The sequence below is a fragment of the Capnocytophaga endodontalis genome (genome assembly GCF_002209445.1).
Taxonomy (GTDB): domain Bacteria; phylum Bacteroidota; class Bacteroidia; order Flavobacteriales; family Flavobacteriaceae; genus Capnocytophaga; species Capnocytophaga periodontitidis.
The window spans coordinates 2,517,571-2,978,943 of sequence record NZ_CP022022.1; the positions used below are offsets into that span (position 1 = coordinate 2,517,571).

Consider the following 461,373-nt stretch of genomic DNA (forward strand, 5'->3'; position numbering starts at 1 on the left):
ATCTTTCAATTAACAATTTGGGTTAAACATTTTCAGCAAGAGAAAGACAAGAGTTATGCCAAATAGATTTAACTGACAAAATGGCAGTTTTTACAACTTTTTGACAGAGTTATTTCTTAATATTTTAAAGGTATTTTCATATTAAAGAAATCATTATCAGTTTTTTAAATCTAATTTTAATCACTGACAATATGTCAGTGATTAAAATTATAGAAAAGTATTACTTCAGTCCGCTATTGCTTTCCATCGTTGTATTACCCTTGTGTAGCAGCCTATAAACACCAAAGTTAAACAGAAGGATACACAAAAATTTTTGTTAGAAAGCTCATCATGAGACCTATCTAATAACATATTCTCCATAATACTGTCTACTATATAGTACATTACCATAAGCGAAAAAAGAAGCACTGTATTTACCACAATGCCCATAAACTTCTTTGGTATGTGAATTTCCTTACTCGCAGAAATATATACAAGTGCAGCATAAACCAATAAAAACAACAATTTATTGCCTATAAAAGATAATATAATTAAAAGAATCCCTATAAAAACAATAGTAAGTAGCAGAATTTGCACATTGGTAATACGTACACAGTACACGAGTGTCGCTATAACAAAAGCAATACTCAAAAGGAAATTTAATAGGTATATCACATCAGAAGTATTGCTAAAAGGATACTTCCCTAAGCCTTTAACAATTGCATAAGGCAGTACAAAGGACACTGAGGCAAAGACGATAAGAAAATAAAGTATCCATTGCAAGAAGAGTTTTTCTTCAGGGAAAGGATAGAAATGCTTGAAAGCGTTGTTTCTACTGAGATACAGCAACCAAACTACTAACAACAATATAGAGATAACAAGATGTAACAATAATGGAAACCCTATAAAATCTGCCATTATAGCATTAAAAGCATAGTAATTGAAGTCTTCATTTTTTGCTGCCCAACCTAATAAGATAAAGAAGATATGTCCACAGCTCGCAAGAGCTAACATTGGGAGCAAGCGAGTATTCCACACAAGCGGGTAACGTTCTAAAAGATATTTATCCATAAGTAGATTTGTCAATTTGGCAATTTGTCAATTTGCTGATTTTACGCGACAAAGATATAAAATAATTTGTCAATCCAGAATTATTTTGTAGTTTTGTACTCACAATATCATTTCTATGAGTACCATATACAAACTATTTATTACTATCTCGCTATATTTTAGCTTTTTACCTGCTTTTTCTCAAGAGGAAAGCATTCGTCACGACGATCTTATAGGCTCGTGGACGATTGAATCTCAAAGCTTAGACAACTTAGAGATTACCCTCAACGATTGTGAAAAGCAGAGTACTTTTATATTTACTAAAAACGAAATTATTGAGAATTATTACAAAAAATACAATGGTAATTGTGTAATTCTCAACAGTAATAAAGATTTCTATACTGTAGAGGGCAATCACATTATTCGCAAGGAAGAAAGTGATTTAAACAACACTTTCGTAATAAAAGGTGAAATTCTCACTCTTTCGTTTGCGGGAAAAGATGAAGACAACGAGGAACACATTGCTGTAATTGTATGTAAAAGGGCTAAACCTATCGAATATATTAAATGATGAAAAAAACACTCTTCTTACTTTGCTTGCTACCTTTTTCAGCAGTAGCTCAGAAACTTTGGACGCTCAACGATTGCATAGCGTATGCCAAAGAGCACAACCTTTCTATTAAACAATCGGAAATAGACTTGAAATCCACTGATATAGAAGTATGGCAAACAAAAGCTAACTTTCTGCCTTCTATCAACAGTGAAGCTGCTTATAATTGGAATACAGGAAAGAATATCAATCCTGTGAGCAATCAGTTTGAAAACACTACTTTTGAATCGGCTTCAGGAGGTATCAGTATGTCAATGCCTTTGTTCTCCGGCTTGCAGAATTGGCGTAAATTGCAACAAGCAAAATGTAAACAATTGGCAACTCAATACCAATTGGATATGAAGAAAGATGAGATTATCTTAATGATTATCAATGCTTACACTGAAGTATTGAGCAACAAAGAAAAGATCAAGATTCAAAAAGCACAATTAGAAATATCAAAAGAAAGCGTTGCACGTACGCGTGAGCTCATCAATGCGGGGTCGTTGCCCAAAGGTGATATTTATGAAAGTGAAGCTCAACTATTTTCGCTTGAGCAGAAAATTATAGAAACAGAAAGCGCACTTTTCATCGGAAAAATGGGATTAGCTCAATTGCTTTTACTGAAGAATTACAAAGATTTTGAGGTAGCCGATAACACATTTGAAGTTCCCGTAGCCGATATACTAAACAAAACTCCTGAAGAGATTTACCAAAGTGCTAAAGAGATAATGGGTGAAGTGAAATTAGCAACTGCCAATGTACAATTAGCTGAAAGTAGTTTGCGCTTAAGTCAGTCGGCTTTTTGGCCTCGTCTTTCTGCGCAATGGGGGTATAGTTCGCGATGGAGTAAGAACCAAGTAATGGATTTCTGGAAACAGTTAGACACTAACAAAGGTATGTACGCTGGTTTATCGCTCAATATTCCTATTTTTAATCATTTTTCCGTACTCAGTAATGTTAAAACTCAAAAGTTAGCCTTACAGAAAATGCAATTAGCAAAGGAACAAACTGAATTGAGTACTGAAAAAAATATTTATCAAGCCTACAACGATGCTGCTAATGCCAAAAAACTATACGAAGCAAGTGAAAAAACAGCTCAAGCTAAAGAACAATCTTTTAGTTATGCACAAGAACGACACAATGTAGGCTTAATGAATACTTTTGACTTCAATCAATCTAAATACGAATATGAAAATGCTCAAAATGATGTGATAAAAGCTAAATATCAGTACATTTTTAAACTAAAAGTACTCGAATATTACTTTAGTCACTAATTAGGCATCAGTCTAACGTAACGTATATAGCCTTTGCCCTCAACTTTAGTGTTAAGGTTTTCTTTTTTGAGTTCTATTTCAGCGTCTTTAGCATAGTAATAGTCATCTTCTACTGCTGTTTCAAAGCGTATTTTATACCCTTTATCAAACTTGCTCTCATCAAGGGTGAGCACTTTTACGGCGCGCTCTCCCCCACTGATGGTCGCTCCTGTAATCCCATCAATTGTTTGGCGTTTGCCATAGAACTTCCACCATTCAGTAAGATCGTCATACCATTCGGGGTCGTCGCCCAATACTTGCAATGTTTGTTCATATTTTCCTTGCGGATTGATGAGTGAAGCTACTATATAAGCCCCCTCCCCTTTGTAGTTAGTAAGCTGGATAAGGCATTTGTATTTCTTAGCAGTAGCTTGTTGAGCGACAAATGAAACTGTAAGCAAGGCAACTACCACAGCTACAGTAAGTAAGAGTTTCTTTTTCATCTTCTTTCTTTTATTTTAAAAATTCTATATTCATTCCTTTTAAGGCTTCATTTTCTTGAGCCAATTCGTAAACTGTTTCACCCAAATCAGTAGTGAGATTTTTATCAGCCCCTTTGTTGAGCAAGAAGCGTACCACATCTATGTTTTTAGCGGTCATCACAGCCATTTGTAGAGGGGTAAGACCGTTGCTATTTTTTTGATTGATATTGATAGGATAGAGTGAAAGTTTTTCTAAAATTTTTATATCACCGCGCTTTATAGCGTAGTGATAAAGTGTATTTCCTGTCCTATCCACTACTTGAACATCAGCATTTTTTAAGAGTAAAAAATCTATTACTTCAAGAGTATTGTTCTCTACTGCCAAGGTCAAAGCCGATAATCCTTGTTTATTTTGTGTGTTGATATCTTTGGTCTTGGCGAGTAAAGCTGTTATTACAGATATATTATTGCTAATTGCTGATTTCATCAATGGGTTATTTCCTTCTTTATCAAGCTGATTTGCATCATTTCCTTTTTCTAAGAAATAGCTAATCACTTTTTCATCTTTGTTTTTTTCAGCCAACACAAAAAGAGGTGAAAGTCCATCTTTATTCTTTTGATTAATTGAAAGCCCTAATTGTTCTAAATACTGAAAAGTATCAAGCTTGTTATAATTTTTTCTAAAACCACGAGCGGCACCAAAAATAGCACTCTCTCCCTTGTTATTCAGTTTTTTAACATTAATTTTCTTCTTCATCAAAGCCTCAATTATAGCACGATTACCTGTTGTTGCTGCATAGTAAATAGCATTGTTACCTTTGTTATCGATAGCTGTAAGTTTAAGTCCTTTTTTTAGAAAATAATCAGCTTCTTTAAGGTCTTTGAGGTGAGGGAGTAACAGCAAAAGGGCATTTGCACCATCGGCATTAGTATCTTTTAAGTTAGCGCCGTGTTTCAGTAACAATTCATAAATTGCGTTATTGCTTCTTCCCCCTACAGCAGCGAATAACAAGGGGGTAAGTTGATGTGATTCAGTAATATTCACCTTAGCTCCTTTCTTGAGAAGGTATTCCATCACGGGCACATTGTCCTGATAGGCAGCCCAAAAGAGGTAAGTGCGTTTGTCGTGAGTCAGTTTATCTACTCCATTGCCTTCTAAATCAATAAGATAAGTAATAGTTTCATAGGGAGCTCCGTTTAAGATAGCTAAAGTTGTTGCATCGAAAGCACGGCTATTCAAAGCTGTAGCACTATTACCTTGATTGATAGCCTGTTCTACTTGAGCCACAGAGGGCTTTTGTTTCCAATACTCATTAGTGAGGAAAACATTTTCTTGTGCGTGAACTTTCCCTATTAGAAGTGCTGTAATAAAAAACAAAAGTTTTTTCATAAAAGGTGCTTATTTAGAATGATTCGGGGCAAAGATACTAAATAATTATAAACTACAAATAATTTGTAGTAAAGTTGTTATGAAATAATTTTCTATAACAATTGATTATCAATTATTTACAAAGAAAGTGTTATGTTTCAAACAAAAAAGTTTGATAAGTATTTGTTTTTATAATAGTTTTTCCTTAATTTTGTGGCGTTGAATATAATTTATAATGTTATGTCAGAAGAAATCATAAACAGACCTACTCCTATCAACAGAGAAGTTGTGTGGGATAAAACAAAAACCATTATCAGTACTACTGATAAGTATGGTACTATTACTGACGTAAACCAAACGTTTATAGACGTTTGTGGCTATTCAGCAAGTGAGTTGCTCGGCAAACCTCACAATATTATCCGCCACCCCGATATGCCTAAAATCATATTCAAAATTACGTGGGATAATATTTTAGTGGGTAGAAACTTTCACGCTATTATCAAAAACTTAGCTAAATCAGGGGAATATTATTGGGTTATCACCGATTTTGAGGTAGGAAGAAATATTATGGGTGAAGTGGTAACCATTATGGCACGCCGTCGTGCTTTACCTCAATATGTAATTACCGACCATATTGAACCTTTGTACCAAACACTCCTAAAACTCGAAAAGATTGGTGGAATGGAGCTCAGCAACCGCTATTTTAAAAGTTTCTTGGAAAAACAAGGTAAATCGTATGTTGAGTATATAATGGACATCTTAGATGAAAATAAACGCACAGCTGCGGCTACTCATCAGGATATCGTATTTGAGCCTGTATCGAATACTCATCACACTGAAGGTACTAACTTTGGCGACTATGAAATTTCAGATGAAATCTTCAGTGAAGAGCACCCTGAAGAAGAAAGTATGATGCAACGCAAAAGTTTCTTTGCGAGATTATTCTCTACAAATTAATTGTAATACTTATAGTATAAAAAAAGAGTGTATCTATTTTGAGATACACTCTTTTTTTGTGAGTATTTTTTAGCATTATGCTTCTTTTTTCTCTACTTCTTTCTTGTCGTCTCTCAATCTAATGGATAGTTCCATAGAGATAGCCGAACGTTCAAATTTTATTTTACCTGCAAGGGTTTCAATCACACAAGTATCATCGGTAAGTTCTACAATGCGACCGTGCATACCACCTTTGGTAATTACTTTATCACCTTTCTTCATTGATTGTATGAAGTTTTTTTCTTGTTTTTGTCGCTTCGCTTGTGGACGAATCATTAAAAAATACATTACCACAATCATCAATGCGATAATCAAAAAATTGTTACTCATCAAATTTTGCATATATACTTAATTTTAGTTTTTAATTTTGTTACTTACAAAAGTCCTCTTCCAATCTTTTTAATAAGTTCTTTTTCACTGAGTTCCTTGTGTACTACATTCAGTACCCCATTGATGAACAAACTACTTTTAGCAGTAGAATACTCTTTAGCAAGCTCTAAGTACTCGTTGATAGTTACTTTCACAGGAATACTTGGGAAGTGCAAAAACTCACAAATAGCCATTTTCAAAAGAATAAGATCTAACACTGCCACGCGTTCCTTGTCCCAATTGGTGAGTTTATCTTCTACAAAACTCTTAAGTTTAGCATCGTTAAGGGCAGTTTTCTTTAGCAAATCTACTAAAAACTCTTTTTCTTCACTGTTGTTGTAGAGAGGAGGAGTAAAATACTTTTCAGGAGGATTCGGGCGTAAATTTTTAAACTCTCTTACTATAAAGGTGTTTACAATAGGAAAATCATCCATCCACGTAAGGTTATAGTCCTCTATATATTCATAAAGCCCTTCATCAGGAGCAATGAATTCTTCAAAAATTTCAATTAAGAATTTTTTATCGGCTTCAAAACTTGCTTTTTGTTTACTATAAGCTTGGTAAGTATCGCTTTCCACAATACGTTTATAGAGCGTTCTCACATATTCTTCTTGGATATTCCAAAAATTGATATGAGCATCAGCAATAGCCTTTTGTAACATTTCATTAGTAGCAATAAGTGAAAGTAGCTCGTTGTCTTTCATTTTTTGGTGTAGAAGCTTATCAGTAGGAGTTGCCAAGTATTTTTTTTGTGCTACTTCGTACTGATTTACCGCCAAAGAATGAAGCTCTGTAAGGAGTGCCATTAGCAAGAGATATAGATTTTCCATCTCATTGGCACTATTTTGCAAGAATTTCAATTCTTTGTCTAAATCCTGACTTTGGCTTTGCTGCATTGCATAGACTGATTGCATCACTTTAGCCCTAATATGTCGTCGTGTAAGCATAATTTATAAGAACCTTATTTACTTTATTTTTGAGGGTGCAAAAGTAGGAAAAAAGCTTTAACGAGCAAAGAAAAAGGGGTAAAAAAGTGTTTAAAATGTTAATTTTTTACTAAAATCGCATTTTTTTTTGTTTTATCTTTGCTATAAACAAATATATTACTACCTTTGTACCAAGTTAACTATATTATACAATTTATAATATGAACAAAACAGAATTAATCGATGCAATTGCTGCAGAAGCTGGCTTGACAAAAGCTGATGCTAAAAAAGCAGTAGAAGCGTTCTTTTCAAGTGTTGAAAAGAGCCTTAAACAAGGTAAAAAGGTAGCTATCGTAGGCTTCGGATCTTGGTCAGTAGCTAAGAAAGAGGCAAGAGATGCAAGAAATCCTCGTACTGGTGCTGTTATCAAAGTTCCTGCTAAGAAAGTAGTAAAATTCAAAGCTGGGACTGAACTTTCTGAATCAGTAAACAAAAAGTAATTGCACTAAAAAGTCCCTTTCTCATTAAGAAAGGGACTTTTTTTATTTACTAATTTTCTAATCTGTTAATTATTATGACAAATCTAATGAACGAACAAGAGTTTACTCAGCTATATATTGATGCTTTGAGAGAGGCTTTCCCCGATATTACTATAAATAGCACAGCGGTATTGGAGGTAAGCACAATAACCCCTGATGACCAGCGAGAAGTAAAGCATTTTTTGGATAATTGTTTTAATGAATATCTAACCAATCCGAATGATTTAAATGATATTTTAGACAAATATCTCGCTCCATTGGTTAGAATATACAAGCCTGAGGAAGCAACAGCAATCACTGATTGTATCTTTCCTACAATCAAAGATACAACCTATATAAAGAAATTGAAGAGTATAGTGCCGGATGCTGAAGAGTTGCCAATGGTATATGAGAAGTATAACGATGAGTTGTATGTGTTTTACGGGGTAGATGACGGCGATAGTATAGGCTCTTTGTCTACTTCGGACTTTGAGGAGTTAGGAATGAGTATTGAAGCACTACGAGAGTTGGCTCTCAACAATTTAGCTAACAGCTTAGAAATAGAAGCTCAAGCTGATGAACATCTCATTTTTCTAATAGCAGATGGCAATTATGAAGCAAGCCTTATTCTTCTGACGGATATATGGACAAAAGAGAATTTTCCAGTAGAAGGAGAGATTATAATAGGAGTTCCTGCACGCGATGTATTGGTAGTTTGTGGCAGTGAAGATGCAGAAGGTTTGGCAAAACTAGAATCGGTTATCAGTGATATATATAGTGGAGGGGATCATATTATCAGCGATAAGAAATTCGTTTTTAGGAACGGGAAGTTTGAGGTATTTTAAAACATCTACAGCGTAACTTTTAGGAAAAGTATGGACGGTAAAGACGATTTTATTAATGAGTATATAAAAGAAACTCAAAAAGACTATACGAATCTATATATCAAGGAATTAAAGAGAAGATTTCCTCATATAGAAATAGCATCTGCCGTGCCTTTAGAGATTGTTACTTCCTTGCCCGATGAAGAGGAAGAAGTAAAACTTTATCTGCACAATAGTTACAAGGAATATGTAGGAGCTCCTGAGCGTCTCAATGAGATTATGGAGCGCTATATGAAGCCTTTAGATGATATTTATACCCAGAACAATGACTTTGTAGTAACTGTTGATAACATATTTCCTATTATAAGAAATAAAAAATATCTCAGCCAGCTTGAAGCGCTGTCTAAAAAAGCAGTTTATGAGTCATATAATTCTGAACTTTTTATTTTTTATGTTATTGACAAAGGACATAGTACACAATCACTTAGTTTATCGGATTTTGAAAGTTTAGAAATTTCTATTGATAAACTTCGAGAGATTGCTGTAGCAAATTTGCTTCATAACATCAAAATAGAAGCTGTATCCAATGGTAATTTAACTTATCTTTCAGTCGATGATTACTATGAATCGAGTTTAATTTTGGTAGAAGATATATGGACAAAAGAGAATTTTTCGGTACAAGGAGATATAGTAATCGCTATTCCGTCATACGGTACTTTATTTGTTACAGGTAGTGAATACACTAAAGGATTAGAAATTTTAGACAAAAACATTCAAGAGGTATTCAAACAAAATATGCATCTCATATCTGATAAGAAATTCGTTTTTAGAAACGGGAAGTTTGAAGTATTTTTATAATTTATAACTCACATTACCAATGAAAAAGAAGAAAATAGTAGTCCTTACAGGAGCTGGTATCAGTGCTGAAAGCGGCGTGAAAACCTTTCGCGATGCCGATGGTTTATGGGAAGGGCACGACATAGAACAAGTGGCAACCCCTTACGGATTTAACAAAAATCCTGAACTAGTGTTGAACTTCTACAACGGCTTGCGCAAACAGCTAAAAGATGTGCAACCTAATCCTGCTCACCTATTGCTCGCCGAGCTTGAAAAAGACTATAATGTGGTAGTTATCACGCAAAATGTAGACGATTTGCACGAACGTGCAGGTAGCACCAATATTATCCACCTGCACGGTGAACTCTTAAAAATGCGTGGCGTAGACGACCCTTACACTTTTTACGACTGCAACGAAGATATCAAAGTAGGAGATCTAAGCCCCAGTGGCGCACAATTGAGACCTCACATTGTGTGGTTTGGCGAGGATGTACCAATGATTGTAAAAGCTGCCGAAGAAGTTGAAACTGCTGATATAGTACTCATTGTAGGGACTTCACTACAAGTGTATCCTGCTGCCGGACTGATGAATTGTGCTGAAGAAGGCACTCCTATATATTATGTAGACCCGCGTCCAAGTATCAGCAGTAAAAATAATATTACTGTAATTAAAGACGTTGCCTCTACGGGGGTAGCTAAAGCTATTGAACTAATAAAAGAATTAAAATGAGTAACTTCCCAAAATTTATTTTAGGTGATAACACCGATATGCCTAACGCTATGTTCGTAGTGCATTTAGAGTATCCACGCTTCGTATTGAATTTAGATAACGACGAAGTTGAATGGCTTGAAGAGTTTGATGAAGAGGACACTAAAGAATTAGAAGCTGAAAGTGAGAACCTTATAGCAGAAGCTATCGCTTTCTACGAACGTGAAATTACCCGTATAGAAGAAAATGACTATTAAGCAACTCATAAAGCAAATCAAATCAAAGCAATCGCTATTATGCGTGGGGTTAGACACTGATATAACTAAAATTCCTCCTCACTTACTTGAGGAGGAAGACCCTATTTTTGCTTTCAACAAGGCAATTATAGAAGCTACCCACCGCTTTACAGTAGCCTATAAACCCAACACCGCTTTTTACGAAGCTCACGGTGAAATAGGGTGGCGTGCCTTAAAAAAAACGATTGACTACCTCAACCGCCACCACCCCGATATTTTTACCATTGCCGATGCTAAACGCGGAGATATAGGCAACACCTCAAGTATGTATGCCAGAGCTTTTTTTGAGGATATGCAATTTGATAGTGTGACTGTTGCCCCCTATATGGGTAGGGATTCAGTAGAACCTTTTTTAGCTTTTGAAAACAAACACACCATCCTATTAGCGCTAACATCTAATGAAGGGGCTTTTGATTTTCAAACACAGAAACTCAGTGATGAGGAATTGTACAAAAAAGTATTACGCACCTCACTCACTTGGCAAAACAGCCAAAACCTAATGTATGTAGTAGGAGCAACCAAAGCTGAATTCTTAAAAGAAATACGCCAAATTATCCCTGAACACTTTCTATTAGTCCCTGGAGTTGGTGCACAAGGAGGTAGCTTAGAAGAAGTTTGTCACTATGGACTTAACGAACATTACGGACTGCTCATCAACTCATCACGTGGTATTATCTATGCCTCTAAAGGTGAAAATTTCGCTAAAATAGCAGGTGAAAAAGCTGAGGAATTACAACAGAAGATGAAATTAATGCTTAATGATAAGTGGTAGATGAATAGTAATGAAAAGGAGCAAGAGAAATAACAAGTGTGAGAAGTAATAGGTATATCAACTTTGTACAAGTTTAAAACTTTGGCAGAATATGGTGATTAAAAACTAGTAAACTAATGACTAACAACTAAATAATATGATTACATTTTTAAACAAAAGCAACATTACCCCAACCATTGAAAAAGATGCCGCTCGCTTGTTCTCATTGTTGAGCAGGCGTTACCAGCAACCTTTATCAAACCTTTTTAATGATGAAGCTCAAGCTCCTTATGTAGTAGGTTATATAGAAGACGGTCGCCTACACGGAATGGCTTCTATGGCTATCTACAGAGTGATTTCAGGCTACAAAGGTTGGATAGAAGATGTAGTGGTAGATGAATTTGCACGTGGCAAAAAAATAGGCACACAACTCATTCAGCAGCTGATAACTAAAGGGAAAGAATTAGGCTTAGGCGAAATATTGCTCTTTACCTCGCCTACTAACGAAGCAGCTATTAAGCTCTATGAAAATGAAGGCTTTAAACGTAAAGGTGCAGAGGTATATGTGAACGCTCTCAAACAAATGTATCCCCCTGAATCTTGATATATTACTATTTCTTTGTATTTTTGCCCTTTAAAAGAAAACTCAAAATACTATGGAATTAGTTCACAAGAATCTTGTATTGCCTAACAATGGCAAAAAATTATTGTTACACACTTGTTGTGCACCTTGTTCAGGTTCAATTATACTATCTATTCAGGGGTCGGGGATCGACTTTACTATATTTTTTTACAACCCTAATATCCACCCTAAAAAAGAATACGAAATCCGTAAAGACGAAAATATTCGTTTTGCCGAAAAATATGGTGTACCTATTGTAGATGCTGAATACGACACCGATAACTGGTACGCACGTGCCAAAGGTATGGAATTTGAACCCGAACGCGGTAGCCGTTGTGCTATGTGTTTTGATATGCGTATGGAACGCACCGCCTTGTATGCTCACGAAAATGGCTTTGATACCATTGCTACTTCTTTAGGTATTTCACGCTGGAAAGACCTCAACCAAGTGAATGAAGCAGGCAAAAACGCTGCTAACAAGTATGAAGGTCTTACTTATTGGGACTACAATTGGCGCAAAAACGGAGGCTCTGCCTGCAATATGGAAATCTGTAAGAATGAAAAGTTTTACCAACAAGAGTATTGTGGTTGTGCTTTCTCATTGCGCGATGCTAACAAATGGCGCGTTGCCAATGGTAGAGAGAAAATACGCATAGGAGAAAAATACTACGGAAATTAACTAATTTGCTAATTTCTAAATTTGCTAATGAATATGATAACTCCAGAAGAATTTTCAGAAGGTCGTATCTTGCTTATTGATAAACCCTTACAATGGTCGTCGTTTCAAGCGGTGAACAAAATCAAATGGGCAATACTCAAACACTATAAGCTCAAGAAAATAAAGATAGGGCACGCAGGAACATTAGACCCGCTTGCCTCTGGTTTATTGGTGATTTGTACCGGTAAATTTACCAAAAAAATCACTGAAATACAAGATGCTGTAAAAACCTATACGGGTACTATCACCTTGGGAGCTACTACCCCTTCCTACGATATGGAAACCGAAATAGATACTCGCTACCCTACTGACCATATCACTCCTGAACTGATAGAACAAGTGCGAAAACAGTTTATGGGTGAGCTTGTGCAAACCCCACCTGTATTTTCGGCTATAAAAAAAGAAGGCAAACGCCTCTACGAATTTGCTCGCGATGGCAAAGAAATAGAAGTACCTCAGCGCACTATTTACATTCACAATTTCACTATTGATGCAAGTCAGTTTCCTGAGTTGCACTTTGAGGTGGTATGTAGTAAAGGCACTTATATACGTTCTTTAGCAAAAGATTTTGGTAAAGCCTTAGGATCAGGAGGCTATCTATCGGCTTTGCGACGCACCAAAATAGGTGATTTTTCAGTAAGTGATGCCATAAGTCCTGAGGAGTTTGTCAGTACTCATATTCCTGACCTCAGGAAACACCCCCTTCCTCCTATTATTCTTACTACTGTGGTAGGTGAACCACAAGAAAATAAAGTTCTCAACGACCGTTTTGCCAATCGCAATAAAACCATCAACAGTCAGTTTGAACGTGAAGAAACACCTCCCTCCCACCCTACTGGCGAGTTGAATATGGAGGCTATATTTCCAAGACGAAAAGCTCAAAAAACTTCTGGGTTACAGTATGAATTACGCGCTTTTATGCGAATGTTCACTAATACTGATAAGGCAATTACTATCACTTTGCTCATACTCTTCTGTACTGTACTCACCCTTATGGTAATACAATTGAACGACAAGAAGAAAGAAATAATGATAGAAATGGCACTTACCCCTGATGATTTACCTCAAGAGCCCCCACAACCTGAAGAAACCTCTCCTAATGCCGATATTCCTACTAACAATACCAAACTCACTACCAATGCTTACAACCAAGCAGATGCTTCCTTACAACACACTGATGATTTCAAAACTTTAGACGAAATTATGGCTGAACGTGCTGCTCAGGAAATGGCAGCTGCCAAAGAAGAATTAGTAGCCAACCAAAAAATGGCAGGCGACCTCATTATCACCGATCACAGTTTGCAAAACACAACTAATACTCCTAAAATAAGTGACAAAGTCAATAAAAATACTTTAGTAAAATACGCCTTAGCTGGTAGAGTAGGAAATATTCCGAATCCTGTGTTTACTTGTGAACGTGATGGAAAAGTGGTGGTAAGTATCATTGTGGACGAAGCAGGGCGTGTGACTAAAACAGCTATTGATAGAGCTAATTCCACAACTACCGATGATTGTTTATTAGAAAACTCATTACTCTACGCTCAAAAAGCTAAATTCAATGCGGTGAGTGGCAAAAAAGAACAAACAGGCACTATTACTTATATTTTTCAGAGCAAAAGATAACAAATTATGACTATATTTCCACGATTTTTATACCTCATCCTGCTTGCAATAGCAGTGGTAGCTTGCAAAAATACGCCTAATGACGGCAAAGATTTTAACATAGAAATCTTTCCTAAAAAGAAAGAATACCACTTAGGTGATACTCTTGTGGTGAAAATCACACACCCAAAATTCAGTGAGGCAATTACCAAAACTTCTTTTCAATTTCATCAACAGCATTTAGAAGCTCAAGGCGATACTATCGTACTGCACGCTCTTCTGTCGTTAGGCAAACAGCAACTAAAAGTTACTGCTCATACTACCAACGGACAGCAGTACACCGTACAAAAACAACTATTGTTATTAGCCAAAGATGCTCCTAAAATCTATACATACAAAATCATCAATGAGTATGCACACGACAAGAAGGCTTATACACAAGGATTAGAATTCATAGGTGATACGCTTGTAGAAAGTACAGGGCAATACGGCGAATCATCTATACGCAAATGGAATCCGTTTACAGGGGAAGTCTATAAAAATATACCTTTACAACCTTCATACTTTGGCGAAGGTGCTACTGTTTTTAAAGGTAAAATACTGCAACTCACTTGGAGAGAACAAATAGGAATGGTATACGACAAAGATTTGAATTTTCAGAAGACCTTCACTTATGGTAAAAGTAAAGAAGGTTGGGGGCTCTGCCATAACGGAGAAGACAAACTCTACAAAAGTGATGGTAGTGAAAAAATTTGGTTACTCCATCCCGAAACTTATACTGAGATTGATAGCTTACAACTCTGCACTAATAAATCGCTCTACACTTATGCTAATGAATTAGAATTTGCTAACGGAAAGATTTATGCCAATACTTTCTTAAAGGACGGCATAATGATTATCAATCCCGAAAATGGTGCTATTGAAGGTGTGATAGATGTACGCGGACTCAAAAATAAAGTAGAGCAAACTCCTGATGTGGATGTACTCAATGGCATTGCCTATCACCCTAAACGTCAAACTTTTTTCATTACGGGTAAGAATTGGAGTAAAATTTTTGAAGTAGTTTTCTTACCTTCTAACAACTAAACAGTAACAACTATACTGCTCTTTCCATTGCCTTTCTTTTGTACTACTACTTTCACAGCAATGCGCTCTACCATTTCTTGTACATGAGAGATAACCCCTACTTTTTTCCCTTGATTTTGTAGGCTTTCCAATGCATCTATGGCTACAGAAAGCGTTTCGGAGTCTAAGGAGCCAAAACCTTCGTCTATAAAGAGGGTTTCTACATTCATTTTAGTAGATGAGAGTGAGGAAAGTGCCAAAGCCAAAGCCAGAGATACTAAAAATGATTCTCCTCCTGAAAGTGAATAAACCGAACGCACCTCAGCACCCATATCGTTATCTACCACCTGCAAACTTAAAGAATTAGGAATGCGTTGCAAAGTATAACGCCTATTGAGATAGCGCATTTGCACATTGGCGTATTGCAAGAGCATATCAAGAGTATATTCCTGAGCATACTTACGGAATGTGTTACCTGTACTACTTCCTATAAGGTCGTTGAGCAAACTCCAGCGATGGGTGAGTTTTTCCTTTTCTTCTTTAGCTATATGCAATGTTGCAGCGGTAGCACGCTGCTGACTATCAGTTAAAAGCCTACTTTTTTGAGTAACTACAGCCTCACGTAATGTATCTTCTTCAGCTGTTTGAGCTACCAATTGCTGTATGGTAGCTTCTTCTGTAAGGTCAAGTGGTCGTTTTTCTTTTAATTGTTCAAGAGCATGTTGTTTTTCTGTAGCAATAGTATTGTATTGGGCTATGCGCTCGTTTAACGATTGAAGGGCTTGCCTTTCTGATTGTAGCCATTCGTGAGAGTGATTTGCCCACTCTAGCATCTTTCTTCTTATAAACTCTATTTGCTCAGAAGGGTAAGCAGTAAGCCATTCTTCTATTGTAAGAGTCGCCTCAGTTATATGAGTTTGCGATTGCTGTTGTTGCGTTATTAAGGTTTCTAAAGTCTTTTCATTAGCTGTCAGTTTTAGCAAAATAGCATTGTATTGCTGTTGGTTTTGCTCTAATCGAGATGTTAATTCATTTATTTGTTTCTCAAAAGTAGCCTCTACCTCTTGAGCCGATTTTCCTTCTAACAAATTGTTACGTTCTTCTTTCATTTTTTGCAACTGAATTTGCTCTTTTGTAATACGCTCCGTCAGTTCAGTGAGTTCTTGCTGGAGCACTTGAGCCGAAGAAGAAAGCTCTGTACGCTCTTGCGTGAGTTCTGCAAGGCGTTTTTTGTATTTTTCGAGACAAGCCGAATGTGTTTCCCAATCGGTTTTAGCTGTAACAACCTGTTTTTGAAATTGTGCAATATCTGTTTGCCAAAGATTGAGCCAAGCAACCGAAAGTTGCAAATTTTGCAACTGTTGAAAATATTTCTGGCTTTGTTGTTCACAATTCTGAGTGTCTTTTGCAAGAGTATTCAGCTCATCGGTGAGTGATTTGAGTTGGTTAAGCACTTCAAAAAGCGTTTCAGTTTCTGCTAAAAGATGCTCTATTTCAGAAATTTTACATGTGATATAAGGATCTATTTCAGCAGTGGGATAAGCCATATAATAATACACCGATTGTGTTAAGTGCTCGTACTCTTGGTTGTATAATGTCGCGTATTCAGCATTTTGTGTGGTTTGCTGTGCTATGCGTTTTTGCAGTTCTTTAAGCTCTGTTTCTTTGGTAATTAAGTCTTTCGTAAGCGACTCTAAATGCTTTTTGGCAGTGAGAAATTCTTGATGTACCGTATTGATAAGATGTTCGGCGACAGCCTTGTGAGCATTGGGGTGGTGTAGCGCCCCACATACAGGACAAGCCTCTCCCTCCACCAAATGTTCACGCAAAAACGCTACATCTTTGGTATTTTCTATTTGTGTTTTTTGGTAGATACGCTCAGCAGTGTCACAAGTAATTTTGGCTTCTGCCTGAGCTGTTTGCAATTGTGTTATAGCCTCTTCCGTTTGATCTTGTGTATGTTGCAACTCTTGTAAGAGTGATTCTCCTTGTATTTTCTGTGCTTCATATTGCATCATTCGTTTTGCCACTTCTCTATCCGATTGATACATTTGCAAAGCGGTGAGATAATCCTTTTGTTGTTTAGCAAGAGCCTCTACATCTATTGAGGGGAGATTTTCAATAGCGTGTTGAGCTTTCAGGTTAGAGAGTTGTTGTGTAAGGCGTTCTTCCGTTTGCTTGTAGGCAGTTAGTTTTTCGTTGAGCAGTTGCTGGTCGGTTGCGAGTTGCTCTAACCACAGCGCATTGCGGTACAATTGAGCCTCATCGGGGTGAGTATTGAACCATTGTTCTTCTGTTTGAATGTAACTCTCCCCTTTTTGGATATGTTCCACTACTTTTTCAAGTTCCGTTTCTTTAGTTTGTAAAACAGATTTTTTAGTGTTGTACTGTTGCTGATGTTGCAATAGCGCATTTTGTTGTTCTGTGAGACGAATATCCAGTTCCTTTGCTTTAGCGATAGCAGGTTTGGCTTTTTCAAAAGTTTTTTTGGCTGTTGTCAAATCCTTTTCAATAGTCTCTTTATCACTGGAAATAAGAGCCTTATCGGTAGTAAGTTGTTCTTTTTCTAAAGTAGCTTGCTCTAATTGTTGTATGGTGAGTGCTAATTTTTCGCTTTCCTTTTGCTGGGTGAGGATATCCCCTTTTACAGCTTGCAACTGCTCCACCATAGCAAGCTGAGCAAAACGTTCTGACTGAGAGATTTTTTCCTGCTCGGCTATTTGTTTATTTTCAAGAGCCTCTTGCCATTGTTGTGTGTACAATTTCTGATTGTCAAACCACTGTTGTTGAGCTCTTAAGGCAGTAAGCGACGACTGCAAATTGTTTAATTGAGCTTCATCAGCAGCGAGTTGAGTAGATAGCGTTGTGCGTTCATCTTCCGTTAAGAAAACGATATTTTCAAGCTGTTTTTCTAAGAGTTGAAGTTCGTTTTTGTGTTGTTTATAACATTCGTGTATCTGTTTAGAAACGCGTGTATAAATCTCAGTACCTGTGAGTTTCTCTAAAATATCCGAACGTTTATCGTCGTTTGCTTTTAAGAAAGAAGTAAAATCGCCTTGTGCTAAAATCACCGATTTAGTAAACTCATCAAAAGTTAACCCTACGCATTCGCGAATCTTTTCGAGTACGAGTGTTTTGCGATTTTCGGCAATTAAGTGGTTATCAGTTAAGCAAGTGAGTTGCATTTTCTCGTTTTGGATAGCCCCCGAGGGTTTGTTGTAAGCGCGACTCACCTGCCATTCGGCTTCGTAAATCTTGCCATCAACCGCCTGAAATACCACTTTGGCATAGCCCGAAACAGCCCCTTTGCGCAAGAGGTGTTTCACGTTGTTAGCCTTTACCTCTACCCCACTATCGGTAATAGCAACGGAACTCTGGGTAGCAGCCAATCGAGGAGTATCGTTGTAAAGGGCGAGGCAAATAGCATCTAAAATAGTAGATTTTCCTGCACCTGTAGCCCCCGTAATAGCGAATAACCCCACCGATTTGAGAGGTTTAGCTTCCAAATTGAGAGTAAAAGGGCCTTCGATAGAGGCAATATTATGGAGAGAGACGGAGAGTATTTTCATAAGAAAAAAACCTCCTTAAGGGGAGGTTTTTAGAAGTTGCTATGTTATTTTTGGAACTTAGCGTATTTGTTTTTAAACTTATCAATACGTCCGGCTGTGTCAATAAGTTTAGATTTACCTGTGTAGTAAGGGTGAGAAGTGCGAGAAATTTCCAATTTTACTAATGGATACTCAACCCCATCTACTTCAATAGTCTCTTTAGTTTCTACGGTAGACTTTGTGATGAAGATATCGTCGTTAGACATATCTTTGAAAGCCACCAAACGATAAGATTCTGGGTGAATTTCTTTTTTCATTGCAATGTTAAATTTTTATTACGTAATTTTTTCAGGGCGCAAAGGTACGATTATTTTTCGAAATGGCAAATTTTAATGAATAGTTTTTAGAAGTTGGGAGTTGAGGGTTAAGAGACTGAAGAAGATAGATTTTTAAAAATCAATTAGTTACAACATATTGATTTACAAAGAACATTAAAGTGTATTGATAAGTATTAAACGAGAAAGAGCTGATAACTAAGCTTTAAAAACTTGTTACTTGATAAATTATTTGTATATTTGCACTCTATAATAATTAGAAAACTACATCCCAATGAAAACAGAACAAGAATTAGCAGAATTTTACGAGCGATTGAAAAACGAACTTTTAGAAACAAGTTTGTGGCCTACTCGCTACCTCTATAAATTTATCATCCCTAAAGACGAGGCTAAATTAGCGCAATTAGAGGATGTTTTTAAAAATACTGATGCCGAAATTACCACACGCCCCTCAGCAGGCAATAAATACACAGGAGTTTCGGTAAGCCTCACCGTAAAAAATCCCGATGAAGTAATTGCTTTTTACAAAGAAGCTGGCAAAGTAGAAGGAATTTTATCACTATGACAACCTTAGAATACAATACCGAACGCCCGCACTTGCACATCCCTGAATACGGGCGATACATTCAAAAAATGATTGAAAAAGCGGTACTTTTAGAAGACCGCGATGAACGCAACCGCACAGCTCGCAGCATCGTTGCCGTAATGGGTAACCTATTCCCCCACTTGCGCGATGTACCCGACTTTCAACACAAATTGTGGGATCAATTGTTTATAATGTCGGGCTTTCAGTTAGATGTAGATTCTCCTTACGAGAAACCTACTCCCTCTACTCTACACAAGCACCCCGACCGCTTAGAATATCCACAACACCGACTCAAATATCGATTTTATGGCAATATCATCCTTAGGCTCATCAACACTTGTGTGAAATGGGAAAAAGGCGATTTACGAGAGGCTTTGGAGTATTCCATCGCTAACCATATGAAAAAATGTTTCCTCACTTGGAACAAAGAAGCGGTAGACGATAGTGTAGTGTTTGAACACCTTTACGAATTGAGTAAGGGACGGATAGATTTGCGCAAAAGGAAAGAAGACCTTTGGGACAGTCAAGCATTGATACGTACCAAAATGAACCTCACTCGCCGCTCTATACCGCAGCAGAACCAAAATCAACCCCATCAGCAACATCAACAAAACAAAAAAGTTTTTACTAATAAATTTAATAAAAAGAATAACAATGGGCGTATTTAAGATAGAAGGAGGACATATTCTTAAAGGAGAAATTACTCCTCAAGGTGCTAAAAACGAGGCATTACAAGTGCTTTGTGCTGTTCTACTCACCGACCAAAAAGTTACTATTCACAACATCCCCGACATTCAGGATGTGAATAAACTCATTTCTTTACTCGAAAATTTAGGTGTAAAAATTCAAAAAGTAGGAAAAGGTTCTTATAGCTTTCAGGCAGATGAGGTGAATATTGATTACTTAAAATCGGAGTCTTTTCATACCGAAGGGCAAGCCTTGCGCGGTTCTATTATGGTAGTAGGACCACTACTCACGCGTTTTGGCGTAGGTTATATTCCTAAACCTGGGGGAGACAAAATAGGTCGCCGCCGCCTCGACACCCACTTCGATGGCTTTATCAAATTAGGCTCCCATTTTGAATATGACGAGAACAACTATACTTATAGTGTAGTAGCCGAAAAACTACACGGTACTTATATGCTTTTGGAAGAAGCCTCTATTACAGGTACTGCCAACATTATTATGGCAGCAGTATTAGCTGAAGGTACTACCACCATCTACAACGCTGCTTGTGAGCCTTATGTACAACAGCTTTGCCGTATGCTCAATGCTATGGGGGCTGATATACAAGGTATTGGCTCTAACCTTATCACTATCAATGGAGTGGAACGCCTAAATGGTTGTACTCATACCATTTTGCCCGATATGATTGAAATAGGTAGCTGGATAGGGTTAGCGGCTATGACCCGCAGCGAGATTACTATCAAAAATGTGGGGTGGGAACATTTGGGTATTATGCCTACTATTTTCCAAAAGTTAGGTATTTCCTTCGAAAAGAAAAATGACGATATTCATATCCCCGCTCACACTAATGGCTATGAGATTCAGAACTATATCGATGGCTCTATCCTTACTGTAGCCGATGCCCCTTGGCCTGGTTTTACTCCTGACTTATTAAGTATTGTGCTGGTAGTCGCTACTCAAGCACGTGGGGAGGTGCTCATTCACCAAAAAATGTTTGAAAGCCGACTCTTCTTTATCGATAAGCTGATAGATATGGGAGCTAAAATTATATTGTGCGACCCACACCGCGCAACAGTTATTGGCAACGACTTCAAATCGCCTTTGCGCGCTACCCTAATGACTTCCCCCGATATACGTGCTGGTATCGCCCTACTCATCGCAGCCTTATCAGCCAAAGGTACTTCTACCATCTATAATATAGAACAGATAGATAGAGGTTATGAAAATATTGATGGGCGACTCAAAGCATTAGGTGCTAATATTGTGAGAGTCAATTAAAAAACAATAATATGGAAACATTAGCAAAAACCATAAACCCTATTATTTGGGAAAAAGCGCAATCTTATGCTCAAGAGAATGGTATAGATCTTTTAAACTATATAGAAAAGCAACTGAAGAGTTTGTACATTCAAGAAGAGATTTTTCCTAAAAAAAGAAAAGATAGAGATATCAATGTTCTTTTGGATAGTATTACAGGTGTTCTACCCGAAATGACTGATGAAGAAGTAAAAGAAGAATGCGCCAACTATATTGAAGAAAAATACTTTGCTTTAGGATGAAAAGAATTTTTTTAGACACCAATATTTTATTAGATTTGGTGATGAAAAGACATAGTTTTTATCAAGAAGCTAAAAGATTATTTGATTATTGTGAGCAAAGAAACATAAAAACTTATATCTCAGCAATTTCTATTGCAACAATAAATTACTTATTATCAAAAACCTATAGAAAAGATGAAGTAAAAAGAATATTGGAAATTATTTATGATATTACTGAAATACTTCCTTTTTATAAAGAAATTATTTTTACAGCTCATTATTCTAATTTTAAAGATTTAGAAGATGGTTTTCAATATTTTACAGCTAAAGAAAACAATATAAATATCATCATAACACGTAATCAAAAAGATTTTAGGGTAGATGATATTTCAATACTAACACCTAAACAATTTTTGAGAACTTTTTAACTAACAACTAAAGACTAATGAATTACAATTTTGACGAAGTAGTTTGTAGAAAACATACAGATGCCTTAAAATTAGAGGCATTAGCTCCTCGCTGGGGGCGCACCGATTTGCTACCAATGTGGGTAGCCGATATGGATTTTAAAACACCTCCTTTTATTGTAGAGGTGATGAAAAAACGTATGGAATGCGAAATCTTTGGCTATACTGCTAAGCCTGAGAGTTGGTATGAAGCAATTATCAGTTGGCAAGCTCGTCGCCACCAATGGACGATTGCTAAAGAAATGATTTCATTCGTTCCTGGGGTAGTTCCTGCCTTGGCTATGGCTGTGCAAGCCTTTACTGAACGCGGTGAAAAAGTAATGATTCAACAACCGGTATACAATCCTTTTGCCCAGGTGATTCGCAACAACCACCGCGAATTAGTGAACTGTCCACTTGAATTGAAAGACGGACAATATCACATCAATTTTGAAGTATTTGAAGAAAAGATAAAAGGTTGCAAACTCTTCCTTTTCTGTCATCCTCACAACCCTGGTGGACGCGTATGGACACGTGAAGAATTGCAGAAAGTAGCTACTATTTGTGCTCAAAACAATGTAATAGTAGTTGCCGATGAAATCCACGCCGACCTTACCTTACCACCATATCAGCACATCCCATTTGCTACTGTAAGTGAAGAAGCTGCACAAAACTCGGTAGTATTTGCCTCTCCGAGCAAAGCTTTTAATATGGCAGGTTTAGCTACCTCGTATGCCGTGATTGCCAACCCTACCCTACGCCGACGTTTTGAAAGTTATGTAGAGGGGAATGAATTAGCCTCAGGAAATGTTTTTGCATTCAACACTGTGGTAGCAGCCTATAACAAAGGTGAAGAATGGCTACAACAAATGCTCAACTATGTACAAGGGAATGTTGATGAAGTAATACATTACATCGAAAAATACATACCACAATTAAAAATAATTGTACCCCAAGCTTCTTACTTAGTATTTATAGATTTCAGTACATTACAACTCAGTCAGAAAGAAATTGTAGCCCTATGCACTGATAAAGCACATTTAGCCCTAAATGATGGAGCTATCTATGGGGAAGAAGGCAAAGGTTATATGCGTATAAATTTAGCTTGTCCGCGAAGTGTGGTAAAACAAGCCTTGATACAACTAAAAGAAGCCGTTCGGTCTATAAACTGATAATAAAAAACGAGGTTTTTACACCTCGTTTTTTATTATTATAAGTATTGATTTTTCTTAGGTTTCAAAATATCTATCATTACAGCAATGATAATGAGTAGCACTCCTATGATAAGATTTGTTGTAAGACTTTCTTGCTGGAATATCCAAATACTGATAGCCACTGCTACAATGGGTTCCATTACCCCGATGATAGCTGTAGGAGTAGAACCTATTATTCTGATAGCATAAATAAGGGTGATGATAGAAAACAGGGTAGTTACTATACCGAAACTTGTGAGTAGTAAACTCATTTTTACTTCTGGAATGGGGAGAGGGGTACCTATAACCCATAGTTTTACAAGAAAATAAACTGAAGAAAATAAGGTAGAATAAAACGATACTTTTATTCCTGAAGCCGATATTTTAGATTTATTGACAATGAGCATATAGAGTGCATACGAAATTGCACCAAGTAGTGATACGCCTGCCCCTACATAGTTGATTGAAAAGTTTGTTACATCTTTTACACTGAGTAAGAAAACACCTATTAATACAACAATGAGGGCTATCATTGTGCGAAAGGTAATATGTTCTTTAAAAAAAACACCCAAAGCAAGTGCTACTATTAGCGGATACATAAAAAATATAGTAGAAGCAATACCTGGGGAGAGCAAATCGTAGGCAAGAAAGAGAAATTCAGCTGAAAGGGCGTACAACAATCCTAAAATAAGGAAGATAAACACTTCACGCGGGGTAATATGCAGTGTTTCCTTTCGGTAGAAAAGATAGCCCATAATAAAGAGACTTGTTGTAATGAAACGATAGAAAAGAGCCGCATCTACCGAAAAACCTTGCTGCTTGATAGGAATCATAAACAGCGGAATCATACCATAAGTAACCGCTGAAATAAAAGCTGCTAAATACCCTTTTACTATATCTTTCATAGTAAAAATTAAAAGAGTCCCATTACATAGGGATAATAGATGATACAGAGCACAATGCTTACAGGTATCACAGCAAAGCCTACACTTCCGGCAGCAACATCTTTGATAATCCCAATAGTTTTATGATGATCGGGGTGGATGAAGTCACAGAGTTTCTCAACGGCTGTATTGAGACCTTCAACTGATAATACTATAGCAATACACAACAGTTGTACAATCCACTCATTGGTAGTAATGCCGAAACAAAAGCCTAAAATCACCCATACTAAAGAGATGACGATGTGTACCATCACTGGGGGTTCATTCTTTATTAAATAAAACAAACCTTGAAATACATATTGTAAGCTTTTGAGTCTTTTTCTTATAAATTCCATAATTCTTTATGCTGATTTATTTTTTAAATCGCATTCCGATAACGCCAAAGATAGCTTCACGGATAATGCTTTTATTCATTTTTGATTTTCCTTTAGTTCTATCGGTAAAGATGATAGGTACTTCAGTGATTTTAAACTTCTTGAGGTAGGCACGATACTTCATCTCTATTTGAAAAGCATAGCCTACAAATCGGATAGTATTCAGGTCGATGCTCTCTAATACCCTTCGGTGGTAACACACAAAGCCAGCAGTAGGGTCTTTGATTTTCATTCCTGTAATCACCCTCACATAGATAGAAGCCCCATAGGACAACAAGATACGTTGCAAAGGCCAATTCACTACATTCACCCCTTTTACATAACGCGACCCAATCGCAACATCGGCACCTTGCTGACAAGCCTCATAAAGTCGTAAGAGGTCAGTGGGGTTATGAGAAAAATCGGCATCCATCTCAAAAATATATTCATAATCACGTGCTAATGCCCACTGAAAGCCGTGAATATAAGCTGTTCCTAAGCCTTTTTTCTCTGTGCGTACCTCTAAAAAAAGTCGGTTAGGATAAATATTTTGTAATTCACGTACCTTATCGGCAGTACCATCAGGAGAATTGTCGTCTACAATAAGAATATGAAACTCATCACTTTGGGCAAATACTGCCTTTATGATAGCTTCTATATTTTCAATTTCGTTATATGTAGGGATGACTATTATCAAATTACAATAATAATAAACAAGCTGGGCATACACAAAAACTTTGCCAAAGTTGGTCGTAGCACAGTAAGCTATCTCACTTTGGCAAAGTATTTTTTTTCAATTAATAATTAATTACATATCTCCCATTTCTTTAGTAAGTTCAGCATTCATAGCGCGGTATACGCCTGTTTCGAGTTTCTCACGAATCGCTGAGAATGCTTCCAAAGTGCGGTCGATATCTTCTTTACTATGTGAAGCGGTAGGAATAATGCGCAAGAGTATCATTCCTTTTGGAATCACAGGATAAACTACTATTGACAAGAAGATACCATAGTGCTCGCGTAGGTCGTTTACCATGGCCATTGCTTCAGGAATACTACCGTGCAAGAATACAGGCGTTACGCAAGTATTGGTATTACCGATATTGAATCCACGCTCTTTAAGTCCGTTTTGCAAACGATTTACATTATCCCATAACTTTTGTTGTAGTTCTGGCATTGTTTCCATCATTTCCAAACGTTTCAAAGCACCTTTTACATAAATCATCGGAAGTGATTTAGCAAACATTTGAGAGCGAAGATTGTATTTAAGATAATCTACTACTTTGGCATTTCCAGCTACGAAAGCCCCAATACCTGCCATTGATTTGGCAAAAGTAGAGAAATAAACATCAATTTCATCTTGTACGCCTTGATGAACACCAGTTCCTTCTCCACGAGGGCCTAAGGTACCAAAACCGTGCGCATCGTCTACCAAAAGGCGGAAAGGATATTTCTTTTTAAGGGCTACTATTTCTTTAAGTTTGCCTTGTTCGCCACGCATCCCGAAAACACCTTCTGAAATCACCAAGATACCGCCTCCTGTAGTTTCAGCTAATTTGGCAGCACGCTCTAAGTTTTTCTCAAAGCTCTCCATATCGTTGTGTTGATAGGTATAGCGTTTACCAAAGTGCAAGCGTACCCCATCGATGATACAAGCGTGTGCATCAACATCGTATACAATCACATCGTTTTTGGTAACCAAAGCATCGATAATAGACACCATTCCTTGGTAACCGAAGTTGAGCAAATAAGATGCTTCTTTGTGTACAAATTTGGCTAAACGTTTTTCGAGTTCTTCGTGCATAGTAGTATGCCCGCTCATCATACGAGCCCCCATAGGGTAAGCTGCACCATACTCGGCAGCTGCTTCGGCATCTACTTTGCGGACTTCAGGGTGGTTTGCAAGTCCTAAATAGTCGTTGATACTCCAGTTGAGGATTTCTTTTCCTTGAAATTTCATATGAGGGCCTAATTCGCCTTCCAATTTAGGGAATACATAATACCCCTCGGCGTGGTCAGACCAGCGCCCTATACTTCCTTTATTTGCATAAATATGCTCAAATAAATCTTTCATTCTTCTTTTCTATTAATTTTGTTAATTGATAATTGTCAATTATTAATCGATAAATCCTTGCTTTTTCATCCAATCATCGCTGTAGATTTTGTTCATATAGCGCGAACCGTGGTCGGCGAAGAGGACTACTACAATACTATTTTCGTCGAATTTACCTGCCTCAGCATATTGTTTTACCGCTTGTATTGCAGCCCCACTAGTGTAGCCCATAAAAAGTCCTTCAGTACGTGCCAATTCACGAGCGGTGAGTGCCGCATCTTTATCGGTTACTTTGATGAACTCATCAATAACATCAAAATCAGTAGCAGTAGGAATCAAGTTTTTACCTATTCCTTCTATTTTGTATGGATATACTTCAGCAGGGTCAAACTCTCGGGTTTCGTGATATTTTTTGATAGCCGAACCATAGGCATCTACCCCCAGTACTTGCACTCTTGGGTTTTGCTCTTTTAGGTAGTGAGCAATACCTGAAATGGTACCGCCTGTTCCACTACATACCACCACGTGAGTAATCTCGCCTTGTGTTTGTTCCCATATCTCACGTCCTGTCTGGTAATGAGATTCTGGGTTTAGTGGATTGAAATACTGATTGATGTAAATTGAATCGGGGATTTCGTTGTGGATACGTTTTGCCACTTCGTAGTAAGAACGAGGGTCATCAGGAGCGACATTTGCAGGGCATAAATGCACCTCTGCTCCTAAGGCTTGGAGCATTTCTACCTTGTCGTGAGACGATTTATCACTAATAGCGATGATACAGCGGTAGCCTCTTAGGGCACTTATCATCGCTAAACTGTAGCCTGTATTACCCGAACTGGTTTCTACAATGGTATATCCTGGTTTAAGAAGTCCTTTGCGTTCGGCATCTTCAACGATATACTTGGCTACTCTGTCTTTAGCGGAATGACCTGCATTAAAAGCCTCAAGTTTAGCAAAATAACGCCCTTTGAGACCTTTGGTAATTTTGTGCAATTCCAATAGAGGTGTATTGCCAATGAGTTGTAGTAAGCTGCTATGTACGTTCAATGATTCATTTATTTTCATTGGTTATTTTCTTTATTTTTGAGTGGCAAAAGTACGAATAATTTGTCAATTAGCAAATTTGTCAATTAGCAAATTTCGATAAGCCCTTGAAAGTTGAGTTTATAAGGTTCATCTTTATATAGAGGGAGGGTTTCATCTGTTACATTGCTAAGCCCTACACCTGCATAGAAAGTGCGAGCGTTATGTTTTTCGGCGTGTTCGCGCACCACTTTCATAAATACGATATCATACTTGGTAGGGTCGTCGCCATAGGGTACTGCCCGCACAATGATAAAGTATTTTTGGTTGTTTTTATCTACACATACAAATTGAGGGTCGCGCTTGAGTTCACTATTCACTAATAGAAATTCCCATTGTAGTTCCTTTTGTAAGGCTTCACCTACAATGTTCATCGCTAAATTGTGGAGTTCTTGACCTGTAAGGGGCGCCATATTCACTTTTTCTTTATATAAGGTTGATCAAGTTTTATTTTAGGATAATTTAAACGGGTAGCCTTATACCCTTCTGTTGTTTTCTCTAATAGTACCTCATAGTTAGTATACCCTTCTTGAAATTCTCTATAAATTTTAAGAACTATGCCTTTTGAAGTCCTCACTGCATTCATCACCTCATCTAAAAAACCATCATTGTCACATAGTTGAAAAAATTGAAACATTTTTCTATTAATACCAAGTGAATTATTTTCCCCTATTGGTACTAATCCCTTAAAACCTGTATTTGTAATTAATATGGCAGGTTGATAAGGTTCACCGCAAAAAGTTAATCCATCATCATCTGATACAGGTGTACCATAATAGGCAGTTCTAAAAAATTGTATGCGTTCACCGTTGTCAAAGGTTTTATCAATCAGTTTATCAGTTGTTCTAAATACATTTCTTCCATCTACAATGAGAGAATCAGTATTATTCAACACTATTTTTATATAATGAAAGGCTGTACAATGATCTTTTGTGAAATTGTATAGGGTATCCGAAACTCCCACTATTGCTACCCACTTTGTATCAAGATCAGTACGTTTTTCTTTTAGAAAACCTTTATGGTTATAAATAGGAATTGAATCTCCTAACAAAAAAGCTTCTTTTTTATCTGGCAAAAAGATTAAATTCTTATTTTCATCAGGGAGATGCCAATCATAACGACTTACAAATTCGCTATCTTCAGAAGCATCATTTCTCACTGATAAATCTTCCTCAGTACATACAACTACTGTATCTTTTTCTACTGAAGTATCATCTCTATCAATGGAAGTAGTATTATGACAATTGAATAGCCATAACATAGCTAAAAAATAAAGTGCTTTCATAAGTTTACAACTAATAAATTATTGATTATCAATTTAATCAATTTTGTTAAAGTGTAGTAATAACTATTTTGCCAATTGTTCTAAACCATATACGATGAGGTCTTCTACTACTTTTTTAGTATCCTTAGTGAAAGTACCTGTAGGGCGATTGGCAATGATAGCATTGAGCGAAACAGCTTGGTGTCCTAAAAGTTTAGAAAGCCCATAGATGGCAGAGGTTTCCATTTCGAGGTTCGTCATACGATGACCATTGTGATTGAAGCTATGGAGCTTGTCGTTGAGGTCAGGGTCTTGCACTGGCAGGCGCAATACGCGTCCTTGAGGACCGTAGAAGCCTGGAGCAGTACCTGTAATACCTTCAAATACTCTATCTGTGAGGAGGCGTTTTTTGAGTTCTTGTCCGCAAGCGATGATATAAGGGCGACCTTTGAGAGGATTCCAACCTGTATGAGCGATAAAAGCCTCTTCCATAGCGAGTTCACGTACCTTAGGACTATCTTTATATGAATGGAACATATTGTCCATACCCAATCCGTGAGAAGAGAGTACAAAACTATCTACGGGTATATCGGCTTGTAGAGAGCCCGAGGTACCGAAACGCACTATATTGAGCGAGGTGAGCTGTTCTTTGGGCTGGCGCGTATGCAAATCGATGTTGGCAAGGGCATCGAGCTCGTTGATCACAATGTCGATATTATCAGGACCTATACCAGTGGAAATTACAGTAAGGCGTTTACCTTTATAAGTACCTGTATGGGTACAGAATTCACGTTTTTGGGTGCTAAATTCTATATTGTCAAAATAAGCGCTCACACGAGGTACACGATTAGGGTCGCCTACCAAAATAACAGTATCGGCGACTTGTTCAGGTCGCAAATTGATATGGTAAATACTACCATCGGGGTTTAAAATAAGTTCAGATTCTTGAATCATAATTTATAGTTCTATTAATTTTTTAAGATATTGTTCTATCGCTGGGCGACATTCGTTTTCAAATAGTTGTTCTAAAGTATGGATTTGTCCGTGCAATTCAGTAGGCACTTCTTCCAGCACTTTGTTGAGAATGATTAGTATTTCGGACTCGCGTTTGGCGTTGATTTGTGCAAACATTGTAGTCATTTTATGAGCGATTGCCTTAATACCTTTATAGTCTTCGCGATCGGCAAGGAGTTTAAGTGTTTGTATATTTTCGCTGCTTTCTTTTAAGAAATGTTCGTAAATACCTATGATGCCTTCGCGGTCGTCCCCCATAAAGCTTTCTAATATTTCAGGGGTATAGCCTCCTACTATGTTGTTACTCACCATAATAGGTTTATGTTCTACTTCGGTATCGAGTTTAGGGAAGAAGATTTTCAGTTTTTGGTAGAACTGTTCGGGGGTGAATGGTTTTGGCAAAATGCCAGAGAAGCCACTCTTCATATAGAAACTTTCAGGCACATCACGTCGTCCTGTAATTGCTAATACAGGCAACGGATTGTTTTTGTATTGTTCGTTGAAGAGGGTTACAAAATGGAAACCATTCATTTCAGGAAGCTGAATATCAGTTATTACCAAATCGAAATTAAAATCTTCCATTTGTTCAAACGCTTCTTTACCATTGTTGAAAGTAATGGTATTGATGTGTTTTTGTTTTAGCAATTCTTCTATGAGTGAAAGGATAGAGAGGTCGTCATCTATTACTATAATGGTAATTAAATCAGGGGTTTTATCATTGGTAATGATTTGAGGTGCTTTGGTACGTTCTACTACTTTCTCAGCCAAGAAGCGCAAAGTGAAAGTACTACCTTTATTCTCATAGCTTTCCAAATAAATTTTACCGCGCAATAGATGTGCTAATTTTTGAGAGATGTGCAAACCGAGACCTGAACCGCCATAACGTTTAGAAATTTCGTCGTTTGCTTGGGTAAACTCATCAAAAATGTGTTGTTGTTGTTCTTTTTTTATACCGATACCTGTATCGGTAACGGCAATACCTATTTCATATTCATCACCATTGAGCTGACGTGCATCGGCCTGTATGTGCACCGTTCCGCGTTCTGTAAATTTAAAGGCGTTAGAAATAAGGTTGTACAATATCTGTTTGATACGATAAGCATCACTTGAAAAATTGAGATTGTTCACCGTTTCGGAGAAACTGAGAGAGAGGTTGATTTCTTTTGTTTTGTAAGCCGATTTGACATTATTGGCAACCTCATCGATAATTTCGGTAGTATTAAAAGGTACTTTTTCGATTGTAATTTTACCAGCCTCAATACGGGTGTAATCTAAAAGTTCGTCTACTAATTTAGAAATATACTCAGAAGAATACTTGATATGAGAAAGGTAATTTTTACCTTTTTCTGATATATCTTGTTTGCTAAGCAGTTCGGAATAGCCTACAATGGAGCTCAATGGCGTACGCAAGTCGTGGCTCACCATAGAGATAAGCTGTTCACGGTTCTTGAGTAGATTGTTAGATTTCCTATTGGCAGCTTCCAAACGACGACGATAGCGCTGTGAGGTGACAAAATCGTTGATAATCACAATAGATGAAATCACAATAATACCTAAAGCTACTAAGAAGGCAATCATCAGTAGATTTTTGCTATTTTCAAAAATTTGTTTGCGTTCCAAGCTTAATCTTTGAGAATTAGCTAATACTTCTTCTTCAAAATTATGTAGTAAGTCATCTAATTTTCGCGAAATCTGGACATCATTTTGCCAGAGTTTTTGCATTTTTTCATTTATCTGACTTTTAGATTCTTCAGTATCCTCATTTATCTTGTTTAGGAGAGAAAGTGTTTCTAATACGACCTTATCAAACTTAGTATTTTTAAAGGTAGTAGGAATTTTTATATTTTTATACTTTTTTAGGATAGAAGCGATATCGGGAGGAGCTTTTTCAGGAGTTGTTCTTCTTCTATAAGTTTCTTTACTATAAAGTTCATAGCCTAAGTATGGTTCTAAGCTTGAGAGTTTTCGTATAGCGCTACGTATGATAATAGAAGTACTATCGGTTTCTTGAAAGGCTTTTAACTCTTGTATATTTTCACTTTTTAGGTTGAGCAAAGAGCGAATTGTATCAAGTGTGAAGACTTGTTTTTCGGAGCTAATATCACGGCGAAACTTAAGTATTTCGGTTTGCAAATAGACGTTTTTTTCTAAAAAGAGTTGCAAGGCTTCTCTATCGTCAGTACGCATAGCGATACGTCCTGCACTTTCGGTATCGTTTACTAAAGAGAGGATTTTGCTGATTTGTATAATTTTATTTCTATCTTCTTGATTTATCTTTTCTTGATGGGATAGCTTTTGTATTTCTTTGAAGATTACATAGCCCGCTACTACCGATACCAAGAAAAGTAGTACATAACTCGCTATAACTTTGATAGTTATTTTATTTGTTTTCATCTTGAGTATTTAGTGTTGTGAACAGATATAAACTAACGCACAAAAGTACGTTTTTATTTTGGAATAAACAAATTTTAATGTTATTCCTTATAAAAAACTGTTCTAAAAGGTCATCTTTAACCTTTTAGAACAGTTTTTATCATAAGATCTTAGAAGAAGTTTTTTACTTCAATTGAAAAGTAGCTTTTCGTGCTAATTGACGAGCTCTAGGAGAGTTTTTATCAACGCTGTTATCCACTCCTTTACCTTGGGCTGTGATGCGATTAGCATCGATACCTGCTTTTACAAGCAAGTTTTTCACAGCATCGGCGCGTTTTTGAGAAAGGGTAGCGTTGTAGTTAGTACCACCTAATTCATCGGCGTAACCATTTACGGTGATGTGAGCATTAGGATTTTCTTTCATATACTTACCTACGAAATCAATAGACCAAGAAGAAGATACTTGAGGTTCTGATGAATTGAAATCGAAGTAAGCGCTGATATATCCTTTTCTGATAAGATCGGCGGCTACATCACCAGAGGCAACATCGTTATCGCCAGTTGCTGCATTAGCAGCCTTAGCTTGATAGTTGTCGTTTAGGTAACTTTCAATCTCATCGGGAATACGGTTGCCATTAGCATCATTCATTTTGTTTTGTTTGTTAGCTACTTCGCCTTTCAAATCGGCAACGTTGCTTTCTAAAGCAGCGATACGTTGGGTAACATCCTCTTCTTGTTCACGTACATCAGCCCCTGCCCAATCGGCGTGTTTACCTTGTTTACCTATAGCGATATTCAAACCAGCAGTGAGAGTAAAGTGATTTCCTTGGAATCCTTTTTGACCATTAGCTGATTTGGTATCATAAGTAAGTTGCTGTTTAGTATTAATGTACATAGAACCATCTAACAAGAAAGCGATGCGGTTAGAGATTCTCAATTGAGGAGTAAGCCCTACTGTAAGGAAGGCGATTTTATCGGGTTTAGAGATTGCATCACTTTTTAGTTGAGAATATCCTAAACCAGCGTGCAATAGCAATCCTAAATCGCTTGTCCATTCTTCAAAACTCAACACGCGAGCTAAGTTAGCTACTCCTTGTAAGTTTACATTCCAAATATTAGATTCGAAAGCAGGGCTATCATCATCGTTTTTGAATACGTCGTAACCACCAGCCAAGCGAATACCAAATTTGTTGTTTGCCATATAGCGAACCCCTACATTAGCGCTCCAAAAGTTTGGAGTACTTGTGCCATAACCAGCAGTAAAAGGTGTAGTAGCTTTGTTCACACCTCCGTTTACATCTACAGACCATCGGTTATAGTCTACTTGTTGAGCTTGAACACCTAAAAAGGCTAATGAAGCTAAAGCGAGAATATTTTTTTTCATTCTTTTAATAAGTAAATAAAATTATACAATAAAAACTGGGGCAAAGGTATGATTTAAATTTTACTTACTCTTTAAAAAAGAAGAATATTAACAAAACATTAACACTTTAATTAATGTTTATCTTTGTGTTTTAAAAGCATTCTTTCCAATGGAGTGATAGCGCTATCGATTCCTTCTTCGAAAGTTTTAAATTGTTTTTTTACGACGAGGCTTTCACCAGGTATATGCACTTTTACTTCCACTATTTTATTTTCTTTAGTGGTGGTATTATCTAACTTCAAATGTACGTCCGCTTCAATGATACGGTCGTAGAAATTGTCTAACTTATCCAATTTTTTTTGGATGAACTCTACTAATTTGTGGTCGACAGTAAAGTCTACTGGGTGTACGTGTACTTTCATAATGTTTAGAAATTTTAAGGTTTAACAATTCTATTTATTATCATCCTCTTCTCTGCGTTCGGCTCTTGGATGGGCTTTTTTGTACTGTTTTTTAAGTTCTGCTAAACTTGTATTGGTGTATACTTGTGTAGAAGCCAAACTGGAATGCCCCAGTAATTCCTTAACAGTGTTCAAATCGGCACCATTATCCAACAAATGACTTGCGAAAGAGTGGCGCAATACGTGAGGACTTACGTCTTTCTTAGGTGTAACAGCGCTAAAGTATGAATTTATAATTCGATACACAAGGGTAGAATACAGTTTTTTACCATTTTTAACTAAAAATAAATAGTTTTGACTTTTTTCATTTGCTATTTCCTCTCTTAATTTTAAGTATTCTTTAAGCGTTTCTTCTAATTCTGGTATGATGGGAATATATCGTTCTTTATCGCCCTTACCTGATACTTTGAGTTGTTTTTGAGCTAAATCGACATCGGATAAGCGGAGATTTGCCAACTCGGAGCGTCGTACACCTGTGGCGTACAACATTTCGATTACGGCTCTATCTCTGACTTCATCGAAAGAGCTTTTGCTTGAGAAATAAGATAGTACTTTTTCTATTTCGGCTTCAGAAAAGGGTAATTTTTGTCTCTTTTCTGTTTTTAACAAGAAAATTCCCTTTTCAAACGGGCTCACTTCTATTTGTTTTGTTTTTTTTAGAAAGGTGTAATAGGTTTTCAAGGCGGACAATTTCCGGTTGATACTTCTAAAGGACATTTCCTGTTGGGATAATTGGATAATCCATTTTTTGATATCCTCTTGATCTGCTCTTTCTAAAGGGCATTCCTCTTCCTTATCTTCATATTCACTTTTGATGAATTTCTCAAAAGCTCTTAAATCGTGCTTATAAGCTTCCACCGTATGAATAGAATATTTCATTTCTATTGAAAGATAAATGATAAAGGCATTGATTGACATAGCTTCATTTTTTGTTGATTAAATAAAAAGATATAATCTAAAAACAGAGTGATACTCTTTTTATCATATAGCAAAATAACTAATTATTCTTGAAACTAAATGTTAAATAAGTGTTAAATTTTCAGATTTAAAGTTAAATATTTTATTTAACCTTATAAATGAGATAGTTATATTGCTTTTTTCCATCCTCAATCTCGCAGAATCCTCCTCCTTTCTCTATTTACTTAATTTCAGTGAAGATGTTCGTTTTCGTGAGCAAATGTACAAATAATATTTTGAATCACAAAATAAATTTAACTAAAATATCAATTAATTTTTTCTAACGAGTATTTTCTTATTTATTTAAAAGTTTTTCTTTTTCCTTACGGATTTGTATTAAGCGATAGTTTTCAGTAGCTACTGGATAGGCTGATAATTTGTGCTTTTCTAAGAAACTTTTGAGCTCATTTACTATGCTCTGTGCTGAATAAGCATCGCGTATTTTATGTATCACCCACCAAGTTTCATCAGCTTTGTAGACATCGGTGGAGAGAGTGAGCACTTCGGATATAGATTTGAGTTTTTCGATAAGAGTTTCTCTTAATTTTTCGCGCATTTCGGGGGTTGTACCTGTAATCACTACCTTCCATAACGTAGCTTTATCATCGGGGACATATTCCTCATTAGCGACATCTTTCAGTTCTTCTAACAAGTTTTTTGCTTCTTCACTTTCGGCAGTAGCTGGATAGTTAGTTGCTATTTGTTGCAACTGAGCCTGATAAGGAGCTAATCCTTCTAAGCGAGCTGTAGTTTTAGCCTGCAAAAGAGCTATTGCAGGAGCTGCTGCCGTTTCACGATACTGCAATCCTTCTTCTTGCAATCGGCGAGCGGTTTCTACAAATTCACCTCTATTATACTGAGCTGTGAGACTATCAACAAATACTTGAGCAATTTTATTGCGTTCGTGCTGGGTAGTTTCTCCTCCTTGCAAAAGTTTTGCATAATCGGTATTAGGATAATTCGCTAACAGACGACTTTTTGTAGCTTCAGCTTTAGAATTGTGAGTATCAGTATAGTTCTTTTGCAATTCGTAGAGGGCAGCAGCTTCAATTTCGGGGGTAGGGTTACTAGCAAGCACACGCTCCAAACGCTGAATAGCCAATTCATTTTCGTTGAATTTAGCACGATAGAGGACACCTAATTGGTAGAGTGCCTCGTTGCGATTGGTCGTCAATTGGTTGATTTCAGTTTCTGTTTTAGGGAGTTTAGCCAGATAGCTATCAGGGGTTTCGACTTGCTTTTCTACAGTTTTTGTTGCAGTTGTTGTGGCTGTAACATTGGCTACTACCCCACTCCCCACTGATGACCAGCGCCAATTGTCTTCTAACTTTCTATCGCCCCAATACTGTTCAAATTGCTGTTTGCCATACGCCACACTCATAGGGTTATAAAAATAGAATTTACCTCCTTTTTCTGGAGCAACATCAGGAGTAGAAAATCCCATACCCGTATTTTTCACTTTGCTTGTTTGCTCTTTTTGAGTGCGCAATGCTGCTATTTGTTGCATAGAGTCGATATGCTTTTGGTAATAAGCACGACGTTCGGTTTCGGGCATACGGACTACTTTTAGCACACTGTCGTTCTTTCTTACAATGTACTCTAATTCGGCTATTTTAGCTAAATTATCTCTTTTTCGGCGTACATATAAGTGTTCAAAAGTGTTTTCGGGGGTATAAGTAAGGGTGCTATCCAAATGTTGATAAGCACCTATATAGTCTTTTTGGTCAAAAAACAGTTCGGAAAGACGTGTATGAGCTTTTGCTTTTAGCAGATTATTGTCTTTATTATTATGCAAAGACTGACGGTAGTAATCGGTAGCGACTTTTTTCTGGTCGTTTTTTAACAATTCGGCGTGGGTATAGTAAAGTACATCGAGGTAGTTTTTGTGTTCATAACGATTTTCGAGTTTACGCAAATAGGCTAAAAACTCTGTTTTTTCTTCGGGAGTGAAAGTTTTGTTACGCGCTTTACCCGCTTGAGCTTCTACCCATAATTTACGCGGAATTTTCCAATTCTGTTTTACAACTTTCTCAAAAGCTACCTCAGCTGAATCTTTTTGATGCTGTTTTTCATAGAGTTGTGCAGCGATGAAATAGTAGCGACCGCGCAATGCTTTATTTCGTGTGTATTTACCTGCATTATAGAGAGCATCGGCAGCTTGGGGGTATTGTTCTTGATTGATATAAGCTTGTCCTAAAGTAGCATAAGCCTCTGCCCTATCATTGCGACGCAATTTAGGATTTTCTTTTAGAAACTCGGTAAGTTTTTCAATCGCTATTTTGTCTTTACCGAGACGAAGATTGGTTTTTTGTGCCCATACAGCAGCTTCGGGGATACGTTCACTCATACCATAATTGGTAAGCAGGTGATTGAAAGCCTCTAAAGCAGGGAAGAAACGCTCGTCGTAATAACGCGCTTTTCCCAAAAGCATATAAGCATCGTCTATCTTATAGTTGCGTTGCACTCCTTTGAAGACCATAGAGTGACGCTGGATAGTTTTGATTGCTTTATCTTCAGCACGCTCGAAATTAGGATTTCCCATACCATCTAACTGTACCTTACCACTGAGCCCAATGGGTTCTACTGGCAAGACTTCACTAAAGTTATCTTGGTATTTTTCGCGTAGTTCGTTAAGCCCTTTAGCATACGCCTCTTCACCATTGAAAAGCACATTGTACTTAGTAACAATAGGTTGCATTTGGCGGTTGTAGTAGGTGTTAGCATTAGGGGTACAAGCTATTACAAGCCCTATAAAAACCCCTACAAAGGTGCTATATAATAAGATTTTTTTCATTATATTTAGTGCTGTAAGAATGGGCGAAGATACTACTTTTTTTGTAAAGTATGAAATCTTTAACACTAATTTATATTTTTGTAGTAGGCACTTCGCCTATTACAAAAGTATGCTTCCCTTTGTCGGCTATCTTAGTGATAGTCTCTAAATATTGGAAAAACTTAATATTCTCATCGCCTTTCATTAGTTCTGAAGCGTTCTTAAGGGCTCTGGCAGTAGCTACTGCTGTGCGTGCATTTTCGAGTTCGGAGGTAGCACGTATTTTGCTTTCTAATACTCGCGAGAAGAGGTCTTGTACACTTTTAGGGAAAGTAATATCTATCAGCTGTGCTTTTATTATTTTAAGCCCAAAAGTAGCTACTTCGTTACAGAATTCTTCCTCTTTAAAGTCAGTGATGTCATTGCGGCATTCATTTAGTTTTTCACTATCAAAAGCTGCAATTTTCTGACGTAGTAACACCTGTGCAGCCGCTACTATTTGCTGTTCAGCAACCGCAAAATTATCGGTCTCTATCCCAAAATTATCTACAAATAGCTTAGTATTATCGAGTTTGTAAGCTAAATAAAAAGAAAAACGCAATGCGATATTATCAGCGGTCAGTACCTCCTGATTTACCACCCTTACACTTCTTAATTTTTGCGATAGTGATATGATATGCACTTTCTCCCACGGACTAAATTTATAAATACCCGCAGATAGTTCTTGCTGAAAAACATTCTTTTTGAATAGGAGTCCCACAGAGTTAGGAGCTACCTCTAATTCTTTGTAAAACATATAAATACGATTAACAAGTTAATAAAATAAGAAAGAGAAGACCTCTAAACAGAGGGAAAACCAATTAAGTCTCTTAGAAAGCAACAGACGGTATCCTCGGTTTTGCAAACTTTGTTTAGAGTGAGCCGCAGCTCTGTCTTGTCTTTCTTCCCAATAATAATGAATTAAATGGAGTCATTCCCCTTTAGTTGTTCCGCAATACCTTATTTTATGAGGGGAAGACGGTTTATATAAATAAGTGGCGGTTTGTTGTTTCTAAATTTCCTCCCATAGGATAAAGAAATTCATATACAGTTCTTTAGCAGAAAGGTTAGGATACAGATAACTAATGAGTTTTTTAGTAAGTTTCCCTTTACTCGTTCCTGCAAAAATAAGTTCTTCCTCTTTGTAGATTGTCAGCTGCTTGGTTGCTGTTGAAAAATGCAAGGTAAGCACTTCATTGCCATTTGCATAGAAAAGGAAACTACTTACGACATCAATCACCCAAGGATATTCTTCTTTATAAACTGTTTTATCTTGCAATATTTTAAGCAATCGCTTTCCTTTGGATAGAGGAAGCCTCTTTCTTTTCTCAGTAATACGTTCTTCTTCAGGAGCACCAGGCCACGAAGTTTCTTTTGTCCAGCCCGTACGATGTATAACTGCGACACTATCTATTTTACCCTGATAGAGTTTGCTAAAATCCATTGCTTTAGGATATTGTGCGAATGCGAGACAAGGGAGGAGTAGACAAAATAAACTAAAAGTAGCTTTTTTACGACTATGAAACATAACTATTAATATAATATTTCATCAGCAAAAAAAGAAAATTCTTCTGAGCCAAATTCTGTTAAGACTTGAAAGTTAATTAATAAATGTTGATCAAAAAAACTCTTTTTTACTTTTAATATTCCTATATCTCTCTTTACAGAAGGTAATATAGGATTATAACTTATTACTATTCCATTAATAATATTACTATTTTCAAAATATACTTGAATAATATTATTATTAATTTTTTGAATTTGAGTGGAATAGTGTATACATTGTCTTAGCTTATTATCCATACTTACAAAACACTGTAATTTCTCAATACTTCCTCTTTCTCTTATATTAGATATATTTATATGAATATCATAAAAACGCCCAGAGAGTATGCTATTTAATGAAATATCTTCTTTTAAAACACTAAGCTCAATTTCAATATTTCTCTCCTTATTTTTATTTTCCACATATTCTGGTTTTTTACCAAGGAGAGGTTTTTTACTTTTAGGCTCTTTATAAATACCTCTTAATAATTCTTCTAACCTATCTTCAAAACTATTATTATCCCTCATATCAATATAGGTTCTACCAATCAAAAAATATGGTATAGCATTATTATCATTCCCTTCTCTTAATAAAGGTATAAACTTAGTTGTAATAATATTTTTAATTGTTTCTGCAGCCATTATAGAAGATTCATATGCTACGCCCCCCTTAGGATCTTCCGCATTAGATTTAGTTTTATAATTTGGGGTCATTATACAAATAACTCTATCAGAAATTTCTATTGATTTTCCCATAAAATTAGGAATAGGTTTCCCTAATTCTAATTCCCATTGATCTAAGATTGCATCAATCCCATTCTCTCGTAATTTTGTAGCTAAATTCAAAACCCAATTTTTATGAGCTTCACTATCCCAAGAATATGAAATGAAAACTTTAGGTGCATCTTCGTTGTTAGAAGATGACTTTTCATTACTTATCTCTTTAAAAGCCTTTTCTTCTGTTTTTTTAGGAGGAGTATTCCCAACTAAATCATCTAAAAAAGGAGAGGTATTCGATGAAATATTAATATTTGTATCTTGGTCATTTTTATCTAGTATCCTATCTTCTATAAAAATCTGAATGTTTATATACAATTGATAACGAGTATCGTCATCCAAGAGATTTATCAAATCTTTATAATAATCAACCCTACTTGTGGAGAAAGGAGCTTTTTCTTTCCTATCTTCCATATATTGATTATATGAAGGAGGTATATTATCATATAAATCTAATATAAAACTATAGAATTTAGGACCTGAAATATAAAATATAGCTTTTCCTTCTTCCCCTATTGCTTTCCACAATTTATGGTAAGCTCTATCCCAATTAGTTTCCTCTTTTTCAGGAATAATCCAAGGTATATTTTGCATTAATGATATTTTTTCATCATCATAAATGTATTGATATCCTTTTTCTGTTAATCGTAATATCCCCCCTAAATCTTTCTCATAATCATAATATCTTGTATATTGTAATCCATTAAGAACCTTATAGAATAAATCTTTTTCTATAGGATTGAGATTCATTATAAACTTATCATATTCTATACTTTTCAGAGGGATAATCTGACCTGTTTCACATTTTTGCTCTCTAAACTTGTCAAATATAAGTTCTGCTAATTCTCTTTCTGTTTTCATATCTGTCTATTTTTTTCTGCAAATATACAACTAAAAACCAAAAAGGCAAGCTCTTGCCTGCCCTTTTAGTTCTTTATTTTGAAAGATACATCTTCCTCCTCGTATAAATCTCGTAGAAAGCATCATCTTTAAGGCTATCTATAAACAAAATGCTTTCGCCGGTAGATTTCATTTCAGGTCCTAGCTTCTTATCTACGTTCGGAAATTTGTTGAACGAGAATACGGGTTGCTTGATAGCAAAGCCCTCTAAGTGCGGATTGAAATGGAAGTCAGTGAGTTTCTTCTCACCAAGCATTACCTTGGTAGCATAGTTCACATACGGCTCTTGGTAGGCTTTAGAGATAAACGGCACTGTACGCGAAGCACGTGGGTTCGCCTCAATGATATACACTACATCGTCTTTTACGGCAAACTGTACATTGATAAGCCCTACCGTATTGAGTGCCAAGGCTATTTTATGAGTGTGGTCTTTTATTTGTTGCAACACAAACTCACCCAAGTTGAACGGTGGCAAGGTAGCATTACTATCGCCTGAGTGGATACCACAAGGCTCTATATGCTCCATAATACCAATGATATACACATTCTCGCCATCGCATATCGCATCGGCTTCTGCTTCTATGGCGCCATCGAGATAGTGGTCGAGTAGAAGTTTGTTATTAGGTATCTTGCGCAAGAGGTCTACCACGTGGGCTTCCAACTCTTCTTTGTTGATCACAATCTTCATTCCTTGCCCTCCTAATACATACGAAGGACGTACCAATAGTGGAAAATCCAATTCATCAGAGAGTTTGAGCGCCTCATCTGCGGTTTCGGCTACTCCAAAGCGTGGATAAGGAATATTATTCTCTTTCAGTAGAGTTGAAAAACTACCTCTATCTTCTGCCAAGTCGAGCGACTGGAAGCTAGTACCTATAATTTTGATACCATATTTATCTAATTTCTCTGCCAACTTCAAAGCTGTTTGTCCGCCAAGCTGTACAATTACACCTTCTGGCTTTTCGTGTTGAATGATATCATAGATATATTCCCAGAACACGGGCTCAAAATAGAGTTTGTTAGCCGTATCAAAGTCGGTGGAAACGGTCTCAGGGTTGCAGTTAATCATTATGGTTTCATAACCACACTCTTCAGCAGCTAATACCCCGTGCACACAGCAGTAGTCGAACTCAATACCTTGCCCTATGCGATTAGGTCCTGAACCGAGAACTACCACCTTTTTGCGGTCAGTTACTATACTGTCGTTAGCTACGTATTCCTTGCCGTCAGCCGTGCGGATAGGTGCCTCGAAAGTAGAGTAGTAGTAAGGGGTTTGCGCCTTAAACTCGGCAGCACAAGTATCTACTAATTTAAACACACGACGTATGTTGAGCTCTTCGCGTTTCTTGTGTACTTCGCTCTCCCAACAGCCCACCATATAAGCAATTTGTCGGTCAGCAAAACCTTTTTGTTTAGCTTCAAAAAGGAGTTCTTTAGGTATAGTGTCTATTTTGTAGTGCGATATTTCTTTTTCGAGCGCACATAACTCTTCGTATTGTTTGAGGAACCACATATCTATCTTGGTGATTTCGTGGATACGGCTCAGTGGAATACCCATCTGTACCGCATCGTAGAGCACGAATACTCTATCCCAGCTAGGGTAAGTAAGTTTCTCGATAATCTGTTCGTAATTTTTATAGCCTTTGCCATCAGCTCCTAAACCATTGCGCTTGATTTCGAGCGATTGGGTTGCTTTCTGCAATGCCTCTTGAAAAGAACGCCCTATACCCATTACCTCACCTACCGACTTCATTTGCAAGCCAATAGTGCGGTCAGAGCCTTCAAACTTGTCAAAGTTCCAACGCGGTATTTTCACAATCACATAATCTAACGTAGGCTCAAAGAAAGCAGAGGTAGATTTGGTGATTTGGTTTTGCAGTTCGTCTAAATGGTAGCCAATAGCGAGTTTAGTGGCAATCTTAGCAATAGGATAGCCCGTAGCCTTAGAAGCTAAAGCTGAAGAACGCGATACACGTGGGTTAATTTCAATAGCGATAATATCTTCTTTTTCATCAGGCGATACCGCAAACTGCACATTGCAACCGCCGGCAAAATCGCCTATACTGCGCATCATCTTAATAGCCATATCGCGCATACGTTGGAAAGTGCGGTCAGATAGAGTCATCGCAGGGGCTACCGTAATAGAATCCCCTGTGTGGATACCCATAGGATCCATATTTTCGATGGTACAGATAATGGCCACATTGTCGTTTTTGTCGCGCAAAAGCTCAAGTTCGTATTCCTTCCAGCCTAAAAGCGCCTTATCAATAAGCACCTCGTGGATAGGCGAGGCTTCCAAACCGCGATTAAGGAGCATATCAAAATCTTCTTTTTTATAGACGATAGATGCCCCTGTACCGCCCAAAGTAAAGGACGGACGTATTACAAGTGGAAAACCAAAGCGTTGCGCGATTTCTTTTCCTTTAAGGAAAGAAGTAGCCGTTTCAGACGGTGCCATAGGGATACCAATTTCATCGAGCAACACGCGGAACTTTTCGCGGTCTTCAGTGATTTGTATGGCATCAATATCTACCCCTATGATTTCTACCCCAAAGTCTTTCCAGATGCCTTTTTCGTCAGCCTCAATACAGAGGTTAAGCGCTGTTTGTCCGCCCATAGTAGGGAGTACAGCATCTATTTCGGGGTGTGCTTTTAGAATTTCCACTAATGATTTAGTGGTGAGAGGTTTCAGATAGACCACATCCGCCATAGAGGGGTCTGTCATAATAGTAGCAGGGTTAGAGTTAATAAGTATGGTTTTGATACCATCTTCGCGCAAAGAGCGCAATGATTGCGAGCCTGAGTAGTCGAACTCGCAGGCTTGTCCGATGATAATAGGTCCTGATCCTATGAGCAGAACACAATGTAGGTCGTTTCTTCTTGGCATTTTATATAGATATTGCTGTGTTTTTATATTTTCCAAATTTGCTTAGCTTTTTCATATAAGAATAAAGCTCTTTCTTCTATTGTTTTTTCATCCCATTCAGGATATTTTAAGAATTGACTAATAGTCTTAAGTCCTCCTGAATATTCTATCAATCCTCCCTTTTTATTTTTCCCTTTTAGTTTATCTTCCCATTTACTATCTCTTATAGATGAATTTAAAGATTGAGTTATAATCGTTAGGTTACCTAATGTTAATAATTTACGATCTCTATTTATCTCACTTTCTTTAGAAGATAGTTTATCCCAATTATTTCTCCATTTCTTAGGCATTAAATGTTCTAAGCTATACTTGTTTATACCTAAAAGAGCTGTAGAATCTTTTTCATTTCTAATTTTAGATTCTATAAGATAGAGTATACCTGCTGATTGTTTGTTAATCAATATAGATGTGTTAAAGCCTTTTTCAAGTTCATCATCAGTAGGAAGAAAGTTTACTTTATCATCTCTTTTTTCTATATAATCTAAAAACTCTTGTTTAGATAAAACTCTATTATTTATCAACTTATCAGTAAATAACTGATTGTAGTTTTTAGTGTTAGAATGAGTAATCATTCTTCTCATTATGTAGGTCTCAATAATACCAAATAACTCATTCTTAGTTGTCTCATCCGAAATGTTTCTAAGAATATAAAGAGTATAAGGTATTAATGTAGTGGTGTCTAATCCAAAAATAATAGTATTGATGCGGTCTATTCCAAAATCTTGAGTAAGCTCTTCTTCTAATATTTCGTAGTTGAAGTTTTTCTTAAATAGCAAAGCATATTCTTTTATCTCTGATAAAATAGCCTCTTTGTCGTCATTAAGATAGCTCCTTATAAAGTTTTTATAAGATTCAAAAAGATGCTCTACTTTTGCATATGCATCCTTATCTTCTGCTTTTACTTTAAAATCAGTCTCTTGAATTTTTATTTGTAGATAGGCAAAGAAAAATAGGTCAATAAATGTTCTTCTCAAACGACCTGCTATTATTTCTCTATCCCAATAATTTTTAGTTTCCTCGTCTTTCTCAAAAACTTCTTTCCAATATTCATTATATTTTTCAATATCATCTCTATTGAAAAAATAATTTTTAAGAAGTTCAGCAGTAGTAAGTTTAACTCCTAACGAATTAATTGTGTCAAAGATTTGTTGTTCATCTTCTTCTTGGCTTAGGTCTATCCCTACAAACAATACATTTGAAAGAATACTATCCAAGTTAAGTTCATCTGGAACTAAGTTATCTTTAAAGTAATTATAAGCTTGAGTAATGTTACTTTCACCTTTTAAATCTTTTAACTCTGTTAGTGCTAATATTTCATTGAAAGCCTGAATGTCATTATGGTTATGTAACAAGGCATTGCTATTATCTCTCAATTTAAAACTTCTATCGAATGTAAAGTTTTCATTCGTTTTTAAACACAATACTTTAAAAAAAATATTGAGAGTAGTAAGTCTTTGTTGCCCATCAATCACTGTTCTTTTATCTCCGATTCTTGATCCAGTAGTAGTTTCTTGCTGTTTCAATATTACAGAACCTAGAAAATAAGGTTTGTTAGAGGAAGATATAGCTTTCATATCTTCTAATAATCGCTCCCACTGAGGTATTCCCCATACATAGGATCTTTGAAAAAAAGGGATTTCTAAAACACGATTTCCATTAAAAATGTCATTAATAGTTCTTTTTCCAGCATCCATAGTAATTAAATATTTTATTTTTGAATTAGTTTTTGGAATTGCATTGCCTCTTTCACAGGTAGGCTCATTTTAAAGAAATAAATAAAATAGAAAACATATAAACTAAATTCTACTATTATTCTTATGTCTAAAAAATTTAAGCAAAATAATAAGATAAGAGGAATCATACAAAAGACAATACCTACAAGACTTAAATAATATAAGAATATTCCTAAGTATTTTTGTATAGGAGGAATTCTTATTTCTGCTTTTTTACCTGAACAATCGATAAATTCATAGAAAGATTTCATTTTTCTCCAAGTTATTTTACTTACCTTAGATAAGTCTCTATATAAGGAATTAAGTTTTTTTATCACTTGCTGATTAGCAATTATTCCAGTATCTCTTTTAAATTCCATCTCTACTATATTTTCTCTATAGTGATTAAGTAAAGTTTGAGGTAAGGTGTTTTCTCTCAAATCTTTTTTTCTTTGGACAATTTTATCATTTTCTATTCTACAATAATTCATAAAGAGATTAGCAAGGGTCTTAATTATGTTCATTTTTCCCATTTTATTAATTATATAAGTTAATGATTTTTTCAAAAGTAGATTTAATTTTTATAGATATCAATTAATAGTTAAAAAATAATAATCTCTAAACAACAGAGAGTTATTACTTTTGTATCACATCTCCTTCTTTTAAGGAAGTCCACGAGAGTGGAGAATGTGAGAAAGAGGATTTTTATAATCAATAAGTTAATTCAATCCTTAATTGTCATTCTAATATTGTTTAGCATTATTTTGGTCTTACGGATAATACTCTATTTCTCGTTTTTCTTCTATTTGGATATCATTTCCTTTAAAATTCTTAACTTTCCCAGATGATTCTTCTGCTATCAAGGCTTTTAGGATTAGATTTCCCATCTTATCATAAGTAAGCTGATAAACTTTTGTAAAAGAAGGTTTTATACCAGTTTTATCCTCGTAATACTCTTCTCTTATTTGATGTGTAGTATTGTTATAAATGTATTTCGTCCTCCCCCTAAAATTTCCTAATATATACTCTTGTTTAGATACAAGTACGCCACCCTTATAGTCTTCTATCAGTTCTATTTTCCCATCAGTATCATATTGAGTATGTTTTTTCAGTTGCCCGTTAGTATCATATTGATATACCTCCATATTGTCTTTCTCGCAATAACTCCCTCCAAAAGAGTCTTTTCTGTTTTTCATATAGGCGAGGTCGTATTGCTTTACCAAAAGTCTGCCCGCACTGTCGTATTCATAAAGCTCTTTGTAGTTGATACCATCATAACCTCCCTTCGCTTTCCTCTCCTTAGAAAGCAAATTTCCTTTGCTATCATACGTATAAAGGTAAGTCTCACCCGCCTTGATACCATTTATATTTACAGTTAATGTCTCTTGCACCACATTATCAGGCAACTGAGTAAATACCGACAGAGACTCATCGCTTTTCATCGTTTTTAGTTTGCCATCATCGGTATACTCAAACATAATTTCCTTTACCTTATTCCCGTCACTGCTATACGTTTGATAACTCACAAGCTGCCCTTTTTTATTGAAATAATACCTTATTGAAGAGCCATATTCGTTATATTCTATAAGCGTTTTAACCTTCCCTTTAAGTTCGTATTGATTGAGGAAAGGCTTATATCCGCCCGATGTATGTTGCCCGCGTACAATGGTAAGAAATAAAAACATAAGTAATAAGAGTGTTTGCTTCATAGTGATAAAAAAATAGCTACATTTTTCAAAAGAAAAATATAGCTATTGTACTATTAGAAAAGAATATACCACTGTATCTCTTGAGAGTACTGCTTAAAGGGGTACAAGGGAGGGCTTGTGGCGTGATATTCATTTAACAATTAATAATTAAAAAGAGCGAAAAACGGGTCTCGAACCCGCGACCTCAACCTTGGGAAGGTTGCGCTCTACCAACTGAGCTATTTTCGCGTATTATTTATGGCGCAAAGATACAACAAAATTTAATTCCTACAAACTTTTATTCGCTTTATTTTGCGAAAGAGAATCAAACCTTACAGCATCAATATCTATATTCATTTACTTGGAAACAATTTCATCAAGTTGTTTGAAAATAGGATTCATATCAATGTGTTTTGTCTTCTCATTCCACTCTTTTTTATAAAATTCTCCTAACTCACGTTCATTCAAAATATTATTTTCTGAGTAACGCTTGGCTTTTTCTAAAACTATTGGATTTATTTTTTAAGCGCTCATAACAATTGATTTTATGAGACAAAGACACTAATTATTTTAAAAATAACAGAAAAATAGTAGTTAGTTTTTAGTGGTTAGTCGTTAGCAACTAATAACTAATGTCTAAATTAAGAAATAATTATTATTTTTGCAACGTTTGGCGCAATATTTGATTATCACAATCTGCTTATTACAAATCAACTAATTGCTAAATTTACTCATTTTACTAATTAACTTATGGTTCATATCGACGAAAAAATATATCTTTGGCTCATAGCGATACTCATTCCGCTATTTATCATTTTTGCCTTTTCAATGCTTCGCAAACGCCGATTGCAAAAGCAATTTGCTTCCTCATCAACTCTTAGACGTTTAGCCCCCGACCGATCCCGCTTCAAACTGTGGGTGAAGTGGAGTGTTTTGGCTGTAGTGTTCTTACTGCTGAGCATTGCTTTGGCTAATCCTAAAATAGGCACTAAAATTGAGACTGTAAAACGTGAAGGGGTGGATATCGTTTTTGCTATCGATGTCTCTAAAAGTATGCTTGCTGAAGATGTAGCTCCTAACCGTTTAGAAAAAGCGAAACGCATTGCTTTTGAGACTATTAGTCAGCTAAAAGGCGACCGCGTGGGCATCGTGGCTTATGCAGCGAGTGCTTACCCTCAATTAGCGCTCACAACCGACCATTCGGCGGCAAAAATGTTCCTCCAAGGTATGAATACCGATATGCTTTCCTCACAAGGTACTGCTATTCAAGAGGCAATACGTATGGCAAGTAATTATTTTGACGACAAGAGCCCTACAGCCCGCTTGCTCTTCATCCTCAGCGATGGCGAAGACCACGAAATGGGTGCTACTGAAATTGCTTCGGAAGCACAAGAAAAAGGGGTACACATTTATACCATAGGTATTGGTACTGAAAAAGGAGCTCCTATCCCTATAAAAGAAGGAGGCGGACAAACTTATAAACGCGACAACAATGGCGAAGTAGTAATTACCAAGCTCAACCCCGAACTCTTGCAACAGATAGCGAGCAATGCAGGAGGTGAATACCTCAACGGTGATAACACTCAAAAAGCAGTAAACCAAATTAACAAGATATTAGACGGTACTGAAAAAAGTCAGTTCGATACCCAAAAGTTTGTAGATTTCAAAGACCAATTTCAGTGGTTTTTAGGAGGTGCTTTACTATTACTTCTATTAGATCTTACTATTTTTGAACGCAAAACACAATGGGTGAAGAAATTGAATCTTTTTAATGAAAAAAAAAAGTAAAATGAAAAACATTCTATACATATCATTATCCTTACTCTCTCTCTCTGCTTTTGCTCAAAACAAAGCAGAAAAAGAAGCTCTAAAAGCAATGGCTAACTCTAAAAAATACACTTATGAAGGCAATACTGCTCTCAAAAGTGATAAACCTATACAAGCCGAAGTGGAATATCGCAAAGCAATAGCCGAAGATAAAAACAATGCTACTGCCCAATATAACCTCGGCACTATGTATTACCAACAAAAAAGTTATGACGAGGCTTTCTCCCGACTCAAAAACGCTTCTGCTTCCGATAAGATTAGTGAAGATGAAAAACACAGGGCGTTCCACAATTTGGGCAATGCCTTTATGAAGAAAAAAGAATACGAAAAGGCTGTTCTTACTTATAAAGAAGCTCTTCGCCATAACCCTAAAGACGAAGAAACTCGTTATAATTTAGCTGTAGCCAAAGAAATGCTCAAACAAAATCCTCCACCTCCACAAGACAACAAGAACAATAAAGATAAAAATAACCAACAAAATCAGAACAATCAGCAAAATCAACAAAACCAAAACAACCAGCAAAATCAACAAAACCAGAATAACCAAAACCAGAATAACCAAAACCAAAACAATAAAAATAACCAGAACAACCAAGATAATAAGGACAACAAAGATCAAGGCGATAACAAGCAAGATAAAAATAAGGATAAGGGTAACGATCAAAAAGACCCTAATCAAAACAATCAACAAGATAAAGACCAAAACGGACAAGGGCAAGGTAGACAACAGCGTCCTTCATCTCTTTCTCCACAACAAATGGAGCGCATTTTAGAAGCTATGAACAACGAAGAGCGCAAAACTCAAGAGAAAATCAATGCTCAAAAAGTAAAAGGACAACGTGCTAAATCTGAAAAAGATTGGTAATAGAAGTGAATAGCAATTCACCTTTTTAACAAATAATAATAAAAAATGAAATACAAGATTATATTTTTTATAACTTTCTTAATCCAAAGTCTCTATGCACAACAAGTAGAGTTTAAAGCCGAAGTGAGTAAAAATCAATTAGGAGCTAACGAACGCTTGCGTATAGAGTTCTCTATGAATAAAGACGGAGATAACTTCACCCCACCTAATTTTCACGGATTTACAGTGGTAATGGGTCCCTCTCAATCAATTTCTAAATCGTGGATTAATGGAGTAAGCAGTTTCTCCAAAACCTATGTCTATATCTTAGAACCTAAAACCAAAGGTAACTTTACTATCGGGCAAGCAAGTATAGAGATTGACGGTAGGACTTACCGCACTAATCCTATTACTATTACTGTTACCGATGCTGTAAAAACTCCTACAATGGAGAAGAATAGCAATGATTATGCTCGTGAAGGCTTATTCCTCTTAACCGAAATATCCAACCCTAATCCTTACCTAAATGAGGCAGTAATTGTTACTTATCGCTTGTACGTAGGTAGAGGTATTGCGGTGAATAACTTCCAAGAATTGAACACTCCTAAATACCCTGAATTCTGGAGTCAAGAGATTAGAGCGAACGACTACCAAGTAGAAGAACGCACCTATAAAGGTCAAGTGTATCGTACTGTTGTGATGAGACGCAAAATGATACTCTACCCTCAAAAAACAGGTAGCATCACCTTAGAACCCTTGAATTTGAACGTATTACTCACTGCACCTACAGGGCAACGCGATTTCTTTGGCGGTCTTGTATACGAAAGTATGGAACGAAAAGTTTCTTCAGGTAGTGCAGTAATCAATGTAAAACCATTGCCTGAGCAAGGTAAACCAGATAACTTCTCTGGGGCTGTAGGTGATTTTTCATTTGCAGTAAACCTTACCCAACCTACCCTCAAGGCTAATGAAAGTACCCAGTTGAAAATAGAAATATCAGGTAACGGAAACTTCAAATTATTTGATTTACCTAAGCCTAATTTCCCATCATCATTAGAAGTGTACGCACCTGAACAAAAAGACGATGTACTCCCTTCACTTAATAGTGGGATGAAAGGTCGATTAGAACAAACCTACACTATTGTACCTGAGTACAAAGGTAAATATCCTATCTCTGGACTCTCTTTTTCGTACTTTAACCCTAAAACACAAAAGTATGAAACTGTAAAAACAAACGATTTATGGATAGACGTAACTGAAGGTCCTACCCCAAATAGTGACACTACAGCCAACGAACTAACTACCGCTCCTAAAACTTTAGGCGGCTTGCAAATGAATGCCGACCTCCAAGATATACATACATCTGTATTCTTCGGTTCTACCAGCTACTATTTGTGGTTACTCTTGCCATTATTGCTCATCCCGATAGCTCTTATTTGGTGGCATATCAAAATGCAAAGAGCAAGTGATATAGAAGGAAATAAAGTGAGGGCAGCTAACAGATTAGCAAAGAAATATTTAGGAGAAGCCAAACGCAAATTAGGTGATAAAGGTACGTTCTACGAAGCCTTAGAGCGCGCTTTACACAACTATTTAAAAGCTAAATTGAAGATTGAAACTACCGAGATGAGCAAGGATAAAATTACTGAATTATTGCTCAACCAAAAGGCTAGTGAAGCTACTGTAACACAATTTATGGCATTACTCGCTAATTGTGAAATGGCACGATACTCACAACACCACACCGATGCCTCTATGGAAAAAGATTTTGGAGATGCTGTAGAAGTGATTTCAGCACTCGACAAACAAGTGAAAAATAAGTAATCGCTAAACAAAATGAAAAACAATATTTTTATCTATATCCTTCTATTAGTTTCTGCGCAACTTTTTTCTCAAGATAACAATATCAATCTGTTTGAAAAAGCTGCTCAGCTCTATCAACAAGGTCAATACACTGAAGCTATTGAGCAATATAAAACTATATTGGCTCACGGGAAAGAATCGTCTGCCTTGTACTACAATTTAGCAAGTGCTCACTACAAACTAAATCACGTACCTGAGAGCATTTATTATTACGAGAAAGCCCTCCAGCTCAACCCCGATAATCAGCAGGCTAAGGACGGACTTCTATTGGCAAACCAAATGAAAGTAGACGCTATTGTTCCGCTTCCCAAAACGTGGTTGCGCCAATTCTCTGATGCCGTTACAGGTTTGTTTAGCTTGCAAACGTGGGCTGTACTCTCTATTATAGGTGTCATCGCATTTGTGTTGAGTTTTTTCTGTTACTATTTTTTAGAACAGACTTCTCTCAAACGACTTTTTTTCACCCTGATGTTTGTATCAGTAGCGATAGCTGTGGGCACTTATTTTATTGCTAACTTTCACAAAAAACAAGTAGATGGTGAAAAGTATGCTATATTGTTTAATAAAACCGTAAGGGTATTTTCAGAAGCTAATGCCTATAGCAGTGAAGTATTACAACTACACGAAGGCACCAAAGTTGAAATTACTGAAAAAACAAACGATTGGGTAAAAATACGTTTAGCCAATGGAAAAACTGGCTGGACTAAAGTGAGTAGTTTGAAAGTATTGTAAGTATTTGCTGCAAACTTTCCTCTTTAGTTAGTCCGTCCATCGCGAGGCTATGTGTAGCTTGTGTATAGAAAGTATTGCGCTCAAAGAGATGTTTGCGGATAAAATCTTCTAAATCCTCCTTTTTTAGTTCCTTTAGTAAAGGACGGGAAGTGGATTCAGCTAAGCGTTTAGCCAAGCTTTTAGGAAGATATTTCAGGTAAATAGAAATATTTCCTTCAGCTTTTATCAATTCCATATTATTGCCAAAACAGGGGGTACCTCCCCCTAATGAAAGTATACAATCACCTTCTCTTTGCAGGATTTCTTGCAAATAGAAGGTTTCTTTTTTGCGGAAATATATCTCTCCTTTGGTAGCAAAAATATCTTGTACACTCATTTTTTCGGCGGTAGCTACATAAACATCAAGGTCTACAAAAGGTACATTTTTAGCAGCAGCTAAGGCTTTCCCAAGGGTAGATTTACCACTTCCCATATAACCGAGTAAAATTATTTTCATTTGTAATCTATTGGATAGTAAGGGGTTGAAAAATACTTTTAAAATAAAATGCAAAAATAATACTTTTTTTCTTGCTACGTAATAAAAATGTTATATCTTTGCACCCGCAAACAAGAAAATACTGATTGTCATAATGACTCGGTAGCTCAGCTGGTAGAGCACGACACTCTTAATGTTGGGGTCCAGGGTTCGATCCCCTGCCGGGTCACAGGGTTATACAATTATTGTTATTTTTTATAGGACTTGGTAGCTCAGTTGGTAGAGCACAACACTTTTAATGTTGGGGTCCTGGGTTCGAGCCCCAGCCAGGTCACAAGGGTTATACAATTTGTTTTTTTATTTTTTTAAGGGACTTGGTAGCTCAGTTGGTAGAGCACAACACTTTTAATGTTGGGGTCCTGGGTTCGAGCCCCAGCCAGGTCACAAACACGTTAGCCTACGTGGAGAAATTGGTAGACTCGCCATCTTGAGGGGGTGGTGCTCGTTAGGGCGTGCTGGTTCGAATCCAGTCGTAGGCACTTTGGGGATAAGGATTTATATATAAAAAGAGACTATTCAACATTTTGAATAGTCTCTTTTTTATTGCTTCTCTTTTCTTTATTAAAGTTTAAATATATGTATTTATTTCCTATTTTATGAAACTGCTACACAAACTTTCTCTTCAAAAAATCTCACCTCTCCCCTCCCCTTCTCAAAAAACTTTTTATACACCTTCTCAAATTTAACTACAAAACCTCATTCATAAAAATATTTTATTAACATAGCCAATGATTGCATAAATATTTTATTTTATATCGCCAAAGATTACAAAAAAATTATCTTTCTAAATAATTATGTTTTTATGCTGATTTTCAGCTACATATTGTCAAACAAAAGATAAAATATCTAATTCGTAATAAAAAAATAAGTTAAAACCCTTGTCAATTGTTAAAATATTCTTAACTTTGCCTCGTAATAATAATTTTAATTATATTATATATGAAGGTAAAAATATTAATGTTATTTATCTTTGTGTGTTGTGGCAGCTTGCTATGGGCACAGGAGAAAACTGTAACGGGTGTCGTTACTGATGAAAGTAAAACTCCTTTACCAGGGGTGAACGTAGTTATTAAAGGTACTACGCGTGGTGTTTCAACAGATTTTGACGGGAAGTATACGCTTCGCGCCAAAGCTAATGAAACAATTGAATTTAGTTCTATAGGTTATGTTACCCAAACTAAAAAAGTAGTAGGCAACGGTAACAACCTTGTTATCAATGTACTGTTAAAAGATGAAACGCAACAGCTCACCGAAGTTGTAGTAACGGCTTTGGGTATCAAGCGCGAACAAAAAGCCTTGAGCTACAACGTGCAACAAGTGAAAGCTGAAGAGCTTACCAAAGTGAAGGACGCGAACTTCGTGAATAACCTCAATGGTAAAGTTGCTGGGGTGAACATTCAACGCAGTGCCTCTGGGGTCGGAGGGGCTACCAAGGTGATTATGCGTGGTGCTAAATCTATCACGGGTAATAACAATGCCCTTTATGTGGTAGATGGTATTCCGCTCAACAATGCTTCTTCTGCTTCCGATGGCGGCGATTTCGGTACTCCTGGGGGTGGTGAAAGTATCTCAGACTTCAACCCCGAAGATATCGAGAGTATCAATATCTTAACAGGCCCTTCAGCAGCTGCCTTATATGGTGCAGCAGCTGCCAATGGAGTGGTGATTATCAACACTAAAAAAGGTAAAGAAGGTAAAGTTTCCGTAAACTTCAACTCTAAAGTGGAAGTGCTTACTCCTTTTATTACCCCCGAATTTCAAAACACTTATGGCAGTAGTGGTGAGACCAGCTGGGGCGCTAAACTCACAACTCCTTCTACTTACGACCCTCTCAAATTCTTCCATACAGGGGTAGTACACAACAACGCGGTAGACTTTTCTATAGGTTCTGCCCAAAACCAAACCTATGTATCTTTTGCTTCTACCGATTCTAAAGGGATTATCCCTACCAATGGTTACTACCGCCACAACTTTATGGGGCGTAATACTACTCATTTTTTAAACAACAAACTACATTTAGATTTTTCAGCGAGTTATATCTTGCAAGGTAACCAAAATATGTACTCTCAAGGAGGGGTATTCAACCCGCTCACTTCTTTGTACCTCTTCCCTCGCGGTGATAATTTTGAAGAGCTCAAAGCGTGGGAACGCTGGAATCCTTCACGCAAAATCAACGAACAATACTATCCTTATGTAGGTAATGTTGCCAATGGGGTCATAAAAGAAAATCCTTATTGGAATATCTACCGTCAGCAGTTCTTAGAAAAGAGAAAACGCAATATGTACTCTGCTTCTCTTACCTATGATGCTCTTAGCTGGCTCAATATCAGTGGTCGTGTGCGTATTGATAACACTCAAGGAGAGGGCGAAATGCGTGCGTATGCTACATCCGACCAAAGTACAGGGGTAGGTTACTATGGCGAATGGCGTTATACGCTCAAAACAATCAATCAAACCTATGCCGATATAATGGCTAATATCAACAAAGATCTTGGTAAATATCAAGATGCCGATGGTAATGAACGCAAAATGTTTAATATCTCTGCCAACCTCGGAGCTTCTTACGACGACAACTTGCATAAAGAAGCTGGTTTTAGAGGTAATTTGCACAATATCTCCAATTTCTTTGCTGTGAGCAACCTCGACCCTCGTGGAGGCAAAGTGCAAACACATAGCCATACCCGCAATATAGCTGTATTTGGTAGTGCCGAATTAGGCTGGAAAAGCCGATTGTTCCTTACCCTTACAGGGCGTACCGACTGGGCGTCTCAACTTGTAAATACGAACGATGAAGCGATTTTCTATCCATCGGTAGGGCTTTCAGGGGTTGTTTCCGAATTTGTGAAAATGCCCGAATGGTTACCTTACCTCAAAGTGCGTGCTTCATATACCGAGGTGGGATCACCTATCTCTCGTGAAGGCTTTACCCCTGGTACACGTACCTTCGGTTTTAGTGGTACTGGTATCAGTTCTGACCCCGATTATCCTTTCCCCGATTTTACCGCTGAACGCACTAAATCTTACGAAGCGGGCTTGAATGCTAAATTGTTTAAAAACGCTTTAAACCTTGATGTTACAGTTTATAAATCGAATACTTACAACCAATTGCTTTCTTATGATTTACCTGAATCCAGTGGTTACAAACGTTTGTGGTTACAAGCAGGTAATATAGAAAACAAAGGTATTGAAGCGGGATTAGGTTTCAACAAAACTTTTGGCAACTTTGCTTGGAGCAGCAATGTAACCTATACACGCAACATCAACCTCGTAAAGGAATTAGCTCATCATTACCGCAACCCTATCAATGGTACTTATTTTGATATTACCAAAGTGGGCAGCATTCGCGAAGGTGGTTCTATGACCGATGTGATTACCGATAAACTCCTTAAACGTGGTGCCGATGGCAAGTTAGTAGATTCTGGCAAAGGTACTTACGAAATTGATAACACTCGCGAATACCTTATCGGTAATACCGCCCCCGATTTCACTATGGGATGGCGCAACAGCTTCACTTTCTATAAAAATCTATCGCTCGATGTAATGATATATGGTCGTTTTGGTGGTATTGTGCAATCACGTACCCAAGCGTGGCTCGACCAATACGGTGTTTCTAAAGCTACCGCCGATGCGCGTGACCGTGGAGGTGTAATGATTGACGGTGTGTTGTACGACGCTCGCAAATACTACGAGACCATTGCTAATGGTGGGGTAAGTTTGCCTGCTTACTATAGCTATGACGCTACTAATGTGCGCATACAAGAGTTATCACTTACTTATCGTTTGCCTTTAGCCGAAATGAATCGTATGAAATGGCTCAAATCACTCAGTATGTCGGTTACTGGTTATAACTTAGCTATGTTGTACCTCAAAGCGCCTTTCGACCCCGAATCAACTGCCAATACTAAAAGCTATGGCACTGGTGCCGACTTTTTTAGAATGCCTTCTCTCCGCAGTTTAGGTATCGCTATCAAAGCCTCTTTATAATAAAAACGTTTATTTTAAAAATGTAAACCAATGAAAAAATTACTATATATCAGTATGTTGTCCTTCCTTACCTTCGCTTGTACTAAGGATTTTCAGGACATCAATACCAATCCTACCAATCCTACTAAAAAAATAGCAGAACGCGATGGGATTAACATAGCAGGGTATTTGGGAACGATTCAAAACCAAATCATCCCTACCCGTGCGGTGAATGGTACCAACCTCTACCAAACCTCTATCAATATGATGGGCGATAGTTATGTAGGCTATATGAACCCTCCTATTAATAAGTGGAATAACCAAAAAACAATGATTACAGGCTATATGGCTGAATGGTGGATGAACAACAACTATTCAGGTATGTTCAGCACTATTATTTCCTCTTGGCGTGACGTGAGAACCAATACCATCCTTGCCGACCCTAACGATATTACTTACAAAGCAATCTACCAAATGGTAATGATTTGCAAAGCTTTAGGGGTATTGCGCGCTACCGATATGTTTGGACCTCTACCATATTCTAACCAAGGTAAAGGGCTTACCAAAGTACCTTACGATTCTGTAGAAGAGATTTATACCCAGCTCTTTAAAGAATTGGATGAAGCAGTAACTTATCTCAACGAGTACAAAAGCAATTACAGCCTTCCTGAAAGCATCCGTAAAAACGACTTTTTCTATGCAGGTGATTTGAACAAATGGATTAAATTTGCAAACTCTATTCGCTTGCGTATGGCAGTGCGCATCCGCTATGTGGCATTTGCCAAAGCTAAAGAAGAAGCTCAAAAAGCTCTCAATGGCGGTGTGATGGAAGATATGAGCGATATGGCTAAACTCCAAACTAACGAGCGCCTCATCATCCTCAACAGCTTAGAAATGATTGCTAATAACTACCAAGATACCCGTATGGGAGCAACTATCTGGTCATACCTCAAAGGCTATCAAGACCCTCGTATGAACGCTTACTTCAAGCTCAACCCTACCGAACGCCCCGATGGTTATACCAATCAAACAGAATTACAAGGTATACGCTCAGGTTTTGCAGGTGATAAAAACTATTTAGGCTTTGGCTACCCTAATATCAAAGAGGATTCACCTACTTATGTGATGAAAACTTCTGAAGTCTATTTCTTAAGAGCTGAAGCTAAACTCTTTGGTCTTACTACCGATGCTAAAACCGACCAAACTCTTTATGAGGAAGGTATTGCAATGAGTTTTAGAGAAAATGGTGTAAGTGCTAATTCTTATGCAAGCAACAACACCAATAAACCTGCTCCTTATGTTGATCCTCTCAATGCAGCCAACAATCAAGGTGCACCTTCTGAAATAACCGTATCTTATGCCGCTACAGCTACGAACGAGGATAAATTAGAGAAAATCATTACTCAAAAGTATTTAGCTATTTTCCCCGATGGTCACGAGGCTTGGACTGAATGGCGTCGTACAGGTTACCCTCGCCAAATCAACCCTGTAGCCTATAATGCCGATGCTATCCACGGTAACACTATCAAATCTACCGATGGTCGTACCAAAGGTGTCCGCCGTGCTATCTATCCTCAATCGGAATACACAGGTGAAAACCGTGAAAATGTACTCCGTGGTGTACAACTTTTAGGCCCTGGTGCTGTAGACGATTGTAATACTCACCTCTGGTGGGATGTAAACCCTAATACACGATAAAAATTAAAAACTATGAAAAACAGAACAGTTAAATATCTTAGTCTGTGCGCTCTAAGTCTGTTAATGGCAAACTGCGTGAAAACAGAACCTTTAGACGTAGAAAAAGACTATAAACAGCAGCTCACCGAGCGTGCTAAACAAGAACAACAACGCGAGGCTGAAGCTAAAGCTAAAGCCGAAGCTGAAGCCCAAAAAAAATGGGATGCTTATTACCAAATGCTCACCGAGTACAAACAAAAAGCGTGGGCTAACCAAGGTGAAAAACCGTTTATCTATATGTGGTGGACAGGCTGGCGCGCCGTCGATGGGCTCGACCGCTCTTGGTTGCAATCCATCCCCGATACTACCACCGCTATCTCTCTTTGGGGGGGCTATGGCAAACAACCTGCCGATATGACCGAAAACGAAAAATACGACTTAGATATTTTCCACAAAAAAGGAAGTAAAGTGTTCCTCTGCTGGCAAGTGTCAAACGTAGGGCTCGGTTTGCCAAGTGAAGGTAAAGAAAATGGTTTTGCTCGTTTTCGCCAAAAATACGGCGAAGAAAAAACTCCCGATAACGAAACATTCCGCTGCCAAATCTACGCTCGCGACTTAGCGCGCTACATCATCGCTTGCGGTTTTGATGGTTTTGATATCGACTGGGAACCTAACATCGGTAACCACGGTCACGGCTACAACGAGTTTGCTTCTGGTTCTTCTGTGAATGGCTATAACCAAAATATGAATACCTTTATCGCCGAAATTGGTAAATACTTTGGCGATAAATATTCAGGCGACCAACGCAAACAGTACCTCCGCGACCTTTTTGATGAAAACCATTCAGGCTACCACGAAAAAGAAAAAGAGTACATCCGCGCCTATAAACCTTTCTTTGAGAAAGGCAATTATGTAGAGAAAAAGTATTACCTCTTGTATGATGGTGAAGGAGTGCTTGATTTTGGCTTAAACGACGGGTATATCAGCAAATACATTATGCAAGACTATGGATATAATCGTGTAGGTAACCCTTTTACCTCTAACAAGCATAAAAGCGTTTCTACCTCAGAGTTTGAAAAAGGTCAGTTCAAATCTATTATAGGAAAAGCCGAAGCTGCTAAACAAAAAAGAGTAGGCGGAGTAGGCTCTTATCACGGCGAAATAGACTTCTCTACTTCTGCTGAAGATGTTGCCTTTAAAAGCTATTTACAAGAGAAAAAAATAGAAGGTAGAAAGTACAAACACTACGCTTGGATGCGTGAGGCAACTCGTATTATCGACCCTCGTAGTACCGATGAATACAAGAATTTTAAAGAAGAATTGACAATTCGTAAACCTAAATAATTGACCTATGAAAAAGATTTGTATACTCTCACTCGCTGCCCTTGTTTGGAGTGCCTGTGAAAAACTGCCTAATACCGATGGTATCACCCCTCAAAAGGTAGTACTTTTTGATAACGCTGCCGTGACTACTATCAAAGTGAAAGACGATAGTGGCTCCAGTGCCCCTACCGAAGTGAAAGTGCGATTGGCTAACCCCATCGCTGAAGATACTTACTATCAAGTGAGCTTAGATAAGAGTGCTATAACAGCTTATAATCAAGCAAATAAAGTGGATTACGACTTGGTGCCTGCTAACACCTTAGCAATGAGCTATACCGACCAAGGGGTTACCAAAACCGCCACCACACTCGTAGTACGTGTACCTAAAGGACAACAAGTATCTGCTGGAAAACTCCAATTCAACATCGGTGCTTTAGTAGATGCCAATGGCCAAAAACTCTCTGGAGCGAATAACTACGCCGTTGCCTTGAAACTCACCCCGATGAATGGTACTGTAATCGTGCAAAACAACCGCAAAAATGCCTTGTTTTTGCTCTCCCGTTCCTTTAAAACTAAAGTAGCTCACCTCAGAAATAAAGCTTTTCACGCTATCTATGGACAAAATACAGGAAAACAAGAGAGTGGTAAAACTTATGCTAACGATGTGAAACTCACTGCTTGGACAATGCAGTATTCCATAGCACCTATCAACGCCTCTCGCAACGCTGGTTTGATGTACCCTAATGGGCGTGCCTCTTCCGATTCTGCTCTTTACAACGTACTCTATGGGGGTTCATTCTTGTTTATGAATGGCGGTCTCAAATTAGGCTTCAATACCGATAAAGGTAAAAACTTCAAATTCCAAGAAGTAACGGGGCATCCTTCTGCCGATAAATGGTATCACGTGGCAGTAACTTATGAAGAATTAGAAGGTCGCGCCTATTTGAAAATGTACGTAAACGGCGAATTGATGTTCGATTCGGCTGCCCCTGCTAAAATCAACGATTTCCCAATACTATGCTTTGGCAATGGTAACCTCGATGCTTATGTACGCGAAATGCGCCTTTGGAGTAAAGCGCTTACTCAAGGACAAGTAGCTGCTACCCAAAATTTTGTAAAACCCGATTCCGATGGCTTGGAATTGTACATACCGTATAACGAAGACCCTTATGTTGAGGAAAACGGACAAAAAGTAGTGAAAAATGCTTCTACCAATCCTAATAAAAAATTACCTGAAAAATGGTATATCCACACTATCAATGGAGAAGTAAAACTCCCTACTGTAGATTATAACACCGAAGTTGAATTCTAAAAAAGTAAAAACAATGAAAAAAATATATCTATTAGGAGTACTTACTGCTGTTGCTTTATCTGTAGCTTGTACTCGCGACTCTAAGGAGTTAGACATCCTTAAAGAACCTACGCCTACACCTCCCGTAGTTTCTAACCCTCCGGTAGACCTCTCTAAAACTATCGTATCTTTCTCACCCAGTGAAATAAGCGAAAAAGTGTTTAGAGACCCCAATACCAAACTCATTGAGGACACCTCTTTCAGCTTTGCGCCTAAGTACTTACAACGAGTATTGGCTACAGGCGAATCGGTAACCCTAAAAATTGAAAAAGAACAAGTAGGCTACGAAAGAAGCCTGCCCGATGGAGCTTACACTGTTGAAAAAGCTGAAATCTCATCAGCTAACGCCAATGAACAATTTAAGGTAACCCTCAAACCTGAGGCACTTAAAGAAATCGATATCACCAAAGAGTATACCCTCCGCTTTCGTATGAAAATAGCGAGTAAAACACCTCAAGACCTTGCTGTTGAAACCGCTACCGACGATGGTGCTTATCGCATCAAAATTTCTTTTGTAGAAGATAGCTTCCCTAAAGATGGCAACAATTTAGAAGAAGCTGACAGTGCTTCGTCCTCAATTATTGATGATGAAGAATATGAATTTGAGTCTAATTATGCTCCTAGTCACTTGAGCAAACTCAAAAATAGTTATGAAAACTGGTGGGTAGACGGTGAAAAAAATGGTATCTATCTTATCACTAATTTTGGTGATGAAACTGAAGTAAATGGTATAGTGATTACTCAGCCGAGAAGTGATATTAAAACCCTCGAAGGGGTAGATATTTCAGCCTCTCCCGATGGTACTACTTATTACCCTCAAGGCTCTTACACACGTAGTAGCTACAAGCAAAAAATATACTTGAAGTTCAAAAAACCTATCAAGGTAAGGAGCATTAAATTTACCAATTTCAAAAAACATAACGATAGATATATCGATATCTATAGAGTTCAGTTCTTTTAAACAAAAATAGGTTTGGTTCTTAAAACTTTGTCAAATACCTCAATGCCTCGCGCTATGGTTTTTGGCAAAGTTTTTTTGTACTATATTTTTTACTACTTTTGCGCCTTGATAATTGAAATCAAAAAGTAAAAAACTAATGAACACTACCCACTGGAAAAATCATCTCAACAGCTGCGGATTGCACCGCACCCCTTGTCTATTTATCATCGACTATAAAGGCGAAAACGGAAGGGTATTCCCTCTCTCCCAGCTTCCTAATGATATTGCTTTCTCTTTTGCTGAAGAGAAAAAAACTAATGCAACGCCTATCCCTATAGAAAAATACCCTATCCCCTATCCCGATTTTCAAAAAGCCTTTGATAAGGTATATTCTCACCTTAAAAACGGCGATACCGAGCTTGTAAACCTCACTTTTGCTACTGAAATCTCAGCCGTTTCTCTCAAAGAGGTATATCACAACGCCTCTGCTAAGTACAAATTGCTGTACAAAGATGAGTGGGTGTGCTTTTCTCCCGAAATATTCGTAAAAATAGAAAATAACCTGATAAAAACCTACCCTATGAAAGGGACTATCAGCGCAACAATCTCCGATGCCGAGGCGACACTGCTCAACAACGAAAAGGAAATCGATGAACATCACAAGGTAGTACGCCTGTTGTCCGACGATTTGCAAAAAGTAGCTACCAATGTACACACCACCCGCTTCAGATATGTAGATGTGATTAAAAAATCTACGGGCGATCTTTTGCAAACAAGTTCTGAAATTGTCGGTGAGCTGACCAACGGTTGGCAAGCACACTTAGGTGATTTGTTGGCGACATTGCTCCCTGCGGGGTCTATTGCGGGCGCGCCTAAAGAAAAATCGGTTGAGGTCATCGCCGAAGCCGAAAATTATGAGCGCGGTTATTACACAGGCATTGCAGGCGTTTTCGATGGTAATACAGTTGATAGTTGTGTGCTCATTCGCTTTATCGAACATATTGGCGATAAGTATTACTACAAAAGTGGTGCTGGCATTACCGCACAAAGCCAACCGCAAAACGAATACAACGAAATTATTGAAAAAATATATATCCCTATTTAATGGAAAACCAACAATTTATAGAATCAATAAAGCTCCTCGATGATGATATCTATCATTTAGCATATCACCAAGAGCGCGTTTGCCGTACCTTTTCACATTTCTTCCCAAGTGAAAAGGTACTTTCACTGCAGGAGATCATCAGCAAAATTGCCTTACCAGCAATCGGAAAGTACAAAATTCGTATTGTGTATAGCAAGGAGAACCCTATTGTAGAAATACACCCTTATCACATCAAACCTATCAACACTATCAAATGTGTAAACGCTGATGAATACGATTATTCTTATAAATTTTTAAACCGAGAATTTCTCAACACTTTAAAACAAGCTTCAGGTGCCGATGAGGTGATTTTTCTCAAAAACGGCAAAGTTACCGATAGCAGCTATGCTAACATTATCTTTTTCGACGGCAAACAATGGCTTACACCCTCCACTTTTCTTCTCAATGGTACCTGCCGTCAGCGACTTCTCAACGAAGGTAAAATTACCGAAGCCTCTATACACTACACCGATATTCAAAACTTTGAACAAATAGGTTTTATCAATGCGATGCTTGATATGGGAGAGTTTAATTTGCCAATGAGTAAATTAGTAAATTAGTAAATTAGCAAATGAGGTTAAGCCCATATTTCTCATTAGAACAATCTTTCTCATAAATACTCACTTTTCCGGCTTGTCCCCCTTCGGGAAAGCCAGCGAGTGCTCACAGCTGGGTATGTGCACGGCAATTGCCGAGTAAGTGAGTCGGGGGCTATTCCCTAACCCCTGAGACCTGATCCCCTGATACCTAATTAAAAATATTTAATAAATAATTTGTATTTTTAAAATAGTTACCGTACTTTTGCAAGATATTTTTAGAAACGAATTTAAAATTGAATATAAAAATATCAATATTTAAAAGAATAAATCAAAATTAAACCAATGGATTTTAAACAATTAGAAAAACAATACCGCGATGAACTTTTGCAAAACGTCATTCCGTTTTGGTTAGAAAAATCGCAAGATAAACAGTACGGAGGCTACTTCACCTGCCTCGACCGCCAAGGAAATGTATTCGATACTGATAAATTTATTTGGCTACAAGCCCGTGAGGTATGGCTCTTCAGTACGCTCTACAATCGCGTTGAAAAACGCCAAGAATGGTTAGACACCGCGATACAAGGGGCTGAGTTCCTTAAAAAATATGGTCACGACGGGCACCTCAATTGGTATTTCTCTTTAGACCAACAAGGGAATCCTTTAGTAGAACCTTATAACATCTTCTCCTATACCTTTGCCACAATGGCTTTTGGTCAGCTGAGCATTGCTACAGGCAATCAGGAATACGCCGATATTGCAAAGAAAACCTTTGACATTATCCTCTCCAAAAAAGACAATCCTAAAGGCAAATGGAGCAAAGCACACCCCGGTACGCGCTCTCTTAAAAACTTTGCCCTCCCGATGATTTTGTGTAATTTAGCCCTCGAAATAGAATCGCTCTTAGAGCCTTCTTTTATTGAGGAGGCAATGGAGGCTTGTATCCACGAAGTGATGGAAGTGTTTTTACGACCTGAATTGGGCGGGATTGTAGTAGAGAACGTAAATGCTGATGGTTCACTATCTGATACTTTTGAAGGTCGTCAGCTTACCCCTGGTCACGCTATTGAGGCAATGTGGTTTATAATGGACTTAGGCAAACGCCTCAACCGCCCCGAACTGATAGAAAAAGCGGTGCAAACTACCCTAACAATGCTCAACTATGGTTGGGATAAACAGTATGGTGGTATTTACTACTTTATGGACAGAAAAGGTTGCCCACCTCAACAATTAGAATGGGATCAAAAATTGTGGTGGGTACATATCGAAACGCTCATCTCTCTCATAAAAGGCTACCAACTTACAGGTAATAAAGAGTGTTTAGCGTGGTTTGAAAAAGTGCACAATTACACTTGGGAGCATTTCAAAGACCCTAAATATCCTGAATGGTGGGGCTACCTCAACCGCCAAGGCGAGGTACTTCTCGACCTAAAAGGCGGTAAATGGAAAGGCTGTTTCCACGTACCCCGTGGCTTATATCAAGTATGGAAAACAATTGAAATGATCAATGGTTAATGATAAATGATAAAGAACAAATAATATACAAAACTTTGTCAAAGTCTTTAATACTTGCCGTGCTACGGTCTTTGACAAAGTCTGTACTATTCGTTTTATCTCTAATAATATTGACGGCTTGTACAGAAACCCAAAAAGAACAATCTATGAAAATGAATATTACAGCACTTACCACTCAAGGCTTAGAAGGCAACCTTCAAAAAGGCGTCTCTGCCGCTTATGCTGCTCTTATAGATGATAATCTATTAGTAGCTGGAGGGTGCAACTTCCCCGATAAACTCGGATTTGAAGGCGGAAAAAAAGTGTTTTATGACGAAATTCTTCTTTTCAATAAAACACAGAACCAATGGCAAACTATAGGCAAACTTCCCGAAGCTGCTGCTTATGGGGTTTCAGTAGACATCCCCAATGGCTATCTGTGGATAGGAGGACAAACAGCTACAAACTCCTTAGCTAATTGCTATAAAGTGCAATATACTAAAGAAAAAGGACTTACCCTTACTGATTTCCCTGCCTTGCCCGAACCACTTGATAACTTCGCTGGTACGAGTGTAGGTAGCAAAGTATTTGTGGCAGGGGGTAACGCTTCAGGCAAAGCCTCTAACAAAGTATTTTATATAGATGTCGCTACCGACAAAGAATGGAAACACTTACCCGATTTCCCTGGCGATGCAAGAGTACAACCAGTATTAGCTGCCATCGAAAAAGATAACGATACCCTTTTGTATGTCTTAGGTGGATTTTTCGGAGGCGATACTACTAAAGCGCCTACTATGGGCGAAAAGGTATTAGCTTTTAGCTTCAAACAACAACAGTGGCACGAAGTAGCTCTACAAGAAAACTCTAATAAAGAAATCTTTTCACTTACTGGGGCTACGGCTTTGGTTATTGACAATCGTTATATTGCTTGTTTTGGAGGTGTAAATGCTTCTCTATTTATAAATACTATCACCGACCTCTATCATATAGGTCGTGATACTACCCTCACCGATGAGGCGCGCAAACAGAAAAACTACGACTATATGGCGCATTATATGACCCAACCTATAGCGTACTATAAGTTTAACCAAGAATGCTATTTGTTCGACACCCACACAAAACAATGGTCAGTACTCGATACACAACCTGATTTTGCTCGTGCGGGTGCTACTTTAGTAGGTACTCTCGATGAGTTTTATCTTATCCAAGGCGAACTCAAACCTGGTGTACGCAGCCCTAAAACCTATAAACTTAAAATTTTGTCTAACTAAAAAGCCCTGCTAAACTCCCTTCTTAAGAGGGGATAAGGGAGAATATTATGAAAAACAACAAAATATACCCTTGGATAGTGGTTGCCCTACTATGGGTAGTAGCACTACTGAATTATTTAGACCGACAAATGCTCTCTACGATGCAGGAGTCGATGAAAATGGATATTAAAGAGCTTACTGTAGGCGATAACTTTGGTCGCCTAATGGGTATCTTCTTACTTATTTATGGGCTGATGAGCCCTGTAGCAGGTATCCTTGCCGACCGTCTCAACCGCAAGTGGATGATAGTAGGTAGCCTCTTTGTATGGTCGGCTGTAACCTATGGAATGGGCTACGCAACCACTTTTGACCAAGTGTACTGGCTACGTGCCCTGATGGGTGTGAGCGAAGCCTTATACTTAGCGACAGCCCTCTCAATGATCGCCGATTACCACAGTTCAAAAACACGTTCGTTAGCGGTAGGTATCCACATGTCGGGGCTCTATGCCGGTCAAGCCTTGGGAGGTTTCGGGGCTACCATTGCCTCTAACTATACGTGGCATACCGTTTTCCACTGGTTTGGTATTGCAGGTATTGTATATGCCGTATTCTTAGCGTTCTCTTTGTTTGACATCGAAAGAAAACCCGCTGTTCCTCAGCAAGCGACTACAGTATCTAAAGGAAGTATGGGTCAATCACTTTCCCTTGTGTTGGGCACAGCTTCTTTTTGGATATTGCTCTTCTACTTTATGGCATCGAGCTTTCCAGGCTGGGGTACTAAAAACTGGTTGCCTACCCTCTTTTCAAACAACTTAAACGTACCAATGGCAACCGCAGGCCCCATGGCAACCATTTCTATTGCAATTTCGTCTTTCTTAGGGGTTCTCATCGGGGGAACCCTCTCCGATCGCTGGGTACAGACAAACATCAAAGCGCGTATCTACACTAGTACTATTGGTTTAGGTCTCACCATTCCTGCTTTGGTACTGATGGGATTTGGTAGCTCCTACGTTGCAATGATAGGCGCAACCTTGCTCTTTGGTATTGGTTATGGAATGTTCGATACAAATAATATGCCTATCTTATGCCAAATTATTCCACAACAACAGCGTGCTACGGCTTATGGCATTATGAATATGGGAGGTGTACTGGCGGGTTATGCCGTTACCCGAATGCTCGGCTCTTCAAGTGATACTGGTAATTTAGGAGCTGATTTTAGCAAACTATCAGTAATCATCCTAATAGCCATCGTACTGATGCTCATATTCCTAAAACCAAAAAGAGAATTGTGCGGTAAATAATGAACAAATTAGCAAATCGACAAATTAACAAATTTATAATATATGACATTTGAAAAAATCAATGGGCTCATTGTAGCCCCCTTTACCCCTTTCGACAAAAAAGGCGAGGTAAATTTAGAACCAATCGATCAGTATGCTAAACTCTTACAAAAAAATGGATTGATAGGAGTGTTTATCAATGGCTCATCAGGCGAAGGCTATATGATGACGGTTGAAGAACGTATGAAAATAGCCGAAAAATGGGTATCAGTAGCTCCCAAAGACTTCAAAATAATTGTACACTGTGGGGCAACTTGTATCAAAGATAGCCATAAAATGGCACAACACGCCCAAGAAATTGGAGCTTTTGGTATTGGCGCAATGGCTTCACCTTTCCCCAAAGCGGGTAGAGTTGAAGAGCTTGTAAAATACTGCGAAGAGATAGCTTGCGGAGCCCCTAACTTGCCTTTCTACTTTTATCATATTCCGGTACTCAATGGAGTATATTTGCCAATGTTGCCTTTCCTCAAAGCAGCCGATGGTCGTATCCCTAACTTGGCAGGTATCAAATATACTTATGAACCGCTTTATGAGTACAACCAATGTATGCTGTACAACAATGGCAAATACGATATGCTCTACGGCTTAGACGAGACGATTCTCAATGCGCTTGTAATGGGCGGAGCTCGTGGCGGTATCAGCGGTACTGGTAGTTATATAGGCAAAGTGTTGGTAGGCATCATCGATGAATACCACAAAGGCAACATCACTAAAGCTGCCGAGTTGCAAAACTATGCCCAAGATGTGATAAATGTAATCGCCAAATACCGTGGTAACATCGTATGTGGCAAACGTATAATGAAGTTGCTTGGTTTAGACTTGGGTATCAACCGTACGCCTTTCCAAAACATCACCGATGAAGAAGAAGCTATCATTAAAAAAGAATTGGAAAACATCGACTTTTTTAATAGATGTAATCAACTATAAGTCTTTTCTTTTCACTAAAAGAGAAAGAGCCGGCAGCAATAAACTGTCGGCTCTTTCATTATAAAAAATACTAACTATGAACTACTTTAATTGCAATTCATTTACAATCTTTTGGATTTTATCGTCCAAAATCTTTTGAGTTGCTTCAAAAGCATCTACACTGCTCAAAGGCGTATTTACACTGAAATAGAACTTAATTTTAGGTTCTGTACCACTGGGGCGTGCCGCTACGCGAGTACCCTTATCGGTGTGGTAGATAAGCACATTCGATTTAGGAACGTCTATATCTTCTACTTTGCCAGTAAGTGGGTGGAATGCCTTAGATGATTGGTAATCACAAATGAGACTTACTTTTTCTCCATTAATTTCTTTCAACGGATTTTCGCGTAAGTCTTTCATCATTTGGGCAATTTCTTCTGAGCCTGAAATACCTTTTTTTACCAAGGAAATAAGATATTCTTTGTAGAAACCGTATTTGGTATAAGCGTGTAGCAATTCTTTGTAGAACGAACTGCCTTTAGCTTTAGCGAATGCTGCAATCTCGCAAGCTAATAGAGTAGCAGTTACCGCATCTTTATCGCGTACAAAATCGCTTACCATATAGCCAAAACTTTCTTCACCACCACCTATAAAAGTGAGCTCTGGAAAATCTTTAATCATTTTGGCAATCCATTTGAAACCTGTAAGTCCTTCTTTGTATTGCACTTTGTAAGCATTAGCAATCGCGTGAACCATAGGGGTCGAAACAATGGTAGAAGCGACAAACTCATTACCTTTAAATCCTTTTTTGCTTTGTTGTTCCAATAGAAAGTCGGTCATCATTACCATTGTTTGGTTACCGTTAAGCAGTACCATTTTGCCGTGAAGGTCGCGAACAGCTATACCTATACGGTCACAATCGGGGTCGGTCCCTATTACGATATCCGCTCCTATTGCGTCTGCTTTTTTGAGTGCCAACGTAAGTGCTTCGGGCTCTTCGGGGTTAGGTGATTTTACGGTAGGGAAATTACCATCGGGTACGGCTTGTTCTTCTACGATATGTACATTGGTAAATCCTGCGCGTTTGAGCACATCGGGTACCATTGTAATAGAGGTACCGTGCAAAGAAGTAAAAACAATTTTGAGTTTGTCTTTCTCAGGTGCATTGAAGTCACCGTGTTTGATAGATGCTTCGGCAAAAGCATTGTCAAGTTCTTTGTCGATGTAGTGAATAAGACTCTCATCGGCGTCGAATTTGATATCTTTGAAGTCGAGTGCTTCAATAGCTTTCATAATATCACCGTCTTCGGGCGGTACGGTTTGTCCGCCGTCTTGCCAATACACTTTATAACCGTTGTATTCTGGTGGGTTGTGAGAAGCGGTAAGCACGATACCTGCTTGGCATCCTAAGTAGCGTACGGTAAAGGATAGTTCAGGAGTAGGACGAAGGTCGGAGAAGAGAAATACTTTTATGCCATTAGCTGCAAACACATCGGCTACTACTTTGGCAAATTTTTTAGAGTTGTTGCGGCAGTCGTGAGCGATAGCTACTTTTATTTCTTGGTTAGGGAAACTTTTTTTGAGGTAGTTGCTCAATCCTTGGGTATTTTTGCCTAACGTGTATTTGTTGATACGGTTGGTACCGATACCCATAATTCCACGCATACCTCCTGTGCCAAACTCTAAGTTCTTGTGGAAAGCTTCGTTGAGTTCATCGGGATTTCCATCGATGAGGGCTTGAACTTTACTGCGGGTTTCTGCATCAAAAGTGTCAGAAAGCCACGCTTTTGCTGTGTCAATACTTTTCATAAAATCAATAATAAAGGCTGACTCCTAATTATATATTTTATCAGCGTTGTTTTTCGTTAGCAAAGGTACGAATATTTTTTTAATTAGCAAATCTGTTAATTAGCAAATTTACTAATTTTGAGAATTTTTCAATTCATTCCACCATTCGTATAGCATAAATTCTAATTCCTTTTTTTCTTTCCGTTCTACAAGGCGATGAGCTTCGGGTTTCTCCATTACATAATAAGCCAAAGTGCCTATTTCTTCTTCAGTTAGATGATGTTCGTTCTTGAGGTAGTTATTCATCTCATTTACAATATAGTGTGCTATCATCAAGTTCTTTTCGTTGATAACTTGTTGTTTGATAATTTTTGCTTTACCATTCAGCTGGTTGATAATAGCTATAAAATTTATCCCTACATTTCCTACTAATAATTTATAGAGGGTGAGTTTATCTACTTGAAGAATATCTGCATTGGCATATTCTCGTTTTTCTTCCCAAGTGCGCTCTTTTGGGGTATGTTGTAGGATTCCTAAACTTTGGGCAGTTATCTTAGGTCTTTCACTCACACTTACTTCGTCTAAAATAATCGTAACATCGGTCATTTTTAGAGTGACCAATCGATAAAAATCCATTTGAGTAAGACTGCGATAGAGAGTTTTTTTACCCACAAAAGTAGCTTTTAAGGTATGCCCTTTTTGAGCTTCTATTGAAAACGAACCTTCTGTATCGGTGGTTGTGTAATGCTGATTATCAATGTTTTGAATGTGTACCCCTTCTATAGGTGCATTATTGTAGAACACCTTTCCTCTAACACGCGTCGCTTCTTGCCCCCTTGTTACAAAGGAGATGAACAAAAGTAATATGAGGAAAAAATCTCTCATTTGTTGAGTAATCAATTGTTTGCTTGTGCGGCTCGTAATTCATTCCACGCTTCTAAAAGCATAAATTCCATTGGTTTGTTGTCTTTTTTGCGTACAAGCTCGTGAAAATCGGGGCGTTCCATTACAAAATAAGCTAAAATATCTATTTCTTCTTCGTTTAGCTTGAGCTCTTTTTGTAGAAAAGGAGCCATATTTTCACGAATATAATGTGCTACAGCCAAGTTCTTTTCGTTGGCTACTATTTTTTTGATAATCTTTTTTTGTCCTGACAAAGTATTTAGAATCGAGACAATACCCAATCCCTTGCTAGCATATAGTCGTTTTTCAGCAAAAGTCCGCTCTTGTGGAGTGTGTTGTAAGATACCTAAATCTTGAGCTGATAGTTTGCGATATTGTGAGACTTGTACTTCATCCAATTGGTTTACAGCTATGTTCATTGTGATATTAAGCCCTCCAAAGCCAAAATCGGTTTTGGTAAGTACACGGTATACAGTTTCCATTCCCACAAAAGTAAATTGTAAAGTATGGCGTTCACGCGCTTTAAGGGTAAAATAACCGTTGGCATCGGTAGTGGTGATGGCGTGAGTATAGAGGTTTAGCACGTGTACCCCCGATAGCGGAATTGTGTCGTGCATTACCCTGCCCCGCACCTCTGTCTGTGCCCATACATTGGTACCGTACCAACACAATACAAATATGAATATAAATAATCGCTTCATCGCTTGTTATTTGTTATTTGTTACCTGTTACCTGAATCTGTCCCACCTATTCTTATCGAAACTGTGCTTTTTCCAATACAACATAATGAGGAAACCGATGAGAGCGCCTCCCACGTGAGCAAAGTGAGCGATATTGCCTCCAAAGATGGAGAAACCTGTAAAACCTGAGATGAGGTCTAAGCCTACAAGTATAGGAATAAAATAGCGTGCAGCAATAGGGTAAGGCACGAAGAATAACATCAGTTTAGCATCGGGGAAGAACATAGCAAAAGCCACCAATATACCATAAATAGCCCCTGAAGCGCCTACTGTAGGGGTAGCTATAGCTGCTGCCATATTGTCAAAAGTACTCTTATTGATAATCGTTTCCCACATAGGCAAATATTTTCTGTCGGAAAGAGCACTGATTACTTCTTCGGTTGATACACCTACATTTTGAAGAGCTTCCAATCCTTGATGTACATAGTAATAATTAATTATAGTATGCAGTAAAGCCGCGCCTATACCACAAGAGAAATAGAAGAAGAGAAACTTACCACGCCCCCATATATTTTCAAGAGGAGTACCAAAAGCCCACAGTGCATACATATTGAACAATAGGTGGGTAAAACCTCCGTGCATAAACATATAGCTCACATATTGCCACCACTCAAAATGAGTATTCTCAAAATAATGAAGTGCCAACAGTTGTGTGAGGTCTATATTTGGAATAAGATGCAGTTCTGTAATGAGTAACAACACTGCATTGATGATAATTAGGTGTAATACTGTTTTTGATATTCTTTCCATATTTAAATTAGCAAATTAGTTAATTAAGTTATCAATTTCATTTGTTGATAAACTGTAGTAAATTCGCTTTCCAAAAGGCGAAATTAACACTTCTTGACAACTAAACAAATTATTTATCAAAGTTTCTTGTTCTTCTTCACTGAGCACCTGCCCTGTTTTTACCGCTAAACTTTTGCATAAGGCTTTAGCAAATGCTTCTTTTTGAGTGTTTTCGGTAGTAGGGAGCGCCTCTATATGCTGCTGCAATAGTTCGTTAAAAATATTAGGTATCTCACTATCAGTAAGATGTAAAGGAATGCCACTTACTACTACCTTGTCGCTCTCTATAGCAAACATAAATCCACTGCTTTCAAAGAGATCGCGCAACTGGGTGATTACTTCTAATTCGTGAGGAGCAAAAGACAGTTCGTAAGGAAACATCAGCTGCTGTACTGCTGTGTGAGAGGATTGTAGGTTCTTCATAAAATCTTCAAACAAAATGCGTTGGTGTGCCCTATTGCAGTTGATGATAATGAGTTCTCCTCCCAAAGTAGTAACTAAGTATTTTTTGGCTAATGCGATGATTTTCTTACCCTGATTTTTAGTAGGTTCGGCTTCAAAGAGTGAGCTCACTATAGTTTCAGAAGCCGACGTATCTACCGCCGATTCAATACCTGCATACAAACTCTCCCACGAGGCTGTCTTTTTAGGATAATTACCAAAATTAGAGTTAGTTCTGCCTCCACTTCGGCTTTCGTACTCTTCTTTAAACGGATTGAAATTGGGGTCTACTTGTATTCTGGGAAATTCAGGGGTTTTATCTTTGTAGTTATACGGAATATCAAAAGTAGGGTCTTTGCTAAAATCGAGCGTAGGAGCAATATTAAACTGACCTAAACTGTGTTTCACTGCCGATTTTAGCAAAGCGTAAATGCTGTGCTCTTCCTCAAATTTGATTTCAGTTTTTGTAGGGTGGATATTGATGTCTATCGTGGTAGGGTCTACCTCTAAAGAGATGAAATACTCTGGTTTTTGGTCGGCGTGGATAAGCCCCTCATAAGCGGCTGTAATAGCGTGGTTGAGGTATTGATTTTTCACAAATCGGTGGTTCACCATCAAGAATTGCAAGTTTTTAGTCTTTGCTAAATATTCAGGTTTTACAATAAACCCACTGATTTTCACTAAAGGAGTATCTTCAGCTATGATGGGTACTAATTTTTCATTGGTTTTTCCTCCAAACAGATGTACAATGCGTTGGCGGAAATTGGTAGCTGGTAGGTTGAAGAGTTCGTTGCCATTGTTGTACAGATAGAAGTGAATGGCGGGGTGAGCTAAGGCAACGCGGTGAAACTCATCGAGTATATGGCGAAATTCCACTGTATCCGATTTTAGAAAGTTGCGACGTGCTGGAATATTGAAAAAGAGGTTTTTCATCGCAATACTCGTACCCGTAGGGCACACACAAGGCTCTTGGCGTGTGATTTTACTCCCCTCAATGTGTATCTCGGTGCCCAACTCGTCCTCAGGGCGTTTGGTTTGCATCTCCACGTGGGCAATGGCAACGATAGAAGCGAGCGCTTCTCCGCGAAATCCTTTAGTTTGCAAGTGAAAAAGGTCTTCAGCCTTTTGTATTTTAGAAGTTGCGTGACGCTCAAAAGCCATACGTGCATCGGTAGTACTCATTCCTATACCGTTGTCTATCACCTGCACAAGTGTTTTACCTGCATCTTTAATGAGCAGTTTTATTTCGGTAGCGCGGGCATCGATAGCATTCTCCAGCAGTTCTTTCACCGCCGAGGCTGGCCGTTGAATCACTTCTCCTGCTGCTATTTGGTTGGCTACGTGGTCGGGTAATAAACGGATTATATCACTCATTCAATTTACAATTATCAATTAACAATTAACATAGTAAAAATAACTAAAAAGCTGTTGCTTACTATGGTTCTCTCTCCTCTTTATAAGGTATTCATATAAAAAATAACAGCCTATATATGTTGAGAATAAACTCCATAATAGTAGAAAATATTGGATGCTTTCTCATCAAAAAAAGTAGCTTTTGTGAATTGCCCCCTTCCCTTCGGGAGGGGGAACGGAGGTAGGCTTTTAAAAACGAATACCCTGTCTTATTTATTAAAAATTTTTGCAAATATAAAAAAAGTATTACTTTTGTAGAAAATTATTTTAAAAATGAAACGTCTTTTTTTATATACCATCATCACAATCAGTTTATTATCCTGTGTAAAAGACCCAGTAGAGAATGCTAATCCCTCTATTTTAGGCGCTTCCGACTATATAGGGAATGATGTAGATTTACGCGTACGTGATTTTATTTGGAAAGGGTTGAACGCTTACTATTTGTGGCAAGCCGATGTACAGAATTTGCAAGACAAGCGTTTTGGTTCTCTACCTGATACCAAAGCCGATAAAAACAAAAGTTACACCCAGTTTTTGAAGAGCTTTAGTGATCCTAAGGATTTGTTCTATAATGGCTTACTCAATAATTATAAACGAATAGACCGCTTTAGCTATATCACCGATAATTACACCGATCTCGAAAACCACTTCAAGGGGATTACTGCCAACTTGGGGATGAATTATACGATTGGATTGGTTCAAAAATTAGGGATTTATTTGGCGTATGTGCGCTATGTAGTACCTAATTCCGATGCCGAAAGATTAGGTTTACAACGTGGAGATGTGATATTGAGTGTCAACGGGCAACAACTTACGCGCACTAATGCCCAACAACTGTTGCAAAAAACGCCTATCATCTCTTTTGCTACTTACAGATTTGTGAATGATAAATTCGAACCTACCGGAAAAACCTACACTCTACGCCAAGAACAAACCCCCGAAAACCCTGTGCTCATTCATAAAGTATTCAATAAAGGGGGTAAAAAAATAGCTTACTTAATGTATAATGCCTTTGTAGCCGATTTTGATGAGGCTCTCAACAACGCTTTTGCCGACTTCAAAGCACAAGGTGTTACCGACCTAATTCTCGATTTGCGCTACAACGGTGGTGGAAGTGTGAGTACAGCTACCTATTTAGCCTCAATGATTACCGGTCAGTTTGCAGGGCAGGTATTTGCCGTTGAACGCTGGAATAGCAAAGTGCAGCCCTATCGAGGAAATTCTCGTGAATATTTCACCGATAACATAGTGAAAGATAGTAGAAAAATAGCAATTAACAGCTTGCGAATGAGCAAGGTGTATATCATAACTTCCGAAAATACAGCTTCAGCTAGTGAGTTGGTAATCAATGGGCTAAAACCTTATATCCAAGTAGTGCAGGTAGGAGCTACTACTATAGGTAAAAATCAGGGCTCAGTTACGATTTACGACTATATTGATGCACAAGGAAAAGTGAAAAACCCCAAACACAAATGGGCAATGCAACCTTTGGTGATGAAAATAGAAAATGCTAAAGGAGTAGGTGATTATGTAAATGGTTTGTCTCCTGATATTTTTATAGAAGAAATAGGTAGTAATTTAGGAGTGTTAGGTGATGAAAGTGAGCCGCTTTTAGCTCGTACCCTACAAGAAATCACAGGGGTTAATACTTCAGGTAGAGCGCCTCTATCAACCGCTAAAACATCTTTTTCCTTTGAAGCGCTCTGCACCTCAACTTCAGGCTACTTCGGCTTAAACGAAATGTACAAATGAATAAATTCCACGAACTAACAATATCCAAAATCACACACCTCACTACTTCATCGGTAATGATTACCTTTGAGGTACCCGAGCTATTAAAAAAAGTATTTAGCTTTGAGGCTGGTGAATACCTTACTCTACAACAAACCATCAACGGACAAAAAGTACGTCGTGCTTATTCCATTTGTTCAGGAGTGAATGAGGATGAATTGAGCGTTGCTGTGAAACGCGTACCCAACGGATTATTTTCTACTTATGCCACTACCCAGCTCAAAGCAGGCGATGTATTAGAAGTGATGCCGCCTATGGGCTCGTTTGTTTTTTTCTATGATATTTTTGGAAATCGCGATATTATGCTTTTTTCGGCAGGAAGTGGTGTCACTCCTATGATGAGTATTGCCAAAACTGCTTTAGCAAAAACCAATATTAAAGTGGTGTTTGTCTACGGTAATAAATCTAAAGAAGAAACCTTGTTTTTTGACGAAATTGAGGCTTTAAAAGCGCAATACCCCGACCGTTTTTTGGTGCACTATGCCTTTAGTCAAGAACCTTGGGGCGACCACTATACAGGGCGTATCAACGATAGAATAGTGAATGAGCTTTTTACTAAGTACAAAGATTTCAATTGGGGGCGTTACTACGCTTGTGGCCCTACCGAACTCGTGAAAAACCTCCGTGAAATACTCCTGTTGAGAGGTATTGATAAAGACCGTATTTTCACCGAACTCTTTGAAGCTTCACCCGCCGATGTTGATTACAGCACCCTGCAAGGCAATGTAGCCATTACACTACAACTCAATGGCAAAACTCATACTTTTGAGAGTGCACGCAACCAAACGCTCCTAAACTCTGCTCTTTTTCGCGGTTATGATGCACCTTACTCCTGCCTCAATGGGGTGTGTAGTAGCTGCATCGGTAAGGTAGAAGAAGGAGAAGCTAAAATGGCAAAAAATGAAGTGCTCAACGACGAACAAGTATCGCAAGGCTATATCCTCACTTGTCAAGCTTATGCGATGACTGATAAAATAAAAGTGAGAATTCCAGGATAAAATCTCTATATATGAAAATTCAGAAAACAGTACAAATACTCAATAAACGCGCTAAGTTTGAATACGAAATTCTCGACAAATATACGGCGGGAATCGTGCTCGTGGGTACCGAAATAAAATCAATAAGATTAGGAAAAGCCTCTATAACTGAGAGTTTTTGTGAGTTTAATGACAAAGGTGAACTATTTGTAATCAACTCTACTATCGAGGCCTATGACTTTGGTACACACTACAACCACCGCCCTAAAACAGAACGCAAATTGCTCTTACAGAAAAAAGAATTGCGAAAACTCAATAAAGAAGTGAAAAATAGCGGACTCACCATTGTGCCGCTCAAACTTTTTATCAACGACAAAGGTTTAGCAAAAATGGACATTGCTTTAGTGCGAGGTAAAAAACTATACGATAAACGCGAAACCATCAAAGACCGCGACAACAAGCGCAATTTAGACCGATTAATGAAACACTAACCTAATACCACAAACCTAAAAAAAATGTATAAAGAATTTAAACAACTCCCCGATGATGCCCGTGTGTGGATATACCAATGTAACCGCAGTTTTACGGAAGATGAACAAGCGCAATTGCGCACTCAGTTAGAAGATTTTATAAGCCATTGGATGGTACACGGCAAGGAATTGCTTTCCTCTTTTGAATTGCGTTACAACCGCTTTATTGTGATAGGAGCCTCTCCCGATGCTCACGGTGTAGGCGGCTGCTCTCTTGATGTTTTAGCGCGTTTCATTCAGGATTTAGAAGCCCAATACAATGTCACTTTGCTCGACCGTATGAATGTGAGTTACCGTCAAGGGGAACATATTGCATATAAAAACCTCGCCGATTTCAAGAAGATGGTAAAAGATAAAGCTGTATCAGCTCAAACTATAGTATTTAACAATTTGGTAAATACCAAAATAGAATACGAAGAAAATTGGGAAGTGCCTTTAGAAGATAGCTGGCACAATCGCTTTTTGTAATTAACAAATTAGCAAATGTGAAAATTTGCTAATTTGCTAATTTTTTAAATCAATATATTTGGTTTCGTACTAAATCTTCAAAAGTCTCTGCTTTTCTGATGAGTCTCGCCTCACCATTTTGCCACAATATTTCAGCAGGACGCAAACGTGAATTGTAATTGCTTGCCATTGTATAGCAATATGCCCCTGCATTATGGAAACAAAGAATGTCTCCTTCAGTAATTTCAGCTATTTGTCGGTTAGAAGCAAAAGTATCTGTCTCACAAATATAGCCCACTACCGAATAGAAGCGTTTTTTACCCTCGGGATTAGAGAGGTTTTCAATATAGTGAGTTGCCCCGTAGAACATAGGGCGGATGAGGTGATTAAAGCCCGAATCAATACCCGCAAACACAGTGGAAGTAGTTTGTTTCACCACATTCACTTTCACTAAAAAGCGCCCTGCCTCACTTACTAAAAATTTACCAGGTTCAAAAGCTAAAGTAAGGTCGCGCCCGTACTCTTGACAGAACTCCGCAAAGCGTGTACTTAGGCGTTCGCCTAACTCCTCTATATTTGTTTGTATATCCCCCTCTTTATAAGGTACTTTAAAACCACTTCCAAAATCTATAAATTGCAAGTCCTTAAAGTTCTTTGCTGTTTCAAAGAGTATTTCGGCAGCATAAAGGAATACATCTATGTCTAAAATATCGCTACCCGTGTGCATATGGATACCGTTGATGTGCATTTTTGTATTCTCTACAATGCGCAAGATATGAGGTATTTGGTGAATACTAATCCCAAATTTACTATCGATATGTCCCACCGAAATATTGCTGTTACCCCCTGCCATTACGTGTGGGTTGATGCGAATGCACACTGGTACTTCAGGGTGTTGCGTGCCAAACTGTTCCAAGAACGAAAGGTTATCTATATTCAGCTGAACGCCCAAACGCATTGCCTCTTCAATCTCACTCATTGATACCCCATTAGGAGTAAAGATAATTTGTTCAGGAGCAAAACCTGCTAATAAACCTAATTGTACCTCTTGGATAGAAACGGTATCAAGTCCAGCACCTAAACTCTTCATCAGTTTCAAGACAGCAATATTAGAAAGCGCCTTCATTGCATAGTTGATACGCAATTTAGGTACTGAGGCAAAAGCATTGGTAAGACGTTGATATTGACTGCTAATTTTTTCAGCATCATATACATACACAGGATTTCCGTAGGTATGTGCTATATTTAGTAAGTCTTCTGTTTTCATTTTTTATTTTTCTAATTAAGACCGCAAAGGTAGTAATAATTTGGTAATTAGCCAATTTGTCGATTAGTAAATCACTCATAATTAGCTATTAGTTGTTACTTATTTTTTTGGGTTACTAAATCAAAAATAAAATTATAAGAGTCGTTTTTTCAATTTTTTGCTTTATATTTGCACAATGAAAAATAAATCTCAATGTCTCGTAGTTATAAAAAAGCCATTTTTAAAGATAGTGGAATAGGTAGAAAAGCCTATCATCGCATTGTAAGGCGACACAATGGTACAATTCTAAAAACAAAGATAAAGCACAATATTCTTTTAGATAACACTGAAATAGAGATTGAGCTAAAAGATGCTAAAACTATTGTAAATAGCTATAACTATTGCGATTGGAAAACTAATTGGGAACAAACTAAATTGAAAAAACTTCTTTCTCAAGAACAATTAAACAAGTGGAGAAGAAAATAAATCTCACAACAAAAAAATGAAAACCATCTCTGAAATACGCGCAGATTTTCCTATACTCAACCGCACAATCCACAATCGCCCGCTCATCTATTTTGATAACGGTGCGACCTCTCAAACACCTACTTCTGTGATTGAGACGATAGTACATTACTATACATATCAAAACGCGAATATCCATCGTGGAGTACACACCCTTAGTCAAGAGGCTACTGATGCTTATGAGCAGGCACGACAAAAACTACAACGCCATTTTAATGCTCGTAAATCTTCCGAAATTATTTTCACAGCAGGTACAACTCACGGCATCAACTTGGTTGCCAATGGCTATGCTGCTCTTATGAAAGAGGGTGATGAGGTGATTATTTCGGCTTCAGAACACCATAGCAATATAGTGCCTTGGCAGTTGGCTTGTGAGCGAAGTGGGGCTATTCTAAAAGTAATCCCAATGAATGAGCAGGGTATTTGGGATATGCAAGTCTATAGAGAATTGCTCAAAGAACGCACGCGAGTGGTATGTGTACAACACGTATCAAATGCGTTGGGCAATATACATCCTATTGCCGAAATTATAGCTCAAGCACACCGTGTAGGGGCTGTTGTATTGGTAGATGGAGCGCAAGCAGCCCCACATCTTCAACCCGATGTACAAGCTCTTGATGTAGATTTCTATGCTGTATCGGCTCATAAAATGTATGGACCTACGGGCGTAGGTATACTCTATGGCAAAGAAGAATTATTGTTGCAATTGCCTCCTTATCAAGGAGGGGGAGATATGATTAAACAAGTACAATTTGAAAAGAGTACTTATGCCGATTTGCCTTATAAATTTGAAGCAGGCACGCCTAATATTTGTGGCGGTATTGCCTTTGGTGCTGCTATTGATTACATACATTCCTTAGGTATAGAAGCTATAGCGGCTCACGAACATCAATTGTTAGCTTATGCCATTGAAAAACTGCAAACAATAGAAGGTATTATCCTCTATGGAAACCCCAATTTAACACAACGCACTGCTGTTATATCTTTCAACTTGCAGGGCGTACACCCTTACGATGTAGGGGTGATTCTCGACCAATTAGGGATAGCAGTGCGCACCGGTCACCATTGCGCGCAACCTATTATGGATTTTTATCAAATCCCAGGTACAGTGCGAGCGAGTTTTGCTGTATACAACACTTTTGAAGAGATAGATACTTTCGTGGAGGCTGTAAAAAAAGCTCAGAGTATGCTCAGCTAATTTATGAATCGACTAATTGACTAATTGACAAATTATTACTACCTTTGCCCCCTCAAACACCTAAAATCATTATGGAAGAAGTAAGATATGACGAGGATAGCATTCGCTCTCTCGACCCCTTAGAACACGTACGTTTACGCCCTGGTATGTACATCGGAAAGCTGGGAGATGGCTCTTCAGCTGATGATGGTATCTATGTGCTCCTCAAAGAAGTAATAGATAATAGCATCGACGAGTTTATAATGGGTGCGGGTAAAACCATCGACGTGAAAATCAACGATAATAAAGTAGAAGTACGTGATTATGGTCGTGGTATTCCCTTAGGAAAAGTAGTAGATGTAGTTTCTAAAATGAATACGGGGGGTAAATACGACTCTCGTGCGTTTAAGAAATCTATCGGACTCAATGGAGTGGGTACTAAGGCAGTGAACGCTCTTTCGGCTTACTTCAAGGTAGAATCGATACGCGATAATCAATCAAAATCAGCATCTTTTGAAAGAGGTATTTTAAAAGAAGAATCTCCTATAGAAGAAAGTACTAAAAGACGTGGTACAGGAATCGTTTTCATTCCTGATGATACCATCTTCAAAAACTTTAAATTTCGCAATGAGTATGTGGTGCGTATGCTTAAAAACTACGTATACCTCAACCCAGGGCTCACAATCAACTACAACGGCGAAAAGTTCTATTCTGAAAACGGACTTCGCGACCTTTTAGCTGAAAATAACAACGAAGAAGATTTCCTATACCCTATCATCCACCTCAAAGGCGAGGATATAGAGGTCGCTATTTCACATAGCAAAACCCAATACAGTGAAGAGTACTACTCATTTGTAAACGGACAAAACACCACGCAAGGAGGTACGCACCTCAACGCTTTCAAAGAGGCCTATGTAAAAACCATTCGCGATTTCTACAAAAAGAATTTCGACCCTTCGGATGTGCGTAAATCTATCATTGCGGGGCTTTCTATCAAAGTGATGGAGCCTGTGTTCGAGAGCCAAACAAAAACCAAATTAGGTTCTACCGAAATGGGCGAAGGAATGCCTACAGTGCGCACTTATATCAACGATTTCATAAGCCGAAATTTAGATGATTTCTTGCATAAAAATAATGAAATTGCCGATGCTATCTTGCGAAAAATTATGCAAGCACAACGAGAACGCGAAGAATTGGCAGGTATTCGCAAATTAGCCAAAGATAGAGCTAAAAAGGCAAACTTACACAATCGCAAACTCCGCGATTGCCGTGTGCATCTCACTGATACCAAAGATGAACGCGCTCTTCAAAGTACCTTGTTCATCACCGAGGGGGATTCAGCATCGGGGTCTATCACCAAGTCGCGTGATGTAACTACCCAAGCAGTCTTTTCACTGCGCGGTAAGCCGCTTAATACTTACGGGATGACCAAGAAAATAGTGTATGAAAATGAAGAGTTCAACCTTTTGCAAGCAGCTTTAAACATCGAAGATTCTATGGACGACCTCCGTTATAACAATATCGTAGTCGCCACCGATGCCGATGTAGATGGTATGCACATTCGCTTGCTACTTATCACTTTCTTTTTACAATTCTTCCCAGAAATCATCAAAGAGGGACACCTATATATATTGCAGACACCTTTATTTCGTGTGCGCAATAAGCAACAGAAGATATACTGCTATAGCGAAGAAGAAAAACAAGCCGCTATAGAAAAACTGAAAGGGAAACCTGAAATTACCCGATTTAAAGGATTAGGTGAAATCTCTCCTGATGAGTTTAAAGATTTCATAGGTGAAGATATCCGTTTAGACCCTGTGATGATGGATAAATCTATCCATACTGAGCAGCTTTTAGAGTTTTATATGGGTAAAAATACTCCTGATCGCCAAGAGTTTATTATCAACAATCTAAAAGTAGAAATCGATAATTTCGAGTAAAATAGGTTGTAGTACGACGGTTAAACGATTTTTTTCATCTGATAGTAATAAAGTTTACAACGAATATACCATAACATATAATTGAAAATCAGATTTTTGTGATATTAAAATTTTGTTTGTTTGATAATTATTCGTATCTTTGTAGCAACTTTATTCTTATAAAAGACTATTTAAATGAGAATTTTTAAGTACTACCTATTATTAATGGGATTGTATAGCACCTCATTACAAGCTCAAATCATTTTTACTGAAAGCCTTACCCCTGCAATTGACACAACAAAGGTGTGGCAGGGGAGCATTGCACCTGAAATAAATTTTAAAACAGAGAAAGACAATTTTTTTCAAGTGAAAAACAATACCAATGTGAGTATTCTGCTAAGTAATAAAAAGGCTTTTACACTTCTCAATCAGATAGAGATTACTAGTATTGGCAATACTGTGAATGTGAGTAATGGTTTTATACATATTGAATACCGTTATTTAGCCAAACCAAGATGGGAAATATATCCTTTTACTGAAGCTGTATGGGTACCCAGTAGAGGATTGCTATTGCGTATTGCTTCAGGAGGGCAATCGCGTTATCACTTTGTGCAATCAGAGCATTTCGTTTGGACAGGAGGTATTGGTTTTTTTTATGAATATGAGAAGTGGAATATGGATGGCGTACCTAACCTTACAGTACCCAATGAAACACGTGAGCAGCAAACCATCAAAGCGCGTTTTGCAATGGGGTTAAAAGTAATCTTTACCGAAAAATGGAACTTCACTACCAGCGGCTACTTACATTCACGTTTAGACAGCAATGTAAAAAATCCGCGTTTTGCCTATAGTTTTGACCTCAAACATCACTTTACCGAACATTTTGGAGCATGGCTCTCTTATCAAGCAATCCAACACACTAAACCTATCTTCCCTATCAAAAAACTCTACGCTGTAGTAACAGGAGGTATTTTCTTTACGTGGTAAATTATTAATCTTTTGTTTTATTCTTCTTCGTTTGCCACACGATGCCCCCTACAAGCCATAACATTAATAATATAGCACCTACTAAACTGAGGTTGCTACCTGTTTTTACTATTTGAGGTTCAAATACAAAGCGTATTTCGTGTTTGCCTGCAGGTACAGAAAGTGCTCTCAAAGTATAATCTACACGATAAATAGGCGCTTCTTTGCCATCGATAGTAGCTTTCCAGCCGTGAGGGTAATACATTTCGGAGAAAACTGCCAAACCATTGTGAGGATTGTTACTTTCGTATATCAGTTCATCAGGACGTACATTCTTTAGTGTAATCACTGCAGTTGTATCGACGGTGTATTGTGTGGGAAGAGTTGTTTTCAAATCATTGGCTGTTGCCAAAGCTTCTTGAGCAGGTTTAAATTTCTCTAAAGCCTGCATTACCTCATCATCATTATTTTTTAAACTGAGTTGTTTTACAAACCACGCACTGCCTAAAGCATCATCATTATGTATGGGTTGCATTTGTCCTTCTTGGTTACGCAAAATTATATATTTCACGTTCAGCATATTGAGGACTTCCATATTACCTTTAGCGATTTGGTAATCAAAAAGTTCCTGCAAGCGTTTGGGTTTGGCAGCGTGATAGCCTCCAATAGAATGGTGGAAATACGAAGTGCGTGCCCCATTGATCCCCACTTGAGGTTCATAAACACGATAATAACTCTTATCTTGCAGAATTGCTCTATCAGCAGCGGTTTCCTCAAAAGGATTTTCTATTTGGTATTTATCTACAAAACTATCTTTATTTACATAGCGTTTGGCTACCCCTCCCAAATCAAAGAAAAGCAAGACTAAAAGTGCAATTTGCATTCCCCTAAGTGGGATTTTTTTGTATTGATAGAGAAACAAAGTTAAAGCGGTGAGGAGGAAAAGCACTGTATTTCTCAACACATCGGCGGTATAGATGCTCTTGCGGTCTTCCACTATAGCTTGAAGTATTTGTTGGTTTGCATAGTAACTATCGTTAGCGCCTTGAAAGTCTAAGAATCCTTTGGCTAACAAAAGTACTCCCATTAATCCTAAGCAAATATAAAGGGTGTGAAGTAGGTATTTTTTGCGTTGTTCTTCTTCTGTTTTAAGGAATTGTTGCAGTCCGACGATTGCCAATATAGGCACACAGAGTTCCAAGAGCACTTGTATAGACGATACTGCTCTGAACTTGTTGTAGAGCGGAAAATAATCAATCATAAAATTGGTAAGGATACCGAAATTTTTACCCCACGAGAGCACGAGAGCCATTAGCGAGCCTGCCAAGAGCCACCATTTGAGTCGGTTTTTCACCACAAAGAGAGCTAACACAAAGAGGAAGAACACTACTGCGCCTATATAGGCAGGAGCGGCTACCAAAGGTTGGTCACCCCAATAGGTAGGTAAATGTTTTGTTTCGTTGAGAGCTTGTTCAGGAGGCGCTCCTAATTGCAATAAAACTTCATAAGTGTGAGAATCTTTACCTAAATCTTCACCGTTAGAGCCCCCTAAGAGACGTGGAACAATAAGGTTCAATGATTCGGTGATACCATAACTATATTCGGTGATATAGTCGTGAGAGAGTCCGCTACTTTGTTTTTTAGGAGTTCCTTCTGGGGTAAAAGTGAGTGTAGATTTACTGCGCGTACTCCAATCGGCATATTCGCTGGTAGTGAGTAGCAGGGTAGCATTGGCGAGCACGCTCACCACCACAGCCCCCACAAGTACAGCAGTTGCTTTTGCAAAATCATTGAGTTGTTTATCTTTAACAGCTTTATAGAGCCATCCAGCGCCTAAGAGCAGTACTAAAAGAAGTAGGTAGTACGTCATCTGGAAGTGGTTGGCAGAGAGTTCTAAAGCCAAAGCCACTGCTGTGAGCAAGCCTCCCCAAAGGTATTTCCGCTGAAAAACCATCAAGATACCCGCCAATACGGGTGCAAAATAAGCAATAGCGTGTGCTTTAGAGTTATGTCCTGCCTCTAAGATGATAATCAGGTAAGTAGAAAGCCCAAAAGCAATAGCCCCCAAGAAAGCATTTTTGTAATCTACTTTGAGCACCAAGAGCAAAATATAAAACCCTACGAAGTATAAAAAGAGGTAATCGGCAGGACGTGGCAAGAAGCGTAGTGTCCTATCCAATTGTTTTACAAGGTCGTTAGGGTACTGCGCCCCCAATTGATAGGTAGGCATACCACCAAAGGCACTATTCGTCCAATAGGTTTCTTTGTTTTCTGTTTGGCGGTAGTCGTTGCGTTCTTTTGCCATACCCGTGTACTGAGCAATATCACTTTGGAATATGCCTTTCCCCTGCAATACGGGATAGAAAAAAGCGAGCGCAATGACTGCGAATAGCGCAATTATAACAATGTGGGGGGTAATTTTCTTTGCCATTGTGAATTAAATTTCTTCGTAATCAATATATTCGCCTACTTGCTTGGTAGCTTGAGGGTTTTTAGAATGAGGATTATTATTGATAATTGTTTGTTCTCCAGCTTGTCGTTGAGAGCGATTTTGTTCGTAAGTATTTTGTTGGTATTGATTTTGAGCGCGTTCAAATTCCTTTTGCATTCTCTGGCTCATTCGGGTGAGGAAAAAGCGCATTATAGAAGGAGCAAAAGCGCGCATAAGGATTCTTATCCCCAAGAATATCAATATAATAATCAGGATTGTTCGTATAAATCCTGTGAAAGAAGCTTCTGCCATCATTTCTATTTTTTTAGTTTCATTGGGGCAAAGGTAGAAAGAAATTAGCAAATTAGCAAATTTATAAATCTCAGTATATTTTTGTTCGTTATTCATTGTTAATTATCAATTATTTTCTACCTTTGCCACATCAAAATATAAAACGAAGAAATACAATGAATATCCAACAACTTACCGACCTTACTACGCAGGTGCGTAGAGATATCCTCAGAATGGTTCACAAAGTAAATTCAGGACACCCAGGAGGCTCTTTGGGCTGTGCCGAATTTCTCGTTTGCCTCTACAACGAGGTAATGGACATAAAACTTCCTTTTACAATGGACGGCAAAGACGAGGATTTATTTTTCCTCTCTAACGGACATATATCTCCCGTATTTTACAGCGTTTTAGCCCGCCGTGGCTTCTTCCCTATAAGCGAACTGAATACTTTCCGCTTGCTCAACTCACGCTTGCAAGGACACCCTACCCCTCACGAAGGTTTGGAAGGCGTACGCGTGGCTTCAGGCTCCTTAGGACAAGGACTTTCAGTAGCCATTGGGGCAGCACTTGCTAAAAAGCTCAACGGCGACAAGCACCTTGTATATACCCTCCACGGCGATGGCGAACTACAAGAAGGACAAATATGGGAAGCGGCAATGTACGCAGGCGGTAAAGGGGTAGACAACCTCATAGCTACTGTGGATTACAACCACAAACAGATTGACGGTCCTACTGATGCTGTAATGCCTTTAGGTAACCTTCGCGCTAAATGGGAAGCCTTTGATTGGCAGGTAATCGATATTGAAAAAGGCAACGATATTGCTTCTATCTTAAAAGGATTGGCAGATGCCAAAGCCTTAACTGGCAAAGGTAAACCGGTGTGTATCTTACTCCACAGCGAAATGGGGAATGGCGTAGACTTTATGATGGGTACTCACGCTTGGCACGGCAAAGCTCCTAATGATGAGCAATTGGCTAAAGGTTTAGCACAGAACCCTGAAACGTTGGGCGATTATTAATTAGCAGATTAGCAAATTAGAAAATTAAAAATTGATATTTATGGCTGAAATTACTGAAAGATTAGCTGATAGTGAAGAAAAAGAAGAGCTTTTAGCTTTGAAAGAAAAAGCTATTGACTTGCTAAAAGAGAACAATTTCGCTTGTGATGAAAGCAATCCTAAAGAAGTAGCTACTTCTTTAAGACATTTTATTGATGTTTATAAAGAGCAAAAAGTTACTACCGATACCTTAGCATACGACAAGGTAGATTTAGCTTATGGTTTAGGAGAATTATTTGCTAATGCAGTAATGAATTTCTATCAATGGGAGTATTTCTATCTTGATAAAGGCAACGATGTCGCTGGTTTTGCAGTAGTAAATCCTAATAAAAAATGGTATATCTTTGTTCATCATTATCTCTACGATTTACTTTTTGATGAAGAAAAGGAAAACAACCTATTACTAAATTTCAATATGCTTGAAGCAAGTGTATTAACACCTTATGAAAAACCTAATCAAAAGTATATAGGGTTAAGTTAAGAATTATACGTAATATAAACTACTTTGTCAAAGTCCTTAAAGCCTACCGTGCTACGGTCTTTGGCAAAGTTTTTTTATTATTAAAGAAACTATGTACAAAATTGCTACTTGGAATGTTGAGCGTCCTAAAAAAGGAACTCAAAAAACAGCTCTTGCCATAGCAAAAATTGAAGAACTCAACGCCGATGTTTTAGTACTTACTGAAAATGCTACTAGTATATCATTAACGGAATTATATCCGTTTTCTGTACATTCTTTAGCTTATGAAAGAACTCCTGAAGAACATTGGGTTTCTATCTTCTCTAAATGGCAAATCACTGAACAAATACAAACTTTCGACAACTACCGAACAGCTTGTGCTGTAATAAAAGCACCTTTTGGGGATATTACTGTTTTTGGGACAATTATTCCTTACCATCAAGCAGGAGTATCAGGAGTTAGGTATGGAAATTTAGGGTATAAACAATGGGAATATCACGAAAAAGACTTGCACCAGCAGGCTAAGGATTGGCAACGTATTACAGAAGAAACTCAAAACCCTTTATGGGTAGTGGGTGATTTTAACCAAAGCCGATATAACCATCAAGGATATGGCACTGAAAAAGTAAGACAACTACTTTCTGATTATCTCAAGAAACTAAATTTAACTTGCGTAACAGAAGGAGACCTCTCCCCTTTTCTACACCCTGATCCTATTAAAAACAAGATAAGAAATAACATAGACCATATTTGTATTTCCAATTCCTTTATCAAAGAAATGAAAGAATATCAAGTAGGAGCTTGGGATCATTTCAATGAAGAGGGAAAATATATGTCCGACCACAATGGAGTTTTTATTAGTTTTGAGATTTAAAATTTGTCAGTAAAGATATTTTAATTATTTTTGCATAAGAAAAGAGCAAATCAGCTTATCGCTACGAAAGTAGAGGAAAGTCTGGACACCACAGAGCATCATAGCGGGTAACACCCGTCCGCCGTGAGGCGAGGACAAGTGCAACAGAAAGAATGTATGGGTAATGCCATAGTGAAATCAGGTAAACTCTATGAGGTGCAACGCCGCGTAAACCAGCTTTTGAGGGTTGCTCGCCCGATGTTGGAGGGTAGGCGGTTAGAGCTAATGAGCAATCATTAACCGAGATAAATGATAAGCACTTATCAGCAATGATAAGTACAGAATCCGGCTTATGATTTGCTCTTTTTTTATGGTCTAAAACAAAAGGGAAGGCTGTCCGAAAAGTTTAGTTTAAACTTTTAAGGACAGCCTCTTTTTTATCAAATTATCTAATTTAAATCTATTTACAATTGATAAGTTGTTTGAGTGCGCTCATTTCCTTATACTTTTCACGGGCCTCCCCAGCAGGATAACCAAAGTAAGTTTGTCCGCCCTCTAACGATTTAGAAATACCACTTTGGGCTAAAATCACTGCTTTTTCACCTATGGTGATTCCGCTGGTCATTCCCACTTGCCCCCAAATAGTTACTTCGTTTTCTATCACCACACAACCAGCAATGCCTGTTTGTGAGGCGATGAGGCACTTCTCGCCTACTACTGTATCGTGACCTATGTGTACTTGGTTATCTATCTTAGTTCCTTTCTTGATAGTGGTATCACCTGTTACTCCTCTATCAATGGTACAAAGGGCACCTAAATCAACATTATCTTCAATTACTACACGACCGCCAGACTTGAGTTTATCAAAACCTTCAGGGCGTTTTTTGTAGTAGAAAGCATCGGCTCCGAGCACTGTACCGGCGTGAATAGTTACATTATCACCTATTACACAATCATCGTAAATACTCACATTGGAATGGATACGACAGTTGTTACCTATTACTACATTGTTCCCCACAAAAGTACCTGGTTGCACTACTGTATTTTCACCTATACGAGCTGAAGGCGCTATGAGTGCTGTTGCTTTTTGGAAAGGTTTAAAAAAGTCGGTGAGTTTATTGAAATCACGAAAAGGGTCATCGGAGATTAAAAGAGCTTTCCCTTCCGGACATTCCACTTCTTTATTAATTAGTACAATGGTAGCCTTAGAGTGCAAAGCTTTTTCGTAATACTTAGGATGATCTACAAAAACTATATCACCAGCTTGTACGACGTGAATTTCGTTCATTCCAAGTACTGGAAAATCTTTTGCTCCGACGTATTTTGCATTGATAATAGTCGCTATTTGTTCAAGAGTATAAGGTTGTGAGAAGCGCATAATTAGTCTTTCATTCTTTCGACGTAAGTACCTTTTTCAGTTTCTATTTTAATACGGTCGCCTTCGTTGATGAAAAGAGGTACATTGACAGTAGCTCCTGTTTCGACAGTAGCAGGTTTGGTGGCATTGGTAGCGGTATTACCTTTAACACCAGGTTCTACGTGTGTAACAGTGAGGATAACATTAGCAGGCATTTCTACTGAAAGAGGAGTTTCGTCTTCGGCATTGAAGATTACCATCACAGTTTCACCTTCTTTAAGCAAATCGGGGTAATCGAGCATATCTTTACGGATGTGCACTTGGTTGAAGTCGTCGTTATTCATAAATACGAATTCATCACCTTCGGCATATAGATATTGGAAAGAGCGAGTTTCGACACGTACATCTTCAATTTTGTGACCGGCAGAGAAAGTGTTGTCGAGGATTTTACCTGTGGTAACACTTTTGAGTTTGGTACGCACAAAAGCAGGACCTTTACCTGGTTTTACGTGTAGGAATTCAATGATTTTGTAGATATCGTGATTGAAGCGAATGCACAATCCTTTTTTAATGTCTGCGGTTGTTGCCATTTATTTTATTTTAAGTTATTTGTTTTTAGTTTTAAGTTCTTAGTCTTTTATTAATTCACCGTGATAGCCTTTCATAATACCGTGTTGAGAGCGACGGACAAATTGCAAAATTTCATCGCGTTCGACGGTAGCTTCCATTTCGGCTTCTATATAGTCCAAGGCGTGAGAGGTACTAAGTTTTTTTTGGAATAGTACGCGGTAGATATCTTGTATTTCGCGTATTTTCTCGGTAGTAAAGCCACGGCGATGTAACCCTATAGAGTTGACTCCAACATAAGAGAGAGGGTTTCGAGCAGCCTTCACATAAGGAGGAACATCTTTGCCTACAAGTGAACCGCCAGTTACAAAGGCATAACTCCCAATAGAGCAAAACTGATAGACAGCCGTCATACCAGCCATCACAGCACAATTACCAACAGTTACATGCCCTGCAAGAGTAGTACCGTTAGAGAAAATACAATTATCACCAACAATGCAATCGTGAGCGATATGAGAGTAAGCCATTATTAGACAATTATTACCGACTACGGTTTTCATACGATCGACGGTACCTTTGTTGATAGTTACGCACTCTCTAATAGTAGTATTATCACCTATGTGAGTAGTGGTTTCTTCACCTTTATACTTGAGGTCTTGTGGAATGGCTGAGATAACAGCTCCCGGGAAAATTTTGCAGTTTTTCCCGATACGTGCGCCCTCCATAATGGTTACGTTAGGTCCTATCCAAGTGCCTTCACCTATTTCTACATTTTTACTAATTGTAGTAAAAGGTTCAATCACTACATTTTTAGCGATTTTAGCATCGGGGTGGACATAAGCTAAAGGTTGAATCATATACTTTTATTTTACTTTAACAATTTGAGCCATCAGCTCAGCTTCGGTAGCTAACTTGCCATTCACATAAGCGTAGGCTTGCATGTGACAAATACCACGGCGAATAGGGGTTAGCAATTCTAATTTAAATATAAGGGTATCCCCTGGTACCACTTGTACTTTGAACTTCGCATTATCGATTTTCATAAAGTAAGTGAGGTAGTTTTCGGGGTCGGGGACGGTACTGAGTATCAAGACACCTCCGGTTTGAGCCATTGCTTCAATTTGGAGTACTCCAGGCATTACAGGAGCTCCGGGGAAGTGCCCAATGAAGAAAGGTTCGTCCATTGTTACGTTCTTTAAGCCCACGACATGTTTATCGGAAAGTTCAAAGATTTTGTCGACCAACAAGAATGGTGGACGGTGAGGTAACAATTTCATTATATCAACAGTGTTGAGCAAGGGAGGTTGATTGATATCTATAGAAGGAACGTTGTTACGACGTTCATTTTTTATAATCTTAGAAAGTTTCTTAGCAAATTGGGTATTAGTAAAGTGCCCAGGTTTAGTAGCAATCACTTTTCCGCGAATGCGTGTACCTACCAAAGCCAAATCGCCTATTACATCTAATAGTTTATGACGAGCAGCTTCGTTAGGGTAATGCAAAGTAAGGTTATCAAGCACTCCGTTAGGTTTTACAGAAATATTATCTTTGTTGAAAACCTTTTTGAGTTTTTGCATTGTACTATCAGAAATTTCTTTATCTACGTAAACAATAGCGTTGTTCAAATCTCCACCTTTAATCAAACCGTGGTCGAGCAAGGCTTCAAGCTCGTGCAAAAAACTAAAAGTACGAGCATCGGCTATTTCGGTTTTAAATTCGGAAAGTTTATTGAGGTAAGCATTTTGAGTACCCAATATTTTAGTACCGAAATCTACCATTGTAGTCACTTGGTATTCCTCGGCAGGGATGAGTGTAATCTCACTACCTGTTTCTTCGTTTACATAAGTAATTACTTGTTTTACTATATACTCATCTCGTTCGGCATCTTGAGGAGTGATACCTGCTTTTTCAATAGCTTCTACAAAGTATTTAGAGGAACCATCCATAATAGGAGGTTCAGAGGAGTTGAGCTCAATAATCACATTATCCAAATCCATACCGACGAGCGCTGCTAAGATGTGCTCACAAGTTTGGATTTTCACCCCTTTTTTTTCTAAGACTGTGCCACGTTCAGTACTTGCTACATAGGTAGCATCCGCTTCGACAACAGGGTTTCCTTCTAAATCGGTACGTACAAAGGTAAAACCATTGCCTACTGAAGCTGGTTTAAGCACCATTTTTACTTGTTTACCAGTATGTAACCCGATGCCTTCTAAGGTAATTTCTTTGGATAAAGTATTTTGCTTTATCATAGTGTATTTATTTTAATTTTTTTTCTAATTCTTCTAAGCGTTTAAGCAAGTTAGGTAATTTCCTAAAAATCACATAAGCTTTGTTGTATTCGGCGTGCCCTAAGGCGGGAGAACCTTGTATTGCTTCATCATCTTTAAGGTTGCGACCTACCCCTGTTTGGGCTTGTATTTTCACGCGATTGCCTATTACTAAGTGACCTACGATTCCCACTTGACCACCTATCATACAATTTTCGCCTACTTTAGTTGAGCCAGCGATACCTGTTTGGGCGGCAATCACTGTATTTTTACCTATTTCTACATTATGAGCAATGTGTATTTGGTTGTCTAATTTTACTCCCTTACGAATGATAGTAGAGCCTAAAGTTGCACGATCTATAGCTGTTTCTGCTCCTATATCGACAAAGTCTTCAATCACGACATTGCCTATTTGTGGGACTCTACTGAATTCTCCTTTCTCATTAGGTTGGAATCCGAATCCATCGGCACCTAACACTACTCCACTGTGGAGCATACAATCTTTACCTATGACAGTTTCGGAATATATTTTACAGCCTGCAAAAATAATAGTCCCCTCACCTACTGATGAGTTATCACCTATATAAGTATTGGGATAGATTTTTACATTATCGTTTATCACTACATTTTCGCCAATATATACAAAAGCTCCTATATATACGTTTTGTCCTATTTTAGCAGATGGAGCGATAAACGAAGGTTGCTCTATACCTACTTTATTCATTTTCACTTGATTGTAGAACTCTAAGAGTTTAGTAAAAGCGGCATAAGCATCGTCTACTCTCACTAAGGTTGCTGATATTTTATCTTCAGCCTCAAAGTCCTTATTTACAATCACTATGGATGCCTGAGTGGTATAGATAAAATGTTTATATTTAGGGTTTGCCAAAAAAGATATACTCCCTTCACTTCCCTCTTCAATTTTTGAAAGTTTATAGACTTCAATTTGGGGATTTCCTTCCACTTCGCCGCCGAGTACATTGGCTATTTGTAATGCTGTAAATTTCATTTAATTAGTTTATAATCAAAACGATATAGGGCTATATTTATATGTTTTCACCTTGTAAAAAGGTTATTTTTCGCAACAAAAGTATAAAAATTATTTTATATAGCACTCATTTTACTATTTTTTTTCTCTATTGAGTAATTTTACCTTCTCTTTTTTCGCCTTATTTTGGATAGCAAATGTAGTATCGTTCGGTTACTTGAGAGAGGGGTTCTAAGTTGATGGCTTCAGAGGTTTTACTGAGATCTACTACTCTACCGTTTTTAGTGAGTATTTTTATAATTTCATTTTCGGGGTTATAAGCTCTGTTAGTCATCACTCCTGTAAAGACAAAGTACTTCATATCTTTTTCATCTACTCCTTTGGCAAGTGATAGTTTTTGGAGTCTTTTTATCTTTTGCTCTTCAAAATCGTTTAAGCGGACTTTTATTTTCAGTAAATCGCGGTTAAGCAACATTTTGCTGAGTTTAGAGAGCACTACATCAGGGTAAAACTGCCATTCTTTCATTGCTGAGATGATATCGGTATCGTCTAAACGAGCAAACATCTCAAGTACTTCTTGTGAAAAATCATCTTTGGATATTTTGTTTTTCACGAAGAAAGCTAAAGCGGTGGACATAGTGAGTTTTTGACCTTGTTGTACTAATTCCTTAGCACGATTGAGCAATCTAATTAATATTTGTTCGGCGGCTACGCTGGTTTTGTGCAAATACACTTGCCAATACATCAATCGCCGGGCTATCAGGAATTTTTCGACAGAGTACAAGCCTTTTTCTTCGACTACTAATTCGTCGTTGCGCACGTTAAGCATTGAGATAAGGCGTTCAGAATTGATATTTCCTTCGGCGACTCCGGTGTAGAAGCTATCGCGCTTGAGGTAATCGGCTCTATCCATATCCAACTGACTTGAGATGAGTTGGTGCATAAACTTACGAGGGTAAGTACCTTGAAAGATTGCGATAGCAGTCTCCAACTTACCATTGAATACCTTGTTAAGCTCTTGCATAAAGAGAAGTGAGATTTCTTCGTGCGAAATACCTTCGACAATGCTGTGTTCCATAGCGTGTGAGAAAGGTCCGTGCCCTATGTCGTGCAACAATATGGCAATATAGAGACCTTCAGCTTCTTTATCGGAAATTTGAACACCTTTGAAGCGGAGCATCTCTACTGTTTTCTGCATCAAGAACACACATCCCAATACGTGCTCAAAGCGGGTGTGTTTAGCACCAGGAAACACCAAATAGGACAGCGCCATTTGATTGATACGCCTGAGTCGCTGAAAATAAGGGTGCTCAATGATATCGAACACCAGAGTGCTGGGGATATGGATAAACCCATAAATAGGGTCATTGATAATTTTTAGCTTATTTCTTGACCGCATTGAATTGTTTGTTTTTTAACCACTCGGCAGTAGCTTGATAAGTACCAATACAAGCATCTGCTTGTTCTTTATTCACATTATTTTCTTTTATTTGCTCATAAAACAAGGGATACTCTTGCGAAGGTTGTTCGGCTTCTTTGCGCAAACTGTATTGAGTGGTTTTTCTCAAAGGTGATATAATAGTGAGCTTGTCAGGGGTTAAGTAACCTAAATCCTGATAAGTAGCAATATAAGCACGCGGTTGATAGCCTTCTTTTAGCACATCCTGTCCTATGAACTTAGAGGTATAATTGAAATTTAGCAAACCAAAAACGGTAGGCATCACATCTATTTGTGATATCATTGTATCTACTTTTTTAGGAGTGATAAAGTCGGCTACAATAAAACAAGGGATACGATAGCCATCTAAAGGCAGTTCGGTGCTACCCGCACTCGATGCACAATGGTCGGCTACAATCACAAAAATAGTGTTTTTGTACCATTTTTGTTGTTTTGCCATCTCAAAGAATCGCTTGAGCGCATAATCGGTATATTTTACTCCACCTGCACGTCGTTTTTCAGTAGGAGGGATATCAATTTTACCTTCAGGATAAGTAAAAGGGCGGTGATTGCTCACGGTCATCCAGTGATTGAAGAACGGTTTTCCAGATTTAGCTTGTTCATTCATCACCTTTATAGCTTTGTTTGCCATATCTTCATCGCAAACGCCCCAAATATTAGAGAAAGTAACTTCTTCGGGTGCAAAGTTCTTACTATCTACAATATCGTAGCCATTACCAGTGAAGAAATCCTTCATATTATCAAAATAACTATCGCCTCCATATAGGTATTTCACATCATAACCTTTACTTTTGAACACGCTACCCGTGGTAAACTTATCTTTATTGTCTTTGCGCTTCACCACGCTTTCCCCTGGAGTAGGTGGTATACAAAGAGTTAGGGCTTCCAATCCTCTCACAGTACGGTTACCTGTAGCATACAAATTAGTAAAAAACAAGCTGTTATTAGCTAAGCTATCCAAGAAAGGCGTACGATTATCAGTATTACCATACATTGTAAGGTATTCTGCTGAAAGACTCTCTACTGAAATAAGGAGCACATTGTGGTGTACTTCGGTAGTATCGCCTACAATTTTTCGTTCGAGGGCAGGCGCATTGAGTTGTTTAAGCACAATACTTTCAGCTTCTTTTTCTGGCAAGGTAGGATAAAACTGAAAGAAGTCTAACTCACTATGAGTAAAAGCGTAATAAAACTTGTAAACACCATTGCTTTGTATTTCTTGAGCAAAAGTATTTTCGGCACTAATGGTATCAAGTCGTGGCAAACTCCACATTCCTACAAGAGCAAGCAATAAATAGACTATGAACAATGCAGTTTTTTCCAACAGTGTAGGGATAGTTTTTAAAACGCTCTTAGTTTTTATAAATAAATAAATGGTAATAGCCAAAACTACGACAAACACTCCTGAAAACAAAGGTACTATAGGGTAGCTCTCCATTATATTACCTATCACTTCATTGGTATAAATAAGGTAATCTACTGCAATAAAGTTATAACGAATCCCGAACTCATTCCAAAAGAAATATTCGCTTACTGCATTCATCACTATGGCAAATACATAGATAGCCAACGTAATAAAATACAGTGCATTGCGCAGTTGGGCTCTGTACTTAGGTAAAAAGAGCAAAAGAGCAAAACACAACGTTTTAAAGCCGAAGAAAGCTAATGCGATTTCGGGAATCACACCTCCGTATTGAGCAAATATATTGTTAGGATAAAACTGTATATAGAGTAGTATGAGGATAAATGCTCCTAAAATAATGCCACCATAAGGTTTTTTGTACTTTACATTGGCAATAAATAGGAAATAAAGCATTAAAATACTGCTTGCCAATACTATCACAAAAGCGTCGGATAGTAAGCCTATGAAAAGCATCTTAAACACACTCCACACCGAAAATGTAGTAGCAGTAATAGGGTGTAGCATAAAGACAATGCGCATCACAAACGATACGATAAGGTATAAGGCAGCTATATATGTAAAAGGCTTTATTCTTTCTAAAACGGATTTCATAGATGTTTATTTTTAAATGACAGACATTGTGATTTTTCTCTTAAAAAAAGAAACGCCTTAAAAAGACTCATAAGGCGTTTCATCTTTAAAATGAAAAAAAAATTTTAATTTACTGGTTATTATTGAGCATAATTGGCATTGCCAACATCAGCACTTTTTCTCCTTCATCAAGACCATCGATAGGTGTGATAAGTCCGGCACGATTTGGCAAGGACATTTCTATCAAGATTTCGTCGGAGTCTAAGTTGTTGATCATTTCTTTTAGGAACTTAGAGTTGAATCCTATTTCTAAATCGTCACCTTGATAATTACAAGTGAAGCGTTCTTCACCTTTATTGCTATAATCTACATCTTCAGCTGAGATTACCAAGTTAGAACCTGCTACTTTTAATCGTACCTGATGTGTAGTTTTATTAGAGAACAACGACAGACGATTGATAGAGCTATAGAATTGTGAACGATTTAGGATGAGTTTGTTAGGATTTTCTTTAGGAATTACCGCATCGTAGTTAGGATATTTACCATCAATAAGGCGGCAGATGAATTCCATATCGTCAAAAGAGAATTTAGCATTGCTCTCGTTGTACTCTATTGTTACTTCGGTTTCACTACCTGCTAAAATACCTTTGAGGATGTTCAAAGGTTTTTTAGGCATAATGAAATCGGCGGCATCGTTAGCTTTGATATCTAATCGTTCGTATTTCACTAATTTATGAGCATCAGTACCGACGAAAGTGAGTCCGTTTTCGCTAAATTGGAAGAGAATACCACTCATTGTTGGGCGGAGGTCGTCGTTCCCAGCGGCGAAGATTGTTTTTTGTACAGCAGTAGCTAACACATCGCCTAACAAAGTTACTTTACTTGCTTCGGGCAAAGCTACAGGACGAGGAAACTCCTCACCATCTAAATAAGCTAAAGTATAATTACCTGTAGTAGAACTAATTTCTATTACATTATTTTCTTTTACCAAGAAAGTAAGCGGTTGTTCTGAAAAGGTTTTAAGAATATCTATCAACAATTTAGCTGATACGGCAATACTACCTTGAGAATCTGATTCGACTTCCAAAGTACCTCTTACAGTGGTTTCTAAATCGGAAGCCGAGATAGTTAAAGAATTGGTAGATAGTTCAAACAAAAAGTTATCGAGTATAGGCATAGTGTTGTTGTTATTAATCACACCGCCAAACACTTGTAACTTCTTCAATAGGTAAGAACTCGATACTATAAACTTCATATTTTTATGTATTTTTAAATAACAAATCTCACTCCATTATGGAGTAATAATGGCAAAAGTAGTAATAATATTTATCACTGCCAAATATTTTGGAATATTTTTTATCTGGCGAATTATCAATGATTTTTTGAGTTCTCGGAGAATCTTGGAGAAACGCAAGGAAAATTGATTATTAGATTTTGAATAAACAAGACTTTTTTGTGTGAATGTTTACAAATATTCCTACATAATACACTTTAAAAATAATTAATTATCAACGTATTCAATTTAAAACTTTGGTAAGAGAAGCAACAGAAAATTTGTAATTCAATTCTAATAAATTACTTTTTTACAAATAACAGCTAATAATTACCATACACTAAGTCAAACTCATCAATAATGGTAACAAAAGCAGAAGGTAAATATTCTCTACGTATTTTATCTACTATAACTTGTGACATCTCCTTATAAAAAGCTATTGCTATACCTCCTGTTATGCAAGCAATGGTATCGCTATCACCACCTAATGAAATTGCTAATCGTATAGCACTATCATAGTCTGTGCTCTCCAAAAAGGCAACAATTGACTGGGGTACTGTACCTTGACAACTTTCGTCAAATGGAAATGTAGGGCGTATTTCATCAAGAGTAAAATCTAAATCATATTCAAACATTTCTGTCATATAAGCCTTTATTGCTGCTTTACTCTTGCCTATTCGCGCCAGATAAATAGCTACTGCTATAGCTTGCGCTCCTTTAATTCCTTCGGGATGATTATGTGTTACTTCTGCTGTTTGCGCTGCCTTATCTAACACTATCCCCAAATCATTATAAGCAAAACCCACCGCACTTACACGCATTGCCGAACCATTCCCCCAACTATTGTAGGGTGGTGCGGGGGTATCGTGTGCTAACCACTTAAAAAAACTTGTTCCATAACCTCTATTTGGATAACGCTTACCATAGTCTAATATTGTTTGAGCAAAATCCTTATTGTGAAGGATCGCATCGGCTATGGCAATAGTCATTACTGTATCATCCGTAAAGGTTGTTTCTCTTTTAAATAGTGGAAAATCAGTAGTTCGTGTGTTGTTAAATTCGTATACTGAACCGATCACATCTCCTGCTATTGCTCCTAAGATCGTCTGTTTCATAACTAATAATCAATTAGTTGATTATGTATTACTCAATGGTTTGCATTTCTACTAATCGTTTGTACATACCATTTTTTTGTATTAGTTCGCTGTGGGTACCTTGTTCTACGATACGTCCTTTTTGCATCACGACAATCAAGTCGGCATTTTGTATAGTGGAAAGGCGGTGAGCTATAACTATAGAGGTACGGTGTTTCATCATATTCTCTAAAGCGTTTTGCACCAATCGTTCGCTTTCGGTATCGAGTGCTGAAGTAGCTTCGTCGAGTACCATTATAGGGGGATTTTTCAGTACTGCACGGGCAATACTCAAGCGCTGTTTTTGTCCACCGCTCAGTTTGCTACCTGCATCACCTATATTAGTTTCAAAACCTTCAGGCAAGTCGTTTATAAACTCATAGGCGTTAGCGATTTTGGCTGCTGTTATAAGTTCCTCATCGGTAGCATCGGGTTTACCTATCAGTAGGTTGTTCTTTATGGTATCATTAAAGAGTATAGAGTCCTGCGACACTACCCCTATAAGTTTGCGCAAGGAAGTGGTTTGCATATCTTTTACATCCACTCCATCGATGAGGATTGCACCTTCGTTTACATCGTAAAAACGAGTGATTAGGTTAGCAATAGTACTTTTTCCACTCCCTGATTGCCCTACTAAAGCTACTGTTTTTCCTTTAGGCACTTCTAACGAAAAATGGGAGAGCACGGGTTGTTCAGCATAAGCAAAAGTAACCTCTTTTAAGGTGATAGCTGTAGTAAAATTTTTTATCACCACAGCGTTTTCACGTTCTTTGATGGGGTTTTCGTAATCGAGTATTTCCAAGATACGCTCGGCAGCAGCATTTCCGCGGCGCATATCGTAAGAAGCTTTGCTGATAGCTTTAGCAGGTGTGAGGATATTGTAAGCCAAGCCCATAAAAGCGATGAACTGAGTTCCCTCTAAAGTTTTGTCGACCAACACCAGAGAACCACCGAACCACAACAATATAGCAATCATCAAGATACCGAGAAACTCACTCATAGGGGATCCTAAGTTTTGTCTATTCATTACCTTGTTGCTTAATCGGTTAAAGGTTTGGCTAGAGTCGGCAAATCGCTTGGAGAATATACTTTCGGCATTGAATGCTTTGATGACACGCAATCCGCCTATAGTTTCTTCTATCAGAGAAAGAAATCGCCCTTGTTCTTGTTGTACTGCTATAGAGTTCTTTTTAAGAGATTTACCTATTTTAGAAATGATAGCTGCTGCAATAGGAATAAATATAAAAGTAAACAGAGTGAGTTTTACGCTGATGCCTAACATTACTAAAATAGAAAATATGATGGTAAGAGGCTCACGTATAAACGATTCTAATGCTGAAAGCATAGAGTTTTGTACTTCGTTTACATCACCTATCATACGGGACATTATATCACCCTTGCGTTGATCGGAAAAGAAAGCTATTGGCTGATTGACTACTTTTTTATACAGATTATTGCGCAAATCTTTAAGTACCCCATTACGAAGATAGGTAATAAAAAAAGAAGCTAAATAACTGAATAAATTTTTTAGTAAGAAAAGAGAAAGCACCAAAGCAATCACAATTGCTAATGCCCAAATGGTATTCTCGCCTGCTAGCGCACCTACTTTATAGTTCAAATAGGCTTTGCCATAACTACCCAGATCTAATAAATTTCCTGAATAGACAGGTTCTTGGAACATAGGTTGCGTTTTGCCAAAAAGGACATCGAGCATAGGAATCAGTGCGACAAACGATAAGGCGCTGAAAAGTGAGTAGAGTATATTAAAAAATATATTCAGAAACGCCTGTTGTTTATAGGGCAATAGGTAAGGGATAAATCTCTTGAGTTTCATTCTTATTTTTTGTATTTTTTAACGGTTTCGTCCCTTCTTAACTTTTGATTATCAGTATATACAAATTCAGGAACGAAATAGATTTGGCGAGGTACTTCGTACTTTAGCATATCTTTATCCATATAGATATCGTGAGCTAAAGTAGGGTAATCTTTTTCATCGCCTTGTACATATAACACAGCGCGCTGTCCTAATTCATCATCAGGTTCTTTGGTAATAAAGTAATCTCCTTTGATATACTTTTTGATTTTGCGTTCTACACTTTCAGGGAAGACCTTAAAACCGCCAGAGTTGATGATATTGTCGAAACGTCCTAACCACTCAAACTCATTGTGAGAGATAAGGTTTACCATATCGTTTGTAACTACAGGGTGATCGGCTATTAAAGGAGCATTGATTACTAAGCAATGGCGGTCGTCTTGGGTGAAAATCACATTAGGCATTGCCTTGTAAGTAGTTTCGTGTTCCTCGGTGTGATTTACCTTACGCATCGCAATATGCGAAATGGTTTCGGTCATTCCGTAAGAAGAGTATACTTCGGTAGAAATATTCTGTAATTTAGCTTCTAACTCACCATCAATAGAAGCTCCGCCTAAAATTAGTTTTTTTACACGAGGTAAATCGGTAAGAGATTTTGCTGCTTGTAAAGGAATCATTGCACAGAAATCGTAATTTTTATTGGTGAGCGATAGCGGCATAGATGAAGGTCTGATAATATCGAGGTGCAAGCCCAGAACAATTGCACGAATGAGCATCATTTTTCCTGCGATAAAATCGGCTGGCAGACACAACAGAGCACGGTCTTTGGGTGAAAGGTTTAGATATTCACCTGTAGCCAAAGCAGAGTTTACCATTCCTTGTTTTTTAAGTTGAATTTGTTTAGGGATACCTGTTGATCCTGAGGTTGTAGCTTCGATATAATCTTTATTATCAAGCCAATCCAAAAGAAATCTTCCTACCGCTTTACGGTAAGGCAAGCCATCCTTTACATAGGCTACTGCTAAAATGATTAAGCGTTCTCTATCAATAGGGAAACCGTTGATTCTAAAATCTTTATGTACAAATTTGTAATCTATTTCTTCCATATAAAATAATATTATTGTTTAGATAGCAATTGCAAAACTACAATTTTTAAACGAAATAGACAAAATTAAATACAAATATTAGATTTTTTCTACTTGAAGCTACAATGAAAAAAGTTACCCTTGATATCAAACCTCTCAATTCTGGAAAATTATATTCATTTAGAAAAAATCACTAATTCATAGATAGCAAATAGAAAAATCACCTTAGTATTTCTTTTTATTTTTTAGCTGTATTTGAGCATTTTACAAAAAAACAGCAAAAATATTTTCTCTAATGTTCAGTTTTATATCAAAAAAATTCTTAATTTTACCGCATCAAATTCAAATATTATGTATCAATTAGACCGCATAGATTTAAAAATCTTAGATGAACTACAAAAAGATAGCAAACAATCGGTTAAAAGTCTATCTGAAAAAGTAGGTTTATCAATTACTCCTGTTCACGAACGTATTAAACGGATGGAAAATACAGGTGTTATTCAAAAATATGTTGCTGTTGCTGACCCTAAAGCCCTTGGGAAAAGGCTGATAGCTTACTGCCAAGTAAAACTTTTGAGACACAGTGGACAACTATTTGAAGAATTTGAGAAATACATTAGTAATCTTGACGAAGTGCTTGAAGCCTCGTATATGGCAGGTAGTTACGATTTCCTCCTGAAAGTTATACTCAACGATATGGAAGATTATCAGAAATTTGTTGTACAGAAACTTTCTAAAATGGAAATTATTTCTAATATTCAAAGTTCTTTTATAATTCAACAAATCAAAAATACCTCTTGGATTAAAAGTATAAACGAAGAAGAAACTGAATAAAATCAATCTAAAAAATGCACATAGCCATTGCAGGAAATATAGGTGCAGGCAAAACGACACTTACCTCCCTATTAGCTAAACACTACCAATGGGAAGCCCACTTTGAAGATGTGGTAGACAACCCTTATTTAGACGACTTTTATCACCAAATGGAGCGATGGAGTTTTAATTTACAAATATACTTTCTAAACAGTCGCTTCCGACAGATTTTGGATTTTAGAGAAAAGGGCAACGATATTATTCAGGATCGTACTATCTATGAAGATGCTCATATTTTTGCTCCTAACTTACACGAAATGGGGCTGATGAGTTCTCGTGATTTTGACAATTATAAATCGCTGTTCGCTCTGATGGAACGCTTAGTTCTCCCTCCAGATCTACTGATTTACCTCAGAAGTTCAGTACCGAACTTGGTAAACCAAATACAAAAACGCGGTCGGGATTACGAAAATACAATCTCAATAGACTATCTAAACCGCCTCAACCAACGATATGAACAGTGGATAAAGGGCTATGATAAAGGAAAACTACTGATTATAGAAGTAGACAATATTGATTTTGTAAACAACCCTGAAGATTTAGGTGATATTATCAATAAAATAGATGGACTTCTTTATGGATTGTTTTAAAATTAAAAAGAGACACCCACTATAGATATAGTGAGTGTCTTTTTTTCTTTTATATTTTATTATTTGTTATTAAAAGAATTTGTTTACGTGGAAAGCTACCAACCCATCGATTGGTTTTCTAAGTACAGTTCCTAATTTAAGATTGTTTTCAGCTAATACTTCTTCCAAGATATCTTGAAGGAAGAAAGCGATACTACCCACAAAGTTGATAGGCACTTCGTAGCGATCTTCATATTGAGAAATCCAGTGGTCTACAAATAGTTGCATACCTTTTCTTACCATATCGCGGCAATATTCGTGATTTTTGTTTTCAACCACAAATTTTGCAAAAGTAGCCAAGTAACTATTAGGGTTAGGCATTTTGTACAAGTGGTTTTTAATCACATCAGAGCCCAATTCATATTGGTTTTCAAATTTTTGCACGAGGTCAGCAGGCATTTTCTTGAAGTAATAGTCGATAATCAAGCGTTTGCCATAGAAGTTTCCACTTGATTCGTCCATCAAAATATAGCCTAATGAATCTACTGCTTGGTATAATTCTTTACCATTCCAATAAGAGCAGTTAGCACCTGTACCTAAGATACATACAATAGCTTTATCGGAGGGGGCTGTAGTAGCAAACACAGCAGCATAAGTATCTTCTTTTACTTCTATTTTAGCGTTTTTGAAGATAGTTGCTAAGCTACGTTCTACAAAGTAACGGATGCGTTCAGTACCACAACCAGCACCATAGAAATAAATTTCGGATACTGAATTTCTGTTTTCAAACAATTGGTAATTGGTGGTAATACGCTCTACGAGAATTTCTTCTGTAAGTACTTCGGGGTTCAATCCTAAAGTTTGCGTAAAAAATATTTTTTCACCTTTGCTGTTTAAGGCAGTCCAATCGGCCTTAGTAGCACCACTGTCTACAATTAAAATCATATCGTTTCGGTTTTTAAATTATTATTATTTTATTAAAAAAAGGTGAGTTTACCCCTAAGTTGGGCAACTCACCTTTTTTAAGAATTACAATTTAGCAACGTGTTGAGCTAAATCTACTAATTTGTTTGAATAACCAGTTTCGTTATCGTACCAAGAAACTACTTTGAAGAAGTTAGCACTCAAGCCGATACCAGCTTTAGCATCGAAAATAGATGTATTTTTGCAACCTACGAAGTCTTGAGAAACAACCAAATCTTCAGTGTATCCAAGGATACCTTTCAATTCACCTTCAGATGCTTTTTTCATAGCAGCGTTGATTTCTTCAAGTGTAGTTGGTTTTTTAGTACGGAAAGTCAAATCAACAACTGAAACATCGGCAGTAGGTACGCGGAAAGCCATACCGGTAAGTTTACCGTTGAGTTCAGGAATTACTTTACCTACAGCTTTAGCAGCACCTGTGGTTGAAGGAATGATGTTGCAAAGAGCTGAACGTCCACCTCTCCAATCTTTTTTAGAAGGACCGTCTACTGTTAACTGAGTAGCAGTTGTAGCGTGAACTGTAGTCATTAGGGCTTCTTCGATACCGAAGTTATCGTTCAATACTTTAGCGATAGGCGCCAAACAGTTAGTTGTACAAGAAGCGTTAGACACGATAGTATCAGTAGGTTTTACTGTTTTGTGGTTCACACCCATTACAAACATAGGAGCATCGGCTGATGGAGCAGAAATCACTACTTTTTTAGCACCTGCATTGATGTGAGCTTGTGCTTTTTCCAAAGTGGTGAAGATACCAGTACATTCAGCAACTACATCGGCGTGTACTTCGTTCCATTTAAGGTTGTTAGGGTCTTTTTCAGCAGTGATACGCACTTTTTTGCCATCTACTACTAAGTGACCATTTTCTACTTTCACATCACCTTTAAAAGTTCCGTGAACTGAATCGTATTTCAAAAGGTAAGCGATGTAATCTACATCCAAAAGGTCGTTAATACCAACGATTTCTACGTCGGCTCTTTCATAAGCAGCACGGAATACGAGACGACCAATACGTCCGAAACCGTTAATTCCAATTTTTACTGACATAATTCTGTTAAATTTAATTTATTCGTTATTTAATTTTAGTTTGTTACGTTACTAAGTTGCCATTATTTCGGCTACGCGGAGGAGTTCTGTATCTATTTTAGAACTACCTTTGATAGCTTTTTCAAGCGGGGTGAGTTCCATTTTATTGTTACGGATACCCACCATATAGTTAGATTTACCTTCAAGGAGAGATTCTACAGCTTTTACTCCCATACGGCTTGCTAAAACGCGGTCGAAGCAAGAAGGAGCCCCTCCCCGTTGCATGTGGCCTAATACAGATACACGCACATCGTAATCGGGGTGGTGTTGTTCTACGTATTCTTTAAGTTCGAATACGTTTTTACCTATTTTATCGCCTTCGGCAACCACTACCAAGCTAGAAGTTTTACCAGTCATACGACTTTTTTCCAAAGATTCAAGTAGTTTTTTAAGCCCTATATTCTCTTCTGGGATCAAGATCTCTTCAGCGCCTGCTCCTACTCCAGAGTTGAGAGCGATATGCCCTGCATCACGCCCCATTACTTCGATGAAGAACAAGCGGTTGTGAGAGCTTGCTGTATCTCTAATTTTGTCGATAGCCTCAATTACAGTGTTGAGAGCTGTATCATAGCCTAAAGTAAAATCAGTACCATAAATGTCGTTATCGATAGTACCAGGGATTCCCATTACGGGGAAGCCAAATTCTTTGTTGAACAAGAGCGCTCCAGTAAAAGAGCCGTCACCTCCTATTACTACTAAAGAATCTACTCCTGCTGCTTTTAGTTTTTCATAGGCTACTTTGCGCCCTTCAGGAGTTCTAAAGTCTTTAGAGCGGGCAGATTTCAAGATAGTACCCCCTCTGTTGATAATATCGCGAACGCTACGAGCGTTCATTGGTTCGAAATCGCCTTCTATCATTCCCTGATAGCCGCGATATACACCTACCACTTCGATATTGTGGTATGCACAAGTACGTACCACTGAGCGAATGGCGGCGTTCATACCAGGAGCGTCTCCTCCTGATGTTAATACTGCTATTTTCTTTACTGACATTGTCTGTTTTTAATTTTCCGCCTCAAAAGTACGAAATATTTTTGATATGGCAATAATTTTATGTTTTTTTTTTAACTTAAAAAATATAACTATTTAGTTGAGTAGGAATTAGGAATTATTATATTCTTTTAGTGCTTCGGCTAATATGTGAATTGCTTTTACGATTTTTTCTTTTTCGAGTACATAAGCAATGCGCACTTGGTTACACCCTAAGCCTTTGGTGGCATAAAAACCTTCGGCAGGAGCTAACATTACTGTTTCGTTATTCACTGAGAAATGGTCTAAAAGCCATATACTAAAATCTTCAGCGTTTTCTACAGGTAGTTCTGCGATACAATAGAAAGCGCCTTTAGGCATTGATACGCGTACCCCTTTTACTTTTTGGAGTTCCTCAATAAGCACATTTCTACGTTGGGTGTATTCTTTTAATACTTCTTCAAAGTAAGTGTCAGGTACATCAAAAGCGCGCTCTGCACCTATTTGAGAATAAGTAGGGGGAGACAAGCGTGCTTGAGCGAACTTCAAAACAGACATCATCACGTCTTTATTCTTAGAGACTACCCACCCGATGCGTGCTCCACACATACTAAAACGTTTAGACACCGAATCTATCATTATAGCATTTTGTTCGATGCCTTCTACTTGCATAATGGAATAATGGGTAGCACCATCGTACACGAACTCGCGGTATACCTCATCGAAAATAAGGAAAATATCGTGTTTTTTGGCTATTGCTGCCAATTGCAAAATTTCCTCTTTAGAATACAAATACCCTGTAGGATTTCCAGGGTTACAAATGAGAAAAGCTTTGGTTTTAGGAGTTATCTTTTTCTCAAATTCTTCTATAGGAGGCAAGGCAAAGTTATCATCAAAGGAAGACGTAATAGGTACACATATAGCATCAAAGGCTTCTGAAAAGCTGATGTAGTTCGCATAATAAGGTTCAGGAATGATAATTTCATCATCGGCATTGGCAACAGTAGCAATTACATAGGTAAGCGCTTCGGAGCCACCATTGGTAATGATGATATCATTGCTATTGACCTTAATATCGTGTTTTTTGTAGTATTCGACCACCTTTTCTCTGAGAGAGTTGATGCCCTCACTTTTGGTATATTCCAATACCTTAGGGGTAAAATCTTTGACTGCCTGAATAGCTATTTCAGGGGTTTTAATATCGGGTTGACCAATATTGAGGTGGTAAATAGTTTTCCCTTCCTTAGCTGCTTTTTCGGCGTAAGGAGTGAGTTTCCTGATAGGAGACTGAGGCAATATTTGCGCTCTATGTGATATTGTAGGCATAAGTTAATTTATCAATTAGTTAATTAGCAAGTTAGCCAATTTGTCAATTAACACATTGGCTAATTGACAGATTGGCTAATTATCTTATTTTTTTGCTACTAATTCAGCAATGCGAATAATCACTTCGGTAGCTTTTTCGAGGTTTTCTACGGGTACAAATTCGTATTTACCGTGGAAATTATGTCCGCCTGCAAAGATATTAGGGCAAGGCAATCCCATAAAGCTAAGTTGAGAACCATCGGTACCACCGCGGATAGGTTTGGTTATAGGGGTAATACCCAATTCTTTCATCGCGCGTTCGGCTACTTCTACAATATGCATTACGGGTTTGATTTTTTCACCCATATTGTAATATTGGTCTTTTATTTCGGCTACTGCCACATTAGGGATTTGTTTGTTCAAATCGTCTACAATTTGCTGTACTACGGCTTTGCGTTTATTGAAAAGGTCGCGGTCGTGGTCGCGGATGATAAGCTGTACTACTGTATTTTCTACATCTCCAGAGATATCGGTAATGTGATAGAATCCTTCGCGACCTTCGGTGCGAGCTGGAATCTCGTCGGCTGGTAGCGCATTGATAAACTGAGTAGCTACAAGCATTGAGTTTATCATTTTGTTTTTGGCAGTACCAGGATGCACGTTTTTCCCTTTGAAGTGTATTTTAGCTCCTGCTGCGTTAAAACTTTCGTATTCAAGTTCGCCAATTTGTCCGCCATCCATTGTATAAGCCCAATCAGCAGCGAATTTTTTGACATCGAATTTATGAGCTCCACGACCTATTTCCTCATCAGGGGTAAAGCCTACGCGTATTTTTCCGTGTTTGATTTCGGGGTGTTGCACGAGGTATTCCATAGCGGTTACGATTTCGGCGATACCTGCTTTATCGTCAGCTCCCAAAAGGGTAGTTCCATCAGTTGTGATAATGGTATTGCCTTTGTAGAGCAACAAATCCTCAAAATAAGAAGGTGATAACACTATGTTTTGTTCTTTGTTGAGGACGATATCACCCCCATCATAATTTTCTACAAATTGTGGATTTACGTTTTCACCAGAGAAGTCAGGAGAGGTATCGAAGTGAGAGATAAAGCCAATGGTAGGTACTGGGTAATCTACATTTGATGGCAAGGTAGCCATTACATAGGCGTTTTCATCTACTGTTACATCTTGCAAACCAATGGCTTTCAATTCTTCTACCAATAAGTTTGCCATATTCCATTGTTTTTTGGTACTAGGGGTTGTTTCACTCTCAGGATTAGATTGAGAGTCTATTTTTATGTACTTAATAAAACGGTCTACTAAATTTTTCATTATATATAGTTTTTAGTTTTTCTTGTTTGTTAGGAGTTTAGCCCCCGTTCCCCCGAAGAGGGACAATTCTCAAAAGTGAGTGTTATATAGGGTTAATTGTTCTAATATTATAGTCAAACAAAAATAGATTGCGAATAAATAAACTTACTTTTTAAAGGCGTTTGCAAAAAGTTTTATTTATACAGGCGTTTGCAAAAAGTTTATTTATACGGGCGTTTGCAGCACATACCCAGCTATCGCTGGCTTTCCTACACAACACACTCTAAGAGTAGTTGATTTTCAAGGTAATCAACTTTGCCAAAGTCTGAAACGATATTTTTCAGTCTTTTAATGGTAAAGGGTCAAAAGTTCTCAACAAAGGATCATCTTCAAATTTCAAAATACTTTTTACTTTTGCTTTATCTGTAAGGTTGAGAATAAACTCTTTAAAAGTATTCCCTGCTAAATATATTCCTGTAGAAAAATCTACCAAATAAATAGGGCATTCCCCCTTATCATCCCGATTTCTACTATCCCAAAACACAACCTCTCCATTTTCACTAAACAAAAAAGGTTCTGCATTAGCTAAGCGCTCTTTATTATCTGCTTCTTTTTTGAGAAATAACCTATCTGGATATTCCTTTAGATACATTTGAAAGATTTCTTTCCAATGTGCATTTCTGTGTTCCAAAGCATCACAATAAGGTGTGTTTTCTCCCATTGGAATATAGGTGAGAAATAAGCCTAACAATCTACCAAAGCCTATTTCTTGAGCAAACTGCAAATAAGAAGGAGGAATTTCAAAACTCCCTATTTGAGTAATATTGCGGGTTGTTGTTAGGTTAGCTTTTGATATGTTTAAAAGTTCTTTATACATTTCTACCCTTCATAGACATCTCTTTGCCATTGCCCTCCTATAAACTCCCTATTAGCACTTTCGCCATAATCGAGGTTAAAAACATCATTGAGAGTGGGGTCGGCTTTTACTAATTCTTCCAAGGGCACCATTTTCCAATCGGGTTCTCCTAAGGGGAGGAAAAACCAATAGCCTTCATTATCGTGTATTACATCTACAATTGGCTCTTGACTTTCTAACCAAGCGGATGTTGTAAATACGGGACGGAGTTTGTCTTCTCTAAATTTGAAATCGGCATTTCTATCTAATAACGGTTGCAAGTAGATTAAATCTTCTCTAAAATTTGTTTCATAAGGGAATACACCTTTGTCATCAGGCCATATCAATTGTAATGCAGGGAAATCGGCTGTTTGGTAATAGTTGATTACTTGTCCAAAATAATCAGGGATATTACGCTTGTCTACCGTTAAGAATTGTACGGGATGTTTTTCTAATACGCCACGATAATTCTTACCTATTTTTATAGATTTTCCTTTTTTTACGCCTTCAAACGCTACCGTATTGAGTATGGTATGGAGTATATCTATTGGCATTCCTAAAGTAATAAGCTCAGGGTGTTTGTAGCTTTTCCACAAACCTACTGTATAAGCAAAAGATGGCAAGTAATCAGTTTGGGGTACCATTATCACCCCAAAGCCGTATTTTTCGATATCACTTGTCAATTTATTGATATATTGATTTGCCAATTCGTTAGTTTATTGATTTAATGCCTATCAAGGATTGAATTAACTTGTTGATTATAAACTTCCTCCTAATTCACTTACTCGGCAATTGCCGATAATCTTTCAAAGGGGAGATGCGACACAAAAGTGACAATACGCTGTTAATCAGGGATTATCATTTTCCAATTCTTGATTCATATTACTATCATCATCTTCTGGTTTTTTCTTACGTCTTAACTCAAAATTTTTTCCGAGGTATACTTTACGTACCGTCTTATCGGCAGCCAAATCTTCAGGCACTCCTGATTTGAGGATTCCTCCTTCAAACATCAAGTAAGTACGATCGGTAATAGCAAGAGTTTCCTGCACATTATGGTCGGTGATGAGGATACCAATATTTTTATCTTTAAGTTGAGCCACAATGCGTTGGATATCTTCCACTGCAATAGGGTCTACCCCAGCAAAAGGTTCGTCGAGCAAGATAAAATTTGGACTGGTAGCCAAAGCCCGGGCAATTTCGGTACGGCGGCGTTCTCCTCCTGAGAGTAGGTCGCCACGGTTTTTACGGATATGCCCCAAGCTAAATTCATCAATCAACTCATCGGTTTTGCGTTGTTGTTCGGCTTTAGAGAGTTTGGTGAGTTGCAATACACTTTTGATATTGTCCTCAATGCTCAACTTTCTAAACACCGAAGCTTCTTGTGCCAAGTAGCCAATACCGCTTTGGGCGCGTTTGTACATAGGATAATTGGTAATATCGGTATTATCCAAGAAGATCGTACCTCCATTGGGCTTGATGAGCCCCACAATCATATAAAAAGAAGTAGTTTTACCGGCGCCATTAGGGCCTAAGAGTCCAACGATTTCGCCTTGGTTTACTTCCAGTGAAACGCCTTTTACAACCTTTCTTCCTTTGTATATTTTGATGATGTTGTTTACTACTAATTTCATATAGTTAAAACGAAAAGCGATAAGGCATTTCGTTGAGTTCAGTTTCTAAATCTACCCAGTCGTGCACTTCGGTTACGATGCTATATACCATTTCCTCGGTAAGCACTTTTCCTTCGTAAATGTCGGTAATAGTTTGTTCGCTCATCACTTCTTGCAAGAAGCCTTCGTCGCCCATATAATCTACTGCCCATTCTTTGTATTTTGCGGGGTTAGTAGTTATGTGTTCAAATTTATCGATGTGTTCTTCCACAGGAAAATTTTCTACGCATTGCCACGTTTCACCATCCAAAGAGTATATCACAAAAGGGATATCACTTTGCGAGAAGTTTTTACGATAGTAGGGCAAAAACACTTTGGGGATGCGTTTCTCGAAATCGTGGTTATCGCCTCCTTTGCTGTCTTCGGCGCTGGATGAGGGTACTATTAAGCAGGCTTTATCGATAAAATAGAATGACAACGATGTGCCATCTTCATCTTCAAAGCCGTGCCCCCACTGGGCTTCATAGCCGTCGTATTCTTCTTCATTGGCTTTGTAGTAGGTGTGATAAACTTCGAACTCGTGACCACAAATAATCCAGTCTAATACGGCTCTGCCTTTGCAAAGCTGTTTCAACGTTTTCACGTTGGGTAAGTGCTGTAAGTAGGTATTACAATCCATTAAAAATATTAAATTACCTTGTTTTGTTCTTTTTTTAAAACATAAGCCGAAATAAAAATACTTATTTCGTACAGGAGCATAATCGGTATTGAGACGATTATCTGGCTGGCTACATCGGGGGGGGTGATAATAGCAGCAACTATGAGCACTACTATCAAAGCGTGACGCCTATACTTACGCATAAAAACAGGGGTTACAACGCCCAGCTTAGTAAGAAAATAAATGACAATAGGCAGTTCAAAAACAATGCCACACGAAATGACCGATGAGCGTACTACTGAAATATATGAATCTATATCTATTTGGTTTTTCACCTCAGGGCTTACCGAATAAGACCCTAAAAAGTTCACTGAAAGCGGTGTTATAAGGTAATAACCAAACAATACACCTATAAAAAACAGCAAAGAAGCAATGAAGATAAAACCTCGTGCTAACTTGCGTTCGTGTTCATACAATGCTGGGCTGATGAATTTCCAGACTTCATAAAGCACATAAGGGAATGCGATAATCACTCCTGCCCAGATAGACGTCCAGATATGAGCTGAGAACTGCCCTGCCATTGTACGGCTTTGGATGGTAAAAGGGAGTTTTTCGGCACAGAAAGCGCTTTCAAAACCAAAAAAGTGCCCTATTTTGCAGAACATTTTATAAGTGAAAAAATCACCATTTTTAGGAGCAAAGATAATTTGAAAGATAAAATCCTTACATACAAAAGCTACTACTCCCACAATTAAGACGGCTATAGTAGCGCGTATTAAATGCCAGCGCAAGGCTTCCAAATGGTCTAAAAAGGACATTTCATCTTGTGATGCTCCCATTGTAAGTTTATTAATTTCTTTTAATAACAAATTTAATGGCGCAAAGATAAAAAATAATTCATAATTAGCAATTATAGGTAATAAAAAAACTGCTTGGTCTCCCAAACAGTTTTTTTGTTATTCAAACATTGTTATTCCATACTCACTACTATAAATTCGCTACGGCGGTTAGCTTGATGTTCTTCTTCGGTACAAGGGACACCATTAGAGCAACCATTTACCAAACGAGTTTCGCCATAACCTTTAGCTGTTAGGCGTTTACGTTCAATACCTTGTTTTACTATCCATTCGAGGGTAGATTTTGCGCGTTTATCTGACAAGGCTAAGTTGTAGGCATCGGAAGCGCGGCTATCGGTGTGAGAACGGATATCAACTTTCATCTTAGGATACTGTTTCATCACTTCTACTATCTTAGCGAGTTCTACGGCCGCATCAGGACGTATATCAGACTTATTCAAATCAAAATAAATTTCTTTGATATTGAATACTTTGGCTAAATCAGTATTTTTAGAAATTGCGACTTCTCTTGGTTTGAGAAGCATTTCGTAATATGTTTCGCCTTCTTTATCGGTGTTTACTTTCACTTCAGCAGTTTCATATTTTTCTTTTTCGCCACGCAAGTAGTAATACAATTCTTTACAATCTACCTCATTGAAAGCAAAAGTACCATCTTCTTTAGTTTTTTGTTTAGCGACTTCTTTCATTGTTCTATCAGAAAGTATAATGAGTCCATCAACAATTACATTATTCGTTTTAGCATCTTTTAAGACTCCTTTGAGCATTTTCTCACAATCAAAAACTAAAGGTTTTTCTTCAAAGAAGCTATAAATATCATCTCTACCTTTTCCTCCTGGGCGGTTAGATGAGAGGAAGCCTATTTTAGAATCGCTATCCATTATAAAGCAGAAGTCATCATCGGCACTATTACCTGGGCGACCAATATTGATAGGTTTAGAAGTCGTACCATTTTCATAGAATTTTACAGCGAAGATATCCAAACCACCTAAACCAGGGAATCCATCAGATGAATAGTACATTACGTTGTTTTTAGAGATGAAAGGGAAAGATTCGCGTCCTGGGGTATTGATTAGATTTCCTAAATTTTCAGGTTTTCCGTATTTGTTATCTCCTAAAATTTCTACTCGGAAAATATCAGATCCGCCTAAGGTACCTCCCATATCGGATGCAAAGTACAAATATTTTTCATCAGGGCTTAAGGCAGGGTGTGCCACATTGTATTGATCGCTATTGAAAGGCACTTCTACCACATTACCCCACTCGCCATCACTACCTTTGGTAGCGCGAAGTATTTTTAGAAGAATGGTATCATCCTTATCTGTTCCTAATTTTTTATTTACATAGTTATTACGAGTAAAATAAACTGTTTTACCATCTTTAGTAAAAACAGCAGTAGACTCGTTGAATTTTGTGTTGATAGCAGCAGAGAAGGGTTTCTTATTAGACAATTTTTGTTTGTTGCGATCGGCTACGTAAAGGTCGTAGAACCCTTCGCCTGTCCATTGAGAGACACCGCCTTTAGAAGCTCTTCCGCTAGTAGCTGCTGCAAATACGATTTTATCACCGTAGAAAGATGGTCCATACTCAGAGTACTCTGTATTTAAAGCTATAGGATTCAGTTTAAATCTTCCTGAATTCTCTTGTATAGCTTGTTGATAATCTTTATTTTTTTCAAAAAATACTGCTCGGGTATCTTTATCATCGGTCAATTCGGCGAACTTAGCCATCATTTTATCGGCATCATTATACTTACCTACTGATTTTAGGACTTGTGCATAACGATAGTAATACTCAGGTTTTACTTTGTAATTTGGATTTTCAAAGAGTTGTTTGTACCAAGGGAGTGCTTTTTTGTACTCAGCGTTGTAGTAATAGGAATTACCTAAGCTCTCTAGCATTTCTTGGTTTACAAATCCTTTTTTAGCAATACTTTCGTATATTCTAATAGCATCGACATAAGCAAAGTTTTTGTACATTTCATTTGCTTTTTCTAATTCCTTTTCAGGTTGTGCTAATAGCACTTGTGCACTACATAATAATGCGAAAGTTAAACTTAGTAATCTCATTTTTTATAATTAATAATTAAAAAATAGGGTTAAAATTTTAAAAAGTGGTTAGCTCACACTAAAAGAATCGAGGAGATACAATTTTTTTGTAGGTTTTTACCAATTCATAACGCAAGAAGATTTCGTGTGAACCTGAGTTGTATTTGCGCAATTCGGTAGTTTCAAAATCATATCCATACCCTGCAAACCAACGGTCGTTGATTTGAAAACCTGCCATTACACTCACCGCTGCCGACCAGCGATAAGCCCCTCCTATCACAAATTTTTCGTTGAACATAAAGTTTGCTGAGAAGTCTAACTGCAAAGGAGCTCCAAAGGATACTTTCGATAGTACAGCGGGTTTGAATTTTGTATTCTCAGTAAGATCAAATACATAACCTCCTATCAAATATAGGTGTTGTGAATTTTTCAACACTGATACTGAACTGTTATTATAATGAGTTGTTTCGAGCATATTAGGCACTGAAAAACCTATGTAGTATTTATCGGTATACCAATAAACTCCAGCCCCTATGTTAGGTGAAAATACGCTCTCTGTGCCCTCAAGACTGGGATCAGAATTATCTTGTTTGCGCAGTTCGTTATAATCTATTTGAAATATACTTGCTGATCCATTGATACCAAAAGCTAACTTAGAATTTTCAAAGTTTAGGGTATACGATACATCTATCGTCAAATCGGTTTGGGTTTGAGGTCCTATACTTTCACGGAAGATACTCCCGCCCAAGCCTATATTGCGCAAGCGTTCCATTGGTTGGTGATAACTGATGCTCCCATTGGTAGGTGCTCCACTGATACCTACCCATTGAGTACGAAACATTCCAAAGAGACTCCCCACTTCACGCGACCCTGTATAAGCAGGGTTAAAGAGCATCGTATTATACATATACTGAGTATATTGAGATTCTTGTTGGGCAAAAATCTCGGTACAGAATAACATTGTTAGTGCTGAAAACAACGCTTTTTTAATCATAATAAAACTGTATTTTATATATTTGCTATTGATTTTTATACTGATAGTACTTTGGGTAAGTACCTACAACTCGGCAAAAGTACATCTTTTTGTTCAAAAAGACACTCTTTTGTATAATTTTTTTTTATATAGTTGAAATTTTTCTCTATTACCTAAAACATAGAATTAATATAACTATTTGTTTATAAATGAGTTACGATTAAAAAAAAGCAAAAGAGGCGCCTTTTATTTTAGAGTGCCTCTTTTGGGATTTTTTTACATTATAGTTCTATTTTAGTAAGCAAACAGAGGTCTATCTTCCATAAATTTGTTTACTTCAGCAGCTATTTCTTCAAGTATTTCTTCATTTTCACGGTTAGTGATAGCACGATCTATAAAGTCGGCAATGTGTTCCATATCCGCTTCTTTGAGTCCACGAGTAGTAATGGCAGATACACCTACTCTAATACCACTGGTTACAAAAGGAGAACGGGTATCAAAAGGCACCATATTTTTGTTTACTGTAATATCGGCTTTTCCAAGAGCTTCTTCGGCTTCTTTACCGCTTACGTTTTTATTACGCAAATCAATAAGCATTAGGTGATTGTCAGTCCCTTTAGAGATGATATCATATCCTTTATCTAAAAGAATAGTTGCTAACTTACGAGCATTTTTCTGTACTTGAATGGCATAATAGAGGAAATCATCGGAGAGGGCTTCGCCGAAAGCTACAGCTTTAGCAGCAATGATGTGTTCTAAAGGTCCGCCTTGGTTTCCTGGGAATACTGCGCTATCAAGTAAAGAGCTCATCATTCGTACTTCGCCTTTAGGAGTTTTGATACCGAAAGGGTTTTCAAAATCTTTACCCATTAAGATGAGCCCGCCGCGAGGACCACGTAGGGTTTTGTGGGTAGTAGTGGTTACGATATGGCAATGAGGGATTGGGTCGTTCAACAAACCTTTAGCGATAAGCCCTGCGGGGTGAGCAATATCGGCAAAGAGGATAGCTCCTACTTCATCGGCTATTTCTCTAAAACGTTTAAAGTCGATATCACGAGAGTAGGCTGAGGCGCCTGCCACTATCATTTTTGGACGTTCACGTTTAGCTATTTCCAATATATTGTCGTAATTGAGTCGGCCTGTTTCTTTTTCTACGCCATAGAATACAGGTTCGTACAATCTACCTGAGAAATTTACAGGAGATCCGTGAGTAAGGTGACCACCGTGAGAGAGGTCGAAGCCGAGAATTTTATCACCTGGTTTGAGACAAGTGGCATATACAGCGGCATTGGCTTGTGAACCGCTATGAGGCTGTACATTAGCATATTCAGCGCCAAAAAGGGCTTTAGCGCGATCAATAGCTATTTGTTCGATTTCGTCAATCACTTCACAACCACCGTAGTAACGCTTGCCGGGATAACCTTCGGCGTATTTGTTAGTAAGTACAGAACCTGCTGCTTCCATTACTTGGTCGCTTACAAAGTTTTCGGAGGCGATGAGTTCTATTCCCAACTCTTGGCGCTCTCTCTCGTCCTCAATTAGTTCAAAAATATCAATGTCTCTTTGCATATTAAAATTATTTTGTTGTTTAATACTCTTCTCATTACTTCTATTTCTGGGCAAATATATGCTTTTTTTCAGTATCACACAAGCATCTGTAAAGAAATATTTGTTAGCCCAATACCACGTCCATTGCCATCATCACTACAAAACCTACTAGAAATCCTATGGTAGAAACATCGGTGTTCTCATTTTGCTGGGCTTCTGGTATTACCTCTTCTATGACCACATAAATCATAGCTCCTGCCGCAAAAGCAAGGGCATAAGGGAGTATTGGGGTAAAAAAGAGTACTGCAAAAGCTCCTAATACCCCTGCTATGGGCTCTACAATAGCTGAAAGTTGCCCATAAAAAAAGCTCTTACATCTGCTCACCCCCATACGTCTGAGTGGCATCGCTACAGCTATTCCTTCAGGAAAGTTCTGTAGCCCAATACCGATGGCAAGAGTTACCGCTCCCGCAATAGAGGCTTCGGGAATACCAGCGGCTACCCCTCCAAAGAGTACCCCTACCGCCAATCCTTCGGGAATGTTGTGCAAGGTGATAGCTAAAATAAGCAAAGTAGTTTTTTGCCAATCGGTTTTAATACCTTCTGTTTGTTTGAAGTTGGCGTGAAAGTGTGGTAATAACTTATCTAATACATAAAGAAAAAGTGCTCCCATAAATATCCCCACCGTAGCAGGTAGCACCTTTATAAAGCCTTCACCTTCTGTCATATTAATAGAGGGTATTATCAAACTCCACACACTAGCTGCCAGCATCACCCCTCCTGTAAAGCCTAACATACCATCTAACACGGTTTTGTTTTCTTTCTTAAAAAAGAATACCACTGCAGCCCCCAAAGCTGTTACACCCCACGTGAAAATGGTAGCGTATAAGGCAGCAAGTATGGGGTTAATAGTCTCTAAATAAGTGATAACGTTCTGTAACATTTTACAACCTATTTAAAAATATTTTGGTATAATAACATATCTTTATAAACTCCTTGACTGTAAAGCCAGTCTTTTTGTACACCACTGTAACTAAATCCTACTCTCTCAAAAAGGCGTATACTCACCTCATTATCAGCAGGGATATAAGCAATCAGTTGGTGTAAGTCTAAGTATTGTTGTGTATGAGCTATCAACTGTTGCAAGGCTTCTTTGGCATAACCTTTTCCTCGATAGACGGGCAAAAGAGCTATCCCCACAGCTGCTCTACGGTGCTTCGGACTAAAATCGTATAAATCTACACAGCCCATAGGCGTTCCCTCTTCAAACGATATAACATAGCGATACTGCTTAGCTTCGTAAATATCTTGATGAGCGTGCTGTATATAGTCTTGCAACAAATGTTTTGCAAAAGGTAATTGGGTTTCACTTACCTCCCACAAACTCTCTTCATTTTCTAACAGATACAAAAAATCTATATCTTCAGGTTCTAAGGCTCTTAATTTTATCATTTTATTGTTCCCTCAAATACAAATTGAGCACTACCACTCAAATAGATATTCTCATACCCCTCACCTACTCTATCGAAACTTACTTGCAAATCACCTCCGCGGGTATGGAGAGTGATAGATTGATTTTCTGTTTGTTTAGTATGGTATAAAGCAATTGCGACGGCTGTAACGCCCGTACCACAAGAGTAGGTTTCATCTTCCACTCCACGTTCATAGGTGCGCACTTTAAAGCCATTTTCTCCTTTGCTCACAAAATTCACATTACTACCGCCCTGAGTAGCATAAAGTTTTCCATAGCGTATAGTGGCACCCTCATCTTTCACATCTACGGTATCTACCTCTTTCACCCATTGTACGTGGTGAGGCGATCCTGTATTTAAGAATACATAACCTTTGTGCTCTTCTACCTCAGTTACATTTTTCATTTGCAAGCGTACATAATTATCACCTTCAATTGTTGCACGATGTTCTCCGTCTACAGCTATAAATAATGTTTTGTGTTCTATAATACCCAATTGTTTAGCAAAAGCCACCACACAGCGTCCACCATTGCCACACATTGTACTTTCGCGCCCGTCGGAATTGTAATATACCATACGGAAATCATACTGCGGGTCGTTCTCAATCAAAATAAGGCCATCGGCTCCAATGCCAAAACGCCTATGACACAACTGTGCTATTAGTGTTTTGTTATTTTTAGGAAAATTTTCTTCGCGATTATCAATCATCACAAAATCATTTCCTGTCCCTTGATATTTATAGAAATTCATCATTAAAAAAGGTCAAAAATTAGTAGTGTTAAGTAGGCAAAAGGTGAGGCAAAAATAAGGCTATCTAAACGGTCAAGCAAACCACCATGTCCTGGCAGTATCGTCCCGCTGTCCTTTACTTTAGCAGTTCGTTTAAAGCTAGACTCTACCAAGTCGCCCACCGCACCGGTAACCACCAAAATCACTGCCAACATAAGCCATTGCCATAGTGGTCTGCCACTGTAATACGAAATAGCCGTAGCAATAAGCATCGCCCCTATGAGTCCACCCACAAAACCCTCAATAGTTTTCTTAGGCGAAATGCGCTCAAAGAGCTTGTGTTTGCCAAAGGCTTTACCTGTAAGGTAGGCAAAACTATCACTCGCCCATATAATACACAACATTCCTATCATCGTAATTTGCGACTCGTTGTTGAATATGTTCTGATAAAAATAATTAGGGTTCGGGTTATTCTCATATTTGTAAATCAGAGGCATAAATATACAACCTCCTCCTATATACAGTAGGCTAATAAGTAGTTTAGTATTGTTACTTTGCTTGCGGATAGGCGTTTTTTCATTGAAAAGCATCATCGTGAGGTATATATTAGTAAGCAAAGTAGCCAAAAGCAGTATATAAACCGAGAAAGGATAAGTTTTTAAGTGAATAAACAGCCACCAAACCAACAAAAAAAGCAAAAATATATGTAATTCCTTGAGCCTGATGAGCATTTTAAACTCAAATAAGCAAATAATACCAAAGGACAAAAATAAGAAGTCGAAAGCGTCGGGGTTGAGCATAATTGCTGATAGCAATAGGAAGACATAAATAAATCCTGTAATTGTTCTTTTAAATAGTTCGTTCATAAATTATTGTTTATCAATAGGTAAATCTTCTAACAGTATCAGGTACGTCCTCTTAGAACTTGTACCATAATTAGAAATTGTTTGTATATCAGGATTATCGGTAAAAGTTTGCAAAGTAATAAGCCCTGTAGGGATATGGCCTATATATTTTTTCTTAATACCTTTCATTCCTTCTGGAATATCTTTTACCATCTGACTTGTTTTGGCGAAAATGATAAACACCTCTGGCAATTCATCCATTTTCCGATGTTTCAGCTGATGAGAAGAGAGCATTATACCTCCGAGAGAAGTTATAAGATACTCACAATCTATTAAATAGACATTAGAAGTATCAATATCGGATGTAAACATTGGGCTGTGTTCCTCAAACATTTCATTGATCACAGGTGATGCATTACTACTCATTTTCACATAAACGCCTAACTCTTTCAGTATATTGCGAAAGACTTCTTGCACCTCAAGATCTGAGGTACAATAGATAAATTTACCACCATTTTTGGTAAAATTCATTGCAAATTGCTCATCTTCTGTAAGTTGCTGGGGTGGTTCTATGTTATTACGTTTAAATATCTTGGCGAAAAAATTCATTCCTACACTGTAAAATGATGTGTTATCTACATATTTTTTTGCAAATATATACAAAATAAATGAATCTGTGCATTTTCAGTGAAAAAAATTAAAAATTTATGCCTATCTTTGCCGCATCAAAAACGACCTATATGGCAATACATATCAATATTATAGGAGCAGGCAATATGGCTTACCAACTCACGCGTGCATTCTATAATCACCCAGAGGTACAACTTCAGCAACTCTACAGCCGGAGCGAATTAAGCTCTGAGTTCAATATTTTTGAAATAGAGAAAACACATCATCTCAACTTTTTGCGCCCTGCTGATGTGTGTATTATCGCTGTGAAAGATGAAGCTATTGCCGAAATATCCAAAAAATTACCTTTTGAAAACCAATTGGTAGTGCATACTTCAGGTAACACCTCTATTGAGGCTATTGACTCTAAAAATAGGCGTGGCGTGTTCTATCCTTTGCAAACGATGAACAAACAAACGCTTGTAGATTTCAATAGTGTACCTTTTTGCTTGGAAGCTGAAAACACTAATGATTTCTACCTACTACAATGTTTGGCTTTATTGCTTTCCACAAAAACATACGCATTGAACAGTTACCAACGCAGGATACTACACCTCGCCGCTGTGTTTATGAATAATTTCAGTAACCATTTGGTATATATAAGTGAGCAGATATGTAAGAAAAATGAGGTTCCTTTTGAAATTCTACAACCATTACTCATTGAGACTTTTGCAAAACTACAAAACACCTCGGCTTACGATGCTCAAACAGGTCCTGCACGACGCAACGATTCTCTAACTATAGCTAACCACTTGGCAATGTTAGATAACAATAACTATAAAGAAATATATGAGATTATTACAAATTCAATAATAAACACTTATGGAAGAAAAGAATTATAAAGAAAAATTGAAAGACATCACCACATTCATTTTTGATGTAGATGGGGTTTTTACTAATACCCAAGTATTTGTAAACAATGATGGTGACCTTTTACGCAGTATGAATATGAAAGACGGTTTTGCCCTCAAAACAGCTGTTGCTAAAGGATATACCATCTGCATTATTACAGGTGGTGGCAATGTAGGGGTACAAAAGCGTTTTGAAAACCTTGGGGTGACCGATATTTTTATGCTCCGTCACGAGAAACTCGAAACTTTTTTAGAGTACCAAAAGAGCAAAGGGCTTAAAACGGAACAAATTCTCTATATGGGAGATGATATCCCTGATATTCCTCCTATGAAACACTCAGGTTTAGCTACTTGTCCTCAAGATGCTGTGCCCGAGGTAAAAGCAGTTGCTCACTACATATCTCACCGCGATGGCGGACAAGGGGCTGTACGTGATGTGATTGAACAAGTACTAAAAGTACGTGGCGATTGGTTTGATTTCAACTAACAATTAATAATTAACAAAAGCTGCTCAAGAAAAGTTTATTTTTTGAGCAGCTTTTTGTATTGATTTATTTATTAGCTAATTATTAGAACGCTTTGATGCGATACATCAAACCGAGGCTCACGCGATTGGTATTATCAGTAACATTATTTTTTTCGCGACTTCTTCCTATATAAGCCAAAAAGAAACGCAAGTCTTGTTTTTCAAAAGGCAAATATTCAACTCCTGCAAAATATCCTATGCTTTTGAGTTCATTGTTGGGTAAATCACTTTTAGCAGTTTCGTACATACCTTGGGCAAAGATATTCCAATGAGGTGCAGGTTGATACTCAGCTTTTAGTACAAAGCTATTGTACTTGGCATCTTTTACAAGTGTAGTGCCACTCATTGGAGTATATTTCAACCTATCTAATTGTTCATTAGCCATCATATAATCAAAGAAGACTTGGAACTTAGGTAAATTGAGTTTAGTTCCCAACATCAAGAGCCAGTTGTTATAGCCATCGGCTTCACTTTGCAAACCACCTCCCCAACGAGTTTGGACAAGATTATCAAACAGATTACCATTCCAATTAAAGATGTAGGTAAGAGGAGCTTTACTTTCGCTGATAGTAGGTGAAGTTGTACCATAAATATCTGCAAATTTATCATTGCGTACATCAGTAATTTGGAAGTTAAACTCGTGATTCTCGTTAGGTGCATAAGTAATCATTGCTCCTAACATAAAGTTATCCATATTCTCAAGGAAATCAGAATATTCATAAATATTCATTGGGTTTAAGTCGAACTCGAAACCACCCCAAGCTTGACACATTTTTCCTGCAGTAAGTGTCCATTTATCATCTAAACGGAACCCTGCATAAAGCATATCAGTAGCTTTGGCAAGGTTATCCAAAGAAGCTCTTGCATTTGATTTATTCAAACGATGACGAAAGCGGTAGAAAATACGGTCGGTAATATCACCTCGTACTTCCCATCGCAATTGACGTGCATAGAACTTAGCTGTCATATCTTGGTCTTTTGCTTTTTCTACATCAAAACTTCCTTGAAAGTTGAAGTACATATTAAACTTCTTATGAAAGGGCTGTTCTCCTTGATTTTCAGGCATAGATAGAGGCGCAGGAGCGGTAGCTTTAAGCTGATCGATTTCTGCCCTCAATTGGTTAATTTGATTTTGCAAATCTTGTTGCGCTGAGGCGATACCTCCTATGAGGAGGCTCACTGCTAATAATATCTTTTTCATACGTATTCTTTTTTAGGAAATAGAAGTTAGGAATTAGGAAATAGCTAATTCCTATTACCTAATTCCTGTTTTCTAATATTCATTGAAATATTTTTGGATTTGTTTCCAGTCTTTGGTTTTAGTGAGAGCTAACATCAATAGAACACGAGCTTTTTGTGGGTTGAGTGTTTGTGAAGCTACAAATTGATATTTAGCATCATCTACTTCGGCATCGAGGGTAGTTGCTCCTGTAGGTACGCGTGAAGAACGCACAAACTGAATGCCTTGTTCTCTTGCTTTTACTGCCAAATCAAAGATAGTGTGATAAAGATTTCCATTACCTACTCCAGCGTGTACAATACCATCGAATTTAGCGTCAATAAAGGCTTTCATTGGCAATTCAGATACATTAGAATAGCTGTATACAATACCTACTTTAGGTAATTCTTTAAGGTTATCTACATTGAAAACAGATTGATAAGTATGTTTGTTTTCAGGAGTGCGGTTAAAGAATACTTTGCCATTGTGAATGTATGCCAATTTGCCATAGTTAGCACCTTGGAAAGTTTCGACAGCAGTGGTATTGGTTTTAATAACATCTTTAGCATCGAGTACGATGTCGTTCATACACACCATTACCCCACGCCCCATAGCATTTTTATCGGCAGCAGTTACTACTGCGTTATAGAGGTTTAGAGGGCCATCGGCACTCATACCTGTAGCAGGACGCATTGCTCCTACCATTACCACAGGTTTTTTGCTGTGTACGGTAAGGTTGAGGAAGTAAGCGGTTTCTTCCATTGTATCGGTACCGTGAGTGATTACCACACCATCATACCCTTCTTTGTTTAAGAGCTGGTTGATGCGTTTGGCAAGTGTGAGCCATACCTCATCGTTCATATCTTGTGAACCGATTTTCACAATTTGTTCACCACTTATATTGGCTACATTCTTCACTTCAGGGACTGCATCTAAGAGTTGGTAAATACCGAGTTCACCAGCTTTATAGTTAGTTTCAGTATTTGATTTACTTACTCCTGCGATAGTACCACCGGTAGCTAAAATACGAATCTTTGGCTTTTGTTGCGCAAAGACTGCCACAGTCATCATTAAGAGCAATGAGAGGGCAATTTTTTTCATCAATGTTATCATATATAATTTTAGTATTAGTTTTGAATGGAAAGTTAAGAATTAGAAATTAGATTTTTTACATAAACATAATTATTAGGTAACCTACTGCAATGGCTACAATAGTAGCTACAAAACCAGGAATTTGGAACGAGTGGTTCAGCACGTACTTGCCTATGCGAGTGGTACCTGTTCTATCGAAATTGATAGCAGCTACTACGGTAGGATAATTAGGGATAAAGAAATAGCCATTCACCGCAGGGAACATTGCTATCATTGCCATTGGGTGAATGCCTAAGGCAATCCCTAACGGATAAAGAGTTCGTACCGTAGCGGCTTGACTAAATAAAAGAACAGACATTACAAAAAGGGCTACTGCAAAGAGGAAAGGATATTGAGTAACTATTTGTTCGATGTGCATTTTGAAGAACTCAATATTGCCATTGAAAAAGGTATCTCCCATCCAAGCAATCCCAAAAATAGCTATCACGGCTTGCATACCTGCAATAAATACCGAACCTTTTACTGCTTTGTTGATGTCTACTCGAGCAAAGATAATCATCAAGCCAGCGATAGACATCATTATAATTTCGATGAGTTGGGTCATTCCCATTTGTACTTTCTCACCTCCTACTTCAAAAGATGGACGAAGGCTATCAATAGAACCAAAAAGTACGATAGAGAGGACTCCTATAAGGAATATAATCACTGACGTTTTGGCTCTTTGCAGGTCTTTACCGGTCATTTGCGAAGCGGTATGACTTTCTTTTTCTAAAAGCCCTTCACGTAAACGGCGTTGGTATTCAGGGTCTTTTTCGAGAGGAACGCCCATAAAACTCACGGCTATGGCGCCTACAATCACCCCGATAATCGTAGCAGGGATACATACCATCAGGATATTGCCCAGCGTAATACCTTTACTACCTAAGAGCTCAGCTGAAAGTAAAGCGGCTGTAGCTGCCGAAATAGGGCTGGCTGTAATAGCCTGTTGCGAAGCTATTACCGATATAGAAAGGGGACGCTCAGGGCGTACCTTGCTATCGGTAGCAATTTCGGAGATGATAGGCAAAAGCGAATAGGCAATGTGACCTGTACCTGAAAACAAAGTAAAAAAGTAACAGACTACAGGCGCCAAGAAGGTAATCATAGCGGGATTTTTGCGCAGAATTTTCTCGGCTACCTTCACCAAATAATCTAAACCTCCCGCTGCTTGCAAGGTAGCAGCCGCTGTAATAACTGCTACAATGATAAGCATTACATCAATAGGCGGATTACCAGGTTTGAGTCCGAAACAAAAGACCAGAATTCCTAAACCTATCATACCAAAGATTCCGAGCCCGATACCTCCTACTCTGGCTCCTACAAAGATAGCGAGGAGCACTATTAGCAATTCAATATAAATCATATTCAATTAAGAAATCATAATTATGGTTCAAAGGTACGAAAGTTTTAGGAAAGAAAAAAGAAAAATACGATATTTTTTTTAACAAATATCGTATTTTTCTTAACAGATAAAACCGTATTTTAAAATAACTATCAGAAAATGAGGTTATCTAAATAGAGTGAAGTTACCGTAGAACTCACGTTTGTCGTACAATTGATCGTTGATTTCGATGATATACCAATAGTCACCTGATGGCATCGCTTGTTTTTCATACGTACCATCCCAGCCTTCTCCTGGTTCTAACTTCACTAAACGACGACCATAACGATCGAAAATGTAGATACGGGCATTTACATTGTTGTCTAAATACTTCGCTTTCCATACATCATTCTCTCCATCTCCATTGGGCGTGAAGAAGTTCGGCACTTCTATATCAAAGTATTCTAAATCGTAAGTCGCTGTTACTGTACAACCTTCAGCATCTTCCACGCGTACATTCACTACTTTATAACGACGTCCGTTTACTAACTTATCAGGATCGTCGTGGTTGATTTTGTACACCGGATTATCTCCTTTACTCACCTCATTAAAGTAGTATGTATAACCTCTAAAGTTATTCGTCCTACCTCCTCGTGCTAATACCTCTAAGGTGTTGAGCGTGGTATTAGTCGTTACTCTCGTAACTGTAAGTGGTGTGTAAGGATCTATCGTGATGGTCTCGGAGGCACTACAACTTCCCGTCATTCCTGGAATAGAGGATACTATAGTATAGGTTACTTCAACCGTTTGGGTAACTGAACTTCTATTGAAATTATCAATATAAGCTACATTGCCTGTGGTTCGTGTGAAAGTAGCTGCTGGAGCTCCATTCAAACTATAGGTTATCTTACTATAGTCGGGCGATGGATTGTTGAAGTGTACCTCTAAATAATCTACGTAACTATTAGAACTTGCTTGACAAGTACCATAGTATTTGAGTTCCTTGATTGTAACATCTGGTAATTCTTCTACCGTGAATGACAAGGTCTTAGTCATCGTACAATCGTTACTATCCTTTATTACTACCTCATAGTAAGTGCCTTCTAAAACTCCTAATTCATCAAACAGATCGGTTGAACTTGTTACATCTCGGTGTGTTTTTACGTTTTGTTTAGTATCGGCTCTGGCTATACTAATTGTATATGTTCCTGTCCCGCCTGTGATATTCACTATCTCTACCTTGCCGTCTCTTGTGCCTTTACAAGTTACAAATTTAGAGTTCAGAGCGTTGATATCGGCTGTTATAGCTGTTGGATTTACAAATGAATAGCTTCCTGCAAGGGTTACTGAACAGTTTTGAGCATCTAAAATATCTATGTGATAAGTACCTGGTTCTATGTTACTAAAAGTAACTTCATCTCCATTAACTCCTGATATTTCATCTGATTTTGTTGAGCCTTTGAACAATATAAAATGGTAAGGACGTACTCCTCCTGTTACTCCTGATACTTTGAGTGTTCCATCTTTAGCATCTATACAAGTAATTGAAGTTGTGGATACTGTAATACTTGCGGTATTGATAGCACTATAAGGTGCTAATGTTACACTTAGGGTGCCTGTTGCTGTTGTACAGCCTAAGGCATCTTCTACTGTAATATTATAAGTACCCGCGTCTAAACCTGCTATTTCAATACCTGGATAACCTTCTGGTACATTAGGTTGTACTTTGGGCGTTCCTCCTCCTAATGGAGCAAGGGTTACTGTATAGGTTTGTTCTCCTCCTATAACTGTAAGTGCTACTACACCATTATGATTACCACAATCTACCGATACTTTTTGAGATACATTTGTTACTTTTATCTCGGCTGGATTTGATGGTATTACAAAACGATGTTTCGCTACTTTACAACCTGTAGCATTAGAAATCGCTTCGATATCATAAGATCCTCCTACTAAAGTAAGTGTTCTAGTATTACCTCCAACTGGTATGCTTCCTGAAATGGTCGCTCCTCCACTTACTGCTGTAACTGTATAGGTAAAGCCTGTTGTAGATTGGTCACCGTTAGAGAGATCTTTATCTACAAAGGTAAGCATTATACTACCATTTCCATTATGACAAATGGCTCTCACTGGGTTACTTGAGGTTATCTCGAAGGTATTAGCATCTTTCACTGTATGTACTCCTGTGATGCTACAACCTGTTTTTTCGTTGAATACCTCTACCTTATAATTTGAACCTGATAAGTTTTGTGAACCTGTAAGGGTCAAACTCAAGTTGGTTGCTGTAGTGGTGGTGATAGTGGTAAAGGCATTGTCACTTCCTTTTATCTCATAACGCAATGGTGTACCTGCTATATAAGTAGGCGTAGCGGTTACACTGATGTTGATCACCTCGTCTACAGCGCAAGTAGCTGATGCTGTTGTGGTGATACTGAGTGTTTGCAACTCGAAGGCTGGTTCTACTGTTACGCTTGTGGTGCTCGTAGCACAAGTACCTGAAGCGTCTTTTATCATAGCGTAGAAAGTACCTCCATTCAAGTTCGAAAGTGTGTACTCTGTACCATTTCCTAAACTATTTCCTCCATTATCAAAGAACTCAATGGTATAAGGTGGTATTCCTCCACGTATCTTGCTCGTATCAACACTTACTCTTGGAGTTGATAAGCCTTTATTGCCCTCACAAACATATTGTGTGGCACTAATCACTCCCGTTTGTAACTCTAATGGTTCTGGAGAGGTGATAGTAGCATCAACATAGGCCACACAACCTGTACTATTAGTAATAGCTATTTGATATTTCACTCCTTGTGTTGTACCGTGTAACTGAGTGAAAGTAGCTGTATGAGTACCTGCGATAGCAGGAGTTGTAGTTACTGTTACATTATTTCCTGTAGTGATATCAATAGCGTTTGTAATCCTAAAGGTATAACTATCGCTATCGGTAGGCATTGCTATATCAATGCTACCTGTACCCGTAGCAGTGAGTCCTAAATTACATTTTTCGTGGTAAGGTTGCACCACTGTGTTATCTGTATTTATAGGGTCAGGGTCACGTACTACTACTTCTTTCACTATAGGACAATTTTCTGTTTCGGCATCGTAAATAGTGATGCGGTAAGTAGCTGCCTCGGTTGTAGGCGTTGCGATAGTAATCACTCCACCTGTAGGTGTTGGAAAGGCTACATTTTGTGCAAGTACAGCACCTGCTACTACGCCATTATCTAAGCGTTCTAAGGTATAGCTGTAAGTACCTGTACCTCCAGTCACAGTTACTGTGATATCGGCTGTAGGGGTTGCACAAGTTTTATTTCTACTAACAGTAGCTGTAGCTGTAATAAGTGCCGTAGTACTGAAAGTAGCTGTAGTCACACAGCCATTTACATCTTTCACAACTACAGTGTGTGCCGCCAATGGACTTACTTCTAATTCGAATGCTTGATTAGCTATTGTCCACACTATAGGTCTATCAGCAGCACCATCTAAACTATAGTAGTGGTTACCTTGACCTATTTTATTAAGGTCTACCCTTACTGGTATCTTACCATTAGAGTTATTGTAAGCTTGGCAAGCCAAAGTAGTTACAGTTACAATGTTAGGTGTATCAAAAATATCAATAGTAACTGTAGTAGATTGCAAGCAACCATAAGCATCAAGTACATATACATCCCAATTACCTGCAGGCAATTTGATATAATCTGAGGCTTGAAGCGTACGAGTCATTACAGATGATGTGTAGGCTGTTCCTGAAGCTACATATCCATAAGTATAAGTAGCTGTACCTCCTGTGATATTCAACCAAGCTTCACCCTGAGTATTACAAGAAGCTTTTTGGGTAGCAACTGCTGTAATTTGTAACTGAGTGAGCGAACGTTTGATTTCAAAGCTCTTAGAAGTTACACAACTAGCTACCCCACCAATAGTTTCAGTAAATTTCACATAATATTTACCTGCTGGTAGGTTACCATTTGCGACTTGAGGTGCGGTGAATGGAGATGGCACTGTACCTCCTGCACCTACCATTAGTTGATGATTATCTTCACGATAAACTTGATAATCTATATGGGTAGTGCTTCCGTGAGGATTTGTTAAAGTAAAGGTAAAGGTACCATCATTGCCAGTTGCACAACTTACATTTTTCACATCTATTGCTACTGACATCTGTGAGTATGTAGGTACAGGCACGGTCATCTGTTGGGTATAACGACACTTAGTAAGCATATTATAAGCTACAAAAGTGTATTGTACACCTGGTGTGAGCCCTCCTATGGTTACTGCCACTCCCGTACCTGAGGCAACTCCTTTGTGCCATACATCGTTAGTTCCATCGGCATTAAGTGTAGTAACTGTATTGAGAACTGATCCCGGAGGTGGGTTTTGAATACCTGGTCGATATATAGCAAAGTACGCATTAGTAGATGCTGTAAAGGTAGGTGAGCTGGTTGCTGTAATGCGTACCTCACCTGTAGTAGCACAAGCAGTAGGTATTACAGGAGTGATAGACATTACATTAGAATTAGGTAAGATTACAGTTGTGAAATGTGTTACACAGCTATTGCCATCAGTAATAGTGATGTTATAGTTACCATAATCTAATCCAGAGAATACTCTTGAGATATTATTAGAGGTTGTAAGTGTTTGTGTATTCTCTTTACCAGAAGTAGTATTTCTAACATTGATAACAAAAGGTTGCATACCTCCACCATTGAGAGTTACTGTAATGGCAGCTAAGTCAGCAGCGGATGAGGTACATCCCATTTGCTTACTTACTGTAGCTGTAGCCGTAAGTTGAGGCACTGCTGTAATAGTAAAGGCTTGAGTAGCCACACAACCACGGTCATCGGTGAGGTGTGCTATATAGTTACCTGGCGCTAAAGCTGTAGGAGTCTGTGTTACTCCTAAACCATTCACCACTTTAAGAGTGTGTGAAGCTGTACCTACATAGTAATTACTTGGCGTAATTGTTACCGAACCGTTGTTATTACCACAAGTAGCTTGAGTAGTGGTAAAGGTATTGGTTAAGAAACGTGGCGGATCGTAAGCTAAAGTTATATAAGCTTGTCGTTTACATTCACTTCCATCAGGTTTGTAAGTTACTTGGAAACGGAACTCGGTAGTGGTAGCTATCGCTACTGGATAAGTAAAGGTTACTTGAGTAGTATTAGATGCTATAAAGTGATAAGTAGCTCCACCATCAACACTATAGCTAAACTCTTTGAGTGCTGTAGGGATACCTCCAGAAGCGGTGAGTGTATAGGTTACACTGCTACCTTTACAATCAGCATATTGTGTTTGAGTAGGTGATACAGTGAGTGATAATGGTGCATAAATTTGAGTAGTTACTGTTGCTTGACAACCAAAACCATCGGTTATTACAAATGTATGAGAGCCAACATCAAGTGCATCAGGATACTCAAAAATTGATGTATTGAAGGCATAATTATTACCTCCTACACGTTGTACTTTATAGTTTCCATTACCGCTAATTATTGTAATTTTTACTTTCTTCTCTTGTGTATCACCATAGCAATAAGAGGTAGGTTCAGCAGTAACTGAAAGTGTAGCTTTATCAGCGATTTCAAAGGTAGTTTCGGTAGTACAACCTTTGCTATCTTGTACTACTAAGCTATAAGTACCAGGTGCAAGGTTCGGTATTTCATAAGGGTTTACTCGTGGAGCTGCTGGTTGCAATGCTCCTAAGGTTCCACTTACTAATCCTACTCTGTACTGATAACCTCCTGCATTACCTCCTGTAGCCGATACTTTTATCTTAGCTACTCCACCGTTATAGCAAGTTACTTTATCCATTACTACTACTGTAGGTACAATAGGAGTAGGCTGGCCTATTTTGTAACTTACGGTTACTGCACAATTAGCATTAGCAGCATCTCTTATGCTCACTACTCCACTTTGGGTAGCTTCTAATCCTGTAACGGTAAATACTCCTTGAGCATCAAGAGTTGTAGGTGTCCAAGTGGTTGTAGTTGTGTATGTCCATTCTACTGAATAAAGAATATTTGTAGATGTTGGATTAATAACCTTGATACGTACCTCACCATCTTGAGCTCCAATACAGCTAACGTTTTTCTCGATACCGAATTTTTCGGCACGCATTTGTTTATTCTTTTCTATATTAATAAGTTGAGTAACCTTCAAATCACAATAAGCAATAGCCTGTGATACTTTAAGGTTATCCATTACAAAATCATTACCTAAGCCTCCATAAGTGGCAGCAGCTGTATTCACTACTTTCACTAATAGTTCTCCGTTAGCAAAGCCTGTCATCTCAGCTTCGGTAAAGGTGACTTTATAATTTGTCCAACTATTGTTGTTAATAGTTGCTAAACTCTTGCTACGCAAAGTAGTACCATCGGGTTTTGCTATTTCTATATTGAGGCGAGCTGGTACGGCAGTTACTCCTGTTCTAAAGAGGTTGAGTGCATCTAAACTTACAGTAAATTCAGTATTAGGAGCTACTCCTTTTAGAAGTTTTTGATATACTATTTCATTGTTACCATTTCCTGCTACTGCTAAGTAACGACCTCCAGAAGGATCAACAGGAGCTGTGGTAAGCCAATTAGGATTTGAACTTACTTGTAGTTGTTTAGTAAGCACTTGGTTACCATCTGAAAGACTTCCTGAAGAGTTACATACCAAAGAAGTATTGGCTGCTGGTAAACAATCGTTATCATCTTTGCCAAAATCTTCTGCAAAGAGTACATTAGGTGTTGTAGCAGTGTCTATTGGACGATAGTATACTGTAAGAGTGTGTACTCCTGGTGATAATAATCGATTAAAGTTGTTACCTGCAAGAGTTTGTTTGGCACTACCATCAATGCTATATTGGTAAGTTTGGCTTACAGTAGATGAAACTGTAATAGTTACTGAACCATAACCATTATCACAACGATAAGCTATAGGGCTCAACGCTATGGTAGGCACTGAAGTTGCTTGTGTAACTATAGGTATTTCAATACGGCAATCTTTGTTATCTTTCACATAGATGGTTGTAGAACCTCCAATAAATCCTATAGGATTAGTTACATAAGTATTTTCACCATCAAAGCTATAACGATAAGGAGGAGTACCACCTGTAACGTTGTTCACTGATACTTTGTATTGGTTATGTGCTGTATCGCAGGATCTATCAGCTACTACACCAGCATAAGCGCGCAAAGGTGCTTGAGGAGGAAGTATCACCACAGGTTTCTTGATATAGGTACAAGTTGTTCCTGCCACTTGTGATAGCATTTCTATTTCGTAAGTACCTGCAGGAATACCTGTAAATAAACCTCCTGTGCTAGTTTTGAAAGCAGCTCCTACACGAGCTCCTGTTTTATCTAATTTATATAGATTAATCTTACGATTTTGGTTTTGAGAGCCAGGAGCAAAAGTAAGATTAATCACCCCTGTATTAGGATTGCTTTCACACTGAATTTCTTGTGTTGCACTAAAGGTAAATGTATGTGGATTTGGTGGAGTTACGGTCACCTTGTTGGACAAGGCAAAAGCTCCATTACGCGTATCACCCACTAAGAATACATATTCACCTACACGAGTGATATTTGCTACTTCAACCTCTACACTTGGCTGATGTGCCAATTGAATAGCGATATGAGGAGCATTCAAAGCGGTAGATATATCTGTATATTGTTGCTGACCATCTATTGTCCAAATATAAAAACGATAGGTAGGAGCACCTCCTTCAGCTTTAAGTTCAAACTTAGCCTTGTTACAAGAGGTAAATCCTTTGAAAGTAGCAGTTACCTTCATTTGGCTCGTTTTGTTGATAGTCACTTGTCCGTTGTATTGACAACCAGGTATTTGTGGTGAGGTTACCTTCACATCATAAGTACCTTGTGGCAAATTATTGATACGATAATCGTTTGTGTTGATTACCTCAGTACGGAAAGGTGTCCCTCCTTTGAAAATTTCTACTTTATAAGTTACTCCACTAGTACTAAGTAGCAATCTTACAGAACCTTGAGAAAAATCAGTTTCGTGAATTTCATCAGTAAGTGAACCTGTAAGTCCTGCTGTAAATACTTCAAAATAGAAACTTTCATTACAATTAAGCAATTTCAATCGGTATTTACCTGCTGTATTAGCTACAAAAGTGCGATTGTTGTGGAAAGTTGTCCAACATTGATCTTCAGTATTTCTACAATCAGAAGATGATTCATTACAAGAGCCACTCCATTGTTGCCACTCAAAAGCAGTATTTTGGTAGCTTACTGTAATATTTTTGGAGCTTCCTTGACAAAGGTAGAAATGACTTGTCCATCTACCGTTATCAGGGCAAGTTACTCCTATGTTTTGTGCTTGAGCACGGATAGGATCGGTAGTTGCTGTAATAGCTTGGTATTGTATTGTTTCAGTAGTTCCTATCTGATTTCCTTCGCAAGAAAGAGTTTTTACTACTTTGTAAACTCCTGGATCATTAGCTTGATATGTGCGATTAGTTTCGCCAGGAAGCATATTTCCATTTTTATACCATTGATAAGTATTAAAAGTTCCTGTAGCTTCGAGTGTCATTATTCCAGAACCACAAACTACTTCTTGGCGTGTACAATTGGAAGTATCTACTGTAATAGAACTTGAGCCAGCCTCTGATTGTTGAGCTGTAGGACAAGCGTTAGGTCCTCCTTCATACGTGATAGAGAAAGCTGTTTTCAGATAGTTAGCACAAGGTAGTAAGAGTTTATCGCAATCGGCTACTACTTTCATTGGGATACGAATGCTCCGCCTTGGGTCGCCTAACTTGAGGGTAGATTGAGGGTAACCTGATGTACTACCTATTAAAAACTGATAGGTTTTCGTAGCAGGATTATACAATTTCTGAGGTTGTGGATTAGCTACTGTACCATCACCTGCATTATTGAGATCGGGCTCACCATTAGTAACTACCGCAGAATTGGGAGGTAGATTTACTGTAATAGTAGCACGTTTAATATTTTCAGCCCCTACATTCTCATAGCTTAATTCATAGAAGAAAGCTTGATTAGGAGTAAGATGAGTAATAGGATTACCCGATGTATCCACATAGCGTTGTGAAGTTTTTAGTTTCAAAGCATTCGACTTCACTGTCACGATAAATGTACAAGTGCTAATAGTAGCTAATAGATTATCCTTAAAGGTATAAGTAACTGTATGGACACCTATAGGGAATACACTTCCTGGAGCGTGGCTACGTGTAGTAGTTACTCCTCCTGAACAAGTAGGATATGCCTCGGGTTCACGCCATTGTACCAACTTGCCACACTGCCCTGCCTCTACAGTAACTTCTATATTATTCGGACAGTTTTTAACAAGAGGCGGTTCATCTATAGGTGGTAATACCACAGTAACTGTTTTAGTATAGATAGCGCTATTAGAACATCCTACTCCTGGTTTAAGTTTGTACTCAGCCATATAGGTAGTAGTGGTATAAATAGCCTCCCAGAAACTTTCTCCAGTACGTAATGGATAAGTAGTAGTTTTATTTCCATTAGAATCAAGTTTAAACCAATTGATATCAAAAAGATGTTCTGAAAGGCCTAATTTCACACGTGCTTGATTTCCGGTACAGAAAGGTACAGGACGGTCGATCACCAAGAACGGATTGAACGCATTGGTAAGGTCTATATCTACATCCTTAGGTACTGTTTGGCAACGGTGCTCAGTTTCTATGAGGTAGTGACCTGTAGTAAGATTTTCAAATATATTAAAGTATTTATTATCACTTGCCTCAAGCTTCACTGTTTCTTTAAGCGTAGCGGTAGTAGCCGTAGCCGATGTTTTTTGATAGAGGCGGAAAGTAAGAGGGAAATACACTTCTTGACCTGTTACATCAACAGCTATCATACCTGTAGCACTTCCTTGGTGGCAAATCACTGGGTTTACGACAGGGTTGAGCTTAACAAGATCGGCAATAGAAATTTCCTTATAGAAATAACTTTGCCAACTCTTGCTAGGCACTCCTGGATCGGATGCATCAGTTTGATACATAGATCCCGATTTAGGTTGGAGATAAGCATTATAATAAAAACCACTGGTTTTTATCCTATATTTACCAGCAAGTAAGTTTACAAATTCCCCTGAATGTCCTCTTACATAATCATTACCAGAAGGTTGTATCACTGCTTTCCAAGATTTGTTACCATAAGCATCCTCTTCTTCTCGTTCTAAATAAACATAAACACCATCTTGAAAAATTTGATTACCTATATTGTATTTGAGTTTCCCTATTTCGCAATCTTTTTCAACTTTTAATTCAGGTTTATAAGCAGGCATACCTGGTATATAAATTGTTTTTTGGGTAGTATTGCTACAAGCATCGGTAATCGTAATATTATAATTTCCTTCAGGTAAATTAGTATAATGGTATCGATAGCTTCCTGCAGGTTGTGTAGTTTCTAATGGGAAAGTTACAGTACGTGTACCGTGATCACCCATACTCACTTTTGCAAAATAAGAAACTACTTTTTTACCATCAGCTCGTTCTAATTTAAATTTCAATGGATGAGAGTATATATTAACAGGGTAGTCTATTCTAAAGGCTCCTGTACCTTCATACACTCCATAACCTATATCTAATTTATCAAATATTTTGTTGATATCTGCAGCCGCTGTAGTAGGATAATAAACATTTACTAATGAAGTACAAGTACTATGACAGTTATTAGGGTTTTCATAAGTAAGTCTATAGAGACCTTCTCCTACTTTGTCCACATAGATTAATCCATTAGTCCACTGAGCCTGTCCTAAAGCAGGCGAGTTAGAAGCTACCAAAGGTACATTTACCCAAGGGCCTCCTACACCACCAAGAGATTTTTCCAATTTAAAATACTGCATCTCAATAGGGTGAACCCATCCTAACAAATATGAGTAAGTGCCACCATTTATATTAGGCATATTTCTATAGTCACGATTCCTCATATTATAATTGAAATACAATCGTTTATCTAATCCACAATTTCGGCTATAAGATTGGTTTTCAGCGGATAGCATTTGAAAGTTAGCGCAAGTCAATGGGTCTATTTGTTCATTGAAACGAACTCTCTCTTTAATGGTATTTTTAGGGCCTTTGATAGTAACCTCTATCTCATCACCTTTTTTAAAAACGTAGTTATTTACATAAAAACCATAACCATCAAAAGTAGAAGAAATATCAATATCAGGTTTTGAAGAATTTAAAAAGCGAACCACTGCCCTACCTGTTTGTTTAAAATAGTTCTTAATGGCATTTGCATCCGACATACCCGTAATTACCCAATTGTTATCTTGACGTACAATTCTAAATTGTCCTTTATATTTACCACAATCAGTTTTGTGCATTTCCATATACCTATCATACATTCTAATTTCCATACATTCTAAGGAGAATTGTTCTTTTGGTATTTGGATAGAAGGATAACGACGAGTTTCACCACATTTTTCACCTACAGCTGTAACATCCTTAATTTGGAGCGTTACTACTGTATTTTGTTTGATAGGATTTGCATTAGTACCACGCACCTCTATATAATTAGACCCTGAAGGTCTTGAAAATCTTTGAGTAGGTAGTAATACATTTTTACCTGTAGGATCAAGAATCGTAACATCAAAAGGACCGTGCCCTCCATTAGGTATCTGAAAGCGTACTCCTCCTGTATTAGGTTGTCCACAAATAGGAGGTAATATCTGCAAAGCTTGTACATTCATTACCTTGTAGTTAGACTCGGCTTCTACTTCACGTTCTTCAAAAGCACCAGTATTTTCATCGCGTACGATGATTTTATACTTTCCTGCTTTAAGATTGTAGAAAGTATGTTCGGCAGGAGCCGAAGGTGAAGGGCGCTGCATACGAAACATATCGCCACCTTGGCCTTCACCTTGTATTTCTACAATAAATTTACCACTTGAAGGTAAACATATAGCAGGATATGGAGAAGCATCTTGTGCAGTTACTTTTATCTGGTTATCATTATAACAATTTCCCTTGATAGAAGTGGTTTGCACATTGATACATTGAGCAAATCCTGTTGCTGTGAAGATTAAAAATACAATTGCTGTAAGAAACTTTTTCATTTTTTTTACTTTTAAGCTATAAGTAATAATATCTCGCGTGTAATTTATATATAATTAAGGGTACAAAAATAATATTTCTTTCTTATTTACACAACACTGTCTCCTTGTTTTTACACTAACAAAACATTCTTTTTATTATAATACACTGATTTTTAAATAAATAATTAGATGTTAAAATATTGTTAAATTTTTATTCAGGTAAAAAAATAAAAGATATGAAGTAAGAAAAATACAGATTCTTAAAAGCTAATTTTCATTAATTTCTTGCTATTTTGTTTTTTTTTTGTATTTTTGCCGATGTAATTTAATTAATCATAAAAAATACACACTATAATGACTACATTAGTGATTCTTGCCGCTGGCTTAGGAAGCCGTTTTGGCTCTGATAAACAATTAGAAAATATACACAACGGCAACGCCTTATTCGATTACGGTATCTACGACGCTCTACAAGCTGGTTTTGACAATATCGTGCTCATCATCCGCCACGAAATTGACAACCTCACCCGCCAACACCTCGAAAACCGCTTCAACAATGTTCCTATCTCCTACGTATATCAAGACGACTATAACCCAAAAGGCATCGAACGTAAAAAACCTTGGGGTACAGGGCACGCTATGCTTTGTGTAAAAGAGTTTGTAAAAAACCCATTCCTCATCATCAATGCCGATGATTACTATGGCAAAGAAGGCTTTCGTTTAATGTACGAAGCGCTCAATGCTGGTAAAGAAAAAACTTTCTTCTCAGGAGGATATCTACTGAAAAACACCCTTAGTGAAAACGGAACTGTTTCACGCGGTATCTGCGAAGTAGACGCCAATCATCACCTACTCTCTATCAACGAAGCTACTAAATTACGCAAAAACAGCAATACTACTGCTATTGATGAGGCTACGGGCGCCGAGTATCCCCTAAGCACCTACGTATCTATGAACTTCTGGGGATTTACTCACGAAGTTTTGGATATAGCCGACCGTTATTTCAAAGAATTTGTAGCCGAACATAAAGATGACCCTAAATCCGAATTTTATATCCCTATGGTAGTACAACACGCCATTAAGGATTACGGATATAAATTAGAAGTATTACCCAATCACGATAACTGGTTCGGTATGACCTATCACGAAGACCTCGCAATGGTACAAAACGAAATACAAAAACTCGTAGATAAAGGCGAATACCCTGATAAATTCTAATAAAATGTTTAACCCGTAAGAGATAATAAGTTTTTTACTTCTTATCTCTTACCTCTTACCTAAATAAAATGAAAGAAATAGCCAATCAATTTAACTTGAAAGGAAACCTCCTTTCTGTGGAACCTTATGGCAACGGACACATCAACCGTACGTATTTGGTAAAAACCACCGATACAAATTATATCCTTCAAGGGATTAACAGCAATGTGTTCAAAACCCCCGACAGCATCATCAAAAACATCGAACTGCTTTGGGAAACTGAACCCAACAATCACATCATTCTCCCAATGATGAAAGCTAAACAAGGAGGATACTCCGTAAATGCCGAGGGCATTGTATGGCGTGTATTCCCTTTTGCAGAAGGCTATACTTCTTATGAATTCATCGAAGCTCCTTGGCAAGCCGAAAAAGCTGCCACCGCCTTTGCAACTTTTATGAAAACCTTTGCCAATATCGATACCTCTCGATTGCAGGCTACCATTCCTAATTTCCATAACGGAGATTTACGCTTCCAACAACTCGAAGATGCTTATGCTCAGGCAACACCTGCACGCAAAGACAAAGCTGAAAAGCTATACGAATTTGCGCAAAAACACAAGGTAATTTTCGACCTTATCCAAAAAGAAGTAGACGAAAAACGCATTCCTATACGCGTAACCCACAACGACACCAAAATCAATAACGTACTTATCAATAAATTCAATCCCGATGATTTTAGAGTAATCGACCTCGATACAGTAATGCAAGGTATCTTGTTGTACGATTTCGGCGATATGGTACGCACTTCGGTAAGCCCTACCGAAGAAAACGAAGCCGATGAAAGCAAAATCGTTTTCAATACCGAGTTCTTCGAAGCGCTTTGTAAAGGTTTTTCAGTAATGAACCCTGTGATGACTCCCTCAGAGAAAAAACATATCGTCGACGGAGCCAAATATATGATATTCATTATTGGTATCCGTTTCCTCGCCGATTATTTTAATAACGATGTGTATTTCAAAACCTCATATCCTGAGGAGAATTACATTCGTGCCCGCAACCAGTTCGTGCTCTTTCAGCGTTTGGAAGACAAAGAAAAAGAACTCAGAGCAATTGCTAAAAAGTACTTTAAATAGGTAATACAAACTTTTTGTTTGAAACTTTGCCAAAGTTGAAACCAAGCTAATTTTTAATTTAAAATCTATTTTTTTTACTATGAGAAATGTTTTTATAACCTCCCTTTTACTTATTTTGCCACTATCTACGTTTGGACAATCTCCATTCTCAGTGAAAAAAGTAGGAGAAAAAGGAAGTCCTATTTTGTTTATTCCAGGACTTGGCTGCTCCAGCGATGTCTGGCAAGAGACTGTATCTGCTCTTATCACTAACCACACTTGCTATCTGCTTACCTTAGCGGGGTTTGGAGGAATTACCCCTGTAAAGAATCCAAGTTTGGACTATTGGACAGATGCCATTATCTCCTATATCAAAAAGGAGAACATCCAAAAACCTACGATTGTAGGGCATAGCTTAGGGGGCATCCTTGCTATGAAAATAGCTGCTAAAGCCTCTGACCTACTTGATAGAATAGTGATTGTAGATACTTTGCCTTGTTTGCCTTTGCTTTCTGATCCTAATTTTAAGATAACACCTAACAAGGATTGTACTCCTATGATCAAGGAACTTACAGCAATGCCCAAAGAAGACTTTGAGCGTTCGCAAATGGCTTCAATGATGTACTATACAACAAAGGAAGCCAAGAAGCCTACCATCGTTCAGTGGAGTGTAGCCTCAGATAGGGAGACCCTCGCCAAACTTGTGTGTGAAATCTCTAATACAGACCTCAGAGAGGAAATAAAACAGATAAAAGTGCCTGCCTTAGTGCTCTTAGAGTCCGTATTTACTTCTTCAAAAGACAACATAAGAGATCAATATCAAAATTTATCTTTGAGAGACCTTAGATATGCCAATAAAGGGCTCCACTTTATTATGTATGATGACTTTGATTGGTATTTGACTCAGCTAAAATCCTTTATAAGATAAGAAATATATTGTCTCTACAAGAATCATATCTATTAGGAATTGTCTTTGACAGCACTCCCTTTTTCCATTATATTATTTAATTAAGTAATTTCTAAACAAAACTAATAACTAAAATTAAAACTATATGAAACACTTAGAACAAAAGTTTCAAGAAGTTTTCGGTGCTCCTGCCGAAAAACAATTCTTCGCACCAGGACGTGTGAATCTCATCGGTGAACATACCGACTACAATGGCGGTAATGTGTTCCCTTGCGCTATCGACAAAGGCACTTACGGTCTCGTAAAAAAACGCAACGACCGCAAATTCCGTATGTATTCTGAAAACTTTGCCGACCTTGGCGTAATGGAGTTCACTCTCGACGAACTTACCAACGACAAAAAACACGATTGGGCTAACTACCCAAAGGGTGTGATTAAAATGTTCCTCGAAGCAGGACAAAAAATCGACTCTGGTTTCGATATTCTCTTCTCTGGGAATATTCCTAATGGTGCAGGGCTTTCTTCTTCTGCTTCTATTGAGATGCTTACCGCTATTGTGCTAAAAGACCTTTTCCACCTTTCTATTGACCCCGTGGAAATGGCGCAATTAGGCAAGAAAACTGAAAACCTATTCATTGGGGTAAACTCTGGTATTATGGACCAATTTGCGGTAGCTATGGGTAAGAAAGACCACGCTATTCTCCTCGATTGTAACACTCTCAAATATGCCTATGTCCCTGTGGTACTTAAAGATGAGGTAATTGTGATTGCCAACACTAACAAACGTCGTGGTCTCGCTGATTCTAAATACAACGAACGCCGTGCCGAATGTGATGAAGCCTTAGCCGAATTGCAAACTAAATTACCTATCAAAGCCTTAGGAGAACTCTCTATTGAACAATTTGAAGCCAACAAAGACCTCATCAAGAGTCCCGTTCGCCAAAAAAGAGCAAAACACGCAGTGTATGAAAACCAACGCACTCTTAAAGCTCAAAAAGAGCTTTCAGCAGGTAATTTAGCTGAGTTTGGTAAATTAATGAACCAATCGCACATTTCTTTACGCGACGATTATGAGGTAACAGGCGTAGAACTCGATACTTTGGCTGCTCTTGCTTGGGAACAACCTGGCGTAGTAGGTTCACGTATGACGGGAGCAGGCTTCGGTGGTTGCACTGTAAGCATCGTAAAAAAAGACAAGGTAGACGATTTCATTAAAAACGTAGGCGAGGCTTACAAAAACAAAATAGGTTATGCCGCCGATTTCTATATCGCTTCTGTAAGCGACGGCGCTAAAAAACTATAAACAAGACAAAGTATGATAACCATCAACAAAAGCCTGTTCGGTACTCACAACGGACAGGCTGTCTATCAATATACCTTACAGAATGCGAACGGCTTTCGCGTGTCTGTTTTGAACTTAGGCGGTACCATTACCGAAATAGCTGTAAAAGATAAACACAACGTACTGAAAAACGTAGTGTTAGGTTATGCGCATTTAGAAGATTACATAGGTAATGGAGCTTATAATGGAGCTACTATAGGGCGCACTTCAGGGCGTATTCACAACGCTGCTTTCACTATCGACGGAAAAACCTATCAGCTATTTAAAAACAATGGAAAAAACTCATTGCACGGTGGTAAAGAAGGCTTTAGCAGTAAACTCTTTGAAGTAAAAGAGCTCGCTAATGGCTTGGAAATGCACTACACAAGTCCTGATGGAGAAGAAGGCTACCCTGCAAAGGTAGATTTCAAAGTGATTTACACTATCACTGATGACAACAGCCTGCATATTGCTTACGAAGCCGTTGCCGATGCCAAAACCTATCTCAATATCACCAACCATAGTTATTTCAACCTTTCAGGTGATATGGAATTGAATGGCGATACCCAAGTATTACAAATCGCTGCTGATAATATTTGTGAATTGGCAGAAGGATTGATACCTACGGGTGATTACATAGCTGTAAAAGGTACTACTTTCGACCTCCGCAAAGGTAAAGTCATCGCTGAGGGTATTGCCGAGGGGCATCCTCAATTCGAAATTACTCGTGCCTACGACCACCCCTTTGTGCTCAACCACAGCGGACTTAATGGCGCTCCTCAATTAGTATTGCACTCTCCTGAGAGTGGTATTACTATGGAAGCCTATACTACCCAGCGTGTGGCTGTGATTTACACAGGTAACTTTTTAGACGACGTACCCGTATTCGATAAGGTATGTACTGCCAAAGAAAAACCATCAAAAAACCCACGATTTGTAGGAGTAGCTATTGAGATGCAAGATTTCCCCGATGGCATCAATCAGCCGAAGTTTGGGGTAAAACCATTAGAAAAAGGGGAAGTGTACAAGCAAGAAACCGTCTATAAGTTTCTTATTAAATAACAAATAGTCTTGTTAATTATTAATTGATAATTATTAATCGTGAAAGTTTATATTGAAGTAGAAAAGCTCATCAGTTATGCGGTACTTCATAACTTGGTGAAGGAAGACGACCGTATTCTTGTTACCAATGCTGTTTTGGAAAGTATTGGTTGCGATAGTTATACCGAGTTTACAAAAGAAGAGCAAGCTCAAATCGATAAAGAGGTAGCCCAGATAACTTATCCTACGGAAGTACTCGACCGCTTAGTGCAGTGGGCAGCTGAGAACGGCACCCTCATTACCGATACGCTTACTTTCCGCGACCTACTGAACTCTAAGATTATGGGGCAGGTATTACCTCGTACATCGGTAATTCGCAAAGACTTTTGGCATACTTACCAAAGGAGCAAAGAGGACGCTACCCAACAGTTTTATGAGCTCAACAAGCAAAGCAACTACATACGCACCGATAGGATTGCTAAGAACATTCTGTGGGAACACGAGAGCCCTTATGGCAATTTAGAAATTACTATCAACCTTTCTAAGCCGGAGAAAGACCCTCGTGATATTGCTGCCCAAAAAGATGTGGTAGCCACTAACTATCCAAAATGTTTGCTCTGTAAAGAGAACGAAGGCTATATGGGGCGCGTAAATCACGCTGGTAGGCAAAACTTGCGCACGATTAAGCTGGATTTAGCCAATGAGGAATGGTTTTTCCAATACTCCCCCTACATCTATTACAACGAGCATTGTATCGTCTTTTCGAGTGAACATCGCCCTATGAAGATTGACAAGGCTTGCTTTGAGCACGTATTGGGCTTTGTAGAGCAGTTCCCTCATTACTTCCTCAGTTCTAATGCCGATTTACCTATTGTGGGAGGCTCTATACTATCTCACGACCACTTTCAAGGCGGACGACACGTTTTCCCTATGGAAAAAGCTACCATAAAAGAACGCGTGAGCTTCAAAGGCTTTGAAGATGTGGAAGCAGGCATCGTAAATTGGCCTATGAGTGTATTGCGATTGCGCGGTGAGAAAGACCGCCTCATTGCTTTAGCCGATGTCATCTTACAATCGTGGATAAACTACAGCGATGAATCATTAGGCATATACTCGCATACTGAGGGTGTGCGTCATAATACAGTAAACCCTGTGGCACGTTTTAAAAACGGCAAATATGAACTCGATTTGGCTTTGCGCAACAACCGCACCGATCCCCAACACCCTATGGGTATCTTTCACCCTTACGAACATCTGCACAATATCAAAAAAGAGAATATTGGGATTATTGAGGTGATGGGCTTAGCGATTTTACCTGGTAGGTTAAAGACTGAAATGGCGAGTATTAAAACCTTGCTTAGTGAAGCCATTACAGCTGGTAACGCTTTCAGCACTGTATATACCCAAATGAATGCTGACTCTGCTTTGCAAAAACACAGTCAGTGGTTAGAACGTTACGTGAATATCTCTCCTACCCCACTCTCAATCGACAATTTAGACGAGTTTATCAATAGGTGTATAGGTGATACTTTCTGTGAAGTATTGGAAAATTGCGGCGTGTTCAAACATACTCCTGAAGGCGAGGAAGGATTTAGAAAGTTCGTGAACCAAATTTGCTAATTTGCTAATTATTTGTATTTTTGCGTTTTAATATTAACTTTTATACGATGAAAAAACACTTCTTACTGCTCTTTTTGTGTGTTTTTGCACCCTTTGGTTCTTACCTATGGGCTCAAACGCACGTATCGGGTAAAGTAATTGACGAAAATGGCCAACCTATAGCTTTTGCTAATGTGTTATTCCCTAAAACTACTATCGGCGCTTATACCGATGATGAAGGGCGTTTTTCTCTATACTCCGAAAAAAAACAAAGAGAATTAGAGGTATCATTCATAGGGTACACCACCAAAAAAATTCATTTGGAAAAAGATAACACCAAAGGATTGGTAGTAGTACTCGTAGAAGGTGAACAGTTAGACGCAGTAACTATTGTGGCTAAACCTAAAAAGGCACTTTCTAAAAAAGAGAATCCTGCCTATACCGTTTTGCAAGGCATTTGGAAAAACAAAAAGAAACGCGGATTGCAAAATGCAACAGCTTATCAGTATAAAAAACATACTACTACCGAGTTAGGGGTGAACAACCTCGATACTGTCTTCCTCAAAAAAGCCTTAGGCAAAGAATACGATACTATTAGAAAAATCCTATCAGAGAAAAAATACAAAGAAACTTTCTCACTCCCTATGTACCTCACCGAAAAAATAGAAACGGTGTACGGTGACAATCAGTTGGGTAAAAAGCGTGTAGACATAGAAGCCGAACGTTCCCAAGGCATTGTGCAACAAGGTTTTGGTTTGGAACGTGTGAGCCAATCGTTTGACGAGTTTGAAATTTATGACAATACTTATATGATACTCAACAAACCGTTCGTGAGTCCACTTTCCGAATTTGGCTATGGTGTGTATCTATATGTACTCAGCGATACGATTCAAAAAGATGAACGCCAATTCTATCGCATCAACTTCTTCCCACGTGATGATCAAGATTTAGCTTTGCAAGGGCAATTTGATGTAGATACCAAAACCTTTATAGTGAGTGCTATACAAATGCACACCACCCCTAAAACCAATATCAACTTAGTACGCCGACTCTCATTTGAAAAATACTTCACCATCGCCAACGATAGTATCTACTTACCCGAACGCGAAATTCAAGAAGGTGATTTTACACTACTTACCAAAAAAGATGAAGAAAAAGGACTTTATGTAAAGAACTTTATCGATTATTCCGATATATTATTGAACAAATCTAAAACTGCTGAATTTTACGACCAACAAGTAGTGAAAACAGCTAAAGATCAGTTTCATAAGGATGATACTTATTGGGATAACAATACCTTGGGAGGGGCTGACCTCACCAAAACTAAACTCCTAATTCGTGAGGTGGGAAGCAATAGGCGTATCAAAATGATAGGCGATGTAACCGATGTGGTAACTTCAGGTTACATTCCCATTGGTAATTACCTACAATTTGGTAGATTCTGGCAAACTTTCTCAAGTAACAATGTTGAGGGCTTGCGTTTGCGTGCAGGATTCCGTTCCTTCATCTCTACCGACGATCGCTTTCGTACCTATGTATATGGTGCTTATGGATTGAGAGACAAACAGTTTAAGTACGGATTCAGTGGTAAATACCTCCTTTCTCACAGTCCACGCATCACCCTCGGAGCTGGTTATCAGAACGATAATTTGCAATTGGGTACCTTTGTAATGCACGACGATACTGAACTGAATTTCGAAAATACTACCAACTTCATCATTGCACGTGGTGAAAATTACTACCTCACCCGCAACAAAAAAATACAAGGAGTAATTAATTACGATATCATTCCTAACTTACAATTTTCAATATTTGGCACTTACCAAAAACTCTCTTCCGCAAGTGAAGATAACTTCCTCATTGCCTACCAAAATCCTAAAACAGGTGATGTAATTCACGAGTACGACAACTTCTATACAGGGCTACAACTCTCTTTCACCCCTTACCGAAAAGTATTTGGTTATGGTGTAGAACAACGTTATGGCAAAAAACTCTTCCCTATGTACACCCTCAAATATTCTAAAGGAGTAGAGGGGGTAATAAACAGCAAGTTTGATTACGACAAAGTGCAAATGATGCTTTACAAACCCATTCCTCTCTTTGGTTATGGCATTTTCCACGCTAATATTGAAGCTGGAAAAGTATTTGGTACAGCACCACTTATTGCTTTAGCTCCCACCCCCGCTAACCAATCGTATTCATCAGCTCCTAACACCTTTGCACTTTTGGATTACTACGATTTTATCACTGATACCTATATCAATGGATATTTTGAACATCATTTCGATGGTTTCTTGTTCAATCGTATTCCTTTCTTACAAAAAACACGATTCAAAAGCTTGATATTCGGTCGATTTGCTTATGGAACGCTCTCCAACAGGAACAAAAACGCTAATATCACCAATATTGTATTTAATTCACCCGAAAAACTCTATTGGGAATACGGCTTTGGTATTGAGAACATAGGGTTAGGTAACTTTCGCTTTATACGAGTAGATTTCGTATGGCGCAACGATTTCAATGATGTGAATGGGGTGCGGAATCCTAAGTTTGGTGTACGGATTGGAATAGTACCATCGTTTTAGGTAAAAGGTAAAAAGTAAAAGGTAAAGCTAGCGAGGGCTCACAGCTGGGTATGTGAGTAAAAGGTAAAAGATAAAAAGTAAAATAGATACTTTGTAATGAAGCAACAAAATATAAACAACTTAGTTCGGTTAGGGGAACTGCTTTCTAAAACCGAACAATTCAACGATATATTTGAGAAAGCAGAACAGCAGAACAGTTGGTTTACGCGTGCTAATGTAATATTTGCCTTTAAATCGTGGAGTGATGCCCTCAGCGAAAACAATGTAAAAAAATGGCTGTCGCAATATCAATTACCACAAACTACTTTGCCTAAAAAAATATTGATTATAATGGCTGGCAATCTACCTTTGGTAGGATTACACGATTTGTTGTGCGCATTGGTAACAGGGCATAAGGCAATCGTGAAGCTCTCCAGCAACGACTGCGTACTACTTCCCTACCTTATAACACAGATGAAGACTTTTGCACCTGAATGGACAGAAGCAGTAACTTTCACAGATGATAAAGTAACTGAATACGATGCGGTAATAGCTACAGGTAGCGATAATACTGCACGCTATTTTGAATATTACTTTGGTAAGAAACCCCATATTATAAGAAAAAACCGCCATTCAGTAGCCGTACTCACCGGAAAAGAAACCCCTGAAGAACTTTTCGCTTTAGGTAAAGACATTTTTCTGTACTACGGCTTAGGTTGCCGAAGTATTTCTAAACTATTCGTACCTAAAGGATATGACTTCAACCTGTTATTCCAAGCAATTTACCCCTATAAAGATATCATTCAAGAACAAAAATACGCCAATAACTACGACTACAACAAAGCCGTTTACCTAATGAGTTTATTTCAGCTTCTCGAAAACGGATTTTTACTCCTAAAAGAAGATGAGCATTATGGTTCTCCCATTGCTACTCTCTTCTATGAATACTACACTGATGTAGATAGCTTAAAAGAAAAACTCACTACTGATGCTGAAAAAATACAATGTGTAGTTGCACACAATTTTACAACTGAAGAAGTAGACTTCGGAGAAACCCAAATCCCCCAACTATGGGACTACGCCGATGGAGTAGACACTCTCAATTTCCTACTCAAATTAGCCTAAAATAATCAAAAAATACCAACTGATAACAAAAATCTTAAACCTTATAAGATATTAATTATAAGATACTTATAAAATAATTACAACTTTTCTCAAAAAAAAGTACTAAAAAAAATTGCAGATATAAAAAAAAGTAGTACTTTTGCCACCGCATTGAGAGAGAAACAATGCCTAAATAAAGCAAATTGGTCCGTTCGTCTAGGGGTTAGGACGCAAGGTTTTCATCCTTGTAACAGGGGTTCGATTCCCCTACGGACTACAAGCCATAATTTAAATTTTTTAAACGGTTAAACAAAAACTTAAGGTCCGTTCGTCTAGGGGTTAGGACGCAAGGTTTTCATCCTTGTAACAGGGGTTCGATTCCCCTACGGACTACTACACTAAATGCACTATTCGTATCTAAATGATACAACTTAAAATTAAATCAGTAAAGGAAAATGGCAAACCATAAATCAGCATTAAAAAGAATTAGAAGAAACGAAGCAGCTCGCTTGCGCAATCGCTATCAACACAAAACGGCTCGTAATGCCGTTAGAAAACTACGTGCTTTAGAAAATGTAGAAGAAGCTAAAACACTTTTCCCTAAAGTAGTTTCAATGATCGACAAGCTCGCTAAGAGAAATATCATTCATGCTAATAAAGCAGCGAATTTAAAAAGCAGTTTAGCTAAACATATCAATAAATTAGCTAAATAGTCATTTAGGTTTTAGATTTATCACTGATAGCCAGATTTATGCAAGTAAATCTGGCTTTGGTGTTTTAATATTAAATTTATAAAATTATGAAATATACATCTTATGCCCTACTCTTTTTGCTATCAGTACTTGTTTCTTGTAACAGCACAAATCAAGATAATAACGAAAAACAAACACATAAAACAAAGTCTATAGAGTTCGAAGAGTTCAAACTCATCGACCTAACACCTAAGGCACAGGAAGATATGAGACACTGGAAAAGTTTTCAATCACTGATGCAAGTAATCGTTTCTATGGCGCCTGCCAAGATTAAAAACACCGATGATTTAATGCTCTCCAATCCTGATAGCTTGTTAATATACAGCCGTTTATATCCAGTTAATTCCAAAACTGAAGTTATCAATAGCGTTGTAGAACACGATTGGAGAACTCCAGCTGATGCTACTAAAGATACCGTTTTCAGATTTGAAAAAAAGAAAAATAACGCAGAAAGTTTTCTACAATGGCATCGCTTTTTGGTAGCCAATATCCCTTATACTTTTTCAGTAGTTTTGAAAAAAGTGAATTACCCCAATGTAAAACTGAACTTTTTGGAAGGAGAAAACAATGAGTTATCCGCTACTTTAGCCCTTGATACCCTGAGCACTTCTACTAACAACGTAAAAAGAACTACCCTCTCCGACGATTGGTACAGTTACCAAATTAATTTTTTACCAAAAAAATCAGCGTCATACGCCATTAGGCTTTCCTTAGACGAAAATGCTAAAGAGAACGACAATGTAATACTATACCGCTCTATTTTAGAACTTCCTGCAAAACACTTTCACCAAGTAGGTAAATTTTCTGATAAGATTGTAGGAGAACACTCCGATGTTGAAAGCTCTTATTACTCTGTATTTTTTTGGTTAGTACAAATAGAAGATGCTCTCAAAGAGCTACTCAACAGCGATACTTTTCCCGAACGTATTGATGTTCCTACTGTAAAAGCTCGTTTCAGGCTTTTTCAAACACAAATTAAATCATTAGCCGATAATGTTAAAAACAATCCTGATTTCAACGAAAATGAGCTTAAAAACAACATTTTTTTATTAGGAGAAACTTTCAATAGTATTATAGCTCGTATCAACAATATATACAGCAACGACTTAGACGATCGTATGAAATATATCGATACTCAACAAGATTCTATTCCTTCAACTAATAATTGAATCTAAACACATTCATTAATTTAAAAGCCAATAATACCTTTATAAGATGTTATTGGCTTTTTCAAAATTTAAATTAGTCCCATATTCTTCTTGTTTAAAAGTAATTCGTAATTCATTTCTATACAAAAAAGAGCCTGTCAGAAAAGTATTAACAGGCTGATTATCAGCAATGAATAAAAAAAAGAGGATGTCCGAAAAGTTTAGTTTAAACTTTTAAGGACAGCCTCTTCTATCTCATTTGCTAATTTTCAAATTTGGTAATTATTTTCCTTTACCACCGATAGCAGGGTCTTTCATTCCCTCTTCAATCATAGTGTAGAATTGGTCGAGTTTAGGCAATACTACAATACGAGTACGGCGGTTTAGAGCGCGTCCGTTAGCATCACCATTGCTTGCTAATGGCACGTAGTAGCTACGTCCGGCAGCGGTCATACGCTCAGGAGCAACACCGAAATCTTTTTGCAATACACGTACAATCTCCGTAGCGCGCATTACGCTCAAATCCCAGTTGTCGCGGATACAACCTGTTTTGATGTTTACATTATCGGTGTGACCTTCTACCATAAACTCAAAGTCGGGTTTGTTTTTCACTACTTTAGCTACTTTTTCGAGTACGCTCTTAGCGTTTTTAGAGATAGTGTAGCTACCACTGCTAAAGAGCATTTTATCGGAAATATTGATAAATACCACTCCTTTTTCAACTTTCACATCTACATCTTGGTCGTCTAAGTTCCCCAACACACCTTTGAGGCTTTGTACCAAGGCGAGGTTTACAGAGTCACGACGGGTAACCGCATCGCGCAAATTTTTGATAGTTAAATCTTTTTCGCGCAAGCTTTCTAATGATTTTTCGAGGTTTTCAGCACCTTTTTGGGTAAGCGTAGTGAGGTTACCCATATTGTTGATGAGCTGCTGGTTGTTCTCTTTGAGCAAATCATTTTGGTTTTTCAAACTCTCAATTTTATATGCCAAATTGTTCTTTTCGTCTAAACACATATTGAGTTTTACGGTAGCAGTGTTTAGCAAATCTTCAGTTTGTTTGTTTCTTGCTTCTAACTCAGCATACTTCTTTTTAGATACACACGATGTTGTAACTAATGCCAGCATCGATAGTGCGATAATAAATTTTTTCATATAGTTTATGTTTTATAATTAATGAATATGTTACAATAAGAGTGCCAAGATTATCTCTTACTTGTTTTTTGCTTGGCTTTGTTTTTTTTCTTTAGCGGTTTTGAGTTCTTTTTTCAGAGATGGATTGGCTAATATCATTTCGTCTTCATCTATCTCTTCAGGGGTTTTCATTCCCTTTATTTCTTTAGGTTTTATCTTTTTCTCGGCATCGCTGTAAATCTCTTCTTTGCGATGAATACGCTCGTTGCCACGCCAGACAAATTCTTTAAACTTGCGATCGTTCACGTGTAACTTTTCTTCTGGGTATAAATTCCCCGAAGGTTGTGTAATAAACACAGTTTGTTGGAGTTGTTGTTTTTTATCCAAATAAAGTTTGATGTGGCTACAGGAGAGTTTGTTGATACCTACCAATTCTTTAGCATCGTTGTACACATAGTAAATAGACTCGGTATTTTGCAGAAAGTCTATTTGTCGTAAGGCGTTTTGTTTAAACTTTCCGTACAAGAATTTTCCTTTCACTTGGTTATACCCATCGCCTAAAGTATCTTTTTCTACCACGAGAGCGTTGTTGAACACTTTGAGGGAGTCTAACTGTTGAGTTTTTGTATTGGCAATCAGGTGGATATTATCGCCCGTCATCTGGCTTACGCCTGTCCACGCTACAGGTTTGCCCACCAATTGGGTGAGCCCGTTAGCTTCATCGGAGTGGATAGAGTCGCATTTGGCTTGCATATCGCTTTTGAAGATACGGGCATCGGGGTAGGCGCGAATCACGCGGTGTTGGGGTTTGCCCGTTACCAAAATGCGTTTGCCGTGCATATACATTGAATCTTTTTCTACCAGCGTAATTACCACTGCTTTTTTAGTGATAAACATTGAATCTTTAGCTTTGTGAATTTCGCCGTAATGTCCACGTACAAAGGTTTTGTTTATGGTATCGGAAATGAAGATATTGTTAGAACCTGAGGAAAACTGTCGGCGTTTATCGAAGTACAAGCTGTCGCCTACTAAGGTTTTGAGGTCGTATTCTATTTTGGCGTGTTTCATAAAATAGCCCAGTTCGCGACGTGTATCGTAAAAACCGCGTTCGCAATACACCTTGTAATCAGCGCCCACAATAGTAGTTTTACCATAAAAATAGGCATTGCCCGAATTGTGGTAATAGTCTAACACTTGTGAATTGACTGTAAAATCGCGATTGACAATCTTTACTGAATTGGTAAACTGATTTTTTTTAGTAGTTACATAATATTTGCCTGTTTGGCTGGTGAGTTCATTTTCAGCATTGGTAATTTTACCGAAATTATTGTAGTAAGCTTCTTGTTTATTGCGGTCAAAGAAGAGTTCTTGGGTTTCGAGGGTCATATTGCCGTTGCGCAATACTACATTTTCTTTAGCTATAGCGGTTTTAGTATTTCCTTTGTAGGATACGTATTGGCTGTTCATCTGCAGGGTATCGCCTTGTTGCAACACCACATTTCCATGAGCGATTACCTCGTTTTTTTCCTCATAGAGCACTGCTAAATCGCACCACACATCCAATCCTTGGTGGCGGAATTGTACCCGCTGTCCATCGGATTTAAAAATAGTTGCACCAGGGTATTTCACATTGTCGATGGTAAACTCTCCTCCGTAAACAATTTCGATACGTTTAGTTTTAGGTTCGCTTGTTTGTGCCACAAGGCTTTGCAAGCTAAGAGTAAACATTGAAAATAATATGTAAAAAAATGTTTTTTTCATTCAGAAATGTTTTCATTGAGAATGCAAAGATAGTAAATAATTGATAATTAACAATTGATAATTGACAATTAATTGGCAAATTGTTCTTCCTATTGGAATTTACAAAAACTTCATTTTTAGAAAAAATCGTTTTTTATTATTTGTAATTTGCAATTAATTCATATTTTTGCACCAAATAAAAACAATTGAGATATAAAAGAATAGAAAAATACACATAAGATTTAAAGAGAAAGTTGTTAATATTCCTTTTTAAAAGAATCTGGTAAATTCAATAAAAAAGCAGAGGTGAATTAACAAAATGTTTCTCGCCCCATAAGGGCGTGAACTGTTTTTGTTACATACCTGTTTTTGGGCATACCAGAGCCTTTTTAAAAGTGTGAACAAAACATTCACGCTTTTTTTATGCTCAAAGGTTGCCCTTACTCATATCGTAACATCAAAATTAAATCAATAACAAATGAAAAAAATCGTTTTATTCAGTGCTTTAGCACTACTGTTAGCAAGTTGTGGTGTAACAAGAGAGTTATCACACAATGTAAACAACCATACTACTCAAGTGGTATTGGCTAAAAATAACTTTAAAGTAGTAGAACACGTGAAAGGAGAAGCCTCTAATCAATATTTACTTATTATAGGAGGTGGAAAACGTGCTTTGGTGGAAAAAGCAAGAGCTAAAATGCTTCAAAATGCCAATTTGGTAGGCTCTTCAAGAGCGGTTATCAATGAAACTGTAGAAATACATTCTTTCTTTTTCTGGTTTGGTATGCAATACACAGTAACTGTTTCAGCTGACGTAATCGAATTTACTGAATAGTAAAACACAAAAAAGAAGCTGTTCAAAAAGTTTTATTTTTATAGGGGCGTTTACAAGCGCCCCTATAAATGTGATGTAAATAAGATTGACTATCAATGATTCCAACTTTGAAAAAGTCATAGCACAACAGGGCGTGAGCTATACGGGGAACGGAAACTTTAGCAAGGTATAACGGCAATAAGATGAACGAAGAGTGGCTCTACAGTGGCTCTACAGTGGGTCTACAGTGGGTCTACAACGAACAAAAGACGAACCTAAATAGGAAGTAAGTTAAAGCTAAGATAGAACTAAAAAGAAGGTAGTTAAGGGATTTCTATTTTGGTAAGGGGCGTAGCGCAAAGAGCGATTAGAAACTTTGGCAAGGTATATAGTACAAAAGCAAATAAAAAAGAGAATTTTGTTATATCGAGCTCACTTCAAACAAAAAAAGAGTCAATTTGTAAGTATACAAATTGACTCTTTTTCTAATTGACAAATTGGCAAATTACCAAATTATTCTACGGTTACTGATTTGGCTAAATTACGAGGTTGATCGACGTTGCAACCGCGCTTGATAGCGATATAATAGGACAGCAATTGCAAAGGTACTGAGGCTAAAATAGGGGTAAGCGCCTCACTGATTTCGGGTATTTCAATCACGTGGTTTGCTAAGCCCGCCATTTGGGTATCGCCTTCGGTTACTACGGCTATGATTTTACCTTTGCGCGCCTTTATCTCTTGTGCATTGGAAACTACCTTATCATAATGACCTTTAGATGGTGCGATGAATATCACTGGCATATTCTCATCGATAAGGGCGATAGGTCCGTGTTTCATCTCGGCAGCTGGATAGCCTTCGGCGTGAATATAAGATATTTCTTTGAGTTTTAAAGCCCCTTCCAAAGCTGTAGGGAAGTTAAACCCACGACCTAAATACAAGCAATTGGTAGCTGTTTTGTAGCTTTCGGCTATCTCAGCGACCTTGTGATCTACTGTTTTGATAGTGGTTTCGAGCAACTGAGGTATACGTTCTAATTCCTTACAAAGATGGTGATAGGTTTCCGTACTGAGGGTACCTTTCTTATGTCCTAAATGCAAAGCGATAAGGGTAAGCACTGTAAGCTGGGTGGTAAAGGCTTTGGTAGAAGCTACCCCTATTTCAGGACCTGCGTGAGTGTAAGTACCTGAATGGGTGATACGCGCAATTGATGAGCCTACTACATTGCAAATACCATAGATAAAAGCGCCTTTTTCTTTTGCTAATTTGAGGGCTGCCAAAGTATCGGCGGTCTCACCTGATTGTGAAATAGCAATAACGATATCCCCTTTATTGATAATAGGGTTGCGATAACGGAACTCTGAGGCGTACTCTACCTCCACAGGAATACGAGCGTATTCTTCTAACAGATATTCACCTACCAAGCCTGCGTGCCACGAAGTCCCACACGCTACAATAACGATGCGTTTGGCATTGAGGAAGGTTTCTAAATGATTATCAACTCCTGATAGTTTGGTAGTATGATCGGGCAAGAGGCGACCGCGCATCGTGTCTTGGATAGACTTAGGCTGCTCGTAGATTTCTTTGAGCATAAAATGGTCGTATCCTCCTTTTTCAATTGCTTCAAGGTTGAGTTTGAGTTGTTGTACAAACGGACTCACCTGCTCATTACTGCCTATTTTAATCACTTTCAACGGTTTGTTTAGGTGAATGGTAGCCATTTCGCCATCTTCTAAATACACAGCATTTTGGGTATACTCTATAAAAGGAGAGGCATCGGAGGCGATGAAAAACTCGCCGTCACCTACCCCGATTACCAATGGACTACCCAAGCGGGCTACTACTATTTCCTCAGGTTTACTTTCCTCCATTACAGCAATGGCAAAAGCACCCACCACCTCGTTGAGTGCATAGCGCACGGCAGTCTCTAAATTGACGTTTTCTTTTTCTTTGAAGTATTCGATGAAGTTTACTAATACCTCGGTATCAGTATCAGAATGAAATACAAAACCCTCTTTGATGAGGTTTTGCTTGATACTTTCGTAATTCTCAATAATACCGTTGTGTACAATGGCTATTTTGCCAGAATTAGAGCGGTGAGGATGCGAATTAATATCGTTAGGCACTCCGTGGGTAGCCCAACGGGTATGCCCCATACCGCAGCCATAAGTAGGAACATTTTCTCCTGCTTTGGCTACCAAATCGGATACTTTGCCTTTGGTTTTTTCTCCGTAAAAACTCTCAGCGTTTAAGATAAAACCTGCGCTGTCATATCCGCGATACTCTAAGCGTTTTAACCCATCAATCACGATGGGAAAAGCGGCGCGTTTGCCTAAATAACCTACAATTCCACACATATTTTTAAGTTCTTTTTATTATTTATTAATTTACACTCTTACACTTTCGGGCACTAATACGGTATAATCACCGTGATTGCGAATAACATCGCGCACAATAGACGATGATATAAACGAAGTACGTGCTGCCGTGAGTAAAAAGACAGTTTCTATTTGAGATAATTTGCGGTTAGTATGTGCAATAGCTTTTTCAAACTCAAAGTCGGCTGGGTTGCGCAAACCTCTGAGGATAAATTGTGCATCAATTTCTTTGCAGAAGTCTACCGTAAGCCCTTGGTAAGTAGTAACTTTTACTTTGGGTTCATCGGCAAAGGCTTTTTCGATAAACTCTTTACGTTGTTCTACCGTAAACATATAGTTCTTGTCACCATTAACACCTATGGCAACCACAATTTCATCGAATAGGTCTAAAGCGCGTTTGATAATATCGTAATGACCTAAGGTAATGGGGTCAAATGATCCTGGAAATAAAGCTCTTTTCAATGATTAACGATTAAGTATTAATGTTTCAGTACTCGTTCTATTTCGCTTTCGAATAGTTCTTCAAGGCTGATGCCTGCTACTTTGGCTTGTTGAGGCAATAAACTCGCTTCTGAAAGCCCTGGAGTGGTATTCATTTCGAGCAAATAAGGTGTATCACCTACGATGATGAACTCACTTCGGCTGAAGCCTTCCATTTTCAACAATCGGTATACACGTTCTGCCAAAGCATTGATTTTAGCCGTCATTTCGGCAGAAAGACGCGCAGGAGTAATTTCTTGCGACTTGCCGTTATATTTGGCATCATAATCGAAGAAATCATTTTCGGATACTATTTCGGTCATCGGGAGAACTTTTATTTCACCGCGATAGTTGATTACCCCGATAGAGATTTCAGTACCTTTCAAGAAACTTTCGATGAGGATTTCGTCGTCTACTTCAAATGCTTTGTCTATATACATAGGCAGTTGAGCCTCTTCATATACTTTATACACTCCAAAACTACTCCCTGATTTATTAGCCTTCACAAAGCAAGGCAAACCTACTTTAGCTACAATATCAGCAGTATTGTAGTCTTCACCTTTGTTGAGATAGTAAGAAGGGGCTGAAAGAATACCAAAAGGTTTGAGTACTGATAGCATATCGCGTTTGTTGAACGTAAGAGCCGAAGCATACATACTGCATCCTGTGAGCGGTAAGCCAATCAAATTGAAATAGGCTTGCAAACAACCGTCTTCACCAGGGGTGCCGTGAATGGCATTGAAAACAGCATCAAAAGTAATTTTACGTCCGTTTACTATTACCGAGAAGTCATTTTTATCAATAGGGTGTTCGTTGTTTTGAGCATCTACATACACCCATTTATCGCGGTCGATACGCACGAGATAAGGTACATATTTATCTTGGTTGAGATGTTTGGCTACTACTGCAGCACTCTTTAAAGAAACGGGAGCTTCATTAGAGTATCCTCCCATTATGATTGCTATATTTTTTTTCACTTTTACAAGTATTTTTTTATATATTTTCTATTTTTTCAATGAGATAGTGATGTGTCCATTCAGGGATAACATCTTGCAAAATCTTCATTTCAGTTCCTTTTTTCTCTATTAAGAGAGAACGTTTATCTGAAAAAGTTGTATCGAAAATAAAAGCTCTATCGGCTATCATAAAAGCTTCGAACAATAAGTCCATTGATCTATAATAACGCTCTATTACTTTCTTTTCTAACACATTATGGCCTCCTTTAGTCACTCTTAGTCCAATGCGTTCTATATTAATTTTAGGATCTTGTGTAGTAACGAAATACAGATATGTTTTAAAAGCTTGCTTTTTTACATTCTTCAAAAAATCAACTTTTGAGGAATGTGACATTACCGTTTCAAACGAAAAAGTACTTTCTGTACACAGTAATATCTGTCTAAAAAAGTTGGCTATACTTGCTGCTATATAGCTATCTATTGGAGTATTTAACACCAGAATATTATCAGTGATAACAATACTTTGGAGTTTTTGCTTATCAATTTGCTTATTTTCAGCATTTAGTTGAAAACTTTCCCAATCATATTGTGTGATAGGGGTAGGTAGATACTCCTCACAGTTGATAAACCCCTGTGTGTTTAGTTGCTTTTCAATAATATCAGCATTTACAAAATAACCCACGTTATAATGTTTTTTTATATCTTCTATAAGAGTAGACTTTCCCGAACCATTAGGTCCTGCAAACATACGAAAGCGTTTCATATCGCTTTTTTTAGTTTATAAATACCTTTTTTTACAGGTATCATTTTTCCAAATAGAGCTTTCTTTCCTAAAAGAATAATAGTTCCATCGGGTTTTTCTTCCACTAATTCACCATCTATTACGGTAATATTGCTAAGCCCTAAAGCGCGATTTTCACGGCGCGCTCTTTGCATTGCGTTATAAAATATTTCATTTAAGGCTTCTGTAGGTATTTCTTGTTTCATATTAGGTCTTTACTTTGTGGTTGGGGCACAAAATATTTATCTTTATTTTGTTATGTTCTAAAAAATGATTTCATTATTTCTGTCTGAAATACACATCAATAGGCACACCGTTAAAATCGAAGTTTTCACGGAGTTTGTTTTCTATAAAACGTCGGTAGGGGTCTTTTACGTATTGTGGCAAATTAGCAAAGAAGGCAAATTGCGGCATAGGTGTGGGCAATTGAGTACAGAACTTTATCTTGACATATTTTCCTTTGATCGCAGGGGGTGGATAGTTCTCAATAATAGGCAACATTACCTCATTGAGTTTGCGAGTAGGGATGCGCTTAGTGCGGTTGTTATACACTGCTACCGCAGTTTCTATAGCTTTATAGATACGTTGCTTATTCAATGCCGATACAAACAAGATAGGTACATCGGTGAAAGGTTCTATTTCTTTGCGGATAGCCGCTTCGTACTGTTTAGCCGTATTGTTTTCCTTCTCTACCAAATCCCATTTGTTTACTAATATCACGATGCCTTTGCGATTGCGTTGTGCCAACCAGAAGATATTAGCATCTTGGCTTTCAAAACCACGTGTAGCATCGAGCATCAAAATACACACATCGGAGTGTTCAATAGCACGAATAGAACGCATCACTGAGTAGAACTCTAAATCTTCTTTTACTTTAGATTTACGGCGGATTCCCGCTGTATCAACTAAATTAAATTCAAATCCAAAGCGGTTGTACTTAGTATCAATAGCATCGCGTGTAGTGCCTGCAATATCGGTAACAATATAGCGGTCTTCGCCTATAAGGGCGTTGATAAAGGACGATTTACCCGCATTAGGTCTCCCTACTACAGCAAAGCGAGGCAAGGGGTTTTCTTCTTGTTTTTCTTTTTCGGGCAAGAGAGCGACCAAATCGTCGAGTAGCTCTCCTGTACCACTACCATTTACACTTGATAGGGCGTAGAGATGTTCAAAGCCTAAGGCATAAAATTCGTGCATATCGTTGCGACGATTGTTGCTATCCACTTTGTTTACTGCTACTAATATTGGTTTATGGCATTTGCGCAACAACTCGGCTACAGCTTCGTCCATACCAGTAAGTCCTTCTTCGACGTTTACCATAAAGATAATCGCATCGGCTTCGTCTATGGCTAAGGCGACTTGTTTGTTGATTTCTTTCTCGAAAGAATCGTCACTACCTGCTAAGTAACCACCTGTGTCGATCACAGAAAAAGAGACCCCATTCCAGTCGGTTTTACCATAATGGCGGTCACGTGTAACGCCACTCACGGCGTCCACGATAGCCTCACGGCGTTTTATCAAACGGTTGAAAAAAGTGGATTTACCTACATTGGGGCGTCCCACTACAGCTACTATAGCACTCATAATATACCTACTTATTTTTTGCAAAGATAGAAAATAATTAACAAATGGCAATTATCTTCTTATAAACGCTGTTCTTTTTTATAGGGATTAGGACGATATCCTTCCATTAAAGCATCGTTTTCCATTATAAACGGAATGGCATTGGGTTGCTCCCACTCTACATCATATCGGTTCATTAAATAATCGCTGAGCTGAGTGCGATTGGCAAATTTTATCGCCTGATAAGGTTCTTGGAAAGCGAGTTTTTCGATAAAGAGTAGCTTGCCTTCAAAAGGTACTAATACCCCTACGTGTCCCACAAAGAGGGTGTTCTCTTCTGGGGTGATTTGGGAATGGAAGACTGCCGAGATAAGCGATGCCTTAGTAGGGTCGTTTTTATAACGAAAATTGATACCGCGTTCTTTCCACGCCTGTTGCATCGCCTGCAAATGAGTGTTTATATCTTTGGTATTAGTAGTAGGCACCTCGGTAAAGAGGGTGAAAAAGTTGTTTTCTTCCTCTGGGGTAAAGAACTTTTTAGGGGTATTGTGCAAGGATTCTCGGTCTATAAAAAGTACTTCGTCTTCCTCTTTGGTAGCAAACTTTTTATCTGCAGGAAAAGCAATCAAATCACGCAAGAGGGTAAAAGAGGTAAGACGACAGTTATAACCTTGAAACATAGGGTATTTAGACGTCCAAATGCTTTGTATAGCAGCCTCATCATACTTAGGTAGCAGGCTATCAATAGTTACAAATCCTTTGGGTACTAAGCCTGCTTTATCGCCTACTGTTTGGTTGAAAAGGGCTACACTCTCCAAAAAAGAGGCTACATTTTGCTCAGCTATTCCCGCTGCTGTAAGGGCTTTTTGCACTTCGTCTTGAGTAGCGGTATCTACTAAATTAGAATAAGTGAGAGTAACAGCTGTCTTTTCAGTTGTTGCTTTCTTCTGCTCACAAGATATTGCTCCTAATGAGAGAATTGTTATTAGTAAAAGTTTTTTCATTTGATGTTATTTTAGACTTTTCTTTTTAGTTTTAAAATGTTTTTCCTTAGTATAAGTAGTATATATTAATCCTGCGCCACAAATGTTCATAACAGAACTATAGTAATCCTTTTTCCAAATGCCATTCTCTTTTTTGTAAACAGCATCTATCTTTTTGTCGGATTTACGAAAGCTAAAATAAGCTTTATTTCCTCCATCAAAGAATATGGGTTCTGAAAAAGTGAAACATTGTAGTTTTTCTGGTCTGTAAATAAGTTCTTTCAATTTTTTGTATACTTTCCAAGCTTCTTTTTCTCTTCTTTTTTTACTCCAATACCATTTTACAGTTACAAAAAAGGTATGCGGACAAACAAAACGTTCTTTGTCTTTTATGTTTCTCTTTGTAAAAACAAAATCTTGAGTATCAAATGATGGTAATAAACTATCTTGAAAACATTCTCTTGCCTTTTTGAATACTTGAAAGTCCCAATACGATGATTCTGGATTTTTTTTTCGCTCCTCAATAGCTTTTATAACACCTTCTGCATCGTTAGATAATGCTGAGCTGCGACCGTAAAAAGGCTTTTCTTTTGCATACTCAAATTCATTAGCTGAAGGTATATAGGGCGGTTCTAAGTAAAAATATTCATAATCTTCAGGAATAAAATCCTTATATACTTGATTGAAAAATTCTTCTTTGCTTTCCTCTTGCGAAAAGAGCAATTTAGAACAGAACAACAATAAGAAGGTTATTTGTTTTTTCATATTTGTTTGATATAATTAAAGTTATATGTTGCTCTCATAATAATAAGACTGTTCTATACCTTTAAAAATTACTTCACGGTCATTTACTTTATCAGTAAGGGCAGGTTGCAACAAAAAGCGCAATTCCAAATCGTTGATAGGGCTACGCTCCATTGCTTGGAGATAAGGAGCTTTATCTATCTGTTGCCAATTCACTACTTTACCTAAGCGTTTTTTGAGTATCAAGTCGATCCATATACGAGTAGCTCGTCCATTGCCTTCCATAAAAGGGTGGGCTATATTCATCTCTACATATTTGGCTACAATTTCTTCAAAAGTATTTTCAGGCATTTGGTCTATTACAGGCAGGATAACATGCAAAAACATTGCATTGGCAAAACGAAAATCTCCTTTACTGATATTCAACTGACGTATTTTACCCGCAAAATCGTAAAGCCCCTCAAAAAGATAGCGATGTATCTCGCATAATCCTTTAGTGGTACCTACTTCTATCTGCTCTATAATCCCACTCTCAAAAAGATGATAGGCATTTTGCAAACTTTGTGCGTCGATTTCTTGAGTATTCATCTTCAATTTTCTCTGTTTAATGTATATACTAAGCTTGTATGTCTCTCTCCTATAAGTGGAAATAAGAAATCTTCAATGGTATGATGGTAACGGAACCCACATTTTTCAAGTACTCGCTGTGAGGCAATATTTTCCTCGTATGCACCTGCCCATAGCTGGGTAAGGTGCAACTCTTCAAAAGCATATTGTATTACCCTTAGAGTAGCTTCAGTAACATAGCCCTTACCCCAAAAGTCTTCTCCAAGCCAATAGCCTATTTCGGCTTCATTTTCTCCTATAGGGAGATTGCTCTCTCCTTGCAAAAGCAAGCCTATACTGCCAATAGGTGTGTTATTGGGCAGACAAATAGCAAAACTATGAGCCTTGCTAAGGACAACCTCAATAATCTCTCGGCTCTCCTCCACACTTTTGTGAGGAGACCAACCGCACCGCTTGCCTATAATAGGGTTGTGCGCTTGTGTGTATAAGGCTTCGGCATCGGTAATTTTCCAAGGGCGAAGCAAAAGGCGTGTTGTGTGAAGTGTTTCCATAAACTTAGTTATAATTGTTTTAAGCGTTTTTCTACTTTGATATAAGTAATCTATTAATTAACGTGAGTTCAGCGTAAGTAATTATTTAAAAATCAGAAAAAATATTATAAATCTCCCACAAAGTCAGCGAGGGCTCTCAGCTGGGTATGTGAACACACGAATTTTCACCTGATGGTGAATTATTTTGTGAATATATTATGATATAAAGCTGTAAATCAATATTCTTTTATATCGAACTGACATTAAATAACAATTATAAATTTAACAAAGCTAAATATGATGGAATAAAAAAATGACAATTAGAGCAAAAGTTGTTTTTTGTTTTTGTGAATGTAGAAATAGAACTATATTGTCCCGAATTGCCAAAGTGCAAAGATAGTGAATAACGAGATAAAAGCAAATAGAAAACAAAATTATTTTCGTCAAGAGGAATTTACCCTAACTACAAACAAATCTACAAAGAAATGGATAGTTATTTAGGAGAAAAAGGGTATAACCGACAATTGTTTGAGCGCGACAAAGAGACAATACGCGATGAATGGCACTATGATTTGAGATTTGAGGACGAAACTTATGCGCTATACGAAGATGAAAATCAGCTGATAGTAGACGATCTATTGGCAGCTTACATCTTGTTTATCGTGCAAAACCAAGACGGCAAACTACCTGAATGCGTGATTACAGAAACTCGTCAGCATACGGGTACAAACTATATAGCCGACTGTATAGAGGCTATAGAAGCACGTAAAGAACTACACATCACTTACTACGACTACCGCGATGAGCAAACCAAAGCCTATACGCTACAACCTTACAAACTAAAGCATAAAGACTATAAATGGTATGTATTGGCAGTAGATAAACAAGATAGCAGTGTGCCTTTTAAAGCTTTTGCCTTAGAGCGCGTGCGTTCGTTAGAAATAGGTGTTACCTTCCGACCTAATAAGCAATTAGACTTCTACAGCACGTATTACAATGCTTTTGGGATGTTTACCGATGCCAAAGCCGAAAAGGTAGTGTTACAGTTTGATCACCGCGATGGTAACTATCTCAAAGCCTCGCCTATTCACCACTCACAGCGGGTTATAGCTGAAACCGCAACGCATATCACCTTTGAACTCTATGTAAAACCCACTCTCGACTTTATTATGGAACTGATGAAACGCAGTTGGTCGCTTACTATATTAGAACCTACTCACTTGCGAGATACTTTTGTAAAATATTGGCAAGAAGCAGTGAAGAGAAATTTGGAAGTGGATTAATGAGGTGATTTATAAATCAAAAAAAAGCTGTCCGAAAGTTTTATTTGTGGGGGCGTTTGCAAAACGCCCTTACATAACATACTACAAAAGCTGTTGATTATCAGAGTAATAACAAAGATAATATAGGAAGTGTGTCATTTTGTGATACTATAGTAAAAAAAGAGTGCCAGAAATTGTTTTGGCACTCTTTTTTAGTTAAATAAGTTATATTACTTATTTTGCTCCTTTCTTGCTGTTATAACTACTATGCATTAGTTGCAAATTCATTTTTGCATTAATTTTCTGAAATTCTTCTTCCAGCTCATCAAAATGAATTCTATTTCTAAAAGACTCATCATTTGCAATTATAGTAGATAATAGACGTACTGAATCTCTATCTAAATTTCCTCCTTTCAATCGTTTTCTAAATTCATCTGTGATAAGTGATAGTTGAGGAAAATCGTTTTTATCTAAAGACTCTAATAAGAGACTAATAGGCTCAATGTGATCGATAACAATTTCTCTAAGTTTACCTGATTTTACAACTAGAGTTACTAAATTATCAACTTCTGTTTTAGCAGAAACCTTTTCCTTATTTATAAAGACCTGTCCATTACTATACTCAATTTCTAAGTCTTTTAAATCTTTGACTTTTTTAGCAGTAGTCCCTACAAAATAGATAATGTTATCTATTTGATGATTAAGTATTTTGTCAAAAGTTTTCTCGTGTCCTGTTTTATAAAAGTATTGTTTTATAAAACGAATAGGGAAAATAAGATGACCATTGTTATTATAGCGGTCTTGTGAAATTAGCCTACGAAATAGAGTGTCTCTAACAAAAGTAGAAGAGTAGTGTATGTAAGCACTATTGGTATTATATATTTTTTTCTCTTCTTCTACATCTTTTTTAATGTCATTTAAAGAAATAGTTGCAACTGAAACTTCATCAGAAAGGCAGATTTTCTCTTCAATAAAATCAAGGTACTTCATAAACCCTGCACGGTAATGATTCTTAGAAGTAACTTCTATAATCTCAAAAAGTTCTTCTCCTATTTCTCTTAACTCATCAAGAGCATCTAGACTTTTTGCTTTATAGATATTCTCTACTAGCTCAAAAAGTTTATGCCTAAATTGTTTATCCGCATTATTTACATAATTAATGTAACTATCAATGCTATTTACTCCATTTTTTGGCAAGAATTCTCTAAATTCTTTCTGTTTAAAAAAGGTATTATTCATACATTTGTGATGTTTTAGTTTAACGCCCCAAAAGTACTAACTATTTTTCTTGCTACCAAATATAAAATGTTAAAATTTGGGACGTTAGGATAATTTTTTTACTGTTCATTCACTAAATGAAAATAAATAGTCTTTCTATTTCTACAAAGAGTATATTGCAAACTTTCTCAAAGTGCGGAACTTCGTAAAGCCGAATACTCTTTCCACTCTTAAAAGAAGCTGTCTAAAAAGTTCTATTTGTGTGGGCGTTTGCAGCACATACCCAGCTATCGCTGGCTTTCTTACATAACATACTACAAAAGCTGTTGATAATTAGAGTAATCAATTTTGCCAAAGGTCGTAGCACGACGAGCAATTAAAACTTTGGCAAAGTGTAGCGACGCAAAAGTGATTTTGAGATTTTTTGGACAGCACCTTTTTTAGTGTTGTTTGAGAAAATAATTCTACTTTTTAGTTACTTTTTGAAACCACTCTTCAAGATATGTACGGTTTCTATCATACAATTGACTACATAAGAAATACTCATTCCCTCCTAATTTAAACGTTTGGGTATAGTATCTTCTATAGTTATTAACAAAAGCCTCACTTCCGTCTTTATACTTTACTAATAAAGGAAAGTTAATTTTAAAAATCGAGTTTGAGTAATCTTTAGAACAAAGATTACTAATTTCTTCAGCTGAAAGACGTTGCTCAGCTTCTAACTTTTCGAAAATCTCGATAATGCGTGCGCCTACTCCAATTTCAGTAATTTTAGAATATTCCATAGGTATATTTACTTTTACAGATTTTTCAATGACTTTTTCAACAAAAATATTAGCAAGTTTTAAACTCCTTATAAAGAATTCTGATTCATCACTAATGTTTTCAATCTTATTGATTACTTTTTGAAATATCTTATCATTGAAATCTTCATCTGTAAATAGTTTGAAGTTATATTCAAAGCCTAATAATGAAAATTCTACAAAAATCTGTTCTATTACCTCTCGTAATTTAACTGTATGTGTATTCATAGTTTTTGGAGTTGCAAAAATAATCTCAACTTTATTTTTAATTCCAAAATATCTATAAACACTTAAAGCATTTCTGATAAGTTTTTGTTTTAATTTGAGAATATTAGCTTCTAAGCCTCCTGAATAGTTTAAACCATTTTCATGAAAAGCAATTTCTACAGCGAAGATTTTATTAAAAGAAAGATTTAAATCTTCATTTAATTTTAGAGAAACTCCTAAACAATCAACTTCTCCTTGAGAGAAAAATTGTTCATAAGTTTTTCCGCTCAATACTTTAAACTTCTTGTCTAAATATTTTAACAGTCTTTCTATTTCTTTATCAGAGATAGTTTCCCAAGACTTTGAGGGTTTCCAGTTTTTCTGAACTACTTGGCAATTGTTGATGTGTTTTAGCCAAGATTCAATCAAAGATTCGTCAGCATTTAACATATTTAATTTTGTTTTTTTTATTAACGCCCTAAAAGTACTAATTATTTTCCTTGTTGCCAAATATAAAATGTTAGAATTTAGGGGGTTAGGGTGATTTTTTTATTGTTTATTCAACAACTTTTCTATTTCTAAAAAAGAGTGTATTGCAAAGTTTTCCTAATTTTATTATTAAGAGTTTAAGAACGCTTTCTAACTACCTACTGCTGACTGTTGGCGGCTTCTAAGAAACTTCTTGTTAATCAGCTCAAAATTAACTTGCGACAATAGGATTTCTATTTCCGAAAGCAGTGCTATAGGTGTAAGCTGCCAAGCAAAAATTACTTCATTAAATAGCTTCTGTACTAATAGTTCTTTTTCTTCTAAGTTAGAAGATGTTTGCTCTATTTTCCGCAATTCCTTTACAATAAGGCTCAACTGCGGATAGGTAGCATTAGGCAAAGTGTCTAACAGCGGGCACACCGTTTTCTCTGGAGTGACGGCTATTGGGTTGAGTATATCATAGCTATCTTCTACAATAAAAGGTACTAAACTATCTCCTATAGTGTGAGTGTATAAGGGTTCACCATCAATAAGTATCTGTTTGCTTTCTTTAAGTATTTCAAAATGTGTTATACTACCTAATTTCTTAGGTGTTTCTCCTGCAAAATAGGTGATATTGTTCATAACTCTGCCGAGCATTTCATTAAATAGTTTCGTTTGTGATAGCCGAGAAAAATACCCTCTAATTATATTTAGTGGAAGGATTATTGCTCCATCTGTACTACATAGCTGGCTTCTCATTACCAAGGGGGTATGCAAGGTCTTTTTAAGATCTTTTAAAGTCTTTCGTTCTAAAAGAGTATTACTCCTATTTTCTAATATCTGTGCTATTTGTTTTTGTAAGGTTTCAGCTTTCTCTGAAAGCAATTCCTCTGGTGGTATTTTTATTTTTCCTTCTCTAAATTGTATGATATTGTCAAAAACCTCTTCTTCAAAGAAGGGCAACAGAAGTGAAGTGCGTTCATAGCCTACCTCTCGATTATCGTGAACCCAAAGCAAATTGCTAAATAGCAAACGATAATCAAGCAGCTGTTTTACAGTTATGCTTTTCCTCTCAAATACTTCTGAGATACCCACAAGGTAAATACCCTGTGCTTGGCTATCTTTCAAAGCATTTAAAAGTAGAAAATGTTTCTCGAAAAGCGTATCAGCTTCATTGATAAAGACTACTATATAAGGTGAAGAAAGAGCATTTTCTGTGCGTTTTTGGTTTTCATCTACTAAGGATTGCAAAATTTCTTCAGTATCAGTAGCGGTGCTGAACGCATAAGGTGCCATTACTTGCAACATCGCAGGTGGGCAATCGTCTTCTTTTCCTATCCACACTATTTTGAGCGTTTCTGGACTGTGTTTGTAAAGCAAGGATAGCAATACAAGCTGTTGTAATTTGCGCTGATAGGTAGGGTCATCGGCTTGAATAGCCAAATGCACTTCAGTCGTTAAATCAATCAAATGAAGATCTTTTTCGTTCATTCCTAAAGCAATAGGTAAAGGCATTGCTGACTGTTTGAACTGCTTAGAACTGAATATTTCACTCAGATATACGAAATGAGTAGTTTTATTAGGGATAGCTATCTGTACGAAACGTGAAGTTACCTCTTCGCCTACAAAATTGTAATGAGGCAATACATAACCTTTCGGGAAGGCTTTTTGTACTTTTTCAAAATCATCTTCACTGAAATAGGGCTTCATCTTTATTGAAAAGACAGTTTTTCTTCTGTCTATTTTTGGGTGTAAAGAGCTTTTAAAAGGTATCTCAATAGCTTTGAGAGTCTCTTTGATATAACTCTCTTGTTGCGCTACTTCGCGCTCTAAAAGTGCACGCATCGTTACTTTAGACTTACTGAGCAGCGCTACAGGTAACTGCAAGGATAGTGTATCTTTTTTCATTTGTTAGAAACTTTTAGTTTGATGCGGCAAAGGTAAAGGGGGAGGTGTATCATTTCGTGATACAGTATAAAAAACTTTGCTAAGAGTCCTAAAACTCTTAGCAAAGTCTAATTTCTATTTTCTAATTCCTAACTCCTACTTCTTGTACAATTCTAAAAACTCGCGGACAGTTTCAAAGTCGTCAAAATGGTGTTTTACGCCTTTAATTTCTTGGTAAGTTTCGTGTCCCTTACCGGCGATGAGGATGATATCGCCTTTTTGGGCGTTCTTACAAACGGATTGTATTGCCTGACGGCGGTCGGTGATGGTTTGTACTTTGTGGAAGTGTTGTGGCTGTACCCCTTGTTCCATTTCGGCAAGAATCGTCTCAGGTTCTTCGTTGCGAGGATTGTCGGAAGTGAGGATGACATTATCGCTGAGGGTTGTAGCGATATCAGCCATTATAGGGCGTTTGCCTTTGTCGCGATTGCCCCCACAACCCACTACAGTAGTGAGTGTCTCGTTGTGAGTGCGTATATCGTTGATGGTTTTTAGAACGTTTTCAAGGGCATCGGGGGTATGAGCGTAATCTACGATGGTAATCACTCCCGTAGCCGATACAGCGTACTGGAAACGCCCAGCCACGGGTTCTATAGCACTGATGAGTGTAAGCGCCTCAAGTTCGTCAATACCTAAAAGTGTAGCTGCTGCATATACCGCCAAAAGGTTGTAGGCATTGAACTCCCCTATGAGTTTTGTCCATACCTCGTGCTGATTGATGCGCAACAGCAAGCCGTCAAATCTGCTCTCAATGATATATGCTTTATAATCTGAATAGGTTTTGAGAGCGTAAGTTTTCTTTTGGGCTTTGGTGTTTTGTAGCATAAAAGCCCCATTTTTATCATCGTTGTTTACTAAGGCAAAAGCGGTAGCAGGCAACGCATCAAAGAAACGCTTTTTCACATCGCGATAGGCAGCGAAGGTTTTGTGATAGTCGAGGTGATCACGGGTGAGGTTAGTGAAAATACCACCTGCAAACTGTAGCCCTTCGGTGCGATGCTGGTCGATACCGTGCGAACTGACTTCCATAAAGCAGTATTTCACCCCTTGTTCTACCATTAAATGCAGATAATGATTTAGTTGAAGAGGGTCGGGGGTGGTGTGGGTAGCTTCAAAACGCTGGTCGTCTACGTATACTGCTACGGTAGAGAGCAAACCTGCTTTTTGTCCTGCTTTTCTAAACAATTGGTAGAGAAGCGTTGCAATAGTAGTCTTTCCGTTAGTGCCTGTAACACCTACTAAGGTAAGTTTTTCGGAAGGATTGCCATAGAAGTTAGCCGCGATAAGAGCTAAGGCACTATGGGTATTAGGTACAATGATATAGCTCACATCAGGGAAGAGCAATTGGGGTAATTGCTCACAGACGATAGCGGTTGCCCCATTGCGAGTGGCTTGGTCTATATATTCGTGTCCGTTAGATTGAGTGCCAGAAATAGCAACAAACATACTTCCTTTTTCCACCTTGCGAGAATCAAAGCAAACAGAAGTAATAGGTTTGTCTTCTTCATAAAGAGAAGCCTTTATAGAGATGTTTTTAAGTAATGTGTTTAAATTAGTCATTAGTTATTAGTCAATTTGTTAATTATAAGGAGCATAGCCAGGGTATTGGGCTTTCATTTCGTTGATAAATTCGTCCCAGCCGTATTTTAAGTATTTCTTATTGGGAATAAACTCTCCTGCCCCTATATCTAAATCACCTGAACAAGGTACGCGATAATATGCCCAACTTACTTGCTGTGTTTTCTGTGTTTGTTTGCTTGTCCACGTTCCAATAAAAGCATTGTTGAAATAAGGGTCAGCTCCTTCATAGAAATCGTTATACTCTAAATTTCCTTTGTTAGAAATAGCCCAACAAAGTAATACTTTCCCCTTAAAAATACCAGTTGCAGGAAGGTTTTCATATTCATCAAAAAGAAAGTTACCTTCAGCAATTCCTTCTTCCTTAAAGTTGGTTTCTTCAGAATTTACGAGTGTTTTTAGTGTGTTTATAATAATAGTTCCTCTAAACTTACGGGTGTTTTTAGCTACACGTGTCCAGCCTTCTACTTGGTATAATGATGGTTGTGTATTATCTTTTTTAATACTTGTAAACTGAACTACCAATCGCTTTTTGTGAGTGCCAATCGCACCTAAAAAATCAGTTTCTTTATATAAAAGAACAGGAGTAAAATCCATTTTAGCAATAGAGAGATTGCAAGGTTTTACTTTAGTATAAAGACTTGTTATTGTTTGCTCTAAATCTTTGTAAGAGCAAGGTTGCGCTACAGCTAATGAGGTGATGAAAACGAATGTTGTGATAAAGAATATTTTCATTTTATCATTTTAAGAGTTCAAGAGGCTGTTCAAAAAGTTTTTCTTTGGGGGCGTTTGCAAAACGCCCTTACACAACGTACTCTAAAAGTGATTGATTATCAGAGTAATCAACTTTGCCAAAGTCTGAAACTTTGGCAAAGTGTAGAGACGCAATCATTTGCTAATTGACAAATTGACTAATTAGTTAATTCTCCACACTGTAAAACTACTATGGTATTGCGCGCTACTTTGGCACCTTTGGCAACCGATTGGCTACTTACTTTGCCTTCGCCCGAGAATTTCACTCGTAAGCCCATATTTTCGAGTAAAGCAATAGCATCCATTACATTCATACCTGTAAGATCGGGCATTACTGTTTTGTATTTTGCAGCCTTAGCATAGTAATCTTCATAGTTTTTAGTAGTTTTTCCCGATACATTTTCCACATCTTCTACGGTGTCCATCAACAGTGAATTAGTATAGATTTTATGAGCTATACTTTTGAATACAGGTCCCGATACATCGGCACCGTAAATCCCCACACTGCGGTCGGGTTCGTGAATGACTACTATACACGAGTATTTTGGGTTATCTACTGGGAAAAATCCTGCAAACGAGGATATATAACTCAGTTTGCTTGCATCCGCATTGGCGTAGTTTTTACGAGCAGTTCCTGTTTTGCCTGCCATCGAAAAATCGGGGGAATAAAGTCGGTGTCCTGATCCATACGAACGTCTCACTACATCGGCGAGCATTCCCTTAGCTTTATCGGCAGTTTGTTTAGAGCAAATTTTTCCGTTGATAATCTCTACATTAAACTTTTCTATTGCTTTGTTCCATTCTTTTACTTCCTTGATCATTCGGGGTTTTACCATCACTCCCCCATTGGCAATAGCGTTGTAGAAAGCCAAGCTCTGCAAAGGGGTAATTTTTACGGCATAACCTATGGCCATAGATTCGAGGGTCACCCCACTCCATAGCTTGTCGCGTGGTGTAGGAATAAAAGGAGCTCCTTCACCTAAGATGGGTAAGCCTAACTGCTGATTGAGATTCATTTTTAGCAATTGAGTGGTAAAATCTGAAGGGGTTTTCGCAAATAGTGAGTGTACTAACTCAGTCATCCCCACGTTTGAGGATACCGAAAAGGCTTTGTTTAAGCTAATGCGCCCCGTGAAATGGTGTTGTGAATCTTGAAAAGTCTTATCGTAGTACTGTTGTTTTCCGTCTTTTATATCCACTACATAAGTGGTATCGATATTGCGGGTTTCCATAGCAGCGACAACTGTCATCAATTTGAATACCGACCCAGGTTCGTGAGCTTCGCCTATAGCAAAGTTATAACGCTCGGCATAGGTGTCGTTTTTTTTGTTTAACTCAAGATTGGAAATAGCTTTTATCTCGCCTGTACTCACTTCCATTACAATCACGCAACCGTGCTGAGCTTTGTATTTCTTAAGCTGGGTAAGTAAGGCGTGGTGTGCAATATCTTGTATGTTGATATTGATAGTAGAGACTACATCATAACCATCTTTAGGTTCTATAATATCAAACCCACTGGCGAGTTTCCACTGTCCTTTGGCGATTTTCTGTTCTAAGCGTCGTCCTTTAGTACCCAAAAGGTAATTGGCATAAGCACCTTCAAGCCCTACACGGGTAGTGTAACCAGTTTCATCGGTACGCGCATAACCAATACTGCGGTGAGCAATCCCCCCTAACGGATATTCGCGTTTGATGTTTTTCTCTATAATGATTCCCCCTTTGTAGGGGCCTTTGTCAAACAGTGGAAATTTTTTGATACGTGCGTATTCACTATAGCCTAAATTACTTGCGATAAGTAAGTATCTGTTCTTTAAATTGCGTTCTTTTTTAAGTAGATTCAAATAGTAGTTACTTGGACGACCAAACATCTTTGAAAGGGAATCACTTAGCGATTTTACATATTTGTTAAAATTAGCTTTAGAAGGGGCTATCCCGTCCCAACGAATATCATAACGAGTTACCGAGGTAGCCAATAGACTCCCATCATCGGAATACAAATTGCCTTGACTGGGGATAATATCAGCCTCACGCAAAGTAGTTTCGTCTACTTTGGCGCGATATTCATCACCTTCTATTTGTATTTTGATGAGTTTTACGGCTATTATTATAATCATCAGCAGGATTACCAATGCTACAAAGTAAGTGCGTGCAGTTATTTTTTTGTCGCTTTTTTCCAATGCTTTACCTCCTTATTGTTTTGTTATTCTTCTACAATTACTTTAATTTTTTGTGGTGGTTTCTCAGGCTGCTTGAGTCCTTTAGATTCTAATTGTTCTAACAGCGACGACTCTAATCGCACCTTCTGTAAGCGCGAACGCACATCTACAAACTGACTTTTGAGTTCATTCACCTCTTCATTCAGTTTAGCAATTTGGTGTACTTTGGCATCTACCCGCTGTGAACTGGTAATCATTATGATAATCAGCACAAACAGAAAGCCAACAAACATCCAGCTTTTAAAAGCGTCTTTGCCTACAAAAAACTTTCCGCGTAGTATATTTTTAATTTCGTCGGTAGCTCTTCCCATTTTTTTTAGTTAAAAGTTAAGAATTAAGAGTTTATGCGTTCAGCAATGCGAAGTTTAGCACTGCGAGCTCGGTTATTCATTGCAATCTCACTATCGGTAGTAGTGATAAGTCCGCCTACTTTTTTAAACGGAACTGACACATTGCCAAACCAATCTTTTTCGGGAGTGCCTTCTAATTGTCCGTCGCGTATAAAGCGTTTCACGGCACGGTCTTCAAGCGAGTGATAGCTGATGAGACTGATGCGCCCCCCAGGTTTCACCACATCGGGTAGTTGTAACAAAAACGATTCTAAAGCCTCCATTTCACCATTCACCTCTATGCGTATTGCCTGATAGATTTGCGCCAACACTTTGTTTTCCTTGAACTTGGGTAAAAAACTCTTTACAGCCTCTTGTAACTCACTGCCTAATTGAATAGGCTTCTGTGCTCTATAATTGATAATCGCCCGAGCGATAGCTTTGGCGTTTTTCAGCTCACCATAACTGAAAAACAATCGACTTAAATCTTCTTCATCATATTCATTTACAATTTCTTTAGCCGAAACCGTTGCATTTTGGTTCATACGCATATCTAAAGTACCTTCAAAACGAGTAGAAAAACCGCGTTCGGCAACATCAAATTGATGAGAAGAAACCCCAAAATCACCTAAAACCCCGTCTACTTGTGTGACACCGTAGAAACGCAAGTATTGTCGCAAATATTTGAAATTCTGCTGAATGAGTGTAAAACGATCATCGGCTATAGCATTGGCAGCTGCATCAACATCTTGGTCGAAAGCAAAAAGTCGCCCCTCATTGCCTAAATGTTTAAGGATTTCACGCGAATGACCACCACCGCCAAAAGTGACATCTACATAAGTGCCATTGGGCTTAATTGCCAAACCTTCAACACTTTGTTGCAACAAAACGGGAATGTGATAAGAGGAATTATCGTTCATATTACAAAATGTTCTAAAACAGAGGGCAAAGGTACAAATAATTAGCGAATTAGCAATATTTTGTTCGTTTCAGTTTCTTTTTGTAATTTTGTCATTACAAAATAAAAATCAATAAGAAATGTCAGGAAATTTAGCTGACTACTAAACACTAATTCTATGTTAAAAGATATTTTAAACTTTCGTAGGGCGGTACGCTATTATGCGCCTACGCCCATCAGTGAGGAAAAGGTGCGTGAATGCCTTCAGCTCGCTACATTAGCACCTACTAGTTCGAATATGCAACTGTATGAGCTGTACCATATTACCAATAAAGAGTTACTTAAAAAGCTCGCTCACGCCTGTCTCGACCAGCGTACGGCTGTCACCGCACAACAGATGGTGGTTTTTGTTACCCGTCAAGACAAGCACCGCGCGCACGCTAAGATGATTTTGGATTTTGAACGCGGTAATGTACAGCGCAACAGTCCGCTCGAAAGGCAAACCAAACGCATTAAAGACAAAGAGGCATATTACGGCAAACTGATGCCCTTTGTGTACAGTCGTTTTTTTGGCTTGTTAGGCGGTTTCCGTAAATTGTTTGGGGTGGTTACCAGTTGGTTTCGCCCTATGATGCAACAACTTTCCGAAGGCGATATTCGCGTGAGTGTACACAAAAGCTGTGGACTTGTAGCGCAAACTTTTATGCTGGCAATGGCAGAGGAAGGGTACGATACTTGTCCGTTAGAGGGTTACGACAGCCGTCGTATTAAGAGACTGTTACATTTATCTTGCGGGGCTGAGGTGAGTATGGTCATTACTTGTGGAATTCGTGAAGAGCGCGGTATCTGGGGCGAAAGGTTTAGATTGCCGTTTGAGGAAGTTTATAGAAATAATTAGCAAATGGGAAAATTAGTAAATATGAAAATTAGCACTTTAATTCTTAGTTTTTTACTTACCTTTCATTGGGCAAATGCTAAAACAGAACCTGTAACTATTCAAGGTTCTGTAGGAACACTTCACGGAGTGGTTACGACCCCTGATACTGTGAAAAAATCTCAGAAAATCCCTACTGTGATTATCTTTCACGCACTGACCAGCAATAAAGACAAAAAGTTATATGCTACTTTGGCGGATAGCTTAGCCGCACACGGTATTGCCTCAGTACGCTTTGACTTTAACGCACACGGGGAAAGTGAAGGAGATTTTAAGAAAATGTCGTTAGATAATGAGTTAGAAGATGCACGGCGTATAATGGCATTTACTAAAAGACTCTCTTTCGTAGGTAAGATAGGCTTGATAGGACACTCGCAAGGAGGGGCTATAGCGATGCTTTTGAGTGCAGAATTAGGAAAGAAAAACGTTAAAGCATTGGGCTTGTTAGCACCTGCTTCTACAATTCACGACATACTATCACAAGGGGTACTGTTCGATGCCACTTTCGACCCATTGAATGTACCTGAGGAGCTTTCTTTTTTTGGAGGAAAAGTAACTGTGGGGAAAGACTATATTCTCTCAGCACAACGCTGTAAACTTATTCAGAAAGCGAGTACCTACAAAGGTCAGGTGCTGGTCATTCACGGCACAGGGGATCGGATGATATCTTATACCTATAGCGAGAATTTGCCTTTTTTCTACAAGCATTGTAAGGTAAGTCTTATAGAAAGAGGGGACCATTTGTTTACTGCCAAAGAAGCGCAAACAGCAAAGATAATGACACAATTTATGCTGAAAAACTTGAGATAATGAGTTGATTTTGCTAATTGGCAAATTATTCGTATCTTTGCACTTTAACTAACAACCTTAATAAAAATGTATCCAATAAAATTTAAACCAATCCTTAAAGAACGTCTTTGGGGAGGCACTAAACTAAAAACATTATTCAACAAACCTATTGAAAGTGATATTACAGGCGAAAGCTGGGAAGTATCAGGAGTACCAGGCGATATCTCTGTAGTAGCCAATGGAGCTCTTGAAGGTAAAAGTCTCCAAGAACTCATTGATTTATACCCTAATGAACTATTAGGCAAACACGTACACCAGCGTTTTGGTCGTGATTTTCCTATCCTTATTAAGTTTATAGATGCACGTGAAGACCTCTCTATACAAGTGCACCCTAATGATCAATTGGCAAAAGAACGCCACAACTCTTTTGGTAAAACCGAAATGTGGTATGTGCTTCACGCCGATGCAGGAGCTGAACTTATCGTAGGCTTCAACAAAACAGTAACCAAAGAGGAGTATCAACAGCATCTTGATAATGGTACACTCACCGATATTCTCAACTACGAAAAAGTGAAAGATGGCGATACTTTTTTTATCAACACGGGCAAAGTGCACGCCATAGGTAAGGGAATTATCATTGCCGAAATACAACAAACCAGTGATATCACCTACCGCGTGTACGACTTCAACCGTCGCGATAAAAATGGCAACTTGCGCGAACTCCACACTGAACTCGCTCTCGATGCAATCGACTATGAGAAGAAAGACGACTTTAAAGTGCAGTACTCTCAAAATGCTAATGAGGTGAACAAAGTGGTGAATTGCCCTTATTTTATTACTAATTTATTGCCACTTACAGCTGGTTTTGAGAAGTTGCTTGCTCAAGATGATTCTTTCCATATCTATATGTGCGTAAAAGGTGAAGGTGTCATCGGTGATGGCACTACCGAATTGCCTATCAAACAAGGTGAAACCATGCTTTTCCCTGCTTCTTGCCACAAATTAGAGGTAAAGACCAAAGGGATGGATTTATTAGAAGTGTTTATCTAAAACTAAAAATATGTTATATCGTTCAAGAATTAAGGGATTAGGATTTTACGTCCCTGACAATGTAGTTACTAACGACGACTTATCCAAACTAATGGATACCAGTGATGAATGGATTCAAGAGCGCACTGGTATCAAAGAGCGTCGTCACGCCCTAAAAGGCAGTGATACCACTACCTCAATGGGGGTAAAAGCGAGCTTAAAAGCTATTGAAGTTGCTAAAATCAATAAAGAAGAAATAGACTTTATTGTGTTTGCAACCCTCAGTCCCGACTTTTATTTCCCAGGTTGCGGGGTATTAGTACAAAAAGAATTGGGCTTGCCTAACGTAGGGGCTCTCGATATTCGCAACCAATGTTCGGGCTTTCTTTACGCGCTCTCTGTAGCCGACCAGTATATCAAAACGGGGATGTACAAAAATATTCTTGTGATAGGTGCTGAAACCCAATCACCTGCACTGGATATGACCACTCGCGGTCGCAATATGGCAGTGCTCTTTGGTGATGGTGCTGGGGCTGCTATCGTTTCTCGCTCCGATGACCCCGAACGCGGTATTCTCTCTACTCACTTGCACAGTCAAGGTGAGCACGCCGAGCAATTGGCAATGATAGCACCTGGGGTAGGTACCAAATGGGTGCCTCAAATATTGGCTGAAAACGACCCTGATGATGTGAGTTATTACCCTAATATGAACGGTCAGTTTGTATTTAAAAATGCTGTAGTGCGCTTTGCCGAAGTGATTGAAGAAGGTCTAAAAGCTAACGGACTTTCTCGCGAAGATATCAATATGCTGATTCCTCACCAAGCTAATTTGCGTATCTCACAATTTGTACAACATCAATTCAAACTCACTGATGAGCAGGTGTTTAACAATATAATGAAATATGGTAACACTACCGCCGCTTCTGTGCCTATTGCTCTTACCGAAGCAGTTCAACAAGGCAAAATCAAGGACGGCGACCTCGTAGTACTTGCTGCTTTTGGTAGTGGTTTCACTTGGGCAAGTGCCATTATAAGATGGTAGCCACAGCGTGGCAGACAATAAAAAAGCTGTTGAACATTACAATTTGTTCAACAGCTTTTTTTATCTCCTAACTTCTAATTTCTAACTCCTAATCTCTAATACAATAGGGCAATGGTCGCTGTGTTTTGCCTCAGGAAGAATAAGCGCACGTTCCATTCGGTTTTCTAAAGGTGCTGATACTAAGTGATAGTCAATCCGCCAACCTTTGTTGTTGTTGCGAGCATTGGCGCGATAGCTCCACCACGAGTACTGATGTGGCTCTTTGTGGAAATAACGGAAACTGTCAATAAAACCACTCTTCATAAACTTGTCTAACCACTCGCGCTCTACGGGCAAAAAGCCTGATACAGTAGCGTTGCGCACGGGGTCGTGTATATCGATTGCCTCGTGACAGATGTTGTAATCACCACAGATAACGAGGTTAGGCACTGTTTCTTTGAGTTTATCAATATACTTTTGAAAGTCAGCCATAAAAGTGAGTTTGAAATCCAAACGATCGGGGTTCGTACCTGAGGGCAAATAGAGACTCATTACTGAGAGTGTCTCAAAATCAGCACGAAGTACCCGTCCTTCCTTGTCCATATAATCAATTCCTGTGCCTACTTCCACGTGCTTAGGTTCGATTTTAGAGAGGATAGCCACACCGCTATAACCTTTCTTTTCGGCACTGTGGTAATATTGATAAGTATACCCTAATTCAGTAAATACTTCTGTAGGTATCTGGTCTTCAAAGGCTTTTATCTCTTGCAGACATAATACATCGGGGTTAGCATTTTTCAGCCAATCGGCAAAGCCTTTAGTAAGGGCTGCCCTTATACCGTTTACATTGTAACTGATAATCTTCATTAGTAGCCACTTCCTTTCTCTCCTTTTAAGATAGCAATTCCGTTAGAAGTACCTATACGCTCTACACCAAGGTTTACGTATTGCATAGCTGTTTCATAGTCGCGTATACCTCCAGAGGCTTTCACTTTAGCCTTATGTTGCACACATTCTTTCATCAGTTTTACATCGGCGAGTGTTGCGCCCCCCGTACCAAAGCCTGTAGAAGTTTTTACAAAATCGGCTTTAGCATCAAGGGCTAAACGGCAAGCCAAGCGTTTTTCTTCATCAGTAAGGTAACAAGTTTCGAGGATGACTTTCAGCACGCGGTTTTCACCTACACAGCGTTTAAGAGCGATAATTTCGTCCAATACTTGATTGGTTTTCCCTGATTTAAGCCAACCTACATTCAGCACCATATCAATTTCATCAGCACCATCAGCAAGGGCTTCACCTGTTTCAAAATATTTGGCTTTAGCCGACATTGCTCCTAAGGGGAAGCCTACTACACTACATACCTTGATGTCAGTACCTGTTAAGAATTTTTTAGCGGTTGCTACATAGCCACTATTCACACATACCGAATAAAAATCGTACTCCACAGCCTCTTTACAAAGAGTTTCAATCTCGCTAATGGTAGCTGTAGCTTTTAGAAGCGTGTGGTCAATGAGTTTGTTTAATTCCATAGTTTTTTTAGTTAAGAGGTAAGAAGTAAGAGGTAAGAGATAAGTACGATACTAATTTCTAACTTCTAACTCCTAATTCCTATTTTAATATATTCTCGTTGATTGTAATTTTCTTTAAATATTATAGATATATACAGATAGTTGTTTTTGCTAAAGAATATTGCTTCTTTTTCACTGTAATCAATTGTCCAATATTGAGGGCTAACAGTAATAAGTTCTTTTAAAGTGAATGATTTCGCTTGTTTTACTTTATAAAACATTAAAAATGTTCCCAAAACATCTCTATATGTCCCTATTACATAGTTTCTATCAGGTGATAAGAGCGGTTCGCCTTCCATTTTAGTCTGATTACCTGTTTGTTTATCAATAAAAAGAATTTCTTGAGCTCTATAAACTGTATATCTCACTAGATATTGATTTAAATCAGGTATTTCACCTAAATAATCATATCTTTCAGCATCTCCAAACTCCTCTGATGCTTCTGTATCTTCAAATGTAACAGTTTTATTTTTACAAGGAAGCTCAATCACACCATCTTGTTTTTCAATTCTTAAATTGTCGTTAGTGAGAAAATAATAGCGATGTTTCAATGCTTGTAGGTATTCCTGCTTCGAAACCTTTTCTATAGTAAAATATTTCCCCAAAGCCTTAGTATCAGAAGTGTCTCCCATTGTTTCTAAAAGCTCCTTTTCTGTAGGTTTATCCTCTTTAGCAGAATTTTCTGTTTGTATTTGAGGTTCTTCAGTAGGAGCAACACTTTCCCCTGCCTGCTGTTGCCCTTGAAAGAGGTTACAACCAGCTAATAATAGTGTTAAAATAAAAGAGATAAAGTATTTCATAGATTAGTTATAATGCTATTTACTAATTTCTAATTTCTAATTCCTATCTTGATATACATTCGCTGTTTGTTAGGATTATTATGCTCATCAAAAAAGTTTGGGATAACATTCATCGGGGCGTATAAGAAACCATTTTTACTAAAAAAGATGGGTTCTTTATCAAAATCATAGGTTGCCCACCATTTTATGTCTTCATTTACTAAAGTTTCAATCACAAATGGTTTTATGCTTTTTATGCGATACAAAGAAATCGTTCCCACTAAATCTTCATAAGCTCTCCCTATTGTAATGATATACTTCTTATCGGGAGAGAGAAAGGGAAAACGCTCAAAATCAGTTTGCTTACCAGTGGTTTTATCTATAAAAATATAAGCATAAAAATCTTCAGAATCTTCAAAAACTAAATATTGATTGAGAACATGAACATTCCCTACATAAGCATAGGTTGTAGAAAAAGGATCTTCAACGCTATCAGACTGGTCTTTTAGATAAACTGTTTTATGCTCACAAGGGAAGGTAAGTTTGCCATTCTTTTTTACAATTGCAAGGGTGTCTTCTATGAGGAAATCTATCTTATTTTTAAGAGCTTCTTGATATTCTTCATAAGAAATTTGATCTATACTCAGGTATTTAGTGATACGATCGTTAGAATTTCCGTTAATATCTACGTTTTTTGTAAGATCATCCCTTGTGATTTTAGTTTTCAGAGTATTCCAATCACCTACATCTTTCTTTTTTATATAATCTCCTCTGTCAGTTTTGTAAAACTCATTTCCTTCTGCACTTATTTTTATTTTCTCGCCGAAAAGATAATAATCTTCCCGTTCTTCCTTATCAATGACATACAACTCCTTCTGCACTGGCACAAACACTTCTTCTTGTTGTTGTTTTTCCTCTACTGCAACACTTTCCTCTGCCAGCTGTTGCCTTTGAAAAAGGTTACAGCCAGCTAATAATAGTATTAAAATAAAAAAGATAAAGTATTTCATAGATTAGTTATAATGCTATTTACTGATTTCTAATTCCTATCTTGATATACTTTCGTTGGTCATTAAGTTTAACATCTTTCTTTCCTTTCCAAAAAAGCCCTTCAACATTAAAAGAAGCGTAAATATTTCCATTACTGCTAAAAAACAAAGGTGTTTCTTTTGTGTGATAAGGCATCCAATAATTAATTTCTGTTTGAGCTACCATTTCAATAAGGGGAATACTATCTTTTTGGACATTGTACAAAGATATTTTTGTGTAATTCATATATGTGGGGTTCGTTGTACAAAATAAATACTTGAAATCAGGAGAAAGAAAAGGCTCTTGCCCTAATTTCATTGTTTCTTTAGTATCTTTCTCTATCAAAATAAAAAATCCATATGCTACATCTCCTTGGTATGTTATGTAGGCAAGATAACGTTGTAAAGGTGCTATCCACCATACTTTTTCACAATTACTCCATTCTATATTTTCTTTCTCTACTTCATAAGCTTGATGATTGATGTAAAGTACTCCCTCTTTGTAAGTGAAATTTTTTATTGGAGTTCTGAAATCTACTCTATTTTTCAATTCTTTTTGGTACTCTTGCTTTGATATGAGTGAAATAGTAAAATAATCAGATAGATTTTTTCCTTCTTTAGATATATCAAATTCATTTTCATCTTCTTCTAACTCCTGAACTGCTTCTAAAATCTCTTTTGTAAGTGGGATTTCGTTATATGTACCCATATTTTCTTTCAGTAAATAACAATCCGTAGGTGATTTTATCTTATAGAAATGCTTCGACTCAGCTTCTAATTCTACAAGCTCTCCTAACTCACACTTTAAGTTAAGTTTAGCCGTTGTATCAGGGGCAGAATATATTTCAGTTGTAGGATTTATCACATACAACTCCTTCTGCTCTGGCACAAACGTTTCTTCCTGCTTTTCCTCTACCGCAACACTTTCCCCTGCTGGTTGTTTTCCTTGAAAGAGATTACAGCCAGCTAATAATAGTGTTAAAATAAAAGAGATAAAGTATTTCATAGATTAGTTATAATACTATTTACTAATTTCTAATTCCTATCTTGATATACTTTCGCGAAGGATTGTACTTCGTATAATTTATATAAAAGCACGTTTCTTTATTGATAGAAACATAAAGATTTCCTTCCTTATCCCAAAATATATCTTTTCCTTTATCATCATAAGGTGTCCAGTATGAGAGTACAATATCCAATTTCTTCTCTACTTTAAAAGGTGAAAGGCTTTTTATTTCATAAAGAATTATAAAACCTGACATATCCATTCCCTCTATTAAGCAAATGATATGTTTTTTATCAGGTGAAGCATAAGGAAAACCATCTATTTCTATTTGTTTCCCCGTTATTTTATCTATTAAGATATATCTTATCCACCCCAAAGTTGATAGTGAAACCACATATTGCCCTAATGATTCTATATACCCTTCATATTCATATATTTTAGAATCATCTTGCTCTTCCTCCAATTCATCTTTGAATTTTACAATCTTATTTTTACAATTAAAAACAAGCGTTTGATTGATTTTAGAGTGCAAAAGGGTATCTTTTTTCAATAAATCAATTCCATTTTCTTGTTCTTTCAAATATTCTTCCTTACCAATAGGTGTTACTGATAAGAATTGTGAGAAATCTGTATGATCTTTTTCTCCCTCTCCATTGATAAAAATGTTATCACATCGTTCCAAAGATTCCTTTGTAAACTCTATTTCTTCACATTTCCCTATATCTTTCTTGAGAAAAAAGAACGTTTTTTCCTCATCTTCTATTCTATAAAAATGCTCTGACTCTCCCGTTATTCTCTGCCAATTCCCAAAATATCCTTCTGCTTCTTCTGTAGGAGAATTTATATCAGGAATTCTATACAAAGGTGCCTTATAATTGATTACATAGCCTTCTTTTTTTATAGGCACAAAAGTTTCTCCCTCTTGTTGTATCTGTAAAGCCTCTTCCTGCTTTTCCTCTACCGCAATACTTTCCCCTGCTGGTTGTTTTCCTTGAAAGAGGTTACAACCAGTAGATAATAATACCAAAAAGAATATGATAAAGTGTTTCATTAGTTGTTATTTGTAACTCGTCATTCGTAACTCGTCATTCGTAACTCGTCATTCGTAACTCGTCATTCGTAACTCGTCATTCGTAACTCGTAACTCGTCATTATTTCACCAGTTTCATTTCGTTTAACAGATAGCCTGCTCCAGCGTATTTATCTATAATGAAAAGCACATAGCGTATATCTACCATTATGTTGCGACATATTTTAGGATCGTAGTGTATATCACTCATTGTGCCTTCCCATACGCGGTCGAAATTGAGCCCAATGAGGTTGCCCTGCGCATCAATAGCAGGACTTCCTGAGTTTCCTCCTGTGGTGTGATTGGTCGCTATAAAGCACACGGGCATTTTGCCATTAACGCCATAAATACCGTAGTCCTTTTTCTCATAGAGTTCACGCAATTTAGCAGGTACATCAAACTCGTAATCGTTCGGTACATATTTTTCCATTACCCCGTCTAAATAGGTCATATAATCATAAGTTACAGCATCTAAAGGTGAATAGCCTGCTACCTTGCCATAAGTAACGCGCAAGGTGCTATTAGCATCGGGGAAGATGCGGTCTTGAGGTTTAGAAAACTCTAAAATAGCTTTCATATAGGTGCGTTGTAGTGCTGTAATTTCATCATCTAAGTTTTGATAAGTAGGCATTACAGTTTCGTAGAAATGAGAGATGATTTGCTCTACAAATTGCACTCCCACATCGTTTTTGAGACGTTTTTCAAAAGCGTCATCGGGGAGGTTGAGTACTTTATCCATTTCGGCTTTAGAGGCTAAAAACGATTCTTTATAGAGTTTATCAGCCAAAGCGTGTGCGTCAAATTGCTGAAGATTAGGAGATAGCAAGGCTTTAGGCATTGTTTTAGCATAATAGCTAATCGCTTGTTCAAACACAGCTTTATCTACATTGAGGTCGTAGTTTTTAAATACAGTTTCAAAGTTGTTTAAAAGGTTTTTCTTTCGGTCAGCAAACGATTGAGAGCCTTTTTCACGCAGCGCATTGCGGAGTTGGAGTATTTTATAACCATTAGCAATCAGGTCGATATTGCGCATAGCGAGTTCCGAGTAGAGACCAGCTGCTAAAGCGTAATCTTGAATTTGAGTGTATTTTTCGGCAAATTGAGGTAGAATATGTCCATATTCAGCATTTTTACCGCGTTTTTCAACTTCTTTTATGAATTTTTGTTCTTGAGCACGCTTGATAGCCACAGCGTTCGATTTTTTCAAACCTTGAGTTTCGCCTATCCATTTTTTCCAATAGTTGGCAACACTGGCATATTTAGAGGCATATTTTATTTTAATTTCGGGATTGGAGCGCATAAATGCGTCTTGTGTTTTAAGTACCACATCGCGAATGGCTATTTTAGCAGGGTTGAGTACATTTACAATTTGCTCTACAGCAACTGCTGGGAGGTATTCTTCAGTGCGACCAGGATAACCAAAAACCATTGTAAAATCACCCGCTTTCACTCCTTTGAGCGAGATAGGAAAGAAGTATTTAGGGCGATAGGGTACATTGTCTTTGGAGTACTCGGCAGGACGATTGTTCTTATCAGCGTAGACACGGAAGAGAGAAAAATCACCCGTATGGCGAGGCCACACCCAATTATCGGTATCTGAACCGAATTTGCCAATAGCTGAAGGGGGAGCGCCTACCAAACGTACATCTTTAAAGGTTTCAACTACAAAAAGGATATATTGGTTACCCTCATAGAATGCACGAATGCGGTTTTCTTGCCAACTTTCTTTAGGTGAGTTTTGTACCAAAGAGGCTATATTGCGTTCAATTTGGGCATTGCGAAGAGTTTCATCTTTGAGGTTTTGTGTATCAGCGAGTACTTTTTTAGTTACATCTTCAATACGAACGATAAAAGTAACTTCTAAATTCTTGTTAGGCAACTCATCTGATAGATTTTTAGCCCAAAAACCATTAGTGAGATAGTCATTTTGTACTGAAGAATGCGCTTGTATTTGTCCGTAACCACAATGGTGATTGGTGAGCAAGAGCCCTTGATTAGAAATCATTTCAGCAGTACACCCTCCATTGAAGTGGGGCACAGCATCTTTCAAACTCGATTTGTTGATGTTATAAATATCGCTTACCGACATTTTCATTCCTAAGGATTTCATTTCCTTGGCATTCATACCTTCAAGAAGAGAAGGAATCCACATACCACCTTGCTGAGCTGTTAAGGTAAGAGGTAAGAGATAAGAGATAAGAAGTAGTAGAATGAGGTTAATTTTTCTCATAGTGTTGATTTAATTAAAGTGCAAATGTAGGGAATATTTTTCTAATAAATAACTAATTGACAAATTATTTGTACTTTTGCCGATTGAACACTACACGTATTATTTTTTAATTGTCAATCGTTAATCAAAAAAATATGATTTGGGAAAAATTACTTCCGTTGAATAAATATGGCGATACAACACCACGACCTCGCCTCAAAGAGGACGAAACGCGCCTTAGCTTTGATATGGACTACGATCGTGTGGTCTTCTCAAGTGCTTTTCGCAGTTTGCAGGACAAAACACAAGTAATTCCGCTTTCTAAAACAGGTTTTGTGCATACTCGCCTCACTCACAGTATAGAGGTGTCGGTGGTAGGACGTAGTTTAGGGCGTGCCGTAGGGAAACATTTGCTCACCAAATACCCTCATTTGCGCGAATTAGGCTATCAAACTAATGATTTTGGGGCTATTATTGCAGCGGCAGCCGTAGCTCACGATATTGGCAACCCACCTTTTGGGCATAGTGGCGAAAAGGCAATAGGCGAGTTCTTTCAGTTTAAAAAAGGAACAGCCATCAAGCACTTGCTTACCGATGCCGAGTATGCCGATTTGTGTAATTTCGAGGGGAATGCCAATGGTTTTAGGATTCTCAACGAAACGCGCTTAGGAGTAGAGGGTGGTTTGCGCCTTACGTATGCTACCTTGGGAGCTTTTACTAAATATCCTAAAGAATCATTGCCTATACGCCCTACTAATAGAATAGCTGATAAAAAGTATGGATTCTTTCAAGGCGATAAAGTTTTCTTCAAAGAAGTAGCAGATATTTTAGGACTCAAATCAAATAGTGAAGCTGGTGAATTGCGTTATGCGCGCCATCCGTTGGCTTTCTTGGTAGAGGCTGCCGATGATATTTGCTATACTATTATCGATTTTGAAGATGGTATCAACTTGGGGCTCATCAGCGAAGAAGTAGCTTTAGAATACTTGGGAGCAATTATTGATAATCGTATCAACACTCAAAAATACAGCAAGTTGCAAACAAAAGAAGAGCGCATTGCCTATTTACGTGCGGTCTCCATCGGGGCATTAGTGCAAGATGCTACCGATATTTTCTTACAAAACGAAGAGACTATCCTCGCTGGCAATTTTCATCAATCCTTATTATACAATAGTAAATACCGTCACCAAATCACCGATGTAATCGATTGCAGTGTAGAACACATCTATCAATCGGATGAAGTAGTAGAGAAAGAAGTATCGGGTTATGTGATTTTACAGCATCTATTAGACATCTTTTTTACAGCAATTATCAATCGTGAGAATGGACGAGAAACCTCATTTGATAAACTTTTGCTCAAAAAACTACCTGAAAAATACCGCAAAGAGGGGTCGATATACGACAAAGTGATGGGTATTACCTGCTATGTAGCAAGCCTTACCGATAGCAATGCACTCGAATTGCACTTAAAAACTGCCAGTCGCACCTCAAATATGTGATAATACAAAACGTTCATTATCAGTAATATTTGAAAAAAGTTTTAAAAAAAATAAAAAAAAGTCTTCAAAAAATTTGCAGGTATTGAAAATAGTTGTACTTTTGCAACCGCAATGAAGAAATGAATTGCACAATTTATTGATAAATGGTCTGGTAGTTCAGCTGGTTAGAATACATGCCTGTCACGCATGGGGTCGCGGGTTCGAGTCCCGTCCAGACCGCTTCATAAGATTTAGTTGTGTTGTTTTGTGTAAATATTTTTACACGGGTTTATAGTAAACCAATGAAAGCTTTCCTTTCTCCAAGGAGAGCTTTTCTTATTTTAACATCAATACATCAAAAATTAGAAAATTAGAAAATTGAAAAACAGCAGTGCGGATCGCACCAAATTATAATATGATCAAGCTCATTGTTTCCGACATAGATGGTACTTTGGTGAATAACCAAAAGGAAATCCCTAATAGTTTTTGGGAAGTGTTCAAAACTATTGAACAGAAAGGTATTCTTTTTTGTGCAGCAAGTGGCAGACAGTTGCAGAGTTTGCACGAACTCTTTGCACCTATCAAAGAGCGCATTGCTTATGCTCCCGATAATGGCGCATCGCTCATCTATCAGGGAAAAACGCTTTTTGAGCGACCTATCGCTTTTACTTCTTTCTTTCCTATCTTGCGCACTTGTAACGAAATTCAGCAAATAGGCGTAGCCCTTTGCGGCAAGAAGAGTGCTTATATAAAAACCGATGATGAGTGGATTTTTGATGAGATTGCTCGTCATTATCCTGCTCATACTCGTGTAACCGATTTTGTAGCTATCGATGACGAAATTTTTAAAATAACCGTCTGTGACAGAGGTATTTCTCGCCTCAATTCCTTTCAGTATCTTAAAAAATATGCTAATGAGTTTAATGTAGTGGTATCGGGTGAGATATGGCTGGATATCACGGGTAAAGATGTGAATAAAGGGGATGCTATTGCGCACTTGCAATCACAACTGAACATCACTCCTGATGAAACTGTAGTATTTGGCGACCATTTAAACGATGTAGAGCTCATTCAGCGCGCTACTTATAGTTATGCAATGCTCAATGCGCAAGAGGAACTCAAAGCGCTTGCTAACTATGTAACTGAATATGACAACAATCACGCAGGTGTAGTGCGTACCCTCGAAAAATTATTGCAATCATAAACCTAAAAATATATTACAATGGACCACAATAAAACAATTTTCACCGAAACCTATAAAGTGCGTAGCACTCAAGTGAATTTAAACAATCAGTTAGGACTATATGGACTATTAGGAATGCTCCAAGATATAGCTGCCGAGCACGCTGCTTATTTAGGATTCGGTTACAAACAATTAGTGCAAAAAGGCTTCTTCTGGGCACTAATTCAGCAAAAACTCAAAATGAACTACTGGCCTCAGTGGAATGAGCGTATCACTGTGAAAACTTGGTCGTTACCGGTGCAAGGAGTCTATGCTTTCCGCGAGTTTGAACTCTATTACAACGACCAAAAAATAGGCGAATGTGCTAGCACTTGGATTACAATGGACATAGCCACCCGCCGCCCTATAGAACTTACTGAACAACAAGAAATTTTCCACTCGCGTACCGATGGAGGTCTTAATTTTCGCACTGAACGCATTGCGTTACCTGATGATATGCAACAAGTTAATCAATTCAAGGTACGTGTGAGTGACCTCGATATGAATGCTCACGTGAACAATGTGAAATACACTCAGTGGGCATTGGATATGATGACTGAACGCAACCACCGTGAGTTTACAATCAAAGAGTACGATATCAACTTCCTTTCCGAAACTTTTATGGGCGATGAGATGCAAGGCTTTAAGAGCAAAGGTAGGTATTTAGATGATGCTCATAATTTAGTAGAACTTTATCACTATGCTCAAAAAGTAGGAGCTTCTAAACCTGCTTTTATCTCACATTGGATAGCTGAAAGAATTTAACAAAAAACACCAAATATGAAACCAGCTATTATCATCACCCTCACTGCTCTACTTTTGGGTGCTTGTCAAAGCACTCAGTACCTCCCTACAACTACTCAATACACAATCAATCAAACTGTTAATAAGGAATTGTACATCTCCAATCATGACCAAACCAACCCTAAAAAAGTAGCGTTCTACTATGAAAATCTACACAATGTAGTCATTGATGGCAAGGGGCAAAAATTAGTGTTTCACGGTACGATTTTGCCTTTTGTAGTGAAAAATTGTAGCAATCTCACCCTTCGCAACTTCTCAATAGATTTTGCAACGCCTTACCTCAGACAGTTACAAATTACCGAAGTAGATAGCTTGCACAATAGTGTAAAGGCGCAACTCTACCCTCAAGGAAACTACAAAATTGAGAATGAAAAACTCTACTTCACAGGTGAAGATTATCAGGAAATACCTTTTGGTGGAATGGTCTTCTCTCCTAATAAACACTTAGCCTACCGTCGTGCCGATGTTCCTTTTTCACCTACCAAAATCGTTGAACTCGCTCCTAACAAATTTTATATAGAGGGAATGGGCAAATCGCCTTTTCTACAAGTAGGCGAGCGCTTTGTGTTGCGCACTTATTCCCGACCCACACCTGCTATTTTTGTAACCGAAAGCAAAAATATAACTCTTGAGAATATCACAGTACACAACGTACAAGGTATGGGGCTGTTGGCACAACTTACTGAAAATGTAACTCTTGATAAGTTTCGAGTAGCAATAGAGGAGGGAAGTGAACGTTTTTTCACCACCCAAGCCGATGCTACCCATTTTTCAGCTTGTAAAGGAAAAATACGCTCGGTAAATGGTTTGTATGAAGGTATGGCTGATGATGCTATCAATGTGCACGGCACTTACTTGAAAGTTATTACTCGTGAGAATGATTATACTATCAAAGCGCAATATATGCACCCTCAGTCGTGGGGATTTCTTTGGGGAGAAGTGGGTGACCAAGTGCAATTTGTCGCTGCTAAAACAATGGAAACTATAGGTGATAAAACTTATAAAATTCACCAGATAAAAGCTGTTGATAAACCTACTGAAGTAGGCGCAAAAATATTTGAAATCACTTTTGATAAACCTTTACCTGCTGAGGTAAACCCCGATACGCCTTGTGGGGTAGAAAATCTCACTTGGACGCCTAAAGTGCTTTTTAAAAACAACATAGTGCGCAACAATCGGGCACGAGGAGCACTTTTTAGTACCCCTAAAAAAGTGGTGTGCTGTAACAATCTATTCGACCATACCCACGGGGCTGCTATCTTGCTCTGTGGCGATTGCAATGGTTGGTACGAAACGGGCGCTTGCCGCAATGTGAGCATCAAAAACAATCGTTTTATAAATGCACTTACTGCCAACTATCAGTTTACGAATGCTATTATCTCTATCTACCCCGAAATCCCTAACTTAGAGGCTCAACAAAAATATTTTCACTCTAATATACGCATTGAGGATAATGTTTTTGAAACTTTTGACGAGCCTATTCTCTATGCTAAATCAGTAGAAAATCTTATCTATCGCAATAATAAAATTATCAAAAATCAGGACTTCAAACCGTTTCATTGGAATAAAGAACGCTTTAAATTGGAACGTGTTAAAAATGTAAAGATACAGGATTAGAGAATTAGAAAATTACCAAATTAACAAATCTATCATTATGAAACTATATTATATACTACTGCTTTTAGCTTTTCCTCTTTCAGCACAAATAAATGTAGTGCCACAGCCTAATGAAGTGCATTACTATAAAGGCAGTTGTAAGGTGAATACCCCCATTACTTATATAACAGAACCTACTATTGCCAATCCCGAAGGTTATCAGTTAGTTATTCAACCTCGAAAAATTATCATTAAGTACAGCACTGAAGCTGGAAAGTACTATGCAACACAAACACTTAGGCAATTGATATTTCAGGCAAAAAAAGAACACAAAGAATCCTTGCCTTGTCTCACCATTACCGATGCCCCTCGTTTTGCTTATCGCGCCCTAATGGTAGACCCCGCGCGTCACTATTGGAAAATAGAGGATTTGAAAAAGTATATCGATGTGATGTCGCAATACAAATTCAACTACTTACATTTGCATCTCAACGACGACCAAGGCTGGCGCATAGAGATTAAAAAATATCCCAAGCTGACAGAAATAGGGGCTAAACGAACAGATTTTGAAGGGAGCAAGCGCAATAATGAAGGCTTTTATACCCAAGAAGAAATGAAAGACTTGGTGCGGTATGCTTTAGAACGCAATGTGCAACTTATCCCTGAGTTTGATGTGCCAGGGCATAATGATGCCGCAGTGGCAGCTTATCCATTTCTCAGTTGCAACGATACAATTATAGGAGTGCGCACTACTGCTGGGGTTTCTAAGAATTTGTTATGTGTATCCAAAGAAGAAGTTTTTACTTTTATAGATGATGTTATCAGCGAGTTATCAGAGGTATTCCCTTGTAAATATTTTCATATAGGAGGCGATGAAGCTCCTTTGGATAAATGGCTTGAAAATCCGCAAGTGCAACAGCTTAAAAAAGAACTACAAATTACGAACGACCACCAACTGATGAGTGAGTTTTTCAAAAGGGTGAATGAGTCCTTAGTGAAAAATGGCAAACAACCTCTCATTTGGATGGAACTCGAAGTGCCTACTTATCCGGCTAATAGTGTAATGTATTTGTGGCGGATGCACACGACCCCTCAGGTGTTAGAACGCGCTAAAAAAGATAATTTCAAAGTAATATGTTCACCGGGGGAGTATGCTTATTTTGATTATCCACAAGCTAAAGACGATTTACCTAATGTAGGCTGGATGCCTACCCTCACGCTACAACAAGTATATAAATTTAACCCCGCTTTTTCTCTCACTCCTCAAGAAGAAAAACAGCATATTTTAGGAGTAGAAGCTACCCTATGGGGCGAAAGTGTAAAAGACCTTTTTAGAGCTTTTTATATGACCTATCCGCGTGCCCTCGCCCTCTCCGAAGTAGGTTGGACAAAAATGCAACAGCATTCTTGGAAGTCGTTTACCAATAGGTTAGAAGGTCAATTGAGTTATTTATTGCAACAAGGAGTCAATTACAGACCTCCTGTGGAGTTATCTCCTTTTTTTCGTCATTCGTATTTCGTATTTCGTAATTATTTATTACTTTTGCCCTCTGTAACAAAAATTTAAACCAATGAATACCGTAAATCGTTTATTCGATATACCTTATTATCAACAATCTAAACACCCTTTAGAGGTCGCTTTTGCTACCAAATACAACGGTGAGTGGGCAAAAACCTCTACCGCTGAATATATCCAAAAAGTAAATACCGTAAGCCGAGGCTTATTGCGCTTAGGCATTGAAAAAAATGATAAAATAGCGGTCATTTCAAGTACTAATCGCACCGAATGGCACGTGCTCGACATCGGAATTTTACAAGTAGGCGCACAGAATGTACCTATCTATCCCACTATCAACTTAGAGGATTTTGAGTATATCCTCAACCATTCGGAATGTAAATACTGTGTCGTTTCCGATAAAGAACTATGGGAAAAAATCTCTTCTATCCAAGATAAATTACCTCATCTAAAAACTATCTTTACCTTCAACGATGTACCTTATGCTCATCATTGGCAAGAAATCCTCGATTTAGGCGCCGATGAGAGCAATCAATCTGAAGTGGAAGCGCGCAAAGATAGTATTCAAAAAGACGATTTAGCGACTATCATCTACACTTCGGGCACTACCAGCCGCCCAAAAGGGGTAATGCTCTCTCATTGGAATATCATCTCCAACATACTGAACTGCCAAGACCGTTTACCTATTAGTGAAGGCTCTACAGCGCTCAGCTTTTTGCCTGTGTGCCACGTGTTTGAACGTATGCTCACCTACTTGTATCAGTACGATTGCTTAAATGTTTATTTTGCCGAATCTCTCGATAAAATCAGTGATAACTTACGCGAAGTAAAACCGCATATCATTACAGTAGTACCCCGACTCATAGAGAAGATTTACGACAAAATCTTCGCAAAAGGGGCCGAACTTAAAGGCATTAAACGCAAACTCTTCTTTTGGGCACTCAATTTGGGCTTTCAATACGAACCTTATGGCGCTAATGGTGCTTGGTATGAGTTCAAACTGAAAATCGCACGCAAACTCATCTTTAGCAAATGGCGCGAAGCCTTAGGTGGACGCATACAAATGATTGTCTCTGGTAGCGCTGCCCTCTCACCGCGTTTGGCTAAGGTGTTCTCTGCCGCAGGACTCAAAATTATGGAAGGTTATGGTCTTACCGAAACCGCTCCCGTTATTGCAGTAAACCGCGAATCGGGAAGATTCTGGAAAATAGGCACCGTAGGGAAACCTATTGTGAATATAGATGTAAAAATTGCCGAAGACGGTGAAATACTTGTGAAAGGAGAAAACGTAATGTTAGGCTACTATAAAGACCCTGAGCAAACAGCTGAAAACATCACCGATGGATTCTTCCACACGGGCGATATAGGCGAGCTTGACGCTGATGGCTTCCTTAAAATCACCGACCGCAAGAAGGAAATCTTTAAAACTTCAGGCGGTAAGTACGTATCACCTCAGCTAATAGAAAACCAATTGAAACTCTCTCGTTTCATCGAGAATGCAATGGTAGTAGGCGAAGGTGAAAAGATGCCTGCTGCTATTATTCAGCTCAACTTCCCATTTGTAAAAGAATGGGCACGCCGCCACAAAGTACAATTAGGTAAAACCAACGAAGAGATTATACAAAATCAAGCCGTTCACAATCGTATTGCCCAAGAAGTCGAAAAAGTAAACAGCCATCTCGGCAAGTGGGAACAAGTAAAACTTTTTGATTTCACCCCCGATGAATGGACAATAGATGGTGGTCACCTCACCCCTACCCTCAAACTTAAACGACGCGTGATTAAAGAAAAATATATAGACATTTACAACAAGTTCTACAACAAGTGAGAGAAATAACCGATATTACTACTTTTACTACCCAGCAGCCTACGGTGCTCACCATAGGTACATTTGATGGTGTGCATTTAGGACATCAAAAAATTGTTAAAAGAGTTGTAACAACCGCACACCAAGAAGGGCTTTTGGCTACTGTATTCACTTTTTTCCCGCATCCGCGAATGGTAGTGCAACACGACAAAGGCTTAAAACTCATTCACACTTTGGAAGAGAAAAAGCAACTACTCCAGCAATTAGGCGTCGATTTGCTCGTGGTGCAACCTTTTAATGAGGCTTTTGCCCAACTTACTGCCGAAGAGTTCGTAAGTACTATCTTAGTACAACACCTCAACGTGAAAAAGGTGATTATCGGTTACGACCACCGTTTTGGGCGCAATCGTACCGCTAATATAGACGATATGCGTTTATTTGGCGAAAAGTATGGCTTTGCTGTAGAAGAAATATCGGTGCAAGAAGTAGATGAAGTATCGGTGAGTTCCACCAAAATCCGAGAGGCTTTGAATAAAGGTGATGTTACCACTGCCGAGCATTACCTCGGGACTCCTTACAGCCTCACAGGTACGGTAGTACACGGACTTAAATTGGGGCGCACCTTAGGCTACCCTACTGCTAATATACAAGTAACCGAAGACTACAAACTCATTCCCAAAGATGGCGTATATGCTGTGTATAGCTACATTGGCGGTCGTAAAGTTTATGGAATGATGAGCATTGGCAAGAACCCTACTATCGAAGGAAAAGGAGCGTCTATCGAGGTGTATTTCTTTGACTTCAACGGCGACCTTTACGACCAAAAACTCACCATTGAGTTTGTACAATACCTACGTGAAGAACAGAAATTCGATACTATCGACCTCCTTAAAAAACAATTACAAGATGACGAAACAGCAGCGCGCAAAGCAATTGCGGTATGACAAAGCCTATATGCGTATGGCAATGGAGTGGGCTAAACTCTCCTATTCACAACGCAAGCAAGTAGGTGCTATAATGGTAAAAGACCGTATGATTATTTCTGACGGTTATAATGGTACACCCACCGGTTTTGATAACTGTTGTGAAGATGAAGAAGGCAATACCCATTGGTATGTGCTTCACGCCGAAGCTAATGCGATAATGAAAGTCGCTTCGTCAACCCAATCGTCGGAAGGAGCGACACTCTATATCACAATGTCACCTTGCAAAGAGTGCAGTAAGCTTATCTACCAATCGGGTATCAAGCGCGTGGTGTATAAGGAAGGCTATCGCGATAACGAAGGGTTAGCTTTTCTCGAAAAAGCAGGTGTAGAACTCGTCCACTTAGAAGATGTAAGTGAGTAAAAAAATAAAAATAAGTGCTATTTCTTTGGTAGTTAGAAAATATTTACTACCTTTGCGCCCGAAAAAATTCGTACATAATAATCATTAAATTAATATTGGAATGTATTTAACTAAAGAAGTAAAAGCGGAAATTTTTAAAAAGTACGCAGGTTCAGAAACCAACACTGGTTCAGCAGAAGGGCAAATCGCTCTTTTTACCCTTAGAATCAATCACCTTACAGAACACTTAAAGGTAAATCGCAAAGATTTCAATACCGAGCGTTCATTGGTGAAATTGGTAGGTAAACGCAGAAGTTTGCTCGATTATTTGAAAAATAACGATATCGAGAGATACCGTGCGATTATCAAAGAACTAAACATCAGAAAATAAGCAATACTAAGGAGGCTTTGTGCCTCCTTTTGTTTATTACAGCAGTTTTTCATTGGTTAAACCCTAAAGCCCTCAACACAACAATTATTAATTTATTAATTCACAAAAAGAATGATTCCAGAAGTTAAAAAAGAAATCATCGATTTAGGTGATGGTCGTACCATCTCTATCGAAACTGGCAAGTTGGCTAAACAAGCCGACGGCGCTGTTGTGGTGCAAATGGGCAATGCGATGCTATTGGCAACCGTAGTATCGGCTAAAGAAATCAATCCTGAAACTGACTTTTTACCTCTTACAGTAGACTATCGTGAGAAGTTTGCAGCGGCAGGTCGTTTCCCTGGGGGCTTCTTCAAACGCGAAGCACGCCCTAGTGATCAAGAAATCTTGACAATGCGCTTGGTTGACCGCGTATTGCGCCCGCTATTCCCCAAAGATTATCACGCTGAAACACAAGTGATGATCCAGCTTATCTCTCACGATGAGAATGTAATGCCCGATGCTTTAGCAGGTCTTGCTGCTTCTGCTTGTTTGGCTGTGTCTGACATTCCGTTCGATGGTCCTATTTCCGAAGTACGCGTAGGTCGTGTGAACGGTCAATTTATCGTAAACCCAAGTCGTGAACAATTAGAAGCTTCTGACATCGATATTATGGTAGGTGCTTCTAAAGATTTTGTGGCAATGGTAGAAGGTGAAATGGACGAGGTGAGCGAAAAAGATATGGCTGAAGCTATCAAATTTGCACACGAAGCTATCAAACCTCATATCGAAGCGCAATTGCGTTTGGCTGAAAAAGTAGGTAAAACTGAAAAACGCACCTACGATCCTGAAGTAGAAAACGAAGAAGTAAAAGCAAAAGTATACGATTTTGCCTATAATAAATGTTATGCTATAGCCAAAGAAAACACTACTAAACAAGAACGCGGTGAAAAGTTCTCCGCAGTAAAAGAAGAGTGTTTGGCGCTCTTTACCGAAGAGGAATTAGAAGAGCTTACTCCTATCATCACTCGTTATTTCGGAGATGCTGAAAAAGAAGCTGTTCGTAATCTTATCTTAAACGAAAATATCCGTTTAGACGGTCGTAACACTACCCAAATACGCCCTATTTGGTGTGAAGTAGGCTATTTGCCATCAGCTCACGGTTCATCTATCTTTACACGTGGTGAAACCCAGTCACTTACTACCGTTACCTTAGGAACTTCACGCGAAGCAAACGTAATCGATTTACCTTCAGAACAAGGTGAAGAACGTTTCTACTTGCATTACAACTTCCCTCCTTTCTCAACAGGTGAAGCACGCCCATTGCGCGGAACATCACGCCGTGAGATAGGTCACGGTAACTTAGCACAACGCGCCCTCAAACGTATGATCCCTGAAGATTGCCCTTATACCGTTCGTGTAGTTTCTGAAATCTTGGAATCTAACGGTTCATCTTCAATGGCAACTGTGTGTGCAGGTACTTTAGCCTTGATGGATTCAGGGGTACAAATGGTAAAACCTGTATCGGGTATTGCTATGGGACTCATCACCGATGGCGAGCGTTATGCAGTACTTTCCGATATCTTAGGTGATGAAGACCACTTAGGTGATATGGACTTTAAGGTAACCGGTACAGCCGATGGTATTACCGCTTGCCAAATGGACATCAAAATCAAAGGTCTTTCTTACGAAATACTCGAAAAAGCTTTGAACCAAGCCCGCGAAGGACGTATGCACATCTTAGGCAAAATCACCGATACGATTGCAAAACCTAACCCTACTGTGAAACCTCACGCACCTAAAATTGTTAAGATGGATATGCCTAAGGAATACATCGGAGCATTTATCGGTACGGGTGGTAAGAACATTCAAGATTTGCAAGCGCGCACAAATACTACTATTGTGGTAGAAGAAGTGGGCGAATTGGGCATCATAGAAATCTTAGGTACCGACGAAGCTGGTATTCAAGAAGCTATTGAGGCAGTAAACGCAGTGAAATTTGAACCTGTAGAAGGAGAAACTTACACTGTAAAAGTAGTGCGCTTGGTAGAATTTGGGGCTTTTGTAGAGTTTGTTCCTGGTAAAGACTCTTTGCTCCACATCTCTGAAGTATCTTGGGATAGAATCGACAAAATAGAAGATGCTCTTAAAGAAGGTGATATCATAGAAGTGAAATACCTTGGCATCGACCCTAAAACCAAGAAAACAAGAGTATCACGCAAAGCCTTGTTGCCACGTCCACCACGCGAAGAGCGCCCTGACCGCCCAGCGAGAGAAGACCGCCCAAAATCAGATAAACCTTACAACGGTAAACCTCGCAACGACCGCCCTAAAGGACACAATAATAACCAAAAACCACGTCAAGAATAGCAAAAAACTTTGTCAAAGTCTCAAAATTTAACAAAGCCTATCATAGAATTTTTGTATTCATAATATTTTTTAAACCGAAGATTTGGTACTTTTATAGTATAAAGTTTTCGGTTTTTCTTTTTTTTAGTATCTTTGCCTTCAGATAAAAGATTTCAAAAATGAAACCCTTTCTAATTTCAATAATAACTGATGTGATTGATACGCCTGTAACATTGGTATATAATATTGTTACTGATAACAAGAACTTTCAGTGGCGAAAGGAAGTGGAGAATATTGAGTTATTGGAAGACGGATTTATTGAATATTACAAAGGCGGAGGACACACACTTTTTAACAATATTCAAAAGAAAGAAAATGAGTATTATGCCTTTACAATGCAACACAAACTTTTCTATGGAGAATGGGAAGGAAAGTTTGAATCGTATAACGGAGGTACTAAAGTTTGCTTTCAAGAGAAAATACATATCAAAAACTTCTTTTTAAGACTCATAGCGCCTCTCTTTTGGAATTTAAAACGGATACAACAAAACTATATTACCGCATTAAAAGCAGAAGTATATGGAAACAAATAAATATATACATTTGTGGTTACCTATAATGGGACTACACGCTTTACATCAAGTAGAAGAGAGTATTTCATTCTGGCAATGGTATATTGACTTTGTGGATAAGATACCCCAATGGTTGCAACTCCCCAGAATTGCTGAGAATGCTCATTTAGCTAATGAACACCCTGAATATTTTATAGGAGCTTCTATTGGGCAACTTACTTTGGTAGCAGTCTTTGCTTTTTTATGTCGAAAGAGCGAAAAAGCCACGAGAATTGCGCTTGTTTTATACCTTGCAGGATTGAGTTTCTTCTTGGTATGGCATATCCTAATAAGCTATTTCACCCATTCCTATTCTCCCGTAATGGTAACCTGCCTCATAGGCGTTTATCTCATCCCAAAATGGGGGTATATGTTGTTTAAAAGATAGAAACCAATGACTATTTTAGAAATTATACAAACTTACAGAGCACTTGGTTTAGAATCCTCCTTGAATTATAATGAGTTCAACAAAATTCTCATTACCAGTCACTCTACCCGTATAGAAGGCTCTACTTTAACTTTAAACGAAACTCGCGTACTGATTGAAGACGGCAACACTCCTAATGGTAAGCCTCTATTGTTTGCCAATCAAACCAAAGATCATTACGAGGCTTTGAACTTTGTACTAAAAGAAGCTACACAACACCGACTTCTATCAGTAGCTTTTATTCAGGAAATAGCTGCCAAAGTTATGAAAACTACAGGAGAAGTGCTTACTAATGCCTTAGGTTCTGTAGATGCTAGCAAAGGCGAATTGCGCAAAGTGAGGGTAACTACAGGAGGAGTATCGTTTATGAGTTTTGAAAAAGTACCAGCAGCGTTAGAGCAGTTAATAAAAAAACTAAATGACCTACTCCCTGAGCAAACTACCGAAGAAGCTCAATTAGCACTCTCATTTTATGCTCATTATGAGTTAGTGAACATTCACCCTTTTCTCGATGGCAATGGCAGGACCTCACGCCTACTGATGAACTTTATTCAGCAGTGGTATGGTTTGCCTTTGGGTATTGTATTTGCAGAAGATAAAGCTGCTTATTACGAAGCTTTGAACTCTGTGCGAACAAACGAAAACTTTGAGACATATAACGCTTTTATGTTTAGTCAGTATACTAAACATTTACAAAATGAGATTGCTAAAGAAAAGGAATTTCGAGAAAAAGAAGACAAAACCATAGAATGGAAATTTTAAAATAGAAATACAGAAAATGAAAAGATGTATATTGTTATTGTTTTTTGTGGGAGTAGCAACCTATGCACAAACCAATAAAGAAGAAGCTGCAAAGTTAAAGAAAATACTTAAAGCTAATCATCCTAAAGATATGTATAAATACGCCGAATATCTGTTAATAAACAAACCTAATGGTTTTGAAAAAGATTTAGAAACAGCTATTGATTTATATAAAAAAGCTGCTGAGCAGGATTATATACCTGCCCTGATGGCTTTAGCCGATTTTTGTGTTACCTCTGATAATTTAGACCAAGTGTACTTAGGTTTTAAATATTTAATGGAGGCTTGTGATAATCTATACCCTACTGCTTGTGAGATATTAGGCAGGATAGATTATAAGGAACTTAAAGAAAAAGGCATTACTACTGAGTTTAGAAACTGGCTTTGGAACGAATTTGAAAATGCTAAAGACCCTTATTTAAGACCTAATAGGTATAAAGCCTTACGAGATTCATATAGAAAAACTCCTACAGAGTAAACTATGAGTTATTCAATTAGCAAGATATGAAAAAAATCAATAAACTATATGAGCAATGGCAAGCTCTGCAACCTTTGAGTGAGAACAAACAACACTTGCTCTGCTAATATATGGTGCTATGGTGGATAACTCATCACTTTTTGAAGTCTCTCCTCAACAAAATAGAAAATATATGAACAATACAGATAAAGAACAATGGTTTTGGAATATTATAGCTAATGCTAAAGAAGATAGAGAGCTATTGCGAACTATTCTTATGGAATTTAGCAAGGATAATATCGTTGCATTTCAAGAAATTTTTGTAGATTTAGCAGCTGAATTGCAATGTGAACCCTTTACCGATTATATCGAAGAATCTGAAGATGGTGTGGAAGATGTGTCACATTGGGTAGTGAGCAAAGGTAGAACATATTATGAGAAAATACTCAAACATCCTGAGCTAATACCCTATAGTATAAAAGGAAATGATAGTGATACTATTCTTTATGGAATTGCCGATGAAGTATGTTTAGACAAATATAATGATGTAACAGGTATTTATTGATAATAGGTTCAATTCTTGATTTGTGATTTTAGATAATAGGTAAAAAAGATAACAACAAATAGAAAAACAACTATGAAAAAATGGATTATAGGAGCGGTTATAGCCGCTGTAGCCGTAGTAGGCTTCTTTATTTATCGCGCTGTATTGGTAGGCAATACAGCTTTTCAAACCCAAGAAGAAATAGTATATATCCCTACAGGAGCTGATTTTAGCGAGGTATTACACCTGATAAGTCCACTACTAAAAGACCCTACCTCTTTTACTCAAGTAGCCAAACGTATGGGGTATTCCGATAAAGTTAAAGCAGGTAAATACATCATCAAAAAAGGGGCTACCAATATAGATATCGTACGCACACTTCGCAATCGCAATACTCCTGTAAAACTCAAATTTAACAATCAGGAGCGATTAGAAGATTTTGCTGGGCGCATTGCTGCTCAAATAGAACCCGATAGCGCTACTCTAATGCGCGCTTTCTTAAACCCTAACTTCCTCAAAGAAAACGGTTTCACCGATGCTACTGCATTGGCGATGTACATTCCTAATACCTATGAGTTTTATTGGAATACCTCGGCAGAAGAATTTCGCGACCGTATGCTCAAAGAGTATGAGCGTTTTTGGACACCTGAACGCAAAGCTCAAGCCCAAAAGCAAGACCTTACACCTATAGGGGTCAGTATATTGGCTTCTATCGTACAAAAAGAAACTGCTAAAGTTGATGAGCGCCCACGCATTGCCGGAGTTTACCTCAACCGCTTGCATAGCAATATGATGTTGCAAGCCGACCCTACTGCTATTTTTGGTTACAAAAACCATCTGGGAGACTACACACTCGTTATCAAACGCGTTACAGGACTGCATACAAGTTTGGAAAATCCTTATAATACCTATCAAAATTACGGTTTGCCTATAGGTCTCATCACAATGCCCGATATTTCGTCTATCGAGGCGGTACTCAACCCCGAACAACACGATTATTTCTTCTTTGCTGCCGATACCGAAAATTTTGGTTATCACAAGTTCTCACGCACCTTTTTGCAACACTCTCAAGAAGCTAAAAAATATCACAAATGGGCTGATGAAAAAGGCGTTAAATAAAAATAATTATGAAACAGAAATTACGCAAATTAGTTCATAAAGGTCAAGAGTATTTATATCGTGTAAATACTGCTTACAACACTAAAGAAAATAATACCTCATTACTTTCTGTGCGTATTTTCTTAAGTGGAGAGAAAAATACGCCCTTGTGTATTGATTTTATTACCATTGAAGATGAGTTTATGGGACAACCCCTCAATGGCAATATCAATTTGTTGAATAAAAATACACAAACCGAGGATAATATCAACCTTAATGAACCTAAATATATCCCCAAACTTATTGATTGGGCAGAAACACAAGGCTGGACAAGCAGCAACAAAACATCTTCTTTAAACGGTTTACTTTTTTTGCAATCATTGGGTTATGATACCTCTCCTTTACAAAAATAAGACAAATAATGATACAAAAAGCCTTCCCCTCTTATTTACACAAAGATGCTACTAAAATTGCAGATTTTCTACAGCAAAATGACCCTAAGAATTTTAAAACCATAGGAACGGAAGTTGTTTGCCTCAATGGGGAAGTTTTAGAGTTACCTCAAAGAGTCTATTTTGGGGAGTTCAACACTCAAAACCTGACTTTGGTTCAAGAGCAAATGCTTAATTGCTTGTATTTATGTCATAGTAATGGTCATTTAAGAGAGTATTATCTAAGAGAATTATTAGCAGTAAAAGAAGATTTTGTCTTGCCCTTTATAGCCAAACTTTTTGGTGATTATGTTATAGAAATAGTAGAAGTGCTTCAACGCGAACTTCCTAATAACACTCGTGATAGATTGAAGGTCTTCTTTCGTAAAAATCCTCTCTACCAAAAGCGTATAGAGAGCCGTATTGCCAGTTATTGGGATTGTTTCTATAAAAATACACACCCCAATTTCAAAAAATACGTGGGATATAAATTATTCCAATCAATCATTAACAACTAACAAATTTGCTAATTTGCTAATTAACCATTACCTTTGCCTCATAATAAAAAAATATACTATGGATTTTTTAACAGGAAAACCGCTATCGGATACTATTTACGACACTCTTTTTAAGGCAGAAAAGGAGCTTATCATCATTTCACCTTATATTCAGTTAGGTGATTACCTCAAAGATAATATCTTTAAACAGCTTTTAAACAACTCCAAACTGCATATACTTATTGGGTTTGGAAAAACTTCTTCCAACGGAGATGATAACTTTAAGCGTGAAGATATTGAGTACTTCTTGAACTTCCCGAATATCACAATGGTGTATATTCCACAGTTACACGGACAATATTATGCTAACGAGAAACAATCGGTGATTACCTCTATGAACTTGTTGGATTACTCGCTGGAAAACAAGGTAGAGTTTGGCGTACTTGCCGAAAAAGCCCTCACCGACCTTGTAAACAAAAACAACTTCTTCGAGACTTCCAAAAATACTATTATGAGTGTACTCGATAGCGGTTACACTGTCTTTGCTAAACGCCCTAACTACAACAAGAAGTTTTTAGGTTTGGCAAAAGATTACGTGGGCTCTACCGTACATTTGGATTTAGTAAATGATGTATTGTCTAACAGAGCCGTAAAACCTATCCGCTACTCTTCTTTTGTACCCGAAAACTATACAAATACCGATAACAGACTGCCTGTAGAACCTGAACCTACTCCTGAAAAAGCAGTACAAGAGGAAGCACCACAAGCTACTCCACAAGAAACAGTACAACCCATTGCTCAAGCTGCTTCACAAGAAAAAAAAGGACATTGTATTCATTGCCATACCGAGATTCCCTTTAACCCATTGATGCCTTTATGTGAGAGCTGTTATCAAGAGTGGGCGAAGTACGGCAACCGTTTTTATGAGGAAAAATACTGCCATTGTTGTGGTGAAGAGAAAAAAGTAACTGTAGCAACGCCTTTGTGTTATAGTTGTTATGCCAAACAATCGTAAAATAAAAGAAATGACCTCACTCATTACTCAAAAAGACCAAATCATTGCGCAAATGCGTGCAGAACTCTCAACAACTATTGAGGAAGACCGTTACTATACTGAAGAAAATATAACCGATTGTAACGCACATTTGGAGGCTTTCTTGGCGCAATTGAAAAAATCTAATCAAGCCACTGATAAACAGTCCTACCTCGCAGAAGCTATACAAACCCTCTGCGAGCAACTCTCTACTTTTAATAACCCAGAGGAAGAAGAAATGCCTGAATTCCTTTGGGGATTTTTGTATCTTGGTTATACCAAAGAGCTTACTGATTTTATTCGTGAAGCTGCCTTAGCGTATGGCTTTAAGCCTATCCCTACAGTAATAGATTTGTATTATTGCAGGGTAGAAATAGGTAGTTTTGATTGGTTTTCAGTAGTATTAGGAGGTATAGAAGAGGAAAACTTTGCGTGTTTGGATTATAATCCTAATACACATCAATTTTATTATGATGAAAACCCTTATGGCGACCCTTTTCCTCTACCTCTTTACAATGTACAAGTAAAACCTGACTACAGCGAATTATCTTTTGAAGTGCTTTCAAGAGATAAACTTCAGCACTTCTGCTTCTTGGCGCAATATCCATCGGATAAGGTGTGGATTAAAACTATTTACGATTTGCATACTGGGCAAGTACTCTTAACCAAACGTAAAAAACACTGGAGTAGTATCACATTGGTTACTGAAAATGGCAAAGTGAGTGAACTGGGGGCTACTCAGTATAATAATGAGGGGAATATTATACCTCGTGCTGAAGAGGGCGGTGGCTTTAGTGTATTTACTATGGGAATTAATGAAGAGAACAAACTACAAAGTCGCAATGAAATTGCCGACACAAAGATTCTGTTTGAAAAAACATTCTTTACCAATCCCCGTGAAGAAGAATGGCGACTTTATGAACTTCAGCATATTGCCATACAAAAAGGAGTAGTAACCATTACTTCTACTGATGTAGTTAGAACACGTGACGAAAATTGGCAACTAATAACCGGAACTATTACCCCTATAAGTCTCAGTTACGAACTGAAGAACAGCGATTTTGTATTACACTTCGTTGAAGAAGTTATAAACACAATAAACCATTAAACTATGGAGACTCAACAAAACTACCAATAATACTCCTCCTTAGTAAAAAATAAAAAATAAATATGTCTTTATTAGCTAAGTTTTATAACCAAATTAAAATATCTCACGAAGATATTGTTTCGGAAAGCCTTACTTACATTTTAGAAAAATCAGCAGTAGCAAAAGAAGTTATAGCTACTCAAATCCAAAGCAAGACAGGCTGTACTATCCCTACACTCCATTATCACACTCAAATTGTTAAAGAGAATTTGGGACGTACTGATATTTCAGGCATTGATAGTCAAGGAAAAGAAAAAGTTATATTAGAAGCTAAATTCTGGGCTTCTCTCACTGAAAACCAACCTATTTCTTATTTAAAACGCTTAGATAATAATGGAACATTAGTTTTCATCTGCCCATCGTTGAGAAAAGTTTCTTTGTATAAAGAGCTTTTTAGAAGAATACAGAGTGAAAAGTTACCTTTTGAAGAATTTTCAAATTCATTCAAATTAAATAACCAATATATTCTTATATGGTCTTGGACAGAGATTTTAGAGCTTATAAAAGCTGAACTTAAAATCCACCAAGAAACAGAGTTATTATCAGACATCGAACAACTTATTGGGCTTTGTGAGGTAGTAGATAAAAATTCATTTCTCCCATTAACAGAAAAAGACTTATCTCCAAATATAGGGAAAAAAGTAAATTCTTTCTATGAAATTGTAGATGGAGTAATTGCTGAATTAAACAAAAGTGAACACTTTAATAATAAGGGTCTTGGGAATGGAAGTAGTAGAAATAAGTATTATGTATATAGAAACTATTACAATTATACCATTTCCTTTGGACTTAACTTTGAGTATTGGGCTAAAGAAGCAGACACTCCTTTTTTCTTGAAAATAGAAGAAAGAGATGACAAAATTACCAATATAGACAAAGGAAAATATAGCCAACCTGAAGAATTAAAGTCTAAAATAAAAAAAATAACACTAATAATAGGAAAAACTATCCTTGAAGATAAAAAAGAAGGTAACTTTATTCCTATTTATCCTAAGACGGAAGAGGACAGAGATAACGTTATTAAAGATATGGTAGCTCAAATAAATGAAATTTTTACCTTACTTTTGCATCAATGAAAATGTTAAAACTATATATCACTATTTGTTTCTTTTCTCTCATTACTTTTAGCTTTACTCAAGTAACTAGTATTCTATACAACTTTCAAATAATCAATAATTTCTGTTTCTTTGGGATATAAAATCACTAAAACTAAAAACCAATGAAAAAACTAAAATTCCCTACTCCCTATACGGTACTAATGTTGGTAATTATTTTAGCTGCCAGCCTTACTTTTTTATTACCTTCGGGGGCTTATAACACCTTACAGTATAACAAAGCAAACAATACTTTTGTAATTCACACTTCCGATAGTACTTATGCTCTACCTGCTACACAAGAACAACTCAAGGATTTAGGTATCAATATTCAGTTGAGTAAATTCAAAGAGGAGAAAATACGCAAACCCATCTCAATCCCCAATACGTATGTACAGAGCCAACCGCATTATCAAGGTGTTAAATCTGTGCTCTTTGCCCCTATCAAAGGGATTTACGATACTATTGACATTATATTGTTTGTATTAGTATTAGGGGGTTTCATAGGGGTATTCAATAGTTCGGGAGCTCTAAATATGGGGGTTGGCTATTTGGCTCACAAACTCAAAGGGCGTGAGGGTATCCTTATCATTCTACTCACTACTCTTTTGGCATTAGGAGGTACATCTTTTGGCTTAGCCGAAGAAACTTTTGTGTTCTACCCTATGATAGTTCCTATTTTCTTGGCAGCAGGCTACGACCTAATGGTACCGTTGGCTGTAATCTACATAGGTGCTAACATAGGTACATTGGCATCAACGACCAATCCATTTGCCGTGATTATCGCTTCCGATGCCGCTGGGGTAGATTGGACATCGGGATTGAGTATTCGCATCATCGCTTTGGTTTTGTGTGTTGTGATAAGCATTATTTATATTATCCGCTATGCCGAAAAAGTGCGCAAACACCCCGAAAAATCAATTGTATATGGAGTAGCCATCCCCGAAATATACGTTTCTAACAACTCCGAACCTACCGCTTCACTCAAACTTTCTACCAAAATAGAGCTCTTAGTATTTGCGTTCTCATTTGTGATTATGATCATAGGCGTATCACAATGGGAATGGGATTTTATGGATATGACTGCACTGTTTTTGGTAGCTGCTATTGCTATTGCATTCTTGCAACGTTGTGGCGAACAGCAATTCATCAGTGAATTTATGGCAGGAGCTCGCGATTTATTAGGCGTTGCTTTTATCATTGGGATAGCCAGAGGGGTATCGTTTATATTAAACGACGGACAAATATCGGGTACTATTTTGCATTACGCTACCGAACTTGTACAAGGAATGTCGCCAATGGTCTTTCTGCCAATGCTAATGCTTATTTTTGGACTACTCAGTTTGTTTATAGCCTCCTCCTCTGGAATGGCTGTGCTCACGATGCCTATTATAGGGTCATTGGCTTCGGTTGTAGGAGTAGAAGGACATAGTGTGGTGAGTGCCTACCTTTTTGGAATGGGGATAATGGCTTTTATCACCCCTACCGGACTGATATTGCCTTCATTGGCAATGGTAAATATCAACTATAAACAATGGCTGCGTTTCATCTCGCCATTAGCACTCATTTTTATAGTAGTACTCACTATTTTATTATGGATTTAAAAATACAAAACTTATGAATATCACTTTTATCATTATTCTTGTTGCTACAATTGCAATAAGTTATCACGGTTTCAACAACCCTACTTTCTTCAACCGCTACAAATTTAATGTAGGAGCGGTGCAAAAAGGCGATTATGTGCGCCTGTTATCTTCTGGTTTCCTCCACGCCGATTGGCAACATCTCATTTTTAATATGGTTTCACTCTATTTCTTTCAAGATGTGATTATCGGTTCTATGGGTAACCTACTATTCTTGCTCATCTATTTTGGATCAATGCTACTGGGGAGTATCTTTAGTTTGCGTATCTATAAACATCAACCCTATTACTCTGCCATAGGAGCTTCGGGAGCTGTATCGGGGATTATCTTTGCCGCTATTGCTCTATATCCTACAGCGTTAAGTGTAAACTTCTTACCAGGTTGGCTCTTTGGAGCATTGTACTTTGGCTATTCGGTATTTATGATGTTCAACCCACAACAAGGTGACAACTTAGGGCACGCAGCTCACTTAGGGGGTGCACTCTTTGGCTTGATAGTAGTTGTAGTTTATGCCCCTGAAGTAGTGATACACCACGCTTTCTATTTAGGAGTTATGGCATTGCCTTTAGGCTATATGGGAGTGCGGTTGTTGAAAAAATGAGGAAATTAGCAAATGTGAAAATTAGAAAATTATGGGCTCTTCTATTATCTACATACTTCTTTTAATAGCAATTATTCTCACTTATTACTTTGTAAAGCGATTTCGCCCTCAATCAGGTATTTTTACTTATCTTATCACTTTTGCAATAATATCCCCCATTACTTTGGCTGGAATATTGCTCCCAATAACTGTTTTTGAATATGTTAAAGACCTATACCAAAGTGAAACTTACAACGCTAAAATAGTAGATTTCACTTATGAAACGAGAGAGAGGAATGACGACGATGGTAACCATTACGAAATAACCGTAAAACTCCCTATTGTTCAGTTGGTCACAACTCAAGGAGATACGATTACAAAGGAAGTTGTGCATTACAATAGTTTATATTCCTACAAGGGGAAAGCAATGTATTGCAAAGTAAACTACAATCCCTCTACAGGAAATGTCTTTATAGCAGATAAAAGGGGATTCTATAAAATGCTATCAGTAATGGTTTTCTTTGCCTTGTTTTTTGATTTTCTCCTTGTGGGAATTGTGCTTTATGTCTTGGGTAAAAATATGACGCGTTATAAGCAAATGTTGGGGATTGTACTTTTTCGTATCACTATTCCAACGGCAATACTTGGCTTTGCGGCAGTCCTTTTGTTTGCTGCCTATGAAGAAAGTGATATGTCCTTATTTGCCAAAATAGCTTGTATTGGTTTTGGAGTACTCCTTTTATTAACTTCTATAGGTTTAATAATACTGTCCAACTCTAAAAACAAAAAGATAAAGAGAAATAGAAAGAGAAATAACAACAACCCTCAAAACAACCACCGCTCTCATCCATCTTTCTTAGAATTCAGAAATTAAAATATAAAAAACTTTATACAACGCCAATTTACAAATTGTCCCCTTTCAGGAAAGCTAACGAGTGCTCACTATTAGATATTTGGAGGACAAATTGTCAATTGTTAATTGTTAATTATCAATTATTAATTGATTATGAGTTATTTACAAGAAGTTATTACCGATGTTTTAGAAAACTATCCTGATAAGATAGAGCGCCTTGTGTTTGTTACTACAGGGAAACGCCCAGCACTCTTCCTCAAAAAACACTTTGCCGAGCAGGTAAAGCACGCTACTATTGCCCCTGAGTTCATAGGTATAGCCGACCTATTTACGCGTATTTCAGGGGTACAGCCTATCAGCAATTTGCCTTTGCTTTTTGAGTTTTACGATTGCTACTCAAAAACTTGTAAAGACACCCCCGATAGCTTTGAAGAGTTCCTCAGTTGGGGACAAACGGCTCTCAAAGATTTTAGCGAAATCGACCAGTATTTAGTAAACCCCGATAAGATTTTTCCTTATATCCACGCCCTCAAAGAAGCTGAACACTGGTCGGGTATGGATGAGCTTAGCGAGATGCAGAAAAAGCACTTAGCTTTCTGGAATAGCCTCGGCGATTACTATTTCGCTCTCAACAGCAAACTCACTGAAATGGGTAAAGGTTATGGCGGTTTCATCGCTAAAAAAGCTGTTGAGAAACTCCCTGAATACCTGCAAACACACAGCAATAGCATTCATATATTCGTCGGTTTCAACGCCCTTTCCAAAGCCGAACAGCACGTGATTCAATCTATATTAATGGATATAGGCGGTGAAATTTATTGGGATGGCGATACTTATTTTTTGAACAATCCTACTCACGATGCAGGGTTCTTCTTGCGCAAATATACTAACAGTTGGCGCTATTACCAAACCCATAAACCTAAGTTCATACAAAGCAATTACGAAAAAGAAAAAGAACTCTATCTCACGGGAGTACCCAAAAGCATCAATCAGGCGCATAGTGTAGCCGAACTACTCAAAAATACGCCTACCAAAGCATTGGAAAAAACCGCCCTCATCATCGCCGATGAGAATCTGCTCATCCCTGTACTGCAAGCTGTACAACCCAAAACAAGTGTGAACATCACGATGGGTTACCCTTTGCAGCAAACTCCTCTCAACGACCTTTTTGTCGCCTATTTCCGCTTGCATCTCTCAAAGAGTTTTTACCATAAAGATATACTGAACTTGCTCTCTCAACCTTTCTTGCACACCTTGCTAAAAGAAGAAGTGGTACGCCATATTTCGCAGTATATCAAAACGCACAACCTCACCTATATCACTCGTAAAAAGCTATTCGAGTCGGTAGATGAAACCGAACACGAAATGCTTACTTTGCTATTCCCCGATGCCAAAGGCAAAGCACTCATCACTACCCTTATCGACAATGCTATTACGCTTATCTATCGCCTAAAAGCACAAATCGACCCTGAGAGCAATACTCACCTACTCACTCAGGAGTATGCTTATCGTTTCTTTCAGTTATTCAATCAGTTGAAGCAGTTGCAAGAGCAATACGGCTATATCGATTCGGTGAAAACGCTTTATCATTTCTATTTAAATGTCTTACAGAAGAGTTCACTCAATTTCCGCGGTGAGCCTTTGGAAGGCTTGCAAGTAATGGGGGTGCTGGAAAGCCGTAGTTTGGATTTTGACCGCGTGATTATCACCTCAGTAAACGAAGGGGTACTTCCGTTAGGCAAAAGTGGTGATTCGCTTATTCCTTACGATGTGAAACACGTGTTAGAACTGCCTACTTTCAAGGAACGAGATGCCGTGTATAGCTATAACTTCTACCGTATTTTGCAGCGCGCCAAGCAAGTACACTTGTTTTACGACACCGAGATGGACAGCCTGAAAAGCAAAGAAAAAAGTAGGTTTATCCTCCAAGTGTTAGCTGAGAAAATCCCCACCCACAAAGTCATACACCAAATCAAAGCTCCTGAAGTATATCCAGCAGTACTGCGACCGCTTACCATCGAAAAAACAACCGCTGTAATCGATGTGCTAAAAGTCCTTGCCGAGAAAGGCATTTCACCTTCAGCACTAACTACTTACATCCGTAATCCACTCACTTTTTACGAGCAACAAGTACTGCATATATACGAAGAAAAAGAGGTAGAAGAAACTGTTGAAGCTCGTACTTTTGGAAATATCGTTCACGGCACTTTGGAAGATTTGTACACACCTTTCTTAAACGAAATACTCACTGAAGAGCACATCAAAAAAATACAACCTTTGGTACTCCCTACTATCGAAAAACGCTTTGAAGAAGAGTATAGAAGTACTGATTTCAGAACAGGCAAAAACTGGCTCATCTTCAATGTGATAGAAAAGTACATATGCAGTTTTTTAGCCTTAGAACTCAACGAAATAAAGAGTGGTACCGAAATTATTCCTCTCTATTTAGAACAGAAAATAAAAATACCTTTCCAAGCTCCTCACCTCCCCTTCCCTATCTATTTCAAGGGGATTATCGACCGTGTAGACAGACGCAATGGAGTGTTGCATATTATCGACTACAAAACGGGTATTGTAGAAGAAACCGATGTGCGCATCAAAGATTGGAATAACCTCATTACCGACATTAAGTATAGCAAAGCCTTCCAGCTGCTCACTTATGCCTATATGATTACTAAGCACTTAAATATCAATGAAAAAATGATAGTTGCTAACCTATCATTCAAGCGTTTGCAAAAAGGTCTCTTGCCATTCCATACCTATTTCGACAAGGTAAAAGACTATGATGTAACCGCTCAAACTCTGGCTTTGTACAGTGAATACACCGAAGAACTATTGCGCGAAATCTTTGATATCAACACCCCTTTCTATGAAAAATACTAACAATTGACAAATTGACAAATTGGCTAATTAACAAATTATTTGTACTTTTGCCGTTCAAATTCATAATTCAAAACTCAAAAGATGTCTAAACGTTATACCATTACAGCGGCTTTACCCTATACGAACGGGCCTATCCACATTGGTCACTTGGCGGGAGTATATGTGCCAGCCGATATTTTTGCACGCTATCAACGATTGAAAAACAACGATGTAGCCTTTATTTGCGGGAGCGATGAACACGGAGTAGCCATCTCTATCAAAGCTAAAAAAGAAGGTACTACCCCTCAGGCTATTATTGATAAATACCACGCGATTATCAAGCAATCATTTGCCGATTTTGGCATTTCATTCGATAATTATTCGCGCACTTCTGCCCCTATTCATCACCAAACAGCTTCCGATTTCTTCAAAAAACTATATGAACAAGGTGATTTTATCGAAGAAATATCCGAACAACTCTACGACGAAGAAGCGCACCAATTCCTTGCCGACCGCTTTGTGATTGGCACTTGCCCAAAATGCGGCAATCCTGAGGCTTATGGCGACCAATGCGAGCGTTGTGGTAGTTCGCTCAACGCTACTGACCTCATCGACCCTAAATCATCAATCACTGGTAGCAAACCTACGCTAAAAGCTACCAAACACTGGTTTTTGCCCCTCAATCGCTACCAAGAGTTTTTGGAAAAATGGATATTAGAAGGTCATAAATCCGATTGGAAACCTAATGTATATGGGCAAGTGAAAAGTTGGCTCGACGATGAACTCAAACCACGTGCTGTAACTCGCGACCTCGATTGGGGGATTCCTGTACCTGTAGAAGGTGCTGAAGGTAAAGTGCTCTATGTGTGGTTTGATGCGCCTATCGGTTATATCTCATCTACTAAAGAATGGGCTGAACGCGAAGGCAAAGATTGGCGTCCTTATTGGCAAGATAAAAACACTGAATTAGTGCACTTCATAGGAAAAGATAACATCGTATTCCACTGCATTATCTTCCCTGCAATGCTCAAAGCCGAAGGCAGCTATATATTGCCTACTAACGTTCCTGCCAATGAGTTTCTCAACTTAGAAGGCAACAAACTCTCTACCTCCAAAAACTGGGCAGTGTGGTTACACGAGTACTTGCAAGATTTTCCTAATCAGCAAGATGTATTGCGCTATGCCCTTACCGCCAACGCTCCTGAAACCAAAGACAACGACTTTACGTGGAAAGACTTTCAAGCACGCAACAACAACGAGCTTGTGGCTATCTTTGGAAATTTCATCAATCGCGTGGCTGTGCTAACGCAGAAATATTACGAAGGAGTTATACCTGCTGCAGGAGAATTCAACGATATAGACACCGAAACGCTTCGCCAAATCACAGAACTTACTGAGAAAATAGAACAATCATTAGAGCGCTACCGTTTCCGTGAAGCTCAACAAGAACTGATGAATATGGCGCGCTTAGGCAATAAATATTTAGCCGATGAAGAGCCTTGGAAACTCATCAAAACCGACCCTGAACGCGTAAAAACAGTAATGTATGTCGCTTTGCAAATTGCCACTGCTTTGGCAGTTGCCAGCGAACCTTTCTTGCCTTTCACATCCGAGAAATTGAAACGTATGTTGCAATTGGGATCTATCACTTGGGAGAACCTAAAAACAAATGCCACCGAATTGCTAAAAGCAGGACATCGCATTGGTACTGCGGAACTTCTTTTTGAAAAAATTGAAGATGCTGCTATCGAAAAGCAATTACAGCGTTTAGAGAATACCAAATTAGCTAACAAACAAGAAGCCCAATCCAATACCGAAGTAACTGTTGCTCCACAAAAAGAACTCATCAGTTACGATGATTTTGCAAAAATGGACATTCGTATTGGTACTATTTTAGAAGCTGAGAAAATGCCTAAAGCTGATAAACTTCTTATCTTAAAAGTAGATACGGGCATCGACCAGCGCACTATCGTCTCAGGAATTGCGCAAAGTTTTGCTCCTGAAGAGATTATTGGCAAAAAAGTAACCATATTGGCAAACCTTGCCCCTCGCAAACTACGCGGTGTAGAAAGTCAAGGAATGATACTAATGGTAGAGAATAGTGAAGGTAAATACACCTTCATCAACCCTGATGCCGAGGGGATTGCCAATGGTACTGAAGTGAAATAAGTTTTTTCATTAAATAAAAATCCCCCAAGAGCGAATGTTCTTGGGGGATTTTTATTTTCAACTAATTTATTATTACGCTGTTTGTTCAAATTCTTTGAGTACATCTACTAATACTTGTACACTTTCTAAAGGCAAAGCATTGTAGATAGAAGCGCGATAGCCTCCTACACTGCGGTGTCCTTTTATCCCACTGATATTCGCTTCTTTACACAAAGTATCAAAGCGTTCTTTGGTGTTTTCGTCAGTGAGGTTGAACACTACATTCATTAGAGAGCGATCTTCTTTGTTAGCATAGCCTACTACTAATGGGTTGCGGTCGATTTCTCCATAAAGCAAATCGGCTTTAGCTTGGTTGCGTTTGCCTAAGGCTTGCAATCCACCTTGCGTTTGTATCCACTCGAGTACCAATAGGTTTACATATACTGCAAAAGTAGAAGGTGTATTGTACATACTATCGTTTTTGATATGCAACTGATAGTCCATCATTGAAGGTAGTTTACGGCTTACCTTCCCCAATATATCCTTCTTCACAATCACCAAAGTAGACCCTGAAGCGCCTAAATTCTTCTGTGAACCTGCATAAATCAAACTAAACTGTTTGTAGTCTAATGGGCGTGAGAAAATATCGGAACTCATATCGGCTACCAAAGGAATATCAGTTTGTGGCAAGCTGTGAAATTCGGTACCATAAATAGTATTATTGGTAGTGATGTGCAGATAGTTAGCATCTGTAGGGACAGTTACATTTTTAGGAATGTACTTATAACCATCGGCTTTAGAGGAAGCAATTACTTCGGTATTACCAAAGAGAGCAGCTTCTTTTTGTGCTTTGTTAGCCCAAGTACCTGTATCTATATAAGCAGCTTTGGTTTCGAGGAGGTTGTAAGGTACCATCAAGAATTGCATACTAGCACCTCCTTGCAAGAAGAGAGTTTCGTACGAATCGTCCAATCCTGCAATTTCCAATGCCAATGCACGAGCGCGTTCTATCACACGTACAAACTCTGGACTGCGGTGAGATATTTCTATCACCGATAAGCCAGTCCCCTCAAAGTCTAACAAGGCTTCAGAGGCTTTTTGGAATACCTCAGGTGCTAAGATAGAGGGACCAGCGCTAAAATTATGCTTTTTCATTTTGTTCGTGTTCAGCCTTATATTTTACTATAAAATCTTCAACTTGGCGTTTGAGGGTACGCCATAATTTATCTTGTGCGTACTCACTTGCCCAAGCTACGTGAGGGGTATAAATCACACGAGGGTGGTCGGTTATTTTTAGAAGAGGATCAGTAGCCAAAGGAGGTTCACTTTCAAACACATCGGTAGCAAAGCCCATAATACGGTTACTTTCGATAGCTTCGTATACTGCTTGAGGATCGACTATTGCCCCACGTGCCATATTGATGAGCAACGGTTTTTTGCGAAGTTTAGACACAAACTCTTCATTTACTAAATGTTTAGTTTCAGGGGTAAGCGGGCAGTTGAGGGAAATAATATCACTCTGTGCTAATACCTTATCAAAATCAGTATATTCTTTGCTGCGTGGTACTCTGCCTTGTCGTTCAGCCCATAGCACTTTCATACCAAAGGCTTCAGCTACTTTGCTAATAGCTTTACCGATATTACCTACGCCTATGATTCCTAAGGTTTTGCCGTGCAGTTCAAACACTGGAGGCTCAGTAAGACAAAAGCGACCATCTTTTTGCCAAGTGCCATCGCTTACATTTGCGTGATAGGTTTTGAGAGAGCGCATAGCTGAAAGCAACATCATAAAAAAGTGTTCAGTAACACTCTCGGTAGAGTAGCCAGCTACATTTTTCACTTCTATGCCCAATGCTTTGGCTGCTTCTTTATCGATATTATCCATACCAGTAGCGGTGAGGTGAATGAGCTTGAGGTTAGGCAGCTGCCTGAGGATACTCTCATCGAGTTTCACCTTGTTTACGATAGCTATATCAGCGGGTTTAAGGCGTTGAACAATTTCGTCGGGGGCAGTTTTTTGGAATGCGACCCATTGTACTACCCCTTTAGGAATATCCACATCTATACGCTCGGAGAGCGTATTGCGGTCTAAAAATACGGCTTTCATATAATTGACAATTAATGATTAACAACTTTATATTCGGATGCCAGCGGGTAATACATCTTTATATTCCTTATTGCGTTTAAAAAAAGCTATAGCCACAGGACATACAGGCACAACCCTATATTTTTTTTGTGCTACCAGCGCTAAGACCCCTTTGAAGAACTCATCAATAAGGGCTTCATCGGTTGCTTCGGGCAATAAGGTTTTGGTAAAGAATATTTTGCGCTCTTGTATAGCGTAGTCTACAAAGGCAAGTTCACCATTGATTTTGGCTTGGTACTGGCGTGAGAATTCACTGTCTATTACTTCCATTGTATTGCGTTTTTTAGTTTTTCAATTAGTAATATGTATTATTCAACAAAAAGTTGTAACTTTGCTTTTGTTAGGAAAGAGATAAGAGGTAAGGTTCTTACCAAATTATTTCGCTGCAAAGTTACTAATTTTTCGTAAAAAAACAATATCAAATGAATATAAAAGATAATCTTTCTATTTATTTAATGCCTGGAATGGCTGCCAGCCCTAAGATTTTTGAGCATTTACAATTCCCGAGTAACTATCGCGTGCATTTATTAGACTGGATTACACCTGAAAAAAACGAGAGTTTGGCGCACTATGCAGGACGTATTGCTGAAGAAATTACTGATTCGTCGCCAGTGCTATTGGGGGTATCGTTTGGAGGGATTATCGTACAAGAAATTGCTAAACAACGCAACAATTATAGGAAGTTAGTAGTTATATCGAGCGTAAAAACACAATACGAACTACCTAAGAAAATGCTTTTAGCGCGCTATACAAATTTGCATAAGTTATTACCTACACGCACTATTAGCAATTTAGAATTTTGGAAGCGATTTTCATTTTCTGAGATACTGAGCAAACGCATAGCCTTATACGAAAAGTACATCGGGATGCGTTCGCCTGCTTACCTTGATTGGTCGATAGATCGCATTGTGAATTGGCAACAAAAAGAGCCTTTACCTCGCACGATTCACATTCACGGTGATAAAGACCCTGTTTTTCCTATTCAGTATATAAAAAATGCCGTTGTAGTAAAGAACGGCACTCATATTATGATTATCAATCGGTATAAATGGTTTAACGAGAATCTAATTCCACAATTAGCAATTGAGGATTGAAGATTATCTAATTTTCAGTGTTACTATACTGATAACTGCTAAAAAGATACCTACAATAAGGAAACGCATTACGATTTTGCTTTCGTGATAGCCTCTTTTTTGATAATGGTGATGCAAAGGCGACATCAAAAAGATGCGTTTGCCCTCGCCATATTTTTTCTTCGTATATTTAAAATAGGCTACTTGTAGTATCACCGATAAGTTTTCAATTAGGAAAATGCCGCAAAGTACAGGAATGAGCAATTCTTTGCGTACAGCGATGGCAATTACAGCGATGATGCCTCCTATGGTCAAACTACCCGTATCGCCCATAAACACTTGAGCGGGATAAGTGTTGTACCATAAGAAACCTACCAAAGCCCCTGCAAAAGCAGCAATGAACACCGTCATTTCTCCTACTCTTGGAATATACATAATATTGAGGTATTCTGAGAAGATAATATTACCTGAAATCCAAGCAAAAATCCCCAGAGTCAGGACTATAATTGCCGAGCTTCCCGCCGCCAGTCCGTCGATACCATCGGTAAGGTTTGCGCCGTTAGAAACAGCAGTAACAATGAGAATGACGATAGGAATAAAGATGAGCCACACATAGTGGTGATAGTTATCACCCGTCCACGCAATAAGGTCGGCATAGTCGAACTCGTTATTTTTTACAAATGGAATGGTAGTTTTAGTAGATTTTACTTCAGGGACTACTACATTATCGGTATTATTTTGGGCAACTACTTCAGTACGTGCACGACCAATACCCGTTTTTTCATTTTTAATAGTTACATTGCTATTGAAATAAAGGGTTGCCCCTACGATAATTCCCAAGCCTACTTGTCCTAATACTTTGAAACGCCCTTTAAGACCCTCTTTATTTTTGCGGAAAGTTTTGATATAGTCGTCGATAAAGCCAATAGTTCCCATCCATACAGTTGTGATGATAAGGAGCAAGGTATAGACATTATCTAACTTTGCGAGGAGCAATACGGGAATGAGAGTTGCAAGGATGATGATAATTCCCCCCATTGTAGGTGTTCCTGCTTTTTCATTCTGACCGCTAAGACCTAAATCGCGTACCGTTTCGCCTATCTGTTTGCGTTGTAAGAAACTGATAATGCGTTTCCCATAAATAGTGGAAATGAGCAGAGAAAGCATCAAAGCTAAACCTGCACGAAACGACAAGTATTTATATAATCCCGACCCTGGAAAGTCGTAATATTTTTCAAGATTTTCTAGTAAATGGTATAACATTTTTCAATGAACAATTAACAATTAAAATGGGGTTATTTTTTAACGTGAAAAGTACGCTCCTTATTTTACTTTTTAGCCCAAAAACGAAAATAACATATCTTCTTATTTTACTTTTTCGCCAAAAACGAAAATAAAGTATCTTCTTATTTTACTTTTTCGCCAAAAACGAAAATAACGCATCTTCTTATTTTACTTTTTCGCCAAAAACGAAAATAACAATTATTTTGTTATAATCACAATTTCACTATCACGTTTCTTTTTCTTTTTGCCTTCTGGAGCATTTACATCTATTTTTATAGTGTGTGCATCTATTTTTTGAATAAAAGGATGTTTGCCTTTTATTTTCTTTATTTTATTTTCAAAAACAAGAGTATTATTGAGCTCTATGTTGAACATTTTTTTCATTTGAGCAAGACACTCTGCTTGTTCATCATCATTTTTGGAATCGAAAACATTCATATCAATATGCAATTCTTTACCTTCCCATTTAAAAGATGGCAATAGTAAGGGGGTATTTTTCTGCTTTGCTTTGTCTAAAATAGTAGTGATAGAAGCGAACTGTTCAGGAGGAAAATGACTAAAACGAAGTTCGAATCCCACTTCTTTATCGTCTTTAAACAGTCCTTTAATCATAGAACGTTTGAGCAAAGTAGCCTCTTCTTCTGAGATAGAATCCTTACTGCCTATAGTTTTTCGAAAGTCATATACCGATTGCCATTCCTTAGGAAATTTGGGCATATTCACATTTCTCAGGCTATTTTCACCTTGTTTTGCTTTAGCTTCCATAGCGAGCATTTCGCTCATATCTAAGGTCATATCAGTGGAAATGGTTCCATCGTTATGAAAGGTAAATACATTGGTTACACTGCAAGACTGCAAGGTGATGAACGCTATAGTTAATAGAATAAATTTCTTCATTTGTTATATAAGTTTAAGAAAGCAGCAAATCAAGGCGCAAATGTACAAAATAATTATGAATGACGAAAAATTTTAGGAATTAGGATTTAGAAATTGGGAAATAATTAGCAAAATATCTGTATCTTTGCCCCCTATTCAAACCGTTATGTTTCAATCTATAAAAAAAGAAGCCTTATTGCTGTTGCGCGATGTGGGGGCACTTATCATTCTCTTTGCGATGCCTTTGCTATTGGTGGTAACCATTACGCTTTTGCAGGACGGAGCTTTTAAGAATATCAGTGAGCAGAAAACAGCCGTTCTGTTAGTGGACAACGATGGCGGTGAAATTGCCAAAAATATCAGTAAGAGCTTAGAAGGAAGTGCTTTCGAAATGGTGAAAACGTTGGACGGCAAACCTATTGACGAAGCTATGGCGCGTGAGCAGGTGCTGAAAGGTAACTACCTGCTGGCTATTGTAATTCCTGCTGAACTCTCCTCCAGCTTGCAAAATAAAGTGCAACAGAATGTTGAGACGATTATCAGCACTTTTGCAGGCGAGACCGTAACACCTACTGAAACGGCTTATACTACCAAAGAAATACGCCTTTATTTTGACCCGACTTTGCAGACTTCGTTTAAAGAAAGTGTGAAGAGTGGCATTGACAAATTGCTATACCAAATAGAAAATCAGTATATTTATAAAGCCTTTGAGAGTCAGTTAGAGGAAGGGGTGAGTTTACCAAAAACAGAAGCATTAGTGAGTTTTAGAGAAATCAATCCTAATACGGCTACTGCTGCTATCCCCAACGCTACCCAGCACAACGTACCCGCGTGGGCTCTCTTTGCTATCTTCTTCATTACCATACCGCTATCGGCGAGTATTGTAAAGGAAAAAACACAAGGCACGGGACTCCGACTCTTCACAAGTCCCCTACCCTACTGGGCATTACTCACCGCTAAAATCATTGTTTTTCTGATGATTAGCTTTCTACAATTCGCTTTGATGGTAGTAATGGGGGTGTTCGTATTTCCTTACTTAGGCTTACCAACATTGGACGTGGGAGGTAAACTTTTATCCTTGCTGTTAGTCGCCATAGTGTCAGGGCTTTCGGCAATAGGCTTGGGGGTACTCTTAGGTACTTTAGCAAAAACACAAGAACAATCAGCGCCCTTGGGAGCTACCCTCACGGTGCTTTTTGCAGCCATTGGAGGCGTGTGGATACCCACCTTTGCAATGCCCCACATTATGCAATTGCTTTCTAATATTTCCCCTATGAACTGGGGATTACAATCCTTCTATGAGGTATTGCTAAGAGGCGGTTCTGCGAGTAGTTTGTTGCCTAAAATAGGTGCTTTACTGCTCTTTTTCATCAGTTGTATTCTTATCTCTATTTATTATGACAAAGCCAAAAGAAACGTATAAACCTGCGAATTTATCTGAGAGTCTTATTATTACGGTACGCTTTAGCGAAACCGACCCACTTGGTATTGTATGGCACGGCAACTACATCAAATATTTTGAAGACGGACGTGAGGCGTTTGGGAGAAAGTACGGTATTTCTTACCTTGATGTAGAGCGCGAAGGCTATGCAACCCCTATTGTGAAGAGTGTATGCGAACACAAGAAGATGGTGCGCTATGGCGAACGCTTGCGCATTGAAACTCACTATATTCCCAGCAATGTAGCGAAACTCATCTTTCAGTATTTTATCTACAATGAAGCCAATGAATTGGTTTGTACAGGAGAAACTGTACAGGTATTTACTTCATTAAAAGACAATAGCTTATCGCTGTATAAACCCACTTTCTACGAAGAATGGGAGAAAAAAGTGACAATTGACAATTGATGTCTTTACTTTTACTTTGTAGGAAAATTAGCAAATGTCCCTAATGAAGAACTAAAAAAATTATTCAACAAATATAGTAAAATCATTGAAAAAGATAACTTTTATGAATTTAGTGAGAAATTTTCACTTTTAAAAAATAAAGTACTAAAAGAATTAAAATGAACGAATTTATTGAAAAATTAGACTTCTACATAGAGTCTTACGATGTAGAAAAAAGGCTTTACGAAGAGGGAAAAGAATGGCGTAAAAAAGGTTATCTTACCAAAGATGAGTTTATGCAAATTTGCTTGTGGAAATCACGTCGTGCTAAAAAAAGATATGATTCTAACGATGCTGCCCTTGTAGAGAAAATCACTAGAGAAGCCTTTGCAGAAAGTGATGAGAAGAAAAAAATAGAGAAGCTAACAGAACTCAAAGGTGTAAGAATTCCGGTCGCTTCTGCAATTTTAAGTGTAACAGATAGTGATAACTATCCGATTATTGATGAACGCTGTATGCAAGCTTTAAAGACTCTTTACAAAATTGAATGGAAAGTTATTACTTCTAATAGCTGGCTTAATTATTTAGATTTTCTGCAAAAACTTGCAAAAGAACATAACAAAACAGCCCGAGAAATAGAAAAAGGGCTTTTTGCTTTCAATCGAATGGTATTAGATAAAGATTTAACAAATCTCTATTCTTGAAAACAAAAAAACTTTGTCAAAGTCCAAGGACTTTGACAAAGTGTATTGAAGTTAAAAGTGTTGTAATTATTGTTACTTTTTAAGGCGTTTGACAATAAGCTTCCCAAAGGATTTAGCGGTTTTTGCAAAGCCCTCGCCTATACGTGATTCATTGCTAAAATTATTACCAAACTGATCACCTGGAGCCTCAATAGAACGCAACTGAAATAGTTCTTTATCTTTGTTTTGTGTTTCTACAAATTTCAAGACCATTGTTACTTTGGCAGCTTGTTTCATCACCCAAGCATCCCAACCTGGGTATATCCATTGTACATCCACAATGAGAGTATAAGGGGCATCAGTAGCTCCTTCTTTAAATTCAATACCTTTAGATGATGTAATAGTCTTTACCATAAGCTCTAAAAACTTGGGTTGCCAAATACCTTCTTTAGCATTTTCCCACTTCTTAAACCAAACATCACCATTTCCTTTATCTTTATTATTTAGGTATTCACGACGTTCATCTACATATTCTTTTTCGGTAACATTGTCTTTCATTAGTCGCAAATTATCGTATTTAAACTCTACATTTACGACTTTTTGATCTTTCAGAAAAGATAAATTACCTCTTTCTTCTTGAAAATCTTGGGCTGTTACAGCTAAAGTAACACATAAAAATAAGATTGCTAATAGTTTTTTTGTTTTCATATACAATTTAATTTAAGGGTTTGCGTTTATCTACAAATTTCATCGGTTTGCGACTGCCCAACGGATAGAGCTGTTGTTCAATAAGGGCTATATCGCAGAACTCAATCTTAGGCACTACCCTGAGTTTAGCGCGGAAATGATGACTTATTTGCTCACGAAGTGCTTCAGTAGGAGTTTTTGTTCCTATTTTGATAAGAATTTCATCGGTGAGGATATCATTGGTATTGATTTCTATAATGTAATTCTCTATAGCCTCAAAGCCTGTAAGCAAATCCATTAGGGCTGGCGGGTAGAGGGTCGTTCCTTTGTATTTAATCATCTGCTGTTTGCGACCCAGTACAGGACTCACTCGTGCCGTATGTCGCCCGCAATTACAGGGGGTGCTGTGCATCGCTACTATATCGCCTGTGCGAAAACGCAACAATGGCATACCTTCCACTCCCAAAGTAGTAATCGTGAGTTCTCCACTCTCACCATCGGGTACGGGGTGTCCTTCATCGTCTAATACCTCGGTGATGATGAGCTCGGGGTGGTGATGCCCTCCGTGTTGGTACTCACACTCGGTGAAAGTAGTGCTCATCTCGGTAGAAGCATAAGTGGAGTAAAGTTGCAATCCCTGCCATTTTTCGGTAATCTTTTTTGCTAAGAGCGTAGGGCTAAAATCTTGATTGCGCAACGCTTCTCCTATACACACTACTCCCTTTACAGAAGAAGCGCGATAGTCGATACCATTCTTCTCGGCATATTCTATCATTTTTAGCACAAAAGAAGGCACCGCAATAAGGTATTTAGGCTCGTACAATCGGATAGAATCCCATTGCAATTCGGGTATTCCTGCCCCTACCCTAATGATGCTCGCTCCCATTTTGCGTATGCCTAAGAAATAAGCCAAGCCTGCCATAAAACGGCGGTCGATAGTGGTCATCAGTTGAACTACATCGCCTTTTTGAATGCCTGCACAAGCTAATGAGATAGCTTCGTTGTACGCCAAACGGTCTAAATCCCTGTCAGTGAGACCGAAAGTAACGGGCGTTCCCATAGTGCCTGAGGTAGAAGCATAGTCTACAATAGCAGTTTTAGGCACGCAGAGAAAAGCGTCGTTCTCGCGTTGCAAATCGTCTTTATGGGTTGTGGGTATTTTTTGTAAATCGGCAAGGGTGCGGATATCCTCTATACGGATATGGTGCTTGCGGAAGAGATTTTGATAAAAAACCGATTTTTCATTGAGATATTGCAATAGCTCTCGCAGTTTTTCTTCTTGAAAAGCTACAATCTCGGCTTCCGATTGGGTTTCTATGGTTGGAATAAGTGCACTCATTATTTTCGTTAATAAAACTTTGCCAAAGGTTCTAATGCCCGTGTGGCTCACACCTTTGGCAAAGTTGTATGTAAATTTCCTTATTTAAAAAGTCGTTTTAAGGAATTTAAGAATCCTTTTTCTACCACATCGATACCGATACCAAAATTACTATCAGCCATAGTGTGATAATCTTCACGGATAGGTTCTAACTTATGCAATGGCAATTCGATATTTGTGAGCGGATTGTACTCTACAATCACCTTACCAGAGTTTTTAGTGATGAACTTTTGGGTTTTATGAGTAAAATACTCATTTTTGATATCACACTCTTGTACGGTGTATTTTTCCTTAGTATCGATATTCTCATCAGTTTTGAGTTCAATTTCATAACGCTCGCTATCGAAGTTGTGCCAGAAGCTCGCATCGCTGTGCTGGTGTTCACGAATGCTATTTTTCAACACACTACCATCGTAGTACATCAAGAAACGACGACCTTCGCTATCAATGAAGTAAGGTTGCTCAATAGTTGCTTCGTACTTCACGACAAATTCATTTTCCACCTTGTCATCCTTTACTATTTGCAAGGTAGCATCTTTGAAAATCTCGCGGAAATCTTTGCCTTTGCGGTCATTTACATAGTTGAGTGCGTAGAACAAAGAGTTGTTCCAGCTGTCCAAACGTTCGTTTTTATTGCTCGACTTGAAGTAACTACGCATAGAATTAGCGCGATTATAACGATAAGTAGTAAGCAGTTGAATTTTACCTATATTGCCTTTGGCTTCTAAGGTAATGCGTTCATCTATACAAAAATCATCGAAATAAGTAGGTTTACGTACTTGTAGCTCTTGGTTAGGCAAGATTTCCATAAAGTGACAGAAAGAAATCACAGCGCGTTTCTCCAATCTACCAAACTCATTACGAGCAGTAGCGTCCACAAAGTACTCTTTTCCTTTATAGTTGATTTTCACTATCACGTGGTTGAACGAGAGCAATGAAGGGAGGTAGAACTGCATATAATAATCGGAATTGTAGTTCACCAATACCACTGAAGCCTCTACACCAAGATAGTTGAGTATAGATTTTAACAATACACATTTCGCTTTACAGTCACCTTGCTTATTTTGGTAAGTAAGTGCAGGCGCTTGAGGTTTGTGTCCGTTCATCTCATCGGCGTTGTACACGTAGTAGATGTTGTTTTGCACGAACTCTATAGCGTATTGCAATTTCTCATCGAGGGTAGCCATACCATTGAGTTTCTCCACTAAATCAGGGGCAAAATCAGCGGGTTGCGCTTTGAATACTTCTTCGTAAAGCGGATAGATATAGTTAGACAAGTCTTTCCAAGTACTATCGGTAGCGAAATCTATAAAAGGGAAGATTTCACGGTTAGGGTCTACTGGGTTGATGTAGTTTTCTTGTACTATCTCAAATGCTTCACCCTGTGCTAAGTATTTCACCTGACTTGGGATTACGTTACCCTGCTCGTCGCGGAAGAATACATCTTTATAAGCCACGCGTTTGTTGCGATTGTTGATGAGCTTGAAGTGGTATTTGCCGTACGCCCAATAAGTATCGGGAGTTACATATACATACTTCATAAAGTCACGGCGCAAAAACTCTTTTTCAGTAAACACTTTTTCTTTAGTGTCTTCCAAAATGAGGATATCGTCGAGGTGAAGGTCTTTGATAGAGAAGTTCAGTTTTTTAGAACTGCTGATAATACCACGACCACTTTGCCCTTCGTTGTCCAATACTTTTATAGTAGTATCAGCTGTTTTGTCAATTAGCTGACCGTTGCGATACACACTGATGCGATGGATGCTAAAGTACTCATTTTCTTCGAGTATCATATCGTACATTGAAGCGCGTTCCAAGTTTTCGGGTTGGGTAAGGGTATAAGCCATCAACGTATAGTCAGAAGTACTATTATCGTCTACTTTGCTGTATTTATGTAGGAAATAGCAGTAGTCGCGCCCCTCATCGGTTTGTTCGCGGGAGAAGTCGGTTTCTACTAAAAGTTGTACCATTTCGTTATCAGAAAGGGAATTTGTCCAATCAGCTGCTTCGGCGAAGCTGTATAGTTCTTTTTCTTCTGTTTGCACTTTTTTGTTTAGAGTTTAAAAATTTGTATTTTAATTATATAAGAGAGAGAAAGCCCCCGACTCACTTACTCGGCAATTGCCAACAATCCCGAAGGGGACAAGCTGCAAAAGTGAATATTTATAAAGATAAACTATTCCATTGCAGTATTTAAAGCTAATAGGGTGCAAAGGTAATACTTTTTTGATTATTTTGCTAATAGTTGTGCACTTTTTACTAAACGCACGAACTCTTTGCGGTAACCTTCGGGGTCGTTGCCTGTAGCTCCTTCAGCTAATTTTACTACTTGTTCATAGGAAGCATTGGCCTTGTTATCGCTTTCGCGCAACAGCATTCCGAACTCGGCTACACTAGCTGCAAAGCGAAAATCAACAGAAGTATCAGAGAGTTTTTTGTTGTTGAAAGGCAGTGGTTCGGTTACTTCTACACTTTTAGCATCCTTTTCTTTAGGGTCTTTATAACGTATTTTGAGGAAAGCTACCTCGCCACTATTTGCTTGATCGTTAAGGGTTTTATGTTGGTAACGGAGATCTTGAGCTATTTTACCATCAGAAGGCACTAATTCATAGAGAGCAGTTACAGTATGCCCTGCTCCTATTTCGCCTGCATCTTTTTTGTCGTTAGTAAAATCTTCTTTGGCAAGCATACGATTTTCATAACCTATCAATCGGTAGGCTCTCACATACTTAGGGTTGAATTCTACTTGTAGTTTTACATCTTTAGCCACAGTGAAGAGCGTACCACCAAACTCATTTACCAATACTTTTTTAGCTTCGGTGAGATCATCAATATAAGCGTAGTTGCCATTGCCTTTATCGGCTATGGTTTCAGCCATATCATCGCGGTAATTACCCATACCAAAACCTAAAACTGACATATAAATACCACTTTCGCGTTGTTCTTCGATGAATTTAGTCAGTTCTTCAGTGTTGTTAATCCCCACATTGAAATCGCCATCGGTAGCGAGAATCACGCGGTTATTTCCTTTTTTAATAAAAGATTTTTTGGCTTCTTCATAAGCGAGTTGTATTCCTTTTTCGCCTGAAGTTGAGCCCATTGCCACCAACTCATCTAATACTTTTACTATTTTTTCTCTGTTTTTTACAGCTGTAGAAGGCAAGGCTACTTTTGTACCACTGGCATAAGTAACAATAGCTACCTTATCGGTAGGTTTTAACTGACCTAACAAGAGTTTGAAAGACGATTTGAGCAGCGGCAACTTGTTAGGGTCGCTCATTGAGCCCGATACGTCAATCAAAAAGACGATATTAGAAGGAGGTGCTTGTGATAAATCTAATTTTTTAGCTTGTAAGCCAATGCGCAACAAGAGATTTTTGTCGTTCCAAGGAGCTGGTGCTAATTCGCTTGACGCACGCAAAGGCGATTTTGTTTCGGCAGTAGGTTGAGGATAATTATAATCAAAATAATTGATCATTTCCTCGATGCGCACGGCATCTTTTTGAGGGAATTGCCCATAGCCTATCATTCGGCGTACATTGGTATACGAAGCTCTATCAACATCGGCTGAAAAGGTAGAAACTGGCTGATTTACCACTTCTACAAAACCATTTTCTTTAATTTCTTTATAGGTTTCTCCTTTTTGGTATTCGGGGAAGTAATAAGGAGATTTTTCAACTTTTACATTAGCTTTAAGCATCATTTGGTCACTACGAATCATTTTAGGTTTATCAGCTGGATGACTTGGGCTACGACCTATGAGCTCTCCACTACTCTCGGAGTATTTATTTTTATTGAAACAGCTAGCTAAAAGCAATGTTGATAAAAGGCAAAGAGCTATATTTTTTTTCATATTAGGTATTATTCCGTAAGTAATTAAATCTCCCACGAATTTCACGAATTTTCACCTGACGGTGAATTATTTTGTCAATATATTATATTATAATACAAAGCTGTAAATCAATATTCTTCTATATCGAACTGATGTTATTTTATAGGGGCGTTTGCAAAACGCCCCTACATAAATCATATTCATATACTTATATATCAAAGTCTAAGGACTTTGACAAAGTTTGTGATGTAAAAGCGATTTTAGGACTTTTGGGATAACTTCTTTGAAAGTATAAAACTTTTATGCTTCTTTCATTCCTAAGCCGTTGTTGATAGCGTACGCCATATTTTCGATGATGTGCTTATGTTTGGCTACAAACGGATTGGTGGTATCCCATACATAACCCGCTAATACAGCACAGATTTTTTCTTTTACATCCTCATTAGCAGGTTGATGGAAGAAGAGTGTTTGCAAATTACCTGTATACCACTCTCTTACATAAGAAGTGAACACATCAATACCACGTTGCATATAGTCGGTGTATTCTTTTTGCCAATCTACTTTTTCTCCGGCAAGTTCGCGTTTTACCAATTTGGCTGCTAACATACCCGATTCGGTAGCAAAAGCCACCCCTGATGAGAATACAGGGTCTAAGAACTCGGTGCTGTTACCGGTGAGTACAAAGCCATTGCCAAAGAGTTTTTTCACTGAACAAGAGTAGCTTTGTATCTTGTTAGGTTCAAATAGAAAATCGGAATGCTGGAAGCGCTCTCTGTAAAAATCTGAGGTTACGATAGCCTTGTGCAAAGCTTCAGTAGTATTGCCAGAAGCTGATAGACTATTTATGTAGTGCGTAGGTCCTACAACCCCTACACTGGTATTGCCATTAGAGAAAGGAATCACCCAAAGCCATACTTCTCTTTCTAAAATATCAAAAGAAATGAGAGTTCCTTCTTCACCTTCAGGACGTACCTTATCTTCTTTGATATGAGTGAATATAGCAGAGTGATCGTCTAATTTAGAAGGAGCATTCAAGTCTAACAAGCGAGGCAATACACGACCGTAACCACTAGCATCGATGACGAATTTAGAGGTGATTTCATACACTTCCCCATTCTTGTCTTTTACGGTAGTAACTTGATGATCATCAAAAAACTGCACGTTCGTAACTTCAGTTTCAAAACTAAGAGGTACGCCTTTGCGGATGATTTCTTGAGCCAAAACATTATCGAAATCGGCGCGAGGTACTTGCCACGTCCAATCCCAACCTTTGCCGTATTTCTTACCAAAATCAAACTGGCATACTTGTTCTCCACGGATAAAACGAGCCCCCCATTTTACTTCATATTTTTGAGCTTCCAAGGCAGGCAAAAGTCCTGCTTCGTCAAAATGATCCATCACACGTGGAATAAGGCTCTCCCCTACTACCAAACGCGGAAATTTAGTTTTTTCTACTACGCGTACTTTTACGCCATTGTTATGCAAATAGGCAGCTGACACACAACCTGAAGGTCCTGCGCCTATTACTAATACATCAGTTACTTCTTTTTTCATAAAAACTTTTTTTTTAAAGCACGGGGCAAATATAGTATTTTTTTACTATTTAGCCAACAATTTTGCACTTTTTACCAAGCGCACAAATTCTTTGCGATAGCCTTCTTCATCTTTGCCTATAGCACCATTAGCTAATTCTACTACTTGGTCATAAGTAGCTTGGGCTTTATTGCTATTGCCGCGCAAGAGAATACCAAACTCGGCTACACTGGCTGCAAAGCGAAAATCTACAGAAGTCTCATTTAAAGATTTCTTAGCAAATAACAAAGGTTCGGTTACTTCTACACTTTTAGCATCTTTTACCTTAGGGTCTTTATAACGTATTTTGAGGAATCCTAACTCATTGCCTTTACCTTTTTCGTTGAGTTCTTTTGTTTGGTAGCGGAGATTTTGAGCCACTTTACCTTCCGATGGAATGAGTTCATAGAGGGCTGTAACAGTATGCCCTGCGCCTATTTCACCTGCATCTTTCTTATCATCAGTAAAATCCTCATTAGCAAGTATACGGTTTTCATAACCTATGAGCTTATACTCTTTCACGTATTTAGGGTTGAACTCGATTTGCAGTTTCACATCTTTGGCTACGGCGAAAAGCGTACCGCTAAACTCGTTTACCAATACTTTTTTAGCTTCGGTAAGATCATCGATATAAGCGTAATTACCATTGCCTTTATCGGCTATGGTTTCGGCCATATCATCGCGATAATTACCCATACCAAAACCTAAAACTGACATATAAATACCACTTTCGCGCTGTTTTTCAATGAATTTTTCTAACTCTCTTGGATTACTAATCCCCACATTGAAATCGCCATCAGTAGCTAAAATAATACGGTTATTACCATTTTTAATGAAGTTTTTTTGAGCTTCTTTGTAAGCTAACTGAATACCACTACTACCTGACGTAGAACCACTTGCATACAGATTATCAAGTACTTTTTCTATTTTTTGTCTCTCTTTTACAGGAGTAGACGAAAGGGCTACTTTTGTACCGCTGGCATAAGTTACAATCGCCACTCTGTCGGTAGGTTTGAGCTGAGTGAGCAAGAGTTTGAATGAAGATTTTAGCAAAGGGAGCTTGTTAGGCTCATCCATTGAGCCCGATACATCAATTAGGAAAACAATATTAGAAGGTGGAGCTTGAGCCAAATCCAATTTTTTAGCTTGCAAACCAATGCGCAATAGCAAATGCTTAGGATTCCAAGGTGTAGGAGCTAATTCGGGGGTCACGCGCAAAGGAGAAGTAGCCTCCTTAGTAGGTGCAGGATAGTCGTAATCGAAGTAGTTTATCATCTCCTCTATGCGAATGGCATCTTTAGGAGGTAACTGACCATAACCTAACATACGACGCAAATTAGCATACGAAGCGCGGTCTACATCGGCAGAAAAAGTGGTAACGGGTTGTTGCGCTACTGCTACAAATGCATTTTCAGAAATCTCTTTGTAGGTTTCATTACTACGCGGTTGCTGTTGAGAAGGTTCTTCAGAATTGGCAATTTCCATTTCTTCTACTACAGCATCATACGCAGGTGGTGGGGGTGGCGGAGGTGGTGTTTCAGGCGAAGCCATTTTGTTCGCTGTAAGTTCTTCCACTGTTGTAGAAGGTGCAGGAGGTGGAAGCTGGTTGGCTAAATTGCTTGAATTTCGGTGACCTTCGGGGTTACCACAAGCCGCTAATAACAAAGCTGATAACAGCATTAAAGATACATTTGTTTTCATAAGGGTAATACATTAAAAATCTTACCTTTATAAAGTCAAATGTTATGCCAAACTAAGCTTCTTCGTTGTGAATAAAGCGTTTTTTAGCATAGAGTTCATCTTCTGTTTCTTGGTGGGCATCATCGGGTACACAACAATCTACAGGGCACACCGCAGCACATTGAGGTTCATCGTGGAAACCTATACACTCGGTACATTTATCGGCAATGATAAAATAAATATCATCGCTAATAGCTTGTTGAGGCTCATCGGCATCTACTTCCAATCCGCTCGGTAATACCACACGTCCTTTTAAGGCAGTACCATCGCTATAGCGCCAATCATCAGCACCTTCGTAGATAGCGTTGTTAGGACATTCGGGTTCACAAGCCCCGCAGTTGATACAATCATCAGTTATTATTATAGCCATTTTTAGTTGTTAGTGATTAGAGAGTTTTAGAGGTTGGGAGGTAGGAAAGGGCGCAAAGATAATATTTTTTTGTTAATTTGCTACTTTTTGAATTTTGGTTGTACCTCGAACCACAAGTCTACAAAGAGTTTAGTGCGTGCTAAATACTCGCGTACACGTGTTTTAAAACCGTAGTAGGCAGTAACATCTTGCGCATCAAAACCAATAGCTTGTATGCCGTGGTGCTTTGCCAAGAAAAGGGCTCGCTCATTGTGAAAACGTTGTGAGATAACAATAAATGTATCATAGCCAAATACTTCTTTAGCTCGCACTACCGAGTCTAAGGTTCTGAAACCTGCATAGTCTAAGACAATACGTTCTTCGGGGATCCCCTTATTTATTAAGGCTCTTTTCATTTCTTCGGGCTCGTTGTAGTCATTTCTATGATTGTCGCCACTGACCAAAATATATTCAATTTTTCCTGCCTCATATAGTTGCACAGCTGCTTCTATTCTATAAAGAAAATACTTGTTGGGCACACCACTTTTTAAATAAGGATTGGTTCCTAAGAGCAAACCTACTTTATGCGCAGGCACCTCAGCAACTTGAGTGTACAACAAGTTTTTAGTCTCTTTGGTTACCTGCACATTACAAGCGATGATTACCAAGAGTAACCACAGCGATAGTAGAGCGGTCACTTTCCAGAAACGTTTGGTTTTTAAGGGTTTTAGAAAAGATTTTATTTTGTTCATTTTTGTTTAGGTAAGAAGTAAGAGGTAAGAGGTTACTTACCGGCAAAGGCTTTGACATCGTCTTCAGAGATTTCTTTACCTCCTAAGATGATAAGCCGTTCTACTACATTGCGCAATTCGCGAATATTACCTGTCCAATCTTGTTTTTGGAGGAGTTCTACCGCTTTTTTGTTAAATTTCTTAGGACTAATACCTTGTTCTTCGGCTATTTTTACTGAAAAATAATCAATAAGCAATGGAATATCATCTCTTCTTTCATTGAGTGAAGGCACACGAATAAGAATTACTGCCAAACGGTGGTACAAATCCTCGCGAAAACGACCTTCAGCTATTTCTTTTTTCAAATCTTTATTGGTTGCAGCTATCACACGTACATCTACATTGATATCTTTATCACTACCTACACGGGTAATCTTATTTTCTTGCAAAGCACGCAATACTTTGGCTTGTGCAGATAGACTCATATCACCTATCTCATCCAAGAAAATCGTACCATTGTTAGCAGCTTCAAACTTACCTGCACGGTCTTTTACTGCTGAAGTAAACGCTCCTTTGATATGCCCAAAGAGTTCACTTTCTATCAGTTCTGAGGGGATAGCAGCACAGTTCACCTCTATCATAGGGGCTTCACTGCGCTCACTTTGGTAGTGAATAGCGTGAGCGACTAACTCTTTACCTGTACCATTAGAGCCCGTGATGAGGACACGCGCTTCGGTAGGCGCTACTTTTTCTATCATCTGACGGATTTGTTGCAAAGGAGCACTCTCTCCTATCATCTCATAACTCTTGCTCACCTTCTTTTTGAGGTGTTTATTCTCTACTACTAACTTCTTCTTATCAAGTGCGTTACGTACTGTATTGAGCAAGCGGTTCAAATCGGGTGGTTTTGAGATATAGTCGTAAGCTCCAAGACGCATTGCATTTACAGCTGTCTCAAGGTCGCCGTGACCAGAAATCATTACAAAAGGGATTTCAGGTTTCACCTTCTTAATCTCGGTGAGTACCTCCATACCGTCCATTTTAGGCATTTTGATGTCGCAAAGTACCAAGTCGTAGTCCTCTTTTTTGAGTTTCTCTACGCCTTCGATGCCATCAACCGCCTCTTCTACTTCGTACTCTTTGCTTTCTTCTACTAATATTTTGCTGAGCACACGGCGAATAGCCGATTCGTCTTCTATGATAAGTATTTTTGCCATAATTCTAATTTGTCAATTTAGTGCGAGCTGCACGGGCATTAATTTGTCTATTTAACGTGAGTTCGACGTAAGTAATTATTAAATAATCAGTAAAATGTTTTAAATCTCCCACGAATTACACGAATTTCCACGAAATTGGGAGTGCATAAAAGTCTTTATTTTTTATTATCTCACGAATTTTCACCTGACGGTGAATTATTTTGTGAATATATTATGATATAAAGCTGTAAATCAATATTCTGTTATATCGAACTGACGTTATTTATGTGGCAAAGATAATAAAAAATTAAAAAACTCTTGGCAAAATGTCAAGAGTTTTTCGCGTGTGTTTATGAAAAAGTGTATTTATTAGTTTTTGAATGTAGGTTTGAACTTTGATTGATATACTTGGAACTCTTGTTGGGTAGTAATACTTTTATGTTCGTCGTTTTTAAACATTTTCAAGTAGAGTTCTAATTGGGTAGGTGACATATAGCCAGTAAGCCCTGTTATCAAATCGTTTTTCTCGTCTAAGAACACCATTGTAGGATAAGCTTGTACTTGCAAGTAATTAGTGAGTGGGTGGAGAGAGTTGCGTGATTGAGCTCTTGCAGGATCATAATCCTTATTCTCAAACTTTTGACCTTTGTAGTTCACTACTTCATTACCTTCACCATTGAATTTCACAGCATAGTAGTTATCATTTACATAGTTTACTAAGTCTTTGTTTTTAAAGGTGTTGTTAGCTAACATTTTGCAAGGTCCACACCAATTAGTGTATACATCGACGAATATTTTTTTAGGTTTTTTCTTTTGAGCAGCAATAGCTTGGTCAAAAGTCATCCATTTAATTTCCTGAGCTTCGAGGGTAGCAGTAGCTGTTAAAACAAAAGCTACAATAGCGATGAGTTTTTTTGTCATAGTTGATAAAAGTTTGTAATTATTTTGTTTTTAGAGATTTTCAAAAACCGTGCCAAATATATGTTCATCAGCGGGGGTGAGGAATTGCATTGCTATAGGCAGGTAATATAAGTTTTGCAAATGAGGTTGGAGGCGCACATAGTCTTTTTCGGTAGTGAGAATGCGCTTGTCCTGCAATTGGTGGATTTCTTCTGAACTAAAATGGTGATGATCGGGGAAGTTTAAGTGCTGAAAATCTGCTCCTTGTTCTTTTAAATACGCTAATAGAGGTTGCGGATTGGCAATACCTGTTACCAAAGTAAAAGGTTTTTTGATAAAGTTTGACAAAGAAATCGTTTCATCTTCTTTGAACACTTGTTCATCATAAGCTATAGTAGCAAAAACAATAGGGCAATGTGCTTTTTTTTGCAACTGCTTTTCTATAAGGGAGCGTTCACTTTGAGATAAGGTAGTAGGACATTTGGTTACTACCACTATATCCGCTTGTTGCACTCGACTTACTACATCGCGTAAACGCCCCATTGGCAGTAGCCAGTCATCTGTAAAGAGCTGTGCATAAGCGGTGAGTACTATGTTGATTTTTGCTTTTACGGGGCGATGTTGGAAAGCATCGTCTAAGATAATGAGATTGGGAGGGGTAGGTAAAGAGCATATTTTTTGGATACCCTCAACGCGATTCGCACAGACTGCTAAAATAATATCCTTATATTTTTGCCAGAATTGAAAGGGTTCATCACCTAAATCCAAAACAGTAGAGGTTTTATCAGCTAAGAGGAATCCCTTGGTTTTGCGTTTGTAGCCACGACTGAGGACAGCTATTTTATGACGATTTTGGAATTTTTGGATAAGGTATTCTACCATTGGACTCTTGCCTGTCCCTCCTACCGCCACATTGCCCACGCAAATAGTAGGCACCACAAAAGTATGTACTTTAAAAATGCCAACATTGTAGCACCAATGGCGCAGACGAACGATAAGACCATAGAGCACAGCAAAGGGAAAAAGAACTATTTTAAATATTAGTTTCATTATCAATCCTTTTTAGCATTTCGTATAACATCTAAGATTTTATTATTCTCTTTAATCATCCATTCCTTCCAGCCATTTGCATTTCTTCCTAATGCAAGACAAGCAGCACCTGATGGAGATCTGAACTTTTTATCCTCCTTAAGAATGTAGTTATTCTCTGTTTGTTCTGCAATTTTCTTTAACTCTTTAAGCCTTTGTTTTTCTTGCTTCTTATAGCTATCAACGACTTCCAAAGCTAATTTACTTCCCTTCTTTAATGTAATTTCGCCAGATTGGGTATTATACCAAGCTAATGCATCTACATTCTGTGTTTTTAAAACCACTTCTATAGTATTTTGAGGTAACACATTTGCTTGTAGAACAGATTTAGGAGTATTAGATTCTGTATTTTTAGGCTTTTCGTTGGTGATTGTATTATCTTTTAAAGTTTTTGCATATTGGGCAATCTCTTTGATTAAATCAAATAGCTTTCTAAAATTCTTAAAATCTTCTTTTACAAAGCTATTAGAGTTTTCTGCAATAATATCTTTTGCTTTGTTCAATACATTTTTAGAATAATCTATTATTGATGTACCTCTATTCTGATTTGATAGTTCTACTATAGCTTGCTGATAAGCTTCTTCCCATTTAGTATATTCATACATTGTTTCAATAGTGCATTCACAAGTAATTCCTTCTGGCTTAGGTAACCTTGTAACAAAATAGAATAGATTTCTTTTGTCATTATTTTCATTTACCCCTTTAAATTTTTCATTTTCAATTTTTTTGAACTGGCCATAAGCATCATCGCCTGCTCTATCATTGTCATAAATACCAATATACAATTTATCTTTTTGAAAATCAACTAAATATAAACTAGATAGGAAAGGTTTAATATTTGCAACTCCTTCCATATCAAAAATATCGAAATTCAAATTTGGATACTCTTCTTTTAATGCTTTATAAGCATTATTAATATGTACCTTATCGGTTTTACCTTCTACTAATAGTATAATAGGACTTTTGGAAGAAATAAATGTATTTTGTTGAAATCTATTCCAAAATTCTCCAGAGATATTCTCTAAAACTTTTTGCTTTTCAGCAGAGATAAGTTTTCCTCTATCAAGCATATAGATAGATTCATTGTCTAAGCAATCGGTTAAGGTAGGTGAATGGGTAGTGATGATCACTTGTCTGTTTTGTTCATACTCTTCTAACACTTTTTTGATTTGCATTTTATTGCTAAGGTGTATATGAGCATCAGGTTCATCAAGTATAAATAGACTGTCCTCTTGTGCAGCAAATTCTAAAGCTGCTTTGATGAGTATCATTTTCTTTTCACCCTCACTAAAATCTTCTATTTCTAAGTTTTCATTATTGTATTTTATAACAATGTCTTGAAGCATTTTTTGGTCAGCAGGTGTAAAAGCAATATAGAAGAATTTGTAAACATCTATAAGTGTATATCCTTCTTGTTCAATAATCATTCTCAACTCTTCTAAGGTGTACTCTTGTTTTTTATCTATTTTACTGATAAATTGCTTAACAATACTATCTTTATAACTTTTATAATTCGCTTTATTAAAAGAAAACTTAATAGAGTTAGTATTTTCTATCCCCAAGATTTCACTACAAAAAGTATCCTCTAAGTTATTGAACTGATTTAACAACAAACACAACAGAGATATATGCCAATAAAACTTATTGATATACAACATTTTTGGCATATTATTATAGGTTTCAACTCCTATTTTTGCAATGTATTCTTGATAGGTAGGCAAATAATATTTTTTCCACAATCTATCTTCTTCACCACTATAGATAGCTACAATTTGTTTAGGAAGATAGTTATAAGGGTCAGATTTTGATTGGCTATTTATTTCTGTGGTAACAGAAGAGCCCTTTTTGGTAATTTTGACTATATCCTTACTACTTCCTATTATATAGGTTAATGAAAAATTAAAGGGAATATCCTTTTCCTTCTTGTCGTACAAATGCTTAAAAATAGCACTTATAGCTTCTAACAAATTACTTTTTCCACTGCCATTGTTTCCTATAAAAGCCATTACCCCTGAAGTATTGTTCTCTAATGAAACATCAAGGTTTTTAAAGGCTTTATTAGCTATTTTAATTTCTTTAATTCTCATAATTTAGCTGAATATAGTTTGTTCAAATTCTTGTTCTGCTTGTTGTTTTAGGAGTGTTGCTCGTTCTCGTAAGATTTTTATTTCATTTTTATAAGTATCTATTTGGTTTATAATAGCTTGTTGAGTTTCCTTAGGAGGAATAGGAATTAATATATTCATTATTTTCTCCTGATTTACTATAGGAAGGGTTGCTTTTGTTTGTTCCTTAGTTGTTACATTCTTAAAATAAGTGAAGTAATAATAAACATATTCTGTTAATAGCATATTCTCATCAACATTAAATCCTGTAATTTGTTGATTGCTTGTTGCAAATTCATTACCTATTATACCTACTTTCCCAACAGTTGAACCTATGCCTACAAATAATAAAGTGTTTTTCTTAAACACTCTTACTTTCTTATCTTTAACGGCTAAGAGCGATACTTTTCTATCAGCATTCAATAAAATCTTATTGTTAATATCTGAAGGAGTATAAAAATTGATATCTCCTCTAAAATATTCTTTTCTACTTGTAGGAGGAGTTGTTCCTGTTGCAATTTCTACAATGTATTCTCCCATTCTATGAATAGAATATTTTGATTTCAAAGAACTTTCTCCCATTAAAAAAGGTATATCCCAACGTTCCATTCTTTTTGACTCTATAATATTTAAGCCTATTTTTTTTCTTTTATCTAATTCTTCTATTCCTAAACTCTCAAATAGATAGTTTTCAATGTTTTTTTCTAAGGTTTCAGCTTGTTGCTCATAAGTTGTAGCTTGAGTTATTTTATCGTAATAGTTTTTTACAATGGTTTCTTGCTCGGATAAAGGAGGTAAAGGAACTCTTGTTGCTAAAAAGTCTGCTTGTTTTACTCTTGCTTTTGAAATACCTGTAGCTTTAGAGTCTAAAAGTTTCTTAAATTCTTGAGTCCTTAATAATTTCTGCAAAAATTTACCAGAAACTATTGTATTATCAAATGTAAATATAGGATATTCAGAACTAACACCAAAAGGAGTATTCTCTTTATCATTATAAAAAATACAACCGTGCTTTACATTAATTTTCGAATAAATAATACTATTATCAGGAACTAAATAAATATCTCCTTTATAATTTTCTATGTTATTTAAATCTCTTAAAAAAAGTTCTCCTCCAAAATTAATCTTAGAGATAATAGCATATTTCTTTTCTATCATCTCTCTTTTAGATATTCTCTTTTTATAAGGAATTAACACATCTGAGAGAGTAATATTGTTTTTAAATTTTTTATCAGATATGTTTAAATATCTCTTAGTATCCCAAAAACCTAACTCCCTTAATTCTACAAATTTTAATTTCTTATAAGTTTTCATACTTGCTTTTCTGATAGAAAATTTCGGGTTCACCAACTTCTTTATCTGCTATTTGAATGCGATATACAAACTCACCTTTTACATCGTACTGAACGCTTTCGGTAAGTTTTTCCCACAGATGATTTTCAGAAGTATATTTTTTAAATTCTTTAGCCAAGGGATCTAATTCGTTATCTATACGAGCCCCTGTCGTACTAATACCTGCTTTTTCTACTTCAGCAATAGGAATAGTATAGTTAAACTCTTCTTTAACAATAGCTTTTATTTCTCGTTCTTTTTTAGCTTCAATATTTTTCAATTCGGCTTTCAGTTGTTTTTTCTCTTCTGCAGGTAATGCTTCTTTGCCTTTTTTAGCTAATTTCTGTTGGATATTTGCTACTTCCTCAGCATATTTAGCTTCTATTGTGATAGTTGCTTTGCTCTTAATACTTGCATATTGTAGCGCTTCTTCTTCTGTAAATTTTTTAAAAAACAACAAACTAGGTTTTACCGTAGCGCCGCTTGCTATAAACACATCTTGAGGAATAGATACGATTAGCAATATTTTTGCTTTGCTTTCTATATAATCTCGTACTTTTTGTAAATTACTATTGTTAAGCACACCTTCAGGAAGTACTATCCCCATTCTACCTCCTGGTTTGAGCAGGTTCAAGCATCGTTCTATAAAAAGCACTTCAGTAAGGGTACTCATTGCCCCCATTTTATAGAGACTCACGAGAGGTTTCCCTATATTGTTATTCACTTGCTTTAATGCTTTATTATACTCATCACCATATCGTTTTTGGTATTTTTTGATACGTTCTTCATCAGTATATTTATCAGCTTCTGTAATTTTCAGTGATTTCTCTACACGTGCTCCAAAAGGAGGATTGGTAAGAATCACATCAAATCGGTTTTCAAAAATGCCGTTTACGTTTAGTAACCCATCATTGTGGTGTACACCTCCGTGACCATCACCGTGCATTATCATATTCATTTTGGCGGTACGGCTCATTCTAGGGTTGGCATCGGTTCCAAAAATACAATCATAACTCAATGTTCTAATTCGGCTTTTGTCATTGTTGATATTGAGTTCTTCATTTAACTGAGAGAAGAATTTATTTACTTTGTCGTCTATTTTTTCTTTTTCGGAATCTGATAGTTTTTCGTAGGTTTCAGTGTAATATTCTTGTTTGATGAGTTCTTTTTCTTGTTGGACTTTAGCTTCTATTTTTGCACGGACATACTCGAAGGCTTTTATTAAGAAACCACCTGAACCACAACAAGGGTCACAAATAGTTTCTGTTTCTTGAGGATCTAAGACTTCCACCATAAAATCCACAATAGTCCGAGGGGTGAAAAACTGTCCTAATTCTCCTCTGAATGTTTTTCCTAAGAACTGTTCAAAAGCGATCCCTTTTACATCATCGGAAGTAGTGGAAAGATTGTATATTTCTAATTCTTTTACAATAGCTTCAAAGCTATTCTCTCGTATTCTAATGATTTCAGTAGGTTCAAAAAGGTCATCATCTCTAAAATCTTCTTTAGTTTTCTCAAACAAAAGTTGATAAAAATCTTTATCTCCCTTAGATTTATATTTGTCATAACTTTCTTTATCAGCTCTGAATGCTTCTAATGAAAATATTTGATTTTCAGAGTTTGTTCTTTCATATCTAATTTTTATGAATAGTATCTTGCTAATTTCATCAAAAGCAGCTTCAGGTGAAAGTTTATCATTATTCCTAATTATATTATGGCATTTAAAAAGTAGTTTAGAAAACTCATCTCGAGTAAACGCTTTGGTCTGTTTTAAGAGCTCACTTATTTTTTTTTCACTCTTCATTTCTTCAGCAGTAGGAATATTGACTACTTCCTCAAGTTTTTTAGGGATATGCCCTTTGATAACCCTAAATATACGAGTTTCTTTTAGATTGGTTGTTACAAAAAAATCAGCACCTGCCCACGAAGCATAGTTGTAACCTTGAAAGTAATCCTCTTCGCGAATTGTAATATGTTCAGCTTTACATTCTACTACAATCACGGGACTTTTGGAGGCTATTTTATCAGCTTCGCTTTTATAGACATTAATATCAGCTCTTGCTCTTCCTTGCCCTCTTTGAGAGTTAGTAACTCCTACTTCTTGCTCCATTTGTTTCAGATCAAAACCATAGGAATTAACCAAACGGCAAATGTATTCTTGTCGTACTTTTTCTTCAGGTTTCAATACCAACCATTTATCCTTTAATGGTGCAAAAATTTTATTATCTTTTATTTGAACTTTCATTTTAAAAAATTAATGTTTATAATGCCTAAATATTCCTGAATCGGTAGCTGTCCAGAGGGCGTATTTTTGTCCGGCAGCACGAAGCCCATAGTCTGCCCAAGTATTGCAGGTATAGAGAAAGTTGTAAGTACTTTTGGCTTCGTAGAAAGCATCGGTAGTGCCATAAACGGCATTGGTGGGTATAGGTATATATTTACCTTGTGCATCTTTGTCGAACTGCTGGTCGATATAGCCTATCAAGCGCTTGTATTGAGTAGGTGTAAGAGTTAGTTGTGCTACTTTTTCATATCCTTCTGTACCTCCTAAATAGGTGGTGTGCATAGCCGAATCACTCATCCAAAAAGCAGCTTTTACTGCTGTAGAGAACTTTAAATCAGCCCAAGTAGGGGTATTAAGGTAAAAGCCTTTGTCGCCCCAACCAAAAGCCAACCAATCGCCTCTCTTTTTTCCTTTGGTATCATCAGGAGAAACTTTAGTTGTCCAATCTATAAACTCATTTTGAGTAGGTAGTACCAAATCGGTGTGCATTCCGTTAGAGAGAAGGTAGATGGTAATAGTTTTGGGTTCAGTTGTTTTTTCTGCAGAAATGGGAATTAATGGCAACAGCAAGCACAGTACCCCATAGAGCACTATAAAACCTACCACAAAGAGTAGGGTTTTTAGGAAATATTTTAAAAGTTTTTTAATCATAAAATTAACGTGAGTTCAACGTAAAAAGCCTCTACAGATGTGAGTGCATAGTTTTTATTTTATGACAAATCTCTTGGATTACTTCATCAATGTCGCTGTATTGAAAATCAACAAATTGTTTGATTTTATCACCATTATAAGTGGTTACTAATCCGAGAGCATCGGCTGTTTGGAGAGTGAGGGTTCGCTTTTTGATACCCAAGAAACTTAAAAAGCCATCTAAACGCGCGAAACGACGCAATACTTTATGAGAAATCTTTTTAGTAGGAGCTTTCACTCCTAATCCTTTGGCTATCTTCTCAAAAAGTGATTGATAAGTAAGGTTAGCCGTATTCAGCACAAAGCGTTCTCTCGTAACTTCGGAGAATTGTAAGGCAATCATTGCGCGTACGACATCGTCTACCGCGACAAAACCTGTACCTCCTGTGGGGTAATATTTTAGTCCGTTAACTACTTTTTTAAACAATAAGCCAGAGCCTTGTTCGTAGAAATCAGCACCCAATACTACTGAAGGATTTACAATAACCACTGGCAATCCTTCTTGAGAGCCGCGCCATACTTCCATCTCACCACCATTTTTACTGATAGCATAATCAGTATTATTTTCTTCGCTATTCCAATCGTTTTCCTCGTCAATAGGTGTGTGAGGCAAAGCCGAAAGGGTAGCTACAGAGCTCACATAACAGAGTTTTTTTACCTTAAAGTCAATACACAAGTTTACAATATTAGCCGTTCCTTCGACATTTACTTTGATGAGCTGAGCAAAATCTTTAGGTTGGAAAGAGATAAAGCCTGCACAGTGAAAAACAAAAGTAACATTCGCAAACGCTTGTTCGAGTGCAGGAATGTTACTTATATCGGTTTGTACCCACTCAATAGAGCGGAACTGTTCCGCTCCATTGGGGGATTGTTGTATAAAAAGTTGTTCGACTTTCTCTAACGAATGGGCACTGCGATAGATAGCCCTTACTTTATGCTCCTTGTTTTGAGTAAGGTAAAAAAGCAAGCGGCTACCAATCAGCCCTGTTCCGCCAGTTACTAAAATCATTATTTTTCGTCTAAAGGAATACGTTCGTCGATAAGTTTAAGAGCAATAGGCGAATCGTTCTCGTTGTAGAATTCGAAGAGGTCGAGGATAGAGTGTACCAAACGTTCTTCTTCTAACTGTTCTTGAACGAACCATTGCAAGAAGTTTTCGGAAGCGTAATCATCTACTTGGCGTGCTTTTTTGAAGATTGCGAAGATAGATTGAGTTACTTTGATTTCGTGTTCCAAAGTTTTTTCATAAACTTCCTTAAGTGAATCAAATTCTTGTTGTACCTCACCTACTTTAGGAGCAAAAGCACGTGCGCCATTTTCGTTGAGGAAGCGGAAGATTTTCATCATGTGATCTCTTTCTTCTACAGCGTGGTCATAAAAGAACTCGGCACTGCGAGAGTAGCCATTATATTCAGCCCAAGAAGCCATAGCTAAGTAGAGAGAGCTTGCTTCAGCTTCTTTACTTACCTGTTCATTCAATAGGTCGATGATTTCAGGGTGCAAACTAGTTTGCGATCTGGTGTACTTGTGTTTTGTCATTTTAATAAATTGTTTTTAAGTTTTTTAGTGGGCGCAAAGATAGTAATTATTTGCTAAATACGGACAAAAGAGTTGTAATTTAGACGTGTTCTTCCAAATACGCCTTTCGCACTTTTTTGAAGAGTTCCGATGAATAGACAAAATCAGTAACGGCTTCATTATCTGTACGAAAAATCGTATCTTTAGAGCCTTCCCACTCTTTGTATCCATTTTTCAAGAAAACAATCTTAGCCCCTATTTCCATTACGGAGTTCATATCGTGAGTGTTGATAACAGTGGTAATATTGAACTCTTGGGTAATTTCTTGAATAAGGTTATCTATTACGATAGAGGTTTTAGGGTCGAGACCTGAGTTAGGTTCGTCGCAGAACAAGTAGTTAGGATTGTTTACAATAGCGCGAGCAATAGCCACCCGTTTTTGCATACCTCCAGAAATTTCTGAAGGCAATTTATTTTCAGCATTTACCAAATTCACCCTACTGAGCACTATATCAGCGCGTTCACGGATTTCATCAGCTGATTTTTGGGAAAACATCTTCAAAGGAAACATCACATTTTCGAGTACCGTCATCGAGTCGAATAAGGCACTACCTTGAAATACCATTCCCATTTTTTGGCGGAGGGCTACTTGTTCTTTGCGTTTCATATCGGCATACTTCACTCCATCGTAGATAATGTCACCTGAATCGGGGGTAAAGAGTCCTAAGAGTGATTTGAGGAATACTGTTTTCCCTGAACCACTTTGCCCAATAATAAGGTTTGTTTTGCCTTTCTCGAATGTAGTAGAAATGCCTTTCAGCACTTCAGTTCCATTGAAAGATTTATGTAAATTTTCTACTTGTATCATAGTTCAGCCGAGGCTACCACAGCCTCTTTATTTATCTTTTTCACCAAACCTTGTAGTACTTTACCAGGTCCTACTTCAATAAATTCGGTAGCGCCATCAGCAATCATTTGTTGTACGCTTTGTGTCCATTTCACAGGAGCGGTAAGTTGCTTGATAAGGTTGGTTTTGATAGCGTTTTCATCGCTTACGGCTGTAGTGGTTACATTTTGATATACAGGGCATAATGGTTTGTGGAATGCTGTTTGCTCAATTGCTGCAGCCAATTCTTCTTCAGCAGGTTTCATCAGTACTGAGTGAAAAGCTCCGCCTACAGGCAATACAAGAGCACGCTTAGCTCCTGCTTCTTTCATCTTTTCGCAAGCCGCTTCTACTGCTTTGAGTTCGCCTGAAATCACCAACTGACCTGGACAATTATAGTTGGCAGGAGTTACAATCCCGTCGATTGTTGCACAAAGTTCTTCCACTTTAGCATCCTCTAAACCCAATACGGCAGCCATTGTACCAGGTTGTAATTCGCAAGCCTTTTGCATAGCTGCTGCACGTTTGGCTACTAATTGCAAACCATCTTCAAATGAGAGGGTTCCATTGGCTACTAAAGCAGAAAATTCACCTAATGAATGTCCTGCAACCATTTGAGGAGCAAAATTTTTACCGAGCACCTTACTAAGGATTACTGAGTGCAAGAAGATTGCAGGCTGGGTAACTTTAGTTTGCTTAAGGTCTTCATCAGTACCACTGAACATTATATCGGTAATGGAGAATCCGAGAATGCCATTAGCCGCTTCAAAAAGCGCTTTGGCTTCAGCAGATTTTTCATATAAGTCAAGCCCCATACCTACAAATTGGGCTCCTTGACCAGGGAAGATGTATGATTTCATTTATTTTATTTTTATTGTTAGAAATTACAAAGCTACTGTTTTTTTTATAGAATTGCAAAATATTGAGTGGAATATTTTATTTTTTTATCTCACTATAATAAAAATGCAGTTCATATTCTTTTTGATATTCTCCTTGCCGTTTATAGTAAAATGTAGCACTAAAGAGAGCGTGAGTAGAATCAAAACCTACAGTTCCTAATGCACCTTCATCTACTATTGATTTACGCAAGATAGAAGTGTTATACTCATAGATTATTTTATTCTCTTCTTCCCAGTTATCAGTGTCAAAATTATAGCGATAATCAATAGTGAGTATGCGGTTATTTTGTGCGTCATATTGGTTTACGGTTTTTATTTTATCTTTTTTTACTTCATTAAAAATAGAGAGTTTTTCAGTCATATTCTTATGAGTATCATACTGGTAAGATTGTTGTTCTATCATTGCAAAAACATCTTTTTCTTTATCCCAGTTACTATGAATATACGCTTGCAAGCAATCATTTTCATTATATTTTTCTTCTAGAAGGTAGTCGTTTTCCCACTGTTGTTGTTTTTCATTCCATTTTTGTCTTAAACGAGATATTTTTGTAGGGTTAAGAGTTAATTTTGTGCTGTTTTTCTCTTTAGGAATCCATTTGCCATTAAGCATTTCACTGTAAATAGAATAAGCACCAACAATAGTATCCTCAGCATATTCATATTTTGCTTCTTCAACCCATTTATCAGTTTTATAAGTAAATTTTAACTCTGATTTTTTTATAGTATCATTCTCATAAACTGTTATGATTCTCTTTTGAGGCAACCACTGATTTTTATTTTCATCTCTACTATAATGAGTAAGTTCAGTAGTTTTGTTTTGTTTATTCTGTAAGTATATACTTTGGGTTTTGGGTTGCCATTTAGAGCCTTCAGTACATTCATATTTTGTATAAAAGAAGAACTTTCCTTTTTTGATAAGTTCTTCTTTTCGTTCTTTTATCCATTCATTTCTAAAAACATTATAAGAAGAAGTAATTTTCTTATCTTTATCATTCACATACTCTTCTTTTTTCACTTTTTTCCACTTATCACTACCTTTTTTTCGAGTGTATTCTTCATATAAAACCAGTTGATTTTGTTTATCATAGAAATAAATAGACTTTGTAACATAAGGTTTTCCTATCATCGAAGAATATTCCTTAATAAGTTTACGTTTGGAGGAGTCATAGTATTGTTTAGTAGTATAGCTTCCCCCTCTATATCCATTTATAGCAAAGAGTTTTGTTTGTACACTATCCAAATGCACTTTTTGAGCTTGCAATGTTATACTTGCAAATAAGATCAAAAACAGAGTGATATTTTTCATATATTTAGGCATTCTTTTAAAATATTAAAAGCTACTGTAGATTTATGTTGGAGTGGAAAAGCTTTTTGCTCGTTTTTAGTAATAAAAGTAACTTTATTAGTATCGGTACCAAAACCTGCCCCTGCATCGCGCAATGAGTTGAGTACAATACCATCTAAGTTTTTTTTCTCCAATTTAGTTTGGGCATTAGCTACCTCATTTTCAGTTTCTAAGGCGAAACCTATGAGTATCTGGTTCGTTTTGATTTTCCCTAAAGATGCTAATATATCGACGGTAGGAACTAAGGTTAGACTGAGATTACCGCCTTTCTTTTTAATTTTTTCGGGGGCTACAGTTTCGGGGGTATAATCGGCGACGGCTGCGGCGAGAATGGCAATATCGCAAGAAGGAAATTCGGTTACAGCAGCTTCATACATTTGCTGCGCGCTTACCACACGATGCAAGTGTATTTGTGAGTGAATATTCTTTTCAGAAGATGGTCCTAACACTAAATGTACTTCAGCACCTTGTTGTACGGCTTCATTAGCAAGAGCAATCCCCATTTTGCCAGAGGAGAAGTTTCCTATAAAACGCACAGGGTCGATAGCCTCATAAGTAGGACCAGCGGTGATAAGTATTTTTTTACCCTTAAGAGGAAGATTTTTGGAGAGTGTATTTTCTAAAAACAGGACTATATCTTCGGGTTCAGCCATACGTCCTTGTCCTACAAGTCCGCTAGCGAGTTCGCCATAAGTTGCGGGAATAATGTGATTACCATAGGATGCTAATTTTGCTAAATTCTCGGTAACCGTAGGGTGGGCATACATATCCAAATCCATTGCAGGAGCAATAAATACGGGTGCTTTAGCGGAGAAATAAGTAGCCAATAGTAAGTTATCACATATCCCGTGAGCCATTTTAGCAATGGTATTAGCCGTAGCAGGAGCGATGAGCATTGTATCAGCCCAGAGTGCTAACTCCACGTGGCTATGCCAATTACCCTCGGGAGATGAGAAGCTTGTAAGCACAGGATTTTTAGACACAGTGCTAAGGGTAAGAGGCGTTACGAACTCCTTTGCATTTTCGGTAAGGATTACCCTTACATTGTATCCTTTTTTAGTGAGCAAGCGCACTAACTGAGGCGTTTTATAGGCGGCAATTCCAGCTGTGACACCAAGTACTATATTCATAATTAAAATAGATTGAAAAAGGCTTTAAACGGCAAGCGAGTGCTTACTGCTTAAAGCCTAACAAACAATTTATAAATACCCATTTTTATTCGGTTTCACGGTAGTATACCTTACCGTCTAACCATTCTTTTACAGCGATGGCTTGAGGTTTAGGCAAACGCTCGTAGAAACGAGATACTTCTATTTGTTCTTTGTTCTCAAAGATTTCCTCTAAGCTATCGTTATTAGTAGCGAAAGCCTCTAACTTTTCTACCAATTCTTTTTTAATTTCGGCGTTTATTTGGTTAGCACGTTTGGCAATAATAGAGATGGCCTCGTAAATATTACCAGTAGGTGCTTCTATAGCCGATTTGTTGTAAGTAATCGTAGAGGTAGGAGCATCTATTTTTTTAAAATCCATAATGTAATTATTTTTGTGATGTAAAACTTTTTAGTGATGTATTAATTTTAACGAGCATATTCTCAGCTTCCTTTTTGAATTTGCTTTCAGGGTAAGCACGCAACAAGTTGTCATAGGCTTCTTTAGCTGTATTGAGGCGTTCTTCTTTTTTGCTTTCCACACTATTGATCGCCCACTCATAAGCTGAGTGCAAACGGGTGTACAAGGCTTCTTCTCTGAAAGGGCTTCCAGGATTATCGGTCAAGAAATTATCTAATGATTTCATCGCTGCCTGATAGTCACGAATCTTATCGTACTGTTTGGCAATTTCAAAATCTTTTTTCTCTAAACGCGTTACCAAATCTAAGGTAAGTTCGTTAGCCTCTTTGGTATACTCACTATTAGGATATCTATCCAAAAAGTACTGCAGTTTTTCGAGTGCCTGATAAGTATAGGTTTGATCTACACTATACTTAGGTGTTTCTAAGTATAGTGATTTAGCTTCTAAGAAGGAAGCTTCGGTAGCTTTTTCACTACGAGGGTACAGCTTCTGCAAACGTTCGAATTGATAGGAAGCTAAACTGTACTGCTTGAGTTGATAACAAGCATCACCATACATATAGTAGATGCGTTCCCCTTGAGGTTTTCCTGCATATTCTGAGGCTATTTGTTCAAAAAGGCGATTCGCTTTTTTGTATTTTTTAGCCTTATAGAGCTTTTCAGCTTCGATGTATTTGACACTTCCATCTGTAGATTTGAGGGCTTTTTGGTACTCACCACAGGAGGCTAAAAGCACACCGAGCAGACCGATGATGATATATTTTTTCATTAACATTCGGCAAAAGTAAAAAGTTTTTCTGAAATAACAAAATTATGTGAGCATTCCGCCATCTACATTGAGTACTTGTCCAGTGATGTAAGCCGACATATCGGAGGCTAAAAACACGCAAGCATTGGCTACATCTTCAGGCTGTCCGCCACGTTTAAGAGGAATAGCATCACGCCATCCTTGTACTACTTTTTCATCGAGTACAGCAGTCATTTCAGTTTCGATAAAACCTGGCGCAATGGCATTACAGCGGATGTTACGAGAGCCTAATTCCAAGGCTATCGACTTAGTAAAGCCGATAATTCCTGCTTTAGAGGCAGCATAGTTAGACTGACCAGCATTACCTTTTACCCCTACCACGCTACTCATATTAATAATAGAGCCTTTGCGCTGTTTGAGCATAGTACGTTGTACCGCTTTGGTCATATTAAACACTGATTTGAGGTTTACTTCGATTACTTTATCGAAATCCTCTTCACTGATACGCATCAGTAGGTTGTCCTTAGTAATACCAGCGTTGTTTACGAGGATATCAACGGTGCCAAACTCGGCAACTACAGCATCGACAAATTCTTGAGATTGAGCAAAGTTAGAGGCATCACTTTGGTAGCCTTTCACTTTTACACCTTGTGCAGCTAATTCATTTTCTAAAGTTTTTGCAGCCTCTACTGAAGAGCTGTATGAAAAAGCAATGTTCGCTCCGTGAGCGGCAAATACTTCGGCTATACCACGACCGATACCACGACTAGCACCAGTGATAATAGCGGTTTTTCCTTCTAATAATTTCATATTATAATCGTTAATTATGAATTGTTAATTATCTTTAACCTCCTACGCGTTTTACTTTAAATCCTTTTTCTTTAAGGAGTTGCATAATAGTATCGCGGTAATCACCTTGTATGAGGATAGAGTCGTCTTTCACTGTTCCTCCTACTCCAAGGTATGTTTTGAGCTCTTTTGCTAATATTTTGAAATCGCTATCTGCTCCATTGTAACCTTCGATTACAGTTACGGGTTTGCCTTTGCGCTTTTCGTATTTACAAAGCAAGGGCTCATCTTGCAACCATATAGTAGAAGGAGTTTCTTGAGGAGTTTCTTCTTCTATATGATCAGGAAAAAGATTTTTAAGTTGGTCTCTTAAGTCCATACTTATTTTACTTTGGTATAGTTGATAATCAATTTTATATCTTTAATCACCACGCCTAAGGGGGTAGCAAGAGCTGTTTTAGCTATTTTACCATCACCACTTGCACTTTTATAACTACCTACAGCAGTTTGCTTGATATTAGATCCTATAGCAATTGCTAAAGGAACATTGGTAGTATTATTTGTTACCATATTGAGGATGTGATTGGTAATTCTCAGTTGATAATATTTACCTACTCCGTTTTCTTTTTGCAATCTACCTAAGTGCACCAAGTGTGAATAGGAAGATTGATTGTTATTAGCTGTAGGATCGTACTGATAATCGGCTAATACAGCACCCGTTTGAGCATTGTAGATATAGAGGCGGTCGGGGGTTTTAGTATAAGTAACACTATTATCTACATAGAAAAATAGACTTGCATCGGTAACTAACCACTTTTCAGATTTGATGCGAGCAATATCGGTATCCGAAATGGTAATAGAAGCAGTTTGCCCTAAAGCACCACTCAAATAGATTTTACTAGTATCGGTAAGGCTTTCACCAGCATTGTTGAAAAGGTTTAGAGCAATGCCATTGAGGGGCAAATCATAACGGCTATATTGTGTTTTAGTAGCAGTGCTACCACTTACATAAGCGGTATAGCTATATTCTAACTGTATTTTGGCATTTGCTATATTGAGGAGCATCATCACATCTTTAGAGAAGTTAGAGGTACTGATTTGTATTCCTTTAAAATACTTTTTAAAGTCGTTTACATTTGTTAATTCGTTGCTTCCTTCCTTATCTAATATTTTTGTTTGGAAGAAAGTAGTGTTAAGGGGGATGCGCAATCCAGGAGCTAAATTATCGTATACTGTTTTAGACTCATCGGTAGTAGTTTTAGGATCATCAAACTGGAAGCGTGTAATCGTTTTATTACTAATAGTAGTAGCTGAAGTAGTAGCTGAAACGATGGAACTACCTAAATTTGTAAGTACTTCAGTATTATTAGAATAATAGACTTTAGCTTTCAGGTCAGTACCTATATCACTAAGGAAGTAATTTGTTTCTTTTACTTCTACACGGAAAGAAGCACTTTTGTCGCCATAAATAGAATCTAATTGGTATTCAGTATTTTGGCTATAGGTAGCATTATTATTTAAGCTATTAGGGTTGAAGAAAGGAATGTACAAATACGCCTTAGTTACTTTTTCGTTTTCAGGTTTGTTTTCGCTATTTTCTAACGCTTGAGTTTTGCTACCAAAAGTAGGGGCAGCCGTTGAGAGCCCTACTTGTGCTACAATAGTAGCTGATTTAGTACCAAAAGGCGCTTGAGTGTATTGCCCAAGCAAATACCCACCTAAGCCATTGGTTTGTACGGCAGTTTGTTTGATTTGGTTCACCGAAATAGTAGGGGTGAAGACACTGGTTTCGTAGTTAGGATTTTTGAGGAGTGCGCCATCTATTTCGTTGAAATCGTCGGAAGAGCAGGCGCTAAAAAGCGTTAGTACAGTGAGGAAAAAAAGTAATTTGTAAGTGTTATTCATTCGTTTATTGTTATTTCTTTAGTATTTTAGTGTAAAATTCGCGGTAAGACTCTTGGAAAGTTTCTTTATCGCTATTGTAAATCACTGGTTTTCTCAAGTTTTTGAGATAAGTTTTGAAATCGTCGGGCATCTTTTCACTCACTACAATTACGCCATCGGAGTGCTTGATAGCGATGCGCATCAGGTTGTAGTAAGTAGGGTTTTTGAGGGGGTCGATTGTTTTTTTGCTAATGCCATCAAAAGCTACTTTGTTGATTAAGGCAGAATCGAGAGCTCCATCGTAATCACTATCGAACACAGAGGTAATGATTTTACTTTCGGAAAAGATAGGTTCATCTTTATAGTAAGTGCGCAAATAGAGAGGTAACAAAGCAGACACCCAGCCGTGTATGTGGATGATATCGGGTAACCAATTGAGTTTTTTCACTGTTTCGACGATACCTTTGGCGAAGAAGATACAGCGCTCATCGTTATCGGGATACATATTGTTTTCTTCATCAAAGAGTGTGCCAGTACGTGTGAAATACTCGTCATTATCAATAAAGTACACTTGTATGCGTTCCTTAGGGATAGAAGCTACTTTGATGATGAGAGGTACATCGATATCGTTGATGACAATATTCATACCCGATAGGCGTATCACTTCGTGTAGCTGGTGACGGCGTTCGTTGATATTGCCAAATTTAGGCATAAAGATACGTATTTGACCGCCGTTAGCATTCACCATTCTGGGGGCTTCAAACGACATTTTAGCTAATTCACTATAAGGTGAATAAGGCAATACTTCAGACGATACGTAGAGTACTTTTTTATCTTTCATAAAGAGTATTTCTTTAAATTATTTTGCTCTTAGAAGGCACAAAAGTACAAAAAAATATGCACATATCCATAAAATTATATAAGTTTGCACCCAAAAAAGATTTTATATCGATGATTTACACACAGCAAAAGGAACTCCATTTACTTATGGAAACCCTTAGAAATCAGGGAAAAACAATAGGTTTAGTACCTACTATGGGTGCTTTACACGACGGGCATTTATCGCTTGTAAAAAAAGCTAAAGAAGAGAACGACATAGCCGTTGTGAGTATTTTTGTGAACCCAACACAATTCAACAATCCTACCGATTTAGAGAAGTATCCACGTACCTTAACAGCCGATGCTGATAAGATTGCCCAATATAGCAAAGAGGTAATTATTTTTGCTCCTGCTGTTAGCGATATTTACGGCGATGAAGTAGTAGCTCAGCCATTTGACTTTGCTGGATTAGACAAAGTAATGGAAGGCACATCGCGACCTGGGCATTTTGATGGTGTAGGTACGATTGTTAAAAAACTTTTCGAAATTGTAATGCCCAACAAAGCTTACTTTGGTGAAAAAGACTACCAACAACTGCTCATCATCCAGCAAATGGTACGACAAACAGGCTTACCTGTGACTATCGTCCCCTGCCCTATCGTGCGCAATAGCGAAGGGTTAGCCCTCAGTTCACGCAATGCTTTACTAAGTGAAGCTATGATACATCGCGCTTCTTTCATTTACCGTACCCTACTCGCTGCCAAAGAGCGTTTCGCTACTTATACTCCTACTGAAGTAGAAGCGTGGGTGGTGGATACTTTTGACAAAGAACCCGATTTTACTTTAGAGTATTTTACTATTACTGATGCTCATACCTTGCAACACGCAACTACCAAAGAAGCAGGGAAAGAGTACCGCGCTTTTATAGTGGTACACGCTGAGGGAGTGAGACTCATAGATAATTTGGCGATGTGATGATTTGGTAGGGGCGTTTGCAAAACGCCCCTACATAACATACTCTAAACAGAGTATTCAACTCTGCAAAAGGTATGAGCTCACGGGTAGTTTTTGTTACTTGTTACCTATTGTTACTTAAACTTAATTTCCTTTGGTTACTATAAATATATTTTCTTTCTCAACTCCTATCACTTCGTGTTCTACATCTACAGGGATTTGATAGGTATCGAGGTCTTTGAGTACAACTTCTTCACCATTAATAAGAAAACGCACAGTTCCTTTTACCATAATAAGGGTTGCGGGGATATTAGTAGTATGTTTTTTTAGTACAGCTCCTTCACCTAAAGCTATGGCTACTTGTCTCACATTTTGACCATCTTTTACGAAATAGGTAGTTTGTTTATCATTGCGGAAAGTAAGTTTATCGGCTAAATTTACTTTTTGCAAAGATTTTATATGCTCTACAGTTTTGCCATTGACGGCTGTAATATTGTGCTTCTTGAGAATATCTTGTGCTTTGCCTGCACGAATGCCTCGACGACAAAAGAGTACAACATTCTCTTTTCCTCTTAATTCTTGCCATCGAGCTCCTATTTCTTCCAACGGGATATTAATTGCTCCTTCGGCTGTACCCTTAGCAAATTCTTCGGGGGTACGCACATCAATTAAAGTGGCATTTTTAGCATTAATACGCTCGGCTAGCGTTTGAGCTTTTGCTGTAATCATCGTAAGCAAAAGCATTCCTAAAGTTATTGAATATTTCATTATTGTTAGTTTGTTTGTTAGTTTACTATGTTTTAGGGGCAGGGGTTAGTTTATTATTTTATTTTTTCGGAAAGTTCAACCAAGCGAATGAACTCTTTGCGATAGCCCTCCTCATCTTTCCCAGTCGCATTCTTAGCTAAATCTATTACTTGTTTATATGAGGATTTTGCTTTGTATTTAGAATTTCTTAAGAGCATTCCCCATTCGGCGACAGCAGCGGCAAAGCGATAATCATCATCGGTTTGGGAGAGGTCGGTGAGAGTAAAAGGAATAGGAGTGCTTTCTTCTACGCTTTTAGCATCTTTTACCACAGGGTCTTTATAACGTATTTTGAGGAAAGCTAATTCATTAGCAAATCCTTCTTTCACTTGTTTTTGATAACGCAACCCATCGGTAGTAGCTCCTTTGGTAGGTATCAATTCATACAAAGCGGTTACAGTATGTCCTGCACCTATCTCACCAGCATCTTTCTTGTCGTCTTCAAAATCTTCATTGGCTAAAGTACGGTTTTCATAGCCTACCAAGCGGTATTCTTTCACATATTGAGGATTGAATTCTAACTGTAGTTTCACATCTTTGGCTACGGTGTAAAGTGTACCACCAAATTCATTTACCAATACTTTTTTAGCTTCAGTAAAATTATCGATATAAGCATAGTTACCATTCCCTTTGTTGGCAATGGTTTCTACCATATCATCGCGGTAATTTCCCATACCATAGCCCAATACCGAAATATAAATTCCATTGTTGCGCTTCTCTTCTACCAATCGTTGCAACTCATCACGTGAAGAAATTCCTACGTTGAAATCACCATCGGTAGCCAAGATAATACGGTTATTACCTTTGGGTAAAAAGTTTTTTTCGGCTACTTCATAGGCAGTTTGTAATCCTGCTCCTCCTGCTGTAGATCCACTAGCTACCAAATCGTTTATCACTTTGGAGATTTTCTCTTTTTCTTTCGCTGGAGTAGAAGGTAAAGCAATACCTGTCTGACTTGCATAGACTACAATCGCTATCCTATCTTCTGGACGTAAGTTATCCAAAAGCAATTTGAACGATGCTTTGAGTAGAGGCATTTTATTGGGTTCGTCCATAGAACCTGAGGTGTCTATCAAGAATACTATATTAGAAGGAGGCGCTTTGGTAAAATCTATTTTCTTTGCTTGTAATCCAATACGCAACAAGTAGTTATCAGGATTCCAAGGACAGCTACTTAGCGTTGTTGTAGCATTGAGAGGTGTTTTGCTACCTTCGGATGGAGGTGCATAGTTATAATCAAAATAATTAATGAGTTCCTCTATGCGTACTGCATCTTTATGAGGCTTTTGTCCGTAGTTGAGCATACGACGCACATTGCTATAAGAAGCTCTATCTACATCGGCAGAGAAAGTAGTTACAGGGTCTTTCGCTGTTTTCTTAAATCCGCCTTCATCTATCGCTTTATAAGTCTCGCGAGAAGTATTTAAAGTATAGCCATTTTTTGTTCCATAATTTCCACTAACACTTCCTGCACCTCTTATACGTATAGAGGAACTAGTTACATCTCGTCTTTTTGCAGTTTCATTACTTGTTACCACCACTTCTTGAAGGGCAACGTTATCGTCTTCTAAAACTACATTGATGACTTTTTGCCCATTAACTTTCACTTGTTTGGTTTTCATTCCTAAAGAAGAAAACTCTAGGATATCACCATTCTTTACTTTGATAGTGTATTTACCATCAAAATCAGTAGAAACTCCTTGGGTAGTTCCTTTGATGAGTACTGAAACTCCAGGTAAAGGATCATTAGAAACATCAGTAACCTTTCCTGTTACTTCATACTCTTGTGCGTAGAGGCTTCCTATAAACAGGAAGCAGAATAATAAAATTTGTTTCATATTATTAGTTATTTGAATTTGGGTTGTTATTTTATTTTTTCGGAAAGCTCAACTAAATCTATAAATTCTTTACGGTAGCCTTCTTTGTCTTCACCGAGAGCGTTTTTGGCTAATTCGAGTACTTGATTATAAGAAGATTGTGCTTTGTATTTAGAATTTCTTAGGAGCATTCCCCATTCGGCAACAGCGGCGGCAAAGCGATAATCATCATCGGTTTGGGCGAGGTCGGTGAGAGTAAAAGGAATAGGAGTGCTTTCTTCTACGCTTTTAGCACGTTTGATGTAAGGGTCTTTATAGCGTATTTTGAGGAAAGCGAGTTCATCTTTATGAGCTTGTGTATTTTGCTTTTGGTAGCGCAACTCGTCAGTTGTTTTTCCTTTAGCAGGCACTAATTCATAGAGCACTGTTACAGTATGTCCTGCACCTATTTCGCCAGCATCTTTACTATCATCTTTAAAGTCTTCATTGGCTAAGGCACGGTTTTCATAGCCTATTTGGCGGTATTGTTTCACATATTGGGGGTTGAATTCTAACTGTAGCTTCACATCTTTGGCTACGGTGTAGAGCGTACCACCAAATTCATTCACCAATACTTTTTTTGCTTCGGCGATATTATCGATATAGGCATAATTACCATTTCCTTTATTGGCTATAGTTTCGAGCATATCATCGCGATAATTACCCATACCATAGCCCAATACAGATATATAGACTCCGCTTTGGCGTTCTTTTTCTACCAAGCGTTTCAATTCGCCATCGGAGCGCACACCGACATTGAAATCACCATCGGTAGCTAATATAATGCGGTTATTTCCTTTTTCTATAAAGTTCTCGCGGGCAATTTGATAGGCTTTTTGAATACCAGCTCCTCCAGCGGTAGAGCCACCTGCTTCTAAGTTTTCTAAAACCTTAATAATTGTATCTTTTTCTTTGGCAGGTGTAGAAGGCAAAGCTACCCTTTCAGCTCCCGCATAGACTACAATCGCTACCCTATCTTCAGGTCGTAAGCTTTCCAAGAGTAGCTTAAACGACTCTTTAAGTAAGGGCAATTTGTCGGGTGAATACATAGAGCCAGAGGTATCTATCAAAAACACTATATTAGAAAGAGGTGCTTTAGTAAGGTCTATTTTTTTAGCTTGCAACCCGATACGCAACAAATAGTTATCTGTATTCCAAGGACATTTACTTAGGGTAGTGGTCGCATTGAGAGGTGTTTTACTACCTTCGGCTGGAGGAGTATAGTTATAGTCAAAATAGTTGATAAGTTCCTCTATGCGCACCGCATCTTTATCGGGTTTTTGCTTATCATTGATCATACGACGTACATTGCTGTAGGAAGCATTATCTACATCGGCGGCAAAGGTAGTAAGAGGGTCGGTAGCAGTGCTTTTAAAGCCATTCTCATCAATAGCTTTATAAGTTTCGGTTAGTCTTCTCCCTTGGGGTTTACGTTTTCGTTGTCTTCCTGCTGAGTAACTTTTTACGGCTACTGCACAAGAAACAAAAGATGCTTTCCTTACAGGAGCATAGCCAACTAATACGGTTTCTTCTATCTCGGAAATTTCTTCTAAAGCTATATCAATTACTTTTTGCCCAGTAATTTTGACTTCTTGAGTTTTATAGCCCATAGCAACAAATTGCAAGGTTTTTCCTTTCTTTACCTTAATGGAGTATTTACCTTCTTTATTGGTAGTAACTCCTTGAGCAGTACCTTTAATCACTACTGATACGAATTGCAAAGCTCTGTTTGAAGTATCGGATACAGTACCCGTTACTTCGTACTCTTGCGCGTGGAGACTTCCTATAAACAGAAAGCAGAATAATAAAATTTGTTTCATATTGTCAGTTATTAGATGTTAGTTTATTAGAGGTTAATTGTTAGTCCTTAGGGGACTACCTAACAATTGATTGAGTATTAAAATTTATTTTATTGGACAAGTTAGACGAGTCGGACAATTCGGACGGGTTGGAGGGGTGTTTTACAAAGCGAACGTAGTGTTAAGAGGGTACAACTGATTATCAAGCAATCAACCTTAACTAATCGCAGCCATTTCCTCCATAAAGCGGGTGGCTAAAGCATCGGCTTCTGCCTGAGTTTTAGCCTCAGTATAGATACGGATAATCGGCTCGGTATTCGATTTGCGCAAGTGTACCCAGCTGAAAGGAAAGTCAATTTTGAGTCCGTCGATAGTGGTGATTTGCTCGTGTGCGTACTTTTCTTGCATTGCCTGCAACACCTTGTCCGGATTGAGTCCGGTAGTGAGTTGAATTTTGTTTTTGCTCATAAAATAAGCGGGATAACTACGACGCAAAGCACTCACAGTAGTACCTTTTTCAACCAAAAGAGAGAGGAAAAGCACTACCCCCACTAAGGCATCACGACCGTAATGCAATTCGGGGAAAATCACTCCGCCATTACCTTCACCTCCTATTACTGCATTTACTTCTTTCATTTTGGTTACTACATTTATCTCACCAACAGCAGCTGCAGCGTATTCTACCCCGTGTTTTTCGGCTATATCACGCAAAGCACGTGAAGAGGAGAGGTTAGACACCACATTACCTTTCTTTTTACCGAGGTAATAATCGGCGCAGGCAACAAGGGTATATTCTTCACCAAACATTTCGCCTTCTTCGGTAATAAGCGCAAGGCGGTCTACATCGGGGTCTACCACCACCCCTAAATCGGCTTTTACTTCCACTACCTTAGCACAGATATCGGAAAGATGTTCTTTAAGAGGTTCGGGATTATGCGGAAACTGACCGTTAGGTTCACAGTAGAGTTGTACCACCTCAGCTCCCAAGCGTTCTAACAAAAGTGGGATAGCGATACCTCCAGTAGAGTTTACAGCATCGACCGCTACTTTGAATTTGCGTTTGCGAATAGCTTCCAAAGTTGCCAATGGCAAGAGCGAAAGCACCGCATCGATATGGCGTTGTATATAAGTATCGTTGTGAGTGATATGCCCTAGGGCATCTACTTCGGCAAAAGAGAACTCATTGGCAGCAGCAATGCGCAAAATTTCTTCGCCTTCCTGAGCGTTGAGAAACTCACCTTTGTTATTCAGCAATTTGAGGGCATTCCACTGTTTAGGATTATGACTGGCAGTGAGGATAATACCGCCATCGGCTTGTTCCATAGTAACCGCCACTTCTACAGTAGGGGTGGTACTCAAACCTATATCTACCACATCAATTCCTAAACCTACAAGGGTGTATTGCACGAGATTCTGTACCATTTCACCCGAAATACGCGCATCACGACCTACAACCACTTTTACACGGGTTTTATAAATATGTTTTTTGAGCCACGTGCCATAAGCAGCGGCAAATTTTACAGCATCAATGGGGGTTAAGTTGTCATCGGGTACTCCCCCTATAGTACCGCGAATGCCTGATATAGATTTTATTAGAGACATATTCTTACAATTAAAATTTTATAATTTAGAATTAATAAGCGCAAAGGTAATAAATTATTGCGAATTACGAGTTACGAAAGATGTTTTTTTTATACTAATTTGCTAATTTACTAATTATTGACTACTTTTGTCGCATCAAACTATTCGTTTATGACAAAACATCAACTCCGCGTGCAAGACGCTCTTAAATTCTTTACACAAAAAGATACTGAATTAGGCTTTCGCAAACTTTTAGATTGTGTAGCCGACACACAACAAATGCCTCTCTACCTAAAGGCTATAGAACTTACCGACTGGAAGGAAAACAATCCTAATGAGTTGGATCAACTTACGGAAAAGGCTACTGCACTACTTGAAGAAGTAGGGCGATGCACCGTAGAAGAAGCTGCAACCGAAAAACCTGTGCTTGTTGCTAAAGACCTAAAAAAAACCTATAATTCGGGAATGTTTTCATTAGGTCCTGTATCACTTACTATTAATAAAGGGCAAGTTTACGGTTTAGTAGGTGAAAATGGCAACGGAAAAACAACCCTTTTACGCATCTTAGCGCACGACCTCTCCTATAATTCGGGCGAAATGACCTATTACTTCAAAGAAACGCCTACTAATGAATACGATTTACGCACTAAATTAGCTTACATTCCCCAACGCACCGATAAATGGTATGGTAGTTTGAAAGACAATCTCAAATTTACTTTGGCGTGCTATGGTATCCCCGCTGAAGAAAACGAACCACGCACTCTGCTAATGATTGCCCGTTTAGGTTTGTGGAAATACCGCAATCTAAACTGGAATGCGCTATCATCGGGGTATAAAATGCGTTTTGAATTAGCGCGCACCCTATTACGTCAGCCAGAATTATTGCTTTTAGATGAGCCTTTAGGGAACTTAGACGTATTGGCACAACAGGTAATATTAGAAGACCTCAAAATGATAGCCAACTCAGTAAATCACCCTATCGCTTTGATATTGAGTTCTCAACAACTCTTTGAAGTGGAAAAAATATCTGACAAGGTAATTTTCCTCAAAAACGGACAATACCGCGAAAATGTTGAGACTACCCAAGAGAACACCCCTACCCCACTCATCGTAGAAATTGACACTACTAACAGCAGAGAGGAATTATTAGCAGTTTTTAGCACTTTTAATCTTGAAAAATTGCAGTACAACGGAGGTATTTACATCGCTTATTTTGCTGAAGGTACAGAATATTCTACTGTGTTAGAAGCTCTTGGTAAAGCTAAAATCGAGCTTACTTATATACGAAATATTTCGGCTAGTACAAGGAGATTTTTTGTGAGTTAGGGGGTCAGGTTTCAGGTGTCAGGTGTTAGGTTTTAGGAGGTATAGCTTATTAATTATAAAACACTCATTATCAATTGAAAAAATATTTATTAGAACGTTATCCAGCAATTTGGAATACTCACTTAATGTGGGCGTTGCCTCTCATTTTTGCAATCCACTTATTCTTTTTCTTGTGGGGATTTGCTACTATTACCGATGAGAATATGAGCAACTATTCTTTTGGTTTGGAAAACCATTTTGAAGGGTTGCCTATGGTGATGAGCTTTATTATCATTGTACTAATGTTAGTAGGATGGTTCATTCGTTTGTTTAAGAATAATGCTTTTAAACGTTTTTATCCTGTGAGTGAGTGGCAATTATTCAGGCAGTTTGTGATATATCTGTTTATTATGGGAGGCATACTCAGTTCAGGGCTTTCGTTTACAATAGGTGAATCGGCTAAAGTACATTTGCGATATACCGACAGCTATATACACAATGTATTACAACAATACCCTAAAAATTTTAACTTTGAGAATGTAGAGAGACTCCCTGAAGCACAACAAAGGGAATACAACATAGCTAACAATGCTAAAGATATCAAGAAACGCTTGTTTGTAATGGAGCTCAATGAGGAAATTACAATGGTAGAAACAGCTGTTTTTATACTCACATCGTTGCTCTTTATAGTACGTATCACTTCATTACGTACAGCATTGCTAACTATTTTATTTAGTGGATTGTTATGTTTATTATTCGCTCTGTTAGTAGTATTCATATTATTTATGGATATTGAAAATTATAGAGAAGATAGTATATTGTTTTTTCTCTTATGGATTATCTATCTCTCAATACTTTTATACTCCACTACCTCCTCTAATAAACTACAGAGAGGTATCGCTATGAATATCACAATATTAGCTTTCTTTCCTATCATAATAGCTACTCTTTTCTTTTTAGAAAAGAGATACTTTAGAAGGAGTTATGATAATGATATTCATTATTCACTCTGGCATAACTTCGAGGAACTTATCATTTTTAGCTGTAGCATATTGCTCTCAATTGGATTTATAGGACTTTATACGAATGTTATCAAACGATGGAGAGCAATGCCGGAGTAGAGGTTAGGGGTCAGGGGACAGGTGTTAGGTTTTAGGGGGTATAGCTTATTAATTATAAAACACTCATTATCAATTGAAAAAATATTTATTAGAACGTTATCCAGCAATTTGGAATACACACGTGGTATTGTTATTACCACTGATACTCTTATCCCATTTAGTCTTTTTTGGATTGGGATTTATAATGCTCACTGATAGCACGTTAGGAATTTCCTATTACCCGTGGGGAAACTTGTTTAATGGCTTACCTATGTTGTTAAACTTTATTATAATTGTTTTGCTATTAGTAGGTTGGCTTATTTATTTGTTTAGAAACAATGCTTTTGAGCGTTTCTACCCTGTGAGTCGTTGGCAATTGTTTTGGCGTTTTGTAGTATACTTTGCTGTTATTGGCGGAATTACAAGTTCTAGTTTTTCATTTATGGCAGGTGAGAAAGCTAAAGTATACTGGCGGTATACCGATAGCTACATTCATAGTGTATTACGACAATACCCTGAGGATATTCGCGATTCTGAAAGGGAACAATTATCTGATGATCAACTAAAGGAATATCACATAGTTCATAATGCATCACAAATAAAAAAACAAGTGTTTATAGAAAATTTTGATGATGAAATTTTTCTTGTAATCATTATTGCTTTTGTTTTAACTATATTGATTTTTACAGTACGTATCACCTCATTGCGTACAGTGTTGCTCTCTATTGTTTTCAGTGGCTTGTTGTGCTTGCTGCTTGGCTTAGTGCTCATATTGGTTTTGGAGAGCAATATGTTTGAAATGCGAGATGTATATGTAGTGCTGACAATCTTATGGTTGACTTACCTTTCAGTGATTGCTTTATCTATTTTCTCTGATAAAAAACAATATCGAGGTATTGCAATGAATATTTCACTATTTGGTTTTCTACCTATAACAATCACTACTCTAATAGCTATAGGAGAGAGATATAATTGGTGGTATTTTTTAGAAAAGAATTACAGTTATTGGTACGATATAAGAGAACTTATAATTTCAATAGTAGGGATACTGCTTTCATTTGTGTTTGTAGGGCTTTATACGAATGTTATCAAACGATGGAAGGCAATGCCGGAGTAGAGTGTCAGGGGTCAGGTGTTAGGTTTTAGGAGGTATAGGTTATTAATTATAAAACACTCATTATCAATTGAAAAAATATTTATTAGAACGTTATCCAGCAATTTGGAATACGCAGGTGATACTGTTATTACCACTGATATTCTTATCTCATTTAGTCTTTTTCGCTTTGGGATTTATAATGCTCACCGACGGAAAGTTATGTAAAGAGTATTACCCGTGGGGGGACTCGTTTAATGGCTTACCAATGTTGTTAAACTTTATTATAATTGTTTTGTTATTGGTAGGTTGGTTTATCTATTTGTTTAGAAACAATGCTTTTGATCGTTTCTACCCTGTGAGTCGTTGGCAATTGTTTTGGCGTTTTGTAGTGTATTTCGCTGTTATTTTGGGGATTATCAGTACTGGTTTTTCATTTATGACAGGTGAGAAAGCTAAAGTATATTGGCGGTATACTGATAGTTACCTTCACAGTGTGCTACAACAATATCCTGAGTATATTAGCGATTCTGAAATGAAACAATTTTCTGAAGCTCAGCGAGAAGAGTATTACATAGCTCATAATGCATCACTTATAAAAGAGCGAGTGTTTATAGAAAAATTTTATGCGCAAATTAATTTTATAATTATTATCGCTTTTTTACTCACATTATTACTCTTTGCGGTACGTATTACCTCATTGCGTACAGTGTTACTCTCTATTGTATTTAGTGGATTGTTGTGTTTGCTGCTTGCCTTAGTAGTGACACTTATTGTATATGTAGACACAAGTACAAAATTCAAAACATTTGCTGCTTTATCCCTGCTATGGATTAGCTATCTATCGGTGGTTTTCCTATCAATTACATCTAAAAAGAAACTATACCGAGGCATCGCAATGAATGCCACTCTATTTGGCTTTTTTCCTGCTATAGTTATTACTTTTGTAATTATAGAAGATAGGTACAATTTGTGGGAGTTTATAGAATATTATTTAGATGATATTAAGAATGATATAAAAATACTTATCCTTTGGGGAATTGGAATACTGCTTTCACTTGGATTTATAGGGCTTTATACGAATGTTATCAAACGATGGAAGGCAATGCCGGAGTAGAGAGTCAGGTTTTAGGTGTTAGGGGGCAGGTGTCAGGTGTCAGGAGTGTAAATTATGAATTGTTAATTATTAATTGTAAATTGAAAAAATATTTATTAGAAAATTATCCGTTGATTTGGAACACTAAGTTGTTGCCAATGTTAGGTCTTGCTGCTTGCGGACATGTTTTTTTCTTTCTGTTGGGCTATATCGTTGATAAAGGCAGTATATATGAAAGAGTTTATACCATAGGAGAAGAATTTTTCCCTCTTCCTTTTTTGTTACACCTTATTGTGAGTATCTTGCTATTAGTGTTCTGGCTAATGCAACTCTCTAAAAACAATGCTTTTAAACATTTTTACCCCAGCAATCAGCTGAAGTTACTCGGTCTATATACACAATACTTTATAATTATATTTGCGGTACTCACTTTCTCTCTTTCGTTTATGGCTGGTGAAAAAACGCACTTACTTGTGATTGATAGACCGTTTTATGGCGCTGAGGAAGGAACTATTGTGCAAGGGCTGCTCATCGCATCGCTTTTTATCTCACTGTTAGTGCTTTGTGTACGGATTACTGAGGTTAGAACCTTATTGCTTACAATTGTATTTTCGGGGGTATTATCACTCGTGTTAGGGATGGTGTCGGCATTTTTATTCAGTATTTTTTCTGATGCTAATTTGTTTTTTCTACTTGTTGTTTGGATGTATGTGGCAATTCCTTTCATTGCTATATTGGTAGTTGTTACTAATTTAGCAACGATGCCCAAACTCTTTTCTGGGATTCTCATCAACTTTTCACTGCTGTTCTTTACCCCTGCCCTTTACGGAGCTATCTTATTAATTTTCAAAGAAGAGACTTTTAACAATATGCCTCTTTTGAATTATGGAATACTCTTGTCTAATTTCCTTTTCATATTGTTATACGCTCCTGTACTGCACCAATGGAGAGCAGTGCCAGAATAGGCTTCTGGGGTCAGGTATTAATTATTAATTGTTGATTGCTAATTGAAAAAGTATCTTTTAGAACATTATCCATTAATTTGGAGTACGCGAGCAGTGCCAATGCTAATAGTAGCTCTTGGGGCGCATTTGTTATTCTTTTTGTTAGGACTTATTGCTTCTAACAGAGGAGGAATGGGATTTGCTGAAGGATTTTGGGCACTTCCGTTTGAAATCTATCGCATTGGGCTTATTGTCTTCTTTGTGAAATGGCTGATGGATTTGTACAGATTCAATGCCTTTAATTGGTTTTATCCTAACAGTCCGCTAAAGTTGTTTGGAACTTTTGTACTCTTTTTTCTCGTAACTCTCAGTGTGATTGGTTTGCCAGTATCATTTGCTTTAGGAGTGTTATGTACTTCTTCTTTTGTAGGCATCGAGAATAGTGATTTAATTGATATTCATTTCTTTATCACCAAAGCTCCTTTTTCACTTTTTGCCTTAGGGATTGCACTTATTATCTTCTGTGTGTATATTACCAAATTGCGAACTTTCCTACTCACCATTGTTTTCACCAGTGTTTTAGCACTCATTTTAGCAATGTTGTGCATTATAATTGCTATTGTAGGTGATATTGATTTTCAGTTAGTTTTATGGATATATCTATTCGCTTACTTTGCTGTAGCGATAGCCTCGGTTATAGGTGCACCTTTGCTTCCCAAACTCTACAGTGGTATTCTCATTTGTTTCAGCCTATTGCTCTTCCCTGCTGCTATTTCCACCATTGCTTTGCTAAAAGTAGATATCGACCAATTTTCTCAATCACTTTACTACCAACTTTTAGCTGGGGCTTTTCTATTTGTATTTTTATACAATTACCATATCCAGCAGTGGAAGGCAATGCCGGAGTAGGGGTTAGGGGTCAGGGGTTAGGATTTTTTATTTCTTACGGGGAAGAAAAAAGCTCGGGGGCGTTCTTTGAAGGCTTTCCACACACAACGTGCTAAGTATTTAAGTTCGGAAGCGGGGACTTCACGAGAGCGTAAAGCTATCCATAGTGACAGACCAAAACTCACAATAAAGTTACCCAAACCGATAATACCTATCCCTAAAATACACCAAAAGATATTTTCTAAGCTAATGATAAAATTCATACCGTACAAGCCGTAAGCTAAATTACCACTAGCAAAGGTGATGTGGCGTATATCGATAGGTAAACCGAAGAATTCACCTACTGCCCAAGCACTTCCCATAAACACTCCAAACCAAATATTTGAAACGATACTTGGCCACTTTTTTTGCATCCAATTGGCAATGCGTTGCATACGTTCTTTACCAAAAAAAACTTTGAGAAAAGGGTGTTCGGATAGGCGGTAATAGAAGTTGTTGAAGTTGTTCACGCTGGCTACATTACCCGCAATAATACCCGATAGAAAGAGAAAGACCCCAGCGATACAAGCGTGTAAGAACACAGGTGTATGCCATATATTAAGGTCTTCTAACAGATGTAAACTCTTTTTAGTCGCAATATTATAGCCCTCTAAATAGCTCATTCCTATTACTAAGAGCATCGAGATGGGGAAAGCTCCAAACACATTACCTACAAAAGCGATGAACTGCGAACGAAATAAACGCGTGAAGAGTGCTGAGAACTCAGTATATTGACGGCGTTTTTGTTTATCGTTGTTGTCGTTTAGGTTCTCTAAGGTTTTAGCAATGGTAGAAGCCGTCATTGCAGGTTGTTTGGTAGCCAAAGTAGAACCTGTGAGGTAAATAAGCACAAAACCAATAGCGTAGTTAAAACTATAGTTTAAAGCGCGGAAAAACGCACTTTGGTCAGGTACCATAGACATATAGAGTTTTACCAAACACATAAAACTCACAATTACCCCTCCCCATAAAGCCGTTTTGAGCATTTTGAAATACTCTCTACCTGTAGAAGTGATGTAGTGTTCCCCTGTTTTACCGGTATAATTTGTAATCTCGTAGGTAATGTTGTAAACACTATCATTTATCAATTTGCGAATATTGTTTTTCTTAGAATTGGTTTTTACCATATCTAAATAGAAAGCAATTGCTTTTTCGCGTTTATCAGCTTCTTTTTCTATAAACAAGTAGTTATAAAGACGCTTGATGCGTTTAATCTGCTGACGGATGAGCAAAAGTGTTTGGTTCACACTAAAGGTTACCCCATATTTTTCGGCGTTAGCATCGGCTTTGTTCACAAAATCTTCACATTGGGCAGCTAAGATATTGAGTTGTTTATAGTCTAATTCGTGTTCTTGTATATAGAGATAAGATTTATTTTCTTTAGCGAGAGTACGTGCGAGTTGATTTAGTTCGTCGTCGAGCGCGATAAAGGGGCTGTTTAAATGAGCATACTCAGGCACCATACGGTGTACATCGGTTTGTAGAGCAAGTCCTCCCATACGTTGTGAGAGAATCATTATAGCTAAAAGGATTTGTTTAGAGGTAGCTTTGCGCTCTGTATCTTCATAAAAAGTATTGACAGAGAGGATATCGAAAAGTTCCTTCCAATTGTCTAACGGGATTTGCAACACCCATTTAGCATCGGAAGGGCGATAAAAAATTTGGTTTAGTACATATTGTATATTCTCTTGAGAAGGCTGGTCGGGCAGGAGCTGACGGCTGATGCGGCGGCGTAATTCTTTGAAAAAAGAAACACTATTGAGTAAGCCAGCATCAGTGAATAGAAGTGTTTTTTGTTTGTTAGCAAATACATTGTGGAGTTTTTCTCGGAAGAAAGCAATGCGCTCGGGTTCGTGTTTTATTTCGGAGATGAGCTCATCGATATTGATAGGAGTTTTTTTATCTTTACTTTTGCGGCGAAAGTAGTTCACTACATCAAACACGAAATCGATATCTTCGTAGTTAGATGAGTGCATATAAGTCTCAAAGACTTCATAGATAGATTTATATTTTTTTGCGAATAGCGGCATATTTTTCAATTAACAATTAATAATTTAGAATGGTGCAAAGGTACGAAAAATTTATCAATTTGCTAATCTACTAATTCGTTAATTAAAAAAAGGCTGCCCGAGTAGGACAGCCTTTTGAAATCTTATCTTTTATTTTTCAACTTATTAGAAGTTGTATCGTACGCCGAAGCTAAAGGTACGACCGTCACCGAAGTATACTTGGTTTCTTACATCAATATCTTGATAAGTTTTACTGCCATTAGTAGTGTGGATACTTGTATAAGACTCTGAAATATAGTAAGTATCAAGTACATTATAAGCTTGCACTGAGAAAGTAAGACGTTGCTTATCGGTAAGTTGCCATTTATAAGAAGCTCCTAAATCAAAGAGATTATAACTTGGTAATTTGAGAGCACCTTTTTCAGCTTCAACTTTTTTATTGAAATTAGAAATATTTAAATTCGCATATAGATCATCTACGTAACGCCAATCAACATCGAATTTAAGTCCTTTTATAGGTGGTAGTATAGTTAGACCCAAAGAAGCAGTTGTTTGCGCGGTAGAACCTACTTTCACTTTGTCTAAGAAAAGTTTTACTTGGCTAGCACTACCTGCTGGTACTACATTTCCTTGATCATCGATAGTTTCGTTGCTTTCATTAGTAAGATTACCAGAAGCATCTCCTTTATAGTACCAATCACCTAATGAAAGAGAAGCATTTACCCTTACATAATCATTGATTTTAGCATTTGCTTCAAGTTCTATACCTCGGTGAATTTCTTCAATACCTAAGATATTTGCATAAGCACGAATTGTATTATTTTTAAGGTTATTAGATTTGCGTAAATAACGATCCTTCCAAGAAGTGTGATATAGGTTCAAATTGACATTCAAAAAACTTGATTTAAACCCGTAACCGAGTTCTACTCCAAAAATTTTTTCATTAGTAAGAGAAGGGTTTAAGAAGTTTCGGTAATTAGGATATACAGCATCAAACAATGGTTGTTTAGAGTAATATCCTACATTTGCAAACACATTGTGATGTTCGTTGATATTGTAATTTATACCACCTTTGATATTATAACCTACGATATCTTTGAAACCTGTTTTAGTACTCATAGCAGTTTCAGGTTTACCTGTAATAGCTAATGTGCCTGGTTTTAAAAAACTATCTATACGCTGGTAGGACTGTATCGAAGTAGCTCCTTGTATGAAGGCAGAGAAATGATCATCAGAGTATTCAAACTGAGAGAAAAGACCAAACCATTTCACTTCTCCATCATTGCTATAGCCTATTTGGTTTTCTAAAGGCTCTGTTTTTTGGAACGGATTCCAAGAAACATTAGCGGGAACAACGGTGGTTACCACATTAGGATTATTTAGATTCTTATTCTTATTGTCGGCATAAGAGTTATTTCCTAACATATCAGTAACAACTTGGTGGTGATAGCCATAATAGTATCTACCATCTAACCCAATATTTGCTGTAAAATTATCATTAATTTGGTGTTGCAAGTTAGTAAGGAATCCATACCAATCGTGAGAGTTCACGGAACCATTGCGTATGAAACCTTGGTTTACAGAGCCTGCTGATTTTCCACTAGGGTCGGTTACTCTTACACTTCTACCTGCTTCACCAGGGTGTTGCATAGTCTCCAATCCACTTACTGCCTGACCTTTGTTATATTGTACTGCTTTGTCAAAGTCAATCAAACCTTCTTCAGTACGAAGTGTATTTAAATAATGTTTTTGAAGGGAGTAAGATGTAGTACCGCTCACTGTTTTTGAAGAGAAAGAGTGAGCTTCTCCTAAAGAGTTGGTGCCCATACCGCGTCCTAAAGAAGCGTATACTACGGTACTAAGTGAGGTACTTTCGCTTATTTTCCAATCCCAGTTGAGCATTGCTACGGGTTTGTGATATAGATTTTTCTTAATAGTATATTCTTCACCATCTAAGTATCCCCAATCTGAATTGTATTTGCGATTAGGTTCATCACCATCGCCATAGCGTAAATAATCAGACAACAAAGGACTGTTAGAGCGTTGGTGATGCCATTGTGGAGCTCCTGTAAACATCAGCTGAAAACTGTGTTTATCGGAAGGTTCATAGCCTAAAGCAAAATAATAGCTATAGCCATCAAACTTGGTACCATCTACGTATTTACGTCCGGCATTTTTACTGAATAACACAGAAGCCGACCAACCTGTAAGGCTCTTACCTGTATTGTAAGCAACTAATCCTTTATACTCTTGGTTACTACCATAGCTAAAGTAAGCAGTTCCTCCTTCGGACATATCGGCAGCACGTGTTACCACATTAATAGTACCTCCTACTGAAGCTATTGCTAACTTAGAAGCTCCAAGCCCGCGCTGTACTTGCATTGCTGAAGTAACATCGGCAAGACCTGACCAGTTACTCCAATAAACAGTACCACCTTCCATATCGTTTACAGGCATACCATTTACCATTACAGCAATGTTTTTGGTATCAAAACCTCGAATATTGATTTTAGAGTCGCCGAAGCCTCCACCACCTTTAGTGGCGTATACTGATGGCGTGCGATTGAGTACTTCAGGAAGTTCACGTGTACCCAATTTTTCGATAATTTCAGTAGCTTGAATAGTAGAGACAGCTACTGGTGTTTTACGTTCTTTAGCAATGTCTAACAGTGTACTTTTAGCGGTTACCACCACTTCGCCCAACGCCTGTTGGTCGGTAGAAAGAGTAACCTTTATGTGTGCTTTACCGTTTACTAATTTGTAAGGAACGGTCTTGGTTACATACCCGAGGTATGAAAACTCCAAGGTGCCTGTAGGGGCATTTACATTTAAGGAAAACTTACCCTGCATATCGGTGGAGACACCGTGGGTAGTACCCTTAACCAATACATTAGCCCCCATCAGAGGTGCATTATACTCACCATCAATCACTTCACCCGTTACTGTTCCATTTTGGGCATACGTAATTGTTGTGAGCAATAAAATTGCGACATTTAAAAACCAGCTTTTCATTTATATTTAGTTAATTAGTTTCTCAGCCGACGGTTAGTAGATTGCTCATACACAAAGTGACTAAAAAAACAAAAAGCTGTTTCACTTCTTATTTCAGGGGCAAAATTAGTGCTTTTTTATGAAATACAAACATTTTTATCGCTTTTTTTATAAACAAAGTAATCAACAAGTTATCAAACGACAAATATACAAGTAAATTAAGAATCTTAAACAGAAGAATAAAAATTCTAAAAATCTCTGACAATAAACAACTTACAATCATTAGTTATATTTATAACAAAAATATATTGTTAAATTTTAACGTTTCTTTAAATATAAAGTGTAGATTTGCAGGCTAAAAATTGACCAATAATGAATAAAACCAAAAAATGTTTTAGAGCGTCTGTGTTTATTGCTATTTTATTTTTCTTATTTGGTGGGATTACTGTATTAGTACAATTATTAGTTCCTCATCTAAAAGACATCTTTGAACTCAATTACGCTCAAGCAGGATTTATACTCTTTTTTTTCTTTTTACCTTATTTGCTCTTTTCAATTCCAGCGGGAGTTACACTTAGCAAAATAGGATACCAGCGCAGTATTACCTTAGGGCTCATTATTGTAGCTTTAGGGTGTTTATTGTTTTATCCTGCTGCCGAAATGCGTTCTTTTTGGGCGTTTATGATTGCTATTTTCGTGTTAGGAAGTGGCATCACCCTCTTACAAGTAGCCGCTAATCCTTATATTGCAGCTTTAGGTAAAGAAAATTCTACTCACAGCCGACTCACTTTCTCTCAAGCATTTAACGCTTTAGGAACTACTTTTGCACCTATCATCGGGGCAGTTTACTTGTTGAAAGACGAAGTAAAAACGTCTGGTGAAATACGATCGTTAGATCCTTTAGAACGAAATATGTATCTACAATCGGAAGCTCTAACTATACAAACTCCTTTTTTATATATTTCACTTATAGTGATTGCTTTAGCTGTTGTATTTGGCATTGCACAACTACCTTGTCACACCACAGAAGAAGAGGTGGTTGATAGAAAAAGTTATTTTTCATTGTTAAAAAGAACGCCTTTACTTTTAGGAGCTATTGCTATTTTTCTATATGTAGGAGCTGAAGTAGCTATAGGAAGTTTTGCTATCAACTATTTGGTAGAAATAAATATGGCTGAAATATCACAATGCCCTATAGGAGGACCTATGTGGAAAGCTTTGGGAATCATTTTTAACAAACCAGACCTTATCAATGCCGATCCTAAGGCTATGGTTGCCATATTTTTGTGTTTCTATTGGGGAGGTGCTATGGTAGGAAGATTTATAGGAGCACAACTCAGTAGACACTTGTCTCCAGCTAAAATGCTGATGATTGTTGGCTTATGTAACGTTGTACTCATTTTGATAGCCATCAATACAGGAGGGCTTTTCTCGATGCTGAGCCTATTATTGCTAGGATTCTTCAATTCTATTATGTTTCCTACTATTTTTGCTTTAGCTTCTGAAGGGATTGACGAATTGAAAGCTCAGGCTTCTGGACTATTATGTACTATGATTGTAGGCGGCGGATTAGTGCCTATCCTATTTGGTTTCTTCACTGATCGCATAGGGTTTAGCTTAGCATTTCTCACCTTAGTAGCGTGCTATGGTTATATTGCTTTCTTTGGATTCTACAAAAGTAGTAGATGATTTTTCGATTGACAATTGAAAAATTCGTTGATTCTTTTCAACCCTTTATAAATTCCTAAAAGCGCTGCTAACCTTACCCCTTCATAAACCAATGGAGTTGCTAAATTTGCCAACTTTATTTTTGCTTGATATCTTGAAGAAAGCACATCGTTATCAATAAAATACAAAAAAGGAGAGGGGAATTGCCATACTATTAGTTCTATAATATAAAACAGAAGAAATGCACAAAATAACTGCCAGTGGTAATGTAACAACTCCTTTTTCTTTGTTGCCAAATACAACAGCAAAGCGCCGTTTAGCAAGCTCAATACACCAAAAATACCATTGTTATTGAATTGCATCACAGCAGTAATCCCTATCAATGCCCCCGTGATGAGCAGAAAATAACCTATATTTTTGCACAACATAAATCCATATAAATAATCTCTAAACTTTATATTTAGAGCCAACAAACGATCACGTTGTTGTTTCTCTTCATCGTTTAAAAGCTCATAAGCTATTCCTGCTGAGGGCATCATTTCTTTCATTACCTCTTTGAGCAAACGTTCGTCTTTAATCTGTTCAAGGAGTTCAGCAGGGTATCTTCCTTGTGCTAAAATCATTTTAGCTCGCGTGATGAGTCTTTCTTTATAGGCTAATTTCTCGGTGATATTCATTACCATATTTTTTAAAAGAAAATGCCAAAGATCATAACACAACCTTTGGCATCTATAATTTGCTAATTGACAAATTGACTAATTTGCTAATTCTACGAACAGTTCTTCTCCTTCTTTTACTACTTTAGCAACTTTCTTGCTAGTAAGTCCTTTGATAGCTTTATCCCATTTCTTGTTAGAGAAAGCAGTTTGTGTTTTAAGAGCATCTAAAAGAAGTTTTTCTGATGTTTTTAGTAGTTCAAATACTACTTTTTCATCTTCTGATAGTTCTACGCCTTTCTTTTCAGGACGCATTTGTGGGAAGAAAAGCACTTCTTGTATGCTCTCATTATTGGTTAGAAACATAATCAATCTATCCATACCGATACCTAAACCTGAGGTAGGTGGCATACCATATTCAAGAGCGCGCAAGAAATCTTGGTCGATGAACATAGCCTCATCATCACCTTTTTCTGAGAGTCGCAATTGCTCTTCAAAGCGCTCTCGCTGGTCGATAGGGTCGTTGAGCTCAGAGTAGGCATTAGCAATCTCTTTACCACATACCATTAGTTCAAAACGCTCAGTAAGTGCAGGATTGTCACGGTGTTCTTTGGTAAGAGGGGACATCTCTTTAGGATAATCGGTGATGAAAGTAGGCTGAATAAAGTTGCCTTCGCATTTCTCGCCGAATATCTCATCTATAAGCTTGCCTTTGCCCATTGTTTCATCTACTGCAATACCAATAGAATGTGCAAAAGTTCTTAATTCTTCTTCTGTTTTCCCTGTGATATCAAAACCTGTAAACTGTTTGATAGCCTCGGTCATCGTAATACGAGGATAGGGAGCTTTGAAATCTACTGTATGAGCCCCAAAAGTAGCCTTAGTAGTACCATTTACTGCCATAGCGCAATGTTCGATCAAACGCTCGGTGAAGTTCATCATCCAGTGGTAATCTTTATAAGCCACATAGATTTCCATCGCAGTAAATTCTGGGTTATGAGTTCTATCCATTCCCTCGTTACGGAAGTTTTTAGAAAACTCATACACTCCATCAAAACCACCCACAATAAGACGTTTTAGATAGAGTTCATTGGCAATACGCATATAGAGCGGAATGTCCAACGCATTGTGGTGAGTGATAAACGGACGCGCACTAGCTCCCCCTGGGATAGCTTGCAATATAGGTGTTTCTACTTCCAAATAACCTGCCTCATTAAAAAAGTGGCGCATCGCATTGAACAGCTTTGTACGTTTGATAAATACCTCTTTCACTTGGGGATTTACTACCAAATCTACATAGCGCATACGGTAGCGTTGTTCAGGGTCGGTAAAGGCATCGTGCACTTTGCCATCGGCATCTACTTTGGGCATTGGTAGAGGGCGCAATACTTTAGATAAGAGGGTAAAATTCTTAACGGCTACTGTTTTTTCACCCATCTTGGTGATGAATAAATAACCTTCTACCCCTATAAAGTCGCCTAAATCGAGGAGTTTTTTAAACACCTCATTGTAGAGCGTTTTGTCTTCCCCTGGGCACATCTCATCGCGATTGAAATACAACTGCATTGTGCCCTCGCTGTCTTGCAAAGTAGCAAACGAGGCTTTTCCTTGTACGCGCAAGGACATCAACCTACCAGCAACCACTACTTGCTTACCTTCTTCATAACGGTCGGCTACATCCTTAGAGGTAGTATCGACAGGATATAATGGAGCGGGATATGGATTAATCCCTAATTCTTTCAATTTAGAGAGTTTTTCTCTACGAATGATTTCTTGTTCTGATAACATCTTTTTTAATGATTAATGTTTAATGATTAATGGTTAGTGGTTAATATTCGACTTCATAAATTTACTTATTAGCTAATTCCCTATCGATATTCATACGTATACACTGTCTTTCCTTGCTTATTGCTGACTTCAATCTTAGTGATATGATGATGATTATCCCAATGATAAATAACTGTTGTGCCGCCTAAAACATCTTCCCAAAGATACTCCTTCTTCATCTTTACCTTCCCTTCTACACCATTGTATTGATAAGTGATAGGAAAATCTTTCTTACTGATAGATTTGCCATTCTTTACCCATCCTAAAGATTCCGAAACATTATAGTCGGGGTGATATAGCCGTACATAATGCTTTTCCAGAAGATCTCCTTTCAATAACGTGTAATCACAATCATAATAAAAACTATTCTCTTTGTCATAAGGAGGTATTTCTTTACCAATTGCCTTCTGAAAAATCTCATTATCATTATAACCAAAGATGTCTTGCTCAGGAAAAACTACATTCATATTATCTACAAACTTGCGCAATAACCCATCTTCATAAAAATACTGCATATCAGCTTCTTCCTCATCTCTCTTGGGTAAGAACCACACATTCTGCACTTCTCCTCTTTCATTCAAGACTATTTCTCTTTCAGGCTTACCATTTTCTTTTACTACAATGCTCTTCACGCCTTTAAACTCCATTTCTATTAACTGATAGTCCTTTAGCCAGCCTTTGTAGAGCCATTCCATCAATTCATTATATACATACGCTTTAGAAATGTCTTTAGAACGAGGGGTGATTTTCTCTTCTTTGTTCTTATACTCTTTTAATTTACTCATAAAATGAGTGTAATAGCTCGAAACCAACTTCTTTTTAAGTAATTTAGGCGAGAAAAACTCAGTAGCAAGACATACGCCATCATAAATAATAGGAGTGGAACTCTTCTTCCCATCCCAATAAATTATATTCACACAATTTTCTTCAAAATCAGACTTTTCTCTGAGGGAAACAGTGCTATGAGCATTATTTTCAAACACTAACTCTTCACCTTCCAATAAGAATTTAACCTCACGCACTTCAGCATTGAGTGATTTGAAATTCTTTTCCAATTCAGCTTTTTCACGCTCAAGGATTTCATCTTCAACGGTACACATATTGAGTTTTGCTATCACAAATACAGGTTTTCCCGCTTTGAAGTGCTTTTCATCATTTGTTTGCCCATATACAGATATAGACAACAATAGACAAATACACAAAAGAAATAAGTGTTTCATAAGCTTAATACATTTCATACTCATACATATAAACTGTTTTCTCTTTTCCTTCAGTAACCACAATTTTACTAATACGCTGGTTGCTATCCCAATGATATTCTGTAATTCTTTCACCAAGAGTCTCAATCCATAAGATAGGAGATTTTTCTTCTACTACACCTTTATTTCCATTGTAGTCATAATAACTAATAGGTAAATAGTTTTTCGTATTGGAAAGAGTAAAGACAAAATTTTCTTCACTGTTCTTTCCCTTTCGTGTTAAAACAATCTGATTACCTTTCTTTAGTGCTGAAGACTCTATAATCTCATCTGTTGAAAGATAAATATGAGTGTAATTGAGGTATTTATCTTTAAATTGCGCACTATCATAAACATAATAGGTGTTAGATAATTTATCTAATGGCTCTTCTATTTTAGTAAAAATCTCATTATCATCATACAAATAAGAGGTTACCTCATCTGCAAAAAGTGTTCTATGCCCTTTAGTACGTAAAAGTCCCTCTTCATATAAAAATTGAAAGAAAAAGTTATCAGAAAATGTTATTTTAGTAGGATTTCCTTTAGAATCAAGATAAGCTGTGGCTGTGTTTCCATCACTACTTTTCAACGTTATACTCTTGACAGCATTCAAATTAAGTGATAATAATCCGTATTGATACAACCCTACAAACAACAACCCTAAACGACTTTTAGCATATTTATCAGAAACTTCCTTAGAACGAAAGGTTATTTTCTCTTTCTTACTTTTGTATTCCTTAAGTCGAGACTCATACACCTCTTTTTGCCCATATACAGATATAGACAACAATAGACTAATACACAAAAGAAATAAATGTTTCATAGGTTTAATAATTAGAAAATTTGCTAATTAGAAAATTAGCAAATTATTCCTTATACACTCCCATATTGAGATATTTGTTCATACGTTTTTCGACTAAGCGGTCGGCAGGAAGTTTTTTGAGTTCTTTATAGGCGTCGAGAATCACTTTACGCACGGTGTTGAATATAGCTTCACGGTCGTGATGAGCTCCTCCAAGAGGTTCTTTGATGATTTCGTCGATGAGTTTGAGTTTTTTCATATCGGGAGCGGTGAGTTTGAGGGCTTCGGCAGCCTCTTTTTTATACTCCCAACTACGCCATAAAATAGAAGAGCAAGATTCTGGTGATATTACTGAATACCAAGTATTTTCGAGCATATATACCTTATCGCCAATACCGATACCTAAGGCACCTCCTGAGGCACCTTCACCTATGATAAACACGATAGTAGGCACTTTGAGTCGCGACATTTCCAAGAGGTTACGCGCAATAGCTTCCCCTTGTCCGCGTTCTTCGGCTTCAATACCTGGGAAAGCACCTGGGGTATCCACAAAGCACACTACAGGAATATTAAATTTCTCGGCTTGTTTCATCAAACGGAGGGCTTTGCGGTAGCCTTCAGGATTAGCCATACCAAAATTGCGATATTGACGCATTTTTGTGTTTGAGCCTTTTTGCTGACCAATAAACAAAAAACTTTGATTATCTATTTTGCCAAAGCCTCCTATCATCGCTTTATCGTCTTTCACATTGCGATCGCCGTGTAATTCTAAGAATGTATCACCAGCAAGCGCCTTAATATAATCCAAGGTATAAGGACGCTCAAGATGGCGAGAGATTTGTACTCGTTGCCAAGCTGTGAGGTTACCGTAAATCTCTTTTTTTACTTGGTTGAGTTTTTTTTCTATCTTTTTGCAAGCGTCGGTCATATCCACATCACTTTCATTCCCAATGGTTTGACACTTTTGCATTTGTTCTTCTAACTCTTTGATTGGCTGTTCAAAATCTAAATATTCCATAGACTTAACTATTAATTTGGTTTATTTTCAGAGGGCAAAGATATGAATTAATTAACAATTGACAATCAACAATGAACAAATTTAATTTGCTTCGCCATAAATTCGGCGTTCTGAAGGTTGCTCACACTGGTAGTGAAAAATAGTTTGAGACTCTATTTTCAGCTTTTTAAGATCTGTAGTACTTTGTTGCAGTTCTAATATTTTAAACTTGTGATACTCAATATTGTTATAAGGATCTTTATAAACATTTTTAGAGACGTCATACTGCAAAAAAGAGTCTTCAATATTAGACGAAACTGTCTCATCTTTAAGCTCCATATACATTGCTTGAGGATCGTTTAATACATCAAATCGAAGCATTTCTTCCAGCTCTTTATCAACTTCATCCTCGTCTTCTTTAGCAAAGGCGAATTCACTAAGTTCCTCTATAGGTATTTTTTTTATTTGCTTTTTAATACTTTTTACAGCTTCTTGATTCTGTTCAAGTGTTCCCATATTGATAAAAATCAAACAAGTATGCCCTTCTTTTTCTACCAAAGCTCCTGCTCCATCAAGTTGATAATGAGAACGCTCGCCATACCAAATGAGAAAATCATTATTGTCATTCAAAGTAAAACGAGCTGTATTTTTAAGTCCTTGCGTTAGCAAAGGCAACTCATTTGAAAAATCAGCAATAAGTGTTAGGCTATTGCCTATCTCTTTTTTACTAAATGTATGTACGTAACGACTTGGTAAACAATTAGGATTCTCATTGAACACCGAGAACGTTTTGCCGTTCTCATACTGAAGATAATTTTTTCCATCTTCAAAGTTAGCAAATCGAATACGTACCTCATCAGGTTTTAAGTTTTTGTTGTGATTGCCATAAACTAAAAAGAGAGGACTCTTCTTAGGTTTAAAGAGTACCATTCCATCGGGAAGCACTTCATAAGTACCTGGGATCATAGTCATATACCCATATAGCGCAAACATTTTGTTAGGAAAGAGAAAAATTCCTCCTCCTCTACCTTTGTAACTTCCCACTAAATCTTTATTTTGAGCAGAAAGTCCACCAACAAACATTAAAAAAATGAATGATGTAAGAGCTTTGTTTTTCATAACGTTATTTTTTTGGGGACAAAGATAGTAAAATAATTGATAATGAACAATTGATAAGTACGAATAACAATTTTAGTTTAAGGCGCTACATATTTTCTCTTTTTTTAGGACATTTTTACTAGCCTCTTTCTTTCCTTTTAGAAACTTTTTTAAGAAAAATTTGGCAGTTTAAAAAAAACATATTACCTTTGGCTCGTTTTTAAAAAAATATTACTTTTATGGAGTTTCCTCCTGAACTAAAATACACCCCCGACCATATTTGGGCACGCCTTGAAGGCGATATTGCTACAGTGGGCATCACCGATTTCGCTCAACAGCAACTCAGTGATATTGTGTATGTTGAAGTAGAAACTATAGGTGATACCTTAGCTAAAGACACTATCTTTGGCACTGTTGAAGCTATCAAAACTACCTCCGACCTCTTTATGCCGATGAGTGGTGAAGTACTCAGCTTTCACGAAGCCTTAGTTAAAAAACCTGAAATGGTAAATGCCGACCCTTATGGTGAGGGCTGGATGATACAAATAAAAATCACAACACCAGAAGAATGGGATAGCCTGCTCTCAGCAAGTGATTATCAAAAACTTATCAATGCTTAAAACTCATAAATACACGCTATTATGGGTGATTTGGACAATAGCAGTTATCAGCTTAAGTCTCATCTCCTCTAACGAAATACCCAAACCTCCACGTATTCCTTATGCTGATAAGATTGCGCATTTTGGGTTTTATTTTGGTTATACCAGCTTGTTTGTACTTTCTTTTGGCAAAGAAACTCAATGGGTACAATCTATAAAAAAAGTATACCTATGGGCGTTTATTACTGCCCTTGTATTAGGGGCTACAATGGAGTTTTTGCAAGGTGCGCTCACCACCACCCGTAGTGCAGACCCTATAGATATGCTTTTCAATGCATTTGGCACAATTGTTGCTCTATTATTTATAGCAAAATATAAAGAATTATTTAAATAATTTCTTTCAAGTATATTTAGTAACCTTTTAAAAAGAAAATCATTATGCAACCTAAAAAAAATCCAAAAGCCGATTTGGCTAAAAGCAGTGGATTGTTCTTCGCAATAGGATTTGCTCTTGTTTCTGGACTCTCACTTTTCGCTTTTGAGTACACTCGCGAAGACAAAGGTCCAGATAAAGTTACCTTATCCGATGCCGACAAAAATCTCGACGAAGAACAAGAACAATTCGTAATGGAGAACCCTGATACTCCACCGCCACCACCACCTCCACCAGCTCCTGCTGTTGTACAAGAAGTGGAAGTGGTAGACAACAAAACTGATATCAAGGACGAAATTATCGGTAGTACTGAAACCAGTAAAAAAGAAGAAGTAGTAGCTGTACAAAAAATTGAAACTCCTCAAGAAGAAGAAGTAGCTATTGATGTACCTTTTGCTGTGATTGAAGATAAACCAATGTTTGAAGTTTGCAAAAACGTTCCTAAAGACAAACAAATGCAATGCTTCAAAGAAAACTTGGACAAACACGTGAAAAACACTTTCAAATATCCACCTGCTGCTCTTGAAATGGGTATCCAAGGACGTGTGAATGTGAGTTTCCGTATCAATACTGATGGTACTGTATCTATCCTTGGTGTTCGTGGTACCGACAAATTACTTGAAGAAGAAGCTAAACGCATTATCAAGTCCATTCCTAAATTGATTCCTGGTAAACAACGCGGTAAACCTACCCCTGTAACGTTCGCTTACCCTATCAACTTTACTCTTTCTAACTAATTAAATTAACAAAATATAAAGTCAGTAGTGAGGACTCCTTACTACTGACTTTTTTAATTATACAACCTTTTATCAAACCCTATTACCATTCATATCATTATGAAAAATCTAATCTTTACACTTTTAGCTATGTTCTTCACTATTGTTAGCTATGCTCAATTAAAAGACCCTGACGGTAATCTTATCAGTCGTTACCCTAAATTCGACAAATGCAAAGATGTAACTGAAGAGGAGGCAGCGTTGTGCTTTAAAACACAATTAAACAAATTTATAAATAGACATTTCATCTACCCTAAAAAAGCTAAAGAAAAAGGACTACAAGGAAAAGCCATTGTTTCTTTTTGCATCAATGCCCAAGGGAAAGTTGAAATCATAAATGTTAGCGCAACCGATAAAATCTTCGAGGAAAACGCAAGGCGTCTTATCGAAAAACTTCCGCAATTAATTCCTGCTGAAGAAAACGGAATTCCTACCCCTATAATGTTTGCTTACCCTATTAATTACACATTAGGTAACAACTTTTAAATCTTTTTGAAATGAAAAAATATATACTTATACTCTTAACACTACTTTTTGTAGGTTTTAGTTACGCACAAAACAAAGAAGAAGAAACTGATATACCCTACTCTAAAGTAGAACAAAAACCGAGATTTCAGGAATGTAAAGATGTTCCTGAAGATGAAACTTTCAAATGTTTTCAAGAAGTACTCAACAAACATATAGAAAACACGCTAAAATATCCTACTGAAGCTAAAGAGGTTGGGATAGAAGGAAAAGTAAATGTATCTTTTCGCATCAAAAAAGATGGCAACACAGAAGTTATAGGACTAAGAGGTGTTGATAAAGTTTTAGAACAAGAGGCTAAACGTATTATCGAAAGTATGCCTAAACTTATTCCTGCCAAACAAAACGGGAAACCTATAGCTGTAACTATTGCTTATCCTATTTTTTTTAAATTATAGTTATCAACTCATTAGGTAACAACTTTTAAATCTTTTTGAAATGAAAAAATATATACTTATACTCTTAACACTACTTTTTGTAGGTTTTAGTTACGCACAAACAGAGGATAAAAAAGAAAAAACTTTAGAAGAACTAATACCTCCCCAATTTAAAGAATGTGAAAACATAAATATCCCTGAAAACAAAAGATTTGTTTGTTTTAAAGAACGCTTAGACAAACACGTAAGAGATACTTTTAAATATCCTGAAAAAGCCATAAAGAAAAAGATAGTAGGTAGAGTTGATATTACCTTTTGTATCAATACCGATGGGACTATCACAACAATAAGTGTTAAAGCACCTCATAAACTCTTAGAAAACGAAGCTAAACGTATCATCGAGAGCCTTCCTACACTTATTCCTGCCAAAGATAAAGATGGGAAACCAACAGAAGTAGCGATAACTTATCCTATCAACTTTTATCTATTGTAGTGAGTAAATTTTCACCCTTTTAAATTTTGGCACACTTGTTGATTTATAGCTTATAACAAACAGTTAGAAAGCTTTTTAAACCTTTGTTGATAGTATTTTAATAACCTTTTAAAGAAAAATCATTATGCAACTCAAAAAGAACCCTAAAGCCGATTTGGCTAAACAAAGTGGGTTGTTCTTTGCAATTGGTTTTGCCGCTATCTCTGGGTTTACCTTATGGGGATTTGAGGCAAAAATGCAAGACAAAGGCAACCTCAGCTATCAATACGCTGCAAATGACAAAGCAGTGATAGAGGAAGACCCCGTAGCAATTGAACTTCCTACTCCCGAAATGCCTCAACAAGCCCCTCCACCACAGCTTGTTCAGGAAATAGAAGTAGTTCACGGTACCGATCCTGTGGATGAAGTGCCTATCGGGAGTACTGACCCTAGTGATCCTACTCCTCCTGCGCTACCTGAAAGTATCCCAGTGGTAGAAGATGAAAATCCAGAAATAGTAGTCCCTTTTGCAGTAATTGAAGACAAACCTCTTTTCCAAGAATGTAAAAACGTGCCTAGAAGTGAGCAAATGAGTTGTTTTAAAGAATACTTAGACAAGCACGTGAAAAACAACTTCAGATATCCACAAGCTGCTCTTGATATGGGCATTGAAGGACGTGTGAATGTAAGTTTCCGCATCAATACCGATGGCACTATCAGCATTTTGGGTGTGCGTGGCACCGATAGAATATTAGAGGACGAAGCAAAACGCATCATCAGTACAATTCCAAAGCTAATTCCAGGCAAACAACGCAACAAACCTACTGCTGTAACCTTTGCTTACCCTATCAATTTCAAATTAAGTCACTAATTTTTAAACCTTAGTCGTTAGTATTGTGTTGTTTAACACCCAATTACTAACGACTATTTTTATAAACAATTCTAAACCCAATGAAAACAAAGATATTCATACTATTTACATTTCTTTTTGTAGGTTATAGCTATGCACAAATAGTAAGTTGTGATTTTAATGCTAAAGGAGTGCAAGAAAAAGAAGAATATGCCATTCCTTTTCAAGTAGTAGAAGAAAAACCTAAATTTATGGCTTGTGAAGATGTTTCAAAAGAAAAAGAAGCAGAGTGTTTTAAAGAACAGCTCAACAAACACGTGATTAGGTATTTCTATTATCCTAAAGAAGCGATTGACAAAGGAATCGAAGGCAGAATAAATATAAACTTTAAAATTAACACTAATGGTTCTGTAACCGTTATTGGCGTTCGTGGAACCGATAAACTTTTAGAAACTGTTGCCAAAGAGATTATTGAAAAACTACCTACTTTCATTCCTGGCAAACAAGGCGGAAAACCTGTTCCTGTAACCTTTAGTTATCCTATCAATTTTAAGCTAACATACAAAAATTAACAATTATTATGACAAGATTTCTATTACTATTGTTTTTACTATTAGGTTATACTGTTTATAGTCAAGAAGACCCTTTTACTTTACCTTATACATTTGTGCAAGAAAAACCAATGTTCGAACAGTGCAAGGATAGTTTGAAAGAAAAGCAATTCGGTTGTTTTAAAGAGCAATTAGACAAACACATTTTCAAATACTACAAGTATCCTATGGCAGCACTTGAGATGGGTATCAGTGGGAAGGTGAAATTAAAATTCCGTATCAATACCGATGGCAGTGTTACTGTTTTAGAAGTACGAGGAATTGATAAACTATTAGAAAAGGAAACGGAACGCGTTATCAAAACTCTACCGCCTTTTATCCCTGGCAAACATTTAGGCAAGCCCGTTGCTGTAACTTTTTCGCATATTGTCAATTTTAAAATTGAACAATAAAATGAAAAAGTTATTACTAATACTATTGTTTGCAATCACTTACTACAATACCTATTCGCAAACTGATACCCTTTTCTATGCTAATGTAGAGGAAAAACCGAGATTCGTAGAATGTAAAGAGGTAGCTAAAACTCAAGAAATCCAATGTTTCAAAGAACAGATGGATAAAATTGTAAGGGAATATATCAAAAGTATTACTTCTCAAGGCACTTGTGGTTTTATTCAGGGAAGAGTGAATGTGAGTTTCTGTATCAATCCCGATGGTACTACCAAAGTACTTCAAATGAAAAGCACAGATAAAGATTGGGAAGCTGTCACACAATCTATTATTGAAAGTCTTCCGCCTTTTATTCCTGCCAAACAGAATGGGAAACCTGTAGTAGTAAAAATGTTATGGCCTATACGATTTGAATTATTTTAAAAGTTAAGATACTAATGAAAGTAATTATTACCTTTATGATATTCTTCTTTGTAACTTTAACAAGTTACTCACAAGTACGTTGTGGAAAACCAATAGCTTCAGATATTTCAAATCTTGATACGATTCCTTATGGAATAGTAGAAAAAAAGCCAATATTTAAAGAATGTGAAAACTTAACTAACAATGAACAAACTATTTGTTTTAAACAACAGCTTGACAAACATATCGCAACACACTTGCGCTACCCTATGGAATTTTGTGGGCAAGGTAGAGTACTTGTAAGTTTTTGTATAGGTACTGATGGTTTTTCAAAAGTGTTGAGAGTAAATAGTTTTGGATTACCTAAAGTATTTGAAGATGAAGCCAAACGCATTATCGAAAGTTTACCTTGTCTTACTGCTGGTAAACAAAACGGAAAAACCGTAGCGGTAATTTTTAGTTACCCTGTGAAGTTTATAGTTCAACACTAACGATTTTTTATATTATGCGAAATAGTATCTTTATATTTTTAGTACTTTTACTGATGGGAATAGGTAATAGTTATGGACAAAAGAAAAAGAACAAGGCTACTCCACTACCAATATTGAAGGTAGATATACAAACGTGTACTTTACCTAAATACAATGATAATACTTATTATAGTGCTCCTACTGAAATAGAAGAAAATGACACGATTCCTTATCATTGGGTAGAGGAAAAACCGCGATTTAAGGAGTGTGAAGATATTCCAGAGGCACAACAATTGGAGTGTTTTAAAAAGCAGTTAGACAAACACGTAAATACATATATACGTAAGATTGTACCTCAAGGGACTGCCTGTGAAATGACACAAGGAAGGGTTATTGTACAATTCTGTATCAATACTAATGGCTCTGTAACAGTGCTCGCTACACGCGGTAAAGATGAAAGTTTGAAGCGCGAAGCCAAACGCATTATTGAAGCATTACCCCATTTTACTGTAGGAAAAGTAAAAGGAAAGCCCATAACAGCAACTTTTGCTTACCCTATTAATTTTGTCATTCAATAATAAAAGACATAAGCTACAAGAAACACATCGGCAATAGAATTAACTAATTTGATAATTGGCTAATTAGCCAATTATTCTTATTTTTGCTTCTTTAAATTTATCTTTATGAAAAAAATTGCACTTTTATTTGTAATGGCTGTATTGATAATAGCTTGTAAAAGCTCTAATTCTATCACAGCCAATAGCTATACACAAGAAGATGAAGATGAAGGTATATACGACATTCCTTTTGCTATTATAGAGCAAAAACCTATGTTTGAAGCTTGTAAGGATGTAGATAAAAACGAACAAGAACATTGTTTCAAGCAACATCTCAACGAACATATTATCACTCATCTTCGCTATCCTAAAAGAGCTTTAAGGAAAGGAATACAAGAGAAGGTGGTAGTAGAGTTTGCTATCAGGAAAAATGGTACCGTAAAAGTACTTGAAGTTATTGGCACTGATAAAGACCTCAAAGCAGAAGCTAAATTCCTAATTGAAAGTTTACCTTGTTTCATTCCCGCTCTCCAACGTGGTAAGCCAATAGCGGGGCGTTTTCGATGCCCTATCAGATTTAGTTTGGAAGATTAAACTTGCTTCTATTTGTAACCTTGTGGTTTTCATCCATAGCTCATATCGTTACAGCCATTAGCCTCTAATGCCTAACCGGACTACTAACAACTAATCGCTCCACCACGCTTCTATCGTTTGCTAATCGTTGTATTTTATTCTGTCCGCCGAGTTTGCCTTGCGACTTCATATAAGAGGCAAAACCGCCTTCAGGTACTTCGGTTATTTTAAGCGGTTGGAGTACTTTTCCTTGTATAAGGTCGTAGTAGTACATATTCTGTTTTTGCAATGCCTCGTCTATCACTTGGGCAAAACGTTTCATATCAGTAGGTTTTTGCTCAAATTCTACAAACCATTCGTGATAAGGCAATTCACCTCCTGCCGGATTCACTTGAGGGGCAACCGTAAACTCTGTGATACGCGCTCCCGTAGCCTCTAAGCCCTCACGCATTGCCTCTTCCACTTCTTTGCCAATCACGTGTTCGCCAAAAGCCGAAATAAAATGCTTGATGCGCCCCGTAACTACTATGCGGTAAGGCGCCAACGAGGTAAATTGCACGGTGTCGCCTATATTATAGCCCCAAAGTCCGGCATTGGTAGATATAATGAGCGCATAGTTTACTCCCAATTGTACGTCCTGTAAAGCCACTCGTTTGGGGGCATCGCTGAAGAAAGTATCGGCTTCTACGAACTCGTAGAAAATACCCGAATTGAGCAATAAGAGCATTCCCTTCTCTGTTTGACTATCTTGATAGGCAAAGAATCCCTCGCTGGCAGGATAGAGTTCTATGCTATCCACTTTACGACCAATAAGATGCTCAAACTGTTGGCGATAAGGCTCGTAGTTCACCCCCCCATAAATAAACAAGTTGAAATTAGGAAACAGTTTTCCTACTTTAATGCCAGAGCGCGTGTACAATCGCTCGAAGTACATCAGCACCCACGAAGGTATCCCGCTGATGAGGGTCATATTTTTAGAAAAAGTTTCGGTAACAATGGCTTCTACTTTGGTTTCCCAATCTTCTATACAGTTAGTTTTGTATGACGGCATACGATTGCGCTGCAAATAAGCAGGCACATAGTGCGCTACTATCCCCGAAAGTCGCCCTGTTTTGATGCCGTGTTTTTCGCCTAAAATAGGACTTCCTTGCAAGAAAATCATCTTTCCTTCTACAAAATCAGCTTTTTTAGTTTCGTGTATATAGCAGAGAATGGCATCACGTGCTGCCTGAATATGGAAAGGCATTGAGGCTTTGGTAATAGGGATATACTTCGCCCCGCTGGTAGTACCCGAAGTCTTGGCAAAATAGAGCGGTTTTCCTTTCCAAAGTACATTTTTTTCGCCCTCCACTACCCTATCAATATAAGGACGTAAGGCTTCATAATCGCGTATAGGTACGCGAGCCACAAAATCTTGATAGGTTTTAATTTCCTCAAAATGGTGGTCGCACCCAAAAGCCGTATTTTTAGCTTGTTCTATAAGTGACTGGAATACTTTTTGTTGTGTGTCTATTGGAGCCTTAGCCCAACGGTCTATCTTTTTTTTAACGATAGAGGCAAATATTTTGGATAAATATGATTTGATCATAATGAAGTCTGTTTGACTCCGCAAAGATACTACTTTTTTTAATTTCAATATGATGAAAGCACTAATTTTATGCGTTTTGTGTGGGATATTGCCCTTACAAGCGCAATTTATTCTTCCTTCTAAAGATGTTTCGCTCATAGCAGTTATCAATAAAGAATATCATTTTTATCACCAAAAGAAGAACGGTAACTATGTAGCGATGCAGCTCAACTTCCGCAGGGAACCCTTGCCCGATAGTACTTTCTACGCCTATACACCTTTTTGGACAATGGATAACAAAGAACTTAGCTACAATGATTTACACTTGCGAAAAGACGCTTTTATTGAAATGAAAGATGTGCGCCCTACTATACTTGATGAAATGATTGGCAAAAACTTTGGTGACCTTACTGTGATGCTAAAAAAGCAGAAGACACATTGCTTTAGTTTGCTCAATACTTCGGTAGCCAGCGAAAGAAAATTAGAATTTGAGACCAAAGCATATAAGGGTAAGAGACTTATCATTGAAGACGAGAAAGGGTGGTCTCATATTGTTAAAGACACACTACCACGATGGGAATCTTACGAATTCCAATATTATGCTTATTTCATTTTAGATGTAGGTAAAGGAAGATACTTTTTCTTACTCTCTAACTTAAAAGGCGGAGATAACACCCCTTATATTTCAAAAATTTATTTTCCTCCGAAAGAAAAAAAGACAATCGCAGCATTAGATCGCTATAGTTGGCAAAGAAACATTAGCAAAATGGAAGAACTGCCTCTTATAGAGATGCGTTATACCAAATGGGTAAACTATTGGAATGTAAATGAGTTTTTGACACTTCGACCCCAAGGGAAACAATATGAGTTGGTAAATCGCTTTAACCACAAAGTGTTACCTAAATCCTATGACACCATTTACTACAATGAATACGGAGTCATTGGCAAGAATAAAAATTATTTAGAGTTTTATAATTACCAGCATCAACCTATCAAATTCAAAGGGGTGAAAGTAGCTTATTTGTACAACATAGGTATAGAAGCTCTTACTGAAAAAGGAGTAGAACTATACGATATGAACGGACAAAAAGTTGCAAAATTACCAAAAGCTTATAGAGGCTATTGTGGGCTCAGTTTTCGCGAGGAAGTGTATCGACTTAATAAAGATACGATTGAGAAACACATTACTCATTATATAGATTTTAAAGATACTCCTCTGATGAGTGACAGTGAAGTAGCTGATGAGAGATACCGCCTCATAGACCGCAATGCTGAAGAGGACGTCGCCTTTATAAATGCAACAGACTATTACGAGAGAAGCTACTTAAGTTGGGATAAAAAAGAAGAGCAAAGAACGCGTTTATTCCCGCACTTACTCAGTGTAAAACACAAGGGAAAAGTAGGACTTTTTTACTACGATTATTCAAAAGCTACAAACTATACAGATGAAGAAATACAAAATCTCTACAACAATTTCTTTTTTAAAGATAAAGATGGAGCTTCCATCTTTATACTTGGGATGTTTCCTACTGTTATAAAATATGTGAAAGGCAAACAGTTATTGCCTTTTGTATTCGATAAAATTAAGCAGAAAGAAAACGATGTTATCTATTTATACAAGGATAACAAGATAGGATTTTACCCACAAACCTCAGCCCAATACGACAAAGCCATTCCTCTCTCAACATCATTTTATGCAATAGAGAAGAATGGCAAAAAAGGGTTCTTGGATATTCACACACTCCAAGAGTATTTTTAGTAAGGTATATCGTCGTCGGTTGAGGTGGTGGAAGGAGCTCCAAAAGCCTGAGCAGGGTTCGCCATTGGCACGGCATCAAAAGCTACATTTTCGTTCATTTTAGAAGTAAACTCTTGAGGTACTGTTGATAAGAAACCTCCACTGCTATATTCATCTAAATTTGCAAATCTACCTAAATGTCCTTCAAACTTCAAACGTATATTGTCTAAGCCCCCATTACGATGTTTTGCTACAATAAATTCGGCTTGTCCAGCAGTAGGAGTTTGAGCTTCGTCGTCCCATTCCATTATTTTGTAATACTCAGGACGATAGATAAACGATACAATATCAGCATCTTGCTCAATCGCCCCTGATTCACGCAAATCGGATAGTTGAGGGCGTTTGTGACCAGGGCGTGCCTCTACGTTACGCGACAATTGTGAAAGCGCAATTACTGGTATGTTGAGCTCTTTGGCAAGCGCCTTGAGGTTACGCGAAATGGTAGAAATTTCCTGCTCGCGGTTACCAGCTCCTTTGCTACCTCCGGCAGTCATCAGCTGTAAATAATCAATTACAATTAGCTGAATGCCATACTGTGAGGAAAGTCGGCGTGCTTTAGCTCGAAGGTCAAAAATAGAAATAGAAGGAGTATCATCTATATATAAAGGGGCTTTTTCGAGGTCTTTCACGCGGTTGTTGAGCACATCCCATTCGTAGGCTTCCAATTTACCGGTACGAAGTTTTTCGGAGGAAAGTCCTGTTTCTGAAGAGATTAAACGGGTAATAAGCTGTACTGACGACATTTCCAAAGAGAAGAAAGCCACCGGTATTTTTTGCCCTACAGCGATATTGCGTGCCATAGAGAGCGTGAGTGCTGTTTTCCCCATACCAGGGCGCGCTGCCACAATAATAAGGTCACTCGCTTGCCACCCCGAAGTGAGTTCATCTAATTTTGTAAACCCTGATGGCACTCCACTAAATCCATCGGTTTTATTAGACAATTCTTCGATTTTCTTTACCGCTTTATACACCAAATCACCTGCTGTTTCAGTAGAGCGTTTTAGGTTGTTTTGGGTAACCTCATAGAGTTTTTGTTCCGCTTGGTCAAGCAACTCAAAAGTATCGGTAGTTTCGTCGTAAGCATCTTCTATAATTTCAGACGAAAGTTCTATCAAGCGGCGTTTGATAAACGTCTGCAAAATCAATTGAGCGTGGAACTCCACATTGGCAGACGACGATACGCGCTGAGTGAGGTTGATAAGATAGAATTCTCCTCCTGCAGCTTCTAAGTTGCCATCTTTGCGCAATTGTTCAGAAACTGTGATAAGGTCGATAGGTAACGATTGGTTGAAAAGTTCAAAGATAGCTTGGTAAATTAATTGATGTTGTTTTTTGTAGAACACATCGGGGCTAAGCATATCGATAGCGTTATCAACACCGCGTTTATCAATGAGCATAGCGCCGAGCACTACTTCTTCGGCATTGAGGTTTTGCGGGGGGAGTTTACCGCGTTCAATACTCGTTTGTTGCTGAGTAAAACGCTGATATTGAGGTGTAATTTCAGGAGTTATTATATTTTCAGATTCATTCATAGCGCAAAAGTACAAAAAAGAATGATACTTGCCGTAATTATTTACTCACAGCCATTGTTAATAAGGTGTTGATAACAATTTGCCGATTTGCTAATTTTTTTGTACCTTTGTTGTTATAAAAAACAAGAATTATGTTAGAAAAAGCCATACAAATAGCCTCAGAAGCTCACATAGGTCAAGTAGACAAAGCTGGGCAACCTTATATTTTACATCTTATTAGGGTGATGAATGCAGGACAAACTGAAAGTGAAAAGATATGCGGTGTATTACACGATTTAGTTGAAGATACACATTGGACGTTTGCCGACCTTAAAAAAGAAGGTTTTTCAGAAGAAATACTCAATGCTTTACAGTGTGTAACAAAAGAAATTGGAGAAGATTATGAACATTTTATAGCGCGCATTAAAGGTAACCTATTAGCTGTAAGAGTAAAACTCAACGATTTAAAAGACAATATGGATATCACACGATTATCTTCTATTACAGAAGAAGATATGAAGCGTTTGAATAAATATTTAAAATCATATCATTCTCTTTTAGATGAAGAATAATAACTAATAATAATAAAAAAAGCTCTAACTTTTGTTAGAGCTCTTTGTGACCTCGACAGGATTCAAACCTGTAACCTTCTGAGCCGTAATCAGATGCGCTATTCAGTTGCGCCACGAGGCCATTGTTGTTTTTGTTTTACGGGTGCAAAGGTACAACCTTTTTTGAAACCTGCAAATTTTTAAACAACTTTTTTTCAATTATTTTTTTCTTACTTCACTTGTACTCTCCATCCAAATGGGTCTTCAGCCTTGTTATACTGAATGTTAAGTATAGCTTGTTTGATTTTATCGGTATATAATTCAGCAGGACGATTTACACTGTAATCCTTGCCTTTATAGCCAAATCCAGATATAGGGCTAATCACTGCTGCCGTTCCACAACCAAATGCTTCTTTCAATTCACCTTTTTCAGCCGCTTCGATAAGTTCGGTTACTTTCACTGGGCGAACTTCGGTTTTGATACCTAATTTTTCGGCTACTGCAATGATACTTTTACGAGTTACCCCATCGAGAATACGCTCACTGGTAGGGCAAGTAACAAGGGTATCACCAAAACGGAACCATAGGTTCATTGTACCTGCTTCTTCTAAGAATTGGTGCGTAGCATCGTCTGTCCACATCACTTGTTGGTAACCTTCATTGGCAGCTTCTTGGGTAGGGAAAAACTGACCTGCGTAGTTACCTGCAGCTTTAGCAAAACCAAAACCACCATTAGCAGCACGGCTGTAATAGTCGGCTATTTTTACTTTCACATCGCCTTTGTAATAAGCCTGTACAGGGGCGGTAATAATCATAAAGAGGTAGTTTTTAGCTGGGGCAGCTTGTACGCCAGCAGTAGTAGCAATCATAAATGGGCGCAAATAGAGAGCATTGCCAAATCCTGGTTTTATCCACTCACTATCAATATCTACAAGAGTGCGAAGAGCCTTATCAAACCATTCTTCAGGGAACTCAGGCATTGCTAATCGTGAGCAGGATTTATTGATACGTTTGTAATTTTCTTGCGGACGGAAGAGAAAAACGTGTCCGTTGTCGTCTTTATAAGCTTTCATTCCCTCGAAAACAGCTTGCCCGTAGTGGAATACGCTTGCTGAAGGCTCAAGGGTAATAGGAGCATAAGGTTTGATGGTTGGATTTTGCCACTGTTCATCTTTGTATTCACAGATAAACATATGGTCAGCAAAAGTTTTACCAAAACTCAGTTTTGAAAAGTCTATTTGATTGATACGACTTTCTTTTACTTTTTCAATCTTTAAATTCATATTGTTTTAGTTTTTAATTCTTAAATTTTTGTCAAAGGTACGAAATATTTTTTAACTTTGTCGCTTAAAAGACAAAAATCTTTATTGTGTATCCACCAATATACTAATTATGAAATAATTACTTGTTATTTACTACCTGTTACTTTTTATTTGAATTATGATTCACGAACTTATAAAAACCTCCGACGGCTCTACCAGCCTCTATATTCCGCAGTTAGATGAGACCTATCACTCGGTACACGGTGCACTTCAAGAAACTCAGCACGTGTTTATCAAAAACGGACTGCAACTATTTGACCACCAGAGCATCTCTATCTTAGAAATTGGCTTTGGCACAGGGCTCAATGCTTTGGTTACTTACAAGGAACACAAAGCCTTAGAACTGAACATTCGTTACGAAACGGCAGAAGCCTATCCTATTTCGTGGGAAGAAGCCTCACAAATGAATTTTTCGGAAGTGCTCTCCCCTACCCTATCCCCTATTTTTAAACAGATGCACTGCTGCCCGTGGGATGAAACTGTTGCTCTATCTCCTACTTTCAGCTTCAAAAAACGACTACAACGTTTTGAAACTATTAACGATGTCGATAGTTTTGACCTTATTTATTTCGATGCTTTTGGGGCGCAAGTACAACCTGAATTGTGGCAAGAAGCTATTTTCCAACAAATGTACACTTCCCTCAAACAAGGAGGCTATTTGGTAACCTACGCTGCTAAAGGTAGTGTGCGCCGTGCGATGCAGACTTGTGGTTTTACGGTGGAACGATTACCAGGACCGCCTATGAAAAGGGAAATGTTACGCGCTCACAAGGATTAAAGCCCAAATGTCCGTTTTCTACATAAAGCGGAAAAGGTAAATTGTTAGTATACAATGCTCCTGTACCTAAACCTTGAGGCATTGGACTGTGAAGTGTGTACGTCCACTGTGCGATGGCATTGAGCCCTATATTGCTCTCCAAAGCTGAGGTTACCCACCAACCTATACCCAATGTTTCGGCGAGAGTTATCCATTCTTCAGAACCTCGATAACCTCCTATGAGCGAAGGTTTTAAAATGATATACTGCGGTTGTATCTCTCTTAGAAGTCGTTGTTTTTCTTCAGAAGTAAATACCCCTATCAATTCCTCATCGAGGGCGATAGGCAGGGGTGTTTGTTCACATAGTTCAGCCATAGCTTCCCACTGTCCTGCGCGTATAGGCTGCTCAATAGAGTGCAATTGCAGGGCAGCTAATCGCTCTAAATACACCAGTGCTTCAGTTGCTTGAAACGCACCATTAGCATCCACCCTTATCTCTATATCACTCGCTGAAAACTCATTGCGCAAGGCTTTTAAAATACGATATTCCTCTTCAAAATCGATGGCGCCTATCTTCATTTTGATGCAACGAAATCCGTGAGCGAGTTTTTCTTTTATCTGTGCTTTCATAAAATCGGGAGAGCCCATCCAAATAAGTCCGTTGATAGGAATTGCGTCTTTACCCGTTGTAAAATCGGAAGGAAAAAGTTCGTACCACTGCGATGCCGCTACCGATCTAAAAGCCTGTTCCACACCAAATTGTATAGAAGGAAAGGCAACGAGTTCTTTGAGCAATGCCTCCTCACCCAAATACAGATGTTGTTCTACCCATTGCAATTTAGCTTCATAATCAGGTACATCATCGGCACTCAATCCACGAAAGAGGTTGCATTCTCCTATGCCTTTTTTGTCCTCTTGTTCTATTACCAAAAAAAAGGTTTCTTTGGAGGTAAGCACTCCTCTTGATGTCCCCGAAGGACGTTTAAAATTGAGAATATGTTTAATCATAATATCAATTTGCTAATTCACTAATTTTTAATTTTCTATGATTTTTATCTATCTGTATCAATTCGATTATAGTATAAGTATCTGGCAAGTATTTTTCAACTCTTTCTGCCCATTCAATAAAACACCAATCGCCAGAGTAGAGATATTCTTCAAAGCCTATATCAAAGGCTTCTTCCTCATTTTTGATACGGTAGAAATCGAAGTGGTAAATCTTATCATTAGTGCCTTCATAAGGGTTCACCAAACTAAAAGTAGGGCTACTCACATTATCGGTACTGCCTAAAGCTCGTACCAAAGCCTTGATAAGGGTGGTTTTACCAAAGCCCATTCCTCCTTTGAAAATCACTACTTTGGATTGCAAATGAGGAAGAATTTTTTCGGCAATAGCGTCTATTTCGGATAAAGTATAAGTAAATTCCATAAAGTTTGTTCCTTTTATTGGGCAAAGGTACTAATAATTGAGAAATTAGCAAATTAGCAATTTTTCTAATTAACTGGTCGTAGTTTGACCGGTTAGGGGTGTATTTTTGCCAGCAGAAAAAGAAAAGTAAAACTTTTTCACACAAAAAGGAATACATATCCAAAAAAGTTTGTACATTTGTCGCAATTTAAAAGATAAATAGATATACGATAAAAGTATAAAAACATAACGATATAGCGTTTCGCTTTGATTTTCCTGTTCTGGAATACGACCAAACATTTCAATAACACAAGGAAAGCAAATGCCGAGATGCCTGCCATATAAGCGCAGGTATTCCTTTTTGCTTTTGTGTTAGCCTTTGGTCGGGCTCCAGACGAAGTAATAGGAAGCCTGCGCTTGGTAATTTTAAAGAAGAGAATAATCAATTAAAATTCAACAATATGGCAAATTTAATTAACTTAGGGAGCGAATTATTGAGAATTTGCCCCACCAACAGTAACAAAATTGAAGTTTCTACCAATGATGGCAGAAGCTGGAGCACTCGTTATTCAGGCTCTTCTTATGGAGCGTTTTATGATCTTACCTCTTATGGTAGTGAGATTATTGCTATCACTTCTAAGGGAGTATATGTATCTACTAATGGAGGTAGAAGTTGGAGTAGCCGTTATACAGGCTCTTCTTATGGAGACTTTCAGTCTATTTCAGCTAATGGTTCAGAGCTCTTAGCTACTACCTCGAAAGGACTCTATGTCTCTAAAAATGGAGGTAGAAGTTGGAGCAAACGCAACTAAAGAATTTTCAACTTAAGTTTCACAAGCTAATTATAGCTAAAATAATCTCCTCCTCGCATACTTGGAACAGAGGATTAAAGAGGGGGAGATTTTGAAAAATCAGTTAGCTATAAAACTTAAGAAACCTAAACCATTAGCAATGCTATTAGAGAATTAGAAAAATTTAAATTTATGTCAAAAATATTAGAATTAAAATCCATTGAAAACTTTCTAGGTTTTCACTTTTTAGTGAAAGATTACCAACGTGGTTATAAATGGACAGCTACCGAGGTAAGACAACTATTAGACGACCTCAATGAGTTTGAACCTAAAGAAAATGAGTTTTACTGTCTGCAACCTATTGTTATAAAAGCGGATAATGATAAAAAAGAACTTATTGATGGGCAACAACGTTGTACCACTATTTACCTTATTTTGCAATACTTAGGGCAACATTTGTTCGATATTACCTACCAAACACGTGAGCAAAGTGCTGAGTTTCTCAATGAGATAGCAACTTTAAACCTTTCTGGAGAATGGAATGATTGGGTCGCTTCACACTCTAAAAAAGATAATGTAGACAATTATCACTTTTTTCAGGCTTATAGAGCTATTCAAAATTGGTTTGCTGAAAAGAGTGAGGACGAAAAAAGTCATTTTTTAGAGAAGCTATTAAGTAAAACGAAAGTAATTTGGTATGAAGTAACGGGTGAAATAGATAGTATTGAGCTATTTACTCGTATCAACAGCAACAAAATACCCCTTACAGAAGCGGAGCTTATCAAGGCACTTTTCTTGATTGCCTTAACAGACACTTCTACTCAAAGAGAATGGGTAGTAGCACAACAATGGGATAAAATAGAAAATGAATTAGAAGAAGATGAATTTTGGTATTTTATAACCGCTAATATCCCTCCTGCTACGCCTATTGATTATATCTTTAGCTTATCAAAGGTAGTAAAAAAGCAAGAAAATTATCAAGGTGAATACCCTATTTTCAATGCTTATTACAATGCCTATAAAAATGCTAAAAATAAAAAGCAATGGGTAGAGACACAGTGGAATGAGGTGAGAAATAACTTCTTGACGCTTAAAGAATGGTTTAAAGACTTTGAGTATTACCATCTTGTTGGAGCTCTTATTCATTTGGGGTATAATATTAATACTATTTTTGATTTAAAGCTACAAAGTAATTCAAAAATTGCTTTTAAAGAGGCTTTAAAAGCTGAATTTACTAAAATAATTGGTAGTTTTGGAAACAATTTAGAGAATGTGTATTACAACAGTGGCAAGGAAAGGAAAGCTTTGTTGCTTTTCAATATCATTTCAATATTGCAATCAGAAGAAAATGCTTATCGTTTTCCTTTCAATAAGTTTAAAACAATGAACTGGGACATAGAGCATATTCACGCTATCGCTACTGACACCAACAATAAAGATGTTCAAAAGGCTTGGCTGAGAGAGAATAAGGAATACATCAGCGGAACCCTTAGAAAAGAGATTGAAGATATGCTATCTCAAAAAGAGATTGAAGAGGAAAAATTATCTTCTTTGGTAGAAAAGGTGACAAACGAACTTTCAGAGAAAGGTTTTGACAATGACAATATTAATGACATTTCTAATCTCACTTTATTGGATTCGGGGACTAATAGATCATACAAAAATATCATATTTCCCCTTAAACGTATGAGGATTATTGAAGAAGACAAAAAAGGAACTTTTATTCCTCTTTGTACTAAAAACGTCTTCCAAAAATATTACACCCCTAATGCCAGCGACCTTTCTATTTGGTCAAAAGAAGACAAAGAGAATTACCGCCAAAGTATTATAACAACCTTTAACACCTTTGTAAATAATGGAAAATAAAAAATACACCATACTAAACTTTTTAAAAAGTGAGTATAGCGATGCTATTTCTTTTGAAATTCCTATTATACAACGCGATTATGCACAAGGACGTTCTGATGAACGTTCAAAAGAAATACGCAAGACTTTTTTAGGATCTCTCATTGCTGCTGTTGAGAATTATCCTCAAAAGAATATTGAGTTAGACTTTGTATATGGCAAAAGAAACAAAAACAAAGTGTATCTATTAGATGGACAACAACGTATCACTACTTTGTATTTATTACATTGGTACCTTGCGCAACGTTTACAGAAACCTTCATTGCTAAAAGATGTTGCACTTAGCTATCGCGTGCGCCAATATGCTGATGAGTTTACTCAAAAACTAAGCGATGAAAGCACCCAGATAGACTTCAGTTCAATCATTCCGTCACAGGCAATATGCAATTGTACTTGGTTCTTTGATGCGTGGAAACACGACCCCACTGTAAAAGGTATGCTTAATACCCTTGACACCATCCACGAACTATTAAAAGACAAAGAAATAAACGAAGAACGTTATTGGCTACCACTTGAGGAAGGAGCTGTTACTTTTTACTGGCTCGACTTGGAAGAGCATCAGCTTACTGATGAACTTTACCTCAAAATGAATGCACGAGGAAAACAACTTTCAAATTTTGAAAATTTCAAAGCAAGTTTGGTAAAGCGTGTTGCTGATAATGGCTGGGAAGAAAACATTGATGAAAAAGACTCTTTTTCTTTCAAAATGGATACCATTTACACCGACCTCTTTTGGGAATATAGAGGAGAAGTGAATGTTATTGACTATGAGATAACCAACTTTTTTGCAGGTATGGCTATGATAGGTTATGCGCTCAAAGAAAATAGTGAGGCACAGCAAAAAAGAATCCAAGAACTATTCAACAATCCCCTCAGTGTAAGAGTTGAAGACTTTGAAAAAAGCGATTTCGAGCGTTTCACGTCTTATTTGGACTTCTATAGCCCAGTAGAAAAGATTTCAATAGAAACAGAACTATGGAAATACTACAATGCTGATAACAAAAGAGGTCTTTTTGAAGAATTTATCAAAGATGAAAATAAAGGAACTGAAAAGAAATATGATGGAGCTACTTACTCACAACGTGTTCTGTTTTACGCTCTCAGTGAACTTTTTATGGAGGCGAAAGACAAAAATAATATTAGTGAAGATTTCATAAGAGTAGTACGCAATATTGTGGAGAATGCTACTATTGATAGTGCTCAAACTTTTGTTTATGCTATCAAACTAATGAGTGAACTTTTGGAAGGAGTACAAGATATTTATTGGTATCTCTGCAAAACTGCTATCCAATCAAATTTTGCTTCCTATCAAGTAACACAAGAAAAGCAGAAAGCAGAACGTATTGTAGCTAATCCTGAATGGAAGGATGTTATTTGGGAAGCTGAAGACCACCCTATGTTTAAAGGAGATATAGGTTTCTTACTCCTCGAAACAGAAAACGACTTACCCCTCTTCAAAAAACGTTATGAAGTAGCCAAAGAAATGTTTGACGTGGAGGGAGTTAAGGGTAAATATCGTGAAAATGCACTACTCATTCGTGCTTTAGTAAGTAGGTTTGACAATTGGTATTTGTTCTGGAGTAGACTTGTTTTTGATTCATCCACAGAAACTTGGAAAAGAATTTTAAGAACTGATAATCGTTGGGTTAAATATTTCTTACTTTTGTTAGACAATGAAAGTAAGTTAGAGCAATTTATCACAGAAGATTCTTCTTTACAAAAAGGAGATGAAGATGATAATGATTTTAAGCTACGTAAAAAAACTCATACAAATTTGTATCAAACAGAGCTATTGGTAGCTATTTGTGAAGAATGTTACTTACGTTGGGAATCTAATAATTATATTCTGTACCCTTATAATTGTCGTAACGAAAGGTTTAAATACATTGTTACCAATGAGCGAAATAAAAAATTAGCTCAAGCCGTTGCTAAAGGTATTGTCAAAACTGAACAACAATTAGAACTGAATGGTAAGAAAATTCCTTTCTTCTGGGGCTGGAATGTACATTTTACTTACGATGATAAAGAATATGTATGGTGGTACGATGGTCAAATCACCCAAAATGGACAAGATTGTAAAGACGAGTTACTTAAAATCTTTGAGTAAGTAAAGATAAGAAAAGGAGGCTGTCCGAAAAGTTTTGTTTTGTGAGGGCGTTTTGCAAATCTTTCTTACAATTTAAATGAAAGTATTTGATTATTACTATAATTAACTTTTGCAAACTTTAAGAGTTTGCAAAAGTGTGTGGCGCAATCGTGCTTCTAAAAACTTTTCAGACAGTCTTTTTTATCATCGGTCATAGTTTGTCCATTTAATATCGTATCTTTGCAGTGTAATTATTTAAAGCAATACAATGAATCTTTACTTAGACGACCTCCGCCCTACTCCTGAAGGCTTTGAGCGTGTGTATAGCTACGAGGAATTTGTAGCTTACCTCAAGTGCAAAGGATTGCCTGATTTTATCTCGTTTGACCACGATTTGGGCGAAGAGTTTTCAGGTTATGACTGTGCTAAATATTTGGTGGATTATTGTTTAGACCGTCAGTTGCCTTTGCCTGATTTTGCAGTGCATAGCCAAAACCCTGTGGGCAAAGAAAATATTGAGCGGTTGCTAAATAATTTCAAAGAACAACAAAAAGCAATTTTAAAAGCAATTTAATTACTTAACACTTTTTACTTATTATGGCAAAACCTATTCAAATAGCACGTTTGGTGCATATCATTAGATTGCTTACTACTCATAAAAATGGACTATCAGCTCAGAGTATTGCCGATTATTTGGCTGATGAAGGCGATGAATATGCTTTCAGTAACCGCACTATTCGCAGGGATTTCGACGATATATACATCGCTTTTGGTATTGACATCACCCTTAATGCAAAGGAAAAAGTATGGGCTATCAACCCCGATAGCATTGCTAATAAACAAAGCATATTAGACCATCTGTTGTTAGTAGATGCCCACCGCAAGGCAAAAAATACAGGTACTCTCCTCTTAGAAGCACAACCTGAAAAAGGCTTGGAAATGCTCGACCCTATCCTTACAGCTATTCCTCAAAATGTATTGATTACCTTTACTCATACTTCCTTTGGTTGGGAAACTACGAAACCATATCAGGTACTGCCTTATGCTGTAAAAGAATATCAAGGTCGTTGGTATCTCATTGCGACTGATAACAAACAGCCTATCAAACTCAAAGCTTTTGCTCTCGACCGTATCAGCAATTTAGAGCTAACCGACATCCAAGTGAAACGCAAAAAAATAGATATGGAGTCGTTTTTTGATCATTTCTATGGGGTTGCCATTGGTGAAGGCGAGCCCTTGCAAAAGGTAGTACTTTCCTTTGATTATGAACAAGGTAAGTATATCAAATCGCTAAAACTACATCCTTCTCAAGTAACTCTAATAGATAATGAGGACGAACTACGTGTGCAACTCACTCTTGCTTTTCCTAATGGTAAAGCTCCCTACGATTTGGTGATGAAACTCTGTTCGTTTAGCTGTTCGGTAAAGGTTATCGCACCTCAATCTTTAGCTGATGAGGTTGCTAACTACCATAAAGCTGCCTATGAACAGTATTAGTCATCAGAAAAAAATTCGTCGTTCATAACTCGTTATTCGTAATTATTTTTTACCTTTGCCCATTAGAAATAAAAAACTTATGGGAAACACTACAATTGAAGCACAGAACTACTGCATATACTTCAACGAAGAAGGAACGCGTTTTATCAATGATTTGATAGCTGAACGCCGTCCTTCTAAGCTCTTCCTTTTAGTAGATAGCCATACTAACGAACACTGTTTGCCGGTATTCCTCCCCGATTTGGCTACCGATATTCCCTTAGAAATTATAGAAATAGAAGCGGGTGAACCCAATAAAAACATCGATACTTGTACCCAAGTGTGGTATGCCCTTTCTGAATTGGGGGCTGACCGCAAATCATTGCTCATCAATATAGGTGGGGGCGTTGTTACCGATTTGGGGGGCTTTGTCGCCTCTACTTTTATGCGCGGTATCGATTTTATCAATGTACCTACGAGCTTGCTGGCAATGGTCGATGCCTCGGTAGGTGGTAAAACTGGGGTAGATTTAGGTGCTTTAAAAAACCTTATAGGAGTGATCAACAATCCGTTAGGGGTGGTGGTCGATACTCGCTTTTTGGCAACACTCCCTGCCGAAGAACTCCGCAGCGGAATGGCCGAAATGTTTAAACACGGTCTCATCAGTTCGCCTGAATATTGGCGACAAATGTGTCAGCTAAATGAACTTCCTGCAGAGTATTTGGGAGTGCTCATTCGCGAATCGGTAGTGATAAAAAATGAGGTTGTACGCCAAGACCCTACCGAAAAAAGTTTGCGAAAAACGCTGAATTATGGTCATACCTTGGGGCACGCTATAGAATCGTATTGCCTGCAAAACCCCGAAAGAGAACGCTTGTTACACGGAGAAGCTGTTGCTATTGGGATGGTGCTTGCTACTTATCTTTCAGTAAAAGAATTGGGCTTCCCACAAGCTGAATGCGACCATATCAAAGCTGTTTTAGCTGAATATTTTCCCAAACAATCTTTTTCTAACGAAGAAATTACCGATATTTGTCAGCTGATGCGTTTTGATAAGAAAAACGTGGGCGGCAATGTTTATTTTGTGCTTTTAGAAGCCATTGGCAAACCAAAAATCGACTGTATTGTTCCTTTTGAAGAAATTTACAAAGCCTTTGAATATTATTTAACTAATAACTAATAACAAGATGAGAAAATTTTTAATCCTTTTTTTATTTTGCTTCCTATGGGTAGGGCAAGCTAAAGCGCAGAGTTATTGGCGCAAAACCAATTTCACTACCCAGCGCGACACTCATTCCACCGACCCTTCTTTTCAGTATTTCACTTTGGATAAAGCTGCCTTTGCGCGTGCGTTGCAAACGAGCGAAACAAGCCGAGGTGTTGCTATCGTTGCTATTCCTGATGCCGAGGGGAATCTTATCAACTATTACATTACTCCCACACAAGTACTCTCGGAAGCGGTAGCTCGCAAATTTCCTTCTATTAAAACCTTTGTGGGCAAGGGGGTAGACGATGCTACTGAGCACATCCGCTTTACGTGGAGTGATTACGGCTTGGATGCTATTATGCAAAAGAATCTGCATTATAGTTTTGTAGAAGCTGAAGATCAAGAAGGAGTTCATTACAGAGTTTATAAACACGAAGATACCGAAAGACCTTTGGTAGACTGCAAAACTTTGGATGTACCAGCACTTGTAGCAGAAAGTCAAGCACTACAACGCGCTACTTTTTCAAGTGCTAATGTGCATCGCACTTTTAGAATTGCCATTGCTTGTACCTATTCATTTACTACGTATTTTGGAGGAAAAACACCTGCTTTTACACAGATTGTCAATATCTTAAACAAAGTGAATGAAGTATATGGGCAACAGCTTTCCATAGCCTTTCAGTTGGTCTCAGACGATAGCATCGTTTTTGATAATAAAAATACAGACCCTTTTAAGGATATTGAATACAAATATTGGGAATATAGATCTGATGTATTACAACAAGTACTTGATGATAAAATAGGTAGTGCTAGCTATGATATAGGGCACTTATTCCACAATGGTAATGATGGTGGCAATGCAGGTTGCATAGGTTGTGTGTGTGAAAGTGGTGAAAAAGGACAAGCTTTTTCCTCTTATCCATTTGGAAGAAGAGGAATCCTTAACAGTGCTTTTGCCATAGATGTAGTCGCTCACGAAATAGGACATCAAATGGGAGCACGACATACTTTTTCATACCGCAGAGAGTTAGGCTCTGGCTCACAAATGGAACCAGGAAGCGGCACTACCATAATGAGTTATGCAGGTGTTAGCCGCGATTACGACGTGCAACAACACGCCGACCCTTATTTACACCACCGCACTGTGTACGATATTACAAATAACCTGCAAAGGAAATCTTGTGCTACTGAAAATTCTACAGGTAACACGCCTCCTGAAATCCCTAATCTAAAAAGTTATACCATTCCGTATAGCACTGCCTATTTATTAGAAGGCACTGCCTCCGATGCCGATGATGACACCTTGTTATACACTTGGGAAGAGGACGACAATTATACTGAATCTGGCAACTACAATTTTTCACCTACGATGCGTTCGGGAGCTACAGCCCGCTCTATGAAACCCTCTGCTCAATCGTATCGTTATATACCTCGCTTAGAGCGCATTGTAGCAGGTACACTCACCCAGCAGAACCCCAGAAAAGGAGATGCTTGGGAAACGGTACTCAACATAGGGCGCACCCTTCATTGGTCTTTTGTAGTAATCGACCGTCCTTTGGCAAGTAATCAAACGGGAAATACTGTTTATAAAACCATTGAGGTTGTAGTAAGTGCCGATGCAGGTCCTTTTAAAGTAACTTCTCACAACCAAAATAGCACTTGGATTGTAGGACAGAAGGTGAAAATCGAATGGGATGTTGCCAATACTAATAAAGCTCCCGTATCGGTAAACAAAGTGAAAATACTTTTTTCTACTGATAACGGAGCTACTTTCTCACATACTTTAGCTACAGGTTTACCCAATAATGGCAAAGCTGAAGTAACTATACCTGCAAGTCTAAAAACTACTCAGGGGCGTTTTATGATCAAAGCTGAAGAGAATATCTTTTTAGCCGTAAATGCGGGAACTATCACTATAAAAGAAGATGAAGATACCGATGGTGATGGTATAATGTCCAGCGTCGATAACTGTCCGTTTGTAGCGAATCCCGACCAAAAAGATAGCGATGGTGACGGTATAGGTGATGCTTGTGACGATGATATAGATGGCGATGGTATTCTCAACGCATTCGACAATTGCCCTACCGTGTCTAACACTACCCAACAAGACCTCGACAACGATGGTATAGGTGATGCTTGTGACAACGATATCGACGGTGATGGCATTCCTAACGCTCAAGACAACTGTCCGCTGATTTACAACCCCGATCAAGCCGACCTCGACAGTGATGGTATAGGCGATGCTTGTGATGACGATATTGATGGGGATGGTATCCCCAATAAAGAAGATCCTCAGATGGATTATGTTCTCATTTCCAACGCCTTTACTCCTAACGGTGATGGCATCAACGATACTTATACAATTGCTCACGCCGAAAAATATCCTAACAACACTCTTTATGTGTATAATAATTTAGGTCAGTTAGTATATGAAGCGAGAGGCTATAAAAACCAATGGGACGGCAAAATGTCTAACGGAACATTGGTAGCGCGAGGCTCGTATATAGCGATATTTAGCATCGATGGCTCTGACGAAAAACAAACTAAATACTGGATTTACATCAATTATTAGCAAAAGATAAACTATGAAAAAGATATTTTTAAGTGCTGCTTTATTGCTCGCTGGTGTGGCTCAAGCACAAACTATAGACCCCTCTTATATATTCTATTATCAGCACCAAAACTTGGTAAACCCAGCAGCTGTAGGGTTAGAGAGAGGGCATACCATTTCGGTGGATATACGCAACCAATGGCGCGGAATGACTGAAGCTCCTCAAACGCAAACTTTCTTCACCACTCACCGCCTTTCCGATCGCGTAGGGGTAGGACTTTCGCTTGCTAATAACAAAGTTTTTATACAGAAGCAAGCCGGTATCTACGCCGATTTTTCCTACTCAATTCCTATTACTTACAACTCTAATTTAATAGGAGGTATAAAATTTGGGGGAGATTTTTTCAATGTAGATGGCAGTGATTTGCGCACCTACAACAATATGTATAATATGTATTACCCTAACGGGAATCGTATGCACCCCACTTACTACAACGACCCTTATTTGCAAAGTATTTCAGGGAAGTTTCAAACCAACTTTGGTGCAGGACTCTACTACGACCATCCTGATTTCTATATAGGTATGGCGATTCCTAATATGTTAGCTTCTGATAAAGTGCGTATGGATAACGAAGTAATGACTTCTATTGCCGATAATATGTTCTTCTATTCTATGGTGGGCTACTATTGGCGTGTAGCTACCGATTTCACTGTAAAACCGCGTTTCCAAACGCGATTTGGCAAAGGTGAAAAACCTTCTATCGACCTTACTGTAGCAGGCAATTTTGCTAATCGCGCCGAATTAGGTGTCACTTATCGCACTGATAAGGCAGTAAATGCTTATGTATTCTTTGAAATTCCTGATTACTATGTAGCAATAGGTTATGGGTTTGAAAGTTACTTCCAAACCCATCTTAACTTGCAATCGCGTAACTCTCACGAGTTCTTAGTACAATTCAAATGGTAGTGTGAGCCACACGGGCGATTATTTTACTGTATATTGAAGTGTAGTGTATTGGGCTACACGGAAAGCTCCGAGAGGATTTTCGCGTTTGTTAGTAGTGTTCACAATGTTACCTATAGGGCGGGTAGGGATAGTAAATGGGCTTTGTCCTTCTGATAATCGAACGAGCATTTGCACAAACTCCTTATATTGAGGATGAATGCGGTAGAGAATAATATGTACTACATCATCTTTTTTGAGTTTTTCTTTGTTATCTACTCCTGTTAATACAAAGAAGAATTTATTATTAGCTATGTAATTATCGTCTAAGGTGCCATAAACTGTTTTGGAAATATTATTCTGTGCAATCTTAATTAAATAGGCATTTGCAACCCCATCATTGATACCATCAAAATAGAAACGCACCTCTTTGCGGTCTTTTAAAAAGCCTCCGTTTTCTTTCTGTACAATTCTGTTAGAAGGTATTATGGGGGCTTCAAGCATTTTATCTTTGGCGGTATAAGTTTGCCCGTTGAGCTCTACAATCAATTTATAATCTTTTCCTAACTCAGGGGTAATACCCGCAGGGAACACATAACGGCTGCCACCTTTTAATTCATTTAGATTATCAGATGTGATAGTAGTGGTACCATCCCAAAGGGTAAGACTATAAGTTTGGGTACCTGAAACTATCTTCACCACTGCATTATTTACCGCAGGTGAATGTGTTTCGCCAAAATAGGCTTCAGTATAGCTGATATCGACTATTGGGTAGGCTTTGGCTTCTCCTTTTTTCCAGTCGAGCGCTGCATCAATCACTAATTTTTTAGGAGCAGTATCCAAATTCAAATCGATAACCTCTTCGCAAGAAGTCAAAGCAAAGGCACTGAGGAGTATGATATAAAGGCTTTTCATTTTATTCAACTATTTATAGAATTAGAAACTAAAATTATAAGTTACACTAGGTATAATACCAAAGATGGAGAGTTTCACAGCTTCATTGCGATGTGTATCTTCGTTTTCACGGAATGAAACACTCACAGCATTTTTGCGGTTGTACACGTTGTACACGCCAAATACCCATTCACTTTTCCAACGCTTGTTAGCACGCTGAGGGGTATAAGTAGCCGATAAGTCTAAACGGTGATAGGTAGGCAACCGGTATTCATTGCGCTTGCTATAATCGGGGACAGTTTGTCCTAAGTAAGAATAGCGCCCTACAGGGTAGTTTGCAGGCAAGCCCGATTGCAAGTTGAATATAGCACCAAACGTCCATTTAGGCGAAAGTTCGTAAGTAGCTGTAATCGAGAGGTCGTGAGGCTTATCATAAGGAGCATTATACCAATCGCCGTAGTTGATACCTATTTCTTCAGGGGTACGCCCTTTGGTTTGCATTTCCGATTTTGAGAGTGTATAGGCAATCCAACCAGTAAGTCTGCCTGTATTTTTACGCAAGAGCACTTCCAAGCCATAAGCTCTGTTTTCTCCTGAGAGCAACACACGTTCAATAGCTTCATTAGCTATTAAGTTTGCCCCATTGATATAATCCAAACGATTTTGCACCTTTTTGTAGTAAGTTTCTACCTCTATGCTGTATTTATCGTCAAAAACATTAGAAGCATAGCCTAATGCCACTTGGTCGGCGATTTGAGGTTTGATAAACTCATCACTGGGCGTCCATACATTCAAAGGTGAAGGAGAGGCTGTGTTAGAAATCAAGTGTACATACTGGGCAGTGCGCGCATAACTCGCTTTTACTGATTTGGTATCGCTAAAAGCATAACTCATTGTAAAACGCGGTTCAAAATTAGAGTACAAATCGATAATGCGGTTACTGCCGTAGTATTTAGTACCTATAGCAGTGCCTTGGTAGTACACTTGTCGGTTAGCATTGTAGCCCACGGGATTGTCATTAGGATAAATATTCACGGTGCGTTTGCCCAAACTGTAGAAATTACTAAAACGCAAGCCGTAAGACACCGTAAGAGCTTCAGCTAATTTTTGTTCTACATCGGCATAGAAGCCCATTTCGGCAGCATAGCGATGTTCGAGTATGCGTTCTTTGATAGTAGAAGCTGAGGTTTTAGGCACAATTTTTCCTGGTTTGAATATGTAGTACAAGCCCTGTACTCCATAAGTAAGTTTGAATTTTTCTGAAATATAGTTTTTGAAGTCGTATTTGAGGTTAAAATTCTCAATTCCCGACGTCCATTTCATATCAATAAAACTAAAATCAAACTTATAGTCGTAGTTGCTGTAGATAGCCGAGAGGTTAGAGAAGAGTTTATCGGTAAACAAGTGATTCCAACGCAAATTCACTAAGGCATTGCCATAAGTATTGGTAAGGTTCTCGCTGAGAACAAACCTATCTCTACCAAAATAGCCAGAAAGATAGAGCGCATTGTTTTGGTTGAGTTGGTAAGAAAGTTTAGTATTGAGGTCGTAGAAATAAGCTGAATTTTCGTTATCGCTCAGTTTGAGGAAAAGATGAGCGTAAGAGGCGCGACCTCCTACTAAAAATGAGGCTTTGTCTTTCACGATAGGACCTTCGGCAAGCAAGCGTGAGGAAAGTACCCCTATACCGCCAGTCGCTGCAAATTTATTTTTATTACCTTCTTTTTGATAAATATCTAAAACTGAAGCTATACGTCCGCCATAGCGCGCAGGAATTCCGCCTTTGTAGAGCTTCATATCACGCACGGCATCGGCATTGAAGACACTGAGGAAACCAAAGAGGTGAGAAGCATTAAAGATGGTAGCCTCATCAAGGAGTACCAAGTTCTGGTCGGCTGCACCACCACGCACGTTAAATCCTGAGGAAGCCTCGCCTGCATTGCTCACCCCAGGCATTTGCATTAAGGTTTTGATAATATCTACCTCACCTACAAGTACAGGGAGTTTCTTGACGGTAGTAATAGGAATGGTAGCTACACTCATTTCGGGTTTGCGTACAGCCGCTTTAGGAGCAGAATGCGCATTGAGTTCCACGCCTTTAAGCTCTATAGCCTCAGGTTTTAGTTTATAGTCTCTACGGATATTTTTGTTAAGCTCTATAGTTTCTTGGTGAGTACCAAAGCCTATATATTCAATCACGATAGTATATTTACCTTCAGGTAAAGTGATAGAATAGAACCCATACTCATTCGTAGAAGTACCCGTATGGAGTTCTTTGATAATGAAGTTTACCCCTAATAATTTTTCGCCATTAGAAGCATCGGAGATAGAACCGCTAAGAGTGTACTTGCGTTGTGCAAACACAGCGGTTGTTACTACTAAAAAAAGTAGTAATAAGCACTTTTTCATAAAATAATTATTATTTTTTCAGGGGCAAAGATACGAATAAAAACTTTTGATACAAAATAAGTTTCTATTTCTCTATACCAAAAGGAGCTTTTTCCTATACAAAAAAGTCAGCAGTTAGTGTAAAACTAATTGCTAATTTCTATTTTCACTTGTTTTTTAGGGAATCTGTAAATATGTAAAACTCCCCGATTAGCATTAGTTAATCGGGGAGTTTCGCTATTATTATTTCAAGAAATACTCTTAATCGGCGGCTCTATAGAGGTTGAAGTGACCTACATATTCTTGGTCGTCTTCGCCGTCTTCGTGGGTTTTGAGGATATACCAATAGTCACCTGTTGGTAATTCCTTGCCGTTGTATCGACCATCCCATACTTCTCCTGAACGTAAGCTGGTGATATAACGTCCGTAACGATCGTAGATGTCTACCGTTAAGTTTGGATAACTGCGGTATCTATCTGGATCCCAGCCGTCGTTCTGTCCGTCTCCGTTTGGTGTAAAGAAATCGGGTGGTACTGACTTCATATACTCTTTCTCTATAGTGAGCGTTGAGCTACAGCCGTTGCCGTCTATCGCCTCTACAACTACTGTTTTGTAGACTCTCTTACCTACTACTCGTGTGGTTGGATCGCTTGAGCGCAACATATATTCATTTGTACCGTCTTGATAACCATTGAACGTGTAACTATAACTTGATGGGTTACCGCCAACGGCTTGTACTTTTATCTTGTTGATTGCTCTCGGATCGGTAATATCCTTGATTTCTAAACCTCGATAACGGGTTAAGCTCACGGTACTACCCCAAGTTTGTTCACATAGTGGTGCTCCTGGTACATTTGAGTAATAGTATACCGTAAGGGTGTATTGTCCTGTAGGTATAATATCGGTATATCCGTACTTACCTTCTATTCTCTTGAATGGAGTTTTTTGAAGACCTCCATCTACTGAGTAGAGGGTATTGCTCGCTGTACGTTTGTCATCGGCTTGTGAGAACTCTACACGTAAATAGCTGGTGGTGTAAGTAGTGGATACTACTGAACAGTTGAACTGTTCTTTTACATCTACAATATCTAACTTAGGTGCTGATGGTACTGTGATTTGTAAAGATTGTGAGCACTGACCATCGCTGTATTCTAAGAGATAAGTTCCTACTACATTGGTTATAGTGCGTACCGTTCCTGTTGCTGTTACGGTTCCGCTATCTGCTAAAGTACCTGAAGCTGTTTTGAGTGTATAGCTATAAGGTGCTCTACCGCCTTGGATGCTGAATATCAACTGTCCGTTGTTTAAACCGTAGCAGGTTTCGGATACTGTTGAGGCATTGACTTGTAACAAATCGGGTTCTACTATAGTGAAGCTGTGTTCTAATTCACAATTGATCTCGCCATTAGATCTCACTTTCACTGTATAAGTACCTGCCGATAAACCTGTGTATCGGCTGTTTGCTGCATCGAACGTGCCGGCTTCTGGTTCAATAGTATAAGTATAACTATTGGTTGCGCCGTTTACCACAAAGGTTATCGTTCCATCGTTTACTCCATAACAGCTCATATCGGTTTTTGTTACCGTTGTTGCCGTTAAACTGTTGTAAGCTGTTACATTTACTGTAAGGCTGGTTGTACAACCATTGAGGTGTGCAAAGGTGATGGTGTGAGTACCTGCTGTTACTCCTGTAAATTTACCTGAGTTTTGTGGTGCTGCTCCGTCTAAACTGAAGCTTACCGCTCCTGTGTAGCTGGCGCTGACCGTTGCGTTGATCGTATTGACTACGGTATTGTTACCACAACCGTAACTTACTGTTGCTGTGGCTTGCATATCTACACCTTCTTTTATCAATACTGATACTTCGGTTGTACAAGAGTGTGCATCTTTCACCGTGATGGTGTGGGTTCCTACTGATAAGCCTGTATACAAGGTCTTATCTACTGTCCAAGCTCCACCGTCGATTGAGGTACTGTACGATTGGGTTCCTCCAGTGATGGTTATCGATACGGTACCATCGCCTGCTCCATAACATACCTCATCGGTTTGTTTATCGATGATGGCATTCAATACATCGGGTTCGTTGATCTTGAAGACCTCATCTACAAAGCAACCATTCTTATCTTGGGCTCTTACTACGTATTCTCCTCGAGCAAGTCGTGTGAAGTAGCCTTCGGATACAAATCTATCTAATCGTGGACTGATTGCGTATTGTATATCACCTGCGCCTCCGGTTACCGTCATTGAGATGGTACCATCACGCATTCCGTTACAAGTGATATCAGTGGTTGCAGTTGCTACTGTAAAGGCTGGTGATTCACCTATATTTACTGTTGCTGTTTGTACGCAATCTACGCTGGTTACCTCTACTTGGTAAGTACCACTTGCTAAGCCTGAGAATGCCCAGTCGGTAGCATTTACTTGGGTTGCTGAAACTGTTTGTGCAATTCCGCCTTTGTACAATTTGTACTGATAGTTACCCAATGCTCCGGTTGCTGAGAAGGTGATACGCGCTGAACTTTCTCCGTTACACTTCACAAAGGCATCGGCTGTATTCACGTGCAAGGCTAAAGGTTCTAAAGCTGCTATGGTTATCTTATTAGATACTTTAGATGTACAGCCATTGGCATCTTTTACATAGAACTCGTAATCGCCTACATCGGCTGCATTGACCGTAACGGTACTTCCTACCGTTGTAGTCAATCCGCCTTTTATTTGATAATAAGTATAAGCTCCTGTGCCTCCTGTTGCTACAAGTGATATTGTAGCTGGGGAATGACAAGTAAGTGGACTGGTAATACCGGCTACTATATTGAGTTCGGCAGGTTCGGTTACCTCTACTTCTATCTGTGATTCACATCCCCATCCATCGGTGATCATCAACACATATTCTCGTGCGTCTAATCCTGTGAAAGTGGTATTAGTTTGTGCGCCTCGTACAATAGCTCCTCCTTTTTCTTTCAATTCGTAAGTGTAGTTGCCACTACCTCCTGTGATGCTTTGTACGCTTATCACCCCTGTTCGATCGCTGAAGCAATTTACATTGGTTACTGTTACTGTCGCATCGATAGGATCGGGTGCTGCCATCACTTGGGTTACTATTGTTACACATCCATTTTCATCTTTTACCTCTACTGTATAAGTTCCTGTTGATAAACCTTCAAAGAGTGAGGTGCTGGTATAAGTTCCATATACTGGATGGGCTGTACCATTGTGGGACAAACGATATTCGTAATTGCCCCATCCTCCAGTAGCTTCTACATTAAAGGTTCCTGTTTGACCAACGCCACACTTGATGCGATCGGTGACTGTAGGGGTAGCTGTAAGTGCCGTTGCTGGCTCGGATACCATTACTTGGGTGCTAGTTACCGTACAATTTGGCGCATCGGTTTGGTCTACTCTTACCACATAGTTACCTTTTGGTAAACCGCTGATTACCGCTTTACGCACCGCATCTGGACTGCCTATTTGGGTTTGCAAACTACCTACTGGAGCAACCGTAGGACTTACTGTGTAGGCTTGGTAAGCTATCGGACCTTGGTAACCACTGAAGGTAATGGTAATCTCTCCATTGCTATCTCCCACACAGCTCACTGGTTTACTTTGGGCTACACTTACTTCCATCGCTCTATATTCGTTTACGGTATAAGATACGGTGGCATAGCAGCCTGTTTCTCTATCGGTTACTTTGATAGTATAGTAACCTGGAGCATTGAAGTGTACTGTTGCTACATTCGCTCCTGTTGTAAGGGTTTGTGTTGATGGCGTTGGGGTTGCCACACTACCATTGGCTGTTACCTCTACTATATAACCGAGGTTCTTACCTCCTACTATAGTGAAGTTCACTGTTTCGGATTGATTACAACTGATGGTTGTCAATCGGGTGGCTTTTATCTCACTGATGCGTTGTAGTGGTGGTACTACCAATGGGGTGTAGACGGCTCTACAGCCATTGGCATCCTCTACATTCACTATCACGGTTTGTGTGGCACTACCTGCACTTGTGAGGCTGTAAACACTGCTGCTTATCCAGCCTGAAGTGGTGGTGCTTGTACCATCAAATACTTGATAATTGTATTTGTAAGGTTGTGTACCGCCTTGCGCTACTGCTGAGATAATTGCTTGTTGGGCATTGTTATCAGCATCACATCTGTAGTGTGTGGTTACCGTAGTGGTATTGCTCACTATCAAGGTGGCTGGTGCGCCTATGACAATTGTCTCAGTTTTAGTACAGTTGCGCGCCGAGGTGAGTGTTACAGTGTAAGTACCCGCTGGCATAGCTATAAACTCTATGTCCTTAGGTGTGGTGTTCACCGTTTCACTGCGGGTAAAGCCGCCACTACCTACTATATTGATTTGATAATCGGTTTGTGTTTGGGTACCTGGTATGGTAATTTTTAACTTACCATCGCTGCTACCACTACAGCTCACTGCTGTTGTAGTGTAAGTAAAGCTTACTGCCGCTGCATCAGTTACTGCAAAGGTGTGGGTTTGGGTAGGACAACCTGTTGCTATATCGTATACCGATACTTCATAATTACCTGCTGGTACATTTGTAAATCCGTTGGTAGTGGATGTAGTGCTCACTCCTGTACCTAAGTTCTTAAGGGTATAACGCAAGCTTGGTGAATCGCCTCCTGCATAAGTGACACTAACTGTCGCTCCTGTATTCGGTGTACAAGTTACTTGCTTGATAAAGCGTACGCCTACTCCTTCTACCGGTTCGTATAAGGTTACCGATTGGGTAAGGGTTACTGTACAACCCCAAGAATCGGATATCGCTACTTGGTAATTACCTGCACTTAAGTTTTGGAACTCGGTGCTGGTTTGTGCTCCGCCTTGTGCTACCCCATCTTTGATGAGTTGATACAAGTAGTTCGCGCCTTCACCTCCCGTTACACTTCTCACTCCTATGGCTCCCGTACCATTGGTACAGTTCGCATTGGTTACCGTAAGTGTACCACTAATAGTTGTTGGGGTGGCTATGGTTACTGTACTGCTAAGGGTTGTAGGACAACCTCCGTTGTCTTTTACTAATACTCTATAAGTACCTGGGGTTAAGCCTGTGCGTACACTTGTGTTTGTCCACACTTCAAAGCCTGGAGCTGCTTGACCGATATAGTACTGATATGTGCCCCAACCGCCGGTTACATTTTCTATGGCTATCTCTCCACTGTTGTAAGTAGGTGCGCTAGCACAAGTTGCCTGACGTACTGTAACGCTCGCTGTAACAGACGCTGTTGGTTCTTCTATCTTGAAGCTATATACTTGCTCACAAGCTGTATTGTTATCTTTTACAGTTACTGTATAGGTATTAGGAGCTAAACCTGCTATGTTGAAGGTTGCTGTTGTGCCCGTTGCTGTAAATGGTGCGGATGGTGCAATCGTTCCTCCTGCTGGGGTTACGGTTACATTATAAGCGTGACCACTTACTGTATTGCTAAGGGTAAAGGTAGCGGTACCATCGTTAGCGCCTTTACAACCTACATTCTTCACTTGTGGGTTTACAATGCTGAAGTTGTTAGGGTTAGGTGAGATGTACAACTTGCTCACTGTACAGCCTGTGGCTTTGTTGGCTACCCAGAATGTGTAAGTTCTGTTAGGGGCTATGGTAAAGCTATTGCTTGTTTGCCAGCCGCCTGTTGTTGGGGTGATCGCTCCCGTAGGGGCGGTAGCTCCTTGATAATACAACAACTGACCGGTAAATGGTGCTCCTGAACTTTGGGTTGCACTGATGGTGATGGTCTCACTCGCATTACAAGTTCCTGAAGTGGTTACCGTAAAGTCGATCTTATCGACATCAAAAGCTTCAAACGGTTTGATTACCACTGAGGTTTGGGTGCTACAACCATTGGCATCGATAGCGGTGATGGTTACTGTGCCTCCTGCTGTATTTCCTATGCTAAAGCTATTGCCTGTGCCTGATACAGTACCGTACAAGTACTCTATTCTATAAGGTTGTGTTCCGCCTTGTACTGCCCCACTTGGCACTGTGATTTGAGCTTGTTGTACACTGCCTGAGCTTCCACAACTGAACTCTTGTTTGTTGTTCTCTATCACTGTTTTGCTAAGGGTAAGTGCGGTAGGCTCTTTCACAGTTGCTGTATAGGTGCTTTGACAGCCATTAGCCGTTACTGTAATGGTGTATACTCCTGCCGTTAAACCTCTCACTTCTCTATTGACTATTGATGATGATGGAACTGCTCCACTTGGCCCTTGTACTGCATAAGTAAATGTTCCTACAGTGGCTGCATTGACCTCTGTGAGGTAAATCGCTCCATCATTACCTCCGGCACAAGTTACTGTTTTTACCGAAGTGGTTATCTCTGGGCGTTCAGCAGTACGTACTGTGATGCTCTTAGTATAACTACCGCAAGTGCCTGATGTACTCTTATCTCTTACTGTTACGGTATATACACCTACAGCCGTTACATTGATGGTCGCTTTATATTGACCTCCTACTTGTGGTATTGCAATAGGTCCTGTTGGTGTACCGCCTGGATTTATATAGCTATATTCGTAGTCACCTGAACCATTGTCTACCTTTATAGTGATTTCGGCTCCTCCGCCTCCACATCCTAATGGTGTGGTTAATGCTATATCTGCCTCTAACGCATTGGTGATGCTCACGGTTTTAGTAGCTATACATCCTGTAGATTTATCTCGGATTTGTACATCATACGGCCCTGCTACCAAGTTAGCAAATACATTGCTGCTTTGGTAATCTAAACCTCCATCTATTGAGTATTCGTAACCGTTGAGTTCTGTTCCTGTTGCTGGGGTTCCTGAAGCTCCTGTTTTAGCTTGTGGCTCAACAGTGAGGGTGTACTGTCCATCGGAACAACCTATTACAGTGGCTTTTGCAATTCTTGGAGATGGCGTTACTGTAAAGGTGTATGTACCTAAAGTAGCTTTACATCCATATTGGTCTTCCATCTCTAATTTTACTCCAAAACTATAAGCTCCACTTGGATAGGTTGGCATTGCTGGAGTGGCTATATTATCTTTTACTATCTGTACTCTTGAGCTTCCTGTAACTATTGGTGCTCTGAAAGTAACTCCTGCTGTTGTTGGAGTTACTGTGTACCTATAAGTACCTCCACCTCCCGTAGGATTTTGTACCTCTAAAACTCCATCGCTATCACAAGTAATTGTAGCGGTTTGTGATACCGTAGCTGAAAGCGTTGCTAATTCTCGTATATGCAAGTCTCTACTACCCCACTTACAACTTCCTTCGCTGATAATAGCGTAGTATGTTTTGTTTGCACTGAGGGTAAAGGTAGACAAGATAGACTCGCCTCCCGGTCCTGGCATAGCTGCTGTACCATTGATAGGTGCTGATGTTACAGGATCTATAGCTATCGCATTGGTTGCTTTGTCATACACTGCCCAATTGATACTGGTTGAGGCTCCTGAGTTATATGCAGTGCTACGACGTACTTTAAGCGTTGCATTACCATTAGAGCCGTGACAGGCTGGATTGCCCTCAAGCATTGCACTGATCGCTGGTGAGGATACACTCGCATAGATGTCTCCTGTGTAGGCTGCCTCACATCCACTGGCATCTTTAACTCCAAAGGTATAGGTACGACCTACTACTAAACCTGTGAACACGTGTGTGCGTGAGTTCACACTTCCTGCTACATAGGTTCCTCCATTGAGATTAAACTGATAAGGTGGTTGTCCATAACCTGGAGCTACTGTTACCGTAGCGGTAAACAATGGGTTACCTGCCGCTGTACAGTTCTGTACGTACTGTTCTAAATTGGTGGTTACACTTACGCCTCCAATTGGCAACGGTACTACATAAGCCATCGCTGCTGTACTACATACATTAGGCGCTGTAGCACTCGGACGTGTTGCAAAACGCACTTGGATGGTTCTGCCTGGCTCGGTTACTCCTGATATAGGAAGTATGTAATGTGGATTGTTTAGCATTGGATGCCAAGTACCACTATTGTTAAACTCATAGTATATTTGGTTACCGCCTGCTCGGTAGGCTGTCCAAGCATCATTACCCATTGTAAGGGTAAGGGTGGCTGCTGAACCTGTGGATGCACAACTTCCTACTGTTGCCGATAAGGTTATCGTAGCGGTAAGTGCTGGCATATCGGCTAAAGTAACATTTTGTGTCGCATTACAGCCGTATTTATCGGTTACTGTTACTGAGTATACTCCTGCTGCTACATTGGCTATCGTATAGGTGTTGGTCGCTATACCTGTATAAGTGGCTATTACTGGGGTTCCTCCATTGCCATAACGCACGGTAAAGTTGCCATCGCCTTGAATGTTTTTCAACACTATCTTTCCTGTCGCTGATCCTTGACACGTAGGCGTTACTGTCGACGCTGTAAAGGCTACATTATCGGCTTTCTTCACTATTACTTGATGCGTTTTTACGCAACCTGCAGAACGTACATAAACTGTCCAAGTTTGTACTGCCTCACTAAAGTGTGGAATCACTTTGCTCGTATCGTTTAGATGGTAATTAGGCAATCCACTGCCTAATACATAAGCGTATTCGATATTGCTTGTTCCTACTCCTCCTGAGGCTATTACCTCTATCTTCGCATTGGTATTACAACTACTTTGGTGGGTTACCCTTACTGTACTATTTAACGATGGGTAAATACGCACTTGGGTGGCTGTACTACAACCATAACCATCGGTAACGGTGATGCTATAGCTGCCTTGGGTAAGCCCCGTAAAGGTATGGGTGGTGCCATTGGCTGGTAAAACTACCGCCGCATTGTTATTTAACCTTACTTTGTAATTGCCATTACCACTGTTGATCTTCACTTCTATTACTCCATCTCCATTGTTTGAATAACAAGTGGTTGCTGATGTAGTAAGCGTTATAGCTGCTGGAGTGGTTACTGTAAAGACTCCTGTGAGCTGTGCACTACAACCATTCTTATCTTTTACTATAAAGGTAGGGGTGCCTGGAGCTATGCCTGTAAAGACATTGTTTGTTTGGGTAGTGGTCGTTCCCACTCCTTGATAGATATAAGTATACGGTGGTGTTCCGCCACCTGCTGTAAGCGTTACTCGTGCTTTGTTGTTGTTTGAACACATCGCTGGCTCGCTAATGGTTGCCGTAAGGGTAAGCGCATTGGGCTCGGTGATGGTTACTGTACGGGTAAGCAAACAGTTACCGTTATGACTAAAGGTAATGGTATGAACTCCTGCATTGAGCCCGTCTACCTCAAAGGTCGCTGCTGTTGTAGGAATTGTATATCCTATTCCTGAACGAGTTGTTCCATCTACTGATACTCGGTAGCTACCTCCGTGTAGGTTCTCCATCTTGAAGGTTACCTTACCAGTACTCAAACTTTTACAAGTTACACCGGTTTGACTTACTACACTCGCCTTAAACTCTTTACCTGAGGGAACTACTACTTGCTTGGTGATTTCTTGTTCGCAAGATTTTGCTTCTTGGTAAACAATAATATCATCGATAGCAAAGTCATTACCTCCGCTTCCTACTGTTAAATTTCTAAATTCTATACGGAAAGAAGTCGCTGCCCCTGGATTCAACTCTCCTGAGAACTCTTGCCAATCTAAATCGTGTCGGTTATCGCGAAGAATTCCTGAGGTTGTTCTCGCCAATATATTATTGCTGGCATCTACTAAACTTACTTGTATATTAGGTCGTATGATAGGACTGTGGCATTCTTCTTTCTCTAAACTATACAAATATACTTTAAATTTAACTGGCTGATTAGGCACTACATCTTGTACCTCTTTGTAATAGAATCGTGTACCGCCTGGTGCTACTACTCCATTATTCATTACAAAGAATCTTCCTTGTGCATCTGTTCCATTGCTCGTATGGTCTTTTGGCATTCTCCAACACCAACCTGGACAAGGAGATGCTCCTGCTTGATTGGCAATTGCATAAGTCCCTTCCTCTAAACAGCCTGTAAGTTTACAAGTCCAATTTGATGGTACTATTGACGCTAAACAAGTTGTAGGCCCTGAACCAAAACTTTCTTCTATCAATATACTTGAAGCTGGAAGATTAGTGTCCTTATATTTTATCGTTACTGTATAACTGCCTGGTGCTAAACCTGTAATGGTAGCGGTTGTACCTGTAGCGGTTTTGCCATCTATTTCATAAGTATAATCGTAAGAGGTTGGGGTACCTGTAAAGCGTACCGTAGCCTTACCGTTACAATCATAACCTGTAATGGTGTATGTCGTGCCTGTAGGTTCTGGAATTCTCGCTGTTACTGTTACTGTAAGTCCTAATTCACAACCTTTAGCATCTTTTATATACACTGTATGGGTGCCTGCTGGTAACCAAGCTGTTTTACTGTTGCCATAGTTGCCATCGAACTTATATTGATATGGTGGAGTGCCTCCACTTGGGTTGGTAATGCGTACCTCTGCCTTATCTTTATTGGCTCCCGTGCCACAACCTATAAGTTGTGATACTCCTGCAAAACCTTGTAATGGATTCGCAGGTTGGGTTATAGTGACATTTTTAATGGTTTCACAATTGTTGGCATCAACTACTTTTACAATATAGCTCTTAGCTGCTAAATTTGTAAATACTAGCTGACTGCCTTTATTCACTCCATCTAAGAAGACTTTATAAGGTGCTTTGCCTCCTGAAATTGTTAAGGATATAGTTCCATTATTAGCTCCATAACAACCTACTGTTGTTGTACTTACTGTTACTGTTGGCGCTACAGCAGCTACTAATGTAGCCGTTCCTGTGATAATACAACCTTTGCTATCGGTAACTTCGATTGTATATGCTCCTGGGGTTGCTGTTTCATAAGTGGCTGTATTGCCTACTACATTTTGAAGACTTTGTACTAAAGCCCCGCCCTGTTTCACTACATAACGGTAAGGTGGATTTCCATCTTTTACCTTGAGTTCTATCTTCCCTTTATTGCCCGGAAATACGTTACAAGAGATGTCCTTCGATACTGTCGCTCCTGTTCCTCCATCGATAGAAAGCGGTTTCTTGATTTCAACAGTGTAGGTGGCTTTACAACTGTGTTTATCTATTACCGTAAAGGTGTGTGTGCCGGGATCTAAATTATTATATATATAGGTAGTCGCATTTTGAGTAGCTACCGTTGTTCCATTGTGCTGGAATACATAAGGCGCTGTGTTTGTGTTGTTGGATGTGCGTACCTGTACCTCTACCTTGCCCTTAACTCCGCCTTGCAAACAATAGTTGTTGTTCGCCGTATTGGTCGTAGCGGTCAAGGTGAGTGTTGGAGCATTTATCACTGTGAGAGAACCTCCACTTTGACAACCATTAGCATCACGAACTGATACTATATATATTCCTGTTTGGGTAATCGTAAACTTAGGTGAGGTTTGGTAGTCGTACAACACTTGGGAGGTAGTGTCTTGCAACTTATATTGCAAAGTACCTGTACCCCCTGTTGCCGAAACTACTGCTTCGGTTACTCCATTACATCCTAAAATTAGATCGTCGGGAAGTATTATAACCAAATTAGGTGGTACCGTGATTGAGAAGGTACGACTGACCTCACAGTTGGCGTTGTTTTGTTCTGCACGGAATTTTATAGTATGATTACCTGCATCAATATTTGTCCATTTGAAAATAGACCCTGCTGTGTAGGCTTGGAATGCTGCACCGTCTTTGCTTACATAATAAGTAGATGGGGCATTTTTAAGTGTTATCTGGTATTCTCCTTTTTGATTATTACACTTAGGTTGTATAATTTTTTCTGTTGTTGGATCTACTCCAAAGGCTTTATCATTATCTACAGTTACTGTAAGGGTATGAGTAAAGCCACAAGCCTCAGGTTCTTGGTAGAGGTAGATATCATCTAACACCAAATCGTTACCTCCTAATACAATGTTATTAGATCTAACAACGGCATATAAGACTGTATTATTACCTGGATTTAAATCTACATTAAATTCTTCCCAGATATCATTATCATTGACACCTCTACCACGTATATAGCCTATAGGTTTAGAGACTAATGCGGCAGAAGATCCTGTTGTTATATCAGCTTCGTTTTTGTAGAGTTCTAAGGTAAGATTAGGGTCGGTAGAAGGTCCCCATTGACCATTACCAACGTTTAAGTTGAAAGCAGCAATAGAGAAACGTATAGGTTTGTTAGGCAATATATCGGTCATTTTACGACTATACATTACTCCACCTATACCTACAGCACTTCCGACATTGATAAACAACATTCTACCATTAGTTATACGTGCACCATTGACACGGGTATGGTCGTTAGGGCGACGAGGGAAGTGGTTAGGGTTTAAGCGTGCTGCCACAACATATTGCGCATCGTGTAAGTAGGCTATTTGATATTGATTTAGGGTACCTCCTAAAGCATTGTACAAAGGATTAGAGTAATCTTGAGGTTGGAAGAAATATACAGGTGCGATATAAGGGGTTTTAGCGTGAGCGCCAGCACCAAAGTCTTCTAAGAAAAGTATATTTTTGCTTGGAGGATTGGCATCGGCGTACTTAATAGTAATAGTATGTGTACCAGGGGTAAGATTTGAAAAGACATTGCTACCCGCAGGATGACCATCTATTTCATAGGTATAGGTATAAGTACTTTTGTTGTTACCCACTGTAACTATTCCTTTTCCTAAGCAATCATAGGTAATAGAAGGAGTGAAAACAGGTTCTGTGATTTTTTTAGGAACAACAACCTTTAAATTAGTACGTATACAACCTATCTTATCACGTACTGATAGGTTATAAGTCCCCGGTAGCAACCAACGTTGGTGAGTGGTTGTCCATACTCCATCACCAAAGTTATACTCATAAGGTTTTACACCTCCTTGTACATTAGAGAAACGCACCAAGGCTTTATCTTCATTAGCTCCTGTACCGCAACCTATTAATTTTTCTACTCCTGCAGAGGCAATGAGGTTACCACCAATAGCATTACCCATTGTGCGTGTAGAAGATATAGTACAAGAAGCAGTGCTACCATACTTATAACGCAAGGTAGGGGTATAAGTTTTACCTGGCACAAGATTAACAAATTCACGACCTGATTGGAAAGAAGTACCATCTACACTATATTCATAGGTATAGGTTACGGTGCTCTGAGGTTCACTGAAAGTAATTTTAGCTTTTGCTCCACAATCAATAAGGGCATCGGTAACTGTGAAAGTAGGTGCAGGTAAGGTTTGTATAGATTTTGTTGTTTGTGTTGAACAACCATTAGCATCTACTATTGTAAAGTTATAAGTACCTGCTGAAGTTACTTCAAAATCATAATAATCACCTGTGAAATTATTAAAATAAGTTACGCCATCACGTGTAAACTGATAAGTAGCACCTTTAGTACCACCACTTGCTGTTACACGTATTACTCCGGTTCCACACATTATAGGTGATAATACCGTAGCAGTGGCTTTGAGTTCAGGTATTTTTTTAATTTCTACTGTTTGGGTAACTGTACAACCATAAGTATTCTCTAAACTCACCTGATATCTACCATCGTTGAAATAGTTTTGGAAGTCTACTACATTCACAGGATTAGCTGTGGTAGCTGTTACTTTGGTTACTGTACTTCCGTTGTTACTCACTACTATATCATAAGGTGGATAGGGAGCATCGGTAAGTTCTATGCGCATACCCCCTTTGCTATTGGCACACGCCATAGGTGTTACTGTTACTTTGAGTTTGGGTTCGCGTTTTTTTACAAAGATATTATCGATTTCGAACACACAAGGTACTGTAGTAGTTTTAGTAACTGTTTGTTTGATAAGTACTCTATAGGTACCCTGATTATTAATTGGAAAATTAGGGGAGTTTTGATAATTTGTAATGGTACTTGTACCTTGTAGTAAAGCATATTGATAGCCCGTAGCTGGTACATCTTTGATAGTGATAAGTCCTTTGGTAGTACAAATAACATCCTTTACCTCAGCTTTAGGAGCTAAGTTATTTTTGGTAATTTTGAAATAATAGTACACTACACAATTACCACCTCCATTGCTATAAGTTACTACTAAACGATAGTCACCTTCTTGATTAAATGTATATTGGGTGGTAGTGCCGTTGTTAGTATGCACATTTGCCCAAGTACAATTATAGGATTCAAGGCTTGGAGGGCATTCTTTAAAGCGAGTTGCTTCAGCTGCATTACAAGTACCTTTTTTTTGCCATACGAAGTTTATAGCATTAGAAATGCTCACTTTAAAATTTACAGAAGCATTAGCACCACACAAATACACCTGAGGATAATACTGACCATTATCTGGACAGACGTATAGTTCTCCATTGACTTGTTTGTTTTGAATCATTTTATGGATAGGGTGATCGGCTTCGGCAGGATTGGGTTTTACCTCGTAGATTTCGTACATAGTAGCACAACCAGCTTTGGTTTTTGTTACTTTATAAGTACCAGCTTCGGAAACGGTAAGGACGCGATTAGTACCTTTTTGACCTATATTACCTCCTGCTGTTTTTTCCCACTTATAGCTATCAAAGCCATCGGCAGCTGTAAGTACAGCATTGGCTTGACAGAGGGTAACGGTTTCTTTATAGGCACAATTGGTAAAATCGGTATTTACAGTGAAAAGGGTTGGAGCTGCTGTTCCTGAGTCGCAAGAACCCGCTTGGGGAAAACTTTTAGTTGTAAAACCATCGGAAGTAGGATTTTCTACTCCATTATAAGTAGCCGAAACACTATTTGCTATTTGATTAGCACAAGGGTCACGCCAATCATTACAGTTATTAGCTACTTGTACACCAAAGGATATTTCTTGCCAAGCGCTAAATTTTTTGACTAAATTATTAGGTACTGTGAATTTTATTTCACGGGTGTTAGTATTGTATGATGTAAATGTAACTCCTGAAGGTACATTGATACTAGTTACTTTGTTTTGTAAACTATTAGGAAGCACCTCTGTAATTACTAAATTTTTAGCATCGTCATTTCCAGTATTTCTGAAGCGGATTTTATAGCGAAGAGAAGCGCCAAAGGCTATATTGGTAGCGTTGGTAACATCATTATTAGCTACATCGTATACGCGTTTTTCCATCACAATATGAGGGGCGATTACCTCCACATTGAAAGCGAAGAAGAATGGGTAGTATGAATCTTGTACTGTATAAGGGCTGATTGTAGCTGTAGTAGCGTTGTTATGCAGAAGATTATTGCCATTATTAGGCAAATTGAAGATACCTGCATCGAAACCAAGCAGGTTAGTAGATTTAGGATTTCTATCGAGATTGGCTCCTGTTTCATTGGTGATACTACTATTGAAGAAGTTGTTTTGATTACGACCAGGAGCTGATATTTCAGTTCCATTGATGCGAAGTTTATCACCATAAATTCCTATTTCTCCTTCTAAAGCTGCAAAACCAATTCTAGCTTTTACTGGACCTGAAGGTACGGTTTTAAATCCTGATATACTAATATCTGGATAGCGACCGCTTCTCACTACTGAAAAACCGTCAAATAAAGTGATATTACGGCTCTCACGAGCCAAATCTTCGTACACTATTACTAAATTCCAACCTGCGGCATATCCTGCTCCTGAATCTTCAGTACCGAAAGGGGCTTGCATATCGGCAACAGTGTAAGTAGCTCCTATATTTGTAAGTAAATTAGTAACATCAGCACGATATACATACGCTCTCTGACCTTTGTTTTGATCCCAGCCTGTAGAGCTCACGATGTGATTACCATCATAGACTTTATGACCTACAAGATTGTGGTAAGCTCCATTACCTATTTTGAATTTTACCTGACCAAATTTTGATCTTTCCAAACGAGGATTACGCTGGTTGTCTACCCTTTCTTGTGTATAGGCGGCTGCCCAATACAAATAAGCTTTTATTACTCGCTTGTTACAAGTAGACACAGGCTCTTTTACATCAGCTGAACTGGAGTTAAAAGTACTCGGATCATTATCAACATCGGTATATTCCATATTGATACGAGAGTTGTCGTGATCTCCATTATATGGGGTATTGGCAGGACGCGAATCTCCTTTATTGAGTATAGCGTTACCCACTATAATCATATCCCCTTTCACCGTTTGTTGAAAAAGAGGTGTAAATGGTATATCTTGAGCAACCGTTGTAACAATTGTTGCTAAAAAGAAACATTGTAATAGTATAAACTTTTTCATATTGATATGAATGTATTTCTTAAAAATGCTAATTACTGAGAATGAAAATATGTGTAGAAATTGACACACTTAGGGTTTCACGCGCAAAAATACAGTATTATTTTTACATTCCAATGCTTTATCAAGACTTTAACATCATTTTAACACTTATGTAACGAATATTTTTTACCTAACTTACACATATATTGTATAAAAATAAAAATTAGAAAAGTTGTTTTTTTATGTTATATTAACAGTGCTAGATACGATAGCCTCTGATCTTCCGAAGAGTAAAAGCCTATGTAGGGCGTAAAGTGCAAGATTATAATAAGGCTGTAGGGAATGATGATATTTACAAAAAAAGGTAGTTTGTCGTTTCTCAATGGTATGAATTTTGTACTTTTGCTTCATCAAAAAAATATTACTTTATGAAGAAAATCATTTTTATAGCATTACTATGCTGGGCTGGGACTACTTTAAGTGCACAAAGTAGTGAAGAAATACAAAAAGAACGCACGGGCTATGAGCAACCTTATCATCCTGAAGAAGATGGGTATATGCGTATCAACCAGCTATTGCAACAGGCTAAAAAAGAAAACAAGAAAGTACTCGTACAAATTGGTGGTAACTGGTGTGTGTGGTGCTTGCGATTCAATCACTTAGTAACTACCAATCCTGAATTGAAGAAAATTCTCAACAAGAAATATATCTATTACCACTTAAATTTTTCACCTGAAAACGAGAATGAAAAGGCTTTTAAAAAGTATGGTAATCCTGGAGTACAATACGGTTATCCTGCATTCCTTATCCTGAGTTCTAAAGGCGAAGTGCTCTTCACTCAAAAAAGTGAAGATTTAGAAGATGGTAAAGGATACGATCCTAAAAAGGTTAAGAAATTTCTACAAGGAAGGTTATAAATTAGCTAATTTGGCGATTTGCCAATTCATCAATGATATTAATTACTTCTAAAGCCTCACTTGCAGGTACGGGGTTTTCTTTTTTTCCTATGAGGGCTTGATAGAAATCTTCGTAAAACTGTCCATAATTGCCGTGTTGAGCTGTGGTGAGTGTGCGACTTTCAAGCGTATGCAAAATGCCATTAGGCTCTTGAATATTTGGTAACCAAGGTGTAGGAGCAGGAATAGTTCCTGCCACTAAAGCAGTTTCTTGTCCGTCAAAACGCTGTTGCAAAAAACTGCCTTTAGTACCGTGTAACACGTATTCCCATTGGCGTTCTAAGGCAAAAGTAGAAGATTTGAGTCGTACGCGCAACTGATTGTCATAGAAGCATATCACTTCAAAATAATCGTCGGTTTGAGTACCTTTGCGGAGGTAACCCAAATCGGCGTATATTTTTATTGGATTTCCAAAGAGTTGTAAGGCTTGGTCTATAAGGTGTGCCCCCAAATCATAAAGTGCTCCTCCCCCACTTTTAGCAGTTTCTTTATGAGCTTTAGCACTGATACTATCACGGAATCTATCAAAGCGTATTTCTACTTCTTTAAGTTCGCCTAATACCCCACTTTCTAGTATTTCCTTTACCTTTAAGTAATCACCATCATAACGACGATTTTGATAAACCGTGAGTAACTTTCCTTTTTCTTTAGCTAAAGTATCAAGAGCACGAGCTTCTTCAGCAGTTACTGTAAAAGGTTTTTCAACTAATACGTGTTTTCCTGTTAAAAGGGCTTCCTTGGCATATTCATAATGGGTTTGTACGGGAGTATTGACAACTACCACATCTACCGAAGGGTCTTGTAGCATTTCGGCTACTGAACGATACAATTTACTTTTGGGATATAATTCACGAGATTCTGAGCGATAGCGTTCTACCACCGCATAAAGGTTGAGATGAGGATGTTGAGCGATAAAAGGAGCGTGAAACACACGTCCGCTCATTCCAAAACTACAAAGTGCTATATTCATTTTTTAGGTAACAAATAACAAGTAAGAGGTATCAAAATGTTAATCTTTAACTATTAATACTCCATAGATATTCTCAAAAAGCTCTTGCATTCTTTGATAATCACTTTGGCGAATAGCAAGGTGTAACTCACAATTTTCGGTAAGTAACTGCTGGGTGATATTGAGGTTTTGCTCCTTTACTACGCGCATTACTTTGTTCATTAATGGATATTCAAAACGGATACACAACTCTTCGGTAATGAGTTTTTCTTCAATTTCAGCTTCTTGCAGGGTAAGTTGGGCAGTAGTTTTATAGGCTTGTACTAATCCGCCGACACCTAACTTAATTCCTCCAAAATAACGCACCACTATGACTAGTATATTAGTGAGCTCAAAGGACTGAATTTGCCCGTAAATAGGTATACCTGCCGTGTTATTAGGCTCACCGTCATCGTTAGCACGATAGCGTTGGTTAGTACCATAACCTAATTGCCACGCATAACACCAATGTCGTGCTGAAAAATGAGCTTTTTTTACTTCTTCAAGATGCGCTTTTATCTCCTCTTCAGAGGTAACTGGAAAAGCATAGCCGAGAAATTTACTACTCTTCTCTTTAAAGATTACCTCTTGTACAGAGGAAGCTATGGTTTTATAAGTATCCATTATTCAGGTGTCAGGTGTCAGGTTTCAGGTGTCAGGGGTTATTGAAAGGTGTATTTCACTGAGAGTCCTGTACGGATAGTGGTCATAGGGAAGGCTGTAGAAATAGCCGATTTAGAGAAATTGTATTGGAAATAATACGATGCCAAGAGGTTACGACTGAGGGCATACTCGGCAGTGAGATTACCTAACCAAGAGGTTTGTCCTGCAGTTACTTGGTTGTTAAATATTTCCATATTACGTATTACGGTAAACTCATTGAGGTAAGAAAGCGTACCTTTGAGCACCAAATCACTCTTCAGCGTAGTGAGATTACCATTCACTCGAGTTACAAAAGTCAAGTTTTTAAATCGATATCCTAATCCAAATTTATATTCTCGTTTGAGGATTTCGGTAAGATAATCATTGTCTAAACTGATAGAAATGGTGCGATCGCGGTTGAACTCTGCCAAGAGACTCATAGAGTTTTTAAGTTCCATATCGGCACGGATAAGCGGATTGAACTGCTCAGCAAGGGTAACCGTAGAATACAATTTCTCATTTAGAAAATCGCCTGCTACATTCGTTTTATTAGGATTTGCAGGTTCATATTCCAAATTGGTGCGGAACTCACTAAGTGAATAGCTCGCGCGATAGCCGTGTGCCAATGAGAAACGGCGGAAAGTATTCTTAATAAACTCAATACGCATCAAGCCTGTATAACGCACATTCCATTCAGGGATAGGAATATTTTTGAACGCATCAAGAGACACACCACTGGCATTACCACCTGAATAAGCCGCAAAGAACGCTGGAATCATCACCGCCTGACTTTTTTTGCTGTATCCTATAGGATAACCCTCGGCATCTACTGATGAAGGATTCAAGCCGCGAGCCTCAGCTAAACGGCGTGCGACGGTGAGCCGGTTATCTTTAAAGCGTTCAAAGGCAGCCGAGTTGTACTCGTCTATTTTGTTGAAAGCAGTTGCGATGAGGTTGGTAGAAATATTAAAGCTACCTACCTGATTGCCTACTAATTTGTTGTATACAAAATTGCGCACCTCAAAGGTTTCGGTATAGTTTTCTGTAAATTGCCTATTAGCCTTTAAGTTGATTTGCAAATCAGGGATTGGTTGCAAATTAGCGGTGAGCAAGAGTTGTTTTTCTTGTGATTTGATATATTGGTCGTTGAAATCAGCAAATTCAGTAAGCTGACCGCGCTTAGCCATTTCGTAGCGCAAATCGGTTTGGTCACCAAACATAAAGCCTACCGAAGGTTTGAACGTACCCAAGAATCCTACTTGCTGGGTGTAGCCAGGGATGGTGCGAGCATTAGTAACTGAATAGTTCACACCAGCAGTTTTAATCATCGTTAAAAGCGTTTTTCCAACACTTGCTTTCTCACCTCTTGGGGTAGCTTTCACGCCTAAGTAGCGATAGAGCTGATCGAAAGTAAGGTTTGCGGTAAAGTTATGAGTGTTACCATTTTGCAAGGTATTCACGTCTTGGCGTGCCAATTGCAAGAGGGTTTGAGACCCACGTTGGTAATCAAAATCACCTGAATATGTATAGTTGGCACGTAAGAACTCAAAGTAAGGGAACTTTGCAAATGGCAATTCGTAATTCACTTGGAATTTAGAGAAGAAGTGATCAGGAGTTCCTAAATCCCAGAAGTTATTCCACAACGATACCTCTCTATCTACTCCTGATATATCACCATTGGCATCATACCTATAGTAATTGCGAATGATACTATTGTTAGTTGCATTGAAATTGAGTCGCAATGATTTGGTGAGATTATAGTTGATAGCATATTGGTGATTCATCAAGTAATTGCGTTGTTGCAATTCTGGCAAAGCGCGTTGCTGACTTGCATTTACACCATCGAAATGCACATCGCGGAACAACTGCTTAGTAAACGAACGATTAACATCTGCAGTGAACATAATGCTTGTTGGCAAAATGTTCAGATTCATATCAGCCAACCACTGCCAATAACGTTTGCCTGCAAATTTGCTACTCTTTTTGAAAGGCTCTACCGTTGTAGGTTTAAACGTATAGTTGTACATAAAGCCTGCCCGTACTTGTTGCTCATCTTCATAACTAAGTTCGTAATCGCGGTGGTTTTTCTCGTTATAAGCGTAGTTGAAAGTAAAGTTTTCGATGTTGTAGATATGGTTCTTTTGTCCTTCAGCTAAGTTTTTCTTCACCCCGATAAGGTTGATACCGCGTCGCAAGGTATAATCTTCGGCTTGTCGCTTGATAATTTCACGTTCATTTTCATTTTGGGCAACATCCAAGCGGTCTTGCAATCTGATATCTTGATATACAGGATCATACTCTGGTGTTGAGAGCTTTTGAGAGTGATTCAAACCTACGGGTATTTGCATATTCCACTTAGGAGGCAAGAGTTTCCCTGCATTGATATTCATCATCACGTCGTACTCACGGGTACTTTCGAGCGCACGTTGGTTAGGTGCTTGATCTACAGCCCCAAAGCCGACAGTGTGCATACGTCCTGTAGCCGAAATATTCAGTAATTCAGAAGCATTAGCATCCAATGAACCAACGGCAGCCCAGCCACCGCGATTTTCTAATTCGGCAACACGGAGTTCGTTGAACCAAAACTCACCACTGAGGTCGTGCCCCGATGCATTTTTAATTCCCAACATCACCGCACGCACGCTACCTAAGGATGGATTTCCTTTGATGACATAGCGGTTTTGCCCCGCGATATGAGGAGTAGTGTAAGGACTAGTAATTACATTAAAATTGTGATCGTAATACGTTTCATCACTCAGTCCTCCTACACTTCTAAGCTTGATAGCTTTGAGCTTAGTGAGCACTTCCATTGGGATATTCAGTTCGTTTTCTTTAGGCCATATTAGGTAATCGGCACTTGCTCCTGCAGGAGTTACCTGCAAGGGAACTTCTATTTGATAGTAGTTGTTATTGAAATCTGTACCTATTCGTATAAAAGCCACTGCCTGATTATCGGTTAAAGCATTGTTCTTATAGGCTTCGGCGTGTACAAACATCTTGATATATTTGTATTGTCGCAAGTCAAAACGCAAGGCTTTATACACTGCACGGCTATCCTGATCTCTAAGGTCGCGCACAATGTACGACAAGGCTTGTTCGTTTTGTTCTACCAAAGTATTATTGGTATTGATACGTTCGCGGTGCACCCCCGGTGGCATACGATAAGGAATAGGCTGGCGATTTTCGTTCTCGATGAGGTTAACGGAGTTGATTTCGACGGTAGTAGCTGAAGTAACCCCCAAACTTTCATTGAGTGGATAATTGTAGTAGCGCCAATCACCACGAATAAGGTCGAGTGTACCGAAGCGTAAGAGCATCTCGTTTTGGAAACCAGTGAGATACATACGCATATGTGTCATCGAATTGATGATGTTAATTTGCTCAGTTTTAGAAACCGTTCCTACAGGGAAGCTATAGCCTTCACGCCATAGTGCACCACTGGCAATTGGTATTTTGTACTGTATCCAGCGGGCAGACACCTGTTGTCCATTGGGGGCTTCTATTGAAACTGTACGAATATCATTCACATAAGGGTCGGAAGTAGTGATATTAGGGTGCATACGTACGCGATATTCAAGGTAGTTATTGGCGGTATTCATCGTATAATCGCCATTGATATCCTCATGATCAGGTATGGTTGTAGAACCTCTATTGCTATCGGTATTATTTACGGGTGAGTTGCCTTGAGTACCATTATAGTTGTAGTAACGATTAAGGATACCCCCGCTACGTGCCAAGAAATACTCATAGTTATCCATCGCAGGGTCATTAGGCGAGGTAGCGAGGTTGTTCGTATAGATATTTCTTTCATCGGTATCGGTAAGTCCGTCGAGCCCTATATCTTGCAAAGCGCGGTTAGAAGGATTCTCATCGAAAGCATAAACTAAGGATTGAGCGGCAGGCACTTTCCCCCAAGAAGTTTGGTTAGTGCTAGCGGTAGACGAAAGTCCTGGCAAGCCATTTTCATATTGCTTACGACCATCTTTGAGTACATCTTCAGAGATATTTCCTAAGTTGAACACCAACTCCCCATTACCACTGTATTCACCTGAATAGTAAGGATCCATTACCCAGAATTGTAGGAACTCTATATTGCTTTCTTGGAAATCAGAATAGCTCATACCACGCATAATCCCCCCCCATTTATTTTCGGTATTGAAAGAAGGGCTGTTGTTATAAGGGCCTTTTACATTAGGATAGTAAGCCAAATCCAAAGTAGTTTGTACAAGTGATTGTCCTTGCGCTAATTGCTGTTGTGGGAAGATTTCTTCTATAAAAATACGGCGAGTACTATTTTTAGAAATTTCATTACTGTTTATATCCGAAGGTTTTTGACCTGAATAGAATACAGGGTCGATGGTATACCACGCCAATTTAGCACGCCCAAAACCATTGCGCAAGTTATTAGCATCGGTAGGGTTGCTACCGTAAAGCGTACGTGAAGCTGTGCCACTACCTTGTCCAAACTCTAAAGGTGGACTCGCTAATTTCCAAGCCAGAGGTGAACGTATATCAATAGTAGCTTGAGCTGACTCAAAATCATCTAAATATACAGTAGTTTCACCGTTGAAATCATCGGCTTTCGGGGTGCCTGCTCTCAAATAAGCAAACTCACCACGCAGTGAGAGGTTAGAAGGAGCATCGCTTTTAATCGTAGGAATACGATTCACCCAGCGAGTAAGGAAGGGCAACTCAGTAGAATAGGTAGCTCCTACCCCAAAGATAGTATTGTTCACACTCTCTTGTCCGTAGCTAGTTTTCTGAGTATAAGGACGTTCACGTAAATTTACAATAGCCCCATTTACGATGAACTTATCGCTGAACTTATGTTCCACATTCACACCCATATAGCGCGTGGTCTGTCCGCCAAAAATCAAGTTGTTTTCTACGGATACTTGTATAGGTAAATTAGAAGCTTCTAAACTTGCGTTGATAATTTCCACTGTACCCGATTGGTAATCCACCAAATAGTCGATACCCTCCACGAGTATACGTCCACCTGCCGTTACGGTTACCGAACCCCGCGGGACGTTGAAAGCCCCTAAGGATATGCCCCGACGTGAGGAAGCTTTGTAGCGACCTTTCATTACGAACTTGTTCTTATCGCCATCCATTTGGGCTTGTGACTTAGTGTTTTTATACAGTGAAGTATATACGTACTTTTTCTGATTGTTGTTATAAGAAAGAGGGTTGCCGTAATCTGTTCCTCCTCCTAAAGTGTTGTAGAGAAAACTACCAAAAGGTTCTACTTTAGTAAAGAAGATTTTGCCGTACTGTTCATCGATAGTAATGCCAGGTAGGTAATCGAAGAAACCATCCCCTCCTGGTTGTGGGTCGTTGTATTTATTGAGGCGATCGAAATTAAAAAGGTTGAGCAAAATACGATCGTCTAAGCTCGCAGGCCAACCTACATTATCCACCTTTTCTATATAGTTGATAGGCGACGGATTAGAATAAAAGATATTCATACGAAAATCTTCAGCTGAAAGTCGCGCTGTACCTACCGAATAAACGTTTTTCATCATCAAATCCCAAATAGGGTCATTCACGTTCAAACGGTTGCTTTTGAGCATCTTCAGTACTAAAAGGTTATTGGTAATAGCATTGTTTCCCCCACCGTAAATCTGGTTAGTAGTTGCCGAAATACCATCATTAGCAAATTCACCTACTTGGTACACTTGGCTACCATAGGTATATTGGTAGGCTACTGCGAGTACTTCATCACTGCTCAAAGCTGTAACAAGTGAAATATAACCAAGTTTATTATCTACTTTATAATCAACTCCTTCTTCGAGTTTTCGCGCATTTTCAATGATAGCATAGTCATACCCCTGACTTACATACGAAGCATTTGTACCAAAACCTTGTTGTACTGTTGCCACATCGCGAATTGCCTCAGTAAGCACCGAATTAGGTGTACCTAACTTTGTAGGGTCGTATTTATTAGCACCATTGGCAGGCATATTGTTAGTAGTGGCATTGAAGAAAGCTGCACCTGCTTTATCTCCCAAACGGGTATTCACTTGTTTAGGTTCTCCTAAGTCCTGCAATGCCAAAATATTGCGAATATTACCCATACGGCTATTGCGGTTGGTAACCCATACCTCTAAACGAGTAATTTGTACTTTACTATTAATGAAAGGATAGTTCTCTAAAGCGCGGTCATAATTATCGCGAAAGAATTGTGCTAGGAAGAAGTTGCGATTTTCGTCGTAGTCTAAAGCTGAAAATTCAAATTCGGTAATGGTGCCACCTCCTTGTGCGCTCACCGTTTTGCGTTCAGACTTCTGTTCAGAAAATACTCCTGTGATAGTGGTACGCCCAAACTTTAGTTCAGTTTTCACCCCAAACAGACTTTGGGAGCCCGTAATCAGTGAGTTAGACATTGGCATTGAGATATTTCCTAACTCTACTTTCTGTACGATATCATCTTCATCGGGAGCGTACTCTAATTTGAAGACATTTTGAAAATCAAAAGAAGCTTGAGTGTCGTACTGAGCATTGAGTTTCAACCTTGTTCCTATTTTACCAGTAAGTCCTAAACTGATGCGTTGTTCAAAATCTAATCCCCACGAGCTTCGGTAACGCGGACTCACTATAGGGTTATCATTACGTGTATAACGAACTCCTAAGTCTACCCCTACACTCCCTTGCGGTGTGAGTTCTATATTGCGCCCCCCAAAGATACTCTCAAAAAAATCGGAATTTATGTACAACTCAGGCAATAAGTTGCGTTGTGCTTTTTTCTTATCGGTAGTACCTGTTGTCGTATCACCCAAAGTTGCGAGTTTCTCATCGTAATACGCTTTCATACGCTCACGCAGTACCAAGTTCTCGTATTCCTTTACAGTAAGAAACATAGGTGTTCTAAGGTCATACTTACCGATTTTTTCAGTATACACATAGCGATCAAGAGTAGGGTTATATGTGTACTGCTGTACAATACTCTTAGGTTGCTCTAAGCCCACACGCCCAATGCCATTGCGCACTGTCGTCTCGGTTTGAGAACCTTCTGTAGTAGTGGGAGTTACTTGAGCTTGAGTTGTTAAAACACTGAAAAAGAGTAGTATGAATAGTGTATAAGTATATTTCATAATGGGGTACAGATACATTATAGGGAATATAAATCGGGGCAAAGATAAAAAACTATTGACAATTTGTAATTAATAATTAACATTTTTAACAATCGTTAATTACAGTGCAAGGTATTAGAGTTTTGACACAAAGGCTAAGTTTTAGGAAAATGTTTAGTGATGAATAAGTAATTTTGGCAATAGTTTTTAACTCTACTTTTCTATATCAAATAATATAGTAATCCAATTTATTTATTCTATCTTTGCCCTAAAAAGTTCCTGAATTTTAGTTTTTTCAAACACAAAATCATTTATAGAAAAAAATTGACAAGCTCAATAACTTTTTTTAAACACAAATTTACTAAATGAAAGAAAATAACATTGAATTAGAAAAGATCGAGAAGTAATGAAAATCCTTTTTGTATAGATTTGTCATCCCTTTAAAAAAGAATTTATTAGTTGTTAATTGCTAATTGTTATTTTTGTTGTACTTTTGTGCCTTTGATTGCTAACCACTGTTTACTGATGAAAAAGCAAATTACCAATACTGTGTTAATGGTACGCCCTGTGCGCTTCCGTATGAATGAACAAACCGTTGTAAACAACTATTTCCAAGAGGAAATGGATTTGAAGAACGACGAAATAAACCTCAAAGCTCAGCAAGAATTCGACACTCTTGTGGATAAACTATGTGCTGTTGGAGTAAAAGTGATTGTTGTAAACGATGTTTATGAACAAAACACTCCAGATTCAGTATTCCCGAACAATTGGATTACCTTCCACCAGAACGGCGATGTAGCTATCTACCCTATGTTTGCCGAAAACCGCCGCCGTGAGCGTCGTGAGGATATTTTAGACAAAGTAGAAGCTGAAGGTTTTGATATTGAAAACGTATACGACTATACCGATGCCGAAAAAGAAAATATCTTCTTGGAAGGTACGGGCGCTATGGTACTTGATAGGGTAAACCGCAAAGCCTATTGTGCGCTCTCTCCTCGTGCCGATGAAGAGCTTTTTATTGAGTTCTGCGAAGATTTTGAATATACTCCAGTGATTTTCAAAGCCTATCAGCAGGTAGGTAATGAGCAATTACCTATTTACCACACTAATGTAATGATGGCATTAGGTGTAGATTTCGCAGTAGTGTGCTTAGACACCATCACCGATAAAAGCGAGCGCAAAAATCTCTTACATCATCTCAAAGAAGACAAAAAAGAAGTAATTAACATTACCCCTAAACAAATGGAACAATACGCTGGCAATATGCTACAAGTACAAGGAAAAGAAAGCACTTACTTAGTAATGAGTGATGCTGCCTATAACAGTCTAACTCCCGAACAACGAAAAACTATAGAAAAGCATACCGCTATTATTCACAGCAATTTAGAAACCATTGAAACTTGTGGGGGTGGTAGTGCTCGTTGTATGCTTGCAGAAGTCTTTAACCCTCTAACATCTAAACACTAATAACTAAAATGGACAAAAAAGAATACATTCAAAGTAAAATACGCGACATTAAAGACTTCCCTAAGGAAGGTATTATATTTAAAGACATTACCCCTCTACTAATGGACGTAAAAGGGGTAGAATACGTAATAGACCTATTGGTAGAAAACCTACACGGTCAGAAAATCGACAAAGTGGTCGGAATGGAAAGCCGTGGATTTTTCTTTGGTATGCTCCTTGCTCAACGCTTAGGAGCGGGTTTTGTACCCGTACGCAAAAAAGGAAAATTACCCTATAAAACTCTTTCACAGACTTACAATTTGGAATACGGGCAAGATATGCTCGAAATCCACGAAGATGCCATTGCAAAAGATGAAAAAGTACTAATTCACGACGATATCCTCGCTACAGGAGGTACTGCCGAAGCTGTAGTAAAACTTATAGAACGTCTCGGAGGGGATATCGTGCAGCTTGATTTCCTAATGGAACTACATTTTCTCAAGGGACGTAATAAACTAAAAAATTACAAAGTGTATAGCATTCTGTAAAAATCAGAGAATTGAAAATTACTTATTAGAAATGTTAAGACTTAAATATCAATTATTTAAACATTTCTAATTAAAAAAATATACCAAAAAATTTCGCTACTTAAATAAAAAATCCTACATTTGCGCGAATAAAAACAAACAAGTAATGAAAATAAAGAATTGCATTCTATATATCACTTTATTTGTAATCTCACTGTTACCTCTAAAAGGTTTTGCTACCGAAAATGAAGGAAGTGAGGAGTTTAATATCAATGAGTTAATAGATGAACACATCGGGGATTCTCACGATTTCCACTTATTTGATTACAATGGGCACACTTATTCATTGCCCTTACCTATAATCCTATGGACTGATAACGGATTGGTAACTTTTTTGTCAAGCGCTTTTCATCACGACAACAAAGGAACTGTTGTAGTTGAGAAAAACGGACAGCGGTTTGTTCGCTATAAAGAGGATATCTACTACGCCAATGCCGATACGCCCCTTACGTTTAACGCTCAAGGTGATGTAACCAATGCACGCCCTCTGAACTTTTCTATTACTAAGAATGTCGTTTCATTGATGTTAATATCAATACTATTATTGCTCACTTTCATTGCGGTAGCGCGTTCATATAAAAAGAATCCTAAAGCTCCAAAAGGATTGGCAGGTCTATTGGAACCTATCGTAATCTTTGTGCGCGATGAAATAGCTATTCCTAATATAGGAGAAAAGTATTACAATAGATATATGCCCTATTTGCTTACAGTCTTTTTCCTCATTTGGGTAGGAAACCTCTTCGGACTTATACCTTTCTTCCCTTTTGCAGGTACAGTAACCAACAACATTCTCTTTACGGGTATGTTAGCTCTTTTCACACTTATCCTTACCTTATTTAGTAGCAACAAACACTATTGGCAACACATTTTTGCTCCACCTGGGGTACCCTCGTGGATATTACCTATTATGATACCTATCGAAATATTGAGTGTATTCACTAAACCTTTTGCCTTGATGATACGTTTGTTTGCTAATATGACAGCAGGTCACATCATCGCCCTAAGTTTGATATCACTGATATTCATATTCAAATCAGTAGCGATAGCCCCTGTATCAGTTGCCTTTACAGTGTTTATGCAAATGTTAGAGTTATTAGTAGCCGTATTGCAAGCTTATGTTTTTACACTGCTTTCTGCACTATTCATAGGGCAAGCTGTAGAAGAAACACACTAATCAACCTAATTAACACAAGTAACTAATTAATTTTTATAAATATGACTTTATCTTTAGCAGGAATTGGGGCTGGATTAGCAGCCATCGGAGCCGGAATCGGTATTGGTAAAATCGGTGCTTCAGCCGTAGAAGGTGTAGCACGCCAACCCGAAGTCTCTTCTAAAATCCAAACTATGATGTTGATTGCAGCAGCTCTTATCGAAGGGGCAGCCCTCTTTGGTATCGTTGTAGCTTTCCTCAAATAGTACTAAAAAAACCGTTGTGTAACGGTTGGTTGCACAACGGTTCTTTACTGACAACACCTAACACCTAATAATTAAATACAATGAATTTATCACATCCTGAAAGTTTATTATTCTGGAATACCATTATCTTTCTCATCTTGCTCTTCCTCTTAGCAAAATATGCTTGGAAGCCAATAATGAATGCCGTAAAACAACGCGAAGACTCTATAAACAAGGCTTTGGAAGCTGCTGAAGAAGCTCAAAAACAAATGGCAAACCTCAAAGCCGACAACGAGCGTCTTTTAGCCGAAGCACGCGCTGAAAGAGATGTTATCTTAAAAGAAGCAAGAGATATCAAAGATAAAATTGTAAGTGAAGCCAAAGAAGAAGCCCATCGTGAAGGTGTAAAACTCATTCAACAAGCACAACAGGCAATTGAAAGTGAGAAGAAAGTAGCTTTAGCACAACTAAAAGACCAAGTTGCAGCACTTTCTATCGAAATGGCGCAAAAAGTGATGATGAGCGAGCTCTCCGACGAGAAAAAACAAACTGCCCTCATCAACGATTATTTAAAAAGTGTTACCCTAAACTAAATAGGTTATGTACGGATTCAGAGTAGCAAACAGATATGCCAAGGCTCTCTTGGAATACGCCCTACAGCAAAATGTCTTAGAGGCGGTTTTCGCTGATATGACCTTGATAGATAAAACTATAAAATCTCATAAAGATTTGGAACGTATGCTCATCTCCCCTATCGTAAAAACAACGGTAAAAAAGAATGTGCTCTCCAAAATCTTTACTACAATAACTCCCGAAACCTTGCGTTTATTTGAATTACTAATTAAAAACGGACGCTTGTCTATTCTCGGGACAGTAGCTGAAAAATTTGTAGTACAATACAACATCTATAAAAATCACAAAGTAGCAGTGGTTACTACAGCTACCCCACTGAATGACTCTACCCAGCAAGAAATGCTCCAAAAGGTAAAATTACTTACTAAGAATGAAAATGTTACTCTTGAAAACAAGGTAGATAAAAACATTATAGGAGGCTTTATCCTCCGTGTAGGTGATGTCCAATACAACGCTAGTGTAGCTCACAAACTCAACCGATTGCAACAAGAGTTCCAAGAAAAATTGTTTTTGTAAGTAAGAGATAACGTTTTCTAGTTTGATATTTACAACGAAAAATGATAAAAACTAACAACTAAGAAATAAAACCTGAAAAAATGGCAGAAATAAAAGCCGCTGAAATTTCAGCAATTTTAAAAGAACAATTAGCGCACTTCGATGCCAATGCTTCTTTAGAAGAAGTAGGAACGGTATTACAAGTGGGAGACGGTATTGCGCGTATCTTCGGACTATCAAATGCGCAATATGGTGAATTAGTGAAATTTGACAACGGACTACAAGGGATTGTCCTCAACCTCGAAGAAGACAACGTAGGGATTACCCTCTTAGGACCGTCAACCGATATTAAAGAAGGTGATACTGTAAAACGCACGGGGCTCATCGCTTCTATCAACGTAGGCGAAGGCATCGTAGGTCGTGTCGTAAACACCTTAGGGCAACCTATTGATGGTAAAGGTCCTATTACGGGCAAACTATACGAAATGCCGTTGGAACGCAAAGCCCCTGGAGTTATCTTCCGTCAGCCTGTAAACGAACCTTTGCAAACGGGTATCAAAGCTATCGACGCGATGATTCCTATAGGTCGTGGGCAACGTGAGTTAGTAATTGGCGACCGTCAAACAGGTAAAACTACCGTGTGCATCGATACAATATTGAACCAAAAAGAGTTCTACGATGCAGGTAATCCTGTATATTGTATCTATGTAGCTATTGGTCAGAAAGCTTCAACAGTAGCAGGTATTACAAAAACCTTAGAAGATGCTGGTGCTTTAGCTTATACTACTATCGTGGCGGCTAATGCTTCCGATCCTGCTCCTATGCAGGTATATGCTCCTTTTGCAGGAGCTGCTATTGGCGAGTACTTCCGCGATACAGGTCGCCCTGCGCTTATCATCTACGACGACCTTTCTAAACAAGCGGTGGCTTACCGTGAGGTATCGCTCTTGTTGCGCCGTCCACCCGGACGTGAAGCTTACCCTGGTGACGTCTTCTACTTGCACTCTCGTCTGTTAGAACGCGCTGCCAAAGTAATTGCCGATGACACCATTGCACGCCAAATGAACGACCTCCCCGAAAGCATCGCTCCACTCGTAAAAGGGGGTGGTTCACTCACTGCTTTACCTATTATTGAAACTCAAGCGGGCGACGTATCAGCTTATATCCCTACTAACGTGATTTCTATTACCGACGGACAAATATTCTTGGAGTCTGACTTGTTCAACTCTGGAGTACGTCCTGCTATCAATGTGGGTATTTCCGTATCACGTGTTGGGGGATCAGCTCAGATTAAATCTATGAAAAAAGTAGCAGGAACACTCAAGTTAGACCAAGCGCAGTACCGCGAACTTGAAGCCTTTGCTAAATTTGGTTCTGACCTCGATGCAGCTACTATGGGGGTTATCGAAAAAGGAAAACGCAATGTGGAAATCTTAAAACAACCACAAAACGACCCTTACCCCGTAGAAAATCAGATCGCGATTATTTATGCAGGTTCTAAAAATTTATTGCGCCAAGTACCTGTAAATAAAGTTAAAGAATTTGAAAAAGAATACTTAGAATTCCTCAATGTATCTCATCGTGACATTTTAGATCAGCTCAAAGCTGGCAAACTCACCGATGAGATTACAGCCACTCTTGAAAAAGTAGCCCAAGATTTAAGCGAAAAATACGCAAAATAGTAAATACATCTTTTTAAATATTTATTCTTATGAGTATTATTATATGGATAATTATTGGAGCTGTCTTTTTGTTTGCGCTACAGATTTATATAAACAAAGCTTATACAAAAAAACACTTGCAAAAACAAATAGGACACATCAATCAAAATCCTTTAACTGAGGAACAGATACGATTGCTCACTTTTGGAGCGATACTAACGTATTACCGTGGTGAAAATCTACTAAACCTGATGCCTACTGAAATATTAGAAACATATCAGAAAGGATTACGTCAACAATGGGAAATAATAGATACAGCATCTGCTAAACAAACTATAAGTGACTTATTAGCACAGAAACGTTCATTACAGTTCCGACATCTGCTAACGCAAACCTCACCTGAGCTTAGCAAAATACAGAAACAAATAGCCAATGGTTTGGGAATAGAATTAGCACAAGTAGAGGCAGTAAAATCGGCTTATGCGTGGGATTTGTGTAGAGCAGCTTCTTTGGCTAAATGGTGTTATTGGTGCCAATATATCTCTGAAACTGAAATGTGGAATATATTGCAAAAAGTATCCGATATAGCGAAAGAACAAGGCGAAAATTGGCAAGAATATACCATATCTTTCCTTTTAGGACGTACTATTCAGGGGTTTGATTTGGAAGACCTTATTATTCTAACCTCTCAACTATTTCATAGTAAATCACCTTCATTAAGGAAAATAGAAGGAATAGATGTTTATCAAAGGTATTCTTTCTAATTTTGATAGAAACCTTAAAACATATAACTAACAGTTAATGATTAACGGTAAATGGTTAGAGTTTACCTCTTACCTCTTTTACCTCTTACCTAATAAAATGGCAAATTTAAAAGAAATACGAAGCAGAATTTCATCGGTAAGTTCAACAATGCAGATCACAGCAGCGATGAAAATGGTATCGGCAGCCAAACTGAAAAAAGCTCAAGATGCTATTGTAGCGATGAAACCTTATGCTTATAAACTCAAGCAGTTGTTAGAACACCTTAGCGCTGCCTTGGGTGATGAGAATGTTTATAATCCACGCAAAGGAGAAGTAAAAAAAGTACTTTTGGTACCTATCACCTCCAATAGAGGCCTCTGCGGGGCGTTCAATGCCAGCGTGATAAAAAAAGTGTTAGAGTTAGAGCAAACTACCTATAAAGACAAGCAGGTACGACTCTACACCATAGGTAAAAAAGGCAATGATGTGTTGAAAAAATACGATAATATTATAGCTCATAATAGCGAAATTTTCGATAAGCTCACCTTTGCTACAGCTGCTACTTTGGCTGAAGAACTAATGGAATTGTACACTTCGGGTAAATATGACCAGATAGTATTGGTGTACAACAGTTTTAAAAATGCAGCTACTCAAATTCTTACAGAAGAAACATTTTTGCCTATACAACCCATTACTACTTCTAAAACAAATAACAAAGAACTAAATACCGATTATATCTATGAGCCTTCTAAACAAGAAATTGTAGAAAAACTCATTCCACGTTCGCTAAAAACACAATTGTTTAAAGCCTTACGCGACTCTGTAGCAGCAGAACACGGCGCACGTATGACGGCTATGCACAAAGCTACCGACAATGCTCAAGACCTCAAAAACGAACTCATCCTCACCTACAACAAAGCTCGTCAGGCTACCATCACTGGTGAGATTATCGAAATCGTTGGAGGGTCTGAAGCCTTAGCTTAAAATCTGTAGGGACGAATAGCAATTCGCCCTTAATAGAATGGCAATTTGCCCTAAATAATAGAGAGATTTAATTTTATATGGAAAACAAAAAATTTAACAACAACTACAAGAAGAATAGCTATTCCTCTAATGGGAATTCAGAGAAAAAGCCTTACAATTCTTCTTACAACAGCGGTAACAATCGCAACAACAGCAATAGTTCATTCAAAAAGAAAACTTACGGACAGAACGAAGGACGTAGTTACAACAATAATAACGGTAACCGCTATAACAATAACAATGGTAACCGTTACGACAATAATGGTGGCAATCGCTATGATAATTATGACAATAACAACGGTTATAATTTCGAAAACAAAAAACCTTACAACCCTAACTTCAAAAAGAACGACGGGTATAGCAAGCCTAACAACTACAACCGTAATGAAAATTATAACCGCAATGAAGGTTACAACCGAAACGACAACTACAAAAAACCTTTCAACAAAAAACCTTATAACAACAACGCTTATAAACCTTATAACCAAGCTCCTATTGATTACCCCGCTGCCGATCCAATAGAAGTGCGCTTGAACAAATTCATCGCCGATGCAGGCATCTGTTCACGTCGCAATGCCGATATGTATATTTCTGCAGGTAATGTAACGGTAAATGGTGAAGTGATGACAACCCTTGGCTACCGCGTAAAACCTACCGATGAAGTTCGTTTTGATGGTAAACTCCTTTCTTCTGAAAAGAAAGAATACATCTTGCTCAACAAACCCAAAGGTTTTATCACCACTACCAACGACGAAAAAGGCCGTAAAACAGTAATGGATTTGGTCGCAAATGCTACTAATGTTCGAATCTTACCTGTAGGCCGTTTAGATAGAGCTACTACAGGTTTGTTATTGCTTACCAATGATGGTGAGCTCACCAAAAAACTCACTCATCCCACTCACGGTGTACGCAAAATATACCACGTAATTCTCGACCGCAAACTCGACTACAAAGATTTTATGAAGATACAAGATGGCTTGGAGTTAGAAGACGGTTTCATTGAGGTAGACGAAATCAGCTATGTAAACGATAAACCTAAAAATGAAATAGGTATTAAAATCCATAGCGGTCGCAATCGTATTGTACGCCGTATTTTTGAACACTTGGGCTATCAAGTAGAAAAACTCGACCGCGTAGTGTTTGCCGGACTCACTAAAAAAGATTTACCTCGTGGTCATTGGCGTCGCCTCACTCAGCAAGAAGTAATTAATCTTCGCAATATGAAGTGATGCTATCTTCTAAATCCTAAAAGCTTGAATAAAAACTTAGATCCAAATAAAGAAAATTATTCGGCGCAAGAACTCGATATAGAAAGAGCCTTGCGCCCTTTGTCGTTTGATGATTTTGCGGGGCAAGAAGCAGTTTTAGAAAACCTAAAAATATTCGTAAAAGCTGCTAATATGCGCCACGAAGCTCTCGATCATACCCTTTTTCACGGCCCTCCAGGACTTGGAAAAACTACTCTCGCTCATATTTTGGCTAACGAATTGGGTGTAGGTATCAAAATTACTTCAGGTCCTGTGCTTGATAAACCTGGAGATTTAGCTGGATTACTCACTAATTTGCAAGAGCGCGATGTACTTTTTATCGACGAGATACACCGCTTGAGTCCAGTAGTAGAAGAGTATCTTTACTCAGCTATGGAAGACTACAAGATTGATATAATGATAGAATCAGGCCCCAACGCTCGCACCGTGCAAATCAACCTCAATCCCTTTACACTTATAGGAGCAACCACCCGTTCAGGTTTACTTACAGCTCCTATGCGTGCACGTTTTGGTATTCAAAGTCGATTGCAATATTATTCTACTGAACTTTTAGCAGATATCGTTCAGCGTAGTGCTTCTATTCTCAAAGTCCCAATTTCTATGGAAGCTGCTATCGAATTAGCAAGCAGAAGTAGAGGTACCCCGCGTATTGCTAATGCCCTTTTACGTCGTATTCGCGACTTCGCGCAAATAAAGGGCAATGGTAAAATAGATATCGCTATTACCCGCTTTGGGCTCAAAGCCCTCAATGTAGATGCACACGGATTAGACGAGATGGACAACAAAATCCTCTCCACCCTCATCGATAAATTTAAAGGAGGCCCCGTAGGAATCACTACTTTAGCAACTGCCGTCTCCGAAAGCGCCGAAACTATTGAAGAAGTCTATGAGCCTTTCCTCATTCAAGAAGGTTTTATTGTACGTACCCCTCGCGGTAGAGAAGTAACCGAGTTAGCTTACAAACACTTAGGAAAAGTTCATCCCGCAAAACAAGGAACACTTTTCGACTGAAAAAACAATATACAATTAACAAAAAATTCCTTAAAGTAACACTGCACTTTAAGGATTTTTTTATAGTTATAAAAGGCATTTCCGTTCTATTTACTCAAATTCGAAAAACTTTTTTGTTCTATGACAAAAGTTTTTTTAAGACTTATTATTGTTTTTTTAATATTTTGTATTAACTTTGCGCGATGAATAGACGTTTATACATAATAGCTCTAATACTTACAAGCTTATCACTTGTAGGAATTATCTTTATTCAAGGGTATTGGATTAAGATGGCGATCGACGATAAAGAAGAAGCTTTTACTTATTCTATTCAGCAGGTTCTCAATAATGTAGCAAGGCAAATAGAGCAAGATGAAGTAGATAAATACGTAGCTCAAATCATCTTTTTAAGAGAAAACGATAGTACCCTTAAGCTTAAAGACCCTCTCTTGCATGACTTTGTTTATATACAAAATTACAAAGACAACAAGGAAAATTTTGCTTATAACCACGGCGTTTTAGATGAAGATTATGAACTACCTATAACAACTACTCCTCATTCGTTTAACAATCATTACTTAGACTACAATCCAAAAATACAAAAATTAGACACCAATCCATATTTGGTAAATGCCTATGAAAAATTGAGCAATTTACCTAAAATAGAACGTTTGATGATTGAAGAATCTTTCAAAAACATCATCCGTCAACAATCCATAAGCGAACGCGTATCAATTATTCAAATACAAAAACTCATCCAACAACGATTGGAAAAAAGAGGACTCAAATTGCACTTTGAGTTCGCTATATACAATAAAAACGTACTCTCAAAAGTACATTCTAAATACTTTGAACCCAATGAGACCAGAGAGTACAGAACATTGCTCTTTGGCGCCAATAGCAACGACGATTCTCTCTATGAATTAGCTGTAGTATTCCCTCAACGAGAACGCTTTGTTTTATCGTCAATTATAGGTATAGCAAGCCTCTCCACTGTTTTTATGCTCATTATTATAGCGGTGTTTATCATTACACTAAACCAACTGATTACTCAACGCCGCATTTCAGAAATAAAAACAGACTTTATCAACAATATGACTCACGAGTTCAAAACACCTATCGCTACAATGAACTTAGTACTCGATACGCTCAAGAGCCCTATTGCATTAAACGACCCCGACAAGGTAATGCATTACGTGAAAATCCTCAAACAAGAGAACAAACGAATGCTCGCACAAGTTGAAAATATCTTGCAAATATCCCGCCTCGAAAAAGGCAATTTGCAATTAGAACGTGAACCTTTAGATGTACACGACCTTATCACAAATGCTATTAGCCACGTACAAGTGATGCTCAACGAACGTAATGGATTGATACGCACTCACTTCTTGGCAGATAATAGCGACATATCAGCTAATGAATCTCACCTTACCAATGTATTTGTAAATGTAATTGAAAACGCTATCAAATATTCACCAGAAGCTCCTGTAATAGATATCTATACAGAAAATATCAAAAATAGAATCCTTATCTGCATTAAGGACAAAGGTCAAGGAATGAGTAAACAAGCCGCTAAATACATTTTCGATAAATTCTATAGAGAACACACTGGCGACTTACACAACGTAAAAGGGCACGGTTTAGGACTTGCTTATGTAAAAAGTATCGTAGAATACCATCAAGGAAGTATTTATGTAGAAAGCGAAAAAGGAAAAGGCTCTACTTTCTTTATTAAGCTACCTGTAATATAAGTGCTATAAAATAAGCTCAAAAAATAACTAAAAACAAATAAAAAAATGAATATGAACGGAAACTATTACTCTGCCAAACCTTCCTCTGAAGATAAACGTATCCTCTTAGTGGAAGACGACCCTAACTTTGGTACAGTACTCAAAGACTACTTAGTAATGAGCGGTTTCGATGTTACATTAGCCAAAAATGGTATGGAAGGCTTTGAGCTTTTCAAAAAAGAACTCTTTGATATGTGCATCCTCGACGTGATGATGCCTTACAAAGATGGATTTACGCTCGCAAGAGAAATCCGTGAGAAAAATGAAAAAATCCCTATCATTTTCCTTACAGCTCGTACTATGCGCGAAGATGTAATCAAAGGATACAAATCTGGCGGCGACGACTACCTCAACAAACCTTTTGATTCCGAAATTCTCTTGATGAAAATACGCTCAATGTTACAACGTAAAAACATTGAGACTATGGTCGATAACAATAAGTTTGAATTTGAAATAGGCAATTTCTTCCTCAATACTAAATTGCGTATTCTTAAATACAAGGACGAAGAACCTATGAAACTCTCCCCTAAAGAGAATGAACTATTGCGCCTCCTCGCTCTACATACCGACGATTTTATGTCACGAGAACTCGCCCTTTCTAAAATATGGAAAGACGACAACTATTTCACCTCTCGTAGTATGGACGTATATATCGCTAAACTGAGAAAATTGCTAAAAAAAGATGAAAAAGTAGAAATTCTAAACATCCACGGTGAAGGTTTTAGATTGGTTGCTAACAAAGATGCTGACGGCTTTATTTAGGAACTTTTTTACTTTTTTTTTGGTAGTTCACTGAAAATTCTTACCTTTGCGCCTCAAAAGATAGGCAATCAATTACTGAACTTGTAGAAAATGAGAAAGTTAAAAGATTATACTATTTCTTTTGCAGGCTTAAAACAAGGAAAACATCAGTTTATTTACAATATTGATAAAAAGTTTTTAGAACTTTTTAGTTTTGATGAAATAAACGATACTCAACAAACTATCACTGTAGATTTAGAAAAAAAAAGCAACCTTATGGAGTTGCACTTCCACAATAGTGGAACAGTGAATGTAAATTGTGATGTTTCTAATGAACCTTTCAATCTACCTGTATCTGGTGAATTGTTCTTAGTAGTAAAATTCGGTGAAGAATATAATGATGACGACGAAGAGCTACTGATACTCCCTCACGGCGAACATCAAATAGAGATAGCTCAATACCTCTATGAGCTCATTGTATTATCAATTCCAGCAAAACGTGTACACCCTGATGTACTCAATGGTTCAATGCACTCCGAAATTTTAGATAAACTTGAAGCATTAGCCCCAAAAGAAAACCATATAGCCCCCGAAGCTATAGACCCACGATGGGAAAGTTTAAAAAAATTAATAACTGATAAATAAATATTAAGCAATGGCACATCCTAAGCGAAGACAATCAAAAACAAGAAGAGATAAGAGAAGAACTCACGACGTAGCAGTACTTCCACAAATTGCAAAAGACCCTACAACAGGCGAAAACCACTTGTACCACCGTGCTCACTGGCATGAAGGTAAACTTTACTACCGTGGACAAGTGCTTATCGATAACACTGAAAAAGCTGAATAATCAGTAAGTAGAAGATGAACTCTCATACAAAAATGAAGTTTAAATAAAAAATAGGCTGTAAGATTAATCCTCACAGCCTATTTTTTTATGCTTCTTCTTTAGTAGTTGTAGAAGGTTCTTCTTCTAAAAATCCTTTGTTGAGCAGCAAATTATACCATTGTATTACTTTCTTAATATCACTCGCATATACACGGTCGCGATCGTAGTTAGGAAGTACTTTGGCAAAATAAGATTCTAAAGTAGCCCCATCCGATTTTGCTGATATACTTGCTTCTTTGCCTCCTTCTAAAGTTTTCATACTTTCAAACACTTCACTTAAAGGCACTTCCCTTTCCATAGTGTAAATAGCTATTTCTGATAACAAACTCACATTATTGCGAATCCCTACCGAAATGCGTTTATCATCGGCTAAAGAAGTAGCTAAAAATCCTGAACGCGTTTGCGTTTCTAAATGATACAAACCTGGTTTCCCCGATATGGCAAGTATTTTTGTTAAATTCATTTTTTATATTTTTAATATTGATTATTTACTTAGCATTTAAAAATTTCATTCTGTAATCTACCTTCACCTTTCCTTTCATAATATTGTTCAGCTTGCTTTTGATAAGCTGTTTTTTAAAAGCCGAAAGTTTATCTGTAAACAATATGCCTTCTATATGGTCGTACTCGTGCTGAACAATACGCGCTGCCAAACCATCAAGAGTCAGTGTTTGAGGCTTGAATTCCTCATCAAGGTATTCAATAGTGATTTGCTTGTGGCGGCTCACGTCTTCACGCACCCCTGGAATACTGAGGCAACCCTCATTGAAATTCCATTTATCACCTGTTTCTTCAGTGATTTTGGCGTTGATAAAAGTCTTTTGGAAGGTTTTCAAAAACGCTTGTTCTTCAGGGGTTAAGTCATCATCCTCAGCAAACGGAGAGGCATCAACTACAAACAAACGTATAGCAAGCCCTACTTGTGGGGCAGCTAAGCCTACACCATAAGCGTGACGCATAGTGTCGTACATATTGGCGATAAGCGCTTTAAGCTCGGGGTAATCAGGAGTAATATCCTCCCCTACTTTCCTGAGCACTGGGTCGCCGTATCCTATAATAGGTAAAACCATTGTGATATTTTTTTATTTTGCGGGGGCAAAGATAAGAATAATTTGCTAATTAGCCAATTCGGCCAATTATTAAATTATTTTGCACTTTAAAAATAATTCACTACCTTTGCCTTATTGATAACCTATAAAAAAATTCATTATGAAAGTAACTTATTTAGGTCACGCTTGCGTGAATATAAACATTGATGGGATTCACTTTCTTGTAGACCCTTTTATTAGCCCTAACCCTTTGGCTTCACACATTGATATAAACTCTATCAAAGCAGATTACATCCTCATCACCCACGCCCACGGCGACCACATTGCCGATGTAGAAGCTATTGCCAAACGCACAGGTGCTCAACTGATTACCAATCCCGAAATTCTCGCTCACTACGAAAAATTAGGACTTAGCGGTCACGCTATGAACCTCGGTGGCTCTCACCGATTTGTAGATGGCAAAGTGAAAATCAAGATGATTAAAGCTGAACATTCTTCATCTTTCCCCGATGGTTCTTATGGAGGCAATCCTGCTGGTTTTTTGATTGATTACAACGATGATACTATCTACATTTCAGGAGATACCGCCTTACACTATGATATGAAAATTATCCCCCACCAATACAAGGTAAATCTGGCAATTTTCCCCATCGGTAACAACTATACAATGGGGGTACGCGATGCCCTTACAGCGGCTCGCTTTGTAGAAGTAGGCAATGTGTTGGGCGTGCATTACGACACCTTCCCTGTAATCAAAATTGATAAAGAAGCTGCTAAACGCAAATTCAAAGACGACCATCGTCGCCTTCACCTCTTAGAAATAGGGGCTTCTTTAGATTTAAAAGATTTAAATATTAGTACCCTATAAGTATTAGGTGTCAAACAATAACTATTAAACTTTGTTGAAATTTAGAGATTTCAACAAAGTTTTTTTTGTACATTTTACAAATTGACGAATCGACAAATTGGCTAATTGACAAATTATTCTTACTTTTGCGCCGTTTTATATGCAAAACTTTTATTAGCAAAGAATGAAAAAACTTATCACTTATCACTTAACTATCCTCTTATCTCTTATTTCTTACTCCTTACCTCTTACCTTAAAAGGTCAAGAATTTAAACCTATCATTCCTCTGAATACTAAACCTTTACTCGCAGGTACTTTTGCCGAATTGCGCCCTAATCACTTCCACGGCGGTATCGACCTAAAAACTGAAGGTCGCGAGGGGTTACAAGTTTTGGCTGCCGATAAAGGCTATATTTCTCGTATCAAAGTAAGTCCGTATGGCTATGGTAAAATGCTGTATATCACCCACCCCAGCGGCTATGTAACCACTTATGGACACTTGCAAAAATACGCTCCCGAAGTAGAAGCTTTCGTAAAACAAAAACAATATGCACAACAAACTTACGACATTGATATTATCCTCGACGAAAAACAATTTCCTGTATCACAAGGTGATTGGGTAGCCCTTAGTGGCAACACAGGGGGTAGCCAAGGACCTCACTTACACTTCGAGGTACGCGATACCAGCGACAATGGCTGGAATCCACTGCTCTTTGGTTTTAAAGACCTTATTGAAGATACTACTCCTCCCGAAATTATACACCTCTATGGTTATTCACTCGGCAAAGATGCTCAAATAGAAAGCACTCAACTCCCCCGACAAATCAATAAAACTTTACAAGCCGATCACACTTACCTCGCCGATAATATCAGTGCTATAGGTACTATTGGGTTTGGCATTCAAGGTTTTGACCGCCAAAATGAAACAATGCACCGAAATGGCATCTACAAAGTAACTCTCCTGCTCAACGGAGAGGTGCAGTTCCAAACTGTTTTAAACAAGGTGAATTACAACGATACTCGCTACCTCAACGCCCTGATCGACTACGAGATGTATACTCAAAAAAGAGGTATGGTACAACGCCTTTACAAACTGCCTAACAACCGTTTAGACGTCTACCCTATCCCTCCTACCAAAAGCAATTTTGGGTATCTTACCATAGAAGAAGGTAAACAATACACTGCTACTATTATAGCCGAAGATTTCAAAGGGAATACTACTACAATAAATATCCCTATAGAGGGCAAACGCGAAATACTAAAAACACCTCGACCAGAACCTAAAGGCAACAAACAAGTGGTAGCCACTCGCGATAACTACTATGAATTAGAACACGGTAGTGTTTATTTACCTGAAAATACCCTTTATGAGGATGTACAAATGCTCATCACCAGCAAAAAAGATTCTATTACCGTAGGTGATTATCGCATTCCTGCTCAGAAATACTTTACTGTAACCATCAAAGACGATAGTTATACCCCCGAAGAAGCCAGCAAAATGTTCCTTTCACGTGGTGGTAGTTACGAACCTACCATTTATAAAGATGGTGTATTTACAGCCCGCGTGCGCAATTTTGGCACTTTCACCTTGCGAAAAGATGTAACTGCTCCCACTCTCAAAGCTGTGAATTTCAAAAATGGTGGCATTGTAAAAGCCGATACTCTCAAAATTTTAGTAAGCGATAATTTCAGTGGCTTTTCCTCTTGTTCAGCGACCCTCAATGGCGAGTGGATACTCTTTGAATACGAACCCAAAAACAAATGCCTTACTTTCCATTTTAGTGATATCGATACTACTAAAACCGATAAATATGAGCTCATCGTAAATGCCAAAGATAAAGTAGGCAACGTAGGAACTCTAAAAGCCAACTTTACCAAAATAACGACTAATAACTAATAGCTATATGAAACATATCATTTTTACAGAAAAAGCGCCAGCGCCCATTGGTCCTTACACACAAGCGGTAAAAGCTGGCAACACGCTCTACGTATCAGGACAAATACCTGTGAATCCTGCAACGGGTGAAGTAGTAAAAGGCATAGAAGCTGCCACCGAGCAAGTAATGGAAAACCTCAAAGCGATCCTCACCGAGGCAGGAGCTACTTTTGAGAATGTAGTAAAAACCACTATTTTCTTAGCCGATATGGGGCAATTTGCGCAAGTAAATGGCGTATATGCACGCTATTTCAACGAGGCAACAGCACCTGCACGCGAAACTGTGCAAGTAGCACAATTGCCTAAAGCTGTAGAAGTAGAAATTTCTTGCATTGCTGTATTGTAGTAATGCCGTGTAGAGACAAAAAAAGCTGTATAGCAAAATACTATACAGCTTTTTTTATGATCAATTTGATAAAAAAACTATATCACAAATTGATGTTTTAGATTTTCATAGTATTACTTCAATAGTCTGTTTTTCTCGTCTTCTACCCCTGTGTTTCTTATATTATCATTCACTTCTTTACCTTTAGCAAAATCATAGCTAATACCTATACCAAACTGACGACTGTTAATGGTTGAATATAATGTGTTATAAATGCCATTAAAATCATATTCACTTTTAGAACGAGAGGTCTTCAATATATCAGTTACAAAGGCTTTTAACCTAAATGAGCTTGAAAAAGGAATCATTAGGCTAAAGTTGAGCTGGTGATTGTAATAGTTTTTGGTATACAAACTCTTATTGGTTGAGGTATATTGGTAAGTAAGAGAAGCTTCGATATCTTTGGGGAGGTAAAAGCGCTGTGAGGTGTAAAATTCGGCATATAAGGAGTTGAAAGCATTCCCTAAATACTTGAAGTTAAAATACCCCCCTGTGAATTTCGCATTGCACTCCCACCAATCGGTGAACTTAGTAAAACGGGATAGGAACAAATACACATCGTTTTTATAACCTACATTCTCGGGACGAGTAGTTATTACGCCAGCAATAGCGGTAGGAATGTTAAGCACATTTTTTTCGGAATAGCGGTAAGCCACAGCCATATCTACTTTTTTCCACCTATAACCCGATTGCAACATATATCCTTCTATGGGACTTAAATCTTTATTACCTATATAGGCATCGGTAGGAGAACTTTTGATATAGGTAGGGTTAAACAGACTGTAATTCACCCTGCTGAACCATCGGCGAGCAGAAAAGAAGAAGGTTTCTTTGCCGAGCTTGGTAGTATAGAGGGCATTGAGTGACCATTGTGTGTTGTCGTTATGGAAATTATCTAAGTGATTGTTAAACGTATTGTAATTATATTCAGAACGTAAGCCTACTGAGAACTTTGATTTTTGAGTAAGAGGAAAGACGTAATTGGCAAAAGTGGCAAAGATGTGTTCTTTGAAGGAGAAATCATTAGAAAGAGTAGTGTTTTTTAACTTCTGGGTAGGCAAAATATCAAAATAAGCAAACTCATCTTGATTGTCTACCAATGAATAACGCAATCCAAGCACTAAGTTCTGCTTTTCTGAAGGGTATTTAGAGGTAAAAAACTTACTCCAAGTAGTTTTAAAGGCATAAACATCGCTGTAAGAGTATGAATCTTGCTCAGTATTTTCTTCGGTAGTTACTGTGCGGTAATAAATATCTTTTTCAGTAAGAGGACTTTCATACTTTTTCTTAACCAAGTCTAAGGCTATTTTGATATTTGAACCTAAGGAGTCAGTAGTATGGTCGAAGTTCAGTGAGAAAGAGTGGTCATTAGATATGGCGTCCCATTTTCTGTTCGTAGTAAAATGATGGTTGAGCACATTGTTGTTATACACATTAGTTAAAATGTTGTATTCATTATCAGCATCAGCATCATAATTATAGATATACAGAAGGCTAAGAGTCGATTTTTTATTGAAATAGTAATCTGCTCCCAGCGTTATCCCGTTTGCTTTTCGTTTTAACTGTCTATCGGAAGTACTTTGATAAAGTGTATTACTATTTTTCAAGAGAGATTGCTCCTCTGTATTGCTAAAGGTGTGATGTCGTTCGTGGTATAGGTTAGTAAAAAGACGATATTTGTCAGTAGAATAAAACAGGTTTACATCATCGTTATAGCCTAATTTTTGTTTGTACAGAAAGTTGTGACTTAACGAGCCTACCCATCCGTATTTTGCAATAGTAGTTATTTTTATGACGCCTGCTTTTGAGCTATCGATACTGGCATCAATTTTATCAACTACTTCAATACTTTTTATACTCTTGACGGGTATTTTATCTAAGAAAGACGCTATTTTGTCTTTATCGAGGTGTAATTCCTTACCATCAAGCATTATTAAAATATCGTCATTGCCGTAGATTTTCAAACCATTAGTAGTAGAGATGCTGGGAGCATACTCTAAAATATCGGTCACCGCAGAACGATAGGCGAGCCGTGTGCCCGTTACTTCAATAAGTGAGCCCGTTTGAGTAGGGATGACAGGATTTTTCCGACCAGTAACGGTTACTTCTTTAAGGTTTTCTACTTTCTCGGTAATCACAATATTGCCTAATGTGATATTCTTATCTACCATTAGCTCTTGCTGAAAAGGCTCATAGAAAATAGAAACCACATTTAGCTGGTATTGCCCTGCTGAAAGGTTTTCAAAAGAAAAAGTACCCTTTTCATTTGAAGCAGTTGTTTGTAATACCTTGTCTTGTGAGAGCAATTTAACAGTACAATTAGCTACTATTTGGTTATTACTAATTAAAATCCCAGTAACACGATATTGTGAAAATATGTATAAGGGAAAGCATAATACTAAGAATAAAATACTCCTTTTCATTATTATTTCATCATTTCTTATTTTACATAAGCACTTAAAAAAAGCGTGAGCACATTCCCTATTACTTTCTCATAGAAGCCCGACTAAAGGCACACTGCAAAAGTAAAAAGAAATGCCCACGCTATAGTACAGGCATTTCCACTTTTAGTTTCCCCATAACATTAAAAAATGGTCGTTTTCTATGACAGGAAATTGTAAAGTGAAACGCTAATTTATGTCTTTATGTAAGTATTTTTTCTGTTTCTTTCAAATAGTGTTTAAATGTTTCTTAAATAAGAAGAAGAAAAAAATTATATTCTTCTCAAAATATCTTGGTAGTCCTCTCTTAGATTGTGTATACCTATCACAAAAACAGTATTTGTTTTCACAGTATAGAATATTCCAAAATGAAATCTTGGAGTAGTTGATAATCTAATCTCACCTTCTACTATTCGATTTATATAAGGTAATGTTTTTAACCTTTTCAAATATTCATCTATCTCGTCAAAAACTTCAAAACCGAGTCCTTCTCTTTTATCATTATACCAATCAATGACTTTCAGCCATTCTTTATTAGCTAATGAAGAGAGTATTACTTCATATTCTTCCATATTTTTCGTAAGCCAATCTTCTGGCTTCATCTAAAGAGATTCCGGTTTCTGGAGATAATTCCCATTCTCTTAAACGATCGTGCAACTCATTTTTGTAACTATCAGAAATTGTGTACTCCTGATTCTCTACTATTTCAAAGTTGAGTCGTTCAAGAGCTATTCTTGCATCCTTTAGAGTAACTCCTTTAGGAGGTTTAATAGTGAGTGTTTCCATAAACATTTCGTATTTAGAGACAAAAGTATAAAATAATTGCTAATTAGCAAGTTCGCATTACTAATACTACTTTTTCCACCCTTTGAGGATATCGTTAGGCACTCCGCCTTTGTGAAGCATAATGGCAGTTGTTTTAAACTCTACAAAGGCTTTAGTTACGTACAAGTAGCCTTCATAGTCGTTGTGCAAGCCCCAAGAGTTTTTCACGATGTAGTATTCACGTCCATTTTGGTCTTTGGCAAGCCCTACGATGTGCATTGCGTGGTCATCGGTAGTTTGATAGTTGTCAAAATCACGCTGACGCATCTCGGGGGTGATGGTTCTCTCGGCAGTAGGAGGATTAGAAAAAAGATACAAGGCTTCCTCGTTACTCATCTCACTCACTTCTTTTTCAGGCACAAAAGCCACTCCATTTTTCCAACTGAAATAACGCTCACTCACATCGGCTGCCCACGCTACAGTATAACCTTTTTTAAGAGCGTTGTCAATGATTTTTGTAAGGTCGGTCATTGCGATATTGTAAGCATAATCAAAGCTCCAGTTATCGGGTACTGCCATAAATACGTTTTGGTATTTAGGTTGGTCGGCATACGATACCATTTCTACATAGTCGGCAGGATTGATACCTACACGCTCTTTAGCAAAGCTCTGAGGAGTATATTTTTTGCCTTCATACATAAAACTTTCGGGTACTGCACCTAAATAGGCATCGATGGTCGCTGTGAAAGCAGGTAACCAATTAGGAGTGAGTTTATTCTTTTTCTCTGCGTTCTTTAGCATTCCTTGAAGAAATCCTTTCAAGATAGCGTGCAGTTCACCAAAATCATTACGAGTAGTACCGTAGTTCAAACCTGTATAAATATTTTGAGGTACAGCGCCATATTTGGCGTACATATTGATTACATCGTGGAGTTCACCTCCTTGTCCGTAATCTAAATTGCCGTGCATACGCACATATTGTTTAGCTTTTTCGATATAGCAATTGCGAGCAGTGAAGATTTCGGCAAGGTCGATAGGCTTTTTGCCCATACGCTTCATTTCACTTTCTATAAACGAAGCCCCTGCATAGCTCCAGCAAGTGCCGCTACTACCTTGGTCTTTCACGTCGGTGCGTTCGAGGTTGATAACGGTAGTAAACTTAAAACCAGCATTTTCTGAGTGGTTACCAGCTACCGATTTGATAAGGTCGTCCTGTGCAGTTCCTATAAAAAAGGAAGATAGTGCTACAAATAATGTAATGTTTTTCATAAAAGAATACTTAATAATGAAGCGCAAAGGTATGAAAGAATTAGCAGAATAGCAAATTTGGCATAGTTATCGCTATAAAAAAGTAAATGCTCAAACATTATGAAATATTTATGCTTGTACATATCACTTTTATTAGGATGCTTAGCTGCTCAGGCTCAACCTTTTGAAATACAAAAGAAAGATAATAAGGTTGTCATTCCGTTAGAGAAATCACCTGAGTTAGAGTATAAGGGAACGCCTATCAATCTGCGGGTAGCTCCTAAAAAAGAGGAGAACCCTTGGATGAAGATGCCCGAAAAAAGTATTGATTTTACGGGAAAGAGCAATTTGGTACAGCGTAAAATAGAGTTCAAACCTAATTATGAGGTACTCAACGACCATAAACGGGAAGATTATGAAGCACCCAAAGGCGATCAATTCTTTGGCGACTTCACCAATAATGGAAAGTTTGTAAATGTATATTGTCGCGACTTCGCTGCTATTGATGGCGATCGAGTAAGTTTATATGTGAATGGAGTAGAAGAAGTTCGCGACATTTTTCTCCTTGGAGAGTTCAGAGGTTTTAAAGTAGAATTAAAACCTGGCTTCAACAAAGTAGAGTTTTTAGCGCTCAACCAAGGCGAATCGGGTCCTAATACAGCCGAGTTTATGGTGCTTGATGACAAAGGCAATACCATTATACGCAACCGTTGGGATTTAGCAACAGGCTCAAAAGCACAACTCGTAATTGTAAAAGACCAATAAAAGAGAAGAATTATTTTTATTTGTTACTTTTTTTAGCTCATATTTTTATAGGAGATTTCCTATAAAGATATGAGCTTTTTTGTAAAATCGTTTAAAGAGGTTTTTGAACAACAAGAGCAATAGCATCTAAGTTCTTTTGGTGTTTTCTAAAGGTTTTCTTCATATTCATCACGCGTTTGCGCAAATCGGGGTGGGTAAAGAGATTGAAGAAGAATTTAAGTGTGCGGAATATCCCTTCATCTTGCCATACACGCTTGTTTTCAAGTAGGAGCATTGCGTTATGCTGTTCTTTCACCACCTTAAAACCTTGCTCTTCAAAAAGAGCTTTCCACTCACTGGGGGTCATTGGGCGTGCATGTACACGTATATTGGCACTTAGTTCTTTAAAAACATCGTTTTTCACCTCATCGCTCACATTGTCTGGCTGTAAGCCTAATTCGTGAATAGCATAATAACCTCCTGGTTTGAGTATCCTAAAAGCCTCTGCTATAATAGCTTTTTTGTGTTCAAGAGGTTGCATAGTGAGCATTGCCTCTCCATACACTTTATTAGCAAAAGCATCTGGAAGTGTAGAAGCTGCGGCATCAGCTACAATCACGCGTGCATTTTCATAGTGAATATTCTTTTTAGCCAAAGCAGCAGCTGCCTCATTCATATCTACTCCCGTATAGCTGAAAGGCTTGTAAGAACAGGCTATATTAGCCGTGAATCCTAAGCCTGGGGCAAACTCTACGATATCATCTTTGGAGGTAATCTCTAAGTTTTTCACTAACCATTCGCTGAGTACTCTTCCTCCTGGGCGCAACACTTTCTTGCCGAGCTTGGCGAGAATCCAGTGCCCTTGTTTTTCATTTAATGATGTTTCTGTCTTCATCGTTTTAATGGTTTTTATAATTTAGGAGACAAAAGTACGAATTTATTTTGAATGTTTCAAAATAAATTAACGAATCTGCTAATTAAAAGAAAGTCGCGCTTGAGCAGTTACTTCTTGCGCTACAAAATTTCCTTCCAAAAACTTGTGATACCCTACGATACCTATCATCGCTGCATTATCGGTACAATACTGAAATTTAGGCACAAAGGTTTGCCAACCGTACTGCTTTCCTAAAGCTGTGAGGGCATTGCGAATACCCGAATTAGCCGATACCCCTCCCCCAATAGCTACTTGCTTGATACCTGTTTCTTTTACAGCTTTTTTGAGTTTATTCATCAGTATTTCGACAATAGTGTATTGTACCGAGGCACAGATATCAGCTAAATGTTCAGTTATGAAATTAGGATTTTCTTCAGTATTTTTCTGTATAAAGTAGAGAATACCTGTTTTAAGTCCTGAAAAACTGAAGTTGAGACCAGATATTTTAGGTTTAGAAAAACTGAAGGCTTTAGGGTTGCCCTCTTGGGCGTATTTATCAATGAGAGGTCCTCCAGGGTAAGGCAGTCCTAATATTTTAGCGGTTTTATCGAACGCCTCCCCTACTGCATCGTCAAGGGTTTCGCCCAACACCTCCATATCAAAAAAGCTGTTCACCTTCACAATTTGGGTATGCCCCCCGCTGATGGTCATTGCGAGAAAAGGGAACTCGGGTTTAGGCTGACCTTCCTCTATAAAATGTGCCAAAATATGTGCCTGCATATGGTTCACTTCAATGAGCGGGATATTCAGTCCCATTGCCATCGATTTAGCAAATGAAGTCCCCACGAGCAACGACCCCATTAATCCTGGTCCTCTTGTAAAAGCAATAGCCGAAAGTTCTTCTTTGGTTATTCCTGCTTTTTTGAGTGCTTGAGCCACTACGGGCACTATATTTTGCAAGTGAGCGCGTGAAGCCAATTCGGGCACTACTCCGCCGTATTGTTTATGCACCTCTTGATTTGCCACCTCATTAGAAAGCACTTTATCATTGCAAAGCACTGAAGCTGAAGTATCATCGCAAGAAGATTCTATAGCTAATATATAGGTATTTTTCATTCTTTTTCAGTTTAGAGCGCAAAAGTAAGGATTATTTGCTAATTAGCAAATTAGCATTTTTTAGAAGTATTATTAATTATTTTTTTGCTAATTAATAAATTGTTTCGTATCTTTGCCGAATAGTTACCAAATCAATCTCGTATGAACTTACACGAATACCAAGGAAAGGAAATCCTTTCGAGTTTTGGGGTGCGCGTACAACGTGGCATCGTTGCTCACACCCCCACTGAAGCCGTAGAGGCTGCCAAACAACTCACCGAAGCCACTAATACTCAGTGGTATGTGGTAAAAGCACAAGTGCACGCCGGAGGGCGCGGTAAAGGCGGCGGCATTAAGTTAGCCAAAGGTTTAGACCAAGTAGAGCCTATCGCTTCTCAAATTATAGGTATGCAACTCGTTACTCCTCAAACGCCACCTTCAGGAAAAAAAGTACATCAAGTACTCATCGCGGAAGATGTATATTACCCTGGTGAAAGCGATCCTAAAGAGTTCTATATGTCGGTACTATTAAACCGTGCCAAAGGTAAAAATATGATTATGTATTCTACCGAAGGCGGAATGGATATTGAGGCAGTAGCCGAAAAAACACCTCATCTTATCTTCACCGAAGAAATCGACCCTGCGGTAGGGCTCTTGCCTTTTCAAGCTCGCCAGATTGCTTTCAACTTAGGAGTTACTGGTGACGCTCAAAAAGAAATGGTAAAGTTCGTAACAGCACTCTACAATGCTTATGTATCTTCTGATGCCAGCTTGTTTGAAATCAACCCTGTTCTAAAAACTTCTGACAATAAAATAATGGCAGTAGATGCCAAAGTAACTCTTGATGACAATGCGCTTTTCCGTCACCCTGAGTATGCAGCTTATCGCGATACACGTGAAGAAAACTCAATAGAAGTAGAAGCTAAAGCAGTAGGGCTCAACTATGTCGCTCTCGATGGTAACGTGGGCTGTATGGTAAATGGTGCCGGACTTGCAATGGCTACAATGGATTTGATCAAGCAAGCGGGTGGTTCACCTGCTAACTTCCTTGATGTAGGAGGTACCGCCGATGCTAAACGCGTAGAAGCTGCTTTCCGCATTATCCTCAAAGACCCTAATGTAAAGGCTATCCTCATCAATATCTTTGGTGGTATTGTGCGTTGCGACCGCGTAGCACAAGGCGTGGTAGATGCCTATCAAAATATGGGCGATGCTATCAAAGTGCCTATCATTGTACGTTTGCAAGGTACGAATGCTGAGCTTGCTAAAGAAATATTAGACAATTCAGGCTTAGCCGTTCACTCAGCAATCCTCTTCCAAGAAGCTGCCGATAAAGTAAAAGCGGTACTTGCTTAGAATTTAGATAACAAGTGTCAGATTTGTATCGAAAACTTTGTCAAAGTCCTTGGACTTTGACAAAGCCTATTATGATAATTCTGACGCTTTTTTCTCATCTCTAAAAACAGAAAACTTATGCTCAAAAAAATCTTCTCTATACTAACGGCAATTGCTTTATTGGTGAGTTGCCGCAATACTCCTACTGAAAAACTATCTTCTCCCGAAAAAGGGGTAGTAGCCGCACACGCTATGGTAGTGAGTGCCAAAGAAGAAGCCTCTCAAATAGGTCTTGCTATCCTCAAAAAAGGAGGCAATGCTTTCGATGCGATGGTGGCTACCGAACTTGCCTTAGCAGTAGCTTACCCCAATGCAGGTAACATAGGGGGTGGAGGCTTTATGGTATACCGTTTAGCTAATGGTGAAAAAGGAGCTTTAGATTACCGCGAAAAAGCACCTGCTAAGGCGCATCGCGATATGTATTTAGACAAAGATGGCAACGTAATTGCCAATAAGAGTACTCTGGGTGCTTTGGCTGTAGGTGTACCTGGCACTATTGCAGGACTCTTCGCTGTACATCAGAAGTTTGGCTCTCTCCCTTTTGCCGAACTCATCCAGCCTGCTATCGACTTGGCGCGCAATGGGGTGATCATCACCAAACTGCAGGCTGATTCTTATATGAACAAAAATGTAGAGCTCATCAAGCAAGCGAATAACTATGTTACTCCTTTTGAAAATGGTTGGAAAGCAGGTGAGCGCTTTAAATATGAAGAGTTTGCTAAAACCTTAGAGCGTATACGCGATAATGGTAGAGCTGAATTCTACGAAGGTGAAACTGCCAAACGTATTGTTGCCTACGTGCAAGAACTCGGTGGTATCCTCTCCTTAGACGACCTCAAAAACTACGAACCTCAATGGCGTAAGCCCGTTACTTTCACCTATAAAGATTACACCATCAATTCTATGCCACTGCCCTCAAGTGGAGGAATTTGCTTGGCACAGATTCTCAAAAGCGTAGAACCTTATAATATAGGTCAGTATCCTCATAACGGCGAGCAATACATTCAGTTATTAGTAGAAGCCGAACGCCGTGCTTATGCCGATAGGGCTTACTATATGGGCGACCCCGACTTTGTGAAAGTCCCTACCGAAACGCTTCTCTCTCCCGATTATCTCAAAGAACGTATGAGTAGTTTTTCGTGGGATAAAGCGAGCAAATCTTCTGAAATAGCACACGGAAAAATTGCAGGTTACGAAAGTGATGAAACGACTCATTACTCCATTGTAGACCGTTTTGGCAATGCCGTAGCGGTTACTACTACCCTCAACACCAATTATGGTAGTAAGGTATATGTGAAAGGAGGCGGTTTCTTCCTCAACAACCAAATGGACGATTTTAGCATCAAACCTGGTGAACCAAACACTTATGGTTTAGTAGGTTCTGAAAAGAATGCCATTGCTCCTAACAAACGTATGCTTAGCTCTATGAGCCCCACAATCATAGAAAAAGGAGGCAAGCTCTTTATGGTAATAGGCACCCCTGGGGGTTCAACGATTATCACCTCAGTATTACAGTGTTTTCTCAACGTAGCCGAATACGGTATGACGATGCAAGAATCGGTGAGTAAACCGCGTTTCCACCACCAATGGCTACCTGATGATGTGATGTATGAGCCCAACGGTTTTGCTCCTGAGGTCATTGCCAAACTTAAGGCCAAAGGTTATAAACCTCGTGAAGAAAACTTTGTTATCATTGGTAAAGTAGACGCTATTTTAGTACAACCCGATGGCAGTTTAGAAGGTGGTGCCGACCCTCGTGGTGATGATACAGCTGTAGGGTATTAAGTATTAAATAGTATTATTTAGTGATTACATAAAAAATTCTTCAAAAATTTGGTAGTTTAGAAAAAATCACTACCTTTGCCCCAGAATTTAACACATAACACATAATATGACTTTCACAAGTAAAAATATGATGATGCTTTGTTCTATGGTTTCCCCATAGGAAGGCATCGTTGTTTCTTTACTTTACCCTATATAAAAAGGAATGCAATGATGTTACATTGCATTCCTTTTTTATTTCCCCTTAGTAATAACCTTTTTAAAAATAATTTAGTGATGAGAAAGAAAACCCGCTTTTTAGTATTTTTAGTCTTGCTGTTTTCAGCCGTTGCTTCGGCTCAAACCGTTAAAGGTATCGTAACCGATAACCAAAAAGAACCTCTAATAGGGGTAAGCATCGTTGTAAAAAATACCCCAAAAGGTACTAATACTGATGAAAACGGACAGTTTAGTCTACAAGTCTCCGAAAACGATGTACTTGTATTTTCGTATATAGGTTTTAAAACCAAAGAAGTGAAAGTAGGCAAACACACTACTTTAAACATTCTCTTAGAAAGTGATGCTGAAGCACTTGACGAGGTGCTCATCGTTGGGTCACGTGCTGGTGGACGCACAAAAGTAGATAGTCCTGTGCCGGTGGATGTGTTTGATGTAGTGAAAACCGTAAAAACACAACCGCAAGTGAATATTAATCAGATACTCAACAGCATAGCACCTTCCTTCACCTCTACACCTCAAGTGGTAACCGATGGCACCGACCACTTAGACCCCGCTCAACTACGCGGTTTAGGCCCCGATCAAACCTTAGTGCTTCTCAATGACAAAAGGCGACACACTTCTGCCTTTATCAATGTAAATGGCGCACCTGGTCGTGGTACCGTTGGTACTGACCTCAATGCAATTCCCTCTTTTGCACTTTCTAAAATTGAAATCTTACGCGATGGTGCTTCTGCTCAATACGGGTCGGATGCCATTGCAGGCGTACTCAATCTCAACCTCAAAAAAGAAAAAGGACTCTCTGCCCAAGTGAGTTACGGGGCTAACATAACCCCAAAAGCCAATGATCATCGCGGTGATTACGACGGCGAACAAGGACAATTAGACCTCAATTATGGCACTGAACTCGGTAAAAAAGGCGGCTTTATCAACCTCACTTTCTCAGCGCAATTCCGCAACCCTACTTTTAGAGCAGGTACTTTCGATGGCACTATCTTCAACGCCTATAACGCAATTGAACAGCGCGCTTTAGAAGCAGGCGATAATCTGTCTAACTATTTTAGCAATAGCAATGTAAATGCCGACCCTCAACTCTTAGGGCTCATCAAAAACTACGCTGGTGAGGTTAGCTATTTCAACAGTTCCTTCTTATCACAAATCCAAAATGCTACTTCGCTTACCAGTCTGCGCAGTATTCTGAGTAAAGATGTTACCGATGATGAACTCGCTTATCGCCAGCTAACGCGTAAAGACTTTAATATGCATGTGGGGCAATCGCGTCTGCGCGGTACCCAATTCTTCCTCAATACCGAACTTCCTATTTCCGATAGCTGGAAATTCTATGCTTTTGGCGGACAGAGTTATCGTTATGGTGAGGCTGGTGGTTTCTTTAGGCGACCTAATCAAGCGCGCACCTTCACAGGGCTACATCCTAACGGCTATCTGCCTTGGATAACTACTGATATTCAGGATAGTTCTATCTCAGCAGGTTTTAAAGGCGAAGCAGGAGCGTGGCATATTGATGTCAGCAACACCTTTGGACGCAATGAGTTTGCCTATACTATCAAGCATACGGGCAATACGAGTTTGCGCTTTGCCTCTCCTTCTTCCTTTGATGCTGGCAAATTGCGCTTCTTGCAAAACACCCTTAACCTCGATTTTTCCAGAGCTCTCAACCTCTTCGAGAAAGCCAACCTCTCATTGGGCGCTGAGCAACGCCACGAAGCCTATAGTATTGTAGCAGGTGATGAAAGTTCTTATGCTACTTATGACCTTTCGGGTAGAGTGCAGGACGGCAATACCCCTAATAACCAAAAACCTACTGACTTCTTTGGGGCTTACCTCCCTGGTGGTGCACAGGTATTCAGCGGTTTGCGTGAGGAGAGTGCCCTCACCAAAACGCGCAATGTATGGGCGGGTTATGCCGAATTTGAAACCGACATCACTCGTTGGCTCTTAGCCAATGCCGCCTTGCGCTATGAGAACTATTCCGATTTTGGCGATACTTTCAACTATAAATTGGCAACTCGCGTGAAGCTCCTCCCTAATGTAAATTTGCGTGCTGCTGCCTCTACAGGATTCCGCGCCCCCTCTATCCACCAATTGTATTATACCAACATCGGTACCCTCTACCTCAACGGAAATTTGCAAGAAACAGGTACGTTCAACAATATCTCTAAAGCGGCTGAACTCTTTGGCATCGAAAAACTCAAAGAAGAACAATCTAAATCGGTGAGTGCAGGGTTCGCTCTAAACTTGCCCAAAGCGGGTATTTCTCTCAGTGCCGATGCCTATTTCATCCGTGTAGACAATCGCATCATCCTCACCGAAACTTTTAGCAAACCAACAGGGTCTTCACCTGCCGAAAACGAGCTCAAACAAATATTCGATACTGCTAATGTGAACAGCGTACAGTTCTTCGCCAATGGCGTTGATGCCGAAACCAAAGGGATAGATGTTGTAATAGTGCACCATTATCAAGGAAATAAATGGGGTATCAACAACGATTTTGGTCTCAATCTCACCCAAACGCGCAAAGTAGGAGCTATTCACACCCCCGAAGCAATAAAAAATGCAGGTTTAGAGAGTAAATTCTTCTCCGAAAGAGCTCGTATTTACTTGGAAGAAGCTGTTCCACGATTCAAAGCAACCCTTTCTCACAACCTCAGTATAGGCAAATGGAACGCTTATTTGCGTAACACCTATTACGGCAAAACCACAGGTCCTGATATCATCAGAACTGCCGACCAAATAGGAGACTTTGAGTTTGATAGCTATGGTCATCAAGTGATACGTGGCAAACTCATTACCGACCTTTCTATTGCTTATAATTTCAGCGAAAAAGCTACCCTCACTCTGGGCGTAAACAACCTTTTCGATCTTTACCCCGAAAAGAACGTAAAAGTGAATAACAACAACGATCAATTTGTGTATTCACGCGCCACTTCTCAATTCGGGCTCAACGGGCGTTATGTATTTGCAAGAGCGAGCTTTAAACTGTTTTAATAAACTTATAAAAACACCAAAATATTTTTTAATACATTATTTTGGTAGATTGATAAAATATTGTAGTTTTGCACTTTAAATAAGAATTTTATATGAAATCAAACGTATTAGGTTATCCTCGTATCGGTGAAAAACGAGAACTTAAAAAAGCTAATGAGTCATTCTGGGCTGGTAAAATATCAGAAGAAGAACTCTTAGCAGTAGCTGAAAATATTCGTGTTCACAACTGGACACTACAAAGAGAAGCAGGAGTAGATTTGATTCCTTCTAACGACTTTTCTCTCTATGACCAAATGCTTGACTTTTCGTTCACAGTAAGCGCTATTCCTGAGCGTTTTGCTCCTATCCATCAGTTGAGCAACTTAGAGCGTTATTACGCTTTAGCACGTGGCTATCAAAAAAATGGTATCGATATTACCGCTATGGAAATGACCAAATGGTTTGATACCAATTACCACTATATCGTACCCGAATTTACTAAAGACCAATCTTTCAAAATTCTTGTAAACAAACCTTTGCAAGAGTACAACTTGGCTAAAAAACACGGTTTCGACACTAAACCAGTACTTATCGGATTGGTAACTTACTTGCTTCTCGGTAAAGAAAAAGAACAAGGTTTCCACCGTTTAGACTTGGCTGAGCGTCTGTTGCCTGTGTATGTACAAATCGTACAAAGTTTAGTAGATGCAGGGGCTAAAACTATTCAAATAGATGAGCCTTACTTAGTTCTCGACCTTACTGAAGGCGCTGCCGATGTATACAAAAATGTATATACCGAACTAAGAAGCAAATTCCCTACTACCGAATTTATCCTCACTACCTATTTTGGAGCATTGGATAACAATACCGAATTAGCTATTTCATTGCCTTTCAATGTATTGCACATCGACTTAGTGCGTGCAGCGGCTCAGCTTGACAAAGTGCTCAAAGCACTTCCTGCCGATAAAAAACTATCGCTTGGAGTAGTAGACGGACGTAATATTTGGAAAAATAACTTCGAACATTCATTAGCATTGATTGAGAAAGCTAAAGAAGCTATCGGTGCCGACCGCCTATTGATAGCTACTTCTTGCTCATTATTGCACTCTCCTTGCAACCTCGAACTCGAAAAAAACGAGAAAGTGCTTACCCCTGAAATCAAACAATGGTTGGCTTTTGCTAAACAAAAAGTAAAAGAAGTAACTACTTTGCAAGCCCTTGCTACAGGTCACATAACTCCTGAGGTAAAAGCCGTTTTTGAAGAAAACAAAAAAGCAGCTGAAACACGTAAAACTTCACCGCTTATCCACGACAACAAAGTGAAAGAGCGCGTGAACAATATCACAGCCAAAGACGATGTGCGTCACAGTCCGTTCAACGAGCGTAAAGTAGCACAACACAAAGCGTTGAACTTACCTCTTTTCCCTACAACTACTATTGGGTCATTCCCTCAAACCGACGAGGTACGCAGCTGGCGCGCTCGTTTCAAAAAAGGAGAACTCACTCAAGCCGAATACGACAAGCTATTAGAAAAAGAAATTGAAGAGTCTATCCGTTTTCAAGAAGATACCAATATCGATGTACTCGTACACGGCGAGTTTGAGCGTAACGATATGGTGGAATACTTTGGCGAATTGCTCAAAGGTTACACCTTTACCAAATTCGGTTGGGTACAAAGTTATGGTTCACGTTGCGTAAAACCACCGATTATCTTTGGTGATATTTCACGCCCTGAACCAATGACTGTACGCTGGAGCAAATACGCACAATCGCTTACCAAATTGCCCGTAAAAGGTATGCTTACAGGACCTGTAACTATCTTGCAATGGTCGTTTGTACGCGATGACCAACCGCGTTCTGAAACTTGTTTGCAAATAGCTTTAGCAATCCGCGATGAAGTAGTAGACCTCGAAAAAGCAGGCATCAAAGTTATTCAAATTGATGAACCAGCTATCCGTGAAGGATTGCCATTGCGTAAGAGCGAATGGAAAGCCTATTTCGATTGGGCAATCAAAGCGTTCCGCATTTCTGCCTCAGGTGTGAAAGACGAAACTCAAATCCACACCCATATGTGCTATTCTGAGTTCAACGATATGATTGAAGCTATCGCCGATATGGACGCCGATGTGATTACCATAGAGTGCTCACGTTCACAAATGGAACTCCTCGATGTATTTGGCGACTTCAAATATCCTAACGAAATAGGACCTGGGGTATACGATATTCACTCACCACGTGTACCTTCACAAGAAGAAATGACTAACTTGATGAAGAAAGCCATTTCGGTAGTGCCAAAAGAGCAACTTTGGGTAAACCCCGACTGCGGACTCAAAACGCGTCACTGGCCAGAAACCAAAGCAGCTCTCCACGCAATGGTTGATACCGCCAAAGAACTTCGCAATCTTTACAAATAAGATATAAGAAGTAATAAATAAAAAAAGCAATGTGCATTTTCTTGCATATTGCTTTTTTGTTGTTTCACATACTTTGCCAAAGTTTCAAGCTTTGGCAAAGTTGATAACACAATATTTTTGTCAAAAGTACTCTTTTATTTTGCAGGAATAATATTTTTTTGTACATTTGCCTCATCAAACCAAAATAACTATTATAAGAAGTATTAACTTGTATAGTTTTTAAAACATATTATAAAATAACATATAGCGTTTCGCTTTACAGTTTCCTAATTTCTGAAAACGACCAATTTTTTTAGATGTAAATAGGAAAGTAAAAGTGGAAATGCCTGCGGTTACGTGGGCATTCCTTTTGCTTATTTACATCAGCCTTTGGTCGGGCTTCAGAAATTGAGCAATAAGGAATGTTTCCACGTTTTTTTATTGTCTAAATGTAACGAAACCTACACGATAAAGGCGGCAACCGAAAAGCCTGAACAGAGTAGGTATAGTAATCCAAAAAATTAACAAACAAATGAAAAGAAGCATCATTTTAGTAGCACTTTTAGTACTAAATCTCAGTTTTGCAGTAGCTCAAGCTAAAAACTCCAGAAAAGAGTATACTGCTGTAGATAACCACACCTATAAAAAAGGTGAAACATTAGTTTTTGGAGTACCTGCAAGAGGTACTCAGTACGAAAATATCTTTATCAATGATATTATAACCACTGGTGACTATATTTCTATGTTCACAGGAGGTACTATCGAAGAGAAGAGCTCTGACAATGCTACTAAAGAGCAACTTTCAGCTTTAGGTAATAAGGCTACAATTAAACATTTTGCCAATGGTATAGACAATAATAAGTTGGTAGTTCTAAAATTAGATGATAAGAAAGAGATAAGAGCTTTCTTTGATAAGGCTTTACAAAATGGTGAAATCAAATCACAAGCCCAAGACTTTCAAACTACTGCTGATAAAATCTTTGCAAATGCAACTAGTGGTCAAGGTGATGGCAATGGGAAGGTAAAAAGCTTTTCACCTAATATTGACGTAAAAATTCTTTCGGTAGTAGGTGATAAAAAAGCTCAAACCGTAACTGTAAATCTCTTGATTTCTCATAAATTAGTACATCAAAAGGTATGTCTTGACAATAGCAGAATAAATGCTTTTGATTATGAAGGTAATGAGTACTATTCTAAAGCAGTTGCTGTAGGTAATGCAAAAAGTGGTGATTTTAGCTGTAATACAATTCCTACAGAAGTACCTGTAAAGTCCTATATAGTATTTAAACAGATACTTCCAAGTGTTAAAGGATTGAAATTTGCAGCAGCAAGAGTAGGATTTGGACCAGCTGATAGTTGGTCTAGTGAGTTTGCGAGTCTTGAACTTTCAGACCTCGTAATAGATTGGAAGTAATAAATCATCTAATAGTAAAATTATAAAAAAATCCCCTCACTGACGCATTTCTTGTAGCTCATGCCTACTTAAATAGCTTGTAGCTCACATTATTTATATAACAGAATAAATTATATTTGCGTCATAATCCGTGTAAATCCAGCAGCGCCAGCTTGCCAAAAACAGCAAACTTGTTTATCTATTTGATTAGTAAATAATTAAATAGATATTTCTTATATCGAACTCACATTAAAATAATTCACTGTCAGGTGAAAATTCGTAAAATTCGTGGAAGACTTAGAATATTTCGCTGATTTTTAAACAATTACTTATACCAAACTTACATTATTTAAGGTACAAAAAGAGCAAAGCGTTAAGTCGCTTTGCTCTTTTTTATAAAATATTTTCATCAAAAATTTGGATATGAGTATATAAATATATACCTTTGTAAGGCTTAAAACATTATACAATATGAAAAACATTACTATCATTATAGAACGCAGTAACGATTTTTATTGGGCTTATGCTGAAAATGTAGAAGGTATAAGTGCAGGAGGTGAAACTGTTCAAGAGGCTAAAAACGGTATCTTTGAGGCTATTGCTCTGCAAAAAGAACTCGGTAATTTTCCTTATAACAATTACCAATTTACCTATAAATATGACACTGAAAGTCTGTTACAATATTTTAAAGGGATAATAAGCAACCCCGCCTTTGAACGACTCACAGGTATCAATCAGAAATTGATACACCAATACGCTGTGGGGCTAAAAAAACCTCGTACAGCTCAACGTCAAAAAATACAAGACGGATTGCATAAACTCGGTGCAGAATTACTTAGTATACAATTATAGAAAAAGAGCAAAGCGTTAAGTCGCTTTGCTCTTTTTTATAAAATATTTCATTATTTTGGAAAGAAAAATAGTAAAAATAAACATAGCAGCAATAGCTTATTTTTACATTTTTGTAGAAATAAGTGATTTTACAACATTTTAAAGGTTTATTTTTACATAGTAATTAATCTGCTAATTCTAAGAAATCCTCAAAATATTCATCAAAAGAATTGAATAGAAGTGTAGGTTTGTTCATTTCAAAATTACCGTCTTTATTACAATGTATTTCAGCACCATATACTTTTGAATCGTTGAGGCGATCTGTTTTTGAGACTTTGTACAGAATAAGATACTCGTCAATTTCGTAATTGAGCACGATAAAATCATCGGGGAGGTTGAGTTCTTCTCTCAACTGTTTTGTGAGTTCTATTATTGGATATGATAATATTCCATCTTCTTTGTAAACTCCATTGATATAAGTATCCCCAAAGTTACAAGAGCCACATTCGCTCAAGAACTTTACATACGCTTTAGGGAGTAATACCCCTAAAGATGTTTCTACAATTTGAATTTCTTCGGCAGTAGCACCTTCACAGTATTCAAATTCATCACTCTGTTGTAGTTTCTTTAGATAATTCATTAGAGATAGGTTTTTGAGTTTGTTCTTCTCTTTTAAATACGAAAGTATCGTAATAGGTGTTGAAAAATTGTATTAAAAACACAGCGCCTTGTAGGTCTCTATACACTTCTACTAATAAATTACCGTCTTTATCAGGAGCTATGCGTATTCTATCAATATCCACTCCTAAATAAATAGGTATAAACGGATAGATTCTAAACCTATTATAACGCTGCCAAAAGTTCTTTTTCTGTTTGCCTTTGAAGCCAGCCCTCATCGTAACGGTGGTTGTACTATCCTTTACTTTTTGGTAACTCACGTAAAGCGAATCGGCTTTTACTTGCAATTTGAATTTACTTGAAGATTGTGCTTTTTCTTGATATTCTTTAGGTAGTAATGGAAAGAACAAAGGTGTTTGCTTTTCTATAGGTTCTGAATACACATAGTACGTTCCCTCATTGAGTGTTTTTATAGCAGCTTCGTCTAAGGGTGTAGTCATTTTAGGGTGCTGTGCTGTTTTACACGAAAACAACAGTAAGGATAATACAATAAAAGCAATGGTTCTCATAAAGTTTATATATTTAATGATGCTAATTACAAGTACAAAAGTATAAAATAATCAGTTACAAAAAAAGCAAAGTGAAGATTCAATTTCACTTTGCTTTTTTGTTAAGGTACAGGGTCGTAGCCACTACCTCCCCAAGGGTGGCAACTACATATACGCTTGATAGCTAACCAACCTCCTTTAAAGAAACCATATTTTTGTAGGGCTTCCAAAGTGTATTGGGAGCAGGTGGGGGTATACCTACAAGTAGGCGGTTTCAGAGGTGAAATAGCTACCTGATAAAAGCGTACTAAATAAATGAAAAGGTATTTCATTACTTAGCAAATCGTTCAATTACTTCTTGGCTTACACCTGTATTAGAGAAACCTCCGTCGTGGAAGAGATTTTGCATCGTTACTTTGCGAGTAAGGTCGGAGAAGAGAGATACCGTATAATCGGCACAATCTTGAGCGGTGGCATTACCCAGTGGCGACATTGCATCGGCGTAAGCAATAAAACCATCAAAGCCTTTTACACCTTGTCCTGCAGTGGTGGCAGTAGGCGATTGTGAAATGGTGTTTACGCGCACTTTTTTATCTTTACCAAAGAAATAGCCAAAGCTACGCGCAATAGACTCTAAGTAAGCTTTATTATCAGCCATATCGTTGTAATCGGGGAAAGTGCGTTGAGCTGCCATATAAGTAAGGGCAACGATGCTACCCCACTCGTTCATTGCATCATTCTTGTAAAGCACTTGACATACTTTGTGAAAAGAAAGTGCTGAAACGTCCCAACCTTTCTCGGTATTCATATAGTTAGACTCGGTATAAGGAATATTTTTGCGCACATTCACCGACATACCGATGGAGTGCAATACAAAATCCAACTTGCCTCCTAAAATTTCCATTGCTTTAGTCACCAAGTTTTGGAGGTCGTCCATATTGGTAGCGTCGGCAGGAATGATTTCAGAGCCAGTTTTTTCGGCTAAATTTTTTATTTGTCCCATACGCATTGCCACGGGAGCATTGGTAAGCACGAACTTACCGCCTTCTTCGTGTACGCGTTCTGCTGTTTTCCAAGCAATAGAATTTTCATCTAAAGCACCAAAGATGATGCCTTTTTTTCCTTTTAATAAATTGTACATAATTCTTTCTTTTATAAAGTAAAATTTGTTTCTGTGGTGCAAATGTACAAAAAAATATTTTTTAAGAAAAAAAATTTCTATCTAAAAAATTAGGATTATTAATTTTTATTTTCTACTTTTGTTCTACAAAAACTTAAAAAAACCAAATTATGACAAGTACAAATGAAAAACTAACAGCTTCTCAGCTACAATTGATGCTTGATGCTCATTGTCAAGATATGAAAGCTAATATGCCAGGGTTCCTATTTTATGGAATTTTAAGCTGTGCTGATGGTTACATTCTAAGTAGAGCCTCGGCTAATGCTGAAGCTTCGAGAATTATTGAACAGGGTTCTGCTTTTCACCTCACTATTATCAATCAAGTAAAAATGGTAGTTGAAAGCAATAAAGAATTAGGTAATTTAGAACTTGATTACATTCTTATTGAAACGAGTAAAATCACTTTTATGCTGATGATTTCTGCTCTTGGTAAATTCTTTTCTATTACTGCTTTAGATAGAGCTAAGGCGAATATGGGTATTTCGAGAGCCTTACTCTACAAATGTAAAGCTGAGTTTGGGACAATGTTAGATGATTTTTTTTAGTATTCTCTCTATATCAACAAAAGAAAGTCTGAAAAAATGCGTTATAAGAATAGCAATTTTTCAGACTTTTTTATTATACTTTTATGGTTCGTAATGTTTTAATGCCTCTGTAATGATAGCAATACATTCTTTCAATTCGGTTTCATTCATCACCAATGGTGGGGCAAACCTAATGATATTACCGTGTGTAGGTTTGGCGAGCAAGCCATTATCGCGCATCTTTAAGCAGATATTCCACGCTGTATTGCTCTCTTCGGTATCGTTGATAACCACAGCATTTAAGAGTCCTTTACCACGTACTAAGGTAGCTACTTTTGAGGTTTTGATATAATTGCCTATTTCTTTGCGGAAAATTTCACCCAATCGAGCGGCATTTTCAGCCAGATGCTCATCTTTTACTACTTGTAAGGCTTCAATTGCTACAGCAGCAGCCAAAGGGTTACCGCCAAAGGTACTACCGTGTTGCCCTGCTTTGATTACGTGCATTATACGGTCATCGGCAAGAACAGCACTCACAGGATATACCCCCCCGCTAAGGGCTTTGCCTAATACCAATATATCGGGTTTTACATTTTCGTGATCTACTGCCAAACGCTTCCCAGTACGCGCTACTCCTGTTTGTACCTCATCGGCGATAAAGAGGGCGTTATACTTTTCGCATAGAGCTTTAGCTCCACTCAAGTAGCCATCGGAGGGGACATATACGCCTGCTTCACCCTGTATAGGTTCTACTAAAAAGCCTGCTACTGTAGCCTTATTATCGGCGAGCACTTTTTCTAAAGCTGCCAAATCGTTGTAAGGAACAGAAACAAAACCAGGTGTATAGGGGCCGAAATTTTTACGTGCATTTTTATCGGATGAGAAAGAAACTACTGTAGTGGTGCGCCCGTGGAAGTTTTGATGACACACAATGATGATTGCGGCGCTTTCGGGTACTCCTTTTTGTTCATACGCCCATTTGCGACATATTTTAATGGCTGTTTCTACAGCTTCAGCACCTGTGTTCATTGGTAGAACTTTCTCGAAGCCAAAATACTCGGTGATGTACTTTTCGTACACTCCGAGCTTATCGTTGTAGAAAGCGCGAGAAGTAAGGGTAAGGGTTTGAGCTTGCTCAGTAAGTGCTTTGATGATGCGTGGGTGACAATGCCCTTGGTTTACAGCAGAATAAGAAGAGAGAAAATCGTAGTAGCGTTTGCCTTCTACGTCCCACACATACACGCCTTGTCCTTTGCAGAGTACGACGGGTAGTGGGTGATAATTATGGGCACCATACTGGTTTTCGAGTGCCACTGCTTGTTCTGAGGTTAATTTTGGTAATGTCATATATCTTTCGTTTTATTTTCAGACGACAAATATACGACATATTTTCGTAAAAACAAAAAAAACACAAATTTGGGATATTTCAAATTTGTGTTATAAAGTTTTTTACTTTAGTGCTCGTTTCTAAAAGAAGTCGTCTAACATTGTTCCAAATTCTGCTTTACATTTATATAGTAAAGCTCTTGAAATACCTACATTAGATTTTGGTCTATCTAAGGCAGTAATCGAGAAAAACTTCCCTAAAGCTGAAATCATTAGCATATAGGTTATTTTATTAGCCTCAATGAGAATGTAATCTAACGCTAAATCTTCTATAGTTTTGTTAGTGTTTATTACTTTTTTCACTTGATCTACAATTGTTAAGTGAAAGGCAGAACCTTGTTCTACAATTCTTGAAGATTCTTCATTAGCTGAAGCTTTAGATAAAATAGTTCCATCCTTACAGCTAAGGATTCCATAAAATAGAAAACCAGGCATATTGGCTTTCATATCTAAACAGTGAGCATCGAGTAATCGTTGTAATTCTGTTCCTGTCATAAAAAATATATATAGTGTTTGGTTTTTATGGCGCAAAGCTATATATTATTTTGATAACCTCCAAGCTTTTTTAACATATTTTTTAGACTTCTTTTACACTGTGTTAAAACAATCTAATTATCTTACTCAAAATCAAACTTTTATAAAAAACATTTTATGTTGAATAGTTTTATAGTCAAGCAAAAATAAATTACAAATAAACAAACCTACCTTATACATACCCACCCAGCGATTGCAGATTTCTATACAAAAAAAGCACAAATTTAGAGTTTCTAAATTTGTGCTGAAAAATACTATTAGCTATTTTTCTAAAGTTGTTCGTCTAATATCACTGCGATAGGTCTACTTTTTTCAATCAAAGCTCTCGCTATTGCTATATTAGCTTTGGCTCTATCTAAGGCTAAGAGGATAAAAAATTTCCCTGAATTTGAAACTCCAATAACATTAGTAATCTTATCAGTTTCAATAAGAATACTGTGAGTTTCTTTAACTCCTAAGGATTCACTTGAAGCAACTACTTTTTTCACTTGTTCTACAATAGTTGAGAAAAAGGGTGCAACTTCTTTTGCAATTTCTGAAATTCCTGTATTGGCTACTGATGATCCTATAATAGTTGCATCAGCACATCTAAGGATTCCACAAAAGATAAATCCTGACAAATTGGCTTTCATATCTAAGCATAGCTTGTCGACCATTTCTTGTAATTCTGTACCTGTCATACGCTTTATTTTTTATATGTTATTCAAGTGCAAATATAAACATAATACATATACCCTTTTCTTTTTTAACGTTATTTAACATTCCTATATCTATTGAGGAACTATTGAAAAAATTATCAATGCTCAATCATCACAGCTCCTACGGTAGCATTGCTAGTCTCATCAATGAGGATGGCGCTACCCATCGGAGGATTGCTTTGGAATGCATCATATACTAAAGGGGCAGCTGTTTTGAGTCGGATTTTTGCTATTTCGTTGAGTTTTACACTTTCTACTCCTTCAGTTTGGTCAAGGGTATTGACATCAATTTTGTATTCAATTTCCTTTACAACGGCTTTTACGATCCTACTGCGTTGTTGTAACAAGTACTTATTACCCTCGCGCAATTCACGTTTATCCATCCAGCACACAAGGGCTTCTATATCCTGACCTTGCTGAGGTTCAGCTCCTTGTTTGGCAAAATAGTCGCCACGAGAAATATCGATATCATCTTCGATATGTAACACTACAGGGTCACCTGCTTTGGCTTCAGCCACATCTTCGCCATTGTGCTCTATCTTGCTGATTTTAGTGTTGATATCTTCAGGGAGTACCACTATAGCATCGCCTTTGTGATAGACACCTGATATGATTTGTCCTGCGTAACCGCGATAGTCGTGTAAGGCTTCGGTTTGAGGACGTATTACATACTGTACCTGAAAACGAGGTTGATCGTAATTATCTTTGTTGATTTCTATAGTTTCTAAGAAGTCTAATAATGAATTTCCTTTGTACCAAGGCATTGCATTAGTGGTATTCACAATGTTATCACCTACAAAAGCAGAAATTGGGAAATAGTGTACACTTTTCAAACCTAAACGCTTGGCTATACCTTCGTATTCTTGTTGGATATTTTTGAATACCTCTTCACTATAGCCTACCAAATCCATTTTGTTTACAGCTACTACTACCTCTGGAATATTGAGCAGAGAGGCAATGATGGAATGGCGACGAGTTTGTTCGGTTACGCCATTACGAGCATCTACTAAAATGATAATGAGCTCGGAATTAGAGGCACCAGTAATCATATTGCGGGTGTACTGTGTATGACCAGGGGCATCGGCGATGATAAACTTGCGTTTAGGGGTTGCAAAATAGCGATAAGCCACATCGATAGTAATACCTTGTTCACGTTCTGCACGAAGACCATCGGTGAGGATTGCGAGGTCTATACCATCATCGTTCTTATTTTTAGATTGTTGTTCAAGCGCCTCAAGCTGGTCGGCTAAAATGCTTTTGCTATCGTATAACAAACGACCGATGAGGGTACTTTTACCGTCGTCTACACTACCTGCAGTGATAAATCGTAATATATTCATTTGTAATCTATAAAATCAATTTTTGGCAAAGATACAAATAATTACGAAATACGAGTTATGAATAGCGAAAATAATTTGTTAAGAAGAAAATATTAAGGGCGTTTTTCATAAGTTATCCAATTGGTATAAGCTACATTATATTTCTTATCATTTGGATACTTGTAACGTATAGAAGCACGGATTTTTACAACTGGTTTATCAAAGTCTATTATGTCTTGGCAATTGATCATTTTATCAATTATGTAATAGACAAGGTTGTATTTCTCACCTTTCTGCAAAGTTATTTTGCAATCATCTAAATTTGCTGGAGGTATAGACGGAGGTAGACAACCTTGTATATCTTTAACTTCGCCATTCTCATCTTCATATTGTAAACCAAAGTGAAACACATAATAAGTATTGATTTCAATGGGTTTACCTGAGTAATTTACAATAACTGCCTCAGCATAATCTCGATTTGTATCGGTGTAGTTTAGTGTTGCTTGTACGCCAATTTTTGGATTAGACAAGGATTTTCCAAGGTATGTACGCAGCTTTTGTTGTACTTCTGTCCGATATTCTTCTACATAATTCAGTAAGTTTGAAGGATAAGTACATTTTTTCTCAAATACATCAAATTGGATATAAAAACATTGAAACAAAGGAATATTTAGTGTTTTCTGCAAATAAAGAAAAGCTACATCACCTTTGCGCAATGGTTTTTCTTTGGAACAGACCATTACTTTAAGATTTGTAGTATCAGTAATACTATTAAGCAATAGAGTGATAGCCTTACTATCTTCTTGATAGCGTTGATAATTAGTGTTTTGAAGCAGTTGTTGAGAAGCGACATCCCATTGTAGAGAAATATCATCGCTGAAAGGAATAGTTATTACTTCAGGCTCTTTAACAGCGGTAGAGGCAGGTGATTGACTATTACAATGGTTGAGGACAATTGTAGAAAATACTAAAAGCAAAAGTGTACATTTCATAGTTTAGTTTTCTCGAATTTTTTCTATAATATACTCGTAGTGAGTGTAGTGTTGCACAAAATCAAGATCGGTTACATCGATGATAAGAGAATTGATAGCAGCATTTTTCTGTATAAAATCTAAATAGCCATAATGTATTTTTTTTAGATAATCAGGGGAGATGTTCTGTTCGTACTCTCTGCCGCGTTTTTTGATATTCTCAATAAGGCGGTCGGTATTTTGATAAAGAAATACGTACAAATCGGGTTTGATGATTTGGCTATAGAGAATATAGAAAAGTTTGCGGTACAACACAAATTCATCATCAGTAAGGGTTACCTTAGAGAAAATAAGGGATTTGAAAATATCGTAATCGGAAACGACGAACTCTTTAAACAAGTCGGTTTGTGCTAATTGTTCACGCATTTGTTGGTATCGTTCGGTAAGGAACGACATTTCGAGTGTAAAACCATATTGTTTAGGATTTTCGTAGAATTTAGGCAAGAAAGGATTATCGGAAAACTGTTCTAAAATCAGTTTAGCATTGAAGTCTTCGGCGATTTTAGTTGCCAAAGTAGTTTTACCAGAGCCTATATTACCTTCAATAGCGATGTACTTATAATTCAAAAACGGCGACTTTTGTGCGGGAAATGACAGTTGATCGGACAAGCGTTGCACGGGTGAGGTATCATCGGTAGTTCGGAGTAGTTGGGCAACTGTTTTTTTAAGTACGGGGTGTACTTTGAGGTCATCGATATTAGCTAAAGGCTTAAGCACAAACTTACGGTGTTGCAAGAGAGGATGCGGTATGGTAAGTCTATCGGTATGAATCACTTCATCGTCATAGAAAAGTATATCGAGGTCAATTGTACGGGATTGGTAGCCTTTAGAGTGAGGCATACGTTCGCGCCCCAGTTCGTGTTCTATTTGCAAGAGTTGCATTAGCACCTGCTCAGGAGAGAGGAAGGTGCGGCAGAGCAAACAAGTGTTGAGGAAAGCCTCACCAGAAAATCCCCAAGAGGGTGTTTCGTAGATAGGAGCTATATCCACAATGGTACCTACTCGCATAGCGATGCCTTCAATGGCTTGCTGTAGGTAGGCTTTGCGGTTTCCTAAGTTACTCCCTAATGATATGTAGACGTCGTGGTTCAATTGACAATTGACAATTAATAATTAACAAGAGTCTCAGTGTTTTGACACAATTTGAGACTAACTTTGCCAAAGGTGCAAGCCACAATGGACAATTAGAAACTTTGGCAAAGTAGAAGCAAGAATGCTATTTTTATTGATTCTTTGATTATTGGTTTTGTAAAAATCGTAATATATTGTCGTAGATGCGGTTTTCTATATCGGTAGTATCGGCAGGGAGGAATTTTTCACCCATAATATTTTCATAGAGTTCGATATAACGTTCTGAAACGGATTGTACATATTCATCACTCATCGCTGGTATTTTTTGTCCTTTTTCGCCTTGGAAGCCTTGTGAAATAAGCCATTGGCGCACAAATTCTTTAGAGAGTTGAACTTGAGGTTCACCGTTTTCTTGGCGTTCATCATAGCCTTCTTTATAGAAATAACGGGAAGAATCGGGGGTGTGAATTTCATCGATAAGCACAATTTCACCATCGCGAGTTTTTCCGAACTCATATTTGGTATCTACCAAAATCAAACCGTGTTTGGAAGCGATTTCAGTACCACGAGCAAAGAGGGCATAAGTATATTTTTCCATCAAACGGTAGTCGTCTTCATTTACAATTCCGCGGCGAATGATTTCTTCACGAGAGATATCTTCATCGTGCAAACCTTGTTCTGCCTTAGTAGCAGGGGTGATGATGGGGTGTTGAGGGAACATATCAAACTCACGCAATCCTTCTGGTAAAGGCACTCCTGAGAGCTTGCGCACTCCGTTTTTGTAGAGGCGTGCCGCGTGCCCTGCGAGGTAACCACGAATCACCATTTCTACTTTTAGAGGTTCGCACATTTGCCCTATAGAGACGTTAGGGTCGGGAGAGGCTATAAGCCAATTAGGCACGATATCTTCAGTTTGTTGCAAGAATTTTACAGCTATTTGGTTTAGTATCTGACCTTTATAAGGGATGCCTTTGGGTAGAATAGCATCGAAAGCTGAAATACGATCGGTGGCAATCATAATGAGGGTATCATCTTTTAATTGATACACATCACGTACTTTCCCTCTGTAAACAGACTTTTGTTTAGGGAATTTAAAGTTTGTTTTTGTTATGGTACTCATCTTCGTAAAAAGTTTTTAAAATCTCTTTTTTCGGGGCAAAGGTATAAAATAATTACGAATTACGAGTTACGAATTATGAAAAAATAGTACTTTTGCAATATCATTTTTATACGTAAAAAAGTAAAGACTATGAAAATCATTTGTATAGGAAGAAATTACCGCGAGACTATTGAAGAAAACAATCAAACACCACGTCAACCTATAGTAGTGTTTATGAAACCTGACACAGCCATCCACAACCTCGAGATTCCTTATTACATTCCTGATTTTACACAAGATTTGTATTACGAAATAGAATTAGTGCTGAAAATCAACCAAAATGGGAAGTGTATTTCGGAGAAGTTTGCGCATAAATATTACAACGAGATTGCTGTGGGTATTGATTTTACGGCTTGCGATCTACAAACTGAATTGAGCCAAAAAGGGCTGTCTTGGGAGCAAGCAAAGGCTTTTGACGGCTCGGCTATCGTAGGAAAATTTGTATCTAAAGAAATGTTTAGCAACTCCTCCCCTATTGAGTTTCACTTAGATAAAAACGGCTCTACTGTACAAGAGGGCAATACGAAACAAATGCTTAGAGGCTTTGACACTATCATTGCTGAAGTATCACAGTACTTTACCCTTCGCAAAGGCGACCTTATCTTTACAGGAGCGCCCAAAGGTGCAAGGAAAGCAGTAGCAGGTGATTTATTAGAGGGATTTTTAGGAGAAGAGAAGAGTTTTAGCTTGAAAATTAGATGATTAGCAAATTTGAGAATTATCCCCCGAGTGTAATTTTACCTATTTAGTCTCTCTATCTTCCTGAAATTATAGCCAAGAGTTTTTCCTATTTTCTTTTGTAGGAAAGGTGTGGCTGAACCTGCAAAAATAAGGTCATCGCCTCTGTAAATAGTAACTGCTTTAGTAGAGAATATAAAAATGAGGGTCATTTTTTGCTGTCCATTTCTATAAAAATAGAAAGTATCACATACATCATTAACCAAAGGATAGGCTTCGTTAAACGATTTCTTTTGTTGTAAAGCGTTTAACAATTTAACTCCTTTGTTATAGTGGATTTTTTTAATTGTCTCAACAATTTGTTCTTCAGGAAATCCTTCTATATTAGGCGAGGTTTCTTTAGTATAGCCACTGCTACTCACTACTATCACACTGTCGATAGATCCCCTATAAAGTTTTTCCCATTGCATTGCTGTGGAAAGTTGGCTAAAACAGAGGTTGTATAAGCTAAAAAAAAGTATTAAAAATAAAGACTTCATATCATACAGTTTTAGACATTGTCAAAGTCCAAGGACTTTGACAATGTGTGTGATACAAAAGCGATTTTAAAAATCAGCTTGTATAGTTTTGATGAGTTCATCGGGGTCTTTGAATTTTACAAAAGCTCCATTCTTGAAGTAAGAGATATGCCCTGTTTCTTCAGAAACTACTAAAGCTGTAGCATCGGTTTTCTCGGTAATGGAAATAGCGGCGCGGTGGCGCAAACCGTAGCGTTTAGGCAAATTGATTTCACTTGCCACTGGCAATATCACTCTTGTTGCTACAATATGGTCGTCTTTTATCACTATAGCTCCATCGTGTAGCGGACTGTTTTTATAAAAAATACTTTCGATAATAGGCTCAGAAAATTCTATATTCACCTTATCTCCCGTTTCAGTCACAAAATCAAGGGGCATATTGTGTTCCAAAACAATAAGCGCTCCTGTATTGGTAGTTCCTAATTTCAAGCATACATTTACCAAACTTTCGATATTGAGTACAATTTCCTTTTCTTTGAAAAAATGAAATACGCGTTGTAACTTGTTGCGCGCTGTGATATTAGTAGAGCCCAATGTGAGCAAAAATCGACGTATTTCCTGCTGGAACACAACTATTAATGCAAAGACTCCTACCCCGATAAACTGACCTAATATACTACTGAGCAACTGCATTTGCAGGGCTTCAGTAATTTTCCATATCAGGTAGATAATCACAATCCCCATAAAAATATTGATAGCTACCGTACCCCGAATCAATCGGTAGAGGTAGTACAAAAGAGATGCAAATAGCAGTATATCAATCGCATCGACAACTGTAAAGTCTAAAATATCAAATAGTTTCATTGTATTTTTTCAAAGAGTGTTACACATTCTTTAGCTTCTTTTACATCGTGTACCCGCAAGATGTGTGCCCCTTTCATCAAGGCAATAGTATTGACTACCGTAGTAGCATTCAGAGCATTAGCGGGGTCGGTTTTTAACAGTTTGTACAACATCGACTTGCGGGAAAAACCTACCAATAGCGGACAACCCAAACACTGAAATAGTTCTAAGTGCTTCAATACTTCGTAATTCTGGTCTAAGGTTTTAGAGAATCCAAAGCCTACATCTACTATAAAATCATTAATTCCTGCTTCTAAGGCTTTAGCTTTGCGCTCGGAGAAATAATAGCGCATATCACTAATGATATCCTTATAATCAGTATGTTGTTGCATTGTTTGGGGTGTACCTACGAGGTGCATCGCAATATAAGGTACCTGAAATTGTGCAACAACGGGCAACATCTGCTCATCTAAGAGTCCGGCAGAAATATCATTAATAATACAAGCTCCTTCTAAGAGCGATTGGCGTGCTACTTCACTGCGAAAAGTGTCTACCGAGATACGTACCTCAGGAAAATGTTGTACCAAAGAGCGCACTACGGGCACTACCCTACTGAGTTCTTCGGTTTGTGAGACTTCGGGTGCATTGGGGCGGGTGCTATAACCACCCACATCAATAAAATCTGCGCCGTGAGCGAGCATTGTTTCTGCGCGTTGCAAGAGCGTTTTTTCGGTTACACGACTACCTTCGTAGAAAGAGTCGGGGGTATGATTGAGGATTCCCATCACTCTGGGGGTATCCATAGAGAGCAATTCTCCTTTACAATTGATGGTCATAAATATTAGGTGTCAGGTGTTAGGTTTCAGGGTTCAGGTTTCAGGGGGTTAGCAGTCAGCCATATTTACGGCGACGGCTAAACCACCTTCGGAGGTTTCTTTATATTTAGAATTCATATCTTTGGCAGTTTGCCACATTGTATTTATCACCTTATCCAAAGGAACTTTCGCATTCTTAGGGTCGGTTTCGATAGCCAATTCGGCAGCGTTAATTGCTTTGATTGCCCCCATAGCATTGCGCTCAATACAAGGGATTTGCACCAATCCGCCAATAGGGTCGCAAGTAAGCCCCAAGTGGTGTTCCATTGCTATTTCGGCAGCGATGAGCACCTGCTCAGGAGAACCACCTAAGAGTTCACAGAGCGCACCTGCCGCCATTGCTGATGACACCCCTATCTCGGCTTGACAACCACCCATAGCCGCCGAAATAGTTGCCCCTTTTTTAAAGAGACTGCCTATCTCGCCTGCCACCAAAAGAAATTGATGAATGTGCTCTTCGGTAGCCTGTTGATTTTCAATAGTTACGTAGTAGAGTAACACCGCTGGAATCACCCCTGCACTCCCATTAGTAGGTGCGGTAACCACACGCCCTAACGAAGCATTCACTTCATTGACAGCCAGTGAAAAACAACTCACCCATTTGAGGATTTCGCGGAACTTGATATTCGTTTTCTTGATAGAGTTCAGCCAATTTTCAGGACTATCATAAGTAACTACCCCGATGAGGTTCTTGTGGATATCATAAGCGCGACGACGCACGTGCAAGCCGCCAGGTAGTACCCCCTCGGTATGGCAACCTATATAAGTGCATTCCAACATTGTATGCCATATACGCATCAATTCGCTGTGTATTTGCTCCTCGGTGCGCAAGGATTTTTCGTTTTCATAAACTATTTCGGATATTTTCTTTCTCTCTTGGCGACAATAGTTTATCAGTTCTTCAGCTTTATCGATAGGGAAAGGAAAATTGCGTCGGTTATCATCTTTAGTTATTGCTTGTTCACCTTCTTTTACTATAAAGCCGCCCCCTACCGAGTAGAAAGTAGAAGCATAGCTAAAGTCGTCACCTTCAGCAGTAAAAGTGAGTCCGTTTGCGTGAAAAGGCAAGAAATTTTTGTTAAAAACGATATTTTCTTTAGGGTTGAAGTTGATAATCTGTTCGTTACCCAAGCAAAGTTTTTGATTATTTGTAATAGCCGTAATAATTACGTCTAAACTCTCAATAGGCACATACTCAGGGTCGGCGCCACTAAGCCCGAGCATTACTGCCAAATCGGTAGCGTGCCCCTTGCCAGTAAGGGAAAGAGAACCGTACAAATCAATGTGTACTTTCGTTGTTTTGGACAATAGATGCTTTTCTCTCAATTCCTTGAGGAAAGCCTCGGCAGCACGCCAAGGTCCTAAAGTGTGAGAGCTGGAAGGTCCTACCCCTATTTTGAGCATATCAAATACGCTTATTCGTTCCATTTAATTTACTATAAGAGTTTTAAGATTGCAAAAGTAAAGAGAAATTTGGAATTTAGCAAAATTTTATTCGGGTAAAGAATTGATGTAGAATATTTTTTTAATTTTTTTATTTGTTTATTATTATTTGTTTTATATCTTTGTGCTTTCAAACGAAAATTCTCAAAAGAACATGATTACCAATAAAGAATTAGACTCCTTAATATACAAGGTAGATGGGGCTGTAGATAGGCAATACGATTTCATCAGAGAGATGAAAGGTATCAAAAACTACCTTTGGGAGCTAAAAGCTACAATGCAGGAAAGCCCTGTAGAAGAGATTGTAGCTCCTCCAATTGTAGAGACAACTATAGCTCCTGTTGTACCTGAGGTAGTTGAGGAAGAAAAACTTACACCTACAATAGTAGAAGAAAAACTCACACCTGCAGCAATGGAAAATATTGTAGAAAAAACTCCTGAAGAAACAGTGGAAAAAGTTATAGAAGAAGTTACAGAACCCCCTATTATTACCCCTCAAATAATAGAAGAAGCAAGCAGTGAAGAAACTGCTATTGCACCTCAGCCTGCAGTGGAAGAAAAACAATCTTACCATAGCAGAAAACCTGATTTTGAAAAACAGGTAGACGATTGGTTCAAACCTAAAGAAGCTATCAATTGGGAACGCTTTATCGGTGAAAACTTATTCAGCAAAATAGGAATAGGTATCATCATTATTGGGGTGTTCATAGGAGTAAAATACTCTATAGAACACGATTTGATTAGCCCCGCAATGCGATTGGTATTGAGCTACTTAGTGGGTGTAGGACTCTTTGCAGCAGGAGCGATGCTCAAAAAGAAATACGAAAACTTCAGTGCAGTACTCGTAAGCGGAGCAATGACGATTTTCTACTTCGTTACCTTTATAGGCTATTCGGTATTTAATTTCTTCCCGCAGTCGCTTACCTTTGTGCTGATGTTCCTCTTTACTGCCTTTACGGTAGCTGCTTCGCTGAATTACAACAAAGTAGTGATTGCTCTCATAGGCTTAGTAGGCAGTTATGCTGTACCATTCTTACTGAGCGATAACTCAGGGCGTGTATCTATTTTGTTTGCTTACACAGCTATCATCAATATAGGAGTACTCATTATTTCGTTCTACAAACAGTGGCGTTCACTCTATTTATCGGCTTTTGCTTTCACTTGGCTAATGCTGTTATCACTGTGGGGTAACGCTTATAAATACAACGATTTCACACCTTATTTCATCTTCAATTTAGTTACTTTTCTCACTTTTTATATAGCTTTTATCTTCCAGAAAATACATCAGGAAAAAGAGTTGAAGGAAATAGATGTAGTGTTATTTCTCTCCAATAGTTTGCTGTTCTTCGGTATGGGAGTGTGGTATATTTACGACTATTACACTATGGAAAACCGTACTATTATGGCTATGTTCACTTTAGCAAATGCCTTATTACACTTTGGGGTAGCCTACTATTTCCACGTAAAAAAATTCCCTTCACAAGCTCTAAAATACTTGATATTAGTATTGGCACTATCTTTTGCTACTTTAGTGATACCTATCCAGTTTAAGGGCACTTGGATTACAGTGTTCTGGAGTGCCGAAGCAGCTTTGCTCTTCTGGTTTGGCCGTCGCAAAAACTTGCTGGTATACGAGCGAATTTCATACACTGTAATGGTATTGGCGAGCTTTAGTTTGATAATCGATTGGGTAAAAGCTCCTAATATTTTGTACATTGTAAACCCAGATAAATTCATCTATTTAACTCCTTTTGGTAACGCATTGTTCATCAACGCATTGTTATATAGTGCTGCTTTTGGTTTTATGGCATATACACACCGTTTAACAGAGCTCGTTAATAAAGAGATTTACAAACTACTTACCTTTGTGTTGAACATTTTGTGTGTAGGGTCGCTCTACTTTATATTTTTTAGAGAAATAGACATTCTATGTGATGTGAGAGCCCTCCAGCAAACACCTAATCTTACCGACAACTATGCTGCTTGGGAAACCTTGAATAACTTTAAAACTGTATGGAGAACAGTGTATAGTTTGCTATTTGTTGCTGTTTATACCTTGCTGAATGTAAGAGTTTTCAAGTCTAAAACATTGGGTGAAATACAATTTGGCATCAGCATAGTGCTCTCATTCATTTTTATGACCTTAGGTTTATACACTTTTAGTGAATTGAGAGAAAGCTACCTCGCCAATCCACAGTTATCACTTTGGTTTTTGAATGTTAGATATGTAGGGATTGCAGTTTTTGCCGTATTCTGTTATACAGCCTACTTATTGAGTCGTTTTCTCACTTTGAAAGAAGAAATACAAAAAAGTTTAGAGTTTGTTCTACACCTTATTATCTTATGGGTTGCCAGCAGCGAGCTATTGCATTGGACAGAACTTTATCGTTCGGCTTCTAACTACAAATTAGGACTTACCATCTTGTGGGGTTCTTATGCACTGCTTTTAGTAGTCTTGGGTATTTTCAAACAAAAGAAATATTTGCGTATTTCGGGTATTGTACTTATCGGTTTCAGTATGTTAAAATTATTCTTGTACGACACCACCCATTTAGATGCTTTGCGAAAGACTATTGTATTTGTAATTCTCGGTTTCTTAGTGCTTGTAGCGTCATTCTTTTACAACAAGTACACAAACAAGATTGAAGAATCAGATAAAGCTGAGAACAACAACACTACAGATAACAATGTAACGAATTGATATTCAAAAGTGTAAAAAAGTAACTTTTAAACATATTAAAATTTTATGAAAAGTTTAAGAAAGAAAAAGCTTTTCATATTAAGAAACTTTGTACTTTTGTGCGATAATAACCAATATAAAATAAAATTTTGCAATGATTAGAGATTACAGAGACATTGAGCTCACTGTAGAGCGCCCTACTCCAATTGACAAAGAAGTAAATTGGAACAAATCACAAGTAGTGATTAGTGAAACCGATGTTTATGGTCGTATTACTAACGTGAATGATGTATTTTGCAATGTTTGCGGCTATTCACCAGAAGAGATGATAGGGCAACCTCACAGCATTATTCGCCACCCCGATATGCCTAAACTCGTTTTTAAACTCCTTTGGGATAACCTTAAAGTAGGTAACAACTTTATTGGGGTAATTAAAAACTTAGCTAAAAGCGGTGAATACTATTGGGTAATTACCGATTTTGAAATGCGTCGCGATGCGATGGGTAACATCACACACTATATCGCTCGCCGTAAATCAGTACCTAAAGCTGTAATTGAGAACTATGTAGCGCCACTGTATGACACCTTGTTAAAACTTGAAAAAGTAGGTGGTATGGAACTCAGCTCTCGTTTCTTCAAAAACTACTTAGCTAAACAAGGTAAGGATTATATCGATTTCATCATCGATGTAATGAATGAAAACCGCGAAAATGTAGCCTTTGAAGAAATACCTGTATCATCAGTAGATACCAGCACTGTAGTATCCGATGATATCGTAACAATGAACGAAGCACAAAATGAAAAACGCAAAAGTTTCTTTAGCAAACTATTTACCTAAAAGAAATTTAGCTGTTTTTTAAAAAATCAAATTAATTAACAATAAAAAAGAGAAATAATATGTCAGATTTTCAAAATCCAGTACCTACTATTGAACGCCCTACACCTGTAGATCGTGAAGTACAATGGGATAAGAGCAAAGTGCTCATCAGCGAAACTGATGCAGCAGGAACTATTACCAACGTAAACGATGTGTTTTGCTCGGTAGCACACTACTCAGCCGAAGAACTTATTGGGCAACCTCACAACCTTATTCGCCACCCCGATATGCCTAAATTGATTTTTAAACTCCTTTGGGATAACTTGAAAGTAGGCAATAACTTCGTAGGGGTAATCAAAAACTTAGCAAAAACAGGTGAATACTACTGGGTAGTAACCGATTTTGAGATGCGTCGCGACGAAACAGGTAAAATTACACACTACATTGGTAGACGTAAATCAGTGCCTGAATCGGCTATCACTAATTACGTAGCCCCTTTCTATGATTCTCTCTTGAAGATGGAAAAAATAGGTGGTGTAGAGCTCAGCAATCGTTTCTTCAAAAACTACTTGGCTAAACAAGGGAAAGACTATATCGACTTTGTAATCGATATTATGTCGGAAGGACAACAACAAACCTTTAGCGCAGAAACTGTTTCAGCAGTGGATAGTACACCAGCATCTGTAGCTGTATCCGATGACATTTTGAATGTAGACGACTCAATGAACGAAAAACGCAAAAACTTCTTTGAACGTTTGTTTTCTTAGTAATAAATTTTCATTGATTATACAAAGGAATGGAGCAATGCTCTGTTCCTTTTTTTTGTGGTATGAGATTTGTAACTCACATATTGCTAATTGAAAAATATTTTATACTTTTGCCCCGACTAATTAATTCAATAACGAAAATGAATTTAACAGCCTATCATTTTGTGTCGCTGTTCCGCAATAATGTGCAGCAATACCCACAAAAAGATGCCTTAATGGGAAGAAATACAGCTTCTCAATGGAAAGGTATCACGTGGGAAACTTTAGGCAATACCACTACTCTTCTTTCTAAAGCCCTGCTTTCATTGGGTGTACAACCCCAAGAAACTGTAGGAATTCTCTCTCAAAACACTCCTCAATGGTCGCTTGCCGATCTTGCTTGCTTGCAAATACGTGCTATTACAGTGCCTATATACACTACAAACACAGCCGAACAAGCTCTTTACGTGATGAATCACGCTGAAGTGAAAGTACTATTTGTAGGCGATGAAAAACAATACCAAAAAGTACTTCAAGTTGCCAACCAATGTCCATCGTTACAAATGATTGTGGTATGCGACAACGAGGTTGCTCTCACCGAAAAACAATATTCCATTCATTGGAACGACTTTTTAGCACTCGGCAGTAGCTCTCAGTACGATGTTGAGTTTGAAAAACGCCTCAAAGAACGCAACTTAGACGACCTTTTTACGATTATCTACACATCGGGTACTACTGGTGAACCCAAAGGAGTAATGCTCTCCTACGAGAACTTAGCTTTCCAAATGATAGGACATACTGAGCGCCTATCAACTGTAGACAATACCGATTCTTCTTTAGCTTTTTTACCCTTATCACACGTTTTTGAACGTGCTTGGACGTTTTTCTGCCTTTATAAAGCTGTTACGGTATACTATTTAGACGATACTAATTTAGTACGTGAAGCCCTTGCCCAAGTGCGCCCCACTTTGATGTGTGCCGTACCTCGCTTTTACGAAAAGATATTTGCAACAGTGCACGACAAAGCCGATGCTTCCTCTTTTGTGAAACGCAAACTCTTTCGCTTAGCTATCGCTACGGGCAAACGTGTATTAGCGCTGCGCGAACAAGGAAAAAAACCTTCGTTAATACTGCAAAAAGCCTACAATCTTTTTGATAAGTTAGTATACAAAAAACTAAAAGAAGCCCTTGGCGGTCGCATTAAGTTTATGCCTTGCGGGGGTGCTAACCTCGAACCCAGTATTGGTAGGTTTTTCCAATCAATTGGTATTAATTTGAAATTGGGTTATGGAATGACTGAAACAGTTGCTACCATATCTTGCTGGGGTGATAATCGCATCAATCCACAATCGGTAGGGGAAGTAATGCCTAATGTACAAGTGCGTATAGGCGAAGATAACGAAATATTAGTAAAAGGAGGAATGGTGATGAAGGGCTATTATAAAAACCCTGAAGAAACAGCTAAAGTATTCACCCCCGACGGCTATTTGCGCACCGGTGATGCCGGTAATTTAGACGGCAACAACAACCTCTTTATTACTGAACGCCTTAAAGAATTGATGAAAACCTCTAATGGCAAGTACATTGCTCCACAAATGATTGAAGGTAAAGTGGGCAAATATAACCTTATTGAACAGATAGCTGTAATTGCCGATGGTAAAAAATTTGTTTCAGCACTTATTGTACCTAACTTCGAGATGTTGTCACAAGCCTTAAAAGACCTCAATATTAAGTATAAAAATACAGCAGATTTAATCAAACACAGTCAAGTGATTGAGTACATAGGCAAGCAGTTGCAAAAATTCCAAAGAGACTTACCTGACTACGAGCAAATTAAGAAGTTTACACTACTTCCTTCTGCTTTTACGATTGAACGCAACGAGATTACCCCTTCGTTAAAGCTGAGAAGAAAGGTGATTTACGCTAATTACAGTCGTGAAATAGAAGCGATGTACAAATAATTAACTAATTTGCCAATTAGGAGCTACCTCAATAGAGATAGTTTCCTTTTTAACGGGATGTAAAAAGCGGAGACTATGAGCGTGAAGGCAGATACCGCCATCGGGATTTGAGCGTTTAGCTCCATACTTCAAGTCGCCTTTGATATGCAAGCCAATGGCAGCCAATTGCGCTCTTATTTGGTGATGTCGTCCTGTAATAAGGTCGATTTCTAATAAATAATAACGATCATAAGTTTTTAATAGTTTGTAGTGCAGTACAGCTTTTTTGCTATGCTGCACTTCTTTTTGATGCGCTACTGATTTATTTTGTTTTTCATTGCGCACTAACCAGTGGGTAAGCGTACCTTCCTCGTCTGGAGGGGCTACATCTACCAAAGCCCAATAAGTTTTTTGCACTTCTTCCTTATTAGCAAACATCGCATTGAGACGTGAAAGTGCCTTAGACGTCTTAGCAAAAAGTACTACCCCTGTAGTAGGGCGGTCTAATCGATGAACTACCCCGAGGAACACCTCCCCAGGTTTGTTGTATTTTTTCTTAAGATAAGCCTTAACAATATCGCTTAGGGGTATATCACCCGTCTTGTCGCCCTGAACTATGTCGCCTGCTCGCTTGTTTACGGCGATAACGTGATTGTCGTCGTAGAGCACGTCGACGTTTTCGGCGTTTGTGATAAGTTTCATAATGTCGTTTATTAGTGAAGTAGAGAAAGCGCATTCCATCGTAAAAAAGTCCGATGAGGAGTATGATTACCGAAATGGAGAGAGTATATATAGAGAGTCCTTGTGCAATATAGAAATAACCTGCACTAAATCCGCCTAAAAAGAAAAATGCAATGATGAAAAGTCGCAATCGGATAGTGTTTTTCAGTTGCGTGTGTTGATTTTCATAGTGATTGCGACTTAAGTAAAGTCTTTGAGCGAGTTCAATACCCAAATCGGTAAAAAGTCCTGTAAGGTGAGTGGTGCGCACTACCGAGTTGGAGATTTTGGTTACAAAAGCATTCTGTAACCCCATAGCAAAGAGCAAGATACAAGCCGTTACATCTGTAGGAATCGCTTCGGGGAAAAAGAAGTGTAACCCCATTACCAATAGCAAGGCAAAACACTCTAAGAGTGTAGGTTTCAGATATTTATTTTGGGTACGGTGATAATTAGCATTTTCAATGAGCAGTCCCGAAGTAAAAGAGCCCAACAAGAAAGCAAAGATATAAAGAAAGTAAATCAATCCTTTCCAAAATTCGGCTACCGATACATCATAAATAAAATAAGCAAAGTGCCCTGTAACATTAGTGGTTAGTTTGCCCACAAACAAAAAGCCCGTAACGTTCACCATTCCTGCAACGAATGAGAGCACTACGGCTATTTGTAAATTGTGTTTAGCAGTTCGCTTTTTACCTTGATGACGGAACATTAGTATTGTTCATTTTCATTAGGAAATTCTACGGCTTTCACATCTTGGATGTAATGAGTTACAGCCTCGTTGATGATTTCTTGCAAATTAGCATATTTTCGCAAAAATTTAGGATGAAACTCATTGCTCATTCCCAGCATATCGTGCATTACGAGCACTTGCCCGTCAACAGCACTTCCTGCTCCAATACCAATGATAGGTATACGCACACTTTTAGCTACTTCTTCAGCTAATTTAGCCGGTATTTTTTCCAATACAATAGCAAAACAGCCTAATTGTTCAAGCAATTTAGCATCTTCTTTGAGTTTTTGCGCCTCAGCTTCTTCCTTAGCTCGCAAAGCAAAAGAACCAAACTGATGAATTGATTGTGGCGTAAGTCCCAAGTGCCCCATCACAGGAATACCTGCATTCACAATGCGTCTGATACTTTCGGCTTCTTCCTTACCTCCCTCTAATTTAATAGCGTGAGCCCCACTTTCTTTCATTATACGCGTAGCCGAACGCAATGCCTTTTTAGGGTCGGATTGATACGTTCCAAAGGGCAAATCTACTACTACCAAAGCACGGGTAACCCCTCTTATTACAGACGAAGCGTGATAAATCATCTGGTCTAAGGTGATAGGCAATGTCGTTTCGTGTCCTGCCATTACATTACTAGCGGAGTCGCCTACCAAAAGTACATCGATACCAGCGGAATCTAATAATTTTGCAAAAGTATAATCGTAGGCGGTAAGCATTGAAATCTTCTCGCCATTGGCTTTCATCTCTACTACCGATTTGGTAGTTACGCGTTTGTATTCTTTTCTAACTGCTGACATTTCTTTTTGTAGTTTAAAAATCGCGGCAAAGATATAAATAATTAACAAATTAGCCAATTTGTTGATTAGCAAATTTCAAACCGTCTCTTAACGAAAAAAACTTTTCTCTTATTCCTCTAAAAAATAATTGCTACCTTTGCATCACGAACATCATATCTCATAGTGCTATGTATAGATTTGGACAACCTAAAAGTTTAGAGACAATTACTGCCAAAGATGTAATTGATAACAAATTATGGGTTTGGGTTTGGGAAGCAAACCTCGAAGAAGAATACCCCGAAGATTACCAAGTACCTGTATTGGGTATTGACAATTTAGAAAACAATTTTGCCGAGCCCATCATTACTTTCTACGTAAAAGGTCATAACGATTTGATAGCTTCAGCAAGTTATGATTTTTCTAAAGATTGTTTGTATGCCATTAGTATATGCTTTAAAAATGAATGGTTTCTATTAAACAATTGTCCTTTTCTTGAAGAACCTATTGAACTGAGTGCTGCTATGAAGATTAAAAATCAAGAAAACCGAAGTTTTATCTGTCAGTCAAAATTAGAAGATATCGCATATCCTAAGTAAATAAATGAATATCAACACTAAAGAATCTATAGAAGAAATGACTGCTGCCTTATTCCGAGCTATAGTACAAATGAAGAAAAGGAAAAAATGGATGCCTATTGGCATTTAGATAAATTTTTCGCCAAAATGACAAAAGAAGAAATAAAATTTTTAGTGGTAGTATTTAGGCAAATATACCTCTCAATACAAAGGGTTAATGACGCAGAAAAAGAAGCATACTTTTCTTTTTTTATGAAAAGAATGAAATATTACCTATATGCTCAACGTTTATTGAAGAAAAAGACGCTTCAAGAAGAAATTAAATTGAGATACATTGCTATGTACGAAACGCTTAACAAATTTATCCTTTTTGTAAAAGAAAAACCATACCCCGCTTATGAGTTAAGGTATGAGATATTTAAGTTTACAGCTAATATTTACAGCTATTTAGAATCAAAACTCTTTTTTAGCAATCGGAAAAAATATGCTTATGTAGAACATTACAATCAAAACGATTTACACGGACAAACTTTTGATACGATTGAAGAAATACTTAACAAATTAGGCTGTCAAAACATCATAACCGATATTCACAACACTACAATATGATAACCCCTAAAAAAAACAGACGAGCTATAAAAGCAATACACAACTTAATGATTCGTTTAAAAATAAATATCGTTCAAGAATTACCTCATAGAGAACTTTATAACCTTATAGATGAATTAGAATATCTACCTATTTTGCTATTAAACAAGGAAGATAGGACGCAAGAATTTGAAGAGTATTTGAAAAAAATTTGTTCACAATTCCAATGTATGCGCATTTGGGAACAATATCAAAATGAGGAAGAGCCTTATTATTAATCAACACTCTACAATGTTTTTACACCTCCAAATTTGCTAACCCTCTAATTCACTAATTAATCATAATGTTTTTATTTTTCGACCTTTCCTATACGCCTCTCTTAGAACTCCATTTGCCCACTGCCTATATAGGTGAAACGCAAAACGGATTCCTTTCTTTCTACAAAAAAGCAACTCCTCAAGTACTCGAAAGTTTAGCTAATTGGCAATTATCATCTGCCGAAAAAGAGGCTTTAACATTAGTAAATAATCTGCAAACCAATGTTCTTTACAATAAATACGCTAAAAAAGGAGAGACTTTTGAAAAACTATTCCAAAATCCTGCCACTAAAAAGTATATCCAAGAGCAAATAGAGGAACAAACTCACCAATTGCTTTTACTTATTGCTGAAAAAGAGCTATTTTTAACCATCAACTATTCCCCTAAGGACGATATTTCCAAAAAAAGACGCTTTATAACTAACGAAATACTCGAACCTCTATTAGTTTTCGAGAAAAAAGAAGAGGGTATTGCCTACCGCTTGTATATAGAAGAAAACGGACAAAAACACTTGCCTCATCAGTGCCAAATTGAACTGCTCAACAACACTCACACGTGGATTACTATAAACCAAAAAGTAGTGCGTATCGCTCACGTCAAAGCATCTCACTTGAAACCTTTCCTCAACAAAGAGGAGACTTTTATTCCTGAAAGAAATCTACAAGAATATTTTGACAAATTTCTTCAAAAAATTCTACGAAATGCCCAAGTAGAAGCTATTGGTTTTGAAATCATCGAAAAAACAAGTCTAAAAAACACTGAAATAGAACTTATTCACGATTTTTTTACCAATCAGTACAAAATTGTACTTCATTTTGATTACGATGGCTATGCTTTTAAAAGCAATCAAAACAAAAATGTACATTCTCAACTAAAAATTGACAAAAATAACCATATTACCATCTACAAATACAAGAGAAATACCAAAGATGAAACTCAAATGAAACAACTCCTCACCGATATAGACTTCAGTGAGGAAAGCGGCGTTTTTTCACTACAAAACACCGACCCTTTTGCGGCTTATTTTCACTTGCTACACCACCAGCAAAGGCTTAGTAAACAAGGATTTTCCTTTCGCCCGTTTTTGGTAGACGGGAAAGAGGTGAATATGAGCACTTCAGAGCTTATTTATAGCAATACCAGCACCCAAAACGACTGGTTTGACCTTTCTATTGAGGTAAAACAAGGAGAAAACAGCTTCCATTTTAAGGATTTAATCGCCAATATCAAGGAAAATAATCCTATTTACACACTTCCTAACGGAAAAATCTTTATTATTCCGCAAGAGTGGTTTAGTAAATTCAGCAGTATTACCAAACACAGCAAGCAACAAGGCGGAAAACTGCAATTAGCAAAGAACAACTATGCTCTTTTAGAGGCTATTCCTGAACTCAAACCACAAACCATCATCGAAAAGGTGAACTATACCCCCTCCCCTAACCTACGTGCAACCTTACGACCCTACCAAGTGGAAGGCGTAGAATGGCTTTTGCAACACTATCACAACGGGGTAGGCGCTTGTTTAGCCGACGATATGGGATTAGGTAAAACCTTGCAAACCATTGCTTTATTGGTTGCCATTCACGATACTCTCCCTCTAAAAGAAAACAACTTCACCGATCTCTTTTCGGCTACCGAACCTCAAAAAGAAACTCTAAAAGCATTAGTAATATTACCCTCGTCTCTGCTCTTCAATTGGTACGACGAGACCAAACGTTTTGCCCCTCATTTCAAATGCACCCAATACATAGGCAGTAGCAGCGAACGCAAAACAAAAATACGCCGGCTTACCAATTACGATGTAGTATTCACCTCCTACCCTATCGTGGAACGCGACGGCAAAGAACTCGAAAAACTCGAATTTAGGTATATCATTTTAGACGAGAGTCAGCGTATTAAAAACAAGAATTCCAAAACCTTCAAAGCAATCAATGCCTTGAAAGCTGAGCATCGCATCGCTCTCAGTGGAACTCCTATAGAGAATGCTCTAAGCGATTTATGGGCACAAATGCAGTTCATCAACCCCGGTCAGTTAGGTACTTACAATTTTTTCCACAAACATTACGAGGTAGAAATCAGCAAGAAAAAGAATCCACAAGCCTTAGAAGAACTTAAAACTTTGGTAGGCAAACATATTTTGCGCCGTACCAAAGAACAAGTACTCAGCGATTTACCCGATATAGAAGAACAACTCGCCTACTGCCAGATGAGCGAAGCCCAAGCCCAATGGTACGAGAGAGAAAAATCTAAAGTACGCAACCAGCTATTAGAAGCCTCAGAGCCCATCAGCGAGTTCAATGCTCTGCAAATGCTCACCAAATTGCGACAGATAAGCAACCACCCTGTATTGGCAGATGCCCAAAGCACTATCCCTTCAGGTAAGTACCAAGAGGTAATTAGCTATATGGAAACACTCCACGCCGCACAACACAAAGCACTTATATTCAGTAGTTTTGTAAAACATTTAGGACTCTTTGAAGCGTGGTGCAAAACCCATAAAATAAAGTACGCCAAACTCACGGGAGCTACTGCCTCTCACGAGCGAAAAAGCCAAGTAGAAGCCTTTCAAAACCAAGAAGATGTGAACTTCTTTTTTATCTCACTCAAAGCTGGTGAAGTAGGACTCAACCTCACCAAAGCCTCGTATGTATTGCTATTAGACCCTTGGTGGAATCCGTTTTCCGAACGCCAAGCTATTGCACGCGCCCATCGCATAGGGCAAGAAAACAAAGTGAACGTCATCCGATTTGTAAGCAAGGATAGTATAGAAGAAAAAATTATCAAACTACAAGAAAATAAAACCGAACTATTTGAGAATGTAATAGATGAAAATCACATCGTTAGAGATATTATCTCCCAAATGGATAGCCTATTGGAATAATTTTTGTAATTTGTTCATTGTTAATTCTCAATATTTTTTTACCTTTGCGCATTATGAAGATTAAACTATTTCATTTACAGAAGAACAAACGTTTCAACTATACCCCTCGTTACTATGAAGGAAAGGAACAAGGCAACGCTTTTGAAATGGGGTCACGCATTCGCCGAGACCGCGAAACAGTAACCAACCATTTTACTGAAGAATGGCGTGCTATTCGCAACGAGAGTAGAAACAAAAAAAATGCAGGTACAAACAAAACCTTTTGGATTGTACTAGCAATACTAATACTTATCACTCTCTATTTCCTTGATTTCGACCTATCTATATTCAAACGCAACTAATGAAAAAAACAATACTGATAAGTTTAATAGTCGTGCTTGTAGTGGCAGGTATAGGCTATTACCTCAAACAACGCCAAGAAGAACAGCAAGCCGCTCAAAAAGTGTACAGCGAAGTAAAACAAGGCTTACTGATGATTTCTAAAGAATACAATAAAGGCGTTGAAAAAGTAGAACTCTTACAGCAATATGAGGAAACAAAACACAAAATAATAAAAGAAGAACCTAAATAATAATCTTATGAAAATAAAAAGCTTAGTAATCCTATCAGCAGCTTTTGTATCAATGAGTGTAAGTGCTCAAACCTCTTTTGAGAAATTAGAAGCTAATAAAGATATCAACACGGTGGTAGTCTCTCAAAAAATGTTTCAAATGCTCTCTAAAATAGATAGTAAAGATGCTGATGCTAAAGAATTTATGGAAGTAGCCAACAAGCTCAAAGGAATGAAAATATTCACTACCGAGAATACCACAGCAGCTACCCAAATGAAAACTGAAGCCTTAGCTTATGTAAAAACCGCTGCACTATCAGAATTAATGCGCGTTAAAGACAAAGCTCAAAACGTGAAATTCTACACCAAAGGAGGAAAAGATGCAAACAACGTAGCCGAACTCCTAATGTTAGTAGAACCCTCAGAAACCTCTAAACAAACCGTTGTTCTATCACTCACAGGCGACATCAACCTGAATAAGATAGGCGTATTAACCAAAAATATGAACCTCCCTCAAGAGGTGAAAGACCTAAAGTAGCACAAAATGGCAAAATATGAATTGAAATTACCCTCAATGGGCGAAAGTGTAGCTGAAGCTACTATTACCAATTGGCTTAAAAAAGTAGGCGATCCTATTGAAGCCGAAGAAACTATTGCAGAAGTAGCCACCGATAAGGTAGACTCCGAAGTACCTTGTGAAGTATCGGGCATCATAGCCGAAATACTCTTCAAAGTAGATGAAGTAGTGAAAGTAGGACAAGTAATGGCTATCATAGAAACTGAAGCTGAAGCTAATGCACCACAGGCTACAGCCGAAATACCTACTATTCAACAAACGGCTAAAAACTTAACACAGCAAATCGCTGAGATAAAAGAAACACTTGCTGCACCTATTAATTTTAGCAGTAGTGAACGCTTTTATTCGCCCTTGGTGAAGAATATTGCTAAAAAAGAAGGTATCAGCCTTGATGAACTAAATCATATACAGGGTACAGGTTTGAATAACCGCGTTACCAAAGACGATATTTTAGGTTATTTAGCACATAGAACTCAAGCCCCTATCACAAGCACCTCTCCTATTTTTGCAACAACTACATCTTCTTTTGTTGAGGGAGATGAGCGCATTGAGATGAGCCGTATGGGCAAACTCATCGCTGAGCACATGACGATGAGCAAGCAAACCTCAGCACACGTACAAAGCTTTACCGAAGTTGATGTTACTCGTATTTGGCAATGGCGCAACAAGGTAAAGAAAGCCTTTGAAGCCCGTGAAGGTGAGAAAATCACCTTTACCCCTATTTTTATGGAGGCAGTAGCCAAAGCCTTGGTAGATTTCCCAATGATGAACATTTCGGTAGAAGGCAATACAATTATCAAGAAGAAACACATCAATATAGGGATGGCAACCGCCCTCCCCGACGGCAACCTCATTGTACCTGTAATTAAAAATGCCGATGCCCTTAACTTGCGTGGAATGGTAAAAACTGTAAATGATCTTGCAGTACGTGCACGTGCAGGTCAGCTAAAACCTGATGAGGTGAAAGATGGTACTTATACAGTTACCAATATAGGTTCATTTGGCACTTTGTTTGGCACTCCTATTATTAATCAGCCGCAAGTGGGAATTTTAGCGATTGGCACTATTTGCAAAGTCCCTGCTGTAATAGAAACCCCTGAAGGTGATGTAATAGGCATCCGTTACAAACTGATGCTCTCCCATAGTTATGACCACCGCGTGGTAAATGGTGCTTTAGGCGGAATGTTTGTACAACGTGTCGCTGAATATCTCGAAAAATGGGATATGAACAGAAATATTTAACAACTGATTTATAACAACAAAAAAATCTGAAAGTTCACTATGAGCTTTCAGATTTTTTCTTTTTAAGGATATTTAACTTTAGTCTACATTATCGTGCAAGAAAGAATTGTTACGTCGAATCTGCATTTCACCTGCACTATCTTTACCTACTGTAGTACGCGATTGACCTGCACTACCAAAGGTATGATTGTAGGTTTTTAGGTTGGACGAACGTTTGTTAAGCACATCGGAGATGGGAGCGTCTATAGGGCTGAGTTTTTGTTCTTCTTCTTCAAACATTCTTGTTTGTACCCCTATAGAAGTATTGGGATTGTAAGGTTGAGGAGTTTCACCATCTTTATTACTTACAAACTCAGGTTGAGTTCTTTTTTCTACCACTGGCTGAGTATATTTTTCTTCAAACTCGATATTTCTCACATACATATCAAATATATCTTCTTCTTTTACAGAAGATTTATTTGTGTATGAAGGTTCATAAACTTCATCATCTCTCAAGGTATGAATAATAGGAGCATCCGGAGCTTTTGTTTGTGGTTGCTGCTGGATAGGTTGCTGCTGGATAGGTTGTTGCTGGATAGGTTGTTGTTGAGCAGATTGTCGTTGAACTGTAGATTGAGATTGGAATCTATTATCGAACTGAGCAGGGGTTGTTTTATCGACAATTACAAAGGCATCATCGGGGGTTACTACTTCGCAATCTGTCCAAATATTAAATAGGTCGGAAAGGGAAAGTTCCTTTTTAATTTCGGGAACAGCAGGGGTAGGATAAGCAATATTATCAGGTGTAGTGGAAATAGAGGTTTTTACTACGGCTCCTTTTTGCTCGGTTAAATCGCGAATAATAGTTTGGTTTTCTTCGAGTACGTGAATTACGCGACGAGGTTCGGCATTTACGATTTCTTGTTGTTGTTCGGCGTCAAAACCAGTAGCAATTACGATTACTGAGATAGCTTCTCCTAAACTTTCGTCTACACCTATACCATAGATAAGGTCGGCCATATTATCGCCTGCTTTTTCTTGGATATATCCCATAATTTCATTCACTTCGCGTTGAGTAGCTTTTCTATCTCCATAAGTAATAAGGACGAGAGCATTTTTAGCTCCTGTAATTTTATTATCGTTTAATAGAGGAGAGTTTAAGGCGGCTCCTACAGCCTCAGAAGCGCGATTATCACCTTCGGCTATTGCTGCTCCCATAATAGCGGTACCTCCGTTTTCAAGTACGGCGCGAGCGTCACGTAAATCTATGTTAACCAAGTAGTGTTTGCTAATTACTTCGGCCATACCTCTAGCCCCTCTAAGGAGGATTTCATTGGCTTTTCCGTATCCTTCTTCTACGGTGAGGTCGTCGTAAATTTCGCTTATTTTATTATTATTGATAACGATAAGAGAATCTACACAGTCGCGCAATTTTTTAATTCCTGCTTGAGCTTGATGGCTGCGTTTTGGCCCTTCGAAATTGAATGGAGTAGTAACGATAGCGACGGTAAGGATCCCCATATCTTTGGCTTGTTTAGCGATAACAGGCACAGCTCCTGTACCTGTACCACCTCCCATACCAGCGGTAATGAATACCATTTGAGTATTTCCTTCTAAAGCGCGCTTGATATCTTCGATACTTTCAACAGCGGCTTGTTCTCCAATTTCGGGATTAGCGCCAGCTCCTAATCCTTCGGTAAGGGTAACACCTAACTGAATACGATTAGAAATAGGGCTATACTCAAGAGCTTGGGCATCGGTGTTACACACAACGTAATCTACGCCTTTTATGCCTTCGTTATACATAAAATTCACGGCGTTACATCCTCCACCTCCTACGCCAATAACTTTGATATAGTTACTGTTGTTTTTAGGAAAGTTAAATTGATAGTTTTCTTCCATATCTAAATCATAATTATTTGTTTTATACTTTATTCGTCGTCGTCAGTTTCTCCTATATATTTAGAGATAAATTTATTGAATTTTCCCCAGAAACTTTCGCTTGTTTTAGGAGTTTCTTCTTCGTCGTCACCGACGGGTTGTAGTACTTCTTGAGTAGAGGTAATTGTATTGCCTACTACGGTAAGATTTTTTGGTACAGGTTCTATTGGGGTTTCTTGAAACAGAGGTTCTGTATTTTGATTTTGTGAAGCTTCATTAGCTTCTTGAGCTTTGAGTTCTTCTAATCGTTTTTTGAATTGTTCTTCAGCTTCGTTTTCTATAGCGCTCATTACCAACCCAATGGCTGTAGCATAGATAGGAGAAGTAAGTCGATTATCGGAATTACCAGCTAAGTGTTCATCGGGGTAACCTATGCGTGTATCCATTCCGGTGATATACTCTACTAACTGAACGATGTGTTTGAGCTGGCTACCGCCACCGGTAAGGACAATGCCTGCAATGAGTTTCTTTTTAGGTTCTTCGTGGCCATAACTTTTAATTACGTTGAACACTAAATTGATAATTTCACTCACGCGAGCGTGTATAATTTTAGAGAGGTTTTTAAGGGATATTTCACGAGGTTCTTTACCTTTAATACCAGGTATAGAGACGATTTCGTTGTCGCGATTTTCGCCAGGCCAAGCAGAGCCGTACTGTACTTTTAGCATTTCGGCTTGGCGTGCTAATATACCACAACCTTCTTTGATATCTTCGGTAATGACATTTCCTCCCAAAGGAACTACCGCTGTATGGCGAATAATACCATCTTTAAAGATTGCTACATCGGTAGTACCACCTCCTATATCTACTAACACAACACCGGCATCTTTTTCTTCGTCGCTGAGTACTGCGCTTGCTGAAGCTATAGGTTCTAAGGTGAGCCCTATGGGTTTCAAGTTAGCCATTTCTACGCAACGAGAAATGCCTTTTATAGCGTTGATTTGCCCAATCACTAAGTGGAAAGTAGCATCTAAACGCGATCCCATCATACCGATAGGTTCTTTGACATCGGGGTTGTTGTCGACTTTGTAATCTTGAGGTAAAGCGTGGATAATTTTCTGACCTGGAGATAAGGTGATATTATAAACTTGTTTTTTGAGTTCTTCTAAGTCTTCAAAATCTATCAGTTTATCAGGATCTTTACGTGAGATATAATCGGAATGAGAGCGACTGATGATATTTTGCCCTGCAATACCAGCCACTACATTTTCGATTTCTAAGCCTGTTTTTTCTTTTGCATCTTGGACAGCATCCATTATAGACTGGGTAGTTTGGGCGATGTTGTTTACCACGCCCTTGTTTATACCTTCGCTTTTTGCTTGTCCATATCCTAAAATCTGAATTTTACCATATTCATTTTTGGCACCTACCATAGCTACAATCTTGGTAGTACCGATATCTAACCCAACGTAATACTTTTTATATTTCATTTTTTCACGTAAAACAATCACATATCTCTATGAGATTGATAATTTTTTGTCTGTTATTATATTCTTGAGGAATTAGGCAGTTTTATCGACAACTATAGCTTTGCAGGTAGCAAAGATAAGTAAAAAAGCAATTTGTATAGTAGTTTTTTATCAATAAGTTATCAACAATCTTATAAACTATTGAGAATCATTGTTAAAGAAAATGTTAAAAAATCTGTTAATAACTTTTTACTCTCTATTTTGAGAGGTATTTGCGTGCTTTTTCTAAATCCTCGGGGGTATCAATTCCTATGGTAGGGATGTGAGTAAGGGCGAGGCGTATTTTAAAGCCATTTTCTAAGTAGCGGAGTTGTTCTAATTTCTCGGTCTCTTCTAACTGAGATGGAGGCAACTGAGTGAACTGTTGCAAAGCATCTTTGCGATAGGCATAAATTCCAATGTGTTTGTAGTAAGGCACAGCTGTATTGGGGTCACGCGGAAAAGGAATTACACTTCTGGAAAAATAGAGAGCTTCATTAAATTTGTTTACTACTACCTTGACATTATTAGGATTTGCAATATCATCGGGGTTGGTAATGCGTTCCATCAGGCTCGCTACTGCTATGTTTTTTTGAGGGTCGTTTGCAAAAATATCTATTACTTTTTGCAGGTTTTCTTTATCGGTAAAAGGTTCATCTCCTTGTACATTCACGATGATATCTACTTCCAAATTTTTAGAAGCTTCAGCTAAACGATCACTACCACTATTGTGCTGTTTCTGGCTGCGAATCACACTGCCTCCTACTTCGCGAATTGCCTTTTCGATGCGATCATCGTCGGTTACTACATATACTTGGTCAAACAAGTGAGTATCAGCCACACGCTGGTAAGTATGCACAATCACGGGTTTGCCACAGAGGTCTTGCATCAGTTTTGCAGGAAAGCGTGTTGCCCCATAACGGGCGGGTATCATTGCTATGAGTTTCATATTTTATCTTGACAATAAGTATATTACTATAATTTGTAACACTATATTCAGAGGGAGTGCCCAAGCTAAAAATTTAGCTTTACGACGCATCTCTATGCTGTGTTGTATGTATTGTTTTACACGTGCTACCAATCTTTCGCTGCGTTTCTCGTAAGTATCGAGCAGAGGTGTTTTGTATATTTCGGCTACAAATCCCACTACGGGCACTTGTGAGAGCAGTAGCCACAATACTTGTTGAAACACAGGAGGTATTTTAGAAATGTATGTATTGAAAACCCCTTTTACTTGGTCGGTAGTTACTATTTTTTCAGTGCTTTTTTCAGCTTTATCTACAATAGCTGCGCATATTTTATGGACAAAAGGTTCAAATTGGTTAAAAACATACAAAGTATAATCTAATTGCAAGAGAGAAAGCATACGTTTTACCGCCAAAAACACAAAAAGACCTCCCAAAAGTAGTACAATAGCCAAATAAAGTAATTGTATATATTCAAATTTACTTGAAAATCCTATTATACAGCCCGCTATAATAAGGAATAAAAAGTTTAGCAAGAATAGTACTATGATACTTCCTGAGGATTTCATTCCAGAGGTTACCCCCAGTAGAGTCATTTCTTTGAGTTTCTCAAAATAGGTAGTAGCTCCTTGTAGTTTTTTAAGCCCAGGGGTAAGTTCAAAAGTAGTGTCGACGTTTTTAATGTTGTTGTTCATTGTGTTATGGTTTTAAAATAAGTAATATTACAAGTGTTAGAGGCATTAGAAAATCGGGGAGAATAATCCATACATTCCCTTTGTTGAAATTGTGTTTTTGTTTCATTTCAACGATGTGTAACAAAGCAGCTCCTATCAAAAATACGCTAAAAGGGATAGTAGTTGCTAACCAAAAACCATCGCGAAACCAATGGCATACTATTCCACAAATACCTATTCCTAAGGACACAAAACCTAATTCTTTTTGAAAACCGTTAGATACCCACCCTATAGTTTTAGCTACTTTCTCACTGAGTATCGAGTGCCCTACAAAGTTAAACAACCCAAAAAAGCCTACTCCATAAACCAAATGGGTGTATAATGCAGTATATACAAAGCTTTCATCGAAAGAAAAAGCATATAGTACAACAGCTAATAACCAACAGATAAGGTATACAATAAGATATATCATAGTATTCTTTACTTTAATTTTCTTGATAATTTTTCTGTTCCAAACTCATCATATAAGAAAACTGGAAATGCACTCAATACGCCTACTTCATTAGGAACTTTATATTTTTCTTTTTGTTTTTCAAAAATAGATGATTGAGAAAAATATTTGGTAGGGAATCTATAATCGTCTGTTACAATATAGTTCATTTTACAAAGATGTGCTTCTGACAACTCTCTCCATATTTCTTTATCATACCTATTAAAATCTATATACTTAGGATCGCATTCTCTGTTTACTTGTTTTTTATATTGATCATTGCATTTTGCTATCTTGGTTTTAAAATCTTGTAGCGTAGTGTAATGCTTTAAAGCTTCTAACATAGGATAACTTACATAGAGTTTACCATTTTCGGTTTCATTATCAAAAGTACTGAATAAGGCTTCTAATTTAGTATTTGAAGCATTAGAAGCGTGAGCGTCATAATCAAAAAACAAATAAATCTCAGAAAAAGTATTTCTATCAAATTTTTGCAGTTCTTTTATACGGCTTTTCAACAATGTAAAAACATCTAAATCTCTATCTTTTTTTATCTCATTGTAAAGAGCATAAACCACTGTTCCAAAAACGCAAGTAATAACTGTTTTATCATCAAACAAAACTTTTTGCATACTTTCTACAACACTCTCTTCTCTTTTTCCCTCCATTACAAAAAGGATATTATTTGAGGCCAAATCCATTACTTTTATATATTTTTTCAAGGTTATGGGCTTCTCTCAGTTCTTTGTCGGTTGCGTTAGCCAAAGAAACCATACGCTCTTTATTCATTATAAAATAACAATCAGGGCGCAGCAAATCATTGGTCATAATTGAGGTATTATGAGTAGTGAGAACAAACTGAACGCCCGCTTTTTTCAATTCTTCTACTATAAGTTTAGAGAGTTCAAAATGATAAAAAGCGTCAAACTCATCAATAAACAAGAAAGAAACTTTTCCTTTTTCGCGTATATCCTGAAACCAAACATAAAACAATGCTAACGATTCTGTACCTGTAGAAGCTATATCCCAAAAAGGAATTTTTTTGCCTTTAAAATCAAAAACTAACATCTTTTTACCCAATATATTCAGTACCTCTAACTTACACTCTACCCCTGCACGGTTTAAAAATGTTTCAAAATCGCGGACATTATTTCGCTTGATAATATCTTCGGTAATGCCTCCCTCTTTAGTATCTAAACCTATATAGCTCGAATCTCTTAAGGTACGAAAGAAAAGCATCTTCTCTACAAATACAAAAAATTTTTTAAATGTAGTATTAATAACATTATCTTTTAAAACAGCATTATTTCTAATGTATTTTAACACTGAAATCTCTTGATTATGTTCTAAATCAGTATTCAATGTAGCTGCTCCTTCAAAATTTATAACTGCTGTATTACTTTTTTCTCTATCAATAGTTGCTAAAAAGGCATCATCAATCCAAAAAGCTTCATAAATGATAGTTTTATGATTACTTTTCCGATATGTATAAGTTACTTTTTGTCCGTTGATAATAAATTCATAGTAAAATTCGGCACAAGCACTTTCGCTATAAGCATTGATATAATTACTATAATTCCATTCCCCTTTCTTTTTATCAGTAAGATGTTCAATAATATCAAAGATAGCAAAGCCTAAATTAGACTTCCCTACGCCATTCTTGCCATATACAATAGCATTATTGATGCAATTATCCCTAATGCATTCCTGATTGAAGTCGTACTTATTGACTTTGGTAAAATCTATTTCAAAGTTCTCTTGAAAACTTTTGAAATTAGACACTCTAAATTTAGTTAGCATCTATCTTATAATTATTATAAAGGGACTATCTTCCTTGTGAGTTAGACAGTCCCTTTCATTATACATTCATTTTTGAGTTGCTTATTCTGCCACTTGGGGTTTCATTTTGAAGTCCTCCATAAACTTAGTGGTGTAGTTACCGGCTAAGTAATCGGGGTCATCCATCAGTTGTAAGTGGAATGGAATAGTGGTTTTCACACCTTCTACGACAAACTCATCTAAGGCGCGTTTCATTTTGGCAATCGCTTCCTCACGGGTTTGCGCTGTAGTGATAAGCTTGGCTATCATAGAATCGTAGTTAGGAGGAATTACATAGCCGCTATATACGTGAGTATCAAGGCGTACTCCGTGCCCTCCTGGTGCGTGCAAAGTGGTAATTTTACCTGGTGATGGGCGAAAGTCGTTATAAGGGTCTTCGGCGTTGATACGGCACTCAATAGCGTGTAACTTAGGCGTATAGTTCTTACCTGAGATAGGCACACCAGCCGCTACTAATATTTGCTCACGAATAAGGTCGTAATCAATCACTTGTTCGGTGATAGGGTGTTCTACTTGTATACGAGTATTCATCTCCATAAAGTAGAAATTACGATCTTTATCTACCAAGAACTCTACTGTTCCTGCCCCTTCGTATTTAATAAACTCAGCAGCTTTTACGGCAGCTTCGCCCATACGCTTACGAAGATCATCGGTCATAAAAGGAGATGGTGTTTCTTCAGTAAGTTTTTGGTGGCGGCGCTGGATAGAGCAATCGCGTTCAGAAAGATGGCAAGCCTTACCATACTGGTCGCCAACGATTTGTATCTCGATATGGCGAGGATCGACGATGAGTTTTTCCATATACATCGCATCGTTACCAAAGGCAGCGCCTGCTTCCTGCATTGCGCTGTTGAGAGCTTTCTCAAGGTCTTCCTCTTTCCACACATCACGCATACCGCGACCACCTCCACCGGCAGTAGCTTTTAGCATTACAGGATAACCGATTTCGGCGGCTATTTTTTTAGCGTGTTCCAATGATTCTACAAGTCCATCAGAGCCTGGTACCGTAGGGACTCCAGCAGCTTTCATAGTAGCTTTGGCAGAAGCCTTATCACCCATTTTTTCAATCATTTCGGGAGAAGCTCCGATGAATTTAATACCGTGTTCTGCACAAATCTTAGAGAATTTGGCATTTTCCGAAAGGAAGCCATAGCCGGGGTGGATGGCATCGGCATTGGTAATTTCGGCAGCGGCAATAATATTAGGTATTTTTAAGTATGAATCTTTGCTTGGTGGAGGACCTATACACACGGCTTCATCGGCGAAGCGCACGTGTAAGCTATCGGCATCGGCAGTAGAGTATACGGCTACCGATTTGATACCCATTTCGCGACACGTACGTATCACGCGCAGGGCAATTTCTCCACGGTTGGCAATTAATATTTTTTTAAACATAGTTGTTTGGTTTAGGATGGATCCACTAAGTACAGAGGTTGGTCGAATTCTACAGGAGAAGAGTCGTCAACCAATATTTTAACTATTTTACCAGAAACTTCTGATTCTATTTCGTTGAAGAGTTTCATTGCTTCGATTATGCAAATGACAGTACCTTTAGAGATGGTAGAACCTACTTCAACAAATAGCGGTTTATCTGGACCGGGACGGCGATAAAAAGTACCAATCATCGGCGATTTGATAGTGATATATTTACTATCGTCATCGGCGGGGGTTGCAGGTTTGCTGTCGGCAGGTTCAGCTGCGGGGAGTTGTTGTACAGGCATTGACTGTTGCAAAGGCAACTGAGGTAGTTGTTGAGCTATAGGCAATTGTTGTACGAACACTTGCTCTTTGCCACTTTCATCAGGGTTTGTTTTAATGGTGATTTTTACATCTTCCATTTCCAATTTCACTTCGCTTGCCCCTGACTTGGCAACAAACTTAATTAAATTTTGAATGTCTTTTAAATCCATACGTTATATATTATATATTGTATTCTTTCTATAGTTGTTATTTATTTGTGATAGAGGGTTCCATCGTAAGCCCATTTGAGATAAATAGCTCCCCAAGTAAAACCGCCTCCAAAGGCAGCTAATACAATATTGTCGCCTTTTTTGAGTTGGTTTTCATAGTCGTTAAGAGCTAAGATGATAGTTGCAGAAGTAGTATTGCCGTACTTATAGATATTGAGCATTACTTTTTCGGAAGGTAAGCCCATACGTTCGGCAGTAGCATCGATAATGCGTTTATTGGCTTGGTGAGGAGCGAGCCATTGTATATCGTCGCGTGTTAATCCATTGCGTTTGATGAGTTCTTCGGCGACATCGGCCATACCTGTAACAGCATATTTGAATACAGTTTTGCCGTCTTGGAATACAAAGTGATCTTTGTTAGCCACTGTTTCGGCAGTAGTGGGACATAGAGAGCCTCCAGCTTTGATGTATAAATAATTACGCCCTACACCATCGCTTTTGAGGAGTTCATCTTGTACGCCTAAACCTTCATAATTAGGTTCAAAGAGAGCGGCACCACCTCCATCGCCGAAGATGATACAAGTAGCGCGATCGGTGTAATCGATGATAGACGACATCTTATCTGCCCCGACCAAGAGAACTTTTTTATAACGACCTGACTCTATGTATTTAGCAGCTACTGAAACGCCAAATAGGAAGCTTGAGCAAGCTGCTTGCAAATCGAATGCGAAGGCATTGACAGCGCCTATTTGAGATGCTACATAAGGACCTGTAAGGGCTACAGGCATATCGGGGGTAGCCGTAGCCAAAATAACTAAGTCTATTTCTTTGGGGTCAAGACCTGTTTTATGAATAAGGTTTTTAGCGGCTTCAATACCTAAAAAGGAAGAGCCTTTATTGGGGTCTTTGAGTATGCGTCTTTCTTTGATGCCTGTACGGGTGTAAATCCACTCGTCGTTAGTATCTACCATTTTTTCTAACATTGCATTGGTTAGAACATCTTCAGGTACATAGCCTCCGACAGCTGTGATGGCAGCGGTTATTTTCTCCATTGTATTAAATTTTGGGCAAAAGTACGTAATTATTTTTATTTAACAGCAAAAAGGAGTCAATTTTTATTCAGAATTCTTCATTTTGCATTGAAGACAGAGAGGCTGTTCTACTGCACAGATTGCACAAATTACACGGATTTTGACACGGATAAATTTCTATTATCAATTGTAATTTGGACAGATTGACAGTTGCCACTACTATATTTCACGGAATATGATGCAAAAGAGTCTGGGATTATTAATTTCTTTCTTTTAACATTGGCACGAACTGGAATGTACCATAATCGGTTTTGTAGAATTCTTTTTCGGAGATGCGTTCGTAGAGGGTCATTGTTTGGGTTTCATTGCCTATGGGGATTACCAAGCGACCTCCAATGGCTAATTGTGAGAGAAGTGCACTGGGTACGTAAGGCGCACCTGCCGTTACTAAAATACGATCGAAGGGTGCATCGTTAGGCAAACCTTTATAGCCATCGCCAAAATACATACGCACGGGTTTATTGATGAGCTTGGGCAACAGCATTTGGGCTTGCTTGAAGAGTTTTTGTTGGCGCTCGATTGTATAGAGTTTTACGTTCAAATACAAGAGTATGCTGGATTGGTAGCCACTGCCCGTACCTATTTCCAAGACTTTTTGGTGTGGGGCTACTTGTAGCAATTCGGTTTGAAAAGCGACGGTGTAGGGTTGAGATATGGTTTGGTCTTCACCTATAGGGAAGGCTTTATCCTGATAGGCGTGGTCTTCAAAACTGCTATCCATAAACAAATGTCGAGGGATAGTACGAATGGCGGCTAATACGCGTTCATCTTTAATGCCTTTTTCTTTGAGTAAATTGGCTAATTGGTTGCGTAATCCTTGGTGTTTTAATGTGTCTTTCAGCGGTAGCATTGTTTTATTTTTGGGTACAAAATTCTGTCTTTTTTCTGAGGTAAAAAAACATTTTTGTTATTTTTTTGCTAAAAAAATTGATTTTTAAAAATTTATTTCTACTTTTGTAGCGGAAAAAACTAAATTAGCAAGAGATGAGACGTTTCAACAAACTATACTTCATCGTGTTCTTTTTATCGGCTACTGCTTGTAGGATTAGTGAAAATTCGACAGAATCTTCTCAAGTGGTGAACATAGAAGACAAGTATGAAGTAAAACTACCTAACTCTCTTACTAACCAAAACAATCTGTATGAGCAAGCTTCTTTGCAGTATGGTGATCGCAAAACCGACTTTTTTGTAGCGGTAATTGATGAAAACCGATCGGAAGTGAACGATATGCTCTATGAGGTTTTGAAAGATTCGTTGCACATTCGCAGCAAAAATGCTTTCGCCAAAAAGTTTAAGCTTAAAAATTACTTTGAGATTTGCAAAAAAGGTTGGGCTGAAGCCAATATGATGCGCCCTACTGCCAAGCAAATTACCGAAACCACTATCAATAAGTATCCTGCTATAGTAGTGGAGACTACAGAAGAAGTGAATGGTATGGGGGTGTTCTATGTGGTGGCTATCATCGAAACAAAGAAAACGTACTACCAGATTTTCACGTGGACGTTAGCTAACAAAAAAGAGAAACATTACCAACAAATGAAGGAGATTATCAATTCGTTTAAAGAATTATAAATATGTTAAAGGGGGGCGTTCTGCAAAACGTTCCCTTATTCTTTTCTCGGTGGCCGTTTGCTCTCTATATTAGGGCGATAGTACTTATCACCTATTTTTACTTCGCTGTCACGCTGCGGATAACCAAAGAAAGCGTCTATAGCTCTCACTTCGTTGGTTACTGCATCGTACTCATTGCCTTCTTTATCTACAAATAATATAGTATCGCCATCGTAAACTAAGGTGTAATTACTCCATAAAGTTGATTCGTTTATAGCTGTATAACAAGCAGGTATAAATCTACTTTCATCTTCTTTACCTTTATAATATTTGAAATATCCTCTTTTATCACCTAAGTATAGGTTGAAGTTAGAACCTAATCTATCAATTACATCATAAATAATAGGCAAAACTGTTTCTCCTTGCTCGTTTAAAAATCCCCAGCGCTTATCTTTTTCTACTAAAAATAATTCAGGAGTGGTATAATACTCTTTTTCTAACACCTTATATTCAACAGGAATCACAATTTTTCCGCGATTATCAATCGTTCCCCATAGTGAATCTTTTTTTACTCTGGCGATTCCTTTATCAAAAATATCGATGTGATCATAACAAGCAGGGACGATGATTTTCCCTTGACGTTTGATACCAAATTTACCATTTTCTATATAAGGAATAGCTGTTTGGATATCTTCTTCATTTTTATATGTGTTGAGCGATGAATATCCTGTTCCACCTGCACAAAACAAGAACAGACAACCTCCTGTACTACTATAAGTATCCACACGCATATCGTTTTCAATATTAGGATATATCAATACTTTATAAACTGAGGAATAAAGGTATATAGGAAAGAAAGGCAACAAGCTACGCGATACATACTTCCAGCCGTCTTTTTTAAGTTTTCCTTTGATACTTTTAGTTCCTGTAAGTACTTTTCCTTCTTTAAAAATCTCATAATTCACGTGTAGTGAATCACCTTTAAACTGTAGTTGAAAACGCATCGGAATTCCTTCTTTGTCTAAATAACTATAAGGCAAAAAAGTGAAGCAATTACCTTTACTACCATCTGTTTCATAAGAATAAGCGTAATAAGTACGATTGTTTAGCACAGACATATCCATTTTGGTGCTACTACAAGCTACTATTAAGAGAAAGGGAATAAGACAGAAGAGTTTTTTCATTTTTCTAATATAATTGTAGGATTTTCAGATCGCATTGTGGGGCGCTTAGTCTCTAAGTTGGGTTTATAAAAACTGTTATCAATCTTTACTATGCATTCCTTCCCCAACTTTTCACCCATAAAAGTTTCCCACTTGTTTAAATGAACTATTTGCAAATCATATTCATTACCTTTGTGATCTATAAAAAGAGGCGTTAGTCCATCGTATACTAATATATAATCTGAATAAAGAGTACGCATTTCTATTTTGCTATATACAGCAGGAATGAATAAATAAGGCATTTGAGATGGAGAATTAGTGTTGTAAGTAAAATAGCCTACTTTATTACCTATCCCTAAATTGTAACTTTTTTCATTACACTGTTTTTCAATATAATTGTAAATAAGGGGCAATATAGGTGCTCCTGAAGGTTCTAAAAACCCGTAGCGTCTTTCTTTTTGTGCTATAAACAAAGGGTGGCTGTCTACTGATTTGTCATATTGCAAAGCATCGTATTCTAAAGGAATAATCATCTGACCATTTTTATCAATTGTACCCCATTTTCCTTCTCGTTCTACAATAAAAAAACCATCGGTATAGGCACTGATATAATCATATTGAGCAGGTATGAACAATTTTCCTCCCTTGTTGATACCATATTTACCATTTTCAAAAAAAGGAATCATCAGCTCTTCATCATTGATACGCTTATAAATATGTTTCAATTTATAGGAATAACCAGTTCCTAATACAGCTAATACAGCCCCTTCTCTATCTACATAAGTATCTACTCTCAAATTTCCTTCTTCAGTAGGGCGCAAACGCAGTCGATGAATATAAATCCTCATATAAATAGGAAAATAAGGTTCTATTTCACGAGCAGCATAATAGCGCCAAAAGCGCCGTTTTTGCTTACCTTTAAAGCCTCTTACTACAGGAATAGTTGAGTCATTAGCAATTGAGTCGTAAGTTACAAACAAAGAATCTTTTTTAAAACGCAACCGAAAGCTATTTATTAGTGCCTTTTGCTGTTGGTACTCCAACGGTACAAAAGGAAATTTACGTTCATTTTCTTCCTCCTTTTCTTTAGAAAAAGCATAAAAAGACACATCATTTAGCACCGTCATATCTACTGTTTTACAAGCGATAAGTAAGAAACATAATATAAGGGGAAGGAATGTTTTCATAGATAAGAGATAGAGGTAAGAAGAAAAATTAATAATAAACTTTGCCAAAGGTGCGAGCCGCACGGGCAGGGAAACTTTGGCAAAGTTGGATATTATAAAGAATTATACTTTCTTTACTATAAAGTAGTTTTTCTTTCCGCGTTGTAGTAGGATAAATTTACCATCTACAAGGTCTTTTTCCCCTATTTGGTAGTCTTCACCTACTTTCTCTTTATTTACCGAAATAGAATTTTCTTTCAAGGCACGACGAGCTTCGGAATTAGAACTAATGAAGCCTGTTTTTGCTGAAAGAATAGCAATCATATCAAGTCTACCAGCGATATCGGCGGCACTTACTTCGGCTTGAGGTACGCCGTCAAACACTTCTAAGAAAGTTTTCTCGTCTAAAGTGCGCAAATCGGCAGAAGTAGAGTTACCAAAGAGGATTTGTGATGCTTTTTTAGCTTTCTCAAGTTCTTCGCGCCCGTGTACTAATAGGGTGAGTTCTTCAGCCAATTTGTTTTGCAATACACGCAAGTGAGGCGCCTCGGTGTGTTGTGCGATGAGACTATTGATTTCCTCTTTGCTGAGCATTGTAAAGATTTTAATATAGCGTTCGGCATCGGCATCGGAAGTATTAATCCAATATTGGAAGAACTTGTAAGATGAGGTTTTCTCGGGGTCGAGCCATACGTTACCGCCTTCACTCTTACCGAATTTAGTACCATCGGCTTTGGTAATCAGCGGGCAAGTAAGGGCATACGCCTTTCCTCCTGCAATGCGACGAATGAGCTCGGTACCTGTAGTGATATTTCCCCATTGGTCTGACCCTCCCATTTGTAAAGTGAGATTTTTCTCTTGATAGAGATGCAAAAAGTCATAACCTTGCAAGAGTTGGTATGAGAATTCAGTAAACGACATCCCATCGGTATTTTCATTGGGGTCGAAACGTTTTTTCACTGAATCTTTAGCCATCATATAGTTCACAGTGATGTGTTTACCAATATCGCGGATGAAGGAGAGAAATGAGAAGTTTTTCATCCAATCGTAGTTATTCACGAGCTCTGCGCGATTGGGGGCGGTACTTTCGAAATCGAGGAATTTTGCCAATTGTTTTTTAATACCCTCTATATTATGTGCTAATACTTCTTCGGTAAGCAAATTGCGTTCAGCCGATTTACCTGAAGGGTCGCCTATCATTCCTGTTGCCCCCCCTACAAGTGCATAGGGTTTATGACCGCAATTTTGGAAATGGCGCAACATCATCACGCCCACTAAGTGACCGATATGTAACGAATCGGCTGTAGGGTCAACCCCCACATAAGCGGCGCGTAATCCTTCCATAAGATGTTGTTCAGTTTCAGGCATTATATCCTGAATCATACCGCGCCAACGCAATTCTTCTATAAAATTCTTCATTAGTTTTTGTTCGTTTATAATTTATAATTTGGGCAAAGGTACAAATTAATTGAGAATTAACAAGTAAACAAGAAGACAATCTATAAAAACGAATATCATTCAAGTTTCTAACGATTTTAGACGAAAGAAAAATATTAACATTTATTTAGAAATAAAGAAATCTTATTTTTTCATAAGATGGTAATATCTTTTTCTTAAAAAATAATTAAAATATTTCCATCAAAAAAACCTTTATTTTTCGATTTTTGTATTTTTTAGATTGAAAAAGCACTTTTTTAATTAAATCCTTTTCGATTGATTGATAAAAGGTTACAGAAATCGAAATGTTAAAATTTAAATTTTGTTAATAAATTTATTCGTTAAAATTTGGCAGTTTATTAAGAACTTCCTACCTTTGTCGAAAATAAATTTTTATTAAATGAAAGTAAAAGAATCAATGTTGCTATTCGTTTTGTTACTATGCTGCACTGTAGCAATGGCACAAACGAGAGTATCTGTTACAGGTTCTGTTACAGGTAACGATGGACTGCCCCTTCCTGGGGTGAGTGTGGTTGTCAAAGGGACAACTCGTGGTGTTTCAACCGATTTTGATGGGAAGTACGAAATTCAAGTCGCTCCTAATGAAGTACTTGAATTTAGTTCTATAGGCTATGCTTCTCAGCTTAAAAAGGTTGATACTAAAAAAGGGACGTTTACTTTAAACATCGTCCTTAAAGAAGAAGCGCAACAACTTGGCGAAGTAGTAGTTACGGCGTTAGGTATCAAGCGTGAACAAAAGGCTTTGAGCTACAATGTACAACAGGTAAACGCCGAAGAACTTACTAAAGTGAAAGATGCAAACTTTATCAACTCGCTCACTGGTAAAGTAGCGGGGGTAACGATTAACCGCAGTTCTTCAGGTGTAGGAGGTGCTACCAAAGTAGTGATGCGTGGTGCTAAATCTATTGAAAAGAGCAACAACGCGCTTTATGTGGTAGACGGCGTACCTATGCTCTCCACCACTTCTACTCAAGGTAGTGGTAGATTCAATTCACAAGGAACTACCGAAAGTATTGCTGATATCAACCCCGACGATATCGAAAGTATGACCGTACTTACAGGGGCATCGGCTGCTGCGCTCTATGGTTCGGCTGCTGCCAATGGGGCAATCCTTATCACTACTAAAAAAGGTAAAGAGGGCAAAATGAACATTCAGCTATCTTCAAACACTGAATTTGCCAATCCTTTTCTCTTACCTGAATTCCAAAACAGCTATGGCAGTGATGGCAAAGTAACTTCTTGGGGAGCTAAATTACCCAGCGATGCTAGTCGTTACGATGTGAAGGACTTCTTTAGAACTGCCACTACCCTTACCAATTCGGTAGCGCTTTCTGGAGGTACTGAAAAGAACCAAACTTATTTTTCAGCAGCTTCTACCAATGCCGAAGGGTTGGTACCTAACAACCATTACAACCGCTACAACTTTACAGTGCGCAACACTACCCACTTGCTTAACGACCGTTTGCGTATTGATGCTTCAGCGAGCTACATTCTCCAAAACCACCTCAATATGATTAACCAAGGGGAATATATGAACCCCTTAGTAGGTGCTTATTTGATGCCTCGTGGTTACGGTTTGCAACGCGCTCGTCAGTTTGAACGTTACAACCCTACTAATCATATTTATGAACAAGTATGGGGGGATTTTGCAGCTGGTTCCGACGGTACTTTCAACGGTAGCTTTGCAGGTGATTACACTTTGCAAAACCCATATTGGGTAGCTTATCGCAACTTACGTGAAAGCAAACGCGAACGCAATATGCTCTCTTTGGGCGTTACCCTCGACCTCAAACAATGGAGCCCTACTGAAAAATGGGATATTTCAGGTCGTGTACGCACCGATAACACCAACTTCACCAGCACCGACAAACGTTATGCTTCTACTTTGTCGCTATTGGATATGAGCAAAACAGGTTATTTTGGCATTGCTCGTGGTTATGAAAAACAAACTTACTTAGATGTTCTAACGAACCTCAACAAGAATTTTGAATGGGAAGGTGTAGGTCGTTTCTCTTTAGTAGCCAATATCGGGGCTTCTTTGCAAGACACACGTTATGACGAATTAGGCTATAAAGGACCTTTGCGCAAAGACGGTATTCCTAACGTATTCAACGCTTTTAATATCGACCAAGGTGCTGCCAAAACTCGCCCTTACCAATCAGGTTATACCGAACAAACTCAATCTATTTTTGGTAGTTTGGAAGTAGGTTACAACAGTTGGCTCTACCTCACCCTCACTGGTCGTAACGATTGGGCTTCACAATTAGCAAACTCTCCACAATCTTCTTTCTTCTATCCTTCAGTGGGACTTTCAGGAGTACTTACCGATTTGCTTTCAGCTGAAAAGAAAGCTAAATTATACAATACTCTATCGTTTGCTAAAATGCGTGTAGCCTTCAGTTCGGTAGCTTCTCCTTTTGATAGAGAACTCACTACCCCTACTTTCACTTTCAACGAAGATACTAAAGTATGGAAAGCTGTTTCGTATTTCCCTATCGGGGAATTGCGCCCTGAACGCACTGATTCTTACGAAGTAGGTATCGCTACCAAATGGCTCAAAGGTACCCTTTCTTTTGATGCTACTGTTTATCAAACTAACACTTACAACCAAACTATCAAGGCTGAGATTTCACCTTCTACAGGTTACGACGGCATCTACTTGCAAACAGGTGATGTACGCAACCGCGGACTTGAAGTGGGCTTGGGTTACGATTTGAAAATTAAAGATAAATTCAACTGGAACAGCTACTTTACAATGAGCTACAACGAAAACAAAATTATGTCGCTTGTTGAAGATTACATCAACCCCGTTACTGGGCAACGCGAAGGTCGCAGTTACTTAGAAAAAGGAGGTATTGGTGGTGCTCGCTATATCCTTAGAACAGGAGGTACTTTAGGCGATGTATACGCTTCTAACGATTTCAAACGCGATGCCGATGGCAATTTGTTATTAGATTCAAATGGTCGTGTGAGTGTACAGAATTATAACAATTTCAACGATTATGTGAAATTAGGTAGCGTGTTACCTAAATACAACTTAGGTTGGCGCAACGATTTCAATATTGGTAATATAGGCTTTGGTGCAATGCTGGCTGGACGTATCGGTGGGGTTGCTATCTCTATGACTCAAGCAGCCTTAGACCACTACGGTGTTTCTAAAGAATCGGCTGAGGCTCGCGATGCAGGAGGCGTAAATATCAATGGTTACAGAGTTCCTGCCCAAAGTTACTTTGAAGAACGCGGAAAAGGACGTATCGCTCAATACTACACCTATTCGGCTACTAACTTCCGCTTGCAAGAAGCTTATGTTTCTTACCGTTTGCCTCGCAAACTCGTGAATGATAAAATAGATGTTACCCTTTCGATAGTAGGTAGAAACTTAGCAATGCTCTATAGCAAAGCACCTTTCGACCCCGAAGCCGTTTCATCTACTGGTAACTACGCTCAAGGTTTAGACTACTTTATGTTGCCAAGCCTTAGAAGCTATGGTTTTAGTATCAAAGCAAACTTTTAAATAAGCGCAAAAAGAATGAAAAAATATATTATCCCTGTATTAGCGCTACTCGCTGTAGGCTGTACTAAAGATTTTAAAGATTTCAACACAAACCCTTACGGAGCTACTGATGAACAGCTTAGTAGAATCCCACAAGGAGGAAATGAGCTCGTTGCCTTGCAAAAATTGGTAGTACCTCAGCAGGAAAACTCTTACCAAATGTGTTTTGACCTGCCCGCTACTCCGTATGCAGGTTATGCCTCACAACCTAAATTCCAAGCCGATTACCCTGTGTATAACCCACGTACAGGTTGGACTGACTATGTGTTCGACGACACTTATACCAAGCATCTCTATCCTGCCTTTTTTGCCCTAAAAAGCTATTCTAAAGGCGATATGAGCAAATATTATTTTGCTTGGGGTACTGTGTTGCGCGTGGCTATCACTCATTGGCTTACCGATAGTTATGGCCCTCTACCCTACTCCAAAATGGAAGCTGGTAAAACCCAAACTCCTTACGACAAACAATCGGATTTGTACAAATATATGGCTGAAGACCTCAAAGCTGCTATCAACACCTTGAAAGCTGTAGATGCATCCGACCGACAATATGCCGATTTTGACCTTGTATACAAAGGTGATATGACCAAATGGGTGAAATACGCTAACTCTTTGTTATTGCGTATAGCAATACGTATGAGCGATGTAGACGAAACTAACGCCAAAGCGTATGCTCAATTTGCCATTGCCAATGGAGTGATTACCGAAAATGCCGATAATGCTATGCTTGAAACTCAAGACAATTCAGTTTTCAAAGTAGCTGTAAGTTGGAACGACTCACGTGCAGGTGCTGATATTGTAGCCTATATGAATGCCTTTTCCGACCCACGTCGCGAAGTTTATTTCACTGAAGTTGCAGGCTTACCTCAAAAATACATCGGGTTAAGAAGCGGTGCTCCTGCTATCACAATAGATCCTACCAAGTTTTCAGCTCCTAAGCTCACTAAAGAATCACCTATGGTGTGGATTACCGCTGCCGAAGTAGCTTTCATCAAAGCTGAAATGGCACTCAAAGGCTGGGGCTTTGTAGGCGATACCGCCGAAAACTTGTACAAAAAAGGTATTGAACTATCATTCGCTCAACACAATGTTGCCATAGGAAATTACTTGAGCAACACTAGTGTTCGTGGTGCTTATTACGACCCTCGACAAAGTGCTTACAACAACCCTACTTTCTCTTCGGCTATTACCGTAAAATGGGATAACAGTGCCAGCAATGAGGTGAAATTATCAAAGATTATCACTCAAAAATGGATTGCGATGTACCCTTACAACTCACAGGAAGCGTGGGCTGAATGGCGCAGAACAGGTTATCCTAACCTAATGGCTCCCGTAGAAAACCGCAGCAATGGGGTGATTACTTCGGTAAACCAAGTAAATGGCAAAGACACTGGTGGTATGCGCCGTTTGCCTTTCTCTTCTAAAGAGACTACTAACAACCCTACCAATCGCAACGCTGCTGTAGGTTATTTAGGCGGTGCCGATAATGGTGCTACCGACCTTTGGTGGGTGAAGAAATAACTTAACCTTTAAATGTTATCGCAATGAAAAAATTAATATTCATAGCCTCGTTACTCGCCGTTGCTTGTAACGATATTGAACCAATAGATATTGACACTCCCAAACGTGAAATCAACACTCAGGCGCTTACTCAATACAAAGCCGACCTAAACAAGCGCCCAATCACTATGGGAATGCTCTACAATTGGGGAAAAGAAGCAGGCGCAATCCTGATGAATACCCCCGATAGCTTAGATGTGATTGTTGTAAAAAACAACTACAACGCTATCGACGAAATACTCCAAAACGATTTGAGAGACGTACAACAAAAGAAAGCGACTAAAGTATTGCTCGGTATCGACTTTTCGGCAGCTACCACTACCGATACTACCAAGCTCACCAAGCAAGCTAACGATGCTCTCGCTATCGCCAAAGCCAATGGTTTTAACGGTGTGAGTGTAGAGTTTCCGCAAGAAAGTAGCGATTACTTCTCTCAAGCAGCTTTTGATGCCGTACTTTCGGCTATCGTTGCTAACAAAGGCAATTTGCTTTTTGCCGTTGAAAATATGTATGGTGAGTACGGACTAACAAGTGAGGAAAAACCAATTGACAAAGCTAATTGGGTGATATTCCGCAAAAAGGACAATGAGCTATTACGCAGTTTCACTGATCAAGCTGAAAAGTGGAAACCCTTGCGCTATTTACCCTCTACTGATTTCAGTGAAGAAGGTCTCGCTGATGGTTTTAGCGATACCACTAACTTCAATCCCGACGGCAAAGATGGTCGCTATCCGCGAACAGTAGATATCGTTAATTGGAAAGCCTCTAACCGCGCTGGGGTAGCCCTTTACCACATCGAAAAAGATTACTACAACCTTTCGGGTAAAACTACTTTCAAAACCTTGAGAGGCATCATTCACAAAGTACAACAACAAAAATAGAAATAATGAAACGAAATTTAATCATAGGAATGTTCCTCGCCCTTGCGGCTTGTGCTCCTAAAGAAGATGTAGGAGGAGGAGCTAAAGCAGGAGGACAATCGGCAGTATTGCTCCAAAAAGACGGTAATAAAACTGCCGAATTTTCCTCTCCAGTAGCCCTTTCGGCGCAGGCGAATGAAGTAGGTACTCAAAAAAGTGTAGCCTACCAAGTGCAATTGTTCAAAGAGAACAACAGTAATTTGGCAGCTTATGTTACCTTAGACGATAGCCAAGTAGCCAAATACAACAGTCTATACGGCACCCAATACACCGTGTTACCGGCTAAATACATTTCGTATACAAAAACCTTGAACATCAAAGCAGGTAATATACTATCGGACGAAGGAACTGCCAAAGTAACCGTCTCCGATGAATTGAAAGACAATACCGCTTATATGTTTGCCTTGCGCCTCTCCTCAGTAAGCGGAGCGAGTGTTACCCCTAACACCCAACTGCTAATGGTGAGCTTCGAAAAGATAAAAGGACAGATTAAAAACACTTTGGCTGTTACTCGTGATGAATATTTAGCAGTAGATAATGGAGGATACTCCAGCGTTAGTGATATAGGTTATACCTTTACTATGGAAGGACTTATCAATATACAGAAGTTTAGAGGTCCTGGTGACAATGGGGAAGCAGGCATTTCTACCTTTATGGGTACTGAAGGGAGAACCTTATTGCGCTTTGGTGATAATGGTGTAGACCCCGACCATTTGCAAGCCAACGGTCAAGATATAGGGCTAAAATTCAAAACTAACCAATGGTACCATATCGCTTTGGTAGTCGATGGCAGCAAAACTATCGCTTACGTAAATGGTAAGAAAGTAACTGAGTTTGACAGTTCAGGAAGTCTTAGTACTTTCTACATTGGAAAGAGTTGGAGTGATTATCGCGGTATTGTAGCGCGCTTTAGTGAACTCCGCTTGTGGAGTGTAGCTCGTACTGCCCAACAAATTAAAGACAATATGTACGAAGTAAACCCCACTGAAAATGGCTTGTACGCTTACTGGAAAATGAACGAAGTGAAAGAGAATAAAATTCCTGACGCTTCGGGTAACAACCGTTTCCTCACCCTACAAGGTCAAGCTAATAAAGGCGGTAGACAAACTATTAAACTACACGAAGAAGAAAAAGGTGTAAAAATAACTGAATAATATGAAAGCAAAATACATCATAGCTAATATAATGATAGGTGCAGCCTTGCTGTACGCTTGCGACAAAGACAAAATAGAATTGCCTCAACCCGAGAACAATACTATGAACAGCCAAGGCAGTGCCTTGTATTACAAAGCAGCTCCTCAAGAGGAAGTAACAAACCTCTCTGCCGATGGTACTTACACTTTTGTAACCAAAATAGGAAAAGCTGCCCCCGATGCAGGTGCTGTTACTTTGCTTACTGGCTCTATGGAAAAAATCGTTAAAGATTACAACATTTTCAAAGGAGTATTAGATTATAGTTTGTTACCTTCAGCCAATTATACTTTTGAAGGTAGTAGTTATACCAAAGGCGCTACTGAAGCTGAAGCCAAACTCACCATCAAAAACTTTGCTTCTTTGGATTATGGCGACTACTTGCTCCCTTTGAAAGTAGAGATGGCAGGACAGCAAGTATTCCATTTGGTAAAAGTGCATAAAGATGGAGAATTTTCTGCTCTTAGCGAAAGCTCTAAAAAACCTATGCCCCCCGGAAGCTATAGCTGCCCCGACCGTAAGGAACCTATGAAAATGGTCGCTTATGTGGAAACTAACGACTGGGATATCCGCAATATGGGTCAGTTTGTACTCAAAGATAGTAAAAAACCAGTATTTGACATAGTCGTGCTTTTTGCTGCTAATATGAACTACGATGCCAAAAAAGGCAAACGCTATTTGTTCTTCAACGATAAGTTGCAACCTATCCTCAAAGACCCCGATAAGTATATCAAACCGTTGAAAGATAGAGGCATCAAAGTGATAGTAGATATCTTGCCTAACCACCAAGGGGTAGGCTACAACAACTTTCAAAACTACGAAGAAGCCGTTGAATTTGCTCGCGAATGTAAACAATATGCCGATAAGTACGGTTTTGACGGTTACGATATCGACGAAGAATACGCAGAGTACGGTAAAGTTAAAGATAAACCTTATGTAGGAGGCAAGTCTACCTTATGGTTTGTACGTGCTATGAAGGAAGTAATGCCCGATAAATTGCTCACTTTATATGACTTTGGACATAGTTTATATAGTGGTTTAACTGATGAGCAAGGAAAAGAAGCTAAAGACTATATAGATTATAGTTGGGCTAATTACAGTGAAAACCACGGCTCTTCTATAGGTCTTCCTAAAGAAAAATATGGAAAACAATCTATCGAAGCTAACTATGGAACTTATTATGCAGAATGGGTGGCACAAGCTAACTTAGAAGATTGCTTTGGATTGATGATGATTTTCAATATCAAAGGAAATAACATAGAAAGTGGAAGAACTACTAGAGACCTAAGTAAAGCTACTAAAAAACTTTATGACGAGGAATGTATATTCTCTGGTAAATACCATAAAGGTCCTAAAGATAGGTAATACTTTATTACTTTATAAAAAGGAGAGGCTGCCCTTGCATTGGGGGCAGCCTCTTTATTTATGCTACTACTACATTTATTTAAGCTACTACTATTTGTACTGTATCGGCAGCTACTTGTTTGAGTAATACGGTTTTTCCCGTTTCTACTGCTTGTATAGCTGCTGGGGTGGCGTGGCGAATGGTATAAAGTGTTACTTTTTCGGTTACTGAGACTTTAAAACGCTCTTCTAATTTTTCTAATAGTTCTGCTAAGGTATCAAACTTGTTGTCTACACATACCGAGAAACTAATCGCTGAGTTTTGTATCACACTCACTTTCATTTGTGCTTTGTGCAAACTCTTGAAAATATAACTAATACCCTCTTCCACTATAAACGAGAAATCACGAGAGGAGAGTGAGAGTAATATCTGGTCTTTTTTGAGGATAAAGCAAGGTACTTTAGGCTCTAATTCAGGAACATTACACACGGCACTTCCTTCGGCTGTAGGATTTACAAATGAACGTACATAGAGAGGAATTTCCTTTTGTTGTAGAGGCTGTAAGGTTTTAGGGTGAATCACCGAAGCTCCATAGAACGCAAGCTCTATAGCCTCTTTATACGGGATTTTGTGTAAGAGCTCAGTATGCTCAAAATAACGAGGGTCGGCATTGAGCACCCCTGGCACATCTTTCCATATTGTTACACTCTCGGCATCGAGGCAATAGGCAAAGATAGCAGCGGTATAATCGGAGCCTTCACGCCCTAAAGTAGTGGTGAAGAAATTGGCATCACTGCCCAAGAATCCTTGAGTAATATTTAGCAGTGATTTGTTGATATGGGTGCGGATATTACTTTGTGTCTCTTCCCAATCAATAGAGGCATCGCGATAGTTGCTATCGGTTTTCACGAGATTACGCACATCTATCCAAGTGTTTTTAATACCATTATCATTCAAAAACTGACTGATAATAGTGGTAGAAATGAGCTCGCCAAAACAAATTACTTGGTCGTACACAAAACTGTGTTTCGGTGACTTGTTGCGTTCTAAAAAGGAAGTGAGTTCGGCAAAAAGCCCATCGACTTTCCAGTACACAGGATGATTTTCATCGGTGAATAACTCGCGAATGATATGATAGTGAAAATCCTTTATCACTTGAATACTTTCGGCGAGTTTTTCTTGTTCTTTGAAATAACTGTTCACTACCACTTCCAAAGCATTGGTAGTCTTCCCCATAGCCGAAATGACAATGAGGGTATTGGCATAGCCTACATTTTCTAATATTTTAGCGACATTGCGCACGCCTGCAGCATCTTTCACTGAGGCACCTCCAAATTTGAATATCTGCATTTTAATTAGGTAAGAGGTAAGAGGTAAGAGTTATATCTAAAGCCTTTTACCGAAATTGACAAGGCAAAAGTAGTGCATTTTAATGAAAAGAGAAAAGAGAAATGCGAAAAAAGTCAATTAGATAATTTGTTGTTATATCTATAACTAAAAAATAAGCGCTGAGGGATACTCAACGCTTATTCTATTGAAGTGTTATGTTCTTATTGTCCAGCTTGTTTTTTAGCTTCGGCTTTCATTTTTTCGTTAGGAACGATTACCACATTCACACGGCGGTTTTTAGCACGTCCTTCAGGAGTATCGTTGCTTGCTACAGGATTTTTTTCACCGTACCATTTGGTAGTAAAACGACTACCTGCTAAACCTTTACTTTTAAAATAGTTAGTAACAGCTTGTGCGCGGCGTTGTGAAAGACCTAAGTTATACTCATCTTTACCTACGTTATCAGTGTGACCAGCTACTAACACATTAGTATCAGGGTATTCTTTGAGGATAGCTGCTAACTTATCTAAGGTTTGCTTTGATTTTTCGTTGATGTTGTACTTGTTAGTATCGAAGTAAACACCTCCGTTGTTTTCGTCAAAAGTAACCACGATACCATCGTCTACGCGTTTTACATCGGCACCAGGGATTTCTTCTTCAATTTTTTTAGCTTGTTTATCCATTTGGTGACCAATAACAGCCCCAGCTGCACCTCCTACTACAGTACCAAGTACTGCGCCGAGTTCGCTATTTTGACCGTTACCGACGTTGTTACCTAAGATAGCTCCTAACAGAGCACCTCCTGCAGCACCGATTACGGCTCCACGTTGTGCTTTGTTTGTATTATTGTATGCCTCACAACCGGTAAGCAATACGGCTGCTGACAAGGCAAAAACTACGAATTTTTTCATTTTTTCTTATGGTTTTTAATTATTTTACAAAGTTCATTGAGATCACAAAAGGTTTGCCATCTACTCTTACGGTTTGTTCCCATACCATAGCATTTTCTGATATGCTTGCTAAGTGCAAACGAATACCTGCATTGGTTTCGGATTTGTATTTTTCATTAGTAGGTTTCAACAAGAAATCGTAATATCCGGTAGATTTATCGATTTGTTGTACTACGAAAATGAAGTTTCTTTGTCCTGTAGAGCAACCATCTGCATTGATAGTATAGTGACCGCGGTTGTTGTTAGGAACAAATTTCCAAGTACTACCTTCAAAACATTCTTTTGAGGTATCGTTCAATAAGGTAACATCAAACTTACCTTGTTCGCTATAAGTAATAGACTGTAGAGTCCATTCACCTTTGATAGCTTTGTCGGCTACATTAGTTTCTTTAGGTTTAGCAGTCATAGAGTTAGAGCTCTTACAAGCCATTACCAATGCTGCCATTACAAATAGAAGTGCAATTTTTCTCATCTTGATAAATATTTTGTTTTGGGGGCAAAAGTACAGTTTTTATTGATAACTTCCATAACAATTAACTAAACATTAACATTCTATTACTAAATTATCGTAGGCTAAAAATACGTTTTTGGGTAGTTTTTTTTGAATCTCATCGTGAAAACCAAATGTTTGGCTCACGTGAGTGAGGAAAGTACGTTGGGGTTGTACTTGTGCTATAATTTCTAATGCTTCCGATAGATTGAGGTGGGTAGGGTGCGCTAGTTCTCTCAAACAATTTAACACTAAGGTATCTACCCCTTTCAGTTTTTCTATTTCGCTGTTTTCTATATATTTAGCATCGGTGATGTAAGCGAAATTTTCAATTCGGTAGCCTATAATGGGCAAATTGCCGTGCATTACGTGTATAGGTTGCACTATTTTTCCGTGTAAACTAAAGGGTGTACTATCTATTTCGTGAGCAATTACTGAGGGAGCTCCTTCATATCTATTTTCGGTAGCAAAGATATAAGCAAAACGGACTCTCAACTCGTTGATTACGCGTTTGAGAGCATAGATAGGCATATCACCTTGGAGGCGCACAAAAGGGCGTATGTCGTCCATACCAGCGGTATGATCGGCGTGTTCGTGAGTAAAGAGGATAGCCTCTAAGTGCTGCACGTTGTTAGTGAGCATTTGCTGTCTAAAATCGGGGCTACAGTCTATGGCTATATTGGTATGCTCCCAACTGATGAGAGCCGAAGTGCGCAAGCGTTTGTCTTTAGGATTTGTACTTTTACCAACGGGGTGGTCGCTTGCTATTACAGGGACTCCTTGAGAAGTGGCTGTGCCGAGGAAAGTAATCTTCATTATTCAGGTAAGAGATAAGAGGCAAGAGGTAAGAAATAAGAACATTAGCTCTTACTTCTTACCTCTTACTTTTTACCTTATAAAAAGGTTTATTTTTTATGACGTGGTTCTGAGGATACAGTTAGTTTTTTACGTCCTTTAGCGCGACGGCGTGCTAATACTTTTCTACCATTGGCAGTTGCCATACGTTCTCTGAAACCGTGTTTATTTCTTCTTTTTCTTTTTGAAGGTTGAAATGTTCTTTTCATTGCTTGTTAATCTTAAAATCTTATTAAAAATGATACTTTGTCTCTCTATTTTATCAATAGCGGGGCAAAAGTACATCTTTTTTTTGGAATGACAAAATTTTTTATAGGTAAAAGGTAAAGGGTAAGAGGTAAGAAACGGTTAAATCTTTATTTTACAATGATTTAATTGAAATAAAATTGTTATTACACCTCTTTATTTTTTCTTGTGTAAGACTCTGTACTCTTCGTAACACTGGCTGATGGCTTCGAGTACTTGGAGGTCGTTAGCGGTCATTATAAAGTCGTTAGAATAATTGCAAGAACGGATGATTTCTTCGAGTTCAGAGCGGTCTACTTGCAAGAGTTCTAATAGAGTTTCGCGGTCGTAACGGGTAGAAAGGGCATCACTCAATTGATTATCTTTGCGCATCTCTCTCAGTTTGCGCATTTCCTTTCCTTTGGCACTAAAAGAGCGGCTCAACAGGTCGGCGGGGTTCATTACGGCACTGAGCACGCGCCCTACAGCACTAGCATTAGCACGGCTTTCATAACCTATTTCTAAGCCCGAAACGCTATAGCGTGTATTGTTGTTGATAGGAGCATTTTTAGCATCGATATCTAAGTATCCGGTGAGTTTATAAGGGGTAACGACGACCTCTTCCAAGGCGTAGGCGAGTTCGGTCATACCTATTTTAAGACCTTGGAATTTTATCATATCATTGGTAATCCTTATTTTAGTAGATTTATACCCCAAAAAAGATATATAAAGCGTATCATTAGCAGTTACTCTAATGGTAAAATCTCCTTTTTCATTGGTTGTGGTTCCTCGTACTTTGTTGAGGTTCAAAATATGTACATTAGCCATTGGTTTGTTGTTCTGCACACTATACACGTGTCCGTGCAACTCAGTTTCTTGAGCTGCCAGCGTACTTACAAACAACAACATACAAAACCACAATATCTTCTTCATCATAATTAATTCTTTTTAAGGGTAAAAAAAAGAGGTGTAGAGTGGGAGTGTATAGGTCACACTCCCACAGAACACCTTAATTAATTTCAATTATTTGTTCTTTACATTGAAGGCTTTTTCTTTAGGATAGTAGGCTACTGAACCTAAAGATTCTTCGATGCGGAGCAATTGGTTGTACTTCGCCATACGGTCGGAACGTGAAGCAGAACCAGTTTTGATTTGTCCGGTGTTCAAAGCTACGGCCAAGTCGGCAATAGTATTGTCTTCAGTTTCACCTGAACGGTGAGACATTACGGCAGTATAACCAGCGCGGTTAGCCATATCTACGGCTGCGATAGTTTCAGACAAAGTACCGATTTGGTTTACTTTGATAAGGATAGAGTTTGCAATACCTTTAGCAATACCTCTTTCAAGGATAGATACGTTAGTAACGAACAAGTCGTCACCTACTAATTGAACGCGGTTACCGATTTTATCAGTAAGGAGTTTCCAACCATCCCAGTCGTTTTGATCCATACCGTCTTCGATAGAGATGATAGGGTATTTAGCTACTAATTCAGCCAAGTAGTCAGCTTGTTCAGCTGAAGTACGCACTTTACCTTTAGCGCCTTCAAAGATAGTATAGTCGTATTTACCATCTTTGTAGAACTCAGAAGAGGCACAGTCTAAGGCGATTTTGATATCTTCACCCCATTTGTAACCAGCTTTGTTTACAGCTTCTTTGATAGAATCGAGTGCATCTTCGATGTCTTTGAAGTTAGGAGCAAAACCACCTTCATCACCTACAGCAGTACCGAGACCTTTGTTGTGTAATACTTTTTTAAGGTTGTGGAATACTTCTGAACCCATTTGGATAGCGTGTGAAAAATCCTTAGCGTTCACAGGCATAATCATAAACTCTTGGAAAGCGATAGGTGCATCGGAGTGAGCACCAGCGTTGATGATGTTCATCATAGGTACAGGCAAAGTGTGAGCACTTACCCCACCTACATAGCGGTACAAAGGCAAACCGAGTTCTTCGGCAGCAGCGCGAGCAACCGCTAATGATACGCCAAGAATAGCATTAGCTCCTAATTTAGATTTGTTAGGAGTACCGTCGAGCTCGATCATTGTTTTGTCGATAAGGTTTTGTTCGAAAACGTCCATACCTACGATTTCTTCAGCGATGATATCGTTTACATTGGCAACGGCTTTAAGTACGCCTTTACCCATATAATCTTTACCGCCGTCGCGCAATTCAACAGCTTCGTATTCACCTGTTGAAGCTCCTGAAGGAACAGCAGCTCTACCAAGGAAACCATTTTCAGTTTCTACATCTACTTCTACGGTTGGATTTCCTCTTGAATCCAAAATCTGACGTGCGTGCACGCTTACAATAATACTCATATATTTTGTTATTTAATTATTTACGAATTTAATTAGAAAATTAGTGAATTTTAATTAGAAAATTAGTCAATGTGATAATTAGCAAATTTTGTAAGGCAATTTGCTAATTTAACGTGAGTTCAGCATAAGTAATTATTTAACAATCAGCAAAATATTTTTAATTTCCCACGAATTACACGAATTTTCACGAATTTGGGAGTGCTTAAAAGTCCTTATTTTTTTATTATCTCACGAATTTTCACCTGACGGTGAATTATTTTGTGAATATATTATGTTACAAAACTGTAAATCAATATTCTGTTATATCGAACTGACGTTAATTTACTAATTTTCTCATTTGCTAATTACTAAAGCTTTCTCTTCCCCAAAAGAAAGGAGGTTGAATACCTAAAGCACGAAGGTAAGTATACCCTTGTCCGCGGTGGTGACTTTCGTTTTCAATGAAGTATAATATCCATTGGGCAAAGCTAAAAGTCATTTGATAAATAGTAAACGGTTGTGTATAATCACCTACTTTTTGCCATTCACGGTCGAGAATTTCAGTAGCTCTGTCCCACAAAGCCAATACTTCCGCTTTGGTAGTAGGAAAGTCTCCTTCTAAGAAAAGCGTGTGTTGCTCCTGAAATCTTTCTTTAAAAAGATAGTCCATAACTCTCAAAAACTCTTCTACCATTTCTGAAAACGGACGCAAGTTTGCAATGTTGAACTCAAAGAGGTCTTTCTCTGGGAAAGCCTCAATCACTTTGCGGGTGAGGGCACGTACATCTTTTAGGTTAGTGAGCAGTGCTTGTGGTGTAAGTAATTCTTTCATTATTATTTTTTAGTTATCATTTCTACAAATTGGTCGAACAAATAGGTAGCATCATTGGGGCCTGGAGCGGCTTCGGGGTGATACTGCACACTGAAACATTTCTTACCTTTTACGCGCAACCCCATCACGGTATTGTCGTTTAGGTGGGTATGGGTGATTTCGACATTAGGATTAGCTTCTGCCTCTGCCCTATTCACTGCAAAACCGTGGTTTTGTGAGGTAATCTCGTCCTTACCGGTAAGCAGATTTTTCACAGGGTGGTTGATACCGCGGTGACCGTTGTGCATTTTATAAGTACTAATGCCATTGGCTAATGCAATAATTTGATGCCCTAAGCAAATGCCAAAGATAGGTAAATCCTCATCAATCATTTGTTTTACTTGAGCAATGACCTCGGTAAGCGGTTCGGGGTCACCAGGCCCATTAGACAAGAAATAGCCATCGGGATTCCACGCTTTAAGATCAGCTAAAGGCGTGTTGTACGGGAATACTTTGATGTACATATCACGAGCTGCCAAGTTGCGCAAGATATTTCGCTTGATGCCAAAATCGAGTGCTGCTACTTTGTACTTCGCTTCTGGATTGCCAAAAAAATAAGGTTCAGTAACTGACACTTTTGATGCCAATTCTAAACCTTTCATATTAGGAACCTCTTGTAAACGAGCTTTGAGTAGTGCTAAATCATCAGTTTCAGTGGAAATAACAGCATTCATTGAGCCATTGTCGCGAATGTAGCTGACTAAAGCACGTGTATCAACTTCGCAAATAGCTACTAAGTGGTTACGGTCTAAAAAATCTTTTAAGGTTTCCTCAGCAAGGGGGCGGGAGGCATCATAACTAAAATTTCTGCAAACCAGCCCTGCAATTTTCATACCACTTGATTCATAATCATCGGCGGCAATGCCATAATTACCAATATGAGCATTGGCAGTAACCATAATCTGACCAAAGTATGAGGGATCAGTAAAAATTTCTTGATAGCCCGTCATACCTGTATTGAAACACACTTCGCCAAAAGCAGTGCCTTCATAACCAACACTTTTGCCATAAAAGGCAGTGCCATCGGCAAGGAGTAATACTGCTTTTTTCTTTTGTTGATACTTCATTGTGCTATTTCCTTAATTTGAGCGCAAAGATACAAAATAATTAACAAATAGCAAGGAATGAGGAAGATTTTTTTAATCAGAAAGTCCTAAATCTTCTATTGCCATTTCCTCGTCATCGTGAGTTTCTTCAGCTTTTTTAGCTACAATTTTCTCGATACGGCGATCGTTAAGATTGTATTGAGCTAATAAATTGTCTAAATCGTCTAAGAAAGATTTGGTAATTGCTACTTTTAAATTGCCATTTTCCATATTGAGATGGATATTCTCTGTTTGATGGTGTACCACAAAATAAATAGGCTGGTTACCTTTGTGTTTTTGCAGTAACTCTCTGTAATCGGTAATGAATTTTGGAGTAATATCCTTAATATTTACGTGCAAAGTAAGTTTCTTAGCAAGACTTTCCATTACATCTTGTAACTGCATCATTTGCATAAACTGTATACGAGGTTCGCCTCTTTGGTTGGTTTCTCTATTGAGGAATCCTTCTACTACTTTGAATTTGACATACAAAAACGCTCCAGATACCATATACTTTTGATAGTTTAAATAATCATCTCCAAAGAGTTTAAACTCGTAAGAGCCGTCGTAATCCTCAAGGGTGAGAAAGCCGTACCCTTTTCCGTTCTTAGCCGTACGATGTTGCAGGTCAGCTACCATACCCGCTACTGTAAGTTCGCGGTTAATAAAGGGATTCAAGTCTTGCAATTCCGATAGACTGATATTGCAGAAATTGTGTAATTCGTGTTTGAAATCGTCGAGCGGATGTCCTGAGATATAGATACCTACCACTTCCTTTTCACGGCGCAACTGCTCGAGGTTGCCCCACGTTTCACACTTAGGTACCGCAGGTTCGGGAATATCTACTTCACTCTCACCCCCAAACAGACTCATTTGGGCAGAGTTCTTACTCTCTTGGTATTTAGTACCAAAACGAATGGCTTTTTCGAGAAAGGGAACGCCGTCAGCTTCAGCGTGGAAGTACTGAGCACGGTGTACATTAGTGAACGAATCAAAACCTCCTGCCAAAGCGATACTTTCAAAGGCTTTCTTGTTGATACTCTTATAATCTACGCGTTTTGCCAAATCGAAAATAGAGGTATAAGGACGCTCTTGGCGTTGTTCTACAATCGTATCGACAGCAGCTTTTCCTACCCCTTTTACAGCCCCCATCCCGAAGCGTATATCACCATTTTTATTTACGGTAAATTTGTACAACGATTCATTTACATCAGGAGGTAACACCTTGATACCCATACGGTGGCACTCTTCGAGGAAGAAAGTAATCGTTTTAATATCGTTCATATTGTTAGACAATACCGCTGCCATATACTCGGCAGGGTAATTGGCTTTTAGGTAGGCAGTTTGATACCCCACCCACGCATAACAGGTGGAGTGCGATTTGTTGAACGCATAAGCGGCAAACTTCTCCCAGTCTGCCCATATCTTTTCGAGTTTTTGAGCATCGTGACCTTTTTCGGAGGCTTGGGTAATGAACTTGGGTTTCATCTTGGCTAGCACGGCTATTTGTTTCTTACCCATTGCCTTACGGAGCACGTCGGCTTCACCTTTGGTAAAACCTGCCAATTTCTGCGATAGCAACATCACCTGTTCTTGATATACGGTAATTCCATAAGTTTCTTTGAGGTATTCCTCCATATCGGGGAGGTCGTACTCAATGGGCTCAATACCGTGTTTGCGCTTGATAAAGCTCGGTATATATTCCAATGGGCCTGGACGGTAGAGTGCATTCATCGCGATAAGGTCGGCAAAGACGGTAGGTTTAAGCTCTCGCATATATTTCTGCATACCAGTGGACTCGTATTGGAAAATCCCGACCGTTTCACCGCGCTGGAAGAGTTCGTAAGTTTTTTTATCGTCGAGCGGAAAAGCCTCTGCATCGAGCTCTATATTATGCGTTTGTTTGATATTTTCAATAGTGTCTTTGATAAGTGTGAGGGTACTGAGCCCCAAGAAGTCCATTTTCAGCAACCCTGCGCTCTCTACTACCGAGTTATCGAACTGAGTCACGAACAAGTCGGAATCTTTAGCTAAAGCTACTGGTACAAAGTTGGTGATATCATCGGGGGTGATAATTACCCCGCAAGCGTGGATACCCGTGTTGCGCACTGAACCTTCAATAATATTTGCCTGCTGAATGGTTTGGGTACTCTCCTCCTCCCCTTCTCCTGCCAAAAGGCGTTTCAGTTCGTCTACTTTTGGCAGTTCTTCACTGCGCACTTTTTCTTTGAGGGTTTTATCGTCCCAACCGAACATCTTCCCTAAAGACGACACTCCATTAGGCACTAATCCTGCTAATCTATTCGACTCTTGTAGAGGTACATCCAGCACACGAGCCGTATCTTTGATTGCCGATTTGGCAGCCATTTTACCATAGGTGATAATCCGTGCGACCTGACTCTCGCCATACTTATCAATCACATAGTTGATGACATCTTGGCGACCCGAGTCCTCGAAGTCGATATCGATATCGGGCATAGACACACGGTCGGGGTTGAGGAAACGCTCAAAGAGGAGGTCGTACTTAATAGGATCCATATTGGTAATATCCAAACAGAACGCCACTGCCGATCCTGCAGCCGACCCACGACCAGGGCCTACTGATACGCCCATCTTCCGCGCTGCGGCGATAAAATCTTGTACAATAAGGAAGTACCCTGGGTACCCCGTTTTTTCGATAATGGAAAGCTCGAAATCCAAACGCTCGCGCACCTCATCGGTAATTTCGGGGTATTTGCGTTTAGCCCCTTCATAAGTGAGATGACGCAAATAGTTGTTTTCTCCTTTTTTGCCTGTAGGGTCGTCTTCCACCTGAAATTCTTCGGGGATATCAAACTTAGGCAAGAGGATATCACGCGCCAATCCGTAGGGTTCTACCTTATCGATAATTTCTTGAATATTGAGAATCGCCTCAGGAATATCCTTAAAGAGCGCTTTCATTTCGGCGGTAGTTTTGAAATAATACTCGTTGTTAGGCATCCCGAAACGATAACCGCGACCGCGCCCAATAGGTGTTTTCTGCTTTTCGCCATCTTTCACACACAACAAAATATCGTGCGCATTGGCATCTTTTTTATGAAGATAAAAGGTATTGTTAGTAGCAATAAGCTTGACCCCGTATTTCTTAGAAAACTCTACAAGGGTTTCGTTTACGCGGTTTTCATCTTCTTGGTTGTGGCGCATCACCTCCAGATAGAAGTCGTCGCCAAACTGCTCTTTCCACCACAAGAGTGCCTCTTCAGCTTGTTTGGTACCAATGTTTAATATTTTAGACGGCACTTCGCCATTCATACCTCCTGAGAGTACCATTAAGTCGCTTTTGTACTGCTCTACAATCGCCTTATCTATACGAGGCACATAGTAAAAGCCTTTGGTAGAAGCGATAGAAGCCATTTTGGTAAGATTGTGATAGCCCTGTTTGTTTTTAGCTAAAATCACCACTTGGTAGCCGTTGTCTTGTCGGGTTTTATCTAAGTGATTTTCACAGATATTGAACTCACAACCTATAATAGGCTTGATGAGCGTTTCGGTAGGGGGTTCACCCTTTTCTTGAGCCTCCTTGTTTTTAGCTTCCGCTTCTTTGTTATGCCCTTGTACGGCTTGCACAAAGTGGAAAGCAGCCATCATATTTCCGCTATCGGTAAGTGCCACGGCAGGCATTTTCTCTTTGGCGGTGATTTTCACGAGGTCTTTTATAGACGTAGTAGATTGTAATATAGAGTGTTGCGTATGGTTATGGAGGTGGGCAAACGCCGCATTTTCTAACAATGAAGCATCGGCGTGAGGTTCGGTAGTTTGTGCAGTGCTACTGCTTTTTCGCAAGGCTTCGGAAGCCTCTTTGAGGTTCACGTGCTTGAGCCCGATAAGCCCTATAGGTGAAGTGTGATGCCCTTGAAATTCTTTGATATAGTCGTTGCTAAAAATCCCTTCTTGAAAGCCTTCACCGCGCCGTATCAATTCAAAGAAACAGCGAGTTGTTGCCTCCACATCGGCAGTGGCATTGTGCGCCTCGGCAAAGGGTACGCCAAAGAGGAAAGAGTGCAACTCGGTGAGGGTAGGCAATTTATAACGACCTCCTTTTCCACCAGCTATCTGGCAGAGGTTGGCAGTTGCCTCAGTACAAGTATCGATTACAGGCATCTGCGTAAGCGGACTCTCCACCCCATAGCGGTAAAATTCAGCCCCCATAATATTGATGTCGAAGCCTATATTTTGTCCTACCACGTATTTTGCCTTGCTGAGTGCCTCGTTGAACGCTTTGAACACCTCGGCGATAGGTACCCCTTGAGCTTCTGCTAATTGGGTAGAAATACCGTGTACTTTTTCGGCATCATAAGGCACATCGAAACCATCGGGCTTTATCAAAAAGTCCTGATGTTCTATGAGTGCGCCCCACTCATCGTGCAATTGCCAAGCAATCTGCACGGCGCGAGGCCAGTTGTCACTATCGGTAAGAGGGGCATCCCAACGGCGGGGTAAACCTGTGGTTTCTGTATCGAATATTAAGTACATTTTGTTTAGGTAAGGGGTAAGAGGTAAGAGCTTATTTTGTGAGGGCAAAGGAATAATAGGGAATGATAATTTTACTAAAAAAATTAAGTAATCTTCATCAATTCTATCATCAATCTCATAATACAGTAAGACTTATTGATTTTCTATAATTTTTTATTAGGGTATTTTTTATGGATAATCTTTCTCATTACGTAAGTTTTTAAGTCCTTTGATTTCTAAAAATTCAGAATCTCTGGCTTCTTTCAAATTATCATTTTTATTAGTCCTATGAGTGCTACGCAACAAAAAACAAGCTTTCCTTGCTCTTGTTATACCTACATAGTGCAAGTTTAAGTCTTGTTCCCAATTAATATATTCAGGATTATTAAAATCACCATTGGGATTGGGAACTTTACTAGGAATTTCCCATTCATTCATATTTAGATGGAAAACGACATCAAACTCTAGCCCCTTGGATTTGTGCAAAGTCATTAATTGAATCTCATCTATTGCAATTGGTTTATATGAATTAATCAATTGTTCATCAACAATTATTTCTTGGAGTTTTTTTAAAGATTCTCTTTTTCCTACTTTTGGTAATAAGACATCTGCAATTATTTGAAAATACATTGGCAATTTATCAGTTTCTTTTTCGGATAATAAACGAATTTTTTCCTTCTGTTCATTTAATAGTTTTTTCTGATGTTGAGATAATGTATCATATTCAATATACTCATCTAATACAGTCATAAAAGACATAGTTTTATCAAAAAAAAATCTTAATAAAAGGGTATAAAGTTGAGACCTTGGATTTAAATCCTGATCTAAAGAGGTTGTCTTAACCAATCTATGCTTCGTGTTAAGATTCTGATCTATCAACTCTTGTGTTCTACTATTTTTTGTAAGAATTCCTACTTCGTTATAATTTTTAACCTGAAAGTGATCACATATTTTTTCTATATTCTCATCTATATATTTTGCTATGTTTATTTCAGTTCCTCTTATTCTTCTAAGAAGGATACCCATTTCATTAGTCTCATATATATCACAATTAGGATTTAATAATTTCTCAGAATAATTTATAATAGAAAAGGAAGATCTAAAATTTTTAGTTAAAGAAAAAGTCTGAAAATCTTTATTCATTTCTAACTGTTTTAAATATTCACTACTTTTATTTGCAAAAGAAAAAATAGACTGCTTCTCATCTCCAACTGCAACCCCAATAATCCCCATTTCTACTAAAGAAAGAAATATTTTATGAATGTAAACATCTGCATCTTGATATTCATCAATAAAAATATATTTAAATCGTGCTTTTAAATAATTTTGACAAGATTTACAATGAAGTATTAAGTGAAGAGCTAACAACTCTAAACTTTCAATTAATATATATCCTTGATTAAACAGTTTAGATAATTGATTTATTTGTTTTTCTGTAATATCATTATAATTATTCTCAATCCAAGAATAATTTTGTTTATCTTCTACTTGTAGATTGCAAACTTTTATAATATCTAATTCTTTAGTAGTCTTCCCAAAAATATAACTACCATAAGGCAAAATTATTTCTGTAAGGCAAAAGTTATCAATTGTACCAAAAAAAGAATTTTTATGAAAAATTTCTTCTCCTAAAGAACGGTTTTTTAGATTAGCAGATGCTTTTCTTGTATAACTAATTGCTATAATCCCTTGATAAGAAAGAATTTTTTCATTTTTGAGTACTTTCCTTATTTTTTCTGATAGCACAAATGTTTTTCCACTTCCAGGAGAGGCAAGAACTACGACATTTCCTTCACTATCAATAATTTTTTTTTGATTATCAGTAGGTACCATAGTTTTTTTCTATATATTCTTTAGCTCTTTTCAAAGGAAGGGATATATCATCTCCTTCTAAAATAGATAAACTTTCTTTATGTTTCTTCAAAAAATCATACATATTAACAGCTTTCTGTTTTTTCATACTTTCAATAATTCTTTCCGGAGATTTTTCATTATAAAACTCTTCAAGCTTACTTTTTAATAGACTATTATAAAGATCTTCTTCTAAACCCTCTTTTGCAATAAAAATATCATATTTTTTAAGAATACGAATTAAAGTACTTGCGGCTTGCTTAATTTCATTTGGAATATTCTCTTTATCATTAAAATTATGAATACTATTCTTGTTTGTGCTTATCTCATCTAAATCTTTTTTTGTGTTTATTTCTTCTAAATCTCTAAAAGTATTTATTTTCTTATTAATAAAGCTCAATCCCCTTTCTACGCCTGCATATCTATATTCTTCTTTTTTAGGAATTTTTGAAATATCATTATCTGTTCTCAAAATCCAATTAATGTGAAGAGAATTAAGAATATCTATATATGTTTCAAAACCTACCCCTCCTACATCAAGAATAGATATATTTAGCCTATCTAATTCAATTTTTAGCTGTTTTGCTAATGTTTTATAAAATATAACCTCAGAGGTACCTTCAACAAGTAATACACAATCTGAAAAGAAAGTTTCAGCTGGAATGACACTCATTCTATATCCAAAATCTTCAAAAGCTTCTCCTATTATTTTAGAACAACCATCTGAAGCTATACAAGTACAATGTTCTTTATTTCTAAATAGACGAATAATATAATTAGGGCTAAATTCACTTACAATATAAGGAGAATGAGTAGTTAAAAGGACTTGTCCATTTAGTACCTTTCCTAAATAAGAAGCTAATTCTCGTTGTTGATGAGGATGAAGATAAGCCTCAGGCTCCTCAACACAAATTATTGATACTTCATTAGAAGTACTTGTATACTGATTTTGCAAAGCCCACAAAGAAAGATAAATCTGATTTATTCTACCTTCACCTCCAATAAAAAGTTTCTTTTCTCTATATTTTGAAGTAATTGAAACATTTGAAATTACTTTATCAACATTAGTAGATGCTGTATCAAACACTATTTGTTGTTCTGTATTATGTATGGATAATTTATTTAATTCCTTATTCAAATGTTCTGTAGCATTTTTTACATATGACAACTGAGGAATTCTATTATCTACATCTTCTAGTTTTTCTTTAATTTCTTTATACAAATTATCATCCGTTACAATAACAGCTTCTGTTCTACTCTCTTTTGCTTGAAGTAATAACTCATTTTTGGTTTTATTGATATAATTCCAAAATTCCCTTTTACTTCCTATATATTTTAGGTTAAGATATTTTCGATAATAAGGACTATCAATTTCATCTAAATTTTGTTCATCTTTTCCACAATAAAATTGATAATCTACCTTCCCATTTTCTATTTTTGCTGTATATTGTAAAACAAGTTCACCTTCATCACTTATTTTTCCCTTCATTCTAGCTAAAACACAATCTTCTACAACATCAGAAAGATACGCTTTAATAATAATTTCATTAGTTTCTTTATATGCAAAGAAATCCGACTCTTTTAATTCATAATCGTAATCTGAAAAACTTCTATCAAGCAAGATTCTTAATGCTTGTATTAAGTTTGTTTTTCCTACATCATTTGCTCCTATTAATAAACAATGTTTCTCAAAATTTACAGTAACTTCTTTAAAATTTCTAAAGCCTTTAATATACATCTTTTTTATATACATATTTATTATCCTTAATTTTTATTCAATAGTATTATGGTATGAATTTTGACAAAACTCACTCGTATAATTACAATGATTTATCACGCTGCAAAGATAATTAGCTTTTATTACTCTTCCAAATATTTTATGTTAAAACTCATACTACCAAACTTTTCTTTACCTTTGCCTATCTAAATCGTTTTTCTATGGCTCAAAAATATTATGTTTTCAGTGGTTTGGGTGCTGATGAGGCTGTCCGAAAAGTTTTTCTTGAGGAGGCGTTTGCGGCACATACCCAGCTATCGCTGGCTTTCCTACATAACATACTCTAAAAGTGGTTGATTATCAGGTTTATAGACTTTGTCAAAGTTTTGGGACTTTGACAAAGTTTATGATGCAAAAGCGATTTTTAGACTTTTCGGACAACCTCATTCGGCGATGCTGAAGTAGAACATTATCCTTTTAGATATATCAAAAACGCACAGCAAGTGGTAGGTGGCGGACACTCAATGGTGCTCTCTTTGTGCAAAATATAAAAACTTTTCCTTATATTTGCGCGATTTTATGAAAAAACGTCTTTTACATACCTTTCATTTCCTAAAACAAAAAGTCCGCAAGCACCCTATCAAAACAGCAATACTGTTATGCTGCCTTGTCTGGTATGCTTTCTGTCTGCCTCGTCAGCTCTTCCCACAACCTTATGCTACGGTGTTGGAAAGCAGCGAGGGTAAATTACTTGGGGCTAAGATTGCAAACGACGGACAATGGCGCTTCCCCGAAGTAGACAGTGTGCCCTACCGCTTTAAAATGTCGGTATTGCAGTTCGAAGATGCTCATTTTTATTACCATTGGGGGGTAAATCCCATATCGGTAGTCAAGGCTCTCTATCGCAATGTGAGCAGTGGTAAAGTACAGCGTGGCGGTAGTACGCTCACCCAGCAGGTGATACGCATTGCTCGTGAGCACCAACAGCGCACTTATTTCGAGAAACTCATCGAAATGATATGGGCTACCCGCTTGGAGTTCCGTTATTCTAAGGAGAGCATCCTCAAACTCTACGCTTCTCACGCACCCTTTGGTGGCAATGTTGTGGGACTCGATATGGCAGCCTGGCGTTACTTTGGTGTCGCTCCTCATCAGCTTTCGTGGGCACAATCGGCTACGCTGGCAGTCCTTCCTAATGCTCCCAGCCTTATCTTTCCTGGTAAAAACCAAGAACGTCTCTTGCAGAAACGCAATGCGTTGCTTTACAAACTCTTACTCAAAAATATCATCGATAAGGAAACTTATGATTTGGCACTTCTCGAACCTCTTCCTGCTGAACCTCACCCTATTCCACAACTTGCGCCTCACCTGCTTATTTTTGCTTCCAAAACCCAAGAAGGCGAGCGCATTAGCTCTACGGTGTCGTTAAACTTGCAAGAGAAAGTAAACAGCCTTGTAGCAGGGTATTACACCCACTACTCGCAATCCGAAATCTATAATATGGCAGCTTTGGTGGTAGAAGTGAAAACACGAAAAGTGCTCGCCTACGTAGGCAATACCCCTACCGATACCGACCATCAAAAAGATGTGGATATCGTGCACGCACCTCGCAGTACAGGCAGTGTGCTCAAACCTTTTCTCTATGCAGCAATGTTGCACGAGGGAGAACTCCTCCCCACCCAGTTAGTACCCGATGTTCCTACTCAAATAGGAGGTTATTCACCTCAGAATTTTAGCAATAGTTTTGAAGGTGCTGTCTCTGCCGATATGGCTTTAGCCAAATCGCTAAACATTCCGTTTGTATGGCTCTTAAAGCAGTTTACTACCTATCGTTTCTACGATGTGTTACAACACTTGCAACTGAAAAACATCAACCGCCACCCCGACCATTATGGTCTTTCCATTATCCTCGGAGGTGCCGAGAGCAATCTGTGGGATTTGGCACAGGCGTATACCAATCTGGCTTCGGAAACGGATGTCTTTGCGCGCACTCAGCACTATCGTACTAAGGAATTTCAGCACTTGCGTTATACCGATACTGCCCCCTTAGATTTCGGAAAAAACACTCGCGAACTACCTACACTCAGGGCGGGAGCGCTCTACAAGATGTTTAGTGCAATGAAGGAAGTGAACCGCCCTACCGATGATATAGCGTGGCGCTACTACGAGTCGTCGCGCAAGATAGCGTGGAAAACGGGTACCAGCTTTGGCAATAAAGATGCGTGGGCAATTGGTGCTACACCTCAGTATGTGGTGGCTGTGTGGGTAGGCAATGCCACAGGCGAAGGACGTCCCACCCTCACAGGGGCTACCTATGCCGCTCCGGTAATGTTCAGTATCTTCAACGCCCTCCCTCCTACTTCGTGGTTTTCAGAACCCTTAGACGACCTGCGCGAGGTATCCGTCTGTGCCAATTCTGGTTTCCTTGCCAAACCCGAATGTCCTAAGCAAACAGTACTCAGCAATCTCGCTCCTAAGGAAGTGGGGCAATGTCCTTATCATAAGCTCGTACACCTCGACCGTGATGAGCAGTACCAAGTAAACACCTCGTGCGAATCTCCACAAAACATTGTAAACAAAGCGTGGTTCGTGTTACCTCCCGTAATGGAATGGTATTACAAACAGCAACACATTCACTACAAGCCACTTCCCCCCCTACGTCCCGATTGCACACAAGGCAATCTGCAAAGGGGCTTGGATTTCATTTACCCCAAACACCAAAGCGTTCTCTACACCACTAAAACTTTTGGAGGCGAGCAACAACCCTTTACAGCGAAGGCTGCCAATCGCGAAGGCAAGGTTTTTTGGTATTTAGACGATGCTTTTCTCGGCACCACCGAAACCTTTCACGAAATGAATGTTTTTGCTTCCAAAGGCGACCACACACTGAGGATTATCAACGAAAAAGGGGAGGAAAGAGTAATTAGTGTGATGTGTAGGTAGCCACTAAAACCTTGCTAATTAACTAATTATTTGTACTTTTGTCCTTTCAAAATAAAAATTATGAACAGACTCTCATATTTTATTACTTTCATTGTAGTTTTAACCTTCACCTCTTGTGATGCATGGCGAGAAAAACAAAAGAAAGAAAGCATCAGGCGTGCTACCGAAGAGTGCGCTCAGAAAACGCATATCAATGGATTTGCAATATACTTTCACGACTATACTAAAGACACTTTGCTCCCCATTGAGATTAAAATTAAGCATTATCGCAACGGTAATACAGAAACTATTCGTGACACCGTTCCTACTCAAAAAAATTATCAAACCTATAGAGATTATTATTTAGAACACTCTATTGCATTAGAAGATACTGTATGGGTGAGTACTCCTAAGCAAAAAACTAAGAAAATCTATGGTTTTGAATATCAAGTATTCGCTTGTTATACAATGTTCAGCGCTCAGTATTGTTGTGGTTTCAGAGCAATGACTACAGAAGGAGACGAAAATAAACATAATGTTGTACATTTTTATTACAACAAGTAAAATATCATTAGCTATATAAACAAATATGTACGATTCTTTAAAAAATCATTTTCGGCAAGCTCTTCCTTTTACTGAGGAAGAACTCAGCGCGGTAGACCATTTTTTTGAAGAGCGCATCTTTGCTAAAAAAACAATGCTTTTAGAAGCTCCTCAACCTTGCAAACACCTATTTTTCATAGAGAAAGGCTGTGTGCGCCATTTTCACACCAAAGATGATGGAACGGAGAAGACCTGTGATATTTCACTTGAAAATCAATGGACAACTGCTTTTATGAGTTTTAATAACGGTACCCCTTCCAATCTGTCGTTGCAAGCCTTAGACGAGACCACCGTTTATTGTATCAGTAAAGAACAACTCTTTGCCCTTTATGCTCTGCACCACAACTTTGAGACTTTCGGCAGGTTGATGGCAGAACAAATCTTGCAGCGCGCCACCGATACCGCTATGTATCTTGCTGCCGATAAACCCGAAGAGCGCTTTCAGCATCTGTTGCACTCACGCCCTGAACTCTTTCAGCGAGTACCACAGAAGTACATTGCCAATCTACTAGGTATCAGCCCTGAAAGTTTAAGCCGATTGCAAAAACGTATACACACAAAAAAATCTTAACTTAAGTCAACGAGTGAGGAGCTCATTGCGCCGTACTTTTGCCCCAAATTTAAAAAAGAACGCGTAATGAAAACACTTAATGATTATCAAATCGCCTTAGACGATGTAATGGAATTCATCGACAACGACCTTTTGCAAGCCAAACTTCCTGAAGTAGAAACTGATTACAAGGAAAACCCTTCCCTTCTGAACAAAGTGCGCCTAGGAATTATCTATCACGAAGTAGCCCTAAATTTAGGCTTTTTTAGCAAGCAGTACAAAGGCTATGCGCAAAAGAGTCTCACTATTTTATCAGAATGCAAAGCCAATCCCGAAACACCTGAGGCATTACAACCTTTTATCCTTTCTTACAAGGCTTCGGCAATGGCTTTGGTAGCTGGCGAAACTTTCAAGCTCTCACTTATCGGCAAGAGTTTTAAGCTTTTTGAAACGGCTATTAAAAAATACGGAGAGGTGCACTATCTTCCTGAATTTATGCGCGGTAGCGTAGCCGAGAACTTACCTTGGTTTTATTTCAGCAAGCGTGCTTTAGCTAAAATTGACTTTGAAAATATTATCCGAAAAGAAGCCCAAAACCCCGAGTACGCTTCGTGGAAGATAATGAGTTTTGTGTATTGGGCTTGGGCAAAGCAACACCCTCAGCGCAAATACCGCGTGCAAGCCATAGCCTATCTACAAAAAGCTATAGAGCTTGACCCTCACTATTTAGCAGGGCGCAAACGCTCGGAAGAGCTACTTTCTCAATTCACAATTGACAATTAAGAATGAACAATCACACACTTTGCCAAAGTTAATTGCCCGTCGTGTTACGACTGCCTATGCAGCTCGCACCTTTGGCAAAGTTTTTTACTTCTACCCCGTAAAATCTTGCTAATTTTCTAATTATTTGTACTTTTGCAAATCGACAAATTAGCAAATTAAACTAATGATTACACAATTACAAGGAAAACTCGTAGAAAAGAACCCTACTCACGTAGTGATTGATTGCCACGGAGTAGGTTATTTTGTAAATATCAGCTTAAATACCTATTCAGCGCTACCCGAAGGCGAAGCCATTAAACTATACACCTATTTGCAAATAAAAGAAGACGCCCACACGCTCTATGGCTTCCTCTCCAAAGCCGAACGTGAAGTGTTTGTATTACTCCTTTCAGTATCGGGAGTAGGTGCTAGCACTGCCCGCACTATGCTCTCATCGCTCACTGCTGCCCACGTGCGCAGTGCAATTATCAACGGCGATGTGGCTACTATTCAAGCCGTAAAAGGCATAGGTGCTAAAACAGCCCAACGCGTAGTACTTGACCTAAAAGATAAAATGCTCAAACTACAGGACTTTGAAGAGGTTTCTATCAGCACTCTAAACACTAACAAAGAAGAAGCTCTTGCCGCCTTAGAAGTATTAGGTTTTGTACGCAAACAAGCTGAAAAAGTAGTCGATATCATTATCAAATCAAGTAGCGAAGAGCTTTCAGTAGAAGAAATCATCAAGCAAGCCCTCAAACGCTTGTAAAAAAAATCATCATTCGTAATTTGTCATTTGTAATTATTTTCGTATCTTTGCCCGCTAATTGATTGATAGAATGAAATATCTCTTATATATACTCTTGGCTTTCACTGCTGTAAGTTGTGGTATCTACAACTTCACAGGAGGAAGTACAGGCGATGCTAAAACCTTTCAAGTGAACTTCTTCCGTAACGATGCTCCTTTAGTAGAACCTGGGCTCGACCGTGATTTTACCATAGCCCTACAAGATTTGATTAACAACCAAACCAACCTCAGCCTTACCGACCGCAATGGCGACCTTGTGTACGAAGGCGAAATTGTAGAGTTCAATATTACCCCTATGACAGCTACCTCAGGACAAACTGCCGCCCAAAACCGTCTTACTATCAGCGTAAACGTACGCTTCACCAATCACAAAGAAGATAAAAAAGACTTTGAAAAACGCTTTTCTTTTTACTACGATTATCCCGCTGCAAGTCAGTTGAGTTCAGTAAAAGGAGAGGCTATTCCACAGATATTCGAGCGTATCACCCAAGATATTTTCAATGCCTCACTCGCCGATTGGTAAATCAACAAATCGGCATATTGATAAATCGACAAATTAGCACATTGACTGTAAAGGAATTCATAGAGATTATTAGACATCCCTACACTATCAACGATGATCAAGTATATGAACTCGACGAAATAGTGAAGGAATATCCTTATTTTCAAGCAGCAAGGGTGTTACAACTCAAAATATTGCATTCTGAAGGAAATTACAAATACAACAAAGCTCTAAAACTCGCTGCTGTACACGTAACCGACCGCTCAGTATTGTTTGATTTTATCAACTCTAAAACTATTATTCCTGATTTTTCAGCATTGCGCCGTGATTTTGAGCGCATTCGCAAAGCTCGTGAACGCAAAGAAGCTGAAGAAGCTGAAAATACCCCACCTAAAGTAAGTTATATTGACCACGAACCGCGATCCTACCGCCCCGACTTACCCAATAAATCAATTTTTGAAGAACCTATCTTCCCTGAAGATTTGGTAAATCACCAAGAATTAGCCGATGTTTTTATCGCTAAAGAACCTGAAGAAAAACCAAAAACCGATGCTGACAACATCTCTCAATGGTTAGAAAACATCTCTGAAGAGCATAATGAAGTCGCCTACAAAGACGATAAAGTAGCCGAGAAATTTAAACTCATCGATAAGTTCTTAGAAAGTAATCCCAAGATTGAAGCCTCAAGAGATTATGTATCCAACGTAAATTTAGCCGATGAAGTAAAGTCAGACCCTAAACAATTAATGACCGAAACATTGGCGCAAGTATATGTAAATCAGCGCAAATTCAAACAAGCTATTCAGGCTTATGAAATATTAATTTTGAAAAATCCAAAAAAAAGTGCTTACTTTGCAGCCCAAATAGAAAATATTAAAAAATTACAGCAAAATAATTTATAAGAAAAATGACAACATTTAACATCTTTTTAGTGCTCATCGTGATAGTATGTTTACTACTCGCTTTGGTTATTATGGTACAAAACCCTAAAGGAGGCGGACTCTCTTCTACTTTTGGAGGTAACACCCAAGTAGTAGGAGGCGTAAAGAAAACAGGCGACTTCCTCGAACGCAGTACTTGGACTTTTGCTACTGCTTTAGCTGTGCTTATCCTTATTGCCAACACCTTAATAGCCAACAATAATAATGGTGTGACTGGCGACTCTAAATTATTAGATGGCAGCACCCCCGCTGCTCCAGTAAACCAACTCAATCAGCAAGCACCCGCTAACAACAACGGTACTCAACAAGTGCCTGCTACTCCTGCCACATCTTCTAATACAGGAAACTAAACTGACAAAAAGTCAGTTATTTCAGATTGGCACACTTTCTGAAATATCCTCTTCGATTTTTTATAAAGGGAATTAAAATACTAAACAAAAGGTTGAAAACAGAACTTTGACAAGGTTTTTAAAACTTTGTCAAAGTTTTCTAACACCTAACTTCTTATCCCTAACTTTCTAAGTAAACAAATAATTAAAAACTAAACAATAATGGCAAAATTGAATATCAAACCTTTAGCTGATAGAGTAGTGATTGAGCCCGCAGTGGCCGAAACTACTACTGCATCAGGTATTATCATCCCTGATACTGCAAAAGAAAAACCTCAAAAAGGTACCGTTGTAGCCGTAGGTGCAGGTACTAAAGACAACCCTGTTACCCTAAAAGTAGGTGATACTGTACTCTATGGCAAATATGCTGGTACTGAACTCAAATTAGGAGGTAAAGACTACCTCATTATGCGTGAAAACGACGTATTAGCAGTTATCTAATCTTAAACATTAAAAATTAAAAAAAAATGGCAAAAGACATTAAATTTGATATAGACGCTCGCGAAGGTCTTAAACGCGGCGTTGATGCATTAGCTAATGCAGTAAAAGTAACCTTAGGTCCTAAAGGACGTAACGTAATTATTAGCAAATCATTCGGTTCTCCTCAAGTAACTAAAGATGGGGTGAGCGTTGCTAAAGAAATTGAATTAGAAGACGCTCTCGAAAATATGGGCGCTCAAATGGTAAAAGAAGTAGCTTCTAAAACTAACGACCTCGCTGGTGATGGTACTACTACCGCTACTGTTTTGGCTCAAGCCATCGTAAAAGAAGGACTCAAAAACGTAGCTTCTGGCGCTAACCCAATGGATTTGAAACGCGGTATCGACAAAGCTGTTGTAAAAATCGTAGAACACTTGGCTAAACAAGCTAAAGAAGTAGGTTCTTCTTCTGAAAAAATTAGACAAGTAGCTTCTATCTCAGCTAACAACGATGATACTATTGGAGAACTTATCGCTCAAGCATTCGAGAAAGTTGGTAAAGAAGGGGTTATCACCGTAGAAGAAGCTAAAGGTACTGATACTTACGTAGACGTAGTAGAAGGTATGCAGTTTGATCGCGGTTACCTCTCTCCTTACTTCGTTACCGATTCTGAAAAGATGGTAGCTGAACTCGATCGCCCTTACATCTTGTTGTACGACAAGAAAATCTCCACTATGAAGGACTTGCTTCCTGTATTAGAGCCTGTAGCACAATCTGGTAAACCACTTTTGATTATCGCTGAAGATATCGATGGGGAAGCTTTGGCTACCTTAGTAGTGAACAAATTGCGCGGTACTCTTCGCATCGCTGCTGTAAAAGCTCCTGGTTTTGGCGACCGTCGCAAAGCTATGCTCGAAGATATCGCTATCCTTACGGGTGGTACCGTAATCGCTGAAGAAAGAGGCTTTACTCTTGAAAATGCTACTATTGATATGCTCGGTACTGCCGAAAGAGTAAGTATCGACAAAGATAACACTACCATTGTAAATGGAGCTGGTAAATCTGAAGATATCAAAGCACGCGCAGCCCAAATCAAAGCTCAAATCGAAAATACTACTTCCGATTACGATCGTGAAAAACTACAAGAACGTTTGGCTAAACTCTCTGGTGGAGTAGCTGTATTATATATAGGTGCTGCTTCAGAAGTAGAAATGAAAGAGAAAAAAGACCGCGTAGACGATGCACTTCACGCTACTCGTGCAGCCGTTGAAGAAGGTATCGTAGCAGGTGGTGGTATTGCCCTTCTCCGTGCTAAAAACGCTTTAGCAAAACTTAAACCTGCTAACGCCGATGAAGAAACTGGTATTAAAATCATCCTCAAAGCATTGGAAGCTCCTTTGCGCACTATCGTAGAAAACGCTGGTGTTGAAGGTTCTGTAATCGTAGCTCGCGTACTCGATGCTTCAAGAGATGCTTACGGATACAATGCCAAAACAGGTACTTATACCGATATGTTCAAAGCTGGTATCATCGACCCTAAAAAGGTAACTCGTGTTGCCCTTGAAAACGCTGCTTCAGTAGCTGGTATGATTCTCACTACCGAATGCGCTTTAGTTGATATCAAAGACGATAAAGCAATGGCTATGCCTCCAATGGGCGGCGGAATGCCAGGAATGATGTAATTATAAATTCATAGCATTATTATCATATTTTATTAACACGAAAATCGGGGAGAGTTTCTTGTGAAACTCTCCCCGATTTTATAATTCATATCAAATGATTAAATACTTTGATAAGCTCTGTGTCCAAATCTCACTCCAAAGAAGAAATTCAAATCTTTAGCTGATTTAGTAAGATTACTCAATATAGTGTTAGAACCTATTACAAAAGGGCCTAAACGCAAAGCGAGACCGATATTTGTTTTTGAAATTTGGTTATACGAAAGAGGTAAATAAGCTCCTAAGTACTCTGTTTCTACACGTGGTGTAAGCGAAACTTCATTAGCATAAGCCGCTGTATAAGCATTGCTTTTATTAGTGAGATTGAAACGGGTAGCTAAATTCACAAAGAAAGGTTGCGCTATACGGTAATCTACACTCAAGTTCAAAGAAGTAGGTAAAGATACTTTTATCTTCTCGGTAACTGCAGCGTTATCTCCAAAAGTACTTTTTAGTTTTTCTTCTGATAAGTCATCCATTGTGAGGCTAGCTACACCAGAAGCTGGCATACGATAACGTTGTGAATCTTTAGTAGGTGTATATTGCAATCTTCCAATATCCATTATAGAAACCCCTACTCTCAAATCGTGAGAATTGTTATGACAACGAGGACATCCATCCTTTTTATACTCATAAGTAGCCCCTAAATCAAATCCTACAGTAGACGCTTTAGACTTAAAATACAAATCGCTCGCATTGATATTATCAGTATCTACTAAACTTGTTCCTCCATTAAGTATTTCTACTACCCCATTGTGAGACTGAATATTAAGTATGGTACTTTTAGTAGATCTATCCACTGTAAGTGAAGCCGTAGCCCCTTCAAAGTTTCTAAAACCTGCATACACATTACCTGAGCCTTGTATTATTTTTAAACTTGCTCCTGCTTTGATAGCATTATGCCCATCAAAATAGAGCTCACCTGCCCAAGAAAATCCTATTTCTGAAAAAATATGCGCTGCTATTTCTTGGTTGTTCAAATTTAACTGATAAGACTGATCCAAGTCTAATTTTTCAGCATCAGTAAAGATTGACTGCAACAGTTTAGCATCAAAGTTTCTCACGTTACCTAATGCACGTACACGAGAAAAAACTCCCACAGTGTGTTGGTCGTTGATTTTCACATAAAGTGAAGGCCCCATCACATCTACATTTACTTTAGCATCAATACGCTCTCTAAGCAAAGGATTATTTGCATCATTACGTGTAAAGTCATTAAAACTTTTAGTAATGTCGGTATCCATTTTGATAGCATTATTCGCCAAACCAAAATTTACCAAAAACAAACTAGCATCCCAAGGGCGCTTACTGCTAATCATATAAGCAGGATTTGCTGTGGTTTGTATCACTCCAGAGTAATAACTCTCTCTAAGCCCTGCAAACGATTGCTGAGCTTCCATCGCTATTGTCGTTAAAAACAAAGCTGATAAAATTACTTTTTTCATTGTATAAAAAGAACATTAAAATTTGTGCGCAAATGTACAACTTTTTATCAAATAAAAAATAAAAAATGTAATTCATTTTGCTCTCTTAATATTTTTATCTACTTTTGTCGCCATAAACATTTTAATTCTAAAAAAGATGAATACACTTAAAACACTATCAACAATAGCTTTTTCATTATTAGTTTTTGGAATAGCTACTGCTCAGGACGAAGGACTTGTGCCTGCCAGCGCCTTGCCTGCCAACGCACAAACTTTTGTAAATCAATATTTTTCTGCTAACGATATCGTTTCGGTATGGCAAGATACTGAAAAAGGTAAAGTAGAAGAATATACTGTACTTTTTGCCGACGGCACTGAAGTAGAATTTCACGCTGATGGCAACTGGAAAGAAGTAAAAGCCCGTAACGGACAAGTATCACCTAAAATCGTTCCTGTTAAAATAGCTAAATACGTACACAAAAAGTTCCCTAAAGCAATGATTAAAGAAATCAAAAAAGGGCGTACCAAATACGAAATCGACCTTACTAACAACGTAGAACTTCTCTTTAACTTAAATGGTAATTTCTTAAAAATTGACGACTAAATATGAAATACTTTTTATTACTCATCGTTGCTACACTTACTTTTAGTGCAGCCTCTGCTCAAAACAAAAAAATAACTTTTAACGATCTTCCGTCTGAAGCTATCAACTATATAGATAATCGCTCCTTAGCTAATGATATTACTTCAGTATGGAAAAATACCAATGACAACATATACACTGTTATTTTTAATGAAGGAACTGAAATCGAGTTTAATAACAACGGCGAATGGAAAGAAGCTAAAATAAACAATGAAAAATTTTCAGTATTCTTAGTTCCTGAAAAAGTATTAGGGTATATACAAGCTAATTACCCTCTTGAGTCTGTCAGAAAAGTATTGCGTAATCTCGATAAAAAAGGGTACAAAACTGAACTTTCTAATAAAAAAGAACTTAATTTTGACGAAAATTTCAATTTTGTTAAAGCAAGATAATTTCTCTATTGATTGTTCAATCCCTATTGACTTTCTTAAAACTAAACAGTTAAACTCTTAAAAAATAGACAACTCAAATGAAACATTTTTTATTACTCATCGCTGCTACACTTAGCTTTAGCGCTGCATCTGCTCAAGACTCTAAAGTAACTTTTAACGACCTTCCTGCCGATGCTATCAACTTCGTGCGTGAACATTTTCTGGTAGACCATATCGCTTCTGTTTGGAAAGATACTGATTACAACGACGAGGAGTACACTGTTATCTTCCGCGACGGACTTGAAATAGAGTTCAATGGCAACGGCGATTGGAAAGAACTCAAAGCGCGTCACGGCAAAGTACCTGATCACGTAGTACCCGAAAAAATATTGGCTCACGTACGCGCCACCTTCCCTTTTGAATCTATCAAAGAAGTATCCCGCAATCTCACCAAAAAGAGATACGAAGCCGAACTTACTGACGATCAAGAACTCAAATTCGACGATAAATTCAATTTTATTGGAGTAAAATAATCTCCCATTAATTGTTAATTGAATGTATGACCTAATCATTATCGGTGGAGGAGCCGCAGGCTTCTTCACCGCTATTAATACCGCCGAAAACCGTCCTGATTTTAAAATCGCTATCCTCGAAAAAAGTAAAAATGTGCTCCACAAAGTGCAAATTTCGGGTGGGGGCCGTTGTAATCTCACCAATGCTATTTTTACCCCTCAAGAACTCGTAAAAAACTATCCGCGAGGCAGTAAGGAACTCCTCAGTCCGTTTCACCGCTTTATGTGCGGCGATACTATGGAATGGTTTGAAGCACACGGTGTTTCTCTCAAAACAGAACCAGACGGTCGTGTATTTCCCGCTTCTAATTCTTCAGAAAGCGTTGTAAACTGCTTTCTCAACGCAATCAAAAAACACCACATTCAAGTCTTCACTCAACAGAACGTACAAGCCCTTTCCCCTACTTCCGAAAGTTGGGAAATCACTACATCTAACTCAACCTATAAGGCTCGTAATTTGGTAATTAGCACGGGCAGCAACCCTAAAATATGGCAACTGTTAGCTTCTTTAGGGCATACAATTATCCCCCCTGTTCCCTCACTTTTCACTTTTAACACTTCTACTCAATGGGCAAAAGAGCTCTCAGGAATTGCAGTAAATGCTACAGTACACTTGTTTAGCCAAGGAGGTAAATCGCTCAAAATCACCGAAACCGCTCCACTGCTCTTCACACACAATGGTTTTAGTGGCCCTGCGGTGTTGCGCGCCTCAGCTTGGGGAGCTCGCATATTAGCAGAATGTAACTACCAATGCCTGATGGAAGTGAACTTCACTGCTCACAACAGCGAGACACTTACTTACGACGAAACGCTTCTCTTTTTACAAGATTGCAAACAACAAAACGGACGCAAAACGATGCAAAATTTCACATTGTTTGAACTCCCTAAACGCTTGTGGAATTCCCTTTTAGATAGCGCTGGTATTGCTCCTACACAACTATGGGCAGAGCTCAACAAATCGCAACTGCGCCATCTTGCCGAAATACTTACCCAATGCCGTTTTCCTATAGAAGGTAAAGCTACTTTCAAAGAAGAATTTGTAACGGCTGGAGGGGTAAAACTCTCCGAAATCAACTTCAAAACCTATGAGAGCAAGCTGCACCCTCATCTTTACTTAGCTGGCGAAGTACTCGATATCGATGCTATTACAGGAGGCTTCAACTTTCAAAACGCTTGGACGGGAGGCTATATCATCGCTGAAAATTTTGTAGTAAAAAACAGTAAATAGACTCAAAATCATCTTTGTATCACAAACTTTATCAAAGTTTAAAGACTTTTGCAAAGTAAAATTAACTTATAATCAATTCTCAACACAAAAAAATAATCTCTAATTCTTGCTTCAATTCAAAAAAATATCCTTAACTTTGCCATCGTAATTAATATATAATAAAATAGCAAATTATGGGACTTAAATTTTTAGATGATATAAAAGCAGGCATTCGCAGTGCTTCCCTTAAAAAGGATATCATTTGCTACTACATCAACAATGGCGACAACACTCTTGCCGACCTTGGTAAAGAATTAGATCTCAGCGTGCCCACCGTTACCAAAATGGTAGGTGAACTCATTGACGACGGCATCGTAATGGATTTTGGTAAAATAGAAACCTCTGGAGGTCGTCGCCCCAATATCTATGGGCTCAACCAAAGCTCTGGCTACTTCATCGGGATAGATATATGCCATTCTCACGTAAATATAGGTGTCACCGACTTCAAAGGTGAACTCATCAGTGAAGAACTCTCTATTCCTTTCACCGAATCTCAGCCTCAAGAACGATTTCAAAGACTCTGTGAAATCATCAATCAATTTATTCACAAATCAAAAGTACCCAAACACAAAATCCTCAGTATGGGTATCAATATCTCCGGACGTGTAAACACCCTCACGGGGCATAGTTATAGCAGTTTCTATTTCGATGAACGCCCTCTTACCGAAATGTTTGAGAATGAACTGAATATCAATGTTTCTATCGACAATGATTCTCGTGCAATGACTTACGGTGAATATATCAAAGGATGTGTAAACGGCGAGAAAAACATCTTGTATGTAAACGTTAGTTGGGGCTTAGGGCTCGGCATTATCGTAGGCGGACAGCTATACTATGGAAAGTCAGGATTTTCAGGAGAGTTTGGACATATTCCAGCCTTTGGCAACGAAATACTCTGCCATTGTGGTAAAAAAGGTTGTTTAGAAACAGAAGCTTCTGGCTTAGCCTTACACCGCAAGTTCTTGGAAAAACTGCACAGCGGACACTCCTCTTTGCTTACTCAAAAAAACGGATACGACCCCAAAGCACCCGTAAGTTTGAACGACATCATAGAGGTTGCCCTACAAGAAGATATGCTCGCCATTGAGCTGATTGAAGAAATAGGAAACTCTTTAGGCAAACATATTGCGGGGCTCATCAACCTTTTCAACCCCGAATTGGTTGTTATTGGAGGAACACTCGCCTACGCCGGCGACTACCTAATGCTACCCTTGCGAAGTGCCATTAGAAAATATTCATTAAACTTAGTAAGTAAAGATTCCACTATTAAAGTATCTAAATTGGGTGAAAAAGCAGGACTTTTAGGCGCCAGCCTCCTCGCCCGAAGTAAATTCATCGGATTGATATGAAAGACGAACGATTAGTAGCTTTCGAGCGACTCCTCAACATAATGGACGACCTACGCGCTAAATGTCCGTGGGACAAAAAGCAAACAATGCAGAGTTTGCGCCATCTCACTATTGAGGAAACTTACGAATTAGGCGATGCTATCCTTAGCAACGACCTCCAAGAAGTAAAAAAAGAATTAGGCGACTTGCTCTTGCATATCGTTTTCTATGCCAAAATAGGCAGTGAAACCAACAGTTTCAATATCGCCGATGTAGCCAATGGCGTATGCGAAAAACTCATTGAGCGACACCCCCACATTTACGGCGATGTGCAGGTAAACAACGAGGAAGATGTAAAGCGCAATTGGGAAAAAATAAAACTCAAAGAGGGCAACAAAAGCGTTTTGGGTGGTGTACCCAAGAGTCTGCCTGCCTTAGTGAAAGCCACTCGCATACAAGATAAAGCTGCTGGTGTAGGTTTTGATTGGGACAATATCGACGATGTTTTTGCAAAAATAAAAGAAGAAATAGATGAGCTACACGCCGAAGTAAAAGCTCAAAAGCAAAGCAATATAGAAAGTGAGTTTGGCGATGTGCTGTTTAGTCTTATCAACTATGCCCGTTTTTTAAAGGTAAACCCCGAAGATGCCTTAGAGCGCACCAATCGCAAGTTTATTGCACGCTTTCAGTACTTAGAAGAAAAAGCTACGGCACAAGGCAAATCGCTCAAAGATATGACCTTGCAAGAAATGGAGACCTATTGGCAAGAAGCTAAAAACCTATAAAACAACAAAACTATGACCACAGATTTAGACACCTTAGACAAAGAGTTCAAAGCCAATATTCATCCCCGTGTATTTTGGGACTGCCGCTTTGAAGATCTTAGCTTAAAAAAAAACAAGTACTTTATGATTGCTCGCACCCTAATGCGTGGCACTGATAAGGAAATACATTTCATCGAAAGTCTTTTTTCTCTAGATGATATTCTAAAAGCAGTAGAACGCTCTCCTGAAGTTGATGCTGTATGTAGAAATTATTACAGATATATTTATAATTATGTTACTAAAAGACAGCAAAGCCATAGAAGAGCCTCAAAAAAAACTGCTTAGAAAACTGATGGAGTTAGAACTTCTCTCTGATTATTGTTTAGTGGGAGGTACTAATTTAGCTTTTCGATATGAGCATCGTATTTCAGTTGACCTAGACATCTTTAGATACAACAAAAATTCAAGTAAAGATGCTAATACTGCTCTTTTTGGAGAGATTAAAAATATCTTTGGAGATAGTGTTTATTTAAATAGTATTGAGGCGTCAAAGTATTTTCATACATTTGCACTCTGAAAATTAATGTATTATGGAATTATTCAAAGGACAAAGCCTCTTAGAGTTTACTGAACGCTTTAAAACAGACTTAGTAATAATGGGAAGAATTTTCCTACATTACATAAGGTAATACATCAAGTAAAGTCTCGGATACGAGGTATATATTCTTGGGTATCAGAATTTAACATAGACCGATATTTAGCGGAATACAGTTTTAGAATTAATCGCTCACAAAGCAAAGAGACTATCTTTAACAGTTTAATAAAAAGAATACTTGAAAGAAAACCTA

General features: G+C 38.2%; 395 protein-coding genes, 9 tRNA genes, 1 other RNA gene and 1 pseudogene (1 of these 406 only partly in view). 200 read left to right on the plus strand and 206 right to left on the minus strand.

What is annotated here, in order from left to right:
• Window positions 1-225: 225 nt before the first annotated feature.
• Window positions 226-1,050, minus strand: a complete 825-nt coding sequence (locus tag CBG49_RS11365) for a hypothetical protein (protein WP_088594560.1) — start codon at window positions 1,048-1,050, stop codon at window positions 226-228.
• A 115-nt stretch (window positions 1,051-1,165) separates the two neighbouring features.
• Between CBG49_RS11365 and CBG49_RS11370 the strand changes: the two genes are divergently transcribed.
• On the plus strand, window positions 1,166-1,600 hold the full coding sequence (locus tag CBG49_RS11370; RefSeq protein ID WP_088594561.1) for a lipocalin-like domain-containing protein: 435 nt from the start codon (window positions 1,166-1,168) through the stop codon (window positions 1,598-1,600).
• Entirely contained in the window at window positions 1,597-2,895 is a 1,299-nt protein-coding gene (locus CBG49_RS11375) for a TolC family protein (protein ID WP_088594562.1), read from the plus strand. Before CBG49_RS11370 ends, CBG49_RS11375 begins: the two co-directional genes overlap by 4 nt.
• Here CBG49_RS11375 and CBG49_RS11380 read toward each other — a convergent pair.
• A complete protein-coding gene (locus tag CBG49_RS11380) occupies window positions 2,892-3,377 on the minus strand; it encodes a DUF2271 domain-containing protein (RefSeq protein WP_088594563.1) in 486 nt (161 codons plus the stop codon). The genes CBG49_RS11375 and CBG49_RS11380 overlap by 4 nt on opposite strands.
• Before the next feature lie 10 nt (window positions 3,378-3,387).
• The gene (locus tag CBG49_RS11385) at window positions 3,388-4,746 is read right to left on the minus strand and encodes an ankyrin repeat domain-containing protein (RefSeq protein WP_088594564.1); all 1,359 of its coding nucleotides are present in this window, start codon (window positions 4,744-4,746) and stop codon (window positions 3,388-3,390) included.
• Between the two features lie 219 nt (window positions 4,747-4,965).
• Here CBG49_RS11385 and CBG49_RS11390 point away from each other — a divergent pair, with 219 nt between their 5' ends.
• Window positions 4,966-5,682: a PAS domain-containing protein gene (locus CBG49_RS11390; RefSeq protein WP_034555837.1), complete on the plus strand. Its 717-nt coding sequence runs from the start codon at window positions 4,966-4,968 to the stop codon at window positions 5,680-5,682.
• Between the two features lie 75 nt (window positions 5,683-5,757).
• On the opposite strand, the gene yajC is transcribed toward CBG49_RS11390, so the two are convergent.
• Window positions 5,758-6,063: a preprotein translocase subunit YajC gene (gene yajC, locus CBG49_RS11395; protein ID WP_009412350.1), complete on the minus strand. Its 306-nt coding sequence runs from the start codon at window positions 6,061-6,063 to the stop codon at window positions 5,758-5,760.
• A 32-nt stretch (window positions 6,064-6,095) separates the two neighbouring features.
• Window positions 6,096-7,037, minus strand: coding sequence for a transcription antitermination factor NusB (gene nusB, locus CBG49_RS11400; protein WP_088594565.1), 942 nt, complete (start codon window positions 7,035-7,037; stop codon window positions 6,096-6,098).
• Between the two features lie 200 nt (window positions 7,038-7,237).
• Between nusB and CBG49_RS11405 the strand changes: the two genes are divergently transcribed.
• From CBG49_RS11405 to CBG49_RS11450, 10 genes are all read left to right on the plus strand, one after another.
• A complete protein-coding gene (locus tag CBG49_RS11405; RefSeq protein WP_009412348.1) occupies window positions 7,238-7,516 on the plus strand; it encodes an HU family DNA-binding protein in 279 nt (92 codons plus the stop codon).
• 74 nt (window positions 7,517-7,590) lie between these two features.
• Window positions 7,591-8,379, plus strand: coding sequence for a DUF1444 family protein (locus CBG49_RS11410; RefSeq protein WP_088594566.1), 789 nt, complete (start codon window positions 7,591-7,593; stop codon window positions 8,377-8,379).
• A 30-nt stretch (window positions 8,380-8,409) separates the two neighbouring features.
• Window positions 8,410-9,216 (plus strand): DUF1444 family protein, encoded by an 807-nt coding sequence (locus CBG49_RS11415; RefSeq protein WP_088594567.1) that lies wholly within the window; start codon window positions 8,410-8,412, stop codon window positions 9,214-9,216.
• Between the two features lie 19 nt (window positions 9,217-9,235).
• Entirely contained in the window at window positions 9,236-9,925 is a 690-nt protein-coding gene (locus CBG49_RS11420; protein ID WP_088594568.1) for an SIR2 family NAD-dependent protein deacylase, read from the plus strand.
• Entirely contained in the window at window positions 9,922-10,161 is a 240-nt protein-coding gene (locus tag CBG49_RS11425) for a hypothetical protein (RefSeq protein WP_088594569.1), read from the plus strand. Before CBG49_RS11420 ends, CBG49_RS11425 begins: the two co-directional genes overlap by 4 nt.
• Entirely contained in the window at window positions 10,151-10,972 is an 822-nt protein-coding gene (gene pyrF, locus CBG49_RS11430; RefSeq protein WP_088594570.1) for an orotidine-5'-phosphate decarboxylase, read from the plus strand. Before CBG49_RS11425 ends, pyrF begins: the two co-directional genes overlap by 11 nt.
• A 136-nt stretch (window positions 10,973-11,108) precedes the next feature.
• Window positions 11,109-11,555 carry a GNAT family N-acetyltransferase gene (locus CBG49_RS11435; RefSeq protein ID WP_002680907.1) on the plus strand — a complete coding sequence of 149 codons (447 nt, stop codon included), beginning with the start codon at window positions 11,109-11,111 and terminating at the stop codon, window positions 11,553-11,555.
• Window positions 11,556-11,607: 52 nt separating this feature from the next.
• Window positions 11,608-12,252 (plus strand): epoxyqueuosine reductase QueH, encoded by a 645-nt coding sequence (locus CBG49_RS11440; RefSeq protein WP_088594571.1) that lies wholly within the window; start codon window positions 11,608-11,610, stop codon window positions 12,250-12,252.
• Window positions 12,253-12,285: 33 nt separating this feature from the next.
• Window positions 12,286-13,914 (plus strand): tRNA pseudouridine(55) synthase TruB, encoded by a 1,629-nt coding sequence (gene truB / locus CBG49_RS11445; protein ID WP_088594572.1) that lies wholly within the window; start codon window positions 12,286-12,288, stop codon window positions 13,912-13,914.
• Window positions 13,915-13,920: 6 nt separating this feature from the next.
• Window positions 13,921-14,979, plus strand: coding sequence for a glutaminyl-peptide cyclotransferase (locus CBG49_RS11450; RefSeq protein ID WP_088594573.1), 1,059 nt, complete (start codon window positions 13,921-13,923; stop codon window positions 14,977-14,979).
• On the opposite strand, the gene CBG49_RS11455 is transcribed toward CBG49_RS11450, so the two are convergent.
• Both CBG49_RS11455 and CBG49_RS11460 read right to left on the minus strand, forming a co-directional pair.
• On the minus strand, window positions 14,976-18,527 hold the full coding sequence (locus CBG49_RS11455) for an AAA family ATPase (RefSeq protein WP_088594574.1): 3,552 nt from the start codon (window positions 18,525-18,527) through the stop codon (window positions 14,976-14,978). The two genes, CBG49_RS11450 and CBG49_RS11455, sit on opposite strands and share 4 nt — an antisense overlap.
• A 44-nt stretch (window positions 18,528-18,571) precedes the next feature.
• Window positions 18,572-18,823, minus strand: a complete 252-nt coding sequence (locus CBG49_RS11460; RefSeq protein ID WP_002680810.1) for a type B 50S ribosomal protein L31 — start codon at window positions 18,821-18,823, stop codon at window positions 18,572-18,574.
• A 292-nt stretch (window positions 18,824-19,115) separates the two neighbouring features.
• On the opposite strand from CBG49_RS11460, the gene CBG49_RS11465 reads away from it, so the two are divergent.
• The 6 genes from CBG49_RS11465 to CBG49_RS11490 are packed head-to-tail and all read left to right on the plus strand — an operon-like array spanning window position 19,116 to window position 23,270.
• Entirely contained in the window at window positions 19,116-19,406 is a 291-nt protein-coding gene (locus CBG49_RS11465) for a DUF493 family protein (protein ID WP_088594575.1), read from the plus strand.
• Window positions 19,403-20,095, plus strand: coding sequence for a DUF4290 domain-containing protein (locus CBG49_RS11470; RefSeq protein WP_088594576.1), 693 nt, complete (start codon window positions 19,403-19,405; stop codon window positions 20,093-20,095). The genes CBG49_RS11465 and CBG49_RS11470 overlap by 4 nt, the downstream gene beginning before the upstream one ends.
• Window positions 20,082-21,392 (plus strand): UDP-N-acetylglucosamine 1-carboxyvinyltransferase, encoded by a 1,311-nt coding sequence (gene murA, locus CBG49_RS11475; protein ID WP_088594577.1) that lies wholly within the window; start codon window positions 20,082-20,084, stop codon window positions 21,390-21,392. Before CBG49_RS11470 ends, murA begins: the two co-directional genes overlap by 14 nt.
• Window positions 21,393-21,403: 11 nt before the next feature.
• Window positions 21,404-21,673, plus strand: a complete 270-nt coding sequence (locus CBG49_RS11480) for a DUF6364 family protein (RefSeq protein WP_088594578.1) — start codon at window positions 21,404-21,406, stop codon at window positions 21,671-21,673.
• Window positions 21,670-22,080, plus strand: coding sequence for a type II toxin-antitoxin system VapC family toxin (locus tag CBG49_RS11485; protein ID WP_088594579.1), 411 nt, complete (start codon window positions 21,670-21,672; stop codon window positions 22,078-22,080). Before CBG49_RS11480 ends, CBG49_RS11485 begins: the two co-directional genes overlap by 4 nt.
• A 17-nt stretch (window positions 22,081-22,097) precedes the next feature.
• Window positions 22,098-23,270, plus strand: a complete 1,173-nt coding sequence (locus CBG49_RS11490; RefSeq protein ID WP_088594580.1) for a MalY/PatB family protein — start codon at window positions 22,098-22,100, stop codon at window positions 23,268-23,270.
• 38 nt (window positions 23,271-23,308) lie between these two features.
• Here the strand turns inward: CBG49_RS11490 and CBG49_RS11495 are convergent, their stop codons facing one another.
• The 21 genes from CBG49_RS11495 to CBG49_RS11595 all read right to left on the minus strand — a co-directional run bounded on the left by CBG49_RS11495 (window position 23,309) and on the right by CBG49_RS11595 (window position 47,762).
• A complete protein-coding gene (locus tag CBG49_RS11495) occupies window positions 23,309-24,196 on the minus strand; it encodes a DMT family transporter (RefSeq protein ID WP_088594581.1) in 888 nt (295 codons plus the stop codon).
• A gap of 8 nt (window positions 24,197-24,204) precedes the next feature.
• A complete protein-coding gene (locus tag CBG49_RS11500; RefSeq protein ID WP_009412330.1) occupies window positions 24,205-24,570 on the minus strand; it encodes a diacylglycerol kinase family protein in 366 nt (121 codons plus the stop codon).
• Between the two features lie 16 nt (window positions 24,571-24,586).
• The gene (locus tag CBG49_RS11505) at window positions 24,587-25,285 is read right to left on the minus strand and encodes a polyprenol monophosphomannose synthase (protein WP_088594582.1); all 699 of its coding nucleotides are present in this window, start codon (window positions 25,283-25,285) and stop codon (window positions 24,587-24,589) included.
• Between the two features lie 111 nt (window positions 25,286-25,396).
• The gene (locus tag CBG49_RS11510) at window positions 25,397-26,659 is read right to left on the minus strand and encodes an aminotransferase class I/II-fold pyridoxal phosphate-dependent enzyme (RefSeq protein WP_009411789.1); all 1,263 of its coding nucleotides are present in this window, start codon (window positions 26,657-26,659) and stop codon (window positions 25,397-25,399) included.
• Window positions 26,660-26,701: 42 nt separating this feature from the next.
• A complete protein-coding gene (locus CBG49_RS11515; RefSeq protein WP_088594583.1) occupies window positions 26,702-27,703 on the minus strand; it encodes a PLP-dependent cysteine synthase family protein in 1,002 nt (333 codons plus the stop codon).
• Between the two features lie 65 nt (window positions 27,704-27,768).
• A complete protein-coding gene (locus CBG49_RS11520) occupies window positions 27,769-28,134 on the minus strand; it encodes a Na(+)-translocating NADH-quinone reductase subunit F (RefSeq protein ID WP_088594584.1) in 366 nt (121 codons plus the stop codon).
• Window positions 28,135-28,136: 2 nt separating this feature from the next.
• The gene (locus CBG49_RS11525; protein ID WP_088594585.1) at window positions 28,137-29,006 is read right to left on the minus strand and encodes a hypothetical protein; all 870 of its coding nucleotides are present in this window, start codon (window positions 29,004-29,006) and stop codon (window positions 28,137-28,139) included.
• 63 nt (window positions 29,007-29,069) lie between these two features.
• A complete protein-coding gene (locus CBG49_RS11530; protein WP_088594586.1) occupies window positions 29,070-29,939 on the minus strand; it encodes a nucleoside phosphorylase in 870 nt (289 codons plus the stop codon).
• 3 nt (window positions 29,940-29,942) lie between these two features.
• Window positions 29,943-32,393, minus strand: a complete 2,451-nt coding sequence (locus tag CBG49_RS11535; protein WP_088594587.1) for an ATP-binding response regulator — start codon at window positions 32,391-32,393, stop codon at window positions 29,943-29,945.
• A gap of 163 nt (window positions 32,394-32,556) precedes the next feature.
• Entirely contained in the window at window positions 32,557-33,756 is a 1,200-nt protein-coding gene (locus CBG49_RS11540) for an OmpA family protein (RefSeq protein ID WP_088594588.1), read from the minus strand.
• 110 nt (window positions 33,757-33,866) lie between these two features.
• Window positions 33,867-34,157: a ribosome hibernation-promoting factor, HPF/YfiA family gene (gene hpf / locus CBG49_RS11545; protein ID WP_002682031.1), complete on the minus strand. Its 291-nt coding sequence runs from the start codon at window positions 34,155-34,157 to the stop codon at window positions 33,867-33,869.
• Between the two features lie 30 nt (window positions 34,158-34,187).
• Window positions 34,188-35,114: a tyrosine-type recombinase/integrase gene (locus tag CBG49_RS11550; protein WP_088594589.1), complete on the minus strand. Its 927-nt coding sequence runs from the start codon at window positions 35,112-35,114 to the stop codon at window positions 34,188-34,190.
• A 334-nt stretch (window positions 35,115-35,448) separates the two neighbouring features.
• Window positions 35,449-37,947, minus strand: a complete 2,499-nt coding sequence (gene porW / locus CBG49_RS11555; protein WP_088594590.1) for a type IX secretion system periplasmic lipoprotein PorW/SprE — start codon at window positions 37,945-37,947, stop codon at window positions 35,449-35,451.
• A gap of 70 nt (window positions 37,948-38,017) precedes the next feature.
• Window positions 38,018-38,722 carry a slipin family protein gene (locus CBG49_RS11560; RefSeq protein WP_088594591.1) on the minus strand — a complete coding sequence of 235 codons (705 nt, stop codon included), beginning with the start codon at window positions 38,720-38,722 and terminating at the stop codon, window positions 38,018-38,020.
• Window positions 38,723-38,977: 255 nt separating this feature from the next.
• The gene (locus CBG49_RS11565; RefSeq protein ID WP_088594592.1) at window positions 38,978-39,493 is read right to left on the minus strand and encodes a hypothetical protein; all 516 of its coding nucleotides are present in this window, start codon (window positions 39,491-39,493) and stop codon (window positions 38,978-38,980) included.
• 5 nt (window positions 39,494-39,498) lie between these two features.
• Complete coding sequence (locus CBG49_RS11570) at window positions 39,499-41,148, minus strand: toll/interleukin-1 receptor domain-containing protein (protein ID WP_088594593.1); 1,650 nt, start codon at window positions 41,146-41,148, stop codon at window positions 39,499-39,501.
• A 73-nt stretch (window positions 41,149-41,221) separates the two neighbouring features.
• Window positions 41,222-44,074, minus strand: a complete 2,853-nt coding sequence (gene carB, locus CBG49_RS11575) for a carbamoyl-phosphate synthase large subunit (RefSeq protein WP_088594594.1) — start codon at window positions 44,072-44,074, stop codon at window positions 41,222-41,224.
• A gap of 23 nt (window positions 44,075-44,097) precedes the next feature.
• Window positions 44,098-45,807 (minus strand): DUF262 domain-containing protein, encoded by a 1,710-nt coding sequence (locus CBG49_RS11580; RefSeq protein ID WP_088594595.1) that lies wholly within the window; start codon window positions 45,805-45,807, stop codon window positions 44,098-44,100.
• 14 nt (window positions 45,808-45,821) lie between these two features.
• Window positions 45,822-46,391 carry a hypothetical protein gene (locus CBG49_RS11585; protein WP_157668398.1) on the minus strand — a complete coding sequence of 190 codons (570 nt, stop codon included), beginning with the start codon at window positions 46,389-46,391 and terminating at the stop codon, window positions 45,822-45,824.
• A 204-nt stretch (window positions 46,392-46,595) separates the two neighbouring features.
• On the minus strand, window positions 46,596-47,510 hold the full coding sequence (locus CBG49_RS11590; RefSeq protein WP_157668399.1) for a hypothetical protein: 915 nt from the start codon (window positions 47,508-47,510) through the stop codon (window positions 46,596-46,598).
• Window positions 47,511-47,689: 179 nt separating this feature from the next.
• Window positions 47,690-47,762 (minus strand) — tRNA-Gly (locus CBG49_RS11595).
• A gap of 501 nt (window positions 47,763-48,263) precedes the next feature.
• Here CBG49_RS11595 and CBG49_RS11600 point away from each other — a divergent pair.
• The 4 genes from CBG49_RS11600 to CBG49_RS11615 are packed head-to-tail and all read left to right on the plus strand — an operon-like array spanning window position 48,264 to window position 52,779.
• Window positions 48,264-49,301 carry a vWA domain-containing protein gene (locus CBG49_RS11600; protein WP_088594598.1) on the plus strand — a complete coding sequence of 346 codons (1,038 nt, stop codon included), beginning with the start codon at window positions 48,264-48,266 and terminating at the stop codon, window positions 49,299-49,301.
• A 1-nt stretch (window position 49,302) separates the two neighbouring features.
• A complete protein-coding gene (locus tag CBG49_RS11605; RefSeq protein WP_088595320.1) occupies window positions 49,303-50,205 on the plus strand; it encodes a tetratricopeptide repeat protein in 903 nt (300 codons plus the stop codon).
• 45 nt (window positions 50,206-50,250) lie between these two features.
• Window positions 50,251-52,008, plus strand: a complete 1,758-nt coding sequence (locus tag CBG49_RS11610; protein WP_088594599.1) for a BatD family protein — start codon at window positions 50,251-50,253, stop codon at window positions 52,006-52,008.
• A gap of 12 nt (window positions 52,009-52,020) precedes the next feature.
• Entirely contained in the window at window positions 52,021-52,779 is a 759-nt protein-coding gene (locus CBG49_RS11615; RefSeq protein ID WP_088594600.1) for an SH3 domain-containing protein, read from the plus strand.
• On the opposite strand, the gene CBG49_RS11620 is transcribed toward CBG49_RS11615, so the two are convergent.
• A complete protein-coding gene (locus CBG49_RS11620) occupies window positions 52,751-53,275 on the minus strand; it encodes a shikimate kinase (RefSeq protein ID WP_009412310.1) in 525 nt (174 codons plus the stop codon). The genes CBG49_RS11615 and CBG49_RS11620 overlap by 29 nt on opposite strands.
• Window positions 53,276-53,410: 135 nt before the next feature.
• Between CBG49_RS11620 and CBG49_RS11625 the strand changes: the two genes are divergently transcribed.
• From CBG49_RS11625 to CBG49_RS11695, 15 genes are all read left to right on the plus strand, one after another.
• Window positions 53,411-53,483 (plus strand) — tRNA-Lys (locus tag CBG49_RS11625).
• 32 nt (window positions 53,484-53,515) lie between these two features.
• Window positions 53,516-53,588, plus strand: a tRNA-Lys gene (locus CBG49_RS11630).
• A 37-nt stretch (window positions 53,589-53,625) separates the two neighbouring features.
• Window positions 53,626-53,698: transfer RNA gene (locus CBG49_RS11635), tRNA-Lys, on the plus strand.
• A gap of 11 nt (window positions 53,699-53,709) precedes the next feature.
• A tRNA-Leu gene (locus CBG49_RS11640) sits at window positions 53,710-53,793 on the plus strand.
• Window positions 53,794-54,253: 460 nt separating this feature from the next.
• Window positions 54,254-57,298, plus strand: coding sequence for a SusC/RagA family TonB-linked outer membrane protein (locus tag CBG49_RS11645; RefSeq protein ID WP_088594601.1), 3,045 nt, complete (start codon window positions 54,254-54,256; stop codon window positions 57,296-57,298).
• A gap of 30 nt (window positions 57,299-57,328) precedes the next feature.
• The gene (locus CBG49_RS11650; protein WP_088594602.1) at window positions 57,329-58,975 is read left to right on the plus strand and encodes a SusD/RagB family nutrient-binding outer membrane lipoprotein; all 1,647 of its coding nucleotides are present in this window, start codon (window positions 57,329-57,331) and stop codon (window positions 58,973-58,975) included.
• Between the two features lie 12 nt (window positions 58,976-58,987).
• Complete coding sequence (locus CBG49_RS11655) at window positions 58,988-60,298, plus strand: glycoside hydrolase family 18 protein (RefSeq protein ID WP_088594603.1); 1,311 nt, start codon at window positions 58,988-58,990, stop codon at window positions 60,296-60,298.
• A gap of 7 nt (window positions 60,299-60,305) precedes the next feature.
• Window positions 60,306-61,589 carry a DUF1735 and LamG domain-containing protein gene (locus CBG49_RS11660; RefSeq protein WP_009412306.1) on the plus strand — a complete coding sequence of 428 codons (1,284 nt, stop codon included), beginning with the start codon at window positions 60,306-60,308 and terminating at the stop codon, window positions 61,587-61,589.
• A 13-nt stretch (window positions 61,590-61,602) separates the two neighbouring features.
• A complete protein-coding gene (locus tag CBG49_RS11665) occupies window positions 61,603-62,589 on the plus strand; it encodes a discoidin domain-containing protein (RefSeq protein ID WP_088595321.1) in 987 nt (328 codons plus the stop codon).
• Window positions 62,590-62,725: 136 nt separating this feature from the next.
• Entirely contained in the window at window positions 62,726-63,673 is a 948-nt protein-coding gene (locus CBG49_RS11670; protein WP_088594604.1) for an aminodeoxychorismate synthase component I, read from the plus strand.
• A complete protein-coding gene (locus CBG49_RS11675; RefSeq protein WP_088594605.1) occupies window positions 63,673-64,272 on the plus strand; it encodes an aminotransferase class IV in 600 nt (199 codons plus the stop codon). The genes CBG49_RS11670 and CBG49_RS11675 overlap by 1 nt, the downstream gene beginning before the upstream one ends.
• Before the next feature lie 321 nt (window positions 64,273-64,593).
• Window positions 64,594-65,763: a n-acyl-d-glucosamine 2-epimerase gene (locus CBG49_RS11680; protein ID WP_088594606.1), complete on the plus strand. Its 1,170-nt coding sequence runs from the start codon at window positions 64,594-64,596 to the stop codon at window positions 65,761-65,763.
• Complete coding sequence (locus tag CBG49_RS11685; protein WP_088594607.1) at window positions 65,763-67,013, plus strand: cyclically-permuted mutarotase family protein; 1,251 nt, start codon at window positions 65,763-65,765, stop codon at window positions 67,011-67,013. Before CBG49_RS11680 ends, CBG49_RS11685 begins: the two co-directional genes overlap by 1 nt.
• Window positions 67,014-67,060: 47 nt before the next feature.
• Complete coding sequence (locus CBG49_RS11690) at window positions 67,061-68,293, plus strand: MFS transporter (RefSeq protein WP_088594608.1); 1,233 nt, start codon at window positions 67,061-67,063, stop codon at window positions 68,291-68,293.
• A 42-nt stretch (window positions 68,294-68,335) separates the two neighbouring features.
• Window positions 68,336-69,259, plus strand: coding sequence for a dihydrodipicolinate synthase family protein (locus CBG49_RS11695; RefSeq protein WP_088594609.1), 924 nt, complete (start codon window positions 68,336-68,338; stop codon window positions 69,257-69,259).
• Between the two features lie 81 nt (window positions 69,260-69,340).
• Here the strand turns inward: CBG49_RS11695 and CBG49_RS11700 are convergent, their stop codons facing one another.
• The 5 genes from CBG49_RS11700 to mutL all read right to left on the minus strand — a co-directional run bounded on the left by CBG49_RS11700 (window position 69,341) and on the right by mutL (window position 75,273).
• Window positions 69,341-71,047: a phospho-sugar mutase gene (locus tag CBG49_RS11700; protein ID WP_088594610.1), complete on the minus strand. Its 1,707-nt coding sequence runs from the start codon at window positions 71,045-71,047 to the stop codon at window positions 69,341-69,343.
• A 111-nt stretch (window positions 71,048-71,158) separates the two neighbouring features.
• Window positions 71,159-71,911, minus strand: a complete 753-nt coding sequence (locus CBG49_RS11705) for a carboxypeptidase-like regulatory domain-containing protein (protein ID WP_088595322.1) — start codon at window positions 71,909-71,911, stop codon at window positions 71,159-71,161.
• 11 nt (window positions 71,912-71,922) lie between these two features.
• Window positions 71,923-72,630 (minus strand): carboxypeptidase-like regulatory domain-containing protein, encoded by a 708-nt coding sequence (locus tag CBG49_RS11710; RefSeq protein WP_088594611.1) that lies wholly within the window; start codon window positions 72,628-72,630, stop codon window positions 71,923-71,925.
• Between the two features lie 27 nt (window positions 72,631-72,657).
• Window positions 72,658-73,419 (minus strand): rhomboid family intramembrane serine protease, encoded by a 762-nt coding sequence (locus tag CBG49_RS11715; protein ID WP_088594612.1) that lies wholly within the window; start codon window positions 73,417-73,419, stop codon window positions 72,658-72,660.
• Between the two features lie 15 nt (window positions 73,420-73,434).
• Window positions 73,435-75,273, minus strand: coding sequence for a DNA mismatch repair endonuclease MutL (gene mutL, locus CBG49_RS11720; RefSeq protein WP_088594613.1), 1,839 nt, complete (start codon window positions 75,271-75,273; stop codon window positions 73,435-73,437).
• A gap of 312 nt (window positions 75,274-75,585) precedes the next feature.
• On the opposite strand from mutL, the gene CBG49_RS11725 reads away from it, so the two are divergent.
• Genes CBG49_RS11725 through CBG49_RS11740 form a run of 4 tightly spaced genes read left to right on the plus strand, consistent with a single transcriptional unit; the run spans window position 75,586 to window position 79,078 of the window.
• The gene (locus CBG49_RS11725) at window positions 75,586-77,064 is read left to right on the plus strand and encodes a S41 family peptidase (RefSeq protein WP_088594614.1); all 1,479 of its coding nucleotides are present in this window, start codon (window positions 75,586-75,588) and stop codon (window positions 77,062-77,064) included.
• Window positions 77,061-78,101 carry a ferredoxin--NADP reductase gene (locus CBG49_RS11730; RefSeq protein ID WP_088594615.1) on the plus strand — a complete coding sequence of 347 codons (1,041 nt, stop codon included), beginning with the start codon at window positions 77,061-77,063 and terminating at the stop codon, window positions 78,099-78,101. The genes CBG49_RS11725 and CBG49_RS11730 overlap by 4 nt, the downstream gene beginning before the upstream one ends.
• Window positions 78,102-78,112: 11 nt before the next feature.
• Complete coding sequence (gene smpB, locus CBG49_RS11735) at window positions 78,113-78,571, plus strand: SsrA-binding protein SmpB (protein ID WP_088594616.1); 459 nt, start codon at window positions 78,113-78,115, stop codon at window positions 78,569-78,571.
• Between the two features lie 24 nt (window positions 78,572-78,595).
• Window positions 78,596-79,078 (plus strand): hypothetical protein, encoded by a 483-nt coding sequence (locus CBG49_RS11740; protein WP_002682125.1) that lies wholly within the window; start codon window positions 78,596-78,598, stop codon window positions 79,076-79,078.
• Window positions 79,079-79,127: 49 nt separating this feature from the next.
• Here the strand turns inward: CBG49_RS11740 and lysA are convergent, their stop codons facing one another.
• Window positions 79,128-80,324 (minus strand): diaminopimelate decarboxylase, encoded by a 1,197-nt coding sequence (gene lysA, locus CBG49_RS11745; RefSeq protein WP_088594617.1) that lies wholly within the window; start codon window positions 80,322-80,324, stop codon window positions 79,128-79,130.
• Between the two features lie 192 nt (window positions 80,325-80,516).
• Between lysA and CBG49_RS11750 the strand changes: the two genes are divergently transcribed.
• The 4 genes from CBG49_RS11750 to CBG49_RS11765 all read left to right on the plus strand — a co-directional run bounded on the left by CBG49_RS11750 (window position 80,517) and on the right by CBG49_RS11765 (window position 84,911).
• Window positions 80,517-80,789: a hypothetical protein gene (locus CBG49_RS11750; RefSeq protein ID WP_088594618.1), complete on the plus strand. Its 273-nt coding sequence runs from the start codon at window positions 80,517-80,519 to the stop codon at window positions 80,787-80,789.
• 16 nt (window positions 80,790-80,805) lie between these two features.
• Window positions 80,806-82,026, plus strand: coding sequence for an aminotransferase class V-fold PLP-dependent enzyme (locus tag CBG49_RS11755; protein ID WP_088594619.1), 1,221 nt, complete (start codon window positions 80,806-80,808; stop codon window positions 82,024-82,026).
• Window positions 82,027-82,097: 71 nt separating this feature from the next.
• Window positions 82,098-83,945 carry a DNA topoisomerase IV subunit B gene (locus tag CBG49_RS11760; RefSeq protein WP_088594620.1) on the plus strand — a complete coding sequence of 616 codons (1,848 nt, stop codon included), beginning with the start codon at window positions 82,098-82,100 and terminating at the stop codon, window positions 83,943-83,945.
• A 174-nt stretch (window positions 83,946-84,119) separates the two neighbouring features.
• The gene (locus tag CBG49_RS11765) at window positions 84,120-84,911 is read left to right on the plus strand and encodes a DUF481 domain-containing protein (RefSeq protein WP_227002887.1); all 792 of its coding nucleotides are present in this window, start codon (window positions 84,120-84,122) and stop codon (window positions 84,909-84,911) included.
• A gap of 4 nt (window positions 84,912-84,915) precedes the next feature.
• On the opposite strand, the gene CBG49_RS11770 is transcribed toward CBG49_RS11765, so the two are convergent.
• Both CBG49_RS11770 and CBG49_RS11775 read right to left on the minus strand, forming a co-directional pair.
• Entirely contained in the window at window positions 84,916-87,321 is a 2,406-nt protein-coding gene (locus CBG49_RS11770) for a YfhO family protein (RefSeq protein WP_088594622.1), read from the minus strand.
• 6 nt (window positions 87,322-87,327) lie between these two features.
• On the minus strand, window positions 87,328-87,729 hold the full coding sequence (locus CBG49_RS11775) for a DUF4834 family protein (protein WP_088594623.1): 402 nt from the start codon (window positions 87,727-87,729) through the stop codon (window positions 87,328-87,330).
• Between the two features lie 59 nt (window positions 87,730-87,788).
• On the opposite strand from CBG49_RS11775, the gene CBG49_RS11780 reads away from it, so the two are divergent.
• The 4 genes from CBG49_RS11780 (at window position 87,789) to rnpB (ending at window position 90,351) form a co-directional block, all read left to right on the plus strand.
• Entirely contained in the window at window positions 87,789-88,631 is an 843-nt protein-coding gene (locus tag CBG49_RS11780; RefSeq protein ID WP_088594624.1) for a transketolase, read from the plus strand.
• A 40-nt stretch (window positions 88,632-88,671) separates the two neighbouring features.
• Window positions 88,672-89,151, plus strand: coding sequence for a hypothetical protein (locus CBG49_RS11785; protein WP_088594625.1), 480 nt, complete (start codon window positions 88,672-88,674; stop codon window positions 89,149-89,151).
• 91 nt (window positions 89,152-89,242) lie between these two features.
• Entirely contained in the window at window positions 89,243-90,004 is a 762-nt protein-coding gene (locus CBG49_RS11790) for an endonuclease/exonuclease/phosphatase family protein (RefSeq protein ID WP_088594626.1), read from the plus strand.
• A 42-nt stretch (window positions 90,005-90,046) separates the two neighbouring features.
• An RNA gene (rnpB, locus tag CBG49_RS11795) (RNase P RNA component class A) lies at window positions 90,047-90,351 on the plus strand.
• 92 nt (window positions 90,352-90,443) lie between these two features.
• Here the strand turns inward: rnpB and CBG49_RS11800 are convergent.
• From CBG49_RS11800 to CBG49_RS11850, 11 genes are all read right to left on the minus strand, one after another.
• Window positions 90,444-91,361 (minus strand): UDP-3-O-(3-hydroxymyristoyl)glucosamine N-acyltransferase, encoded by a 918-nt coding sequence (locus tag CBG49_RS11800; RefSeq protein WP_088594627.1) that lies wholly within the window; start codon window positions 91,359-91,361, stop codon window positions 90,444-90,446.
• A 2-nt stretch (window positions 91,362-91,363) separates the two neighbouring features.
• Window positions 91,364-91,930 carry an elongation factor P gene (gene efp / locus CBG49_RS11805; protein WP_009414345.1) on the minus strand — a complete coding sequence of 189 codons (567 nt, stop codon included), beginning with the start codon at window positions 91,928-91,930 and terminating at the stop codon, window positions 91,364-91,366.
• Window positions 91,931-91,969: 39 nt separating this feature from the next.
• Window positions 91,970-92,764 carry an acyl-ACP--UDP-N-acetylglucosamine O-acyltransferase gene (gene lpxA, locus CBG49_RS11810; RefSeq protein WP_009414346.1) on the minus strand — a complete coding sequence of 265 codons (795 nt, stop codon included), beginning with the start codon at window positions 92,762-92,764 and terminating at the stop codon, window positions 91,970-91,972.
• Between the two features lie 6 nt (window positions 92,765-92,770).
• Window positions 92,771-94,159, minus strand: coding sequence for a bifunctional UDP-3-O-[3-hydroxymyristoyl] N-acetylglucosamine deacetylase/3-hydroxyacyl-ACP dehydratase (locus tag CBG49_RS11815; protein WP_088594628.1), 1,389 nt, complete (start codon window positions 94,157-94,159; stop codon window positions 92,771-92,773).
• Window positions 94,160-94,166: 7 nt separating this feature from the next.
• Window positions 94,167-95,186, minus strand: coding sequence for a UDP-3-O-(3-hydroxymyristoyl)glucosamine N-acyltransferase (gene lpxD, locus CBG49_RS11820; protein WP_088594629.1), 1,020 nt, complete (start codon window positions 95,184-95,186; stop codon window positions 94,167-94,169).
• 160 nt (window positions 95,187-95,346) lie between these two features.
• Entirely contained in the window at window positions 95,347-96,564 is a 1,218-nt protein-coding gene (locus CBG49_RS11825; RefSeq protein WP_088594630.1) for an HD domain-containing protein, read from the minus strand.
• Window positions 96,548-98,638, minus strand: a complete 2,091-nt coding sequence (locus tag CBG49_RS11830) for an LTA synthase family protein (protein ID WP_088594631.1) — start codon at window positions 98,636-98,638, stop codon at window positions 96,548-96,550. The genes CBG49_RS11825 and CBG49_RS11830 overlap by 17 nt, the downstream gene beginning before the upstream one ends.
• Before the next feature lie 109 nt (window positions 98,639-98,747).
• Entirely contained in the window at window positions 98,748-99,872 is a 1,125-nt protein-coding gene (gene dnaN, locus CBG49_RS11835; RefSeq protein WP_088594632.1) for a DNA polymerase III subunit beta, read from the minus strand.
• A gap of 341 nt (window positions 99,873-100,213) precedes the next feature.
• Window positions 100,214-101,005 carry an ADP-ribosylglycohydrolase family protein gene (locus tag CBG49_RS11840; RefSeq protein ID WP_193433068.1) on the minus strand — a complete coding sequence of 264 codons (792 nt, stop codon included), beginning with the start codon at window positions 101,003-101,005 and terminating at the stop codon, window positions 100,214-100,216.
• Between the two features lie 28 nt (window positions 101,006-101,033).
• Window positions 101,034-102,857, minus strand: coding sequence for an ABC transporter ATP-binding protein (locus CBG49_RS11845; protein WP_009412370.1), 1,824 nt, complete (start codon window positions 102,855-102,857; stop codon window positions 101,034-101,036).
• A gap of 2 nt (window positions 102,858-102,859) precedes the next feature.
• Window positions 102,860-103,942 (minus strand): AMP-binding protein, encoded by a 1,083-nt coding sequence (locus CBG49_RS11850; RefSeq protein ID WP_009412371.1) that lies wholly within the window; start codon window positions 103,940-103,942, stop codon window positions 102,860-102,862.
• A 330-nt stretch (window positions 103,943-104,272) separates the two neighbouring features.
• On the opposite strand from CBG49_RS11850, the gene CBG49_RS11855 reads away from it, so the two are divergent.
• Together CBG49_RS11855 and CBG49_RS11860 are read left to right on the plus strand one after the other, a co-directional pair.
• On the plus strand, window positions 104,273-104,755 hold the full coding sequence (locus CBG49_RS11855) for an Lrp/AsnC family transcriptional regulator (RefSeq protein ID WP_034555180.1): 483 nt from the start codon (window positions 104,273-104,275) through the stop codon (window positions 104,753-104,755).
• A 14-nt stretch (window positions 104,756-104,769) separates the two neighbouring features.
• Window positions 104,770-105,384 carry a deoxynucleoside kinase gene (locus tag CBG49_RS11860; protein ID WP_009412373.1) on the plus strand — a complete coding sequence of 205 codons (615 nt, stop codon included), beginning with the start codon at window positions 104,770-104,772 and terminating at the stop codon, window positions 105,382-105,384.
• 69 nt (window positions 105,385-105,453) lie between these two features.
• Here CBG49_RS11860 and CBG49_RS11865 read toward each other — a convergent pair whose 3' ends face one another.
• The 18 genes from CBG49_RS11865 to CBG49_RS11950 form a co-directional block, all read right to left on the minus strand.
• Window positions 105,454-106,308, minus strand: coding sequence for a hypothetical protein (locus CBG49_RS11865; protein ID WP_009412374.1), 855 nt, complete (start codon window positions 106,306-106,308; stop codon window positions 105,454-105,456).
• A gap of 84 nt (window positions 106,309-106,392) precedes the next feature.
• The gene (gene gap, locus CBG49_RS11870; RefSeq protein ID WP_009412375.1) at window positions 106,393-107,391 is read right to left on the minus strand and encodes a type I glyceraldehyde-3-phosphate dehydrogenase; all 999 of its coding nucleotides are present in this window, start codon (window positions 107,389-107,391) and stop codon (window positions 106,393-106,395) included.
• Between the two features lie 51 nt (window positions 107,392-107,442).
• Window positions 107,443-108,423, minus strand: a complete 981-nt coding sequence (pfkA, locus tag CBG49_RS11875; protein WP_009412376.1) for a 6-phosphofructokinase — start codon at window positions 108,421-108,423, stop codon at window positions 107,443-107,445.
• Window positions 108,424-108,531: 108 nt separating this feature from the next.
• On the minus strand, window positions 108,532-109,725 hold the full coding sequence (locus CBG49_RS11880) for a pyridoxal phosphate-dependent aminotransferase (protein ID WP_088594633.1): 1,194 nt from the start codon (window positions 109,723-109,725) through the stop codon (window positions 108,532-108,534).
• An 84-nt stretch (window positions 109,726-109,809) separates the two neighbouring features.
• On the minus strand, window positions 109,810-111,033 hold the full coding sequence (pepT, locus tag CBG49_RS11885; protein ID WP_009412378.1) for a peptidase T: 1,224 nt from the start codon (window positions 111,031-111,033) through the stop codon (window positions 109,810-109,812).
• A 319-nt stretch (window positions 111,034-111,352) separates the two neighbouring features.
• On the minus strand, window positions 111,353-111,889 hold the full coding sequence (locus CBG49_RS11890) for a hypothetical protein (RefSeq protein ID WP_088594634.1): 537 nt from the start codon (window positions 111,887-111,889) through the stop codon (window positions 111,353-111,355).
• A 2-nt stretch (window positions 111,890-111,891) separates the two neighbouring features.
• On the minus strand, window positions 111,892-112,590 hold the full coding sequence (locus CBG49_RS11895; RefSeq protein ID WP_227002888.1) for a DUF4262 domain-containing protein: 699 nt from the start codon (window positions 112,588-112,590) through the stop codon (window positions 111,892-111,894).
• A 165-nt stretch (window positions 112,591-112,755) separates the two neighbouring features.
• Window positions 112,756-113,541: an LPS export ABC transporter ATP-binding protein gene (gene lptB / locus CBG49_RS11900; RefSeq protein ID WP_088594636.1), complete on the minus strand. Its 786-nt coding sequence runs from the start codon at window positions 113,539-113,541 to the stop codon at window positions 112,756-112,758.
• A gap of 4 nt (window positions 113,542-113,545) precedes the next feature.
• Window positions 113,546-114,199 (minus strand): hypothetical protein, encoded by a 654-nt coding sequence (locus tag CBG49_RS11905; RefSeq protein ID WP_009412382.1) that lies wholly within the window; start codon window positions 114,197-114,199, stop codon window positions 113,546-113,548.
• An 8-nt stretch (window positions 114,200-114,207) separates the two neighbouring features.
• Window positions 114,208-115,017 carry a twin-arginine translocase subunit TatC gene (gene tatC / locus CBG49_RS11910; protein ID WP_034555183.1) on the minus strand — a complete coding sequence of 270 codons (810 nt, stop codon included), beginning with the start codon at window positions 115,015-115,017 and terminating at the stop codon, window positions 114,208-114,210.
• Window positions 115,018-115,148: 131 nt separating this feature from the next.
• Window positions 115,149-117,101 (minus strand): OmpA family protein, encoded by a 1,953-nt coding sequence (locus tag CBG49_RS11915; RefSeq protein ID WP_088594637.1) that lies wholly within the window; start codon window positions 117,099-117,101, stop codon window positions 115,149-115,151.
• Between the two features lie 58 nt (window positions 117,102-117,159).
• Window positions 117,160-118,074, minus strand: coding sequence for a PorP/SprF family type IX secretion system membrane protein (locus CBG49_RS11920; protein ID WP_088594638.1), 915 nt, complete (start codon window positions 118,072-118,074; stop codon window positions 117,160-117,162).
• A 273-nt stretch (window positions 118,075-118,347) separates the two neighbouring features.
• On the minus strand, window positions 118,348-119,622 hold the full coding sequence (gene glyA, locus CBG49_RS11925; protein ID WP_088595324.1) for a serine hydroxymethyltransferase: 1,275 nt from the start codon (window positions 119,620-119,622) through the stop codon (window positions 118,348-118,350).
• Window positions 119,623-119,725: 103 nt separating this feature from the next.
• Window positions 119,726-120,544, minus strand: coding sequence for a ZIP family metal transporter (locus CBG49_RS11930; RefSeq protein ID WP_088594639.1), 819 nt, complete (start codon window positions 120,542-120,544; stop codon window positions 119,726-119,728).
• 8 nt (window positions 120,545-120,552) lie between these two features.
• Window positions 120,553-121,053 (minus strand): GNAT family N-acetyltransferase, encoded by a 501-nt coding sequence (locus CBG49_RS11935; RefSeq protein ID WP_088594640.1) that lies wholly within the window; start codon window positions 121,051-121,053, stop codon window positions 120,553-120,555.
• Window positions 121,050-121,826, minus strand: coding sequence for a diaminopimelate epimerase (gene dapF, locus CBG49_RS11940; protein WP_088594641.1), 777 nt, complete (start codon window positions 121,824-121,826; stop codon window positions 121,050-121,052). The genes CBG49_RS11935 and dapF overlap by 4 nt, the downstream gene beginning before the upstream one ends.
• On the minus strand, window positions 121,826-122,668 hold the full coding sequence (locus tag CBG49_RS11945) for a phosphatidate cytidylyltransferase (RefSeq protein WP_009413483.1): 843 nt from the start codon (window positions 122,666-122,668) through the stop codon (window positions 121,826-121,828). Before CBG49_RS11945 ends, dapF begins: the two co-directional genes overlap by 1 nt.
• A 3-nt stretch (window positions 122,669-122,671) precedes the next feature.
• Complete coding sequence (locus CBG49_RS11950; protein WP_009413482.1) at window positions 122,672-123,256, minus strand: LUD domain-containing protein; 585 nt, start codon at window positions 123,254-123,256, stop codon at window positions 122,672-122,674.
• Window positions 123,257-123,387: 131 nt separating this feature from the next.
• Between CBG49_RS11950 and CBG49_RS11955 the strand changes: the two genes are divergently transcribed.
• The gene (locus CBG49_RS11955; protein ID WP_034555762.1) at window positions 123,388-124,158 is read left to right on the plus strand and encodes a Rossmann-like and DUF2520 domain-containing protein; all 771 of its coding nucleotides are present in this window, start codon (window positions 123,388-123,390) and stop codon (window positions 124,156-124,158) included.
• Entirely contained in the window at window positions 124,139-124,654 is a 516-nt protein-coding gene (locus CBG49_RS11960; RefSeq protein WP_009413480.1) for a KdsC family phosphatase, read from the plus strand. The genes CBG49_RS11955 and CBG49_RS11960 overlap by 20 nt, the downstream gene beginning before the upstream one ends.
• A gap of 82 nt (window positions 124,655-124,736) precedes the next feature.
• On the opposite strand, the gene CBG49_RS11965 is transcribed toward CBG49_RS11960, so the two are convergent.
• From CBG49_RS11965 to CBG49_RS11980, 4 genes are all read right to left on the minus strand, one after another.
• Window positions 124,737-125,894, minus strand: coding sequence for a porin (locus tag CBG49_RS11965; RefSeq protein WP_088594642.1), 1,158 nt, complete (start codon window positions 125,892-125,894; stop codon window positions 124,737-124,739).
• Window positions 125,895-125,966: 72 nt separating this feature from the next.
• On the minus strand, window positions 125,967-127,025 hold the full coding sequence (gene ansB / locus CBG49_RS11970; protein ID WP_088594643.1) for an L-asparaginase 2: 1,059 nt from the start codon (window positions 127,023-127,025) through the stop codon (window positions 125,967-125,969).
• Between the two features lie 55 nt (window positions 127,026-127,080).
• Entirely contained in the window at window positions 127,081-128,406 is a 1,326-nt protein-coding gene (locus CBG49_RS11975) for an anaerobic C4-dicarboxylate transporter family protein (protein ID WP_088594644.1), read from the minus strand.
• Window positions 128,407-128,550: 144 nt separating this feature from the next.
• Entirely contained in the window at window positions 128,551-140,409 is an 11,859-nt protein-coding gene (locus CBG49_RS11980) for a T9SS type B sorting domain-containing protein (RefSeq protein WP_088594645.1), read from the minus strand.
• Window positions 140,410-140,742: 333 nt separating this feature from the next.
• On the opposite strand from CBG49_RS11980, the gene CBG49_RS11985 reads away from it, so the two are divergent.
• The 12 genes from CBG49_RS11985 (at window position 140,743) to CBG49_RS12040 (ending at window position 153,154) form a co-directional block, all read left to right on the plus strand.
• Window positions 140,743-141,606 carry a nucleotidyltransferase family protein gene (locus CBG49_RS11985; protein ID WP_088594646.1) on the plus strand — a complete coding sequence of 288 codons (864 nt, stop codon included), beginning with the start codon at window positions 140,743-140,745 and terminating at the stop codon, window positions 141,604-141,606.
• A gap of 68 nt (window positions 141,607-141,674) precedes the next feature.
• The gene (locus CBG49_RS11990) at window positions 141,675-142,718 is read left to right on the plus strand and encodes a phosphotransferase enzyme family protein (protein ID WP_088594647.1); all 1,044 of its coding nucleotides are present in this window, start codon (window positions 141,675-141,677) and stop codon (window positions 142,716-142,718) included.
• A gap of 79 nt (window positions 142,719-142,797) precedes the next feature.
• Window positions 142,798-143,625, plus strand: a complete 828-nt coding sequence (locus CBG49_RS11995; protein ID WP_088594648.1) for an alpha/beta fold hydrolase — start codon at window positions 142,798-142,800, stop codon at window positions 143,623-143,625.
• Between the two features lie 124 nt (window positions 143,626-143,749).
• Complete coding sequence (locus tag CBG49_RS12000; protein WP_009412982.1) at window positions 143,750-144,907, plus strand: galactokinase; 1,158 nt, start codon at window positions 143,750-143,752, stop codon at window positions 144,905-144,907.
• 12 nt (window positions 144,908-144,919) lie between these two features.
• A complete protein-coding gene (locus tag CBG49_RS12005) occupies window positions 144,920-145,987 on the plus strand; it encodes an aldose epimerase family protein (protein ID WP_088594649.1) in 1,068 nt (355 codons plus the stop codon).
• A gap of 39 nt (window positions 145,988-146,026) precedes the next feature.
• Window positions 146,027-147,586 (plus strand): UDP-glucose--hexose-1-phosphate uridylyltransferase, encoded by a 1,560-nt coding sequence (locus CBG49_RS12010; RefSeq protein ID WP_088594650.1) that lies wholly within the window; start codon window positions 146,027-146,029, stop codon window positions 147,584-147,586.
• 47 nt (window positions 147,587-147,633) lie between these two features.
• Complete coding sequence (locus tag CBG49_RS12015; RefSeq protein ID WP_088594651.1) at window positions 147,634-150,150, plus strand: DUF5686 and carboxypeptidase-like regulatory domain-containing protein; 2,517 nt, start codon at window positions 147,634-147,636, stop codon at window positions 150,148-150,150.
• Between the two features lie 96 nt (window positions 150,151-150,246).
• A complete protein-coding gene (locus CBG49_RS12020; RefSeq protein WP_088594652.1) occupies window positions 150,247-151,254 on the plus strand; it encodes an acyl-CoA reductase in 1,008 nt (335 codons plus the stop codon).
• Window positions 151,255-151,438: 184 nt separating this feature from the next.
• A tRNA-Glu gene (locus tag CBG49_RS12025) sits at window positions 151,439-151,510 on the plus strand.
• Window positions 151,511-151,554: 44 nt separating this feature from the next.
• Window positions 151,555-151,626 (plus strand) — tRNA-Glu (locus CBG49_RS12030).
• Window positions 151,627-151,688: 62 nt separating this feature from the next.
• Window positions 151,689-151,946: a 30S ribosomal protein S20 gene (gene rpsT, locus CBG49_RS12035; RefSeq protein WP_009412977.1), complete on the plus strand. Its 258-nt coding sequence runs from the start codon at window positions 151,689-151,691 to the stop codon at window positions 151,944-151,946.
• 86 nt (window positions 151,947-152,032) lie between these two features.
• Entirely contained in the window at window positions 152,033-153,154 is a 1,122-nt protein-coding gene (locus tag CBG49_RS12040) for a hypothetical protein (protein WP_088594653.1), read from the plus strand.
• A gap of 261 nt (window positions 153,155-153,415) precedes the next feature.
• Here CBG49_RS12040 and CBG49_RS12045 read toward each other — a convergent pair whose 3' ends face one another.
• Window positions 153,416-154,288, minus strand: coding sequence for an OmpA/MotB family protein (locus tag CBG49_RS12045; protein WP_009412973.1), 873 nt, complete (start codon window positions 154,286-154,288; stop codon window positions 153,416-153,418).
• A 57-nt stretch (window positions 154,289-154,345) separates the two neighbouring features.
• Entirely contained in the window at window positions 154,346-156,028 is a 1,683-nt protein-coding gene (locus tag CBG49_RS12050) for an OstA-like protein (protein WP_088594654.1), read from the minus strand.
• Between the two features lie 457 nt (window positions 156,029-156,485).
• On the opposite strand from CBG49_RS12050, the gene CBG49_RS12055 reads away from it, so the two are divergent.
• Window positions 156,486-156,842 carry a DUF6567 family protein gene (locus CBG49_RS12055; RefSeq protein ID WP_009412971.1) on the plus strand — a complete coding sequence of 119 codons (357 nt, stop codon included), beginning with the start codon at window positions 156,486-156,488 and terminating at the stop codon, window positions 156,840-156,842.
• Between the two features lie 492 nt (window positions 156,843-157,334).
• On the opposite strand, the gene glmS is transcribed toward CBG49_RS12055, so the two are convergent.
• The 10 genes from glmS to CBG49_RS12105 form a co-directional block, all read right to left on the minus strand.
• Window positions 157,335-159,176, minus strand: a complete 1,842-nt coding sequence (glmS, locus tag CBG49_RS12060; RefSeq protein WP_088594655.1) for a glutamine--fructose-6-phosphate transaminase (isomerizing) — start codon at window positions 159,174-159,176, stop codon at window positions 157,335-157,337.
• A gap of 30 nt (window positions 159,177-159,206) precedes the next feature.
• On the minus strand, window positions 159,207-159,659 hold the full coding sequence (gene coaD / locus CBG49_RS12065; RefSeq protein WP_002677379.1) for a pantetheine-phosphate adenylyltransferase: 453 nt from the start codon (window positions 159,657-159,659) through the stop codon (window positions 159,207-159,209).
• A gap of 17 nt (window positions 159,660-159,676) precedes the next feature.
• A complete protein-coding gene (locus tag CBG49_RS12070) occupies window positions 159,677-160,654 on the minus strand; it encodes a D-alanine--D-alanine ligase (RefSeq protein WP_088594656.1) in 978 nt (325 codons plus the stop codon).
• A 16-nt stretch (window positions 160,655-160,670) separates the two neighbouring features.
• Complete coding sequence (locus tag CBG49_RS12075) at window positions 160,671-161,396, minus strand: hypothetical protein (protein WP_227002890.1); 726 nt, start codon at window positions 161,394-161,396, stop codon at window positions 160,671-160,673.
• Window positions 161,393-161,620, minus strand: coding sequence for a hypothetical protein (locus tag CBG49_RS12080; RefSeq protein ID WP_088594657.1), 228 nt, complete (start codon window positions 161,618-161,620; stop codon window positions 161,393-161,395). The genes CBG49_RS12075 and CBG49_RS12080 overlap by 4 nt, the downstream gene beginning before the upstream one ends.
• A 73-nt stretch (window positions 161,621-161,693) precedes the next feature.
• On the minus strand, window positions 161,694-162,998 hold the full coding sequence (gene der, locus CBG49_RS12085; protein ID WP_088594658.1) for a ribosome biogenesis GTPase Der: 1,305 nt from the start codon (window positions 162,996-162,998) through the stop codon (window positions 161,694-161,696).
• Between the two features lie 59 nt (window positions 162,999-163,057).
• Window positions 163,058-163,981 carry a DUF4300 family protein gene (locus CBG49_RS12090; protein ID WP_088594659.1) on the minus strand — a complete coding sequence of 308 codons (924 nt, stop codon included), beginning with the start codon at window positions 163,979-163,981 and terminating at the stop codon, window positions 163,058-163,060.
• 6 nt (window positions 163,982-163,987) lie between these two features.
• Window positions 163,988-164,725: a hypothetical protein gene (locus CBG49_RS12095; protein ID WP_088594660.1), complete on the minus strand. Its 738-nt coding sequence runs from the start codon at window positions 164,723-164,725 to the stop codon at window positions 163,988-163,990.
• A 21-nt stretch (window positions 164,726-164,746) separates the two neighbouring features.
• Window positions 164,747-165,292, minus strand: a complete 546-nt coding sequence (fic, locus tag CBG49_RS12100) for a protein adenylyltransferase Fic (protein ID WP_088594661.1) — start codon at window positions 165,290-165,292, stop codon at window positions 164,747-164,749.
• Between the two features lie 2 nt (window positions 165,293-165,294).
• Complete coding sequence (locus CBG49_RS12105; RefSeq protein ID WP_088594662.1) at window positions 165,295-165,822, minus strand: GNAT family N-acetyltransferase; 528 nt, start codon at window positions 165,820-165,822, stop codon at window positions 165,295-165,297.
• 464 nt (window positions 165,823-166,286) lie between these two features.
• On the opposite strand from CBG49_RS12105, the gene CBG49_RS12110 reads away from it, so the two are divergent.
• The gene (locus tag CBG49_RS12110) at window positions 166,287-167,084 is read left to right on the plus strand and encodes a helix-turn-helix transcriptional regulator (protein WP_088594663.1); all 798 of its coding nucleotides are present in this window, start codon (window positions 166,287-166,289) and stop codon (window positions 167,082-167,084) included.
• Between the two features lie 213 nt (window positions 167,085-167,297).
• On the opposite strand, the gene CBG49_RS12115 is transcribed toward CBG49_RS12110, so the two are convergent.
• The 8 genes from CBG49_RS12115 to rsmH form a co-directional block, all read right to left on the minus strand.
• On the minus strand, window positions 167,298-168,302 hold the full coding sequence (locus CBG49_RS12115) for a hypothetical protein (RefSeq protein WP_088594664.1): 1,005 nt from the start codon (window positions 168,300-168,302) through the stop codon (window positions 167,298-167,300).
• 443 nt (window positions 168,303-168,745) lie between these two features.
• On the minus strand, window positions 168,746-169,741 hold the full coding sequence (locus tag CBG49_RS12120) for a hypothetical protein (protein ID WP_088594665.1): 996 nt from the start codon (window positions 169,739-169,741) through the stop codon (window positions 168,746-168,748).
• Between the two features lie 189 nt (window positions 169,742-169,930).
• Window positions 169,931-171,670, minus strand: coding sequence for a hypothetical protein (locus CBG49_RS12125; RefSeq protein ID WP_088594666.1), 1,740 nt, complete (start codon window positions 171,668-171,670; stop codon window positions 169,931-169,933).
• A gap of 135 nt (window positions 171,671-171,805) precedes the next feature.
• Window positions 171,806-173,269, minus strand: a complete 1,464-nt coding sequence (locus CBG49_RS12130; RefSeq protein ID WP_088594667.1) for a UDP-N-acetylmuramoyl-L-alanyl-D-glutamate--2,6-diaminopimelate ligase — start codon at window positions 173,267-173,269, stop codon at window positions 171,806-171,808.
• An 18-nt stretch (window positions 173,270-173,287) separates the two neighbouring features.
• On the minus strand, window positions 173,288-174,022 hold the full coding sequence (locus tag CBG49_RS12135; protein WP_088594668.1) for a hypothetical protein: 735 nt from the start codon (window positions 174,020-174,022) through the stop codon (window positions 173,288-173,290).
• Between the two features lie 176 nt (window positions 174,023-174,198).
• On the minus strand, window positions 174,199-176,217 hold the full coding sequence (locus CBG49_RS12140) for a penicillin-binding protein (protein WP_088594669.1): 2,019 nt from the start codon (window positions 176,215-176,217) through the stop codon (window positions 174,199-174,201).
• Window positions 176,218-176,240: 23 nt separating this feature from the next.
• On the minus strand, window positions 176,241-176,567 hold the full coding sequence (locus CBG49_RS12145) for an FtsL-like putative cell division protein (protein WP_009412953.1): 327 nt from the start codon (window positions 176,565-176,567) through the stop codon (window positions 176,241-176,243).
• A 23-nt stretch (window positions 176,568-176,590) separates the two neighbouring features.
• Window positions 176,591-177,505 (minus strand): 16S rRNA (cytosine(1402)-N(4))-methyltransferase RsmH, encoded by a 915-nt coding sequence (gene rsmH, locus CBG49_RS12150; protein ID WP_088594670.1) that lies wholly within the window; start codon window positions 177,503-177,505, stop codon window positions 176,591-176,593.
• A gap of 156 nt (window positions 177,506-177,661) precedes the next feature.
• Here rsmH and CBG49_RS12155 point away from each other — a divergent pair, with 156 nt between their 5' ends.
• The 4 genes from CBG49_RS12155 (at window position 177,662) to CBG49_RS12170 (ending at window position 181,277) form a co-directional block, all read left to right on the plus strand.
• The gene (locus tag CBG49_RS12155) at window positions 177,662-178,381 is read left to right on the plus strand and encodes a nitroreductase family protein (protein WP_088594671.1); all 720 of its coding nucleotides are present in this window, start codon (window positions 177,662-177,664) and stop codon (window positions 178,379-178,381) included.
• Window positions 178,382-178,402: 21 nt separating this feature from the next.
• Complete coding sequence (locus CBG49_RS12160; protein ID WP_088595326.1) at window positions 178,403-179,227, plus strand: alpha/beta hydrolase; 825 nt, start codon at window positions 178,403-178,405, stop codon at window positions 179,225-179,227.
• A gap of 66 nt (window positions 179,228-179,293) precedes the next feature.
• Window positions 179,294-180,256, plus strand: coding sequence for a type I phosphomannose isomerase catalytic subunit (locus CBG49_RS12165; RefSeq protein WP_088594672.1), 963 nt, complete (start codon window positions 179,294-179,296; stop codon window positions 180,254-180,256).
• A 10-nt stretch (window positions 180,257-180,266) separates the two neighbouring features.
• Entirely contained in the window at window positions 180,267-181,277 is a 1,011-nt protein-coding gene (locus CBG49_RS12170) for a 3-oxoacyl-ACP synthase III family protein (RefSeq protein ID WP_088594673.1), read from the plus strand.
• 81 nt (window positions 181,278-181,358) lie between these two features.
• Here CBG49_RS12170 and CBG49_RS12175 read toward each other — a convergent pair whose 3' ends face one another.
• The 7 genes from CBG49_RS12175 to CBG49_RS12205 form a co-directional block, all read right to left on the minus strand.
• Complete coding sequence (locus CBG49_RS12175) at window positions 181,359-182,123, minus strand: exodeoxyribonuclease III (protein ID WP_088594674.1); 765 nt, start codon at window positions 182,121-182,123, stop codon at window positions 181,359-181,361.
• Window positions 182,123-182,785: a deoxyribose-phosphate aldolase gene (gene deoC / locus CBG49_RS12180; RefSeq protein ID WP_088594675.1), complete on the minus strand. Its 663-nt coding sequence runs from the start codon at window positions 182,783-182,785 to the stop codon at window positions 182,123-182,125. Before deoC ends, CBG49_RS12175 begins: the two co-directional genes overlap by 1 nt.
• A 65-nt stretch (window positions 182,786-182,850) precedes the next feature.
• Entirely contained in the window at window positions 182,851-183,624 is a 774-nt protein-coding gene (locus CBG49_RS12185; protein WP_227002891.1) for a YdgH/BhsA/McbA family protein, read from the minus strand.
• Window positions 183,625-183,653: 29 nt separating this feature from the next.
• Complete coding sequence (locus CBG49_RS12190; protein ID WP_088594676.1) at window positions 183,654-184,613, minus strand: hypothetical protein; 960 nt, start codon at window positions 184,611-184,613, stop codon at window positions 183,654-183,656.
• Window positions 184,614-184,632: 19 nt separating this feature from the next.
• Window positions 184,633-185,637, minus strand: a complete 1,005-nt coding sequence (locus tag CBG49_RS12195; RefSeq protein WP_088594677.1) for a YdgH/BhsA/McbA family protein — start codon at window positions 185,635-185,637, stop codon at window positions 184,633-184,635.
• 22 nt (window positions 185,638-185,659) lie between these two features.
• Window positions 185,660-186,688 carry a hypothetical protein gene (locus CBG49_RS12200; protein ID WP_227002892.1) on the minus strand — a complete coding sequence of 343 codons (1,029 nt, stop codon included), beginning with the start codon at window positions 186,686-186,688 and terminating at the stop codon, window positions 185,660-185,662.
• Between the two features lie 100 nt (window positions 186,689-186,788).
• Entirely contained in the window at window positions 186,789-188,936 is a 2,148-nt protein-coding gene (locus tag CBG49_RS12205) for a S46 family peptidase (protein WP_088594678.1), read from the minus strand.
• A gap of 134 nt (window positions 188,937-189,070) precedes the next feature.
• Between CBG49_RS12205 and dgt the strand changes: the two genes are divergently transcribed.
• From dgt to metG, 27 genes are all read left to right on the plus strand, one after another.
• On the plus strand, window positions 189,071-190,414 hold the full coding sequence (gene dgt, locus CBG49_RS12210; RefSeq protein ID WP_088594679.1) for a dGTP triphosphohydrolase: 1,344 nt from the start codon (window positions 189,071-189,073) through the stop codon (window positions 190,412-190,414).
• 145 nt (window positions 190,415-190,559) lie between these two features.
• A tRNA-Asp gene (locus CBG49_RS12215) sits at window positions 190,560-190,633 on the plus strand.
• A gap of 175 nt (window positions 190,634-190,808) precedes the next feature.
• Window positions 190,809-191,597, plus strand: coding sequence for a Cof-type HAD-IIB family hydrolase (locus CBG49_RS12220; protein ID WP_088594680.1), 789 nt, complete (start codon window positions 190,809-190,811; stop codon window positions 191,595-191,597).
• 18 nt (window positions 191,598-191,615) lie between these two features.
• Window positions 191,616-192,380 carry an acyl-[acyl-carrier-protein] thioesterase gene (locus CBG49_RS12225; protein WP_088594681.1) on the plus strand — a complete coding sequence of 255 codons (765 nt, stop codon included), beginning with the start codon at window positions 191,616-191,618 and terminating at the stop codon, window positions 192,378-192,380.
• Between the two features lie 15 nt (window positions 192,381-192,395).
• Window positions 192,396-194,036, plus strand: coding sequence for an alpha-1,3-galactosidase-related protein (locus tag CBG49_RS12230; protein ID WP_088594682.1), 1,641 nt, complete (start codon window positions 192,396-192,398; stop codon window positions 194,034-194,036).
• A gap of 34 nt (window positions 194,037-194,070) precedes the next feature.
• Window positions 194,071-195,582, plus strand: a complete 1,512-nt coding sequence (locus CBG49_RS12235; protein WP_314474243.1) for a beta-N-acetylhexosaminidase — start codon at window positions 194,071-194,073, stop codon at window positions 195,580-195,582.
• Window positions 195,583-195,586: 4 nt separating this feature from the next.
• Window positions 195,587-197,359, plus strand: coding sequence for an AMP-dependent synthetase/ligase (locus tag CBG49_RS12240; protein WP_088594684.1), 1,773 nt, complete (start codon window positions 195,587-195,589; stop codon window positions 197,357-197,359).
• Window positions 197,356-198,282: a bifunctional riboflavin kinase/FAD synthetase gene (locus CBG49_RS12245; RefSeq protein WP_088594685.1), complete on the plus strand. Its 927-nt coding sequence runs from the start codon at window positions 197,356-197,358 to the stop codon at window positions 198,280-198,282. The genes CBG49_RS12240 and CBG49_RS12245 overlap by 4 nt, the downstream gene beginning before the upstream one ends.
• The gene (locus tag CBG49_RS12250) at window positions 198,245-198,685 is read left to right on the plus strand and encodes a deoxycytidylate deaminase (RefSeq protein WP_088594686.1); all 441 of its coding nucleotides are present in this window, start codon (window positions 198,245-198,247) and stop codon (window positions 198,683-198,685) included. The genes CBG49_RS12245 and CBG49_RS12250 overlap by 38 nt, the downstream gene beginning before the upstream one ends.
• Before the next feature lie 100 nt (window positions 198,686-198,785).
• A complete protein-coding gene (rpsO, locus tag CBG49_RS12255; RefSeq protein ID WP_002677173.1) occupies window positions 198,786-199,055 on the plus strand; it encodes a 30S ribosomal protein S15 in 270 nt (89 codons plus the stop codon).
• Between the two features lie 111 nt (window positions 199,056-199,166).
• Entirely contained in the window at window positions 199,167-201,401 is a 2,235-nt protein-coding gene (locus tag CBG49_RS12260; RefSeq protein ID WP_088594687.1) for a polyribonucleotide nucleotidyltransferase, read from the plus strand.
• Window positions 201,402-201,559: 158 nt separating this feature from the next.
• Window positions 201,560-201,973: a hypothetical protein gene (locus CBG49_RS12265; protein ID WP_088594688.1), complete on the plus strand. Its 414-nt coding sequence runs from the start codon at window positions 201,560-201,562 to the stop codon at window positions 201,971-201,973.
• A complete protein-coding gene (locus tag CBG49_RS12270; RefSeq protein ID WP_088594689.1) occupies window positions 201,960-202,379 on the plus strand; it encodes an HXXEE domain-containing protein in 420 nt (139 codons plus the stop codon). Before CBG49_RS12265 ends, CBG49_RS12270 begins: the two co-directional genes overlap by 14 nt.
• 6 nt (window positions 202,380-202,385) lie before the next feature.
• Entirely contained in the window at window positions 202,386-203,180 is a 795-nt protein-coding gene (locus CBG49_RS12275) for a Fic family protein (RefSeq protein ID WP_088594690.1), read from the plus strand.
• A 16-nt stretch (window positions 203,181-203,196) separates the two neighbouring features.
• Window positions 203,197-203,697: an SEL1-like repeat protein gene (locus CBG49_RS12280; protein ID WP_088594691.1), complete on the plus strand. Its 501-nt coding sequence runs from the start codon at window positions 203,197-203,199 to the stop codon at window positions 203,695-203,697.
• 118 nt (window positions 203,698-203,815) lie between these two features.
• Window positions 203,816-204,241 (plus strand): DUF4240 domain-containing protein, encoded by a 426-nt coding sequence (locus CBG49_RS12285; protein WP_227002893.1) that lies wholly within the window; start codon window positions 203,816-203,818, stop codon window positions 204,239-204,241.
• Window positions 204,242-204,313: 72 nt separating this feature from the next.
• Complete coding sequence (mltG, locus tag CBG49_RS12290; RefSeq protein WP_088594692.1) at window positions 204,314-205,339, plus strand: endolytic transglycosylase MltG; 1,026 nt, start codon at window positions 204,314-204,316, stop codon at window positions 205,337-205,339.
• 8 nt (window positions 205,340-205,347) lie between these two features.
• Window positions 205,348-205,731 (plus strand): hypothetical protein, encoded by a 384-nt coding sequence (locus tag CBG49_RS12295; RefSeq protein ID WP_088594693.1) that lies wholly within the window; start codon window positions 205,348-205,350, stop codon window positions 205,729-205,731.
• Window positions 205,732-205,739: 8 nt separating this feature from the next.
• On the plus strand, window positions 205,740-206,267 hold the full coding sequence (locus CBG49_RS12300) for a hypothetical protein (RefSeq protein ID WP_088594694.1): 528 nt from the start codon (window positions 205,740-205,742) through the stop codon (window positions 206,265-206,267).
• Between the two features lie 58 nt (window positions 206,268-206,325).
• Window positions 206,326-207,261, plus strand: coding sequence for a phospholipase D-like domain-containing protein (locus CBG49_RS12305; protein ID WP_088594695.1), 936 nt, complete (start codon window positions 206,326-206,328; stop codon window positions 207,259-207,261).
• A 10-nt stretch (window positions 207,262-207,271) separates the two neighbouring features.
• Window positions 207,272-208,387, plus strand: a complete 1,116-nt coding sequence (locus CBG49_RS12310; RefSeq protein ID WP_088595330.1) for a DUF8184 family protein — start codon at window positions 207,272-207,274, stop codon at window positions 208,385-208,387.
• A gap of 62 nt (window positions 208,388-208,449) precedes the next feature.
• Window positions 208,450-209,502, plus strand: coding sequence for a hypothetical protein (locus tag CBG49_RS12315; protein ID WP_088594696.1), 1,053 nt, complete (start codon window positions 208,450-208,452; stop codon window positions 209,500-209,502).
• Between the two features lie 143 nt (window positions 209,503-209,645).
• Window positions 209,646-211,124, plus strand: a complete 1,479-nt coding sequence (locus CBG49_RS12320; protein WP_088594697.1) for a YfcC family protein — start codon at window positions 209,646-209,648, stop codon at window positions 211,122-211,124.
• A gap of 13 nt (window positions 211,125-211,137) precedes the next feature.
• Window positions 211,138-211,764: a rhomboid family intramembrane serine protease gene (locus CBG49_RS12325; protein WP_088594698.1), complete on the plus strand. Its 627-nt coding sequence runs from the start codon at window positions 211,138-211,140 to the stop codon at window positions 211,762-211,764.
• A gap of 31 nt (window positions 211,765-211,795) precedes the next feature.
• Window positions 211,796-212,617 carry a hypothetical protein gene (locus CBG49_RS12330; protein ID WP_088594699.1) on the plus strand — a complete coding sequence of 274 codons (822 nt, stop codon included), beginning with the start codon at window positions 211,796-211,798 and terminating at the stop codon, window positions 212,615-212,617.
• Window positions 212,618-212,749: 132 nt separating this feature from the next.
• Window positions 212,750-215,479 carry a PD-(D/E)XK nuclease family protein gene (locus tag CBG49_RS12335; RefSeq protein WP_088594700.1) on the plus strand — a complete coding sequence of 910 codons (2,730 nt, stop codon included), beginning with the start codon at window positions 212,750-212,752 and terminating at the stop codon, window positions 215,477-215,479.
• 81 nt (window positions 215,480-215,560) lie between these two features.
• Complete coding sequence (gene metG / locus CBG49_RS12340; protein WP_088594701.1) at window positions 215,561-217,627, plus strand: methionine--tRNA ligase; 2,067 nt, start codon at window positions 215,561-215,563, stop codon at window positions 217,625-217,627.
• Between the two features lie 72 nt (window positions 217,628-217,699).
• Here metG and serC read toward each other — a convergent pair whose 3' ends face one another.
• The 3 genes from serC to CBG49_RS12355 are packed head-to-tail and all read right to left on the minus strand — an operon-like array spanning window position 217,700 to window position 220,022.
• Window positions 217,700-218,761 (minus strand): 3-phosphoserine/phosphohydroxythreonine transaminase, encoded by a 1,062-nt coding sequence (gene serC, locus CBG49_RS12345; RefSeq protein WP_088594702.1) that lies wholly within the window; start codon window positions 218,759-218,761, stop codon window positions 217,700-217,702.
• Window positions 218,748-219,713 carry a D-2-hydroxyacid dehydrogenase gene (locus CBG49_RS12350; RefSeq protein ID WP_088594703.1) on the minus strand — a complete coding sequence of 322 codons (966 nt, stop codon included), beginning with the start codon at window positions 219,711-219,713 and terminating at the stop codon, window positions 218,748-218,750. Before CBG49_RS12350 ends, serC begins: the two co-directional genes overlap by 14 nt.
• A 27-nt stretch (window positions 219,714-219,740) precedes the next feature.
• Entirely contained in the window at window positions 219,741-220,022 is a 282-nt protein-coding gene (locus tag CBG49_RS12355; RefSeq protein WP_009412912.1) for a GNAT family N-acetyltransferase, read from the minus strand.
• Window positions 220,023-220,174: 152 nt separating this feature from the next.
• Between CBG49_RS12355 and CBG49_RS12360 the strand changes: the two genes are divergently transcribed.
• On the plus strand, window positions 220,175-220,846 hold the full coding sequence (locus CBG49_RS12360) for an alpha/beta fold hydrolase (protein ID WP_088594704.1): 672 nt from the start codon (window positions 220,175-220,177) through the stop codon (window positions 220,844-220,846).
• A gap of 3 nt (window positions 220,847-220,849) precedes the next feature.
• Here CBG49_RS12360 and mraY read toward each other — a convergent pair whose 3' ends face one another.
• Both mraY and CBG49_RS12370 read right to left on the minus strand, forming a co-directional pair.
• Complete coding sequence (gene mraY, locus CBG49_RS12365) at window positions 220,850-222,088, minus strand: phospho-N-acetylmuramoyl-pentapeptide-transferase (protein WP_088594705.1); 1,239 nt, start codon at window positions 222,086-222,088, stop codon at window positions 220,850-220,852.
• A gap of 219 nt (window positions 222,089-222,307) precedes the next feature.
• Complete coding sequence (locus CBG49_RS12370) at window positions 222,308-223,006, minus strand: hypothetical protein (protein ID WP_088594706.1); 699 nt, start codon at window positions 223,004-223,006, stop codon at window positions 222,308-222,310.
• A 145-nt stretch (window positions 223,007-223,151) separates the two neighbouring features.
• Here CBG49_RS12370 and CBG49_RS12375 point away from each other — a divergent pair, with 145 nt between their 5' ends.
• The 3 genes from CBG49_RS12375 (at window position 223,152) to CBG49_RS12385 (ending at window position 225,515) form a co-directional block, all read left to right on the plus strand.
• The gene (locus tag CBG49_RS12375) at window positions 223,152-224,408 is read left to right on the plus strand and encodes an ABC transporter permease (RefSeq protein ID WP_088594707.1); all 1,257 of its coding nucleotides are present in this window, start codon (window positions 223,152-223,154) and stop codon (window positions 224,406-224,408) included.
• Window positions 224,383-224,832 (plus strand): acyl-CoA thioesterase, encoded by a 450-nt coding sequence (locus tag CBG49_RS12380; protein WP_088594708.1) that lies wholly within the window; start codon window positions 224,383-224,385, stop codon window positions 224,830-224,832. The genes CBG49_RS12375 and CBG49_RS12380 overlap by 26 nt, the downstream gene beginning before the upstream one ends.
• A gap of 158 nt (window positions 224,833-224,990) precedes the next feature.
• A complete protein-coding gene (locus CBG49_RS12385; RefSeq protein WP_088594709.1) occupies window positions 224,991-225,515 on the plus strand; it encodes a hypothetical protein in 525 nt (174 codons plus the stop codon).
• A gap of 72 nt (window positions 225,516-225,587) precedes the next feature.
• Here the strand turns inward: CBG49_RS12385 and CBG49_RS12390 are convergent, their stop codons facing one another.
• The 27 genes from CBG49_RS12390 to CBG49_RS12520 all read right to left on the minus strand — a co-directional run bounded on the left by CBG49_RS12390 (window position 225,588) and on the right by CBG49_RS12520 (window position 255,858).
• Entirely contained in the window at window positions 225,588-226,202 is a 615-nt protein-coding gene (locus CBG49_RS12390; protein WP_002677249.1) for a hypothetical protein, read from the minus strand.
• Between the two features lie 7 nt (window positions 226,203-226,209).
• Window positions 226,210-227,520 carry a flexirubin biosynthesis putative acyl-CoA ligase FlxY gene (gene flxY, locus CBG49_RS12395; protein WP_088594710.1) on the minus strand — a complete coding sequence of 437 codons (1,311 nt, stop codon included), beginning with the start codon at window positions 227,518-227,520 and terminating at the stop codon, window positions 226,210-226,212.
• Window positions 227,521-227,600: 80 nt separating this feature from the next.
• Window positions 227,601-229,604: a DUF3857 domain-containing protein gene (locus CBG49_RS12400; RefSeq protein WP_088594711.1), complete on the minus strand. Its 2,004-nt coding sequence runs from the start codon at window positions 229,602-229,604 to the stop codon at window positions 227,601-227,603.
• A 185-nt stretch (window positions 229,605-229,789) separates the two neighbouring features.
• Window positions 229,790-231,259 carry a vWA domain-containing protein gene (locus CBG49_RS12405; RefSeq protein WP_418219541.1) on the minus strand — a complete coding sequence of 490 codons (1,470 nt, stop codon included), beginning with the start codon at window positions 231,257-231,259 and terminating at the stop codon, window positions 229,790-229,792.
• Window positions 231,260-231,691: 432 nt separating this feature from the next.
• Window positions 231,692-232,945: an NAD(P)/FAD-dependent oxidoreductase gene (locus CBG49_RS12410; protein ID WP_088594713.1), complete on the minus strand. Its 1,254-nt coding sequence runs from the start codon at window positions 232,943-232,945 to the stop codon at window positions 231,692-231,694.
• Between the two features lie 45 nt (window positions 232,946-232,990).
• Window positions 232,991-234,664: a vWA domain-containing protein gene (locus CBG49_RS12415; RefSeq protein WP_088594714.1), complete on the minus strand. Its 1,674-nt coding sequence runs from the start codon at window positions 234,662-234,664 to the stop codon at window positions 232,991-232,993.
• A 52-nt stretch (window positions 234,665-234,716) separates the two neighbouring features.
• Window positions 234,717-235,073, minus strand: a complete 357-nt coding sequence (locus tag CBG49_RS12420) for a 4Fe-4S binding protein (RefSeq protein WP_009414230.1) — start codon at window positions 235,071-235,073, stop codon at window positions 234,717-234,719.
• A gap of 80 nt (window positions 235,074-235,153) precedes the next feature.
• Complete coding sequence (locus tag CBG49_RS12425) at window positions 235,154-235,804, minus strand: SanA/YdcF family protein (RefSeq protein ID WP_088594715.1); 651 nt, start codon at window positions 235,802-235,804, stop codon at window positions 235,154-235,156.
• 32 nt (window positions 235,805-235,836) lie between these two features.
• Window positions 235,837-237,000, minus strand: a complete 1,164-nt coding sequence (locus CBG49_RS12430) for a sigma-54-dependent transcriptional regulator (RefSeq protein ID WP_088594716.1) — start codon at window positions 236,998-237,000, stop codon at window positions 235,837-235,839.
• Between the two features lie 348 nt (window positions 237,001-237,348).
• Entirely contained in the window at window positions 237,349-237,900 is a 552-nt protein-coding gene (locus CBG49_RS12435) for a thioredoxin family protein (RefSeq protein WP_009413494.1), read from the minus strand.
• 30 nt (window positions 237,901-237,930) lie between these two features.
• A complete protein-coding gene (gene lpxK, locus CBG49_RS12440) occupies window positions 237,931-238,929 on the minus strand; it encodes a tetraacyldisaccharide 4'-kinase (protein ID WP_088594717.1) in 999 nt (332 codons plus the stop codon).
• 2 nt (window positions 238,930-238,931) lie between these two features.
• Window positions 238,932-241,055, minus strand: coding sequence for a DUF4357 domain-containing protein (locus CBG49_RS12445; RefSeq protein ID WP_088594718.1), 2,124 nt, complete (start codon window positions 241,053-241,055; stop codon window positions 238,932-238,934).
• Window positions 241,056-241,058: 3 nt separating this feature from the next.
• Window positions 241,059-242,387 (minus strand): restriction endonuclease subunit S, encoded by a 1,329-nt coding sequence (locus tag CBG49_RS12450; protein ID WP_088594719.1) that lies wholly within the window; start codon window positions 242,385-242,387, stop codon window positions 241,059-241,061.
• On the minus strand, window positions 242,374-244,650 hold the full coding sequence (locus CBG49_RS12455) for an N-6 DNA methylase (RefSeq protein WP_088594720.1): 2,277 nt from the start codon (window positions 244,648-244,650) through the stop codon (window positions 242,374-242,376). The genes CBG49_RS12450 and CBG49_RS12455 overlap by 14 nt, the downstream gene beginning before the upstream one ends.
• A gap of 9 nt (window positions 244,651-244,659) precedes the next feature.
• Window positions 244,660-245,340 carry a TIGR02117 family protein gene (locus tag CBG49_RS12460; RefSeq protein ID WP_088594721.1) on the minus strand — a complete coding sequence of 227 codons (681 nt, stop codon included), beginning with the start codon at window positions 245,338-245,340 and terminating at the stop codon, window positions 244,660-244,662.
• A 31-nt stretch (window positions 245,341-245,371) separates the two neighbouring features.
• Window positions 245,372-246,388 carry an NAD-dependent epimerase/dehydratase family protein gene (locus CBG49_RS12465; protein ID WP_088594722.1) on the minus strand — a complete coding sequence of 339 codons (1,017 nt, stop codon included), beginning with the start codon at window positions 246,386-246,388 and terminating at the stop codon, window positions 245,372-245,374.
• Window positions 246,388-246,918, minus strand: a complete 531-nt coding sequence (locus CBG49_RS12470) for a ferritin (protein ID WP_088594723.1) — start codon at window positions 246,916-246,918, stop codon at window positions 246,388-246,390. The genes CBG49_RS12465 and CBG49_RS12470 overlap by 1 nt, the downstream gene beginning before the upstream one ends.
• Before the next feature lie 79 nt (window positions 246,919-246,997).
• Entirely contained in the window at window positions 246,998-247,765 is a 768-nt protein-coding gene (locus CBG49_RS12475; protein WP_088594724.1) for an ABC transporter ATP-binding protein, read from the minus strand.
• The gene (fabD, locus tag CBG49_RS12480; RefSeq protein ID WP_088594725.1) at window positions 247,762-248,643 is read right to left on the minus strand and encodes an ACP S-malonyltransferase; all 882 of its coding nucleotides are present in this window, start codon (window positions 248,641-248,643) and stop codon (window positions 247,762-247,764) included. Before fabD ends, CBG49_RS12475 begins: the two co-directional genes overlap by 4 nt.
• Before the next feature lie 76 nt (window positions 248,644-248,719).
• Window positions 248,720-249,988: a hypothetical protein gene (locus CBG49_RS12485; RefSeq protein WP_157668400.1), complete on the minus strand. Its 1,269-nt coding sequence runs from the start codon at window positions 249,986-249,988 to the stop codon at window positions 248,720-248,722.
• Window positions 249,985-251,157 carry a bifunctional phosphopantothenoylcysteine decarboxylase/phosphopantothenate--cysteine ligase CoaBC gene (gene coaBC, locus CBG49_RS12490; RefSeq protein ID WP_088594727.1) on the minus strand — a complete coding sequence of 391 codons (1,173 nt, stop codon included), beginning with the start codon at window positions 251,155-251,157 and terminating at the stop codon, window positions 249,985-249,987. The genes CBG49_RS12485 and coaBC overlap by 4 nt, the downstream gene beginning before the upstream one ends.
• 85 nt (window positions 251,158-251,242) lie before the next feature.
• The gene (locus CBG49_RS12495; protein ID WP_009413506.1) at window positions 251,243-251,557 is read right to left on the minus strand and encodes a DNA-directed RNA polymerase subunit omega; all 315 of its coding nucleotides are present in this window, start codon (window positions 251,555-251,557) and stop codon (window positions 251,243-251,245) included.
• Window positions 251,558-251,564: 7 nt separating this feature from the next.
• Window positions 251,565-252,371, minus strand: a complete 807-nt coding sequence (locus CBG49_RS12500; RefSeq protein ID WP_088594728.1) for an outer membrane protein assembly factor BamD — start codon at window positions 252,369-252,371, stop codon at window positions 251,565-251,567.
• A 36-nt stretch (window positions 252,372-252,407) separates the two neighbouring features.
• Window positions 252,408-253,154, minus strand: coding sequence for a 3-oxoacyl-[acyl-carrier-protein] reductase (fabG, locus tag CBG49_RS12505; protein WP_009413507.1), 747 nt, complete (start codon window positions 253,152-253,154; stop codon window positions 252,408-252,410).
• Window positions 253,155-253,188: 34 nt separating this feature from the next.
• Complete coding sequence (locus CBG49_RS12510) at window positions 253,189-253,512, minus strand: translation initiation factor (protein WP_009413508.1); 324 nt, start codon at window positions 253,510-253,512, stop codon at window positions 253,189-253,191.
• 2 nt (window positions 253,513-253,514) lie between these two features.
• Window positions 253,515-255,038: a DUF4270 domain-containing protein gene (locus CBG49_RS12515; RefSeq protein ID WP_088594729.1), complete on the minus strand. Its 1,524-nt coding sequence runs from the start codon at window positions 255,036-255,038 to the stop codon at window positions 253,515-253,517.
• A gap of 10 nt (window positions 255,039-255,048) precedes the next feature.
• On the minus strand, window positions 255,049-255,858 hold the full coding sequence (locus CBG49_RS12520; protein ID WP_009413510.1) for a glycogen/starch synthase: 810 nt from the start codon (window positions 255,856-255,858) through the stop codon (window positions 255,049-255,051).
• Window positions 255,859-255,968: 110 nt separating this feature from the next.
• Here CBG49_RS12520 and panC point away from each other — a divergent pair, with 110 nt between their 5' ends.
• The gene (gene panC / locus CBG49_RS12525) at window positions 255,969-256,811 is read left to right on the plus strand and encodes a pantoate--beta-alanine ligase (RefSeq protein ID WP_227002894.1); all 843 of its coding nucleotides are present in this window, start codon (window positions 255,969-255,971) and stop codon (window positions 256,809-256,811) included.
• A gap of 123 nt (window positions 256,812-256,934) precedes the next feature.
• On the opposite strand, the gene CBG49_RS12530 is transcribed toward panC, so the two are convergent.
• The 4 genes from CBG49_RS12530 to glmM all read right to left on the minus strand — a co-directional run bounded on the left by CBG49_RS12530 (window position 256,935) and on the right by glmM (window position 262,854).
• Window positions 256,935-257,558, minus strand: coding sequence for a rhodanese-like domain-containing protein (locus CBG49_RS12530; RefSeq protein ID WP_088594730.1), 624 nt, complete (start codon window positions 257,556-257,558; stop codon window positions 256,935-256,937).
• Between the two features lie 53 nt (window positions 257,559-257,611).
• On the minus strand, window positions 257,612-259,435 hold the full coding sequence (locus CBG49_RS12535; protein ID WP_088594731.1) for a vWA domain-containing protein: 1,824 nt from the start codon (window positions 259,433-259,435) through the stop codon (window positions 257,612-257,614).
• A gap of 26 nt (window positions 259,436-259,461) precedes the next feature.
• Entirely contained in the window at window positions 259,462-261,273 is a 1,812-nt protein-coding gene (locus CBG49_RS12540) for a vWA domain-containing protein (protein ID WP_088594732.1), read from the minus strand.
• Between the two features lie 195 nt (window positions 261,274-261,468).
• The gene (glmM, locus tag CBG49_RS12545; protein WP_088594733.1) at window positions 261,469-262,854 is read right to left on the minus strand and encodes a phosphoglucosamine mutase; all 1,386 of its coding nucleotides are present in this window, start codon (window positions 262,852-262,854) and stop codon (window positions 261,469-261,471) included.
• A 150-nt stretch (window positions 262,855-263,004) separates the two neighbouring features.
• Between glmM and CBG49_RS12550 the strand changes: the two genes are divergently transcribed.
• From CBG49_RS12550 to CBG49_RS12575, 6 genes are all read left to right on the plus strand, one after another.
• Window positions 263,005-264,159, plus strand: coding sequence for an ATP-binding cassette domain-containing protein (locus tag CBG49_RS12550; protein ID WP_088594734.1), 1,155 nt, complete (start codon window positions 263,005-263,007; stop codon window positions 264,157-264,159).
• 74 nt (window positions 264,160-264,233) lie between these two features.
• On the plus strand, window positions 264,234-265,259 hold the full coding sequence (locus CBG49_RS12555; protein WP_088594735.1) for a hypothetical protein: 1,026 nt from the start codon (window positions 264,234-264,236) through the stop codon (window positions 265,257-265,259).
• A 73-nt stretch (window positions 265,260-265,332) separates the two neighbouring features.
• On the plus strand, window positions 265,333-266,355 hold the full coding sequence (locus tag CBG49_RS12560; RefSeq protein ID WP_167372073.1) for a hypothetical protein: 1,023 nt from the start codon (window positions 265,333-265,335) through the stop codon (window positions 266,353-266,355).
• A 67-nt stretch (window positions 266,356-266,422) separates the two neighbouring features.
• A complete protein-coding gene (locus CBG49_RS12565) occupies window positions 266,423-267,448 on the plus strand; it encodes a hypothetical protein (protein WP_088594737.1) in 1,026 nt (341 codons plus the stop codon).
• An 80-nt stretch (window positions 267,449-267,528) separates the two neighbouring features.
• Window positions 267,529-268,392 (plus strand): hypothetical protein, encoded by an 864-nt coding sequence (locus CBG49_RS12570; RefSeq protein WP_088595332.1) that lies wholly within the window; start codon window positions 267,529-267,531, stop codon window positions 268,390-268,392.
• 42 nt (window positions 268,393-268,434) lie between these two features.
• Window positions 268,435-269,280: a hypothetical protein gene (locus tag CBG49_RS12575; RefSeq protein ID WP_227002895.1), complete on the plus strand. Its 846-nt coding sequence runs from the start codon at window positions 268,435-268,437 to the stop codon at window positions 269,278-269,280.
• Window positions 269,281-269,297: 17 nt separating this feature from the next.
• Here CBG49_RS12575 and CBG49_RS12580 read toward each other — a convergent pair whose 3' ends face one another.
• Together CBG49_RS12580 and CBG49_RS12585 are read right to left on the minus strand one after the other, a co-directional pair.
• Window positions 269,298-271,328: a recombinase gene (locus tag CBG49_RS12580; RefSeq protein ID WP_088594739.1), complete on the minus strand. Its 2,031-nt coding sequence runs from the start codon at window positions 271,326-271,328 to the stop codon at window positions 269,298-269,300.
• A 144-nt stretch (window positions 271,329-271,472) separates the two neighbouring features.
• Window positions 271,473-274,319: a TonB-dependent receptor gene (locus CBG49_RS12585; protein ID WP_088594740.1), complete on the minus strand. Its 2,847-nt coding sequence runs from the start codon at window positions 274,317-274,319 to the stop codon at window positions 271,473-271,475.
• 351 nt (window positions 274,320-274,670) lie between these two features.
• Here CBG49_RS12585 and CBG49_RS12590 point away from each other — a divergent pair, with 351 nt between their 5' ends.
• A complete protein-coding gene (locus CBG49_RS12590) occupies window positions 274,671-275,987 on the plus strand; it encodes a sugar MFS transporter (protein WP_088594741.1) in 1,317 nt (438 codons plus the stop codon).
• Here the strand turns inward: CBG49_RS12590 and CBG49_RS12595 are convergent.
• The 6 genes from CBG49_RS12595 to CBG49_RS12620 all read right to left on the minus strand — a co-directional run bounded on the left by CBG49_RS12595 (window position 275,969) and on the right by CBG49_RS12620 (window position 282,605).
• A complete protein-coding gene (locus tag CBG49_RS12595; RefSeq protein WP_227002896.1) occupies window positions 275,969-276,649 on the minus strand; it encodes a hypothetical protein in 681 nt (226 codons plus the stop codon). The two genes, CBG49_RS12590 and CBG49_RS12595, sit on opposite strands and share 19 nt — an antisense overlap.
• A 72-nt stretch (window positions 276,650-276,721) precedes the next feature.
• Window positions 276,722-278,410: a lysine--tRNA ligase gene (gene lysS / locus CBG49_RS12600; RefSeq protein ID WP_088594742.1), complete on the minus strand. Its 1,689-nt coding sequence runs from the start codon at window positions 278,408-278,410 to the stop codon at window positions 276,722-276,724.
• Window positions 278,411-278,490: 80 nt separating this feature from the next.
• On the minus strand, window positions 278,491-279,669 hold the full coding sequence (locus CBG49_RS12605) for a hypothetical protein (protein ID WP_157668401.1): 1,179 nt from the start codon (window positions 279,667-279,669) through the stop codon (window positions 278,491-278,493).
• 4 nt (window positions 279,670-279,673) lie between these two features.
• Window positions 279,674-280,510, minus strand: a complete 837-nt coding sequence (locus tag CBG49_RS12610; protein ID WP_157668402.1) for a hypothetical protein — start codon at window positions 280,508-280,510, stop codon at window positions 279,674-279,676.
• Between the two features lie 43 nt (window positions 280,511-280,553).
• Window positions 280,554-281,507: an acetyl-CoA carboxylase carboxyltransferase subunit alpha gene (locus CBG49_RS12615; protein WP_009413534.1), complete on the minus strand. Its 954-nt coding sequence runs from the start codon at window positions 281,505-281,507 to the stop codon at window positions 280,554-280,556.
• A gap of 81 nt (window positions 281,508-281,588) precedes the next feature.
• The gene (locus CBG49_RS12620) at window positions 281,589-282,605 is read right to left on the minus strand and encodes a hypothetical protein (protein ID WP_088594745.1); all 1,017 of its coding nucleotides are present in this window, start codon (window positions 282,603-282,605) and stop codon (window positions 281,589-281,591) included.
• A gap of 218 nt (window positions 282,606-282,823) precedes the next feature.
• Here CBG49_RS12620 and gcvH point away from each other — a divergent pair, with 218 nt between their 5' ends.
• The 13 genes from gcvH to CBG49_RS12685 all read left to right on the plus strand — a co-directional run bounded on the left by gcvH (window position 282,824) and on the right by CBG49_RS12685 (window position 289,640).
• A complete protein-coding gene (gcvH, locus tag CBG49_RS12625; protein ID WP_009413536.1) occupies window positions 282,824-283,204 on the plus strand; it encodes a glycine cleavage system protein GcvH in 381 nt (126 codons plus the stop codon).
• Window positions 283,197-283,577 carry a VanZ family protein gene (locus CBG49_RS12630; RefSeq protein ID WP_009413537.1) on the plus strand — a complete coding sequence of 127 codons (381 nt, stop codon included), beginning with the start codon at window positions 283,197-283,199 and terminating at the stop codon, window positions 283,575-283,577. The genes gcvH and CBG49_RS12630 overlap by 8 nt, the downstream gene beginning before the upstream one ends.
• Window positions 283,578-283,621: 44 nt before the next feature.
• Window positions 283,622-284,353: an energy transducer TonB gene (locus tag CBG49_RS12635; protein ID WP_009413538.1), complete on the plus strand. Its 732-nt coding sequence runs from the start codon at window positions 283,622-283,624 to the stop codon at window positions 284,351-284,353.
• A 99-nt stretch (window positions 284,354-284,452) separates the two neighbouring features.
• Window positions 284,453-284,878: an energy transducer TonB gene (locus CBG49_RS12640; RefSeq protein WP_088594746.1), complete on the plus strand. Its 426-nt coding sequence runs from the start codon at window positions 284,453-284,455 to the stop codon at window positions 284,876-284,878.
• 11 nt (window positions 284,879-284,889) lie between these two features.
• Window positions 284,890-285,315 carry an energy transducer TonB gene (locus CBG49_RS12645; RefSeq protein ID WP_009413540.1) on the plus strand — a complete coding sequence of 142 codons (426 nt, stop codon included), beginning with the start codon at window positions 284,890-284,892 and terminating at the stop codon, window positions 285,313-285,315.
• A gap of 40 nt (window positions 285,316-285,355) precedes the next feature.
• Window positions 285,356-285,787 carry an energy transducer TonB gene (locus CBG49_RS12650; protein ID WP_088594747.1) on the plus strand — a complete coding sequence of 144 codons (432 nt, stop codon included), beginning with the start codon at window positions 285,356-285,358 and terminating at the stop codon, window positions 285,785-285,787.
• Window positions 285,788-285,911: 124 nt separating this feature from the next.
• Window positions 285,912-286,637 carry an energy transducer TonB gene (locus CBG49_RS12655; protein ID WP_088594748.1) on the plus strand — a complete coding sequence of 242 codons (726 nt, stop codon included), beginning with the start codon at window positions 285,912-285,914 and terminating at the stop codon, window positions 286,635-286,637.
• Between the two features lie 80 nt (window positions 286,638-286,717).
• Window positions 286,718-287,188, plus strand: a complete 471-nt coding sequence (locus tag CBG49_RS12660) for a TonB family protein (protein ID WP_088594749.1) — start codon at window positions 286,718-286,720, stop codon at window positions 287,186-287,188.
• Window positions 287,189-287,196: 8 nt separating this feature from the next.
• The gene (locus CBG49_RS12665) at window positions 287,197-287,619 is read left to right on the plus strand and encodes an energy transducer TonB (RefSeq protein ID WP_009413544.1); all 423 of its coding nucleotides are present in this window, start codon (window positions 287,197-287,199) and stop codon (window positions 287,617-287,619) included.
• 1 nt (window position 287,620) lies between these two features.
• Entirely contained in the window at window positions 287,621-288,040 is a 420-nt protein-coding gene (locus CBG49_RS12670) for an energy transducer TonB (protein ID WP_009413545.1), read from the plus strand.
• A gap of 14 nt (window positions 288,041-288,054) precedes the next feature.
• On the plus strand, window positions 288,055-288,510 hold the full coding sequence (locus tag CBG49_RS12675; RefSeq protein ID WP_088594750.1) for an energy transducer TonB: 456 nt from the start codon (window positions 288,055-288,057) through the stop codon (window positions 288,508-288,510).
• A gap of 14 nt (window positions 288,511-288,524) precedes the next feature.
• Window positions 288,525-289,067 carry an energy transducer TonB gene (locus CBG49_RS12680; protein WP_088594751.1) on the plus strand — a complete coding sequence of 181 codons (543 nt, stop codon included), beginning with the start codon at window positions 288,525-288,527 and terminating at the stop codon, window positions 289,065-289,067.
• A 105-nt stretch (window positions 289,068-289,172) separates the two neighbouring features.
• Window positions 289,173-289,640 (plus strand): energy transducer TonB, encoded by a 468-nt coding sequence (locus tag CBG49_RS12685; protein ID WP_088594752.1) that lies wholly within the window; start codon window positions 289,173-289,175, stop codon window positions 289,638-289,640.
• Between the two features lie 64 nt (window positions 289,641-289,704).
• On the opposite strand, the gene CBG49_RS12690 is transcribed toward CBG49_RS12685, so the two are convergent.
• Window positions 289,705-291,207, minus strand: a complete 1,503-nt coding sequence (locus tag CBG49_RS12690; protein WP_088594753.1) for a GH3 auxin-responsive promoter family protein — start codon at window positions 291,205-291,207, stop codon at window positions 289,705-289,707.
• 49 nt (window positions 291,208-291,256) lie between these two features.
• Between CBG49_RS12690 and CBG49_RS12695 the strand changes: the two genes are divergently transcribed.
• On the plus strand, window positions 291,257-292,945 hold the full coding sequence (locus CBG49_RS12695; protein WP_088594754.1) for a hypothetical protein: 1,689 nt from the start codon (window positions 291,257-291,259) through the stop codon (window positions 292,943-292,945).
• On the opposite strand, the gene dnaB is transcribed toward CBG49_RS12695, so the two are convergent.
• Window positions 292,942-294,516 (minus strand): replicative DNA helicase, encoded by a 1,575-nt coding sequence (gene dnaB / locus CBG49_RS12700; protein WP_088594755.1) that lies wholly within the window; start codon window positions 294,514-294,516, stop codon window positions 292,942-292,944. The two genes, CBG49_RS12695 and dnaB, sit on opposite strands and share 4 nt — an antisense overlap.
• Window positions 294,517-294,647: 131 nt before the next feature.
• Here dnaB and CBG49_RS12705 point away from each other — a divergent pair, with 131 nt between their 5' ends.
• Entirely contained in the window at window positions 294,648-295,067 is a 420-nt protein-coding gene (locus tag CBG49_RS12705; RefSeq protein ID WP_088594756.1) for a phosphohydrolase, read from the plus strand.
• A gap of 47 nt (window positions 295,068-295,114) precedes the next feature.
• Here the strand turns inward: CBG49_RS12705 and CBG49_RS12710 are convergent.
• Both CBG49_RS12710 and CBG49_RS12715 read right to left on the minus strand, forming a co-directional pair.
• A tRNA-Arg gene (locus tag CBG49_RS12710) sits at window positions 295,115-295,188 on the minus strand.
• Window positions 295,189-295,276: 88 nt separating this feature from the next.
• Window positions 295,277-296,329, minus strand: coding sequence for a branched-chain amino acid aminotransferase (locus CBG49_RS12715; RefSeq protein WP_088594757.1), 1,053 nt, complete (start codon window positions 296,327-296,329; stop codon window positions 295,277-295,279).
• A 157-nt stretch (window positions 296,330-296,486) separates the two neighbouring features.
• Between CBG49_RS12715 and mnmC2 the strand changes: the two genes are divergently transcribed.
• Window positions 296,487-297,146 (plus strand): tRNA (5-methylaminomethyl-2-thiouridine)(34)-methyltransferase MnmC2, encoded by a 660-nt coding sequence (gene mnmC2, locus CBG49_RS12720; RefSeq protein WP_088594758.1) that lies wholly within the window; start codon window positions 296,487-296,489, stop codon window positions 297,144-297,146.
• On the opposite strand, the gene CBG49_RS12725 is transcribed toward mnmC2, so the two are convergent.
• Window positions 297,109-298,134, minus strand: a complete 1,026-nt coding sequence (locus CBG49_RS12725; protein ID WP_088594759.1) for an o-succinylbenzoate synthase — start codon at window positions 298,132-298,134, stop codon at window positions 297,109-297,111. The two genes, mnmC2 and CBG49_RS12725, sit on opposite strands and share 38 nt — an antisense overlap.
• A gap of 4 nt (window positions 298,135-298,138) precedes the next feature.
• A complete protein-coding gene (tsaE, locus tag CBG49_RS12730) occupies window positions 298,139-298,555 on the minus strand; it encodes a tRNA (adenosine(37)-N6)-threonylcarbamoyltransferase complex ATPase subunit type 1 TsaE (RefSeq protein WP_088594760.1) in 417 nt (138 codons plus the stop codon).
• A 440-nt stretch (window positions 298,556-298,995) separates the two neighbouring features.
• Here tsaE and CBG49_RS12740 point away from each other — a divergent pair, with 440 nt between their 5' ends.
• The 8 genes from CBG49_RS12740 to CBG49_RS12775 all read left to right on the plus strand — a co-directional run bounded on the left by CBG49_RS12740 (window position 298,996) and on the right by CBG49_RS12775 (window position 309,517).
• Window positions 298,996-299,346 carry a WD40/YVTN/BNR-like repeat-containing protein gene (locus tag CBG49_RS12740; RefSeq protein ID WP_167372074.1) on the plus strand — a complete coding sequence of 117 codons (351 nt, stop codon included), beginning with the start codon at window positions 298,996-298,998 and terminating at the stop codon, window positions 299,344-299,346.
• Window positions 299,347-299,517: 171 nt separating this feature from the next.
• Window positions 299,518-301,191 carry a DUF262 domain-containing protein gene (locus tag CBG49_RS12745; RefSeq protein ID WP_088594763.1) on the plus strand — a complete coding sequence of 558 codons (1,674 nt, stop codon included), beginning with the start codon at window positions 299,518-299,520 and terminating at the stop codon, window positions 301,189-301,191.
• Complete coding sequence (locus CBG49_RS12750; RefSeq protein WP_088594764.1) at window positions 301,181-303,337, plus strand: DUF262 domain-containing protein; 2,157 nt, start codon at window positions 301,181-301,183, stop codon at window positions 303,335-303,337. The genes CBG49_RS12745 and CBG49_RS12750 overlap by 11 nt, the downstream gene beginning before the upstream one ends.
• 247 nt (window positions 303,338-303,584) lie before the next feature.
• Window positions 303,585-303,890 carry a cyclic-phosphate processing receiver domain-containing protein gene (locus CBG49_RS12755; RefSeq protein WP_088594765.1) on the plus strand — a complete coding sequence of 102 codons (306 nt, stop codon included), beginning with the start codon at window positions 303,585-303,587 and terminating at the stop codon, window positions 303,888-303,890.
• A 23-nt stretch (window positions 303,891-303,913) separates the two neighbouring features.
• The gene (locus CBG49_RS12760; RefSeq protein WP_088594766.1) at window positions 303,914-304,813 is read left to right on the plus strand and encodes a helix-turn-helix transcriptional regulator; all 900 of its coding nucleotides are present in this window, start codon (window positions 303,914-303,916) and stop codon (window positions 304,811-304,813) included.
• 79 nt (window positions 304,814-304,892) lie between these two features.
• On the plus strand, window positions 304,893-305,972 hold the full coding sequence (aroB, locus tag CBG49_RS12765) for a 3-dehydroquinate synthase (RefSeq protein WP_088594767.1): 1,080 nt from the start codon (window positions 304,893-304,895) through the stop codon (window positions 305,970-305,972).
• A gap of 7 nt (window positions 305,973-305,979) precedes the next feature.
• Complete coding sequence (locus CBG49_RS12770) at window positions 305,980-308,571, plus strand: thrombospondin type 3 repeat-containing protein (protein ID WP_088594768.1); 2,592 nt, start codon at window positions 305,980-305,982, stop codon at window positions 308,569-308,571.
• A 13-nt stretch (window positions 308,572-308,584) separates the two neighbouring features.
• The gene (locus CBG49_RS12775; protein WP_088594769.1) at window positions 308,585-309,517 is read left to right on the plus strand and encodes a PorP/SprF family type IX secretion system membrane protein; all 933 of its coding nucleotides are present in this window, start codon (window positions 308,585-308,587) and stop codon (window positions 309,515-309,517) included.
• 18 nt (window positions 309,518-309,535) lie between these two features.
• On the opposite strand, the gene CBG49_RS12780 is transcribed toward CBG49_RS12775, so the two are convergent.
• From CBG49_RS12780 to CBG49_RS12790, 3 genes are all read right to left on the minus strand, one after another.
• Window positions 309,536-310,408 carry a DUF4249 family protein gene (locus CBG49_RS12780; protein WP_088594770.1) on the minus strand — a complete coding sequence of 291 codons (873 nt, stop codon included), beginning with the start codon at window positions 310,406-310,408 and terminating at the stop codon, window positions 309,536-309,538.
• A gap of 21 nt (window positions 310,409-310,429) precedes the next feature.
• Window positions 310,430-312,796, minus strand: a complete 2,367-nt coding sequence (locus CBG49_RS12785; RefSeq protein ID WP_088594771.1) for a TonB-dependent receptor — start codon at window positions 312,794-312,796, stop codon at window positions 310,430-310,432.
• Between the two features lie 240 nt (window positions 312,797-313,036).
• Window positions 313,037-328,885 (minus strand): T9SS type B sorting domain-containing protein, encoded by a 15,849-nt coding sequence (locus tag CBG49_RS12790; RefSeq protein WP_088594772.1) that lies wholly within the window; start codon window positions 328,883-328,885, stop codon window positions 313,037-313,039.
• A 407-nt stretch (window positions 328,886-329,292) separates the two neighbouring features.
• Between CBG49_RS12790 and CBG49_RS12795 the strand changes: the two genes are divergently transcribed.
• On the plus strand, window positions 329,293-329,781 hold the full coding sequence (locus tag CBG49_RS12795; RefSeq protein ID WP_088594773.1) for a thioredoxin family protein: 489 nt from the start codon (window positions 329,293-329,295) through the stop codon (window positions 329,779-329,781).
• A 1-nt stretch (window position 329,782) separates the two neighbouring features.
• On the opposite strand, the gene CBG49_RS12800 is transcribed toward CBG49_RS12795, so the two are convergent.
• From CBG49_RS12800 to sov, 3 genes are read right to left on the minus strand one after another with little or no spacing between them, the layout of a single operon-like run.
• Window positions 329,783-330,790 (minus strand): Gfo/Idh/MocA family protein, encoded by a 1,008-nt coding sequence (locus tag CBG49_RS12800; protein ID WP_088594774.1) that lies wholly within the window; start codon window positions 330,788-330,790, stop codon window positions 329,783-329,785.
• A gap of 39 nt (window positions 330,791-330,829) precedes the next feature.
• Window positions 330,830-331,432 (minus strand): IMPACT family protein, encoded by a 603-nt coding sequence (locus tag CBG49_RS12805; protein ID WP_088594775.1) that lies wholly within the window; start codon window positions 331,430-331,432, stop codon window positions 330,830-330,832.
• 38 nt (window positions 331,433-331,470) lie between these two features.
• Window positions 331,471-338,544 carry a T9SS outer membrane translocon Sov/SprA gene (sov, locus tag CBG49_RS12810; protein ID WP_088595334.1) on the minus strand — a complete coding sequence of 2,358 codons (7,074 nt, stop codon included), beginning with the start codon at window positions 338,542-338,544 and terminating at the stop codon, window positions 331,471-331,473.
• A 504-nt stretch (window positions 338,545-339,048) separates the two neighbouring features.
• Here sov and ctlX point away from each other — a divergent pair.
• From ctlX to rpmF, 15 genes are all read left to right on the plus strand, one after another.
• Complete coding sequence (gene ctlX / locus CBG49_RS12815; RefSeq protein ID WP_088594776.1) at window positions 339,049-339,990, plus strand: citrulline utilization hydrolase CtlX; 942 nt, start codon at window positions 339,049-339,051, stop codon at window positions 339,988-339,990.
• Window positions 339,991-339,998: 8 nt separating this feature from the next.
• Window positions 339,999-340,517, plus strand: a complete 519-nt coding sequence (locus CBG49_RS12820; RefSeq protein ID WP_088594777.1) for an adenine phosphoribosyltransferase — start codon at window positions 339,999-340,001, stop codon at window positions 340,515-340,517.
• Between the two features lie 145 nt (window positions 340,518-340,662).
• Complete coding sequence (atpB, locus tag CBG49_RS12825; protein WP_088594778.1) at window positions 340,663-341,730, plus strand: F0F1 ATP synthase subunit A; 1,068 nt, start codon at window positions 340,663-340,665, stop codon at window positions 341,728-341,730.
• Window positions 341,731-341,771: 41 nt separating this feature from the next.
• Window positions 341,772-341,975 carry an ATP synthase F0 subunit C gene (gene atpE, locus CBG49_RS12830; protein ID WP_009413286.1) on the plus strand — a complete coding sequence of 68 codons (204 nt, stop codon included), beginning with the start codon at window positions 341,772-341,774 and terminating at the stop codon, window positions 341,973-341,975.
• 80 nt (window positions 341,976-342,055) lie between these two features.
• Window positions 342,056-342,547: a F0F1 ATP synthase subunit B gene (locus CBG49_RS12835; protein ID WP_009413287.1), complete on the plus strand. Its 492-nt coding sequence runs from the start codon at window positions 342,056-342,058 to the stop codon at window positions 342,545-342,547.
• 7 nt (window positions 342,548-342,554) lie between these two features.
• Window positions 342,555-343,103 (plus strand): ATP synthase F1 subunit delta, encoded by a 549-nt coding sequence (gene atpH / locus CBG49_RS12840; protein ID WP_088594779.1) that lies wholly within the window; start codon window positions 342,555-342,557, stop codon window positions 343,101-343,103.
• 80 nt (window positions 343,104-343,183) lie between these two features.
• Window positions 343,184-344,764, plus strand: a complete 1,581-nt coding sequence (gene atpA / locus CBG49_RS12845; RefSeq protein WP_009413291.1) for a F0F1 ATP synthase subunit alpha — start codon at window positions 343,184-343,186, stop codon at window positions 344,762-344,764.
• A 29-nt stretch (window positions 344,765-344,793) separates the two neighbouring features.
• On the plus strand, window positions 344,794-345,507 hold the full coding sequence (locus CBG49_RS12850; RefSeq protein WP_088594780.1) for a DUF1266 domain-containing protein: 714 nt from the start codon (window positions 344,794-344,796) through the stop codon (window positions 345,505-345,507).
• Between the two features lie 97 nt (window positions 345,508-345,604).
• Entirely contained in the window at window positions 345,605-346,471 is an 867-nt protein-coding gene (gene atpG / locus CBG49_RS12855; protein ID WP_088595335.1) for an ATP synthase F1 subunit gamma, read from the plus strand.
• Window positions 346,472-346,548: 77 nt separating this feature from the next.
• Window positions 346,549-347,739, plus strand: coding sequence for a pseudouridine synthase (locus CBG49_RS12860; protein ID WP_088594781.1), 1,191 nt, complete (start codon window positions 346,549-346,551; stop codon window positions 347,737-347,739).
• A gap of 24 nt (window positions 347,740-347,763) precedes the next feature.
• Window positions 347,764-348,789: a Holliday junction branch migration DNA helicase RuvB gene (gene ruvB / locus CBG49_RS12865; protein WP_088594782.1), complete on the plus strand. Its 1,026-nt coding sequence runs from the start codon at window positions 347,764-347,766 to the stop codon at window positions 348,787-348,789.
• 182 nt (window positions 348,790-348,971) lie between these two features.
• Window positions 348,972-350,519 (plus strand): sensor histidine kinase, encoded by a 1,548-nt coding sequence (locus tag CBG49_RS12870; RefSeq protein ID WP_088594783.1) that lies wholly within the window; start codon window positions 348,972-348,974, stop codon window positions 350,517-350,519.
• Window positions 350,520-350,564: 45 nt separating this feature from the next.
• Entirely contained in the window at window positions 350,565-351,320 is a 756-nt protein-coding gene (locus CBG49_RS12875) for a response regulator transcription factor (RefSeq protein ID WP_009413297.1), read from the plus strand.
• Between the two features lie 90 nt (window positions 351,321-351,410).
• Window positions 351,411-351,944 carry a YceD family protein gene (locus CBG49_RS12880; RefSeq protein ID WP_088594784.1) on the plus strand — a complete coding sequence of 178 codons (534 nt, stop codon included), beginning with the start codon at window positions 351,411-351,413 and terminating at the stop codon, window positions 351,942-351,944.
• Between the two features lie 10 nt (window positions 351,945-351,954).
• Entirely contained in the window at window positions 351,955-352,149 is a 195-nt protein-coding gene (gene rpmF, locus CBG49_RS12885; protein WP_009413299.1) for a 50S ribosomal protein L32, read from the plus strand.
• Between the two features lie 85 nt (window positions 352,150-352,234).
• Here the strand turns inward: rpmF and CBG49_RS12890 are convergent, their stop codons facing one another.
• Together CBG49_RS12890 and def are read right to left on the minus strand one after the other, a co-directional pair.
• Window positions 352,235-352,651 (minus strand): DUF5606 family protein, encoded by a 417-nt coding sequence (locus CBG49_RS12890; RefSeq protein WP_088594785.1) that lies wholly within the window; start codon window positions 352,649-352,651, stop codon window positions 352,235-352,237.
• A gap of 25 nt (window positions 352,652-352,676) precedes the next feature.
• The gene (def, locus tag CBG49_RS12895) at window positions 352,677-353,258 is read right to left on the minus strand and encodes a peptide deformylase (protein ID WP_088594786.1); all 582 of its coding nucleotides are present in this window, start codon (window positions 353,256-353,258) and stop codon (window positions 352,677-352,679) included.
• Window positions 353,259-353,397: 139 nt separating this feature from the next.
• On the opposite strand from def, the gene CBG49_RS12900 reads away from it, so the two are divergent.
• The 3 genes from CBG49_RS12900 to CBG49_RS12910 all read left to right on the plus strand — a co-directional run bounded on the left by CBG49_RS12900 (window position 353,398) and on the right by CBG49_RS12910 (window position 356,366).
• Window positions 353,398-354,105: a metal-dependent hydrolase gene (locus tag CBG49_RS12900; RefSeq protein ID WP_088594787.1), complete on the plus strand. Its 708-nt coding sequence runs from the start codon at window positions 353,398-353,400 to the stop codon at window positions 354,103-354,105.
• A gap of 163 nt (window positions 354,106-354,268) precedes the next feature.
• Window positions 354,269-355,981, plus strand: a complete 1,713-nt coding sequence (locus CBG49_RS12905) for a M23 family metallopeptidase (protein ID WP_088594788.1) — start codon at window positions 354,269-354,271, stop codon at window positions 355,979-355,981.
• 7 nt (window positions 355,982-355,988) lie between these two features.
• Window positions 355,989-356,366 carry a RidA family protein gene (locus CBG49_RS12910; RefSeq protein WP_009413305.1) on the plus strand — a complete coding sequence of 126 codons (378 nt, stop codon included), beginning with the start codon at window positions 355,989-355,991 and terminating at the stop codon, window positions 356,364-356,366.
• 113 nt (window positions 356,367-356,479) lie between these two features.
• On the opposite strand, the gene CBG49_RS12915 is transcribed toward CBG49_RS12910, so the two are convergent.
• The 4 genes from CBG49_RS12915 to CBG49_RS12930 form a co-directional block, all read right to left on the minus strand.
• Window positions 356,480-358,828, minus strand: a complete 2,349-nt coding sequence (locus CBG49_RS12915; protein ID WP_088594789.1) for an outer membrane beta-barrel family protein — start codon at window positions 358,826-358,828, stop codon at window positions 356,480-356,482.
• Between the two features lie 290 nt (window positions 358,829-359,118).
• Window positions 359,119-359,418 carry a hypothetical protein gene (locus tag CBG49_RS12920; protein ID WP_009413307.1) on the minus strand — a complete coding sequence of 100 codons (300 nt, stop codon included), beginning with the start codon at window positions 359,416-359,418 and terminating at the stop codon, window positions 359,119-359,121.
• The gene (locus CBG49_RS12925; protein ID WP_088594790.1) at window positions 359,405-359,632 is read right to left on the minus strand and encodes a hypothetical protein; all 228 of its coding nucleotides are present in this window, start codon (window positions 359,630-359,632) and stop codon (window positions 359,405-359,407) included. The genes CBG49_RS12920 and CBG49_RS12925 overlap by 14 nt, the downstream gene beginning before the upstream one ends.
• 66 nt (window positions 359,633-359,698) lie before the next feature.
• Complete coding sequence (locus tag CBG49_RS12930) at window positions 359,699-360,880, minus strand: C1 family peptidase (protein WP_088594791.1); 1,182 nt, start codon at window positions 360,878-360,880, stop codon at window positions 359,699-359,701.
• A 99-nt stretch (window positions 360,881-360,979) separates the two neighbouring features.
• Between CBG49_RS12930 and CBG49_RS12935 the strand changes: the two genes are divergently transcribed.
• Complete coding sequence (locus CBG49_RS12935; RefSeq protein WP_088594792.1) at window positions 360,980-361,624, plus strand: hypothetical protein; 645 nt, start codon at window positions 360,980-360,982, stop codon at window positions 361,622-361,624.
• Window positions 361,625-361,715: 91 nt separating this feature from the next.
• Here the strand turns inward: CBG49_RS12935 and CBG49_RS12940 are convergent, their stop codons facing one another.
• Complete coding sequence (locus CBG49_RS12940; RefSeq protein WP_088594793.1) at window positions 361,716-362,498, minus strand: class I SAM-dependent methyltransferase; 783 nt, start codon at window positions 362,496-362,498, stop codon at window positions 361,716-361,718.
• Window positions 362,499-362,576: 78 nt separating this feature from the next.
• Complete coding sequence (gene tsaD / locus CBG49_RS12945) at window positions 362,577-363,593, minus strand: tRNA (adenosine(37)-N6)-threonylcarbamoyltransferase complex transferase subunit TsaD (protein ID WP_088594794.1); 1,017 nt, start codon at window positions 363,591-363,593, stop codon at window positions 362,577-362,579.
• Between the two features lie 141 nt (window positions 363,594-363,734).
• Between tsaD and sucC the strand changes: the two genes are divergently transcribed.
• The 6 genes from sucC to CBG49_RS12975 all read left to right on the plus strand — a co-directional run bounded on the left by sucC (window position 363,735) and on the right by CBG49_RS12975 (window position 374,588).
• Window positions 363,735-364,928: an ADP-forming succinate--CoA ligase subunit beta gene (sucC, locus tag CBG49_RS12950; RefSeq protein WP_088594795.1), complete on the plus strand. Its 1,194-nt coding sequence runs from the start codon at window positions 363,735-363,737 to the stop codon at window positions 364,926-364,928.
• Between the two features lie 117 nt (window positions 364,929-365,045).
• Complete coding sequence (gene ggt / locus CBG49_RS12955; RefSeq protein ID WP_088594796.1) at window positions 365,046-366,752, plus strand: gamma-glutamyltransferase; 1,707 nt, start codon at window positions 365,046-365,048, stop codon at window positions 366,750-366,752.
• A 273-nt stretch (window positions 366,753-367,025) separates the two neighbouring features.
• Window positions 367,026-369,971, plus strand: coding sequence for a TonB-dependent receptor (locus tag CBG49_RS12960; protein WP_088595336.1), 2,946 nt, complete (start codon window positions 367,026-367,028; stop codon window positions 369,969-369,971).
• Between the two features lie 92 nt (window positions 369,972-370,063).
• Window positions 370,064-372,364: a 5-methyltetrahydropteroyltriglutamate--homocysteine S-methyltransferase gene (metE, locus tag CBG49_RS12965; protein WP_088594797.1), complete on the plus strand. Its 2,301-nt coding sequence runs from the start codon at window positions 370,064-370,066 to the stop codon at window positions 372,362-372,364.
• 511 nt (window positions 372,365-372,875) lie between these two features.
• Window positions 372,876-373,757, plus strand: a complete 882-nt coding sequence (locus tag CBG49_RS12970) for a hypothetical protein (RefSeq protein ID WP_088594798.1) — start codon at window positions 372,876-372,878, stop codon at window positions 373,755-373,757.
• Window positions 373,758-374,207: 450 nt separating this feature from the next.
• The gene (locus CBG49_RS12975; protein WP_088594799.1) at window positions 374,208-374,588 is read left to right on the plus strand and encodes a type II toxin-antitoxin system HicB family antitoxin; all 381 of its coding nucleotides are present in this window, start codon (window positions 374,208-374,210) and stop codon (window positions 374,586-374,588) included.
• Window positions 374,589-374,751: 163 nt separating this feature from the next.
• Here CBG49_RS12975 and CBG49_RS12980 read toward each other — a convergent pair whose 3' ends face one another.
• From CBG49_RS12980 to CBG49_RS12995, 4 genes are all read right to left on the minus strand, one after another.
• Complete coding sequence (locus CBG49_RS12980; protein WP_088594800.1) at window positions 374,752-375,207, minus strand: SMI1/KNR4 family protein; 456 nt, start codon at window positions 375,205-375,207, stop codon at window positions 374,752-374,754.
• Window positions 375,176-375,754, minus strand: coding sequence for a hypothetical protein (locus tag CBG49_RS12985; protein WP_088594801.1), 579 nt, complete (start codon window positions 375,752-375,754; stop codon window positions 375,176-375,178). Before CBG49_RS12985 ends, CBG49_RS12980 begins: the two co-directional genes overlap by 32 nt.
• Before the next feature lie 101 nt (window positions 375,755-375,855).
• Window positions 375,856-376,065, minus strand: coding sequence for a membrane protein insertion efficiency factor YidD (gene yidD / locus CBG49_RS12990; RefSeq protein ID WP_002680684.1), 210 nt, complete (start codon window positions 376,063-376,065; stop codon window positions 375,856-375,858).
• A complete protein-coding gene (locus tag CBG49_RS12995; protein WP_088594802.1) occupies window positions 376,065-376,874 on the minus strand; it encodes an enoyl-ACP reductase FabI in 810 nt (269 codons plus the stop codon). Before CBG49_RS12995 ends, yidD begins: the two co-directional genes overlap by 1 nt.
• Before the next feature lie 149 nt (window positions 376,875-377,023).
• Here CBG49_RS12995 and CBG49_RS13000 point away from each other — a divergent pair, with 149 nt between their 5' ends.
• The gene (locus tag CBG49_RS13000; RefSeq protein WP_088594803.1) at window positions 377,024-377,458 is read left to right on the plus strand and encodes a hypothetical protein; all 435 of its coding nucleotides are present in this window, start codon (window positions 377,024-377,026) and stop codon (window positions 377,456-377,458) included.
• Between the two features lie 81 nt (window positions 377,459-377,539).
• Here CBG49_RS13000 and rocD read toward each other — a convergent pair whose 3' ends face one another.
• The 7 genes from rocD to CBG49_RS13035 all read right to left on the minus strand — a co-directional run bounded on the left by rocD (window position 377,540) and on the right by CBG49_RS13035 (window position 384,596).
• The gene (gene rocD, locus CBG49_RS13005; RefSeq protein WP_088594804.1) at window positions 377,540-378,784 is read right to left on the minus strand and encodes an ornithine--oxo-acid transaminase; all 1,245 of its coding nucleotides are present in this window, start codon (window positions 378,782-378,784) and stop codon (window positions 377,540-377,542) included.
• 120 nt (window positions 378,785-378,904) lie between these two features.
• Window positions 378,905-379,318 carry a hypothetical protein gene (locus CBG49_RS13010; protein WP_088594805.1) on the minus strand — a complete coding sequence of 138 codons (414 nt, stop codon included), beginning with the start codon at window positions 379,316-379,318 and terminating at the stop codon, window positions 378,905-378,907.
• Window positions 379,319-379,626: 308 nt separating this feature from the next.
• On the minus strand, window positions 379,627-380,037 hold the full coding sequence (locus CBG49_RS13015) for a hypothetical protein (protein ID WP_088594806.1): 411 nt from the start codon (window positions 380,035-380,037) through the stop codon (window positions 379,627-379,629).
• A gap of 116 nt (window positions 380,038-380,153) precedes the next feature.
• Entirely contained in the window at window positions 380,154-381,395 is a 1,242-nt protein-coding gene (locus tag CBG49_RS13020; protein WP_088594807.1) for a sulfate adenylyltransferase subunit 1, read from the minus strand.
• 92 nt (window positions 381,396-381,487) lie between these two features.
• Window positions 381,488-382,366, minus strand: a complete 879-nt coding sequence (locus tag CBG49_RS13025; protein WP_088594808.1) for a hypothetical protein — start codon at window positions 382,364-382,366, stop codon at window positions 381,488-381,490.
• A gap of 3 nt (window positions 382,367-382,369) precedes the next feature.
• Window positions 382,370-383,497 carry a 2-amino-4-hydroxy-6-hydroxymethyldihydropteridine diphosphokinase gene (gene folK, locus CBG49_RS13030; protein WP_088594809.1) on the minus strand — a complete coding sequence of 376 codons (1,128 nt, stop codon included), beginning with the start codon at window positions 383,495-383,497 and terminating at the stop codon, window positions 382,370-382,372.
• A 145-nt stretch (window positions 383,498-383,642) separates the two neighbouring features.
• On the minus strand, window positions 383,643-384,596 hold the full coding sequence (locus tag CBG49_RS13035) for a phosphoribosylaminoimidazolesuccinocarboxamide synthase (protein ID WP_088594810.1): 954 nt from the start codon (window positions 384,594-384,596) through the stop codon (window positions 383,643-383,645).
• A 129-nt stretch (window positions 384,597-384,725) separates the two neighbouring features.
• Between CBG49_RS13035 and CBG49_RS13040 the strand changes: the two genes are divergently transcribed.
• The gene (locus tag CBG49_RS13040) at window positions 384,726-385,337 is read left to right on the plus strand and encodes a fumarylacetoacetate hydrolase family protein (protein ID WP_088594811.1); all 612 of its coding nucleotides are present in this window, start codon (window positions 384,726-384,728) and stop codon (window positions 385,335-385,337) included.
• A gap of 35 nt (window positions 385,338-385,372) precedes the next feature.
• On the opposite strand, the gene CBG49_RS13045 is transcribed toward CBG49_RS13040, so the two are convergent.
• The 4 genes from CBG49_RS13045 to CBG49_RS13060 form a co-directional block, all read right to left on the minus strand.
• Window positions 385,373-385,852 (minus strand): hypothetical protein, encoded by a 480-nt coding sequence (locus CBG49_RS13045; RefSeq protein WP_002680657.1) that lies wholly within the window; start codon window positions 385,850-385,852, stop codon window positions 385,373-385,375.
• A gap of 66 nt (window positions 385,853-385,918) precedes the next feature.
• Window positions 385,919-386,695 carry a diadenylate cyclase gene (locus CBG49_RS13050; RefSeq protein WP_088594812.1) on the minus strand — a complete coding sequence of 259 codons (777 nt, stop codon included), beginning with the start codon at window positions 386,693-386,695 and terminating at the stop codon, window positions 385,919-385,921.
• Complete coding sequence (folP, locus tag CBG49_RS13055) at window positions 386,692-387,510, minus strand: dihydropteroate synthase (RefSeq protein ID WP_088594813.1); 819 nt, start codon at window positions 387,508-387,510, stop codon at window positions 386,692-386,694. The genes CBG49_RS13050 and folP overlap by 4 nt, the downstream gene beginning before the upstream one ends.
• A 48-nt stretch (window positions 387,511-387,558) precedes the next feature.
• The gene (locus tag CBG49_RS13060; RefSeq protein WP_088594814.1) at window positions 387,559-388,977 is read right to left on the minus strand and encodes an L-serine ammonia-lyase; all 1,419 of its coding nucleotides are present in this window, start codon (window positions 388,975-388,977) and stop codon (window positions 387,559-387,561) included.
• Window positions 388,978-389,146: 169 nt separating this feature from the next.
• Between CBG49_RS13060 and CBG49_RS13065 the strand changes: the two genes are divergently transcribed.
• From CBG49_RS13065 to CBG49_RS13080, 4 genes are all read left to right on the plus strand, one after another.
• On the plus strand, window positions 389,147-391,693 hold the full coding sequence (locus CBG49_RS13065) for a DUF2339 domain-containing protein (protein WP_088594815.1): 2,547 nt from the start codon (window positions 389,147-389,149) through the stop codon (window positions 391,691-391,693).
• Window positions 391,694-391,826: 133 nt separating this feature from the next.
• A complete protein-coding gene (locus tag CBG49_RS13070; protein WP_009413337.1) occupies window positions 391,827-392,510 on the plus strand; it encodes a PAS domain-containing protein in 684 nt (227 codons plus the stop codon).
• Window positions 392,511-392,569: 59 nt separating this feature from the next.
• Window positions 392,570-393,256, plus strand: coding sequence for a PAS domain-containing protein (locus tag CBG49_RS13075; protein WP_088594816.1), 687 nt, complete (start codon window positions 392,570-392,572; stop codon window positions 393,254-393,256).
• Between the two features lie 140 nt (window positions 393,257-393,396).
• On the plus strand, window positions 393,397-395,196 hold the full coding sequence (locus CBG49_RS13080) for an AMP-dependent synthetase/ligase (protein ID WP_088594817.1): 1,800 nt from the start codon (window positions 393,397-393,399) through the stop codon (window positions 395,194-395,196).
• On the opposite strand, the gene CBG49_RS13085 is transcribed toward CBG49_RS13080, so the two are convergent.
• Genes CBG49_RS13085 through panB form a run of 3 tightly spaced genes read right to left on the minus strand, consistent with a single transcriptional unit; the run spans window position 395,197 to window position 397,425 of the window.
• A complete protein-coding gene (locus CBG49_RS13085; protein WP_088594818.1) occupies window positions 395,197-395,877 on the minus strand; it encodes an RluA family pseudouridine synthase in 681 nt (226 codons plus the stop codon).
• Window positions 395,768-396,607, minus strand: coding sequence for a YoaK family protein (locus CBG49_RS13090; protein ID WP_088594819.1), 840 nt, complete (start codon window positions 396,605-396,607; stop codon window positions 395,768-395,770). Before CBG49_RS13090 ends, CBG49_RS13085 begins: the two co-directional genes overlap by 110 nt.
• Entirely contained in the window at window positions 396,607-397,425 is an 819-nt protein-coding gene (panB, locus tag CBG49_RS13095; RefSeq protein WP_034555659.1) for a 3-methyl-2-oxobutanoate hydroxymethyltransferase, read from the minus strand. Before panB ends, CBG49_RS13090 begins: the two co-directional genes overlap by 1 nt.
• Window positions 397,426-397,592: 167 nt before the next feature.
• On the opposite strand from panB, the gene CBG49_RS13100 reads away from it, so the two are divergent.
• From CBG49_RS13100 to CBG49_RS13135, 8 genes are all read left to right on the plus strand, one after another.
• The gene (locus CBG49_RS13100) at window positions 397,593-398,000 is read left to right on the plus strand and encodes a hypothetical protein (RefSeq protein WP_088594820.1); all 408 of its coding nucleotides are present in this window, start codon (window positions 397,593-397,595) and stop codon (window positions 397,998-398,000) included.
• Between the two features lie 231 nt (window positions 398,001-398,231).
• Window positions 398,232-398,588, plus strand: coding sequence for a hypothetical protein (locus CBG49_RS13105; RefSeq protein ID WP_157668403.1), 357 nt, complete (start codon window positions 398,232-398,234; stop codon window positions 398,586-398,588).
• Window positions 398,585-398,845 carry a GTP-binding protein EngB gene (locus tag CBG49_RS13110; protein ID WP_088594822.1) on the plus strand — a complete coding sequence of 87 codons (261 nt, stop codon included), beginning with the start codon at window positions 398,585-398,587 and terminating at the stop codon, window positions 398,843-398,845. Before CBG49_RS13105 ends, CBG49_RS13110 begins: the two co-directional genes overlap by 4 nt.
• Before the next feature lie 65 nt (window positions 398,846-398,910).
• Complete coding sequence (locus CBG49_RS13115; RefSeq protein ID WP_088594823.1) at window positions 398,911-401,766, plus strand: DEAD/DEAH box helicase; 2,856 nt, start codon at window positions 398,911-398,913, stop codon at window positions 401,764-401,766.
• 53 nt (window positions 401,767-401,819) lie between these two features.
• Window positions 401,820-402,107, plus strand: a complete 288-nt coding sequence (locus CBG49_RS13120) for a hypothetical protein (RefSeq protein ID WP_009413347.1) — start codon at window positions 401,820-401,822, stop codon at window positions 402,105-402,107.
• Window positions 402,107-402,337: a hypothetical protein gene (locus CBG49_RS13125; protein ID WP_088594824.1), complete on the plus strand. Its 231-nt coding sequence runs from the start codon at window positions 402,107-402,109 to the stop codon at window positions 402,335-402,337. Before CBG49_RS13120 ends, CBG49_RS13125 begins: the two co-directional genes overlap by 1 nt.
• Window positions 402,338-402,344: 7 nt before the next feature.
• On the plus strand, window positions 402,345-402,854 hold the full coding sequence (locus CBG49_RS13130) for a DUF4252 domain-containing protein (protein WP_088594825.1): 510 nt from the start codon (window positions 402,345-402,347) through the stop codon (window positions 402,852-402,854).
• 6 nt (window positions 402,855-402,860) lie between these two features.
• Window positions 402,861-404,135, plus strand: a complete 1,275-nt coding sequence (locus CBG49_RS13135) for a dihydrolipoamide acetyltransferase family protein (protein WP_088594826.1) — start codon at window positions 402,861-402,863, stop codon at window positions 404,133-404,135.
• A 78-nt stretch (window positions 404,136-404,213) separates the two neighbouring features.
• Here the strand turns inward: CBG49_RS13135 and ftsZ are convergent, their stop codons facing one another.
• From ftsZ to CBG49_RS13190, 11 genes are all read right to left on the minus strand, one after another.
• Window positions 404,214-406,016, minus strand: a complete 1,803-nt coding sequence (gene ftsZ, locus CBG49_RS13140; protein ID WP_088594827.1) for a cell division protein FtsZ — start codon at window positions 406,014-406,016, stop codon at window positions 404,214-404,216.
• A 29-nt stretch (window positions 406,017-406,045) separates the two neighbouring features.
• On the minus strand, window positions 406,046-407,485 hold the full coding sequence (ftsA, locus tag CBG49_RS13145; protein WP_088594828.1) for a cell division protein FtsA: 1,440 nt from the start codon (window positions 407,483-407,485) through the stop codon (window positions 406,046-406,048).
• A 235-nt stretch (window positions 407,486-407,720) separates the two neighbouring features.
• The gene (gene kdsB, locus CBG49_RS13150) at window positions 407,721-408,452 is read right to left on the minus strand and encodes a 3-deoxy-manno-octulosonate cytidylyltransferase (protein WP_009413353.1); all 732 of its coding nucleotides are present in this window, start codon (window positions 408,450-408,452) and stop codon (window positions 407,721-407,723) included.
• A 3-nt stretch (window positions 408,453-408,455) separates the two neighbouring features.
• On the minus strand, window positions 408,456-409,163 hold the full coding sequence (locus tag CBG49_RS13155) for a hypothetical protein (protein WP_088594829.1): 708 nt from the start codon (window positions 409,161-409,163) through the stop codon (window positions 408,456-408,458).
• Window positions 409,164-409,167: 4 nt separating this feature from the next.
• Window positions 409,168-409,614 carry a DUF6790 family protein gene (locus CBG49_RS13160; protein WP_009413355.1) on the minus strand — a complete coding sequence of 149 codons (447 nt, stop codon included), beginning with the start codon at window positions 409,612-409,614 and terminating at the stop codon, window positions 409,168-409,170.
• Between the two features lie 8 nt (window positions 409,615-409,622).
• On the minus strand, window positions 409,623-410,300 hold the full coding sequence (locus CBG49_RS13165; protein WP_162613459.1) for a hypothetical protein: 678 nt from the start codon (window positions 410,298-410,300) through the stop codon (window positions 409,623-409,625).
• A 13-nt stretch (window positions 410,301-410,313) separates the two neighbouring features.
• Complete coding sequence (locus tag CBG49_RS13170) at window positions 410,314-411,414, minus strand: AAA family ATPase (protein WP_227002898.1); 1,101 nt, start codon at window positions 411,412-411,414, stop codon at window positions 410,314-410,316.
• A 99-nt stretch (window positions 411,415-411,513) separates the two neighbouring features.
• Window positions 411,514-412,866, minus strand: a complete 1,353-nt coding sequence (accC, locus tag CBG49_RS13175) for an acetyl-CoA carboxylase biotin carboxylase subunit (RefSeq protein ID WP_002680793.1) — start codon at window positions 412,864-412,866, stop codon at window positions 411,514-411,516.
• A gap of 11 nt (window positions 412,867-412,877) precedes the next feature.
• A complete protein-coding gene (gene accB, locus CBG49_RS13180) occupies window positions 412,878-413,381 on the minus strand; it encodes an acetyl-CoA carboxylase biotin carboxyl carrier protein (protein WP_009413356.1) in 504 nt (167 codons plus the stop codon).
• Window positions 413,382-413,422: 41 nt separating this feature from the next.
• Window positions 413,423-414,433, minus strand: coding sequence for a beta-ketoacyl-ACP synthase III (locus CBG49_RS13185; RefSeq protein ID WP_088594832.1), 1,011 nt, complete (start codon window positions 414,431-414,433; stop codon window positions 413,423-413,425).
• A gap of 238 nt (window positions 414,434-414,671) precedes the next feature.
• Window positions 414,672-415,322, minus strand: coding sequence for a protein-L-isoaspartate(D-aspartate) O-methyltransferase (locus CBG49_RS13190; protein WP_088594833.1), 651 nt, complete (start codon window positions 415,320-415,322; stop codon window positions 414,672-414,674).
• Between the two features lie 134 nt (window positions 415,323-415,456).
• Here CBG49_RS13190 and CBG49_RS13195 point away from each other — a divergent pair, with 134 nt between their 5' ends.
• Window positions 415,457-416,044 carry a hypothetical protein gene (locus tag CBG49_RS13195; protein ID WP_088594834.1) on the plus strand — a complete coding sequence of 196 codons (588 nt, stop codon included), beginning with the start codon at window positions 415,457-415,459 and terminating at the stop codon, window positions 416,042-416,044.
• A gap of 35 nt (window positions 416,045-416,079) precedes the next feature.
• On the opposite strand, the gene CBG49_RS13200 is transcribed toward CBG49_RS13195, so the two are convergent.
• From CBG49_RS13200 to tyrS, 3 genes are all read right to left on the minus strand, one after another.
• Window positions 416,080-417,207 carry a WG repeat-containing protein gene (locus tag CBG49_RS13200; RefSeq protein ID WP_088594835.1) on the minus strand — a complete coding sequence of 376 codons (1,128 nt, stop codon included), beginning with the start codon at window positions 417,205-417,207 and terminating at the stop codon, window positions 416,080-416,082.
• Window positions 417,204-418,373, minus strand: a complete 1,170-nt coding sequence (locus tag CBG49_RS13205) for a WG repeat-containing protein (RefSeq protein ID WP_227002899.1) — start codon at window positions 418,371-418,373, stop codon at window positions 417,204-417,206. The genes CBG49_RS13200 and CBG49_RS13205 overlap by 4 nt, the downstream gene beginning before the upstream one ends.
• 102 nt (window positions 418,374-418,475) lie before the next feature.
• Window positions 418,476-419,771, minus strand: a complete 1,296-nt coding sequence (gene tyrS, locus CBG49_RS13210; protein ID WP_088594836.1) for a tyrosine--tRNA ligase — start codon at window positions 419,769-419,771, stop codon at window positions 418,476-418,478.
• A gap of 418 nt (window positions 419,772-420,189) precedes the next feature.
• Here tyrS and CBG49_RS13215 point away from each other — a divergent pair, with 418 nt between their 5' ends.
• The 5 genes from CBG49_RS13215 to CBG49_RS13235 are packed head-to-tail and all read left to right on the plus strand — an operon-like array spanning window position 420,190 to window position 428,399.
• Window positions 420,190-423,324: a SusC/RagA family TonB-linked outer membrane protein gene (locus CBG49_RS13215; RefSeq protein ID WP_009413363.1), complete on the plus strand. Its 3,135-nt coding sequence runs from the start codon at window positions 420,190-420,192 to the stop codon at window positions 423,322-423,324.
• Window positions 423,325-423,339: 15 nt separating this feature from the next.
• On the plus strand, window positions 423,340-424,884 hold the full coding sequence (locus CBG49_RS13220; RefSeq protein ID WP_088594837.1) for a SusD/RagB family nutrient-binding outer membrane lipoprotein: 1,545 nt from the start codon (window positions 423,340-423,342) through the stop codon (window positions 424,882-424,884).
• Window positions 424,885-424,907: 23 nt separating this feature from the next.
• Window positions 424,908-425,804, plus strand: coding sequence for a glycoside hydrolase family 18 protein (locus CBG49_RS13225; RefSeq protein WP_088594838.1), 897 nt, complete (start codon window positions 424,908-424,910; stop codon window positions 425,802-425,804).
• A 5-nt stretch (window positions 425,805-425,809) separates the two neighbouring features.
• Window positions 425,810-426,997 (plus strand): DUF1735 and LamG domain-containing protein, encoded by a 1,188-nt coding sequence (locus CBG49_RS13230; RefSeq protein ID WP_088594839.1) that lies wholly within the window; start codon window positions 425,810-425,812, stop codon window positions 426,995-426,997.
• Between the two features lies 1 nt (window position 426,998).
• Window positions 426,999-428,399 (plus strand): BT_3987 domain-containing protein, encoded by a 1,401-nt coding sequence (locus tag CBG49_RS13235; RefSeq protein WP_088594840.1) that lies wholly within the window; start codon window positions 426,999-427,001, stop codon window positions 428,397-428,399.
• 79 nt (window positions 428,400-428,478) lie between these two features.
• Here CBG49_RS13235 and CBG49_RS13240 read toward each other — a convergent pair whose 3' ends face one another.
• The 12 genes from CBG49_RS13240 to CBG49_RS13295 all read right to left on the minus strand — a co-directional run bounded on the left by CBG49_RS13240 (window position 428,479) and on the right by CBG49_RS13295 (window position 444,577).
• Complete coding sequence (locus tag CBG49_RS13240; protein ID WP_088594841.1) at window positions 428,479-429,729, minus strand: aspartate kinase; 1,251 nt, start codon at window positions 429,727-429,729, stop codon at window positions 428,479-428,481.
• 200 nt (window positions 429,730-429,929) lie between these two features.
• Complete coding sequence (locus tag CBG49_RS13245; RefSeq protein ID WP_088594842.1) at window positions 429,930-430,619, minus strand: YiaD family glycine zipper/OmpA-like lipoprotein; 690 nt, start codon at window positions 430,617-430,619, stop codon at window positions 429,930-429,932.
• Window positions 430,620-430,638: 19 nt separating this feature from the next.
• Window positions 430,639-431,130, minus strand: coding sequence for a lipocalin family protein (locus tag CBG49_RS13250; protein ID WP_088594843.1), 492 nt, complete (start codon window positions 431,128-431,130; stop codon window positions 430,639-430,641).
• A 72-nt stretch (window positions 431,131-431,202) separates the two neighbouring features.
• Entirely contained in the window at window positions 431,203-431,964 is a 762-nt protein-coding gene (locus tag CBG49_RS13255) for an MBL fold metallo-hydrolase (protein WP_088594844.1), read from the minus strand.
• Between the two features lie 89 nt (window positions 431,965-432,053).
• The gene (rpmH, locus tag CBG49_RS13260; RefSeq protein ID WP_002669412.1) at window positions 432,054-432,212 is read right to left on the minus strand and encodes a 50S ribosomal protein L34; all 159 of its coding nucleotides are present in this window, start codon (window positions 432,210-432,212) and stop codon (window positions 432,054-432,056) included.
• Between the two features lie 193 nt (window positions 432,213-432,405).
• Window positions 432,406-433,164: a carboxypeptidase-like regulatory domain-containing protein gene (locus CBG49_RS13265; RefSeq protein ID WP_009413371.1), complete on the minus strand. Its 759-nt coding sequence runs from the start codon at window positions 433,162-433,164 to the stop codon at window positions 432,406-432,408.
• A gap of 87 nt (window positions 433,165-433,251) precedes the next feature.
• Window positions 433,252-434,547: a phosphopyruvate hydratase gene (eno, locus tag CBG49_RS13270; RefSeq protein ID WP_088594845.1), complete on the minus strand. Its 1,296-nt coding sequence runs from the start codon at window positions 434,545-434,547 to the stop codon at window positions 433,252-433,254.
• A 340-nt stretch (window positions 434,548-434,887) separates the two neighbouring features.
• Window positions 434,888-435,358, minus strand: a complete 471-nt coding sequence (locus tag CBG49_RS13275; protein WP_088594846.1) for a DinB family protein — start codon at window positions 435,356-435,358, stop codon at window positions 434,888-434,890.
• 2 nt (window positions 435,359-435,360) lie between these two features.
• The gene (gene carA / locus CBG49_RS13280) at window positions 435,361-436,464 is read right to left on the minus strand and encodes a glutamine-hydrolyzing carbamoyl-phosphate synthase small subunit (protein ID WP_088594847.1); all 1,104 of its coding nucleotides are present in this window, start codon (window positions 436,462-436,464) and stop codon (window positions 435,361-435,363) included.
• A 72-nt stretch (window positions 436,465-436,536) separates the two neighbouring features.
• On the minus strand, window positions 436,537-440,994 hold the full coding sequence (gene dnaE, locus CBG49_RS13285) for a DNA polymerase III subunit alpha (protein ID WP_088595338.1): 4,458 nt from the start codon (window positions 440,992-440,994) through the stop codon (window positions 436,537-436,539).
• Between the two features lie 168 nt (window positions 440,995-441,162).
• Window positions 441,163-442,806 (minus strand): UvrD-helicase domain-containing protein, encoded by a 1,644-nt coding sequence (locus CBG49_RS13290; protein ID WP_088594848.1) that lies wholly within the window; start codon window positions 442,804-442,806, stop codon window positions 441,163-441,165.
• Complete coding sequence (locus CBG49_RS13295; RefSeq protein WP_088594849.1) at window positions 442,793-444,577, minus strand: ATP-dependent nuclease; 1,785 nt, start codon at window positions 444,575-444,577, stop codon at window positions 442,793-442,795. Before CBG49_RS13295 ends, CBG49_RS13290 begins: the two co-directional genes overlap by 14 nt.
• Before the next feature lie 543 nt (window positions 444,578-445,120).
• On the opposite strand from CBG49_RS13295, the gene pbpC reads away from it, so the two are divergent.
• The 10 genes from pbpC to groL all read left to right on the plus strand — a co-directional run bounded on the left by pbpC (window position 445,121) and on the right by groL (window position 454,120).
• On the plus strand, window positions 445,121-447,484 hold the full coding sequence (gene pbpC / locus CBG49_RS13300; protein ID WP_088594850.1) for a penicillin-binding protein 1C: 2,364 nt from the start codon (window positions 445,121-445,123) through the stop codon (window positions 447,482-447,484).
• Between the two features lie 60 nt (window positions 447,485-447,544).
• Window positions 447,545-448,027, plus strand: coding sequence for a hypothetical protein (locus CBG49_RS13305; protein ID WP_088594851.1), 483 nt, complete (start codon window positions 447,545-447,547; stop codon window positions 448,025-448,027).
• A gap of 25 nt (window positions 448,028-448,052) precedes the next feature.
• Window positions 448,053-448,637 carry a Crp/Fnr family transcriptional regulator gene (locus CBG49_RS13310; protein ID WP_088594852.1) on the plus strand — a complete coding sequence of 195 codons (585 nt, stop codon included), beginning with the start codon at window positions 448,053-448,055 and terminating at the stop codon, window positions 448,635-448,637.
• A gap of 66 nt (window positions 448,638-448,703) precedes the next feature.
• A complete protein-coding gene (locus CBG49_RS13315) occupies window positions 448,704-449,399 on the plus strand; it encodes a hypothetical protein (RefSeq protein WP_009419023.1) in 696 nt (231 codons plus the stop codon).
• 163 nt (window positions 449,400-449,562) lie between these two features.
• Window positions 449,563-450,147 (plus strand): Holliday junction branch migration protein RuvA, encoded by a 585-nt coding sequence (gene ruvA / locus CBG49_RS13320; RefSeq protein ID WP_088594853.1) that lies wholly within the window; start codon window positions 449,563-449,565, stop codon window positions 450,145-450,147.
• 70 nt (window positions 450,148-450,217) lie between these two features.
• Complete coding sequence (locus CBG49_RS13325) at window positions 450,218-450,709, plus strand: LptE family protein (protein WP_088594854.1); 492 nt, start codon at window positions 450,218-450,220, stop codon at window positions 450,707-450,709.
• Window positions 450,710-450,750: 41 nt separating this feature from the next.
• Window positions 450,751-451,590 carry a hypothetical protein gene (locus tag CBG49_RS13330; RefSeq protein ID WP_088594855.1) on the plus strand — a complete coding sequence of 280 codons (840 nt, stop codon included), beginning with the start codon at window positions 450,751-450,753 and terminating at the stop codon, window positions 451,588-451,590.
• Window positions 451,591-451,595: 5 nt separating this feature from the next.
• Window positions 451,596-451,979, plus strand: a complete 384-nt coding sequence (secG, locus tag CBG49_RS13335; RefSeq protein WP_088594856.1) for a preprotein translocase subunit SecG — start codon at window positions 451,596-451,598, stop codon at window positions 451,977-451,979.
• A 201-nt stretch (window positions 451,980-452,180) separates the two neighbouring features.
• A complete protein-coding gene (locus CBG49_RS13340) occupies window positions 452,181-452,459 on the plus strand; it encodes a co-chaperone GroES (RefSeq protein WP_088594857.1) in 279 nt (92 codons plus the stop codon).
• A gap of 26 nt (window positions 452,460-452,485) precedes the next feature.
• The gene (gene groL / locus CBG49_RS13345) at window positions 452,486-454,120 is read left to right on the plus strand and encodes a chaperonin GroEL (protein WP_088594858.1); all 1,635 of its coding nucleotides are present in this window, start codon (window positions 452,486-452,488) and stop codon (window positions 454,118-454,120) included.
• Between the two features lie 98 nt (window positions 454,121-454,218).
• On the opposite strand, the gene CBG49_RS13350 is transcribed toward groL, so the two are convergent.
• Window positions 454,219-455,601: a DUF5723 family protein gene (locus tag CBG49_RS13350; protein ID WP_088594859.1), complete on the minus strand. Its 1,383-nt coding sequence runs from the start codon at window positions 455,599-455,601 to the stop codon at window positions 454,219-454,221.
• Window positions 455,602-455,737: 136 nt separating this feature from the next.
• Between CBG49_RS13350 and CBG49_RS13355 the strand changes: the two genes are divergently transcribed.
• The 9 genes and pseudogenes from CBG49_RS13355 to CBG49_RS15800 form a co-directional block, all read left to right on the plus strand.
• Complete coding sequence (locus tag CBG49_RS13355; RefSeq protein ID WP_009750877.1) at window positions 455,738-456,184, plus strand: PepSY-like domain-containing protein; 447 nt, start codon at window positions 455,738-455,740, stop codon at window positions 456,182-456,184.
• Between the two features lie 2 nt (window positions 456,185-456,186).
• Complete coding sequence (locus CBG49_RS13360) at window positions 456,187-456,615, plus strand: PepSY-like domain-containing protein (protein ID WP_088594860.1); 429 nt, start codon at window positions 456,187-456,189, stop codon at window positions 456,613-456,615.
• A gap of 77 nt (window positions 456,616-456,692) precedes the next feature.
• On the plus strand, window positions 456,693-457,127 hold the full coding sequence (locus tag CBG49_RS13365; RefSeq protein WP_088594861.1) for a PepSY-like domain-containing protein: 435 nt from the start codon (window positions 456,693-456,695) through the stop codon (window positions 457,125-457,127).
• Between the two features lie 22 nt (window positions 457,128-457,149).
• Window positions 457,150-458,394: a BaiN/RdsA family NAD(P)/FAD-dependent oxidoreductase gene (locus CBG49_RS13370; protein ID WP_088594862.1), complete on the plus strand. Its 1,245-nt coding sequence runs from the start codon at window positions 457,150-457,152 to the stop codon at window positions 458,392-458,394.
• A gap of 173 nt (window positions 458,395-458,567) precedes the next feature.
• Window positions 458,568-459,782: an ROK family transcriptional regulator gene (locus tag CBG49_RS13375; RefSeq protein ID WP_088594863.1), complete on the plus strand. Its 1,215-nt coding sequence runs from the start codon at window positions 458,568-458,570 to the stop codon at window positions 459,780-459,782.
• On the plus strand, window positions 459,779-460,546 hold the full coding sequence (gene mazG, locus CBG49_RS13380; RefSeq protein ID WP_002680700.1) for a nucleoside triphosphate pyrophosphohydrolase: 768 nt from the start codon (window positions 459,779-459,781) through the stop codon (window positions 460,544-460,546). The genes CBG49_RS13375 and mazG overlap by 4 nt, the downstream gene beginning before the upstream one ends.
• A 12-nt stretch (window positions 460,547-460,558) precedes the next feature.
• Window positions 460,559-460,870 (plus strand): DUF6922 domain-containing protein, encoded by a 312-nt coding sequence (locus CBG49_RS13385; RefSeq protein WP_088594864.1) that lies wholly within the window; start codon window positions 460,559-460,561, stop codon window positions 460,868-460,870.
• Between the two features lie 7 nt (window positions 460,871-460,877).
• A complete protein-coding gene (locus tag CBG49_RS13390; RefSeq protein ID WP_227002900.1) occupies window positions 460,878-461,102 on the plus strand; it encodes a nucleotidyl transferase AbiEii/AbiGii toxin family protein in 225 nt (74 codons plus the stop codon).
• A 72-nt stretch (window positions 461,103-461,174) separates the two neighbouring features.
• Window positions 461,175-461,373, plus strand: a pseudogene (locus tag CBG49_RS15800) (IS1595 family transposase) (its annotated part continues 29 nt past the right edge of the window); the annotation flags it as partial.

What these genes read in the sequence shown, in the direction of transcription:
- CBG49_RS12300 (WP_088594694.1), top strand. Translation starts at nt 205,740, where the DNA reads ATGATACAAAAAGCCTTCCCCTCTTATTTACACAAAGATGCTACTAAA.
- der (WP_088594658.1), bottom strand. Translation starts at nt 162,998, where the DNA reads ATGAGTGCTATAGTAGCTGTAGTGGGACGCCCCAATGTAGGTAAATCC.
- CBG49_RS12985 (WP_088594801.1), bottom strand. Translation starts at nt 375,754, where the DNA reads ATGAGAACCATTGCTTTTATTGTATTATCCTTACTGTTGTTTTCGTGT.
- CBG49_RS11440 (WP_088594571.1), top strand. Translation starts at nt 11,608, where the DNA reads ATGGAATTAGTTCACAAGAATCTTGTATTGCCTAACAATGGCAAAAAA.
- CBG49_RS12670 (WP_009413545.1), top strand. Translation starts at nt 287,621, where the DNA reads ATGAAAAAGTTATTACTAATACTATTGTTTGCAATCACTTACTACAAT.
- CBG49_RS12175 (WP_088594674.1), bottom strand. Translation starts at nt 182,123, where the DNA reads ATGAAGATTATCAGTTACAATGTAAACGGTATAAGGGCAGCCCTTACT.
- CBG49_RS11380 (WP_088594563.1), bottom strand. Translation starts at nt 3,377, where the DNA reads ATGAAAAAGAAACTCTTACTTACTGTAGCTGTGGTAGTTGCCTTGCTT.
- CBG49_RS12015 (WP_088594651.1), top strand. Translation starts at nt 147,634, where the DNA reads ATGAAAAAACACTTCTTACTGCTCTTTTTGTGTGTTTTTGCACCCTTT.
- CBG49_RS11700 (WP_088594610.1), bottom strand. Translation starts at nt 71,047, where the DNA reads ATGAAAAGTATTGACACAGCAAAAGCGTGGCTTTCTGACACTTTTGAT.
- nusB (WP_088594565.1), bottom strand. Translation starts at nt 7,037, where the DNA reads ATGCTTACACGACGACATATTAGGGCTAAAGTGATGCAATCAGTCTAT.
- CBG49_RS12775 (WP_088594769.1), top strand. Translation starts at nt 308,585, where the DNA reads ATGAAAAAGATATTTTTAAGTGCTGCTTTATTGCTCGCTGGTGTGGCT.
- CBG49_RS13010 (WP_088594805.1), bottom strand. Translation starts at nt 379,318, where the DNA reads ATGACAGGAACAGAATTACAACGATTACTCGATGCTCACTGTTTAGAT.
- CBG49_RS13205 (WP_227002899.1), bottom strand. Translation starts at nt 418,373, where the DNA reads ATGAAAACATTCCTTCCCCTTATATTATGTTTCTTACTTATCGCTTGT.
- CBG49_RS13130 (WP_088594825.1), top strand. Translation starts at nt 402,345, where the DNA reads ATGAAAATAAAAAGCTTAGTAATCCTATCAGCAGCTTTTGTATCAATG.
- CBG49_RS11785 (WP_088594625.1), top strand. Translation starts at nt 88,672, where the DNA reads ATGGCTGAAATTACTGAAAGATTAGCTGATAGTGAAGAAAAAGAAGAG.
- CBG49_RS12935 (WP_088594792.1), top strand. Translation starts at nt 360,980, where the DNA reads ATGAAATATTTATGCTTGTACATATCACTTTTATTAGGATGCTTAGCT.
- CBG49_RS12725 (WP_088594759.1), bottom strand. Translation starts at nt 298,134, where the DNA reads ATGATTAAACATATTCTCAATTTTAAACGTCCTTCGGGGACATCAAGA.
- CBG49_RS11865 (WP_009412374.1), bottom strand. Translation starts at nt 106,308, where the DNA reads ATGATTTTAATTGTAGACAGTGGTGCTACTAAGGCCGATTGGACTGCC.
- CBG49_RS13290 (WP_088594848.1), bottom strand. Translation starts at nt 442,806, where the DNA reads ATGGTACCTACTGATAATCAAAAAAAAATTATTGATAGTGAAGGAAAT.
- CBG49_RS12435 (WP_009413494.1), bottom strand. Translation starts at nt 237,900, where the DNA reads ATGACAAAAAAACTCATCGCTATTGTAGCTTTTGTTTTAACAGCTACT.
- CBG49_RS12910 (WP_009413305.1), top strand. Translation starts at nt 355,989, where the DNA reads ATGAAACATATCATTTTTACAGAAAAAGCGCCAGCGCCCATTGGTCCT.
- CBG49_RS12285 (WP_227002893.1), top strand. Translation starts at nt 203,816, where the DNA reads ATGGTGGATAACTCATCACTTTTTGAAGTCTCTCCTCAACAAAATAGA.
- CBG49_RS11405 (WP_009412348.1), top strand. Translation starts at nt 7,238, where the DNA reads ATGAACAAAACAGAATTAATCGATGCAATTGCTGCAGAAGCTGGCTTG.
- ggt (WP_088594796.1), top strand. Translation starts at nt 365,046, where the DNA reads ATGCTCAAAAAAATCTTCTCTATACTAACGGCAATTGCTTTATTGGTG.
- CBG49_RS12820 (WP_088594777.1), top strand. Translation starts at nt 339,999, where the DNA reads ATGGACAAAAAAGAATACATTCAAAGTAAAATACGCGACATTAAAGAC.
- CBG49_RS11530 (WP_088594586.1), bottom strand. Translation starts at nt 29,939, where the DNA reads ATGATTCAAGAATCTGAACTTATTTTAAACCCCGATGGTAGTATTTAC.
- coaBC (WP_088594727.1), bottom strand. Translation starts at nt 251,157, where the DNA reads ATGAATATAGTACTTGGTGTCACAGCTGGAATTGCCGCCTATAAAACG.
- CBG49_RS12760 (WP_088594766.1), top strand. Translation starts at nt 303,914, where the DNA reads ATGGCAAAACCTATTCAAATAGCACGTTTGGTGCATATCATTAGATTG.
- CBG49_RS12240 (WP_088594684.1), top strand. Translation starts at nt 195,587, where the DNA reads ATGAATACCGTAAATCGTTTATTCGATATACCTTATTATCAACAATCT.
- CBG49_RS12605 (WP_157668401.1), bottom strand. Translation starts at nt 279,669, where the DNA reads ATGAAACACTTATTTCTTTTGTGTATTTGTCTATTGTTGTCTATATCT.
- CBG49_RS13085 (WP_088594818.1), bottom strand. Translation starts at nt 395,877, where the DNA reads ATGAAACTTATCACAAACGCCGAAAACGTCGACGTGCTCTACGACGAC.
- CBG49_RS12380 (WP_088594708.1), top strand. Translation starts at nt 224,383, where the DNA reads ATGACAAAGCCAAAAGAAACGTATAAACCTGCGAATTTATCTGAGAGT.
- serC (WP_088594702.1), bottom strand. Translation starts at nt 218,761, where the DNA reads ATGAAAAAGCATAATTTTAGCGCTGGTCCCTCTATCTTAGCACCTGAG.
- CBG49_RS11915 (WP_088594637.1), bottom strand. Translation starts at nt 117,101, where the DNA reads ATGAGATTACTAAGTTTAACTTTCGCATTATTATGTAGTGCACAAGTG.
- CBG49_RS12275 (WP_088594690.1), top strand. Translation starts at nt 202,386, where the DNA reads ATGACTATTTTAGAAATTATACAAACTTACAGAGCACTTGGTTTAGAA.
- CBG49_RS11390 (WP_034555837.1), top strand. Translation starts at nt 4,966, where the DNA reads ATGTCAGAAGAAATCATAAACAGACCTACTCCTATCAACAGAGAAGTT.
- CBG49_RS13110 (WP_088594822.1), top strand. Translation starts at nt 398,585, where the DNA reads ATGATAACCCCTAAAAAAAACAGACGAGCTATAAAAGCAATACACAAC.
- CBG49_RS13385 (WP_088594864.1), top strand. Translation starts at nt 460,559, where the DNA reads ATGACCACAGATTTAGACACCTTAGACAAAGAGTTCAAAGCCAATATT.
- CBG49_RS11950 (WP_009413482.1), bottom strand. Translation starts at nt 123,256, where the DNA reads ATGAATTTTTTCGCCAAGATATTTAAACGTAATAACATAGAACCACCC.
- CBG49_RS11655 (WP_088594603.1), top strand. Translation starts at nt 58,988, where the DNA reads ATGAAAAACAGAACAGTTAAATATCTTAGTCTGTGCGCTCTAAGTCTG.
- tyrS (WP_088594836.1), bottom strand. Translation starts at nt 419,771, where the DNA reads ATGAAGAATTTTATAGAAGAATTGCGTTGGCGCGGTATGATTCAGGAT.
- CBG49_RS12635 (WP_009413538.1), top strand. Translation starts at nt 283,622, where the DNA reads ATGCAACCTAAAAAAAATCCAAAAGCCGATTTGGCTAAAAGCAGTGGA.
- CBG49_RS12250 (WP_088594686.1), top strand. Translation starts at nt 198,245, where the DNA reads ATGACGAAACAGCAGCGCGCAAAGCAATTGCGGTATGACAAAGCCTAT.
- CBG49_RS12500 (WP_088594728.1), bottom strand. Translation starts at nt 252,371, where the DNA reads ATGTTAATGAAAAAATATATCATCATCGGTCTGCTCGGTGTGCTTTTA.
- CBG49_RS11685 (WP_088594607.1), top strand. Translation starts at nt 65,763, where the DNA reads ATGATAAATGATAAAGAACAAATAATATACAAAACTTTGTCAAAGTCT.
- CBG49_RS12115 (WP_088594664.1), bottom strand. Translation starts at nt 168,302, where the DNA reads ATGAATAATACCTTTTTTAAACAGAAAGAATTTAGAGAATTCTTGCCA.
- CBG49_RS13295 (WP_088594849.1), bottom strand. Translation starts at nt 444,577, where the DNA reads ATGTATATAAAAAAGATGTATATTAAAGGCTTTAGAAATTTTAAAGAA.
- CBG49_RS11760 (WP_088594620.1), top strand. Translation starts at nt 82,098, where the DNA reads ATGGAAGAAGTAAGATATGACGAGGATAGCATTCGCTCTCTCGACCCC.
- CBG49_RS11550 (WP_088594589.1), bottom strand. Translation starts at nt 35,114, where the DNA reads ATGTCAATCAATGCCTTTATCATTTATCTTTCAATAGAAATGAAATAT.
- CBG49_RS11930 (WP_088594639.1), bottom strand. Translation starts at nt 120,544, where the DNA reads ATGTTACAGAACGTTATCACTTATTTAGAGACTATTAACCCCATACTT.
- CBG49_RS13115 (WP_088594823.1), top strand. Translation starts at nt 398,911, where the DNA reads ATGTTTTTATTTTTCGACCTTTCCTATACGCCTCTCTTAGAACTCCAT.
- CBG49_RS12315 (WP_088594696.1), top strand. Translation starts at nt 208,450, where the DNA reads ATGTCTTTATTAGCTAAGTTTTATAACCAAATTAAAATATCTCACGAA.
- CBG49_RS11600 (WP_088594598.1), top strand. Translation starts at nt 48,264, where the DNA reads ATGGTTCATATCGACGAAAAAATATATCTTTGGCTCATAGCGATACTC.
- CBG49_RS12000 (WP_009412982.1), top strand. Translation starts at nt 143,750, where the DNA reads ATGAAACACTTAGAACAAAAGTTTCAAGAAGTTTTCGGTGCTCCTGCC.
- CBG49_RS11590 (WP_157668399.1), bottom strand. Translation starts at nt 47,510, where the DNA reads ATGTTTTTATTTCTTACCATTGTACGCGGGCAACATACATCGGGCGGA.
- CBG49_RS12580 (WP_088594739.1), bottom strand. Translation starts at nt 271,328, where the DNA reads ATGCCGCTATTCGCAAAAAAATATAAATCTATCTATGAAGTCTTTGAG.
- CBG49_RS13185 (WP_088594832.1), bottom strand. Translation starts at nt 414,433, where the DNA reads ATGGAGAAAATAACCGCTGCCATCACAGCTGTCGGAGGCTATGTACCT.
- CBG49_RS12465 (WP_088594722.1), bottom strand. Translation starts at nt 246,388, where the DNA reads ATGATTTTAGTAACTGGCGGAACAGGGCTGATTGGTAGCCGCTTGCTT.
- CBG49_RS12980 (WP_088594800.1), bottom strand. Translation starts at nt 375,207, where the DNA reads ATGAATTATCTAAAGAAACTACAACAGAGTGATGAATTTGAATACTGT.
- CBG49_RS11935 (WP_088594640.1), bottom strand. Translation starts at nt 121,053, where the DNA reads ATGATAAAATTAAGAGCCTTAGAACCTGAAGATATAGATTTTTTGTAT.
- gcvH (WP_009413536.1), top strand. Translation starts at nt 282,824, where the DNA reads ATGGAGTTTCCTCCTGAACTAAAATACACCCCCGACCATATTTGGGCA.
- CBG49_RS11480 (WP_088594578.1), top strand. Translation starts at nt 21,404, where the DNA reads ATGGAAACATTAGCAAAAACCATAAACCCTATTATTTGGGAAAAAGCG.
- CBG49_RS12590 (WP_088594741.1), top strand. Translation starts at nt 274,671, where the DNA reads ATGAATAAAACCAAAAAATGTTTTAGAGCGTCTGTGTTTATTGCTATT.
- CBG49_RS12520 (WP_009413510.1), bottom strand. Translation starts at nt 255,858, where the DNA reads ATGAAAGATAAAAAAGTACTCTACGTATCGTCTGAAGTATTGCCTTAT.
- CBG49_RS12805 (WP_088594775.1), bottom strand. Translation starts at nt 331,432, where the DNA reads ATGGATACTTATAAAACCATAGCTTCCTCTGTACAAGAGGTAATCTTT.
- CBG49_RS13160 (WP_009413355.1), bottom strand. Translation starts at nt 409,614, where the DNA reads ATGATATATCTTATTGTATACCTTATCTGTTGGTTATTAGCTGTTGTA.
- kdsB (WP_009413353.1), bottom strand. Translation starts at nt 408,452, where the DNA reads ATGAAACTCATAGCAATGATACCCGCCCGTTATGGGGCAACACGCTTT.
- CBG49_RS13365 (WP_088594861.1), top strand. Translation starts at nt 456,693, where the DNA reads ATGAAACATTTTTTATTACTCATCGCTGCTACACTTAGCTTTAGCGCT.
- CBG49_RS11495 (WP_088594581.1), bottom strand. Translation starts at nt 24,196, where the DNA reads ATGAAAGATATAGTAAAAGGGTATTTAGCAGCTTTTATTTCAGCGGTT.
- panC (WP_227002894.1), top strand. Translation starts at nt 255,969, where the DNA reads ATGATTTACACACAGCAAAAGGAACTCCATTTACTTATGGAAACCCTT.
- CBG49_RS12795 (WP_088594773.1), top strand. Translation starts at nt 329,293, where the DNA reads ATGAAGAAAATCATTTTTATAGCATTACTATGCTGGGCTGGGACTACT.
- CBG49_RS11605 (WP_088595320.1), top strand. Translation starts at nt 49,303, where the DNA reads ATGAAAAACATTCTATACATATCATTATCCTTACTCTCTCTCTCTGCT.
- truB (WP_088594572.1), top strand. Translation starts at nt 12,286, where the DNA reads ATGATAACTCCAGAAGAATTTTCAGAAGGTCGTATCTTGCTTATTGAT.
- dnaE (WP_088595338.1), bottom strand. Translation starts at nt 440,994, where the DNA reads ATGTACTTAATATTCGATACAGAAACCACAGGTTTACCCCGCCGTTGG.
- CBG49_RS11975 (WP_088594644.1), bottom strand. Translation starts at nt 128,406, where the DNA reads ATGATTTATATTGAATTGCTAATAGTGCTCCTCGCTATCTTTGTAGGA.
- CBG49_RS11490 (WP_088594580.1), top strand. Translation starts at nt 22,098, where the DNA reads ATGAATTACAATTTTGACGAAGTAGTTTGTAGAAAACATACAGATGCC.
- CBG49_RS11465 (WP_088594575.1), top strand. Translation starts at nt 19,116, where the DNA reads ATGAAAACAGAACAAGAATTAGCAGAATTTTACGAGCGATTGAAAAAC.
- CBG49_RS12280 (WP_088594691.1), top strand. Translation starts at nt 203,197, where the DNA reads ATGAAAAGATGTATATTGTTATTGTTTTTTGTGGGAGTAGCAACCTAT.
- CBG49_RS13245 (WP_088594842.1), bottom strand. Translation starts at nt 430,619, where the DNA reads ATGAAAAAATTCGTAGTTTTTGCCTTGTCAGCAGCCGTATTGCTTACC.
- CBG49_RS12045 (WP_009412973.1), bottom strand. Translation starts at nt 154,288, where the DNA reads ATGAAAAAATTTATTATCGCACTATCGATGCTGGCATTAGTTACAACA.
- CBG49_RS13255 (WP_088594844.1), bottom strand. Translation starts at nt 431,964, where the DNA reads ATGAAGATTACTTTCCTCGGCACAGCCACTTCTCAAGGAGTCCCTGTA.
- CBG49_RS12430 (WP_088594716.1), bottom strand. Translation starts at nt 237,000, where the DNA reads ATGGCAAAAATACTTATCATAGAAGACGAATCGGCTATTCGCCGTGTG.
- CBG49_RS12680 (WP_088594751.1), top strand. Translation starts at nt 288,525, where the DNA reads ATGCGAAATAGTATCTTTATATTTTTAGTACTTTTACTGATGGGAATA.
- CBG49_RS13370 (WP_088594862.1), top strand. Translation starts at nt 457,150, where the DNA reads ATGTATGACCTAATCATTATCGGTGGAGGAGCCGCAGGCTTCTTCACC.
- CBG49_RS12880 (WP_088594784.1), top strand. Translation starts at nt 351,411, where the DNA reads ATGAGAAAGTTAAAAGATTATACTATTTCTTTTGCAGGCTTAAAACAA.
- gap (WP_009412375.1), bottom strand. Translation starts at nt 107,391, where the DNA reads ATGTCAGTAAAAATTGGAATTAACGGTTTCGGACGTATTGGTCGTCTC.
- CBG49_RS11715 (WP_088594612.1), bottom strand. Translation starts at nt 73,419, where the DNA reads ATGGAAAGAATATCAAAAACAGTATTACACCTAATTATCATCAATGCA.
- CBG49_RS12540 (WP_088594732.1), bottom strand. Translation starts at nt 261,273, where the DNA reads ATGAAACAAATTTTATTATTCTGCTTTCTGTTTATAGGAAGTCTCCAC.
- rsmH (WP_088594670.1), bottom strand. Translation starts at nt 177,505, where the DNA reads ATGAACGATAATTCCTCTTATCACATTCCCGTTTTGTTGCAACAAAGT.
- CBG49_RS12695 (WP_088594754.1), top strand. Translation starts at nt 291,257, where the DNA reads ATGATGAAAGCACTAATTTTATGCGTTTTGTGTGGGATATTGCCCTTA.
- CBG49_RS11845 (WP_009412370.1), bottom strand. Translation starts at nt 102,857, where the DNA reads ATGAAACTCAAGAGATTTATCCCTTACCTATTGCCCTATAAACAACAG.
- CBG49_RS13350 (WP_088594859.1), bottom strand. Translation starts at nt 455,601, where the DNA reads ATGAAAAAAGTAATTTTATCAGCTTTGTTTTTAACGACAATAGCGATG.
- CBG49_RS12835 (WP_009413287.1), top strand. Translation starts at nt 342,056, where the DNA reads ATGAATTTATCACATCCTGAAAGTTTATTATTCTGGAATACCATTATC.
- tsaE (WP_088594760.1), bottom strand. Translation starts at nt 298,555, where the DNA reads ATGGAATTTACTTATACTTTATCCGAAATAGACGCTATTGCCGAAAAA.
- CBG49_RS11650 (WP_088594602.1), top strand. Translation starts at nt 57,329, where the DNA reads ATGAAAAAATTACTATATATCAGTATGTTGTCCTTCCTTACCTTCGCT.
- CBG49_RS12890 (WP_088594785.1), bottom strand. Translation starts at nt 352,651, where the DNA reads ATGAATTTAACAAAAATACTTGCCATATCGGGGAAACCAGGTTTGTAT.
- CBG49_RS12360 (WP_088594704.1), top strand. Translation starts at nt 220,175, where the DNA reads ATGAATATAAAAGATAATCTTTCTATTTATTTAATGCCTGGAATGGCT.
- CBG49_RS13060 (WP_088594814.1), bottom strand. Translation starts at nt 388,977, where the DNA reads ATGGAACGAATAAGCGTATTTGATATGCTCAAAATAGGGGTAGGACCT.
- CBG49_RS13045 (WP_002680657.1), bottom strand. Translation starts at nt 385,852, where the DNA reads ATGAAGTCTTTATTTTTAATACTTTTTTTTAGCTTATACAACCTCTGT.
- lpxA (WP_009414346.1), bottom strand. Translation starts at nt 92,764, where the DNA reads ATGATTCAACCTTTAGCTTATGTCCACCCCGATGCTAAAATCGCTAAA.
- mraY (WP_088594705.1), bottom strand. Translation starts at nt 222,088, where the DNA reads ATGTTATACCATTTACTAGAAAATCTTGAAAAATATTACGACTTTCCA.
- lpxD (WP_088594629.1), bottom strand. Translation starts at nt 95,186, where the DNA reads ATGAAATTTACAGCATTACAAATAGCCAATGTACTCGGCGGCGAAGTG.
- CBG49_RS12450 (WP_088594719.1), bottom strand. Translation starts at nt 242,387, where the DNA reads ATGAAAACTTATAAGAAATTAAAATTTGTAGAATTAAGGGAGTTAGGT.
- CBG49_RS12335 (WP_088594700.1), top strand. Translation starts at nt 212,750, where the DNA reads ATGAGTTATTTACAAGAAGTTATTACCGATGTTTTAGAAAACTATCCT.
- CBG49_RS12320 (WP_088594697.1), top strand. Translation starts at nt 209,646, where the DNA reads ATGAAAAAACTAAAATTCCCTACTCCCTATACGGTACTAATGTTGGTA.
- CBG49_RS11955 (WP_034555762.1), top strand. Translation starts at nt 123,388, where the DNA reads ATGGCAATACATATCAATATTATAGGAGCAGGCAATATGGCTTACCAA.
- CBG49_RS11645 (WP_088594601.1), top strand. Translation starts at nt 54,254, where the DNA reads ATGAAGGTAAAAATATTAATGTTATTTATCTTTGTGTGTTGTGGCAGC.
- CBG49_RS13360 (WP_088594860.1), top strand. Translation starts at nt 456,187, where the DNA reads ATGAAATACTTTTTATTACTCATCGTTGCTACACTTACTTTTAGTGCA.
- atpG (WP_088595335.1), top strand. Translation starts at nt 345,605, where the DNA reads ATGGCAAATTTAAAAGAAATACGAAGCAGAATTTCATCGGTAAGTTCA.
- CBG49_RS13225 (WP_088594838.1), top strand. Translation starts at nt 424,908, where the DNA reads ATGAAAAAATTAATATTCATAGCCTCGTTACTCGCCGTTGCTTGTAAC.
- CBG49_RS12020 (WP_088594652.1), top strand. Translation starts at nt 150,247, where the DNA reads ATGAAGCAACAAAATATAAACAACTTAGTTCGGTTAGGGGAACTGCTT.
- CBG49_RS11690 (WP_088594608.1), top strand. Translation starts at nt 67,061, where the DNA reads ATGAAAAACAACAAAATATACCCTTGGATAGTGGTTGCCCTACTATGG.
- CBG49_RS13265 (WP_009413371.1), bottom strand. Translation starts at nt 433,164, where the DNA reads ATGATGAAGAAGATATTGTGGTTTTGTATGTTGTTGTTTGTAAGTACG.
- folP (WP_088594813.1), bottom strand. Translation starts at nt 387,510, where the DNA reads ATGACCATCAATTGTAAAGGAGAATTGCTCTCTATGGATACCCCCAGA.
- CBG49_RS11815 (WP_088594628.1), bottom strand. Translation starts at nt 94,159, where the DNA reads ATGATAAAGCAAAATACTTTATCCAAAGAAATTACCTTAGAAGGCATC.
- CBG49_RS11660 (WP_009412306.1), top strand. Translation starts at nt 60,306, where the DNA reads ATGAAAAAGATTTGTATACTCTCACTCGCTGCCCTTGTTTGGAGTGCC.
- CBG49_RS12515 (WP_088594729.1), bottom strand. Translation starts at nt 255,038, where the DNA reads ATGAATAACACTTACAAATTACTTTTTTTCCTCACTGTACTAACGCTT.
- CBG49_RS13040 (WP_088594811.1), top strand. Translation starts at nt 384,726, where the DNA reads ATGAAAATCATTTGTATAGGAAGAAATTACCGCGAGACTATTGAAGAA.
- CBG49_RS13325 (WP_088594854.1), top strand. Translation starts at nt 450,218, where the DNA reads ATGAAATATCTCTTATATATACTCTTGGCTTTCACTGCTGTAAGTTGT.
- CBG49_RS13200 (WP_088594835.1), bottom strand. Translation starts at nt 417,207, where the DNA reads ATGAAAAAACTCTTCTGTCTTATTCCCTTTCTCTTAATAGTAGCTTGT.
- CBG49_RS11770 (WP_088594622.1), bottom strand. Translation starts at nt 87,321, where the DNA reads ATGGCAAAGAAAATTACCCCCCACATTGTTATAATTGCGCTATTCGCA.
- glyA (WP_088595324.1), bottom strand. Translation starts at nt 119,622, where the DNA reads ATGCAAAGAGACATTGATATTTTTGAACTAATTGAGGACGAGAGAGAG.
- tatC (WP_034555183.1), bottom strand. Translation starts at nt 115,017, where the DNA reads ATGGGAGCATCACAAGATGAAATGTCCTTTTTAGACCATTTGGAAGCC.
- CBG49_RS12530 (WP_088594730.1), bottom strand. Translation starts at nt 257,558, where the DNA reads ATGAAATATTCAATAACTTTAGGAATGCTTTTGCTTACGATGATTACA.
- tsaD (WP_088594794.1), bottom strand. Translation starts at nt 363,593, where the DNA reads ATGAAAAATACCTATATATTAGCTATAGAATCTTCTTGCGATGATACT.
- murA (WP_088594577.1), top strand. Translation starts at nt 20,082, where the DNA reads ATGGGCGTATTTAAGATAGAAGGAGGACATATTCTTAAAGGAGAAATT.
- CBG49_RS12165 (WP_088594672.1), top strand. Translation starts at nt 179,294, where the DNA reads ATGTATCCAATAAAATTTAAACCAATCCTTAAAGAACGTCTTTGGGGA.
- CBG49_RS12410 (WP_088594713.1), bottom strand. Translation starts at nt 232,945, where the DNA reads ATGAAAAAAGAAGTAACTGATGTATTAGTAATAGGCGCAGGACCTTCA.
- lpxK (WP_088594717.1), bottom strand. Translation starts at nt 238,929, where the DNA reads ATGAAACTAATATTTAAAATAGTTCTTTTTCCCTTTGCTGTGCTCTAT.
- CBG49_RS13015 (WP_088594806.1), bottom strand. Translation starts at nt 380,037, where the DNA reads ATGACAGGTACAGAATTACAAGAAATGGTCGACAAGCTATGCTTAGAT.
- CBG49_RS13235 (WP_088594840.1), top strand. Translation starts at nt 426,999, where the DNA reads ATGAAAGCAAAATACATCATAGCTAATATAATGATAGGTGCAGCCTTG.
- CBG49_RS11965 (WP_088594642.1), bottom strand. Translation starts at nt 125,894, where the DNA reads ATGAAAAAGATATTATTAGCAGTGAGCCTCCTCATAGGAGGTATCGCC.
- CBG49_RS11800 (WP_088594627.1), bottom strand. Translation starts at nt 91,361, where the DNA reads ATGCGCTTCTCACAACCTTATACTCTTGAACAAATAGCGACTATTATC.
- rpsO (WP_002677173.1), top strand. Translation starts at nt 198,786, where the DNA reads ATGTATTTAACTAAAGAAGTAAAAGCGGAAATTTTTAAAAAGTACGCA.
- CBG49_RS11410 (WP_088594566.1), top strand. Translation starts at nt 7,591, where the DNA reads ATGACAAATCTAATGAACGAACAAGAGTTTACTCAGCTATATATTGAT.
- CBG49_RS11695 (WP_088594609.1), top strand. Translation starts at nt 68,336, where the DNA reads ATGACATTTGAAAAAATCAATGGGCTCATTGTAGCCCCCTTTACCCCT.
- CBG49_RS13100 (WP_088594820.1), top strand. Translation starts at nt 397,593, where the DNA reads ATGTATAGATTTGGACAACCTAAAAGTTTAGAGACAATTACTGCCAAA.
- CBG49_RS11520 (WP_088594584.1), bottom strand. Translation starts at nt 28,134, where the DNA reads ATGGCGCCCCTTACAGGTCAAGAACTCCACAATTTAGCGATGAACATT.
- CBG49_RS12850 (WP_088594780.1), top strand. Translation starts at nt 344,794, where the DNA reads ATGAGTATTATTATATGGATAATTATTGGAGCTGTCTTTTTGTTTGCG.
- CBG49_RS11415 (WP_088594567.1), top strand. Translation starts at nt 8,410, where the DNA reads ATGGACGGTAAAGACGATTTTATTAATGAGTATATAAAAGAAACTCAA.
- CBG49_RS12875 (WP_009413297.1), top strand. Translation starts at nt 350,565, where the DNA reads ATGAATATGAACGGAAACTATTACTCTGCCAAACCTTCCTCTGAAGAT.
- CBG49_RS12485 (WP_157668400.1), bottom strand. Translation starts at nt 249,988, where the DNA reads ATGAAAAATATCACTCTGTTTTTGATCTTATTTGCAAGTATAACATTG.
- CBG49_RS12470 (WP_088594723.1), bottom strand. Translation starts at nt 246,918, where the DNA reads ATGACAAAACACAAGTACACCAGATCGCAAACTAGTTTGCACCCTGAA.
- CBG49_RS12125 (WP_088594666.1), bottom strand. Translation starts at nt 171,670, where the DNA reads ATGAAAAAAGATACACTATCCTTGCAGTTACCTGTAGCGCTGCTCAGT.
- CBG49_RS13240 (WP_088594841.1), bottom strand. Translation starts at nt 429,729, where the DNA reads ATGCAGATATTCAAATTTGGAGGTGCCTCAGTGAAAGATGCTGCAGGC.
- CBG49_RS12220 (WP_088594680.1), top strand. Translation starts at nt 190,809, where the DNA reads ATGATCAAGCTCATTGTTTCCGACATAGATGGTACTTTGGTGAATAAC.
- CBG49_RS12755 (WP_088594765.1), top strand. Translation starts at nt 303,585, where the DNA reads ATGAATCTTTACTTAGACGACCTCCGCCCTACTCCTGAAGGCTTTGAG.
- CBG49_RS12495 (WP_009413506.1), bottom strand. Translation starts at nt 251,557, where the DNA reads ATGGATTTTAAAAAAATAGATGCTCCTACCTCTACGATTACTTACAAC.
- CBG49_RS11615 (WP_088594600.1), top strand. Translation starts at nt 52,021, where the DNA reads ATGAAAAACAATATTTTTATCTATATCCTTCTATTAGTTTCTGCGCAA.
- CBG49_RS11850 (WP_009412371.1), bottom strand. Translation starts at nt 103,942, where the DNA reads ATGGAAGAAATAGATTACAAATTTGTACATAAAGATTTTAGAATCAAC.
- dnaB (WP_088594755.1), bottom strand. Translation starts at nt 294,516, where the DNA reads ATGAATGAATCTGAAAATATAATAACTCCTGAAATTACACCTCAATAT.
- sucC (WP_088594795.1), top strand. Translation starts at nt 363,735, where the DNA reads ATGAACTTACACGAATACCAAGGAAAGGAAATCCTTTCGAGTTTTGGG.
- CBG49_RS12075 (WP_227002890.1), bottom strand. Translation starts at nt 161,396, where the DNA reads ATGAAACGCTTTCGTATGTTTGCAGGACCTAATGGTTCGGGAAAGTCT.
- CBG49_RS13315 (WP_009419023.1), top strand. Translation starts at nt 448,704, where the DNA reads ATGAAAACACTTAATGATTATCAAATCGCCTTAGACGATGTAATGGAA.
- CBG49_RS11750 (WP_088594618.1), top strand. Translation starts at nt 80,517, where the DNA reads ATGTCTCGTAGTTATAAAAAAGCCATTTTTAAAGATAGTGGAATAGGT.
- CBG49_RS12655 (WP_088594748.1), top strand. Translation starts at nt 285,912, where the DNA reads ATGCAACTCAAAAAGAACCCTAAAGCCGATTTGGCTAAACAAAGTGGG.
- CBG49_RS11500 (WP_009412330.1), bottom strand. Translation starts at nt 24,570, where the DNA reads ATGGAATTTATAAGAAAAAGACTCAAAAGCTTACAATATGTATTTCAA.
- CBG49_RS12740 (WP_167372074.1), top strand. Translation starts at nt 298,996, where the DNA reads ATGGCAAATTTAATTAACTTAGGGAGCGAATTATTGAGAATTTGCCCC.
- fabD (WP_088594725.1), bottom strand. Translation starts at nt 248,643, where the DNA reads ATGAAATCATACATCTTCCCTGGTCAAGGAGCCCAATTTGTAGGTATG.
- CBG49_RS13090 (WP_088594819.1), bottom strand. Translation starts at nt 396,607, where the DNA reads ATGTTCCGTCATCAAGGTAAAAAGCGAACTGCTAAACACAATTTACAA.
- CBG49_RS12780 (WP_088594770.1), bottom strand. Translation starts at nt 310,408, where the DNA reads ATGAAAAGCCTTTATATCATACTCCTCAGTGCCTTTGCTTTGACTTCT.
- CBG49_RS11565 (WP_088594592.1), bottom strand. Translation starts at nt 39,493, where the DNA reads ATGTTTCATAGTCGTAAAAAAGCTACTTTTAGTTTATTTTGTCTACTC.
- CBG49_RS12185 (WP_227002891.1), bottom strand. Translation starts at nt 183,624, where the DNA reads ATGAAATACTTTATCTCTTTTATTTTAACACTATTATTAGCTGGTTGT.
- CBG49_RS13355 (WP_009750877.1), top strand. Translation starts at nt 455,738, where the DNA reads ATGAATACACTTAAAACACTATCAACAATAGCTTTTTCATTATTAGTT.
- CBG49_RS11460 (WP_002680810.1), bottom strand. Translation starts at nt 18,823, where the DNA reads ATGAAAAAAGAAATTCACCCAGAATCTTATCGTTTGGTGGCTTTCAAA.
- CBG49_RS12630 (WP_009413537.1), top strand. Translation starts at nt 283,197, where the DNA reads ATGCTTAAAACTCATAAATACACGCTATTATGGGTGATTTGGACAATA.
- CBG49_RS13035 (WP_088594810.1), bottom strand. Translation starts at nt 384,596, where the DNA reads ATGAGTACCATAACAAAAACAAACTTTAAATTCCCTAAACAAAAGTCT.
- CBG49_RS13390 (WP_227002900.1), top strand. Translation starts at nt 460,878, where the DNA reads ATGGAGTTAGAACTTCTCTCTGATTATTGTTTAGTGGGAGGTACTAAT.
- flxY (WP_088594710.1), bottom strand. Translation starts at nt 227,520, where the DNA reads ATGAGTGCACTTATTCCAACCATAGAAACCCAATCGGAAGCCGAGATT.
- CBG49_RS13215 (WP_009413363.1), top strand. Translation starts at nt 420,190, where the DNA reads ATGAAAGTAAAAGAATCAATGTTGCTATTCGTTTTGTTACTATGCTGC.
- CBG49_RS13120 (WP_009413347.1), top strand. Translation starts at nt 401,820, where the DNA reads ATGAAGATTAAACTATTTCATTTACAGAAGAACAAACGTTTCAACTAT.
- CBG49_RS13000 (WP_088594803.1), top strand. Translation starts at nt 377,024, where the DNA reads ATGACAAGTACAAATGAAAAACTAACAGCTTCTCAGCTACAATTGATG.
- CBG49_RS13050 (WP_088594812.1), bottom strand. Translation starts at nt 386,695, where the DNA reads ATGAAACTATTTGATATTTTAGACTTTACAGTTGTCGATGCGATTGAT.
- CBG49_RS13310 (WP_088594852.1), top strand. Translation starts at nt 448,053, where the DNA reads ATGTACGATTCTTTAAAAAATCATTTTCGGCAAGCTCTTCCTTTTACT.
- CBG49_RS12135 (WP_088594668.1), bottom strand. Translation starts at nt 174,022, where the DNA reads ATGAAAATATTCTTTATCACAACATTCGTTTTCATCACCTCATTAGCT.
- CBG49_RS13075 (WP_088594816.1), top strand. Translation starts at nt 392,570, where the DNA reads ATGTCAGATTTTCAAAATCCAGTACCTACTATTGAACGCCCTACACCT.
- CBG49_RS12420 (WP_009414230.1), bottom strand. Translation starts at nt 235,073, where the DNA reads ATGGCTATAATAATAACTGATGATTGTATCAACTGCGGGGCTTGTGAA.
- hpf (WP_002682031.1), bottom strand. Translation starts at nt 34,157, where the DNA reads ATGAAAGTACACGTACACCCAGTAGACTTTACTGTCGACCACAAATTA.
- pyrF (WP_088594570.1), top strand. Translation starts at nt 10,151, where the DNA reads ATGACTATTAAGCAACTCATAAAGCAAATCAAATCAAAGCAATCGCTA.
- CBG49_RS12660 (WP_088594749.1), top strand. Translation starts at nt 286,718, where the DNA reads ATGAAAACAAAGATATTCATACTATTTACATTTCTTTTTGTAGGTTAT.
- CBG49_RS12675 (WP_088594750.1), top strand. Translation starts at nt 288,055, where the DNA reads ATGAAAGTAATTATTACCTTTATGATATTCTTCTTTGTAACTTTAACA.
- lysA (WP_088594617.1), bottom strand. Translation starts at nt 80,324, where the DNA reads ATGAAAACAGAAGACTTACTAAATATAGCACATACCTACGGAAATCCT.
- CBG49_RS12050 (WP_088594654.1), bottom strand. Translation starts at nt 156,028, where the DNA reads ATGAAAAAAACATTTTTTTACATATTATTTTCAATGTTTACTCTTAGC.
- CBG49_RS12325 (WP_088594698.1), top strand. Translation starts at nt 211,138, where the DNA reads ATGAATATCACTTTTATCATTATTCTTGTTGCTACAATTGCAATAAGT.
- pbpC (WP_088594850.1), top strand. Translation starts at nt 445,121, where the DNA reads ATGAAAAAACGTCTTTTACATACCTTTCATTTCCTAAAACAAAAAGTC.
- CBG49_RS11880 (WP_088594633.1), bottom strand. Translation starts at nt 109,725, where the DNA reads ATGCCTACAATATCACATAGAGCGCAAATATTGCCTCAGTCTCCTATC.
- CBG49_RS12960 (WP_088595336.1), top strand. Translation starts at nt 367,026, where the DNA reads ATGAGAAAGAAAACCCGCTTTTTAGTATTTTTAGTCTTGCTGTTTTCA.
- mltG (WP_088594692.1), top strand. Translation starts at nt 204,314, where the DNA reads ATGAAAAAATGGATTATAGGAGCGGTTATAGCCGCTGTAGCCGTAGTA.
- CBG49_RS11780 (WP_088594624.1), top strand. Translation starts at nt 87,789, where the DNA reads ATGAATATCCAACAACTTACCGACCTTACTACGCAGGTGCGTAGAGAT.
- CBG49_RS11375 (WP_088594562.1), top strand. Translation starts at nt 1,597, where the DNA reads ATGATGAAAAAAACACTCTTCTTACTTTGCTTGCTACCTTTTTCAGCA.
- CBG49_RS13020 (WP_088594807.1), bottom strand. Translation starts at nt 381,395, where the DNA reads ATGAATATATTACGATTTATCACTGCAGGTAGTGTAGACGACGGTAAA.
- CBG49_RS11570 (WP_088594593.1), bottom strand. Translation starts at nt 41,148, where the DNA reads ATGAAAACAGAAAGAGAATTAGCAGAACTTATATTTGACAAGTTTAGA.
- CBG49_RS11825 (WP_088594630.1), bottom strand. Translation starts at nt 96,564, where the DNA reads ATGCGGTCAAGAAATAAGCTAAAAATTATCAATGACCCTATTTATGGG.
- ftsA (WP_088594828.1), bottom strand. Translation starts at nt 407,485, where the DNA reads ATGAAATATAAAAAGTATTACGTTGGGTTAGATATCGGTACTACCAAG.
- CBG49_RS12685 (WP_088594752.1), top strand. Translation starts at nt 289,173, where the DNA reads ATGAAAAAAATTGCACTTTTATTTGTAATGGCTGTATTGATAATAGCT.
- CBG49_RS12650 (WP_088594747.1), top strand. Translation starts at nt 285,356, where the DNA reads ATGAAAAAATATATACTTATACTCTTAACACTACTTTTTGTAGGTTTT.
- CBG49_RS11525 (WP_088594585.1), bottom strand. Translation starts at nt 29,006, where the DNA reads ATGAAAGCACTTTATTTTTTAGCTATGTTATGGCTATTCAATTGTCAT.
- CBG49_RS11830 (WP_088594631.1), bottom strand. Translation starts at nt 98,638, where the DNA reads ATGAAATCCGTTTTAGAAAGAATAAAGCCTTTTACATATATAGCTGCC.
- CBG49_RS12445 (WP_088594718.1), bottom strand. Translation starts at nt 241,055, where the DNA reads ATGAGAATTAAAGAAATTAAAATAGCTAATAAAGCCTTTAAAAACCTT.
- CBG49_RS11560 (WP_088594591.1), bottom strand. Translation starts at nt 38,722, where the DNA reads ATGTTTTACAAAGAATTAGAGGTAGCTCCTAACTCTGTGGGACTCCTA.
- CBG49_RS12190 (WP_088594676.1), bottom strand. Translation starts at nt 184,613, where the DNA reads ATGAAATACTTTATCTTTTTTATTTTAATACTATTATTAGCTGGCTGT.
- CBG49_RS13105 (WP_157668403.1), top strand. Translation starts at nt 398,232, where the DNA reads ATGAAAAGAATGAAATATTACCTATATGCTCAACGTTTATTGAAGAAA.
- porW (WP_088594590.1), bottom strand. Translation starts at nt 37,947, where the DNA reads ATGAAAAAAATCTTATTATATAGCACCTTTGTAGGGGTTTTTATAGGG.
- CBG49_RS12645 (WP_009413540.1), top strand. Translation starts at nt 284,890, where the DNA reads ATGAAAAAATATATACTTATACTCTTAACACTACTTTTTGTAGGTTTT.
- groL (WP_088594858.1), top strand. Translation starts at nt 452,486, where the DNA reads ATGGCAAAAGACATTAAATTTGATATAGACGCTCGCGAAGGTCTTAAA.
- CBG49_RS13275 (WP_088594846.1), bottom strand. Translation starts at nt 435,358, where the DNA reads ATGAAAGAATTACTTACACCACAAGCACTGCTCACTAACCTAAAAGAT.
- CBG49_RS12055 (WP_009412971.1), top strand. Translation starts at nt 156,486, where the DNA reads ATGAAAAAAATCGTTTTATTCAGTGCTTTAGCACTACTGTTAGCAAGT.
- CBG49_RS11840 (WP_193433068.1), bottom strand. Translation starts at nt 101,005, where the DNA reads ATGAAACAGACGATCTTAGGAGCAATAGCAGGAGATGTGATCGGTTCA.
- CBG49_RS12920 (WP_009413307.1), bottom strand. Translation starts at nt 359,418, where the DNA reads ATGGAAGAATATGAAGTAATACTCTCTTCATTAGCTAATAAAGAATGG.
- CBG49_RS11920 (WP_088594638.1), bottom strand. Translation starts at nt 118,074, where the DNA reads ATGATTAAAAAAGCGTTGTTTTCAGCACTAACAATGTTATTCTGTACC.
- CBG49_RS12705 (WP_088594756.1), top strand. Translation starts at nt 294,648, where the DNA reads ATGTTAGAAAAAGCCATACAAATAGCCTCAGAAGCTCACATAGGTCAA.
- CBG49_RS12595 (WP_227002896.1), bottom strand. Translation starts at nt 276,649, where the DNA reads ATGGTAATGAATATCACCGAGAAATTAGCCTATAAAGAAAGACTCATC.
- CBG49_RS12750 (WP_088594764.1), top strand. Translation starts at nt 301,181, where the DNA reads ATGGAAAATAAAAAATACACCATACTAAACTTTTTAAAAAGTGAGTAT.
- CBG49_RS13220 (WP_088594837.1), top strand. Translation starts at nt 423,340, where the DNA reads ATGAAAAAATATATTATCCCTGTATTAGCGCTACTCGCTGTAGGCTGT.
- CBG49_RS12415 (WP_088594714.1), bottom strand. Translation starts at nt 234,664, where the DNA reads ATGAAAACAAATGTATCTTTAATGCTGTTATCAGCTTTGTTATTAGCG.
- CBG49_RS12475 (WP_088594724.1), bottom strand. Translation starts at nt 247,765, where the DNA reads ATGATACAAGTAGAAAATTTACATAAATCTTTCAATGGAACTGAAGTG.
- CBG49_RS12260 (WP_088594687.1), top strand. Translation starts at nt 199,167, where the DNA reads ATGATTCCAGAAGTTAAAAAAGAAATCATCGATTTAGGTGATGGTCGT.
- CBG49_RS12385 (WP_088594709.1), top strand. Translation starts at nt 224,991, where the DNA reads ATGAACGAATTTATTGAAAAATTAGACTTCTACATAGAGTCTTACGAT.
- lptB (WP_088594636.1), bottom strand. Translation starts at nt 113,541, where the DNA reads ATGAAATTAGTAGTAAACAACATCATCAAAATATACAAAGGAAGAAAG.
- CBG49_RS11990 (WP_088594647.1), top strand. Translation starts at nt 141,675, where the DNA reads ATGAAAGAAATAGCCAATCAATTTAACTTGAAAGGAAACCTCCTTTCT.
- CBG49_RS12230 (WP_088594682.1), top strand. Translation starts at nt 192,396, where the DNA reads ATGAAACCAGCTATTATCATCACCCTCACTGCTCTACTTTTGGGTGCT.
- CBG49_RS12940 (WP_088594793.1), bottom strand. Translation starts at nt 362,498, where the DNA reads ATGAAGACAGAAACATCATTAAATGAAAAACAAGGGCACTGGATTCTC.
- CBG49_RS13230 (WP_088594839.1), top strand. Translation starts at nt 425,810, where the DNA reads ATGAAACGAAATTTAATCATAGGAATGTTCCTCGCCCTTGCGGCTTGT.
- CBG49_RS12610 (WP_157668402.1), bottom strand. Translation starts at nt 280,510, where the DNA reads ATGAAACATTTATTTCTTTTGTGTATTAGTCTATTGTTGTCTATATCT.
- rocD (WP_088594804.1), bottom strand. Translation starts at nt 378,784, where the DNA reads ATGACATTACCAAAATTAACCTCAGAACAAGCAGTGGCACTCGAAAAC.
- CBG49_RS11580 (WP_088594595.1), bottom strand. Translation starts at nt 45,807, where the DNA reads ATGGATGCTGGAAAAAGAACTATTAATGACATTTTTAATGGAAATCGT.
- CBG49_RS12310 (WP_088595330.1), top strand. Translation starts at nt 207,272, where the DNA reads ATGACCTCACTCATTACTCAAAAAGACCAAATCATTGCGCAAATGCGT.
- ansB (WP_088594643.1), bottom strand. Translation starts at nt 127,025, where the DNA reads ATGATAACATTGATGAAAAAAATTGCCCTCTCATTGCTCTTAATGATG.
- CBG49_RS11905 (WP_009412382.1), bottom strand. Translation starts at nt 114,199, where the DNA reads ATGGATTGTAATACCTACTTACAGCACTTACCCAACGTGAAAACGTTG.
- CBG49_RS11455 (WP_088594574.1), bottom strand. Translation starts at nt 18,527, where the DNA reads ATGAAAATACTCTCCGTCTCTCTCCATAATATTGCCTCTATCGAAGGC.
- CBG49_RS12715 (WP_088594757.1), bottom strand. Translation starts at nt 296,329, where the DNA reads ATGAATTTAAAGATTGAAAAAGTAAAAGAAAGTCGTATCAATCAAATA.
- atpA (WP_009413291.1), top strand. Translation starts at nt 343,184, where the DNA reads ATGGCAGAAATAAAAGCCGCTGAAATTTCAGCAATTTTAAAAGAACAA.
- CBG49_RS11610 (WP_088594599.1), top strand. Translation starts at nt 50,251, where the DNA reads ATGAAATACAAGATTATATTTTTTATAACTTTCTTAATCCAAAGTCTC.
- efp (WP_009414345.1), bottom strand. Translation starts at nt 91,930, where the DNA reads ATGGCAACAACCGCAGACATTAAAAAAGGATTGTGCATTCGCTTCAAT.
- CBG49_RS11740 (WP_002682125.1), top strand. Translation starts at nt 78,596, where the DNA reads ATGTATAAAGAATTTAAACAACTCCCCGATGATGCCCGTGTGTGGATA.
- CBG49_RS11435 (WP_002680907.1), top strand. Translation starts at nt 11,109, where the DNA reads ATGATTACATTTTTAAACAAAAGCAACATTACCCCAACCATTGAAAAA.
- CBG49_RS12930 (WP_088594791.1), bottom strand. Translation starts at nt 360,880, where the DNA reads ATGAAAAACATTACATTATTTGTAGCACTATCTTCCTTTTTTATAGGA.
- atpB (WP_088594778.1), top strand. Translation starts at nt 340,663, where the DNA reads ATGAAAATAAAGAATTGCATTCTATATATCACTTTATTTGTAATCTCA.
- accC (WP_002680793.1), bottom strand. Translation starts at nt 412,866, where the DNA reads ATGTTTAAAAAAATATTAATTGCCAACCGTGGAGAAATTGCCCTGCGC.
- CBG49_RS13070 (WP_009413337.1), top strand. Translation starts at nt 391,827, where the DNA reads ATGATTAGAGATTACAGAGACATTGAGCTCACTGTAGAGCGCCCTACT.
- CBG49_RS12785 (WP_088594771.1), bottom strand. Translation starts at nt 312,796, where the DNA reads ATGAAAAAGTGCTTATTACTACTTTTTTTAGTAGTAACAACCGCTGTG.
- eno (WP_088594845.1), bottom strand. Translation starts at nt 434,547, where the DNA reads ATGAGTATTATTGTAAGCGTGCACGCACGTCAGATTTTGGATTCAAGA.
- CBG49_RS12390 (WP_002677249.1), bottom strand. Translation starts at nt 226,202, where the DNA reads ATGAAAACAAAAAAACTATTAGCAATCTTATTTTTATGTGTTACTTTA.
- CBG49_RS13065 (WP_088594815.1), top strand. Translation starts at nt 389,147, where the DNA reads ATGATTACCAATAAAGAATTAGACTCCTTAATATACAAGGTAGATGGG.
- CBG49_RS11425 (WP_088594569.1), top strand. Translation starts at nt 9,922, where the DNA reads ATGAGTAACTTCCCAAAATTTATTTTAGGTGATAACACCGATATGCCT.
- CBG49_RS13340 (WP_088594857.1), top strand. Translation starts at nt 452,181, where the DNA reads ATGGCAAAATTGAATATCAAACCTTTAGCTGATAGAGTAGTGATTGAG.
- CBG49_RS13025 (WP_088594808.1), bottom strand. Translation starts at nt 382,366, where the DNA reads ATGAAATGTACACTTTTGCTTTTAGTATTTTCTACAATTGTCCTCAAC.
- CBG49_RS12080 (WP_088594657.1), bottom strand. Translation starts at nt 161,620, where the DNA reads ATGAAACAAGAAATACCTACAGAAGCCTTAAATGAAATATTTTATAAC.
- yajC (WP_009412350.1), bottom strand. Translation starts at nt 6,063, where the DNA reads ATGCAAAATTTGATGAGTAACAATTTTTTGATTATCGCATTGATGATT.
- mazG (WP_002680700.1), top strand. Translation starts at nt 459,779, where the DNA reads ATGAAAGACGAACGATTAGTAGCTTTCGAGCGACTCCTCAACATAATG.
- smpB (WP_088594616.1), top strand. Translation starts at nt 78,113, where the DNA reads ATGAAAATTCAGAAAACAGTACAAATACTCAATAAACGCGCTAAGTTT.
- CBG49_RS12510 (WP_009413508.1), bottom strand. Translation starts at nt 253,512, where the DNA reads ATGGACTTAAGAGACCAACTTAAAAATCTTTTTCCTGATCATATAGAA.
- sov (WP_088595334.1), bottom strand. Translation starts at nt 338,544, where the DNA reads ATGAAATATACTTATACACTATTCATACTACTCTTTTTCAGTGTTTTA.
- pepT (WP_009412378.1), bottom strand. Translation starts at nt 111,033, where the DNA reads ATGAAAAATTTAGTAGACCGTTTTATTAAGTACATAAAAATAGACTCT.
- CBG49_RS12925 (WP_088594790.1), bottom strand. Translation starts at nt 359,632, where the DNA reads ATGGAAACACTCACTATTAAACCTCCTAAAGGAGTTACTCTAAAGGAT.
- CBG49_RS12405 (WP_418219541.1), bottom strand. Translation starts at nt 231,259, where the DNA reads ATGCTTAAAGCTAATGTAAAAGTTGAAAAATCTCCTTATTACTTCCCC.
- CBG49_RS12370 (WP_088594706.1), bottom strand. Translation starts at nt 223,006, where the DNA reads ATGAAGAAATTTATTCTATTAACTATAGCGTTCATCACCTTGCAGTCT.
- CBG49_RS12995 (WP_088594802.1), bottom strand. Translation starts at nt 376,874, where the DNA reads ATGTACAATTTATTAAAAGGAAAAAAAGGCATCATCTTTGGTGCTTTA.
- CBG49_RS11670 (WP_088594604.1), top strand. Translation starts at nt 62,726, where the DNA reads ATGAACACTACCCACTGGAAAAATCATCTCAACAGCTGCGGATTGCAC.
- CBG49_RS12425 (WP_088594715.1), bottom strand. Translation starts at nt 235,804, where the DNA reads ATGAACAAAATAAAATCTTTTCTAAAACCCTTAAAAACCAAACGTTTC.
- CBG49_RS12160 (WP_088595326.1), top strand. Translation starts at nt 178,403, where the DNA reads ATGAAAATTAGCACTTTAATTCTTAGTTTTTTACTTACCTTTCATTGG.
- CBG49_RS12800 (WP_088594774.1), bottom strand. Translation starts at nt 330,790, where the DNA reads ATGAATATAGCACTTTGTAGTTTTGGAATGAGCGGACGTGTGTTTCAC.
- CBG49_RS12915 (WP_088594789.1), bottom strand. Translation starts at nt 358,828, where the DNA reads ATGAAAAGGAGTATTTTATTCTTAGTATTATGCTTTCCCTTATACATA.
- CBG49_RS12690 (WP_088594753.1), bottom strand. Translation starts at nt 291,207, where the DNA reads ATGATCAAATCATATTTATCCAAAATATTTGCCTCTATCGTTAAAAAA.
- accB (WP_009413356.1), bottom strand. Translation starts at nt 413,381, where the DNA reads ATGGATTTAAAAGACATTCAAAATTTAATTAAGTTTGTTGCCAAGTCA.
- metG (WP_088594701.1), top strand. Translation starts at nt 215,561, where the DNA reads ATGTCTAAACGTTATACCATTACAGCGGCTTTACCCTATACGAACGGG.
- fabG (WP_009413507.1), bottom strand. Translation starts at nt 253,154, where the DNA reads ATGAAATTATTAGAAGGAAAAACCGCTATTATCACTGGTGCTAGTCGT.
- CBG49_RS11890 (WP_088594634.1), bottom strand. Translation starts at nt 111,889, where the DNA reads ATGTATAAAGAACTTTTAAACATATCAAAAGCTAACCTAACAACAACC.
- dapF (WP_088594641.1), bottom strand. Translation starts at nt 121,826, where the DNA reads ATGATGAATTTCTATAAATATCAAGGGACAGGAAATGATTTTGTGATG.
- CBG49_RS11515 (WP_088594583.1), bottom strand. Translation starts at nt 27,703, where the DNA reads ATGAAAATAAATGAATCATTGAACGTACATAGCAGCTTACTACAACTC.
- CBG49_RS12585 (WP_088594740.1), bottom strand. Translation starts at nt 274,319, where the DNA reads ATGAAAAGCTGGTTTTTAAATGTCGCAATTTTATTGCTCACAACAATT.
- CBG49_RS12295 (WP_088594693.1), top strand. Translation starts at nt 205,348, where the DNA reads ATGAAACAGAAATTACGCAAATTAGTTCATAAAGGTCAAGAGTATTTA.
- CBG49_RS11945 (WP_009413483.1), bottom strand. Translation starts at nt 122,668, where the DNA reads ATGAACGAACTATTTAAAAGAACAATTACAGGATTTATTTATGTCTTC.
- lysS (WP_088594742.1), bottom strand. Translation starts at nt 278,410, where the DNA reads ATGTTATCAGAACAAGAAATCATTCGTAGAGAAAAACTCTCTAAATTG.
- CBG49_RS12790 (WP_088594772.1), bottom strand. Translation starts at nt 328,885, where the DNA reads ATGAAAAAGTTTATACTATTACAATGTTTCTTTTTAGCAACAATTGTT.
- CBG49_RS12265 (WP_088594688.1), top strand. Translation starts at nt 201,560, where the DNA reads ATGAAACCCTTTCTAATTTCAATAATAACTGATGTGATTGATACGCCT.
- CBG49_RS12270 (WP_088594689.1), top strand. Translation starts at nt 201,960, where the DNA reads ATGGAAACAAATAAATATATACATTTGTGGTTACCTATAATGGGACTA.
- CBG49_RS13080 (WP_088594817.1), top strand. Translation starts at nt 393,397, where the DNA reads ATGAATTTAACAGCCTATCATTTTGTGTCGCTGTTCCGCAATAATGTG.
- CBG49_RS12640 (WP_088594746.1), top strand. Translation starts at nt 284,453, where the DNA reads ATGAAAAATCTAATCTTTACACTTTTAGCTATGTTCTTCACTATTGTT.
- CBG49_RS12770 (WP_088594768.1), top strand. Translation starts at nt 305,980, where the DNA reads ATGAGAAAATTTTTAATCCTTTTTTTATTTTGCTTCCTATGGGTAGGG.
- CBG49_RS12105 (WP_088594662.1), bottom strand. Translation starts at nt 165,822, where the DNA reads ATGGAAACACTTCACACAACACGCCTTTTGCTTCGCCCTTGGAAAATT.
- CBG49_RS11980 (WP_088594645.1), bottom strand. Translation starts at nt 140,409, where the DNA reads ATGAAAAAGTTTCTTACAGCAATTGTATTTTTAATCTTCACAGCAACA.
- CBG49_RS12870 (WP_088594783.1), top strand. Translation starts at nt 348,972, where the DNA reads ATGAATAGACGTTTATACATAATAGCTCTAATACTTACAAGCTTATCA.
- CBG49_RS12550 (WP_088594734.1), top strand. Translation starts at nt 263,005, where the DNA reads ATGACAAAACATCAACTCCGCGTGCAAGACGCTCTTAAATTCTTTACA.
- CBG49_RS11985 (WP_088594646.1), top strand. Translation starts at nt 140,743, where the DNA reads ATGACTACATTAGTGATTCTTGCCGCTGGCTTAGGAAGCCGTTTTGGC.
- ftsZ (WP_088594827.1), bottom strand. Translation starts at nt 406,016, where the DNA reads ATGGAAGAAAACTATCAATTTAACTTTCCTAAAAACAACAGTAACTAT.
- CBG49_RS12620 (WP_088594745.1), bottom strand. Translation starts at nt 282,605, where the DNA reads ATGAAAAACAAAGCTCTTACATCATTCATTTTTTTAATGTTTGTTGGT.
- CBG49_RS11960 (WP_009413480.1), top strand. Translation starts at nt 124,139, where the DNA reads ATGGAAGAAAAGAATTATAAAGAAAAATTGAAAGACATCACCACATTC.
- CBG49_RS12900 (WP_088594787.1), top strand. Translation starts at nt 353,398, where the DNA reads ATGAAAGTAACTTATTTAGGTCACGCTTGCGTGAATATAAACATTGAT.
- CBG49_RS11995 (WP_088594648.1), top strand. Translation starts at nt 142,798, where the DNA reads ATGAGAAATGTTTTTATAACCTCCCTTTTACTTATTTTGCCACTATCT.
- CBG49_RS11420 (WP_088594568.1), top strand. Translation starts at nt 9,236, where the DNA reads ATGAAAAAGAAGAAAATAGTAGTCCTTACAGGAGCTGGTATCAGTGCT.
- CBG49_RS11385 (WP_088594564.1), bottom strand. Translation starts at nt 4,746, where the DNA reads ATGAAAAAACTTTTGTTTTTTATTACAGCACTTCTAATAGGGAAAGTT.
- CBG49_RS13195 (WP_088594834.1), top strand. Translation starts at nt 415,457, where the DNA reads ATGAGACGTTTCAACAAACTATACTTCATCGTGTTCTTTTTATCGGCT.
- CBG49_RS11680 (WP_088594606.1), top strand. Translation starts at nt 64,594, where the DNA reads ATGGATTTTAAACAATTAGAAAAACAATACCGCGATGAACTTTTGCAA.
- atpE (WP_009413286.1), top strand. Translation starts at nt 341,772, where the DNA reads ATGACTTTATCTTTAGCAGGAATTGGGGCTGGATTAGCAGCCATCGGA.
- CBG49_RS13305 (WP_088594851.1), top strand. Translation starts at nt 447,545, where the DNA reads ATGAACAGACTCTCATATTTTATTACTTTCATTGTAGTTTTAACCTTC.
- CBG49_RS11535 (WP_088594587.1), bottom strand. Translation starts at nt 32,393, where the DNA reads ATGAAAACAAATAAAATAACTATCAAAGTTATAGCGAGTTATGTACTA.
- ruvA (WP_088594853.1), top strand. Translation starts at nt 449,563, where the DNA reads ATGATTACACAATTACAAGGAAAACTCGTAGAAAAGAACCCTACTCAC.
- CBG49_RS13125 (WP_088594824.1), top strand. Translation starts at nt 402,107, where the DNA reads ATGAAAAAAACAATACTGATAAGTTTAATAGTCGTGCTTGTAGTGGCA.
- glmM (WP_088594733.1), bottom strand. Translation starts at nt 262,854, where the DNA reads ATGTCTCTAATAAAATCTATATCAGGCATTCGCGGTACTATAGGGGGA.
- CBG49_RS12145 (WP_009412953.1), bottom strand. Translation starts at nt 176,567, where the DNA reads ATGGGAAGAGCTACCGACGAAATTAAAAATATACTACGCGGAAAGTTT.
- CBG49_RS12120 (WP_088594665.1), bottom strand. Translation starts at nt 169,741, where the DNA reads ATGTTAAATGCTGACGAATCTTTGATTGAATCTTGGCTAAAACACATC.
- metE (WP_088594797.1), top strand. Translation starts at nt 370,064, where the DNA reads ATGAAATCAAACGTATTAGGTTATCCTCGTATCGGTGAAAAACGAGAA.
- glmS (WP_088594655.1), bottom strand. Translation starts at nt 159,176, where the DNA reads ATGTGTGGAATTGTAGGTTATTTAGGCAAACGCGCCGCTTTTCCCATC.
- CBG49_RS11675 (WP_088594605.1), top strand. Translation starts at nt 63,673, where the DNA reads ATGGAAAACCAACAATTTATAGAATCAATAAAGCTCCTCGATGATGAT.
- CBG49_RS12860 (WP_088594781.1), top strand. Translation starts at nt 346,549, where the DNA reads ATGGAAAACAAAAAATTTAACAACAACTACAAGAAGAATAGCTATTCC.
- CBG49_RS13165 (WP_162613459.1), bottom strand. Translation starts at nt 410,300, where the DNA reads ATGGAGGGAAAAAGAGAAGAGAGTGTTGTAGAAAGTATGCAAAAAGTT.
- CBG49_RS11730 (WP_088594615.1), top strand. Translation starts at nt 77,061, where the DNA reads ATGAATAAATTCCACGAACTAACAATATCCAAAATCACACACCTCACT.
- CBG49_RS11540 (WP_088594588.1), bottom strand. Translation starts at nt 33,756, where the DNA reads ATGAAAAAAAATATTCTCGCTTTAGCTTCATTAGCCTTTTTAGGTGTT.
- CBG49_RS11365 (WP_088594560.1), bottom strand. Translation starts at nt 1,050, where the DNA reads ATGGATAAATATCTTTTAGAACGTTACCCGCTTGTGTGGAATACTCGC.
- panB (WP_034555659.1), bottom strand. Translation starts at nt 397,425, where the DNA reads ATGTCAGCAGTTAGAAAAGAATACAAACGCGTAACTACCAAATCGGTA.
- mutL (WP_088594613.1), bottom strand. Translation starts at nt 75,273, where the DNA reads ATGAGTGATATAATCCGTTTATTACCCGACCACGTAGCCAACCAAATA.
- CBG49_RS12905 (WP_088594788.1), top strand. Translation starts at nt 354,269, where the DNA reads ATGAAAAAACTTATCACTTATCACTTAACTATCCTCTTATCTCTTATT.
- CBG49_RS12040 (WP_088594653.1), top strand. Translation starts at nt 152,033, where the DNA reads ATGAAATATACATCTTATGCCCTACTCTTTTTGCTATCAGTACTTGTT.
- CBG49_RS12455 (WP_088594720.1), bottom strand. Translation starts at nt 244,650, where the DNA reads ATGAAAGTTCAAATAAAAGATAATAAAATTTTTGCACCATTAAAGGAT.
- CBG49_RS11620 (WP_009412310.1), bottom strand. Translation starts at nt 53,275, where the DNA reads ATGAAAATAATTTTACTCGGTTATATGGGAAGTGGTAAATCTACCCTT.
- rpmH (WP_002669412.1), bottom strand. Translation starts at nt 432,212, where the DNA reads ATGAAAAGAACATTTCAACCTTCAAAAAGAAAAAGAAGAAATAAACAC.
- def (WP_088594786.1), bottom strand. Translation starts at nt 353,258, where the DNA reads ATGGTTTTACCTATTATAGGATACGGCGACCCAGTGCTCAGGAAAGTA.
- CBG49_RS11665 (WP_088595321.1), top strand. Translation starts at nt 61,603, where the DNA reads ATGAAAAAAATATATCTATTAGGAGTACTTACTGCTGTTGCTTTATCT.
- CBG49_RS12095 (WP_088594660.1), bottom strand. Translation starts at nt 164,725, where the DNA reads ATGAAAAAACAAATAACCTTCTTATTGTTGTTCTGTTCTAAATTGCTC.
- CBG49_RS11485 (WP_088594579.1), top strand. Translation starts at nt 21,670, where the DNA reads ATGAAAAGAATTTTTTTAGACACCAATATTTTATTAGATTTGGTGATG.
- CBG49_RS12615 (WP_009413534.1), bottom strand. Translation starts at nt 281,507, where the DNA reads ATGGAATATTTAGATTTTGAACAGCCAATCAAAGAGTTAGAAGAACAA.
- CBG49_RS12355 (WP_009412912.1), bottom strand. Translation starts at nt 220,022, where the DNA reads ATGGAAGTAATAGACAGTGAATTCTCACGCCAGTACCAAGCCAAAATC.
- carA (WP_088594847.1), bottom strand. Translation starts at nt 436,464, where the DNA reads ATGAAGTATCAACAAAAGAAAAAAGCAGTATTACTCCTTGCCGATGGC.
- CBG49_RS12130 (WP_088594667.1), bottom strand. Translation starts at nt 173,269, where the DNA reads ATGACTAATTTAAACACATTACTTAAAAACATCTCTATAAAGGCTTCT.
- CBG49_RS13375 (WP_088594863.1), top strand. Translation starts at nt 458,568, where the DNA reads ATGGGACTTAAATTTTTAGATGATATAAAAGCAGGCATTCGCAGTGCT.
- CBG49_RS11860 (WP_009412373.1), top strand. Translation starts at nt 104,770, where the DNA reads ATGCACATAGCCATTGCAGGAAATATAGGTGCAGGCAAAACGACACTT.
- secG (WP_088594856.1), top strand. Translation starts at nt 451,596, where the DNA reads ATGACAACATTTAACATCTTTTTAGTGCTCATCGTGATAGTATGTTTA.
- CBG49_RS12225 (WP_088594681.1), top strand. Translation starts at nt 191,616, where the DNA reads ATGGACCACAATAAAACAATTTTCACCGAAACCTATAAAGTGCGTAGC.
- CBG49_RS11470 (WP_088594576.1), top strand. Translation starts at nt 19,403, where the DNA reads ATGACAACCTTAGAATACAATACCGAACGCCCGCACTTGCACATCCCT.
- CBG49_RS11775 (WP_088594623.1), bottom strand. Translation starts at nt 87,729, where the DNA reads ATGAATAACGAACAAAAATATACTGAGATTTATAAATTTGCTAATTTG.
- yidD (WP_002680684.1), bottom strand. Translation starts at nt 376,065, where the DNA reads ATGAAATACCTTTTCATTTATTTAGTACGCTTTTATCAGGTAGCTATT.
- CBG49_RS13250 (WP_088594843.1), bottom strand. Translation starts at nt 431,130, where the DNA reads ATGAGAAAAATTGCACTTCTATTTGTAATGGCAGCATTGGTAATGGCT.
- dgt (WP_088594679.1), top strand. Translation starts at nt 189,071, where the DNA reads ATGATTTGGGAAAAATTACTTCCGTTGAATAAATATGGCGATACAACA.
- CBG49_RS11450 (WP_088594573.1), top strand. Translation starts at nt 13,921, where the DNA reads ATGACTATATTTCCACGATTTTTATACCTCATCCTGCTTGCAATAGCA.
- deoC (WP_088594675.1), bottom strand. Translation starts at nt 182,785, where the DNA reads ATGGAATTAAACAAACTCATTGACCACACGCTTCTAAAAGCTACAGCT.
- CBG49_RS11855 (WP_034555180.1), top strand. Translation starts at nt 104,273, where the DNA reads ATGTATCAATTAGACCGCATAGATTTAAAAATCTTAGATGAACTACAA.
- CBG49_RS11725 (WP_088594614.1), top strand. Translation starts at nt 75,586, where the DNA reads ATGAAACGTCTTTTTTTATATACCATCATCACAATCAGTTTATTATCC.
- CBG49_RS11765 (WP_227002887.1), top strand. Translation starts at nt 84,120, where the DNA reads ATGAGAATTTTTAAGTACTACCTATTATTAATGGGATTGTATAGCACC.
- CBG49_RS11705 (WP_088595322.1), bottom strand. Translation starts at nt 71,911, where the DNA reads ATGAGAGATTTTTTCCTCATATTACTTTTGTTCATCTCCTTTGTAACA.
- CBG49_RS13190 (WP_088594833.1), bottom strand. Translation starts at nt 415,322, where the DNA reads ATGCTACCGCTGAAAGACACATTAAAACACCAAGGATTACGCAACCAA.
- CBG49_RS11510 (WP_009411789.1), bottom strand. Translation starts at nt 26,659, where the DNA reads ATGAAAGATTTATTTGAGCATATTTATGCAAATAAAGGAAGTATAGGG.
- fic (WP_088594661.1), bottom strand. Translation starts at nt 165,292, where the DNA reads ATGAATACTCAAGAAATCGACGCACAAAGTTTGCAAAATGCCTATCAT.
- rpsT (WP_009412977.1), top strand. Translation starts at nt 151,689, where the DNA reads ATGGCAAACCATAAATCAGCATTAAAAAGAATTAGAAGAAACGAAGCA.
- CBG49_RS12090 (WP_088594659.1), bottom strand. Translation starts at nt 163,981, where the DNA reads ATGAAAAAACTTTTACTAATAACAATTCTCTCATTAGGAGCAATATCT.
- pfkA (WP_009412376.1), bottom strand. Translation starts at nt 108,423, where the DNA reads ATGTCAGTAAAGAAAATAGCAGTATTAACATCAGGAGGAGACGCTCCT.
- CBG49_RS11370 (WP_088594561.1), top strand. Translation starts at nt 1,166, where the DNA reads ATGAGTACCATATACAAACTATTTATTACTATCTCGCTATATTTTAGC.
- CBG49_RS13135 (WP_088594826.1), top strand. Translation starts at nt 402,861, where the DNA reads ATGGCAAAATATGAATTGAAATTACCCTCAATGGGCGAAAGTGTAGCT.
- CBG49_RS12535 (WP_088594731.1), bottom strand. Translation starts at nt 259,435, where the DNA reads ATGAAACAAATTTTATTATTCTGCTTCCTGTTTATAGGAAGCCTCTAC.
- ctlX (WP_088594776.1), top strand. Translation starts at nt 339,049, where the DNA reads ATGAAAAAGCAAATTACCAATACTGTGTTAATGGTACGCCCTGTGCGC.
- CBG49_RS12975 (WP_088594799.1), top strand. Translation starts at nt 374,208, where the DNA reads ATGAAAAACATTACTATCATTATAGAACGCAGTAACGATTTTTATTGG.
- CBG49_RS12745 (WP_088594763.1), top strand. Translation starts at nt 299,518, where the DNA reads ATGTCAAAAATATTAGAATTAAAATCCATTGAAAACTTTCTAGGTTTT.
- CBG49_RS12110 (WP_088594663.1), top strand. Translation starts at nt 166,287, where the DNA reads ATGGATAGTTATTTAGGAGAAAAAGGGTATAACCGACAATTGTTTGAG.
- CBG49_RS11790 (WP_088594626.1), top strand. Translation starts at nt 89,243, where the DNA reads ATGTACAAAATTGCTACTTGGAATGTTGAGCGTCCTAAAAAAGGAACT.
- CBG49_RS12460 (WP_088594721.1), bottom strand. Translation starts at nt 245,340, where the DNA reads ATGATTAAAAAACTTTTAAAATATTTCCTAAAAACCCTACTCTTTGTG.
- CBG49_RS12665 (WP_009413544.1), top strand. Translation starts at nt 287,197, where the DNA reads ATGACAAGATTTCTATTACTATTGTTTTTACTATTAGGTTATACTGTT.
- CBG49_RS12375 (WP_088594707.1), top strand. Translation starts at nt 223,152, where the DNA reads ATGTTTCAATCTATAAAAAAAGAAGCCTTATTGCTGTTGCGCGATGTG.
- CBG49_RS12200 (WP_227002892.1), bottom strand. Translation starts at nt 186,688, where the DNA reads ATGAAACACTTTATCATATTCTTTTTGGTATTATTATCTACTGGTTGT.
- CBG49_RS12205 (WP_088594678.1), bottom strand. Translation starts at nt 188,936, where the DNA reads ATGAGAAAAATTAACCTCATTCTACTACTTCTTATCTCTTATCTCTTA.
- CBG49_RS11710 (WP_088594611.1), bottom strand. Translation starts at nt 72,630, where the DNA reads ATGAAGCGATTATTTATATTCATATTTGTATTGTGTTGGTACGGTACC.
- dnaN (WP_088594632.1), bottom strand. Translation starts at nt 99,872, where the DNA reads ATGAAGTTTATAGTATCGAGTTCTTACCTATTGAAGAAGTTACAAGTG.
- CBG49_RS12305 (WP_088594695.1), top strand. Translation starts at nt 206,326, where the DNA reads ATGGATTTTTTAACAGGAAAACCGCTATCGGATACTATTTACGACACT.
- CBG49_RS12170 (WP_088594673.1), top strand. Translation starts at nt 180,267, where the DNA reads ATGTTATATCGTTCAAGAATTAAGGGATTAGGATTTTACGTCCCTGAC.
- CBG49_RS13155 (WP_088594829.1), bottom strand. Translation starts at nt 409,163, where the DNA reads ATGAACAACAACATTAAAAACGTCGACACTACTTTTGAACTTACCCCT.
- CBG49_RS12195 (WP_088594677.1), bottom strand. Translation starts at nt 185,637, where the DNA reads ATGAAATACTTTATCTCTTTTATTTTAACACTATTATTAGCTGGCTGT.
- CBG49_RS11755 (WP_088594619.1), top strand. Translation starts at nt 80,806, where the DNA reads ATGAAAACCATCTCTGAAATACGCGCAGATTTTCCTATACTCAACCGC.
- mnmC2 (WP_088594758.1), top strand. Translation starts at nt 296,487, where the DNA reads ATGATTCACGAACTTATAAAAACCTCCGACGGCTCTACCAGCCTCTAT.
- CBG49_RS12155 (WP_088594671.1), top strand. Translation starts at nt 177,662, where the DNA reads ATGTTAAAAGATATTTTAAACTTTCGTAGGGCGGTACGCTATTATGCG.
- aroB (WP_088594767.1), top strand. Translation starts at nt 304,893, where the DNA reads ATGGGAAACACTACAATTGAAGCACAGAACTACTGCATATACTTCAAC.
- atpH (WP_088594779.1), top strand. Translation starts at nt 342,555, where the DNA reads ATGTACGGATTCAGAGTAGCAAACAGATATGCCAAGGCTCTCTTGGAA.
- CBG49_RS12005 (WP_088594649.1), top strand. Translation starts at nt 144,920, where the DNA reads ATGATAACCATCAACAAAAGCCTGTTCGGTACTCACAACGGACAGGCT.
- CBG49_RS12350 (WP_088594703.1), bottom strand. Translation starts at nt 219,713, where the DNA reads ATGAAAGCCGTATTTTTAGACCGCAATACGCTCTCCGAGCGTATAGAT.
- CBG49_RS12330 (WP_088594699.1), top strand. Translation starts at nt 211,796, where the DNA reads ATGGGCTCTTCTATTATCTACATACTTCTTTTAATAGCAATTATTCTC.
- rpmF (WP_009413299.1), top strand. Translation starts at nt 351,955, where the DNA reads ATGGCACATCCTAAGCGAAGACAATCAAAAACAAGAAGAGATAAGAGA.
- CBG49_RS12970 (WP_088594798.1), top strand. Translation starts at nt 372,876, where the DNA reads ATGAAAAGAAGCATCATTTTAGTAGCACTTTTAGTACTAAATCTCAGT.
- carB (WP_088594594.1), bottom strand. Translation starts at nt 44,074, where the DNA reads ATGCCAAGAAGAAACGACCTACATTGTGTTCTGCTCATAGGATCAGGA.